Source organism: Haloarcula sp. CBA1129, from assembly GCF_008729015.1.
Lineage (GTDB): Archaea > Halobacteriota > Halobacteria > Halobacteriales > Haloarculaceae > Haloarcula.
Genome location: NZ_RKSM01000001.1, coordinates 840,689 through 1,298,676, shown reverse-complemented (window position 1 = coordinate 1,298,676; position 457,988 = coordinate 840,689). Strand labels below are relative to the sequence as shown.

Below are 457,988 nucleotides of genomic sequence, written 5' to 3'. Positions count from 1 at the left end.
CGGGCGCGTGTTCATGCACTCGCTCCCGTTTGCCATTCCGCTCGCGATTGCTGTCATCGCGTATGGGATCCAGACAGAACGGGTGCGGCTCGCCGTCGCGTTCGCGTTCGCTCATCTCTCGCATCTGGTCGCCGATAATCAGCAACTGCTCCCGCCGAATCCACGCGTGTCTCCAGACCTGCTCTGGCCGCTCCAGCCCCCTGTTGCTCGGTCGACCATCCCTAACTGGGCCGGTGCGGGGTCGGTGAATCTCCACCTCTGGACCGCGTTCTCAGTTACCGTTCTCGCACTGGCGGCGTACGTGCTGGTGGTGGATCTGAAAGCCCAATTCAAGCTGTAGACGAACGCTCTGGGTCTATAGCCCGTACTGTCCTCGGACGGCGTCACCGAGGCCACGGTCGTCTAAGATATCAAGTGGCGCGAGCATATCGAGCTGGACGACGCCGGGGAGCCGACCGATCTGGACACCGCCGGTAAAGGTACACCGCGCCCGGACCTCGCCTTCGCTCATATCGAGCAGCGTCGTCGCCCGGTCGAAGGCGTTCTGCGTGGCGTCGTTGACTGTCGCACCCGACCCGACCACCTGAATCGGTGCCATGTTTTCCTGTACGTCGACGCCATGCTCTGTACCGAGGTCGCGGCCGGCCTTGAGCTCGTCGTCGCTGTAGGGCTGGCTAATGAACGGGAGGTCTTCCTCGTTGGGCAGCAGAATGGGCCCGTCGAGTTCGAGCCCGTCGATGACTTCGACGTCCATCGTGACGGTCCCGCTCACGTCGGTCGTGTGCAACGAAAGCTCCCCGTCACCCTGGTTCGCGTGCAGGTCGCCGACGTAGACGCCGCCGCCGTCGATGGCGACCGGACAGATCAGTGTCGCACCCTCGCGGACCTCCGGAATGTCCATATGCCCGTCAGTCCGCTGTTCCAGGTCGGCCTCGGTTTCGACGCCGTAGTCGTGGTCGGCCCCGATGAGGCTCTGGCCGAAGTCCCCCGCGTTGTGTGAATCCGGCATCGTGACCGGTGGCGTCGTCCCGATGTTCCCGATGAACGGGCGGAGTCGGCCAAGCGTCCCGGGCATCCCGTCGGGTTCGTACAGCAAGATCGGATGCTGCCGCGCGTTCTCGGGGATGTCCATCACCTCATCGGCGTTTGTCGCTAACTCGTGTGCGCCGTCCTTGTTGAGTGTCAGTCCGACGGCGTTCTCGTGGTCGAACGCCACAGTATACCCGTACTGGAAACCAAACGAGGAGGCGTTTGCACCGCACTCGGCACACCGGATGGCATCCTCACCGATGCCCTCGACGACCGAATCAGGCCACGTCGTCCCACACTCCGGGCACCGATGATCGACGAACGGGTCATCCTGGAAGGCGCCGTCGCGTTCGGCCATCGACCCCGTACTTGTCGCCATACTCGTTACCTCGATGTCGCGGATGTGGATCGCCACGGCGTCGCCGACGCTTGCCCCCTCAACCCGGATCGGCCGTGTGACTTCGTGCCCGCCACGGAACGAGGGTGTGATCATCGGCCCCCAACAACCCGGCGGCGTGTACGTTGTGACCCGGCCACCGTCAGCGACTGTGCCGGCCCACTCTTGGTCGGGACCAACTAAGCCGAGCGTGTACTGGTCGACGTGTAGCTCCTCCTGGACGCTCTGTTGTGACATACTGTGTGTGTTATGTGCTACCGTAACATAACCGTAGTATCGAGTGAATGGGGTGGAGTCGGTTATTGGTTCAGAGCTGTTGTTCGGACCGGTATGCCGTGGACACAGACACCCTTACGTCAGGAGCGCTCGGCCACGCCGTCCGAGATTTCAGTGCCCCAGACACACACCATCTGTCACGAGCGCTCTGTACGACAGGTTGTTGCCACCCCATCTGTCACGAGCGGTCCCTAGTGGATAAACTACGCCCTGAGCGGATATTGTACAGTGTCTCGGAGATACTCGAAAAGCGAGATTCCTGCTCCAGCGCATCAAGTGCTTCCTCAATCCCGATGGCGAGATCGAATTCAAGATGGCGACCCTGTCGGTGGCCTTTGTTGATCTCTTGGGAGTCTGCGAATCCGTGGGTGGCCATCGCCTGTAAGTGCTCGTACACTTTGGTCGCATAATTTGATTGCATCTCGTCTCCATGTTTCATTCTTGATGTGTTGTCTCAGGCGAGTACACCCCTATCATGCAGGTATCTGTTCAGCCTTCGCCTGCTGAGAGTCAACGACAGGGAGAAGTTCACGAACTATACTTGATCGGTGCCCGGACAGTTGAAGAGACACTTTCGTATCTCTCGTTAGGAGAGAGGTAGGAAAATAATATACAGAAAATCACCAGACTGCTGTCACCTGTGTCGACCGCATCTTTGTTGCGATCAACTTCACCAGAGAGGGGAGTCGAAAGCTGCATGATGATCTCGGGAGAGTTAGTCTTGACATAGACCGACACCAAGCTGGGATATCATTGTACAGGGAACATAGTCCATCTCGTGGGGGGTGTCATATCTCACGCGCGTGCATCCTGCGAAAGGTCGAACAACAAATCACCGACAGCGAGTGCCAGCGCCCAAGTGGCTGTGGGGATGCCGAGATACGTCCCACTGGGGTCAATCACCCCACTGAGAATGAAGGCGATGAGCACGGCATTCGAGGGTGAGTGTTCGATATTGGCGTATGCCAGTGGCTGCCCACCGTGTTGCAGTTGGTACTCATCGTACAGGTCCTTTAGGACGGAGACGATCAAGATGGCCAACAGTAGCCGGTCCGGAAATGATCCAAGCCACAGGCTAATGCCGGCATACAGAAGCGCGAAGAAGACCGTAAAGGCCAGATAGTGCCAGAGTCGTGCGATAAATCGCTGACGTGCCGATTGTCCTAGCTGCTTTCGTGCCATTGACCCGCACTATATTGATACTACCCGAGATAGTATTCGACAGTCCGCTTGAGTCCTTCTTCGAACGAATATTCTGGTTCCCATCCGAGCGATTCGATTTTCTCTGTTTCAAGTGCATAGCGCTGGTCATGACCAGCGCGGTCATCAACAAACTTGATCAAATCGTCTTCCGCACCAACAGCGTCAAGAATCGCCTCTGTGACTTCGAGGTTCGTTTTCTCTGCGTGGCTTCCGATATTGTATATTTCGCCGATTTCTCCTTCTCGCAGAACCTTATCAAGTGCTCGACAATTGTCCTCTACGTAAATCCATTCGCGGACGTTCGACCCGTCTCCGTACACAGGGAGGACCTCACCCGAAGCAGCGTTCTGGATGAACTTCGGGATGAGTTTCTCAGAGTGCTGCCGTGGACCGAAGTTGTTGGATGTCCGCGTGATGAGGACTGGAAGGTCGTGGGTCGTCTGGAAACTTTGGGCGAGGAGGTCAGCACCTGCTTTCGTCGCTGAATAGGGATTACGTGGATTGAGGGGGTCGTCTTCGGAGAACTTCCCATCGAGGATCTGGCCGTATACCTCGTCGGTCGAAATCTGAAGGAAGCGCTCAATGTCTGCCTCATTGGCAGCATCAAGGAGGGTTTGGGTACCTTGGACGTTCGTTGTGACGAAAGGTTTTGCACCTTCGATTGAACGGTCCACGTGAGACTCCGCCGCAAAGTTGACAATTGCATCGACGTCCGAAACGAGATCTGTAACGAGTTCGCGGTCCCGGATATCACCCTCGACAAATTCGTGCCGCGGATCGTCTAGCACGCCATCGAGGTTGTCCTTCGAGCCCGCGTACGTCAACGCATCTAACGTGATTACCTCATCCTCCTCGTAATTATCGAGGACGTAATGGACAAAGTTCGAGCCGATGAATCCAGCACCACCTGTAACGAGAATTCGCATGCTATGAGTGTATTCGCAGTACCTATTTACAGTACTGTCGGAACAATACAGTATGCGAATCCTCGTAGTCGGTGCGAACGGTCTCCTCGGAAGTAACGTTGTACGCGCAGGGCAGCAGCGTGGGTGGACTGTCTGTGGAACCTATCACTCGACACAACCGGCGTTCGATATTCCGCTCACACAGTTCGATCTGCGTGAGTACGAGACATTCGATGAGATTCTAGCGGAATACGAACCGGAGGTCGTAGTGAACTGTGCAGCGATGACGGATGTCGATGGCTGCGAATCCAATCCCGAGCAAGCATACGTGCTCAATGGTGACGCACCCGGTGGACTCGCGTCTCGCTGTGAGGAGTTTGGTGTTGAATTCGTTCACATCTCCACAGACTACGTGTTTGATGGGAAGGACCGCGACCGGTACGATGAGTCCGCAGATTCCAATCCAATTCAGGTGTACGGCGAATCAAAGCTAGCGGGCGAGCAAGCAGTCCAGGACGAAGTAAAGGATGCGCTCATTGCACGGCTCTCATTCGTCTGGGGAATCCACCGAAGCCACGGTGATCTTACTGGCTTTCCGGCTTGGGTTCGTAACCAGCTGCAGTCAGGTGATGAGGTTCCACTGTTCACTGATCAATGGGTGACACCGACGCGAGCCGGCCAAGCCGCTGAAACGCTCCTTGATTTGATTGAGCAAGACGCAACTGGTCTCTACCATATTGCCTGTTCGTCGTGTATTACTCCCTACGAATTCGGAGAGGTGATCGCTGACTCAATTGGTACTAGTAGAGAGTTGCTCACTGAGGGATCTGTGAACGATATCGACCGGGACGCAACGCGCCCGACGAACAGCTGTCTTGCCATCCAAAAGGTTGAACCAACGCTCGAACGCTCCCAACCGACAATTGGAGAGGATGTCGACGCCGTCCAAGCCGCATTCCGCTAGATCTGGTAGCGTTCTCGGTTTTCGAGGAAGTGCTCACGCGCATCTTCAGGGAGGTTTTCGAAGCGGAGAACTTCGTGACAGTCGAGCCCAGGACACTTCATCACGCGGTTCGATTCGAGTTCGTTCGCAGCGACGACGGTGCCACAGGACGGACAGGTGTGAGTGGTGATGCGCATCGTTAGAGTTTGAGTTGGGAGTTCTCGCCAACGACGAGACGACGACCTTCCGGGAGGAGCTTATCTGCACTCCCGACGTTTGCGTTACGACCGAGCAGGCTATCGACGATCCGCCCATTGGCGGTTATCTCCGAATCACCGATAACCACGCTGTTCTCGATGTGGATGTCTTCCAGTGTTGAGTTGGCCCCAACCGATGTGTACGGACCAACGTACGTCCCGCTTTTGATGGTGGTGTTCTCTGCGATAGAGACCGGCCCTCTGACGACAGCGCCGTCCTCAATCGTTGATGATTCAGCGAGTTCGATTCTCCCATCAGTCTCTGCGCCGTCTTCGATAACGCCGGCTGTGTTCAGTTCTTTGTCTTCGAGGACGAGCCGATTCGCCTCGAGAATATCCTCAGGTTTGCCGGTGTCCTTCCACCAGCCCGTGACAACGTGAGAATCGATTTCGTACCCATCCTCAAGTAGTGATTGGATTGCATCCGTGATTTCGAGCTCCCCACGCCACGACGGTTCCAAGTTGTCTATGGCGTCGAACACTGCAGGCGAAAAGACGTACATCCCGATGAGCGCTAGATTCGTCGGTGGCTCGTCAGGCTTCTCAATGAGTTCTGTGACGTTGTCTTGATCGTCCACATCTGCGATACCGAATGCCTGTGGGTCATCAACTTCTTGGAGAGCAATTCCAGCCCCATAGTCGCCGTTTTCGAAACTTTCGACGAGTTCGGTGACACCAGACTTGAGAATATTATCCCCAAGATACATCACGAAGTCGTCATCACCGACAAAGTCTCTCGCACAACCGGCTGCGTGTGCAAGGCCTAGCGGATTCCCTTGGACGATGTACGTAATCTCTACGCCGTACTGAGACCCATCTCCGAGGAGTTCTTGGATTTCATCTCGGCCTTTATTTCCGAGAATAACGCCTATCTCAGTGATGCCAGCCTCCTTCAGGTCTTCAACGGCGTATTCGAGGACCGGTTTATTCGCGACTGGTACGAGCTGTTTGGGGCCAGTATGGGTGATCGGCCGAAGTCGTGATCCCGTTCCCCCAGATAGTAAGACACCTTTCATGTTTCACTTATGAGGTGGTTCCTCCCAGTCCAAAGGTATTTTGTCTGTGTCGTATGGAATCCGCTCTTCATCGGGATTCTCGTAATCGTAAAGTTCCGTAGGAAAGTTGATGAGGAGCGACGGCTCGTCGCCTATGGCCTTGAACCCGTGCCAGCACTTGCCCGGGATTCGGATCATCTGTTGGTTGTGTTCACCGATGACAAAGGTGTTTAATTCACCTTTCGTTGGAGAGTCTGTTCGGTCATCATAAATACCGACTTTGATGCGACCTTCAGGGCAGACAAAGTGGTCAATTTGCCCTTCGAGATGACGATGCCACGCTCTGATGACCCCTGGATAAGTCATCGAATAATAGGACATCGCTGGATTGATATCATATTGCTCCCAGTCTTCGCGGAATACTTCAACGAGATGACCGCGTTCGTCGGCGTTAACCTGAAGATCTTGAACTTCCACGCCTTCTATCATTACTTAATCTTATTTGTGATATATATATTAGTGTTTTGAATTCTTGAGAAATCGGTTAAAAGGATTATTGTGAGTATTATACTACGCTCTTCGGAAGCAGGTTGTTGGTCAGATAGAGCTGGTGCTGTAGAAGCGTAGCGGGCAAGGGTGACGCGGCAGCGTCACCCGATATGTTCCCATTCGAAGTGTTGAACTCAGAGGCGAGCGCCGCGAACCTGCTGTAGTACCTAGCGTAACTTTTGAAGATAACTGCCGAGATGATTGTCGATCCAAGAGGCCGCGAAACTCAGCTGAGCTGTGAGCTTCTCAAAGAGTTCGGTGAGGAGAGCGCGGTATTCTGCCGCGTTCTCCACAATCAACGGTGACGCTTCCCATTTCAGACTCTTCCAGACCTGCTCGATTGGGTTGAGATCCGGTGAGCCAACGGGGAGAAACACGAGGTCAATCCCGAGTTGATGGGCTCGCTTGCGTGTATACTCGCACACGTGTGAAGAGAAGTTATCCAAAACGAGCAGAATCCGAGCCAGCGGATTCTGCTCGCGGATCCCCTCGAGACACTCGCAAATTCGCTCTTTCTCCTGAGTGGTTGGAAACTGAAGTACACTCTCACCAGAGAGTGCATAGAACCCGACCGCTGGTTCGTCTAACTTCACCAGCGGTCGGGTGATGTGAGGGTCGTCGACGGTGTAGAGTCGCTATGAGTTGTCCCACGGTTGCGGATGCGATGTGTCGAGGAATCCAAGTACAGTTCCACCGTCCGTACGGATCTCTTCGTCAACGACCCAGCCTTCCTCGTCGTCTCCATCGCGGTTGTTGTGGGGCTCATCAGACCCCTCGTCGAACACGTCGCTGACGCGTTCGTCGAGGATCTCTTCGGCATTCTCTGGCCGTGATGGACGCTTAGTCCGTGGAATTGCGTAGGAGAGGCCGAGCTTTTCGAGGAATGTAGTGAGGTGGGCTGGGTGAAATTCAACGTCGAACTCCTCGTTGATGAGGTGCTGTATCTCCTGTTTCTTCCAGGGTTGGCCCTCACGGAGCAGGTCCAGGAGGCGTTCTCGTTGGGCTGGGCCGAGCTTCGGGGGCCTGCCGCCCCCGAAGTTCGGCATCAAAAGTCCGAGACCACCCTTGTTCCACCGACGAGCCCAGCGTGTTCCTGTTGCGGAGGACCTGCCGACGTCGTCGGCAGCGTCCTCCAGGGTCGCCCCCTTGTACAGCCGCTTAATGAAGATCAGCCGCTCAGTGAGTTTCTCATCCGTAGACTCTGTGAGGAGTCGATCGAGATCGTCCTCACTGAGGTGACGAACGATCTCTTTGCGGCGATCTCCAGACATACTCATACATCATATTCCACCTTCATAACTTCCACTAGCCACTAGAGCAGGTTCGCTGGCGCGATGGCCTCTATTGCCCGCACTGCCGGTCTGAGTCGGTGATTAAACACGGCAGCTATCGAACGTATCAACGGTATCTCTGTAAGGATTGCGACCGCACGTTCACCGACAAGACTGGCACGATGTTCGCGCACGCGAAGATCGGCCTCGACAAGCTCTTGTTCGCGTTCTACTCGTTTCTTCGGTTCAACACAAGTATCCACCAGCTGGACGCTGAACTCCCCGTTTCGTATCGGTCACTACGGCGGCGCGTCGAGCAGTTCGCCAGAACGCTTGACGCGCCAGCCATCAACCTCGTTGGCCCGGTCGAAATCGACGAAGTCTACGTGACTGCGGGGCTAAAGGGCCGCGAGCGCGATCAAGAGTCGCGCTCGCGTGGTCTGTCCACGCGTGGACGAGGATCGTACGATGGTGACAAACCACCAGTGTTCACGTTGGTCGATCGTGGCAGCGGTGAGAGCTACGTTGTCCCGGCGAAATCCGCTGACGAATCGACCGTGCGACTCCTCCTCAGCGACTGCGAGGAGGAGTCGATGACCGTCTATACTGACGGATTTCGAGCGTACGATCCACTCGAAGACGACGAGAACTACCAGCGAGAAGCGGTCATTCACAGCGAGGGTGAATACGTGGATGGAGACGCGCACGTGAATACCTGCGAGAGCCACGCGTCGCTGGCGCGACGGTGGCTCTCGCCACACCGAGGCGTCTCCAAAGACAAACTGACGCCGTATCTCAGAGCATTCCAACTTCGCCGACGAATCCTACGCAAACCCGGTCAAGAAGCGCTCAAAGAAATCGTTCGAACCGTCCTCTGATTCACCAACAACGTGCTTCACATGAGCGATTATACTATTATTATTTCCACTTCTATCAGACTGATGTTCTTAACCTTCAGAACCTGTTTTGATTATAAGCCTCCGATTGATTCCATGCAATATTGATGTAATCACAAAAAGTATTGACTTCCATCTTTTCGAAAAAGTCGTGGTCAGTCTTACTTGCCGACCGCTGTTTGATCCCAGAGAAAGAGTGTTTGCTAATGCGCCCTAACTGGCGGGTCACTTCTATTAACTCCTCTTTCTGCCCTAACATCCAGCACCAGTATAGGCTGCTGGCTATAATAAGATGGAGATTCCTGATTATTAATGCAGCTGGGTAATGCTTGAAAATTATTTTCATTCGGTTCTTCGATTGGTGTTTTATTTGAAATGCGTTTCGGTCGATATTAATATCATCCTTCGCCGATGCAGAGTATTTGTGATACACAATTGAGTCTGTGACCGCCTTCAACTCGTATTCGTGTTTCTGAAGCCGAATGGAAAATTCGAGGTCCTCACAATACATGAAAAAGTCGGTATCGAATCCCCCAATAGATTCAAATACTTCTGTTTTGGTCATGAGAGCACATCCGGATATCCAAGGTGTTTCAATTACAGAATCGTCGTCTTCAACTTCGTCCACAGTTCTGTTCTGCCGGGGATGCCAGCCGTAAGCTAAATTATCAAAATGGCCGATATCTCGATCGATTGTTGTTCGGTCGTGATAGAATCGAACTTGAGGGGTGACGGCACCCACCGATGGGTCACGTAATTCCTCAACGAGACGTGATATAGCTCCGTCCTCTATCTCCGTATCGTTATTTAAAAAAAAGACGTAGTCACCTTCGCTCTCCTTTGCACCGTAGTTACATGCTTTAGCGAAACCTAAATTGCTGTCTAAAAAGTGGTAATCAGTACTCGGAAACCTCTGTAACTTCGCCTGTTCCGCACTGGTTGAATCATTATCCACTACGTGGATTTCTATATTCTCGTAGTCAGCACCTAAGACGGACTGAATACAGGAGTTTGTGTAGTCACTCGTATTATAATTCACTAAAATAATCGACACCATCTCTGTCATCGATGTATATGAGAAGAATCTATGACAATAAAGTTATTGTGTCGGATTGAGATTTTCGTACTATGACAAAGAATATAGTGATAGTTACTATGGACTCAGTGAGAGCTGATCACACTACTTTGTTGGGATATGATACCAATACCACCCCTGAACTCAAGAGAATATCTGAAGTCAACTTCAATTCTGCAAGAGCCGCAGCACCTTGTACACCTCACTCTCTTCCATCAATGCTGACGGGACAGTTACCGATGAAGAACGGACTACTTGCTCTTGATGATGTCGATACCATCCCCTCGTACTTATCAGAGGCTGGATATCAGACTTGCCTTGTCAATTCTAATATACAGATACCACGGTTTAGTTATCATAGTGACTTCGACGATTACATAGATTTCACGAACAACATTGATGAGAAAGAATCGAGCTACATTACGGATTCTATTCTCGAACACGGGAAGCGACTTTTAGACTCAGGTGGATTCTCCGGCCAGGTCGGTGTTTTATTAAAAGACACATATCATAGATTCAATAGAATCATCCAACCGCACGAGAAAGACGCTGTATTGATTGACGCAGCGATCGACTGGGTAAATAAGGCGCAAGAACCCTATTTTCTTTGGGTCCACCTGATGGACACTCACTATCCATACGAATTCGACGCGAATCTCTTTGAGTTGGTATCTGATTTCGAATACGACAAGAACCGATATGCACGACTGCTAACGCGAGCAATGACTCATACTCGACAAGGCGATTTCATCTGGCAACTTGACAATGAAGAACGTCAATACCTCAAAGACGCTTATGACGCTAGCATCAGACAAGCGGACAAGAATATAGCACGTCTGACCGAGGCAATCGATCTCTCGAACACCCTCCTGCTTTGTACGTCTGACCATGGAGAAGAACTGTGGGAGCATGGTCACTTCGGCCACGCCGGTCGTTCTTCGATCCCTCGCGACATGACCCTATACGAAGAGGTTCTCCATGTCCCACTCGTCATAGCCGGCGATGTACCATCAAACCATCAGGAAAATGTCAACAGTCCAGTAAGTCTTACCGATATAGCTCCAACTGTTCTTCAGTCTGCAGGGGTCGAAATAGACGAAATCGATTTTTCCGGACAATCGATGCTCAATGGACACCGATCACCGGAGAGAACAATAATAGCACAGTCGACGTCTCCCGGTGATCCAGTTGATTTCAATAATGGGTCTGATACTCATTGGATGGGGGCCAGAATCATAGCTGATCAGAAAGTGATCGCTGACTCTAACGATGCGACTGAAATATACGAACTACCAGACGAGACATCAGAGTCATCAGACGCGCTCTCGGACGAAGAGATGGCGTCGGCAGTCCGAGAAATAAAAGAAAACGTCGAGTTATCCGCAGAGCAATCCGATCTAGAAATAGGCGACGATACCGAGAAACGCTTGAAGGAACTCGGTTACCTGGGGTAGATTCATCTGCAACTGGAGATGAAGCTATCCCCGGAATCGAAGACCAGATCTATCTCAGATGATCCTTCTATCGATGTACGTGTCGTCCCTTCCGTCGGTCGTGTCACGAGCGAGCCTAAGTGTAGGATAGCGGTGCGACGCATTCGTTCCGTCACGACATAGGTATCTCCGTACGCACACGCCCTTGACGGTTCAGTGTAGTACAACTGTACGACCCGTTGGCTTGACTCTTCCGTAGAGTACGCAGGTGCACTGGGTGGTGGTAGATATGTCGGTGATCGACCACCAATAGCGTAGTATGAACTCGCTGTCCCGAAGTCGGTTACGATCCTATCGTTATTGTAGTTATCCAACCAGTTTAGGGTCTTGTATTCATCTTGGCTAAAGGAGTTTACTTCTCCTACAGTCATCGGATTCGTGAAGGACGCTACTGCCCCGGGCAGAAGAATCAAAAGGAGAAACAACTTGCCCAGAGGTATGTCCCCACTTGATACTGTTAAGTCGCCCCAGATTTTATAGAATTTTGCGAGAAGAACTGGGAAAAACATCAAACCAAGTAGTGGTGGATTGATTCCGCCGCTCGGTGCGAAGAAAGGAATGATCATGACATACACTACTGCTTGCATACCGAACGCTACGACAATAATATCGAAGGTCTGAATTGCTTCAATAGAACGCGCTCTAAGCAACTTTTTTATGCGGTAGGCGACGACTGATATCGTTACTATACCGGCTATTGTAACCGATGCAATCACAAGAAATCTGAACTCGGTGGGAGCACCAGTTATGAGGTACGGAATGAGTGATTCGTGGACTGCGGCGGAACGGGTGATTGATTCCACAAGTGTAGATGGATTGATGGGTTCTGAGACGCTGGATGTAGCAACTGTGAATTTAAACACAACTCTCCCAATCCATGTGGATACAAAGAGATTGTAGGAAAAAATAATTAGCGCGACAAGGGCGGCACTTGCCAGCCCAAATATCTGCTTATTGAACACCTCACTCAATACAAATACGATTCCGAGGAACAGGAGAGCTGCAACCGGCAATGTATGTGCTGTGGTCGGGAGAACAGCTCCAAATATTAGCAATACACATCCGTATCTCACTTTCTCGCGCTCACTGAGAACGACGGTAAGGATGAGAAACAGAAGTATTGTCCATGCTAACCCGCCTCTATGTGCATTGGAAAACGTGTGGGGGGCCAGAAATTTATAAAAAACGGCTCCTGATAGTGCAATAGGGAACACTCGCTTATCCCCTACAAGGGTTGCAGCAAGCGTACTTTGAGCGAGGATCAGAGCAGGAGTAAACAATGGCATTCCTTCAAGTGTCACCGTATCGCTTCCCGTGATCAGTGCAAGGATTGCAACTATCAGAGGACTCCCGAAGTCGTCGAAAAATGAATTGACCCAACCTGTGAGGATTGAGTGATTGGCGAACTCCATACCCGAAGAAAGCTCACCCGTTTGAAGAATGTGGGTGGCGAGCATATCGCCCTGATAGCGCCAGTATGGATCCAAGGGGACAAGCGTATTGCGCATATGTAACTGGGTCAGGAGAAATAGAATAGACAACAATAGGAGGTAACTAAGGCCTCGCTGAAGTTGATTCATTTATATCCTAGTTGCTCTAGACGCTCTGAAACAGCGTCGTCGACTTTCTCGACTTGCCCTTCGGTCATAAGTTCGTCCATTAGATTATCTCGAGAAGCTATACCATTAATTTTTTTTCGGGCCGAATCGGTGTCTGGATCTATTAGCTCAATCTCTTTCGTTTTCAGGTTCAAAATCCCGAAACAGTCATTTGTGATGATTGCTCTGTATCCTTCGTCTGGCACCCAGTCAATTTCTTTTGATTCGTGTGTTCCGAACGACTCAGCGACGACATACTCTCGGCTCGGCAATGAGAGCGAGTGTAAATCTATTGAGTCTGATACTTTGTCGATCAGTTCATAGATGTCAATGATACTCACGGGATACTCTGGTTCTGACATATCCTCTCCTGCTGGTGGCTTCACGATAGCAGGAATTTTGATAAGTGGTTTATACAGGAACGTGCCGTGGCCCCAGTAGTCGTGCTCACCAAGTGCCTGACCGTGGTCCCCCAGCACGACTAGTAACGAGTCCTTGTACAATCCCGCATTCTTGAGGTGGTCGATAAACGTACCGATTGCCTGATCTAAAAAACGCACGTCGTTTGCGTAAATACCAGACACATTCTCTGGATCCGGCTGTGATGAGACACCGACACTTTCCAGATTCCACGCAATGTTTTCATTTAATCTCGATTCTTCCGTATAGGGTTCGTGAGCATCCATATAATTCGCGAAAAAGAACCGAGGCGAGCTAGAATTGTCAATCTCTTCTATTGCTCGGTCGGTAAGTTGTTCCGCATTCATATATGGAAGCTGATCCGATAAGAGAGAATAGATTGAATTCCCAAATCTATTCAATCGATTATCTGAAAAAATCCACTTTGCTAACTCCAAGTACGATCTCGAAAAGGATTTGGTATCGATCTTCTTGATTTCTTTTCGAGGATCATTACTATTGAAAGGAAGATCCGGAAAACAGCCACTGAATCTATCAAAGCCCCGATCGTATTCGAAGTCCTTCGTAATCCACGGGTTTGCCGAAATACCGATAGTTTGGTATCCTCGAGATCGAATCCGCTCAGCTAATGGATTCTTACAATCGAAAATCCGCTTCTCACCACCGATACCACTTTCAGATGGTAGTGTGTCGGAGAAAAGTGATCCGTGGGCAGGTACTGTCCACGAACCAGTCGAATATGTCTCGTTAAAATAGATCCCATCATTGATGAGGCGCTGAAGATTCGGGGTGTTGGAACTCTCATTACAGTCGGGATCCACATAATCATATCTCAAAGAATCAAGTACGAGTAGGAAGATGTCAGGCACTTGCATAGGAATTGTATTAGGGTGGTCTATAATATTACTTTTGAATTGGCAGTTAATACGCCCCCTATTGCAGAATCCCACTCAGACTAGATCTGAGATCTCGTAACAGCCGACGTTCCGTTTCGCTTCCGCTCATTACCAAAGCAGAGAAGAGAGATGTGGAACCCACTATAATTGAGAATATTATAAGTGACATTATTGAATCAGATAGTATATATTTAGCCACAAATCCTATGGTAACTACGGATATTACCATGGTAATGTTATTCCTAGATATTGGATGCATTTGTAATTTCCAATATGTCACTCCTACCTCAATTAGGTTGAAAACAGTAAATCCAATGGCCGTGGCTATTGCTGCTCCCTCCATACCGAAGGTGGGAATGAGAAGGAAGTTGAGAACCAAATTTACGATTAGAGCTGCCGCAGAGGCGTATAAGTCAACAATTGTTTTGGATATTGCCTTAATCATAGCACCGTTTGGACCAAAAAAGGTCCGAAGAAAAACGCCGATGGTGAGTATAGACAAAGCGGTCCCACCGCTAGAGAACGACGGTTTATATATTATGCTTAAGATGGTATCGGCGTATCCAACAATGATGACTGTAATCGGGATAGAGAAAGTAATTATCCACTTTGTGCATATTTTGTATATTTCATTCAAATCTTTTAGCTCCCTGTTATCGAACATCTCGGATGCCAAAGGAAGATACAGAAATGTGAATGATGTTAGTATTATTACCATCGACATCGCTATCGGCTGAGCTGCCTTGTAGATCCCGACTGATGTCGTAGTGAGAAAGACACCGATTAGTATCACGTCAATGTTCGACATTAAAACGACGAATCCAGATTCAACGGAGAGTGGCCAGGAAAATTTGAGTACTTCCTGGTAATCGCGAATATCCGGGAGGCATATATCTATTTTTTTTCCCGACAAAGCGAACATAGCTAATCCCGTTATAATAGCTATTAACGGGATAAGGCACCAATATACAAAGACTCCGTCCAAAGATCTCCAATTGAAAAACCATACGATGAGAAAAAGTAGGGCTATGGTCTCGGCAATAATATCCCTTGAAACAGTTGCCTCGAAAGATAGTTTGTGTCCTCGAAGAGCACCGACAACGGATTTCGATATTCCAAACAAACAGGCGAAGACTGCGAAGGGAAGTAAAATCTCTGCTAATTGAGGTTCGTCAGTTAATGTGGCTAGTTCCTCTCGGAACAAAACGAGTAGTAGTAGTCCAAACAATCCACCTCCTACAGAGAACGTTAGGCCGGCAATGAGAATACGGTCTTTTTTTCCAGAGTCGAACTTCGGCAACAGACTGGCTAGACCATTTGGAATTCCGATGACAGCTATGAGACCAACTATCATGGCGATAGTATAGGCGAGCATTACAGTGCCAAACTCCTCGCCGTCTAATCCTCTAGCCATTACCGCGAGGGCTGCTATACTTGCGAATTTTCCAAACACCCTACCAAAAAGAATAATTCCAGATGAAAAGGCGAGCGCATTGATTCGAGACTTCAGGCTGCTCATAGATTGATAATCCGTTCAATCGAAACTCGGGACAAGCTCATTCTTTGTATCCTAGCGCACTCAACCGACGTTCAATTTCCTCATCCACCTCATCCTCATCAGTTGACTCGTCACCACTTTCCTTTCGAACTCGGTCGTTTACGTGTTCCTCTAACTCGTCTCGGAGTGAGCGGTCCGACCATTCCTCAAACTCAATCGATCCAGTCTCGCGATCACGTTCACAGAAGCAAGCCCCCTCACGGGTTCGAAGTGCATATCGTCGAATATGGCTGTCCTCATCCTCGCCGCGAGCCTGGAGAAACACTGTACGGTCATCTCCGAGTTGGTCTAATAACGACACGCGCTCAGAATCAATATCCAGTCCTACAGTTTGTTCGAATGTACTCACAATATCTAACGTACTTACTGGCGTGGATATCGTTCTGTTCGTCCCTCTTGGTTCTCGAACGAACAATGGGACGTGCGTGATTTCATCGTGTAAGAAGCGTGGATGCTCGTAGTACCCGTGTTCCCCAAATGCATCACCGTGGTCAGCCGTTACGACAAGTAGTGAGTTTTCCAGCAGGTCTCGGCGCCGAAGCTCTTCGAGGAACTCACCGATACGCTCGTCATTGTATCGGATTTCAGCGTCGTACAGATCGATCAGTAACTGACGCTCTTCATCGGTAATCGATTCAGGGTCGTCAATGGCCCGTTGATACAGTGACTGTGCATCGCGACCAGACACCGTTCTATCTGCATACAGCGTTGCGTACTCACCTGGTGGTTCATACGGCCCGTGGGTGTCCATGTAGTGGTTCCAGAGGAAGAACGGCTCCTCCTGATCTAGCGAATCAAGCCACTCCAACGACCGTTCGTTGATCTCTTCAGCCCGGGCGTAGTGGCGATTGCGTAGCTTGTCGAAGGCCCGCTGTGCCAGCGCCACTAGCTTGTTTTGTCCCAAGTGGAGATCGTCATCGAAGTGGTCGAACCCTTCGTCAAAGCCGTAGGCACGCGAGACGAACGGATTTGAGTGAAAGCCCGCTGTCGCATAGCCTTCTTGAGAGAGTGTCGATGCAATTGTCTCCGTGGCGAGCTGGTACTTCGAGTCAACTGCCACATCAGGGTACTTCCCTGTCAATAGTGCTGGCACTGCCTCTCGTGTGTGCGAACTAGCACTGTACGCGTTCTCGAAGCGAATGGAGTCTTCGGCGAACTCGTCAAGTACAGGTGTTGTCTCCCGATGATACCCATAACAGGAGAGATGGTCCGCACGGAGCGCGTCCGCAGAAAGCAGAATGACGTTCCGCGGGGAATCAGTCATATGAACGACCATTTTTGTCGTGATGATTTTATTCTTCCGAAGACGGTAGGAACTACGCTTCAGAGTGGGCCAACCCGCGCTAAAAATTTGCTCTCACTCTCACTGGGTCGTTGACGAGCTCGAATAGGCCATTCTTGTCTAATAGTGTGATTCAGCCGGTAGGCATGCGGCTTTGGGGTAAGACTCCATCCACCTGTCATCTAGGTTTTAGACACTCTCAGAGATAGAGGGGACTGACATTCACCAGAATTTGTTATGTTGGACTCTGATTTAATCGCATAAGAGCCACTCTCCCGATAGTTTGGCTCTCAGTTTATGTTAGTATGGGTGAATTCCGTCATAGCACACTTTCCCGATGTTGAAGCGGAGTTTTCAATATGCCACCCAATGAGTCATTTTGCAACACAGTATGAATGTCTGTTTTATTAGCAATGTGATATATCCCTTCGTCACTGGCGGTGCCGAAAAGCGGATTCACGAAATCGGCACCCGCCTTGCTGCCGACGGCCATGACGTAACCGTCTATGGGCGACATTTCTGGGATGGGCCGAAAGAGATCACACACGAGGGGATGACACTCCGAGCAGTGAGTCCCAACCGCGAACTCTACACAGATGACGATGGGCGACGGTCAATCGGCGAAGCGCTAGAGTTCGCAAAAGACGTGGTGATCCCATTGCGGCGCCACATAGACGAACACGATGTCGTCGTTGCGTCTGTGTTTCCCTATTTTCCGGTCCTGGCTAGCAAGCTCGCGGCACTCGATACCGACACCCCGCTCGTAACAACTTGGCACGAAGTCTGGGGGGACTACTGGGACGGGTATCTCGGGCATCTAGCACCGTTCGGCAAGGGCGTCGAACATGTCACTGCTCGTGTCCCACAGCATCCAATTGCTGTCTCGGAACTCACCGCGGGTCGTCTGGGTGGTATCGGTCCTGAACGCGACCAGATTCGGACCGTTCCGAACGGGATTGATTACGAGCAGATTCGAGACACACCCCCCGTTGAGGATGGGTTCGATGTCCTCTTCGCAGGGCGATTAATTGAGGACAAGCGAGTGGATGTCCTCCTACGAGCGTTCGACCAAGTTGCGCCAGAAGAGACCACACTCGGGATCGTCGGTGATGGCCCGAAACGTACGGAACTCGAAACGCTAGCTGATTCGCTATCTGTAGCTGAGCAGATAACATTCACTGGCTTCCTCGAGGAGTACGACGACGTCCTGGCACAGATGCAGACAGCCCGCATCTTCGCGACACCGAGTACGCGTGAAGGCTTCGGGATTACGGCTGTTGAAGCAATGGCAGCGGGCTGTACAGTCATCGGCGCAGATCATCCGGACTCGGCAGTTGGTGAGGTCATCGGTAATGCTGGATTCCTGGCCGACCCGACTGTCGACGGTGTCGCCGACGTACTGGACCGTGTTTTGGCCGGTGCAGAGCCCACAACGAAGCCACGACAGCGCGCACAGAGGTTTGACTGGGATCAAGTAGCCGAGGACGCTCTGGACGCGTATACGGCTGCAGCGGCTGGCGAGTGGTGAAATCGGCAGAAGTGGAGCGTGTGTCAAGAGGTGAGACTGATGATCGGTGGTAATTCGATTTCGCTGTATATGGCGTGTACATAGCCGCGGGACCGATACAGCGGCGGCGTTTTTGCCTCCTCACCGAAAAAACAGCGCAGCAGACGTGAATTTCTGGTCGATGCTGGTGGGTTCCCAACTGGACAGTATCGTCTTGATTCCCAACGATTGGTCTGTCACGAGTCAGACCCACGATGTTTTTGAAACGAAAGCGAACAAACGTAGCGTATGCGACGATTGGTCCTCGCCGTATGTCTCGTGTTCCTCCTCACAGGATGTAGTGCACTCTTGAGTGACAGCCCACCGCCGAGCGACGAGCGTGCCGTCGCGGCCATCGAGGAGGCGAATAGTTCGATAGCCGCCGTCGACACGTACAGGTTCGAGATGGATATGCACGTGACTGCGTCGGATGGCGATCAGTCGCGAACGGTAAGAGTCGACGGAGCGGGTGCGGTGAACGTCTCCGCAAAACGGATGCAGGCGACAACACGGATGCAAGACCAGACAGTCAAGTCCTACGTCGACGGCTACAGAGCGTATCAGGGCTGTCAGGACCCATGGGGCGGATACGCTGTCGAGAACGTCTCCCGCTCCGAACCGTGGGCGACCGCGACGCCGCTCCATCGGCAAGTGCTGCTGTTTGAACGCTCGAACGTCTACTGGCGGGGCAATGAGACGCTTGACGGCAACCGGACTGTTCTCGTCACGGCGTCCCCGAGCGCTGACACCATCGAATCACTGATGAATCGTCGACAGGCTGGCGACGTGGCGCTGGACCGCGGCTCGCTTGAGAACGCGACAGCACGACTGTGGCTTGACCCGGATACGAACCGCCCCGTACAGTCGGAACTTAACATAGAAATCTCACAGCGCGGAGCGACCGCAACCGCGACGATTACCGTCCAGTACAGTGAGTACGGTGAACCAACCACCATCTCGATTCCGGCAGCCGTGTATGACGACCCCTACGAACTCGGGTGTCCCGGTGCAGGCTGATTCACTCGACGACAGTACTGCTGCCACTCAAAACGGCGAAGTTGGTCGCTCAGTCCGTCCAGTCCTCGTACAGCCCGCGTCCGACCACACCGAGGCCGACGAGCGTTATGAGGTTGAGGAGGAAGCCACCGACGACTGGAATCGCGAAGGGGACGGCGAGTAACAGTCCGCCAGCGACGCCGTCTGTTGCGCTAACGGTCCCGTCATTGCCGATGACCGAGTTACCGACCCAGACGGCAGTAATGCCGGTGCCGATGATACCGAGGATACCGATGAGGAGCAATCCGGGGATCGAGATCAGCGCGCCGATAACTGTCAGTGCGAGTATCACCAGCCCGATGGGGACGAAAATGCCGACGAGGATACCCCAGCCGATTGCGCTGCCGGGGTCGTTCTGAATCTCTCGGACGGCGTTAGTCGTGTACTTCGGGCCGATAGCGGCGGCTGCGGCGCCCAATACTGCGAGAATGGCGAACCCGACGCCGAACCGGATGACGACGTTAAGGGCCGGATCACCGACGCCGCCTGAGGCCGTAGACTGTGCTGTTGCGACCCCGGAGAGCCCGAGTACGGCGAGCAGACTCCCGAGGCTACTGACGGCATGCTTGGAGGGCATAGTAGCATTTGTCCCGTTTCAACTGTGGTTGTAAACCTCTTCTGCATGTGTAGAATTTGTCATAGTAACGCTACCGTGTGTGGTGCTATTTCGGTGAGCGTCCAGACAACGGCGAAAAGAGCGGACAAAGCCGGCCGATGGCGGACGGAGCGGTGGTTTCAGTAGCGTATTGGACGGCTACGCTTTCGTCAGTGATTCGACAGAGGTGCAGTCGGACCACAGCACAACCCGAGATCAGTCCAACATTCCGATCCGATCCGCAGTAAAGCCAAACACGTCCTCGTAGCCGTAGGCTGAGAGTAAGACCGGATGGAAGGGCTCTTCCGCGACGACAGTTTCGTCGTCGGCTGCTGCCACGGGGTCGCCTTCGGGTACCGGTTCGAAGTTCCGGACGAACACCTCGTACTGTTCGGCCGCTGCCTTTGGAATCGGCTCGCCGAGTTGGAACACTGGCAGCGATTCATTGCGTTGGGGCGGTGACTCAGCGGTGACGCCGGTGGCGGAGAGGAACTCGCGGATGACCTGCGCTGCGTTCTCAGCGGCTTCCGCGGAGCCCTGATAGCCACATTCGACTTCGAGCACGGAGTCCACTGTCGCGATCATTCGCCCCTCGTTTGCCCCTTTCGTCTGCACGACGGCGTCCACGGAGAGCGAACTGCAAAGGGTCTCCATCTCTGGCGTAAGCTCGTCGACGAGGGCGAACATCCCGTCGTAGGACTGCGTGGAGTGCAACGAAAGCACGGTGCAGTCACGGAGTTCTTCGGCGATGGCCGCAGCCAGCCGCGTCTCACGGGACTCACTGTCAGCGTCGCCGGGGAACGAGCGGTTGAGGTCCGTATCGAGATACCGCTGGTTCGCGTCGAGGGCGGCTTCGTTCGCGATAATAAACTTGACAGGGCGCTCAACCGCAGGCGGGTCGGCAAGGACGGCTTCGATGCCGTCCCGGCCGCACGGTTCGTCGCCGTGGATGCTCCCCACGACGGCGATCTCCGGAACCCCGTCTCCCAGTTGCTCGATTCGCATCTACCCGTGATACCACCTCCAGCCTTTAGAATTATCCGGATTCAGTCAGTGTTCGAGCGACTCTGCGAACTCGATGTCCTCCGGGCGACACGTCGGGTACTCGCCGTCGAGACGGATCTGCCAGCCGTGCAGTGCCGACGGGTCTGACAGCGCGTTCGTTACCGTCGTCCGCACATCTAGTAGGTCGACGCCGTAGTAATCGTTGGGCACGCCACGGAAGTACTGCAGTGACGTACGAAACAGCGACCGCATCCCGTCGTCGTCCTCGAAGTCGAAGTGCTTGTACGCGCCGGCGGCGACCTGCACCATTCCATGGAGGAATTTGCTCTCCGTGTTCCCGCGGCCGTAGTTGTACCATTCGTCCTCGAAACAGTCATGTGACTCGTGGAACTCGCCGGAGTTATACAGACGGACGCCGTGGACGACGGCCCGCCTGAGCGTCTCGTGTTCCCATTGTCCGTCGGCTCGCCAGCCCGAAGGGTTCCCGTCGGGGGCCTCGACGGTCGGGTCGCGCGTGTGGTCGTCCATACCTACGCTACTTCCTCATGGCGGGTCAAACCACCGGTTCTGCCGGCTATCGTCTCCACTGAGAGTCAATATACTCCCAACCTCACGCCGGTACGGTCAGTGCACAAACGTTTTTAATTGATGACATAGCGCCCCATTGCCCTGAGTTGCTTCCGTACGACATTTATACTGTACCACCATGTGTACCGAATGCAACACGCGTGCGAGGGTAGCCAAGCCAGGAAACGGCGGCGGACTCAAGATCCGCTCCCGTAGGGGTCCAAGGGTTCAAATCCCTTCCCTCGCATCGTATAGGGGCCGCACAGCGCGGCGCCGAAGGATGCACACGGAAGAGTTTGAATGAGAGAAGGCGGGGCGGTTGCCCGCCTCCGCGTAGTTCAAATCTCTTCTCTCGCACTGTTGGGCCGACACGGTCCCTCGCAAACAGTGAGCGGCCATCGTCACGGTCGCGAGCCCACCATCGACCCCGATGGTGTCTCGCTGCGAAGACGATGGCTGATCGGTGCCGGAAGACTCGCACGGAGCGATCTTCCCTCGCAATTCTCCGACCCGATGTGCCAGAGCCGTGTCTCTGCGATGTAATCAGCCATATTCTGGTTCCTGCGCTCCGTCCCGACTGGAGTCCGGGGACCGTCAGCCATGTCACAACCCGTCCGAAAACGGATCGATGTCATGTTTCCGAGTGCCCCGTGGGCTCGAAATCGCGGTGACACACGTCTGGGCAGCCCTCGGTGACCGCCCTGTGACGCCTCCCCGATGAAGCCAGCTCTCTAATGAATTGTGCCAGATCAGTTCAGTAATTACAACTCTAAACGCGGGCTACGGTTGCTAAGATATCACCTATGCTGTTTTAGTTTCGGTTAATTACCATCTTATTTGCGGTAACTTATCAAAAACAAATAATTGTAAGAAATCAATTCAATCACGTCCATGTTTGCGCGTAGTCTCTGTTTAGAGCAATTCCAGAGTCCCAACTGATGTCACTGCACAAGAAATATATTATAGAGAACAGTAATTTTTCAGTAATGGTAAAAACACCAATACTAAGGACGACTGTTCTCTTCGTGATGGCAGTCGCGGTGGTACTCGCTGGTCCGTTAGCAGTGACGTCCACTGTCGGGGCAACCCCCGTTGCTGAGAGTCAGTCGGTTTCAGTGACCGAAAACGTCGACGTGTGGGAACGGTCCCCGCTCACGCTTCGAACGACCTCGGAAGGGCCGACCACGATAGTGGCACCGCAGACGTTCATCAATGTCGAGTCAGCTGCGACTGGCGACTTACCGCTCAACAAGCGGACGATGACGATTCACGAGCGCAACGAGTCGATAAACCTGTCCTTCGAATCCCGGATCGGTGCTGGGACGAGGGCACTTGCCGGCGACGAGGCGCAACTGCTGGCTGTCAAAGTAGATGAAGCACCGACCACTGCTGGGGTAAACACAAGTAACATTTCCGCCGCTTCCCTCGACGATGTCTTCGCAAACAACTCGAATATCACGTCGTCGGAACTACTCGACGACTCAGAGGGCGTCGGGGCGATAAGTGCGGAGGGTGAAGTGAACGCCTCATACACTCCTGAGTCAGGCGGCGCATACGGCTTCGTTCTGGTGACTGTCGACGAGGGTGATGAAGGGCTATCGGTGTCGGACGGAAACGTATCTGTCAACGGTAACGTGACCGTTGTCGGCGTCGAACAGGCCGTGGTACAGGACAACGCCTCGAACGTCGAGCGGACACAGAACCCGGTCAATCCCGGTGATAACGTCACACTGAATGTCGACACTGAGATCGAAGACGAAAACGTCACCCACGCGGTCCTGCTGGTCCGACAGGGTGAACTCCAGCGGCAGTCGAGTACGGTGACCGTGTCGGGCGAACTGAACGAGAGTTTCTCGACGGACCAGATCACTGTCGAGAACTCCTTCGACGGTGTCAGCGGCGTTGCGACGGTCGGCGACAACACCAGTATCGCGGGTGTCAATCTCTCCGGGAACCAGTCGATTCCCGCAATTGGGTTGCAGGGATTGTTCGGCACACTGATTTCCGAAGCTGAATCGGATGCCGAGGGCGACGTTATCCATGCTTCTGCGACACTCGCCAGCGGTGACTCTGACACCAACGTGACGGTCCAAACACTGGATTCCTGGCCAAACGGTGCGTATCAGTACGTCCACGTTGCAGTCGGCACCGAGTCCGGGAGCATCAACTCGGATACCGGAACAGTGGCTCTAAGTCCGGGCGGCGGTCCTGACAACGGTGGCGGTCCGAGCAACGGCGGTGGTCCCCCGGATAACCCTGCCGGACCAAATGATGCTGGGGACGACGATGAAGGCGAAGCAGATAACTGACTGAGCGGCGTTCACTGGCTGAGTCCACCGAATACGGCACGTATTTGAGCACCGAAGCTTGCGGAGTTTACTCGGTGGCGCGGCCGAATATTGTCCAGTTGGTGTTAAATCCCGGTTTGCCGTCAATCACTTACTATCAAAATTGAACCATTTTTAACGGTCTTCACAAATACGACTAGGGTAACTTATCGAGACACGTCCACAATTCGCGCTGTAAAGCCCACAGACGGTGCCTACGGACTTTGTAACACTCAGATGACACCGTGTATCGTCGAATGTCACTGCATAAGGATTATACCGCGCCCATCCGAAAAAATTCAGTAATGTATAAACCAACAAAAGGAAAACGCACTGTAATTTGTGCGATTACAGTGCTGCTGGTGTTAGCTGCCCCCTTGTCGGTCACGTCGGCGGCAACGCCAGTTGCCGATGGGCAAACGACAGCGGTGACGGAAAACGTGGATGTCTGGGAGCGGTCACTGCTCCCGCTTCGAACGTCCTCCACCGGGCCAACGGCGATAGCTGCCCCGGAGACGTACATCAACATCGAGTCGGCCCAGACCGGTGACGTACCACTCAACAGGGAAGAGTACACGATCCACGAGACGGGCGAGTCAGTTGATCTGACGTTCGAATCAACTACCGGGGCTGGAACGACTGGACTTGCTGGCGACGAGGCGCAACTGCTCGCTGTCAGGCTCTCTGAGAGCCCAGATGCGGCCGGGTTTAGCGACGGAAGCGTCAGAACCGATCTAGCTAGTATCTTTACGAACGACTCCAACGCCAACTCGGTCGAGCTGCTAGACGACGCGGAGGGTGTCGGTTCGATAGACGACAACGGTGTGCTCGAAACCTCGTACACACCTGACTCGGGCGGTGCCTACGGCTTCATTCTGGTCACTGTCGATGACGGACAGGGCCTGTCTGTTTCGGACAATAACGTCTCGGCCGACGGGAACGTGACCGTCGTCGGCGTCGAACAGACGCTGGTTCAGGAAAGCCCGTCCACGGTCGATGCGACCTCCGACGATGTCGCCGTTGGCGATAACATCTCGCTCGATATCGAGACCGAACTGGAAGACGACTCTGTGACGCACGCTGTGTTGGTGTTCGACGAGGACGAACTGCAACAGCGGACGAGCACCGTCCGGGTGACCGGTGATATCGATGAGAATTTCTCGGAAGATCAGGTCACGGTCGAGAATTCCTTCGATGGTGTCAACGGTGTCTCGTCGACAGATGATGACGCCTCCCTCATTGGTGAGGACTCGACGACGGCAGGGGCGATGCCGTCAGCGGGACTAGTTGGGCTGTTCGGGTTCGTTCTCTCCGAAGCATCGCCGGAGTCGACCGGGGACGACGTGATGCATGCCTCGGCGACGACGGTATCTGGTCCCTCCGATACCACCGTCGACGTCGAAACACTCGACTCTTGGCCAAACGGGACGTACACGTACGTTCACATCGCTGTTGGCGAAGACTCGAACGAGATCAACTCCGCCACTGGGACGGTCACACTGTCACAGTCGAACGAGACCGATGGTGACAGCGGTGGCGACGACGATGATAACAACAGTGGTGGTGGCGACGACGATGATAACAACAGTGGCGGTGGCGATGACGATGATAACAACAGTGGCGGTGGCGACGACGGTGATAACAACAGTGGCGGTGGCGACAGTGGAGACGACAACTCCGATAGTGAGGGCACTGAGGACGAAGTGACGACCGAGGGTGAGGACCAAACTGCCACGGACGACGGCACTGAAACGGTCGAAACCGAGGACGAGGATGAGCAGACGGAAACAGCCACGACCGCAGGTGGTGGTGGTGCACAGCAACCCGACAATACGGACACAACTGGGACGGAAGGCTCAATTGAGACCACGAGTTCGAGTGGCCCCGGATTCACCGTGCTCGTCGCGGTGCTAGCATTGCTAGGTGCCGGATTCTTGGCACGTCGGAACTAACGAACTTCCACAGTTTACGCGGCGGTCTCGGCTATTCTTTGGGACGGTTTTCTTTCTTGCCGTGTCCCCATTTAGAGCTACTTTCCGGAGTAGCTGAACTATCCTGTCGCTAGTGGTTGCAGATGTATTGTTGCTGAAAAAGGTAATTTTATATCAGTTTGCGAATAACATGGATGTGTAAGGTACATACAATGGGGGACTACGCAAAGCCATCTCGTGCGGCGAAACTCAAGTGCATCACATGCAATTCACCGGTCGTACTCACCGTTGACGAGGAGTATATCTGTGTCAACTGCGGCGAGACACCGATCGAGTCCGCGACACCAGCCTGAGACGGCCGGCCCGTTTTACTCTATGAACCCTAGTTTGGGAACAGTCGCTCTGGTATCTGGCTGATGGCCGGACACCCGCCACCGAAACTCACCCCCTCGGCTGACAACGCCGCTGGACACGAACGTATTACTGCTGTGGTATCTCCCTTGGGATCTGTTCGTATCTCCGGTAGACCGTCACGAGACTGTAGCTGACAGCTAGTCCGAAGACGATCAGAGGGACAGCAAGCGAGAGCAGGCTGTCGGGCGAATGCGCCGCAAACGACGGCGCTCTATCGGGGTTAGCCGCCAACAGCGGCCAGAACAGGTTCGGGAAGAAGTAGTAGTCCGTTCCGAGCCGCACAATCGGATAGAAGTCGCCGGCGATGTGTGAGAGGTAGCCGGCGGAAAACACCACTGCGTACCGCCCATAGCCCCGGCGGGCAGCCAGCAATACAAGGACGGTGAGGATGGGTAGCGAAACGACCAGCGAATGGGCCAGCATGCGTCCGCTCGGAAGAATAGCGAACGTCCACGCGAGTGGCTTGTCGATTACGTCCGGGAGTTGTGTCGCGCCAAGCAGGAGAAGTACCATCGGTCCGGACGGGAGGCGACGCCACCGAGCCACCGTATATACCGTCAGCGGGACGGCTGCGAGGAGGAAGTGGCCTGCGGGGTACACCGTGAAGCCAACGTTCCGAGAAAAGAAAAGCCGTTCGCCGGGTTATCTCTCCGGAAACGGGCAGTGAGACAGCCCCGTTTTACCGGGGGTAGCGCTGCTCTCTATGATAAACTGGTCAGCCGGTTACGTTCACCCAGAGGTGGACCTCCCGGTACGCCGTCGATTGGTCTACGGTCTCAGGCGGTGGACCGCGGTATAGCAGGTACTGGAGCCGAAGCCCGTCGCCGGTCATCTCGGGTTGCACCTCGTGTTGGCGCTGCCAAGTCTCGTTGTGGCCCAGCGTCGGCTGGAAGCGCCGCAGTTCCGACCGTTCCCGGACCCGGGTCTCGTTGTCGACACGCTCGACGCGTTGTAACTCGGCGATAACGGTGTACTCCGTTCGCTCGTGTTCCTGATTCCCGATACCGATGATCAACGAGCGGCCGTCGCCCTGCTGGAACTCTGTCGGATAACCGTCAGCGACGAGTTCGCCGTCTTCGTCCGCTGTTAGCAGATAGAACTCGCTGAACCGCTCGCCGTCTTTCGGCACTGTGATGGCGTACCCGACGCTGGCGGCCGCAAGCAGGATGCTCAGCACCAACAGCACGTTCAGAGCGGCGTCCGTCCGTGAAGCCGGCGAGAACAACTCTTCTCGTCCAGCACTGAGCCACGCGCGATACGGTACACGAAACCGTTCGTCAGCGGGTACCGCCCAGCGCCGAACCGCCGCGATAGCGGTCAACATGAGCGTCAAGCCGCTGAGCGAGACGAGAATCGGAAGCAGGCGGATGCCCCACGGCGTGAAGTTCAACACCAGACCGACCAGCGGAACGAGCGCGATGCTGAGTCCGAACGAGAGCGCGACACGTTCGATACCGTCGATTCCGTCGGCTCGTGGATCCGAAACAGCCTCATCGTCGGCTGTGGGGCCGCTCCCGGCCTCCGGAAACAGCGCTGCGATGAACGCATAGCCGGGAATGAAAAGGACAAACACGAGCCCGGCGATGATACGGACCGGCGTATCGGAGACGACCGGAAGGAGAGCGGCTAGGTTCGTCAGAATCACCACGCCGATAACGCCCGCTAGATCGGCCGGGAGATGGCGGAGTTGGCGCGGCAGGAGTAGTTTCCACGCCTTGGTTTCAGCCATTAGCAGTGAGTCATGTCGGCACGGTAAAAAAATAGCTGATTGCGTCGCTTCCTGTTACAGTCCCTGACTGAGACTGGCTCAGGTGAGTCAACCGAACGCATTTTATCAAACCAGCAGAATAACTCGGTGTGTTCCGGAGCCAGTCGTGGGCCGTGTTCGTCACCCTGACAATACTAGGGCTTACAGCGGGTGCCAGTGGGGTGGCAGCGATGGGAACCGACGACGGGGGTCCGGCGCTGACCCGTCAGGTGGAGACGCCGACAGACGACAACGAGACACAACAGGAAAACCCGGATTCGGTATCGGACGGCGAGTACAGCGACGAAACGGCCACTTGGTTGGCTCAGACGATGGGCGGGCAGTTGGAAAACAGCAGTATCGCACTATCGAATGCCCAGTATGACCGGGCTCGGTCGGTTCTGGGTGACGACTACGACACCCGTCTAGAGCAGTACGTCGAGGTTGCTGGTGATACATCCTCGGAGACAGACGACACCGCTGCGGGAGAGTTCGAGTCCGCACGCGAGAACCAGCGGAATCTCACGGACGAGGTACAGCGGTATCGCCAACAGTATGCGGCGTATCAGGAAGCACGCGAGCGCGGTGACGAACGCGAGGCCCGTATCACGGCGCGTGCGATGGAGCGAACGGCATCGAACATCAGCGACAGGAGCCAGGAACTGACCCAGAACTTCGACCGGATCGAGAACGCCACGTCTGTCGACCTGTCTTCGGGACAGACCGAGATCAATGAGACGACAGCGAACATCACGGCGACGCAGGCGGCTATCCGTGAAGAGGTGCTTGTCGGGACAACGCTCACTGTCCGGGCGATAGACTCGACCGCATCGTTCAGTGATCCCGGAACGGTTTCTGGCCAGATCAAGACTGAGAACGGCTCAGTCATCGCAGACGAGGCAGTCGAACTCAGGGTCGGGAACCGGACGCAGACGGTTCGGACTAATTCGAACGGCATGTTTGAAACGCAGTACCGCCCCCGCTCCGCGCCACTCGGATCACAGGCCGTGCCAGTCGAGTACATCCCAGCTACCGACTCGGTGTACCTGTCTGACAACGCCACGTTCACTATTGACGTACAACAGGTGCGGCCGGATGTGGTGAGCGAAATCGCGCCGGAGACCGTGGGATACGGCGACCGACTCAACGCTACGGCGTCCGTGACAGTCGAGTCGATAGGTGTCGACGGAGTCACAGTGGAGTTCGCAATTGGTGACACCGTCGTCGCACGGACGGCGACTGGTCCGGATGGAACCGTCACAGAAACGCTTCGAGTCCCGGCGTCGGTAAACGACGGCGAGCGTCAGGTTGTCGCTCGGGTTCCGTATGAAGACCGCGCGATTGCGGGCGTGCGGTCGGAAACCCCCGTTGTCGTCGTTGAGACTCAAACGGCCCTCTCAATGAGCGTCTCACGTACGGATAACGGGATTCTTGCCAGCGGCCAGCTCCAGACCGCTGCTGGGGACCCTGTGGCGGATCGTCCGGTACGTCTGCAGGCCGGTGCTAGCGGGATACAGCGCGTTGAAACGAACCGGAACGGGTCGTTCCAGACCGTCCTCACCGAACCCCAGACCAACGATTCAGTTACCGTTACCGCCACGTACGACGAACCGAGTTCGAACCTCGGTAACGCGACTGCAACGGCAACGGCGCCAGCGGAGTCCGGAGGTGGAAATCCACCCGTCGGCTCCGGCGAGAACCCAGCAGCCGGCTTCGGGAACGGGATCCTCGGATACAGTTGGTTGCCTGTCCTTGGCGGCGGAATGGCGCTTATACTCGTCGTCGCAGCTTGGCTTGTCGTTCCGCGGTTCCGTCACTCTCAGGAGACGGACTCGACCGCACCGGCCGAGACAGCCGATGTATCGCCGACTGACCCCGACCAGTCGGCGACGTCACCGGAGACGACGAGTACGACGTTTGAGGAACGCGTTGAGACGCATCTGGATGGCGGGAACTACGACGCTGCAGCGATGCTAGCGTACACCGCGGTCCACGACGAGCTAGCGGTGGAAAACGGGATTCACGAGGGGGCGACACACTGGGAACTCCTCCAGCGGAGCCAGAAACACGGCGTTCCCGAGGAACGGATCGCGGATATCGAAACAGTGGTCGAAGCCTTTGAAACGGCAGCGTTCGCCCCGACAGCGGTTGACCCGTCACACGCGGAAGCAGCCGTCGAACGTGCCCGCAAGATCAAGTCAAACGGCGACTCATAACTAACCACTCGCGGATGACACCTCGGATGTGTCCAGACGCTTCCCTTCACCGGTCATAACCGATTCTCGACAGGGCTAGCAGCAGCCGCAGGGGGCCGAGGGACCGTAACGGCTCCCGAATCGGCCGTCGAAATGCGGTAACTATCTTACACCCACCCGCTGTAGGACTCGCTAATGAGTGACGGCCGGAAGGGGCGAGTGCTGCTCATCGTGGCTGTGCTGGCCGTGGCAGTCGCGGCCCGACTGACGACGCTCCACTGGACACCGCTGCCCTCGACGCTAGACGGATTCGGGTACGTTGCTCTGGCTAGGGACACGCTCGAAACGGGGACGTTTCCGCTCACGCGATTCCGCGCGGATAACATCGTCTTTACCGCTGTTCTGACAGTTGTCGGCGCACTTACCGGGGAGCGACCGCTGTACATCGCCCAGCCGGTCGTCGCGGTCACCGGTGCGGCGTCCTGTCTGACGGCGATGGCACTGGTCAAACGCCTCGCACAGTCGAGTCGGTGGGCCCACTCGCGGACGACGCTGGCGATGGGAGTGGTTGGGATGGGACTCGCGGTAGAGGGTGTCTATCTCCGGCGGACTGGACAGACGGACGAAGAGGCGCTGGCGTTCCTTTTGCTCCCGCTGTTTGCGATTGCCGTCCATCGGTTGCTCACGATGGAGCGATACAGGCGTCGATGGGGAGCCGTTGCGGTCGTCCTGTTCGCTGCCTTCCCGCTCTTGCACACGTTCAGTTCGCTCATCGCTGCACTGGTACTTACGGGGGTACTGGCTGCGCATCTTGCCCGGATTCCGTCACGTCGTGACGCCGTTACTGCTCTTGTCGTCGTCGCGGGCTTCTGGGTGTATATGTGGGGGTACTACCGGATTGCAGAACGCTCGCTTCTGGAAGTGCCCTACGTCGACCGTGTCAGCGCGTATCCGGGGCTGTTTCTGGCTTGGGTCGTCGTGCTGGTCGCGACACTGATCTGGTTCCAGCGGACGAGCGCTCGCCTGCAACGGGTGACAATCGGTGGCGCTGTCGGCCTCTGGTTCCTGACGCTGGGTTCGAACGCGGTACAGACAGTGTTCCCCGGGACACAGACCACACCGACTGGTCTCTTGCTGCTTGTCGCGGCTTTCGCCGTCCCGATGGTGTTTGCGGTTGTCGGCCTCCCGCGTGCGAGCCGCGACCGGCGATTGATCGGGCCGGTCGTGTTGGCGTTACTGCTGGCACCGATTGTTATCGTGTACTTCTCCCTAACCGCCTCGCTGACGCCGGAGTACTACGGGACAGCGCTCCGTGGGCAGACGTTCGTCCATCTGCCCGTGTTCGTGCTCGCCGGCATCGGCGTTGCATCGGTCGCCTATCGGCGGTCGCCGTCGCCGGCTGAGGGGCTTGGAACGCTCAGAACCCACAGCCACCGACTCGCAACTGTGCTGACAGTTGTCGTCGTAGTCGCCGCGCTTGCGACGATGCCAATCGCGTTCGTCAACCTCGATACGCTAGCCTTCCCGACCGGGGCGACCGAATCGCAGTTTGCGGCCGCGACGTTCACTGCAGAGCACGTCGACGAGCAGTGGGTGTCCGATCACCCGTTCAGCCGTATCGTTGCCTTGTACTACCCGGGCGCGGCCAGTGGAACGTACCAGCCGACTGCCCGATGGCTTGGTGGGGGGACAAAACCCAATTGCCCGACACTGTCGCGGGCGTCGTGGGGGACGACTGGGGCACACCTGTTCCCGGCAGGCAGCGAGAAGACCACGCCCGCGGTGCTGGAGGAGTGGCGCTACGAAAACAACGTAGTCTATGACACGCGCGGCCTCGACTCCGTGTACCTCGTTCGGCCCGGTGGGAACCGGACGAGTTGCTGAGTGCACATGGTTTAGTGGGTCCATCCATGCCTATCTCTCCCGGGTATGTAACCGTGGCATACAATACGGGGCCGGCAGAAAGGCCGATAATGACTGACCCCGTCCTCGTCGGCTCGGAGCTGTGTGTCACACGACGGGGCACCACAATTCTCGATGGCGTCTCGCTCACGGTCGGGTCCGACGCGGCGATGCTCGTTCAGGGACCTAGCGGGGCTGGGAAGTCGACGCTGTTCAACGTCCTCGGACTGCTAGAACCACCGTCTAGCGGTCGACTTAAGGTCGCTGGACGGGACGCGAGTGCCCTGTCCGAACGCCAGCGCGCCAGCCTCCGACGGACCACGCTCGGGTTCGTCTTTCAGGACTTCCAGCTCATCGGCGACCTGACCGCCCGCGAGAACGCGTCGCTCCCACAGGAACATGCCGGCGACCGCGACCCTGACTGGCTGGAGACGCTGTTCGAACGTCTGGGAATCACCGGGCTTGAACACCAGTACCCAGCGACGCTGAGCGGCGGCGAGAAACAGCGGGTCGCCATCGCACGGGCACTTGCAAACCGCCCCGAAATAATCCTCGCCGACGAACCGACCGGGCAGCTAGACCCGGACACCGCCGAGTCGGTGCTAAACCTCCTGTTCAGCATGAAGGAATCGACGGAAACCGCGCTCGTCGTCATCAGCCACGACCCACAACTGGCCCAGCGGTTCGACGAGCGGCTGTTCATCCGCGGCGGCACGCTCGTCTCCGATGCTGCCTCGACGCCGGACGCGAGCCCGTCCACGGAGACGAACTAACGAACCGATGGGATACAGAAACGCTCTCCTGTTTCGCTGGTCCAGACGGGACCGGCTCACCGTCGTCGTCATCGCCGTGACGGCTGCGTTTCTCATCGGCACGGTCCTGCTGTTGTTCACCGCCGTCACGTACTCGGAAACGTTCGCCGAACCGCTTGCGAACTCCGGGACGGTCACCTACCACGACGCGGCGAACGGCCCGCCCGACACTGACGGGGATGTCACCGTGCTCCCGACAGCGACGGCAACGGTAAACGGAACCGACGTTCGCCTCGTCGGCATTCCGCCCGATACGCCTAGGGTGCTCATCGAGGGGTCGGCTCAGTGGCAGGAAGGGCGCTTACCGACAATCCCAGACAGTGTTGACGGCCGGGGACCGGTCTCCCAACAGCGGACTCGAACGGTCAGCGGGTCGAACGGGACCGTCTCGCTCACCGTCGTGCCACAGGAGCGGGGGACGACGTTCCTCTCGAACCAGTGGTACGCGACGACTGCCTCGACAGCCCAGCGAGTCGGTGTCACCGGCTACTTCGTCATTGACCGCAGCCCGAGTGGGACCGGGCTGGGGAGTCTGCCCAGCGAGGGAGCGCCGCTTGTCAGCGCGCTCTTGTACGTCCTCGGCGGCTTAGAACAGGTGCTCTGGGCGCTGGGCATCGCGGCGGCCGCCGGCGGCTTGCTGGTCCTCATCGTCGTCTACAACGTCACGCGGATGAGCGTCCGCGACCGGCTTGATGCGATCCGGGTCATCCGCTCGACCGGTGCGTCGGGGTGGCGCGTGGGACTCCTGTTTACGCTCCGGGCCGGTCTCCTCGTAACCACTGGTGTAATTCTGGGCTACGCTGTCGGACTCATTCTCATTAAGGCGCTTGTCAACGTCGCGATTTACGTCGGCCTCCCCATCGCGCTCGATATCACTGTGACCGGCCAGAGTGCAAGCATTGTCGCTGGCGTCGCCGGAATATTCGTCTTGATGGGGCTGGTCGCCGGCGCGCTCGCGGCCTATCCCGCAGCGACCCGTCCACCGGCCTCGCTCGGGAACCGCCATGCTCGATCCGGCCAGTCCGGGCAGCCGACGCTTGCGACGCTCAGACGGTGGGTCACACCGACGTTCCTCTCGTGGCGCTCGGTCGTTCCGACGGCGGCGACGCTAACTGTCTTCGGCATCACGTTCCTGCTGGTCGTCTCGCTGGCCGGCCTCGCGTCCCCGCTCGGCGGCGCGGCGGGCGGCACCGGAACGATCACCGAAGCCGGCGCGCCACACCCGCTGAACAGTCGCCTCGACGCCGAGTACGCGTCGGCGCTCCGGGCCGACGGGACGCCGGCCAGCCCGGAGATCATCTACGCACAGGTCTCGGACGGCCAGCCGTACATGGCCCACGGGGCGAGGTACGACGCGTTCGCGAACGTCACCGGCGCAACGCTGGTCGAGGGGCGAGAGCCACAGCGGTACGACGAGGCCGTCATCGGGAGCGATCTCGCACAGACACTTGACGTCGAGGTCGGTGACAAACTGACCGTCAGCGGGAGCGTCAAGCCCGGGATTCGACGGGTGACCGTTGTCGGGCGGTTCGACGCCGCTCGAACGCTTGATGACCTGCTCATCCTGCCGCTTGATTCTGCGGCTGACTTGGCGACCGCGAAGGGACAGGTCCACATGATTCGCGTGAAGGGGACGGTGTCCGAGATGGACGACGCTGACGGTGTCGCTGCCAACCAGTCGGGCGCTGTCGTGACAGGGCTATCAGGTCCGAGACGCGTCACGAAAGATGAGACGATCAACTTCAGCGTCGACGTGCGAAACGTCGGTAACGGGCGGGTAGATCGGGAGGTCACAGTCCAGTATCGAGGGGCGCAGCGAACGACGACAGTGGCTGTCCCGCCGGGACAGGAGCGGACCGGGACTGTCTCGTTCAGGGCGTCCGAACTGGGGACCGCAAACGCCTCCGCTGGGGAGTACACCCATTCAGTGACTGTCGTTTCGCCGAACGCCATCGAAATCCCGAGCCAACTGCCGTCACAGGCCCCGCCCGGGTCCGGGCTCTCGGTCCCTGTCGTCACGAAAACTGGGGACCCTGTTTCGAACGCTACTGTCACAGTGGACGGCCCGGCGCTCAGCACTGGATCGAGCGGCGTCGCCGTCGTTCCCCTGCCACGCGAGTCCGGGAACTACACGATAACGGCCCGGTCTGGAGACCAGACAGCAACACACGAGATTCAGATCGTTCGTGGAACTCAACGGGAACTGTATGGAGAGTTATCGATATCACCATCTTCGGGGTCTGTGTTAACGACGCCAACGCTCAGAATCGGACTCGCAAACCCATGGCAGGAACCGATTACACGCACTGTCGGTGTCATCGGTCCCGGTGTCTCCCGGAACCGGACAGTGTATATGCCGCCCGGAAACGTCACGCAGACACGGTTTTCCCCGGACAGCGGACGGGGTCAGCCCGGAACGTACACCTATCGGGTGACAGCGAACGGGACCACCCTCGCTACGGCGGAGTACAAAGTGACGGGGGACCGGCGACTCGCATCCGCAGTGGCAAGTAGCGGGTCGTACGCGTCTGGAACGCCCATCGAACGCTCTGTCGAGGGCGTGTTCGGGAACGTTCAGCTGATTCTCGGCGTCCTTGTCGTCCTCTCAGCGCTGAGTACTGTCGGCAGCACAACGGCGACGTTCGCGCAGGGCGTCCACGCGCGTCGGCAGGCCATCGGCATCCACCGCTCGACCGGTGCGACCCAGTGGCGAGTCCTGCGGACGATTCTGGCCGACATCGCCCGTATCGCTATCCCGGCGACGGGGCTCGCACTCGGGTTGTCAATCGTCGCGTTAGAGTTGCTGGAGCGGGCCGGCTGGCTCGTCTTCTTTGGCTTCCGCCTCTCCGCGCGGACGCCGCCGACCATCCTCGCAGCGATATTTGTCGGCGGCGTCTCGCTCGCCCTGTTCGGTGCCCTCGTCGCAACGGTGCCGTATCTGACGGCGTCACCGGTCTCACTGCTTCCAAGTGGCGACCGGACTCGAAGGCCCGACGACGAGTTGGTCGACGAGAGACAGCCTAGCGACGACTGAACCGAAGTGCTAGGGCAGATAACCCGGCGACCGTCGGTCGGAACTTTGACTGTCTGCCGACAAGAAGCCGTTGTATGGCGACCCGACAGCGCCAGCAGTTCATTTACGGGCATCTCATGTGGGTGCTTGGTACCATCCTCGTGTTGACCCTGCTGGATGCGCTGACCTTAGAGCTGTTTTTCGTCGTCTCGCTGATCGGGTTTCTCGTCACCGTCGAACTGGTCGCACCGCAGGCCGTGTCGCCGCGCTGGCGACGGCGGCTCTGGTGGCTCATCGGACTTGGTCTGGTGGGCTTTGCCTACGTAGTCATCAAACGGATCCTTGCGATTCTACCGCCGGGGCTGGTCTGATGGCGCTGCTACCGCTCTCTGAGGACTCCCGGCTGCCGTCGCTCACTCTCCCACAGCTACTACTTGCCACCTACACAGCCCTCACGTTCATCGCGCTCGTCTACGCCGCGAGCACGTCCTCAGCGGCGTTCGGCGCGTATAACTCCCAGTGGGACGGAACCGGCGAGCTCCGAAACGTCGCAGCTGACGCCGGCGCAAATGTAACTGTTGGAACGAACGTGAGTCAGTATCCGACGAGTAGCGCGGACGGTACTGTTGCGGTCGTCCTCTCGCCGGCGGCGTCGTACTCGTCGAGCGAGCGGACACGGATTGCGGAGTTCGTTCGAGGCGGTGGGACACTCGTCGTCGCCGAGGATTACCGTCCGCACGGAAATGACCTGCTCGCTGCCGTCGAGGCAGACGCACGCTTCGACGGCCGTCCGGTGTACGACAACCGAAATTACTACCGAAACTCGTCGTTCCCGGAAGCGACGCCTGCCGGCGACTATCCGGAGACGACCGGGGTCGATACTGTCGTCCTCAACTACGGGACGACTGTCAGGGCTGGCGACGCGACGACGCTCGTTAGCACCTCCGAATACGCCTACCTCGACACCAACGGTAACGGCGAACTCGACGGCGAGGAACAGTTAGCGTCCCGACCCGTCGTCACGAGTGAACCGGTCGGCGACGGGCGGGTCATCGCCGTCAGTGATCCGAGTATTTTCGTGAACGCGATGCTCGAACGCGGTGACAACCGACAGTTCGTCCGGAACCTCGTCGCCAATCACGACACCGCCTTGCTGGATTACTCACATGTCAGTAGCGTCCCGCCAGTGGCTGCTGCCGTTCTGGCCGTGCAGCAGTCTGACGTGTTGTTGCTGTTCTGTGGCGTCGTGCTGGTTGGGCTGCTATTCGCGTACGACCGTCATCTCGACGAGTATCTCCGTGATCGGCTCCGAGAATACGGGGGCCGCGAGCCGGAGCCGCATCTCTCCCGGGACGGCGTTGAGAAGTACCTCAGAGCCCGTCATCCAGATTGGGAGGCTACACAGGTAGAGCGAGTAACGGAAGCCATTATTAAACAGCGGCCCGAACGTCAACGCAATGACTGATCCGTCGGTGCTGTACGACCGTCTCAAGGAGGAGACGGAGACTGTTCTTATCGGTAACGAGCAGGTTCTTCGGCATATTACTGTCGCTATGCTTACACGCGGCCATGTGCTTCTGGAGGGTGTCCCCGGTGTCGCGAAAACTACGATTGCCACGCTTGTCGCCAACGCGACGGATCTCCAGCACTCTAGGGTCCAGATGACGCCTGATCTCCTCCCTGCAGATATCACTGGAACGACGGTGTATCACCAGCGAAACGGCGAGTTCGAACTGCAGAAAGGACCAGTGTTTACCAACCTAGTCATCGCAGACGAGATCAACCGCGCCCCGCCGAAAACCCAGAGCGCGCTGCTCGAAGCGATGCAGGAGGGACAGGTCTCCATTGAGGGATCGACGCTCGAACTCCCGACGCCGTTTACCGTCGTTGCGACAATGAATCCCCTTGAGATGGAAGGGACGTTCAAACTCCCGGAGGCCCAACGCGACCGGTTCCAGATGAAACTCGTCACTGACCTTCCTAACTCCGAGGAGGAGCGCACAATCCTCGACCGGTTCGATGCAAACCCGACGCTCGACGCGGACTCTATCTCGCAGGTCATCTCCCGGAGCGAACTTCTGGATGCCCGGACAGTGGTCCCTGAAACACACATCGAAGACAGCATCAAGGAGTACATTCTCGCGATCGTCGGCGCAACGCGGGACCATCGAAACGTCATTCACGGCGCCTCTCCGCGGGCGACAATCGCTCTGCAGAATACGGCCAAAGCAGTCGCTCGTCTGAACGGTCGGGAGTATGTCATTCCGGACGATGTAAAAGAGATGGCGCTTCCGGTGTTACGGCATCGACTGATCATGAACAGTGATGCCGAACTAAGCCAGATCAGCCCCGAAGCGGTTATCGAAGAAATCCTCCAGTCGATTACGCCGCCCGGGTCTGACACCGACCACAGTATGGGCGTTGAGACAGCGGTTGGCGACGGCGGGACGAAACGCGAGTTCGAGTAACGACCCGACCGCCGTCAGCCGCTTTCCGGGGCTGGTGTCGTCTCTTGTTCTTGGGCTGTCGCACCGTTCGACGGTGCCGATGGTTGTTCGAGCTCGTCCCAAGAAACTGTCACAACAGCGCTGAATCGCTCGTCATCGCGGGTGTCGACGGTAACTGGGCGACCAAGGCCCGTGGCAAACCCCACTGCGAGCAGGGATACAATGGGGTGGTCTAGTTGGTGGATATCCCCGAACGCAGGATTGTCGATGGCAATGGAAGCGGTTCGGTTCTCGCCATCGGTTTCGATTGTTGTGTCATCGACAAGCTCGAACTGCTCGGACAGGGCTGCAGCCAGCTGTGTCGCTATCGCATCGGGATCGCTACCGAACTTGCCAGACATCGTTTCCGCAAACTCAGCGTACAGACGGTCACCAGTTGGGCAGAGCGATATACCCTGTTCCGCCTCGGTACCGCTCGTAACGAACAGGTCTCCCAACTGCTCCGGGTCGGGAACCGCGTACTCGACGTGCTGGGGGACGAATAGGCACGCATTCGTCTCCGGACGGGCTGTCGTTGGGACATACACCGCCTCGGTCTGTAGTTCCAGTTCTCTGATGAGGTGCTGTTCGACATCGGCCAGCGTGTCGAACACTGTGTCACTGACCGACGCCGAGACGAACCGCTCGGGAGTGAGATAAAACGTGACGATGCCGGCGAACACACCGGTCCCACCGAACGCGATGAAGATGGTTTGTAGGGTCGGAAAGACGAACGACGCTATGAGGGATAATCCACCGACCGCAAAAAAGCCCGTTGCGGTCCGTCTGAACGTTGCTCGCTTTGCGTGGGCGTAGGACTCGCGCAGCCGGCGGTTCTCCTCCCGCACCACTTCTAGCTCCGCCTCAAGTGTCTGGCGGTCCCGTACAATATCCGTCTGCTGGGTAGGTTCGTCGGCCGATGCGTCCGGTCGCGAGGGCTCGGGTTGGCTCATAGGAAATCACGATCCGAAGCTGTGTCTTCAGTCACGATGTCAAGTTCTAGCAGCAGATAGCGATGGAGCAGATAGCCGACGACGGCAATCCCGATGACGAGGGCGGACCCGACCCTGAAGGGGTCCAAGGTCCAGCGCCAGAGCGACAGCCAGACGAGGCCGCCAAGCAGTGGAACGACAAGCGCGACGAGGCTGCCGGCGACCCGACCGTCGGGTGTCTCGATAGTTACCGAAAGCAATGCAAGAAACAGGCCACCTTCGACAAGGACGAGCGGCAGCAGTGACGGTGTTTCGACTGTGACGAGCGCTAGCTGTCCGAGCACGACCGCAAGAACGGGTGTTCCGGACAGATAGAGACCGCCGAGGACAACACCGACGAGACCAAGCCATGCCGGTCCACCTAGGACCAGCCCGCCTGCCGCTACGGCGATGCCCAGCAGGCCCAGTACGGTGGGCAGTGACCGGAGTGAGCGTGCCCTCGTCTCCAGTGCCATATTCATGCGTACTCCCGCTGGTCTGTGTTCGCTGGGCTGCCGGACAGAATAGCTGAGATCTGGTCCGGCGACCCAACCTCGTAGGCCGTCACCGAGTCGATTTCGTTCAGTTCACGCCGGAACTGGTCGAAGGTCCGATACCGTTCGTATGCGGTATCGAGATCCGTGAGGAGGTCCATATCGAAGGCCACCGACGGAGTGATAAACACGATGACCTCCGTCGCGTTGCGTCTCGCCAGTCCAACTGTGTTCCGAAGTTCGATCGGGTTGCTGTCGTCGGTACAGATGACCAGCAGGTCCGCACCACGTATCTCCTGTGGTGCCGCCTGAAACCCGTTGTACAGCGGTTGGTTGGGAAGGTGTCGCTTTGATCCGGCGGCGTCTTGATACGCGAGTAGCGTCGTTTCCATCGGTGATTGTGCGTCTGCCGTCGGGTTCACCGTCCCTGTCATCGTTCCGGTGTGAGCCGATGTCGCGGTGGCTGTTGCCGGCGTTTCAGTTTGGATGTCGAGGTCGCTGATCCGGTGTTTGCACGACCTGTAGGCCTCGGTTCTTGCCACCGGGATTCTCGATTCCGTCACGCCCGCGTCGTCGATAGTGATGTAGCCTAACGGGTCGCGGGTCGTTTCGGCACGCTGCTGGAACGCCGCGGCGACCGCTTTGAGGTGATCTAGCTTGGTTTCGCTAGGTGCACCATCGCCCAGTGTCTGACGGTGATCGAGGACGAGCACCACGCTACGGTTACTCTCGGCTTCGTAGTTGCGGACGTGCGCTTCGTCTAGCCTAGCAGTCGCCTTCCAGTCGACGTATTTCAGTGCGTCACCCGGGACGTACTTCCGGATTTCCTCGGCTGACAGGCCGCCCGTCCTCCCGCGGGCATCGTGTTCGCCGACACCGCGTAGCAACTGTTTCCCGCTCTGGCCAACGTGAATCGGACCGACCGACGGCGACTCGACAGATATCTCAGGGCCGGCCGCCGTCGCGAACGACTGGGTAAACAGCCCGGTGCTGTCACTGACCGTGACTGTGGCCCCGGGCATAGTGTGGTTGCCCACGGTCTCCCAAGTGAGTGGAATCGTCACCGATGATGACTGCATCGACCCATCGAGAGTAATTGCTGGGGAGCGACCCCCCTCTATCCGTGCTGCGAGCGGTACCGTTGCCTTGATTGACAGCGGCAGGTGACCACCGGTGGCGTCAACTGATGCCTGAAGCGTATACTTCGTTTCGGCGTCGGTCCGTACCCGGGACCGATTGAGCGACTGGCTGATAGTGAGTTTGTTCTTGAGTCGTGAAACGCCACGGACGAACGCAAACTGCATTGCGAGCAGCCAGCCTGCGAGCCCGACGGCCCCGACGACTAACAGCGGTGCATCGAGCAGCCCACCACCCACAACGAGACTAGCGATAGCAGTGAGCGTGAGCCAGAACCGCCGGGTGACACGCATTAGATTCTGTTACTGAACCGAGCCCATTGAAGATACCGACAGACGTAGCCGGGTCCTTGTGATATGCGCCCGCTCTAAAAATCAAAATCGATATTGATATCTGGTGGATTATTTACTTAACTGCTGCTCGGAAAGTCTGAGGTATAACTGCTGGAGAGGCACATCAGGTTCCTACTTTCGAAAACCTGTCTGGATGCAGAAACTAAAATCAATATTAATACTACGACTATGGTCCCAGACATCTCAGTCGGCGCTCGCCGCCTCGCGAGCAACTGGTTTCGTCGCCTGCCGCTGTTTCGCGTCGGTGCCATCGTACTCGTCACGCTGCTTCTCGCCGGTGTCGTGTTTCCAGTTGCCGGCACGTCACCGCAGGTGAACACCGCTAGCGGCGGTGGAGCCGATAGTCCGAGCGCACAGCAGGCACACGTCAACGCGAACGGCACTGACACCGACGGCGACGGGTTGTCAGATTCGCTAGAGCGGTCCGTCTACGATACTGACCCAACCGACGTGGATACGGACGGGGACGGCTACCCGGACGGCATGGAAGTCCGCTGTGAACAGGCCATTCCAGAGGCTGACCCACTCCGAACAGACATCTACGTCGAAGTTGATTCCACGCAGTCAACGACGCTCAGTGACTCGGTCCAGACATCAATTATCGAAACCTTCGACGATGCACCCGTTTCGAACCCCGACGGCTCCACCGGGATCGATATCCATCTCGTCACGGACGATACTAACCTCTCGGCTAACGGGACGGTCCACTCGAAACACCACGCTGGCTCCGGGAACGACATCTATGATTTCCGGGCCAACCATTCGGAGTATCGTTCTGACGGCTATTACTACGTCTTGGTCACCGACGACGTCGCATACAATGGGGACGACTACTTCGTCGGCGCGGGCCGACCCGAGATCGCGGCGATGGAGCGGTTCGACTCGACGAGAGTTACCGCTTCGCTGTTCATGCATGAGTTCGGGCACGCGATGGGGCTCGACGCTCATCAGGATGGCATAGACGAGGAGCGCTACTCCCAGACAGAATACGATAGCGTGATGAACTACAACGGACTGTACAGACAGCTCACGTATTCGAACGGTACCGACAGCGTAGGCCGAAACGAGTGGCAGTTCGTCGCCGAGAACCGAACGCAACCCGACATTGAATGCGTTGCGAACGGAACGTGCTCTAGCAGGTGTACGCAGGACTGACTAGCCCGCGAAAGCGACGGTCAACGGTTAGCTGCTGTCGGCTAGCATGCTCATGAAGAACGACCCGAACACCGTCTGTAGCCCGAGCACCACGACTGTCGAGGCCAGAAGGGTTGTCGTGGCTGACGGTAACGCCGCTTCCCCGGCGAGCAGCCACTGTCCGAAGACGCCCCCGAGGTACAGGATACCGACAGCAGCCGCGAGGATACCAATCGACGCGCCGTGTTCCAGTTGGAACCGCTCCCGTATCATGCCGACAAGGACACCATCGGGCTGGTTTATCGGGTTCGCGGCGATGGAACTGAACAGCGCAAGCGTCCAGACCTGATACCCGACGATTGCCAGTAACGACCCGCCGACCATCGTCTGTATACCGAAATTGACGCCACCGACCGACAGCCGACCGATTGACAGCGACATCAACACTGCTCCGACCGAGACTAGCAACAGCGCCGGATACGAAAACAGGTAGTCCGGCGCATTCACGAGCATAAATCGGACGTGTCGCCAGCCGTCACTGAAACTGTCGAGCGTTTCCTCGCCCTCCCGCTCGTGGTAGATAATCGGGACCTCCTCGATTGTGAGGTCGTTTGCACCGGCCTCCATAATCATCTCGCTGGCGAACTCCATCCCGGTCGTCTCTAACTCTAGCGTTTCGAGCGCATCCGTGGTAAACACACGGAAACCGCTGTGGGCATCGCTTACACCGGCACCATAGAACGTGTTCAGGAACCGCGTCAGTAGCGGGTTTCCGACGTATTTGTGGAGCGGCGGCATCGACCCGTCCCGGATTTCACCCTCCAGTCGGCTCCCCATACAGATGTCCGCGTCGCCGTTCTGGACCGGTTCGAGAAGCTGCGGAATCATCTCGAAATCGTATGTCGTGTCCGCATCACCCATCGCAATGTACTCTCCTCGCGCCTTGTCGAACGCGTAGCGATACGCGTACCCGTAGCCCGGTTCGTCAGGAGTCACGACTGTCGCGCCCCGCTCGCGAGCGAGCTCCGGTGTCGCGTCAGTCGAGCTATCGCTTACGATGATCTCAGTCGGGACGCGCAGTTCCGAGATCGCCGTCTTGATCCGATCAATACACTCTACGATTCCTTTCTCTTCGTTGAGGGTGGGCATCACGACGCTCAAAACCGGCATGACTTCGCTCTCTGGCGTGACGAGAAACTCGTCTGCAGTCTTGGACGCGATCCCCTGTTGACCCGTTTGATTTACCTGATTTGCTTGTATCGTCATTCCCGTACCTCGGCTGTAGCTGGTGCGTCTAGTCGCATGCACTCTCCACTCCCCCTGGGAAGCTTTCGATGAATACGGCTAGTAGGCCCCATTTTATTTGATTTCAATGGCCAATTTCTGATAGGTACCGCATGGCTCCCACACAGAATGTCATGTCAAAGCAGCGTATAATAAAGCTGTCGGGTAGGATAACCCATGATTAATACTAATGGTTGGGCAGAGAACTCCTATTCTCCCCTGATCGTACACAATTTCTTCGACCTAGAACCGTCGTATGGAGTGCCATCTATCAGTAATCAACATTATTCACGCACTAATGTACGTTGTGAAGCAGATATCTATCAGACTAGCAGATTATATCTGCCACGGGTTTCACTTACTGATATTTTAATCAGCATTATAACACGGGGCGATCATTGAGTCGCCGCGTCTGTGGGGCGAGCCACACCGAGAAACTACTGCGGGAGGGACGGGTCGGCCGTCCCGGATCTTGTCTGTAGCCGGGAAAAATGCACCACTTCGGGTGAACATATTCCGAGTGAAACCACCCGAGTCAATATGGCCGGTTGGTGGCTGGGGTTCGGGGTTGCTGACCGCCTTACATTGGGCGGCGGAGTCGGCTCCGCACCTCGCCACCAACAGCGTGTATCCGCGGCAGTCGCTCCTCTGATGCACTGATCAGCGTTGCAACGCTTAACCCAAGGACGTAGACGACTCCCAAAAGCATGATAATCGAGATGTCCTTGCTGAACCGAAGCGCCCCACGTATCGATGCCATATGCGTATGTATCCGGCATGAGTATAAGCCGTTGGGGTCTGATTATTAATATTTGTAACTGGGCGGGCGCTATTGTCCAGAGCCGTAGATTTAAGCCGCACTATGTGCTAAACAATAACATGGCGACAGACCAGTCCGAGGGGGCCAGCCTGCACGTGCCACCGCTGGAGAATACGGCGTTTTTCTCCATTGAGGACGATGACGGCTACGTCCGTATTGAACAGTCACTGGGGAATCAGGTCCTGTACACGCCCAATGAGGCGCGGGACATCGCCCAAGCCATTCTCGACGCTGTTGACGAGGCTGTCGAAGAGGAGTAATCCGTCGCCGGACGCCAGTCCTGTTTTGCTGGAAGGCGAGATGGTTTGAACGAGGCCGGTCCAGCCTCAGGTATGACTGATGCAAGCCACCGGGCGGCGGTTGCCGAACGAGCGGCCCGCGCTGGCGGTGTCGTGGCCCGGGAGCAGTTCCGGGGCGAGCTTAGTGTCGAGTCGAAGGCCAATAAGAACGACCTCGTCACGGAAACTGACCGCGACGCCCAGCGGCAAGTCGTCGCAACCATTCTGGAAGAGTTTCCGGGCGACCGATTCCTCTGTGAGGAAGACCTCTCGACGCGGGCCGGACCGGAGGCCGACCACGACCCTGAAGCGGTCGATAGCATCACAGACAGCGGTTCTGTGTGGGTAATCGACCCAATCGACGGGACGGCGAACTACGTCCGTGGGATGCGTCTGTGGGGAACGGTCGTCAGCGCAGTTGTCGACGGTGAACCGGTCGCATCGGTGACCTATCTCCCTTCGTATGGCGACCTCTACGCCGTCGGCCCCGAGAGCGTAACGCGGGACGGGACTGAACTGTCGGTGAGTGAGCGAACCGACCCGGAAACGTTCGCTGTAGCGCCGGTAGGCTGGTGGGATCGGACCGACAGGGACGAGTTCGGTCGGCTGTGCAGCGCTGTCGGCGACCGGTTTGGCGATATCCGCCGTCTGGGTTCGTTCCAAGCAACGCTGGCACACGTTGCCGACGGGGCGCTCGAAGGACTCGTATGCACACGTTCGATGGCCCCTTGGGATACGCTCGCTGGCGTCCATATGATCCGAGAGGCCGGCGGCACAGTCACTGACCTCGATGGCGATCCTTGGACCCACGACAGCGATTCCGTCGTCGCCTCCAACGGCGAGGCACACGAGGCCTTCATAGCGGCCGGAAACGAGGCGCTCGCGGGGGACTGACCACACCGTCGCCACGCGGCTCGTTATCATCTGGGTTGCGGGATGCCGCTCAGCGCACACGCGACCGGAACGCTAAAACCGCCTGCCGCCGGTCACTCGCCCATGAACACGTTCGAGCGAGCCGTCGATGACTTCGGGCCCGGCCGGCTCTGGGTGGGCTCTTTTGTTGCCGTCCTCCTCGTCGCCATCGGAGCTGTTGCGGCCGCTCCACAGGCTGTCTGGGACCGGTTCCTCTGGCGGTACTTCTGGGGCCCAGTGTACGCGGACGCCAAGTCGGCCAGCTGTGCAGAGATGACTGCATCCGGGCCACAGCCGCTATACGATGGCTGTAAAGCAGCCATTCAGGAGGGACGGCTCATCGCTGAGCCGGGGTACACTATCGTCTCCGAGATCGGCTACATGCTGATTCTGGTGTACATGCTCGTCGGCGTCTACTTTCTCCTCGAGCGTCTGGACATCGCCGAAGACCCGAAGCTCTACTTCGCGTTCGTCCCGTTCATGCTGCTCGGCGGCGCGTTGCGGACCGTCGAGGACGCGACGGACCGCGCAGTTGACGCCGGCGTCTCCCCCATCGTCGAGTACCCGCTGAGTTCGCTCATCATCAGCCCCGTCATTTACGGCACGGTGTTCTTGCTGACGCTGCTCGTCCTCGTCGTCTGCGTGGATCTCGAACAGCGTGGCGTCGTCGACAGTTACTACCGGACAACCGGCGCTATCGGCGGGGCCTTCGTCGCCGTGACGTTGCTCTATCTCACGTTTGTCGCGCTCACACGCGAGTACGCGACGTTGTATCCGTCAGTCCTCATCACGACCGTCGGACTGGCATCGGCGATATCGTACGGCCTGTACCGCTTGTTCGAGTCGTATCGACCGGCACTGAACGACGGAACTGGCTACATCGGCCTGCTGGTCATCTGGGGCCACGCCATCGACGGCGTTGCAAACGTCGTCTTGGCCGACTGGCTCGACGCGCTGTCGGTCCCGCTGACGTACTACCCGAAACACCCGGCCAACGAGTTCATCATCGAGGCCACCGAAGCGCTCCAGCCGGCCGGTCTCTCGGCCGCTATCGGCACGTCGTGGCCGTTCCTAATCGTCAAGCTTGCCGTCGCCTCGCTGGTCGTCTCGCTGTTCAATCAGGAGTTCATCGACGACAGCCCGCGGTACGCGCTCCTGTTGCTCATCGCCGTCACTGCGGTCGGGCTCGGGCCGGGCACGCGGGATATGCTGCGGGCGACGTTCGGTATCTAAGGGTCCAGTCGCTTCCGTCTGCGCCTACGGGAACGGATGATGATCCCGCTCGAGTCGTGGCTCGAAGCCCAAGTCGGCCGGGACTTCTTCGGCGCGCTCGCCGAAGAACGCGTCACCGAAGAACAGCGGCTGTGCCGACGGACAGACGACCCGCACCGCCTCGAATCCGAGCTGTTCGAGGTCGCACGTTGTCAGCCGCGTTCCGTACGGCGTGAGCCCAGCGTCAGCTGTCCGGTCACACAGCGCCTTTAGCTCCGCCTCGCCGGAGAGGTCCGCATCGGGGCCGAGCGAGTCCAGCGGGACCGCTGTCTCCGTCGCCGTCAGGTCGTTTGCCTCGCCGGGCGATTCGGCGTATCGTCCGATCGCACCCTGTGCGTCCATGGCGGCCTCTGGACCCATATTGTCGAGTTCCATCCAGTTCTGGACTGCCTCCTCCAATGCGCCGACGGCGGCTGCACCCGGATCCAGATCAGCATCGGTGCCGAGCGCAAAGCGTGGCCACTCGTCCCGTTCCAGCGCGACGGTGATGACCGGCACGTCTACATCCTGTGTCAGTAACAGCGCCGTCACGTCGAGCCCTTCAGACGTTGCACGCCGCCGGAGCGTGTCGTACCGCTCGTGATCATCGACGGCAACTCTGAGCGGCTCGAACGTCGAGTACCACGACAGCATCGCGGCGTCGCGCTCGATGACCTCGTAGAGTCCGGTCAGTAGTGCCTCGGTGACGGTGTTTCCGAGTCCGAGACCAGTCGTCGTTGCTGGTCTGACAGCGTTTGAGGGCGGCGGATAGTGGACAGTTTCGGCGGGGAGCGAGCATCGTTTGTCGGTCAGCAGGTCCTCGGCCGGGACCCAGAGGAGCGCTGTCGATTCGTCCCATTCTGTCTCGTCCCTGACGAACGCATCGGGCGTAACGGCATTTGGAACAGCAGCGACTGTTCCGTGCTGCAGATTCCCTTCGCGGTAGACCCCGGCCGCGTACCGCTCGTAGTTCTCACCCAGTGCCTTCATGAACGCCGTATCCCAGTCGATAGCGACACCTGCGGCCTTGGCAGCGGCCGATACGTCGCTGAAACCGGCGGTGTCGGCGAGCGTCGAGAGGTAGTACGGAGCCGGGAACGATTCGACCTCACCGACTTCTGTGGCGATGCCGACCCGGTCGTCAAGCCCCAGCTCTGCTCGCGACAGCGCCTCGCTGTCTGGAGCCGTCTGTCGGCCGTCGTCAAGGGTACGGCTCGGAGTCCCGTGGCAGTCACAGCCCGGGACCGGGAGGAACCGCCGCTGGGTATGTGGGAGCTCCGTGACAGTCCCGAAGAGGGCGGAATCGCCGTCAAGAAACTCGGTTATCAGTCGACCGGCCAGTGCTCCCGCGAATCGTTGCGTCGCTGCTGTCGGGGCTTCTGTCACTGCCTCGGTGTCATCGACCGTTGCCTCGACCCGAGTCCGCAGACAGTCGAAACAACCCGTCTCCGGACCGAACCCACTGATCGCGGCGTCAGTCACCGGGACGCCGCCGACGCCGCCCAGTTCGACGGCGACCCACGGAATGGCATCGTCTTTCGCCCGGTCGTTCCACGCCGTAAACGTCTCCGAACCGACGGTGTCGACGACGACGGCGAGGTCGCCACTGGCGTCTGTGGGTGTTGACGGCTGTGCTACTGAAACGTCGATAGCAGCGAGAAACGCGGTAAGTGCATCGACGGCCGGTCCACGCCCGACGACTTCGACAGTCTGCATGCCGAACCCCTCGCGGTGGAGCGGGAAAAACCTACGCGGCGAGGATGGACTGGGCCACGGACGCCAGTTCGTCCGGGTCGGCGTCTTTGAGCCGGTCGTCGCCAAGCATCAGGCGGAGTCGCGGCCGGCCCACGTCAATGGGGACCTTCTCGGTGTCGATGAGGTTCATGTCTTCGAGCTTGGTCTTGGTCCGGGAGAACGTCGCCTTGCTCGCCAGCCCGACATCTTCGCCCCATTTGCTGATGTCGTACAGCAGTTCGCCGTTCCGTGCGGCCACGAGTAGGCTGATGGTGACCTCGTCGAGCCCATCGCCGTCGCCGCGGGCCGTCGACAGCGAGTTGAGGACATCGTTGAAGTCCGACGCGGTTTCCGGGCCGATGTCGGATTCCAGCGTGCTCTGGACGCGGTTGAGTGGCGGCGTCCGGAGTGAGTACTCGTCGGCGTCTGCCCAAGCTGTGTCGTAGTAGTCGTAGGCGTTGTCGACGAATGCCGCGTCATCGGTCCCGAGACCGCCGACCGTGTCGCTGATTGTGACGAGTGCGTACACCGTATCGACGGTCACCGCGACAGAGTGGTTCGGCACGTCGTCGAGCAGCCGCATGGTGAGCCGCCCCTCATCGATGAGGTCGGCCGCGGTGCTTGCAACGAGGAAGTCGTCCATGACGTCTTTCAGTGCGCGCTCGTCGGCCAGTAGCCGAACTTCGGGTGCGTCCGAATCTGCGTCCAGTGTCGACACAAGCTCAGAGATGCTCCGCCGCGACGGGTTCACGACGTACACCGGCTCGTCAGTTGCCCCAAACACCGTGGTCAACATAGAACCGACGTCGTCTTGCAGGAGATTTTCGGTCATTGTCCGTTACCAGTAACTAGTGTATTATTATATTTAATTTTATCGGCCAAACTGTGTTGATTTCGCCAACAATCCGACAACACCCACCGGCGAACAGCGATAAAATATTGGTCAGTTGTCCTAAGCAGAAGGCGTTTGCCTCACGGACTGAACCACCTGTTCTGCTCGTCGGGAGCACGCGCATATAGACGAATCGGCGGCTGTGTGACAGTTCTCCACTCCGAGGAAGTCTCCAACTTCGGCACAGTATCAAATCTGTACTTGGTATGCAAGCTGCACAGAGAATGTCGCCTCGTCGCGACTACTCGATTACCGGACTCTGAAACAATCGGCGGCCGTCCCGGCGTCCCTCAGAGCCTGCCGCTCTGTCAGAACTCTGTCCGGAGGCTCGCGGCAAGGTCGTCGGACCAGTGAAACTCCCCGTCGTAGATGACTGGCAGTGATATCTGTCCAAGCGCGTCAGCCAACTCAGAAGCGCCGAGTGAGTGGCTCGTCTGTTCGCCGTTCAGCGCCGCACTGTCGTCGAACGGCAGTCGGTAGCTCTCGCCGGGGCGTTCCGGAGAGACAACCGTACACTGTACGTCGAACTCGGTTTCCCCTTTGGAGAGCCAGACGACCGCTGGGTGTGCTGGATTGGGAACGATTGAGTAGGTCCCGTCGCCGACAACCGCGTAGTCCTTGCACATCATTATCCGCCGCCGGGCGAGTTCCAGCGCTCGCTGAATACTGAATCCGTTACTGAGCAAGCGCGCGAAGGCAGTCCCGACCAAGGCAGCGTGGTTGTCCAACACGTCGGTGAGTGTCACCGCGCCGGCGACCGCACCCTGTTTGACCAAGTCAAGCCCTTCATCGTAGGAGCCACAGGCGTTCAGGAAGAACGTCTGCGTTCGGGCTTCTGACAGCGTCGACAGCGCCAGATTACCGTCGGGACAGCGCAGCCCCTCCTCGTCACAGTGGCCGATGAAGTGGACGAAATCAGTCGGCTGGCGGAACACGTCGGCCAGTTCGCTGACCGACAGCAGTTCGCTGACCTGTACGTCCATCGGGAGGTCCGCTGCTCGGTATATTTCCGTGACTTCGGTGTGTTCGTCGGCCATCTCCTCGTCGTTGAGGACGACCGCGACCCGCTGATTGTCGGTGTCCCGGTTCTGACTCCGGTATCGGTTCGCGTACGCTTCCGGCGGCGTTTTGCAGGCGTCTATCGGGTTCCCCGGCGCGAGCCAAGAGTGTAGCTGGCCTTCGCGCAAGTTCGGCTCGATGACTGGCGGGCGCTTTGCTGATCCGCGGCTCAGATACGAATCCGCCAGAGTTCTGTCGAGGAGCTCATCCTGATCGAGCCGGGAACTGTCTGGCAGGTAGATGAGACTGAGCCGGTCGAGCAGGAAGGGCAGGCAGCGGACCCGCTCCGGTTCCGGCGAGACGTACGTCGAGAGGGGCCACTCCGGCAGAATCGAGTTTACTGCCTCGTCGGAGACATCGACGTACCGTTCGAGCCGTTCAGCCGGCGACAGCGACCGAACTGTGTCCGGGTCAAGCGAGAGGGCGGAGGTGATACGAGGGCCGCTCTCGGCGGGGTCGACGCGTCTGATCTGGCAGTCGAGGTAGAACACCTTCCGGAGCAGTGCGGCGACGCCGGCCTGTAGCGACGGCCACGCGTCGAAAGAGAGGTGTACCGACGTGCCTTCGGCCGTCAACAGTGCGGCATCCCGTGACTCGACCACGACTTCCGCTCCGAGATAGTACGCCAGCGGTGCGCTGACGAGCAGTTCCGCCTCGCACTTTGGCACACGGAGCGTAATGCCGGTTTCGGGACGGTTCTGCCGAACCGTTTCGGGAATACGGGTTGTCTCGCCGGTCGTGACTATCGGCGGATGACTCCGGAGTTCCGGGTGCGACCGGGACGGCTGCATCGTGTGGTGAGCACCGCTCAGATGCGTGATCGCCGTTGCGAGTCCTGCAGGCGTCGCGGGGACCTGCAGATGCGGCCGCTCCGCGTTCGTTTTCCAGATGAACCCGACGGTAATGCTCGTCGGCTCTTGGAAACCAAGCACGGAGGTAACACCGGCTGAGTGGAGCGACGCCGGGCCGTCGAAGCGGACGTGAATCCGAATATCGTCGGTGACACCGAGCGGCGATTCCCGATCACTATCCGCAGCACGAGCCTGCATCGTCAGCAGATGCGTTCCGTTTTGAATCGTCGTCGGTGAATCGACAGTCCGTGCAGTAGCGTCTGCGTCGACTCGGGTTACCGTAGCATCCACCGCCGGCAGCGCTAACTCGGTGACAGTCCCGCGGTAACAGTCGTCGACACGGTGTGGTAACTGTTCGCCGTCCGTGACTTCTCGATTGTGTAACTGGCGCACCAGCGCGGTCGGGTCGACCGTTTCTCCATCCCAGTCCAGCGTTTCACTGCTATCCCGGCCCACCCGCTCGCCTGCCACCCCCCAGGTGACCATGTGTTGATATGTGGAACGTCATCCGATATATACGTACGGGTGTCAGCACGTCGTCACACCCACCGTCCCTGTGGACCGGATGAGGCGCGACACCGTCACACATGCGTAGGCCAAAGGGTAGATTATTGTCGTATCGGTCCTGACTCGGATACATGAGCTACGAAACCGTACGGGAAGCGGACCCGGCAGTCGCAGACGCTCTGGAGGGCGAACGAGGCCGGCAAAACGACACGCTGGCAATGATCGCCAGCGAGAACCACGTCAGCGAGGCTGTGATGGAGGCACAGAGCTCCGAACTGACGAACAAGTACGCCGAGGGCTATCCCGGCGAACGCTACTACGGCGGCTGCGAGTACGCCGACGACGTCGAGGAACTCGCTATCGACCGCGCGAAGGAACTGTGGGGCGCGGACCACGTCAACGTCCAGCCACACTCCGGTTCGCAGGCCAACATGGGCGTCTATCTCAGCGTCCTCGAACCCGGCGACAAGATTCTCTCGCTGGACCTGACCCACGGCGGCCACCTCAGCCACGGCCACCCGGCGAACTTCGCCGGCCAAGTGTACGAGGTCGAACAGTACAAAGTCGACGAGGAGACCGGCTACATCGACTACGAGGGCCTCCACGACCACGCAGAGGAGTTCGAGCCGGACATCATCGTTTCGGGCTACTCCGCCTATCCCCGAGAAGTCGACTTCGAGCGGATTCAAGAGGCTGCCGATGCGGTCGACGCCTACCACCTCGCGGACATCGCTCATATCACCGGTCTCGTCGCCGCCGGCGTCCACGAATCGCCGGTCGGCGTCGCTGACTTCGTCACTGGGTCGACGCACAAGACCATCCGCGCCGGCCGCGGTGGCATCATCATGTGCGACGAGGAGTACGCCGACGACATCGACGCTGCCGTCTTCCCCGGCTCTCAGGGTGGCCCGCTGATGCACAACGTCGCCGGCAAGGCCGTCGGCTTCGGCGAGGCGCTGGCCCCCGAATTCGAGCAGTACGCTCAACAGACCGTCGACAACGCCATCGCGCTCGGTGACCGACTCAAAGAGCACGGCCTCGATCTGGTCTCCGACGGGACGGACAACCATCTCGTGCTCATCGACCTCCGACCGTCCCATCCCGACACCACCGGCAAGGAAGTCGAAGAAGCGCTGGAGGACGCTGGTATCGTCCTCAACGCCAACACCGTCCCCGGCGAGACCCGGTCGGCGTTCAACCCATCGGGCATCCGCGCCGGCACGCCCGCGCTCACTACGCGTGGCTTCGACGAGGACGCCTGCCGCGAGGTTGCAGACCTCATCTACAAGGTCGTCGACGCCCCCCACGACGACGATGTCGTGGCGGAAGTCAGCGACCGCGTAGACGAGATGACCGACGAGTACACGCTGTACGAATAGCGCTGCACCGACTCTCGGAGAACGGGTTCTGCCGTCAACGCACCGTCACGTCTCCCTTTTTATCATCTCCAATCGACGCGTCCGGTATGTCCCGCACAACCCGACGCTGGACGCTCTCTGCGCTGGGTGCTGCACTGTCGACGCTCACCGGTTGTACACAGTTCGCCGTCGAGTCAGGAGAGGAAACCGGGCAAAGCGATGGCAGCGGGGGCGAGTCGACAGCGGCAGCCACGGCATCAAAGATGGAGGCCGCGACCGTGACAGCCGAGCGAGCGGCTGACGGCCAGACGACCGATGCCGAGGAACTGGCCCTCCGAGAAGCCAACGTCGTCGACGTGAAAATCGACGACAAAGGCGGCGGCGACTACCGCTTCGACGTGACGCTGTATCACGACGACGACGGCGAGGACGGCTACGCGGACTGGTGGCAAGCCGAGACGCTGGGCGGTGACCGGCTCGGCCGTCGGGACCTCGGACACGCCCATTCGACGGCCCCGTTCACCCGGTCAGAGACGATTGCGGTTCCCGACGACGTGTCCTGTGTCGTTGTCCGTGGCCACGACCAGACCCACGGCTACGGCGGGCAGGCGATGACGGTGGCTGTCCCGGGCGGCGAGACGCGGCCGGTCGCGCAGGGGTCGGAGCGCAAGACGGTCGCGGAGTCGGCCTGTCCCTGAGCGGGGGAGCGGCGACCGCCGCGGCTGGCCGGAATCCGGGACGTTCATACTGCCCCGCGCCGCCGGTGTACGTAATGACAGAGATTATCGACGGCAACGCCGTCGCCCAGTCGATTCGGGACGATCTAGTCGCGTCCATCGACCGGCTCGCCGACGCTGGTGAGCGCCCATCGCTGGCGACAGTGCTGATGTCTGAGGACCCGGCCAGTGAGACGTACGTCTCGATGAAGCAGGACGACTGCGAAGAGGTCGGTATCGAGGCCATCGACATCGACATCGACCCCGACGCGGACGCCGCCGAGCTGTACGACACCATCGACGAGCTCAACGCCGACGAGAACGTCAACGGCATCCTCGTCCAGATGCCCGTCCCCGACCACGTCGAGGACCGCGAGGTCCTGCGGGCTATCGACCCGATGAAAGACGTCGACGGCTTCCACCCGGAGAACGTCGGTCGTCTCGTGGCCGGTGACGCCCGCTACAAGCCCTGCACGCCCCACGGGGTTCAGAAGCTCATTGAGAGCGCCGGCGTCGACACCGAGGGCAAGGACGCCGTCGTCGTCGGCCGGTCAGACATCGTCGGCAAGCCGATGGCGAACCTGTTCATTCAGAAGGCACCGGGCGGCAATGCGACGACGACGGTGTGTCACTCGCGCACCGAGAACCTCGCCGAGCGAACGCGGAACGCGGACATTCTCGTCGCCGCAGCCGGCGTGCCCGAGATGATAGACGGCGAAATGATCGGCGAGGGCGCAACAGTCATCGACGTGGGCATCAACCGTGTCGAGGCCGACACGGAGAAAGAGTACGAACTCGTCGGCGACGTCGAGTACGAGAGCGCGAAGGAAGTCGCGGGCGCAATCACGCCGGTCCCCGGCGGCGTCGGCCCGATGACCCGCGCAATGCTCCTGTACAACACGGTGAAAGCGACGGGCCTGCAACACGACATCGACGTCGACCTCCCCTGAATGCCGACGCTCGCGGCCTTCGAAGACCGTGACGTACTCACTCGGCGGGTGACCCGGGAGACCGACACAGCGGGCGTCGACGGGGTCCGCACCCGTGCCGACCGCGGCCTCCACTGGGCCGTGGGCGCGCTCGTCACCGACCCGGCAGAGCGGCTGCTGTTCGTCCATGAAGACGAGATCTGGAAGCTCCCGGGCGGTGGCGTCGAAGCCGGTGAGACGCGTCAGGAGGCCGTGCGCCGCGAGGTCCGCGAGGAGACCGGTATCGACATCACTGTTGACGACCTCGCCGCGGTCACCGAAGTTGTCGTGACCGACGGCGGGCGTGAGGCGACGTTCTTCTTCGGGACCTACCGCGGCACGGCTGATTCGACGGCGCTCGCGTCGGACCCCGGACTCGACGGCGAGTCGATAGAGACCGTCGCGTGGCGGGATTCAGTCCCAGAAAACTGTCTGGACGAGCGGCTGCTCCGGCGACTCCGCTGACTGCACATACTGTCGGCTATCCGTTTGTGAAGAATTCCGCCACTCTAGAGAGGCGAAGATATTGCAATAGGTACACAGTATCAGACGGTGTCGTCCTCGATACCGGCGAGCCAGTTCTCTGCTCTGACGAAGGCGCTCTCGTCGCCGGTGATGTACGAACCCAAGTCCCGTGCTGCATGGGCGAGGCGGTTCGCGTCGGCGGGGTCGACGTTGCCGTCCAGCGCCTCGATCCGCTTTCGATGGTCGCGTATCCGTCCGGAAAGCTGTCTCGCGGTGGGCTCCGGATTGGCATCCAGATATGTCCGTACGTCCCGCTGATAGCTGTCGACGGCGGCCGCCATCGCCAGACCGTACGGCACTCGAAGCGCCGACGGGACGTCTTCGACAGCTGGACGGTCGCCGTCGTCCGCCCCGCCGAGCAGTTCGTAGAAGTACCGCTCCGCCGAGTCGCCGCTGCGCAACTCTCGGGAGAGGTGTGTGCCGACATGTTGGAGTTCGACTGCGGCGACGAACGTCGGGTCGAGCGAGCGAAGTTCGCCCGCGTCGATGAACCCCCGCTTTCGCGTGTACTCCCGGCACCGCTCCGCAACCGCGTCAGCGATTTCCCGTGTCGAATCCGCGTCGATGCGATTCCGGACCGGCGTCAGATCGAGCGTAGCCGGTGTATCGGTATGTTCGGTGTGCTCGTCGATGCCGACACTGTGGATGCTGCCACAGTCCGGACAGGCAATGCTCCCCGTCTCGTAGTACCGCCATCGCGTGCCACAGTCCTGACACTCGCGCTCCCCGCGGACTTTCATACGTGATGCTGAGAGGGCAGCCCTCAAGATTGTTCCGTGAGGGCTGTCTACGCCCACGCATGCGCTCGGAAGACGAGATTCGCGAGCAGTACGAGTTCCTTGCTGAACAGTTAGCCGACGAGGAGATGGACCACGAGCGGGTCCGAATGATGTTCACCCACTACAAGCGAGCCCTTGGGTGGGTGCTTGAGGAGGAACACATCTAGATTAGTTATAGCTTACATTCGATTTTAATTCGATAACTAACATCTGCTGGACGGGGCCGGTACTTTTAAGTTATTCTGCCCCATTCGACCAAGTGACGCTTCGCTTGGAGGGCCGAAGCGTCAGCGGGGACCAATTCAGGGCGGCAAGCGGTCGCGTTTTTCGCGACCGCTTTCCACTTACTTCGCTGCAAACGACCTAACACGAGTGGAATCTGTACATCGGAAAAGCGACTGCTGGACGATACGACTTACTCGATAGACTGTTCTGTGCCTGTCGCGTTCTCGGGGCACTCCCGTTCGACTTCGATGCTGATCGCCGTCGTCGTCCTTCAGGCCCCCGCGCTCGCCTCTCATCTTAAACTCCGCTTGCGACGGCGGCGCGAACGTGGCCTTCTGTCCCTCCGCGCTGGGCGTGCTGGTAGATCATCGTTTTCGAACAGGGCGCTGTACTATGCCATCTGTATTCTCCGCTGACAAATGCTACTGTTGCCATCAGTTTCCGAGGAATGATTACATTCTGACTGTAGTTACCATATAGATAAATGGATTGCTGAGGGTCTACATACAGAAAATTCGACACCCAGAACTACCGAAACCACGTCAAATTCTCTGGGCCGATATATTTAACAGTATAGATACTAAATCATTACATAGGTGAATCGATGCACGACTTGACAGGATTCCAGCGTGACCTTCTCTACGTGATCGCTGGCAGGGAGGAACCCCACGGCTTAGCTATCAAGGAGGAACTCGAAGCGTACTACGAGAAGGAGATCCATCACGGTCGCCTGTACCCGAACCTCGACACCCTAGTTGACAAGGGACTGGTCGAGAAAGGGCAGCGCGACCGCCGGACCAACTTCTATACGCTCACACGTCGTGGCCGACGCGAGATCGACGCCCGCCGCGAGTGGGAAGACCAGTACGTCGACCTGTAACAGCGTCGCGACGCTTGTGCTGAGGTCGTTGTTTCGCCCGCAGTCTCGCGTCTCTTAATCAGTAATTGGAAGGTGTTTCGGTTGTCGCCTTCTCGTCACTGCTGCTGGTGCTCAAACGGGAACTCCACTGTTCAGTCGTCCTGTGTGTCGCATCGGTGCTGGCGCTGGCTCTCTTGATTTAAAACTGGTAGCGCCGGTCGTCCTTCTCCTGTTGCTGGGGGAAGTCGTTCCCGGTCATCTGGTCGAAGGTCATCCCCGAGAGGTACTCATCGTACGTGCAATCGTAGCTCGACCGGAGATTGAAATCCAGCGTCCCTCGGTCGACGGTCGACTGAAACAGCATGTGAACCGCGCGCCTGACGAGTTCTTCCGGGTCGTCCGGGTCGAGTGCAACAGACAACATCGCGAGTTCGTTGCGCGTCTCGCGGTCGATCGATAGCTCGAATTCGTCGTCGAAGTCGCCGTACGCCGCTTCAATATCGTCCTGTAGGTCGTCGAGGCTCATACGAAAGGAGACGATGAGCGCGAGGAAACCCCTTACGACTCGTCTGGGGCCGCTCTCTCGAAACACAGATGCCTACGATTATAACATATGATAAATTATATCATGGGCTGAACATAACGATGGGTAGCGGTCGATTACCGAAGGATCAGATTAGATAATGACAGGTGGTGGGGATGAGACAGCAGCGTCCAGTCAGCCCGATGGGCTGATAGAGCAGCTTCACGCAATCCTCCCGGACGCGTCCGTGCGTAACTACGCGGCGAAGTTCGCTGTCGCGCTGGCGGTAATCGTTGTCGTACTCACAGCCGTCGGCTTCGGCAGCTACCTGCAGATCCAAGAACGGGTCGTCAGCGGCGCGGCGGCGGACCTCGAAACGTCGGCCACGTATCGCGCCGAGAGTATCGAGCAGTGGCGGACAACCACCGAGACGGAAGCCGTCGCTATCACGGCCGCAGGGGTATATGACACTGGGACGCCCGCAGACATCAGACAGTACCTCACCACGATAGCCACGGCAGAGTCGTCACAGATTCGTTCGCTCCACTACATCTCCACCATCGCCGACTCTCAGATAGTCGTCGCTAGTACTGGGACGAACACAGAAGGCCGATCTCCGTGGGCGGTCGAACCTGCGTGGGAGGCGCCCGTGATGGCGACGATGAACGACACCACCGATGCTGGGAGAGTCGTGCGGTCGACAGCATACGCGGACGGTGACGGCCACTCGATGGCGTTCGTAGCCCCCGTGTCTGATGGCGATGGGGCGCTGGTTCTCGTTTCGAGAGTCCCAGCCGAGCAGGTTCACGGCGAGCGCGATGGGTTCGAGACGCACTTGCTCACCGGAGACGGAGAGCCGGTTATCGGCGGTTCGGGCGGTTCCGCGCGAATTAGTCAGGACGGCCTCCGGGACGCGACAGCGGGCCGAACGACGACTATCGAAACGGAGGACCATGTCGCAACGTACACGCCCGTCAACGGCACGTCGTGGGTGGTCATGACGAGCGCAACGCGAGAGTCACTGTACGGAACGAGCCGGCTCGTCCGCTGGGGATACCTCGCTGTCGTCGGGACGGCAGTCGTCTCTCTGGGCGTCGCGGGATACCTCTTCGGACGGCATACGATTCGGCCCCTGAGACAGCTCCGTAACCGGACGCAGGCGATGGAACAGGGCGATCTCGGTGTTGACGTATCGACGACTCGACAGGATGAGATCGGGCGGCTGTACGACGCTTTCGGAAACATGCGGGACACGCTCCGGAGCCAGATCCGACAGGCACAGACGGCCCGGAAGAAGGCTGAGCGGTCGAGTCACGAACTCGAACGCCAAAACGAGCGGCTAGACGAGTTCGCATCGACACTGAGCCACGATCTCCGAAACCCGCTTACCGTGGCTCGGGGCCACGTCGAACTGCTTGCGACGCGGCTGTCAGACCCGGAGACGGATTCGGCCGACCTCCAGTCCCATATCGAGAAACTCGAAGGCGCACACGACCGTATCGAGTCGATAATCGACGACGTGTTGACGCTCACAAGAAAGGGCGCAAGTGTCGAGGAGACGGCCCCGGTTCCGCTGGAGGGCGTCGTCACCGAGGCGTGGGACAACATCGACAACAAAAACGCCAGCATCGAAGTCGCGGGCAGTCGAACCATCGACGCCGACCGGACGCGGCTCCTGCGAGCTCTCGAGAACCTGTTTCGCAACGCAATCGACCACGTCGGCCCGGAAGTGACTGTCACGGTCGGACTGACGGAACATGGGTTCTATGTCGCCGATGACGGGCCGGGGATTCCGACCGACGCGGTCGACAATATTTTCGAGTACGGTCACACGACGAGCGAGGAGGGGACCGGGCTCGGCCTCTCTATCGTCAAGACAATCGCGGAGGCCCACGGCTGGCGGCTGTACATCGATACGACCTACCCCGACGGCGCGATGTTCGTGTTCGCCGACGTGTTCAGCGAGGACGAACCGGACTGGTACGGGACCGAATTCGAGTGGGGACGGTCCGAAGCCGACGACTGATACTGTCGGCTGTACCTATTGTGAGATGGTCGCGATGCTTTCCAGACGCGGTTTTCGGACGAGCGGCAACGACCGCCACGCACAAATCAGGACAGGGCTAAACGGAGGTATGACTGACCAGCCGACAGCGACGGACCGCTCGGGAGGCGTGCCCACGGACCCGTCGGCTGTCCGGGACGCGCTCGTGGAGTGGTACGAGGCGGACCACCGCTCGTACCCGTGGCGGGAGACGACCGATCCCTACGAAATCCTCGTCTCCGAGATAATGAGCCAGCAGACCCAACTCGACCGAGTCATCGACGCTTGGGAGGATTTCCTGAACCGCTGGCCGACTGCGGCGGCGCTGGCGGAGGCCGACCGTTCTGCTGTGGTGGGCTTCTGGACCAGTCACTCACTGGGATACAACAACCGCGCGAAGTACCTGCACGAGGCCGCAGGCCAGATTATCGAGGACTATGACGGCGAATGGCCCCGCGACCCGGACGGCCTCAGCGACCTGATGGGCGTCGGTCCCTACACCGCCAACGCCGTCGCCTCCTTCGCGTTCAACAACGGGAACGCCGTCGTCGATACGAACGTCAAGCGCGTCCTGTACCGCGCATTCGGTGTGCCAGACGACGATTCAGAGTTTGCAGCGGCCGCGAACACGCTCATGCCAGCGGGTCAGTCGCGGGTCTGGAACAACGCCATCATGGAACTGGGCGGTGTCGCCTGCGAAAAGACGCCGGATTGTGACGGCGCACAGTGTCCGTGGCGCGAGTGGTGTTCAGCCTACGAGACGGGCGATTTCACCGCACCGGACGTCCCGACCCAGCCCGAGTTCGAGGGAAGCCGTCGACAGATGCGGGGCCGGGTCATCTCCGCGCTCAAGGAGTACGACGAACTGCGGCTGGACGAACTCGGCCCGCGTGTGCGCGTCGACTACGCGCCGGACGGGGAGTACGGCCGGGAGTGGCTTCGCGGACTGCTGTCGGACCTCGCGGACGACGGATTAGTCGCTGTCGAGGACAGCGACGGTGATACCGTCGCGCGCCTCCGGCGCTGACCGCCAGTGGCATACACCCTTGAACCCCTGTGGTCAATACGTCCACAATGGCTGGCTTGCTGGGTTCGGTCGTCCTCATCGTCGTCGCAACCGGTGTCATCTGGAAGGGAAGCGCGTACTTCGAACGGGCCGCAGAGCAGTTGAGCAGGTACTACGGGCTGCCAGTGGCGGTCCACGGCGCAATCGTCGTCGCCGTCGGATCGAGCTTTCCGGAAATAAGTTCGGTCGTCATCAGCACCCTCGTCCACGACGAGTTCTCGCTGGGCGTCGGTGCCATCGTCGGGAGCGCGATATTTAATCTGCTCGTGATTCCGGCCCTCGCGGCGCTGTCGAGCGAGGAACTCAGGTCGACGCGCGACATCGTCCACAAAGACGCCCAGTTCTACGTCATCAGTGTCCTCATCCTGTTCATTGTGTTCGCGCTCGGGGCGACGTACGTCCCGGGCGGAACCAATCAGGCGGCTGTACTGACCCCCACGCTCGCAGCCGTTCCGCTCGTGACCTACGGTATCTATGTCTTCTTACACCAGCAGGACGCCAGCGAGCACGTCGCGGACGAAACTCATAGCGTCCGTCCGGGCCGAGAGTGGGGGCTTCTCGGAGTCGGACTCGTCATCATCACCGTCGGCGTCGAGGCGATGGTACAGGGCGCGCTCTCTCTCGGTGTCATCTTCGACACGCCGACGTTCCTCTGGGGGTTGACCGTCATCGCCGCCGGCACGAGTCTCCCTGATGCCTTCGTCAGCGTCCGGGCGGCGAAAAACGACGACAGCGTCACGAGCCTGACGAACGTGCTGGGAAGCAACACGTTCAACCTTCTGGTGGCGATTCCCGTCGGTGTTCTTCTGGCAGGCCGGGCGACAATCGACTTCTTGGTGGCGATTCCAACGATGGGATTTCTGGGGTTCGCGACGCTTGTGTTCCTCGTGTTCATCCGGACGGAACTCGAACTCTCAGACCGCGAAGCGTACACGCTGCTTGGCCTGTACGTGGTGTTCGTCTGTTGGATGGCACTGGAATCTGTCGGGCTCATTGAAACGGTTCGGGGTATCTGAGACGGGCCGCGTTGCTGTCTCCGGTGGGTTGCCAGTGCAAGCTCCGGACCGCGGCAGTGATGCCTGTGAGCGGTCGGGCTGGGTCATCCGGCAGTCAGTGCGTGCTATTCGTTGTCGGTCGATAGCGTGCGGGCGTAAACCGCCTCGTCGTAGGGGTCGCCGCCGATGGTGAGTGTACGAGTCTTTGCTCGCTCGAAGCCGAGGTTCTCGAAGAACTCCCGGCTCCGGTCGTTCGAGGCGAGGTCAAGCGCCCTGAACTGCTCGACGCCGTGTTCTAGAAAGACGCCTTCGAGTCGGTCGTACAGCGCTGTCCCGATCCCTTCTCCATGATGATCTGGATGGACGTACAGCCGCAGCATCGTCCCCATCGTGTGCATGGTGATTCCTTGGGTGAAGCCGATGATTTCGCCGTCCTGTTCGGCGACCAGTAGCGTCGCCTCGATGTCGTCGAGGTCGTTGGCGGGGACGCCGCCGGCCCACCCGTGGAGCGCGCTACCCAGCGGGTCGGCGTACCAGTCGGCTATCGTCTCGTCGATGACGTCGGAATCCAGCGAGTCGTAGGCGTGATGCCACGCCGCTCGTGCGACCCGACGGATGCCGTCGGCGTCCGCATCGAAGGCTCGGCGGATGGTCGTCATGCGTATCCCAACGCTGGACAGATAGATTGTTCCGGGCGGGTGCCACACTGGGTGGACCGGCGTGACAGACGGCGTCGTCCCAGTGGCTCGGTCGAACGCTGAGGCGTGTCCCGTACCATAGATGCTGTGTCTATCGGTTCGTTTGTGCTATCACGGCTAATATCCTCTCCCTGCTGTGTGTGTGTGAACGCTTCCCATAATCTATCATGGTTTATCATTAGGTTTATGTAGTTGACACCCATTGGTGGTCTTGTATGAGGACAGTCATCCTCGGTGTCATCGGCTCCGACGCGCACGTCGTTGGGATTACCATTCTGGAACGAGCGTTCGAAGCGGCGGGGTTCAGCGTAGTCAACCTCGGTGTCCAGTCGTCCCAGTCGGAGTTCATCGACGCCGCGGATGAACACGACGCCGAGGCGATACTCGTTTCGTCGCTGTACGGCCACGCCGAGCAGGACTGCCAAGGGTTCCAGCAGCAGATCAACGAGGCAGGACTGGACGTGACGACGTACATCGGCGGCAACCTCGCCGTCGGACAGGACTCCTTCGAGGAGACGCGCGAGACGTTCAAGGCGCTCGGGTTCGACCGAGTCTTTAACTCCGAAACCGATCCGGAGGAGGCTATTGAGGCGCTGAAAGCCGACCTCGGTCACCGCTCCCGCGAGGAAGCGTCGTCCGAGAAAATCCAGCTCGGCTCCTGAGCGCGGACCTTTTTCAGCCGCTAGTGCCAGTGGAAAATGCATACTCCGGCATACGTTCAGCTATTGCTGTCGTCGACCATAGGCAGCCCGGGGTGCTTTACGACCAGAGCGTGTATGATTCACAATGTCTCATATGACAGCTGAGCTGAGTGACGGCACCGAAATCAAGAACATCCACGACGTGGTCGAAGGATCAAACGGCGTCCACCTGAAAAAGGAGGTCGGCAGCGGCGGACTGGAACGGGTCGCATACATCCCGTATCCGAACCTCCTCTACGTGTACCACGACAACTGAGCGTCGGCCAGAGCGCCCTCCATGGTCGTGACAAACTGGCAACGGAACCGAGACCACTGAAGCGTCTCGTCTCCCCCACCAATATACCGACCCCACTCCATAGAGCCGGCATGACCGAACCACACGTCGTCGGTGTCGTCGGAAGCCTCAGAGAGCAGAGCTACACACGGACTGGAATCGAGCGCGCGCTCGCCGCCGCCGAGGATATGGGGGCAACAACGGAACTGCTAGACCTCCAAGAGTTCGACCTCCCGATGTTCGACGCCGACCACCGCGAGGCAGGCGACGCCGTCGAGTTTACAGACAGCGTCCACGCGGCTGATTCCATTCTACTCGGGACTCCGGTGTATCACGGGTCCTATTCCGGCGTGTTGAAGAACGCACTCGACTACTGCAGCTTCGACGAGTTCGAACACAAGACCGTGGGGTTGCTGGCGGTCGCCGGCGGGAGCTTTCCGATCACTGCGCTCGAACACCTCCGCTCGGTCTGTCGGGCGCTGAACTGCTGGGTCATCCCCCATCAGGCCGCACTTCCGAACGCGCGCAATCACGTCGCTGACGGTCAGATAGTCGACGCCGACATTGAGAAACGCGTGACGACACTTGGCGAGGAAGCGGTCCAGTACGCGAACATCGAGCCGGACCCGGCGTGTTTCGAGAGTACGGAGAACGTCGGGGCAGACGATTAACCACGAGGAGCGCCGCGCGTGTCCCAGCAGTAGGGGCTGCTGAACGAGAGAAGGAAACGGTCAAACCGCCGCGCGCCCAAATTTTCGGTGTGACTCAGTGGGTCGAGAATCCGACCGGTGGCCGGGACCGCGGGCCAACGGCGCTAGTGCGCGCGTGGGTGGAAATACTCAGTCGTCCGCGTCGGTTCTTCCGCACCGGCGTCGCGCCGGGTGATCAGGCTCCGGGACTGGTGTTCGCGGCGACGGTAGTCCTCTTCGAGGAGGTGAGCCGCTACGCCGTCGTCCACCTCGCCGAACGGGGACTCCTGTCAACGGGGCCGTTCGATTACCCCGCTATCGGTGGCTTCTCGCCCGGCGTCGCGGTACTGGCGTTGTTTGCTATCCTCGTGTTCGTCACGCCGGCGACAGTACATCTGACGGCAGCGTTGCAGACGCTGCTGTTGCTTCCCGTCGCGTCGGACCGTGGCGGCGTCAGTGAGACGGTGCAGGTGATGTGCTACGCGATGGCCCCCTGTCTGCTGGCGGGTCTGCCCAGCGCAGAAGTCCGGGTGCTCGTCACCGCTTGGGGCGCGGGCCTGTACTTGATTGGTACTGCTGTCGTCCACAATGTCAGGCTCCCGGTCGCCGCAGTCGTCGGGGCTGTTCCCGCGGCGATCATCTTCGGCTACGGCTTCCGTGGCTTTCAGGCCCTCTCGGTGCTGGTCGCCGACTACGGGTTTTAGGGTCCGCCAGTGCGCGTTTCCACGCGATGCTCAGTATCGACATCGACCAGTTCATGCTGGAACTCAAGGACGGAGCGTTCAAGAGCGTCGGGCCGTCGAACAAGGACGCGACCATCAAGATGTACGACGTGGAGGGCGTCGACGTTCGCGAGTACGGCGACAAGCGCGTGAAGATTGCCTTCGAAGACGAGCAGGGGAGCGAAATCGAGGTCGCTCTGTTCCCGGAACAGGCGAAAGCCGTCGCTTCAGGGCTCGAACTGCTTGAGGAAGAGAGCGAGATGTTCGAATAGCGGACCGGTTCAGTTCGTCCGGAATTCGACAACCGTTTTAGGCCCGACATGCTTGCACCGTGTAATGGGTTCGTGTATCATCTGCGGCAAATCTGTCGAAGGACGCATCTGTGACCTCCACGAGGAGGACGCCCTGTTCGAGTTCCGTGGCTCGCGTGCCGACCAGCTATCGGTCGACCGCTACTACCGCGGCAGTGTCGACGGCTTCGCCGAGTTCGGCGTCTTCGTCGACATCGGCGACAGCGTAACGGGGCTGCTCCACCGGAGCGAACTGGACCAGCGGCTCGATTCCCTCGACTGGGACTCGGGCGACACTGTCTACGTTCAGGTCAAAAACGTACGGGACAACGGCAACGTCGACCTCGGCTGGTCGATCCGCCAGTCCGAGCGCGAGTTCCGCGGCGTCCTCGTCGACGACCCGGAAATCGGCCACTCGGTCCTGCTTGAGAACGAGGACGACGAGGACGACGAGGATGAGCCACAGTCCGACGACTCGGACGAGACGGCATCCCAGCCCTCAACTGACGAGTCCGCGGGACAGAACGACGACGAATCGAGCGCGGACGAAGGCACCGAAGCTGACGACAGCAGCGCCACGAACGCCGGCGCAGTCAGTCGGGCCAGCGATGACGACCGCGTCGAAGGCACCGCGGCCGTCGGCGGCAACGGCGGCGGGTCGAACACCGCTGCTGTCACCGAGTCTGAAGACGAAACCGCTACAGAGAGCGACGGAAGCCAGACGGACGAGGCGACCACTGCTGAACCGGTCGCCGCAGCTATCGGCGACCTCGACGACCACGTCGGTGCGGATGTCCGACTGGAAGGCGAAGTCGTCGGCATCCGGCAGACCTCCGGGCCGACAGTGTTCGAACTGCAGGACGAGACCGGCACCGTCGACTGTGCGGCCTTCGTCGAAGCAGGCGTCCGTGCCTACCCCGAGGTCGAGGAAGACGACTACGTCCGACTAGAAGGCGAAGTCCGCGAGCGTCGCGGCGAACTGCAGGTCGAGACCGAGGAACTCCACGTTCTCGAAGCCGAGGAGCGCGAGGAAGTCGAACAGCGACTCGCCGATGCGCTTGACGACGAGGCCCGACCTGACACGGCCGAACCGCTCGCCGACGATACAGCGGTCGCGGCCCTCTCTGACGAACTCGTCGAAGCGGCGACCCAGATCCGCAAAGCAGTGCTGACGGACCGACCGGTCATCGTCCGCCACGCCAACACCGCGGACGGCTACCTCGCCGGCAGCGCGCTCGAACGGGCGGCCCTCCCGCTGGTCACCGAGCAGCACCGCCGGGCCGACGCCAAGTACCACTACTTCGACCGGCGACCGATCGAGGGCGGCGTCTACGACATGGACGACGCGACGAAGGACACGACGACGATGCTCGACAACCGGGAGCGTCACGAGGAGAAGCTCCCGCTGTTCGTCTTCGTCGCCGCCGGCGGCACGCGCGAGAGCCTCGACGGCTTCGACCTGCTGAACGTCTACGGCGCGCCGAGCGTCGTCATCGACGACATCGACGTCGACGGCGCGGTCGTCGACACGGTCGACGCCGTGGTTTCGCCCTCGGCAGACACCGTTTCCGAGACCACCTCGACGGCGCTTGCAGCCAACGTCGCTGCACACGTCAACGAAGACGTTCGCGACGACCTAGGGCACCTCCCGGCCGTGAGCTTCTGGGAGGACATCCCCGAGCCGTACGTGGCCGCCGCCAGCGAGGCCGGCTACAACGAGACCGCCGTGTCGGAGCTCCGCGAAGCCGTCGCGCTTGAGGCCCACTACCAGTCCTACGAGGACAAGCGCGAACTCATCACCGACCTCGTGTTCGGCGACGACGAGGAAGACGTGGGCGGTCTGGCCGGCCACATCGCCGAGCAGTTCCGCGAGAAGGTCGACGAAGAGGTGTCCACTGCCCGGGCCAACCTCGACCACCGGACCGTCGGTGACGTTGACATCGCCGTCCTCGACACGGACGCCTTTACCCACCAGTACGAGTTCCCGCCGGAGTCGCTCCTGCTCGATGAACTCCACCGGGACGTCCGTGGCGAGAGCGACGCTGTGCTCGGCATCTCGACGGACACGATGTACGTCCGTGCCGATGGCGATCTGGACCTACACGAGCTAGTCAGCGAAGTCAGCGAGCGAGTCCCCGAAGGCGGCGTCGCGACACGGAGCGTCCGCGAGGGAACCATCCGCTATCTGGCCGGCGAGCGACCGGCCGTCCTCGACGCCACGCTCGACGTGCTGTCCGAAGAGCTGTAACGCAGGCAATTTTTTCTCCCCGCCGGCTATCTGCTCGGGTATGAGCGACGGCCCCGTCAACGAAGCCGACCTCGACTGGACCGACCACGACCACGGCGACCGGACGTTCAGGCGAAAGCAGCTCGGTGCCGCCGCAGGTGGCGAGAAACTCGGCGCGAGCCTCTACGCCGTCCCGCCGGGCAAGCGGCTCTGGGTGCGCCACTACCACGAGGGCAACGAGGAAGCGATATTCGTCCGCGGAGGAACGGGAACGCTCCGGCTCGGTCCTGACGCCGACGAGCACGACCTCGAACCGGGCGATTATGTCGCGCTGCCGGCCGGCGAGGAGAGCGCACACGAGATCGAAGCCGGCGAGTCCGAACTCAGGCTGCTGATGGTCTCGACGATGGAGGAGCCGGATATCACCGTCTATCCCGACCGGGAGATGGTCGGGCTGTACGCGGGCTCACCGCCGGGCGGCGAGAAAGCGGACCGGACGCTGTCGACGTATCTTGATAGCAACGCCGAAAAAGAGTACTGGGACGAGTGAGCTTACCGGCTACCGACGTCGAACTCCGACAGCAGCGTCTGGAGCCGCTCGGACTGCTTGGCGAGCGACTCGATGCTGGCGCTGACCTGCGACATAGACGCGGCCTGTTCCTGAGCGGTCGCGGACGCGGTTTCGGTCTCGGCAGCGGTCGCCTCGCTGATGTCCACGGCTTCCTCGACCATCGACACCACCTCCTCTGTTGTGGCCGCCTGATCGTCGGTCGTGTCGCTGATCTCCTGAATGCCGTTGTCGGTCGCCTCGGCGTTCTCGGCCACTTGCGTGAACGTGTCGACGACGTCCTCGACAGCTTCGGTACTCTCTTGCATATCCTGTTTGGCCTCCCGTGCCTCTGTGACCGTGGTTTCGGTCTGGGCCTGAGTCTCCGCGATGAGCTGTTCGATCTCGGTCGCCGAGGCCTGTGTCTCCTCGGCTAGCTGTTTGACCTCGTCCGCGACGACGGCGAACCCGTCGCCGCCCGACCCGTTGCCAGCCCGTGCTGCCTCGATGTTGGCGTTCAGGGCCAGCATATTTGTCTGCTCGGCGATGTCGCCGATGAGATCCACGATCTCGCCGATTTCGGCCATCTTCTCGTCCAGTCGCTCCACGTTCTCGACCGTCGAGTCGATAGCGGCTTGGACCTCACGAGAGCCCTCGATAGCTTCTTCTGCCGTCTCTTCGCCGGCGTCCGCGATTTCGGCCGTCTCACGGGACCGTTCAGCGACGGTTTCGGCGGACGCGGCGACCTCTTCGACGGTCGCCGACAGGTCGGTCATCTCGCCCGAGACCGTTTCGAGCATTTCCCGCTGGTCGGCCGCCCCGCTAGCGATGCCCTGAATCGATTCGCTCATGTCTTCGCTGGCCCCCGTCGCCTCGTTAGCACCGGCCGAGACCTGATCGCTTGTCGACGTAACCTCTTGGGAGAACGTTTGTATGTCCTCTATCGCCGACTCCGTCTCCGTCATCATCTTGTTGAACGACTCGGCGATCTGTGCCATCGCTTCGTTGTCGGCCACGTCAGGGTCAACACGAACCGTCAGGTCACCGTCGGCAGCGGCCGCCATGGCCTCACTGAATCTGCCGGCCGTGTCCTGAAGTTCAGTGTTTTGCCGCTCGACTGCCTGCATTTTCTCCTCCGCCTTCTCACGAGCCTCTTTCGCCTCGGCGCGTTTCCGCTCTATCTCCTCTTGCTTGGCTTGGAGGTCATCGATCTCTGAGGCACGCTGCTCGGCTTCCTCAAAACGTGCTTGGGATTTCTCGCGTGATCGCTCGGTTGACACCCAGTTGTTGACGAGGGCAACGCACAGCATCAGCACGAACCCACCGTGAATAAACCCCCATGCCCATGGGTTGTTGACCGCTGCTGTGTGATTGTAGACGCGACTCGGGTCAATGGTCCCGAAGTATCCGTGGGTGAGAACGACATAGCCCAGCCCCCACAAGAACGGGACCCAGTCCTCGTACACGGCAACTATCGCCATCCCGACGAAGAAGTGGAAATGGGCTTCGATATAGCCGCCGGAGAATTGAACAAGCGCCAGTGACGACACGAACACCGCCGTGACTGAGAGGATTGTCCTGACACGCCGCCTGAACCGAGTGATGAGGCTCCCTGCAGACAGGGCGAATATAACCCCACAGAGTAGCAGTACCCGAGGTAGCGCGGTCGCAGGGATTTGCGCTTCCGCTATCGGAGTCGCCCCAGTGTAGATGCCCAGCCCGAACAGGAACGGGATATGGAGCAGTGTGACGAGCACTACGCTCCGGTGTCGGTTGCGCCACTGTTTGTCCGGGATTGTCGAGCCGTTCGGGATATACGAGACGAAGCTTTTCAACCGCTTAGCTACGCTTGGGTCGCTGTTTGTTGTGTGACCGACATCTCCCGTTGATTGCGCCATACGTACACATGGTTTGAGTACCACAAATTAACCCTTTCGCGCAGATTATCAGTCCCTGAAGTACGGTATCACTACGGGCTCAACACATCGAAGGAACCTATCGTCGCTCTCAGAACGGACACTGTCTGCCGATTCCGCTCGTTGGTGGTCGCAGCACGACGGAGCGTTCACGACCCAGCGGACCGCCGATAGTGATCTCAGCCCAGCACCGCCGCCTCAACGGGCACTCACACGCTGCGTTCAAACACAGAATACTCGCCCGGCAGTATCAGTTGAAATAACGGGGTCAGCATATCGAGGCACTGTCTGACGGTCTAGGGCTGTCTTCAGCTGCCCGCTAGCTCCCAACCGCGACTCCAGTTACGCTACGTCTCAGTGGCTGAGACGGACCGGGCTGCCTTCTTCGCACCGTAATACGCCCACTCAGCGCTGTAACAGAACACGCAGCCGCGGAAGGTCGGCCGGTCGGGACTCTCGGTGTCGTCCGTTTCGCTATCCATACTTTCGGTTGGTGTGACAGCATAATGAACCCCACGGCCACCCCCGTCGCTGACGATACCCGAGCGACACGCTTATTCGGGCGAAACGCCGATTTCGCACAACGCCGATGAGCACGGAGACGCCGGACCCAGACGAGACAGAGACCTTCCAGCAGGTGTGTGCGGAGCTGGTCGACCGGATTCTCGCAGGCGAGGTCGAGCGCGACGACGTCGAATCGGCCAAGATCGACGTGTGTCGGGAGTACTCCGCGCCGAAAGTGCCGAAAAACTCCGAACTGCTCGATTACGCGCCACAGGAGCACCGCGAAGTACTGGAGGAGGTTCTCCAGCGCAAGCCGGTGCGGACTGCCTCGGGTGTGTCCCCGATTGCGATTATGACCTCGCCCGAGCGGTGTCCCCACGGGAAGTGTCTGTACTGTCCCGGCGGCCCGGATTCCGAGTTTTCGTCCGCCCAGTCCTACACTGGCCACGAGCCCGCGGCTGCACGCGGTGAGCAGAACGACTACGACCCCTACGGGCAGGTCACCCTCCGGCTCAACCAACTCCGAGAGATTGGCCATCCCGTCGACAAGGCCGAACTCATCGTGATGGGCGGGACGATGACCGCCCGAAGCCACGACTACCAAGAGTGGTTCGTCAAGCGAGCCTTGGAGGCGATGAACGACTTCGACGTGGACGGAGAGCCGACGCCTGCCGAGGACGTGAGCTTCGCCGAAGACGACTACGAGTTCCGCTATCTGGAGGACGTCATCGCGGAGAACGAGACCGCCGACGTGCGTAACGTCGCGACGACGTTCGAGACCAAGCCCGACTGGTGTGACCCAGAACAGATCGACCGGATGCTCGACCTCGGCGGCACGAAAGTCGAAGTGGGCGTCCAGACGACGTTCGAGCGCATCAATCGCGAGATGCACCGCGGACACGGCGTCCAAGCCTCCATCGACGCGAACCGCCGACTGCGTGACTCGGGATTCAAGGTCGGCTTCCACATGATGCCGGGCCAGCCCGGGATGTCCAAGGAGATGTGTCTGGAGGACTTCCGGCGCATTTTCGACGAGACCGACTGGCGGCCCGACTATCTCAAAATCTACCCGACGCTGATCGTCGAGGGGACTGTCACTTACGACTGGTATCGCAAGGACGAATTCGACCCGCTAGACAACGATGAGGCCGCCGAACTGGTCGCCGAAATCAAGGATATGATTCCCCGTTACACCCGCCTCCAGCGCGTCCAACGGGACATCCCGGCCGATTTCATCGAAGGCGGGGTCTGGAAGTCGAACCTCCGGCAACTCGCTTGGAAGCGGATGGAAGAACACGGCTGGTCGTGTGACTGTATCCGCTGTCGGGAGGCTGGCCACAGCGACGACGCCGCCGAGAATATCGAACTCGACGTCATGACCTACGAAGCCTGTGGCGGCACGGAGCATTTCATCTCCTTCGAGGACTTCGACAACGACGTACTCGTCGGCTTCTGTCGGCTTCGGTTCCCCAACGACCCGGTGCGCCGGGAGCTACAGGACGCCGCAATCGTGCGCGAACTCCACGTTTACGGCAACGCCGTCGGTGTCGGACAGGAGGGGGCCGACGAGGACCACCAGCACAAGGGCTATGGGAAGAAATTGCTGGAAAAAGCAGAGGAGATGGCCAGAGATGCCGGTTTCCCGAAGCTGGCTGTTATTTCCGGTATCGGTGTCCGACAGTACTACCGAGAGAAGTTGGGCTACAAGCAGGACGGTCCATACGTGAGCAAACGCCTCTGAGAGGCTTCCGACCTGATTTTCCGCTCAGCTCCGCAGGTGCGTGACTGAAGTTTTGTCGAGAGGTCCTTTCTCCAGAACCGCGCTGTTGTGTGTCCGCTCAGCAGGGGTTCTCTTTATCGCGCCACGGATGACGGCCGAAGATTGAAACAATGACACTCATTTGAGGTACTATATGTATACCGACACACCAACCGCGCAGGCCGAGTTGGCCGAACAGGGCCTTACCAGTAAGGCCACACTTTCGCCCTTATTAGACTAGACCGGCGGTAACGGACGGGAAACGCGATAATAACACCTTACTTTGCGATTCGTTCCTGCTAACTAATTACCATACTGTCATCCGGCAACCCATGGGTAAGATTACGGGCCTGTGGCTAACCGCGATGACGCTACTAGCCGTGGTTGCGGTGTCGACGGCCCCGGCGTTTGGGCCGGGTATCGCGGCTGCGTCCAATCACGGGACAGCGACTATCGAGGTGACCGACGCTTCGACGACAAAGACCAACAGCTCTGGTACGTACGCTGCGCCGTTTTCGGTCGTCTCCGGCGTTGAGTTCCAAGTAGAGTTCACGGCTGAAAACACTGGAAGCCGTAATGGTACGGAACAGGTCGCCGTCACAGCGAACGGCGAGCAAGTGAGCCAGATTGACGTTACAGTCGACGGTAATCAGCAGACGTCGGAGACCGTTCCTGTCGCGCTCGATGACACGGGCAAGTACGACATCGCCGTCGACGGTGTCTCGGCTGGGACGGTGACCGTCGTCGAACCGGCAAACATTACGGTCACCGAGACAACAGTCGACCGGGCTACCGTCACGCGTGGTGAATCCATCGAAGTGACTCACACGCTCGAAAACACCGGGGGAAAAAACGGCGACCTGACCGTCACGCCGATACTTGAGAACACGGATACTGAGACGTCGCAGATGGTCAACGAACTCGTCATTGAGGTCGGTGCCGGCGAGACGGAAACAAGTTCGTGGACGCTGGACACTGGGGCCCTCGACGAACTACCTGCTGGGGAGTACGAACTGCGACCCGGAGGGAGTTCGAACCCGACTATCACCATTGAGGAGTCGACGCGGTTCACCGTCGATTACTCGCAGCTAAGTGATGAATCAACGGTAACGGGTGAGTCAGTCGAACTGACGGTTCGGATGGCAAACCCCAGAAGCGGGGACGGAACGGCGACAGAGGATGTCATACTGCAGGCTGATGGCTCCGAAATCGCCACCCGAACCGTCGAAATCGAGAACGGCGATACGGAGACACTGGAGTTCTCACCGACCTTCGACAGCGAGGGCACGTACGATCTGATGATAAACGGTGCGCCGGTCGGGACCGTCGAAGTTGCGGACGAGGGATCGATCCAGATCCGGGACGCCCGGCTCTTCGACACTCAGGTCAACACTGACACGGACACGGGTGGCTACGGGACCCGCGAGCCGGAACTGTGGGTGACGGTGGAGAACACTGGCGGACAGGACGGGACGATCACGCTTCCTATCGAAGTCGGCGGCACGCGGGTCGGAGGGCGGTCGGTAGCGGTCCCGGCCGGTGAGACAGTCAACGAGACACTCCTCTATCGACTCGAAGGGGCTGTTGACGAGGGCGACCACGAGGTCACGGTCGGTGGCGTCACCGCTGGCACCCTGACCGTCGGCCAGCCTGATATCCAGATCACCGACGCAAGGTGGAACAGAACAGCGGTCACCCGGGGCGGCGCAGCAGAGCTGACGGTGACGGCTAGGAACGACGGGACTGTGACCGCAGGGCAGGAGTTCTGGATCGAAACGGAGAACAAAGCCGTCGACGCCGTCTCGTTCGACCTTGCACCGGATGAATCTGGGACGGATACGTACGTGCACACGTTCGAGGAGTCCGGGACGTCCCAGTTTACGGTCGGTAACGAGACGCAGACGGTCACAGTCAGGGAGCCGGCTGCGTTCGACACGGCTGCCGTCGAACTGAACCGGACGAGTGTTCGGACAGGTGAGCCTACCGAAGTGACTGCCACGGTCGTCAACGACGGCGACGAGACAGGGACCTCTCCGGTGCGCCTGCAGACCAACGACGATATCGTGGACACGACGAACGTCACACTCCCGGGCGGTCAACAGACCGAGGTCACCTTCATCTACGTCTTCGAGAGTGGGGGTGTGTACGACGTGGCAGTCAACGGTAACTCCGGCGGAAACGTTTCAGTGACCCAGCCGGCGACGTTCGAGGTTCGCGACGCACGGCTGAGTAATTCGTCCGCCGAAACCGGTGAGTCCGTCGACGTGACAGGCACTGTCGCAAACATTGGCACGGAGAGCGGGAACTACACTGCGGCGCTCACAGAGAACAACCAGACGCTCAAATCCAAAACTATCGGGCCCATCGCTGGCGGTGAGACAGCAACTGTCACCTTCAGTATCTCCTTCGACAACGAGGGCAACCGGTCGCTTTCTATTGGCAACGCCACCACCGAGACGCTCGCCGTTGAAGCTGAAAGCAGCAGCGACGGCGGTGGTGGCGGTGGCGGCGGTGGCGGCGGGTTCAGTCTCGATGACGAATCGGACGACACCGACGACGGCGGCGGCGCAGAGGCCCCTGCTATATCACAGTCACAGCTCGACAACGGGGTCTCTGTCCGGGTGACTGCCGACGCTGCGAACTCGACGGTCTCCCAGTCGCTGAACCGCTCCGGTCCGTCCGAGACCGCACCGGCATTCACGCTCTCGAAACTCTCGCTCAACGTCACCAACGAAAGCGAGGGGTTCAACGCGACAATGCTCGGCCCGCACGCCACACCGAACGGCATGGCCGCGGTTCAGGAAGACGGTGTGCGCGGGTACGTAACCATCACCTCCGGCGCAAACGCGTCGGTCATCAGCCGGGCGAAATACACCCTGCGGCTCAACGAATCAGCGCTTCCAGCCAACGGCTCGATGGACGCCGTCCGGGTGTTCCAGTACCACAACGAATCATGGCGTCAGCTATCCAGCACCGCTACTGCGACGAACGGCTCTATTCAGGCGACATCGCCCACCCTCTCAACCATCGCTGTCGTTTCCCCGGTCGCTAATGCGTCTACTCAGACGACAGTTGGCTCCTCGAACACGAATATGACGACCTCGACGCCCGCAGAACTCACCATTACCGATGCGTCCGTGACGGCCGACTGGGTCCGGGCCGGCTTCAACACGTCGGTGCGAGCGACAGTCGGGAATCCGACCGAGGAGACTGTCGAGCAGACGCTGACGGTCACCGTTGACGGCGATCCGGTAGCCGCTCGGACTGTCCGGCTCAACGCCGGCGAAGAGAGTACGGTGACGATGGAGTTCGAGGCTGCCGACGGCGTCGTCGCGGTCAACGGCGTCAGTGCCGGTGACCTGCGTGTCGGCTCGAATCAAGCCCAGAGCGCAACCGAATCCGGGACTGACAAAACGGGTAAAAGCGGTGGCGGCGCGGAGCCAGCCGCGGAAACGGTCGCAGCGTCCGGCCCCGGATTCACCGTCCAACTGGTCGCACTTGTGCTGGCGCTGATTGCTGGCCTCGTCCGAGTTCGTCAGAAAGTGTAGAGATCACGGACCACCCTGTCTGAGCGAGGGCAGACTACTCTCGGTTGCTATTGTTGTCGTTTTCGGCAGTGCTGCGTTCGCGTTCGCTGTCGGCAGTGTGGGTACCTCTGACGCCAGTGGCCGCTGAGTCGGACTCTCGGAAGGCGGTCCGAACTGGTTGTGTGGTGGATTTTTACTCATACCGTCCGACTGGCAAGTATGGCTCGTGACCTCGCAGTCGTCGGTGCCGGTGGTGCCGGTGCGGCGGCAACGTACGCGCTCCACGACGCGGAAGTCGATGTAACGGTGTTCGAGAAGAGCCGCGGCGTCTGCGGGCGCGCCGCGACCCGGCGGCACGGCGACTGCACGTACGAGTACGGCGCGAACTATCTCAAGGCCGACGACGGCCGCGTGACGGAACTGGTCACGGAGACGCTCCCGTCCGAGGGGCTCGTCGACATCGAGGAGCCAGTGTACGCGTTCGACAGGACCGGTGAAATCGACGCCGGTCGGGATGCTGACGAACACAAATGGACGTACGAGGCGGGCATCACACAGCTCGCAAAGCGCCTGTTCGACGAAACAAACGCCGACGTGGAGAACGGCGTCCGGGTCGAGCGTCTGGAGCGACAGCGCGACGGCTGGCGGCTCGAAGACGGCGACGGAACGGACTTGGGGCACTTCGACGCCGCGCTGCTGACACCGCCGGCCCCACAGACGGCTGACCTATTGGGGCAGTCGCGGTGGGACCACGACGACTGCCGGGAGCTACGACAGGAAATCGCGTCGGTCCCCTATCGGACAGTCATCGCGGGAGTGTTGCACTACCCCTTCGAACTCGACGTGCCGTGGTACGCCGCGGTCAACGCCGACAAGAACCACGACATCGGCTGGATCGGCCGCGAGGAGTGCAAGGACGGCCACGTCCCTGACGGTGAGTCGCTGCTGCTGGTACAAATGAACGAACCGTGGTCGGTGGCGAACTACGACGAGCACCCCGACACGCTCATCGAAGACATCGCAACGCGGACGGCGCGACTGCTGGACGACGACCGACTGTCCGACCCGGACTGGACCGATCACCAGCACTGGCGCTACTCCCAGCCCGAAGGCGACGTCGACCACGACCTCCTGTCGTGTGCGGCTGAGCATGACCTGTACTTTGCCGGCGACTGGGTCGCCGGCGAGGGGCGACTGCACGCAGCGCTCCGCAACGGACTGGAGACGGGCGAGGCAATCGCCGACAGCGGGTAACGGAACGCCTTTGGGTGCCCGCCGACAGCCACCGACATGGACCACAAGCGGGAACTGACGAGCGTCGATCTCGCCGCTCTGGAGGGCGAACTCGCCGGCTACGAGGGCGCGAAGCTCGACAAGGCGTACCTCTACCCCGAGGACGACCTCGTCAGACTGAAGCTCCGGGACTTCGACCGCGGGCGCGTCGAGTTCCTCATTGAGGTCGGTGATGTCAAGCGCGCCCACGTTGCCGACCAGAGCCACGTCCCCGACGCACCGGGCCGCCCGCCGGACTTCGCGATGATGCTCCGGAACCGACTGTCGGGCGCTGACCTCGTCCGCGTCGAACAGTTCGAGTTCGACCGCATCATCGAACTGGAGTTCGACCGCGAGGACGCCTCGACCACCATCGTCGCGGAGTTGTTCGGCGACGGCAACGTCGCGGTGCTGGACGAGCACGGCGAGGTCATCGACTGTCTGGAGACGGTGCGGCTCAAATCCCGAACCGTCGCGCCCGGGACACCCTACGAGTTCCCGTCGGCGCGGTTCAACCCAATGACCGTCGATTACGACGGCTTTGTCGCCCGAATCGAGGAGTCCGACGCCGACCTCGTCCGGACGCTGGCGACGCAACTGAACTTCGGCGGCTTGTATGGCGAGGAGCTGTGTACCCGCGCCGGCATCGACTACAACGTCGCCGTCGACGACCTCGACGAGTCTGATTTCGAGCGGCTGTACGAACTCATCGACGAACTTGGAACTCGGCTTCGTGAAGGGAACGTCGACCCGCGGGTGTACTACGAGACGCTTGATGAGGACAACGGCGATGGCGGTGCGGAGAGCGACGATGACCCGGACCGCCGGCGCGTCGACGTAACTCCGATTCCGCTGGCGGAATACGAAGAGCTCTACAGCGAGTCCTTCACGGAGTTCAATTCTGCTCTGGATGACTACTTCTTCAACTTCCAGCGGGAGGAGGAAGTCGAGGGTGGCGAGACACAGCGCCCGGACTTCGAGGCCGAAATCGAGAAACAACAGCGCATAATCCAGCAGCAAGAGCAGGCTATCGAGGATTTCGAGGCCGACGCCGAGGCCGAGCGAGAGAAGGCCGAACTGCTGTATGCCAACTACGACCTCGTCGACGACGTACTCTCGACGGTGCAGGCCGCCCGCGAGGACGACGTGGCGTGGGACGACATCGAGGCGAAGTTCGACGAGGGAGCCGACCGCGGCATCGAAGCTGCCGAAGCGGTCGTCTCACTCGATGGGAGCGAGGGGACGGTGACGCTGGACATCGACGGGACGCGTGTCACCGTCGACGCGTTCACTGGCGTCGAGAAGAACGCTGACGAGCTGTACAAGGAGGCCAAACGTATCGAAGAGAAGAAGGAGGGCGCGCTGGCGGCTATCGAGAACACCCGCGAAGACCTCGAAGCGGTCAAGGAACGGCGCGAGGAGTGGGAGGCCGACGACGGCGAGGACGAAGCCGACGATACCGACGGCGACGACGAACCGACCGACTGGCTCTCGATGCAGTCTGTTCCCACCCGGTCGACAGAGCGCTGGTACGAGCAGTTCCGCTGGTTCCACACCTCGGATGGCTTCCTCGTCATCGGTGGCCGCGACGCCGACGACAACGAGGAACTCGTCCAGAAGTATCTGGAGGGCGGTGACAAGTTCTTCCACGCACAGGCTCACGGCGGCCCGGTAACGGTGCTCAAGGCCACTGGCCCCAGCGAGCCGTCAAAGGAGGTGGAGTTCCCGCAATCGTCGCTGGATCAGGCCGCGCAGTTCGCGGTTTCCTACTCATCGGTCTGGAAGGACGGGAAGTTCGCCGGCGACGTGTACATGGTCGACCCCGATCAGGTGTCGAAAACGCCCGAAAGCGGCGAGTACTTAGAGAAGGGCGGGTTCGCCATCCGCGGCGACCGGGCCTACTTCGAGTCCACGCCGGTCGGCGTCGCCGTCGGCATCACCTGCGACGACGAGACGCGGGTCATCGGCGGCCCGCCGTCGGCCGTCGAGGGGCAGGCCGCGACGAGTATCACCGTCGAGCCCGGCCAGTACGCGCAGAACGACATCGCCAAGCGCCTGTATCGGGAGTTCCGCTCGCGCTTCGCCGACGAGTCGTTCGTCCGCAAAGTCGCCAGCCCGGACCAGATACAGGAGTTCCTGCCGCCGGGCGGCAGCCGAATGACCGAGGAGTGACGATGCCGGGACGGCGAGAACACACCGTTGGAGGTGACTCAGGCGATGAGTGACCTCGGGAAAATCGACCGCGAACTGTTCGACAGCGTCATCTACCCGGAACTCGGCGCGGACCGCGAGGACGTGGCGCTCGGACCGACCCACGGTGTCGACTTCGGCGTCATCGACGTTGGCGGGGAGGCCCTCGTCACGGCCACCGACCCGCTGTCGGTCCTGCCTGACCTCGGCTTCGAGCGGGCTGGCCGGTTCGCGCTGGACGTGGTGCTTGCCGACGTGGCCGTCTCGGGCGTCCCCCCGTCCCATCTCTCCGTGACGTTCACGCTCCCGCCCGAGATGACCGACGACGAACTGGCGGCGATGTGGCACGGCTTTGCCGGGCGTGCCGAGGAAGCCGACGTGAGCGTCGTCACCGGCCACACCGCTCGGTACTCGGGCGTCGATTACTCTTGGGTCGGTGGTGCGACGGTGCTGGGCGTCGGTTCTCACGATGAAATTGTGCGGCCGGACGGCGCACGGCCGGGCGACAAACTGGTCGTCGGGACCGGTCCGGGGGCCGAAGTCACGGGCCTGTTTGCCCATCTCTTCCCAGAGCAGATCGGCCTGTCGCCCGACCGAACCGCCACCGCACAGGAGCGACTGGCCGACACCGCTCTCGTCGAGGACGCGATGGCCGCGGCGAACGCCGGCGCTGTGACGGCGATGCACGACGCCACGGAAGGCGGTATCACCGGCGCGTTCATCGAGATGGCTGACGGCGCGAACGCCCGGTTCGACGTCGACAGCGAGGCCGTACCGGTCGCCGAGGGTGTCGACGAGCTCTGTGACGCGCTGGACATCGATCCGTGGCACGTCAGCAGTTGCGGGACACTGCTGGCGGCTGTTGCTCCCACTAATGCCGACGCCGTCGTCGACGCGCTCCGGGACCGCGGGACGCCGGCAGCCGTCGTCGGCGAGGTGACTGACGGAGAGGGACTGTACGTCGACGGCACGCGGCAATCACATCCCGGCGCAGACCCCTCGTGGGAGGCGTTCGCGCGGCTACAGGCGGCCGCGGACGCGAACGAGGAGTCCGCTGTGAAGTGATTCGCTGTCCACTGCCCACACCAGAAACCGATAGCACACCGAACTGACTGGTATATATACCTGTCCGCCGTACTACTTGTTGAAGTGACATGTAGTTGTGGTTGACGTGGCAGCGGCCACGGGAGACTGGCCGATGTCACGGAGCCCATTATGTTTCAAGACGCAGTAAACTATCCGCGGGAAGGCGATAACGCAGTGAAAACCATCGCAGTCGGGGGCGTGTTGCTGTTCCTGAGTGTACTGGTGATCCCGGCGGTTTTCGTGTTCGGCTACATCGTCCGAGCACTGCGGGGGGTCATGGACGGCGACACGACGCCGCCGACGTTCGATGCGTGGGAGGATCTGGGGATGGACGGTCTGAAGGCCCTCGCCATCGTGCTGGTGTACTCACTGCTCCCGTCGACGATTGTCGCGGCGGTCCTGTTCATCTCCGTGTTCACATTCGGGTCCGGCAGCGACACGATCTTCAGCGGTCTGGTCGCGGGCCTAGTATTTGCGGTGGTCGCGCTCGGAACACTCGCTCTGTCTCTGGCAGCGGTGTACGCGGTGCCGGCGGCTATCGTCGCGTACGTCCGCACTGACAGTGTCAGCGCAGCGTTCGCACCGAACGAACTCCGGCCGCTTCTGTTCAGTCGCACCTACGCCACCGGCTGGCTGGTCGGGTTTGCCATCAGCCTGATCGCAGGCATCGTCGTGGGCGTCCTCAACGCTACTGTCGTGGGGGCAATCTTGGCTCCGTTCGTGGTGTTTTACGCCTACGTCGCGGGCACCTACGCCATCGGGACAGCCGTCAGAGACGTGCCGGCCGTCGGACCCGAGTCTGAAACGCCCACCGCAGGCTCGGCTGCCTGACCGACCCGTTGCACCGAGCCGATAACCTCTCTCGTTCTACCTGCGCGCAGAATGGCAGAACACTTGTGTCCCTGAAGCGGACGCTCAAGTATGCAAATACAGAGTCAGGAGACCACCGCCGAAGGGGCAGAACGCATCGAGGTGGTCCCCGAGACGCTGGACGACCTCTGGCATCTCTCGTACGTCATCGAGCCGGGGGACCTCGTCTCCGGCGATACGACGCGGCGCATCCAGCGCAACGACGACAATCTCCGGGACAAAGGCGGCGAGCGCGAGCCGATGTGGATTCAGATCGAGGTCACCGACGTGGAGTTCGCGAAGTTCGCCAACCGCCTCCGTGTCGGCGGCGAAATCGTCGACTGCTCACGGGAGGACCAACTGGGCTTTCACCACACGCTCAACGTCGAGGAACACACCGAACTCACCGTCGAGAAACACCTCAAGCCCGATCAGGCCGACCGTCTGGAGGAGGCTGTCGAAGCGACGGAGAACCCCGACGTGGCCATCGCCACTGTCGAAGAGGGCGAGGCCCACGTCCACACCGTCGCCCAGTACGGCACCGAGGAACGGGCGACCATCACCTCGACGACCGGCAAGGGCGAGTACGCCCGCCCCCGGAAGGAACTGTTCGACGAACTGGCGTCCGTCCTCAAACGCCAAGACGTAGACGCCTACATCCTCGCCGGCCCGGGCTTTACCAAGCAGGACGCGCTCGACCACTTTCAGGACGAGATTCCCGAGATAGCCGAACAGATTACCGTCGTGGACACGTCTGCTGTCGGCGACCGAGGCGTCCACGAAGTGCTCAAACGCGGCGCTGTCGAAGACGTCCAACAGCAGACCCGCATCGCCGAGGAGGCGGACTACATCGACGAGCTGATGGAGCGCATCGGCTCTGGCTCCGAAGTCGCCTACGGCCCAGAGGAAGTCGCCAAGGCAGCCGACTACGGTGCTATCGAAACGCTGCTCGTGCTCGACGAGCGGCTCCGACTGGAGCGGGCCGGCGAAGGCGACTGGGACATCGACGTCGACCAGATCATCGAGACAACAGAGCAGAAGGGCGGCGATGTGACTGTCTTTTCGGCGGAGTTCGCGCCCGGACAGCAGCTTTCGAACCTCGGCGGTGTTGCGGCGCTGCTGCGCTACCGATTAGACTGAGGCCGCGTGTCCACGATGTGTGTCTGCTCTCGGTGAAACTCCCGAAACCGTTTTTTCGCTTGCTCTCTATTGCTATGTAGTTCCAATGTCTGCGAGGAGTGGCTGATATGTCGTTCGAAGAGCAACAAGACTTTGCCAGACAGGTCGCCGACCTGAACAAGTACGGTCAGGCGCTCAATCGGTGCGAGTCCGTCGATGAAGTCGTCTCGCTCACACTCGAAGCGATGTCGCTGCTGTTCGAGTTCTCCTACTCTACGTTCGTCGAGGTCCGCGACGACGATCTCCGCGTCGTCCACAGCACGAACCCGAATCTCGTGCAGGGAGAGCCACCGAGTGACTTGGCTCGACGGGCTCAGGAGGCCGGCGAGACGCTCGTCGAACAGGGCGCTGAAGCCGCTGTCACGGCCGACTCGGACGTGACGGGTGCGCTGGCTGTCCCGGCCCGGATGGGCGATGAGGTGACTGCGGTGCTAGTCACACGGTCCCAGACCGTCACGGAGTTCGGGGACGAGTACGTCAGACCGATGGAAATTCTCGCAACGCACGCCGCAACGGCCATCTCCAATATCCGATCCCGCGAACGGCTAGAACGGGCACACCGCGATCTAGAACGGCGAAAGGAGATGATCGAGATGTACGACCGACTCCTCCGCCACGATCTGGGTAACGATCTGCAGGTCATCGCCGGGTTCGCCGATGTCGTCGCAGGACAGGTCGACGGCCAGACCGAGGAGTACGCCGGCAAGATCCAGCGCGCGGCCGAGAGCGCTGCCGACCTCATCCAGCGCGTCGGCGACCTCGTCTCGACGCTGGAAGCACAGGACAACCCGGAGCCACAGGACCTTGCGACGGTCCTCGGGGACACAGTTCGGGATGTCAGAGCCAACTACGAGCCACTGACCATTGCCTTCGAGCCATCAGACTTCGAGTATCAGGTGTACGGCGGCGACCTGCTTGACTCGGTGTTCACGAACATCATGTCTAACGCAGCGGTCCACAACGAGGGCAAAGTCAATATGCAGGTGTCGCCGGCCGACGTCAGCCCCGCCGAGGTTACCGTCTGTTTCGCCGACGACGGAGCCGGTGTCTCTCCGGACCTGCGTGAAGATATCTTCGAGATGGGAGTCAAGGGACAGGAGAGTCCGGGGACCGGCTTCGGTCTCGGGTTCGTTCGCGCACTAACCGAATCCTACGGCGGTAGCGTCAGCGTGGCCGAGAGCGACGCAGGCGGGGCCGAGTTCCGCGTCACGCTCGAACGCGTCTAGCTGACAGTTATCGTCAGGCCGTCCTCAGCGAACTGCACGTCACCGTCGTAGCTGTCGGCTATCGAGTCGAGCATCTCCTCGTGTCGCCCCTCGGTGTGAGGGTATAGGTGCGTGAGGTACACGCGGCCGACCTCGGCGTCGGCATCCCGGAGCGTCTCGCCGAGTGTCTTCGGCGTCGGGTGGTTCGAAACGTCCACGTCGTCCGGGAACGAGCAGTCGTGGACGAGTACGGCCGACCCGTCGGCGAATTCGACGAGGTCCGTGAACGCCTCAGAGTCAGCACCGAGCGTGATCACCGGACCGTCATCGACGGAGAGCCGGTAAGCGAAACACTGCATCGAGTGGCGCGTCTCGCAGGTGTCGCCGCTGAATCCAGCCAACTCGAACGGCCCGCCATCGAGGTCCCTGAGCGTCAGGTCCAGACGGTCCTGCATATAGTCGTGTGTTTCGAGCAGGCTCTGAATCAGGTCGCTCGTTCCCGGTGGGCCCGCGATTGTGAGTTCTGTTTCGCCGGCCAGCCAGCGGGCCTTCAGCAGCACATCGAGGTCCGAAACGTGGTCCAGATGATGGTGGGTCAGCAACACGGTGTCGACCCCCTCATAACCCGTCTCTGTCTGGGCCAGCGAATGTAACACGCCGCTGCCACAGTCGACGAGCAACCGGCTTCCGTCACGCTCTAGCAGATAGCCGGACTGCATTCGAGAGCCGGTCGGCATGGCGCTGCCGGTACCGAGAAACGTGAGACGCATACCGGACGACAGCGAGCGCACGGACAAAGGGTTGGCGTCTGGGGGAACACTGGCGGGGAGACCACCAGGGAGCGTCAGCGGAGTGAGGGCGGTGGCCGTCGGCGGGGACGGGACCAGGGCGGCGTCCCACAGGGGAGGTCACCCGTCGACGGCGCAGTTCATGCTTTGGACGGGGATAGCAAAAATTCACCCGTGGCTCAAAAACCGTTTTAACCGAACCACGCCTGCGACAAAACCGCGAAACGGAGCGGGAGACACTTGTGCGAGCGCGACGAGAAGCGAGTATGAAGAAATCACTTGACGAACACGCCGAGCGGTTCTCCGAACACGCTGACGCGTACGACGAGGACCAAGATTCGGCGGCGTATCGCGCCTGCGTCGACTTCGTTGTCGAGCACACGGCCCCCGAACCCGACGACGTAGTGCTCGACCTCGGCACGGGGACCGGCGCGATTGCGTTCGCGCTCGCGCCCGACGCGCGGGAGGTTGTCGGCCGCGACATCAGTGACGGGATGCTGGACAAAGCCCGGGAGAAGGCCGACGAGCAGGGCGTCGAGAACGTTGCTTTCGGCGACGGCCGCTTCCGCGCTCCGAACGTCGACCGCGCGGTGGATATCGTTACGTCGAACTTCGCGATGCACCACCTCGGCGACGACGAGAAGCGCGAGGCTATCGACACCATCGCCGCCCTCGGGCCGCGCCGCATCGTCCTCGGTGACGTGATGCTGTTCGGCGACGACGACCCTGACGCACCGTTTTACAGCCCAGAAGTCGACGACCCAGCGACAGTCGGCGTCCTTGCCGACGCCTTCACCGACGCCGGCTACGCGCTGACAGCCGTCGAGATGGTCACAGAACAGGCGGGCGTGCTGGTCGCCGAACAGGTCGACGCCGACTGACGCGGCCGGACTGCGAAGCCGGCTCAGCGGTAGTTTCTGTACGCCCAAACCGAGACGTACAGGGTCAGGACCAGCAGTCCACCGAGGAAGAAGGCGACGCCGGGCGCAAGCTCGAAACCGCCGCTGGCCGCGGCGTCGGTCGTCAGTTGCCGCGCCTGTTCGGTCATCATTTCGGCCGGCGTATCGGCTTTCGAGGCCGGTGTAGCCTCCGGGACCGGTGTGGCTTCCGGGGCCGGCGTGGTCTCTGGCGTCTCCGTCACCTCGGCTATCTGGAACCCGCTGTCGTCCGACGCTGTCGGGGTTGGCGTGGGGTCGGCCGTCGCGGCTGTTTGATTCGCTGCGTCTAGGCTCTCTGCGTCTCTGCTGCCCTGTCCACCGTCACCGGCGGTTCCCGCGCCGCTACCGGCTCCCGAACTCCCGAATTGGATCGGGAACTGTCCGAGCAGGAGTTGGAGCATGACGCTGGCGGCGGTCAGAATACCGACGACGGGCAGGACGCGGCGGACGAGCGAGCGCAGCGACCGCTTGCGCTCCTGAGTCCCGACGAACAACACCAGCGGGTCCTCTGGGGGCTCGTACACCTTCATCTCTTGACCTTTCTCGGAGTACTGGACCCCAGCGACGGCGATGAGCTCCTCGTCTTCCAGTTTCTCCAGATGATACGAGACCTTCTGTATCGACATATCGAGTCGGTCGGCCAGTTCGGAGGGCGTCCCCGGTTCCTCGTACACCGTGTTGAGTATCTCTCTGGCCGTTTCCGAAGAGAGGGCGTCGAGTACGGCTGAGACGTCTTCGTCGACCCCGACGACCTGTAGCTCCCCGTCCTGTGAGGTGCTCGTGTCGGGACCGCGGGAGGGCAGCAACGACATATGTTCGGTTCACTGCCGCCCAGCGTAATGAATCTCGTGGAACCACATAGATCCATTTGTGTCTCTACGCCCGCTCCGAGGTTCGATGAACGAGATGCCCCCGGCCACGACAGGGCGACACTTGGGACAAGATCGGCTCGCTTGTCTCCCGTTCCAGTCACGGACGCCACCGCAGCCGGTGAGAACGGGGGTCGTGAGGCGGTCGCGTCGGTCTGCTCCGCGTCGGGATGGCGGAACCCACTTGCCGCGGCGGTCCTACTGGTCGGTAAGAGCCGACAATGGGAGGACGCGAGCGTCTCGCAGCCACCGACCCGAGTTTCGACCCGGAAGCGGTCGACATCGACGACGAGGAGGTGCTTTCCCGTCTCGCACCCGTCGTTCAGGAGTGGTGGGTCGAGCAGTTCGGCGAGTTCGTCCCCGGCAACGGCGGCTTCTTCACACCGCCACAGAAGGAAGCTATCCCGCTCATCCACGAAGGCGAGAACGCCCTCATCTGCGCGCCGACGGGGAGCGGTAAGACGCTGGCCTCCTTTACCGGCATCATCAACGAACTGTTCGGCAAGGCCCGCGATGACGAACTGGAGAACTCCGTCTACTGCCTGTACGTCTCGCCGCTGAAATCGCTCGCCAACGACATCCACCGGAACCTCGGACAGCCACTGGACGGTATCACGGCGAAACTCGACGAGCGCGGCGAGGACGTGGAAATCAGGCACGCAATCCGGCACGGCGACACTAGCGACAGCGAGCGACAGGCGATGCTTGAGACGACGCCCCACATCCTCAACACGACGCCGGAAACGCTGGCGATTCTGCTGAACTCCCCGAAATTCAAGAAAAAGCTCGAAACCATCGAGTACGTCATCGTCGACGAGATCCACAGCCTCGCCGAGAACAAGCGCGGGACCCACCTCTCCGTGTCGCTGGAACGGCTGGAAGAGATGGTCGAGGAATCGCCCACACGAATCGGCTGTTCGGCGACCGTCGAGCCACTGGACACCGTCGCGGAGTTTCTGGTCGGCCGCGAGGAACCCGGCGGCGACCCCCGCGACTACGAGATCGTGGACACGCGCTTCGCCCGCGACTTCGACATGGAGCTGTCCTGTCCGGCCGACGACCTCATCAACACGCCGCGGGACATCGTCACCGAGCGGTTCTACAAACAGCTCCACGAGCACGTCCAGTCCCATACGAACACGCTCGTGTTCACGAACACCCGCTCGGGGGCCGAGCGCGTCCTGCATAACCTCCGCGAGAAGTTCGACGACTACGACGAGTCAAACTCCGGCTGTCATCACGGGTCGCTCTCGAAGGAGAAGCGCCGCGACATCGAGGAGTCGCTGAAGGCCGGCACGCTCGATGTGGTGACGACCTCGACCAGTCTGGAACTGGGCATCGACATGCCCCACATCGACCTCGTGGTGCAAGTCGGGTCGCCGAAATCCGTCGCCGCGTTGCTCCAGCGCATCGGCCGCGCCGGCCACCAGCTCGGCGAGACCGTCGAGGGTCGCGTCATCGCGCTGGACCGCGACGAACTGGTCGAGTGCGCGGTGATGCTCGAAAAGGCCGAGCGGGGCTTCGTCGACCGCGTGTTCATCCCCGAGAACGCACAGGACGTGGCAACCCAGCAAATCTACGGTATGGCTATCAACGACGTTCGGCCTGAGGAAACGTTCAACGGCGTCCTTCGGCGGGCCTACCCGTACCGGAACTACGGCGACGAGGACTGGGAGCAACTGATGCGGTATATGACTGCCGACTACCCGGGGATGGAGGACAAGAACGTCTACGCGAAAATCTGGCGTGACACGAACGACGCGCCTGACGGGGAGCACCACTACGAGGATTTCGATGTGGGTCAGCCGCTCATCGGCAAGCGCGGCCGGCTCGCACGGGTCATCTACATGACGAACATTGGGACGATTCCGGACTCTTTCACGTGTGATGTCGTGACCCGCAGCGACGACAGCTGGGTCGGCCAGCTCGACGAATCCTATCTCGACACGCTGGAGAAAGGGGACGTGTTCGTACTCGGCGGGGACAACTTCGAGTACCGCTACCGCCGCGGGTCGAAGGTGTACGTCGACCGGACCGCCGCCCGCCCGACGGTCCCGTCGTGGTTCTCCGAACGCCTCCCCCTCTCCTATGACCTCGGCCGGGAAATTCTGGACTTTCAGGGACAGCTACTGGACCGGCTGGCCGATGGGGGGATGTCGGAAGTTCGGAACTGGCTCCGAGAGTTCCCCGTCGACGAGAACAGCGTCCGGGCCATCGCGCGGATGTTCCGCGAGCAGGTGGCCTACGCCGGCCCGGACAGCGTGGCGACGACCGACCGCCTCGTCATCGAGGAGACGCTGGACCACGACGAGTACGAGCGCCACTACCACGTCCACTCGAACTACGGTCGGCGGTTCAACGACGGCTTCTCGCGGCTACTGGCGTACCACATCGCCCGGGCGGCCAGCGCCAACGTGCAGGTCGCCGTCGCCGACAACGGCTTCACGCTCTCGATGCCGCTGAACCGCAAGGTCGACATCGCGCGGATTGTCCGTGATATCGACCCCGAAACGGCCCGCGAGGACCTGCAGGCCAGCCTCAACGGGACCGACCTCCTCCAGCGGTACTTCCGCATCAACGCCACGCGCTCGCTGATGATCCTCAAACGCTACAAGGGCTACGAGAAGTCAGCCAGCGAACAGCAGGTCTCCTCGGAGATGTTGCTCGGGTTCGCCGAGGACCTCGGCGACTTCGCCGTTGTCGAGGAGACCTATCGCGAGATTCTGGAGGACAAGCTCAACGTTGCCGGCATCGAGTCCGTCCTGCGTGCGATGCAGGACGGCGACGTGGACGTGGTCCGGACCCGCGTCGACTCGCCGTCACCGCGCGCCTTCGGACTCGCGACGCTGATGGCCAGCGACGTAGTGCTCGCCGAGGACGAGTCGGCTGTCCTGCAGGAGTTCCACCAGCGCGTGCTGGACGAGATTTCAGACGGCGACGCCGAGGACAGCGCCGTTGCCACCGACGACTGAGCGTCGCCGAAACCGCGCTCACTGTTCGGAGGGTGAACGGCAGGGCCACTCGGACCACAATCCGCTCCCCGTGCGGACCGGGACTGTTCCAATTTCGCCCCGCAGCCAAACCGTTAATCCGCGGCCGGCCCCTGAATTGGGATATATGGAGTCGCTCCACCCGCGAGTGAGGCTGCTGTGGGTCCTGTCGACGGTCATCCAGGCATCGGTGCTTGGGGTCATCGCCTACCTCGTCGACCGCTTTGCGGTCGCACTGCCACAGACGGTCATCGTCGGCGGCTGGCTTGTGCTGGTGTTACTCGGCGTCGCTCACGCTATCGCCGCCCACCGAATCTGGCGCTTTGACCTGCAGGACGACGCACTCTTTCTCCTCCGTGGCGTCGTGACCCGGACCGACACGTCCGTCCCGTACGTCCGCGTCCAGCACGTCGACACGACGCGCGGCCCAGTAGAGCGCGCTGTCGGGCTGGCGAGCGTCGTCGTCTACACCGCTGGGACCCGCGGCGCGGACATCACGATTCCCGGACTGCGCCCTGAGCGGGCCACCGAACTGCGCGAACAGCTCCGTGACCTCGCGAACGAGAGCGAGGCCACGGACGCGGTATGAACCGGCTCCACCCGCGAAGTGCGGTCCTGCGAGTCGCCAGAGCAGCGCTGCAAGGCGGCTTCTTCGGATTTTTCGGGGGCTCACTCGGGACCGGAATGTTCGGACTGCCGGCGTTCGCGGTTCCGCTGCTTGGCCTGCTCGGCGCACTGACCTTTAGCGGCTACGCGCTGGCGCGCTACCTTCGTTTTCGCTACGAACTTGCTGGCGACACGCTCACTGTCGAATCCGGCGTCTTCGCCAGACAGTCCCGCCAGATTCCGCTGGGCCGCGTCCAGAACCTTGACATCGAGCAGAATATCCTCAACCGCCTGCTCGGACTCGCAATCGTCCGCTTCGAGACGGCCGGTGGCAGCGCGACGGAAGCCACGCTGGACGCAGTCGACGAGGCCGAAGTCAAACGCCTGCGGAACTACGTGCGGACCCACGACCGAGACGAGGCCGCCGAGACGCAGGCGGCCACCTCCGATGCAGTGTCTGAGACTGCGACATCTGGCCACTCGGCCCATGCCGACCTTCCCGGCGTGACCGGTCCCACACCGACACACACCGGCGACGCACAGACGGCGGGTGACTTCGGTGACTCGGCTTCGACCTCGGACACAGTGGAGCGCGACCAGCCGGACGGGTCGCTGTTGTTCGCGTTCGACCAGCGTGAACTTCTGACGTACGCACTCGTCTCTGTCCGGCCGGCCGCCCCGGTTCTGACGCTCGCGTCGCTCCCGCTGGGGATGGACATCGTCTGGACTGTGCTGCGGTTCAACGCCGGTCTCGTCGGGGCGTCGCTGAATGGCCCGGTGATACGGTGGCTACTTGGGTCGCCCGAAACCTCACGGCTCGCTGTCTTTGCTGCACTCTCTCTCGTCCAGTTCCTCCTGCTCGCACTGGTCGTCAGCGTGGCCCTGACAGTCATCGAGTACTACGGCTTCCAACTCACGCAGGCTGACGGCGACCTCCGGTACGAGCGGGGGCTGTTGCGCCGCTATAGCGGTAACATCCCGCTGGAGAAGGTCCAGACAGTCACTATCCGCGAGAACGTCCTGATGCGGCAGTTCGGCTACGCGACGCTGGCCGTCGAGACGGCCGGCTACAGCGGCGGCAATCAACAGTCAACGCAGGGTGTCGCCGTGCCTCTCGCCCCCCGTGAGGAGGTGTACGAACTGGCCCGCGACATCGAGCCGTTCGGCGACCTCGACTTCGACCGGTCACCGAAACGCGCCCGCCGACGGTATCTCGCCCGTTTCTCGCTGGCGGCGACCGGCCTCACCGCGGTCGCCTACGCCGTCGACTCGCTAGTGCTTGAGACTGGCTACTGGTGGCTTGTGGCCCTCCTTTTCCTCACCGTTGTGCCGGCGGCCCACCTCCGCTGGCGACACCGCGGGTTCGACCTAGGCGAGTCGGTGCTGGCGACCCGAAGCGGCTTCTGGCGGCGGACGACGCGTGTCGTCCCGTATTACCGGCTCCAGACCGTGTTCGTCACCCGCTCGCCGTTCCAGCGCCGCCGCGACTTGGCGACCGTCGGAGCCGACACGGCGAGTTCGTCGAGCCTGCTCGGCGGCGTCGCTCGGGTGTACGACATCGACGAGGACACCGCAACAGAACTCAGAGACACGCTGCGAGAACGCCTCACCGCACACATCGCTTCGCGGCGGCGCGGGGAGTCAGCGGCTGACGAAACGGCGAGCGGCGAGGGGAGTTAACCCCGTGCCCACTCGACCATCCGGCCGTACACCTCGTCCGTCGCCAGCGCGTCGTCGTCGCCGACGAGGACGAGCGCCTTCTTCGCTCGGGTGAGGGCGACGTTGATGCGCCGGTAATCCTCGAAGATCGGGCTGTCGAGCGTCCCAGTGGCGACAAAGGAGATGACGATGACCTCCTTGCTCGACCCTTGGAACCGGTCGACCGTGTCGACGGTCACGTCGGGCAGGCGCTTCGAGATCTCCGCGACCTGCGCGCGGTACGGCGCGATGACGCCGATATCGTCGGCCGGAACCCCTGCGGAGCGGTACGACGCCACTATCTCGGCGATGCGGTCGGCCTCGACGGGGTTCGTGTTACCGACCTGACTTCCGCCGGGGTCGACGAACGCCACGCGGTCCCGGAGTCCCTCGGGCAAGCTCGCTGTCGAGACGCCGTCGAGGTCATCGAGCCGCTGAGCGGCCACTTCGCCGGTCGCGGGCCGCAGTTGTCCGTCGTAGAACTCCCGTGAGGCGAAGGCTTGGATGTGCTGGGCCATCCGGTACTGGCGGTCCAGCATCACACCCGCGTCTGGGTGGGCGTCGATGAGCCGCTCGAACAGCGAGGCCGACAGCGTCTCGTCCTCGGACTGGACCACGGGCGGCAACTGCTGGTGGTCGCCGACGAGCACGAACCGGTCGGCGAGCGTCGTCGCCGCCAGCGTCCCCGGTTCGGTGAGCTGGCCGGCCTCGTCGACGACCGCGACATCGAACTCCTGTGTCTGGAGCGTGCTCCCGCCGCAGGTGGCCGTCGTCGCCGCGACGACCTGCGCGTTCTGGAGTCGGTTTGCACATTCACCGGGGTCGCCGCTGGTCTCCAGCCGGTAGGTCTGCATATCCTCGCGGACGCCGCTCTCCGTGCCGACGCGGACGATGTCAGTGTACCCCTGCTCTTCCAGCGCCTCCAGCAGATTGTCGACGGCGCGGTTGGTAAAGGCCGAGAGCAGGACCCGGTCACCTCGGTCTACCAAAGCCCGGACCATCCGCGCCAGCGTGTAGGTCTTGCCCGTCCCCGGCGGGCCGTGGACGAGCGCGAACTCTTCCGCGCCGACAGCCAACTGGACCGCTTCGTTCTGGGCGTCGTTGTTGTCGATGAACGTCTCCTCGACCGGATTGAACTCCGGTTCGCGTCGCCCAAACAGCACGTCTTTCTGTTCGGGTGACTGGAGGAGCACGGCGTCGTGCAGCGCGTTCTGGAGCCGGTCGGTCGTCAGCTCGGAGGGGTAGACGTCGAGCCGGCGGAGGTCGAGCGGTTCGTCGGCCGTGACGACGATTTCGTCGCCGAGACGTTCCACGCGGGCCAGTTCGGCATTACCGGTCACCGGGTCACCGTCGCTGGCGAGCACGAGGCTCCCCTCGCGAATCTTCGAGACGGCCCCGGTCCCTGTCGCGCGGAGTTCCCAGCGGCCGCCGTCGAGTTCCGTGCGGCCAGTCGGTTCGAGGCCGATGAGTGCACGGTCGTTGTCGGCGCGTTCCTCGGGCGTCTGCTCCCAGAGCTTCGCGTACTCGCGGTGGACGGCTCGGCGCTCAGCCTCGATGGCCGTGTAGAATCGCTCGAAGTAGTCCAGTTCCTCGTCGGGTACCGCTCGGCCGACCGTTCCGGCCTTGGATTCCTGATTGAGCCGACCGGAGACGGCCATACAGGTGTCCTGTTCGAAGCAGTACTCGCATTTCGCGTTGGCCTCGTAGCCCGTCGGCACGCCCGAGTCGTACTCCATGGCCGCGATTTCGTTGCGGGTCCGGACGACGTAGTTCAACAGCCCACTGCCGATGGAGAACTCCTTGGCCGGCGAGAGATCGCCGCTCTCCTCGGTGCGGTCCACAGCCGCGTTCTTCGTGTAGAGGAGCGTGCCGGTGTCCGGGGCTGCGTCGACGGCGCTGCCAACACCCGCGGCGCGTTCACCCAGCATCAGCGCGTAGGCGGTAGCCTGAATCTTGTCTTGGAACCGCGGCTCCCGCTTGGTGTTTTTCCCCGTCTTGAGTTCGACGGGCATCCCGCGCCGGACGGCGTCGGCCCGCCCTTTCATCCCGAACCGCTCGGAGATGAGCGTCATCTCTGAGCGCCACTCGTCTGTTTCAGTGAGTGTTCCCTGCTGCAGCCACCCCTGAATAGCCGACGCGTGGTCGCGCACGTCGCCGGCGACCTCGTCGGCCTCGCGGCCAAGCAGCCCGATGTCGAGGCCGGCGGCGTCGACCTGTTCCTCGATAGCGGTGTCGAGGTCACGCCCACGAAGTAGGTCCCCGAACACTTCGTGGACGACGGTCCCTTTCACCAGCGGGTAGGCGTGGTCCGCGCCGTCGAGTTTCCGGAGGTAGTACATCCGCGGGCACTGCACCCACGCCCGGATGTCGGTCACGTCGACGAGAAAGTCCGGCTGGACGACGAGCGTGGCGTCGCCGCCGACGGAGTACTGCTGTTCGCCCTGGTACTCGCGCTCGTCGGGGTTGTAGACGGCAATTTCCATCCCTGTCTCGATGACTTCGGCGTTCTCGCTCCATTTGCCCCAGAGCGTGACCGTCGTCGGCTCGCCAGCCCCGCGGTCGGGGCGTATCGTCACCTCACAGAGGTCGCTCTCGCCGTACTGTGTGTTCACCGTCTTCGGCTCCTCGACGTCGACGACGACGCCGCGAACGCGGTCGGCGCTCATCGTTTGGCCCTCCCCTGTTGCACGGCAAAAGCCACGGGACGGCCCCTCAAAAGTCGTTCGTGCCGCGGCTCATTCGCTGTTTGTGTCGGCATCGGACTCCGTGTCAGCGGCGTATTCTTCCAGTGTTTCCAGTGATACGTCTTCGAGTACGTCCTCGCTCGTCGCTTCGAGGTTCACCGGCGGCGCTTTGCCTGCCTCGTGGGCCTCTATCCAGCGCGGGACACAGACACACCAGTTGTCACCGGGGTCGAGGCCCGGAAAGTTCAGCTCCGGCCGCGGCGTCACGAGGTCGTTACCCTGTGCCTTGCTGTACTCCAGAAACTCCGCCGTCATCACCGCACAGATTTCGTGCCGCCCCGGGTCGCGCTGGAGCGGGTAACAGTAGCCGTCGCGCATGAACCCCGTTTCCGGGTCCATCGAACAGAGGGCCAGCTCCTCGCCGAGGACGTTGCGTTCGCTTTCCATACCACGTCTGGCTGTTCCGTAGAGTAAAGGCGTTCGCCTATGCTGCTCGTTTCCCGGCTGTCACGCCGCTCTCATCAGCTGCGACTGTGCCACTCAGGACCGATGGGTTCATTCTGACCCAGACCGAACGGGAGACTGACAATGCGCGTTCGTGACTGGCAGGACATTCTCGAAGACGTGATGGAGAGCAACGCCAATCCGGGGGACTGGCGTGCCGTCGGGGGCGACCGCGCGAACGGTATCGGCGAGGATATCTACTTCGGTCACCCTGACGCTGGCGTCTATCAGCTCAAGACCTACGCCAAGAACCCCTTCGAGGTACAGGGCGTCGGATCTCAGGTGGCCCGCCGCATCGACGAGGACATCGACCCACTGTTTCCAAACGACGGCTCGGGCATCTTCGGCGTCCAGCAGGGACCAGAGGACGAGGACGACGCCAAGGAAAAGGCAAAGAACCTCGAAACGGTGCTTGAGACCCATGCGGACGTACCCACGTCGCCGCAAGCGCTGCTAGAGGACATGATGGACGCGATGGACTCCCCGGCCTACGGCCCGATGGAGTTCGATCACCACGACCGGCCCGACCAGATGAGCGACCTCACGGAGACGTTCGAGGAGGCGGAGGAGCTACTCGACGCGGAGTTCGAGGACGTTATCGAGGAAGACGTAGAACGGGGCTTCTACTGATGCCCGAACGGTCACGCCTTATCTGTTCCGGGGGTCGCTGATGGTCGGCCCATCGATGACGGATGCCGATCGGCAACGCTTTCTTCGATACACGCAGGTCGGGTTCGCGCTTCTCATCGGCGTCTCGATGGGGCTGGTGACGCTGTACGGCGGTGCCGGACTGCTGACCGTACTCGGAATTTTCGTTGGCGGAACCGTTGCCGGCGGTGCGCTTGCGTGGTATATCATCCCGGAGAGCATCGCAGAGACGCCGTACGAGTCGTTCGATAGGGGACCGAAACCCGGCGCGCGAACGAAACAGCGCCGGCAGAAAAACGACGGCTCCGGACAGCGGGCATCCGACGACGACGGCAGACTCTCGCAGAACCGCGATTAGAGGAAGTCGTCCTGCATCGCTGGGTCCTGCTGTTCGGAGGCCGTCTGGTCGAAAATCTCTTCATCAAGCGTCTCGGTCTCTTCCGTCGTGGTGTTGTAGGCCGAAATCCCTCGCTTCAGGAGGTCTTCGACGGCCTGATCACGGTTGAGGAACTCGCCTTGCTCGACGAGTCGCTGGATGTCCGAGTCGACCTGGTCCGGAAGTGACACCTTGATCTTGCTCACACTTGCGGCCTATACTGTTCGGACATAAAAACCCACCCCTGCTTTTGAGAGCGGTTAAAAAGGCGTCCGCGTGGATGTGCGGAACCGTCATACACTTGCCGGCGGCCGACACGAACCACAGTGTGAACGCGAACGACCGAGCGATCACCGCACTGGTCATGCTCGCACACGGGCTGGTCCACACCTACGAGATGGCGGTCCCGATCTTCGTCGTCATCTGGCTCACCGAGTTCGACCTCATCAACCTCGGTATCGCCCAGTTCGACGTGACGACGGCGACCGTCGGTGTCATCGTGACGCTGGGCTATGGCCTGTTCGGGGCCGGCGCGCTTCCGGGCGGTATCGTCGTCGACCGTATCGGCTCCCGGCGGCTCATCACGGGCTGTCTGCTCGGCATGGGCGGGTCGTACATCCTGCTGGGACTGGCCCCGAGTATGGTCGTCATCGCACTGGCGCTGGTCCTCTGGGGGCTCTCGGCCAGCGTGTATCATCCGGCCGGGCTCTCGCTCATCAGCAAGGGCGTCGAACAGCGCGGGACCGGGCTGGCCTACCACGGTGTCGCCGGCAACCTCGGCATCGGCCTCGGCCCGCTTGTCGCCGCGGTTCTCCTGCTGGTCGCCGAGTGGCGGACGGTCGCGCTCGTCCTCGGGGTTCCTGCGTTGCTTGCCGCCGTCTACGCTTCGCGAGCGAGCTTCGACGAGACGGCGGCGGTGACGGCCGCGACGGACGGCGGGTCAAAAGCCAGCAGCGGTATCGACTCGCTCGGGGAGTTTCTCACGGAGAGCAAGCACTTGCTGACCGGGACCTTCCTGCTCGTGTTCGTCGTCGTCATGTGCTCGGGACTGTACTACCGCGGCATCCTCACCTTTCTCCCGGAACTCCTGCGGGACCTGCCGGGCTTTGAGCCCATTCCGATAGAGACGCTGTTGCCCTCCAGTGTCCTGTCTGTGCTGGGTATCGAGGCTGGGACGGGGCAGACGCTCAAGCCGCAGGACTACTTCTACGCCGGCCTGTTGCTCATCGGCGTTCTCGGCCAGTATGCCGGCGGCAAACTGAGCGACCGGATTCCAGTCGAGTACGGCATCGCCGGGTCGTTTCTGGTGCTCGCCACGCTCGCCGTCCTGTTCGTTCCGGTGTCGGGCATGGGACTCGGTCCGCTGGCGGTGCTGGGCGCGCTGCTGGGCATCGCCCTTTTCGTCGTCCAGCCGATGTATCAGGCCGCAGTCGCGGAGTACACGCCCGCCGGAACGCGCGGCCTGTCGTACGGCTACACGTATCTGGGTGTGTTCGGCGTGGGTGCGCTTGGCGGTGGTCTTGCGGGGTCGATTCTGGCCTTTGCGAACGCGACGGCGCTGTTCGGAACGCTCGCTGGTATCGCACTCGTCGCCGTCCTTGCGGGGACTGTCCTCGCGCGGCGTTCGTGATTGCACGGAGTTGGGGACAGGCCGCCGCATCGCTTGCTATTTCTGTCTGTGCGGTGTACCTGACTCTCAGATGGACGCCGCAGTCATCGTCCCGGCCTACAACGAGGCGGAGTCGCTGGCCCGCTGTCTGGCTCCCTTCGAGTCACAGCCCGTCGAACTTGTCGTCGTGGTCGGCGGCGACGACGGCACGGAACAGGTGGCCCGCGACACGTCCTTCGTCGACACCGTCGTTCGGTGTGACGAGGGCGGGGCAGGGATTGCAAGGAACCGCGGAGCAGCGGCCGCGACGGCGCCGATTCTCCTGTTTACCGACGCCGACACCGTCGTTCCCGACGACTGGGTTCGCCTGCATCTCAGGCACTACACCGACGACGATGTCGTGGGGGTCGGTGGCCCCGCACGCCCGCTCGAAGACAGTCTCAAACACCGCGTGCTGTTCAAACTACTGTCTGACTACTGGTATCGGGTGTCATGGCCGCTTGGTTTCGTCCAGCAACCGGGCTTCAACTGTAGCTTCCGGGCCGACGCCTTCGAGGCCGCGGGCGGCTTCGACGAGGACATCCCGTTCATGGAGGACACGGAACTCTCCCTGCGGATGAAAGACTACGGCCGAATCGTCTACGACGCCGATTCCTGTGTCGATACGTCTGCCCGCAGAGAGGCCGACGAGGGATATCTATCGCTGTTCGCGAAGTACGTCCGCGGATACGCGAACCACTACATCCTCCGCCGAGAGTTCGATGCTGACTACTTCTGAGAAGGGCAACCTTTTCAACGCACACCCCGGAGCGGTGACACGATGAGTGGCTGGCGGTCACTGCCCCGACGTGCTGTCGAACAGGTGCGGGCTGACCTTCGAGAGGACCCGTACCTCCGGTATATTCTGCTTGTATCGACGGTCATGGTCGGATTCTGGTTTTGGCACCGGGTTCCGAACTTCGCGACCCGCGACGAGTACAGCCGCTTGCTAGACGCGATGGTCACCTACGGCGCTGTCCTCGAAGACCCGAGTTTCGAAGGTCTCAAAGCCGGTGTGGAGTGGGGCCGAGCCCCCTTCGGCGCGACGCTGTACCTCTATGCGCTGGCCATCCTTCCCGTCGTCCTCGTCGCCGTCATCACTGGGGACGGAGGCGCGTTCACGTCACTGGCATTTCCGGGCTGGGAGTTCGGCCACTACGAGGTCTGGGCCGCCACGCCAGAGTGGATCTGGACATGGAGCCTCGTCGCTATCCGCCTGACGAACGTCGTCGCCGCACTCTGTGCCGTCTACCTCACGTACCGCCTCGGCGTCGCGATAGAGGGGCGCAACGCCGGCCGGCTCTCGGCCGCCGTGCTCTCGCTGACCTTCGGTTTCCTCACCATCTCGAAGGAGGCCGGCGAGGATATGCCGGCGCTGGTATTCGTTCTCCTCGCGCTGTACTTGCTGGTCCGGTATATTCAGACCGACGACGGGACGCTGTTTCTGGCGGCCAGCGCCGCTGGCGGCGTCGCTATCGCGTTCAAACTGACGGCCGCGCCGGTCATCCTGCTTATCGGCGTCGCATTCCTGCTCCGCGCTCACGCCGTCGATGCACCGCTGCCGGAGACGTTGTACCGGCCGAAACTCCTGCTAAGTGGCGCGTTACTCGGGTTCGTTATGATCGTGATCGGCTTCCCGACCGCGCTCGTGGCGGGCGCGGAACCGTTCGTCGATCGGGTGTTCGGCGGCTCGGCCTCGCGGATGAGCCATACGACGGGGCCCGACGCTCCGGTGTGGTGGTGGTTCCTCCGAGGGTACTTCAGTGCGCTCGGCCTGCCGCTGTTCGCCGCGGCCGCGGCCAGCGTCGTTGCGACCGTTGCCACGCTGCGGGAGCGAACGTCGGCGTTTCACGGCACCGTTCTCGTCCTGACGGGACTGACGGCCTACATCGCGATGTTCTCCCAGTGGCACGACTTCCGCGTGCACCACCTCCTGCCGACGTTCCCGCTCATCGCCTTGCTCGTCGGGGGGCGACTGGTGCAACTCCGCGAGCGCTCGTCGTCTCTTGCCCGGCCGGTAATGGCTGTTCTGTTGGTCACAACGGCGGTCTACGCCGGCGTCGGGACGGCGCAGTTCGCATCCATGCCCCGCGACGAAGCGACGGCGTGGCTGGAAGACAACAGCGCCGACGGTGACGTGGTGGAGACGTATCGCGTCCACATTCAAGACACTGCAATCCCGCACTCGATGGCCGCCCGACACGTCGCCGGACAGGACTCGGAGGCGGAGGAAGCGATGGCGTGCCCGCGATACATCCAGATCGGGTACCGGGACCTCCTGTATCTCAAGGAGGACACCTACTACCGGAACGGCGACGCACAGGCCACCTACCTCCGGAGCCTTCTGAACGAGGAGACCAACTACGAGATCGTCGCCGAGTTCGGGGAGCGGCCGCCGAACTTCGTCCCCCAGCGACCGACCCCCGGCTCGTTCACCGACCTGCTCAGGCTCGGCGTCGTTCCGCATACGGACCAGTTCGCCGACGAGCAGGAACTCGCGGCGAACCAGTACACGCTCATTCTGGAGCGCACCGGCGAGTGCGATTCGGACCGTCACCCGCCGTTCTGACTCCGACCCGTGTAGGGCTCTTTCCGGCCGGCTACTCCGCCGTCAACGATGAGAGGTCGAGCCGCACCGAGGGATACCAGCCTGCAAGCGACGGCAGGTAGATGCCGAGGAACCGGTCGACGAAGATGATGGGGATGATGACCGCAGCCGGGATGCCCAGCGCGACGAACACCGCCGTCGCCGTCGCCTCGGTGACACCGATGCCACCGGGCGTCAGCGGGAGGAGCGTCACCGTGTACGCAACGAGGAGATACAGCGGCAACGCGACCAGTGGCTCGAACGCCACGCCGAAACTCCCCAGCAACAGGCCGACGCGGACGCCGGGTGCGAGGACGAGGTCGACGGTCCAACCGACCGCGTAGCGGAGCCACACTGCCGGCTCGCTCACGAGCGTTCGAAACGTCGTGGTCGAACTGTCGGTAAATTCGAGCAGGCCGTCGAGACGCGTCGCGAGTCCCTCGCCGATGCGTGGAACCCGGGCTGCAAGCCCGGATAGCCAGCCGATGAGGCTGTCCAGATAGGAGAGATTGAGGCCCCCGAGTAGGATGGCGAGGCCGGCCGCGAAGTACAGGCTCGTCGCGAGCGCCAGCAGCACGAGGAGTTCGATTCGGAGGAGCGGAATAGCGAGAAGCAGACCTGCTGTGGCTGCGACGCCGTAGTAGAGTGCGAAGATACTGGTGTGTAGTGCCGATGCGGCCGCGGCGTCGCTGTAGGCCATCCCGGTCTGGCTCCGGAGAACGAACGGTGCGGCCAGCCGCCCGGAGAGTCGAGAGGGGAGCAGCTGATTGACGAAGTTCACGATGAGCGTCGTCCCAGCGGCGGTCCGGAACCGGACGGGTCCAAGCGGGGTGATGACCGCGTACCACGAGTACACCCGGCCAGAGATGCCGAGAGTGCTCACGGCAATGATTGCAAGCGCCGTCTCGATGTCGACGCCGGCGAGCAGGTCGACTGCTCTCCTGACATCGAACTGCGTGAGCAGCCACGCCACCGCCGCGACGGCGAGAGCGTACTGGGCGACCGTGATGGCAAGGTCACGGACGCGGTTCGTCACGCCGTCTCGCCCCTGCGTAGCTGTGTCGCGGCTGTTTCGCCGTCCTCAAGCACCGCCTGCGCGGTCGTGAACTCGAAGTCCTGCTGGAGAATCCGCTCGACGGCCCGGCGCATCCAGTCGCCGGTCCTGACGTACACCCGCGTCGGCACCCCCTCGACGGCTGGCAGGTCGACTAGTTCCCACGGGTGGACGTACAGCATCGGCGTGATACCCCGGCGGGCCAGCAATTTCATGCCCAAAATTGTGTACCGCGGGCCGAAAAACCGGAGCCAAGTCCCGGTGAGGGGCAGTTGCAGGCCGGGCATGACGCTCGCCGGGAACTCAGTAATCGTGTCCGGCGCGTTCGGGTGCACCGTTGACGCCGGAACCGGTTCATGGATGTCGTACTCGCCGCCGTACCACCCCGGAATCGACCGGCTGGAGACCACGCTGGAGTCGTACGTGTACCCGATATCGGCAAGCAGGTCGAAGTGGTCGTCGGTGATGTCGAAGGCGGGCGCGCGAAACCCGGCCACGCGTTCGCCGGTGACCCGCTCCAGCACGTCCTTCGACTGGGTCAGTTCTCCTCGTCGCCCGTCCCTGTCGAGGTCCGAGAGCAACTGATGCGTGTGGGTGTGGGAGGCTATTTCCAGTCCCGAATCGGCGAGTGCCCGCACAGCGTCGGGATGAGACTCGGCGACCGCCGACACGACGAACGCAGTCGCCGTGGCGTCGTACTCCGCGAGTATTTCCCTGAAAAATCGGCCGCCGTCGAGGCCGACGCCGTCGCGGTCGGTCGTCCCCGACGCGCTCCGGTAGGCCGGCGTCTGGGTGAACAGCTCGAAATCTATCGACAGCACTGCGCGATTACTCATCCTGCTGGTCCTCGGTCTGTAGCTGGTGTTCCTCCAGTTCGCTCCGGAGGAGGCTCAGCTCTTCGTTCAGCCGCGACAGCCGGTCGTACATGTGGCCGATGCGGTTGAGCAGGTACGTCACCGCCACGAACAGCGTCAGGTTCGAAATGACGAGGATGGCCCGGGCCTTCCATTCTAAGCCCAACAGCCGTGCCACGAGTTCGAACACGTTGGGGACGATGGCGACGACGATGAGCCCCATGCCGAGCAGCAGCGACATCACGAACAACTCCAGCGATTCGCGTTCGCTTTTGACGATGATGTAGCCGTTCGCGAGGAAGGCCAGCCCAACAGCCAGCGACAGGAGATTCACCAGCGAGTAGTCGAATCCAAAGACCATGATTAGCGAAAGAGGAGGACGCGAAACACCGTGTCAGTCATGCGTAGCGGGTACAGTACGAGCGTGTCGAGGCTGAATTGCGACTCGCCCTCGTCCCGGATCGGCATCTCTACTGATACCTCTTCGATGCGCTGGCCGCGCTGGGCCGCATCGAGCGTCTGTTCGACCGCCCAGTGATTGTCCGAGCGGTGGAGGATGTCCTGCAGCGCCGACACGCGGTAGACGCGGAAGCCGCTGGTCACGTCGGTGATATCGATACCGCCGAGTTTGCGCACGACGGTGGTGAAGAAGGTGATGCCGAGTCGCCTGATGAGCGGGTAGTCGTCGATACTCTCGTTCAGGTAGCGACTGCCGATGACCATGTCCGCGTCCTCGGCGTGGTCGAGCAGCGTCGGAATTTTCTCCGGGTCGTGCTGGCCGTCGGCGTCGACCTGCACGACGAAGTCGTAGTCGTGGCGGATGGCGTACTGGTAGCCCGTCCTGACGGCCCCGCCGACACCGGTGTTAAAGACGTGTGTAACAACGTGTGCGCCGTGCTCCCGGGCAATAGCCGCGGTATCGTCCGACGACCCGTCATCGACGACGACGACTTCGTCGACATAGCGGCTCGTCCCGTCGACCACCGATCCGATGGTGCTCGACTCGTTGTACGCGGGGATGACGGCGACTGTTCGCACTGGTGGAAACGCCGCTAGCAGCGAACTTGTAATTGTCGTTCTCTGGAACAGTACTACTGGATCTGACACCCTGCGTCTGGCCCCGCAGCTCACACTAAACCGACCGCTGTGAGTTACAGCCGATGGAAAATCCAACGGTCGGGACCCTTGCTTCTCAGCGGCGGGGTGAAATGAGTACTGACAACCACCGCTTCCCGAGGGTCGCTCGTAATCGACATAGGTCATGATGAATAGGGCAAGAATGAAAACACACCGCGCGGTACGTAGTGGCATGAGTGTCGAGCAGGAGCAGACGGAACGGACCATCAGGTGTCTGGTGGCGAAAGTTGGACTCGACGGTCACGACCGGGGCGCACACGTTATCGCACGGGCGCTCCGTGACGCCGGCTTTGAAGTGATTTACTCAGGGCTCCATCGAGCGCCCGACGAAGTCGTGCAGGCCGCCGTGCAGGAGGACGTGGATGTCGTCGGTATCTCCATCCTCTCAGGGGCACACAACACGCTCGTCCCGAAGATCCTCGACGGGCTAAAGGAGTACGACGCGTTCGACGACCGGCTCATCCTCGTCGGTGGTATCGTCCCGGACGACGATCAGGACGAACTCCGCGGACAGGGCGTCGACGAGATATTCGGCCCGGGCGCGTCGATGGAGGAGATGATCGACTACATCCACGAGAACGCACCTGAGCGATGAGCGATCTCGTCGCTGACCTGCTCGCGGGCAAGCACAGCGCCCTCGCCAGAGTCATCACACAGATAGAGAACCGCTCGCCGGGGTATCGCGAGGTGATCTCCGACCTCCACCAGCACACCGGGACGGCCGACGTTATCGGCGTTACCGGGAGTCCCGGCGCAGGGAAGTCCACGCTGGTCGACAAGGTAGCGGCGACCTACCGAGAGCAGGGCCTGACCGTCGGCGTCATCGCTATCGACCCGTCTTCGCCGTTTTCGGGCGGTGCGGTGCTCGGCGACCGGATACGGATGGCGTCGAACGCGGGCGACATGGACATGTTCTTCCGGTCGATGTCCGCCCGTGGCTCGCTGGGCGGGCTGTCGACGGCGACGACCGACGCCGTGACCGCACTGGACGCCTTCGGCAAGGACAAGATCATCGTCGAGACAGTCGGCGCGGGCCAAAACGAGGTGGATATCGTCCGGACTGCCGACACCGTCGCCGTACTCGTCCCGCCGGGTAGCGGTGACGACGTGCAGATGCTCAAAGCCGGCATCCTCGAAATCGGGGACGTGTTCGTGGTCAACAAAGCCGACCTTGATGGAGCCGACCGGACGGTCCAGCAGCTCCGGGAGATGCTACAGGGGCGGAGTGGGCGACCGGACTCCGGGCATCACGGCGCGACCGAGCTCGGCGGCGACCACGGTGACGCGCACGCCGGCGATTCCGATGACGGGGACGACGAGCCGGAGACGTGGGACCCGCCAATCGTGGAGACGGTCGCCAACCGGGGCGAGGGCGTCGAAGACTTCCTCGACGTTTTAGCCGACCACGGGGAATATCTGGACCGGACTGGCCGCCGAGAGGGGCAGGCACGGGAGCGATTCGCCGCCGAGATTCGAACCCTCCTCCGGGAAGACGCCAACGAGCTACTGGTCGACGAACTCGACCGCCGCGGCGGCATCGAACAGTACGTCGACGCCGTCATCGAGCGCCACACCGACCCGTACACTGTCGTCGATGAAGTCCTCACGCCGCTCCGTGAGTGTGTCGACGAGCAGCGTGACGAGAGCTGAGTTCGGAACTGTCGCGTCCGCGGAACTACGTCTGCCGGGTCGATAGCGACAGCCATCTAACAATCTTCCAGCATGTATAACATACTCCGGGCCCCAAGACAACAGTATGAAACTCCGCAAGGCGCTCGGTGCGGTCGTTGGTGCGGTCGGCGCGACAGCAGCTGCCAACCGCGTACTGCAGTCACGGGCCGGCGCGTTCGAGCCGATACTCGACGGAGAACAGGGGACGTACCGCTGGCGAGGGTTCGATATCGCGTACACTGAGGCCGGCGACCCCTCGGACCCGGACCTCGTGCTGTTCCACGGCATCAACGCCGCTGCCAGCAGTCACGAGTTCCACACGGTGTTCGACACGTTGGCCGAGGACTACCACGTCATCGCGCCGGACCTGCCGGGCTTCGGGCACACGGACCGGCCGCCGCTGCTGTACTCGGCGTCGCTGTACACGGCGTTCGTCCGTGACTTCATCGAGGACGTCACGACCGATGCGACAGTCGTCGCGTCGTCGTTAACTGGGGCCTACGCCGCCAACGCGGCACAGGAGGTCGACGTTGAAGAACTCGTCCTCATCTGCCCGACGGACAGTTCGATGGGTAATCGAACGGTCTGGCTCCGCTCACTGCTCCGCGCGCCCGTCGTCGGCGAGGCCATCTACAACCTCACCGTCTCGAAAGCCTCCATCCGCCACTTCCACGATGACCACGGCTACTACGACATGGGCAATCTCACCGAGGAGATCGTCGATTACGAGTGGCAGAGCGGCCACCAGCCCGGCGCGCGTTTCGCGCCGGCGTCGTTCGTCTCCGGCTTCCTCGACCCCGAGGACGACCTCGGCGAAACACTGGCTAGCCTCGACGTCCCTGTGACGCTGGTGTGGGGTGAGGACGCCGACATCACGCCGCTGTCGAAGGGCCGCGAACTAGCCGAGCGAGCGGACGCGATGCTCGTCGTGTTCGGTGACTCACTGCTCCTGCCCCACGTCGAACACCCCGGTGAGTTCATCGACGTGGTCCGTGACAGAGTGACCTCGGTAACAGTCGAGAACTGAGCGTTAGCGCGGTCGGAACACGACGGCTCTCTCGCCGGTTGTCACGCGCTCGCCGACGTCGATACCGACCACGTCGCCGATGGCAACGTCATCCGGGTCCACGTCACGGACGAGCCCCGTAACCGACACCGGTCCGAAGTCGACGATAGCGGTGACGTAGGGCGCGTCGTCCTCGAACTGCGGCGTCGGGACCGTAATCGTCGTGTGGCTCGCGATTTCGCCGGACTCTGGCAGGTCGATCTGCGAGAGGTCCTGATCGTGACAGCGTGGACACACCCGCCGGGGCGGGAGCCAGCCGTGGCCGTTCGAACATTCGAGGAAGTAGCCCTCGTCAGATTCGATGCTGTCGAGCCACGCGTCGTACTCGCCGTCCTGTGCGGATTCAGTCATTCTTCACCTCCATCACGTGGACAGTCGTAGACGCGACTGTCCCGCCCGCGTTGTGTGCGACGCCGACGGTGCTGTCCGGGACAGCATCGGCCCGCGGATGCGACCCGTCCAGAAGCCAGGCGACCGTTGCCAGCTGGGCGACGCCGGTCGCACCGACCGGGTGACCTTTGGCTTTCAGCCCGCCCGAGAGGTTAACCGGGAGGTTGCCGTCGCGGGTCGTCTCGCCGTTGCGCGCGGCGGCGATGCCCTCGCCGCGCTCGTAGAAGCCAAGCGATTCGATTGCGAACACTTCGGCGATAGTGAAACAGTCGTGGACCTCGGCGAAGTCGACGTCGTCGGGACCGACGCCGGCGTCCCCGTAGGCCTCTTCGGCGGCCTTGTCGGCGGCTGGCGTCTGTGCCAGATGTGGGCGGTCTTGCAGTGCGAGATTGTCGCCACCTTGGCCGGTCCCAGTGATAGCGACCGATGCGTCTAGATCGTGTTCCTCGGCGTAGGACTCCGTCGTCAGAACAGCAGCCGCGGCTCCATCGGTGATCGGACAGGAGTCATACAGGCCCAGCGGGTCCGCAATCGTCGGGGCCTCTATCGCGTCCTCGACCGTGATCTCCTTTTGAATCTGGGCGTGTTCGTTGACCAGCGCGTGTTCGTGGTTCTTGACGGCGATATGGGCGAGGTCCTCGTGGGAGCCGCCGTACTGGTCGAAATACGACCGGGCCATCAAGGCGTACGCCCCGGGGAAGGTCATTCCGGCGCGGACCTCGTAGAGGTCGTCAGCGGCGATAGCGAGCGCGTCCGTCGCCGCCGCCGTCCCGATGTTGGTCATTCGTTCCGCACCGCCGACGACGACGACCTCGGCTTCGCCGTTCCGAATCGTTTTGACGGCTTCACGAACGGCTGTGCCGGCAGATGCACAGGCCGCTTCGACGCGGGTCGCCGGCACGTCCAGCCCGATGGCCTCGGCCATCAGCGGGCCCTGATGGCCCTGATGTTCCGCGAGCTCTCCCATGAAATTGCCGTAGTAAAGTGCTTCAGCGTCGTCCGGGTCGATTCCAGCGCTAGCCAGCGCTTTCAGCCCGGCCTCAGCGAACAGGTCGCGGCCGGTTCGCTCGGGGTGTTTCCCGAAATGTGTCACGCCGGCCCCGGCGATACGTGGGTCTGACATTATCTCTCAGTGTGCGCTGACGGCTTAAATGCCTACTGCTCGGATGCTTAATTAGCGCATATTCGCCGACATAAACGCCCAGAAACGGCATCTGGGTTCTCTGTCGGATTTCTTGCCCACGACGGATTTATCGCCCTGAAAGGAACTACTTCCGCTTCAGCTCACGATTTCGGCGATACGCTGGGGCTCTCCCGACAGCGCGGGTTCCGGCTCAACCATCTGCAGCACCTCGTGGTCGGTCACATTCGGATACGACTTCTGGATAGCGTCCTCGATGAGGGCCTTTTCGAGGCGGAACTCCGTCCCCTCGTAGACGACGTCGACGCCCTGTTCGTCGAACGATAGTACAGTCATACCGCGAATTACGCACGGCACGAATAAAAGGATAGTCTCTCGCGCGGCCACCTGATCGGTGCCCACCCGGCGAAACGCGTGCTCGGAACAGTCGGGCAGGGCCGTTACGAGTCCCCGTCGCTGCCGACCCGGATGACCTGTAGCAGGGAGTACACCGGGACACCACGGATATCGCCGACACCACGTTTGTCCGCCAGCACGACGCAGGCCACGGGGTTGCCGCCCTGTTCGTGGATCGCGTCGATGGTTTCGCCCATCGTCTTGCCGCTCGTGATAGTGTCGTCGACGACGTAGCAGTCACGGTCCCGGATCTGCGCGAAGTTCCGGGAGAACGAACCGTCAGTGGTCTCGCTTTCGTCGTCGTCCCACTGATGTTTGGTCGGGGCGTACGTCCCGAGGTCGGTTTCCAGTTCCCGCGCAACGGTCGTTGCAAGCGGCGCGCCGGCCTTCTCGATGCCGATGGTCAGGTCCACGTCGTCGCCTTTCTTCGAGAGCAGGTCCGCCATCGCCGCTCCCGTATGATACAGCCGGTTGCTGTCCCGACCGACAGCGGACCAGTCGACGTGGATGTCGTGGGGACCGCCGTCGTCGCTCGTGTCCGGTTCCGTGCCGGTGCCGCTACGTTCGACAAGCCAACTCGCCGTCTCGCGGGAGACGTTGAGCTCGTCAGCGATCTCGCCCTTAGAGAGGCCACGCTGTGCCAGATCGGATGCGCTGTCGACGAGGTCGTCGATATTCTTCATACTACCATCTCCGTGTGCGAGGATTTAATAGGCAGTGTTCTACACCCACCAAAATCTATTTACAACACCAGTTGTACCATTCTAACGGCTGGGTTCATCCCCCTGCTGTCCGGGACCCGGTGGGACCACCGTTGGGTCACCGATGCTCCCTGCCACTTCGACCCGGCCGAATCAACCGTCACCCCAGCATGGTTGGACACGGGACCGCATGCACCAGCGGTCAGGCGGGACTCTCCCGCCATTCGCCGTCTATCGTCTCGCTTCGAATCCGGTTATCGCCTCGAATACCGGACGGGGAACCGGTTTGACTGCTCCGTATCACCCGTTTCAGTTGTCGCTCACTTCAAAGGTGTAGAGTCGCTGCTCGCAGGTCGGACAGACGAGCGTCTCGTCAGGGTTCTGGCGCGGACCCAGATGGCCGCCACAACACGATACCGACGACGACTCGACTAGCTCGGAGCCACAGACCGGGCACCTGTCGAGAAACATCCGGAGGGCTTCCGCGCCAGCGACTCTGAGCCGCTCGTCGTCGAGACGCTCACCGAGGACCTCGTACGCCGCGAGCTCGGAAACGACAACCGGACGGGGAAGGAGCTGCTTGTTGTCGGAGCCGAGAGCAACCCAGTCCGCGTCGTCGGCGTACGGTTCTGCATAGTCGATCCGCGGGAGTGACGCCTGTAGTGTCGCTGCGAGGGTATCGAGCGAGTAGTCGGCCAGTTCGTCCATTCGCTCGTGCCACGCCGTGTCGACGGCCGCCGCGAGAAACAGTTGCTCGCCCTCGACTTCGATGACGCCAGCCGCCGATAGCTCTCGGAAGACGGTGTCGCCGTCTATCCCCACGTCGTCGGCCAGCGATTCGCTCTCCCGGCGAGTCGCGTCTTCCCGGACTGTGTCTTTGTGTGATTGCTCCCCATGGAACCACCCGTTCGGAACCGGTGATGCCGCCACCAGCCGCGGGGCAAATTTGGGTGTGTACGGAACCAGATACCCTCGGAGATAGACCACCGCAACACCGACAACGGCGATCAGAAGGCTCGCAAGCGAGCGCCCGCGTGCACGCAAGAAGAAGGCACCGAGCCCAACTAGCCCCAGATTCAGCACTGTACACGGCCAGCATCTGTTCTCTCCGGTGTGAGGCTCGTCACTGAGACTCTCAAGCAGTTCCATTGGATCGACTTCCTGCAGTGCGGACTCCCTGCTCATGCTCGGACAACGGTACGCAGTCCCAAAATTCTTTAACAACAGCTGTGGTACTAAATAGCATGAGTGATTCGCCGGTAACGTACACGACGCTCGGGTCGACAGGCCTCGACGTGTCCGAACTCTGTCTCGGAACGATGAACTTCGGGAGCGCGGAGCCTTGGATGCTAAACGACGAGGCCGAGAGCCGTCGGATTCTCGAACGGGCACTCGACTTGGGTATCAACTTCTTCGATACGGCTAACGCGTACTCGAACGGCGAGAGCGAGCGGATTCTGGGTAGTGCCATCGACTCTGCCCGCCGCGGTGAACTGGTTCTGGCTTCGAAGGTGTACTTCGATATGCACGACGGCCCGAACGGGGGCGGGCTCTCGAAGAAACACATCATCGATCAGTGCCACGCCACGCTGGACCGGCTCGGCGTCGACTATCTCGACCTCTACCAGATCCACCGGTGGGACGACGACACGCCCATCGAAGAGACGCTGGACGCGCTGACGTATCTCGTCGACGAGGGGCTGGTCAGGTACATCGGTGCGAGTACGATGGCGAACTGGCAGTTCCAGAAGGCACTGTACACGGCTGACCTCGAGGGGCACGAACGGTTCGTCTCGATGCAGCCGGAGTACAACGCCGTCGACCGCCACGAGGAGGCGAACCTCCTGCCAGTGTGTGAGATGGAAGGGGTCGGCGTCATCCCGTGGTCGCCCTTGGCTGGCGGCTTCTTGGCCGGGAAGTACGAGCGCGACGACGACCTCTCCGAGGGGCGGGCGAGTACGGACGAGTACACGGCAAACCGGTTCAGCGACGAGAACTGGGCGGTTCTCGACGAGGTACGAGCGATTGCCGATGCGAAGGGGGCGACGCCGGCACAGGTCAGCTTGGCGTGGCTCTGCCATCAGGAGGTCGTGGACTCACCAATCATCGGCCCACGGACGATGGCTCATCTGGAAGAGAACGTCGGGGCGCTCGACATCGACCTGACCGACGAGGAGTGCGCCCGGATCGAGGCCCCGAAACAGCCACAGTGGCCGGTGGAAGGCAAGGACTGACTGTGGACCTCGATAGATAACCATGCACGTTAACTGCGTACTCAGTTTCCCTGTACACACATGGACGACAGCGAACTAACCGATGTCCTCGAAGATGCCGGTCTCTCCCCGTATCAGGCGGAGGCCTACGTGGCGTTGCTGGGGTTGGGGACCGCATCGGCGACCGACATCGCCGACTCCTGTGACGTTCCGGACCCGCGGATCTACGACGTGCTCCGGGACTTAGAGACGAAAGGATATATCGAGACGTTTCAGCAGGACAGCCTGACCGCCCGCGCCCGCAACCCAGATGTAGTGCTTGAGGACCTGCGGTCCCGGTCGAGCAAGTACCTCGATGCGGCCGAAACTATCGAGGAACGCTGGAACCAGCCCGAAATCTCCGACCACGAGGTCAGTATCGTCAAACGGTTCGAAACGGTCGTCAGCCGGGCCCGGGAACTCATCGAAGCGGCCGAAAACCAGATCCAAGTCGGTGTGGACCCGGAGCAGTTCTACGCCGTACGCGAGGAACTCATTGCCGCTCACGACCGCGGCGTGGACATCAAACTCAGCATCTGCACGGGCCCTGACGAAGATGTACCGCCGATGGCTGACATCGAAGGGACCTGCACTGAGGCCCGGAACCGTGACATTCCGGCCCCGTTTTTTGTGCTGGTCGACCGAACTTGGACGTGTTTTGCGCCCCACCACGACTCCGTCAACGAGTACGGCGTACTCGTCAAGGACCGGACCCACACCTACGTCTTCCACTGGTTCTTCCTGACCTGTCTCTGGGAGATCTGGGACACGCTGTACACCGAACGGACGCCGGAAACCCCGACGACGTACGTCGACCTCCGCCACGCCGTCCGCGATATCGAACCGCTGTTGAACGAGGAGGCGACCATCGAAGCCGTCGTCAGGGGATACGATACGGAAACGAAGGAGTCGGTTGAACTGACCGGGCGCATCACCGCCGTCGACTACACCGGCAGTAGCATCGGGCGGACGGACCCGGTCCCGCTAGCACAACTGGCGGGCCGAATCAGCGCCACAATAGTCACCGACGACGGGACGTACGAAATTGGCGGCTGGGGGGCCGTCATCGAGGAAATCGAAGCCACTGAGATTACGATTACGAACGTCCAATACGAGTGACGCAGCCGCCCCTTTTTCAGCAAGAATAAACTTTCACTCTGTTTGCGCGTTTGAGCGCCTCCGTGTGGCAAACAACTGTTTGACCTATCCCTGCGTATATATACTGAAAGATTTATACAGTCCTGAACAGTCAATAATATATCACTATTGTCGGCCCGCGGTCGATAATTAACAACACCTGTGGTTAATTATGGACAACCTTTAAGGTGTGTCCGGGATAGCTCAGAATAGACATGTCGGACAATGGCACAAGCGGCGAGCGGAACTCAACAGGCGTCTCCCGGCGACGGTTTGTCCGTGCCGCCGGAGCAGCAGGTGTCGTCAGTGGACTGGCGGGCTGTGCGGACTTCGTTGGTGGTGGTGGCGACGGCGGTAGCGGTGACGGGAGTGACGGTGGCTCGACTGGCGACGGTAGCAGCGGTGAGACGACGACGGTCCAGTGGGGTTTCGACCCGGTGGCCGTCCAGAACAACGGCGACGCAATCAAGCAGGCACTGCACGACAACGGCCTGCCGGACTCCATCGAAATCGAGTTTGTCCCGCGTGATCAGGATACCGGTGCGGCTCGGTCGAACTACAACCGACTGCTCTCGGCCGGCGAGACGAACCCGGATATGTTCCTGATGGACAACGGCTGGACGAACATTTTCATCCAGCGGGGACAGCTCCAGAACCTCTCTGAAACGCTGCCCGAGGAACTCCTCTCGGACGTGTCGGACAACTACTTCTCGGCCTTTACCGACACGGCCCGGAACCCGGGCAACGGGAACCTGTACGGCGTCCCGGTGTTCCCGGACTTCCCGACGATGCAGTACCGCAAGGACCTCGTCGAAGAAGCCGGCTACAACCCCGAACAGAACAACTGGGCGACCGAGCCGATGACGTGGGAGGAGTGGTCGAACATCGCCGCAGACACCTACGACAACGCTGATGTCGATTTCGGATTCACGACACAGTGGGACATCTACGAGGGGACCTCCTGCTGTACGCTCAACGAAGTCATGTCTTCGTGGGGCGGCGCGTACTTCGGCGGCCGCGACAACCTCTTCGGGCCGATCGGCGAGCGGCCGATCACGGTCAACAACTCCGAGGTCCACAACGCGTTGAACATGATGCGGAAGTTCGTTCACGACGAGGACTTCGGCGGCCAGTTCGAGGGCTACGGCGGCGGCTTCACCCCGACCGAAATCCTCGGCTGGAAAGAGGAGGACGCCCGCGCGCCGTTCGTCAACGGCAACGCCGTCTTCCACCGGAACTGGCCCTACTCGCTGGCGCTTGGCGGCCGGAATCCGGAGGAAACCGACGACCCGGCACTCGGCGAGAACCTCGGCGCGATGCCGATTCCGTACGCCGTCCCCGAGAGCGAGGCCGCACAGCCCGGCACGGGAGGCTCTACGGCCGCTCTCGGTGGCTGGCACATGACGGTCAACCCCAACAGCGAGCAGCTAGACGCCGTGACACAGGTCATTCGTGCCGCGATGCAGCCGGACTTCCAGCTCACGCTGCTGTCCGTCCAAGGATGGCTGCCGCCGCGGCCTGAACTGTTCAACTCCAGCGAGGCCCAAGACGTGCCCGTCGTTGGCCGGTACATGGACACGCTGCAGGTCGCCGGTAACAACACGATGCCGCGCCCGGTGACGGCTGTCTGGAGCGACCAGTCCAGCAAAATCGCACAGCAGGCGAACCGCGCGGTCGGGCAGGAAGCCTCCTCGGCCGATGCGATGGCGACGCTTGAGTCCGCGCTGGAAGAGACCGAGCAGACCTGACGCCACAGGACTGCATTACAAAAACTACCCCTGTGATTATTTACCATGACACATTCAAACGACGGACGGAGGTAACTGAATGAGTACAGAAACCGGCCGTGAATCCAGACGCTCGGGGGCACTCGTCAGCGTGATGCGTTGGATGGAGAACCTCAGCGACACGCAGTACGCGTATCTGCTGTTGGTTCCCGTGTTCGTGCTTTTGGGTATCGTTGCACTGTACCCGCTGTTGCGGACCTTCGAGCTGTCGCTGTTCGCGCTTTCGGCGGACTTTTCGAGCACTAGCTTCGTCGGCGCTGGGAACTACGTCGAGCTGTTCACCGGCGAAAAGAACCGGTACCTTCCGGGCGGAACAACGTTCCTTCCCGAAGGATTTGGGATAAGTGCACTGCTGAACAGCGCACTGATCGTCACAATAATCTTCGCTGTTGTGAGCGTGCTGTTCGAGACGCTCATCGGCCTCGGACAGGCGCTCATCCTCGATCAGGACTTCTACGGTCGGCGGTGGATTCGCGCGGCCATCATCATCCCGTGGGCCGTCCCCATCGTCATTCAGGGGATGATCTTCTTCCTGATGTTCAACTCGAACGTCGGGTTCCTGACGCCACCGCTGGCTGACCTCGGACTGCTCGCGCCGACGAACACGCTGAACGACACGGCGAGTGCGACGTTCATTATCATCGTCGCCGACATCTGGAAGACATCGGCGTTCATGGCCCTGCTCATCCTTGCCGGCCTCCAGAGTATCGACCGGGGCCTGTACGACGTGGCGAAGGTCGCCGGCGCGACGAAGTGGCAACAGTTCAAGCTCATCACGTTCCCGCTCATCCTCCCGACTATCGGCGTTGCCGTGCTGTTTCGGTCGGTGCAGGCGATGCGGGTGTACGGTATCATCGATACGGTGTCGAGCTGTACCGTCGTGCCGTCGCTGTCGTGCATGGTCGTCGCCACGTTCACTACCCGCGAGGGAACGTCTGCGGCTATCGCGTTTGTGACGGCCGCTATCATCGGGACGGTCGTGATGGGACTCATCGTCTGGCAAGGGGAGGACGCGATCTAACATGGCTACGCCAACCGATACTCAGGAGCAGTCGAGCGACGGCCCGCTACAGCGCTGGACCCAGAGCGCCATCCAGAACCCGGACAAGGTGTACCGGGCGCTGTTCTACGCGGCGATGGTGTTTTTCTTGGTGACGACACTGTTCCCCTTCTACTGGCTCATCGTGCTGGCGGTGACCCCCGAAGGGAACCTGCTTTCGGGTAGTTTTCTCCCGACTGTGAATCTCTTCGGTGTTAGTGGAACGTTCCCGCTGCCGGTTCCGAAGGGCTTCAATCCGGGCGCGTTCGTCACGGTCTTCGAACAGGTACCGTTCCACCTGTACATGCTGAACAGTTTCGCGCTGGCGGTCACGACGACGGTCATCGTCCTGTTCGTCGCCAGCCTCGCCGGTTACGTGTTCGGCCGACTTCGGTTCCCCGGCCGTGCACTGCTGATGCTCGGGATTCTGGCGATCAGCTACTTCCCGCCGGCCGCGTTCGTCATCCCGCTGTTTCAGGCCTTTGCCGGCAACGCCCCGATCACGATACCGTTTACGTCCATTCCGCTGTTTACCCCACCGCGGATGCTGAACACGCCCGGCTCGATGGTGCTGCCGTTCAGTGCGCTGTTCATGCCGCTGTCGATCTTCATCCTGACGACGTTCTACGGCCAGATTCCGGACGGACTGGAGGACGCCGCACGGGTCGAGGGAACGACACGGCTGGGCGCGCTGTTCCGGGTCATCATGCCGCTGTCTGCGCCGGGCGTGGCGACCGCGGCCGTGCTGACGTTTATCGCCGTCTACAACGAGTACTTCTTCAGTTCGATCATGGCGACCTCGCCGGAGGCGGCCAAATGGTCACCCATCGTCGGCGGCATTCTCAGCTACCAGACCCAGTACACGACGCAGTTCAACCTCATGGCGGCCGCGAGCATCGTCGGGGTCCTCCCCGTCGTCATCCTCGTGATCGTCGCACAGGAACGCATCGTCAGCGGACTGACCTCAGGCGCACTCAAGGAGTAACACAATGGCAAGAGTACGACTCGAACACGTGACGAAACGCTACGACGACCAAGGTGATGTGGTCACCGCGGTCGACGACATGAACCTTGATATCGATCACGGCGAGTTCATCTGCTTCGTCGGCCCCTCGGGCTGTGGCAAGTCGACGACGATGGAGACCATCGCCGGCCTCACCATTCCAACGGAGGGCGAGATCTACATCGGCGACCGCGAGGTGACGAACCTCCCGCCGAAAGACCGCGGCATTGCGATGGTGTTCCAGAACATCGCGCTGTTCCCGCACATGGACGTGTACGACAACATCTCCTTCGGGCTGCGGCTACGGGACTACCCACAGGACGAGATAGACCGCCGCGTCGAGCGGGCCGCGGATATCGTCCAGCTAGAGGGGATGCTCAACCGGATGCCCGAAGAGATGTCCGGTGGACAGCGTCAACGCGTCGCTATCGCCCGCGCCATCGTGCGTGAGCCCGATGTGTTCCTGATGGACGAGCCACTGGCGAACCTTGACGCGAAGCTCAAGGTCCACATGCGGACGGAGCTTCAGCGACTCCACAAGGAACTGGACACGACTATCATCTACGTGACCCACGATCAGGAAGAAGCGATGACGCTGTCTGACCGTATCGCCGTCCTCGACTCGGGCCAGCTCCAGCAGATCGACCCGCCGCTGACCTGCTACAACGAGCCGGACAACCTCTTTGTCGCCGGGTTCATCGGCTCGCCGTCGATGAACTTCGTCGAAGGCACCGTCACCGAGAACGCGCTGGAAACCCCGAACTTCGATCTTGAGTTCAATCCGTCGTCAATCGAGGGCGTCGGAGTGGGTGACAGCGTGACACTCGGCATTCGCCCCGAGGACATCTACCCGGGTGAACTCAAGTCGGAGGTGCCCGACCCCTCGGGAATGATTACGGCGACGACCGATATTCTCGAACCGATGGGCGACGAGATATTCGCCTACCTACTGCTCGGCGAGGGCGAAACGTCGATGTCTCAGGAGCTGGCGACGAACGACCAGTTGCTGATGAGCATCGATCCCGACTCGGACCTCGAAGAAGACGACGAGATCGGGGTCGTCATCGACCGGCGGAACGTCCATCTATTCGATACGGCTACGGGAGACGCACTCGTTCACAAACTCGACCCTGCCGGGACTAGTGGGAGTGTCGCGGGCAGTGAAGCCGAATCCGACGACTAAGGAAAATCGACATGAGCACGTACTTGGTGGCAACGGTTTACTGGAGCGGGATGCTATTCCTGTTTTTCTTTTGGGCGTACGGCATCGCGTCGTTCGTCTTCGACCTGAAGAACAAGATCATTCCCGGTCTCGTCGAGTATCGGCGCGGCAGACGCGCCGAGAAATCCGAACAGCAACGCGAAGACGAACGCGAAGAGCGCGAACAGCAACTGTATTAAAAGAATAGGATACTCAGATAGAATCGTCCACTAATATACTAACTGGGGGTTGTTTAGCCAAGCCGACCGCCGTGTCTCAATCAGATAACGCCGAATCCTTCGTCTTCCATCAATTCGGCCACCTTCTCGGGGTGCTCATATGCAGCAAGGAGCGCGAATTCCCGAGCGTCAGTCTTCGAGACTTCACTAACATCCAATTCATCGGCCAGCACAGACCGGAAGCGGCCTTCTTGCTCCGCTACGGTATCTCGAACATGAATCTCTAAGCGGGTGTCTCGCTCATCGCCGACGTTGTTCCGCCTGACGAAGTATGGGTACTCAGCCGTGTCGCTCGATTCTTGTTTCGTATCTCTGTCAGGGCTACCCGCGGTTCCTAGGGTCTGGGAGCTGGTCGCACCTGAGGACTGTACTTGCTCTGAAGATGATTCAGCTGTTCGAGACTCACTTTCATCCACAACCTCCTCAGATTCTTGTGAGTCTTCTTCCTCGCTCTCAGCACCGAAATCCAGATTTCCGGAACCGGACTTGAAGTTATTCATGGGGTTGCCTCCGTTTGCTCCTCGTCAGTTAGCTCGAGGCGTCTATTGCTGTTATCTTGGACTTCGAGTTCCAGAACCGAGTCCACGTCAGCGTCAAACGTTTCCGTTGCGACGAAATGTGCCAACTCGAACAACTTTTCAAGCGTTTCTATTTCTCTATCACGGAGACGCCGCTGGCCTGGTTCACTGACCATCTCATCATCACGCTTGAACGTTTTCCAGCGCTCTTCAACGACCTTGAATGCGGACCCTCGTGCTTCCCACATCGCGTCCATGAGGCTCTCTCGATTGCCGATAGTAACAGGCGTCGAAAATGCGTCCGTATCGTCGAACTGTTGCTGGTACTGCTGGTGTGCGTTGGTCTGGCCGACGCCGGACGGAACGACACAAGAGAGGCCGATTTCGATATCCAACTGAGTCTCCATGTTCCCGACAAGCTCTTCTAAACCATCGAGGCTGAGATTCCCCTTTCCAGCCGGTTTGACAGGGGCGATCAGCGTCCGGAGCGCGTAAATCGCATTATAGAGCAAATCCTCAGCGCGTGCGTTTGGGTCAACGAGAATCGCATCGTACCGTTGGTTGAGTTCGTGTTCGTTCCAGAGCAGGTCATACAAGAGTTCGAACCGAGGGTACTCGTCTCGGTTCATGTTTTTCATCCCCGTCTCGTAGGAGATTTTCTGCTCTAGGTTGGAGGTGAAGTCCCCGAGCATATCGTGACTCGGGATGATGTCGACGCCCTCGTCCGTTGTCTCGATCAGGTCATCGAACTCACCATCTGGCATATCGAGAATATGCTTGACGAGATTGTCTGCGTCGGGGTCGCTTCGATTTGCACCAACGTCGAACAGACTCGTTAGATTCCCTTCCTGTGGGTCAAGATCGATCACTAGTGTGCGTGCGCCCATTCGTTCCAACGCGACAGCGAGGTTGGCCGTCATCGTTGTCTTATACGTCCCGCCTGACTCTGAGTAGACTACGGCCGTTATCATACGGTCAATGTATAGATGGCATTATGCATAAATCTGTGTCAGACATTACAGACGAGTATCTGTAACACACATCTGTAACGTGTGCCATATCAGCACTAGCTTGATCTACAGATAGGCAAGGCGAGTGCCTCGGGGCTTGCCCCCGAGGTACTTCACCATTGAATTCCGTTCCCTGCTTTTGTTACAGATATCCATTACAGAAGTCCAGTACAGCTAATGGGTACAGATTGCGGTCTGCCCTCTCAGATCACCTGTTATTATGTCTGGAGAGGATTTGCTAACTGCAAAAATATTACACAGGTGCTTGTTACAGGCGCATAATACGGATAAGCGTTACAGATATCTATTACAGATAAATAATACAGATTTTGGCAACAGATTGCTGACCGCCCATACCTAACACCCGTATGGCTGTCTGGAGAATATTTGTGAGTGTGAAATATTGTACAGACATTTGTTACAGACACCTAATACAGATAACTGGCACAGATATCCATCTCAAACATATACTAGAGGTCTTTACTATTAAATTTTGTGTGGAATGGCACTAAAGAATCGTGACTTGACATATTACAGCTATCAGTTACAGACATCTGTTACAGATACTTGTCACAGTTGCGTGATGCGGACATCCAGCCTTATGGTGTCTGATAGGGTTATTTTCGATGAGATAGATTTTCGCCGGTGATTAGCTATATACAGTTTATTATCTTTTCAGAACCAATAATTGGTACCGAGACAAGAAAGGTCGCGAGAGAGTAAGGAAAACTATCGGCGGAACGCACCCAGTGAACTTGATCGAATCGCCGAGGCTACTGTAGCGACGACGAATGACAGGGATTATCGCAGACGTCATCAGCAGAGAACTATCTTATAGGTCATCAATGAACGGGTCTTCCGGGAGATACCCAGCATCTTGCCACCGATAGAGGACTCAAGCTGAATACTGTATAAACCAATTATCGCTATATCTCTGGGCACTGTTCGGATGACACAACCTCGGAGGATAGAACCGGTGTGTAACTTCTGTTCTCATCGACCCGACTAAACCCGTCATGAGATTTTGACCTACATTCATTTTACTCGCAATCTTTCCTGCCTGTGAACGACGTCGGCCCGTTTGCCAAATTCTGTTTCCTCTCCTCGCTGCATTCAGGCTAACTCTAGGAACATCTGCATTCATAAACTCCATATCATATTAACATACAGCATAGAAATCACAGGTGTTATTAGAATTAGTTCGCCAGTTAATAATACAGATGACTCACACCTCACGCCGAAAGCTGCTCCAGAAGGCGAGCACAACCACCGTTGCTGCGGTGGGAATCGCTGGCTGTCTCGGTCGCGGAAGTGACCCGCTCGATTCCGTCACGATCGCCTACGTCCCAATTTATCCGAATATGCAACATTACGTGATGGAACAAGAGGGCTACTACGAGGACGTTCCAGCAGATGTCACAATAGATCGGTTCAGTTCCGGACCCAGCGTCGTCAAGGCGTTCGCGAACGGGGACGTCGACGTTGCACTCTTTGGAATCTCGCCTGCGATGCTCCTCGTGGACAAAGGCACCGACGCCGGTATCCTCGCAGCAAACTCGAGAAATGGTTTCAAGATCGTGGGGACGACCGAACTCGCCGATCTCTACGAACAGGAGGGGGCGGCCGCGTTCGAGCACTTCGAACAAGAGCATGGTCGGAAGGTCCAGATCGGTGCCCCACCGGACGGAAGTGTTCCTGATATCGTCCTCCGGTACTGGCTTCAGGATGATCTCGCAGTCGGTAAGATGGAGTCAGTCGTCAACAAGTCAAAGGTCCCGCCGGCGAAGGCGGTCCAGACGATCCGGGCCGGTGACATCGACGCGACGATCATCCAGGAACCGTTCGCAACCATCATCGACCGAGAGGACGGCTTCAGCGAACTCGCTTGGTCCGGGAGCATCTTGGAGAACCACCCGGTGACGGTGCTGTTCGCGAACCAGCAGGTGCTCGACGACAGTGAGGTCACACAAGCACTGGTCGAACAACACGTAGCCGCGACCGAGTTCATCGAATCCTCGCCGGATACAGCCGCAGCCCACGCCGCGTCCGTAATCGGATCCGGTGTGAGCGAGGACCTCGCGACGGCTGCCATGGACTCGAAGGCGTCCGAGTTCATCTCGAACCCGCACGCGGTCAGCAAACAGGCCGCGACGATGGGCGAGTTCGCCTCGAACGCCGGCAACATCGAGGAACCGATTGCGACCGAGACCCTGTTCGCGTTCGAATCTTACGACGCCAGCCAGAAATGAGCACGCGTACTAACACCCGGTCCGACACCATCTTTGCCGGCAGCTTCGGGGGAGACCTGCAGCGGTATCTGCGCGGCCTGGGCGGACTCCTTGCGTTCCTCATCGTGTGGTGGGTCGGCGCAGTGACGACCCAGCCCACGTATCTGGTCCCGGGGCCCCTCGAGTCGGCATATGCCTTCGTCGACCTGTTCACAACTTCGACTGCGATTGTCGTCCCCATCTTGGGGGCAAGTCTTGTACTCCCGACTGGCTTCGCACACCTCGCACAGACGCTGTTCCACTACGTGCCGGGGCTCCTCCTCGGCGCTCTCTGTGGCATCAGTCTCGGCCTTTCGATGGGCTGGAACGGTGCACTTGACGACTGGTTGCGGCCACTCGCCCGGATACTGCGGCCGGTTCCGCCGCTCGCGTGGGTCGTCTTCGCCATCGTCTGGTTCGGCATCCATCACACCGGCGCGGCGTTCATCGTCTTCGTCGGCGCGTTCTGGATCAACTTCTACGGCGCCTACGGTGGTGTGGAAGGGGTTTCGAGCGACCTGACCGACGCCGCGTCGACGCTCGGTGTGGAACGCAGTTTCTCAATGCTGAAACTCGTCGCGCTTCCCAGCGCCGCGCCCCAAGTGTTGACGGGATTCCGAACGAGCATCGGCCGGTGCTGGATGATCGTCGTGGGCGCTGAGCTGTTCGGCGCCCCCGGCGTCGGCTACGAGATCATCAACGCCTCGAACAACCTCGCGATGGCAACAAGTGTCGCGTATATGTTTGTGATCAGCCTCGCGTTCCTCTGTATGGACGTTGGTTTTCGACTCGTCGAGCGGCGGGTGCTCGCGTGGCGATGAGTGAGCAATCATCTACGGAGCCCGAGGAGGCGCCCAGCGAGAAGATTACTGTTCGGAACGTCAGCAAGGCGTACGAGTCGACGCAAGCACTCGATGACGTCTCGTTCTCAGTGTCGGAGGGCGAGTTCTGCTGTGTCGTCGGACCGTCCGGCTGTGGAAAGACTACGCTGTTGCGAGCGATTGCGGGACTCGACGACCCGGACAGTGGGTCGGTCCTTGTCGGCGAAGAACCGGTCACCGAACCGGGTCTCGACCGGGGCATGGTCTTCCAGGAGTACGCCCTGTTTCCGTGGCGAACCGTCCGCGGGAACGTCCGGTTCGGACTCGACCGGCCCGCGTGTGAGTGCGCGGACTGCGAGGCGCGAGTTCGGGAGCTGGTCGACCTCGTCGGACTCGAAGAGTTTGAGGATGCGTATCCGAAGGCGCTGTCCGGCGGCATGAAACAGCGTGTCGGCATCGCTCGCGCACTCGCACCTGACCCGGAGATTCTCCTGATGGACGAGCCGTTCGGGAGCGTGGACGCACGGACCCGCGACCGCTTGCACGCCGAACTACTGGATATCTGGGCCCAGACCGAACAGACGGTCGTGTTCGTCACGCACGACATCGACGAGGCGGTGACGCTGGCCGACCGGGTCGTCGTGATGGACGCCGACCCCGGAACCGTACAGTCGACTATCTCTATCGACATAGAGCGGCCGCGCGAGCGAACAGCCCACGAGTTCGTCGACTATGTCGCCCGCATCAGAGACGAACTCGGGAGCCCGGTCGATGTGGATACTGACGAGGTCCACCGAGAATGCCAATCGTGAGCGCATCCATGACGGAGCGACTCAGGAGGCCGACCAGACCGACAGTGAACCGTCGGGCAAGTCGACAGCAACGGAATCGCTGGATACGACCAGCGATCTTCCGTACAAGTACCGCCGCGGTGGTGTCCAAAATGACCGCGACCACGGGAACATCTTCCTCCGCGATGTTGCCCAAGACCACGTCGACGAGCTGGTCGATCGAATGGGCGATGTCTTCGAGACTGAGTCGGTCTACAAGGTAGACGTGCTTGAGGCAGCGCTTCTCGGAGCCGGAGAGCCTGACCGCACCGTTGAGACCGAGTTCCGGAAGATGGGCTACGAGATGAAATGATCTACTATTCGTACTGACTTACCACATACTCGAGGACCCGTCCCGGGCGGACGGCGAGATAATAGACGCGAGCACGGTTGAACACACCATATTCTGCGTATTCTGGCAATATTCAGCCACGCAAGGATGACATATCGAAATGCACTGGGTGGTGATTCGCCCTCCGAATACCCGACTGGCCCACAGGACGCCACGAAATTGAAAAACAAGAGTCCCACCGATGAGTGGCCCCGCGAGAGCCAGAATGTAATGTGGAGTCATCGTGATACGCTCGGTCATATGATATCACTCACCACCAGTTAGTATGAATCTGTGGACATTCCAAGCTCTAATTTGAGTATCCACCGAGTAATCCAGAACAGATACAAATAGGTTAGAAGTTTCATGGCTGTCACCACGCTGAATGATTTCAAGTATGGTTCTTTTACCTTGCGTTTGCGTGTCTCCTATACTGGATCTGGATATCCATCGATTCACTCATGTAAGTTGAGTTAACTGGCGAGTACGAGCAAGCACCGATTGTAACAGCCGATAACACGCTAACGTTGTTGAAGAAGGAAACCGGAATCGGATAGAGAAGGGAATCAATCGGAGGTAGCTTGGAGTCTGAGTGGCTACAATACAGAAAATCTTCGTAATCCGACGATATAGTCAGTATTACAACAGGTTCGAGTGGTTGAGAGCTAATCTGAAGTTGCCCTCGGTCACTTAATCGTCAAATACATGCTTACAGCCCGCTACACCCAATTTAGTCTCATCTTCCAGAGACTTACAGTATCTGAGACTGGCGCGACCAATGCATACGGCCACGCTTCCCCGATTTCGTTCAGAGAAATGTTGGCAGGATCGGCTATTCAGTAGGGTTACATATTGTCTGTGCGACCGTGTTGAACAGATTCGGAAAGAGAGTCCCCACTACCAGACAATCTCAAAGAAGCCGAGTATGCCTGCTTTGTTATACCTGTCTACCCACAAGAGCACTTCTAATTTTATCGCTTGTTACGCCAAGCAGGTTGATAGGACATTCTGATATCGTCAACCGGCATATTGCACTCTGATAAACCGGGGATTGATAATCATGAAACCGATTGGATATCAACGGACCTCCGGTGGCCGTGTCATCACTGGAAGACCCGACACGAACAGTGTAGCGACCAACTCACGTGCACCGTGCTATTCCCAATCCTTACTATCTCTCCTTTCGATGGTCTGAACGCGATGACAGCTCAGAGAGATCAGATACTCCGATCGCTACGTGCAGAAGTCGATACCGGTCGCCCGATCATAGGTGCAGGTGCAGGCACGGGCATCTCAGCGAAGTTCGCCGAACGAGGTGGCGTCGACCTGCTCATCATCTATAATTCCGGTCGGTATCGGATGAACGGTCGTGGCTCCCTTGCTGGCCTGTTGCCCTATGGTGATGCCAACGAGATCGTCGTTGAAATGGGACACGAAGTACTGCCGGTCGTTGAGGACACGCCAGTGCTGGCCGGGGTCAACGGGACCGACCCATTCCGCCAGATGGACGTGTTCATCGAAGACCTGAAACGGCGGGGATTCGCGGGAGTCCAAAACTTCCCGACGGTCGGCCTCATCGACGACGACAGCAGTTTCCGGCAGAATCTTGAGGAGACGGGGATGGGCTACGATGAGGAGATCAACATGATACAGGAGGCCGCCGAGCAGGAGATGCTAACCTGTCCGTACGTCTTCACGGAGTCACAAGCTCGAGAGATGACTGAGGCCGGGGCCGACATCGTGGTCTCACACATGGGTCTAACCACGTCTGGCGACATCGGGGCCGAGACCGCACTAGATCTCGAGAGCGCCGCCGAACGGGTGCAGGCACACCACGACGCCGCTAAAAACGTAAACGAGGATGTCATGGTCATTTGTCACGGCGGCCCCATAGCGTGGCCTGACGACGCCCAGTACGTCCTCAAACACACGGAGGGCGTCGTCGGCTTCTTCGGTGCCTCCAGCATCGAACGGCTCCCAACCGAACAGGCCATCGAGAACCAAGCCCACGAGTTCAAGGAGATCGATTTATGAGTGACAGGCATTTCGTCGAACCCGATGACATCGAGAGTCAGCTGTTCGACTGGGGCGTCCTGAAGTGGATGAGCACTCCCGAGGTCACCGGCGGCGAGCGGTTCAGCGCCGGGGTCGTCAAACTCGAACCCGGGAAGGGCCACGAGCGCCACACCCATCCTGAGAGCGACGAAATTCTGTTTGTCATCCGTGGTGAGGGTGAACAGGAAGTCGCTGACGAGACCCGCGATATCACGGCTGGTGACATGGTTTTCATTCCCGAAGGCGTCGAACACGGGACCCTCAATACTGGGTGGGAGCCGCTCCTGTTGTTTGCAGTGTATGCACCTCCTGGCCCCGAGGACGTCCTGCGCGACCTCCCAGAGTGTGAAATCGTCCCGCCGGGGAAACTGCCGACACCCGAGAACGTCACGGAGGAATCATGAGTGTCGTGATCGTCGGGACGCTCGACACCAAGGGTGAGGAGATTGGCTTCGCACGCGACGTGTTGCAGGCCGAGAGTGTCGAGGTCCACGTAGTCGACACGAGCGTGATGGGCGACCCCGAGTTCGAACCGGACACCACCGCGAATGAAGTCGCCGACGCCGCTGGGACCACACTCAGTCACCTCCGAGACGACGCCGACCGCGGCGAGGCTATCGAGACGATGGGGGAGGGAGCCGCCGCCATCGTCACCCGGCTGCACGAAGCCGGACGGTTGGACGGCGTGCTCGGCCTCGGGGGGTCGGGCAACACCTCTATCGCGACAACGGCAATGCGAGCCCTGCCAGTCGGCATCCCGAAAGTAATGGTCTCGACGATGGCCTCCGGCGATACTGAGCCCTACGTGGGTGCGAAGGATGTGATGATGATGTACTCTGTCGCCGACATCGAAGGACTGAACCAGCTTTCGCGACAGGTCATCGCGAACGCCGCCCTTGCGATGGTCGGGATGATCACCAACGAACCCGATGCCGAGATTGCTGAAAAACCGACCATCGGTCTCACTATGTTCGGCGTGACGACGCCCTGCATCCAACACGCCCGCGAGAAATTAGAGGCTATGGGATATGAGACGATTGTGTTCCACGCCACAGGGACTGGTGGTCGTGCGATGGAGGAGCTGATCCGTCAGGGTACGATCGACGGCGTCCTTGACGTTACAACAACAGAGTGGGCTGACGAACTGGTCGGCGGCGTCCTCTCTGCTGGACCAGAGCGCCTCGATGCCGCTGCCCAGACCGGTACGCCGCAGGTGGTCTCGGTCGGGGCGCTCGATATGGTCAACTTCGGACCCCGAGATTCGGTCCCCGGGACCTTCGAGGGACGAAAGCTCCACGTGCACAATCCGCAGGTAACACTAATGCGGACGAACGTCGATGAAAACGCCGAACTGGGGAGGATTCTAGCCGAGAAACTGAACGCCGCAACGGGCCCGACCGCGCTGTACCTGCCCTCGCATGGCGTCTCGATGCTTGACACAGAGGGCGAGGACTTCTACGACCCCGAGGCCGATGCCGCACTGTTCGACGCCCTGCGCGAGCACCTCAACGAGGGGGTCGAACTGCTGGAGCTGGACACCCATATCAACGACGAAGCGTTCGCGGAGGCACTCGTCGAGAAGCTAGACGCGTACCTACGGGAGGCGGGACTCGCACCCGGGGCATAAGCACGCTCCGAGTTCGGGGACTACTTAAATGGAGCCTATCTCACCAGAACGGCTTTTCCACAGCGTCCCGCAGAGTTTCGATACAGCTTCCAACGTAATTGGACTGCTCTGAGATACCGTATCAGCTTACTTATAGAGACGCCACGGGTGAACGAGAGCTACCCTCGTGTCAGTATTCTTGATACCTGCAGGTGTAACGTGCACCTCCTCGTCGGCGTATTTGTGGTCGAGTCTGTCTCCTCTTCAAGGAGTTCGTACGCCTGAAAGTCGTCGCTATAGACGGTCAGTAACTCCTGCCGGCTGTCCACGATCCGGGGGAAGAATCGCTGATTCAGTGAGGGTACACGTTCACCGCCGGCTGCTGAGTGTCCGGGTTGCTATTTCGCAATCGTCAGTTCCGTCACGTTTAGGTTCCAGATCGAATGCCTTTGCCCATGAATCCTAGAGGGAAGGGAGCTAATGCTACGGCGAACTCTCCGACTACAGAGCGATTGAAGGCCATTGTTGACTCTTGTATCGCGTGACCACTCCAGCGCAGACACCACAAATGTAAATTATCAGCCACGCAAATTTGGAGCTGGTGACAGACAAATCCCGCGGCAGCTCCACTATCACTACTACAATCTAGCGTGTGGATTGATCACATAATGCGAACCACTCTACCAATGTCCCCTTCATCGGTCTGGATGCAGACGATTATCGGAGGTTTCGGGCAGTGACGATCATCCATTCCCACGACCGTTCGCATAATGTGATTATCGTTAATGTGTTTTAGATCCGCTTGCGAGACTACGGTGATAACGAATATCGATGCCATTGGAATCCGGAATTACGGCTCATTTGGATCTGGAAAAGCATAGTTCGTCAACGATGTCGCTGATCTTGATTCGGTAGCCCGCGGTCACACCTGCAAATGAAGCAGCGACGACTCAACAAGAACTAACAGATGTACGCCTATTATTCAACGACACCGTAATCCGGTAATAGTAGGTTACGAGTGCAGAGTCGATTCAAATGAATTGACGGCGTCAAGGAGTTGTTCGGCCAGTTCCTGAGTGATCCGCGTATGATTGACGCGGTACTTCGGGCCCCCGACGCTCAACCCACCGATGATGTTGCCATCCTCGTCGTGGACCGGCGCACCTACCGCGACGAGACCGGGTGCGAACTCCTCATCGACGGTTCCGTAGCCGCGTGTCTCGATCTCCGCCAGTTCCTCGAACAGGCGATTGCGGTCGGTGATTGTCGCTTCGGATTCCCGTGGCAGTCCCCACTTGTCGACAATGCGCTCGACCTGCTTACGGTCGAGTTCGGCGAGGATGGCCTTGCCGGCGGCCGTGTTGTGGAGGTAGTACTCCGATCGGTAGTTGACGTCGCTCTCCTTCCCCGCGGCGGCTCCGGCGGTCCCGTAGAACATCAGCAGACGTCCGTGTTCGAAGATAGTGAAGTTCGTTTCTTCACCCGTTTTCTCGGCCAATCGCTCGACTTCCTCTTTGACAACCTCATCGCTGGGATAGCGATACCGGACTGTCTCACCGATCAGCGCGAGCCTGAAACTCACTTTATAAGTCCCTTTGTCCTTGAGGAGGTACCGCTTCTGACGGAGCGTATTGAGGTGGCTGTAAATGGAACTTTTAGGACTATCGACCATCTCGTCCAATTCCGTGAGAGTGAGACCGTCGTACTCCAAGATGAGAGTGAGAATCTCCAGCGAGGTTTGCGTCGTTTTGAGCGTTCGACCCCGTGTATCATCGATCATACCCACTATTTATGATGTGGGTAAAAAACCGTTATCATAATGTGAATGGCTCGACTAGAATTAGCATTAACATAATGAGAATATTGATATGTCAATATTACCCGCCACTGAAGATTAATCCTGGCCGAGCGACATTCCCGATGTCACCAAACATAATATATATGATAGATATTTGGTGGCGAATGGCCTACATTGATTGGAGCGGGAATGAGAGAAGGAGAATTTGAACCGTCTTTAATCTGGCTGGAGACACCGGCTCAGCAATCGTGTTCTGTAGCAACTGTGCGGACTGGTAACGCTAGAGCTCTTGTGTAAGTCGCGGGAAGAGCGGGGTATCGCCCGACAGCGTCCACATTAATCAGGCTGAGTGTCTGTTCTTGTTCGGTCATCCGTAGCCGCGGAAATTCCACGGCCTGTCCAAGCAGGGCTTGGAATAGGCCACTCACACACTTGGAGTTGTTCGTTCATACTATACCTGATAGACATGTTGGATCAACCATTGATTGTCTCGTTATCGGGGCTTTCCACAGTACTGCATAAGACCGAGAGCGTACGCAAAAGATTTTACAGTACAATCCCCAATATCAATCCTTATGCACGACTATTCGCCACACGATGTAGAACCGATGTGGTTGGGCGCCGACGCGGAATACGGGGACTACCGCGAGATGCTATCGAGCATCCAGCGACTTACTGGCGTCGGCGTGTGGTATTATGAGGCGGGTACCGGGGAGATGCATTGGAGTCGCAAGGCCAAGGAAATCCACGGCCTCGAACCGGAGCGGATGCTCTCTTTTTCGGAACTGGCCACTCACTACACGGAATCCGACCGGTCGCGAGCGATGGCTGCCTTCGAAGCGGCAATCAAAGAGTGCGAGCAGTTCACGATCGACGTAGGACTCGTCGGTGAGGGAACGACCGAGCAGTCAATACGAATGCGCTGTGATCCTCGCGTGAAAGACGGTGAAACCGTCTCCATGTATGGTACCGTTCGGGACATCACCGACGAGAAGCGACGCGAACAGCGAATCGAGGTGCTCCGAAAGACGAGCCAGGAACTCCGAAAAGCCAGCACCCGACAGGAGGTCGCCGAGATAATCGCCGACGCCGCTAAGAACATCCTCAGATTAGTCAATACCACCGTCCGACTGGCCGACAGGAATAACAGCACGCTCCGAACCGTTGAAGCCACGGAGGAGTGTCTCGAACGCGCCGGTCAACGGCCAAACTACGACATCAACGAGGAGACGCCCGCTGCGCGTATCTACCGAACGGGGGAACCAGAGATTTATTCGGATCACGAGATGATCGAAGACGACCACAGCCGCGGCGAACTCCGATCCGGACTATACGTTCCTATCGGGAACCACGGCGTGCTCAGCGCAGGCGATATCGTCGTCGACGCCTTCAAAGAACATGACCTTGAGGCAGCCGGGCTCCTCGGCCAGCTTGGAGCGGAGGCGATAACGCGCATCGGGTGGGCGAAGCGATCGAGAGCGATCTGACCGCGGTATCCCGTCCCTCCCGCCGAAGTGCGTATTCCGTCCTCATGTCTGGAGAGTACCACGCACTTGTCCCGGTCGACGAGGATACGGATCGTTCGCTACTCGCGGCACGAGCAGTCGAATCGCTCCTGAACGCCGACGAATCGGTCGAAGCGGTCCTTCTGAACGTCTACGAGGAGTTCGAGGCGACCGGTGAGGGGAAGGTCAAGTCCGAGGATATATGGGACGAGACCAACTTTCCCGAGAGCGTCAACGCCGCGGCCGACCACCTCGAATCGGCCGGCGTGTCCGTGTCGAAGCGACGCGAACACGGTGACCCGGCCGAGGAAATCGTGGCCGTCGCTGAGGAGATAGATGCGGAAAGTATTGTCCTGAGCGGCCGCAAACGGAGTCCCGCGGGAAAAATGCTGTTCGGTAGCGTCACTCAGTCGGTGATGCTCTCGGCAGATTGCCCGGTGATGGTATATCTCCCCGAATGATGCTGTCGAGCGGTGAGTGGGTGCCACGGGTTGCACGGCTCCCGTATCAATAAGTGTCAACAATGCATGGGATAGATAGATTATTAAGTATACCCGGTTTTATCCCGATTGAAGATGTCAGACGATAGCATACATCGACGCAAGTTCCTGTATGGTGCAGCAACTGCAGGCGTTATCGGTCTCGCCGGATGCGGTGGTGGCGACGGTGGAGGCGGCAGTAATGACGGGGGCGACGGAAGCAGTGGCGGCGGGAGTCAGAACCTGTCACTCCGCGTCGGCACCTCGGCCGGCGGGACACAGGACGTAGGGCTGGCTGTCGAGCGGGCTGTGAGTCAGGAGAGCGACACGCTGGAGTACTCGACTATCGAGAGCCCGGGCTACGTCGGCACCATCCGCCGGATGGCCAACAACCAGTTCAACGCTGGCATCACCGACAACAATTCCCTGTCGAAGGCCATCGACGACCGCGGTCAGTTCGCGGATCAGTCGGTCGACCGCATTCCCCACTACGGGTTCTACGCGTTCCCGTACAGCATCTATGTCATCGCCCGTGACGGCACGGGCATCGAGACCTTCGACGATCTGGCCGGCGCGAAAGTCTACCCGGCGGAGCCAGGATACTCGACGCGTGCGACGACGCTCGATGTCTGGTCGCAGGATCCAACAGCCGACGTCTACGAGGAAATGGACATCCAGAACATGAGTGTCAGCGATGCGCCGGGCGCGATAGAGGAGGGCAACATCGACGCGTCCATCGCCTACGGGACCCCCGGCGTCCGCTATACCGGGTTCGTTCAGGAGTTCGCCTCCCGTGTCGACATCCACTACGTCGAGCCGACCGACGCGCTCAAGGAGTCTGCAGAGTCCTACCCCGGTGCTGGGATGGGGACCACTGCCTACGACGACTGGAGTATGAACCAAGACATCGGCACTGACAAACTGTTCCACTGGAACCTAGAAGTGAACTACGCGTTCAACCCCGAGGCCAACAACGACGCCGTCTACGAATTGTGCCGCGTCGTCGACGAACACAACGACACGGTCAACGAGGGCGAAGAGCAGTTCAACGACTTCGAGTCCACCAGCGACATGCTGGATTCCGCACGGGAGAACATCCCCGTCCACTCCGGCGCGGTCCAGTACTACAAGGACAACGACGCGTGGGACAGTAACCTGCAGGAAGGTGAATAGGTCCCGACCACTCGCTTGCCGCCCCGCGGTGCAGGGCGTGGCGACTATTTACACAACCTAAAAAACAATGACCTCACAACCGACTTCGGCTGGTCGCGTCGCCGGACTGCTCCGGGGACTAGACATCACAGTCACTCTGGTTGCCGTGCTGTTCTGGGCCGGCGTACTCTTCTGGGCACAGACGCAGACCATCTCACCGGTACGGTACGCCACGGTGTTCGTCGGCGGTATCATGACTGTGTACGCACTAAACGAGACCCGCGAGGCCATCGAAAAGGGCGACTGGATCGACGGTGCGGTGTTGATACCGGCGTCGCTCGCGCTTATGACCGCCTCCGCGTTCTTCGCTCTGAACTTCGAAGACGTCTACCTGCTCCGGCAGGGCTTTGCGGTCGAGCACGAGTACATGCTCGCGCGACTCGTCATCATCTCGCTGATGTACCTCACGTGGCGCGAGTTCGGGAACGTCTTCCTTGGCCTCGTCGCTGTCGTACTCATCTACGCGGTCTACGGGAACCTCGTCCCCGGTGTGCTCGGTCACGCAGGGATGAGCGAAGCAACGCTGTTACAGGCGACGGTCACCGACCTATATGGCTTCTACGGAAGCCTGACCCAGATTACCGCCTCTTGGATCGCGCCATTCCTACTGTACGCCGGGTTGCTGTTCGCCTACGGCGCGTTCGACCTGATACTCCGGATCGCTATCGTGACTGCAAAGTACATTGAGTCTGGCGTGGCACAGACAGCGGTGCTGGCATCGGCCGTCATCGGGTCCATAAATGGCTCCTACACAGCGAACGCCGCAATGACCGGCTCGTTCACTATCCCGACGATGCAGGAGAGCGGGATGGACGGTCACCGCGCGGCCGGTATCGAGGCCGTCGCCTCGACGTCAGGACAAGTGTTACCACCGGTTATGGGCGCCTCGGCGTTCGTGATGGCGTCGTACCTCGGCGTCCCATACCTCGACATCGTCGTTGCCGGCTTCGTGCCGGCGGTGATTCTGGTGATCTCAATCGTCATCGCGGTCCACTACACTGCCATTTCGGACTCTAGCAGCCAAGAGATGGAATTCTCGGAGTTCTTTGATGAGACCCTCTCGAACAAGCAAAAGGTGTTCGAGACGGTCAGGTTCGGCATCCCGTTCGGCATCCTCATCTACCTGCTTGGTGTTGCGCAGTTCACGGTGATGACCTCCGCACTATATACCGTCGTGGCGATGACTATCACCGGAGTCTTGGTGCCGCCGCTCCAGCGACTCGTCGACAGAACCGATGTCGGGTCTGGGTTAGAGCTGGTGTCCCAACTGAAGAACACGGTCCACGGGTTCCGTCGCGGGGCCATCATCCTCGCACCCATTGCTATCATCCTCGTGGTCATCAGCGGCGTCGTCAACATCTTCGGCACAACCGGCGTGCCAGCAAAGATAGCGCTTCTGCTGATCAACATCTCCGGGGGTGTCCTGCTGTTCGCGGTCCTGCTGGGGATGTTCGTCGCAATTCTCATGGGCGTCGGCATGCCGACGGTCGCAGCCTACGTCGTCGTCGCGATTCTCATCGTCCCGACGTTCGTCTCGGACTTCGGCGTCACCCCGATCACGGCCCACTATACGATGTTCTACGCCGCTATTCTGGCGGGTATCACGCCACCGGTGGCGACTGCGGCTGTCGTGGCTGCCGGCATAGCCGAGGCGAACTTCTGGAGGACTTGTGGCGCGGCCATCAAGATCGCCGCCCCGCTGTTCATCCTGCCCATCGCATTCGTCTACAACCCCGGGCTGGTATCGATGAGTATCGGGCTCAATACCGTTTTTATTGGCACGCTGGTACTGATGGGCGCTATCACGATGATTTACGGGCTCAACTACCCGTTCAAGATGGGTATCGGCCGGAAAGTCGGCATCCGCGCGTTGCTCACAGTGCTGGGCGTATTCGTCATGGTCTATCCGAGCAACGTGATGAAACTCGCGGGTATCTCGGTTTTCGTCGGTATCTTCCTCGCGGAGAAGGTAATGTCTCGCGGTCTTGAACTGCCGTTCACCACGGGGGCGGGACAATGAGTTCTGAGGAATCACCCGAAGATATCGCCGAGACTTCAGCCAAACAGGCCGGCGGCCTCGGTGAGGTCATCCCCGATCCGCTACTACCCATCTGGCGTCGCATCGAACTCATTCAGGAGTTCCGCGAGACGCACGGTGACAGCTACGTTAAGGTGCTCGAGACCCTCACCGCCATCGCGCTCACCGGCGGATACATCTGGTGGATGTATCTCTACCTGATGGGGGGGTCCGGCGTACCGATATAATAACCGACGACGCGGGCCGGTTCGCAGTTGTCGAACCGCCTCTCCCCGTGTCAGTAAACGCGGCTTTCTACTCGTGCTACTCGGGCGCTCGCTGGATGTCGTGCGAGATATGGGTGTCCTGAGCTCTTACGTCGTCCAGTTAGGCCCGCAGCTCCGGCTGGAAGTCCGGATTCGCACAGGCCCCGGTTATCCTCGGCCCGCTCAATCGTCGAAAGTCCGCGGACGTCTGCGACGCCCTGCTCAGTGACGAAGGTGTCGACGCCGTGACTTCTGTGGCTACTCCGGTATCGTGTTGAGCGGCGGCATGAACGTGTCCAGTAGCTTGGTTCGCTTGGCGACGCCGCGTATCCCGTGATGGACGCCCGACTCGATTATAAATGCGTCCCCCCGCTTCCAGTACCTGCTGGTGGTCTCCGAACAGTTCGATAGCCCCTTTGATGACGGACACCGTCTGTCCCGTCTCCTCGTGTTCATGCTCGGGGAAGACAGGACCCTCATCGACGGAGCGACCTGCATTGTCTCATCGTCGAACCGCCCGCCAGTAGTTGAGACTGGCGCTCTCAATACATACGGATCTGGCACCGATGTCTTCGCAAAGAGTCTCCCGATCAGTCGAGTCCGAGACTCAATTTGAGCGCGTCGTCGATTTCGTCCATCGTCGAGTCGTCGAGACTGCCAGCCGCTGAATGGATTCGCTTCTCGACAGACACGACTCGAATTTGATCAAGCCGTACAGAGGAGTCTTTCTCGAACGGTGAGTCCGACGCTTCCACGAGTACCTCAAAGGGATAGCCTCGGTACGTTCCCGTCGCAGGTGCGACGATTGTCGTGTTCGAGTTCCTGTTCCCGACATCGTTCTGGACAACCACTGCAGGCCGTGTTTTCCGCATTTCGTTCCCCTCGGCAGGGTCGAGTCGGACGATAACGACATCACCGCGCCGAATCTCGACCTCATCGCTCATTCGTCAAGTCCCGACCATGCCTCGTCCGACGCCCCGCCCCACTCGTCGACAAGATCACTGGCGCTCTCGGACGCTTCCCGATACGCGGCGGCCAGTTCCTCCTCGTCGGGGGTCTCGGACTCAACCTCAACAATAGCCACCGTGACGCGCTTGTTCGCGTACTCAGTGCCAAGATACACTCGCCCCCGATCGTCGGTCTCGTTCGTCTGGAGTTTGTCGGCGTCAACTTTCATCTTATAACCCACTATTGCCCACGACTATATCAGTCTTACCCACTATTACCCATTTCGCTCTTCGGAAGCAGGTTGTTGGTCAGATAGAGCTGGCGCTGTAGAAGCGTAGCGGGCAAGGGTGACGCAGCAGCGTCACCCGATATGTTCCCATCCGAAGTGTTGAACTCAGAGGCGAGCGCCGCGAACCTGCCGGAGCAGGTTCGCTGGCGTGATGGCCTCTATTGCCCGCACTGCCGGTCTGAGTCGGTGATTAAACACGGCAGCTATCGAACGTATCAACGGTATCTCTGTAAGGATTGCGACCGCACGTTCAACGACAAGACTGGCACGATCTTCGCGCACGCGAAGATCGGCCTCGACAAGCTCTTGTTCGCGTTCTACTCGTTTCTTCGGTTCAACACGAGTATCCACCAGTTGGACGCTGAACTCCCCGTTTCGTATCGGTCACTACGGCGGCGCGTCGAGCAGTTCGCCAGAACGCTCGACGCGCCAGCCATCAACCTCGTTGGCCCGGTCGAAATCGACGAAGTCTACGTGACTGCGGGGCTAAAGGGCCGCGAGCGCGACCAAGAGCCGCGCTCGCGTGGCCTGTCCACGCGTGGACGAGGATCGTACGATGGAGACAAACCACCAGTGTTCACGTTGGTCGATCGTGGCAGCGGTGAGCGCTACGTTGTCCCGGCGAAATCCGCTGACGAATCGACCGTGCGACTCCTCCTCAGCGACTGCGAGGAGGAGCCGCTGACCGTCTATACGGACGGATTTCGAGCGTACGATCCACTCGAAGACGACGAGAACTACCAGCGAGAAGCGGTCATTCACAGCGAGGGTGAATATGTGGATGGAGACGCGCACGTGAATACCTGCGAGAGCCACGCGTCGCTGGCGCGACGGTGGCTCTCGCCACACCGAGGCGTCTCCAAAGACAAACTGACGCCGTATCTCAGAGCATTCCAACTTCGCCGACGAATCCTACGCAAACCCGGTCAAGAAGCGCTCAAAGAAATCGTTCGAACCGTCCTCTGATTCACCAACAACGTGCTTCACATGAGCGTACCCATTTTTTACAGCACCCAGATCACTGACTGATGGCACCAACGGAGCAGTCCTGTCGAACGATCTTGATTCAGCGAGAGAATCCCACCGTTCACGGCAGGCGTGAATCGCGTACGCTCCGTCCCACAAAGCACCGGAGACAGCCCGGGTGGAACCCCAATATTTGGCTCTGGTAAATCGCTGGACTGCGTCGGTTTCGACCGCCAGAACTAGGAGTATGATGCGGGAAACCGTCGATGTCCATGTCGAAAATTTCCCGCTACACGAGCAGAGTCGTTCAGTTAGCTAAAAATGCGGTTGGTGAGCGAGGCGAAGTCATCTCACTCCATCGGTAGTCTTTCTACAAATACGCTGACCACTATTGGTATTTTTGGTCCTAAAGGCTCTGGTGAATCGCTGGACAGCGTCGGCTTCGACCGTTAGAACTAGTGGACTGAAGCGGGAAACCGCCGATGGTTCATGTCGAAGATCTCCCGCTTCACGAGCAGAGTGGTTCAGTTAGCTAAAAATGCTGTTGGTGAGCGAGGCGAAGTCGCCGCCCCCGAAGGGGGTGGCGGCTTCGCCGAGTATGCGGTGGTGTCGCTGCACTGTCTGCGGGTTTACCTGGAAAAATCCTACCGAGAAGCACTTGATTTGCTGAGTGAGATGCCACAAATACTCGGGGAGATCGGCCTCAACGCGGCCGATCTCCCCGATCACTCCACGTTAGTCAAGTGGTTTGACAGAATTAAGACAGCGCTTTGGCGAGTGCTGCTGCGCCTGTCGGCGCAGGAGCCCGAGCCATCCGGTCACGCTGCCATTGACGCAACGTTCTTTGACCGCGAAAACGCTAGCAAGCACTACTGCCGTCGGACGAATTACCGGGTTCAGACGCTCAAAGCGACAGCTCTCATCGACACAGAAAGCCAAGCCATTCTGGACGTTCACTGTACGACCAAGAAACGCCACGATACACAGCTCGGCTGGCAGGTCGCCCGTCGCAACGCGGGCGACCTCGCCAGCCTCGCTGCGGACAAAGGCTACGATTGGATGTATTTACGCGAGAAACTCCGCGAAAAGGACGTGAGACCGCTGATCAAACATCGTGAGTTCCGGCCCATCGATCACGCGCATAACGCGCGGATCGATGGGCCTCGATACCGCCAACGAGCGATGTGTGAAACCGTCTTCTCGACGATCAAGCGCACGCTCGGCGACGCCGTGCGTGCGCGAACTTGGTACGGTGAATTTCGTGAACTCGTCCTGAGGTGTGCAGTTCATAACATCAAGCAGGCAATGAAACAGTGAAATCAAGCTATGTCTGGCGATTCACCACGGCCGTATTATTATGATTCTTTATTGGTGTGAGTGTCCTCGTTGCTCCCCCTTAACCACTATTTATTTCGTCTAAATTCATAAAATATTAAGCTTCCAAACAGGTAGTTGTCAATTATGGATAGCAACCTCACACCCGACGAGTGGGATCGAATTAGAGCGTTCGCACGGGCTGCAGATTGCCGCCAACGACCCGAGATACTGCTCCCTGAGGAAACCATTAAAAGTGACTAAGATACAATCACGTTCTGGTCCGCACCTGATGACTGGCTCCTACAATGTTCTAATCAATTCAGCAGAGCGGAATACGACCAGCCGTACTGTCGGCCTTCGATGTACTCAGCGCGAAATCAACTCACACTTCGAGTTGCTCCACGGGCTCGACCTCGAAGGTCAGCAGATGTGATCGAAGACAGGCGAAGGCCCCGTCGCCGTCAGTGGTGACGCAGTACCGGTTCAGCCGGGCCTCGCGAGGATTCCCATCGTTCTCCTCCCACGCTTCCAGCGTGAACTCGTGGGCCTTCAGCTCACCGTCAGCGGCTTCAAACACGGTTGCAACCGACGACGTCCCGTGGTTGTCGGCGACGTAGGCCACTTCAACTGCGTCGTGGCCGGCGTCAAGTCTCTGCCAGCCATCGAGTTCTTCCGGCGGCTCCTCGGCGAACTGTTCGATCTTGCGCTGAGTTAGTTCGGCTTTCGCTGCATCTCGCCACGCCTGTTTGATATCCTCGGCTTGGGACTGCTCGATCTCCTGAAGGACGTCGGTGTCGATACAGTCTCCGGCCCAAGCAAGCACGGTCTTGGCTTTCTTGTGCTTCTCTTCTGGTTCACCGTCTAGCTGCCCGAAGTTCATTTCGTGGGGCGACATCAAGAGGACAGAGTGTCGCCAGTAGCCCGGATCGGCGTCGCGATACTCATCGCGCTCGGGAGCCCACGATTCCATCGAGGTTCGGACCTCTTCGTGGTGCCCGAAGCCGGTTCGGACGCCGCCGGCACGTAGGATGCGTTCTGCAAGATCAATCGTGCGCTCACACTTCTCGGCAGGGACATCATCTGGACGCTTGAGATCAACGTAGAACGGTAGGCCGACATCGCTCGCGATGGCTTTGTAGTAGTTCGGACTGAGGGGCGGTTCTTCGAGGAAGATCGGTTCGAACGGAACGTCGGCTGTAGGCAACATACTGGAACGCCTCCAGCTACTGAGGCCACACAAAATCGCTACGGGAGGGAGTCAGATCTAGAGGAACTGGTCGGCAGTGTCGCCGTGGTTTGCTTCAAGCGCTTCCCAGTCAGCCATCGCATCGTACTCTGGCCGGATTTCACCGTCCGAGAGCATATCGTCGACGAACGCGTGGACCTGTTCGTCGACGGGCGCGTTCTGCAGGTCGCGCTCCCGAGAAACGAATCGAACACCGCAGAACGAACGGCCGTCAGCTGCGAGTTGCCAGAGCAGGAGCCTTCGGTTCTGGTAGGTTGCGAGTTCGGTGAGCAATGCTTTGTTTTGGCTGTCGGACAGGTCGTGCATGGTTTGAAACCCTCAGTCGGGATGGTTACACAAAATGAGTGATGGGACTGGTCTGAGTGTCGGTATAACATTTGAAAGAATCTTTTAGCCTAACACCCCGCCATCAACGTGTTATCGCACCCTTCTATTTCCGGGATGTTACTACCAAACAATACTAACATAAATTACTACTTCTCATTACCTACGAGAATTATTACTATTTGTTACTAGCTATAGTTACTACAGTGAATTACTATCGGGAGCTACTACCATATATTACATACACTAGTAGCAAGCGTTACTAACACACGCTAATTATTAGTAGTAGTAAAACACAGTAATAACAAATGCTGGCGTACACAACCTACAGCGAGGCTGGCGGGGTTGGGAAGACAACGACTGCAGCGAATCTCGCCCACGCGCACGCTCGAAACGGACTCAAAACGCTCGTCATCGACCTCGACCCACAGGAGGCCTCACTCTCGTACATCTTCGAAGTCGACGACGACCGCGATGACGGTGCTGCGGACAACCTAGTCCGACACATGGTCGGCCGTGGCAAGGGACCGTTTGCGGATCTCATTCGAGAGGACACCGGTGTCGACAACCTCGATGTCATCCCAGCCCACAACATGCTCTCATCGCTGGATACGACGATGCGTCGTGCCAAAGAGACTGAAGAGCAGATGAATCCTGATGCTGAGTGGGTTGAAGAAGAGCAACTGTACCAGCTGCTGGGCCGCAACGGCATCCACGAACAGTACGATGTTATCATCTGCGACCCGCAGGCATCCGAGGGCCAGGGCCTCTACAACGCGGTCATGGTCACACAGACGGTACTCATCCCGGTCGAACTGTCGGGGAAGGGTTCACTCAGTATCGACGGCTTGGAGCAGTTGGTCGACGGCCTCGAGGACAACCTCAGCATCGAGGTCGGGGTTCTGGGAATCGTGCCTGTCGCCTTCGGTGATACAACCGGTCAGAAGCAACACCTCGCGACGCTCAAGGAAGATATCGACTACGACGTGCCGGCGGTATTCCGCAAGCGCGAGTCGCTCATGCAGGAGATGTGGGACGCTCGGGCGACTGCCTATGAGGTGGTCGATGAGGCCTTCAAGGACGGCGAGAAGGGCGTCCGCCGGATTCCTGACCGCGAGCACGAAACGCTAGAGAAGTACGACGACCTCGCGACCGACATCGAGGAGGCGTTTGACGCATGAAATCCGGCGCAGGGTCCCCGTTCGAGGATGATTTCGACGTGGATGACGACGCTGAGAATGACGACGCTGAGAAGAACGAGAGGGAAGAAGAGGCTAAAGAGGCCGACCAAATCGAAACCGAGACACAGGTGGTTGAAACCGCTAATCAAGACACTGAGGCACTGCCGTACAAGTACCGACGTGATGGCGTTCAAGACGAACGAAGCCACGCAAATTTCTTCCTTCGAGACGAGGCTGAATCCCGAGTTGAAGAGATTGTTGATACGATGGACGATATCTTCGCATCGGAATCTGTGTACAAGATTGATGTTTGCGAGGCAATCGTATTGGCTGCTAATAATGAATCTCGGACAGTCGAAGATGAACTGCGAAAGATGGGCTACGGAATGAAGTAACTCACAGATGAACTACCCCACCTACTCCCTCGACACATACGACCCTCGGTCCTTCAGGCCGGGGGTAGGATTTTCCCAAGTAAACCCGCAAACAGTGCAGCGATCACTGCATACTCGGCGAAGTCGCCACGCCACCTCGCCAGCCGCTCGATCGAGCGCGAACACGTCGCCGATTAGGAACGGGACGACGACCAGGTCGTCGACGATCGCAGGCGGAAACGAGCGAGCGACCTCCTCGTCGAGTACCTCTACCAGCCGCTGTCGACAGAGTTTTCTGCCCTATCAACGGTTGCGCAACTGACTGAGCTGTGTCTCGACTGCCAACGAACCGTCCGTGACCATCTGATTCGATGCGTATGAGTCGGGACCGTCTTTCCATCGACTGGGCACGTCCGCTGACCTGCTGTCCCCCGGAGGGTTCCCGATGACCGACGCCGCGAACTACCTGCTCGTCGTCTTCCAGCTCGTCGAATCCGAGTCCGAAATCGTCCCGACGGGGCGGGTCGCGGCTGAACTCGACCGATCGCCGTCGGCGACTACCGAGATGCTCCAGCGGCTTGATGAGGAGGGGTTTCTTATTCACGAATTATACGAGGGTGTAACACTCACCGCCGAGGGCTGCGAACGCGGGGCGGCGCTTCAGGAGAGCTATCTCGTTCTGCACCAAGTTTTTCGACGACGTGTTGGCGCTTGCCGATCCCCACGCCGAAGCGATGGCACTCGTGGGAATGGTCAGTCCACCGGTGACCGAGCGGTTGGCCTCAACGGTGCTCGACGTCGACACTGCTGCGGCCGATAGCCACCCAGCTGGATCATCCCACTCTGAGGAATGAATCAACGATTCTCGAACCACCTAACTCCGAGGCGATTCACACGAGATACCAATCCGGGACGGGTATTATTTAGGCCTGCCTAAATTTCAACGGTTTTATGCTCAGTTGGGATCGTATACCGTGTGTATGACACGTGACGGTTTATTCGGCAGCCAGTCGATTCTACGGATGGTGGCAAAATGGTAATCGGTGATGTCGATCGACTAGCTGATCACCAGTTGGAGGCTCTCGAAGAGGTCGACCCAAACGAACTCGGTCATCACAACCATTTCGGTCATTCGTCGCCTGAAATCAGCTTCATGGGAACTGCCCAGTCGGCACAGATGGTTGGCTCAGCGCTGACTGTACGAATTCCCCCTGTCGACGGGACGATGGTCCACAAAGCGATTGAGTTGGCAGGATCCACAGATGTCATTGTCATCGAGATGGGTGGACACGAGACGAATGCTCCGTGGGGAGCGGTCACGACCCACGCAGCCGTAGCGAACGGAGCGAGAGGTGTTGTTATCGATGGTGCGGTAACCGATACTGCAGAGATCACCGAGATCGGATTCCCGGTGTTCGCCCGTACACGGACCAATCGGACGGTTCAGCGTCTCACCGATAGTCTGGGGGGAGATGTCAACGTGCCAGTTCAGGTCGGCGGTGCAGTGGTTCATCCGGGAGATGTCGCAATCGGAAACGAGGATGGCGTCGTGTTCGTTCCCAAAGGTCAGGTCGACCGGACTATCGAGCGCTATACTGGAACCGACGGATCGGAGGCAGCACTCATACAACGGCTCTACGATGGCGAGTCGCTCGCCGAGATCTCCGGCGCAAACGAGCGCATCGCAGATCTACACGATAGCGAGTAGGTCTCACGAGAGAGGCCGAAAATACTCTCACCGAACTCCCGGAGCGAACGCCCGGGAAATCAGTTGTGAGTGGTCGACAGTTGCGTAACTAATGGGTTTTCGACACCGATGTAGACGGACTCTTCTTCGAGTGGTGCCGCCAGTTCGTCACGACCCTCGAATCGCGTGCGGAGGTTACCCTTACAGGGGATACACGGCTCTTCGAGCAATGCTGTGGCGAACGTTGATTCGGATGGTTCGTTCGCTGCGAGGTCGGTGAGTTCGGCACGTAGATCTTCGAGAAGTGCTGTCTCGTCGGCGAGTCCGGCGACTCCAAGCGCATTGATCACGCCGAAGGCGTTGTTGAGAACCGTGTAGTAGCGGATACATTCGTCGGCTGTCTCGTCCGGGCAGACCGTATCGACCCGGTCGTAGAGATCCGGAAGCCACTGCTCGACGTCCTCACGGCGTGACTCGGGGAGGTAGAACCCCTCGTTATCACGGTAGAATCCTTCGACTGGCCATCCATCGCTGTCGAGTCGAACGAGTGTATTCTGTTGGTGGGCTTCGAGGCCAATACCGAGTTCGAAGTATGTCCAAATCACTGGTCTGAGTGTGACAGCCAGATACTGACGGAACCACTCTCGGGCGACGCTGTTGGTCGATTTGCCGGTCTGTTCTGCAATATTTTCCACGATTCGCCCAAGACGCGACGGGCCAGTGATACCGTCTTGGCAGAGCGCAACAACGGGTGAGACGTTTTGTGCTTTCTCATCGCGGAACGGGTTCTCACGGAGCACTGTTTCGAACCCGGACTCCGGACCCTCTCCGAGACCGAGTGTCAGTGCTGCTGGATCTTCTAGGATCGAGAACCGCGGGAAGCGGTCGTCGAGTCGATCGCCGAACCCAGTGTCGAGCAGTTCAGCTGCGGCCACACCGAGCTTCAACTCCGGCACCTTGCTCGTGCGCTCGGCGTTCGTGATTTCGACAGCGAGTGAGGTTTTTACCATGAACGGAACCTCCGGAGACCACAGTGTGCGAACCGATGTGGTTGGGTAGAACGTCGGCCCGAAGCTGCCGAGATCGGTGATTGTCCCCGTATCAAGTGCCTGCTCAACATGCGGCTGGGATTCGAGATAGGACCCCTGCCACGGATGTGTCGGAATCAGCAGACGGCCGTCATCGATCGCATCCTCGGCACGGGGTGGGAGATCAGTCGCTGCCTCGGCAAGCCCTGTCTGGAGCCATTCGGTGACCTCTCTGTCATCGGTCGACCACTGGGAGACGACGGCGGGATCGGCGGCGAAATACCGGAGTTGGAACGATCCGTTCAGTTCGGGCGCGTACGTCTGGGCATCGTGATCGGCGATTCCCTCCCGACTCTTCGGGGTTGGATGGAGGTGGTGGCCGTAGACGAGTGACTGTTCGGCCTCGTGGAACGGAATCTCGTTCGGAGCCCGGCAGCTGTCGTCGCGCTGGCGAACGAACCGTTCGATGGCGCTCCGTGAGGCGAGCAGTCGCCTGAGGAGGTCGATCCCCTCGGTCAGACTAGCACCATCAGCCGAGAGCGCGAGTTCCCGTCGGCCCAGTGCCGCGAGCGTTCCAGTATCGATCGGTTCGGGAGCCGAGTCAGTGGTCAGACTGTAGGCCGGCAGCTCGAAGAGATGTCGACCGGTCGGCGACTCGTAGCGTAGTGGCACGACCACCGCGATACGCTGTCGGGGGAACCGGACACGGACCGCTTTCCCGTCGGTATCCGGATCCGAGAGCGCGCGCCCCCGGTCGACGATCTCGCCTGCATCGGTCTCCTGAAGGTAGCAGTTCAGAAACGCGTGTAGCGTTGCCGACTCCGCGCGGTCGGCCGCCGTCTCGCAGCCTGCACTTACGCCAGTCATTGTTCCACCTCCGTGGGTAATCCCCGAACAGGAGCGGTATCGATATCATCGGCCGAGCCGCCCGTCGGATCGAGCATCGCCGTCTCGGCCCGACTAGCATGCCGTTTCAATTCGACTAGCAGTTCGCGTATATCCTCGACTGTGGTGCGTGGATTCATGAGTGTGAACTTCAGGTGGACGCGGCCCTCGACCTCGGTTCGGGCGACGACGCCGTCTCCGGAGCCGAACAGCTGCTCCCGCGTCCGGCTGTTTATTTTGTCGGCGAACTCCTCGGGGGGTTTCGTGGGATGGTCACGCTCCGGCGTGTACCGGAAGGTGACGATGTTGACCGTTGGGCGACAGGCGAGCTCGAAGGCGGGTTCCGAGTGAATGACTTCCGCGACTCGCCCCGCGAGATCGACCGTCCGATCGACGAGTGCTCCCATTCCGTCGCGGCCAACAGTCCGAAACGCGACGTAGGGTTTCAGGGCGTCGAATCGACGTGTCGTCTGGAGTGATTTCGAGACGAGGTTGGGTACCTGGTCGTCTGTTGGGTTGAGATAGGCGGCGTTGCGTCCCATCAGCTCGAACCGACTGCCTTCGGCCAGCAGGAAGGCCCCACAGGAGATCGGCTGGTACAGCAGCTTGTGGAAGTCGACGGCGAGGGAATCCGCCCGTTCGATGCCGTCGAGCCTGTCGGCATGGCTCTCACTCAACGCGAGTGCACCGCCCAGTGCTGCATCGACGTGGAACCAGAGGTCGTGCTCGTCGGCAAGGTCGGCGAGTTCCGCCAGCGGATCGATGCTCCCGAAGTCAGTCGTGCCAGCCGTCCCGACGAGTGCAAACGGTCGGCAGTCGGCCTGCTGTAGCCGGGCAAGTTCGTCGGCGAGAGCGGTGGGGTCCATCCGATGGTCGTCGTCAGTCTGCACCGCGACGACGGCATCCTCGCCGAGACCGAGCTGGGCGGCCGCCTGTGCAACAGTAAAATGGGCGTCCGCAGAGGTCAGGATCCGCAGTTGGTCGGCTTCTGGCGCAAGACCCGACGCCTGTACGGAGTGGTCGAACATCTCGCTAGCATACCAGTTGCGTGCGAGAAGCAACGCCTGTAGGTTCGACTGTGTCGCCCCCGACGTGATGACGCCATCGGCACCCTCCCCGAGGTCGAACAGCGTTGTGAAGTCCGCGATCAGCTGCTCTTCGAGTACCGTGGCGGCGGGAGCCTGATCGAACGAGTCCAGTGATTGGTTGAGTGCCGACAGCAATGCCTCGGCAGCCATCCCCGGAACCATCGGCGGACACTGGAGGTGTGCACTACAGGCCTCGTTGCTCGGGTAGACCGATTCTTCGAGCAGATCATCGGTGACAGAGGCGATCACCGCTTCGAGATCCCGGCCCGACTCGGGGATCGTTTCCTGATCGAGTCGGTCCCGAAGTGCCGCGTACGTACTGCCCGAATAGGGGCTGTCCGTCTCACCAACTGCCGAGAGAACCGCCTCACAACAGTGCTCTATCGCCGCCTCGTAGGCTTCGTTACCCTCCGGAGTCCCGAGGAACAGCTCCTCGGCAAGCACGCGCCCATCGGGTTCGGTAGCAGTCTCTCCTGCGGGGCCCGCATCCTGCTCGGCAGCCTCGCGGTTACGCATGATTCCCTCCGACGTGATCGTCGACAGCCGCCTCGACGGCTGCTTCGAACCGGTCGGCGATCTCGTCGACCTGTGTGCGAGAGATAGTCAGTGGAGGCAGAAAGCGCGCGACTGCGGAGTCACGGCCGCCAGTCTCGATCACCAACCCTCGGTCGAAACAGGCCGTCTGGACTGCAGATGCGAGTTCACCGTCAGGCGGTGGGAGTTCGCCGCCAGCCACCGGATCGACGAACTCGACGCCGAGCATCAACCCCCGTCCTCGAACGTCACCAACGGCATCAACGTTCGCAGCAATATCGGTTAGCTGATTCCGGAGGCGCTCGCCGACCGTTGCGGCATGCTCATCGAGATCGTTTTCGAGTACGTAGTCGATAGTTGCTCGTCCGGCTGCCATTGCGAGCTGGTGGCCACGGAAGGTGCCAGCGTGGGCACCCGGCTCCCACTCGTCGAGCGACTCGTCGTAGATAACGACCGAAAGCGGGAGGCCGCCGCCGATCGCCTTCGAACAGGTGATCACGTCTGGCACGATGCCTGCATGCTCGAAGGCCCACGTTTCGCCCGTCCGGCCCATCCCGGTCTGGATCTCGTCGACGATCATCGGAATATCATGTTCGGCGGTGATCCGCCGCACCTCTTGGATCCACTCGACGGGGGCCGGGTTGACACCGCCTTCTCCCTGCACCAGTTCGAGAATCAGTCCGGCAGGGTCGGTGACGCCACTTTCAGGATCGGTTACTACCCGTTCGAGAAACCGGCTCACCGGTTCGTGGTCGGTCGGATCCAGGCCGAACGGATGTCGGTACGGGTCGGGGTACGGAAGATGATGGACGTTCGACATCAGTCCCGGCACCGCCTCCTTGGCCGCCGTATCTCCCATCAGACTGAGTGCCCCATTGGTCATCCCGTGATAGCCGCCCTGAAACCCGAGGACGCTCCGGTTTCCTGTCGCGGTTTTGACGAGCTTCAGGGCAGCTTCGACCGCATCAGTGCCTGCGGGCGAGCAGAACTGTACCTTGGCGGTGTCGGTGAACTCGTCGGGCAGGCTCTCGAACAGCGTGTCGACGAATGCTTCCTTTTCGGGTGTTGTTACATCGAGCGTGTGGAGAGGTCTGTCTTCGGCCAGCAGCCGCTCGACTTCCTGAATCACTTCCGGGTGGTTGTGTCCGAGCACGAGTGTCCCAGCCCCGGCAAGACAGTCGATATACGTCTCTCCGTCGGCATCGACGATCTCGGCACCCTGTGCACGCTCGACCGCAAACGGCAGCGACCGTGGATATGTCCGAGCACTAGACTCGCGTGCGGCCTGACTCCGCCGCAGCTGTTCGTTCGAATGATCGTACCTCGGCGGTGAGTCGGCCGACGATGGCTGGTCATCCGGATTGTTTGTTTGCATGATGTGTTTTTAGGTTGGCCTAAAAATTCATAAAAGCTTTGATACCAGTAATATGTCGGAGAACTGTGAGTTCGAACTATCAGTTCCACAGATAACGAGGTCTCCGGCGGGAGTCAGTAGACGCTCCGGAGCCGATCACGTTGCCATGAGTTGGCGCTCCGGGTAAAGGCCTCCCAGTGACTGCGTTTGACGCCGAGATACGTCTCGAAGAGATCATCGCCAAGCGCTTCCTGGAACGTCGTGTCGGCTTCGAGTGCGTCGAGTGCCTCGCCGAGCGTCCGGGGGAGACGGTCGATCCCACGGTCGACTCGTTGACCTTCTGAGAGGGATCCGGGGTCGACGGCAACCGGTTCCGGCGGTTCGAGGTCGCGTTCGATCCCGTCGCGTCCGGCTGCTAACAGCCCGAGCAGCCCTAGATATGGGTTAGCAGTGTTGTCGGCCGCCCGGAACTCGATCCGTGTCGAGCCCGCCGGATCCTGTGGGTCTGGGGCCGGAATCCGAACGAGTGCCTCGCGGTTGCCCCGTCCCCAGCAGACGAAGGCGGCTGCACCGTATTGCGGACGCAGGCGGGCATACGAGTTGACCGCCGGGGCGGTGAGCCCACAGAGTCCGGGCGCGTGTTCGAGTACGCCTGCGACGAACTGCCGCCCGGTCCGGCTAAGCCCCTCCTGATTGGCGTCGTACATCACGTTGTCGTCGTCCCACAGGGAGACGTGGATGTGGCAGCCGGCAGTCGCGTTATCGAACGGCTTCGGAACGAACGTCGACTGGTAACCCTGCTTGCGCGCAACGCTGTCGACCGTCTCCCGGAGCAACACGCAGTCGTCGGCCGCCTGGAGTCCCGAGCGGTGTCCGGTGACGATTTCGTGTTTTCCGGCAGCGTACTCCGGATAGTACTTCTCGACCGGAATCTCCTGTGCCTTGAGCGCGTCAGTGATCGCCAGAATCGTTTCGTGGGTTTCCCGTGTGCTTGCCGTCGAATAGGCACCCCGATGGTCGACACGCTGGCTCTCTCCGTCTTGCTGTTCGAACAGATGGAACTCGCTCTCGAACGCAACAGACGGAGCCAGCCCGGCGTCGGCGAACTCCGTCTGGAGTGTTCGCAGTGAGGACCGTGCGTCGACGGTCCACGGCTCACCGTCGAGTGTCTCAATATCACACAGCATCGCCCCAGCGCGCGCGGCGTACGGAAGCCGCCGAAACGTCTCCCGATCGGGGTGGAGTATCACCTCTCCCGCCGCGTCGAACCGACCGTCCTTGTCGCGTCGACCAAACGCGTTGTACGTCTGGACCAACTCGGAGATCGTGATACCGGTTTCGACCGCCGAGTCGACTTTCTCGATATCGACTGCATGAGCCCTGATCGCCCCGCTTTGGGTAACAAACAACAGGCGAATGAGATTGATCTCCTCATCGGTACATATCTCGCTTACTCTGTTTGTAGACGTCATTCGTACACCTGTACCAACAGTTATTTAGGCGAGCCTAAAAGGCTTCCCGTAGAAACAACAGTCAGAATACAGTGCAAATTGGAGAAGAAGGTCAAAAAGGTTTTATATTTTTAGGTAGACCTAAAAAGTATGGCGTCCCGACCAGTACGAACCGATTGGGCTAGATCACATCGATCCGTCGAACCGACCATGGAGGAACAGTAATGCAGAACCGCCCGCAACTCGAGTCGGCACTTACCGAGGAGATTTGGACAGCCGTCAACCGCGACCTGTTTCTGAAGGTACTCGCGGAGTTCATGTACGAGGATATTGTACTTCCAGTACCCACGAAGACAGTTCCTGCCGACGAGAACGAACCCGGCGACTCTTGGACGCAGTACCACCTCGGGCTGACCGACGGCGTCGAATACCGATTTGCGGCCCAGCAGCGCCCCCTCGACAGCTACCGCGTCCGGAATGGAACGATCCGTCGACGAAACGGCAGCGGGGAGTGGCAGTCGGCGAGCGACCCCATCCAGTTTTTGCTCGACGCTCGGGAGTATATCGGTATTGAACCAACGACTGCTTCCCACCTCGTCAGAGAGTATAACAACACTCTCATCGCCGACGCCCACCTTCATGCTCGAAAAAGCCAACACGACGCGGAATCGATACTCGAACTCCCCTATGCAGCGGTCGAAGGGGAGATGGAGGGACACCCATGGTACACGTACAACAAGGGGCGGATCGGGTTCGGTTACGACGACTACTGTCAGTACGCCCCCGAGTCGAAACAGCGCCAGCGTCTCTCTTGGATCGCGGTGAGCCGTGACCGGGGGACGTTTCAGGCCATTGAGGGCCTTGAGCACGCTGGGTTACTCAGCGACGAACTGGGTGACTACTACGACCAGTTCCGCGAGCAGCTGGTCGACCGCGGACTCGATCCGGCCGACTACCTCCTGTTGCCGGTCCACGACTGGCAGTGGAACGACAGCATCGTCCAGTTGTTCGCCGGGGATATCGCAACCGATAAGATCGTCCCTCTGGGTGAGGGACCCGACGAATATCTTCCCCAGCAGTCGATCCGGACGTTCTCGAATGTCACCGACTCGGAAAAGCGCCACGTGAAACTCCCCATCCGAGTGCTCAACACCAACGTCTATCGGGGGATTTTGGGCGAGCAGGCCGAGGCTGCCCCGGCAGTAACCGAGTTCATAAAGTCGATCCGGGACAACGACGCCTTCCTCCGGGACGACTGCAAGCTGTTACTTCCGGGAGAGGTTGCCAGCGTTAATTACGAACATCCGACGTTCTCACAGTTCGACGAGGCTCCCTACCAGTACCACGAACTGCTTGGCTGTGTCTGGCGGGAGAGCGTGACATCGCTTATCGATGCCGACGAGCGCCCACTCACGCTGGCTGCGCTCATCCACGAAGATATCGACGGCACGCCGGTCGTCTCGCAGCTGGCGGATCAAGCCGGTCTCGACCTCGAAGCCTGGCTTGACGAGTTCCTCGGCACACTCCTCGATCCCTTGCTCCACTACCTCTACAAGTACGGACTCGTGTTCATGCCCCACGGGACGAACGTCGTCCTCATCCATGACGATGGGTATCCGACACGGATCGCTGTGAAGGATTTTGTCGACGAGGTAGCCATCAGCGACCGCGATTTCCCGGAGCTGACAGCCATGCTCCCGAACGAGCTTCGAGACGACGACCGATACAAACACCATATCCTTCATCAGGCACGGCCGGAATCACTTTGTCACCGGATCGTCGGCACGCTGTTGGTCGGTGTGTTCCGGTATATGGCCGATCTGCTGGCTCGTCACCACAACTACTCCGAAGAACGGTTCTGGCAGCAGATCCGAGCGGCCATCGACGAGTATCAATCCCGGTTCCCCGAACTCGAAGCCCGGTTCGAACTGTTCGATCTCTACCGTCCACGGTTCAAAAAGTACTGTCTCAACCGTAACCGCATGATGAGACACGGTTACGAGGATACGACCACCCGTCCGGACGTAGCAACTCATGGAACGCTTTCCAACCCACTCTCAGAGGTCAACCGACAGTAACCCCACATCCAGTGGCGGTCCCAGTGGGGAATGAGGATCTGACTGAGCCGACAGACAGCGTCTGCTGCGGAACTCATCGCTCGATCGGTAAGAACCTCCGACTGTCGGCCCGACTCTTCGTAGGGCTGGATGGTTCTGATAAACAGAAACGACAAGGATTAAGTAATTTTAGGAGGGCCTAAAAATATGGTGTGTCACAAATCAGTAACACGCCGCCAGCTACTCGCGGGGACGGGCCTCACGTTCGGTGCAGCACTGGCTGGCTGTATGTCGAGTACCGAATCAGACAACACGGGCGACTCCGATGAGTCGACCACAACAGAACAGGCAGACAGCTACGAGGCCTGTATCGAGCCGATAGGCTGTCAGACCCTCGAATCGGTGCCGGAGACCTACATCGTCAACAACGGCGAGTGGGCCGACATGGCCTTTGCGCTGGGCCAGCGCGAGGGGTTCCTGACCTCGGCCTACATGATTCCCGGCTTTCTCTTCAAGCCGTTCGGACTCGATGTTCCACCGCTCTCGGAGACGGAGTCGCTGTCGCAGACGAACTGGGACAAGGAAATCTTCTACGAGCAGGATCCCGACGTGATCCTGATGGACCCCAACTACATGCACAGCACCGGGTGGGACGAGTCGTGGGACGAGTCCGACACCGACGAGATCAGCGAGAACGTCGCTCCGTTCTTCGGCAACAACATCCTCCGCCGCCGCGAGTGGCACGACTACAAACTCTACTCGATGTACGAAGCGTTAGAACGGCTCGCAGAACTGTTCCAAGAGCGCGAACGCTACGAGGCGCTCGCTGAGGTTCACGACGAGCTTCACCAGGAGGTTCAATCCCGGCTCCCGCCCGCTGACGAACGCCCAGAAATCGCACTGATCAACAGCGCGTCGAACCCGAACGAAGGGACGTTTTATCCGATGCGGACGCAGGTCGAGGGCGTCGAGCTGAAGCCGTATCGGGATCTCGATATCCGGAGTGCGTTCACCGCAGACCACATCGAATCAGGAACTATCGACTACGAAACACTGCTCGAAGTCGACCCCGAGGTTATCGTCGTTCACTGGGGGATCGGCACCACTGGCGACACCGATAGCTTCTCCCCGGAAGCGTTCGCCGAGCAATTCGTGACGCCGTTCGAAGAGGACTCTACTGGGAGCCGGCTCAGCGCGGTCCAGAAGGGCAACGTCTACCCCGGTGCGTTCGGTTCGCAGGGGCCACTGGTGAATCTGCTCCAGACCGAGGTGGTCGCTCAACAGCTGTATCCCGAAGAGTTCGGTGAGTTCGACGCCAAGAAGTTCCCCGAGGTGGCCGCCGACAAACAGTTGTTCGACCGCCAGCGGGTGACAGACATCATTCAAGGACACCTCTAACTGACGAATGCAGTCAACACGCCACGCGACTGGAGATGGTGGCTCTGAACGGCTGACAGCCCCACCAGTCTCGATAAATAACCGCTACCTAAAACGCGGTGAGTTACAGCTGTGAGTTCAGGTAAATTTGATTCCGGCACAGGTGAACTCGGGGCACGCCAACAGGAGGTGACAAGTCCCCTTCTCCGGCTGTTTTTGAACTACGGCCGCCCGGAGGCCAGCTGGCTCGGGGTAGGGTTGTTGGCCAGCCTCGGTGCCCACACTGCGACGCTCGTGACGCCGCTTATCCTCGGGACGACCATCGACGCCATCTTCACCGGACAAAGCCCGTACCGACTCCCGCTGGTCCCAACAGCGTGGCTGCCTGTCGAACAGAGCGCGCAGTTCTGGTTGTCAGTGACGCTCATCGGTGCCTCACTCGGTATCACGGCCTCGCTGACGTGGGTGCGTGGTGTGGCAATGAACGTGTTCGCATACAAAGTGTTACACGAGATCCGCATCGATGCCTACGCACGGCTTCAACGGTTGGATATGTCGTTTTTTGACGACATACAGACCGGCGAGATCATGTCCGTCCTCAACAACGACACTTCGAATCTCGAACGGTTCCTCGACAACGCTCTGAGCCAGGCTGTCCGTATCCTCGCCATTGTCGTGGGCATCTCGGTCGTATTGTTCCACACGAATGCGCAACTCGCTGTTGTTACGTTGGTTGTTGTTCCGTTTCTCGTCGGTTTTACGTGGTGGTTCATGCGCGTCGTTGAGCCACGGTATGCGACGCTACGCTCAAAGATCGGGAAGCTGAACACACAGATCGAAAACGGGATCAGTGGGATAGAACTCGTCAAAACAGCGAACACGGCCACGCGCGAAAACAGGCGGATGGAGGGAGTTTCACACGGACTGTTCGAGGCGAGAGTCAACGTCTCAAAGTTGGCGTTCCTCTACCGGCCGGGAATGAAACTGCTGACCGGTGCCGCCCTGCTCACAACGTTCATTATCGGCGGTATCTGGGTGTTCTCGGGTCCGCCGCCGGGGTTCTCCGGCGAACTCAGCGTTGGCGAGTTTGTCGTCTTCATTCTGTTGGTCCAACAGCTCACTGCACCCCTCGCACAGTTGTCAAACATTGTCGATTGGTACGAAAACGCCCGCGCCTCGGGCAAGCGAATCTGTGGCCTGTTCGATGTCCCGGTCCGCATCCACGAGTCGACCGACCCCGTTTCGCTCAAGGCCGCCGATGGCCGTGTCGAATACGAAGACGTGAGCTTCGCGTACGAAGCTGACGAGCAGATCCTCGACAGTATTAGTTTCACTGCTGAGCCGGGCGAGACAATAGCGCTGGTCGGTCCTACGGGAGCCGGTAAATCGACAGTCGCCAAGCTCCTGTTGCGACTGTACGATGCCGACGAGGGGACGGTCCGGATCGATGGCCACTACGTACAGAATGTCCGCCTTGGCGATCTCCGTGAGTCTATTGGCTACGTCAGTCAGGGAACGGTACTGTTCGATGGAACTGTGGCCGAAAATATTCGGTATGGACAGTTTGATGCGAGTGATGAGGCGGTCAGGGAGGCCGCCCGGGCTGCCGAGGCCCACACATTCATCGAGGCACTTTCGTCCGGATACGACACCCGCGTCGGCGAGCAGGGCGTCAAACTCTCCGGCGGACAGCGCCAACGGATCGCGCTGGCACGAGTCATTCTCCAGGACGCCGATATCATCCTACTCGATGAGGCGACAGCCAGCGTCGACACCAAAACGGAGGCGTTGATACAGCGGTCGCTTGATCGCGTCACGACTGACCGGACCACTGTCGCCATCGCTCATCGGCTGTCGACAATCAAGGATGCCGACACGATCCTTGCACTCGATAACGGACGGATCGTCGAGCGTGGCAGCCACGAAGAGCTGCTGGCCGAAGATGGTCTCTATGCGAACCTCTGGAGGGTCCAGGCGGGCGAAACCGACTCACTTCCCAATGAGTTCCTCGAGCAGGCGTCAAAATCCTCTCTAAGTAACACGTAACGACCACCAACACCAAATCCCCCAACGATCGGATACGAAACAATTTTTAGGCCACCCTAAAATAAAGACATATGACAAGACATCTACTATCCGATACGAACGGTGAGAGTGATATGCTCGCCCACATGGCGTTGACGGAGCACGAACGGAGCGCACTGCCTGCGGCCTGCTACTATGCTGACCAACACGAATTTAGGCACCCGGCTGACAAGGGCTACCGCCGCCAACTGGTCGACGCCAGACGATCGATCCTCGAACGGTTACTCGGTGGCTTGGCCCGGGATGCCCCAGCAGGTATTCCGGAGCCAGTGACCGTCAGCATCGATGGGGCCACGACAGCGCCTGGAGACACGGTTCCAGGCGCAGACGATGTAGCGACACTCATAGAGCGCGTTCCTGATCTAGGTGCGGCCGAACAGTTGCTTGTGATCCGGTTTCCGACTGTGTCGGCTTCGGTCGTTGCTCCTGTGATAACGAGTGGACCGTACGGTCGTTTTCGGTTTGGTGGGTGGGCCGTGATCTGCCGTCCCGATGAGGTCAAGCCAGTTGGGAGTCCAGAAACAATCGTGGGACTTCTCGAACGGGAAGAAGCGTTTCCAACGGCCGACGACGCCGACCGCTTCCGCTCGGAGGTGGGCGAGAGCGTTGCAAACCTCGCGTTGGCGCATCTTGGACGACAAACTCTCTGGAACGATCTCGACCAAACGCCGGTGCCGACAGCTGACCGGCCACGTCGGGCCGCCGACACTGGTGCCTTTTTTGATCGGCTCGTGACTGACGGGCACCCGATCCATCCAGGTGCAAAACTGCGGCGGAATATGTCGCCGACGGAGCTGTTGTCGTTCACGCCGGAATTCACCGATTTAATCTCCCTCCGGTTTGTTGCGGTCCACAGCAGGCACACGCTGTCAGTGTCGGCCGAGGAGAGATCGATCACCGAGTGGCTCTATGAGCTGTTCCCCGGGTTGGCGTCAGCGGTCGAACAGTCACTCCCTGCTGGTCGTGACCGGAGTGACTACATCGTTCTCCCTGTTCACCCGTGGCAGTTCAGACATGTGGTGCCGGAGCGCTATGCCGAGGCGTGCCGAAGAGATCACGTTGTCCCCATTGTAGACTATTCGCGGTCGGCAACACCGCTGTTATCGCTTCGGACAGTCGTCCCTGATCCCGAGGAAACGTCGCTCACTGCTCCGCCACACCTCAAACTCGCCATCGGCGTCCAGACGACCAACGCGGTCCGAACACTGTCGCCAAGCGTCGTTGCCAACGGCCCACCGCTCGGAGAACTCATCAGACAGCGGTGTGAAACCGAATCCTTCGACCGCTTCGGAGTCCTCACCGAACCAGCTGCCGCCTGTTATCACCCACCTGATGGCCCCTATTCTGGCGGAGAGGGGTACGACGATGCCCGTCATCTCGGATCACTCATTCGACACCCCCCTGCAGCCCACTCGATCGTCGCTGACTGCGAACAGGCAGTAACGGCTGCGAGTATCCTCTCCTGTCCGCCATCGGGCGATCAGTCGGTTCTCGCTGCACTCATCGATACCACTGCCACCAACATGATGACGGCAGATCGGTCTGAGACAGTCAGGGCGTTTCTCGAGGAGTATCTCGACGCTGTTATTCCCGGGCCACTCACGCTCCTCGTGAAGCAGGGTATTGCGCTAGAAGCCCACCTCCAGAATACGGCCATCGTTTTCAACGACGGTCGTCCCACAGGCGCACTGTGTAGTGATTTCGGCGATGTCAGTCTCTGCATACCGCGAGTCGGTGATCTCGGCTTCGACCTCTATCCCGAGTCGGAGATCTGTACAGCCGACCCACAGCCAGCCCGTGAGAAGCTGTGGTACTCCCTGTTCCAGAACCATCTGGGTGAGTTGATCGGCCGACTTGTCGCAACGGAACCGGTCGACACAGACGACTGCTGGTCGCTGGTGAGAGATCGCTGTGAGCGGGTGTTCGACCGTCTGGCTGCCGACCGGTCGGTTCCTGATGTTCGCGTCTCGGCCGACCGCGAGTCGCTGTTTGCACCACAGCTGGTGCATAAACCACTGACTGCCATGCGAATGATGGGGTCCAACGGTGAACAACCGTACACGACAGTCTCCAACCCACTGTCAGAGATACCATCCAAACGGACAAAATCTCGGTAATACCGTCTGTCGACGCTGAAACGGCTGATAGCGTCGTCTACTGAGAATAGTAATAAAAGGTCTGACCAATCAAAAGATAGTTCGTCGAACCGACTGCGTGACTACGTGTAGTCAATGCTTGGCGGCAGTTCGAGTTGCATCCCTTTGGAGTGCCGCCATGACACCGACAACAATCACGCCGATCCGAACGCTGTCGCCGAGGACGTTGTCGAAGACGATCTCGAGATTTTCAGTGTCGTTATTGAGGACGGACATGATCTCGCCAGTCTCCTTGTTGTCGAAGAAGGTCATGTCGAGGCGCTGCATCTTCTCGTAGGCGGCGACGTGGATCGCGTACATCACACCGTGGGCGAAGAAGTTGATCGCCCCACCACGCACCCATTAGATCACCGCCCAACAGCGCAGCGGCGACAACGGCCGTCGAGAGCCAGAACTGCGCGTACGGTCGGTAGCTACGCATCGGACACGAGCGGGAGCACGTACGCGCTCTCCTGGGTAAACACCGCGTCGATGGTCGTTCCGAGCACGATGGGAGTCACGAGTACCGTCCCGTAGGCGAGCACGCTCGTGACCAAGCCGACCGTGAGCCACAGGGCGTGATCGGGGTATAGGCGCGGAAGAGTCGCCACAGCGGGCGCTCGACCTGTTCGTGGTAGGCGTCCAGTTCGGTCTCGAACTCGTCGCCGGCGGCTATCAGCCTACCCCGCCGTCAACCTAGGAGACACGTTCGGTCGGCCGCTCCCGCTCGTCATCGTCGTGGCGAGGCCGGAGTGGTTCGATACGGGGCCCGCGCGGCGTCAGGTCGACCTCGGCGTCGATCTCGAACTCCTCCGCGAGCAACTCCTCGGAGACGACCTCCTCGGGCGTCCCACGCGTCCGAATCGCGCCCTGCTTGAGCGCGACCATCTCGTCGGCGAGCCGGGCCGCCTGCTGGATGTCGTGCAGGACGACAACGACGGTGATGTCGCTCTCCATGCGGAGCGTCTCGATGATCTCCATCACCTCCAGCTGGTGGTGGAGGTCGAGGAACGTCGTCGGCTCGTCGAGAAGAGGGACGTCGGTGTCTTTGGTGAGAACCATCGCGATCCACGCGACTTGCTTCTGCCCGCCGCTGAGACTCCCGACCTCTCGGTCGCGCAGATGCCCACAGCCGGCCAGCTCGATGGGCGGCCGACGGCCCGCTCGTCTTCCTCGGTCGTACTCTCGAAGAACCCGCGGTGGGGGTAGCGGGCATAATAGACGAGGTCCTTGACGGTGATGTTGTTCGGCGAGGTACTCTCTTGGGAGAGAGCCCCATCGTCCGGGCGAGCTCCTTCTTGTCGAACGACTGAATCGCCCGCCCATCCACAAGAACCGAACCGGCGTCGGGCGCGAGCTGGTCGGCCAGTCCCTTCAGGAGGGTGCTCTTCCCCGACCCGTTCGGGCCGACGAGAGCCGTCACCGAACCGGACGTGACCGTTATCGACTCGCCGTGGATGATCGGGCCGTCGCTGCTGGGGTACGAGAGCACGAGGCCCTCACCGTCGAGACTGCCATCGCTCTTGCTGTCGGCCGTTCAGTGTCTGTACTCGCTGTACTACTTCCGTTCGTCCGTTGATCGGTCATTTGCTCTTGTGCCATCAGATCTCACCCATCTCGTCCTGCTTGCGCATCAGGTAGAGGAAGTACGGGCCGCCGACCAGCCCCGTGACGATACCGACGGGGATCTGGACGGGATTGAGCGCGAGCCGGGCGCCGACGTCGGCGGCGACCATCAGCGCCGGGCCAGCGAACACGCACCCGATGACGAGTTTCTTGTAGTCGCTGCCGACGATGTTGCGCACCATGTGCGGGACGATCAGGCCGACGAAGCCGACGATACCCGCGACGGCAATGCTCGCAGCCGCCGCCAAGACGGCGACACCCGAGAGCGCGAAGCGAACCCTCTCGACGCTCATTCCGAGCGAACTGGCCGTCTTTTCACCGAGCAGAAGCATGTTCAGCTGTCGGGAGCTGATCAGCGCGAGTCCCATCGCCACGATGGTCCAAGGGAGTGCCATCCGCACCTGCTCCCAGTCGGTCCCCGTGAGAGACCCGGTGGTCCACGCGATAGCAGACTGGACGACACCGATATCGTCGGCGAAGAAGAACAGCGCCGTCTGTACCGAGCCGAACACCGTCCCGACGATGACGCCCGCCAGCACGAGCCGGACCGGTGAGGTACCGTTCTTCCAGGCGATGGCGTAGACGATCAGGAACGCGATCGCACCACCAATGGAGGCGATAATCGGGAGGAAGGCCGCCAGACCCCGGAACACGACCAGCGTCAGCAGGACCATCAGGCCGGCACCGGAGGAGACGCCGAGGATGAACGGGCTAGCGAGCTCGTTCCGGGTGACCGCTTGGAAGATGGCGCCAGAAACGGCGAGGTTCATCCCAACCAGCGCGCCAACGAACACGCGCGGCAGGCGGATGTTCCAGACGATGAAACTGCGCTTGTTCATCTCGGGTACCTCCGCGCCGAGCAGGAACGCCTCCCAGGCCTGTGCGTTGAAAATGACGTTCGGGTTGAAGACGGCCTGCCAGGCATCGAGGATACTCATCGAGAACGAACCGAAGCTCACTTGGACGAGGCCGCCGCCGATGACGACGGCGAGACTGCCAACGATGAGGGTGAACAGCGAGCCGTCGAACCAGCCGGACCACTGCTCTCGCCAGCCGGTCGTCTCCGGATCGGATGAGGTTTCGGTCGCCATCTATCCGGTCACCTCTGGGGCGTCGGGATCAGATACATAGTCACGGATGAGTTCATCGTCGACGTGATCGAGAAGTCGCCGATGAGCTCGTTCTGTGCGGCGTTCGACTTCGGGCTCGTTGATCTGCTGGTCCTGCTGTTGTTTTGCGAAATCGCGAGCTTTACGCTGGACGAACTCTTCGTCCAGCTCGTCGTAAGCCGACTCGGTGGTGTACCCGGCGCTACGTTCGAGCCAGTCGTCGCCGGCGTAGCGACCCTCTTGGACCACCCAGTCGGTGTGGTCGGCAGCGGGCCCCCACAGTCCCTCTTCGACGCGGCAGTAGTCGGCTACGACATCCAGCCCGACGCGGGCCCCGTGGCCGACGGCGACGGCGATCTGGCTTTCGACGCCAGCGGTCGGGCCGGCCAGCCACAGGCCGTCGACGGGCGTCCCGCCGCGCTCCCCGTCAAGGTCCGAGTCGAGCCACGTTGCGCCACCGTACTTTACGTACTCTCTGCGCGTCGGTGCCTCGTGACCGCCTGAATCAGCTACCATGTGTTTTAGGCTAGCCTAAATAACTAAAAGAATTCCGGAATGAGGGCAGCCGAAACTTCTCAGCGTGGGGCCCCGCAGCGCGGACACATCGGCGGGGCATCATCTGAGAAGGCGAGCCCACAATGGGGACACTTCCCCTCGTCGGCCAACCGGTCGGCGAGCGCGTCGACAGCGGGGAGGACGGCCGCCGATTCGGATTGGGCCAGCGTGACGAACAGCTTCGCGGTCATCATCTCCCTCCTCGAGAAGGGCAGTCAGGCGGTCGGGCGTTGGCGGCTGTTCCGGTTCACTCATCGACTCGGTCGGGTATGTGGCCGTCTTTCACGACCAATCGCTTCAATCCGGTGGTTCTGCGCTGGCCAGCGAAGCCTCCACTGAGCATCTCTGTCGAGAGCGGATGCTGGTATAGACGAGACCGCGATCGGTTCTACCCGCCGACACAAGCGCGAATCAATGTCGGAGACATGGACCCGCTGTCTGATCGCGCCTGTCGGACGACCCATGCTTACAAGACCGGAATCGAACTCATCGAAACCTTACGAGATGAGGTGTGCCTCCGAGCGACTGTGAGCGAGGTCACCATCTACACGGAGCATCTCGAAGACGGCTACCCGGACTGGCACCAGCATCCGATTCATTCCTAGGAATGATTCGGCTGTTCATCTATCGGGAGATTACGGTCGATAGTTACCGGACGCTCGAAACGTACCAAGAACTCGCTGAACCGTTGGGCTAGACCACGTTCCCGACGAGGCCGTCCTCTCTCGCGCTTGGCGACCCGATTCGACGAGCGGGGTCCGCGAGTACGTGACCGTCGCCGCTCACTACGTGGTCAAGGTAATCCAAGACTACGGTGCCGCAGTCCCCGCTGTTCTTCCACACGGCTAGGCTACAATTTTACGCCCTCGATTTTCGCGGCCGATGCAGCCTATACTCTGGCCCACCCCTGCCCTTTTTTGAAATAAGCACTCCAACGCAGCTTGATATAACATGCGTACGATTGTGACTCTGAGTATTGGAGCGGTTCCCAGATGCGATGGCCAGTATAGTCGGTACTTTACAACCGAGGCTTCAGAAACCGAACTGAGTCCGCGTCAGTCACTCGGTCTCGGTGCAGGAGCTACGTGAGTCGAACAATCGTCCGCTAGAGGGCAGTGGTGCAGAACTGTTCTCATAGCGTGATTGTTACCGAGACAATCAGAGCGTGGAATACACCGGTTACGGCCAAGGGCTAACCACGGTGAACTACGAGTATACTACCCACCCCCCTGCGGCGGGTTGAGCTGCCAGCAAACCGGACCCGAACCGTCGGCACCCACGGGTACCGGCCGGGGAAATCAAACGAATGAACGTCACCGACTTCAAAACGGTGACACGCTCGTAGACTTCGACCGCCGCGAGGGTCGCGTTGTCACGCTCGTAGCCGCCAACTGCGACGAGGCTGGGCTGGACTTCGTTTCGGTCATCTCTGACTCAGCCCGGGCCTCAGCCGCGTACGGTTGCTACTGCCCGGAATTTAGGAGAAAACCGACGAGTACGCCTATCAGTGGGCGACGGTCCAGTTAGTCGGCAACACTGTTCCAATCGTATTGGATGCACGGCCTGTACGAAGAGGCGAATCACGGAAAGAGATCGTTGAGGATCTGCTGGATTCAGCCCAAGACGCCGTTCACGTCGATAACGTACTGATCGATCGGGAGTTCGATAGCCAGCACATTCTGGAGATGCTCAGCCAACGAGGGCTTTCGTATGTGGTGCCGAAACGAATGCAGACCAGCGAGAAAGCCCAAGCCAAACGCCTGCTCCAGCGCGGCCAGGATCGATACGAGACCGACAGGAAACTCCACCTCGGGAAGAACGAGTGGCACGAGACGACGCTGATCTACCGACGCAAAGACGACTCCGAGCATAATGATCACCGGCAGTACTCGGTGTTCATGTCGAATCATGGGGGTAGTTTTCTCACCGAGTACGGCTATCGCTGGGAGATCGAGAGCGGCTATCGGTCAATCAAGCGGTTCATGGCCGCTACCACATCGAAGCATTTCGGACTGCGATTTTTCTACTTCGCGTTCGCGTGTCTACTATACTCGATTTGGCGAGCGGTGGATCTGCTCGTGCAGGTCGAATTAACTGGTGAGTATGAACACTCACCGATGGTGACGGCAGATAATACGCTGACACTGCTGAAGAAGGAGACTGGAATTGGGTAGAGAGGGGACTCAATCCAGGTGAATGCGGAGTTTGAGTGGCTACACTTACGAAAGTTTCCATAATCTGGCGATACAGTCAGAAATTCAACATGAATGAGTGATTGAGAGCTTATCTGGAACTGTTTTCGATCGGCAATTCGTCCAAATACATGCATTACAGGCCCGCTACACCCGCTGTAGTCTCAACTTTCCCCAATCGGAAAATCATATAGCGCCATATAGTTTACAAACAACCGAAAACCCACACAACATACGCTACAAGACCTGAAACACCGGATTTCGAGTTTCAGTGTTAGGTTTGTATTACCCTAATAAGCACCACCAGTTTTACCCGCACCGCCGCTGTACGGGAAGCATGAATCGTCTTCCGCCTGAGTACGACGCTACTCCCGGGGATGACCCCCTCGAAGAAGCCATCGACAAGCGGCTCGTCGATATCGACTCCGGACGCTATCGAACCAACGTCGCGAGCGTCCTCCGGAAATTCGCAGCATGGAGTCGCGACCAGCACGGAATCAGCAGCTCTCAGGAGATTGACGACGACGTCTGTCGACAGTACGCTCGTGACCTCGCCCGTGCCGAGAGTCGAGACGATATCTCCCCAGAGACAGCACGACGCTACTTCGCCTATCTGCGCTCGTTCCTCACTTGGGCTGTCTACGAGGGTCTGATCCAGACAAACCCGGCCAAGACCAACCACGCCGAAGACCCGCTTCCGACCGACGAGACAGAGAGTGACCAGCAGTACTGGACCACACGCGACCGAGAAGCCATCTGTGCGACTGCCACTGCTCGCGTCGATGAAGCCGGCGAGAGCGAGGGTATCGACCGCACGGCAGCCTACCGCGATCAAGCACTTGTCTTCCTCCTCGCCTATTCTGGGGCTCGCAGCGCGGAACTCGTCGCCGTCTCCGACGATCAAGACCGCAACGGCCTTCGGTGGCGGCACGTCGATCTCGACGCTGGCACGATGCAGGTGTTCGGCAAGAATCGCACTCGTGAGTCTGCGCCGATCCTCGACGACGCTCTTGATCCACTCCGGCGCTGGAAACAACGCCGGGACCCAGATGAGGACGAGGCTGTGTTCCCCAGACTCGACAACGCTGCGAAATCACTTGACCCGACGCCGTCAATCACAACCCAGTCGGCTCGGGATATCCTCGCTAACCTCTGTGACTGGTCAGAGTATGACTTCGAGGAACCCCTGAAGCCCCACGGCGCTCGCCGTGGCCTCGGACGAGAAATCTATCGCGAAAATCCACAACTAGCCCAAGATGTACTCCGTCACAAGTCAATCGAGACGACACACAAGGGCTACGCTCAGGAAGCTGCGAAACGCACTCGCGATGAAGCGAACGATATCATCGGCAGTGAGTAAGTTGCCGGCCGCTCTTCAGAGGGAAGCTACAGACGACCTCCAATTGAGTCGTCAGTGAGGTGAGAATGTATCGTGTGTCTTGGAATCGGTTCTACAACCGACGGTAGATGATGATCCCACCGACAACAGCAACGAGAATACTCCCACCGATGAGCAGATTCGTCGGTGAGCCGCCCGACGGCTCGACAGTGTCTGTGGCCGCGGCCTGAGACGGTGTGTCCGTCACGTTCGGAGTGATTGCTGGCCCACCACTGCTGGTCTGGGTCGAGGTTGATTCCTCGGTGTCCGTTTCGGTCGAGCGTTCAGTCACTTCGGTCGTCGTCGCTGTTGGCGTGTCACTGGGCGTCGGTTCCGTTACTGTCGGTGTGTCCGTCGCTGTGTCGCTGGAGTCGCTCGAGTCACTGCTGCTTGAATCGCTATCATCGTCGTCCTCATTACTACTACCGCCGGAACTGGAAGAGTCCTCCTCGGTAGGATTTTCTGTTGGTGTTTCCGTTTGGGTCTCTGCCGGCGTCTCCGTCTGAGTCTCTGTTGGTGTTTCCGTCGGAGTTGGTGTTGGCGTCTCCGTTGGAGTTGCTGTTGTGTCATTTCCGGACTCGACTGTCAGCGTTCCACCACCTACGCTGGTGACATTGTACGCGTTCCCGGATTCGTCACCGACGGCTGCAACGGTCATCTCCACATCGCTCGTCCCGACAGCCTCGCCCGTAAGCGTCACCGAGACAACAGACGCCGAGCCACTGTCAGCGGTATCCATTCCAGTCGCCGCAATGCGAACGCCATTGCTTTCTTCAGAGGACTGGACTGTTTCTGGGTTCCCGGCAACAGTCGTGTTTGAGACTGTTGCAACCGACTCGTTGGTGCTTACAAGCTCGATATCCAGTGAACCCACCCCGCCTGTGGTCGACGTGATTACAATGTCAACAGTGGTTGCGTTGCCAACCGCAACGGTCTCAGTCGATGGCTGGACTTCAACAGTGGTCGTCCCCGCCCCCATCGCCACTCCCGCCAAGAGGGATACTGCTATACAAACGCCGAATACTGTCGCAAGCTTCCTCATTAAATGTATAGTCTCAATAAGTAGGATTAAGTATTCTGGTTACTGATTCAAGCTCACAACAATACCTCTGGTGGGGGTTTATATGACAAGTTCGGCGACAAAATTACAAGCGATATTTGGTGTATTACTATTAGTGACTGTCGGTCCGGTCTCGGGAATGATGACCGGGACCGGGGCTGGCCCGCTGCAGACGGCCGGCAATGACATCCCCGCCGCAGCGGCCGGGAACCAAGCGACTGGGCCACTTTCGACCAGCTGGAATGGCTCAACAGAGCCGAATGCGAGTGCCATTGCGCAGTTACCGCCCCGGGAAAACGACTCTCACCCGTACCCGCTCGTCGATGATAACCAGCCTACTGATCCAGATGGTGACGGCCTGTACGAAGATATCAATGGCGATGGGGCTGTCAATATCGTTGACGTCGACGCACTGTCTCGTCACTTGGGATCCACAGCAGCCGGTGCCAACTGGAGTGCGTACGATTACACGGGAGACAACCGAACCGACGTCGGGGATATCCAGTGGCTCCTCGTCGCCACACGCTCGACGGCCTCGAACGACACTGACGGTGATGGACTTCCCGATGCATACGAGCGAAACGTCACGAAAACCGACCCCAGGGTAGCAGACTCTGACGGGGATGCGGTGATCGACGGCGCAGAAGACCTGGACAATGATACGTTACCGGCATATCGCGAATACCGACTCGGCACTGACCCTCAGAGCAACGATACAGACGGTGACGGACTCCCTGATGGCGTCGAATCACGACTTCAGGACGTTGATCCGACCGACTCCGACACAAACGGGGACGGTGTTTCAGACTCCGAATGGAATCCAGACCAAGATAATTTGACTACCGGCGAAGAACTCGAGGCCGGGACTAATCCGTTCCTAGCTGATTCCGACGGCGATGGCTTCACCGATGGACGTGAAATCGAACATGGAACGAACGCGTCGAATCCGGACACCGACGACGACGGCTTACCCGATGGCGAAGAGATCACACTGGGTACCGATCCGACAAATCCGGACTCGGACAGCGATGGTGTCCGCGACGGCAACGAGACGTTCACGACAACGACAACGGACGAAGACTTGGGTTTGACTGTCCGAGTCAACGGCTCCGGCGACGTCGCGTCCAGCGTGAGTACTTTGGGAGTTACCGACAGACCGGTTGTCACTGACTCCTTACAGAATGCAAGCGTTTCACCTGTCGTCGAATTCGAAAGTGAACGCGAGTTCGACAACGCGACCATCGCGTTCTCCTACAATGAGTCGGCGGTGCCGAACAACGAATCCACGCTGGCGATATTCCGATACAACCGGTCGGCCCAAACCTATGTCCCGCTGAATACAACTGTCGATACGGCGAACGATACTGTACGGACACAGACGCCGCATTTCTCGCGGTACGTGGCGATGGATTATACGGAATGGGTCAAACAGTTCAACGGGAATCGAACCTCTCCTTGGAGTGTTGATCAGAATTTCACCAATACGACCATCGCGAATCTCTCATCGTGGACCCAGACCCAAGGGATGGCAGTCCAAGCTGGCGTAACGAACGGCAGCCTGCAGGTGACGAGTCCGGGAGACGAGTCGACTACCGGCCTGAAATCGATCGATACCTTCGAAGACGGTGATTTGTCCGAATATTATCTTCGCGAGGGTCCGTCCGATCACGTGAGAGTAACCGACTCGCCCCAAGTGACACCGCGGAACGGGAGCAACTTGCTCGAAGTCGCATCTGGTGTCAAACTCCAGTCGAGGTCCGGCCTCGACCGGTATCCGTCGGCAGGTGATACGTTCGATTTCTGGGTCCATTTCAACGGCGTCGAATACGGGCAAGAACGAGATCTGGGCTTCAGATTCGGTGTCACCGATGAAGCCGACCACTTCTACAATGCTTATCTTGGACAGGGTGACAGTCCAATTCAACTCAGAAGGGAACACGGTTCTAACGAGGGTGTCATAGAACTCTTGTCACACCGTGATGATCGTGCTTCCCGGATTGTCTCCGCGTTCGTAGTTGGTGATAGCGACGACGAGGCGAAGGCACAGAGCAAGAAACACCTGCGATCGTGCGTGGACGCGGCCTCGGGCGTGCGTTCGCCCGAGGCCGCAGTCCTTCACTGATTCGTTGGTTCGTTCGACGCCAGTACGGCGGTTGTACGTCTCGTCTAGGATTGATTGCTTCAGCTGGACGCCCTCACTGTGTTCCTCGATGCGGTCTTCGATCCTGTACTCGATGTCTTTCGGGTCATCAGTGTTTCGCGCGTTGTACGGAGCGACTGGCACGACCCCTGCGGTCAGCAGGTGGTCGTGCCAGTCGAGCGTGTCGTAGGCGCTGTCACCAACCATCCAGATTGGTTGCTCAACGGCGAGCGCGTCACGTGTGACGCGCATCGCCGTCTCTTCCGGTGCTTGTTTGCTCTCGGTGAACTCGGCTGCAATCGGGATCTTTTGCCCGGTCGAGACGATCGTGCAACCGTAGCCGTAGTAGTACTCGTCGTCGGTTGGATCGTAGCACTTCGACGCGTCTGGATCGGTGGGCATCGCCCTCACGTCGGTTGAATCGATACAGTAGGTCAAGTCGAGCAGGCCGCGTCGGGCGGCCTGCTCGACGAGTCGGTCAAAGACCTCGTTGACGACGTGTTCGAGGTCGGTGAGAAAGCGATCGACCGCGTCTCTCGACGGCGGTCGATCGAAGCCACAGCTCAGCCAAACAACCGTGTTCCGAAGCTCCCGCTCAACCGGACGAATGCCGTAAATGTCCTTGTAGTAGCAGTGGAGAAAGCCACGCATCAGCTCTGGTGGTTCGTGGTCTCGTGTTCGCCCCGTCTTTGCCGGGGCGAACACGTCGAACCCTTCGAGAAACTCGAAGGAGAGGTGCTCAAACAACGCTAACGTTTCCGTCTCCACGACATTGAAGAACGACTCTACCGAAGGATCATCTTGCAGGGTCGCTGGACTCATCCACCTCAGCGTTCACCCTGCTCTTTGGTGTGCTACTCGTTCTATGACACCCTCTTCTAACAAGTATGTGTTCGCGGAAACAGATACGCAGCTCCCTAAAGACCGCTGGCTCCGTGGCCGCATCGAGTGGGGAAAGGAGGGCCAGATATCACTCACCGTGACGGACACCCAAGGCAACCAGTATGCCAACATCTCTGGCGTCGATACGACCCTCAAATCTGGTGGCATTGAGTATCGTGTTGCTGACAACCATGATGATCCATCATACTTCGGAGAGTCGGCAATCATCAACGGCTCTGCTGTGTCTCCTGACGATGGTTCGTCCAACGAATCATCTGAGAATGGTCAGGTGACGCGCACCCTTGGATCGATTAACGGGATCAAGAACTTCACCGTACAGATCAATGCCACGTCGACCGGCAGCGGCCGGGTCGCACTCCAGACCGCGAATGGCAGTGTCCTCGACAATGCGTCCATTACCGGGCGGGATGTTTACCGGCTCAATGCGTCGGGCACCGAAACGAACGGCCGACTCGAACTGGCAGTAACGGCGGAGAGTAGAACCGTTTCGGTCGACCGAGTGCGCGTTAAACGGGATAGCGACAACGATGGACTGCCAGATACTGTCGAGCGGGCTGAGACACGGATTGGTAGCGGGAGGACGATCCAAACAGATCCGACCGATACCGATACCGACGGCGACGGCCTCTCAGACAGCAAAGAAATCGGCCAGTACACGGAAGTCAGGTATCGCGGCACGACTATCTCCTATTACAAGCATACTGCAGATCCTACTACTCCTGACACGGACTATGACGGTGTTAACGACGGTGAAGAATTAGCTACGACTCGTCAAGATGATGCGACTGGTGAACAACCAGAAACCCTTGACCCAAGGGATAGAGATACCGACGGCGATGGTCTGAACGATCTAGTTGACCCAGAGCCACTCCGTGTCAACACACCACCTGAATTCCAATATACTTCCAAACCAGTAACAGAAACACTTAGTCCAGAAGTCACTGGAGTCACGATTCCGGTACTGGCGCCTGGGGCTGCTATTAGAGATACGTTTACTGTCGCTGCTCGTCCAACTGGTAGTGCTGACAATATCAAAGAGATTCGGATCAGACAATACGTTACTAGCTCAGTATCGTTCAGCAGCAACCGATGGCGGAATAACACATATGCATCTGATGAGCTGACGAGGGCAGAAGAGGATTATGTTGGGGTTAGAACAACCTACGGTGACGAAGTCGGGCTCAGTACTCCTTCGAAGGTCCAAATTGTCGTAGTTGACGACGATGGAAACCATGCCATCGTTAACCATGATGCCAAGGAGTATGATGCCGATATCGGGGCTGGTGTCTCAGCTGCAAAAGCGACTGTTCCGGTCACCATTTTCGGTTCCACAGCTGGTGGAACGATCTCTACAACGGGCGGTGCAGCAGTAAGTGGCATTAGCCTCAGCCCGGCGGGAGTCGTTGCTGTCGGTGCAATTGGAACAGGCGCAGCCGCTGGCACAGCCGCTGGCACAGTCTACTTTGTCGCCGCCGAGACAACAGGCTCTGCGAGTGGGGTCCAGCAGGGCTACCAGCGGACCGTCCCGACAAGTACCGTCGTCAGACAGTGGGATCAGAAGGACTTCTCTACTGAAACACAGGCACTCCTCCAGAGCGGGAATATCGATGTGCCGCTGACGCTGTCAGCGGGAGCCACGTCCGTTCGTGGGGACGCTGAGTACGTCGCCGGATACGGAGCAGAGTACGTCTACGAAACCTCGCCGTTGAACTCGCCAGCAGACATCGATCACGTCTTGTCTACCGCAGTAGTTGCTGAAACGTCGGAGGGATACGATGTCGTCATCGGAGAGAACCCCAATGGCGATGGCCATATCGCACTGTATATACTGGGCTCGACGATTATCGGTGCCACCAGTGTCGAAACAGTTGAGGACACGATCGAGCGAGAGAAAGAAGACGAACAGAGTGACGAAGAACTTACCGACGAAGAAGAGATTGACGATGCACCCGGTACTGAACAGGACTGGCGACTCAGCGAGCGCGAGAAACTCTGGATCAGGACCGTCGGTGACTTCGCCCTCGATGTCTATAGAGCCTCTGAGATCGTCGAAGAGATGGATGAGGACGATGAAGATGACAACGCCCAACTAGAAACGACAGCCATAGATATGGGCAAGGGACAGAGCACATTGATCAAAGCTCCTGCTGAAGGACGCAGTCAGGCACTTCTCGTGGATGCCGGCTCAAGTGTTAGTTCTTCACGTTGGAACGATCACTACCGAAGCGATTTGACTTCACGACTTCCGACAAACTCTGAGGGGAACTATGTCATTGATCATCTTGTTGTGAGTCACAACCACACTGATCACATCTCGTATGTTGATGAGATCATCAAAAGCGACAACATAAGAGTGAATAATATATACTTCAATGGTATAACTAATACTGATAGCAATGGTAACACCATTGAGGTGCAATCTGAAATTGATAATAACTTAAATAGCCACACAGATGTCTATAACGCACGCGAAGGAGACACGTTCTCGCTTGGTGAGGCTACGGTTGAGGTTCTTGGTCCCAATGGTTCGGTGAATACTGTTGAGAGGTCTGGCAATTCAGAGGTCCACGACAGCCATTCTATTATTCTTCATGTACAACATTCGGGTGGTGAGTTATTGACAACTGGTGATATTCGAGACTCTGAGGAGGACTATATTGCTAACAAGTACGGTTCAAAACTGAGAACCGTTGATGTACTCATGGCAAGCCATCACGGGACAAGTAGTGGTGAGCACAATGTCACAAGTGAGCAGATATTAAAAGCATCCTCTCCTCAAACGGTCGTCATATCTAACAGTAATGAGATGAGGGTTTCGCCGACTGACCGTTATGCTCCTGACTGTACTGTCTTTGACAGAGTTAGTAGTCACAATTCGTCACTTTACTGGACTGCTATTCACGGTGATATTCAATTCCACGGAGGATCGTATGGAAGGGCGGACAAAAGCACCACGTCAGATGCTGAGGAACTTCAAACAGAATTACCATATCAATGTGACTGATATCTGAGATCTGAAAACCGGAAAAGCGACCGACTTGGCATCTGTCAAAAATGGTCGATAAGTGATTTATTATTGGCTGTACTTGAGTAAATAAATGACAATCGTTGAATTCACATTTACTGCATGGGAAGAGGAAGATACGGCTGAAGATTTCGTTCATTTGACCGGAAAGCCCAGCTTTTTCTCCCTAGATTTCAGCAAATTACAGTTGCCAAAACGACGTTCGGCCGGAGCAAACTACCACATTGAGGTCTCATTCACTTCTGATAAACAGGGGATCAGTAGCGACGTCGGACCGAATACTGCTGTACATGAATGTAGCGCTGAATTACACTCCGAGGGTGGATTTTTGCGGTTAACTGGTCAAGATGGGGTTGTTGGAGCTTTTTCACTCGAACCGTTTGGACACGACCCAGCAGGAGTTTTTCAGACAGGCGTGGACTGGAAGCCTAAGGACAGCTATAGCAAATTACAAATTAGATATGACTCAGGTGATGCAATTGAACTCAGTGACGATCTCCAGGCGTACTACCAAGGTCGGATATCTGGAACTGCGGTAGAGCAACGCTTCCCACATTCGATCCACAATTGCATCATGTATAATCAAACTGCATTAGTTGTACTTGATACGGACGAAGCCGGTGTTGACGATCCTACCTGTGAATGCGAAAATGGGCGAAACCTCTTTGCAATTGGTCCCAGTGGTGAAGTGGCATGGTGCGGCCGAGCCGTCACTGAGAAGAATACGCAATTTGTCCACCGAATTCACTGGCTTGTCGACGATCATCTGTTTTCGAAGATGTCTCCAGCTGACGGCGGTAGAAGTATTATCGTCGAGCTTGACCCGGAAACAGGAGAAGTCATCTCAACAGGAATCTGAGAATACTGTTCGCTTCACAGGCTTGCGAAATTGCCAAGTCCACTCGTCACTCATCGTCGCCGAGAATCTCGTTGCGGGAGAACGCCTCACTCTCGCCTGTGCGTCGCGCGTGTTCGACGGCGGCTATTTCCTTCCACGATTCGCGGGACAGATCCGGATGCTTGACAGCATCCCGTAGCGCGTCCCTGATGAATTCACTGCGGCTGTTGTAGCCTTCGTCCTTCCACGTTGCGTCAATGTCTTCTAGAAACGCCTCAGTCAACCGAATATTGATGTTGGTCTTGTCGCCGCCACCATTGACTGTATCCGTATCCGACATACAAGCGTATTACACTCAACAGGTGAAGAGTGTTCCCCAGCGTAGGGACTTGTCCAATAAGTCGTGGTTCGGTTAGTACGGCGTTTATAGACATTCTGTCGCTTTGAATACAACCGTATCGTCTTGTCGACTGTTATAATGAGCTCGACAGCCGAGTATTCAACTAAACGCAAACTGTCAGCAAAATTTTAATTCTAAAAGATTTAAATCCTAATCTACGTATAGTACAGACAATGTCTCTTGTAACATTTAGGGGAGTTTCGGTGTTTGAGAGGACCACACAAGATGGTTTTTGCAAGTTCTCAGGGGCTGGTGAGGCGATAAACATCGAGATACATTCAGATTTACTGCCTGTGCGTGGCCAAAATGTGGGTGCATGGTACCAAGTTGACATCGAAATCACATCTCAGCCACAGGGGAACGGTGACATTTCAAGCCCCACAATGACACGTCACGAACTCCGGGGTGAAATGATTGCAGGCGGAACAATGCTCGGTCTCGAATCGTTGAGCGAAGGCGAATTTCAGGGCCGCATACACTTGGAGCCATTTCACTTGTCGTGGACGGATCAAGACGGCGTTGATTGGCTCCCCCCGGAGTGTTTCGTGACGGTGACATTGAAGTACGACACCGGAAAAAGCTCTCTATCGGCCGAAGACAGTAGAGAGTCCACAGATGAGGCACATCAGGTGACCGCCTTCCCAGAATTCGATTGTCAGGTAGACTATCAAGGACGGATTGAGGGCCCAAATACCGAACTACAACTCCCCAGTAGAGTCAGAGATATATTGCCAGTCAACGGTGTGCTGGTGATGGTTCTCGATCCCGAAATGAACATGGATATAACAGATATTCCAAGTCTTGAACCGACCCGAAATCTACTTGCCATTAAATCCGGTGGCAAGGTCGCCTGGACAGCTCAATCGAGAACTGACGATACCGGAGTACAGTATACATATCGCCGAATTTGGTCTTATAATGGCCGCCTATTCTGCTCTACCGCGGGACTAAACGAAAACGCAAGGAAACCGACACTAGAACTTGATGTAGAAACGGGAAATATCATTGAGGCGGCACTGTCTAGTTCTGGATGACATCGGCTGGAGCTTTGCCATCAAGTGCTTGGTACGGCCGCTCGTGGTTGCAGTAGTGTCTGAAGCGTCGTAATCACTGTTTCGCGCTGAATTGACTGCCGCGCCAGAGCACGTGAAAGCGGTCAATTCGCATGGTCACAGTTTGGAACCAGTTGTCAATGTGGTTCCGAATCCGATAGTTGAGCTGACGCCTAACTCCGAAGGTGACTACGTGATGATCGCCGATGGAACCGTGTTGCGGTTGCATCGGCTTCTCCCAGATGAGTTCGAACCTCGGCGAGGGGAGCAGGGTGGAGCGCGACTCGACCTGGTCCACAACGTCACCGACCAGACGATTGATCGGTTCAGCGTCACTGACGAGAAAACACACGGCAGCACCGAGTTTTCCACGGGATCGTGGCTGGAAGATCGGTTGGTGCTGTTCGATCAAGCAGACTTCAAGTACCGCCGCTTTGCGCTGATTGATGAGAATGACGGCTACTTCGTGAGCCGGCTGAAACCGAACGCAAACCCGGAAATAACGGCGGAATTGCGGGAATGGCGTGGCGACGCCATTCCCTTGGAAGGTGAACAGATCCAAGATGTCGTGGACGATCTCCACCGAGAGTACATTGATGTTGAGGTAGAAGCGACGTTTCATCGACGAGAGTACGCAGGCACGCAATCGTACGATAGCAAGACGTTCCGTGTCGTCGGCGTCCGTGACGAGGACGCCGACGACTACCATCTCTACATAACGAATCTGCCGAGAGAGGAGTTTCTGCCGGCAGATCTAGCGACGATTTATCGATGTCGGTGGGAAGTAGAACTGCTGTTTCGTGAGCTGAAGACGCAGTACAATCTGGATGAGTTCGATACGAGCAAGACGTACATCGTGGAGATTCTGGTGTACGCAGCGTTGCTGTCGCTGCTGGTGAGCCGTGATCTGTTGGATCTGGTCACCGAGCAAGCCGACGACGAAATCGTGTTTCCGCCGGAACGCTGGGCGGCGACCTTCCGGTCGCACGCCCAGCTCATCCTCCACGAACTTGGCGAGTACCTCGGCTACTCGCCGCCACCGTTGTTAGAACGGCTACTCGAGGACGCACAAAAAATCCATCAGCAACGACCGATTCTCCAAGAGACGCTCGCTACCGCTACGCAACCGAGGAGTGAGGCCTAACTAAAGACGAATGCTCCCACCCACTTTTCACGCTTAACTAAACACGTCCGTTCACTTCGACACGAGGGTGTCATAGAACTCTTGTCACACCGTGATGATCGTGCTTCCCGGATTGTCTCCGCGTTCGTAGTTGGTGATAGCGACGACGAGGCGAAGGCACAGAGCAAGAAACACCTGCGATCGTGCGTGGACGCGGCCTCGGGCGTGCGTTCGCCCGAGGCCGCAGTCCTTCACTGATTCGTTGGTTCGTTCGACGCCAGTACGGCGGTTGTACGTCTCGTCTAGGATTGATTGCTTCAGCTGGACGCCCTCACTGTGTTCCTCGATGCGGTCTTCGATCCTGTACTCGATGTCTTTCGGGTCATCAGTGTTTCGCGCGTTGTACGGAGCGACTGGCACGACCCCTGCGGTCAGCAGGTGGTCGTGCCAGTCGAGCGTGTCGTAGGCGCTGTCACCAACCATCCAGATTGGTTGCTCAACGGCGAGCGCGTCACGTGTGACGCGCATCGCCGTCTCTTCCGGTGCTTGTTTGCTCTCGGTGAACTCGGCTGCAATCGGGATCTTTTGCCCGGTCGAGACGATCGTGCAACCGTAGCCGTAGTAGTACTCGTCGTCGGTTGGATCGTAGCACTTCGACGCGTCTGGATCGGTGGGCATCGCCCTCACGTCGGTTGAATCGATACAGTAGGTCAAGTCGAGCAGGCCGCGTCGGGCGGCCTGCTCGACGAGTCGGTCAAAGACCTCGTTGACGACGTGTTCGAGGTCGGTGAGAAAGCGATCGACCGCGTCTCTCGACGGCGGTCGATCGAAGCCACAGCTCAGCCAAACAACCGTGTTCCGAAGCTCCCGCTCAACCGGACGAATGCCGTAAATGTCCTTGTAGTAGCAGTGGAGAAAGCCACGCATCAGCTCTGGTGGTTCGTGGTCTCGTGTTCGCCCCGTCTTTGCCGGGGCGAACACGTCGAACCCTTCGAGAAACTCGAAGGAGAGGTGCTCAAACAACGCTAACGTTTCCGTCTCCACGACATTGAAGAACGACTCTACCGAAGGATCATCTTGCAGGGTCGCTGGACTCATCCACCTCAGCGTTCACCCTGCTCTTTGGTGTGCTACTCGTTCTATGACACCCTCTTCGACACTATAATACTATTCGACAGTATTGACGATCTTTTGTTTGAAAGCGTTATTTAAGGATTAACTGATAGCTTTCTCGGAGTAATAGACTAAAGCCGCCCACAATCAAAAATACCGGCTCTGGTGAATCGCTGGAAAGCGTCGACTTCGACCGTTAGAACTAGTGGAATGAAGCGGGAAACCGCCGATGGTTCATGTCGAAAATTTCCCGCTTCACGAGCAATGTCGTTCAGTTAGCTAAAAATGCTGTTGGTGAGCGAGGCGAAGTCGCCGCCCCCGAAGGGGGTGGCGGCTTCGCCGAGTATGCGGTGGTGTCGCTGCACTGTCTGCGGGTTTACCTAGGAAAGTCCTACCGAGAAGCACTTGATTTGCTGAGCGAGATGCCACAAATACTTGGGAAGATCGGCCTTGACGCGGCCGATCTCCCCGATCACTCCACGCTAGTCAAGTGGTTTGACAGAATCAAAACCGAACTCTGGCGAGTGCTGCTGCGCCTGTCGGCGCAGCTGCACGAGCCAAGCGATCACGCCGCTATCGATGCGACGTTTTTCGACCGCGAAAACGCTAGCAAACACTACTGTCGGCGGACGAATTACCGGGTTCAGACGCTCAAAGCGACAGCTCTCGTCGACACAGAAAGCCAAGCGATTCTAGACGTTCACTGTACGACTGAGAAACGCCACGACACACAGCTCGGCTGGCAGGTCGCCCGACGCAACGCGGGCGACCTCGCCAGCCTCGCTGCGGACAAAGGCTATGACTGGATGGATTTACGCGAAAAACTCCGCGAAGAGGGCGTAAGACCGTTGATCAAACATCGTGAGTTCCAGCCCATCGATCACGCGCATAACGCGCGGATCGATGGACCTCAATACCGCCAACGAGCGATGTGTGAGACCGTTTTCTCCACGATTAAGCGCACGCTCGGCGACACCGTGCGTGCGCGAACTTGGTACGGCGAATTTCGTGAACTCGTCTTGATGTGTGTCGTTCACAACATCAAGCAGTCTCTGAAACCGTGAAATCAAGCTACGTCTGCTGATTCACCACGGCCGGACGTTCTGTTTTTACGACACAGAACCACGAGCCGACCAGTTTTCCGAGTGGGAGGAAACGCTGGTCGATCTGATGAGTAGCTGGGTGAGCCACGAACTACAGCGACAACAGGTGAACGACCGGCTCCAAGCGCAAAATGAACAACTGGAGCAGTTCGCGTCGATTGTCTCCCACGATCTTCGGAGTCCGTTGGACGTCGCCCAGGGCCGACTAAAGTTGGCCCGCGAGGAGTGCGATAGTGAGCATCTTGACGCCGTGATGCGGGCTCAGAATCGGATGACCGAGCTGATCGAAAATCTCCTGACGTTTGCTCGCGAAGGCGACGCAGTCAATGAGTTTGAACCAGTTGATTTGGTGCCCCTCACGAAGAACTGCTGGCTGAATGTGGCTACCGCCGAGGCGACACTCACGATCGAGATGACCCGGCGAATTCAGGCCGGCCGGAGTCGTCTCCAGCAACTCCTAGAAAACCTTCTGCGTAACGCGATCAAACACGGTGGCAAGGACGTGACGATCACCATTGGCGAGTTGGAGGACGGATTCTACGTGGAAGACGACGGGCCAGGCATCCCTGAAGACGATCGGAACGACGTGTTCGAGGCAGCGTACTCGACCGCCGAGGACGGGACTGGGTTCGGACTGAGCATCGTTAAACAAATCGTTCAGGCCCACGGCTGGGATATTCGCGCAACCGAGAGCTCCGATGGCGGAGCCCGATTCGAAATCACCAATGTCGAGTTCGCGGCTGAATAGGTCGTCTGAGTCTTGTCGCCCGTTTCTTGTTGTTCCGATAGACCAGAGATATCGATCACTGCTTGCCTTGGATAACCACAGCCACTGTGATGAGATAGACGCGGCGGTGACCTGCGTCATGTCGTTGCCGCTGTGAGTGTCGTCTATCGTCCGACAGCAGGAGGACTTGCCGACCACGCCGGCACCCAAGTATTTCGCGTATTTTGTGTCTCAATCTCCCCCTCTCTCCTTGATTCCAGAATACCCGCGCACGTATAAACCATGTGAGTGTTCCACACAGAGTCGCTTCTTCTGGATTCTGTACCCAGCCATATTTTCACAGCGTCAGAAGGAAACACGGCTACCGACCAGCTGTTGCCGTTGGTTCGAATACAGGCCCTCAGGCAACGATACGCGTCAGGTGTTGGGTGCCGGTGTGTATCGATAGAGTTCGGTCACGGCTTCGGCGACGAGTGACGGTGCAAGGGTTCCCTGCTGCCGGTCAAAGTCGCGATGCTTGATCGTCATCGTATACCACGGCGAGATGTACGCATCCGCATCCGAGCCACCATCGAGCCAGGCATCATTTGGAACAGTGATTGCACCGAGTGTTGCTGGGTTGTCATCGCGAGTGCGATACATTCCGTGTGTACGAACGGATGAGAACTGTCACTGACGATAACCCACGGTCGGTACGACGGTCCAGATTTATGTGGCGCAGGGCCCCAACACATATCACCCTGTTCGTAGGGCATCACTCCTGCTCCCCAACTTCCTCACTGCCGGGCCCCACTCGTCGGGGTCTTCGGAACCGAGGCGGTCAGTCGCTGCACGGGCTGTGGCCATCGCACTGAGAGTCTTCTCGATGTCCTCAGCGTCGCCGATGGCCCAGTACTCACCGCGATGCCGCACGAAGTCCCGGTCTTCCAAGCGTGACAGAACGACGCCGACGCTCCCACGAGCGACATCCGTCGCCTCGTGAATTCCCTTGGGCGTGTAAGCTTGCTCTTGGTGAGTCGCCAGAAACGAGAGGATGTCCTCGGCGTTCGTCCGGCCACCCGAGCGGAGGTCCTCGCTGGAACCATGCTCGAAGCGCTCGATGTCGATGGGCATACGCCTCACTATGTAATAGAGTATAATATTACTCAGGATAGTAGTGTCTGCTGTTGAAATAAAAAGAGATTACTTGTCTAATAAGCCGTGATTCGGTCAGTAGAGGTGAACCAGTTACCGAATCAGTCATTGATATATCCGAGATGTAGAAAGAACAGACCGCTGGATATAGAGAATGAAATCAGCATCCCATCAATCTATTCGGTGCTATGATGGTTCATATCCTACCCTATGTTACCGAGATCGTCGAAGAATACATGAAGGTCGACAGAAGATCACCGATTCAAACGACGGTATGAGCGGGTCAGTTGGACTCATCCACCGCAGCATTCACCCGACTCTATAGAATGGTATATAAATTGTTCAATAGCAATCTTAAAACCCCGTTCAAGCTGTTCTTGTTCACTCTACTCCCGTGATGGTGTCGGCAGATGAACCTCGATTGTTGTCCCTCGATCGAATTCTGTGACTTCGATCTTCCCCTCTAACGTCGTGATGATCCAATAACACAGCCACAGTCCAAGCCCCTGTCCGTGGACGAGTGGTGTCTCTTCGCCTTTCTCTAATACACCCCGTTCTGTATTCGGAAGTCCGGGTCCGTCATCGCGTATTCGACAGATTACCTGCAGATCGGATACATCTACATCAATTTCGATAGATCCGGGACTCCCCCCATGCTTCGCGGCGTTGTCCACAAGTTCGAATAGCGCCACTTCGACGCGTGGAAGCGTCTCCGCAATCGCTTTGTCCGGCGCGTCAACAGTTATTGAGGCATCCGAGTACCGTGTTTCACACTCAGTGACGATACGATCAACCAGCGGCATGATGTCCGTCGGTTCCAACTCGGGCGAAATATCGCGGTTTTCTTCTATTTGCTGTGCGGATTCGGTCAGGTCAAGCAACCGCGTCGCAGCTGCCCTGATAACCGTCGCTTTGGTAGCCTGCTCTCCATCCATGTCTTCGGCAAGCATATCGGCCCAACCTCGGATCACAGACATCTCGTTTCGTACGTTGTGCCGGAGAACTCGGTTGATCACGCTGATGAGTCCTTCCCGCTGGCGACGTTCCGTTGCATCACGAATCAGTATCTGTATCCCGACGATGTCGTCCTCTGAGCGTTCCGGCTCAGGAACGCTCCCGTCGTATACTGGGACACCACGAATATCCGTGTAGACGATGTCACCCGATTTCGTTTTTAGTGGCATATCTTTGGCTTCGGCCAGCTCCCCGCTCAGTATCTGTGAGCGATTTTGCAACGCCCACTCGCTGGTCTGTGCGTCCGGATGGGTGATCGTTATCGGTTGACCGATCAGTTCGGCCGGCGAATAGCCCAACAGGTCCCGGACGCCTTCAGACGCATACGTGAATACTCCGTCGGTATTGAGGCGAAAGACGGAGTCGAAACTGGCGTCGATGACGGTTCGGTATATCTCTCGCTGTTCGTTCAACCGTTCTTGGCGCTCTGTGAGTTCTTGTTCGTATCGTCGTCTTTCGATGGCTTGCCCACCGAGTCGCGCGACCAGTTCGACGAAGAACCGTTCTGCGTCATCGAAGGAATCGTCGCGTGGCTCCGTATCGGCAAAGCACGCCGTCCCATACACCTCACCATCGACGATGACTTTTGCGCCGATGTACGCGCCTAAATCAAACGTCTCAATAGCGGTGTCGGAGATTTCCGGGGACGCATGAGTGTCTTCGATGGCGAGTTGGCTATCAATTTCGATGGTTCGACGACAGTACGCTTCGTCGAGCGGACAGCTCTCGCCGGGCTGGATCAACGGGTGATCTCCAGTCGCGTAAAGGATTTTCTGCGTACCGTCAATAATACGCGTGAAAAATCCCACAGAGAGGTCGAGATATTCAGTACCCGTAGTGAGTGCCTGCTTGATTTGAGTCTCAAATTCGGTGTTCGGATCGGCAAATATCTCGTAGATTTGGTCTCGATACGCAACGGACTCCATATCGGAATACCCTCATCAACTCGTATGAAAGTTGTGTGGCCCAATCAGCCCGCACTGTGACCCCGTAAATTCGAGCAGGCATTGCAGCCAGCACCACGGCTAAAGAAATTGCCTTCTCGCCGCTCGGTTAGAATTCCGTTGCCTGCATCTGCTCGTGGGCGTCGGGGTTGACCACTGGGATGACGCCCTCGATCTCTTCGTTGCCGTACTCCTCACGAATCAGATCGTGGATATCGTTCGCGAGAGCAACGGCCTCATCTTGCTTGTTGGAACTCGCCTCGTTCTCGGGAAAATCTGCTGGCCCGACACCCTCAACCACAATGAACAGCTGGTCGTCACTCATTTTCGACTTCCTCGACGAGTAGTGTTGTTTCGGGCAGGTCGTCGCGAGAAGCCGACAGGAACTCGGACGTCTCCAGCGTTTCCTCGACCAACTTGACCAGTTCCTCCGAAACATCGCCAAAGTGAATGATGGCGTCGGGATCGGGGTAGTTGTCGTACTGCTGTGCAGTTGTCTCGACTGTCTTGTTCTCACACATAATCGGTAGCAGAGCGCCCGCAGCGGGACGCCCCTCACCCGACTGGGGCACAGAAATCACACGGCGGCTCGTTCACAGCCATCTGATTCATCGCGATGAGTCCACCTGCCTCCAGAAGCGGGACCGCCGGACCGGCCTGCCGGTCCAAGGTGGAGCGTGTCCCCCGAGCGCTTGCGCTCGGGAACCGTGAGTGTGAGATAAAGCCAGAGAAGGGCTGGTACGGCTCCTTGGTTATTTTGTGACCACATTCCCGTTCTCGTCGATGGCATACCTGAGTGGGTACACGTTTCCGTCGATATGCGTGGCCTTCTTCGGCAGCGTCTCGTTCAGCCACTCTTCGCGGTCGGCGTCAGTCTGGATGTCCTCGTTTGGAGAGTGGACGCTGAACAGGTCCATGCTGACCCAGCGATTGATTCGGAGTTCGCCGGACGAAGAGTACACCTTCACGCGTTTGTTTTCCGCGTCAACACCACCGACGACAACTTCGGGCGCGTCTTCGGCTGTTTTCAGTCCGTCACCGATATCTACCGCGTCGGGTTCGATATCGAGGTCGTCGCACTGCTGTGCGGCCGTTTCGTCTGTCTTGCTCTTAGTCATGATCGGTAGGTAGAGCGCCCGCTGTCGGACGCCCCTCACCCAGTTGGGGCACAGAAATTACGTGGCGGCTCGCTCCCCAGCATCCGATTCGTCGCGACGGATCTCGCGTGCCCGCTCTCGAAGGCGAGACTGGACTGGCGTCCGGTTCGCGTGCTGATTCTCGTGGGCGAGATACTGCTGGATCGTCTCGATTGAGTGCATACAGTTGATGCCAGCGACGATTGGCTGGAGATCATCGGCGTCCAGCAGCCGCTCCGGCGGGAGTTTGTCGAGAATCGGGTCGGCGTCGCTCATGCATCTCCCTCCCGGAAGTCAGCGAGTGTTGTCTTGCGCCTGTACCGACAGTGCGGATAATCAGCTAACAGGGTCTCATCGACGGCTTCCCAGAACCCAACCTTGTGCGGCGTAACCGACTGCCAGAACCGGGCCCGTGCCAGCGCGGCCAGAACCCGTTGGCGTTCCTCGCGATGCCAGTTGTCGCGTTCGATCATCGCCATGTGGATGCCCCCTCCGGTCGATCCGCCATGTAGGAGTGGGCGAGTTCCAGCCCGGCATCGAGTGAGCTTCGGGTCCCAACCAGTTTGGTTGCGCGTTCGAGCCTCCAACCATCGTCGCCGCCTTTGAGCAGGACTGTGGCTCCGGTGTCGGGAATGTGCCAGCCGATTGTGTCGTTTCCGACGGCGAGAAATTCCCACTCGCCGGCGACGGCCTCCTGTGCTGCGGCCTCCGTGTCGATCAGTGCATCCGACCGGCGACCACCAGCGCCGAAATCGCCCAACGTCGCCGCACAAGCTGGCGTCATGCAGTGACCTCACGTCGGTCCCAGCCAGCCAGTTCGGCGTCGATAGCGTTGATGATGGTCCGGACTCGTTCCTCTAGAGTGTCGGCTTGCTCGCCGTCGACGTCCAGCAGTGAGCGAAGTTCGAGTACGTCCGGCAGGGCAATGCTGTCCGAGCGGCGGGCCACAGCACGGAGGACCGCAGCCTCAACATCGACGTTGTCAGACTGCGCTCGAACAGTCGTCGCGATGGACTCAACGAGCTTCGGAGTGGTTGACCGAGACAGGTCTTCTGGGCCACGACGAGACATATTTCGAGACATCCTCTCACCCGCCAGAGGAACACAAAATTAGGGCTGAGGGGGCTATGTATTCGGTTTATTTACCTACTTAGGTGCCCGAAATGCCCGCTCAGTCTGTCTGCGTATATAAAAGTCTCTTCAGCCTATTACAAGAGAATATAAGTTGTTGATTGTGTAATCCTGTTGTATGATTGTTAATCAGTTTGACGTATTTTTGCTCGACCTCGACGGCGTAGTTTACTTAGGGGATGAGGCGCTTCCCGATGCAGCTGAATCGGTGAATCGTCTGTACGAGATGAACAAGGAGGCTCGATTCCTGACGAACGACCCACGTCCGAAGCGGCAGACTATTGCAAGCAATCTTCGGAACCTCGGCATTGACGCAGGGGAAGACGAGATTATCACATCGGGCTGGGCGACTGCACATTACCTCTCTCAACAGGGTGTAACCACCGCTGCTGTCGTGGGCAGCGAGGAACTACAAACTGAACTCCAAGAGGCAGGTATCGAAATTACAGAAGACAATCCCGAAGCGATGGTTGTCGGTGCAGATAGACACACCTCGTATCAGGATATTCAACGAGCAGCCAGACACATCCATCGGGGGGCGACGTTTGTGGGGACGAATCCCGACGGGTCGTTCCCAACACCGGAAGGGCCTTCACCCGGTGCCGGTGCCATTGTTCAAGCGGTAGAAGCAGCAGCGGGCACGACTCCGACGATAGTGGGCAAGCCGGAACCTCTCATGTTCGAGATGGCACTCGATGAGTTGGCTGACGATGTCCAACCCGTTGTGATCGGTGATAATCCAGCGACGGATGTTCTCGGTGCCCATCGAGCAGGCCTGACAGGGATTCTAGTAGCCGAAGACGAACCCTCTGCTGAATCTGCTCGCGATTTTCAGCAACCAGACGCAACGATTTCAACGCTTGCAGAGCTGTTTACAGAGCCATTTAATACATGGGAGTCGCCCCCTTACTCGTGGCCGGATGGGATTCATCCCGGCGTTGGGGCTGTCGTACTGAACGATTCGGATGAGGTGCTATTGGTAAAACGCGCTGATAGGGGGCAATGGGCACTGCCGACAGGTTCAGTCGAACAGTGCGAGCCTGTCAGAGAGGCTATCGCACGGGAAGTGGAGGAAGAAACGGGGCTCCGTATCACTGTCGAACAGTTGACCGGCATCTATTCACACCCAAAACAACAGGTGTTTGCATACCCCTCTGGAAAGGCAGTTCACTTTATCACGAATTGCTTCCGGTGTACTCTTGAAGGAGGAACACCCGAAGCCGGAGGAGATGAAGCTCTTGAGGTCGGATTCTTTGACGTGAATGACCTGCCACGAAAAATCCTCTCGATGCAACCGCAGTGGATAGCCGATGCGACTGATGTGAGTGACGCTCCCGCGATCCGATAAGTGACGCACCCGCATTCGGTATATTTCCTTCCTGTATTGCTCACACAACAGGGAAGCAGACTCATCTGGCACAAATCCGCAGCCAGCTAGCCGACCCAGCCACCGATCTCAACTTGTTCACTGTCAGTTGGAGCGTCGTCCGCTGTCTCCGCAACTGAGTCAAACGGCGGTTCAACGAGACGGGGCACTGCGTCGTTGTACGTCCGATCTGGATACTTGACACACTCAACCGGTACGATGGGACTGCAGTCAACGCAAGAGCGTGTTGCTCCGTCGAAGCCGTTGATCGTCACCGACCAAGTGACGATACTCGCAATCCGGTACGTGTCCGCTGCTGGACGACGAGTGCTTGCAGACTGGCAGCCAACAGCCCCACAGACGTTACAGGTTAGGAGGTAGTCTCGATCTGCCTCGTGGAAGAGCGAAGCCGCCTGCTCGACGTTGGAACGGCGCTGGAGCGCACACTGCTTGCAGATCGTGAACTGGAACACACCATCCGCTCGGTCGACCTTGTCGGGCCACCGGACGTACGTACGTGCCTCGCCGAAAATATCGGCTGTCCTGTCCCCGCAGAACCGACACTGGTCAGCCGTTGCTTCGGGCTGGATGTCGGTCACCGAGACCACCGTGCAAGTGTTGATTGCTCGCGAGCAGTCTCGACAGGACAGAGAAACCGCCACTTGTAGTGTTCACGGATCGGCTTGTCCTCGCGGTTGCTTGCCTGCCCCGGCTCACGATAGCCGGTACAGGTCCAACCCTTGTCTTTCAGCGCTCGAACCATTGCCCCGTCGTAGTCCGAGCGAACCCACGTCAGGAGAAATCGAGTGTCGCGGTCGTCGCCTGCTAAGAATCGCTCCTGTGAGCAAGCCAACGCCGCTGAAGCGAGGTTTGGCATCCGGACACCGAGACAAATCCGTGCGGCCTCGACGATTGTGTCGCCGGCGACGTGGTCAGCGAATCGAACCCCAAGCGGCGCGATGAACGGGTCGCCATCGGCGTGATCGGACAGGAACACTCTCCTGTGTCTGTTGGCGGGCGATGCTGGAACGACTGCGGTCGTGTCGATGCTGAGTGGGTCATCCTCTCATCCGCCAGAGGAACAGAAAATTGCACTGGCTCACGATCCATACAGAGAGGTTCATGGAATGGACACACACCCCTCTATCGATGTGTTCGATCTGTTCTAGTAGAAGGGATTGACAGCTGGAAAGATTCGAATTAGAACAACAGTCGAATAAAAATGGGGCCGAGAGGCCGTACTGCCGCTAAAATAATGGGGTAGATAATAATGTGACTAGTATTAGAACTGTCGTAAAGCAAGGGACACAGCTGCAGATAGGTACAGCACATAGAACACATCGATAGAGGGGTGTGTGTGTATGTTTGTTCTAGAAAACTAGAAGAAAGAAAAGCAACCGACGATTTCTATGATTTCTTCAAGGCTATATTCGCGTTGTTGGTTCCTCTCTCCCGTGAAATCATACGGTATGATGTCTCTCGTACCTTCTTCACGTGATGAATTATCCGATCAAACCCCTCCTCCTCGGATAAATCGAACACATCGATAGAGGGGTGTGTGTGTTTCCCCTATTGTTGTTGAACCACTTCATCAGGTGTTAGATGCTCGATCAAACCCTTCTTCCTTGGAGAGATGAACACATCGATAGAGGGGTGTGTTTCATCCCTATTGTTACTGGAACACTTCGTCAGGCGTTAGATATCTTATCAAAGCCTCTAACTGAATATCCGCTATTGGCTTGAATAATGTACTGAGACGAGAGATCACACTTCGATAGGGGTGGGGAACATTTTTTATAACTTGCCTGTATGCTCTCCAATATGGGTACTGACGACTCCGATGGTTCTCGAGATGATTCGGGAACACCGGAGGACGAGACCACGACACAAGCAGACCTTTCTTCCAATACGGCTGAACTGGAACCGGAGCCGACCTCCAATAACGCCTCAACTGTCGACGAACAATCGTCGTCAACTAATTTCAGCTCTGACGACTCCTCCCAGTCGATCGAGGATATGTTACTTGAATTCGAGGAACAGGACGGACTGATTCGTGATCGGTCGCTTCTTGACCCAAACTACGTCGTTGAAGAGGATCGGATCGTCGGCCGTGACGAGCAACTTCAGGAAGTCACTAAGATGCTTCGTGTCGCACTCGGGGATAATCGACCACCAAATCTTTTCCTCTATGGGCCGTCCGGAACCGGCAAGTCACTTATCACGAAAGCGGTCTGTAACAACATCAGTCGCATCTGTGAATCTCGCGATATCAGCTTTGGAACGATTGAGGTCAACTGCCAAGATCTCGACACCCTTGGGGTTGCGGTCTATGAACTGGCGAAACAAGCAGCTGACCAAGCTGGCGTGGATGTCGAAGTCCCAAAACATGGCGTTGCGACGAAAGAAAAATGGGACGAACTCTATCGGATTGTGAACGAACATTTCGATTCTGTTGCTTTCGTGCTTGATGAACTCGATATGCTCGTCGGTCGTCGAGATAAACAGGAGCCAGCATTTTCGCGGCTTCTGTATCAACTCTCGCGAGCTGGCGCTAACGACGACCTCACGGCATACATTTCGGTGATCGCAATATCTAACGATACTAGGAGAGGGTGTCATAGAACGAGTAGCACACCAAAGAGCAGGGTGAACGCTGAGGTGGATGAGTCCAGCGACCCTGCAAGATGATCCTTCGGTAGAGTCGTTCTTCAATGTCGTGGAGACGGAAACGTTAGCGTTGTTTGAGCACCTCTCCTTCGAGTTTCTCGAAGGGTTCGACGTGTTCGCCCCGGCAAAGACGGGGCGAACACGAGACCACGAACCACCAGAGCTGATGCGTGGCTTTCTCCACTGCTACTACAAGGACATTTACGGCATTCGTCCGGTTGAGCGGGAGCTTCGGAACACGGTTGTTTGGCTGAGCTGTGGCTTCGATCGACCGCCGTCGAGAGACGCGGTCGATCGCTTTCTCACCGACCTCGAACACGTCGTCAACGAGGTCTTTGACCGACTCGTCGAGCAGGCCGCCCGACGCGGCCTGCTCGACTTGACCTACTGTATCGATTCAACCGACGTGAGGGCGATGCCCACCGATCCAGACGCGTCGAAGTGCTACGATCCAACCGACGACGAGTACTACTACGGCTACGGTTGCACGATCGTCTCGACCGGGCAAAAGATCCCGATTGCAGCCGAGTTCACCGAGAGCAAACAAGCACCGGAAGAGACGGCGATGCGCGTCACACGTGACGCGCTCGCCGTTGAGCAACCAATCTGGATGGTTGGTGACAGCGCCTACGACACGCTCGACTGGCACGACCACCTGCTGACCGCAGGGGTCGTGCCAGTCGCTCCGTACAACGCGCGAAACACTGATGACCCGAAAGACATCGAGTACAGGATCGAAGACCGCATCGAGGAACACAGTGAGGGCGTCCAGCTGAAGCAATCAATCCTAGACGAGACGTACAACCGCCGTACTGGCGTCGAACGAACCAACGAATCAGTGAAGGACTGCGGCCTCGGGCGAACGCACGCCCGAGGCCGCGTCCACGCACGATCGCAGGTGTTTCTTGCTCTGTGCCTTCGCCTCGTCGTCGCTATCACCAACTACGAACGCGGAGACAATCCGGGAAGCACGATCATCACGGTGTGACAAGAGTTCTATGACACCCTCATACTAGGATGATGGAGTCTGTGGGAAGCCGAGCACTGAGTTCGTTCACTCCGGAAGATGTTCACTTCAACGACTACGACGCAAACCAGCTACAAGCAATCCTTCGTCGACGGCAAGACGCCTTTCACGATGATGTTGTTGATGACGATGTCATCCCTCTTACAGCAGCCTTTGCAGCGCAAACACACGGTGACGCCCGGAAGGCGATCGACCTCATCCGCGTTGCTGGTGAACTTGCCGAACGCGAAGGGGATGATCGCGTTCAAGAGGCACACGTCCGAGAAGCTCAAGAAAAGGTCGAAAAGAACCGCGTCCTCGAGGTCGTTCGGGGTATCAGCACCCAGAAAAAACTATGTCTCTACGCGACAGCAATGGTCGCTGCCGAAGCTAACGATGGAACTGCCAGAAGCACAACCGGGTATCGTGTCTACCAATTTCTTACTGAGTCGCTCGATGCTGACCAGTACCATCAAGAAACGTATGTGAATAAGATGAAAGAATTGACGACGTATTCACTCGTTGACTTTGAGCGGCGGAGCCATGGCCCAACATCTGGGATGTTTTTAGAATTTCAGTTTGGTGAGCGACCCGAGACGATTCTTGAAACGCTTCGTGAAGATTCACGTATCGATATGGTATCTACCGATGCGGTTGAGTCTGTGGTGAAAGCCCAGATCCGAGATCAAACTTAGGAACCAGTTTTACGATAATCCCTAAAGCTGGGAAGACACCCCTTTATCGATGTGTACCCGGTAGACGCTACTACGGCACATATTCTTGGAATCCACTCTAGTTAAGTCAAAATAGTGGTATGAAATACTGTTCTCTCCGTCAGACGCTTGTTGCACCCCTTTATCGATGTGTGATTACTTCGTAGAAGCTTAGGGACTATTGAAATCATATATATCGAATTTTTCGAGGCGTTTATTCTCCGAGTAACATCAACCCCATGAATTTGCATATTTGATTTTATTGAAACAGAATCAGTAGTAGAAAAGATAACCAGACACCCCTCTATCGATGTGTTCGCCCGTTGGCCCCGAATTAGTATGCCTCTTGCTGAGATGACTCGCTGTTCTTATGTGACAGTACCCTTGGCCGGTACTGGACGTGGACAGACGGGTCGCCAGAAGACTGGGCGCTAACAAAACCTCGCGCACATCTCTGATACGGCCCGGTAGCGCATACCTTCGTCTTTAGTCGGAGGTCGAGCGGTAGGCATAACTGGGCAAACCACGAGTCCCGCGATAACTGGATTTCAAACGCTCTGTCGAAGATATTAACATACTACCGAAAGATAGTGTGCAACACGGATGAGGAAGTGATTCAAAACGCGGTGGAGTCTCTCGAAGACGACGATTGACTCATGGCGTTGGTGGTTCTGACTGGATAGATTATGCTCGATTCGCATCCCTACTGAGCGGCTGTTTTACCCGATTACCGATCTGAGGAAGAGGATTTCAACAGACCCTCAAGAATGGTCCGACAGGACTGCTACCTGACGCTGCTGTTGAACGTGTATTCTCCCTCGCCCAGCAAGGGGAGTCACAAAAGACGCTTCTCAGGCATCCCGAACACACACGGTTCCGCTTAGCTGTCACCTTCGACGGCGTCGATCAGATCCGCCGCAGTCGATGAAATACGGTTCAGCCGGTCCTGCAACGTCTCGGGAGCATCGCCGTCCCACGCTGCAAGGTAGAACGCCGAGTTCTCCGGATCCAGCCCGAAATGGCGACTCACGACGTAGGCGACCGCCTCGGCTTCGACCTCTCGCTTCGAGCGCTCCGTCTCATCGTCGACGTCGAAGTGAAGCTCTGCATGGGTAAACTCGTGGATAAGTGTACTCGCAAGGGCGGCCCGATTATCCCGGTCAACCGCTTCCACCATCGGGTTCGTTGTCACAACGCTTCGGCGCTGGCAGACACCCCGTGCAGACCCATGCTCCCACTCCTCTGGGGCGACGATTCGTGCGTCGACGCCAATCTCGTCGGTGGCATCTAGCAGGTCTCCGACAAGTCCATCCGAATCGCCGTGAGCTGCTGTCTCTAGTTCGGGAAGTGGCTCGCCCTCGGTCTGGGAGACATCGAACACCGATGTTGGGCGGAATCCGACCAGCCCCCGCTGCCACTCCTCGGGCTTTGTCTCGTCGTACTCACACTGCGTATTCTGGTGATACGAGGGCGAGTTCCCGCATTCAGGACACTTCTTCGTGATGATCGGAGCCCAAATCCAGATTGCGCTCTCGCCGCTCTGGACGTACCGGTCGAACTCGTCTTTCCAGGTCTGGTAGCCAGCAACCCGTGTTGCCCCGGGACACTGGAGTTTGATGAGGAGGGTATTCCGAGCGCTATAGTCATGGAACTTCGACTGTACGTCAAGCCATTCTTGGAACTGCTCGCTGGCCTGTGCTTCGTTCGTAAGATCGGAGAGGTCTCTCACCCATGCATCAAGGCGCTCTCGCATCTCGTCGTCGCGAGATTCCGAGTCGTCGAATGTACAGGTGCTCTGCTGGCTGGACTGCTCTGGAGTGTCTGACTGTATCGTTGACATTGGTTTGTTTCCGGGACGCACTCTCGGGTACGCCCCCGCACCTCCACTGGGGGTCAGAAAATTGCCGTTAACCAACAGAGTGAAAGTTCTGGCTCGAAATGTTGGTTAACACCATGCCTGCGGAACCCATGCCACCGACAACGCTCCCACCGGGCATCGGTGATGAGTGTACATCTCTGTCAGCGGACCAGCTTCAAGACCTCGCAAAGTACGCCGAGTCACTAGCTGAGTATCGTGAGCGGGAATCACGACTCGAAGCCGAAGACGAGTCGTCGGGTGAGGAATCTGCTGACAGACCCGATGGGGTCCCAGCCGGGGCATCAGTCACAGTCAAGGAAATTAACGACAATCGCTACCGATACTGGCAATGGCGTGATGGAGACAAAATCAAGTCGAAGTACATCGGCCCTACTAATCCTGACGACTAATCCATTGTTGGCTATGCTTCGTCGGTGGTCGCTTCCCAGCCTTGGTGAAAATGGACCAAAAGCGGTATCAGAATCAAATCTTTCGCTGGAAGGCCGGTGTAAGAACCATTGGTCCTCGGGCACTGACTTGACATCCCAGCGGCCCTAAGATCCTGCATAATCAGCCGTGCTTTGGACTTATCGGCGTCAACCGTCTGTACTCGTTGATTATCTCGGTCTTGTGTGTTATCTTGATCTTGTGTGAGTTGACGGCGCTCAAACTGCTCATAGTCTGGTTGTGCATCAGTCATGATTGCTCCACACCACGAAGGAACGCACAAAGTCTGTGTCAGAGGCAAACCAAGGCGAATTGATCAAACTGGTTTATGATCCTGAAATCAGGGGCCAATGATTTCCACAATATGTCCAACACGCGAATCATCTTCCAAGGCATCTAAGACCGAATCGGGGTTGACATCTCCAGCGAGTGTGTACATATTCGACATACCTTGTCCCCGTCCGCGTCCATGACGGTCTTTCGACAAGACATTCGAATGGACAAGATCATTCAGCTTTTCTCTAAATGTATGCTGTTTGAGTTCATTGGCATCAATGTACTCACAAAGATTGGAGTACAGTTGGTGGAGTGCCGTCGTTTCGCCCGTCCCATCATTCAGTTCGGCAGAAACAACGGTGAGGAGTGCGATTTTCCGCTGCGTAGTTTCAGCACCAATCGTATCGATGAGGGCTTCTCTCTCAATCTCCTCTTTCGCCGCACGAACATGGCGTTCGCCAACCATTCCGACACCTTCGTCATCAGCGAGATCGCAGGCGTAGGACAGCAATTCGATGGCCTGTCTAGCGTCGCCTGTTTCTTGTGCGGCGAGTGATGCAGTCAGAGGTATCGTACCCTCCTCAAGTACATCGCTTTTCAGATGGGCAAAATCCTCATACCCGTCTTCAAAGTGTGTGTCCCGGAGCGCCTGAGCAGTACGACGAGCAAGAATATTTTGAAGATGATCAGCGTTGTAGGGATTGAAGGTGATTTCACGCTGTCCAAGCGATGAACGGACATCAGCGTCGAGATTATTCCTGAACTGTAGGTCGTTCGTAATACCGATGATTCCGATTTTGACGTCGTCGGGGTTAGCTCGAGAGAGTTCGTAGAGAATATAGTCATCTTCCCCAATGGCATCAATCTCATCAAGAATGATGATGACAGTCCCGCCAATAGTCTCAAGTTCGTCGAGAACCATCTCAAACAGCCGTTTCCGCTGGTATCCACTGGGTTCGTCAACACCCTGGCCCTTGCGTACTTCGCGAAGTTCTTTGACAAGTCTGGTTAGGACATGGTATGAACGATCAGCTCCCTTACAGGGGAGATGGATGACTTCCAGTTGCACCCCTTCTTGATTAGCCCACTCTTGAAGCTGCTCAGATTTTAGTTTGACACCCGCAGTTTTTCCTTGACCAGTCGGACCATAAACGAGAATATCGCGAGGAGAGCCATCCATAGTTACAGGCCGTAGCGCCATATGGATCTTGTCAAGTTCTTCCTCCCGTTCGGGAAGATCAGTCGGTTTGTATTTCCCGACATCAGCCTCAAGGACATCAATATCTTCGTATATTGTGTCCCTATCCCCGAATCCCTGTGTCATCTTGTTTGAGGTATAAATCTCTTATTTCATAAAACCCCCCGGTAGAGTGATGAGAGTGACATGGGGTGGCCGAGAGTGTAACTCCACGGGGACGGGGGGTGTAAGAGTGTAAACAGTCACAGGAGTGTGGGGGGGGGAGGGGACTGCGACAGTCGAGATGATACTTCAGGTATAAAACGCCAGAGAATGAAGAAATCTAGTGGTCTAGTTAATATATTTAATTAAGTGTTAGAGGAGGTCTCCCGCCTGTACACTACTTTTTACACATTACTTCTATCTATTACTATACTAGTACGTAGCAAAAGATTTATAAAATTATACTACACCCAAGAAGTCCAAGAGAAGTCTAGGTCCAAATCTTGAGTGTAGGATGCTCTCTAATTGCTGAATTTACTGGTTTTACACTCTTTCACCCCCCGTGAAGGTCAGTTGACTGAGGCCTAAATGGGTTCCAAGCCGTCAGTAGTTACACTCTCATACCCCCCGTCCCCCGGTGTGTTACTGGTGGTTGAAGCGACGAGTCCAGTTTTACCTTGACATCCGCAGGCTTGAAGGCAATGAGATCAGTCCAAACCTATACACATCTGCTGGCAGTAGAGCGTATCCAATGGTTACGAGTCCATGCCGGAACGTGTGTGCTGTCGACGATGATATCTGTATAGGCTGTGGACGGACAGTACAAGAAATTGCCTCGTGGCAGTCACTAACTGAGTCTGACAGAACACAAATTATCGAGGAAATTAAACAGGGTGAACGAACATATCCCACCCCAGAGTGAGTGCATCAATCTGTGACCAGCACTGCACAGCGGGGTCACCATTATGCATGACGACTTGCCCGACAAGTCGTAACAGATTCGCCGAATAACAGCGGAAACCGTGGTGTCTTCGACCGACCAGTACCCTCTTTAGTTACGGAAGCTAAAGTAATCGTAATTCGCATCGAAGCGACCGACGGAAACGAACACAAAGTGTGGCTCACCGACAGTGAGATCGAGGACCTCCGGCGGGCGACGAACAGCCAGCGTGACGACCTTATCATCCAGCTCGGTGCGTTCGTCGGCCTCCGTGCATTCGAGATTCCACAGGTTCGGCCCGTCGACGTCAAGCAGACTGACAGCGGACAGTACCGACTCCGCGTCCAAGCCGGGAAGGATACCAGCGGCAACGGTGGGAAGCCTCGCGATGCCTTCCTCCCCGCCGACGTCGAGCGTGATCTCCAACGCTACCAGAACGAGCACAACATCGCACCGAAAGACCCCTTCATCGATTTAACGCAACCGGGGGTCCGGGCTGTGGTTCGACGGACAGCTGCCCGCGCGGCTGAGGCGACTGGTGATGTGGACTTCGAGAAGGTCAGCACCCATGATCTCCGCCGCCGCTTCGCACAGCGGCTCCTCGTCGACGAACAGATGAATCCCCGTGTGGTGATGGCCGTCGGTGGCTGGGACTCATTCGCCGCGATAGAACCCTACCTCAACGCGCCGAGTGCCGACGTAATCGACGACGCGTTTGCCGACATCGGCTTCTGATACCGGCCGGTTATCGGTTGGTAGTAAGCACCGTGTTGCGTCGCCGCGCAACACGCCTCGTCGACGAATACATGAACAACCGCGTCCTGAGACCATTGGTGTTGGGTGAAAATCCAACAGTCTTACGCTGTTGGGGAACAGACCAACACGTAGCGGATGCCCACAGAGCAAACCTTCCAGTATACCCATGTCGAAGCCGGGCTTGTCGAGAACGTCGTCGTCCGGCGGACTGACGATACTGAGGTGTATCCCTCGGGCTGGAAGTACACGCTCCATCTGGGCACACTGGAAGACCTGACGCTCGTCCGGTACGATAACGCACACGAAGACACCAAAGGGCACGAACATCATACCGCAGCCGGCGATGTCGATGACGTTGAGTTCCCCGGCATGGAAGAACGTCTCATCGAATTCTGGGCGAGTGCGGACGAATACTGGGATGCCGTCAACGGCAGCCCCGACCGGCCCTACTGACCACAGCGACCCACCAGCCAACCATGACCACACTCCACATCACCGTCGGCAGCCGAGAACAGCTCCGTGAGGACGCACTGCAATTCGTTCAGGAGGCGGGCGAACGCAGCGAGCACGATGAGACGGCAGTCATTCAGTTCGGGAGTTACGACGACCTCGTCGACAGTCTCACACCCATTCGCCTAGAGCTGATCCAAGCCATCGCCGAGGACAGCCCCCAGAGCATGCGCGAAGCCGCTCGTCTCGTCGATCGCGATGTCTCCGATGTCCACTCGGATCTCAAACATCTGGAAGTCCTCGGAATACTCGAACTCGAAGAGGGCGGCCCCGGTGGTGCGATGCAGCCGGTCGTTCCATTCGACCGAATTGAGATGCACATCGATTACCCGCTCGTCGACGACATCGATACCACACCGGCAAGTGCGTGAACGGTCAACCTCAGGCACCCACTTCTCGACGGGCAGAGCCCACGCCAGCACCGATCTCGGTTCCCTGCATCGTGATGTAGCGGCTAGGATAGTTTCGCCGCCATCGAGCCGTACCTGAACGCCCCCAGCGAAGACGTCATCGACGACGCGTTTGCAGAACTCGAACTGTGAAGCCTCCCGTTACCGATAGCTTTCGTGCGTGACACCGGGAATGGTATCAAAGTGGTGGTCACCTGCAAGAACAGGCTCATCCCGTTCCAAGGCGGTTGCAGCGATTGCTGCATCCCCTTTGCCAATACTAGGCCCCTCACCGTCGTTTGTCTCAGCCATCCGTTGCCCAAGTAGCCGACCAGCGCGGCGGGAGATACTTGGGGTCATGTCCACCACCGGGTATGAGTCAAGCACAGCTTCTACCGTCTGGCGTTCTTCCGGGGTATTCGCGACCTTTCCGACCCCGATGTAGAGTTCCAAGACAGTCATCGAAGGAATCACCAATGGAACATTCGCTGCTTCGAGCTCCCGCTCCTTCTCGACTGCTGCTTCTACGCCGTCGATGATATCCAGAATAAAGCTCGTATCGACAATCATTCAAATCGCTCCGCGACATCACGAGCCTCGTCGCGGTCTTCCTGCTCAGCCTGCTCAATGGCGTCCCGCATCTCAGCCACTTGGCCATCATCGAACACACCACGGAGATCTCTGAGTGAGCGTCCGCCGATCAGCCGCTCCACGGCATCGCTGAACGACTCATCATCGCGCTTGTTCGCCTTGATTCGTTCATATACATCGTCTTCGAGACGGACTTGATGTGACATACTTGTTGACAGCGTTGACGCTCTGTCGGAATCAAGATTTGGGTGTCTAAACGAAACGGCGAACCGGAACTTCCTACGGTGGGGGTTGAGTATATAAAACGCGCACCTTTTCGCGGGGCCGTAGAAAGCACTACCTTCTAGGCGTGCTGGTCGTTGCGATGGCGGCCTCTCAATAGTCCCGACGATGGCAAGTTATCGCGCTGACCCGCTTATTAGCGGCCGGTTTGCTAACCAACACAAATGTCCTCTGTCGGGGCCCTGTTGGTTAGCACTGCCTACAATAGGGCTCTCCACAGGCGGAGATGCCCGAGTGCCTTGGGGTTTGACCCCGAGACCGTTTACTCCACACACTGACAGCACACACGAAGTGAGGGCTGACACACCCAGTAGTAGCTACGGTCAGTGCCTTCACTATTACCTCAATTTCGCGGGCAGACGAGGGCCTGATGTGTGTATAGTATATGTAAAATGTAATCTGCTTACTTGATATTAACTGCCGTCGCCGCTTTTAGATGGCAGATTATTCGGGCGACCCCTCCGAATACAAGGTGTACTGGTTTGCACGGGATCTGATCGCGTCCAGTTACGGAAGCTACGCGAAAAAAGAGAAAGAGACGCTCAGAGAGCTATCAGTACAGTTGGGGAACGAACTCGAAGACGACCGGCTCACCGACGAAGCCTCTGTCGACAGGCAAAAACGATTCATCCGGGATACAATCACCGACTCGGTCAACAGAACATATGCAGGCGATATCTCGAAGCGATATCTGCAGACTGAGGACCTTGTCGAGCGCATCCTCCGACGTATTGAATCAGCGAACGATATCCGTGAGTTTCGGATTGCGGTCGACGCTGTCGTTCGGACAAGCGAGATTCTGGAAACGACAGCAAGTTTCGGCAGGGACGAGATAATCGAAATCGTCGACGAAACCCTCCAGACGCAATCCGGGACCCCTGACCCTGCTAGGGCCTACGATGCCCTGTTCAACGTCGATTTCGAGGGGGAAGCGTACCAGCTCGGGGCACAGCGGGAACCACTTATCGACTACATCCACGAGAAGATATCGGAGCTGCAGACGGATCCCAAGACAGGAAAAAGAGAAGTTGCGAGAATTATCTCGGGCATCATTCAGGAATACGAGCGGCGTGCTGGTCAGAGTCGCGCATCTACCGCCGGAAACGTCCTTGAGACCGGGCTGCAGTACATCTTCAATCAGTTCGGAATCCCCGCGACGGGCGATCCCGCCCACTTCGGAGATCTCGAAATAGACAACATGGTAGAGGGACCCAAGGGTAGCATCGGATTCTCATGTAAACGGACTCTCCGGGAACGATTCCGACAGAGCCTCTCGCGGGAAGCCGAGATCGGGGTTGACGAGGTCTGGTTCGTTTCCCTACTGATGGCTGACGTTTCGAGGGAGAAAATCCAAGATATCAGCAACGATGGAAGCAGGATCTATGTCCCACGCGATTCCTTCGTCTGGAACCGATACAGCGACGACTCCGAGCTAGCGTACACACTCCGTCCAGCAGATCAGTTCATCGAAGATGTGGTCGAGTTTACCGGTGTGGAGGGACAATGACTGATGAAAGCCATCACGGCACGGGAAATGTGGGAACAGCACGAACCGTTCTTGGAGAGGTATCTGTGGGGAGTTGGGTTTTGGGAGCAGTCGTACTACATCGGAACGGCGGGAACAGTCTCAAAAGAGACGATTGAACGGTATATCGAACGAACAGAAAACGGCTAAACTGGCCAGAGGCACGTCACTGAGGTGTAGGATTCTGTTTAACCCAATGTTCAGTCAGCTTTTTGAGGTTCCTGTTCCTGCACAGGCTGATTCAATATCTCCCACCGAATAGCCGTACCCAGCGCCTGTGCCAGCAGTGGCGGCACTGCGTTCCCGACCTGTTTAAACGCGTGTGTCCGCGAAACAGGGAACTCGAAGGTATCTTTGAACGACTGGAGACGGGCCGCTTCCCGGACAGTAATCGACCGTGCCTCATTCGGATGAATAAACATATGACCGTCCTTGTACAGATGTGCCACGATAGTTGTCGCCGGCTCTTTCGGATTCTGTTTCTTCAGCTTGTCCGGGAAGATATCGGTTCGATACGGCTGGTGCTCTTCAGGAATATCTCCGATGATGTACGAGGTCCCCTCACCAAGAAGTTTGTAGAGGGTGAGATCACGCATATTGTGTCCCCGGCATTCGTGATTCAGCAGCGGTTGCTCTTCCCAGTCTTCTTCCTCGTCAAGGTCGCGAGCCCAGTACTGAAACTCTGATACAGGACCGAGTTCGTGCTCTTCCGCCTTCGTCGGTGGCGTATCGCCACTGGGAGAAACAGGCGGGAGGTCGAGAATTCCGTCGGCCACTGTATTCCAAGGTTCCTTCTTTTGTCTGTTCTTCCGGAACGTCGGGAACTCTTCCTCATCCCGGTCGTCAACGAATCCGTTGAGTGTCTGCTGGTCCTCGTCAGACCGCTTCGACGGATCCTCTCTGTAGGTGATTTTCTTCTCTTCCTCGGCCTTCGGCTCCCGGTGGGTTTCCCACTGTTCCATATCCGGGTTCTCCGCACCGATCCGATTCCCGATGAAGAACAGACGTTTTCTGTGCTGGGGCACCCCAAAATTAGCCGCATCGAGTAGCTGAACTCTGACGCTGTAATTCAGGTCAAGGTCCATGTCGGCAACCTGCCGCTCACCACGTATCTGTTCCTTTATTGTATCGACGACCGGTTTGCCATCCTCGTTTTCCGCAGACAGCATCCCCTCGACGTTCTCCATGAGAAACGCTTTTGGTTGATAGTGGTCGACGAATCGAAGAAATTCCTCGTAGAGCAGATGCCGGTCATCACTCTGATTGTCTCTGCCATCAAGCGAGTTAATCTTGCTCCGGCCGACGAGAGAGAAGGTCGGACAGGGCGGGCCGCCAGCAACCAGATCCAGTTCACCCTCTCCGAGTCCAAGATCAGGGGGCTCTTCTTCCCGGATATCACCGACCGTCATCTCGCAGTCGTGGTTTTCCTCGTAGGTCGGTTTTGTGTTCTCCTCGTGATCAATCCCCCAGAGAGTCTCGAACCCGGCGTCGTGAAGTCCCTGCGAGAGCCCGCCTGCACCACAGAACAGGTCGATGGCTGTGAGACGTTCTTCACTCATCTGTAGAGACCAATGCGGGCGTGCTCGTTTAAACTTCCTCTTCTCTGCATGTGTGTATAATGTGTGTACTTTGTAACCAAGTTAAATACACCGCTGCGGTCTATCCAATGGCTGAATGGATGTCGAGGAATATTCGTGGGTGAAGGCGAGTGAGTATCGCGAGAACATCCTGCTCGCGGTCGAGGAGAAGCCAAGGACGCCGAAAGAACTCTCCGAGATGAACGATTACTATCTCAGCCACGTCAGTAACGTCTTATCGGATCTTAACAGTCATGGGCTTGCCGAGTGTATAACACCGAAAAAAAAGAAGGGACGGCTGTGGGCAGCGACCGGGGCGGGCGAAGCGATCGTCGAAGATCTGAAGCGCTAGCTATGACAGTCCCACTGCCATTCGGGAGAACCAAGCTCTCTGCACGCGAGTTCGAGTCAGTGGTTGATCGGGAAGGGGCAGTTGCGCAGGCGAAAAAAGGCAATGTTAGAGAGCCGGAGGAGCGGATCCAGCAGCTCATTGATGCGGTTCCACAGCTACTGTCGTGGCTCGACGACAGCGGCCGCACTATCCATGGAGAGAAACAACGGACCCGTTGGAGGTGTATCTGGCAGAGGGCGGATTTGGATTCCGGAATATCTGCGGCCAGAGTAGCTCTCTGGTACGTGAGCACGACGCAACCTCCATCGAGTTGGCCCGTGGCATCGGCGACTTTCTCACCCACATTGATATCGTAAAAAGACCCCCTTGTAGGGAGCAGTATCTCGTGGCATGGGTACCACAGGGCCCGACCCGGAATCGAACCGGGCTGTGCCGACCACGGCACGGGCTAGGGAGTTCTTTTGTGGTACTGCTCCGCTGGCTGGCGGTGTTGCCTCGTGGCAGCCTCCGGGTGAGATACTCTCCAGAAACGAACAGTCTCGGCCTGACAGGACCCCAGCATCAGTCCACCACCACCCGACGCTCGATGACGACGTCGTGGGCGCAGTCACCGCGGCGATACTGCTCGTAGTAGTTCTCGACAGTGGGGAAGTCGGTCGTCCACTCGGTGTAGTGGACGAGATCACCGACCATGTAGCGGAGCCGCCACTCGTCGGGCTGTGCGGGCGCTGTATCGCGTGCAGTCGTGGCCGTGGTGTCGGCGCAGGCCATCAGTGCTCACCTCCGGTGAACGGCCCAGAACGGCTGCTGTCGCGTTCGACGAGCGCGCAGTCTGTCGTCGGAACGGTGAAGCTCATGCACTCGTCAGCGCGCTCGACGGCGGTGGCGAGCTCCCGACGGGTGGCTGTGTCCGGCTCGGACGCTCGTAGTCGGCGGATGGTCTCGGTCGCAAGATCCGCCAGCAAGACGCCCGTAATCTGGTCGTCGTCGACAGTACAGACGAGCAAGCGGGGGTCGCTGTCGGTGGTCGTGATCGCGACGATCTCGCCGGCAGTGGGCTGGGGCGTCATCGCGCCACCTCCCCGCAACGGGCTTGGCTTGTCAGCGCGTGACCGCTGGGCAGCAAATCAATAAACAGTGGGACGATATCACAGACGTTTTGTTTACCAATCACATACCGTTCGATTGGGTTCTGGTCCCCGCTCCACTCCCTCTTGAATCCCCCAAATTCATCGATTGGCCCGGGTCCAGAACCCGTCGTCGTGGATGACGACCCCCAACGGTGGACACGCCACTCCCACTCCCCCCACACCTCGGCTGTCCACCATCCGTTTGCTGCTTCGCGCTGTTGAGCAGGGCGTTCCGTGTCCGACTGTGAGAGATTGGGTCTGCGCCGGTGTCAATGGCGATGCTGGCGGATCTGTCGTATTTCGTTCTTAACCGCCCAGACCTGTGCGAATGTGTGACATAAGAAATAATTACTGGACGCGAATTAGCTCTAAACGGGTTCGGGTCGCTGCCCTGCTTGCTCAGACAGCCCATCTGAGCGAGCGACTGGACTGGACCCAGAATCCGTATGTGCCTCTGACAACAACCGGGCGACTCGTTCTGTGCCCATGGTCGCCCGAAATATCCTTTCTGGGTGGAATATAAAACTGGTTTGATATTGTTGTGATGATAATGGATACTCACTGCCGGGCACCTCCAACGACGGGCCGGGGCTGATCACACAGGCCGGCGAGCGTGTCGGCGTGGCGCTGGAGGAGTTGTATGCCAGCGTCAGTCAGCGTATACACGTTCGTCCGAGCGTCGAGCTCGTCGCGGGCGATGAGGTCCATCGGTCGCTGACGCGAATGGCTTCGTCTACGAGTCCGTTCGCGGATAACAGGTACAGTCAATTGAACTTGTCCCAGTTCCGTCAATCAGCCATCCAAACACCACACGCCAAACCGAACACAGCGAGACCAAAGCCAAGGACGCCAGCCCCAAAGTGGAATTCCACGTTGAGACCCTGTGCAAGGGAAAGCACGCCGAAAGTTAAGCCACCGGAGAACACTCCTGACGCCCATCGGTTCCCGTTCTCGGAGTCCCACACAAGAGCAGGATACCGCAGTATGATCGCAATGCTCACCGTATAAATTTGGAAAATTCCGAGGAGAAGAATCACTGAGTGATACCGGGTCGCAACTCCGGCAGTGATACCACCAGCAATAACCAAGGCAATGATGTATCGAGTGAAACGGCGCACAGAACAGCTACTCATCATGTCAATGAAAAAGTGCTGGTAGGCGGAGGGACTGTATAGCGGTCTCGCCTGCGAACGACTGGGCCAGTACCCGCTGTTTCTCGGCGTCGACGGCGACGGTACTGCTCACTACTGACAGCTACGAATTCGCTGTGACCGTTGTCACCGCTAATGGCGACGCCGAGACAGTCGAACTGGCAGCGACGCCCTTCGAGACGCTTTCGGAGTGGTGCGAATACACGCGCTCGGCACGTGGGTGGGATATCGGTCTACACGTCGGCGAGTCGCTCGTAGACGATCTCATCGATCAGGTCGTCCGTCCGCCAGTCTTTGTCGCCAGTTCCTCGGCTCGGGTTGAGGGCTCGATATAGCTCTCCAACCCATCGTGGGCGTCGTCGACGGCCGGCAGCGTGAACTTCCAGATGATATTTTTGTCTCAGTCGCCACAGCATTTCGGAAGTCGGTGGTCAGCTCCGACCAGTGTCAATCTTACCCGCTCGTGTCGTTCACTACAGTGATGTTCGACTTGTTGAGATCAATTGCAACGCTTTCGGAGGTTTCGTTAGCTTCGACCCAGCTGTCGCTGTCAGCCATCTCGATGTTCGACTCATCAATCTGTATTTCGACCCACGAGTGGACGACCGTCTCTGCATCGAGATCGACAGTCAGCATGACCGAACTTCCGTTCCCGTCGGGACGCTGCAGTTCGAGATCAACGTGGCGATTGGCCGTCGCTTCCGTGACAGTCGCTTCCAGTGCCGTGGCATCTAGGTGTGTCCGTACGTTGTAACTCGTCTGGCCATCGGCCACGACGAGGCGCTCGATTAGCTCTCGCTCGTCCTGATCCAGCACGCCACTCCTATCGGTGTAATTGAGACTTACCTCGTTGATGTCCGGACGGACAGTCTGCACTGTTACCGTCTCGTTGGTGGTATTGACTGTTCCGCGGACCGACGGTAGGCAGTCATCAGCAGGTCGAACGTGGATCCCAGCGATCTCCAGTGGTTCCTCACGCGCCGTGGACTCGTAGTATTGATTAACCTGTACCTCAAGATGGCTGTACTCATCGAGACCTGCACGGTCACCCGTCGCTTCAACGACGAGTTCGGATAACCGCTGCCGTCCGATCTCGTCGACCCCAGCACTATTGTGATGAGAGACCACTGTGACGGTCACATCCCCGACCTGGTGACTGGTGCTGTTGCGGTCTGGTTCGTTGAGGCGGAGGGCGCCACTGCACGTGCGTTTGGCGTTTTGCAAGGTGTATGTGCTGTTGTCGGACTGTGTCACTGTCGCGTTGAGTTGCTGGTGGTGGTCCGAGTCCAGTTGTGTGACATCCGTCTCGCTGGCGGGATTGTCTGTCGGACTGGAGGATAGACTAGCTCCTGCGATGACGGCGCCACCACTGGCCACGAGCAGGACAGCCGAGATGCCGAGGGCATAGATCGCAAGTTTGTAATCACGTTGCATTACTCTCACTCCATTCGAATCGGTTACATCGTCTCATGGGGTTCTCTTACAACAGCTAGGCGAGGACCGGCAGGGCGGCCACGGAGACCGTGACACCGGGACGGAGACGACTGGGGCGGTCATCGCCGACTGCTGTACTCGTAGCTTGTAAGAAAGTCCTTGTAAATCACCGTTGGAAACGGCTGCGGAACACGACTGAAACGCGTTTCATAGCCGTTTCATGCCCTGAAAACCATCAGATTCATACTGTCGTTGTTTCGAGAACGAAGCATGTTCCCGGTCCCTCCCTCCAGACTGGCACTGGTCTTCTCGCTGGTCCTCCTCGGCGGCAGTCTCGCGGTCTTTGGCAGTGTCACTGGTATCGTCCCCGACGAAACCCATGAATTCGACATTGAGGACGGTTCCCTCGTCGCCACAACCGGTGCCGAGCAACAGCACGTACTAGTCGAAGATGTACGTACGATTTCCCAAATCGAGATCAGCCGCGTAGACGGGTATTACGTCGTCCGAACAATCGACCGTGAGTCAAATACAGTGGACTCACAAACGCGTGTGCGAGCGAAGCAGGTCGTCACCTCCGCGAAGACCATTGGTGGCGACATCCCGACAACTGACAGTGCGGTGTACGCCGTTCGTCGGATTCCAGCACGACTCTCCAGCGACCGCGCCGCGGCTATCGGAGCCACACCGAACGCATCACTTCGGATGGCAATTGCACCCAATGCGTCTGCATTCACCGTCCGTCAGCACGACGATACCATTGTCTTCGAGCGGCGCGAATCGCAGTGGAGTGACGACCGTTTGCTCGTCGTCGTGACACCGACCGAATCTGGGACGCAGTACAGTGTCGTGGTCAATCTCCGCACCGAGACCATTGAATCACTTGTTCAACTCGACCACGCAGACCGATGAGTCCCGACGGTCACCTCCATCGCAAGATCGATTTCCGTGGCTCTGCATGGCATCTACTCGCCGTCGCTATCAGTCACACCGCTTCCTCAGAATGTGCCAGACTGTGGTTGCTTCCCACTCGCTTCGGTGATACACCGTGACGAAGATACGCTCACGCTCCGAGATGCTTGCTGCGAGTGTGCTCGTCGCTGCCACGACAGTTGTCGTCGCACAGTTTCTAAGCGCGACACCGGCCGTTGTCGCGGTCGGCGATGAGAGTGTGCGGCTCGGAACCGTCGGCTGGCGGTTCGGGCCCTGGAACACGGCTGTCATCGCTGTCGCGACATGTGCTGCTGGAGCGAGCGCAACAGTGCTCCTTACGAATGCTGACTCGGCGGCAGCAACGGCATCGGACACCGAGGCCCAAAATCTACAGACAACGCAGTCCACCGACAGCACTAGCAACGAACTACTACAGGCCCGTCGACAGGAGTGGGAGACCGTCTCAGAACGGCTTGCGAACAATGAGGAACTGGTGTATAAGACAGTACTCGACGCCGATGGTGTCCTACCACAGAGCGAAATCGTCGATCAAACGGACCTCTCGAAAGCGACCGTCAGTCGTACGCTGGACAGCCTCGAAACTAGAGACCTCATTGAGCGCAAGCGCCGCGGAATGGGGAATATCGTGCTTCTCACGTAGACGGCCTGCTGTTTTTCGGTCTTGACGGCGACGGTGCAGCGTATTACTGGGATAGCGACGAGTTTGCCGTCGCTGTTGTTGTGGCTGATGGCGATGCAGAGAAAGTTGTGTTAGTCGATGCGCCCTTCGAAACGGGTACTGAAATGTCTTTTCCGTTTGCGAGTAGCTCGGTACCTCCCGGGTCAGCCCAGCAGGAGTTTGAGCCACTTGTTGTTCTGTACGAACGACAGATCTTCAATATAGCTGTCCAGACCCAAGATACGGCCCGAGCCGAACGCACCCAATCCGAACAGCAACACAGCATAGACCATGTGGTCGTCGACGACCCAGCCGTGCGCCACGGGGAGGCCGGCCATCAGCCCGCCCTGTAACGCGGCGAGCCAGTAGAACAGCATCATCACTGCGCCCCAGAACGCGCTGAACCGGACGAACGCGCCCAGCAAGAGGGCAAGGCCCGTCAAGGTCAGTCCGAGCATATTCAACCAGTCGATGATCGGCATCCCCGCCATCGAGGCGAAAAAGCCCGTAAACGGGTTCCCTGCCGGCACCGCGTTCTGCAAGAATCCTGCCGCAGTCCAGTTGGTCGCGGGGTCGCCGTCGAGATACGTGATGAGTTTCGTGATTCCGCCCTGGAACAGCGTCCAGCCCATCACGATGCGCATGAAGAACAGGGAGTAGCCGACCCACGTCTCCGAATAATCGAACGTGACGCTGCGCCCGAGCATCTCCGACTGTAGAGTCTGTTTGGTACTCACACACAAACATTGAGGAATTTATGATATATTTGTTTGGGAGATTCTTTGAATCTGAGAGTGTTCGAAATGATATCATAGCGGTGCCAAGAACCTTTTCTCGTCCCGGTTTCGGGTATCCTCATTGCGCTGACCAGCCCGAAAACCACTCTACAGTGCTAACCAACAAATTACACTAAAGTACTCCCTGCGTAGGTTAGCTACGACCCACCGAACCATTCACTCCCCCAACACTCTCGATTTCCTCGTCACGCAACCAGACGCTGAAACTGTGGTTACACCTGCTCAGAACATCAAAAGAAGCGTTTACCGCCGGAACATCATTCCACTACTGTCTCGATCAGGCCCTTCTGTTGGAACCACTGCGTGCTTATCGGCCAGGAGCATTGTCCGCGGCCCCGTTCGTGGCCGACGTCGCGTTCTCTACGGCTCCGGCCTCACTGCTGCCCGGAGTCATACCGCTAATCGTCTCACCGATGCCACCAGATTCACCGCCGACCGCGGAGCTGACCTCAGCCAAGATGTTCCCGACGAAGTCCGGAACCTGTCCGGGAAGGTCTGTCGGCGGGCCCGCTTGCATCGCCATCTGCGCCGTGTCGGTTGCGAACTGGACCATCGTTAGCGGATCTGCTTCGAACATTGCAACTCGGCCTATCGGGTGGGAGATGATAAGGAGGCCAAGCGATGAGGCCGATTTGGGGCCGAGTTTCGCCGAATTAACGCCGTTGAATTAGGGATTAATCGCGTTGCCATCGCTTCTCACGTCGAAATCGGTATTTGGGGGGACTATCGGGACTGGGTCGTGCAGGACGCGCCAGCAGCGACCCCGCTCACGTCCCTTCGGGACGTACTACTGGATTGGAAGGGCGAGGAGGAGGCCACGCCACCGTCGTGTTGGATGGAGTGAGGCCGTCTGGAATGGGTGTCAGTGGCGTGTGACCGAGCGGGAGATCGTGACGACGATGCGGTTGAGCAACGGCCTGATTTCTTCGCTGGAATAGTGCGGGAACGGCCGGTCCGTATGTGTGCTCCGTTACCAGTATCTGTTTATCGACAGCCGCGAAACAGTGCAAGCGATGATCCTTCAGTACCTCCTGCCAGCCCTAATTGGGTTCGTGTTCGTGATGGGAGCGGCCTATGCCGGCACGCTTCGGGCGTTAGATGTTTACTTCGACCCGGACCGACAGAGCATCTTCCTTTCAGACGACTACGAACCTCCGGACGGCCAGTAACGTTGCTCTACTGGCCGGTTAGCGACTGTGACCGTCTGTTAACCAACAGTCGAACACTCTTACCCGGAAGTGTTGGTTAACCGCGCCGCCTGAGACGATGGCCCGCACGTCGGCGAGCTCGTCGCCGATCTCGTTCGAGGTGTTGAGCCATGAACGGGGAGTCTGTGGCCGACGCGAACGGCTTCGTGTACGAGTCGGTGCGAGGCCCGAAGCGGAAGATTGAGTTTGAGCCGCGAAGTGATGTCACCGTCGAGCGCATCAAGGCTGTCTGGACAGGCTGTCAGTGCCGGGTCACCGGTCGGGAGGTCGTGACGACGATGCGGCGGATCTGAACGACGGGTCCGCCTTTTTTTGATTCAGAGAATCAGAAACGACTGGTCAGTAGGTGTGCGAATAGAACACGTTCCGAGTGGACTCTCACTTCCCACTTCAACTGATGGTTCGATTTGGAACAACGAGATCTCCAACACCGAGTGTTATGAGGAGAAGGCCGCCAACCAAAACGAGGTAAAGACCCGGTTCGATAGCGTATGTCGCTCCGACCTGGTATCGAAGGTAACGCTGTCCTCCGAGCCAGAGAGTTGGTGTCGCCGCGGTGAGCAGCCAGAGATCGGTGATCCACTCCCGTTTTTCGACTAGGATGAGGGCCAGTATCGCCGTTAGCGCCGGTGCGAGAATCAGCGCATCGAGAAGTTCGAATCCGGGATTCAAACCCCATACCAGCTCGTCGGTATAGTAGGGCTCACCGTCGGTGTAGCCGGCCGGTAGTTTCCTTACCCAGGGTAGCAGAGTCCCGACAAAAATAACGAATACAGCCACTACGACACCCATATCCTTCACAGAAGTGGACTGGAACACAGTGAGATTACACGCCTATTATGGTAAGTGCTTTGTCTGTACTGACCAACTGCTTGCTACAAATCCCGTGAATAGAATTACCGTATTCACCTAATTCGAGGCGGAGGCCCCACCCTCAAGGAGCGCCGGGCTTCCGGCCCCGGCGGAAGCACAAGCGAGTAGGGTGGGGAGGAAGCCGACCCGATATCAACCAACTGCCAGACTGTTGCCTTCTAACTCCCAATTATTAAGTAACTAACACAATATATATGAAAATACAGTGGAATACCGTCGAACCGCCGTTATCAAGCTCGATACACCCGAAGGAGCGGATATACACCTGCGGGAGACTATCGAGCAATTCAAATACTGTTCCAACACCGCGAGCGAGTGGTGCTGGCACGGCGACGACGGCTACCACGTCACCTCGAAAGCAAAGGCCGAAGATGCGCTGTACGACCAGCTACGCGAGGATACAGAGTTGACCGCAAACCTCGTCCAGAAAGGGATTCATCAGGCCGTCGAAGCCATCAAGAGCGGTGTCGAACGGCTCAAAAACGACCACGATACGTCACGTCCGATGTTTACGGCGGATACTGCCGTTTACGACAAGCGTAGTGCCACGTTCCACCGTGACCACGTTTCGCTATCGACACCGGACGGGCGTATCAAGTGTGACTACAGTCTCCCCGATGACTCGGAGAAACCGCCGACGAAGTACGTCACAAACGAGGACTACAAGTTTCGGCGGGCCACACTCCATCGACGTGACGGCGACTGGTATCTTCATGCGTCGATGCTCAAAGAGGACGACGACACCGACACTACCACCGGGCACAGAACAGTCCTCGGTGTGGACCTCGGTGTGACCCAACTTGCGGTCGCTTCGACCGGGCGGTTCTGGTCGGCAGACGAGTTCAACCACTGGAAGCGAGAGTACGAGAACCGGCGTGGCGACCTCCAACAGTGCGGGACGAGAGCGGCTCACGACGCGATTGCAGGCGTCGAACGCAAAGAGGACGGACGCTTTGAGATATTCCTGCACCGTGTCGCCAATGAAATTGTAGCTGAAGCCACCGAACACGATTGTTCGCATATCGTGTTTGAGGAACTGACAGACATTCGTGAGCGGCTTCCAGAAGCATCGTAGCACCATCTGTGGGCGTTCCATCGGCTCTACGAGTACGTCGCCTACAAAGCCAGAGAGCAGGGTGTCGAAGTTGTCCAAGTGGACCCACGAAATACGTCGAAGCGGTGTTCGACCTGTGGGTTTACCCACGACGACAACCGCCACGGTGAGAGCTTTGAGTGTCTGGATTGTGGCTACCAGAACCACGCTGACTACAATGCTTCCAAAAATATCGGCTTGCAGTATCTCCGGCGTCGGCAAAACGCAGACGACGGAGGCGCACCCGTAGACGTGCGCTTGAATCGCGGGACATTGAACGTGAGTGGAGACTACGACCTTCCCGCCTCATCTGAGGCGTAGAACGGGAGTCCACGCGAAAGCCCCTACCCTCAACGAGCGAGTGGGTCCTTAGACCCCGAGCGAAGTAGGGGAGGGTAGTTTACGTAGAATGCTTCGTCGAGGTTGTATTCGAGGATCTTTATTGCAACATCGTCGTAGTTGACGATCTGTGAGACGATTTCGTCAGGATATCGAGCGTATTACTACTCATCTGTGCTTCTTATTCAAATTCACGAGCGATAGTCTCCTCGAAAAGTCGGTGGACTGGCTTTCAACGCCGTTGAGCATTCCGAAGCCCCATTTTCTCCAGTCGTGGTCATCGATGGATGGATTCAGGTGTCTCGTTCGAACGCCTCTCGACGGTGTTCGTATTCCTCGTCATTGATTTCGCCGCGAGCGTACCGGGCTTGGAGGACGGCAAGCGCGTTTTCCTCGGCAGACCCGTCTGATTGCGCCCACGTTACCAACCAGTAGACGAGATAGGCAGGGAGGGCGACGAGGAGGGCCATCCACAGGAGACCGAACAGAATCATCCCCCAGCCCCATCCACTCCACCCGGACATGTGGCCGCCAGTCCACATTCCATCGTGCCAGCCCCACATCATTGCATCCGGGACAGCCGCGTGCGTCAGCACCATCCCGCCGACAACGGCTAGTGACAGCGCTCCGATGACGATGTATCCTAGAGACCGAATCCCGCGTGTTTGAATTGGATTTTGCATTGTTGTACTCCCAACGGTCCCGGCGTGGTTAGCCGAGGACGTATTCGAGGGCAGGGTAGCGCTCGACGAGCGCCTCGCCGCCGACCTCGTACTGTTCGATGTACTGGTCGAGGCCGAGGATGCGGCCCGCAGCGAACGCGGCCACAGCCAGGAACACGAGCATGTACGCGAAGTCGCCGTTGATGAACCCATGGGCCATCTCCCAGTTCCCGAAGTAGAACATGAGCATCATGAGCGCGCCGAAGAACGCCGCGAGGCGAACGAACGCGCCGACAAGCAGGCCAAGACCGATGAACAGCTCACCGTAGGGCACAGCGACGTTCGCGAACTCGACGAACCACGGCGTCGAACCCATCCACGCGAACATCCCAGCAAGCGGGTTGCCGTTCGTCGCCGCAACGTTCGAGAGGTAGCCGCCGGCGGCGAACTCACCGGTGATCTTCGTGAACCCGGAGTACGCGAACGCATAGCCCATCATGAGACGGAGTGCGAGCACGAACCACGCGCTGAGGCTGTGGACTTTCCCGCCGACGGTCAGGCTGCCGACTTTGCTCTCGAGTTGGTTCATGCCGGAGTCGAGTGTAGACATAATTATTGCACCTTCAACTATCAGTAGGAGGGAAGAGACGATATAACGGCGAGCCAGCGTTCTGAGTCAGAAAACCGGCGGGCTATATTATGCCCCTGCCGCGAGTAGGTGAGTGTGACCGAGGAGTTCGACCCACCGGAGGTGTTTGCGACACTCGACGACGAGTACGCTCGCGACATCCTCGTAGCGACGAAAACCGACCGGCTGTCCGCGAAGGAACTCAGCGAGGAATGCGATATGTCCCGTCCGACCGTCTCGCGCCGTGTTGCACACCTCGTTGAGCAAGGCCTTCTCGAGGAGTACACGCATGTCGACCCAGGGGGACGGCACTACAGCGAGTACGAGGCACGGCTCGAACGCGTCGAAATCCTCCTCAAAGCGGAAGGCTTCGATGTCCAGATCGATGTCCGGCCGGACCCCGCCGACCGGATCATATCTATCTTTGAGAGGATGCGAGGGGACTGACTATGAAACACACATTGTTTGTCATCGGCAAACTGTTCACGACCGCGTTAGCGCTGGTAATCGCCTATCAGGCCTATCGTGGATACAAACGGCATCACACGAAGTTGCTCTTGTATGTCGCGGCCGGCTTCGCATTGGTCGGGCTTGGTGGCCTTCTCGAGGGCGTGCTTTTCGAGCTTATTCAGGTGTCGATCTTCGAGGCGGGATTCCTCGCAGCACTTGTCACCGCAGCTGGGATGCTGTCTATCCTCTACGCTCTGTATACCCCGGAACCCTGAACAGCCGGGCATGACGACGAAGAGTTCTTGAGACAGTGGTTGGAGTCCGTTCAACTACCCCACCCTACTTCGCTCACCCTTGATAGAGTGTTTCAAAACCCAGATTGCTTAAACCAAATTTGTTCTTTGCGTTGCACTCACGAACAGGGTTTAGAGGCACTCAGAATGATCAAATCTGATTTTGATACTACGTTCGACCTAATATATGGCCGAGAGAATCAGTAGATACAATGGCCACAGTCTCCGCCTTCAGAGACGGATTTACCGCCCTCCGCGCGAATCCAGTCCTGCTCGTCGCTGGCCTCCTCCTTGGAGCCAGCAGCCAGCTACAATACGTCGACCATCTGATTGAATCACCATTACTCTCGGCAGGTGCGTCCCTTGGCTGGCTAATCGTCTACCCGTTCGTTCTCGGTGGATTCATCGGCACCGCTCGAGCCGCGATTGACGGAACAGACCCGTCGCTCACCCGGTTTTTCACTGCAGCCCGGACACACTATCTTCGACTTCTCCTTGCAACTGTGTTGTTCGTGCTACTCGTCCTTGGAACTGCAATCGGATTCGGACTCCTCGGATTCATCCTCGGTATCGGAACGATAGCGCTCGCCACAGTTCATGAGATGGCTGCGTTCGTCGCAGGCGTCGGCTCGCTGCTTATCTGGCTGGTGTCGATCCTTGTTGTCATTATGTTCGTGCAGTTTTACGACACCGCAATCGTCATCGAAAAGCAAAACGTTACTGACGCCTTCCGGAGAAGCATCGGACTCGTCCGCTCTAACCTGAGAAGCGTCGCCGGGTTCTCGCTGGTGTGGGTTGTCCTCATGAACGTCTTTCTTATTCCCGATTACCTGCTCCAGTTGACGATGACGGACACTCAGCTTATCGGTGGATTACCGATCGACCTCGAGATTCCGATTGCTGTCCTCCTCCCGGTCGGGATTGCTCTTTCTGCGATTGGGTTCGCATACTTCTATACGGTGTACACGGCCTACTATATGCGATTAATCGCTACCCCGGAATCAACATAAACACCGACAAATAATTACAAACGAGCGCTTCGAACACCCACCGGTCGAACAGGGTCCCCGCGACCACTATCCACAGAAGCTAACTGTACATATGTCACGACTCCTTCCAACACAAACGGACGCCACCGTCGAACGAAGCGATACCCCAGCTGTACTGAGTCTCGACGACGACACGACACGGGACGTAATCGAAGCATTATCCTCCGAAACCGCCTACGAAATATTCCAACTGCTCAACGAGACGCCGGCAACCCCGTCCCGTATCGCTGAGCAACTCGACCAAAGTATGCAGAACGTCCACTACCACTTGGAGAATCTTGAAGCGGCTGGAGTAATCGAAGTCACGGACACCTGCTATTCGGAGAAAGGCCGTGAAATGAGCGTGTTCGTCGTTTCTGAGGACCCAACGCTCCTCTTTCTCGGTACCGAGGACGATCAGCCAAGTCTCAAACGCGCGTTCAAATCCTTCGCCTCGCTACTGGGGGCACCGTCGATTCTACTTGCCGCTGGCGAATCCATTTCCCAGTTCGTCACTGCTGAATGAGCGAAGACACCGACTCACTGATCCGAAGTACTTCTACTGGCCACAGTACAGCTACGTGTGACGTGGCACCGACGATTAAGGCCCGAGATGATGTCGATGGCTGTGGGTGTCTCGAATGCCGAAACATCGAGACGACCACCACCAATCGAACCGTTCTTGACGCGCTCGTTTGGTCGGTTCGACTATTTCGGTCCTACCCGTCGATCCTTGCCTTCACTGGCATGGTTATCCTCGCAAACCGTCTTCTCGAAACAGATAGCGTCGCGGTGCTTCCCATGCCCGTAATCGACATCATTGAGGGCCTGACAGCGTTCGTGTTTATTATCTCATTACGTGCCTACGTGGGAACAATCGTCGCCGGAGAACTAACCGATGACCCCGTCACGATACGCGAGGGACTACGTCGCAGTATTGTCCGGACACCGGCGTTGGTCGGCCTTATACTCATCATCGTGTTTTCTGTAATGACGATTCCGTTTCTTGTGTTGGTTCCGCTCTTCCTTCTGGTCGGTATGCTCCCGGTCACGCCGGTGGACATAGTCAATTTTCCCGTCGCCGTAGCGGTCGGCATGATCATATTCGCCGTGCCGTTTCTTTTTTTCCTGTTCAAGTTCTGGTTCGCACCCGAAGCGTGTGTCATCGGCCAGTATGGCCCGTTCAAATCATTACGAGTGAGTTGGCGCATTACATCGAACTACCGAGGAAAGTTCTTGCTTATCGTAGTCATTGCTATTGGAAGTGCAGTCAATTTCCATCTACCAGCAGCTCTGCCCCAAACCGAAACAGGGCTGACGGTGGTGCATCCGGTTTTGCATATCATCTCATTGAGTGCCGGTGAATTGCTCTCCATCGTGTGGGCGAGCGCATACGCACATATCTACGTTCAGGGGGTCGTGTCGTGAACCAGAAGATGTACCGGAGTTTCAATTTTTTGGCTCTGTCGAACTGCTCTTTTTCAGACACAAGCGACGCTGAAACAGTTGGTCGATGAGAGCTGCGAGTTGAGAACTTAGGACAGGTGGTTTAGCAAGCGAGTGGCAGACAGGGTACTGTCTGCCCTGAAATCAAAGAAGGTGAATGGATTTGGTTGCGGGTTCGATTTCGACCTTACCGCCGATTGGAATGGGACACGTCGGATACGTGTGTCCGAACTCACAATTAAAGACAACGGGAGCGTTCGGGTTGTACGTTTCGAGTACGTCAGAAATCGCATCGCGCTGGCGCTCTCGATACTTCACTCGCCATTCTCGTGGGTTTTCTTCAGTATGTGAGCGTGCGGCGGCGCGTCCGACAAGTACGCCGTCGAACCGTTCGAGAAGACCGCGCTCGCCGAGTGCCCGGAGGTTCGCACCGACGACAGCCGGGTCAGGGACCAGTTCGCTCGTCTCCAATGCAAGAACAGTGCCGTTCAGTGCGTCGGGATCAGGCAGGTAGCGATCAGAGAGGAACTGCTCGATGAGGACTGCATAACACCCGCCCCAGATTCGACCTAAGACAGTCTCTTCACCACCACGCCAGATTCGACCATCAGACTGTTCGATCTCGCGCGTGGTTTTGACTGACTCCGGATCTTCCCAGTTACCGGCCTCATCAGTGAAGACCTCTGCTTCCGTCCACTCACCGACAGCATCCTCAAAGAGCGCACGCCGTAGGTACTCTTCGGTGTAGTCAAACATCTCGCCATCCATCGCGTATTCAAGCAGTGTCGATCCACCGTAGTACGAAACAATCCCGTGATTCCAGAGGAACAGGGATAGATTCGTGTTGTCTGAGTATCCGTAGAATCGAGTCGGGTGTTCGCGGAGTACGTCCCCATCAAGATATGGGAGGATTGTGATCTGGTCGTGGCCTCCGATATTAGCGATCACGGCCGAGATATCCGGATCGCGGAAGGCGTTCATAACCTCTTCCGCGCGTACCTCTGGATTGTTCGCAAGCCACTCCGGGTCGGCGGTTGCAGTCGGATACTCAACCGGCTCAAGGTCGAAAACCTCGCGCATTCGTTCAAGACCGAGTTTGTAGATGAACCGTGCAGACTCGGGTGCGTTTGATGCCGGTGCGACAACTGCGACCTGATCACCAGGTTCGACAGGGGGTGGAGTACGAAACTCAGGCACGACTGGTAGCTATAAAGGGATGTCAAATATTTCTTATTCAGCCATGTGCCATGGTTGCAAGGGAGTCAGGAGACTTACAGGACAAGCATGGATGCGAAGCTCGGCATCTCTTTGCAACTGTACGAATTGAATGTCGAAAAGATGCTGTCCAGATTCACATAGCAGCGTTTACGACAGGATACAGGAGACGGCAAGATATGCGCCCTCGATCTTGCACACGATTCAGATCCCCTCCAATTCTGAGATACCCGACAATAGTCAGTCCGTACCCCTAATGAGCGACATATTTACTGGAGACTTCCTGAACGGAAGGTATTTACATCATTCAGACAAGAACAATCGAAGTATTTCGGCCGAGAATCATTCTATGACAGGCTCGCGTAATTGTATATATTCGGTGTCACCGGTGTCCGAATATCTTCGCAACAACCGTTTGGATAGCGGGCTGTAACGTCACTACCGAGATGGCACAACAGCAACTTGATCTACGTGAGATTCCACCACCACGACGACATCCGAAAATATTTGACGCCTTCGAGGAGTTGGACAGTGGTGAGTCACTGACACTCGTTAACGACCACGAACCGACACCACTATACCACCAGATGGCTGCTGAAGTCGAATCGTTCGACGCCGAGGCTTATACTGTCGATCGTGTCGGGCCGAATGAGTTCATTGCAACACTCCCGAAAAAATAACCCGCCAATCAAAACACGGGCTACGGTGGCTTCCCCGGTTTTATTTAATTCCCCAGCCGAATACGTTCCTTCAACTTTTAGTCAACCCCCACTCAAAATTTTGGAATAGTCTATTTTCACCACCCTTTCTCAAAATATGACAAACTCCATCCGTTTATAATACCATGTCCAGTAGACAGGAAGCTATAATGTACGTAGACACTGTGGTCTTGATCGTACTCAAGACGGTGACGTTAGTTTGTGGAGCGATCCTCACTTGGCTTACGTACAAGACGTACCGTCGGACGGGAGCAGCACCGATGCGAGCACTCTGGCTCGGAATGGGCTGTATCACAACAGGGACGTTACTGGCTGGGAGCGCACACCAGCTGCTGACGTTCCCGATAATCAAGAGTTCGATTGTCCAGAGCCTATTTACTACAGTCGGATTCGTCATGTTGATTTATTCACTGTACACTGAGCAGCCGATCGCCAACTGACTGGGTGGGACGGGATAGTATCGTCTATACCATCAGTCATCCTATTGTTTTCAGGTGGGTCTGCATACACCAGAAACAGCGTTCCGGCTTGTTTCGAACAAGTCACTCACGAGGAACCCCATCTATCCGACGGGCCGAGCGAGCCGATACGTGTATCAGCTAGTACTGAACGGGGCTGTATGATGGGACTCTCGTCACGTCGGTGAACCGATGCTATACTTTTGGCTACGTCCCTGAGAGTCCGGAAGAGACAGAGATTGGATTATTCCAACGATGAGGCCGTAGTGGAGAGCAATGTCTTCCCGAACCTGTCGGCTACGGTACGGTGGTTCGCTTCGTAGCCCACTCACAGGGATAGGTCTGCTCGTTTGCTCTACAAACTATTTCGGCGAACATCTTCGCAGGCGTTCCACGCCTCTGAGAACCCGTATAGCGGTTCATTAGGTACGAGTCGAACTGCCCCACCATGCGTGTGAGCGCTGTCCAACGGAGGGACACTCGATGAAACTATCGAGGCGTGATTTCCTGACTGCGGCGGGCGCGGGAGCGGTTGGCGCGCTCGTCGAAGGTGCATGGGGCGCGACACAGTCAACGGAACCGATAACGAGCGTGGACAACCCGCTCAAATCCTACCCCAATCGGGACTGGGAGCAAGTGTATCACGACATCTACGCGTACGACGGGGTGGACTGGACGGTGTGTCACCCCAACTGTACCCAGTCGTGTGCACTGAACTTCTACATGAAAAACGGCGTCCCGATACGAGCAGAGCAGGTGTACCACAACGAGGAGCCCTCGGTCGGTCCGTCGGGCTACGAGGACGCCGGCGTGAGCCAGCACTGGAACCCGCGGGGCTGTATGAAGGGGTTGTCACTCCATCGCCGTACCTTTGAGCCGTCCCGCATCAAGTACCCGATGGTCCGGAAGGGGTGGGATCCCGATGACCCTAATCCGGAGGGTCGCGGCGAAGACGAGTTCGAACGCGTCTCTTGGGACGAGGCGATCGACCTCATCGCCGAGAAGATGGCCAACTTGGAGGACAATAAGCAGTTCCATATCTTCAACGCCATCAAGGCCGACGGGCTGTTCACTCGCCACGGGTCGGGCCGTCGACTCGCCTCTGTTTTCGGCGGCTGTGAGTGGACCGAGTACGACTGGTACGCCGACCTGCCGCCGGGCCACGTCATCACGACGGGGTATCAGACCTCCGACGCCGACGCCGCCGCCTGGCGGAAAGCCGATTACACCATCATCCAAGGGAAGAACCTCATCCACAACAAACTCGCGGACAACCACTTTCTGCAGGAGACCCGCGAGCGCGGCGGGAAGATGGTCGGCGTCTATCCGGACTACTCGCCGACGGTCCAGAAGTGCGACCGGTGGCTCCCGGTTCGGCCAGGCAGCGACCCGGCGTTCGCACTCGGCATCGCGCACGTCATCATCAACGAGGACCTGTACGACCCTGAGTTCATGCGGAAGTTCACGAGCCTCCCGCTGTTGATTCGGGAGGACACCGGCAAGTACCTCCGTGCACACGAGGTGTTCGAGGACCACGATGAACCCCCAGAGGACCTTGAAGACCAGCATGAGCACAACGACTGGGGGGATTTCGTCGTGCTGGACGAGGACAGCCAGCCCGTGCCGATGACACGCGAGGAGGTCGGCGAGGAGATGCCGGCCACGCCACAGTTAGACGTCGACACCGATATCGAACTGACCGACGGTTCGACAGTCACCGTCCAGAGCGACTTCGCCCGTCAGCGGGACAACATCATCGAAAACTACGACCCAGAGACGGTCGAGGACATCACCACGATTCCGGCCGACAAACTGGCTCAGACGGCGCGGGAGTTCGCCGACGCCGAGAAGGGGCAGTGGTTCACCGGCGAAGGCATCAACCACTGGTTCCACTCCAACGACGCGCTCCAGCGGGCCGTGTTCCTCGTCCAAGCGATGCTGGGCAACATCGGCGATGCCGGCCAGGGGTACTACAACTACTCCGGCCAGTACAAGATCGAACTGCTGGACGGCTACCCCCACTACGTCAACCCGGACGGCAACGCCGCCCACGGGATGTATCCGGGCTACGCCTTCGCTTTCTTCGGCGGCGAGAAACTCGACCCCCACGAGGTTCGTGGGGACTTCGACCGCGAACTGGACCTCGTTCCGCAGGGCGACGCCGAGGAGCCGGTGATGCCGAAAAACGCCGGCTCGTACACGATGTCCAAGCCGTCGATTCTGTGGACGATGAACTGCAACCTCCTAAACCAGACCAAACATCAGGAGCACGTCATCGAGAACTTCGTCAAACACCCCGACACGGAGAACGACCTGTTCATCGTCTCGGACATGCACATGACCTACTCGGCGCGACACGCCGACATCGTGCTCCCGGTGCCGTCTTGGCTGGAGTGTGAGTACCCCGACATCACCGTCGGACCGGAGAACCCCTTCGTCCAGATGGATAGCGGCGTGATGGACCCCATGTACGACACCAAACAGGACGGGGAAGCCGTCGCGATGGTCGCGGAGAAACTCGACGAGAAAATCCCGCCCGAGGAGCGCAACGTCGACTCCTACCGGGCGTACTTCGATAAGTTCCTCGACGACGACGGCGACGTCACCGAGTACATCCAGGAGACGTTCGACCGCGGGATGACGACCCAGAGCATCGACGTCGAGGACCTGGAAGACGGGCCGGAACGGCTGGATTTGAAGACCTACCCCCGAGTCCCGTTCTACTCGCAGGTCCACGAGGACCGGCCGTTCTACACGAAGACCGGCCGGATGGAGTTCCACAAGGAAGAGGACCGCTTCATCGAACTCGACCGGGACGACATCGACCACGTCGAGAGCGTCGAGGGGACCCCCTACGGCGTGAACAAGAAGTGGGACGAGGCAAAAGACGAGGAGAACCCCCTCTATCACGACGAGGGCAATCAGTTCTACTACAACACCCCACACCCGAAGTACCGGACCCACTCCTCGTGGGGGATGACCGACTGGAACCTCATCTGGGCCTCGCGTGACTTCGGCAGCGTCAGCGGCGACCCGGAGGGGACCGACCGCCTCGTCGACGACTTCTCGTTCCCGACCGGCGACGGCGAGTCCGAAGACGTCGCGCCGCTCGGTGAGGCCTTCGTCGAGATGCACCCCAGCGATGCTGAGAACATCGACGTCGAAAACGGGGACTACGTCCGCATCACCGGCAAGCGCGGTGACCTCGTCGTCAGGGCGATGGTCAGCGAGCGCCAGCGCCCGCGGTCGGCCGGTGACATGGGACAGTTGACGCTGTGGCACGGCTGGTGGCCCCAGCACTTCCCCGACGACGAGGCCGACGAGGACGGCGTCAAGGGGTACAACACGATCACGAACATCTGGCTCGACCCGTTGCAGGAGACCGACGACCTCGTCCACAAGGCGGTGTTCGGCGATCCGAACATCTCCGATATCGTCGACGAGGACATCGCCTGGCACGGCGCGGAACTGGAACACGGCTACGAGGAGACGGTGTGGGCCCCGACGGGGACCAACCGGGACGACCTCGTGGACGTCGAGAAGTACGAGGAAGCGGACTGGTGGCCCGGCGACGCCCGCCGGGACGACCTCGTTGAGGACTACATCGGCGGGTCGCTGCAGCCAAGCGGTAGCAGCTCTGGCAGTACCGGAACATCGACCTCAGGAGGCGATGACTGATGGCACAAACGTACAACCCACAACTCGGCCGCGAGCACAGCTATCCCTACGAACACCGCGAGGAAGAGCGGGACTACCACTGGGGGATGGTCATCAACACGAACCGGTGTATCAACTGTAACACCTGCTCCTTTGCCTGTAAGTCGACCTGGACCAGCGGCGAGGGCGAGGAGTATATGTGGTGGATGAACGTCGAGACCGAGCCCTACGGCGGCTACCCGATGGGCTGGGACATGCGGCTGCTCGATGATCTGGAGGCCGATCAGACCATCTTCGACGCCGCGGAAAACGGCGAGCAGGTCCGCGGGTACATCGCCGAGAAGCAGGCTTGGGAGTACCCCGCGCTGGGCGACGATCAGGTCCACGGGGAGTACCCCGAAGGCGAGGTCGTCGAGTCCGACCTCGAAAACGACGAGTACCACGACATCTGGCAGTTCTACCTCCCGCGGCTCTGTAACCACTGCAAGAACCCCGCCTGTCTCGCTGCGTGCCCGCGGAAAGCCATCTACAAGCGCGAGGAAGACGGCATCGTCCTGCTCGACCAGGAACGCTGCCGGGGCTACCGCCGCTGTGTGAAAGCCTGTCCGTACCACAAGCCGATGTACAACCCTGAGACTGGCGTCACCGAGAAACCGGTCGGCTGCTACCCCCGCATCGAGGAGGGGAACGTCCCGCGGTGTGTCTCCTCCTGTATCGGGAAGACGCGGCTCCACGGCAACATCAACCGCGGACCTGACGCCGGGCCGGCGGGGGGCAAGTCCTCAGCCGCGTCGGGGCGCTCGCCTATCAACTACCTCGTCCACTCCGACGAGAAGGTGGCCCTGCCGCTGTACCCGCAGTTCGGGACCCAGCCGCAGGTGTTCTACATGCCGCCGTACCACGTCCCGCCGGAGTTCCTGACCCAGATGTTCACCCCGAACACCGAGGTCAAGGAAAACGAGTGGCCGGGCGACACCTACGAGGAGTCGGTCCGTATCGTGCAGGAGCGGGCCCGCAACCCCAGCCACGAGGTGCTCGGGATTCTCCAGTTGTTCGGGGCGACGACGCGGCTCATCGAGACCTACAACGTCAAGGAGAACCGCGTGAAGGGCTGGGACCGCAACGGCGAGAAGGTCGTCGATGTGCCAATCGAGGAGCCCATGGAGGTCCGCGAGGGTGAACAGTGGACCAACCAGCCGTGAGGTGCGTACAATGAAGAACACGCCACAACACCACACGCGACGCGCCGCGCTGTACGGGTTCGCCGCGACGGTCTTCCAGTACCCCGACGAAGCCGTCGTCGGCGACCTGCAGGACGAAGCGGTCCAGGATGCCGTCCGGCAGGCCGGTGCTGCGCTGGACCTCGAAACCGAAGTCGACGCACTGCTTGATGCGCTCGACGGCGTCGACCGCGACTCACTCGAACCGGCGTACAACCGTCTGTTCGGCCTCCCGAGCGACGAAGGGACGTATCCGGTCGTCCCATACGAGGCCCACTACACCACCGGCGAGGAGGTCAACGAGAGCCAGCGCCGTATCGCCACGGTCGTCGGCCTGTTAGAGGAGTTCGGCCTCGAAATCAGCGATGATTTCGACGAGCGCCACGACCACGTCACCGTCGAACTGGAACTGCTGCAGGTGCTTGCCGCACAGCGGGCGGTCGCCCTCGACGACGGCGACGACGAAACGGCTGTTCGCCTCGCACGAGCGGGCGCGACCGTACTGGACGAGCATCTCGGCGACTTCGTTCCCGCGTTCGCTCATCGGGTCCGGAAAACCGTCGACGGTGGTGGCACGTCCGACCGTGACGTGCCCGAAACGTGCGCCGTCTACGCCGCCGCCGCGGACTTGGCGGCGGCCCTCGTCGAGTTCGACGAAGCGAGCCATCCCGATCCGGTGTCGCCCGGAACGGGGGTGAGAGCCGATGGTTGAACTGGACTACGAGGCGGCCCGCCGGGCAACGATGGCAACGGCGCTCGTCATGGCGCTGCTGGTCGCCGGCCAGATGGCCGTCGCCGCAGCCGTCACCGGCGGCCAGCAACCCATGGTCGCGACGGACCAGATCCCACAGACCGCCGAGAGCGACCGCTGGTCCGAGGCCCCGTCCCGGACTGTGTCGCTGTCGAAACAGCAGATGGCCGTCCCCTACGGCGGCGGGAGCATCGACGAGATGGAGGTACAGGCGCTCACCAACGAGACCCACGTCGCCTTCCGGCTGACCTGGGAGGACCCGACGAAGGACACGAACATCCGGTCGCCGGAGAACTACAGCGACGCGGCCGCCGTGATGCTCAAAAGCGGCGAGAAGCCGCCGATAACGATGGGCGCGGACGGCGACCCGGTCAACATCTGGTACTGGCGGTCACAGTGGCAGTACGGGAACGACACCCCGGCCGAGTGGAGCGGCGACATGTACGCCTATCCCCACCCGGATGGGGAGACCAAACCGGGCATGGCCGCTGGCAACCCCCTCTCACAGAGCCAGTACGAAAACTACGGCCAGAACTACTACGCGGCGGGGTATGGCTCGCTGAGCAATGCGCCACAGCAGAACGTCGACGCGCAGGCCACACGCAACGGCGACGAGTGGTCCGTCGTCTTCGTTCGCGATCACACTGGGGAAGGACAACACGACGCGACCTTCTCGCAGAACGAGACGATGTATCTGGCCTTCGCCGTCTGGAACGGGAGCGCAGACGAGGTCAACGGCAAGAAGTCGCTGACGATGCAGTACAGCACACTGGACACTACATCCGGCGAACTCACGGCACCCGAGAGCGGCGGCAGCGGGGACAGTTCGAGTTCAGGTAGCGCCGCCGGGGGCGATTCCAGTGGCGGCGACGGTGGTTCGGGCGGTAGCAGCAACCCGCTGTTCACCTCAATCGGAACGCTCGTCGCGGCGACGGTCGCCGGCTGGACGGTCCTCTACTGGAGGCTGGCGCGATGAGCTACGAGAACTGGAGCGCGCGCGGTCGGACGCCGGGCGAGACAGAGACAGAGGTCCGTGATGCACTGGACGCTCGGCGGGTGCGGACCCGGCAGGACGCCGCCATCGCACTGGTCGATGCGGCCGACTCCGGCCTTGACCGCTCGACTATCGACGCGCTCGGAGAACGCGCAGTGGAGGACGAAGATCATGAAGTACGGCAGTTCGCTGTGGAAGCTCTGGGGGTCGCAGGGGCCGCGCCGGCCGTCGTCCGGCAAGCGCTCGACGACCCCGAGGCGTGGGTCCGGGCCGAAGCCGTCGTCGCCCTCTCGCGGGTCGGCGGCAACGCAGCCGAGTTGGAGGGGGCGCTTGACGACGACAGCGGCTGGGTCCGACGGAACGCCGTCATCGCGCTGGGCAAACGCGGCGAGGCCGACCAGCCGCTGCTTGTCGACTGTATAAAGACTGACCCCCATCCAGCTGTCCGGGAGTACGCTGCCCAGTTTCTCAGCAGCGTCGCCGAGGACGTCTCGGAGGCTGAACGCATCTTGGCCGCGATGCTGGCCCGAGAACCGAACGCCTTCGCCCGGGCGAAAGCCGCCGAAAGCCTCGGTCAGCTCGGGACCGACCGAGCGGAGCAGGCGCTCGAAGCTCACGGCGTGACCGACCAGAGCGAGGATGTCGCCCGCACAGCCAAACAGGCGCTTGCAAGTGCTCGTGGGACCGACCCCGAGAACTTGGATGTCGAAATCGGGCCGCCGTCGGCCCCCGGAAGCGGACCGGATACGCCCGCCGAACAGTCCGTCGACGGGTACGACCCTGCGGGCTCCTTCAGCTCAACGCGGGCCGGGAGCGAGTCACCGGCTCCCGGCGGCGCGCCCGGTTTCGACCCCCGACGCGACCTGAACACCGACCCGGAGGATAGGACCTGACGATGCCATACGAACTCGACTCGACCGGCACGGCAGCGGCACAGGACGAGAACGAGCCAGAAAGCGACGAGGGCGGCGGCGCTGAGTCGTCGCTGGGCATGACCGTTCCGGAGGACCACGTCGGTGCGTTTGTCGCCGAGGCGCTGGAAGACCCTGAGCGAGCGACGACTTGGGATGATGTCGTCGACACAATGGTCGCCCCCGCCGCGCGGGACGCTTGGGCGGAGTTGCGTCCGGTCAAGCAGGCGACCGAGGTGCTCTCGAAGGCCGCCGAGTTCGACCGACGGGCAATCGAGCACTTCGAGGCCGTCCCGCTGGACGGGGACCGGAACGATGCAGAAACGGACATCGATGAGGGCCTGCGGTGTCGGCGCAATGCCGATACGTTCCGGGACGGTGTCGCCGCCGCGTACGGTGACGGGCGACTCGACGACGATGGACTCGTCGCGGCGCTAGAGGCTGCCGAGTTCGACACTGATCTCATCGGCCAGCGGGAAGACCTGCTAGAGCGTATTGACAGCGTGTTTGGGGTTGAGTATCGCCCGTACGGCGGCACGCTGATGGACGACGACGACGGCCCCGAACCAGAGACCGAACACGGAGAAACGTGGTAACATGTCCGACGAGGTGACCGAACCCACGGAAGACGCGGTTAGAGAAGCGCTTCGAACTGTGTCCGCTCCCGACGGCGACAGGGACGTGATCGCTACGGGGCTGGTGGAGTCCGTGACCGTCGCCGACGGGGCCGTCACGGTCGACCCGACGCTGTCCCAGATGGCCCCTGCGACAGCGGACGCACTTACCGATCAGATGCGGGCGGCGGTGCTAGAGTGTAGCGGCGTCGAGCAGGTCCATATAGACGCGGATGCGCCGGAACCGGACCACGGTACCGTCGTGCCCGGCGTGGACCGCATCATCGCCGTCGCCAGCGCGAAAGGCGGCGTCGGCAAGACCACTGTGGCGACTCAGTTGGCGCGTGGACTGGCTGCATCCGGTGAGCGGGTCGGCCTGTTCGACGCCGACGTGTACGGCCCGAACACGCCGGAACTGCTCGATATCGAGGGCCCGCTCGGTTCGACCGACGACGGCCGCGCGGAGCCGGTCACGGTCGACGGGCTGCAGGTCGTCAGTGTCGGTCTGATCGCCAACGACGAACCGATGGCTTGGCGCGGTGCGATGGCGCACGAGGCTGTCGAGGAACTGCTGACCGACGCCGCCTGGGATGTCGATACGCTGGTGCTTGACCTGCCGCCGGGGACCGGCGACATCGTGTTGACGACGCTGCAGTCGTTTCCGGTTGACGGAGCAGTATTCGTGACGACGCCGTTTCCCACCGCTGCCAGCGATACAGAGCGCTCAATGGCCTTGTTCCGTGAAGAGGGTGTTCCAGTACTTGGTGCCGTCCTCAATATGGCCGGGTTCACTTGCCCGACCTGTGGCGACGAACACACACCGTTCGGTAACAATTCTGATCTTAGTACGAACGTGCTGGCGGAGCTCCCTCTCGACGAATCGCTTCGCTCGACCGACGGAGCGGTTCCTGCAGCCTTCCGTGACTTGGGTGAAACAGTGCGTGCGACACTTACCGACCGGACGACTGTCACCGTTCCAGAAACCGCACTCGATCTCCGCGGTGTCCCTGACCGGGCACGAATCGAACAGGTCTGTGCCGAGTTTAGTGCGCTCGCCCCCGGAGAATCACTCCATCTCCTGACCGATACCCGCCCAGGTAATGTCACAGAGGTTCTTGCAGACCTCGCTTCGGTACCGCCGCGCGTGGCCACAGAACAGAAACAGCCCGGTCTGTGGGCGCTACAGATATCCAAAACCGATCCCGACACAACTGAAATTTCAGCATAACTGCTATGTTGGTCGACAGACGATAGAGACTATGGGCGAGTCCGCGTGTTATCGCGATTACTGTCCGGATTGTGATCTCGAGGTAACAATCACTGATGAACAGTGTCCAGAGTGTGGCACAGATCTGTCGCAAGATAGTGTATAGGCAGCGACTGTGTTGGGTACGTTGTGCGAAGTGTCCTCTGCGGGACTGTCTAGTTGAGCGAATTTGAGAAGTCGGAGGTAAATCAAGAAGTCGATGAAATCATTCAGGAGCTACGCAACGCTCATGTGATAAGAAAGTATGAAAGTGCTAACTAGCGAAGACTGCTATTGACCTGCAATAGCCGCTTCAGTCCGTTCATCTGATTGTGGACTGCGAGATCAATCACCCGTTACCTGTCCTTCCGCATCGGTGAGGCTGGTTCCGTTCTTTCGGAGTTCGGCTTGGAACGTCGTTCCTTCCGGGACGGCTGTAAAGTTAAATCGTGTGGCGACTGAGCCGTTGCTCCGTACTGTAGCTTGTTGGCTCCTGAGAAACGGGGAAGACGAGTCAGTGCTCTTGATTAGGACTGTAACATTGGTTCTCGAATCGAATGTCGTTTCGCCACGAATGGTCTGATTCGGAGCGCTTGCAACGGATATCTGGTTTCCATCAAAGACAAACCGTGGCAATGATTCCGCCGTTGCAGGCGTGCTTTTTGTTCGAACGGATTCAATACGAGCAGTCTGGTTCGTGAGTTCTGTCGTGTTGTGATAGACAGAGACGACTGCACTCGTATTATTCGTGATACCCGACAGGTCGACCTTGACAGCGAACGTTCCGTTTTCACGGACGGGTGTTGATTGCGGAATGAGGAACGGATTCTGTGTATCACTACTCTCGATACGAACTGTCACGTTCGATCCTGGGGAGACAGCCGTCTGTCCATGGATCTGTTCGGCAGCCGTGGTCTGTAACGTTAGCTGCTCTCCGCTGGTCGTAATAACGGTCTCATTCTGTTCTAAGCTACCAATATCTGCTGCGTGCTGCTGTGTATCGGTGGCGGCTGAACCGCTGGAGATCACGGACATTCCTCCGACCGAACCACCGATGATAAGCCCCGCAACAACCACCCCTGCGAGAATGGCTATCGGTTTACCTCTCATTGCAATTCACCTCTGTCCCAGTGGACAGCCGGTGCGGTACTCCACGACATGTGACTGATACAATCAGGGCGGCGCAATGTCATGCAGTTTGATTGTCTTCGCGTTGGTAAATACCATCAACGGATGATTAAACCGGAATTTAAGCGGTCGGTTCCATTGTCTACGGCGGTTAATATCTGCGCCGGTGTGGGAAGAATTAGGCACTGAGCAAGTGACTGCTGACCGCCAGTGAATAGTGTGTTGGGAGCCAAGCCATGAGGACGAATTGTGGCCGGTTTTCGCCGAATTAACGCCGTTGAATTGGGATTAATCGCATTGTCGTCGCTTCTCGCGCCCAAATTGGCATGTGGGGGTAACATCGGGACTAAGTCCTGTAGGACGCGCCAGCAGCGACCTCACTCACGGCCGCTCGGGGCTACTACTGGATCGAAAGGTCAAGGTGTAGGCCACGCCGCCGTCGGTATTGGGTTGAATGGGTCAGTCTGGAACGGCTGTCAGTGGCGGGTCACTGGGGGGTCGTGACGACGATGCGGCGGTTTGAGAGCCAGCTTGGATTCTTTTACTGAACAGATTCAGAACCGTCTGTTCAGTAGGTCTGCGATCTGATCGCACTTCGAACTCGATTTATTACTCATACTCGCTCACGCAGAAACCGTTGCCTTCCGGATCTTCCATGATAGTCCACGTCGAAGTGTGGGTTTCGTAAGATTCGGTTTTTGTTTCACGGACCGAAGCACCGAGATTCCTCAGTCGTTCGATGGTCGCCTCTCGATTGTCAGTCGACAGGTCGAGGTGGATTGGCAGATCCCGCTCGGTTCCTTTCGACAATTCCTTGAACAGTAGACTCGGTCCTTCACCGGGCCGGTCTACGATTTCTGGCTCGATTGACGGCGGTAGTTCGCGGCGCTCACCCCCCAGCGCCTCCATCCAGAAGTCGGCCAGTCTGCCCGGGTCGGTACAAGCGAAGGTAATAAATTCTATATCTACCATGCATGAGAAGCATCAGGCGGGCAAGGATATATAATTGCTGGCGACGGAAAGTACTGTCAGTGTCCAGAAAAATCGACTCCCTAGTGTGGTTGTGCTATTGCCACCCCGAGTGAACGAATTAGGTTCGCTGCTTGTCTTGTACTGACCGTCCATCCGCGAACTCCTCACTTAGGGGCGACCGCTGTTCCTCAGCGTCGGCGACGAAGGCGCGGCCCGCTACTGGAACAGCTACGAATTCGCCGTGGCCGTTGTCGCAGTTGCTGACGACGCAGAGACGGTCGAGCTGGCAACGACGCCGTTTGAGACGCTCCCAGTCTAGTGCAAATACACACGCTCGAGCGTGGTTAGGCGACTGGTCCAAATGTCGGTGGGTCGCTCGTCGACGATCTCGTTCGGGGTGTTGAGGCATGAACGGGCAGTCTGTCGCTGACGCGAATGGCTTCGTCTACGAGCCAGTGCGGGGGCCGAAGCGGAAGATCGAGTTCGACCCACGGACCGATGGTAGTTTCGAGCGCAGTGAGGTCGTCTGGAACGGGTGTCAGTGGCGGGTCACTGGGCGGGAGGTCATGACGACGATGCGGCGAATCTGAGCAACGATCTAATTTATTCACTGGAATAGCGCAAGAACGAGTGGTCAGTGTGTGTATGAACGGAACGGTGAGAGCCTCCCTGATCAGAGATATAGTATATAGAAATATAGTCCGTGGTTGGTGTGCAATATCAGTCAGGACTCCTATTATAATAATTCAAATGACAAACTCATCATCTGTTTCAGTGTAACATGAGTACGCTAACTGGTACAGGGAGTCGATTCTCGTTCGACAGACAGGACATGATGGTATTCATTCTCGTCATGTCCCTCACCGGGTTACAAAACGCATTCACTGAAATCCTCCCCGAGTTCACTGTGGGACCGCTCGAACTAGGCGTCGGCGGATTCATCTTCATCCCAATCGTTCTCGTCTTGCTGTTCAGAACATACTGGGCTGCACTCGCTGTCCCCGTTGGAGAGATCGTCTTTGGTGAAATTCTTCTCGGCGAATTCGACGGGCTGGGAGCGATGGAGGGCCTGATTCTGATTCCAGTCTGTTACTACTTCGCCGCGAAACTGCTCCAAGATCCCGAGAACACCACGCAGTTGGCAATCGTCGTGTTCATCGCTGAAGCGCTTGAGGAGTTCTTCGCCACCTCCATCGATATCGGGAAAGTCTACGTCGGCGTCGAAGAATTGGAAGCGGTACCGGGGCTCCCAGAGAGTATCGTCGTTCTGGAGGGTGTCGACTTTATCACACAGATGCTGATCACAGGGATCATCTTCGGCGTGGTTCCTGCGCTGTACCTCTACCCGAAACTCCACGGGAAAGTCGAGCCGCTGCTCGGCATGGAGCCGTTCGAAGGCGAGCGTGGCGCACCAATGCGCCGTGGCTTTTCCGGAAAGGCGCTGCTGGCGGTGCTCGTCGCGTTTCCCCTCGCATTCGTAGCTGAAGCAGCCAGCGAAGTCGGTGGGGCAATCAATGTTGTCTGGGAGCCTGAATTCCTAGCGATGTACGGCCAGAACTACATCGCAGTCCCGATTGTGATCTCTGCAGTCGTCGCAGCGGTCATCTGGTATCGCGCGACCCAAACAGCTGACCAATGACCGCGATACACAACTCTCAAATTGCCGTTGCCGAACTGCAGTTCAAATATCCCGGTACGGACGAGTACGTCCTAGATGGCGCGAATCTCACCATCGAGCCCGGTGAATTCGTCGCTGTCGTCGGCGGGAACGGGTCCGGAAAGACGACGTTGTGCAAGTCGTTCAACGGAATCATCCCTCACTTCTACGAGGGCGACATGCAGGGCGATGTTTCGGTCGCAGGCCACGATGTGGCTGCAAGTTCCGTTGCGGAACTCTCACAGCACGTCGGATACGTGTTTCAGGAGTTCGACAACCAACTCGTCAGTCCGACCGTCTTTGAGGAGGTCGCGTTCGCACCGATGAATTACGGACATGAGGACTACCGTGAACGCGTCCACCGAACGCTCGATTTACTCGACTTGGACGGATTGGAGGACCGGTTCGTCTGGGAGCTTTCAGGTGGTCAGAAACATCTCGTTGCGCTTGCGGCTGCACTGTCGCTTGATCCCGATATCCTCGTCGTTGATGAGCCAGCTGCACAACTTGACCCGATTAATGCACGGGAGACGTACGAGCGACTCGCTACGCTCAACCAGACCCACGGCAAGACTATCGTCACAATCGAGCATCAAACGGAGTTCATTGCCGAGTACTGTGATAGCGTGGTTCTCGTCGAAGACGGCGTTGTCAGTTGGAAACGTCCCGTCGAAGACGCGCTCAACCAGTTAACGGACCTCAGAGCACAGGATGTCCACCCGCCGCAGGTGACACGCATCGCTGAACGCGTCCTCGACAATAGTGAGCAACTACCAGTGACAATCTCAGACGCTGCTACTCGGTTTGCCGAACGTGTCATCCCCGATGGAGGGCGGCTGAACGGGGATTCGGAGCCGGTCCCAGAGGGAACGCCGGTCATCTCTGTCGAGGATGTCTCACACTCGTACGATACGCTTCGGAGTGGGACCAAACACGTCCTTGATGACCTCTCACTCGATGTCTATCCGGACGAACGAGTGGTACTTGTCGGAAGCAACGGTGCAGGAAAGTCCACGCTGATGCAGTTACTGACTGGGTTAGAGATGCCAGACAGCGGTACGGTGACCGTTGACGGCACGGATACCGAGCGTGTCCTCCCAGAGGAGTTGGCCGACGAAGTCGTCTACGTCAAACAAAACCCCGAAGAGATGTTCATCGATGACAGCGTGCGGGCCGATGTCGCACACTATCTCAAGGACAGGGACTATACAGACGTCGAGCAGCGTGTTGATGACGTCATCGACTTCCTCGACTTGGAGGCCTTAGAGGACCGTGATGGCCGATTGTTGAGCGTTGGCCAGCAACGCCGGGCATCACTGGCAATCGGGCTGGCGACGAACCCGTCAATCGTTCTGCTTGACGAGCCCACGGGAAGCCTCGATTTGGCGAGCCGTGAAGAGGTTGGCCGCACCATCGACCGAGCTGGCGAGCGCGTCGAAACGGTTGTGATTGCAACCCACGATTTAGAGCTCGCAGCGTCGTGGGCGACTCGCGTCGTTGTACTGGACAGCGGCAGCATCATCGCTGATGGCCACCCGAATGACGTGTTCGCCGACTGTGACGTCTTGGAGAGAGCGAACCTCCGCCCGCCTCAGACCGTCCGACTTGGGACCGAACTCGGGCTTAAGCAAGCGCCACTCACAGTCGAGGCATTTGCCGACTATCTTCACGATGACGCGTCTGCAACAACAGGGGAGATCGAATGATGGCAGCGCTCGACGATCTCCGCGAAGCCACGTCTGTTGCGGCGATTAAATCAGACCTGCTGCGGACGGCCTACGAGAACGAGGGGTCGTTCCTGCACAAGTTGGATCCCAGAGTTTTGCTTCTCTGGTATGTTGTCTTCCTCTTCGTGCCGTGGTTGTTCTACGATGTGACGGTCCTGCTCGGATTGCTCGTGTTCGTATCGGCACTCGCGATGTTGTCCCGTGTCAGTCTGTTTTTGGTGGGCTTGATGACCGTTACTGTTGCGACGACACTCGGGTCGTACGCTGTTGTCACTGTCTTTACGGGTGATCCAGTTGCGGCAGTGCGCGCGCTCATTCCGTTCACGTTGAAGCTGACGATTATCTCAGTGTCGAGTCTCGCCGTGTTCTCAAGTATGGGGCCGAAGAGCCTCTCCCAAGGCCTCCGGAGTCTGGGAATTCCGCGCCAGTTCACGTTCCTCATCACCTACGGATACCGAATGCTCCCGGTGCTGTTTGAGGAATACCACGATCTCGTTAACTCTTTTCGACTGCGCAGCACCGCCCCCAGCAACCCCGGCTGGTTCCGGTGGCGGCACTACGCCTACTTGCTGAAACTTTCGATGCGAGCGTTCTACCCAATGATATTCAACGTCGCCAAGCGCAGCCGCGTCACCGTCGAAGCCATGGAAGCCCGTGGATTCTCGCACTCCCTTCAAAACGATGCGAGTACGGACCTTCGACTCGCAGATATGGAAATCCGTCCCTTGGATATCGGATTTTTCGCGGGGTCGCTCGTCCTCGTTGCTGTCGTTGCCGCTCTCGCATAACCACTCAGCCACCACTACACTACATCTATTGAACGGTATATAGCACACATGTCCCGGGTATAGGTCTCTTAGTGGTCTTTTTGGGATGACAGTTTGAGCCTAAAATATGAGCCAAGTCACTGACGACCCGCTCGAATCAAAGCTTCTAGAGACGATGATTCCGGGGCGTGCACAAATCCCAAAGGACCCTGATCCCGGAAACTACGTCGTTGTTGATATCGCCCAGTTTTCGACGACGGTACCGGAGCTGTTCGCGAACGGTGCAGCGTACATCTACATTACTGAGGAGCGCGGGAACGAACCGGAATTCAAGGCAGAGAATCCTGATACAAAAATCGGCGGGAGTTCCGGTCCAAACTACCGTGGCGAGGACGGCTATGATTTCTTCAACTCACCGAGTTTCGTCCAAGACGTCGATGTGGATGGCCGGCCGACGGCAATGACATCAACGAATGGTGGGAACGCGGTCACGGATCTTCGTCTTGCTGGTGGTGAAGACGTCGATATCTATGTCGGCGGGTTGACGAACGGGAAGGCGGTGGCGGACCATCTCGCGGATGACGACCGGGAGACGTATTTCGTCGCTGCGGGATCGAAAGGCAAGCCCTCACCGGAGGACCTCGTCGGTGCGCTGTACATCGCCCGGTATCTCCATGGGAAGCCGTTGACGCCGGAGCAACGCGAGGTCTACCGGGAGGTTGTCCAATTCGGGAAGGGGCCGAAGTACGAGCAGAAACCCCCAATCAAGCGGCGGGATCTCTACGAGTACACGCTCAACTTCGACAGCCGGGATGTCGTGCCGAAGTTGGACGGCCAGCGGCTCTACGACGTCAGTACAACGGACACCGCGTGATGCAGACGGACATCCACACGCATACGACGTACTCGGATGGGTCGGATCTCACCGCAATGATTGGAGCCGCCGAGGCTGCGGGCTTGTCCGCTCTGGGTCTGACCGACCATTGCATCGTGCCTGAGGATGACTTCGGCCGGCGAGCAAAGTATGACCTCGTCGAGACATACCAGCAGCGCCGGGAAGCCATCGACACCGCAAGAGAATCGACTGAACTCAGGCTCTATGACGCGGCAGAGGTGAGCTACGTGGAGGGTGCTGAGTCAGAGACCGCGGCGTTTCTCGATGTGGCGGAGTTCGCGTACACAATCGGGAGCGTGCATTTCGCTGGTCAGTACACCTACACCAGTGAGAGACAGTATGTAGACGCGGATACGTCACAGCGGCGCGCCGCTGTCGAACGCTACTATGACGCCCTCGTCGCGCTTATCGACTCCGAGCTCTTCGAGGTGGTGGGGCATCTCGATCTCCCAGAACGGATTCCCGCACTCCGACGACACACGACACAAGCAGATTACGAGCGGGTTGCACAAGCCCTCGCTCGATCGCGGACAGTTCCGGAGGTGAACGCTGGCCGCGTCCACCGGTCTCTTGGCCGCGTCCATCCTGATCCAGGAATGTTCGAATTGTTCACCGAGCAGGGTATTCAATTCGTACTGGGGTCGGACAGCCATACTCCTACAGAGCTCTCTCAGCGAATTTCGGTGCTCCGGACACTAACTAGCACCCACAACTTGACCCTCGTTGATTTACAAGATCTGTTCTGTAGGGAATACAGCACTTAGCGGAGCGAGGGTTCAGTCAATTGGCTCGACTGTTCCAACTTATTATCGAGACCCAACCTCCCCATGGCTTCGCCCCGCTTCAGGAGTGTACACTCGCTCTACTGGAGGATACTCTCCGCTTGGCAGCTCCCCTGGAATGACCAACGAAAAACCACTTGCTTGCTGGGCTGGCAGGCACTGGATACACTCCAACTGGCCGGTGTGTCCGTGTTCGTTTTGATGTTTCTCCCATCCGACGATGGACGAGGACGCCTTTCACGAGCTACTGGGGTACTTCAGAGCGCTCGATGAGTCAATCAGCCCACGCGGTATGAACTTCCAGTAGTATATCGATGCACCTCAGCAAGCCGGCTACGACGGCGTTGTCGAAGAACTGCAGCAGATGCAGGACAGTCTCCAGCACTGGGTCGAGTACGCCTTGGGTAGCTGAACACAGTCCAGCAGGTGGCGATGCGTCTTGACGGCCTACAGGTGCATTCACAGCCATAGGACTCAGTCACCGTCACTGATACCCCCATCAGGAACGACCGTCGCCTGCACGATATCATCCATCGACGTCCCTGCTGCGGTGTTGAACTGGTCGATAGTCATCTCAGTAGGTTCATCCAGCTGCACATTCCTCGTCAGAGAGTAATTCAACTGGCTTGCGGCAGACCGTTGGGATTTCGTCGGGGGTGAGACTCTCTGCAGACGCTTCAGTAATCCAGAGGTCGTCGTTTTTCGGATGTGGTTCCGCACCGAGTTCTTTCAGAACCATGCGACGCCACTTTCGGAGCGTAGGATCCGAGGCTTCGGCGCCCTCACCGACGATATCGTGAATGAGGCTATTCAGGTCCTGCTCTTTGAATGGATCGCCCAGTTCGACCTTGATAGAGCTGAGACTGGACAGCGGTTGATCGACACTAGAGTTCTATTGGCCCTTCGAGTGTAGGGTCAGCATCAAGGATCGCAGACACGGTCTGCTGTACCTGATCGAACTGTTCACCCGGTTCCACGAACTGTCGGTCTGGATAATTGGAGATGAGCCCTCCAGAAGCCAACTTCGGAAGGTGGACGTGATAGAGTGAGTTGCGAATTTCTGCTATCACATCCTCAGACACCTCTGTAATTGCGGTCTGATGATTGTGCTTGAGGACTGCCTGTGTGAGTTCATCGAGCGTCAACGAGCGCTGTTCTTCTGTAAGTGCTGCAAGGACGATCCGACGATGCTGGTGTTGACACAGGTTGAGCAACGAATCAAAAGAGAGGGATGACCCACTCATTATATACAATGCAGGCCTTATCGGCAATCACACTGGTTTTTTCAAACACAAACCATTTATAAAGCCGCTCAGGAACGGGCTATGAGATCCGAAAGCGTACTCCCGAGGATGTTGTTGATCCCACCCCGGAGACGGGAACCGACGGCCTGCTGTGAGATGCCGAGTTCCTCGCCGAGGTCTTCCAACGTGACCTGCCGTGGGGACTCGAAGTAGCCGCGCTTGTAGGCGAGGATCAGTGCCTCTTGTTGAGTGTCGGTGAGGGCGGCTACAGTCGCCGTCTCAAGCGGTGTGAGCGCGTGCAGTTCCGTCAACGTGATCGGGATGTCCAGTTCTTGACAGCGCCGGTGAAAGTCTGTGATGTCGCTTCGATGATCGGCGCGGATCTCGAACGTCCATTGCTGATTTGTGCCGATAGCCCTGATGAGCGGTATCTCTGTCTCCGTCAACACGGTGAGCACGCCCTCGTAGTCCAGTGCCCACTCGACGCGTAACAGGTACTCGTCCTCGACCGAGTCGACGAGCCGAATCTTCGCCACGCCCGGGTGCTCGGTGAATTTGCTCTCGATGTCGATGATCCCGGTTCCCCGAACCCAGAAGTAGGGGATCACCACGTCCCGCGAGGGGATAAGTCGCTCAAGTTCGACCGTCACGTTCGGCAGTTGGTTGAACACTGTCCCCAAGGGAAATTGGTCTGACAGAACCGTGAACGTCGCCTCGGTAGCCATCGTCTGTCCCGTGGGCTTCCAACTGTAAAGGTCTACGACAAATTGTACCATGATCAGGACGCTGTCCACTGCGTCATTATATTGAATCCGACCCCAACGAGCAATATTTGTAGGGGAGTTGACTACAGCACAATCGTAGTTCGAATGAAGGATATTTTTACAAGCTGTCTACCTCGTCATCGATATCAGCGTCTTCCGGACTGATCTCTTTAAGTGCCTCTTCGAAGTGTGCTTGCGTAAGTACGATATCCTCGACAGCTGCCTCCTTCCCTTCTGTCTGGGCCTGGACGTGCTCACGAACTGCTACCGTCGCCGCCCCCCGACACAACGCCGCCAGATCGGCACCCACGAGGCCGTCCGTTTCGGCTGCTAGGTGGTCAAGATCGACATCGTCAGCCAATGGCCGGGTCCGGGTATGTATTGCCAGGATTTCGCGCCTGGTCTCCTCGTCGGGCTCTCCCACCTCAATTTTGCGCTCGATTCGACCCGCACGTGTGAGGGCGTCGTCGATGAGGTCTGGTCGGTTCGTTGCTGCAATCACGACCACGTCTTCAAGTTCTTCCAACCCGTCAAGTTCGGTCAGCATCTGTGAGACGACGCGTTCGCCGACGTTGGAATCACTGCCGCCGCTCCCGCGCTTTGTCGCGATTGAGTCGATTTCGTCGAAGAAAATGACAGTCGGGGCGTTCGACCGCGCCTTCTCGAATATCTCCCGGACGCCTTTTTCGGACTCACCGACGTACTTGTCGAACAGTTCAGGCCCTTTCACCGAGATGAAATTGGATTGGGCTTCGTTCGCGACGGCCTTCGCCAGCAGCGTCTTCCCGGTTCCGGGCGGCCCGTGGAGCATAATCCCCTTCGGTGACTGGAGGTCCACCTGTCCATACGCATCGGGATACTCCAGTGGCCACTGGATAGCTTCCTGAAGTCGGGCTTTGGTCTCTTCGAGACCGCCGACATCGTCCCAGGTGACGTCGGGCGTCTCAACGAAGACCTCTCGGAGCGCGCTGGGTTCGATCTCCCGGAGTGCCGCTCGGAAATCCTTCTCCGTTACTTCGAGCGTTTCGAGCGTCTCGGCGTCGATCTCGTCGCCTTCGAGGTCGAGGTCCGGGCGGACACGTCGGAGTGCGTTCATCGCCGCTTCGCGGACGAGACTCTCGAGGTCAGCGCCAACGAAGCCATGGGTGTTCTCGGCGTACTGTTCGAGATCGACCGACTCGGCGATCGGCATCTCGCGGGTGTGGACTTGGAGGATTTCCGTCCGGCCCTTGGTGTCCGGTGCGCCGATCTCGATTTCACGGTCGAACCGGCCGCCGCGGCGGAGTGCGGGGTCGATGGCGTCGATGCGGTTCGTCGTCCCGATAACTGTCACTTGACCGCGGTCCTCGAGGCCGTCCATCAACGAGAGCAACTGTGCGACGACGCGGCGCTCGACATCACCTTGCGTGTTGTCTCGATTCGGGGCGATGGAGTCAATCTCGTCGATGAAGACGATTGCGGGTTCGTTCTCCTCGGCCTCGTCGAATACCTCACGTAACCGCTCCTCGCTTTCGCCGTGGTACTTCGACATGATCTCCGGACCAGAGATGGTCTGGAAGCTGGCGTCGATCTCGTTTGCAACCGCCTTCGCGATCAGTGTCTTGCCAGTTCCGGGCGGTCCGTGGAGCAAGACGCCCTGCGGTGGCTCGATGCCGAGTGCTTGGAAGAGCTCGGGATGGGACATCGGCAGTTCGATCATCTCTCGAACCTGGTCCAGTTCGTTATCGAGGCCGCCGACGTCCTCGTAGGTTACTCCCGGCGGCTCTGAACTACCGGTCGCGTCGTCGCCGCGCTCCACGTCGACCTCCTCGGCGGACTGCTCAACCACGTTGATGTTCGTGGATTGGGTGATGATTACAGTCCCATCAGGTTCACTATCGACGATACGGAGTGGAATCCGGCGGTTGGATCGGCCCATCAGGGAGCCAAATCCGAGCGCGATTGGGACGGTCTGTCCCGTCTGGACCGCGCGGTTGGTTAGCTTCTCACGGAGGTACGATGTGAGGTCACCGCGAATCTGGAGGCCGGCCGGGAGCGCGACCGACAGCTCCTCTGCCGGTGCCACGTCGGCCTGTTCTACATCAACGAGTTGGTCGATCCGTGCTCCAGTGGCCTTGCGCGTTTGGCCGTCAATGCCAACGACGCCGCGCTGTCGCTCGCCCGCTCGTCCCGGTCGAACACGGGCGACTGCAGTGCCCTCCTCACCTTGGATTGTAACGAAGTCACCGCTACTAAGATTTAGTTCCGTCATCGCCTCGCTATCGATTGCTGCGATACCCTTTCCTGCACTCTGCCGGTCGAGCGGCTTGACAACAAGTTTCATGAATGGTAGTCTCTCCAGGCCTCATTCGAACGAGAACACCTCCCATTGCCGGTGGTCCAGAGAACTATAGCGCTGGGTTGGGTGTACAGGTGTCGGGAGAACTGAAAAAAGTACGTGCTTGCAGACGCTTCACCCACCATCCAATCAGTGCTGCATACGCGCTCTAAGCTTTGCACATCGCTCGGGATAGAAGCGGGATAGAACGGCGGCCAGTGACGCGTAGCCACTCTGTACCGACGGAAATAGGACCTATCGGATAAGTCGTTACTCAGTATGTCAGGTGTGACTTTGAGATATGGCCGCTCGGTATGTCTGCGTATCGGCTACAAACTCTCTTCTGACGGTGGGATAGGAAACTATCAATATACACGTGGAACTACGCGTCTTACTACGAAAGGGGGGCTGCGCGAAAAGGCGAACTCTTGATCCATGCTTCACGGTCACAGTCCAGTGCCCGCCTTTTCGCTTCGACTGGGAATGTGGTACCAACGTTATGAGTTCTGAATCATACCGCTTGTCAGTGGTACCATTGTTCCCATACCACACTACTCCGTGACTGGGTATAATCCCTGTTTTATTTCATATAATCAACAAAGATAAACAATCGGAGACTAACTAGAAAGCTATTGCTGTTCAATTGCTCACTACGTACCCTGTACAGACCAACTCATGACGTCTGAGAGAAGTCGTTACTACCGGAGGCGCTTCATTTCAAGATCGCACGGGAGAATACATCGTTCAGTAGACCTGCGAATGGACCGCTGAAATTCCTATCATCTCCAAATGATGTACTGAGTGTCATGCAAGATACAGGGCGCAAGTCTTGCACGACTTTCTGGTCGAATAGTGTGCGAAGAGAGCGTTCGATACATAGAAAGGACTACTGCGAAGGGACATCATGTAATCTATACCGGTTCATCCTCGAAAATCGGTTCGGGGTCGGTCTCTATGGTCGCGTCACAGACACGAATGCGGCTGTTGGCACTCACGAATACGTTCCATTTGCCGATCTGCAAAGCCATTAGCACATTCCCATCAGTAGCTCCATCGGATGGTTCCATCAACTGAGTAAGTGCGTCAAAATCTACTGACTCGTACAATGGCGGCAGTTCAGTTGGGGCAACGCCTTCAGCCTCAGCAATTGCATTGACAAACGCCTCCATGAGCGTCTGGTCCCCGTTTTTCTCGAACTCTCTATCACTAACTACCGTACAGCTCCGAGTCAGCGCTAATTTAGAGTTTCTCATCAAAAACAATGTACAATTCCCATACATAAGGCTCTATTGTGAGGATCTGAGTTACATTGGCAGAAGTCATTCCGAGTTAATCACTGACAGAATCGATCAGTGCTGCATACACTCTCTAAGTCTTGCATACACCCCGACAGGAACTGGATAAAGCGAGGGTCAGTGCGATACTTGCCTCTCTGTACTGAGCAAATATGGATGCGATGTGGTGAATAGAACCACCGCATTCACAAAGACCACTAACCAACACAACCGGGCCAAATAGCGCTCTTGTTGGTTAGCCCAAACACCCCGCCATCGATGTGTTCTCACACCCCACTGTTTCATGTGTATCACGCAAATATAGCGTCTTAGCTACCGCAATTCGAGCGATTCAACAGCGTCCGTGAACTCAGCAGCAGACATTTCTTGGACGGCCTCAATCCCGCGTGCGACCACGACTGGGTAATAGTGGCGCTCCTTCTTCACGTCCCAGTCACACTCGTAGCTCATTCGCTTGAACTCGTCATCGACTGGGTCCAGCAGTTCGTCTGGCAATGAATGAGTTTACTTCCCCAAGCGTCCTTATAGTCTTTAGCCAATTTATCTGATTTAGTCTCCATAGTCTCCCTATATTGGTTAACAGATTTATTCTGTTTATTTGGTTTATCTGGCTCAACTGCATTATCTTCCTTATCCGTCTCTTCGTCGCTAAATTGCTGCCCGAGTCGTTCGGACATCTCGTCTTTGGCTTCGTTTCTGTCTTTCATGGTTGCTCCTCGAACAGTGAACCAGACCAACAACAGGAGACTCCAGACCGACATGAACGGAAGCAAGAAAATCGAGCCCCCTCCAAGGTCTGAACGAGCGACGACAGGCTCTAGGACCCATGCGACCGGGTGGGCCAAACCTTGGTGACGATACCAGCACCCACGCCACCGAGTACTGGATGCCGACCACTGTACCGTTCAACACCGAACCAACTCACACACCCAACCAGTGCCACAGCCAAGAGAATAGCGACTACGAACGCCCCATCGGAATTTGACAAAGACGGCCAGCCGAACAGTGGAACGACGATGACTGCGGCTGAAGCGACGAACAGAGCTGCGGCGACTGTGGCCCACCGGAGGTGCTGTTTCGTGATTGCCTGCGAGGTGATATCTATTGATTTTGTATCAGCTTGCGTGAGTGAGGTTGCGCGAAAGCGAGGATATCAGCTGCATCATTTCCTCGTCTCATCAGGTGAGTCAGCAAGCAATGCCGACTCTGTCTCGAATACCAGCGCGTATGCGAGGAGGAATGCCCCCACCCATATGAGAATAGTTTGGACAGTAGAGTATAGTGATGCTATGTGTCCCTCACCGAATCTGATAGCCCTGTCAGCGAGCCACCAGAGTGTGAGTGAGAACGCGCTAAAGACGATGAGTCGCCGATAGCTTGGAGAGAACTGATCTAGCGCCAGTATTCCAGCTAGCGCGAACACGACACCAGCAGACACGAACCCGCCTGTCTGCAGCGGGGTCACGATAATAGCCCGCTCGAGTATGGTACGGATAGCGATGCCGACCGAATACTGCAAAATTACGAAGTAGACGAACCCGCGACCGACCGTGCTCACGGGATTCGGCACCGACACCCACTCCCGGTCTTCGCTCATGTCTCACCCTCCGAGACGTCGGTAAACGCCCGAATCGAATGTCCGATTCTGACGTAAAGATATCCTTCAGCACTAGCGAGGTCGTGAATCAACTCCCTGCGATCTGACACCGCCTTTCGGAACTGCTCAGTTCCGTCAGTGGCATCGAGTGCAACCACAGTCGAGCCTGCGGCAAGATACAGCATATCGTTGGTGACAACTGGCGATACAAGACGTGAAATCCCTTCGACTGTCGTGGACCACAGCTCCTCACCAGAAGATGCATCTATGCTGATGGCAGTATTCGGTCCCGTGATGTACACCCGGTCGCCGTTAGTTACCGGCGCCCCGGACGGCGACAGTGTCGACGTGTCGACCCTCCATACGACGCTACCGTCGGTTACGTCGAATGCAGTCACCCCATTTCCGCCAGCGTAGACGCGACCACGTCCGACTGCGGGCAGCAGCAAGTCTATGAACTCTGGGGAGAGATCAGTTGTCCGCCACAAAAAACTCCCGTCGGTCGGGTCCCGGGCGACCAGTTCGTCGGTAGCGCTGCCACCCCATCGACCTGTGACGAGGAGCGTTGTTTCCGAGCCAGGGTCGGCGGCCCATCCGAATGCCAACGGCACTTCATTTACTGGCTGGGCCCACTGTCGGAGTCCAGTCGATTGGTCGAGGGCGACTAACTGGTTTTCTCCATCGATACTGATACCGCTGAAAACGACATTTCCGACTGGGAGGACGTGATCGAAACTGCTGGTCGTTCGGAACGCCCACCCCGTTTTTCCGGTGGCGACATTCCGCTCGTAGAGCGTTACCGAAGAGACCGAAAAGACCCGATCACCGCTCACAGTGGGGCCGGACTGGATAAACTCGAACTCGGGTTCATCGGAGAGGCTACCCGAAAACTGGTCAGGCTGGCGGTTCCTCCACTCGACGGTCCCCTGTTGATTATCGAACGCACTGATCGAGTACCGTCCGACGGTAAAAACACGACCACCACTCACACTTATCCCGGACTGAACGATATTTGACGGACCAGCTTCGCCACGCCACTGCTCGCTAAGTCCAGCTTGTGGCGCGGATTCCGGTTGATACCCCCAACGGTTTGGAGAACTCTTTGCCATCCGCCACTCATAGGAGGGTCCGCGGCGAGAGAGATTAAGTGCGGGGCGGAAGCTGTCCGTACCGAGAACCCCCGCAGCGCCGATTGAAACGGCCCCACCCAGTGCAGTGAAAAGTCCACGACGAGAGACTGATGGGGAAGAATCCATAATTTATCACTAATTCGACACATATTAAAACATACTGTTCGTATTGGACGGCACTGTCTAGTTCTGGATGACATCGGCTGGTGCTTTACCGTCGACCGCTTGATTCGGCGTTCGTGGTTTAGTAGTGTCTGAAGCGTCGTATCAACTGTTTCGCGCTGGATTGACTGCCGCGCCAGAACGTGTGAAAGCGGTCGATTCGCATGGTTACAGTCTGGAACCACTTTTCGATGTGGTTCCGGACTCGATAGTCGAGTCGACCGCTCAAATCGTGGCGAGAGAGGGCAGTCAGATAGCCGCCAGCATCGACGAGAACCTCTGTATCACCGACATCGTGTTTCTGAGTGAGTCGATGCAGGAACGCCGTCCTCAGAAATCGAAGATTTCTGATGTGCGAACGAGAGCATGCTCTCGTTAACGCCGCGGGGTCAGTCCCGCGGCGGCTGAACACGTCACCTTCGAGTAGCAGTTTTGATTCGGTATCAACAGCGGCGTACAGCCACTTGTTCTCTCCGTCAACCTCGATTTGTTTCTCGTCGACCGCGACCCGCGACGGCGACGCCGTCGGCGGGTCGCTCTATGCTTCAGACAGTGTATGAACCCAGTTCCAAACTGCACCGTGAGAACGGTCGACACCCAATAATTCTAAGATTACTACCGTCTCCCTGATCGACAGCCACGCTGCATGGAGACGCACCCCAAATCGCCGGGCGGGTGTCGGGGTGCGCTCGTTCTCCCAAACGTCTTGGCTGTCCTCGTTCAACGTTTCTCTGAGCAGGTCTGTGACATGAACACCTCTCGCTACGGCCTGCTCACTTCTCAAATTCGCTCAACTAGACAGTGTCACTCAGAAGTAATTTCCACATAATTCATCATTCTTAGAGGTACACATCGAACCCATTCTTTGAGACTATACGAGTTGAGATTACAGCGAATTTAGTGAGGTTGCAATACCTGAAGCTGTCCGAATTTCACTCTGTTGAAATCCCTTTCCGATAATACTTCTAACTTATCTGCAGTCAATAGGAAGGTACTATTTTATGTGCGATTCAGTAGCACAAACCTAGAAGTACAGCCCGTAAATTGTTCATCGCAGGCCAAAAACCGCTCAATACAGGGGGATGATTTCGTAGTGCACTATATTTTGTCCGGAATGTGACAACAGGTATGTCAAAAATCGGCGCCCGTGAACTGCGATGTGTGACGCGCCAACTGTCCTAGCCCCTGCCGTTGCCTGTGACGGGGCAGCACCTCTGCCTGCAACTAGTCTGAAGGTTGGGGTCCGACACGTTTCACCAGCGCGTAGGCGCCGAGTGCGCTCACCCCCATGACGATGGCCACACATATCGAGAGACCGGTCGCGACGCCAAAGGCAATCACGATACCAAAGAGAGCGGTGGCCCAATGCTGAGACGCGATTGCGACCCAAGCGATAATCGCCCCGAGCCAGACCGTTACGAACGGCACGATGGCGACCATGGTGATGACGGCCACATCTGTTGACCGACCGCCGTTCCCACCCCGCCGGGCGAGTGACAGTGCTACTGCTGTTGTTACGAACGGCACGAGGACCAGAACCCCACCGTGATACAAAAGCGACTGCCCCAAGAAAAAATCAATGATAACTAAGGTAATCTCAAAGGCATCGCGGCCACCAGCGTTGATGACGTACTCGCTGGTCACCAAGGGCAAGAGGAAGTATGCGACCGCGCCAGTCAGTCCTGTAATGGCCCCGCTTAGGACGGCCAGAGCCCCCGGATCAATCTCGACGATACGCCTCACCGTCGCGCGCTCGGTACCCTCAGTCATGTCCCCGTGACCGGCCGCTCGTGGGTAGCCCGCGACCGGCATGAGCCCAGCCCGCATCCGATACTAGCTCGCTGGTTCTCAAAGGATGGTGGGACCGATCCCGCTGAGCAAGAGGGGGACGCGTCGGTCTCGCTGGGGGTCGTCACACTCATCGAACGGACACAGTGGGAATAAATTTATCCCATGTGATATTATCACCAATACCACATTCATAACTAGCGAGAGAATATTCGGCGCCGAGGATGTGATTGAAAAACATTTCAGTCCTAGTTGCGAATCTTATCGAGGAGTCCTGACCGAATATGTCAATTATGTAACCGACCGGCAAACACAAGAGGGCGTGGGTGGTGATAGTGCCATGTTCGGGACAAGCGGGATTCGGGGCCGAGTTGGCGAGTCTGTCACCGCTGCCGTCGCATTGTCCGTCGGACGCGCAGTCGGTGCCGACGCCGACCGAGTCGTCGTCGGTCGTGATGCGCGACAGACGGGCGATACACTCCAAGGTGCCTTGATGGCCGGCCTGCGCGAAACGGGCGTCGATGTGGTTGATATCGGCCGGGCCGCAACGCCGACTGTCGCCCGCTCAATAGGGGCCCGGTCTGCAGACGCGGGTATCATCATCACGGCATCACACAATCCACCGCAGGACAACGGACTCAAGCTGTGGACGCTTTCGGGACAAGCGTTCTCACCGGAACAGCAGACCGAGATAGAAGCCCGAATCGAAACTGAGGCCTACGAACTCGCCGACTGGACGGGTCAGGGTGGCTACGAATCCTGGGACAATGCAACCGAACACCACACTGACGCACTCGTTGCGACGGGACGGCAAGACGCTGCCGGAGCCGACGTCTCACTCTCCTCGCTATCGGTTGTTGTTGATCTCGGCAATGGAATGGGCGGGGTCTCTGCCGACGCCCTTTTCGAACTCGGGGCGGATGTCGAAACCATCAATGCCCAGCAGGATGGCCGATTCCCCGGTCGGCCCAGTGAGCCGACCGTGGAAACGTGTACAACACTCGCCGCTACTGTCGACGCTGTCGATGCGGATATTGGTATTGCTCACGACGGCGACGCCGACCGCATGATGGCCGTCACCGACGAGGGCGAGTTCATCCCCGGGGATATGCTGCTGGCGATATTCGGACAGGAGATTGCGAAAGCGGGCGACCGAATCGCTGCACCGGTCGATACGAGTCTAGCCGTCACCGACGCGTTTGCCGAGTTCGGCGCGGAACTCGTTCATACCCGGGTAGGAGACGTGTACGTCGCCCAAAGAGCTAGCGATGACGACGTGGTTTTCGGCGGTGAACCGTCTGGAGCGTGGATTTTCCCAGAGGAAACCCTCTGTCCCGATGGTCCGCTTGCGGCAGTGAAACTCGCCGTACTTGGAGCCGTCGAACCGCTCTCGGCCAGACTCGAACGTATCGACCGGTACCCGATCAAGCGCACGGTTGTCGAAACCACTGATAAAACCGAGGCTATGGCACGAATCAGCGCTACGGTGCGTCAGCGCTATGACGACGTGACGACGCTGGACGGTGTGCGTGTCGACTCGGATAGCGGTTGGTTCCTGATCCGGCCGTCTGGGACGGAACCGAAAATAAGGGTGACTGCAGAAGCCCGCGAAGCAGCCACCACTGACGAACTTCTGGAGCAGGCGCGCGAACTCGTTGAGACTGAACTTACCCGATAGTGATGAAATAGTTTTACCCGGCTCGTGGTCGTCATCGGCTACGAGGTCGGACTGAACATGTCGGAGCTTGTTACCGCGCCTTTTTCTTTGTCCTCCGCAGAGGAGTCGCTATGCAAAAGCCGAGTGACGGAGGCGGCAAGGTGCTTACGGCAGACCTGCTGGCCGTCGTGGCCAGCGTTGTGCTGGTCGCCGCCGTCGTCTTCTCTCCGGCCGCGGCCGTCCGGCCCCTCGCCGTTGCTGTCGGACTCCCGTTCGTCCTCATCGTCCCCGGGTACGCCCTCGTCTCGGCCGTGTTTCCGCGGGCAGGTGAGGCAGCGGTCGGACCGATATCGGGCACTTCGTGGCTCGCTCGCCTCGGACTGAGCATCATTGGTAGCGTCGTCGCCGTCGCCGTCGTCAGTGGCGTCCTCGACTTCACCGTCTGGGGCTTTGGACGGACGCCGGTGATGGTGGGTTTGTGTTGGTCCACACTCGTAACGACCGCCGTTGCGTGGTACCGTCGCCGTCGCCTCCCGATGGCCGTCCAAGCGGGCACAACAGCGGGTAATGTCGGGACACGCTTGGGTGAAATCATCGGGAGCAACCTCACTGGCGTCCTGTTGACGCTGGTTGTTGTCGTCGCCGCCGCGGGAGCAATCGGGGTTGTCGCCAATGAATCGACCGACACAGGCACTGTCACCGAGTTTTACATCCTCGGCCAGAATGAGTCTGGCCAACTGGTCGCGGCGAATTATCCCTCGAACCTGACCGCCGGCGAACCGGTGACCGTCGGTGTCGGTGTCGGAACGACCCGCGAGTCAGGCTTTGAGGGACGCGTGGTGGCCGCCATCGAACGAGTTACACTCGACGGCGAAACGACACGCATTACGGAGTCACAACCACTCGGGTCGTTCGACGTGCAGGTGTCGGCCGGCGAGCGCACCCTCAGGCGTCACACCGTCCAGCCCTCGCTGCTCGGCGAGCGGCTCCGGCTGACCTATCGTCTCTACAAATCCGGTGCCGATACCCCTCACCGTCGTGTCCAAATCTGGGTTTCTGTCACGCAATCATGACAATCTGGCTTACGCCGGTACGTATATATTGGACAAAAACTAACAGTTGGTAAGTAAGCTGCCAAATGGTGGCTTCAGAAAGATGACACAGTTGGATACGAACGAACAACGCGCCGAAGAGTCGGTAGTGTCCGTGGAAAAATCAGCGATCAAGCTCAGCAGCGAGACACAGCTCGTCCAAATCAAACTCCGGACGACAGCCGAGAACCCGGTTCGAGCGACGCTGACCGACCCCATTCCAGACACCCACGCAGTGAAACTCGACGACGGAACTGCCTATACCGACGGTGTCCTCACCTTTGATCAGACTGTTCAGCCGGGCGAGGTTAGGCGCATCGACTACCCGCTTGTCGGACCGACGGCGACATCCCTGTCCGCATCGACTATCGAGAGCGTCACCAGAGTGGACTCCGAGAGCCCGCTAAGTATCGCGTGGACTGGGAACGACGGCTCGACCGCGATGCCGGCGGTGGCAGCCGAAAACGGCGAAACAGCCTCGCTGCTTGCCGCGCCAGAGACGGCAGTGAACACAGCCGACGCGATGCAGGGTGCGGCCATCGGTGTCATCCTCACAACGGACAACGAGGACGCCGTAGTTCGAACCGTCTTACGGGCGAGGCGGAACGGGCTCCAAGTGTTTGCCACCACCCAAGGTGTCGAGGCAGACGCCGAAGCGCTGGACCTCCTAGAGACGCTCGGGACGCCCGTGTTGTCGCCGCCGTCGAAGTGGGCCTCACAGTTGGAACTGCACCGATTGCTGTCGAGGGCGGCACGCGAGCGGGGGCTGTCGGGCATCGTGTTACAGACGCGAGATTGCCCGCGTATCGACTACGACCGCACTGCGACGGCCTTTGCGGTGTCCGACTACGAGGTCATCGCGATCCCGGAACTATGGAATCAGTCACCTGAAAACCCATCGGTGGTCGTCGGTATCCCCGCGTACAACGCCGCCGAAAGCATCGCGACTGTCGTCGAGAGCGCGTTCCCATTCGCCGAGGACGTGCTCGTCGTCGACGACGGAAGCCACGACGCGACGGCCGACTGTGCCCGCGAGGCCGGCGCGACGGTCGTCACTCACGAGCGAAACCGCGGCTACGGCGGCGCGCTCAAGACGCTATTCCGGGAGGCCGACGACTTGGGGGCCGCCCATCTGGTCATAATCGATGCCGATGGCCAGCACGACCCGGGGGATATCCCGGCACTGATCGAGACGCAGTGCCGGGACGACGCCGATATCGTCATCGGCAGCCGCTACGTCGGTGAGCGACGGACCAAGATACCTGTCGCCCGCTCGCTTGGACTAGCCGTCATCAACAATCTCACCAACGCCAGCATGGGCAAACTCAGACCGAGCGGGTTTATCCGCGACACCCAGAGCGGGTACCGGGCTTACAGCCGGGCAGCCATCCGCTCGCTCGCCACCGACTCGTCTATTGGCAACAACATGGGTGCAAGCACCGATATCCTCTATCACGCGCACCGTGCCCGGCTCAGCGTCGCGGAAGTGCCGACGACCATCTCATACGACGTGGAGAACGCAAGCTCGCAGGGGTCACTCTCCCACGGGCTGGACCTGATTCGTAACATCTTCTGGACCGTCGAGTACGGCCGTCCGCTATTGATTCTCGGTCTCCCGGGGGCGATAATGACGCTACTCGGGGTGGCCATCTCGGTGTTGCTGGTCGTCCAGTACGTCGAGACCGACACACTGGCGGCGATCCCGCTGGCGACGAGCATCCTGTTCGCGCTGGGCGGGCTGTTGGTGTGTGTCACCTCGCTGATGATGCACGTTCTGAACGGTCACCCCACGCTCAAGGGACTGCGCGACGAGGACAACAGCTAAACGGACAGCGAGACTGCAAAGCATATGACCGCGTTCGTGTTCTGTCGTCTCGTCGGGTCGGTGGATATCCGTGGCTGAAACGGACCTCGCGACCGGCGGCCGCTTCCGAGACCGCGTCGGTACTCGCAACCCAGCGCCAATCTTCGCCGTCCTCGGTGTCGGTCTCCTCGTCGCGGCGTATGCCGTCCCCGCCTTCGAGGCGCTACTTGTCGCGTGGGGCGGCACCGCGCTGTTCGTCGCACTGTTGCTCCGGTTCGTGATGGGCGGGCCGACCCTCTCGGCGAGGGTGACGACCGATATCTACGAGACGATGGCCCGCAACGCCCGACGACAGTGGGGGCCGGACCGGGTCCGATACGTGCCCGACGACGGCGGCACACTCCTCGCGAGGGGTGACGAACTCGACCCCGTCGGGAAGCGACTGCTGGCGACGGTCGAGGGCGAAACCGGGGAAACACTGTCCGACCATCTCTCGGTGCTCGTGGACGTACTCGTCAACGACCTCGAACTGGCTGGCCGGGTGCAGGCGACGACCACGGACGACGGCGCGACGGTGACGGTGACCGACAGCCGCGTCGGGACGGGTGAGCTGTTCGACCACCCTGTCAGTTCGGTCCTCGGTGTCGGACTGGCCAGACGGCTCGGCACGCCCGTCGGCGTCGAATCGACCGTCGAGGACGACGACCTAGTCGTCACCCTACAGCGAGCCGACGAACTTCTCGAACGTCCGGAAGCCGACCAGCACGGCGAAGACGAGTCCGCTGACCAGTAGCGGCCACCGAAGCCGTGCCCGCCAGCGGGCGGTGACGGACACCGGCGCAGTCAGTGCAGTCACCACGACGAGGCCGACGAAGGCGACGACGAAGGCGTGTTCGATCGTCAACGCTCCGACGCTTGCCAGTACCGCGATGCCGGCGAGCATCCACCCGACCTGCGCGAAGAGAAATCGCCGCTGCCGTGGCGTCGTCATCGGCCACGTCTACAGCCTCCACCGGCATAACCGCACCGCAGTCGGCAGCAGCGGCTTCAAGTCGGGCCGTCCCGTCTGTGGTCGTAGATGTTCCCGTGGACCCACGCCGCCTTCGGTTACCTCCTTCTGGTCTGTCTTGGCCTCCTCCTCAGTCGGCGCATCTCGAAGGCCGAACTGGTGGCCGTCCTGATCGGGACGCAACTGGCTGACGTCGTCGACAAGCCGCTGGCGTGGTGGTTCGCGGCCATCCCCTCCGGTCGCTCGCTCGGCCACTCCCTGCTGATTGCGGTTCCCCTGTCGGTCGCCGTTATCGCCGCCGCGTGGTATCACAGCCATCCAGAGGTGGGGGTCGCCTTCGGGCTTGGCTACGCCAGCCACCTCCTCGGGGACACGTACGTCGCCCTCTACTACTGGCGCGTCGAGGAGTTCACCTTCCTGCTGTGGCCACTGCTGCCCGCGTACCCCTATGACGACTTTGGCGGTTTCCTCGATTTCGCCGGCCAACTGGAAATCACGCGACCCGTATTAATAGCCGCTCTCGTCTCTGCCGCCATTGGGACGCTCTTTCTGGCACACTTCTCCCGTGCGCCGTTGTGGTACAGTCCTCGGTCGAACTAATCACGGACCCCGCTCGTATTTATTCTCTCCGCGCAAGAGAGCATCATGACACCGACGATTGCCGACCAGCGGGTGCTCGTGACCGGCGGCGCGGGCTTCATCGGGAGCCACATCGCGGAGACGCTGTGTCCGGACAACGACGTCCTGATTCTCGACGACTTCAGCAGCGGTAACCGGACGAACTGTCCCGACGGCGCGACGGTCATCGAGGGTGACGTGCGCGACGAGGCGACGGTGGCTAACGCCGTCGATGGCGTGGATATCGTCTTTCACGAGGCCGCTATCGTCAGTGTTGCCCAGTCAGTCGAGAACCCGACGGCGAGCCACGCCGTCAATGTTGATGGGATGCTGAACGTCCTAGAGGCTGCACGCCGAGAGGACGCACGCGTTGTCTTCGCATCGAGCGCGGCCATCTACGGCGCGCCCGAATCGCTCCCAGTCACCGAGACGGCCCCCAAACAGCCCGCCTCGCCCTACGGTCTCGAAAAGCTTTCTGGGGACCACTACTGCCGGCTGTACGCCGACCTCTACGACCTACAGACGGTTTCGTTGCGCTACTTCAACGTCTACGGTCCCCGCCAATCGGGTGGCGACTACGCCGGAGCCATCACCGCCTTCGCCCAACAGGCTCGCGCCGGCGGCCCGCTGACGGTCCACGGCGACGGCAGCCAGACACGCGACTTCGTCAACATCGCGGACGTGGTCCAAGCGAACCTGTTGGCGGCGACCACCGACGCCACCGGGGAGGCATTTAACGTCGGCACCGGAACCGGGACGACGATACGCGGCGTCGCGGAGACGATTCGGGACACCGTCGACCCGACGGCCGAGGTGACCACCACCGACCCGCGGCCGGGCGACATCCGCGACAGCCTCGCAGACATCTCGAAGGCCCGCGAGCGATTGGGCTACGACCCGAACGTGTCGCTCACCGAGGGGTTGGAGACGTATCTCGGCTGACGCGGTCCCGCTGCCTCACTCGACGATGACGGTTCCCCGCATCCCCGACTCGTGCGGGATACAGAAGTAGGGGTGTTCCCCGACTGTCTCGAACGTGTGGCTGAACGTCTCTCCCGGCCCGACACTCCCCTCAGCGGGGTACGACTCGCGTGCGGCGCTCTCGCCCCCGAAGTCACCCGAAGCGAAGTATGCCGCCCCGTCGGGCAGGTCGTCCTTGTAAGCGGTGACGCTGTGGGCGACACTCCCCGTCGTCTCCCAGACGACGGTGCCGCCGGCACTCACCGTCAGTTCCTGGGGCTCGAAGTTGAGTCCGTCGGTCATATCTACGTGGTGCTTCGAGGGCGTGCCTGTCCGCGTCCCGCCGTCGGACGACCCGCCGCACCCGGCGACGAGGCCGGCTAGCGCCACGCCGCCCGTCCGCAACATCGTTCGTCGGTTATACATGCCGTTCACTTAGGTGCCAGTAGATTAAGTTTACCCGCCGATTGCAACACTTTTGTCCATACCCGCGAAAGCAATGCCAACAGTGGTTTCACTCGCACGATTCCGGCGCCCGGTCGCCATTCCAGCGGCCGTTTGCCTTCTCGCGGCCACCGGCCTGTTGGCCGTCGACATCCTCGGCCTCCTCCCGCGGCCGACGCTGTTGCGTGCCGGATTCACCCTCGTAGGGGCTATCGTCGCCTTCGTGGTGTTCGTCGCCTCGCAGGGCGAGCGCCCCGAATTGGAGCGGCGGGTGCCGCCGGACCACACCGCGAAGGTGGTCGTTGCGCTGGCCGCCGTCGCAGTGGTCGCCGCGGCGATGTCGGGGTCACGGCTGCTACCGTTCGCTCTCGTCCTGCCGGTGGGTCTCGCGGCCGTGGCGCTGCAACTCCGTGGTGAGCCGTCCGTCCCGGCGGTGGTGACACAGCTCTGTGCGCTCTTTCTGGCCGGTCGCCTCGGGAAATACGTCACGACCGGTTTCTACTTTGGCGGTACCGATACCTTCGCCCACGTCGCCGCCGTCGACACGCTGCTTCGGACCCGATACACGACGGCCATCGGCCACGGCTACGACCTCTACCCCGTCTTTCACTTCTTCATCGGCGCAGTCAGGCACGCCACCGGTCTCCCAGCCTACGACGCCTTGGTTCTGACCGGCACTGTTCTCATCACCTTCGTCGTCCCGATAGCGTATCTGTTGGGCTGGTCGGTGTTCGACTCACAACGGATGGGACTGTTGGCGGCACTGTCGGTCACCGTTCTGGAGTTTTTCTCCTATCACGCGCTGTATTTCTATCCGCAGGCGCTGGCGAGCATCCTCATTCTGGGGGCGCTGTATCTTAACAGCCGCCTTCGCTACGCCGCCGACGAGCGGACCTTCCGTCGTCTATCCGTGTTCGTTGTCGCACTCCTCGCCACGATGGTTGTCACCCACCACCTCACGTACATCCTCTTTGCCGTCGTCGCGGCGGCCGCCGTCCCCGTGGCGCTGGTCCGGCCGTACCTGTTCGACGGGTCAACGGGCGAGGGTCGCCGGTGGTTCCGGTACCGCTGGCTGTTTCCCGGCGTCCTCGGGGGGGTGTTCATGCTGGTGTACTGGTCGTACTCCCCGAGTCTCATCACCGTCGGCATCGTCCAACTCACCGCCGGCGTGCTGTTCGACGTGGTGACGGTGCCGAGTTCCAACCTGTACACCTACGGGACGACGCTGCCCGCCGACAGCGTCGACCGGGCCGTCGCGTGGCTGCTGACGCCGACCGGCATCTATGCGTCGGGCCTAGGTGCGCTGTTGCTGCTCGCGGGCTACGAACTGCTGGATAACCTTCGGGCCTACAAACGGGGCTTCACTCTCGCCCTGACTGGATTGGGTCTGTCGGCGCTGTTGCTCCCGCTACCGATTCCGATTCCACAGATAGAGCGCCTGCAGTTCGTCGTGACGCTGCTGGCGATCTTCCCACTCGCCGTCGGGTTCAAGCGCACGCTCGCCGTCGACCGTCGGTACACCGCTGTCGCGGTCGTCCTCGTGGCGACATTGGGCGGGGCGACGGCGTTCACAGTGCTCACATCCGATGACCTCTCTGAAACCTACATCGAGGAGCCCCGCGAGCAGGTGTCGATGAGCGACACCCAGTTTCGGGCGGTCGGAATGACAGCGTCGTTCCTCCAGCGGCACGGTTCGGGGCCGACCGCCACCGACCGGGTGACAAACCGAGCCTTCGAGACAAGTCAATTCAACGCTACGCGGCCGCTCCGGGCCAGACCAACCGGGCTCCGAACCGGCGCGACGTATCTGGTCGCCCGCGACCGCTGGACGACCCACCTCGTCGCGGTCGGCCGCGGGATTCGCAGCGGAGACCTGAACACCTTCAGTGTCTCCAACAGCCGTTTCACCGTCGCAGACGCGACCCACGACAAGGTGTACACGGCCGACGACGTGCGTGTATACCGGAGTTCGGACGGGTTCCGCCGCTTCTACGGCGAGAACGGCACCGCCCGGTAACACAGGCTCCGTGCGAGATACGCGAGCGTGAACGGATGCGGCGAGATGCGGGCCGCACGCCCGAGATACGTCACTGCGCGGTCGTACTCCCCAGCCTCGTGGCAGGCCACCCCGAGGTCGGTGTACAGTTGCGTGTAGTAGATGGGAAGGTACGGTTGGGCCTCGGGCACCCGCTGACTGACCAGATAGCCGAAGCGCTTGGCATGGTCGCGGTACTCGTCAACGGCCATCCCGGTGGACATCATGCTCCCCTCGTGACGGCGGCGCTCGAACAGGTCCGGGCACGCACAGACGCCGCCCTCGGTGGCCGCCTCTAGCACGTACAGTAGGTCTTCGCCCCTGTCGAGGCCTGTCTCGAAGCGCGTGTTCACCCGCTCGGTGTCGACGAGGATCGCCGAGGTCACCTCAGATAGGTCACCAACGAACACCTCGTAGACGAAATCGTCGAGCGTCGTCTCGGGCCCCTCCACGCACAGCCCCGCGTCCGTCTCGGCCATCCGGTCGAGTTGGCGGTCGAGCTTGTCGGGTGCCCAGAGGTCGTCGGCGTCCAGAAAGGCGACGTAGCGGGTGTCGGCCCGCTCAAGTCCGGCGTTCCGGGCGTCGGCCGGTCCCGTGTCCACATCGTCGACGACGACGATTTCGGTGTCAACGGACTGGGCGGCGACGCTCCGTTTAGCCTCTTCGAGCATCGATTCGGGCGTGTACTTGGGGCTGTAGGGGATGACGACGGAGACGGTCACCACTGTGCCATCACCGCCTCGTGAATCTCAGTCACGCGGTCGGCGTGGTGGCCCCACGTCCACTGCTGGTCAAGCAAGCGTTGGTGGCCAGCCGTTCCCATCGCCCGCAGGCGCTCGGGGTCATCAAGTAACGAATCGAGCGCTGCGGTCAGCGTTACCGGGTCTTTCGGCGGGACCAGCACACCAGTCTCACCGTCGACGACCATCTCGGGGATGCCGCCGACCCGTGAAGCAACCACGGGCGTCCCGGCGGCCATCGCTTCGTAGACGACGGTCGGCCGCCCCTCCGTCCAACTGGGGTGAACCACGGCGTCGGCGGCGACCTGCCACCGCCGCAGGGCGAGGGGGTCGAGTCGCCACAGCGACTTGGCTGGATGTGAGAGTTTGCCCAACTGGTCAAGCAACCACCAGCGCAGATCGCCCTCGTGGCCCACGGTGACGAGCATCACGTCTTCCCGGTCGAGGGCATCGACCGCCGCGACCAGCTCTTTCACCCCCTTCTGTTCGGTGTAAGCCCCGACGTAGAGCAGCACTTTCGTCTCGGGGCCGATGCCCAGTTCCCGGCGGATCTTCTCGCGCCGGTCGGTCGGGAACATCTCGGGGTCAGCACCGATTGGGACCGTCTGCACCTTCCCGGCGGGGGCAAAGCGGCGGGCGACGCCGGCCAGTTCGTCGCTGACGGTGAGGATGCGGGCGGCGTAGTCGATAGTCTCGCGGATGCGTTGCTGTGTGCTGTCGTTGAACGAGTCGAAGTTGTGAAGATCGACGGCGTGGCTGTTGACCACCAGCGGCACGTCGTGCTCACGACAGTAGGGCAACAGGCCGTAGCCGTCGAGGTAGATATCGGAGGTGTGGACGACGTCGTGGGGCGTCTCGAAGGTCCGCTCGACGTACCGGGGAATCCGTTTCTGGAGGGAGTCACCCGAAACATGGTAGAAGTATCGTTTCGGAATCGCGTATAGAAAGCGCGGGTAATGGGCCACGTAAGTGCCCCACCGCTCCGTCTTGGGCACTTTGGCGTATTCCGAGTGAGGGCCGACCGGCGGGGCGTAGGGCGTCGGCACCACCACGTCGAGATCGGCGTGCGTGCGGTTGATGGCGTCGAACGAGCGGTGATTGAACGGCGATCGGACCTGGAGAGGGTGGCTCTGGTGGTGGATAGAGCAGGCTAACACGTCGTAGGGATCGCTCATTGTTTCCCACCGGCCAGCACTCGCAGGCCGAGCAACGACCAAAACGCCAGCCTGGCGAGGTTCTTCGGTCGGGCAACGGTAGCTACATCGAGGTACTCGCGGGCCGCATCGAAGCGTCCCTCCGCGAGGAAATGGCCCACGAGCCCCATCCGGTGGACCCGCTCGACCGGAATCCCACGCGATTCGAGGTCGGCCACGAGCGCGGCGTTCCGTTCGAGATAGCGACGGTCGTTTGCGACGTACGCTTCGGCCGGAGCGTCACCGGTGAAGTGCGTCAGTGCCAGCGCCTCGTCCACGTAGGCCAGTTTCCCGACCGCCAGCACTCTGAGTACGAGGTCCCAGTCCTCGTAGATCGACAGCCCTTCATCGAAGCCGCCGGTCTCCGCCAGGACGGCGCGTTCGACCAGCAGCGTCGACCCCGGTCCCATGAACACCTGCATCGAGAGCAGCGCCTCGGCCAACTCTCGGCCGCCCTCACGGGGGGCCCGCGAGCGAAACAGTTTCTCGGAGACGACGGTTGCGAGGCGGGCGGCAGACGAGAGTCCCGCCGTCGCCACGTCGCAGTACGCGCCCACCCACTCCTCGCCCCGCCCGTCCAGCGTCGAGAGCTGCCGTTCCAGTTTCCGGGGGAGCCACTCGTCGTCCGAATCGAGGAAAGCGACGTACTCGCCCGTCGCGGCTTCGACACCGGTGTTACGGGCGGCGCTCACACCCCTGTTCGTCTCGTGGGCGAGATACCGCACCCGTTCATCGTCGTACCCCTCGACTATCGCGTCGGTGTCGTCGTTCCCCCCGTCGTCGACGACGACCACTTCGATGTCGTCGACGGTCTGGGCGAGCGCACTATCGATGGCTCGGCCCACCACGTCAGCCCGTTCGTAGGCCGGAACCACGACGCTGACACGTGGGTCAGCCATGGATGACACTCCGGTGAATCTCGTGTAATCGCTCGCCGTGGCGGGCCCACGTCCACTCGTTGTCCAACAGTCGTTGGAGGCCGGCCGCCCCCATCTCGCGCAGTCGCTCGGGGTCGTCAAGCAGGAAGTCGAGCGCCTCGGCCAGCCGTTCGGCGTCGTGGGGCGGAATCAACATGCCTGTCTCGCCGTCGACGACCATCTCTGGAATTCCGCCGACGTTCGAGGCAAGAACCGGTGTCCCGGCGGCCATCGCCTCGTAGATGACCGTCGGTCGCGCCTCGAAATGGCTCGGTAACACGAGCAGGTCCGCCGCGACGTGGAGCCGCCGGACAGCGATTGGGTCCAGTTCCCAGTAAGCGTGGGCGGGGTGGCGCAGTTCGCCCAGTCGGTTCAGGAACCACCAGCGCAGGGTCCCGCCGTGGCCCACAGCGGCGACGGAGACGTCGTCGCGGTCCAGCTCGTCGAGTGCGGCCGCCAGTTCCTTGACGCCTTTCTCCTTCTCGAAGCGGCCGACGTACAGCACGAGTTTGGTGTCGGGGTCGATACCCAGCTCACGGCGAATCTTCTCGCGTCGGTCCGTCGGATACTTGTCGGGGTCCTCCCCGATTGGCAGGGTCGTCACCTTGTTGTCGGGGGCGAACTGCCGGGCCACGTCGGAGAGTTCGTCGCTGACGGTCAACACGGCCGAGGCGTAGTCGATGGTCTCGCGGATGTGTGACTGAACGGTGTCGTTGAACCGCTCGAAGTTCTTCAGGTCGCCGGCGTGTGAGAGTGCGACCAGCGGCACGTCGTGGCGCTTGCAGTACTTGAGCATCCCGTAGCCGTCGAGATAGAAGCCACAGGCCTGAACGACATCGTGGGGCGTCTCGAAGGTCCGCTCGACGTAGTCGGTCGCTCGCTTTTGCAGCGAGTTCCCGGAGACGTGATAGAAATAGCGCTTCGGAATTGCGTAGAAGAATCTGGGATAGTGGACCAGATACGACCCCCATCGCTCGGTTTTCGGGATGTGACGGTATTCCGAGTGGGGGCCGACCGGCGGGGCGTATGGCGTCGGTGAGACCACGTCGAGGTCGACCCCGGTGGCGTTGAGCGCGTCGAAGGAGCGCTGATTGAATGGGGTCCGGACCGGGAAAATGTGATTCGGGTGTTCGGTCGCACAGCCGAGCACGCTGTACGACTCGCCGGGCGGGGTTGGTCGAGGGGTATCTTCGTCTGACATGAGAGGGTGCGCCACGCAACGGTGGAGTAAGTTCGTCCTACCATACAGCAACGCCGGGGTTATGCTTTCCGGGCGGTGCCGAGACAACGGTGATTGCACAGAGTAGCATCGTCGCGCTCGTGTGGCCTCCACAACTCCCGTCCCGGTGGTCCCGTGCTGGACTCGCTGTGCCACTGCGAGACACGGCCCTGTGTGAGGACTTACCGGTCATCAATTGGTGGTGACGCCCCGACGACGCGTCGGCGGAGCCAGTCGGCGATACCAGTTAAATTCCACCGAACGACCGATAGCGGTTCCGAGCCGTCGATTCGCGGTATCAGGTGCGGATCCGCTGACTCGGGCACTAACCCATTGGTTGCCGTCGCGTAGCTGTGTGTCTCCCGGACGAGCGCGAGCGCCTCGGGTGTGACGTCTGAGTATGGATAACAGAACCGGTCGATGTCGACGTCGAACTGCGCTTCAAGTTCGGTCTTGGCCCCCTCGATTTCGGCTCGCAGCGTCGCCTCGTCGGTAACACCGCTCAGCCACGGGTGTGAATGCGTGTGGGTGCCGATCGTCACGAGGTCACTCGCTATCAGCTCCCGGACCTGTGATGCCGACATGTACGCCTCCCCGTCGGCTGTCGACCCGCCGATTCGGTCGGTGATGAGAAAGCACGTCGCCGGCACGTCGAACTCACGTAAGACCGGGAGCGCGTTCGTGTAGACGTTCTCGAACCCGTCGTCGAAGGTTACCGCGACGCGCCGGCGGTCCCCGCGTTCGAGTACGGCCGGCAGGTCAACGACGTCGAACTGGTCTGTCAGCTCACGCATCTGGGCGCGGAACGCCGGAACTGACAGCGTTCGCTCGTCGGCATTACCCGTTCCTGATCCAACGGAGTGGTACATCAGTACCGCGTTGGCAGCCGTCGGAGCCAATGCCGAGATATCGACAGTATCGTTCAGTCGAGCCAGCACGGACCAGACCCGCCCACGGAGCGATGTCGGGGCTGGGCCTAGGGCGTCATCGGACACACCCAGTACAGGCTTCCGGGACTGATAATAATATCTATCGCTGCCGGACAATCCCGCAAAGCGACGGTATGCTTGTCCTACCGAGACTTCCGCACAGCGGACCGGCCCATCGACAGGGTTATTCACCGACACACCGACTAAGTGTCCGTGTCGGATCAGTCACCCGACGGCGACCCGTTCGTCACGGTCGTCGTCGTCACGTACAATTCTGCGGCGACGGTGGGAGAGACGTTGTCCTCGCTCGCCGAGCAGACCTACCCGTCGGACCGCTACGAGATCCGCGTCGTCGACGGCGGCAGCACCGACGACACCGAAGCCCTCGCAGACGAGTACGGGGCCGCCTTCCACGTCGTCGCGGGCGGTACCATCGGGGCCTGTCGCAACCGCGGCATCGACCATGCCGATGGCGACTACGTCGCATTTACCGACTCGGACTGTGCCGTCCCCGCGACGTGGCTCCGTTCGCACGTCGACCGTATAGCCGATGCCGACGAACATGTCGCTGGCGTCGGCGGCCCGAACCGGCCGTTTCCCGACGATCCGCCCTTCGCAAAACTGGTCGGGAGCCTCCAAGGGACGGTGTTCGGTTCCGGTGGTTCCCCGCAATCCCACGCCATCGATCGGGTCCGAGAGGTCCGCTCGGTCGCTTGCTGTAACGTGCTCTACGACACCGCAATCTTCGACGAGCACCGCTTCGACGGCGACATCAACGTTGGTGAGGACGCTGAGTTCCACTTCCGCCTGAGCGAGGCCGGCTACCGGTTCGTCTTCGACCCCGCCATCGCCGTTTCACACCACCTTTCGCCCGACTTTGACGCGTTTTGCAAGAAGGCACGATCGTACGGCTACGCGATGGCCCGCATCCAACGCCGTCACGGAACAGTCATCCGGTGGTACTCGGCGTTGCCCTCGCTGGCGCTCGGGGGCGGGGCGATAGCGGCGCTCGCGGACCTATCGAACCGACGGGCTCGATACGTTCCCCTACTCCTGTTTGCGTATCTGCTCGTCAGCGGCTACGCGACGCTGCAGGTGTTCCGCGACCGGCGCAGTCCGCTAGCCCTGCTCATGCCGGTCATGCTCGCCGCACAGTACACGTACTACGGCATCGGCTTCCTAGAAGGGCTGACAGCGCCCGAACCCGTGCCACAGGAACTTCCTTAGGCCCGGTAGATACCGATGGCCCAGTGGTGCTCGCCGAGTACCTGATGTCCCAGTCCAAGGGTTCCATCGACCGCACAGTGCCAGCCGTCGCCGTCGTACCAAGGGTCGACTTGGTGCATCGCGCCGGAGTTCCACCCCAGCCCGCCGGGCGGCTCTAGCGCCGGCGAATGGGGCCGTTCAGTGTCAGTGTAGGTCGTGGGCGAGAGTTCGGTTATCTCGAAGGCCCGAACCCGCTTCCCGTAGCGCCGTTCACAGTCCTGATAGAACGCCAGAACGTGGTCGTCGAAGACGATGGGCCGACCGCCCGGACGGGCCGCTTGGGGCCGATTCCGGACGACGGGGTTCCCTTCGTGGGGCGTCCAGTCTGGCGATTCGAGCGTGTCGCTGTGGTAGGCATAGAGATCGGTACCGTCGCCGAGGAGCCCCCACCAGCGGCCGTTCCAGCGGATGGGGCTGAAATCGTGCAGCGGCGTCGCCGGCTGCACCAAGTCGGCCACCGGAGTCCATTCGTGGGGGAACTTCGCGGCCCGGTACAGCGTCACTGGGGCCGGGCCGACCTCCTTGGCCCAGCGGTCGGGCACCATGTAGTGGTCGCCCTGCCAACTGAACACGTAGGGGTAAGAGAGGTGTTCGTCCGTCTCCAAGACGACCCGGTCGTACACCCACTCGTAGCCGTCGTCGCTCTCAGCATGAGCGATAGCGGCGGTTGGGTCGCGGTTGTGGGTGTACACCTCGAAGAACATGTGCCAGTCGCCGGCCTCGGTAACGAACAGAAACGGGTCGGCGACGCAGTCGGTCCGTCCGAAGTCTGTTACGTCGGCCGCTGTCAACACCGGATTGATGTGGTCCGACGGGACGAACCGGGACGGCGGCCGCTCCGCTGTCGAGGGGTACTCGGGAACGGTATCGCCGTCGTACAGCCCGGCGACATCGGCCGCCGAGGGGAACGAAACGGCGTTCGACTGTCGCATATGCAGCGCTTCACCGGTATGCCAAGCCATCCGTTCCAGTAGCGTCGACTTGGCAAGCCTGTGTCGGATTCTACTCGCCAGCGGCTCGGGTCGGTAGCGCGAGTGTGCGAGCAACTCGTCATCTCCCGTCTTCTCGGCCATTGGAATATGGGTTAGTGGCGATAGCGGTACTTAATCTCATAGGCTCGTCGGGCTCAGAAACCGGTGCCGGCTGTGCCAAGCGCCCGGAATCCGCCGGTCGCCCCCTCGCTGTGAGTGACATCGACGTCATCGGGAGACCCTTGGTACAGCGACGGGGCAGCGGGGTCGACAGGAGAGGCGAGGTTGACCAGATTTGTCGTGATACCCGCCTCGGAACCCAGCTTGATGTAGGGGCCGAGTATCTTCCTGTTCGGCGCGTTAGCACTGTAGCTGTCGTACCCCAGCTCGTAGACGTAGTCGGCGACGCCGGTGACGTGTTTCACCGTGTCGATGACAGCGGTGCCGTGGCCCAGCAGCCGGATGATCGTGGGCGGATTCGTCGGGTTCGACGTGGGTTCCCAGTGGACGTTTCCGAACTCAATGAGGCTATCCCATGTCTGGTCGATGGCGACACCTGCGGACCCACCCATCGTGAGATAATCGACCGTCTGGGTACCACCACGTGAGAAGAACACGGTCGTGTTCTGTCCGCTGACCGTGGCACTGGGGTAGGCCGCAATGGTCCCGAACCAGTTGGCCGGGCCGTAGTACGAGCGGAACTCGAAGAGACCGTCCTGATCGCCGGCGTCACACTCATAGATGGTGAGCTGTTCGTGGCGGCACTGGAACGGGCCGACGCCCTCGTCAACGCGATACACGGAGTTGTTCCAGCCCCACAGGACGAGCCGTCCCACGAAGAGGTCCTGCGTGTCCCGGTTGGTGTGGTGAATGGCCACCCCCGTCGGCTGGCTCCCGGCTGGGCCGTTCAGCGCGAACCCGTCGAGCTTGACCCGGCTCACGCCCGAATCGCGGTCGAACAGGATGCCGTCAGCGTTCTGGTCGGTGATAGCTATCTTCGACAGTTCGACGCCGAGCCCGGTTATCTGGGTCTCCTCGTAGGGGCGAATCGGCCCCGTCTCCTCGACGACGCCAGCCGGCAGGCGCACCTCGCCGCCGCCGGCAGCGTTGACGATGTCCAGCGCGTCCTGAATCGGCGTTGCCGTGGTCTCCGGGTCCACCGACTGGGGTGCGGAGTTGTTCCGGCCCAGCGCGACGACGTACCCGGCGAGGATGAGCGAGGTTACGTCGCTCCCGTCACCCGAGGATCCACCGCCCGAGCCAATGGTTCCTAGTTGGGTCCACGACCCGCCGTCACCGAGATAGACGTTTCCGGTGTCGGTCGCAAGGAACTTCGCGCCGGCCTTGGCGACGTAGTTCGACCGATTGGCATCGGTGTCCCTGAGTTCCACGTCCGTGTCGATGCGTTCGAAGTTGCGGTTCAGCGGTTCGTCCCAGTCCAGCGTGCCCGCGGTCGGGGTTTCGTATTGGTGATTGTCAGTCATTGGTAATTTCCGTCCATCATGCCGCCGTAGCCGTGGCTGCCGTAGCCACTCTCACCGAACTCGTCGTTCGGAATCGGCGTCGCAGTCGCCGTGTCAGTCTCTATTGGTGTGGGCGTCGGTTCCTCGGTCGTGACGCCCTCGACCAGCGCGACCACTTGGTCGGCGGTCAGTGCCACGTCGTAAACGCGCACGTCGTCGATAGTGCCATCCATCGCGTAGTAGCTGGCGTAGCCGTTGTCGCCGTAGCCGATGTACAGCGACCGGTCGCTGGGAACCACAGCACCGAACTGTGTCGTGTCGCGGTCGACCGCCTCTCCGTCGAGGTACATGACGAACGCCTCGCCGTCCCACGTACAGAGCACGTGGTGCCACTCGCCGTCGTGGGTCGAGACGCCCCAAGGGTTCACGCTTGCCTGTCCGCTTTCGACGCCGACGTGTGCCCGCAGACTGTTCGGGGTCTGCACGTCGACAGCGTAGCCCGTCCCACCGTAGCGGGCGTCGGCCTTCTGGAGCACCGTTTGCTCGTTCGCCTCACTCGCTGTTCGGTACCAGCCACCGAACGAGAGCGCTGCCAATGGGGTCAGTGTCCCCGTGTCGGGCACTTCTACGTAGTCCTCGGCGCTCGAACTACAGGCGATGCCCGAAGTCCCGAACACCCCTGCCGTGTCCAACGTTGGCGAACCGCGGACGAACCCGTCGTTGCCCCCGGCACTGTCGGCCACGGTCGTCCCGCCCGTCTCCGCGAACGCCCAGCGAGCCACAGGAGCTGGCTGTGACGATGGGTCCGTCTTAGTCGGGGTTGAGGTGGGCGTAGGCGTCGGGGCGGGTGTTACCGTCGCCGTCGGTGTGGGCGTCGGACTTGGGGTCTCTGTCGGGGTCGGGACCGGGGTCGGTGTAGGCGTCGAGGACGGTGTGGACGTAGGCGTCGGTGTTGCTGTCTCCGTCGGGGTCGGCGTCGCCTCCTCGACGCCCTCGTAGAGGTCCGACACTTCGTCGCTCCCGAGCGCCCGGTCGTACACACGAACGTCGTCGATAGCGCCATCCATCGCGTAGTAGCTGTCGTAACCGTTGTCGCCGTAGCCGATGTACAGCGGTCGGTCGCTGTGGACCACCTCTCCCGACTGTGTGGTGTCGCGGCCGACTTCCTCGCCGTCGAGATACATCACTAGCCGCGACCCGTCCCACGTACAGAGCACGTGGTGCCACTCGCCGTCGTGGGTCGAGACGCCCCAAGGATTCACGCTCGCCCGCCCGCTCTCGACACCGACGTGTGCCCGCAGACTGTTCGGAGTCTGCACGTCGACAGCGTAGCCCGTCTCACCGTAGCGGGCGTCGGCCTTCTGGAGCACGGTGTGCTCGTTCGTATCGCTCGTCGTTTGGTACCACCCGCCAAAAGTGAGCGCGGCCGTCGGGGTCAGTGCCCCTGCATCTATAACCTCGACGTAGTCGTCAGCCCCACTGTCGAACACGTACGCTGTCGAATCGTAGACACCCGACACACCTTGGTCGGGGGTTCCGCGAACGGCTCCGTCGTTGCCACCGGCCACATCGACAGCGGTGTCTCCGTTTCCGTCGAGGGGCCAGTGGCCGACCAGCCCACCAGTGGGGCCGACGAGCGAGAGCGCGTTCGATGCTCCCAACGCCCCCGGAATTCCGCCGTCGAGACGCCACGGGTATCCACCGTAGCCGAGTCGCTGCTCGGAGGGCCCCGAACCGCCAAGACAACCGGCAATCGCAGTCGCTCCGGAGGCGATGCCGGTGAGTTTGAGCATCGTCCGTCGAGATATCTCACGGTCGTTGTCAGTTGGTGGCGGGTCTGTCTCCATTTCAGTACACTACATTACCAGTAAATATACCCTTTTCTACTGTGATTGTCGAATCTCAGCACGAAACTAATTTAAGAACTGTCAGGACCACCCGGATAAAAGGGAGAAAGACGCTGAAACAGCTTCTATTCGACTGTGACGCTCTTCGCCAGATTTCGTGGTCTGTCGATAGCCCGTTCTTTATTGTTCGCGACGTGGTAGGCGAACATCTGGAGGTAGACGTTGGCGACGAGCGGTTCCAACAGGCCGAGGTCGGGAACCTCGAAACTGACTTCGTGGTCGCTTCGGTTCGTTTCGTTCGTGATGGCGATGACCGGGGCACCGCGGGACTGGACTTCCTTGACGTTGTTTTGGGTTTCCTCGGGTCGGGTGCCATCAGTCAGCAGAGCGAGTACCGGCGTCGCTTCCGTGACCAGCGCTAGGGGGCCGTGTTTGAGTTCGCCCGCCGGAAACCCTTCGGCGTGGTCGTAGGATATCTCTTTGAGTTTGAGCGCGCCCTCTAGTGCGACTGGATGGCCCAGTTGCCGGCCGATGAAGAAGAACGCCTCGCCGTCGGCATAGGCGTTGGCGACCTCCGCGACTGCGTCCTCGTCGTCGAGGACGCCCTGCACTGCACCGGGGAGAGCTTGGAGGTCTCCGACGAGCTGTCGTCCGGTCGCCGCGTCGAGTTCGCCGCGCGTTTCCGCGACGGTCAGGGCAAACAGCGCGAGCATGACGACCTGTGAGGCGAAGGTCTTGGTCGCGGCAACGCCGATTTCCGGCCCCGCTCGGATGTACACGGCATCGTCACACTCGCGAGCCATAGTGCTCCCAACGTTGTTGGTCACGGCGAGGGTCCGAATCCCCGTCCGTCCGGCCATCCGTAACGCCCGAAGTGTATCGGCTGTCTCGCCGCTCTGACTGACGCCAACCACCAGCGTCCGCTCGGGATCGCGGCCGCTGCCGACGCTGTACTCGCTGGCGAACTCGGCGGTGGCGCGCACATCCGCCAGTGACTCCACCAGTTCCTTGGCGTACAAACAGGCGTGATAGGAGGTGCCACAGGCGACGAACTGGATCTCATCGATGTCCTGAAGGAAGGCCGATGACAGCGCCAGATCTTCCAGTTCGGCGCGCCCCTCGATGGGGTCGAGACGACCCGCGACGGCCTGCCGCAGAGCCGTCGGCTGTTCGTGTATCTCTTTTAGCATGTAGTGGTCGTAACCACCTTTCTCGGCCGCATCGGCGTCCCACTCGATAGTGTTGACCGGCCGGTCGACTGTCTCGCCGTCGTTACGGATGGCGATGCTGTCCCGAGTCACGTGGGCCACGTCGCCGTCTTCCAGATACGACACCGAGCGGGTGTGTGCGAGCAGCGGCGTCACGTCGCTGGCGATGAAGTTGCCGTCCTCGCCGTAGCCGACGACCAACGGGCTGTTCCGCCGCGCAGCGATGATTCCGTCGTAGCCGGCCGCGACGACGCCGAGCGCGTAGCTCCCCTCGATGCGGTCGACGACCGTTTCGACTGCTGCCAGCAGGTCGTCGGTCTGCTCAAGTTCGGCTTCGAGGAGGTGGGCGACGACCTCGGTATCCGTCTCGCTACGGAACTCGTGGTCCGGCAACTCCTCACGCAGGTCGTCGTAGTTGGCGATGATGCCGTTGTGGACGACCGCCACCCGACCGTCGCAGTCGGTGTGGGGGTGTGCGTTCGCGTCTGTCGGCTTCCCGTGCGTACTCCAGCGGGTGTGGCCGATGCCACATGTCTGTGGAGCGTCGGCCGGCAAATCGAGGTCACCGACGAGCCCTTTCTGCTTGAACACCGAGAGCCCGTCGTCGACGAGCGCGATGCCCGCTGAGTCGTATCCGCGATACTCCAACTGTTGTAGCCCCGCCACGAGCCGCGGCCGGGCCGGCTGTGCGCCGACGTATCCAATAATTCCACACATGATTATCCCCTCCGTACCGTCTCGCCCGATTCGATTTGCCCCTGCAGGACGGTGCCGCTATCCGCCAGTACCTCTCGGCCCACAACGGTGCCCGGCGTCACTGTGACGTTCCCGCGCAGCGTCGCCCGATCGGCCACGACGCCACCGAGGCCGACGTCCCGGTGGACGGTGTCGTCAACGACGACCTGTGCCGGCCCTCCCTCGACGGAAGCGTTCGGCCCAATCGAGGCCGATTCCCCGATGATACAGTCATGGAGCACCGCTCCGTCGCCCACTCGGCCGCCGTCCATAACGATACAGTTCGAAAGGACCGCGTTCGCGCCGATGTAGACGTTCTGACCCAGCGACGTGCCCGGCAATAGCGTGGCATTCGGTCCAACGGACACGCCGGTATCAATTGCGACAGCATCCGAAACGGCTGCTGTCTCGTGGACGCCATCGTGGTCATCAGGCTCCCTATGCTTTCCTAGCAGAGTCGCATTCGTCGACAACAAATCCCACGGATACGTGAGGTCTTGCCATGTCCCGCGATTGAGTACCGCAGACAACGTGTCGTCATCGGCCAACCGCTGGAGTGCGGTGGCGATACCGAAGTCGCCGTCATCTGTCTCGATCACGTCCCGAATCACGTCGAAGACGCGGCCGTCGAAGACGTACGCGCCGCCGTTGACCAGAAACGACGGGTCGTCGGTTGGTACCCGCGAGACACCCCGTACGGCTTCGCCGTTGACATCGATGGCACCGTATTCGGTTGGCCGGTCCGATTTGACGGCCGCAATCGTCGGGGTTCCCGTCGCCGTCCATCGGTCGAGGAGTCGTTCGAGCAACGATGCTTCGACCAACTGGTCGCCGTGGAGCACGAGGAACGGTCCCTCGACTGCTGATTCGACCAGCGAGAGCGCGTGGGCCGCCCCGATTCGGTGCTCTTGTGTGACGTATCGAATCGGCACACCCCACTTGTCGCCGTCACCGAAGTGGCTCTGAATTCGCTCCCGTGCGTGGCCGACGACGAGGACTATCTCGTTCGCACCGGCCTCGATTGCGGCTTCGAGGACCGATTCGAGAATCGGCTGATTGCCGACCGGAACCATCGGTTTCGGTCGCCCTTCGGTCAGTGGTCCGAGCCGTCGCCCTTCTCCTGCAGCCAATATCACCGCTTGCATGAGGCCACCATCAGGAAAGTCATACTATACCCACTAATTTTTAGTAATATATATGTTGCCCAGTGTAAAATCACATTCATATTACGTACCAAATGCTAAATGCTCGTAACGATTTAGATATACATGAACAATCGATTATCTGACCGTCCGGTTTCACGCCGTTCGTTACTGCAAACGTTCGGTGCTGTCGGGGCAGCCGGACTGCTCGCCGGTTGCTCGACAACTGAACGGAAAGACGCCAGTGGGAAGGCCCCGACAACCGCCACCGGCACGCCGGACAGCGACATCCCGGACAGCGACATCCCGGATGGCATCTCGGATTCGTTCTTCGACAACGGGTCGACGGTCCGGTTAGAGGAAGTCGCCAGCGGGCTGACCTCGCCCAGCGCACTTCTCACCGCGAACGAGGATACCGACCGCCGCTTTATTCTCGACCAAGTCGGCACAGTATACGTCCACGACGCTGACGGCCTCCAGTCGACGCCGTTCTTGGACCTCACCGACGACATCGTGGCGCTTGGTGAGGGGCTTCCCAGTTGGGTCCCTTACGACGAGCGCGGTCTGCTCGGACTGGCCTTTCATCCCGAATTCGCCGCTAACGGGCTGTTTTACGTCCGCTACAGTGCACCGTCTCAGGACGCGGATATCGATCACCGTGAGAGACTCTCGGAGTTCAGCGTCACCGAGAGCGGGTCGGCGGCCGACCCCGACAGCGAGCGGGTGCTCATGGACATGGCGTGGGAGCGGCCAATCCACCAGTCCGGGACAATCGAATTCGGCCCGGACGGCTATCTCTACGGCTCGCTGGGCGACGGGCTGAACCCCCACAACGCACAGAAAGTCTACACTCTCAAGGGGGGCATCTTCCGTATCGACGTCGACGGGGAAACCGAGGAGCTGCCCTACGCCATCCCGGAAGACAATCCGCTGGTCGGCGAGGACGGGCGTGCCGAACTGTACGCGTGGGGCCTGCGGAATCCGTGGAAGATGGCCTTCAGCGGCGACCAGCTCATTGCCGGCGATGTGGGACAGGCGACGTGGGAGGAGATCAACGTCATCGAGTCGGGCGCCAACTACGGCTGGCCGCTCAAGGAAGGGACCTACTGTCACGACCCCCAACAGGGGACCAGTTCCGAGGAACAGTGTGTCGTCGAATCCGACCGCGGCGAGACGCTCGTCGACCCGGTAGTGGAGTTCCCACACTTCGACGACGAGGGTGACGCCGTCGGCTTCGCGGTCATCGGGGGCCACATCCACACCGGAAGCATCGCTGCGCTCGATGAGACGTACGTCTTCGGCGTGTTCACGAGTTCTTTTACCGCGGCCGCCGGTCGCTTGCTAGCGGCTACACCCCAAGAATCGGGACTGTGGCCGGTCACGGAACTACAGGTCGAGGGCGGCCTCGACATCCAAGTACTCTCGCTTGGACAGGACGGGAACGACAGCTACGTTCTCGGGACGCGGGCCGCCCTCAGCGAGGACCCGCTGAGTCAGGACGAGGGCGTCGTCTATCGTCTCACAGCCTAACCGCGGAGATCCTTCACGTTCTCTATTATCTTCACGCGCAGCGGCGGCGCAGCCAGCACGCCCGCACCGTAGACTACCGCTGAGAGAGCGACGGCCGCCAGCAGTGTCACCGGCGTCTCGACGGAGAGCAACCGAGTGAGGCCGACGAGCGCGACGCCCATCGCCAGCGCGGCCAGCACGGTCCAGCCCACGTCCCGTCTCGGGAATCGGACGGTGGTGAGTCGTCCCAGATAGTACCCCAGTATCGCGGTGTTGACCACCACTGACAGCAGCGTCGCAGCCGCGGCCCCCACCAGTCCGTACCGCGGGACGAGCAGGACATTCAGGACGACGTTCAGTGACAGCGAGATGACGGTGGCGATAGCGCCGTACTTCGGCCGGTCGAACGCCTGAATCGCCTTATCGAAGACCAGATTCACCGCTTGCGGGAGCTTCTCTATCATCAACACGAGGAAGGCGGCCGCGGCGATGGTGTACTCCAGCCCGAAGATGACGCCCAGAATTTCACGGCCGATGATGGCGACGCCAACGACGGAGGGGACAATGAGCAGCAGCGAGGTGGTCATCGCGTCCGAGATGAGGTCACGTATCTTCTCGGTCGCGCCGTCGGCCTGCCACGCCGACAGTTGCGGGAACAGCACCCGCGCAAAGACGGTGCTGAACATGATGGCCGTCGTCGTCAAGCGCCACGCCAGTTCGTAGGCTCCGACGGCGGCCTGCGAGAGGAAGAACCCGATGACGATGACATCCATCCAGTTGTAGACGTGCCCGCCGAGCCCCCAGATGCCGTTGAACCTCGCGTAGTCGTACAGCGACTTCAGATGGTATTTGCCGGGTCGGGACAGAGGCGTCGAGAGCCGCAGACTCCCGCCGACGAACAGGACGGTGTAGCTCACCAGCAGCGCGTACACCAGCGCTCGGACACCGAAGCCGTACTGGAGCAGGCCGACGGCGACGGTGACGAAGGTCATGCTCCGCAGGAAATGCAGGACGGCCGTCTGGGCCACCCGTAGCTCCCCTTGGAGAACGTGGACGACGAGCATCGCCAGTTCGTAGACGACGACGACGCCGACCAGTTCAAGCGCGAGGTCCGTCCCGATGTAGGCGGCGAGCGGTTCGCGGACGGCCAGAACTGCGGCCGACACCACGACGATGAGGGCGAGTTTCAGAACGACGGCCGCGCCGAACATCTGCCCGGGGTCGTCGCCCGCACTGATTCGCTTCTCGACGGCTCCTCGAAGCCCGAAGTCGACGACGGTTGACATCGTGTACAGCGTCGCCTCGAACAGGAAGAACACCCCCAGCAGCGTCGCACCCAGTTCCCGAGCGAAGTACACCGTCCCGAAGAAGCCGATAGCCGTATTCACCAGTTCGACGACGAACAGCAACGAACTCGCACGCGCTAGGTTCATGGTTCGGCGGAGCGGCGGCGGCGAGAGCGTTCCGCGAGGGCCACGACCGCGCATGTTAGAGCAGACCCACCGAGTCGTACCACTCGACCGTGTCCCGAATCGCCGCCTGCCACGGCCGCTGGCGGACGGGCGCTCGCTCGGTCAGGTCGTCGCGGACGGTACCGAAATCGTTCCGTTCGAGGAACCCCTCGCCGGGAACGGGCGAGATGCCGGCCCGGTACAGGAGGTCCATCGCCGGCTTGACTCCCCACCGAATCACGCCGTAAGGGACGTTGACGACGGTGCAGTTCCCCGGTGTGTAGCGGGCGAGCGCGCCCAAGACCGCCTTGTTCGAGAGGTTCGGACCGGTGACGAGATGGCGACCCACCGCGCCGTCGAGACAGTGGGCAATCGTCCCGACCACGTCCGCGACGTGAACGATGTTGTACTCGTCGAGGGTGTACAGCGGCGGCACCAGCACGCGGTTGGTGGCGATGGGTCGGACGTGTTCGTACCGGGTCAGGCGGTAGTCTCGCGGGCCGAAGATGTATGTCGGGTAGACGGCCGCCACTTCGAAGGGGTGGTCCCGGTCGAAGAGGAGTTCCTCCGAGGCAACCTTCGACTGTTGATAGGCCGAGTCGACATCCGCCGGAACCTCGGGGTGTGCGCCGATGGTGCTCGCAAAGACAAATCGGGAGACGCCGGCGTCGGCCGCCGCCGCGACCAGCCGTTCGGTGCCGATGGCGTTCGTCCCGGCCATCCGTGCGGTGTCGTAGACGGCGGCCGCGAGATGGACGACGCTGTCGACCCCGTCCAGCGCCGCCGCGAGCGAGTCCGGGTCCGAGAGGTCGGCCTCGACGGTGTCGACGCCATCGGGAAGCCGCCGCGTCGACGAGGCTGGCCGCACCATCGCCACAGCGCCGCGGTCCAGCGAGTGGAGCAGATTCAGCCCGAGAAAGCCCGTCGCACCGGTGACCAGCACCGTCATCAGTCGGCCCTCCATTCGACGTCACAGCGGTCGTACACCGCGTCGATGACTTCGGCTACGGCGACGCCGCGGCGCGCCGGTGCGGTGGTCTCGGGGTCGCCGTCGACAGCGTGGTCCGCGAAGTCGTGGATGCGGGCGGTGTGGGCGTCCTCGTCGCTCGCGGGAAACAGCGTCGCGACGCCGATATCGACCAGCGAGGACTCGCCCTGCTGGAACTCGAAGGGGCGACCGTGTACGTCTCCCTGCAGTGTCATCGAATCGAGCTCGATCCATCCTTCGGTGCCGACGACGAGGACGCGACTCACCCCTTCAGTCTGTGTCCAGGTCGCCGAGAGGTCGACCGGGACGCCGTCGAAATCAAGCGAGACGCGGGCAGCATCTTCGACCGCCCGCCCCCGAAGATAGCGCACGCTTGCGTCGGTCACGTCGGGCGTGTCGTCGAACACCTCGAACAGCACGTCAAGCGTGTGGGGAAACAGGTCACGGGCGACGCCGCCGCCCGAGAGGTCGGGGTTGTAGTACCACCCGACCGAGGGTGGTGCCGAGTGGTGGGCGACAGTAACCTCGACGAGATCCCCGAGAAGGCCGTTCGATAGTATCTTCACCGCCCGCTCGTAGTTCCGGTAGTACCGGTGGAGGTAGCCCACCTGTGTGACGACACCGGCGTCCTCCGCCGCCGTCGCCATCGTCCGCGCACTCTCGGCCGTGAGCGCCAGTGGTTTCTCACAGAGGACGTGACAGCCTGCCGCAACGGCGGCCAGAAAAATCGCCTCGTGTGTGCTCGGCGGCGTACAAATACTGACGATATCGAGGTCGTGGGCCGACAGCATCGCCTCGGTATCGGCGTACCCCGGAAGCGACTGCTCGTCCTCGACAGCGCGCCGCCGGTCGCCGTCCCGCTCGGCGAAGGCGACGACACGGGTTCGCGGGTGGCCGGTGAACGCCGGTATGTGGTAGTCGGTCGCCATCCACCCGGCACCGACGACCCCGACGGCCAATTCGCTCATACGATGCCGTCATCCTTCAAGGAGATAAAGCCACCTAGGCTGAGCCTACCCCGACACGTACAGCGAAGTCAACACACTCTATCACCGACACGATGGCCGACCAACCGACTTTGGTCAACCCCTCTGTCGACAATCAATTCTGACCGTCAGTCTGGAAGCGACTCACGCTTGCGGAACACCGCCGGAACGTCGTAGTCGATATCCTCTTGGAGCGTCGCGAGGTGTTGCTTCTGACCGGTCGTGTCGCCGGAGGCGACAGGCACGATTCCTAGGACGCCCACCTCGATACCAGGGTTGTCTTCCAGACCGTCGATGAGTTGCTCCAAGCCATTGATGCTGACGAGCCCTTGCCTGAGAGTTCGACCGAGATGAGGACCGTCTGTGTGACCCTGACCGCGTTGTAAAGCCCCTGATCCTCGGATGCCTTGGGTCGCAAATAATGACATCATACTGTTCGTGGATGCCGTTGCGGCCGAGCAGCTGGTACAGTTGTTCCTCTTTGACCTACTCGGCGTCTGGATTCATCTGTTCCTCAGTCTCTTTGGCCCGGCGCATCGTCGTATCCAGCGATGAGAGCATGTTGTGGGCTGGGATGACATCGAGGTTGTCGACACCGGTGTCCTCCCGGATCAGGTCCTCAAACGGCCCCTTGCCACGGCCGACCATGTGCCGGACATGGTTGTCCGCGGCGCCGTCATCGCGGTCGTCGTCAACGCTTAAGATATAGGGGAGTGGGGCCTCCTGTGGGCCGAGATCGATTACGAGCGTTTTGACAATGAATTCACACAGAAAAACTCATTATAGACTGAGGAACTCGGGAGCAAAGGCGATAGCAGCGAGAAGACCGGTCAGTACGATGACCGCGGCAAGACGCAGGACACCAGCAGCCCGTCGTTGATGCTTCGGAAGTGATTCCGCAATTCCGGATAAGCCAAACCCGGCACCCAAGAACAGTGCGAAATTGCCCGGTGCGGAGTTGGCTATAATTGCGTAATATCCGTACTGGCCAATGAAGAGGAGAGCCCCAGCGAGGTAGATAAGTGCCAAAATACCACCAGTAGGCTCTTTGAATACGGTGTCTTGGATTATGGAGGGCATCGAATGTGTCGTTTCCCGCCGGTAGTAAATAGACGTTGAAGTGGCTCACACGGGCAGGACTGTGTGCGTCTCGACGGGCGGGCCTTCCTCGACACGACGGTGAACGATCCCATCGTCTTCGAGAGAGTCGATTTCTACGTGCAGGTGAGTGTCGAAATCCGATTCGACTGTATCGGTACGGGGAGTCCGTGCCAGTCAGGAAGGTAGTGAGCAGGCTACGTCTGTTGTGCGTCCAGAACTGCCTCAATCCCGTCGAGCAGTCTGTCGAGTGTCTTCTCGTCGGTGAACGGGTTCAGTAACACGACACGCAGCCAGCGGTTGTCACGATAGGTCGGGAGCGAAACGAAGACGTCATGCTCAGCCAGTAGCGTCCGCTGGAGTCGCTCGTTTAGCGCGTCACGTTCCTCCGGCGGACACCAGTCGGGCGCGGCACGGAAACAGACCAAGTTCATCTCCGGGTCGCTCGCCAGCTCCAGCGCATCGTGTTCGGCCACGCGGCTGCGAAGCACGGCAGTCAACCGATAGCTCTCGTCGATCAGCTGTTCGAGTCCGTCCCGGCCGAGGTGCTGGAAGGTGAGCCAGAGCTTCAGCACATCCGCCCGCCGGGTGCCTTGGACACTAAGTTCGCCGAGGTTCGGGATTGCATCATCGTCACCCATGTAGGGTGCCCCGACTCGGAAGTCCATCTGAAGCACGTCGACGTTCCCGAAGAGTGCCATCGCACACGTCTTCGCGACGTAACACCACTTCTGGGGGTTGAACGTCACCGAGTCTGCGGCCTCTATTCCGTCCAGTCGACCGCGTTCAGCTTCGGAGAAGACCAGCGCACCGCCGTAGGCTGCGTCTACGTGGAGCCACAGGTCGTGTTGCTCCGCGATGTCACGGAGCGCTGGGAGCGGGTCGATGTTCCCAGTCGTCGTCGTCCCAGCGGTGGCGACGACGCAGAATGGCGTACGACCGTCTCGTTTCGTCTGTTCGACCGCCTCGGTCAGTGCGCTTGGTTTCATCCGCGAGTCCGCGTCCGTCTCGACCGTGACGACGCTCTCGGTCCCGAGTCCGAGTAGCATTGCGGCCTTCTGTAGTGATGTGTGTGACACCCCAGAGGTGAATAGCACTGGCTCGCTGTCCAGTCCGGTGAGTCCGTCTTCGTGAACGTCGAACGTGTGGTTGCGGGCGACTGCAAGCGCGTGGAGGTTCGCGAGCGACCCGCCACTGGTGAGTACCCCGCCGGGGTTTGGACCGAGTCCGAACTCACTGGCGATAGTCTCGATGAGTTGTACCTCAAGTTCCGAGAATACCGGTGACATCTCCACACTTAGCAGATTGTTGTTGACCGCCGAAGCGACGAGATCACCCAGCACCGACATCGTCGTGGGGATCGTGTCCATATGGCCGATGTATCCTGGATGTGCAGGGTTCATCGAGCCCTCGACGATTGTCTCAAGATCTCCGAGAAGGTCGCCCTCAGAGCGTGGAGACTCAGGAAGTGTAACAGATGGGATAGTTGACTCGTTTGGTAACGGCGATCGGTCTTCTGCTGTCCCAAGCTGGTCAAGGAGCTGGTCTAGAACGTTCTCAGCGAGGTCGCGTACGGCTTCGTCGTTAGCGCCACTCGGATCGATGAACCCCGTTTCCGGCGAGTTAGAACGGTTCATGTATACTGTCTCTACTTCCAGTGACTTCGAACATGCGGAGCCACAACCCAGCGTACACACTCATTCCCGGTCGTAGCTCGCGGTAAAGTCGATGTCGGGCCCGACTGGGACGAATCCGGTCGGGTTGATGTCCGTGTGGCTCCGGTAATAGTGCTGCTTGATGTGGTCGAGATTCACGGTCTCCGAGATGCCGTCGTGTTGGTAGATGTCCCGCGTGTACGCCCAGAGGTTCGGATAATCGACGAGGCGCCGGACGTTACACTTGAAGTGCGTGTAGTAGACGGGATCGAGACGGACGAGTGCAGGAAATAGTCGGAGGTCGGCGAGCGTCAGCGAATCCCCGGCGTGGAACCGCTGGTCCTCGAGTACGGCCTCCCAGTAGTCGAGGGCGTCGAACATGGAATCGACCGCCCGCTTGTATATCTCCTGAGAGTCGGCAAACCCAGCAGTGTACGCCCCCTTGAGAATTGGTTCGTGCAACTCCTCGATGACCGCATCGATGCGGTCACGCGTCGTCGCAGGATACAGGTCGTACTCATCGCTGTGGTCGGCGAACGCCGTCGCGAGCATCTCCATGATCTCGATGGACTCGTTGTTGACGATAGTCTCCTCGTCCCGGTCCCAGAGAACCGGCGTGGTAACGCCACCAGTGTACTCCGAATCAGCTGCGGTGTAGACTTCGTGGATGAACTCAGAGTCATGGAGTGAGTCCGGTGTACAGCCTGGTTTGTTGGGGCTGAACTGCCAGCCACCAGCGCCACGATACGGTTCGACGATGTCCATCGCGATGGCGTCCTCGAGGCCGAGGAGCTTCCGCACTAGGGCAGCACCGTGAGCCCATGACAGGCGCGGGCGATGTACAGGTGATACCGGCACGCCTCTGGGGTGTACTGGGATTCGGTCTCGAAACGAGTCTCCGCGCTTGTTCCGGTCGCTCTCGTGCCATCAGCGGCCCAGACGGGGTCCATCGGTTCCGCTGTTAGCGGATTCCGATCGGTCTCTGTAGTGGGCCATACACCCCGCGATTTCCAGTATGATCTGATGTGTCGCAAGCTGTCTTGAACCGTCTCCCGGATTGAGAGGTGGCCCGCACTCCCGTACCCGTGTGGTGAGAAGTATTTGCCATGCAGCGCCGCCAGATGGACTCCGTTCCAGTCCACGCCGACGATATCGGCTGGCTCTTCTCCAGTGACACGCGGCTGTGTTAGCTCCTCTATCACGGGGAATTACGGGGAACTGCTTGCCCCCAGCAGATGCACGCGCCGACCTCGCCAATCCACGATATCCGTGTACTCGTCAGCAGTCTGGTCAGAGTACCCCATCGGATAGCCTAACACGATATCATCGTCGATCTCCTCAATTGCCTCGTGGCACTTCGGGACGATGATGACCTCCGCTCCCGGAAACTTCCGTTTCAGTTCCCGTGCAGCTTGGTTGTACCGTCGTGCTTCCTGCCGGTCGTATGCATCGCTGAGCATCCCGACCGATGGCTCGTACTGCTCGAAGCGTTCGATATATCGGTCCAAGTCTGGATTCCGGAAGTCGTTATCCAGCATCTCTATCGGGACGTCGACGTTCCGCAGTTTGGATTGATACGAGTAGTCCTCGCGAACGCCGACGGTGAATCCAAGCGAGTAAGCATCAATTACGAACGGCTCGCGATGGAGGAACCCGATATACTCAGCCTGCTGTGCATCGCCTACAGCCGCCGCTGACTAGGAGTGTCGCGCTTCTGAAGACATGGAGAATACCGAGCGCACCGACCGGCGCGCCCAGCTGGCAGGCGCGGCAAAAACTACTTTCCTGTGTAGATTACCCCATCTAAGTCAGGGAACAGGCCACCGATGGTATGGCGTGGAGAGAACCCAGAAAGACCTTCACATATAGGATCACATTCCAAATGATGCCCTCCAGGCGCGAACTTCTCGGCAGCCTTAGTGGCGTGGCTCTCATCGGAACCGCCGGCTGTCTCGAATCCAGCGAATCGCAGTTCTCACCCGGGAGCGATACGACGACTGACTGGCCAATGCCCCGCCACAATCCCCACAACACGGCGTTTACACCCGATGCCGTAGCACCCCGAAGGGACGTCCGAGAGCGGTGGGCCGCCGATATTGGTTCGGATATCAGAACGCCGGCCATTGTGGACGGGATAGTCTTCGCACCGGATGCAGAGGGGCTGCTCGCGCTCGATGGAGAATCGGGTGAGGAGTTATGGCAATTTGCACCGACCCAGCATCCTTGGCCCTCACCCCCGGCGGTCCACGACGGTATCGTCTACGTTACGACGAGCGATGATGACACGGTTTTCGCTGTCGATGCTGACACTGGCGATAAGCTATGGTCTCTGACTGGTGCCGGCCACATCCACAGTCCGCCCCATCCGATCACCGGTCGACTCGTCAGCGAACCGTTCGTACTCGTCGCAAACGACGATGGGACCGTTCACGCGCTTGACCCAGCGAACGGTGACGAGCACTGGCAGATCGATGTATTCGGTGCGGTTAGGACAATAGCGTTCCGCAGCCCTCGATTATATATTGGTACTGTCGGCGGCGAGGTGTATGCATATTCCCTCAATGGCACCGAAGAAGAGCCGGGAGAACGCTGGCGTCGTAAAGTAGGGAGCCAGATTGAAGCAATAGTACCGACGGACAACGGCATCGTTGTCAGCACGTTCAGTGGCCCACTTCGGAACCTACAAGATGGAGCCAACGCCGGCATCAACGACTGGATAGCCACCGAGAGCCACACCGGATCACCGCCCGTCTACGCTGGGTCGTGGGTATACAGTACGGGCTGGGAATCACTTTCGTCGCTCCGAGTCTACGACAGGAACCGTCACTGGCAGGTGAGCGCAGACTTCGATAACGCGGCCCCTGTCGCGGCCGGCGACACCATTTATGCTCCGGTGAAAGGTGATGTTCACGCATTCGATCTATCAGGTGGTGTCGGGGTCGGAGGAATAAGGGTTGGTGCAACACGATGGACTCATACCATCGAGAGTGGTGGTATTCAGGGACTCGCCGTCGGTGATGGGGCGCTGTTCGTCGCCTGTGAATCACACAATGAGGACGATTCGTCGCTGGTCTGTCTCGAACCACCCTGATTCTCGGCAGTTCTTCACAGAGTTGTATGGGGAAGATACATTGATTGATACCCGGTATCGGAGATTGTTCCCCCTCATAGGTGAGATATGATTGGCACTCAGTTGTCCTTTGAGCCTTGCGGGAAATCATGTCATGCTGAGATTTTTCAGTCATAGATGTGGCCACTTTGGATCGGAGTCCCCGTCCGTTTTCGTTATTCTTGGACGGACCTGATTGATATCCGTGAGAACCTACCAGAGGCGTAGTGGTATCCCCTGTGGCGTTCCGTCGCTTCAACGAGTACGTCGCGTGCAAGGCCAGAGAACAGGACGTAACAGCTGTCCGAGTTGACCCCCAGAACACTTCGAAGAGGTGTTCGATGTGTGGGTTTACTTCTCTCGGCTGTGGTATCGGTGTTGAACGGATACTTGACTCTCTCCACCCAGCAAGGAAGACAAAATACGGCTCTCAAGCACGTCTGGAAAGACACCGCACCTTCTCAGCTCTCACCTTCGACGGCGTCGATCAGCTCCGCCGCAGTCACTGAGATACGGTTCAGCCGGTCCTGCAACGTCTCGGGAGCATCGCCGTCCCACGCCGCCAAGTAGAACGCCGAGTTGTCGGGGTCCAACTCGAAATGGCGACTCACGACGTAGGCGACCGCCTCGGCTTCGACCTCTCGCTTCGAGCGCTCCGTCTCATCGTCGACGTCAAAGTGAAGAGCAGCGTGGGCGAACTCGTGGATGAGTGTACTCGCAAGAGCGGCCCGATTATCCCGGTCGACCGCTTCGACCATTGGATTCGTAGTCACGACGCTCCGACGCTGGCAGCCGCCCCGAGCAGACCCATGCTCCCACTCCGCTGGAGCAACGATTCGTGCGTCGACGCCGATCTCGTCGGTTGCATCCAACAGGTCCTCAACGAGTCCATCCGGGTCGCCGTGAGCTTCCGTCTCCAGTTCGGGAAGCGGCTCGCCTTCAGTCTGGGAGACATCGAACACCGACGTTGGCCGGAATCCGACTAGCCCTCGACGCCACTGCTCGGGGTCTGTCTCGTCGTACTCACACTCCGTGTTCTCGTGATACGATGGCGAGTTGCCGCATGCAGGACACTTCTTCGTAATGATCGGAGCCCAGATCCAGATTGCATCCTCACCGCTCTGGACGTACCGGTCGAACTCGTCTTTCCAGGTCTGGTAACCGGCGACCCGCGTTGCCTCGGGACACTGGAGCTTGATCAGAAGGGTGTTCCGAGCGCTGTAGTCGTGGAACTTCGACTGCACGTCAAGCCACTGCTGGAACTGCTCGCTGGCCTGTGCCTCATTCGTGAGGTCGACAAGATCCTCGACCCACGAGTCAAGCTGCTCGCGCATCTCGTCGTCTCGGGAGTCCGAATCGTCGAATGTGCAGGTGCTCTGCTGACTGGACTGCTCTGGAGTGTCTGACTGTATCGTTGACATTGGTCTGTTTCCGGGACGCACTCTCGGGTACGCCCCCGCACTGCCACTGGGGTACAGAAAATCGACGCTGTAGCTCAGTGAGAAGGGACCTTGCCACTAACCAACACCGAGTGGGATATGAGGCAGTGTGTTGGTTAGCCTGCGAGTTGGCTACCCCTCGCTTCCGGCCTCCCAACCCTCGTGAAAGTACACCAGCGCCAAGTCCGAGTCGAAGCACTTGCCGGACGGGATGTGCTGCAAGACTTCTTGCTCTGGAATCGGCTCAACCACGCCCGCTTCAAGCAGACTGGTAACGACCTCACGGCTCCGTGGCTCGTCAATCTCGACGGTATCGGGACGCTGTCGGTCGCGGTCCTGTGCAATCTGTTCACGCTCGAAACGCTCGTAGTCTGGAACTGTTTCGGTCGGGTCCATAGTGGAGAATCCCTCACTCGACTGGGGGACACAAAATCGGAGTGGCTCTTACCGAAGAGAGTGAAACAGCGGAATCTATCGGGAGATTGGTTGGTCGGCCAGTGCAAGATACAAGGCGCGTATCTTACGCACTCAGGAGCTACCTCATCTGACTTCTTCGAGGACTGTTTCACCGCTACCTTTCTGTGATTCCCACTCCCACTCATCTTCAACTCGCAGGCGGCCATCTTCAAGAACTTCGATTACACCGACAGAGTGGCCCGTTGCAGTCTCGTGGTTTCGATTAATCTGCGTGTATCGGATGTCCCACCGATTCCCCTCAACAGTTCCAACAAGATGTCCATCCACTACATCACCACCCTCGTAGTGGGCGTAGATTCGGTTACCGTCCTGTTCAAAATGGAACTTCGTGTCCCCACTCACTTCCCCGTCGTCAGTATTCGTGACCCCGACCAACGTCCGTCGATCAAGTGAAATGTTGTTGCTCATATAGCATCTCACTCTATGTCCTGACTTCAAGATTGCGTGCTGAAACTATCCTCTATATTCAGCAGTCAGTATTGGCCCATATCACATACCGAATAGTTGTTTCGCCAGATTAGGTAAGAGCCACACTAATACCTGAAGAACCCACCCCACCGGCGATGCTACCGTCAGGGCTCACCGACGAGTGTCGGTCACTATCAGCAGACCAACTCCGGGTACTCGCCAAGTATGCTGAGTCACTTGCTGAGCATCAAGACAGACACGAAGACGAAAAGGAGGCAACAAAAAACGAACCTGATGATCGACCAGATGATGTCCCAGCTGGGGCATCAGTCACAGTGAAGGAAATCAATGACAATCGCTATCGGTACTGGCAATGGCGGGACGGCGACAGGATCAAATCCAAGTACATCGGCCCGGCGAACCCTGACGACTAACTCATTGCTTGCTATAGTTCTGGAGTGACAGTTTCCCAGCCCAGGGGAACTGAGCTAAACGCGGTAGTAGGCGCAAATTTTCACCGGAAAGCCGGTGTACGAAGTACGAATCCTCGGGCAATGCTACAACGATGTCAGCCGTTTTGAAGTCCCGGAGAATTTCTCGGCTTGAGACTCGTTGACGGCGACTGTCTGCGCTTGTCGGTTGTCTCGATCCTATGCGAGTTGGGGTGCTCGAATTGTTCGTAGTCGGGTATAGTTTCCACTATGGGATGTTCCGCTCCTACACGTAGCAGACAAAATTAATACAACATAAGACAGAGACACACCACTCTTTCATGTGAAGCGGCAAAGAGGCCCAGCAAGGAGCGAAGCCTCCACCCGACCAGTTCTTCGCCAACACCCGATTAAATTCGAGTGTTGAGCTATTTAACTACAATATTCTAAATCGGTCATCCACCTACATATCAACGCTTTAGATGAAATAGTGGACTGTTGTTCTTCTAGATATCCTATTCTAGTGTTTCACTTGAACTAGTGGTGTGTGTGAGTAGGTTCACTTGAAACAGATGCAGAGGTGGTTTTATATGCCCTTCTTGTGAATGGGTGTCCATGCCTCGGTTCGAACGGAAGCAGAATATCTTCCGTAATAAAGACGCCCTGGGTGAGTCCTACAAACCCGAGACCATCAAAGAGAGAGATGAAGAAATTGCAGAATATATGGATGCTCTCCAACCGGTAATCGATGGATGGGAACCAAACAATATCTTTCTCTACGGGAATACTGGAGTTGGCAAAACAGCTGTAACATACTATCTTCTCGATCAACTCCAAGATGACGTGGCTGAGTATGACGATGTCGACCTCTCAATCCTCTCGCTTAATTGCAAAACGCTGAACTCTTCTTATCAAGTTGCAGTGGAACTCGTCAATGAACTCCGCCCGTCTGGTGGTGAAATCAGTTCAACGGGATACCCGCAACAAACGGTCTTCAAGAAGCTCTATCGAGAACTTGAGGCCATAGGTGGCACGGTTCTGATTGTCCTTGATGAAATTGACTCTATCGGTGAGCGAGATGAACTGTTGTATGAATTGCCCAGAGCGAGAGCAAATGGCAATCTTGAAGAAACGAAAGTTGGAGTCATCGGGATCAGCAACGACTTCAAATTTCGCGATCAGTTAGATCCACGGGTTCAGGATACTCTCTGTGAGCGCGAACTGCAATTCCCGCCATATGATGCACCTGAACTAAAAAATATACTCCAATCCCGGGCTGACGTCGCTATTACGGAGGATTCGGTTGATCAGGGTGTCATTCAATTATGTGCTGCGCTCGCTGCAAGGGACAGTGGAAGTGCTCGGCAAGCTCTTGACCTCCTTCGGTTGGCTGGTGAAATTGCAGAGAATCAAGAAGCAGAAGTGATCAACGAAGACCATGTTGATGATGCACGCTCACAATTGGAACAAGAACGGGTAGAGGAAGGGATGCGTGAACTTACCACTCACGGTCGTCTCGCGCTCTTAGCCGTCATTTCGAAAGCAGCTAAAGAAGAAACACCCTGCCGTACACGTGAAATCTATGAGGAGTATACTACTCTGTGTGAATCTTCTGAAACCGAATCACTGGGACAGCGGTCTCTCCACAACCACTTGTCTGACCTTCGGATGTTAGGAATCCTTTCTGCACACGAAAACCGGAGCGGATCCAGAGGAAATTATTATAACTATGAACTAGATGTCCCGTTCAGCAGTGCTATTGAAGCTATGTCCGATGTTCTTCGTCTTACAACCGAGATTGATACAATTCGTGACATTGCCTCAATGAATAACGTTGGGTAGAGACACACCACATTTTCAAGTGAAATCTTGGATTTTGAAGACTGTATTGTTCACTCGAAAGAGTGGTGTGTGAATTAGACCGGGTCTTCACATGAATCAGTGGTGTGTCTCAGTCTTTAGGTCACTTGAACGGATGGTGTGTCTCTACCCCTTCACATGAAAGAGTGGTGTGTGAATCAGTTCGTTCTTCACATGAATTAGTGTGTGTCCGGGTCTCCTGTTCACTTGAATGGATGGTGTGTCTCTACCCCTTCACATGAAAGAGTGGTGTGTGAATCAGTTCGTTCTTCACAGTGGTGAGTCGTTTGCTCCGGAACGGTGGATCTGGGTTACACGAAAATTGGCTACTTCGTTATGCTTGACGGGTTCCAGTTGGAAGCTGAGTTTCTGACCCAGAAACTCGCTGAGAGGTTTTAGTACACATCAGCCAGTAGACATAGGTAGCCGCCGGTCGGAGGCGGTCCCCGAAAAGTATCTGACACACCTGCCTACCATCGCCCACGCCCGTTCCCCGCTTGGGGCTGGAGCCCACCGAGTGCCCTCTGACATGCCCCTCAAACGCTCCATCCCCGTACCCTTCCTCCTCTGTCCCTTCGACATACTCTGCTATGAGCTGTTCCCAACATTACTATACACGCGTAGATAGTGAGGCCTGGCAGACTTCCTGCGGGGTCTGTTCAACGATAAACTGATCACCTTTTCGCGAGTCCGTAGAAAGCACTACCTTTTCACCTTTATCTGGAGAAGTACCCTGCTGGAGATACAAACATAAATTGAGCCGAACTTTGATCTCCCCCAACGACAGCGAAGAGCACCCTCTAAGCTAGATACGCTCTAACCATGAATCAAGTAAGACTTTTAACTATTACCTGATTATTGGTAATCATCAGATGTACGAGACTCTCGATGACACGGCAGCGCAGGTCATCCTGGCTATCGAGAGTGGTGACTCTATCCGCCGTGTCGCACAACACCTCCACACGCCGTACGAGACGGTGAGACAGGCCGTGAACCGTCTCGAAGACGCAGGCTACATCAGTTATGATGATGGCCTCTCCGTCGTCGACGAGCGCGTGAGAGACGCCGCACGCGAACTCGTGGCTGCCAGCGCCGGCGTCAGTCCGCCTTCGATTGAGGAGGCATACGTCATCCCACAGTTCGGTGACCGACCGTACGCGTTTACGCGGATCGACGCCGTCTACGTATGGACCCAGGGCGGCTATCAAGTCGGTCGCAACCCCGATGACTATCCGCTGTTCCTAGCCGTCCACGAGCAAGACGTCGACGCTTGGGAGACGTTTTTCGAATCGTTCGACCTCCCCACCGCATTCGAACGACAGCCCCAAGACGAGATTGACGGACCGCTACAGATTGTCCTTGAGCCACGCCCGTCGCTAGATATCAACCATGTCGAAGGGTACCCAGTGATCCCGAGAGCTGAGACGATCGAGTATATGCGCGAGAACTACGCCCAGTTCCAGTCGGGGCTGGCAATGCTCGACCGGATGTACGAAGACCTCGACCTCGGCGTCGCGTATCGTGAGACCGAACGGGCACAGACATGAGCTTCAACAACCGGAGTGACGCACTCATCGAACTGCTCGAGGAGCTCACGCAAACGGGGCACGAGTACGTCCTTGTCGGCGGCTACGCTGTCTCCGCGTTCAACGCACGCTTCTCCACAGACCTCGATATCGTCGTTGCACCGGACTCCAAGGCTGAATTCGCCGAATTCCTCGAACGACAGGGCTTCGAGGAAACGGACAGTCACGCCAAGGAATGGTTCTACGACACCGAAGTGATCGAGTACGAAAAGCGGCTCACGCCGCAACAGCCGATCGGCTTCGATCTCCTGGTGAATGGCCTCGGATGTAGGCAGACTGAGGCACAGTGGTCCTTCGACTACCTGTACGACCACAGCCACCAGCAGGAGGTGAGCGGGGGGACGGTGACGACGTCGGCTAGAGTAATCGATGGGGCGGTCCTTGTCGCGGCAAAGCTCCATAGCGGTCGTGAAACAGACCTTCGGGACGTCTTGGCAGTGGCAGAAGAAATCGACCTTGACGCTGTCACGCCACACCTGCGTCGAGGGGACGACGATGCGCTCCGGGAGCAACTCGAGCGTGGACTGGAAATCTTGGAGAGCGACGAACTCAAGCACGGATTTCGGAGCGACTTCGGGGCCTCAGCTGTTTCAGAAGAAACGGTCACGGCTCTCCAAGAGTATCTGTCTACGCAGACTGATAACCTGAGCTGAAGCGGTCGAGATGTCGTTGCTTGGAGGCAAATAGACAGCCCTCTTCAGTGGTGCTTGCAGCCGGTCAAAAATTGGAGGTGGCGGTGTTAGTCGACCGTCGCTAACACGCGGACGTCCGTCTCTGAGTGACACTCCCGCTCGGTTCGCGCACCGTGTTCACGAAGGAACTCATCGATACGATCAGCAAGGGAGTCCGCATCTTCCCTGTCAACGTGAACGATCAACGTCGGATGCTCCGCATCACTGTTCTCAATCACGAGCGAGACATCCTTGAACTCGTCTGGCGGTCTGTACGCCTCGAACTCATCGGCGACCTGGTGGCCCGGTCGTCAAGTACCTCAATTGGTTCCTTTGTCATAGGTGGAATTTCGGTCTTGGAAGGTTGTGCCATCACGAACGGTGGAGAAGGCGTACCTTTCAGAACCACCCCAACAGACTAACTCGCACGGAGCCTTCTCACACCGATGATTTACCGAAAAGCAGGTTGGTTCTGCGAAAACAGTTAGATCGTCCGCGGATCGCTATCGACGATGCTCGCAAACGCAACATTCTCTTGAACTTGTTCGATTTCGATGGTTGGTTCGTCGCCGGGTTGAGCTTCGGGAACGATCACGACGTAACCACGTTCGACTTTTGCGATACCATCACCCTGATCGCCGACTGTCTCGATGGTCACATCACGTACTTCGCCTTCCTCAATGGGGGGTCCAGAGGGCGAGTGGCTCGCAGTCTCATGAGTAGGGGTACTCTGTGACTCCCGGTGTACTGACGACTCCGTCGAGACTGGAGATTCAAGAATCGCTACGCGATACGTTTCGTCAGATGATAACGCTTCACCATCTACTTCACTCGAGGGGACTTCCACTATGTATGTCCCATCTTGCTGTTTAAGTGGAGCAGTGAACAGAGAGCGAAGGGAATTGGGAATTTCGGCCATGGAGTGTTTAGTGTTCAGTACCCACGAGACAAGTAATTTAAACACTAGTATTAGCACTATCTCTCGAAGAGCCGCCTTATCGAGAGGGGTAATATTGTGGTCTTAGATATTGTATCCCCGAGAATTCCACTGTTCTCTGAGGAATCAGCATTATCATTTCCGGTCACGGGTTCTCCGTTTTCCGGAGCTGATTCGTCGCCTTGAGATTCCGGTGAGTCCGAATCCGATTCTGGGCCATCTTGACTGGCTGAAACGTTTTGCTTGGTTTCGTTCTGTGTCTCCATCTGAGACCGAATACTTGTTCGGAGTTCGTCTACCTATGGCTGGACCGTTTCTTTAGCGCCTCCAGATGCTGCGGTTTCAACGTCACCAGATCGTTCCATCTTATAAACCACCAGTACCCTACCATCAGGTAAGGACTCATCAATACGATCACTCGAGACAACCTCACCGGTCATCTGGTACTTACCTTGCATTGTAGCACTTGGCTGGTCAAGTTCTTGAGACGAGATTCCGACAACGAACAGCAAATCATCTCTCGATTCAGGAGTTGAATCCTACGCCGCTCCAGCATCAATCACACTGTCTTGAAGCAAGTCAACACAGACTGGCCCCGCTGGAACCGCGATCGCGAGGAGTCCAGTTCGGCTTCGAACACTGTCACACCGGACGGCGGAGACGGGGAATGACCCGTACCGTAGCCGCCAGACACGGCAGCGGCCTTCACCGACCCCCGAGCCGTTATCGACCGACACGGACCGCTATGTTCGCAGGTCCTCGATCCGCTCGAGCAACAGTAACTCGGCCCTCCTGCGCCCATCGTTAGCCATCTCGACGGCGAGGGTCAGCTGTGCGTCCCGGAGTTCATTGATATCACTGGAGACAATTGGCTCCAGTTCATCAATGGTGTAGGAGCCGACGTCGATTGGCGGCTGGATCTCGGTCCCTTCCTCTCGCCGTTGGAGGCCGCCAGCTGCCTCCGATACCCCGTTCTGTTCGGATTTCAGCGTCTGCACGTTCGCCTCGTTCTCGACCGCGTTCCCCAGACGCTTGACCGCAGCCGCATAGGTGCCCAGTGACTCATCGGTGGCCCTCTCCGAGTCCACGAGTTCGGTGACCATCTGGCGTTCCAGTTCGGCCACCTCCGCGATGAAATTACCATACTTCTCCGCACTGGCGAAAATCTCGTTTTCTACGGCCTCTTCGCTCATTGTTTCAATCTCCGATGCGCCCTCCAAATTGATCGTACCCGCCACGCGGTTGAATGCAGCGGCTTTGTTCTCGAGAGAGTCCTCCAGCGATTCGAGATTCGGTTGGGAGTCGTCCGACGCTGTGACACGCAAGGTCGCCAGATCGACTTGCCTCGGGCCGCCGTCCGCGACCACGGAGAGGAACAGGTCGTAGGTCGACACGTCCAGCGTCCCGTCCAGGGTGGCCTCCTCGATTATCTCCAGATCGACGTCCTCCTGGACCGTCAGCGCGTCCTCGTCGGAGTCGCCGGCGACTGCCGTGTCGAATTCGAGTGTCAGCTCACTGTAGGGCTGCCCAGTGAGGTCGATTCTCCCGAGGAGTTCGTAATTGTCTTCGGTCTGTTCGCCGATCTGGATCTCCAGTTCTGGGGCGTCGCCTGTCGAGAGGGTAATCTCGGCTGTCCCACCCTCTTCGATGGAGTAGACCCCGGCGGTGAACTGCGGGTCCTCGGGTGGCTCTTCGGTCTCGGTCGCCACGTCGATCCACTCCGCGGTTTCGGCCACGAGCCCCTGGGCGTGGGCCACGCGATTGGCCAGTTCGCGCTCGGGAAGGTCGTCGGCAGTTTCGAGAACCGCCTCGAGCTCCTCGACGGCCTCGGCGTACTGCGCGAGAGCGGCGTCTGGAACAGCGTCGATTGCCGCAAGTTCATCCAAGACCGCCTGTTCGTCCTCGAGTACCTCCTCGGCGAACTGAAGGTACGCCTCGATATCCTCGTGAACGTCGTCCTCGATGGCCGTCGAGGTATGGTCGAGGACCTTTTCGGCGGACTGAACCCCGAATCGCTCCGACAGTAGCTGAAACGACAGCCGTTTGTGATGGAGCGTCGACTTCAGGAGCTCTCGTTGCATCGCGGACAGCCCCTGTTCGAGCTCCTCGACCCGGTCGCCCAGGTCAGACAGCTGCTCCTGGAGCCGGTCAGCGACTGTGAGGTCGACGCTGTTTGCACTGTCGTCGGCCTCGACGCTGACAGAGCCGTCCGAGGAGTTCAGAGCGACGTCTCCGCCCGGGTTCGAGACGCCCTCGACGCTCTCGAGTGCGCCGGCCTGGCCCGCGGTCACGTCGTGGGGGTCGTCGAACCGCGCGGCGTGTCTGGCGATAGCTGCATACAGCATCTCGTTCGTGTACACGCGCGGTGGGGTTTCGAGGTTCTCGTCGGTGACCCGTGACCAGCTTTCGTCGTCGCCGGAGGCCGTGCCGAACCGACCCAGAAACACCCGATGGTCACCGTCGGCGTCACACCCGCGGAGCCGTCCCCCCGCCGTCTGGCCGAAGGAGGTGGCGATCTGTCTGAGTGCGTCGTCCTCGGCCGCGATGCTGTCTGGATCGCGCGCGTCACCAGTGCTGTCGAAGTCGCCTTTCTCCGGGAACTCGATGGTGTCGACCGCTTTGAGGTCCGACGGCGGTGGCCCGGGCTCGTGGGCCAGTTCGAAGATTTCGAGGACCCTGTTGTACGTGCACTCCTCGCCACAGGCATCCTCCGACCCCGGCACCGGCACTGTCTCCTTGACGCAGTCGCTGTAATCGATGTACAGCGAGGTCGGGTCCGACTCCAGCTCGTCGATATCGATCTCCTCTGTCGTCTGAGATTCCACCACGATCGGGTGGCCACAGGAATCGATCGCCAGTCCGGCGTCGATCGTGACCTCCAGTGAACCGTCGTCCGCCTCGACAGTCGTTTCCAGTCCACAGACGATTCCCGCCCCTGTGACGTGTTCTGCAAGCGTCCGGAGGCGGTTTCTGTGGTATCGCTGCTCGGCCTCCATATCCCGGGCGGTCATCAGCTTCCCGTGGAAGAACCGGTTTCGCTCGAAGCTGTGCAGTCCGCATTCGGTCGTGTCGTCGTATCGCTGTTGGTCTGACATTGTCGGTAATTACGAGATGGTCGTGTCCGTGCCGATGCGCGCCCGACGACCCACTTGGCCGTCGTTCTCCCGGGACTGGAGCATCGAGTCCTTCCCGAGGCTGGACTCGTCGACGGTGAACTCGCGACCGGGGAGTCGGGTGTTGATACCCAGATAGGAGTTGCCTCCGAGCTGGATCCACGGCTGGAGCTGGACCGTCCGCCCGACGGCGTGGGCTGGCTGCTCCCGGTCCACGATCCGCGTCACCGTCCTGACGGCTTCCTCGTCGAACCACGACCGCACAAGCACGAGGACGCACTGCGGGCAGGGAATCAGCCGTTCGTACGCCTCCCTGACAGCCGGGTCATCGATGCAGTCCAGGTCAGGGTGTTCCCAGAGGTACACCTGCCGGTCGGTCGGCGGGCCACCCGAGTTCTCCGTCGCTGCAGTCGTGGTCGTCCCCTGGTCGGGTGTGTCGACGGACGGCTGAGTCGACCACTCTGGCAGGAATCCAGCGAGCGTCTCCATCGGGTCCTTCTCGAGGGGGGGTGGGTCACCCCTTCGCCTCCGCGCGGGGTCGGTGTGCCACAGGTACAGCCGCGCCATCGCAAGTATCCCGGCAGGCGTTCCTCGGTGCCTAAACAGCGCTGGACTGGCGGCGATGAGCTTTCGTCGGGCCGGGTCCGGCCAGGTTTCGCCCGCTTCGACCCCGAGCCACTCGCCCAGCCATGACAGCGCCGTCGGCGGCACACCCGCCGGGTCGAAGTAGCGGGTCATCGTCTCGAGTTCCTCGTCGACGTCGACGAACGCGCTCTCGAAGATCGACAGGAACCGTTCGAGGAACGTCGCACTTGCTGAATCCTCCTCGTAGATGGACGGCAGGTACCGGAGATACGACTGGCGGGGGAAGTACGCCCGGAAGGAGTCGACCCAGGGGGTCGCGAACCGGTCGCCGACCAGTTCCAGTTTCACCCACAGATATCGCCCCTCGGCATCCGACAGCAGCGCGTCCTGTGGATTCGGGTGCTCGATAGCCGACCAGTCGGCGCCGCGGACATCGTCTCGGTCCGCAAGCAGCTGTCTGGCTTGCTCGATCCACGACTCCGCGCGAGTCGGCGGGACGTCGTACACCCCCTGGCTCACGATCCGGGCTACGGCGGCTGCTGTCCGATCCACGAGCGTGGAGACGTCCTCGATCCCTGCGTCTTGGAGCCGCCCTGCGAACGTCGGCCCGATCCCGTCGATGGCCTCCGGGTCGTACGGTCCCCCGCCCTCGGCCAGCAGGGAGCGACCCTCAGCCATCCAGTCCGCGACCCGTGCGGCCGAGACCTCCAGCGTCTCGGTGCTGACGGCCCTGGCGACCGTCTCCGGGGACTGGGCAATCAGCTCCGAGAGGCCCCTGATACCGGCGGTCCGGAGGCGGTCGGCGTACGTCGACCCGATTCCATCGACCGTCTCGAGCGCCGTCGAGACGTCACTGTACTGGAGGTCCTCGTCGTCGGCCGCGAGGTACCGGAACTGTATCTGTGTCCCGGCTTCGGCCAGTTCGAACTCGGTGGTGATCCTGTGCCACTCCGTACCCCACTCGCCGCTGTCGAGCCGGGTGAGAAGCTGTGCGTCGTAGCGGCCCGTGGCCGGATTCACCCGCCGCTCGGTCACCTGTTCGAGGAACACCACACGGGCCGGGTCGTCTACGATGGCGTACAGCCCGTCCGAGCGGCCGCGAGCCCCGCCGACCGACAGCGTGATTCCCGAGGCGGTCTCGGAGAGCTCGCCGACGCGCTCGAACGCCTCCCCCCGGTGGCGATACAGAGTCGGGGCACCGTTCTCCGCGGATCCGGCGCCGACAATCGGCGAGCCCGTTGGCTCGGCTTCTAGACACCTGACGCCGAGTGTCTCCGGGATTGCGACCGTCGACTGCCGGGCGTACCCGGCGCTCGGATCGTACGTTCGAATCTCGCGGTCGTCGGGGGCACCGGTGAGGACGGACACCGTCTGGCCGTCAGTTGCGAGGTCGTCGGGCGACGGCAGGTCCTCGACGACCTGTTCGACGGCTGCCCTGTCCCCGATCCTCGCGAGGAACCCCCCGTCGGAGGCGCCCTCACCCGCGTCCAGGACGAGCACGCCGGTGTCGTCGTGGTCGAGAGCGACCGGTTCGTGAAACGGCGCTGTCAGGACCCAGCGGGTCTGGAACAGCTGTCTGGCATACGCCTGTACGTGGCCGGCGGACCCGGCGACGTATATCGACCGGCTGGTCACGGTGATCGCGGTCGCCTCGCCTGCGTCCGCGGGCCGCCAGCCACAGGCGAGCTCCTCCAGTGACTCCCTGAGAGGGTCGTATCTCCACACGTCGCCAGCGGCCGACAGGAGAAAGAGGTCCCCGCAGTCGTCGACGGCTAGGTCGACTGGCTCGAACGATTCGGGGAGAGGTTCGGGCGTCGCGTACGCGGCGTGCGTGTCGGGTGCAATCTCGACCCCGTCGTCGGTCACGGCGACGTTCGAAGTGTCCCACTCCCGCCACGCCTCCGGCGTCGTGGTGCTGTTGAAGTTAAACTCCATCAGAAGTCCCCCGTGCAGCCGTTGCGTTCCCCACGGACCGTGACATCGTGTGCGGTCGAGTACACCAGAGAGCTCTCCGCGATGTGGATGCTCCCGTCGGGGCCCACCTCGCCCTCGCCAGTGGGTGACAGGGAGACGTCGAAGACGCAGTCGACGCCCTCGACGGCGTCGATCGTCCGGTACACCTCTGAGGGATGGACTGGTCGCCCGAACGGCCAGCCATCGCCGTCGAACCCTCTGAGTGGGTGGAGGAAGTCCTCCAGTGCTGACTCGACCGCGTCTATGCGACCCACCTGTGAGTAGTCGGGGGCGACCCTGATCTCGGCGCGGACGCCCACGCCGACGTAGGTCGGTGCCACCACATTCACGCGGTCGGTCACCAGCCGGTGGCGTTCGACGTGGCACCTGACGGCGTCGAGGAACCCCGTCGTCGGTCGCGGGCGGTCGCGCGGGCTGTGGGGGACAACCACCACGCGCACCTGCTTGGGCTGTTCACAGCTGCCGGCGCCGCCGTAGGCGGGCTCGGCTTCCTCGACGACTGCGGCCGCGCGTCCGAACCGGAGCCCCGGCGTGTGGGTGGCGATATACCGGTAATCGTCGGTCGTGACAGTCCGGAACGGTCGCTCGCGCTCGTGCTGGAATCGCGCGAGTGCCTCGTCGATGGTCTCCCCGTCGGCCCCGCCGCCGGCGTCGCGGAACTCGATGGCGACCTCTTCGAACTCCCCGGCGGCAAACCGCCAGTCGGCGGTGGCCGTCACGTTCCCCTCTGTCCCGCCACCGTGCTCATACTCCTCGGCCACGACTTGCTGGTCGGGCGCCGGAATCCGGCCGCCGACCTCGTCGCCGAAGCTGATTGTTCCGGCTGTCTCGTCGAGGACGTAGTGCTCGTCGTCGGGGCCAGATCTGTCGAACGAGTCCACTCGCTCCCACGTCTCGCCCCCGACGGAAACCGTCGCGTCGAGCACCGGCGCGTGCTCGAACCCGAAGGTCTGGTCAGGCTCGGCCGTCGTCCGCTCGCTCCCGTCGGGCCGGGCCAGTGTCTCGCTGCGTCTCACCGTGGCATGCGTCGCCGTGAGGCCGTTCGTGTACACCCCCTCGAGCCGGGGTGGGACCTCGTGTGGGACGGTCTCTTCGGGATCCTGGACGATTCGACAGCGGAGCCACCGGAGCGGCCGCGGGTGATCGAGGAGTGTCACCGGCTCGCTATCCCAGTCGGCGGGGCGCTCGAGCCTGACGAGGCCTCCGGCGTAGAACTGCTTGGTCTCGTCGCGGAGCACCTGCAACTCCGCCCAGTTCCCGTCGATGTAATACTCCCAGACCACGCCGACAGACGGCTCGAACGTGACGGCCTCATCACCGTGGCTCGCGGGGGCCGGCAGGCCAGTCTCGTCCATGTCGATTCCTAGGTCCAAAAGCCCGCCGACGAAGGGGTCGCCCTCGAAGCCGATGTACATGGCGTTGCCCGCTCGTGCCCGTTCGCCGAACGCGTGAAACGACATCCCGACGCTCCCGTTGGCGGTCGTGTGGTCGGTCCGCCCGCGGCCGTGGTCCGAGATGACGGCGCCGACGGTCGCGTCCGTCAGTGTCACGGCAGTGTCGGTCTCGAACCATCTGACGACGCCGGTTGCGTCTTCGGCGACGAGTCTGCTCGATGTCGGCACCGTCCGACCGACCGCCGTCGGTGGTGGGTCCACCCGGAGGTGAGCGGTCGCCGGCCGGGGTGGCTTCGGGCTTGCGCCCAGCAGTGAGAGGTACTTCTGGACGTGGTCGTCGGTGACGCGGTCGAGCCGGTACAGCTCGGATTTGGCGACGAAGGCGAGCGTCTCCAGAATCGTGATGCCGGGGTCGGTGGCGTTGTGGTCGGTCCACGCATCCGAGTGGACCGGAATCCGCTTGCGTGCGTCCTCGAGCAACTGCTCGAAGCCGCGGTCGTCGAGGTCGGGGATATCGAGCCCCATCTACGCGCCCCCCGTTCGATCCACTCGCGTCGCCCGGAGCTCGTGAGCGCCGCCGTGGACGAGCACATCGGCCGCCATGCTAGGTATGCTATCCTCGTCACGGATCGTCACCGTCGCGTCTGACCCGTGGAACCTGAGAACCACCTCTCCGACGTGGTCGACGCCGTCGACGTTCTCTAGGAGGGTGTAGAAATCCGACAGACAGGGCGCCTCGCCGAACGGCCAGCCTGAACCCTCCGGCCCCCCGGTCAGGGGGTGGAGAAACGCCTCGAGTTCCGCTCTCGCGGTCTCCTCGAGGCGGGCGAGGCTCCCGACCCCTACCGCTGCGAGGGTCGCCTCGACCGACACGGCCACGTAGCTCGGCCCGCGAACGACCAGCTGATTCGGGTCACCGACGAGCGTGGCTGGCGCGCGCTCGCTGACGGCGGTTCTGACCTGCTCGCGAAGCGATACTGACGGCACGGGCTTGTCGTCTGCAGTCCCGGGCACCACTACCAGCGTCACCCAGCCCGGGGCACTGTCACCGGCCCGGTCCATCCCGCGCAGACAGTGCGCTTTCGCCAGTTTCCGGGAGGCATCGAGCGCGATCCGTTCGATATCCGCAGGTGTGACCGCCCGCCCGCGGTCTCTGAGTTCCTTCGGTGCACGGTCCAGCGCGCCGTCGACTGATTCCGCGTCCGCGCCGCCGTCTGCGGGCAGGGGATTGGTCACCGCGTCGACGAACGCAATGGAACTCTTCAGTTCGGAAATCGCTCCGGCAGGGACGTTCCCGTCCGAACCCCCACCCGTTCTGTAGTTCGCCCTGACGTTGTCACGCCCCTGGGGTGGAATCCGGCCACGGTGGCCGTCGCCGAAGGTGATCTCACCGCTCCTAGGGTCGAGCATGTAGTGACGGTCGTTGCCGTCAGACCGCCGCAACGAGTCCACGGCGGTCCAGCGAACCCAGAACTGGGTCACCGCGCCGTCGGAACCTGTTTCGGCCTCGGTTTCGACCGCCGGCGATTCGCTCAGTGCCTCGCGCTGACCCTCCGAGAGCGCGGTGTTTTCATCCACCCACAGGTCGAGGTCGGTCGCGGGCCGGTTCGCGACCGAAACCGTCTGGTCCTGCGTCCCGTCACTGGAACCCAGCAGTTCCCCCTCCACGGCGCGGACGTTGTGGGCCATCCCCGAGTTGGGGTACACACCCACCACCGTCGGCCGCTCCCGGCCCGGTTCACCCGCCGGGGGTTCGGTCGGCACCCGATTCCCGCATGGCTGTGGCCCCGGGCGCTCTGAGGTACCGTCTTCCCCGGTGTCCTCACTCGCCGGGCCTGTAAACGGCGTCCCGGTGACGCGTGCCCGGAGCCAGTGACGCTGCCGGCCGAAGCGACTGGTCTCGATCGTCGCCTGGCCGAAGGTCAGGCTCACCAGCCCGCGCTCCGTGAGCCCCTCTGTTCCGTCTCGGGCGTCCACGCTCGCCCAGTTGCTGTCTGACCTCTGTCGTTCCCAGCGAATCCGGGGGTGAATATCCGGGGTGTACTGGGCCTCATCGAAATCGAACAGGAGGGATACCGGGCCGTCCGTGAGGGGGCGGTCGAATCCGAGATACAGGGTCTGTTCTGCATCCGGGAGCCCGGCGAACGGCTGGAACCGCGACCGACCCTCCGTGAGGGACGCAGGACTGTACGCGAGGTTGTTCAGCGAAACGAGGTTCCTGGCTGGCTGGAGGGCACCCTCACCGGTGTAACGCACCTCTACCGAGTCGAGTTTCGGAGGAGCCACCTCGTGTTCCGTCACCCAGTACTCCTCGTCGGAATTGGTGGTGGACGACCCCGTCTCTTCGCTGGCCTCGTACCGGCCGTAGCTCCCCCCGTCGAGTCGCGCCCGGACCCAGTGGCCGTCGTGACCGAAGACTGACCGCTGGGCGAGATCTCCGGGGACCTGAAATTCGATGCTCCCGGACTCGCGGAACGTCCCTACCCGCTCCGAGGAGGGTCGCTGGAGTTCCAGTCGCGACCACGCGTCGCCGTCCCAGTACTCCCAGGCTACGTCCGGGTCGATGGGGAAACCGACGGTGGCATCGGTGACCTTTCCGAGGGTGATCTCGACGCTCGCTCCCGCTTTCGTGAATGCCTCACTCGCGGCGATGTAGAAGGCGTCCTGCTGACGAGGCTCTCGACCCAGCGGGTAACAGCCGCCGTCGTCCGTCGACAGTTCGGTCCCGTTCGAGAGGAGCGTGTCGGTCGGGACAGTGCCCTCCGGAACGGGGCCCAGTTCCACGGGCGGCGTGGGCTCACCGCTGGTGGGTGACCGTCCGATCCGCATATCGAACAGGTCCGACCCCCACTCCGGTTCGGGGACCACACACCTGAGCCATCGCGACTCGGTGCCGTCGACGGCCGTCTCCGTGGGCGTCCCGTCGATAGAGAGTTCGACCGTCCGCGTGGTGACCGGCCCGGTTCCCTCCTCCTCGCCCGTCTCGGCGTCGAGGTAGCCGGTGAACGACCGGTGCAGGGAATCGACGGCGTCCATCTGTGCTGATTGGGTGTCGGACAGAGCATCGGCGACCGCCGCCAGCGTCGCTTCCAGTGGCTCGAGGTTTCGGTCGATGTCGGTTTCCTCGACTGCGTCCGCGAGGTTGGCGATGGCACCGCCAAGTTTCTCCCGGACAGCAGCGCCCGCCCGGCCGGTGATGAGCGCCGTCGCGAGTTCCAGCAGTGCCGTTCCGGCCCCTCTAACAGCGGGGTCCTCCCCGAGCGCCCCTACGAGTTCGGCGAGCGCTGGCCAGGCCGTCTCCCGGATGACATCGCCGACCGGCCCCTCAAGCAGCGCCTTGACTTCGGTTTCGAGGGAATCCCGTCCTTCATCTACCGAGTCATCGAAGCCGGCCGCTTGCAGAGCGTCCTCGATGACCGCCAGTGCGGCATCGACGTCCGCGAGCGCCTCGTCGAGGGTTTCGTCGCGAATCGCCGCAGCAAGTCGGTCGATGACGGTGGCCAGCGCCCGCAGTACCGCCGGGAGCGCCGCACCGGACAGTTCTCTGCGGAGCCCATCGAGAGCGGTCGCAATAGCTTTGGATAGTGCCGGGACCGGCGCCTGCTCCCTGGCCTCGGGCCCACCCCCGGGCAGTTTGACGGGCTGGTCGAACTTCTCGCTCACCGAGGCGAACGCCGCTTCGAGCGCGGTCAGCAGTTCGTCGGTGGCGTCGCCCTCCCGGAGCGCCTCCTCCGTCTGTGAGAGTTCCTCCTCCAGAGATTCGGTGTCGACTTCCTCCTTTATCAGTCGTGACAGCTCCTCGAGGGCTGGGGTTGCGTCACGTGAAATTGCCCGGTTGGCGGGGCCGTCCGCGAACGCCTCGCCGACCCGGGCCATTGCCGGCCCGACCTCGGTCAGGAGCGCCTCCTCGAACGGCCCCGAGTCGAGAACCTCGGCCAACCGTTCCAGCGCCGCCTGGAACTCCCCGTCGACGGCATCGCCGACGGGGCCGTCCGCGAGAGACTGGACAAGTGTGCCGACAGCGTCGCGGAGTCGCTTGATAGCCTCCTGGACCCCCTGGCCGGTGAGCCCCTCGCGCAAAGCGACGACGGCGGTGGCGAGGTCATCGACGAGTGTCTCGAGCACCTCCGGTTCCAGTTCCTCCGCGGCCCGGCTGACCACGATGGCTAGGCCCGTGACCACCTTCCCCATTAGGAGTTCGTACGGTGGCCCCCGGTGGGAAAGCCCAGCGTCGTCGCCGTCCGGGGTCGACACCGTGTGTACCTCGTGCCACCCCTCCGCATTGCCGCGTTTGCCGTAGAAATCCCAGTCGAGCCGGTTGGCGAGGTCGGGCCCGGGGATCCCCGTCTCGACTGTGACCCTGATGGTCCGGGGGTCCTCTGTACTACCTTCCACGTCCAGTTGCCCCGCGTGACCGATGTGGAGCGCGTGTTTCTGGCGACCCTCTGTGCCTAGGAACAGCGTCTCCTGTTGGCCCGCGAGCAGCTGGTTGTGGTCGTATATCTGCCCCTCGTCGGGAGCGACACTGTACACCGACTGCAACCGTGCCGGGGTGGCCTCGAAGCCGTCGCCGGCCAGAACCGTAAACGTCTGTTCTGGGGACCCGCCGACAGCCTGTGTGCCCGCCGGAATCGCGACGTTCCGGTCGACACCGTCGGCGACGGTCACGGAAAGCGGTACGCCGGCGGCCTGCGGTGGCCGCTGGGTGAACTCAAGCGTGTCGTAGAATGCGATGCGATGTTTCGTCGGAACACGGTCCACTCGCTCGGTGACCTCTTCGGCGAGCTCGGCGAACAGTCGGACGAGCGCCCCACCGGCGTCGTCGGCCTCGGGGTCCCACTCGTCGGTGTAGTATGGGGCGATCTCCCTCGCGTGAGCGAGCAGGTCATCCCGGCGCCGTCCGTCCGGATCCGGGCTCCCCATCAGGACCCCCCACCGTCGAGGTAGAACGGATACACCAGATTCCGTTCGTCGTTGGTCGCTTTCACACGGTACTCGACGGTGATGTCGAGCTGCCCCGCGTCTAGGTTCGACGTGTCGGTCGCGACATCGAGCACCTCTATCCGGGGCTCCCACTCCCGCAGTGCCGACTCGACGGTGCTCTCGATACGCGATAACGTCGTCGTGTCGATCGCCGCAAACGTGAACTCGTGGATGCCACAGCCAAACTCCGGGCGCATCACCCGCTCGCCTTTCGCCGTCCCGAGCACGATTCGAATCGACTCCTCGATGTCCTGCACGCCTGCCGACAGTTCGACTGCTTCCGACGCGTCAGTTGTCACTGGGAAGCTCCAGCCACGGCCGAGAAATTCGTTGTCCATACACACTCACCTCAGCCGATGATCACCGTCGAGCAGCCGGCGGCGATGGTGTTTGGCGGGCCGTTCTCGACGATGCTGTCACCCTGTCTGGCGGCTGGCAGGCCATTGATCAGTACGCTCGTGCTACCGGCTGGGACGACCCCGCCCACGTGTGGGACCGGTCCAGTCGACAGTGGGCAGGCGTGGAAGTCGGAGCCGACTCGCCAGGCCGACATCCCACCGATGAGGACGTCCGGACTCCCGGCGCTCGAAAGTGGCGTGCCGTGGGCCGTCTGGTCAAATGCGCGTGCTGCTGGTGGCATTGTCAGTTAATCCTCACGAGTGTCCCATTCAGAGTCAAGATGCCACTGGCTTCGATCGAGATATTCCCGTCGGCGGTGAACTCCAAGTTTGGCGCATCCACGCTGAGTTTGGTCCCGCTCTCGATCGCTATCGACCCTTTGGTCGCATCGAACTCGATTGTATTCTGCCCGGAGGAGTCCTCGATGGTGATCGTCTCCGCGCCGGAACTGTCGTCGAGGGTGAGCGTGTGACCGCCGCTGGTCGTTATCTCGACTTTGCCTGCGCTGTCGTCGTCGTCGAGTGTGATCTTGTGATCGCTGTCTGATTTGATCGTCTTGACCGTGTTCTCCCCGTCCGCATTGTCCTCGGGAGGGGGCTGGTCGCCATTCCAGAGCGAGCCCAGAACGTACGGGTGGTTCAGATCCCCACTGTCGAACGCCACCAGGACCTCGTCGTCAACGTTCGGGAGGAAGTACGTCCCCACCTCATCGCCAGCCATCGGTGTCGCCACCCGGGCCCAGTGGCTCTCGTCGTCGGACTCCCGCCAAGGAAAGGTGAGTTTGACGCGACCGAGACCCTCGGGGTCCTCGTTGTCCGCAACGATACCGACCGCGACGCCATTTCGGATGTCAGTTCCTTGCATGCCGAATTCAGTGTCACTCATTGGTTCAGTTTTCTGAGGTCGAACGTGGTCGTGTAGCCGGAGTCGTCGATCCGGTGGTTCGCAGACTCGACGTGGTACTGGCCGGAGAACTCGTCCCCGAGGCCGGTAAGTTTGAGCACGCGACCGATCTGGATTTCCGGGAGCCCGAGTGTTTCTGCCCGGCTCCCGCCCCGCCCGCCGGCGTTCTGGCCAGCGACTGACCCTGATGTGGAGTTGCCCGTGCGAGCGATCTCACCAGCGATCGATTGCGCCCGTTGTTCGGCCTCGCTCTCCGACCGGACCGGAATCGTTTCGACCCGTGTCTCCGAACCGCCCCCAGTTACCTTGGCCGTCCCGACGATGGGCCCCTTGCCCACCTCGTCGTTGTGCCGGACTTTTACTGTCCCAACTCGGGGTCCGGACCCACGCACGTCTCCGGACTCCGAACGGGGGTTCGCCGACCCCGGGGTAAACGACCGGAGTGCCTTCCCGTATCGCAGCGTCGTCTCCGGGGACAGCTCGGAGACACGGGACTGTTTCCGGAAGTGGAAGGTGCCAGCACGGGAGAAAAACTCCGCGTCGTACTCCTTTGCGAGGGTGTTGAGGAACTCGCTGTTAGGAGCCTCCGGGTGGCGCCGATTCTCGATCGGGACGTTGCCGACGTCGACTTCCACCCCCTCGAACGGGATGTCGGCCACGAGGTCGTCGACAATGGTCTCAAGGTCCGAGTCCTCCCAGCCACCGTCGCCTGTCAGGTTGCGCAATCCGTAGCGGAGGTCGTACCCCTCGACCGACAGCCCGGGCGTGCCACTCGCAGGGAAGTCTGGCTTCACCGAATCGACCCGTCCCCAGAGTAACGACGTCGGCTCGGCTGTCCCGTATCCAAGACGAATTTCCAGTTCACTGCCCTCGGCGAACGTCGACCGCAACTTCGCGTCGAAGGCCCCGTTCTCGCCCTGCGTCCGATCGAACACGTCGTTGAGGGAGAAGGAGAACCGGTTCGCCCGGTCGATCGCCGTCTCGATCCGAAGCCCCGACACCCGACCCTTGTCACCGAAATCCTCCGTGCTGGTGAACCCGTTGTTCGCGTTGCCTACCCGGACCTCGAACGACGGCGCGTGGAAATCGTCGTATCGGTCGGCAAGCTCGGCGAAGCTCATATCACTCTGGTGGAATGGTCAGCGTGGTCCCGGGCTGGAGCGACCGGGGGTCTTCGATGTCGTTCGACTCTGCGATACGCGTCCACGCTGTGGGGTCCCCGTATTCCTCCTTGGCGATTCCCCAGAGTGTTTCTCCCTCTGTCACGGTCCGCTGGCTGGCAGTGTCCGAACTGCTCCCGTTGGCGGGGGTCTGGCCCGTACTCGGCGGTCGGTACTGCTTAAACGTCACGCTCACGCGAGCCCTGAGCGGCGTTCCATCAGCACGGAACATCGTGAACTGCTTGTCCGCGCTCTTGAGCACTGCCGTGAAGTCGATGCCACCCCAGACGAACGTGCAATAGGGCGGCGCCCCGATGGAGTCGTCTATCGTCAGCAACTGGTCGAGTTTGCCAGTTTCTTCCGTGACGTCTGTCCGTTCCTCCGACGTGTCGAAAAACAGTTCCATTGAGAGGGTCTCCGCCTCGCCGCTCACGAACTGCGTCACCGGGGTCCCCTGTCCGGCGATCGACTGCTCGCCGTACTGGACGCTCTTGTTGCGGCTGTACTCCGTGGGATTGAACATGACCTCGATCGGTTCCTCGTCCGCTGCCGCGCCGTTCTCGATGTCGATTTCGGCCCGCGACAGTCCGCCATCCCCACGCAGCTTCGGCATCTCAGAACCCCCTCCGGTCGCGTTCGATGCGCATCTTCTTCGTCAGTTCTCGGTGAATCTCCTCGAGGAACCTGGCGTCCGGGCCGCCGCCCTCTAACGACAGGTTCCGGGGGAACGGCCAGTCGGCCTCGCCCGGCCCGTCGCCGTGGGCCGTCTCCCGGGTCGTTCTGGCGAGCTCGTCACCGCGTGAGTCTCGGGACCGCCTGACTCCGTCTCCCAAGGCGTCGCTGCCCGGAGTCGTTTGCCGTCCTCTGCCAGACCGCTCGCCCGCTCTTGTTTCCGCTGTCGTGTCCGCCCCCGGACTCTCGTCCAGAACCGTCATAGGTGGTCCCGTTCCCGTCCCGAAACCGTCGCCAGTCTCGCCCACGGGCGTCGTGACCGGAGACGACAGGTCGGGCCCGGTCGGACGCTCCACCTGTGAGGATCGAGCCTCCTGATGGGCTCCTGTCGGAGACGAGTCCAGCGGGGAGAGGTCGGGTCCCGGGGCGTGCTCCCCGGACTCCGAGGGTGTGTCCGATTCTCGCCACTCCAGCGAGGGCCGTGCGAACGACCCACTCGAATCACCGACGTCCGTGCGTGAAGTGGCGGCCCCGTCTCCGCTTCGAGTCATGTCTGGACCGCTGGTCGGACTGTCCACCCCGGCACCTCGCCCCGGAAGCGAGCCGGTCGCGAGCACCGTCGACACAGGGCCGGTCAGTCGTGACTGGTCACCGCCACTACCGGGAGCGCCTTCGAGTACGCCCGGGCTGTCCTCGAGGCGTCGTAGTTCACGGACCGGTCCAGGTCCAGCGTCGGCACCCTCCGGTCGTTCTCTCAAGTCGGCTTCCGACCCGCTCGAACCACGCAGACCCGACTTGTCCGAGTCGTCGTCGGTGGTTGAGGCACGCGAATCCGGACCGTCGGCCCACTTCACTGTCCGGGAGACGTCGTCGAAGGATGCGCCCGACCCATCGTCCGATGTTTCACGAAGCACCTCCGACACTCTGGGGGGGCTGCTGTTACTGTCTGGTTGTGTGGACGCCCTCGACATCGAACCGCTCGCTCGGGCCGGCTCCGGTCCACCATGTCGATCCGTCGGTTGTTCGGTCGATCCCGAGCTACTTTGTCGAAGCATCATCTCGTCGGTGTGACTGGATTCTGCCCGTGAGTCGTCGGCCAACAACGAGGGGGCGAGCAGGTCAGGTAGTGTCAGGTACGTGAGCCCTGGCGGCAGTCCACCCGTGCGGCTCATTCCCAGTTCAAGGACGCCCCCGAAAGCGGGGAGTACCCCCATCGTCGGAGCCGAGTCGCGACCCCTCTCAGTAGTGTTGATAATCCCGATTCGGCGGACGAACCGGGGGAGATCGATGTCGTTGACTTCGTGTGTGTCTTCTTGCACGCGTTGCTCCGATTGTCTGTGTCAGTTAGCCGGTCTCGTGTGGGGCACTTGTTTTCAGTACGATGATTAGTACCTCTTATCGAACTTACTTATCATTTGGCATAAAAAATTTGTCATGACGTGGTGGTAGCAAATCGGTCGGTTGGGAGCGTGTCTCGTGAGGGAACTGTTCTGTCAGCATGCTTTCAGCGCATCGGAGTCGAGGATGGGGCGGATGCGATTCCGGCGCAGAAGCGCCCCGAGGTCGGTGGTGAGCGTGTCCGTAATTGAATTCCCAAGCAAAATACCGCGCCGGCGCTGGCTAGAAATAGTCCGTTATATCAATGAGATCCGCCGTCGAATCTGACGTTGTGGACGGAATGTCTTGTTTCGTGCGACTCTTTGGTGTGTGCATATTCGCAAATATTAGTTGCTTGGTTTCCGTCGACCCATCTATTGTCGTTTCTTCCCAGGTTACTTTTCTATAAAACGGACGACTCTCGCCTTTTCTAGTTACATCAGTCACTTTTGCGCGAATTTGCATCCCGTTTTTAAGTTTCCGCCCCCATCGTTTCTCCAAATCGCGGAACGTCCCATAACGATTCGCTATCCAGTTTTGTTGAGCCAGATTTGACTCGTTACCAGGAGCACCGAATTTGTTAGCAATCCGGTGACCGGCATCATCTCCCGTCCCTTTAGAGACGCGTTTCTGTGCTGGGTTATTTCGATGTGTCATCACTTCACCGGGGATACCCAGCACCCCTTCCGTGGTCTCGTGGATGGTATCTCCCTTTTGCTCCGTATATGAATTGAATCGATGACTGACATCCTTTTTAGTCCCGCCAGTCTTTTTGCTGACCCGTTGATCCGGAAGCAGACGGTCGGGTTTCTTCTTCCAACGGCTCGCCGTCTCGTCAAAGTAGTACGCTGGATCACATTGCCTGCATGGCGCCCCGGTGTCAGCGTAAACCACCGCGCCGTCTGGCTCAATCTTGAGTGGACGATCGCCACTAATCGGATTATGCAGTCCCTTTTCTTTGGAAAACGCAACGGCAGGAATATTCTCGTCTGAGATCAGATCATTTTGATAGCGCTCTGGTCCAATCGCTTCGATATCGGGTGCTTCCGTCCCTTGGCGGCTGACACGGCCGGTATCAGCTCCCGACGACCCACGGCCCCCCTCCGTCTCTCCCTTGGAGGCAGTGGATTTCCCCTCTCCGAGGGGTCGTCCACCTGGCAGGCCATCTTGTTTCTTGGCCAGATCGGACAGTTCCTGTTCGAGTCGCCGTGCTTGGTCCAGAATCTCGTCAGTTGCGGCCCCGGCCTCCCCGAGGGACCGAGCGCCTAACTCGGACGCCTGTTCCTGCAGTTCCTGTGCCCTGGCGTACGCCGGGCTGTCCGGTGAAACCTGTTTTTGGATCTCCTTGGTTCGCTCTACCACGTGCGTGGTCAGTTCCGTGCAGGCCTCACTACACCGAATCAGTCGCCCGTCCGGGAGTCGCTTGAACTCGTGGACCTCGTCCATGGCGTTCCGGACGGTCGTCTCGGCGACGTCGGTGGCCTCGTCGTCGACCGCCTCCACGGACTCCCTCCCCGGCCGGCCGGCGGCTGTCGAGCCGGACTGCGGACCGGTGTCGACGTCCCGTACCGACCAAGTCTCTGCCCGTGTTTCGGCCGAGTACGAGGGCTGTCGAGTACCCCCGGTCCCGCCGGACTCCGCTAGCTCGCCGGTACCGCGGGCACCACCACTTTCCGCCGCCTCCGCTCCCGAACCAGCCCCGCGACCTGCTGGCGCCGCCTCGTCGGACACTCTGAACAGTGAGCGGAGCGCATCCGCGGCACTGTCCCAGGCCCGACCGAGTCCGGGCACGAGACGGACGATGTTCCCGATCTGACCGAGCGCGCTCGAAACGGGGCCTTTGAGCTTCGCGAGTCCCTTCACGACGGCGCCGACGAGTTCACCCCCGAGGTCGATAAACCGGAGTATCCCCTTTAGGATGGGGCGTGAGGCCGTCACCGCGGCATAGGAACCCGCCGTGAGGACATACAGAACGGCCTCGAACAACACGGTCCCGCTGACCCACCCAAGCTTGTCCCCGAGTTCGAAGTCCGGCAGTTGGATGAAATCGAGCAGCGCCGAGGCGATCTGTCCCCCGATCTCGTTGGATTTCGACAGGACGCTGTTCCACATCGACCGGAGCATCTCGAACACGCCGCCGGGAGTCGCGTTCGACTGACTGCTGGCGCTGTCGGTGGTTGACTGGATCTGTTCGTCCACGCCCTCGGTCTTGGTGTCTGCCTGTTCGAGTTGTTTCCGGGCCTGCTCTCGACGTTGCTCGTCGGTGTCGTCCGGGAAGAGCCGCTCAATCTGCGAGGCGAGCAAGCGCGTCGCACCGACGGCCACCTGTCCGAGCATGTAGATGATGCGGAATGGGTCTGTGAGCCCCTCCCAGATACCGCGCAGCATCCCCCAGAGATAGCCCTTCGCGAACTCCACGCTGCCTTGGAGCAACTCCGCGATACGGTTCGAGACGGTGATCTTGCGTTGTGGGCCAGTGTCACGCAGTTGCTCCAGGAACCCGAGGACGGCCTCTTTCAGGAGCACTGCAATCGGGCCGAGCCCGGAGACGAACGCCGGGAACTGTTTCACGAACCGCACCAGTACGTCGAACAGGAACGTGATCAACGGCGGCTTGAACTGGTCCGGGAGCCGCTTCCAGAGCGCTCCCGTCAGGAGGGCTGGCAGTCTGAGTGGGACGGTTAGAACTTGGCGGAGCTGGAGCAGGAAATCGAGGATGGGTTCGAGCGTGGACCACAGCGACCCAAGCGTCGACGACATCCACTGCATGAGGCTGTCGAAGGACGAACTCGCCCATGTGGCGAGTCGAGTCACTTGCCGGTAGACGTACTGCGTTGTCCCAGCGGCCATTTCGAGAATTGGAACCCCTCTGATGGCGCCGACAGCGCTCTCGAAGGCACTGGCGACGGTTTCCACGGCCCCGACGGTCCACTCCCGAACCGAGCCGATAAGCCCCGTCACATTCGAGATGCCCTCGAGGACGGCTGGGAGGACGCGCTCGCGGAGCGCGGTTCGGGCCCGAACCAGGACGTCGCTACTGTTCCAGTTGTCCCGTATCCATCCGAGCGAGTCCCACAGCGACCCGACTGCATCCGTCAGTTTCACGACTGGCTTGAACGCCGCAAGCGAGGACAGTTCCTCCTTCGCCGTGTCGAACTGTGCCAGCACTGGCTGGATCGTCGACAGAATCGAGTCCCAGACCGATCCCGCAGCGTCGAGTAACCAAGTGCGAACGCCATCGGAACTCTCCCAAGCGACGCCGAACTGCTCCATCACCCAGTCCCAAGCCAACTGGGCGTAGTTCCTGAGCGGCTCGGAGAGCTCCCAGGCCCAGGCGGCGGCCTTGGCGATGCCTTGGGCAACCTCGCCGCCGATCCCCTCCACGAATGACTGGACAGAGCCATGGAGCGTCTCTCCGACACTCTCGATACCACCCAAGATAGTCGCTACCATCTTCTGGACGTCCTCGAGCATGGGGACTGCCTGGCTCTCTACTGCCGATAGAAACGGGCTGAGGGTTCCGCCCAGGGCCCCGCCGATCCCGTTTGCCAGTTCCGAGACGACAGTCGTCGTGGTCTCTATCGCGCTGTTGAAAGTTGCCTCTAGCCGGCCGAACAGTCCACTGACGTCCTCGACACCGAGGACGTCGAGGGCCCCTGATACGAAGCGTCCCAGTCCGGACCCGAGGGTGTCGCGGATTCGCTCGCCCGGATTGCGGAGAAATTCTATGAGTCCGGGAGCCACGCGCTCGACCACTGCACGGCCGGTCTCACCGACCTTCTCGATGGTCTCCTCGACGAACGCCCTGCCTCGGTCGACCACCGTCCCCCCAGTCTCGGCGACGGCGGTGGCTGCCTCGCCACCCGCTCGAACGGCGGTTTCACCGGCTGCGTAGGCCGAACTCGCTGCACTGCTGACGAGCCCGCCGACGTCGCTCCTCAGGTCACCGAAGCCGTACCGCTGGATAGCCCCGTCCTGGACCGACCGATCGACGGCCACGTCAACGCCGGCGTCGACTGCCGACGCGGCCACACGAGCCTCGCCCTCCGGACTCCCCCTGTGGGCTACCGCAGGGTCAGCGTCTCGTCCCGTACGTTCCGGACCCGTGCCGGCGAGAGCAGGCGAAGAGCCGACGCCGTCGCCGCGGTGCCCCGCTGACCGGCTGTGTCGGTCCGTGGTCGCCTTCGGTGGCCGGGTCTGCTGGACGACGTGGGTCAGCTCGTGTGCCAGCAACCGCTGGCCGGCCGCCGTTCGGGGTCGGTACTCGCCGCCGGCGAAGAAGACGTCGCTCCCGGTAGTGAATGCTTTCGCGTTCAGCGACTGGGCCAGCCTGTCGGCGTCGGAACCAGTGTGGACGCGAACGTCGCCGAAATCCCGGTCGAACCGCGACTCAAAGAACGACCGTACGCCACCCGGCAGCGGCTGGCCCCGACCGCGGGCGGCGGCGAGTTCGTCTGCCACCGCAGGTTCGGCACCGGCCCCAGTCGATCCGTCGGCCTTGCGCTGGAGGGCCTTGGCACACTCCGGACAACTCAGCGACGTCCCTGCGACCGGCCGAGTAAAGCAGCGGGCACACATTCGCTGGACACCACTCGCATCGCTGGTGGTCGAGCCAGTCACGGGGGTAACGGGTGCCGATGCCGACCCATCCGAGGTGTGGCCGCTGGGACCGACACCATCCCGTCGCGTGTCCGGAGCCGACATCCCCAGCACCGTGTCTGCCACGACGTCCGCCTCGCGCTCGTACCGGTCCCCGGGATCGGTCACCGTGAGTCCCGAATTGCCCTCGCTGGGAGACCCACGGTCGAGTGGGCCGCCATCACCGCCGCGGTCAGTCCGTGTCTCGCTGCCTTGGAGTCTTGCCTCACACGCCGGGCAATCCAGCGGCTTGCCAGCGCTAGCCCGCGCTCGGCAGCGCGGACACATACCGTCCGGGCTCCTCGCCGACCGGTTCGCGGCGCTGCTTGTCTCCGTTGCTTGCGATCCCCGTCGCAAGGCTCGGCCGTTAGGCCCAGCGACAGCTGTCCGTGCCGATTCCGCCGGGCCGACCGAACCGGCCGTACTGCCGGCACTGTCGCGGGTGCCCTCGCGTGGGCCACCGACCCTGTTCGCCTCGGCTTCGTCGGCCAGACGTGCCACGCCAGCGTTACCCAGTTCCTGCTGAACGTGCGACGGTGAGCTCTCTGCGCGCCGACTGTCGGCGCTCTTGGCTCGCTGGCGCTCGCTGTTCGTGTCGTTGGCCCGGTCGGAGCGTGTCTGCCCGGAGTCGGCGACTCGTCTCATTGGGCGTCACCACAGTCGGGAGAGACAGTTCCGTGTTGGAAGCCCGTGGGCCTCGCCGATCCTCCTGCCGGCAAGCCCCTTGGCCTACCTCTCGCCGGGAGCACCCGCTGCGGTATCACGAGTTGCCCTCCGGGTCACTGTCGCTGTCTTCGAGCTCGCTCGAGCCGTCGCCGCCCGACCCACTCCCTTGGTGGCCGCTACTGCCACTGAGCAGTGACGGCTTCTGTGGTACCGCCGGCGGGTTTCCACAGTCGACGGTGATCGTTCCCGCATTCACGCCCGGCAGGCTGTCGATCCGTTTGGCGAGGGCAGCGTAATCCTCCCGCTCCCACTCGCAGGTGGCTTCCCAGGCGGCCCGGTCGAGCTTGCCGCGGTAGTGTTCGACGAGTTCCCGGACGTACTCCCGCAAGACGCCCCTAGAGACACCAACCGGATCGACTCGGCTGGGTAAGTCGGCGAGTTCCTCGCGCAGGTTGTTCCCAATCCGTGTCAGCACCGCGTCGAACCGGACAAAGTGCTCGGTTGCGTGCCTGTCGATGAGCCGTCGAATGTCCCTGAATGTCCCTGCAGTTCCCGAGGTGCCCCGGTGTTGGCTTGGGTCGAATCGCTTCGCGATGTGGTACTCGTAGCGGGCCCTGAAATCCACCTCGACCCGCTCGACGTAGCTCTTGGTGGTCCCTTGGTCGTCCGTTGTCTCGCGGATGGCCGAGTCGATCTCTGGTCTCGTTTTGAGGGTGGCCTGTTCGAGCGCCCCCAGATCCGTGAGCGTCTGGTCGTAGTTGGGCGAGGGGACGCTGTCGGCGGGGTCGGTGTCGACAACGACCTCCGGGCGGATGGCGCGCATGACTGCCCTGAGCGGCTCGACGAGGTCGCCGTCGGGATACCGCTGGATCGTCTCCGCTGCCCCCACAGACTGGCCACGCGTCCCGGCCGCCGTCTGCTGGGCGACGTGGGTCAGTTCGTGTGCTAGGAGGCGTTGGCCTCGCCTGCCCGTTGGCTCGTACTCGCCGGCGGCGAAGGCCACATCGGAACCGACGGTGAACGCCCGTGCCCCCAGCTCATCCGCAAGCGATATGGCGCGCGAACCAGTGTGTACGCGCACATGGTCCAGATTCGCTCCCAGCCGTGACTCGAACACCGAGCGTGTGTCCTCGGGGAGTCGCTGGCCGGTCCCCAATTCCCCGCGGACCCTATTGGCAGCCTCCTTCTCACGTGGAGTGCCCTCCACAGTTCGGGCACCGGTCTCAGGAGCCGATGTCGCCTCCGGCCCGGTCTCGCGACTCCCGACGACGGCGTCAGCGACACATTCGGCTTCCTGCTCGCCGGTATCGTCGAAACTGCTGTCCCGCCCACTGGCCCGCCGGCGGGACGGTTTGGACCCCTCGGAGAGCTGGCGCTGAACCGCCTGGTTCCCAAAGTTGGATAGCTCACGGGCGGTCTTTGCCATCCGCTCCTCCATCGAGGCGAGGTCGGCGCTCGCTGCCCCGGACCCTGTAGTCCGCCTGTTTCCGGAGCGGGCTACCAGTTTCGGGAGGCGGCTGCGTCTCACCGTTTTAGCACCTCCCCGTACTCGCCGAAATCCTCGGCGTCTATCAGTCGGCCTGTCTTCTCCAGTTCCCGGCGGAGTGCTTGGGCTAGGTGTGTCATTCCCACGGGCTCGTCGTCCTCGGCGGCGAGAAAGGCCGCGGTCAGGGCGGCGTTTTTGATACTCCCCCCCGAGAGGTCGAATTCGGCGAGAAAGTCGATGTCGAGCTCCCCCGTGGGAGTCGCTGCCGGGAACACGGACCGCCAGATTTGCTCGCGCGCGTCCCGGTCCGGCATCGGGAACTCGACGCTGAGGTTTATTCGCCGGAGAAAGGCGTCGTCGATATTCTCCTTGAGATTGCTGGCGAGGATGACGGTCCCATCGTGGTTTTCCATCCGCTGGAGCAGGTAGCTCACTTCCACGTTCGCGTAGCGGTCCTGAGAGTCGCTGACATCCGATCGCTCGCCGAACAGTGCGTCAGCTTCGTCGAAAAACAGCACTGCGTTGCTTCCCTCCGCCTCGTCGAACACCGCCTTGAGGTTCTCCTCGGTCTCGCCGATGTACTTGCTGACGACGCTCGCGAGATCCAGTCGGTAGAGGTCGAGGCCGGCCTGGCCGGCGACTATCTCCGCGGCCATCGTCTTCCCGGTTCCGGATGGGCCGGTGAACAGTACGTTCAGTCCGTTGCCGGTGGAGTACTTGCTCGAGAACCCCCACTCCGAATAGATCTTCCCCTGGTGTTTGACGTGAGCGGCGACCTCCCGAAGGTGCGTCATCGTTTCCTCCGGGAGCACGATATCCGACCACGTGTAGCCGGTTTCTACTGCCTTGGCCAGTGCTCCGAGACGTTCCCGCGACTGGCTCCGACAGGCGGCGTACACCGCTTGGGCGGAAAGCCCCTCGCCGCCGGTTATCGTCCGGGCAGTCACCACCGCGTCCTCGACCTGCCCTGCTGTGAGGGCGAACTTCGATGCGAGCCCCGCCGGTTCGACACCCTCGGGAAGGTCTTCGACGGCCTCCCACAATTCCACGCGCCTGTCGTAGCCCGGGGTGTCGAACGCGACCATCCGTACCGACCACCCGTCCAGGCGGGCGCCCACTCGCGGAGACAGTGCCCGGTCGCCCGAGAGGAACACCGGGCCGTCATACGGTTCCAGGCGCTCGACTATCCGCGTGACAACGTCCTCGAGCTCAGGGGGCGACCCGTCGCCCCCTTCGCCAGCCCGTGGCGCCGCGAGGTTTCGCAGATGAATCGCCCCGTCCTGCAGTCGGGCTTCTCTGACGAGGGCCTTGAGTGGCGAACCGCCGGCGGTCGAACCGCGCCGCTTTGAGTGACCGCCGGTCAGATCCAGCGCGTCGGCGTCGGCCCAGACGACAGCGAGGCCTCGCTCGGCGCAGATTGCCTCGACGGCATCGTTCTCCCCCGAACCGGGCGGCCCGTGAGTGTACACGAGTCGCGACTGGTCTTCCGACGATACGGCTTGGGCGGCCAGTCGGTCGCGAACGGTCTCCCCGAGTGCAAGCGTCTCTAGCCCCTGCTCGGGATGGACGACGGAGACGGCCCCCTCCAGTGGGGCTGGGACGTCGTCCATCCCGAGCAGGTACTCCACGACGCGGTCGTCGACCGCGACAGTGTGGGAGGGGAGTGGGGCAGTGTCCTCACCCAACAACCTGACGAGTCCACCGCGAACAAGCGGCGACCGGCGTGTGAACGCCTCACGCGCGTCCATCCGTTCGACCGCCGTACTGCAGAGCATCCGGAGGAGTAACTCCACTGTCGGACGGGTCCGCGTGACGTCGTCCTGGAGATAGGCGTACACTTTCTCGTACTTCCGTTCGAGTTCCGGGGCGAGCGCGAGCAGCAGTGGGTCCCGATGGCTGGCCGCGAGGTGGAAGCGACTGGCGAGTTCGAGAAGGCGGAGGTCGGTGTCAGTGCCAGCCGTCGCTCGTTCCCGCTGTCGAATCTCCTCTGTGATAGCCTCGAGATGCGCACGGAGTGTCTCGGTGCGGTCGGTGCACGGTGGTCCCGTCTCCCGCAGGGCCGTCCCGTCGTCACCGATGCGACCGGAGAGGTCGAGCAAGCGGTCGACTTCCTCGTCGGCGATGTACAGTCCGTTGAACTCCCCGCCACCGTCCGCCCACCACTCCTCCAGGTGGAGTCGGAGCATCACGTCGAGTCGTCGCAGTTCGTCGCGCAAGTGGGCGGTGCTGTCCGGGTAGGGAGTCGGGGTCATCCACCGACGACCTCCATTCTGGAGAGCCCCCGATGGGCGAGCTCCAGCGTCTCGACCGCGACCGCTCCTTGGTCAGCTTGGAGGTCGGGGGCCGAATACCGCACCGGGTAGGCAGCCTCACACTGCCAGCCCCATTTCGGGAGTCCCCGGGCGTCCAGCAAAAACACGAACACCGTCTTTCGATCGATGCGCCCGGCCGCGACGCTCTCCATCCAGTCGATCAACTCACGGGAGTCAGTCAGCCCCTTCTCCAGTTCGAGGTGCGAGTACGACGTCCGATTCGGTTTTTCATGGGTGAAGCCGTTGCGACCGCCCTCTTCGTACTCAACAGTGCCGACCTCGATTTCCAGGCCACTGACGTCTGAGAAGCCGGCCACGACGATGCCCTCAATCTCGACGTAGAACCTGAAATCGAGGTACGGGTCGACTCGGACACCGGGGGGCATCAGCGCTGTCCCTCGTTGATTCGCTCGTTGATATTGCTGATCTCCTCACACCACCGTCGGCGCTCCCAGTGAGGCATCGCCAGAATCTCGTCGTGGTCCCAGTTGAAGTGGTAGGCGATGAAGGCCATCTCTTCGTAAAGCTGGTCGGGTGGATAGCCCGTCATCAGACCCCCTGATTTCCCGCCTCCACCTGCACCGGCGACTCGCGCTCGACGTCAACCTCGAACGCTTCGCTACACTCCGGACAGACGGCGTCGACGGTGTTGGCGCTACGTTCGTTGATCCGCTCATAGAGGTCCTGCAAGTATGCCATGTCGTTCACGTAGAGGTTCTCGATCACCTGCGTCGTGACGTCGTCGAGCGTCCCGAGTTCCGTCACGACACGCGAGAGGAGGATTACCGTCAGATACGACGGATTGGACTTGACACGGGGGTCGTTCTGGGGTTTGATCTCGTCAGCGGCCGTGGCCAGCCGCATCGCGCCCTCTGTATGAACCTCCCCGTTCTCGTCAGTGTACCCCTGCGGGAGCGTGAACTCGTACTCGGTCTGCAGAACTGAGTCCGTCATGCCACGCGTTCCATCTCCTCGTGGGCGATTTCGAGCGATTCAATCGCGACTTCGTTCCCGGTCGAGTCGAGGTCCGGGCCGTCATAATTGATGATCCAGGCATTCTTGAACTCCCATCGTGGGCCGGTTCCGCCCTCTTCGTCCAAGAGGATGACGGCGATATTCCGTCGCGCCGAGTCGACCTGTCCCTGCTCGACAGACTTTCTCCACTCGAACAGCGCGAGCGAGTCCTGAGTCGTTCCCTTCTCGAGGGTCAGGTTGCCGTAGGAGTTGAGACTCCAAAGCTTCCTGACCGTCGGCGGGTCGGTACCCTCCCGGTACTCGATCGGCTCCGTCGAGTTTTCCGGTATCGAACAGCTGCTGAACCCGGCAATCGCGATACCATCGATTTCGAGAATGTACCTGACGTTCCTGTATGGCCCGTATCTATCTGGCATCGAAAATCACTCTCCCTCCACGCCGCCGGTCCACTGGCTGATTCTGAAAATGACGAACTCGGCTGGTTTGACCGGCGCGACACCGATCTCGCAGATGAGTCGCCCGTTGTCGATGTCGTCCTGGGTCATCGTCGACCGATCGCATTTCACGTAGAACGCCTCCTCGGGCGTCGACCCCATCAGCGCACCGTCGTCCCAGACCGAGGTCAGGAAGTTCCGGACCGTCTGTCTGACTCTGGCCCAGGTTCGTTCGTCGTTCGACTCGAAGACGACCCACTGGGTGCCCTCGTCGATTGACTCCTCTATGTACAGCATGAGCCGTCTGACGTTCAGGTACTTCCAGGATGGGTTGCTGGAGAGGGTTCGGGCGCCCCAGACGCGGATACCACGGCCCCGCAAACTACGGATACAGTTGACGCCCTGGGGATTGAGCTGGGACTGGTCGGCCTTGGTGAGGTTGAGTTCGAGAGATTGTATCCCCCGGACGACCTCGTTGGCCGGCGCCTTGTGGACGCCGTGCTGATTGTCGCTTCGGGCGTAGATACCCGCAACGTGCCCACAGGGTGGAACCGCTTTCTCGATCCCCGTCGCCGGGTCGAGGATCGTCACCCACGGGTAGTAAAAGGCCGCGTACGACGTGTCGACCTTGCCCGCTGCCTCCTTGGCCTTTACCGGCTGGGTTCCCGAACCCGGCTGGAGGATCGCGACCCGATCTCCCATCTCGGTCTGGCAGTGAGTGATGATGTCTCCCCGGAGCCCGTCGTATCTGTTCTCGTCGGGCACGCAGACCATGGCTATTTCGTCGATTTCTTGGAATGCCTGCAGTCCCGTCCGCTCGCCGGCGGTTGTTATGCCCTGGAAGTCAGCCCGGTCGACCTGATTCTCGTCGTCAGTGGCGTTCGCATTTTCGTCGATAGCGAAGTCACGACTGGCGGACAGAATCGTGGTGGTGTTGGCCGGCCGGGTAGCGGATTCCTGCGTCGCGTCCACGAGGTTCGAGCCGCCGAGGCGGTTTTCCACGAAGTTGCTCGACCGCTCGTTCGTCGAGAGGTTGTCGTACACCTCCTCGACGACCGGTTCGCCGTAGAACTGAACCAAACCCTTGTCTGCGTCGGTCTCGGCCTCGTTCGAATACGCTCGGTCGGTCGTCTCCGGGAGGTCCTCCCAGTAACCGATTCGGAGTTTGAACGCGTCATCACCGAGGCTCGCGTCGTCGACGTTGACCGCGACATCTGCTCCCCACGGTCCGGGACCGACCGCGTCTATATCGTGTGTGTCCGTCGAATTGCCGTCGTCGAGTGTCACACTGGCTGTGGCGGAGGTGTCGCTGGTCCACTTCTCCGGGACGATTCGACCGACGTACGCGTTTGACCCGCCGTTATTGAAGAACCCATCGACGGCGTAGGCCAGGTTGCTGTTGTCGAACGGTTCGCCGAACACCCGCTTGAACTCCGCGTAGCTCGTGACAAACTGGGGATCCGTGGGACCTCGCTCGGTCCGCCCAAGGAACCCAGCGGTGCTCGTTCCAACACCTTCGATCGACTTCGCGCCGCGCTCGACTTCCTCGACGTACACGCCCGGTGTCTGGTACTCAGGCATGGGCGACACCCATTGCCCTTGGCAATAGTTGCATAACTAGTTATTTTATGACAGTGATATGCAATAAGTGTACCCCCCGATGTATCGAATCGCACCGTCAGAGCTGTACCCGCTCAACCTCTATGCGACTGATAAAGGTCCTGCTAGCAGCCCCTGTGAACTGCTCGTTGCTCGGCTACGCGAGTGGCCCCCGTTACAGCCCTGGCAGCTAGCCCACACTCCTTATGTGTAATCTGGTGCTGAGACCCCCATGGCGGTGGGATGGACTTCCCGGACTACCGACCGAGCCTGCGGAACCACACCCACCCCCTTCAGGGGTAGCCGATATCCCGGACGGTCACTGCGCCTTCTTCGACGATGGAATCACCGTCGTCGTCTTCGAGTGAGATCGTCTTCTCCCCATGGACCGTGTGGTCGACGACGACTGACGGTGGGTCGCCGTCCAGTTCGATGACGGAACGCCCACTGCTGTCGACGACGTCGGCGGCGGTCACTGGGTCGAAAAATAGGACGTACTCCCCATTTTGATCCGTCCGTGTCACGGGGCCACCTTCGGTGCGGGTGACGGTGTCTCCGTCTTGTACTCTCAGGCGCGCGGTCGGGAGTGGGTCACCACCGGGGCCGGAGACGGTCCCACGGACGAGCGTCGTGCCATTCGGGAACCGGTAGGCCGGCGACGGAGCTAGGTACACCGTCTCTAGGGGGAGCGTGTCAAGTTCCGTGGGCTCGACCGTCGTGTCCGGGTCCCCGAGATCGATCACCTCGACACCGGTCACTCGGCTGTCGACGTAGTCCGTTGCGCCCTCGACTAGGAGTGTCTCTGTTCCGGCCTCGAGATCTAGAAAGACGTAGTACCCGCTTGGAGTCTCGACCGGAGTGTCGTCACGACCTTCGAGACGTACCCGAGGAGGATTCTGGGGGGTTCGGGCAGTAAAGCGGTCAACTAGACGGACCGCAAGCGAGAGCCTCGACGTCTGGCGGCCAAACTCTGCAACCTCAAAGGGGTCACTCACCGTCTTCCACCTCAGTAGAGGTGTCGTGTTCACTGATCTCCCGCTCGACGACGGGCCGGACTGGCGTCTCTCGGGTCGACTCTATGGTCACCGGCGTGACGAGGTAGGCGACCGAGGGCTGGTAGGGCTGGTCCGGAAACGTACTCCAGACGTTCATCACCGCGTCGATCGACTCCTGTTTGATAGAGATCTGGAGTTGGTCCTCGCCGGCGAGAGAGCCAGTAAGCTCGGAACCACGCAGGATGGCGTTGTCCCGGAGGACCTGCATGGCCTGCCCCAACACCTCGTGTTGCTCGACCGTATCCGTCGTGCCGGCGCTGGCGCCGTTCGACGGATGTGCAGTCAGCAGATACTGGAGATCCAACACGAGCGGCGACTCGGAAACTGTATCGGCGTTCGGTTCCGGTTGCCGCCGGTCGGCGTTCCGGAGTTCGTCGCTCTCTGCGACATCGTAGAGATACAGCGTCAACCGCCAGTCATTGCCCCGTTCGCCCTGCGCATCAGGTGAGGCGAGTGCAACGTCACCACGACTGATTCGACTCATCCGCGCTTCCAGCAGATCGACGAGTGTCTGCCCGACGTCCGCTATCGCACGGTAGTTTCCCACAGTTACCACCTCCGCGGGATGGATGCACACATTGGAGCGGCCTCCCGTGCGCCGATTCGACGGGTCCCGTCTGGGCGAACGGTTTTCATGGCTGATTATTGTCACTAACTGGCACATTAAAAAACTTCCGCCGGGACCACAACCGTATTCACGACCCCTTCTCCCAGTTCAAACGCGGGCAATGTGAGCTGAAACTAGTCGTCGCAATGCAGAGGCGCCACAGGTTCCTCGTAGGCGGTTCATCAACTAGAGCTCTCGATGTCGGACTTTTACGACAGGCATTCAGGAGACGAATAGTCAATCGCACCTTTGGTGAGGGGGCTACCAATCGCCCGATACACACGCTCTACCCACGATGGCAGGCCGACGGAATCCCCATTTCCAGTATTCTCCCGGTAAATTGTGTGTCCACCGATGCTCCCCGAGCGCTTTCTCGCAGCCGGGTTTCTCACCTGTGGAACGTTTACTGTAGTTCTGGGCCTTATTCACTTCGCGATGCCGTGGCTACTGGACTTCGACGGGGCGATACCGACCGACGGAGGCGCCTTGCGTCAGCTCGATCTGCTTGTCGTCACGTACTAGACGAAGCGGTCTGAAATCCGCGGGATTGCCCAGATTATGAATTACGCCGTCAGTTACACACTCGTTTCGATCGGGGTGCTCGGTTTGCTCGCATCGAGCTGGCTCGGAGCGTGGTTCGCGCCATACCTGCTCATGTGGATCGCTGGCTGGTAGGTCCTCCGCGCGGCGACACAGCGGCATATGGGATCACGACCGAGCGATTTGCCGGTCGTAGCTGGATTCTCACTCCTCGCCGCGTTCCATCTCGCCGCTGCTGTTGGGTAGAAACACCGAACGTTGACATCCTCGTCTGAGACCGTACATTGGTCGATACCTCGGGAATCTTTACAGACGTCACTCTGCAGCTGAGCGGGAGCGTTCGTAGAGCGCCCCGGCGAGGATGCCAACCAAGAGCGTGATCCAGAAGGTGAAGAGGAATGCGAACACAATCACGCCGACTATACCGATGACGGCCTCGAAACCCGTACCGCCGGTGAAAGCCACGAAGCTGACGGCTCAAAAGATCCCGACTACCGCGGGCCCATATAGACCAGCAACGTTGCGAAGAGACCTCTCACTGCGCCCACAAACGGGACCAAGGACGGGATCGGGCGCCAGGCGATGATGCACGGAGAGGGTCACCGCTCGCTCGACGGCAACGTCGGCGAGCGGGTGAGCCTCGATGTTCTCGATATTGTCGAGATCAGCGCCGTAGACCGGTCGTGGAATGAGGTAGGTGATGTCGCGTCGGTCGATTACCTCGCGTACCTCCATGGCGTCGATCGATCCGGCTGGTGAAAACGCGTTCAGTGATCTGCTCGGTGATATCCTGCGGCGATCCTCTGGGAAGGCTTCCACGGCATCTATAGCCCCGTCTGCGTTCGGCGGGACGCGAAAATGATGGTCTGGCCGCCGGAAATCGAACTCGAGGTCCATGGCAACTGGGAACGGATGTTCCAATACTTGTCGACGCACGCGAAAGCAGAGGGGATCTGGTCGTCAGGCGAAATTGAGGCCGAGTTCAAGCGGCTTGTAGCTGATGGCAACCGCAAATAACGCGCTCATCCGGGCGAAGGGCTACACACAGCGATGGATGGAAGAAATGTCCTACTCGACGCTCAAGCGAACGCAGGGCGGAGTCCTGCGTTCGCGGTTCTGGTATCGATAGTTCCGTGAATTCGTTCTTCTCTTCGCGCTCAACAACATCAAGAAACTCACCAAAACGCTATGAACCGACTCTCGTACCGCATTTTCAATATAGCAGTTTGCTTACTCGCTGTTAGCTTGTCGCGTCACTGAAGAGATTCCGGCTAGGAGCGTACAATGCGATCTTAGTATCGAATGCTTCTGTAGTGGTTGAGGTTCTAATGGGGATCGGCGGTGTGGACAGACACCTCTACTGTGAACGGGGGGCAGTCAACATTTCTGTACTTGTTGAGTATCGTTGAACGTTGTTGATACATATTATCTATACTCACTTTATTAACCATGGTTTTTTATTATATATTTTAGCTAACACCATAAAGAACTAATATAATATACGTACGATTGTTATTGAATGGTATGTTATGACTTACCATTAATTCTATTACTTTCAAATGCGAATTACTCGCCAACGGAGATGTGCATTATTTTGTCGGTTGAGCAGTTTGTAGAAACTGGCTTAAGATCAATGGTACAGTGATTCACAGCGTCTTGGTTGACTGACGGACAGTACCTCTGGGCCATAGGCGGTATGACGAGGAGTCTTGGTACCCACAAGCTCGAGCCAATCGGTTTCGACGGCAATTTGGTAAATATGGAGAGATCCATGACCGGACCTTAATTGAAATCAGTTTATTCTGAGAACGTCATAGAAAACGCTATTGGCGATGTTCCACCGGAGATCGTCAAGTTGTACGATGTCGCCCCCGCATCGTCCGCGACAGTTGCCACTGTATCATGGAACGCTTCAAGCCAATCTTTGAGATGGTCTTCTTCATGTTTCGCCATATCTTCGAAAGAAAACTCTCCTAATGCGTCATTGACCTGTAATATATGCAGGTGAAGGCCTGACACATCATTCACATTTTCTATTTTGTGCACAATCTCATGGAATTCTTTTTGCGCCATATGGTAAAATGTGGCCACTCAATATTATTCGATTTTATAATCTTGGTGATGGAAACACCGCTACATGATAGAATTTCAGTTTGTGCATCGGTACTGATAGCGTGCTGAAAAGCCTGAACACCGCACTGATTTGGGTAGTGACTCCGAGCATAGTTCCTTATCTGTGTTTGCATCGTGTCGAGTGAAACCAGCATATCGTTAGGTTGACCACGAAACCTTATTCGCAGTACCTCAGTCGTTGCTAAAACTGGACAACACCCGCGAGGCAATCGTATCCAAGGTGACGAGCGCCACGTTTACATAAAGTCCCACCAGAAACGCCAGACCGGAAATAAGCCCAGTAGCAGTACTTTCACCGGTTATGAATAAGAATGAGAACATGTAGAATCCCGCCGCCAGCAACAGAGCCGCTGGGATACGGATTCCTTTCTGGACTAATGAGAGTGTATTTCTGTCGAACTCTTTGAATAGTGTCGTGAAAAGATATCCGAGAGACCCCAACAATGCATACAGGTAGACGTATGATGGGACTGGCACTGTGACAGACGGCACAAGTGGGAGAATATTTCCACCAAGTGATGCGATAATGCCGAGACTGAGTAGTACCAGCCCCAGTACGAACAGCCCGAGGCTCCGCGTGTCACTGTACCAACGAGGTTCATCAGGTCGCTGTGAAACCGGAAGTAGATTGAGCGATAGAGATGCTTGATTACCGGTCGATGTGTCTGCTTTGCCGTTGCCTTGGTCGGTTAAGCTAAGCAATCGCTTGGCGACCGTCCCGAGGATACGGTAGGCACGCTCTACGTAGAATCCTGCAAGGAAAGCGAGACCAGAAAAGAACGCTTCTGGTGGATCGAGAGTAAATACGAGTGCATTATCCAGCGCGTTGTTAGCGAGATAGATTCCCGCACCTAAACAGAGCGCGCCAAACAGACGGAGTCCCAAGCGTACGATTTGCATCCACGACCGCTTAACGACTGCCTCACTATCTGTGTCCGGGTTTACATTCGTCACGAAAACAAGGAGCGACCTGGCCATTGCCCCAAAGAACCCGTACAAATACACGTCAAACGGGATTCCGACATCCTCCGCGAGCAAGTTCAGGCTCTTAATTGTGGCAGTAACAGCGAAGAGCGTAAGAAAAATGCCCAAAATAGTGATTGCTTGACCGGCAGGAATCTCATACCATGCGTTCGACTGCCATTTCTTGTTATCTGGCACACTCGATTTTCCGACCCCCTGATCCGATCTTTGTCTCTCCTGACTCTCGGTTTCACCATCTCCTGGGGTGTGTGACGACATATGTTAACACACTACGTAGGTATACAATAAATTTCTCCTCATCAACACAAAATGAACTACATACCCACTCGAGACTGCCATCATCACGGTTTCCTCATTCCGTACTTTTCTTCTCTCTTCAGTGTAATAAGAATACCCTGCTCGCCCAAGTGATGGCCTGCTTGTGATCGAAGTGTACTCTAATTATCTCAATCAGATCAAGATCAGAATCCGGAAGTTGGTACAGTAAAAGATGATATGAATGATGAGATCGTCACCATCAAAGAAGGAATAGCAAAGTATATCGAAGTTTTAACTATATATTATACAGATATAGGGACAGGATATGATTTTGCATGTAATATTGAGGACTAAAGGGTAAAATTGGATCCTTATGGTTAGAACATCGGTTTGTATTTGTCACAGCGGGGTTTGCTAGATGTGAATCTTGCGGAACTTCGGCTAACTTCTTCAGACATTACTTCGATACGCCGTCGGGCCGGGAACCAACCATGTGGAACTGTACGAAACACCGATGAGCGATTACTATACTCGAAACCGAGATCGAAAACACATCAGAAGAAATCGAGTGTCCCGATTATTGTCCTCAGGAATCGGTCCTGCGAGCTGGCCAACGTCGCTGAGGAGAGGTTTGGCATCCGGAGGCCGAAACAAATCTGGGCGGCCTCGATGATCGTATTGCGGACCACGATACCCCTGTCGACGACGAACTCATCCTTTGAGGGCAGACACGCCGAGCTGTTGGGTGAATGCCGCGAGGCAATCTCTCAATATCGACGCGTTTGGGACGCAGTTGGCTGTCGACGTCGTACCGGATCCGCTTTTTGGAGATTAGCGGGTACGGTAGCTCATCGCACCGACTAGTGACTGCTGGAAGTATAGCTTGTGGTGAGCAAGGTTGGCCTTGGGGGGAGTCGAGAGCAGTACTGGAGAACGATATGAGTTCCACACACGAGGATGAAAACAAGAATACCATCGGAATTGTCCATCAAGACGGCATTGAGTGGGTTGAACGGGATAATGGCGGGCAACTCGTTCACCGGTGGGAGGGACTCGGGCAGGCGGCAGATGGAGAGAAACTGGGCTGTACGCTTTACGAGGTTCCAAGTGGGAAGCGACCACATCCCTATCACTGCCACTATGGAACGAAGAGGCCATGTTCATCTTATCTGGGCATGGAACCTTACGAACACCTGACGGTGAACGACCCATAGAAGCAGGGATGTACGTCTCCCTCCCAACAGGTGAGAAAAACACCCGCCCATTCGTCTTTAGTTAGGCCTCACTCCTCGGTTGCGTAGCGGTAGCGAGCGTCTCTTGGAGAATCGGTCGTTGCTGATGGATTTTTTGTGCGTCCTCGATTAGCCGTTCTAACAACGGTGGCGGCGTCGAGCCGGAGCGAAATAGAGCGGGTACTCTGTGACCGGTTCACGGGCTCGCATCTGTTCGACGCCGCTTGGGTCGGCACTCCTCGGCTCGTCGACGGGGGCGTTGCCGTCCGGGCCACCGCCGGCACCAATCCCGAGGGGACTGAGACTCATCTCGACGGCTCGTCGACCTACCGAGATGTCACGGAAACGGTCCTCGAAGAACGGCGACCGGCGTTCGTCGATGACAGCTGGGCGCCCGTCAACGACCATGGAGCGGCCGCGGGTGCGTCGTCCCGTTATCGTACCAAGACGCCGACTACGGTGCGCTGTTCGTCGAGGCTGCGACTGAGGGTGCATTCGAGGCCATCGACCGGGAGGTGTTCGCCGAACTCGGACTGGCTGTCGGGGACGCCATCAACGCGGCCGAGAACCGACGGACGCTCGCATCCGACGAGGTGACGCGCCTCGAGTTCCGGCTCGACGGGACGGACGATCCGCTGGTTTCGCTGTCGGCGGCGCTGGAGTGTACGGTCGAACTCGACCGAGTCGGGGACGGCGGAGATGGAGACTGCGCCGCCTACGTCACCATGCTGGACTGCGAACCGGACGCCGTCGCGGCTCACGCCCGTGACGCTCCGGGAATCGAACGGTCCGAAGTCCTGTGCGCCGGCGACGAGCGGTGCGCAGTCAGGCTGACCCTCGACGACGCCGTCGTGACGACGCTGGCTCGGTACGGCGCAGCCGTCCAGTCCCAGACGGTTACCGAGGGTTCGGGCCGCCTCGTCGTCGATATCGCTCTGTCCAACGACGTTCGGTCGATCGTCGAGGCCGTTCAGTCGACGTACCCGGATTTGGATTTGGTCGCCCAGCACGAGCGAGAGCCCGACGCGGCCGCCGAGACGAAGCTCCGGACGGCCTTCGGGGAGTCGCTGACCGACCGACAGCTCGAGGCCGCCCAGACGGCCTACTTCGCGGGGTTCTTCGAGTGGCCGCGCGACGCCAGCGGCGAGGAGGTCGCCGCGACGATGGGGATCAACCAGTCGACGTTCACCCAGCACCTCCGCGCGGCGGAACGGAAGCTGTTCGCAGGGCTGTTCGACCGGACGGACGACGCTGTCGCCGATCCGGCCGGTGCGTGACGCTCGGGGAGCCCGCGTGGTGATCTCATCTCGGTTCGTGTGGTGTCGGCCCCGGCTCTCCCCACAGTATTGTATGATCTGCGAAATACTTTAGTTCGAGCCAGCCAAAACGATAGGTATGAGCGATACGCTCGTGGTCGTCGACGGTGACACCACGGAGCTGCCCACTGCGATCAAGGCCAAGCGCGAAGGCCATGAGATGGACGTGGTTTCCTTCGCGATTCCACGGGCGGCGAAGGTGTTCGGCGGGGTAGAGTGCGAATGAGCGACGTGACTCCCTCCGAGTATGTTCGAGCCCACCGCGAGGAACTGGTCACGCTTGCCCTGAATCTTCTTGCAATTGACACGTCGAACCCGCCAGGCGAGACGTGCGAGATCGTCGCCGAGATCGAACAATTCCTCGGCCCGCTTCCGGTCGAAGTGGAGCGTTTTGCAGCTGATCCAGCAAAGCCGAATCTGCTCGTTCGAGTTCCGAGTGGGTCTGACCACACGTTGCTATATAGTGGCCACCTCGATACGGTGCCTTTCGACGCTGAAGCTTGGTCATACGCTCCACTTGGCGAGCGCGTCGACGAACGCGTCTACGGCCGCGGCGCGACCGACATGAAAGGTGCCGTGGCGTCGATGCTGTTCGCAATTCGGGCCGTCACAGCCACCGACACAGAGCCACCTGTCGACCTCCAGTTCGCGTTCGTGAGCGACGAGGAAGTGGGTGGTGACGCCGGGTTGCCCGCGTTGCTGGATACTGGACGGCTCGACGCTGACGCGTGCGTGATCGGCGAGCCGACCTGCGAGGAGGGTCGCCACTCTGTCACAGTCGCAGACCGGGGCAGCATCTGGTTGACTCTCGAAGCCAGCGGCGAAGGGGCCCACGGCTCACGGCCGGTACTCGGCGTCAATGCCATCGACCGACTCTACGACGCCATCGAGACGATGCGTGAACGGTTTGGCACCCAGAGACTCGAAATCGACGATGACGTGGCACCGATTGTCGAGGAATCAGTCGAATACTACGCCTCCTCGATGGGCGAGGCCACCGTTCGAGATCTGTTCTGGTACCCTTCGATCAATCTCGGCGTCCTTGAGGGTGGGGACGCGATAAACACCGTCCCGCAGTCTGCGTACGCCGAAGTTGACGTGCGACTGACCGCAGGTGTCCACACGCCCGATGTGCTCGCTGAGATTCGCGAGTGCGTTGCCGACTGTAAAGGTATCACAATCGCCGACGTCTCTTGGAGCGTCGGTACGGCCGAAGATCCTGCCAGCCCACTCGTCGAAGCCGTTGCGTCGACCGCGGAGGAGATCACGGGTAATCACGTCTTCAGACGGAGCGCTACGGGTGGTGGTGACGCCAAGAAACTCCGGAATGCAGGCATCTCGACCGTCGAGTTCGCGCTGGGGACCGATACCGTCCACGCCCACGACGAGTACGTCCCGGTCGACGTGCTTGTCGACAACGCCGTCGTTTACGCTCAGCTACCAGCCCGGTGGCAGTCCCAGATCGACCGGTAGCAGCTACGGGTTCGGTGATGGACCGGGTTCACTGTCTCGATGACGAGCAGTCGTCGGGAAAGACTTAGGTGGTAGTATAGTATATTTGTGGGTATGAAGAGCAATATTGGTGCAGCTGACAGACGAACCCGAATCGTCGTTGGGGTAGGTCTGGTGGCTGTCGGATTGGCCTCACTTGGGGGGTTGCTTGGACTCGGGACAGCTGTCGGCACAGTGCTGACGCTGCTTGGGTCCGTTCTCGCCGGGACTGGACTCATCCGGGTCTGTCTCCTGTATCGCCTGCTAGGAGTGGACACGTCGGGGTCCCGCTAGGGATGGATCGGTTCCAGAACACCGGTCAGCCCGACTGGGACTGGTGGAGCAAACTCTGGCCGACACCCGGTGCGACGCTCCGGAAACTCGGCGTCGAGTCAGGCGAGTCAGTCGCCGAGGTTGGCTGTGGGAGTGGCTACTTTGCGCTCCCAGCTGCTCGGATTGTCGCACCCGAGCCAGTTTACGCGATCGACTTGGATGCGTCACTGCTCGATGAACTCGATAATCTCGCCGAACGGCAGGGGATCGAGAACGTCGTTCCGAGTCACGGTGACGCCCGGAATCTGGCTGAAGTTCTTCCGGAACCGGTCAGCACGCTCGTAGTGGCAAACACGTTCCACGGCGTCGACGACCAGTCAGGATTGGTCGAGCAGGCGTTCCGAGCGATTGAACCTGGCGGGAGCTTGGTCGTCGTCAACTGGCACGAGCGCCCGCGTGAGACGACGACTATCGGAACTGAACCTCGGGGACCTCCGACGGAACGTCGGATGACGCCGGAAGAAACCGAAGATGCCGTGCTGCCGGCCGCAGCGTTTGAGCTTGACCAGCGGGTCGATCTGCCGCCGTACCACTACGCGCTCGTCTTCGAGCGGTGAACGCCCTCGATCTGGGATTCCGTGATTCCTCCCTACTGGCTGATTCGAGCCATCGGATTTTCAGAATCTTGGAACTACCATACAATACTAATACATTCCAGTTCCAACTATCGCCTGTGAGCACTCTATGACTGACATCGAGCCTGACGATACTGTCGACGCCAAAGGCGCAACCTGTCCTGGTCCGCTGATGGACCTCATCGGAAAAATTCGGAGCGCAGAGTCGGGAGACGTGATCCGACTTCTGAGCGACAACGACCAGTCGCTTACCGACGTTCCCGAGTGGGCCGAGGAGGCCGGTAACGAACTAATCGCGGTCGAAGAGCTCGACGACCACAACGCGTTCTACGTGGAAAAAGCATGACTGAGCACGTCGTCATCGTCGGCGGCGGGACCGGTGGCACCGTCCTCGCGAACGACCTCGCGGACCGACTCGAACCCGAACTCGACGCCGGCGATGTCCGCATCACGCTGGTCAACGACGACCACGACCACGTCTACAAACCGGTCTGGCTGTACGTGCCGTTCGGCCAGCGTGAACTAGACGATGGCCGCCGCCCGCTCGAGGACCTCGTCGACGACGCTGTCGATCTCCGGATCGACCGCGTCTCCGAGATCAACACCGAGTCCCAGCAACTGGAGAGCATGGAGGGCAACGACGTCATCGAATACGATTACCTCGTGCTAGCGACCGGATCGACGCTGGAGTCCGACCAGATCCCCGGTCTCACAGAGGGCGGTCACAACTACTACAGCGAGTCGGGCGCGACCGATCTGCGCGACGAACTGCTGTCGTTCACCGAGGGCGAACTCGTGTTGAGTGTCATCGGGACCCCCCACATGTGTCCGGCGGCGCCACTGGAGTTCGTCTTCATGGCCGACGACTGGCTCCGCGAGCGTGGCCTGCGAGACGACGTCGACATCACCTACACGTACCCGATCCAGCGCGTCCACGGCAACCCCCATATCGCCGAGTGGGCTCGCCCAATCATGGAGGAACGGGACATCCAAGTGGAGACGTTCTTCAACGCCGAGTCGATCGACGCGGAGGCGGAGACCATCACGTCGATGGAGGGGACCGAACTCGATTACGACCTCCTCGTGACGATTCCGCCCCACAGCGGCGTCGACCTGATCGAGGAGGCGGGGCTTGGAGACGACGGCTGGGTCGACGTCGACAAGCACACGTTGGAAGCCGAGGCTGCTGAGAACGTCTACGCGCTCGGCGACACCGCCGACACCGGTGTCCCGAACGCGGGCAGCGTCGCGCACTACCAGGCCGGCGTCGTCGGCCAGCGCCTCGCCAGTGAGATTCGCGGCCGCCCGGCGACGGCGACCTATGACGGGAAGACGCTGTGCTTCATTGAGACGGGGATGGATGCGGCATCGTTCGTCGAGTTCGACTATGAGAATCCGCCGTCGCCGGCGCCACCCTCCCAGAAACTTCACTGGTCGAAGCTGGCGTACAACGAGTCCTACTGGCTGACTGCACGAGGACTGCTCTGATCATGTCTGAACCGCAGAACCCTGACCCGTCCGAGTTGGAGTCGGCAATCGAACAGAACCCCGAAGCTGTCGCCGAGTTCGTGGAGCGCCTCGACGCCGTCAACGAGCTACTGGACGTGATCTCGCTGGGCGAGAGCGCGCTCGACGACGAGATGGTCCGCGAGCTCTCGGCCACGGGATCGACCCTCGCCGAGTCCGCCGACGGCCTCGCGACGGACGAGACCGTGGCACTGGCCGAGACAGTCGGGGCGAACGGCGACGAACTGCGCGAAGCGCTCGACACGCTCGTCGTGCTCCAGCAAAGCGGGACGCTCGACGAATTGGCCGAACTCGCGGAGGTAGGCTCGCTGGCGACCGCGGCGCTCGACGACGAGATGGTCACATCACTGGCTGGTACCGGTGCAGCGGTCGGCGAAGTCGCGCAGACGGCCGCGGACGACGATATTCGTGATGGCATCCACACGCTGCTAGAGAGCGTCGGAGAAGCGGAGCAGAGCTCCCCCGAGCAGGTTGGGGCCGTTGGACTGCTTCGCGGATTACGTGATCCGGATGTCCAGTATGGGCTGGGCTACCTGCTGGTGCTTGCAGGCGCGCTTGGCCGTGCGCAATCTACCACGAAGTCACACTGATCGGTCTCTGTGGACTGGGCCGTTCTCCCAGTTGATGTAGCTGGGGGAGTTACCGATCCAAATTGTATTGTGTGGTTAGCCCAAGACTGTTAAACATCCGGCACGTATAGTATCGTAATGGCAACACAGACAGCGGAGATGGACCGCGTGGTTTCGCTCGGAGACGACGACCTCGAAACGGTCGTCGAAGACAGCAGCGTCGCACTCGTGGAGTTCTACACGGAGTGGTGTGGCACCTGCACACGAATGAAGCCGGTTCTCGAAACACTCGCGGAAGACACTGACGCGACGATCCTGACGATCGACATCGAATCAAATCTCGAAACTGCCATCGTGTTCGGTGCCCAGAGCACGCCCACGTTCGTCCTGTTTGTCGACGGGCAACCGGTGAAACAGCTCCGAGGCGGCCAGAACGAACAGACGCTTCGCGAACTGATCGCCCAGTATCGGGACTAACTCACCAGCACCGAGATGAACCCGAGAGAACTTCGCGCCGACACGCCCGCCTTGCACGAGGACGTCTATCTGAATTTCGGTGCCCACGGGCCGAGCCCACGGTACGTCGTCGAGGCTGCTGACGAGTTCGTGCAGTCACACGAGTACGAAACGAGCACGCGAAACGACCCGTACGAGGTGGCGTTCGACACCTATGACCGCGTGCGGGAGCGCGTCGCCACCTTCGTCAGTGCGGACGCCGACGAGATCGCGCTCACGGAGAGCACGACTGCGGGCATCAACGCTGTCGCGACTGCCATCGACTGGGGGCCCGGCGATACCGTCGTGCGAACCGATCTCGAGCACCCAGCTGGAACGCTCCCATGGCAACGCCTAGAACAGGAGGGCGTCGATGTCCGCGTCGTCGAGACGGAGAACGGCCGCGTCGACGTCGACGCCTTTTCCGAGGCCGTCGCCGACGCGCGCCTAGCCTGTTTCAGTGCCGTGACTTGGACGCACGGCACCCAGTTACCCGTTGCCGATCTCGTAGACATCGCTCATGAAGCTGGCGCGTTCGCACTCGTCGACGCCGTGCAAGTGCCGGGACAGCTTCCACTCAATGTCAGCGAGTGGGGGGCGGACGCCGTCGCGGCGGCCGGGCACAAGTGGCTGCTGGGACTGTGGGGCGGCGGCTTCCTCTATGTCGACCGGACAGCTGCTGACTCCCTGCTACCCACGACAGTTGGTTACCGAAGTGTCGAGACGCCGACTGCTGATCCCTACGAGTTTGCAGCTGGCGCCCGACGATTCGAGGTCGGCTCGGCCAACCCGGCCCCACACGTCGCCTTGGCGGAAGCAATCGAGGCGATAGACGAAGTTGGAGTCGACCGTATCGCTACCCGGATTCAGGAATTGGCCGGCCATCTGGCCGATGGACTTCCTGACAACCGGCTTCTCAGCCCAGCGGACCCCGAGTCGGGACTCGTGACCATCGATGTGGATGACCCCGAAGAGACGGTTGACCGACTCGCGTCGGAGGGAATCGTCGTTCGGGCCTTGCCGACGCCGAATGCCGTCCGCGCGTCGGTCCACGCGGTCAACACTCGCGCTGAGATCGAGCGGCTGCTGGACGCCCTCGAATCGGAGTGGAACTGACGCAATCACTGTTTTCTGCTGACTCCTGCTACGACAGTCTCTCCGGACCTGCTCGTTGAAATCAAACGCAGCTGCTGGAGTGGCTGTCGGAGGGATACCGCTACAGAAGAAAAGTTCTGTCTGCTTCAGTCGACCTGTACACGACCACTGCCGTCGACGAGGATGTCATGACCATGATACTCGAATCGAATTTCGAGGTCAGACGCCGTCGAATCCTCGACTAACGTTTCTACTGCATCCGGATCAACGACCTCGGCTAGCGGCGGCTCGAGTGTGACTGGCTCGACGTCCTCCGACTCCGTGACGGCCTCGACAATCTGGGAAATCGGATTCTCGAGTTTGTTCATCGGAGGTTAGACGAGGAGCTGGATGTCGGCGTCGGCCATGTCTTGGAGGGCGGTGGCAGCGCCGACACCCGTGGTGACACCGTCGTAGAAGTCATCCTCGTCGTAGTCCATCAGGTCGATGGTCATCTGACAGGCTTGGAACTCCACACCCATGTCGAGGCTCGTCTCGATGAGCTCCTCGATGGTGGCGGTGTCGTTATCCGCGATCTTCTTTTCCATCATCTTCGTCGTCACGCGGTCCATACCCGGGAGCGCCGCGACGGCGTTCGGCACGGGCATGTTGGGGTTGCCGACGGAGCTGAGCTTGAGGTTCTTCGAGCGCTCCTCGTGGAGAATTTCGAGCCCCCAGAACGTGTGGAAGACGGTTACCTCGTAGCCGAAGGCGGCGGCGGTGCTGGCGAGGATGAGTGGGGGGTACGCCATGTCCAGCGTCCCCTTCGTCGCGATGATGCTCATCTTCTTGCCGTCGTCGTCACTGGTGGCTTCTGCGAGCGCGTCCTCCAGTTCGTCGACGCGGGCAGCCAGCTCCGCACGCGAGGGCGCGTCGTCGGCCGACGCGTCGGGTGTGTCCGTGCTCATCGTTACTCCGTCTTGCGCACGTAGTGTTTGTACACGTCGTCGCCTTCCTCTTGGTCGACGAGCTCGACGCCCTCGGTACCGTCGGCCCAGCCGTCGATGTCGCTCATACTGCCCGAATCTGTGGCCAGCACCTCGAGGACCTCGCCGCCGGCGAGGTCGTCGATGGCGCCTTTCGTCTTCACCACAGGCATCGGACACGATGCACCTTTCACGTCGAGCGTCTCAGCGATGTCGTATTCAGCACTCATTGGTTATCTGCTCCGCCTGTATTGGAGCTATTGCACAATACCTCCTACCCGACTAAAAGATTGTCGATTCTTGTGCTTACTACAAACTACTAGTTGGGGTAGTAACTCCGTATAATACCCCTAATACCGCGAATTCGGGTGAATTGAGGATATCTGGTGTATCTGCCTCCGAGTAGTATTGTTCATCTAGGGGAATACTATGAAAATGCTTTTGTACATCCGGCCGGTAGAAGTGATTGCACAAAATGAATGCTGATGACTTCCCGACTCCCGACGTCGAAGTCGCGTCGGTCGAGCCAGAAACGCTGAAGGATCGCATCGACGCTGGCGAGGACATTACCCTCCTCGACGCACGCATGCAATCCGATTACGAGGAGTGGCGTATCGACGGCGAGAACGTCATCTCGATCAACGTCCCGTACTTCGAATTCCTCGAGGACGACATTGACGAGGACGTCCTCGACCAGATTCCCGACGACCGGGAAGTGACCGTCCTGTGCGCGAAGGGCGGCGCCAGCGAGTACGTCGCGGGCACGCTCGCGGAGCGCGGGTACGACGTCAACCACCTCGAGGACGGCATGAATGGCTGGGCGAGCATCTACGAGACCGTCGAAGTCACCGACTACGACGGCGTGGGCACGCTCCTCCAGTACCAGCGCCCGTCCTCGGGTTGTCTGGGCTACCTCCTCTACGATGACGGCGAAGCCGCGATCATCGACCCGCTGCGGGCGTTCACCGACCGCTACCTAGAGGACGCCGACGAACTTGGCGTCGACCTGCAGTACGCGCTGGACACCCACGTCCACGCCGACCACATCTCGGGCGTGCGTGCCCTCGACGACGAGGGTGTCGAGGGCGTCATTCCCGAGGAGGCCGTCGACCGCGGCGTCACGTACGCGGACGAGCTGACCACGGCCGAGGACGGTGACACCTTCGAGGTCGGCGACGCCACCATCGAAGCCGTCTACACGCCCGGCCACACGACCGGGATGACCTCGTACCTGGTCGACGGGAGCCTGCTCGCGACCGGTGACGGGCTGTTCATCGAGAGCGTCGCCCGCCCTGACCTCGAGGAGGGTGACGATGGGGCACCGGACGCGGCCCGCATGCTCTACGAGTCCCTGCAGGAGCGCGTGCTGACGCTGCCCGACGACACCCTGATCGGGGGCGCGCACTTCAGCGATGCCGCCGAGCCCGCCGCGGATGGGACCTACACGGCGCCCATCGGCGAGCTCGTTGAGGAGATGGACGCGCTCACGATGGACGAGGACGAATTCGCCGACCTGATCCTCTCGGACATGCCGCCCCGTCCGGCCAACTACGAGGACATCATCGCGACGAATCTCGGGCAGAACGCCGTCGACGACGAGGAAGCGTTCACGCTCGAACTCGGCCCCAACAACTGCGCGGCGAGCCAGGAGTCGCTCGCGGGTGACTAACGACGACAATGGTGACTGATCCAGTCCCGCTCCAGCTCGCCGCCGAGCTGTTCCCCAACGGGATCAGCCGGTACGCCGTCGGTGGGCTACTTGTCGGACTCGGCACCGTCGTCATCTATCTCGGGACGGGCATCCCAGCAGGGGCGAGCACGTTCCTCGAGTCGACGCTGTCGTACGTGTCCGGCCAGTCGCGGTTCCAGCAATACGTCGCCTCGCGGGACTGGCGGCTCGTCTTCACGGCCGGCATTATCCTCGGCGGACTAGCCTTCGCCGCGACGTTCCAGTCTGGAGTGGTCACGAGCTCGCTGTACGAACCCGGAACGACCGGCCAGCTGTACGAGGTCGCCGGAGTCACGCTCTGGATGACTGACGTCCAGCCGTGGCGGCTATTCGTTGGCGGTATCCTGGTCGGCATCGGCACTCGGATCGGCAAGGGCTGTACATCGGGCCACGGCGTCTGTGGCGTCGGTTCGGCGTCGAAGACCTCGCTCGTCGGCGTGGTGACGTTCCTGACCGTGGCGATCGGGACGGCCCAGATCGTGGCCGCGCTGGGGGTGAGCCCATGAGCGACCGACATCCGCTGTTCAAGCCGCTAATCTTCGTCGGCGGCCTGATCTTCGGGTTCGGACTTGGGTTCAGCCACATGGCGCGCCCGGAGGTCGTGCTGAACTTCCTCCAGTTTGACGACCTCGGCCTGCCGTTCGTGATGTTCGGCGCCGCCATCGTCTCCGGGGTCGCGTTCGCGGTGCTCCCCCGGATTCGAGATACCGCGCCGCTCACCGGGAATCCCTACGAGCGACGGCTGAAGCCGTTCGACCGGAACGTCCTCGTCGGCGGCGCCATCTTCGGCGTCGGCTGGGGGCTCTCCGGCATCTGTCCCGGGGCAGCATACGCGAGCCTCGGCGTCGGCAACATCACTGTCCTGTGGGCACTCGCCGGGATGTTCGTCGGCGCGTACGCTCAGGGCTACTGGCGCAGCCGTAGTCAGTCACGTGAAACCGCCCCAGCGGGCAGCGACTAACTTCTCCCCCTCTCAATGGACTCCACTCTCATCGCCCTCTTCATCGGGGCAGCGCTCGCCAGTCTGTTTATGGCGTGGGTCATCGGCGCTGGATCGAGCGGTGCAACCCCGTTCGCCCCCGCCGTCGGGGCAAACGCAATCGGGACGATGCGAGCCGCGCTACTGGTCGGTGTTTTCGGGTTCGCCGGCGCTGTCACGCAGGGCGGAAACGTCTCGCAAGCTGTCGGGAATGGACTCGTCGGCGGGATGAGTATGCCCGTGGCTGGCGTTATCCTTGTGTTAGTGCTGGGGGCTGGCCTGATGGCGGTCGGCATCATCACCGGGTACCCGATTGCGACCGCATTCACCGTGACCGGTGCCGTCATCGGCGTTGGCCTCGCTCTTGGCGGGACGCCGGTCTGGGCGAAGTATCAGCAGATCGCGGCGGTCTGGGTGCTGACACCGTTCGTGGGTGGCGGGATCGCGTACGCAATTGCGAGTCTCCTCCCCCGGCCTGACATCCCTGAACGGTACAGTATTCCTGTCCTCGTCGGCCTCGTCACCGCTGTCCTTGTGAACATCGAGTTCAGTTTTCTCGGTGGGGAGAATTCCGCAGGAACCCTACGGGAAGCCGGACAGCAGATACTGGCAGCCGACGGCCATGTGTCGGCGCTCCTCGTAACTGGTAGTGTCGCCGTGGCTGTCGCTGCCGTTGCCTGGTGGGACGTCGGTCGCGACAAACATGGTGGGCTGCAGCGTGTGCTGCTTACCCTCGGGTCGCTCGTGGCGTTCTCCGCGGGCGGTAGCCAGGTCGGACTCGCTGTCGGGCCCCTGATTCCACTCCTCGGGGAGATCGAGATGGTATCGACAGTCGTGGTGCTGGTCGGTGGTGGCTTGGGGATGCTTGCGGGTTCGTGGACGGGCGCTCCCCGGATGATCAAGTCGCTCGCGCAGGACTACTCGTCGCTAGGGCCGCGACGCGCTATCTCCGCGCTCGTTCCCTCGTTTCTGATCGCACAGCTGGCCGTCTTGCTGGGTGTGCCAGTCTCGTTCAACGAAATCGTCGTCAGTGCGATCATCGGAAGTGGTGTGGCCGTCGGCGGGTGGGACGCCGTCGACGCACGGAAAATCGGCATGACACTTGGAGCGTGGGCCGGTTCGTTCGCTCTCTCGTTCGCCCTTGCATACGCGGCGGGCGCGATGGTCATGTAGCCCGTTTCAGGTGGTGTATTCGGGAATTGTTCCGTGAGAACCCAACACCCCCGCTTCGATCTGAGTCGGTCGTCATGGAACGGCAGACGCCGTCACCGCTGTCAGTAATCAGTCTGCCGCGTGTTCGAGGTCCTGCTGGTCACTGACTTGTAACGGGTCTGCCGTCGAGGTCGCGGTGACGAGTCGAAAGAATTGGCCTGCGTTCGTGAGGAGTTTGTTCTCTGCCTTTCGAAGGTGTTCCTCGTACGTTGAACGAGCGACTGCTGTCCGATCGGCCAGTTCTCGTAGTGAGGTTTTTCGTGGCTGTTCGTAGTAGCCGCTTTCCAGCGCCAGCTGGAGCGCCGCTAATTCCCGTAGCGGGATTTCTGGTATGTCGTTGCTTGGATGAATACTGTCAAACGCGGTGTTTGATTCCCGTAACGTATAGCGTACTGCTCCAAATAGTATTGTGCTATAGTTCCATAGCTGTTAAGTTCTGTAACCGGCTACGCAGAGTTGAGTAGAATTCCATGAAATCCACAATACCGTTTGAGGTGTCGTGAGATGGTCGGTCTCGAACCGCTAAGTGGCTCAACCCAAGGCGTAGCGACGGTCGGCGTCGTCTTTCTGCAAGCGATTTCCCTGTACTTTGGGTACGGCGCACTCACTAGACTCGCTGAATCGACCGTACTCAACGCAGTAGGTGGTGACTGATGATGGAGATTTTCGGGATGAGCCTCCTGATGGCTGGCGTCTTCGTGGGCTTTGGCCTTCTCATCGGAACCCTATTCGGCTTCTTCGGAATGGGAGGATCGTTCCTCGTGACGCCCGCGCTGCTCGTGATGGGGTACCCGTCGACGGTCGCTGTCGGGAGCGGGCTGGCGTTCGTCTTCGGGACGAGCGTCATTGGTGCGCTCCGCCACCGCGACCACGGTCAGGTCGACTACAAACTCGCGGCCATCATGACTGTCGCGATGACTATCGGCATCGAGGCCGGGAAGAACGTCGTGTTTTTCCTCGAAGCCACTGGAATGGCCGACCTCGTCATCAACGTCGCGTACGTCGGCCTGCTCGCTACCGTCGGATTGTTCACGCTCCGTGACGCCTAGACCAACGACGATGGCGACGCCGAAACTGACCTGTCCGACCGTGTCCAGTCGATTCACATCCCGCCGATGGTGTCGCTTCGTGGCGGCATCCGCGTTTCGGGGACAATCATCTTCGCCGTCGGTCTCGTCATCGGTGTTCTCTCCGGGTTCCTCGGCGTCGGCGGCGGCTTCCTGTTGATGCCGGCGATGATGTACGGACTTGGGGTACCTGCGGCGATCGCCGTCGGTACTGACATCCTCCAGATCACCATCTCAGGCGCGTTTGGGGCCTTCACCTACGCCCAGTCGGGATCCGTGGCTTTGCCCGTCGTCGGGTTCCTGTTGCTCGGGAGTGCGCTCGGCGCTCGAATTGGGGCAGGGGCGACGAACCTTGTTGATGAAGACGAGATCAAGGGGTATTTCGCTGCGATGCTGCTTGCGGGGAGTATCGCAGTTGCGTTGAACAAACTCGGCAACGTCTATGGAATCGAACTGCTCAACACTCTGAGTACCGCGCTGATCTTCGGAGCGGCATTCCTCGTCAGCGCGGCTGTCGTTCTGGCTGCCGTCTGTCGGTTGCGTAATGACCAAACTGGACGGTGGTGTCGGCTAACGACGTCGTAACCGGGATTACGTTCTTCGATCACGATACCAATTCAACTCCTCGGTGCCATTCTCTGTGCAACGTATAAGCAGCACATGTATAGTGCGAGATTGTGAAGTCTATACACAACTCTTTTATTGGCGTGGTTCCTACGAAGAGGTGATAACAATGCCAGATTCGATGTCTGAACAGCTTCGTCGAGACATGCAGTGTGAGGGGCTGCTGGAGTGCTTCCACGGGCTCAAGGACCTTGACAGGGAGTGCTTCCAAGCGCTCGTCGAGGCAGAGGAACCGCTGACCGTTGATGAACTCGCAGAGCGCGTCCATCGGGAGCGCTCGACTGCGTACCGGGCTGTCCAGCGCCTGCTCCAGACGGGGTTCATTAAGAAGGAGCAAATCAACTACGACCAGGGCGGCTACTACCACGTCTACTCGCCGACGGACCCGTCGAAGATCACCGATGACATGCAGCGGATGCTCAACGACTGGTACGCGAAGATGGGCCAGCTCATCCAAGAGTTCGAAACCAAGTACGAGCATTCCGATACTCCGGCTCCCGGTGCAGAAAGCTAACTTCTCCCATTCCACCCGTACAAGTCGGCACAGTAGCGATTTTCGCTATTACTCGCGTAGTAGCGTACTCGGGTAATACGCTTAGCAGTATATTGTGGAGTATTGTACGTATTACCCAAACTCTTATTTGGTGCTGGAGCCTAGAGACAGGTGATGGCAACTGATACTGCATCCGACGCTGGCAACGTTCCCGCGAACGAGCCGCTCTACGTCGATGACGAAGCCGAACTCAATGACATCGTCGCCGAGAACGACGTCGTCCTCACCGACTTCTACGCCGACTGGTGTGGCCCGTGCCAGATGCTCGAACCGATCGTCAAGAATCTGGCCACGGATACCGACGCGGCCGTCGCCAAGGTCGACGTTGACGCCAATCAGCAACTCGCCGCCGCCTATGGCGTCCGGGGCGTCCCGACGCTCGTCCTGTTCGCTGGCGGCGAGCAAGTCGAGGAGATCGTCGGTCTTCAAGGAGAGGACGAGCTTCGCTCGCTCATCGAGGCGTACACGGAATAAATGAGCATGGACACACACGATCTGGTCATCGCTGGTTCAGGAGTTGCCGGGCTCTCGGCGGCGGTCTACGCCGCTCGTGCCGACCTCGACCCGCTCGTGCTCGAGGGCGACCAGCCGGGCGGCCAGCTGACGCTGACGACCGACGTCGAGAACTACCTCGGGTTCCCCGAGGGCGTCGGTGGGATGGAGCTGATTCAGCGCGGCAAGGAGCAGGCCGAGCAGTTCGGCGCCGAGTTCCAGCACGGCCGCATCGTCAATTCCCAGCTTGACGACCAACCGTTCGAACTCGAACTGGAGTCCGGTGACACGCTCCGGACGCGGGCGCTGATCGTCGCGACGGGGGCGAGCGCCCGTTGGGTCGGCGCGGAGAACGAGGACGAACTGATGGGTAACGGGCTTTCGACGTGTGCGACCTGTGACGGTGCGTTCCACCGCGGCGACGACGTACTCGTCGTCGGTGGCGGCGACAGCGCAATGGAGGAAGCGTTGTTCCTCGCGAAGTTCGCCGACTCAGTGACCGTGGTTCACCGCCGCGAAGAACTGCGAGCCTCGGAGATCATGGCTGATCGCGCCCGAGACCACGAGGACATTCGGTTCCGTTGGAACACCGAGCTCGAGGCGCTTCACGGGTCAGCCGGGGAGGGCGTGACTGGTGCTACGCTCGTCTCGCACCCTGACGGCTACCCCATCGAGAAGGCTGAGTCGGGCGTCGATGTCGACCGTGAGCGTGTCGATATCGGCGGTGTGTTCTACGCCGTCGGTCACACGCCAAATACGCAGTTCCTCGACGGGACTGCCGTCGAACGAGACGAGGACGAGTACATAGTCACGCAGCCCGATGAGGCTGGTCGACCGACAGCGCGTACGGCCGTGAATGGTGTGTTCGCAGCTGGCGACGTGGCAGACCCCCGCTATCGACAGGCAGTCACATCGGCCGGTACTGGGAGTATGGCTGCCCTCGACGCCGAGGAGTTCCTCGAAACTCTCCGTGCGTCGGAGGATTCGGCTGCGACTGCAGCTGTCACGTCGGAATAATCTGCCCCGTGATCCGACTAATCCGTTTAACTGACTCAAGTCCTGAGACACCAGCCAGTCTGTCTCTGATCTCCTCCTCGCCAATCGCCGTAGCCCACCGGACCGTAATTTCGACGGTGATGAGCGTGGCCGACAGCTGTGGCTCGATACTATTCAGTTCGTCAACCGTGACGCCATCGATAGTTTCGGGCCGCGAGAGACGCTTCTCAGCGTCAGTGACGAGGTCCCCATCTGCGCCGCAGGGGATTCGAATCGTCACGACGGCAATTGTCGTCGGTTCTGGGTCGGTGGTATTGGATACTGCCATACTATCATCTCCGTTGAGGCGCGTCTCACGGGCCTGATGTTCGATAACTGTCCTCCGAGTGCGCGAGGGACGATCCGAACGCTAAGGAGTTCTTTGTACTGTATACGAATCGTGGGGCGAGTGGGACGGTCGGGGATCTTGACGACGAGTTTGAAGATGTGCTTGATGAAATGTCGCCACAGGACCGGATGATTACGGTTCGGTTGCTTCAGATCTTCGAGGAAATCATTGAGGAGAAAGAGCTCGAAGAGGAAGCGAAGCTCGAAATTTACAAGCAAATCGAGTTGGAGCGGATTCCTGACGCTATCGCACGTGTTGATTGGAGTGGAACCGCCGTTGATGTTGCAGGGCAGCTAATGTCTACGCTTATTCTGAAACACGCGTTGCCCAATGCGAATCACCGGACGTCGATCAGTATAGCTCAGTGGTATCTGGAGAGCATCGAAACCGGGTTCTCATTTCCGGACTTTGCGACTGAAGAGTACGATTGGAAGTCGTGGGTCAACGAGTACATTACCGAGTCGAAACGGCTCCTCACGGTTCGGCGGAATACGACAGCATTCTCGTTGCTTGCTGAATGGGGGTGTGACACCGTGCTGCGGAAAAATGGTATTGAGATCGTTCTGGCAGAGTACGACCTAGATTCCACCCGTTCAGAAGCGTACGAGCATTATGGAGAGCTCCACACCGAACTCTGTACGAACTTCCTTACTAAATCTGTCACGCGTGCTGGGCACGACGAACTCATTACTACCGATGGTAACGGAAAAGCGGAATTCGTCTCGTTCCTCGAAGAGGCAGAATAACCGCGTTAGTCTTGCAGGTCCGCGACGGTGCGCCCGAGCTCCCGGGCATATTCACTCTCGCTTACGTCGTATCGCTCTTCTATTGAGCGGAGTTGTTCTTGGAACATCATCGTAGGATCCTCAAGTCGCGTCTATTATAAAAAAATCGGTTCCAGCATAAGAACCTTTTCCCGACTGTTGATCGGGGCAAGCCGATTTGATACCCCACTTCCCCTTCAGGGCGGACCGCGCGAGCTTTTCGGGGTCATGTGCGACGTGCTTGACTTGGTCTGAACACAACTGGTGAGTGTGGTGACGATCTCTGTCAGGAGCTCCGCCGGCGGCGTCGGTGGCTCGTGAGATGTCGGCGGTCGCCTCGTATCGCTCTTATGCAAAGCTGCGGAATGACGATGATCGCTGCTGAGCACAATCAGCTTATAATCCGTTGAGAAGGCCCATGCCGACAGATTCTGCTTGGTGGAGAAAATACGCTTACAAGGACGCTACTGCGTCTTTCCACAGTTCTACACAAGAGCGCCTCGTGTTAACCAACAGAGCGCCTGTCATCAAATATTTGTTGGTTAATCAGATGGCGTCTCGCCGCTGGCTGAAGAGCACGAATAGCAAACTATTCTGGAATAGAACGTGTTGTTAGACGCAGAACTCCCGTTCACGCTCGATCAAGATGTCTCCACCGCCGTCGTGGGCGAGACTGGAAGCGGGAAGACGTCGATGATGAAACTGTTGGCCTACCAGTTCCCGTACTACAGCGACACAGCAGTCGTTGCTCACGATACCGGCGAGGACTTCCAAGCGTTCTACGAGGAGTTGGGCTTTGAGGTTCAGCGCATCCGCCACGAAGATAGCGACGTAGTCTGGAACCTCTTCACAGACGCTGACTCAGAGTCGGATTTCCGTGAGGTCGCCGGCGCGATCTTCGGCGAAGCCGATGGTCATGACCCGTTCCACCGGCCGGCCAAACAGACGTTCGCGGAGATGCTAATGTACCTCCATCTCAGCGCACAAAAGAACAATCGCCGTCACGCGCTCTGTCACGCCGATATCGTCTCGCTACTCAACGAGGGCCATATCGCGCTCAAGAAATCGCTTGACGAGTTCGACCGACTGGACTCGGGCCACATTGACCCTGACAAGGGAAAAGGCGCACAGAACGTCTACCAGACAATCAAGGAGAACGTCGATCCTGTCTTCACTGGCGACTTCGGAGAGTATGGGGAGTTCTCCCTGCAAGAATACATCGAGAATCCAGAGGGTCGGGTCCTCATCATCGACTCGAATCCGACGGAACTGGAAACGCTCGGGCCGATGTATCAACTGCTCGTAGACTGGTCGATCCGGTATGCGATGAACGCCTCGAACCCGACGGTCCACATCCTCGACGAGATTGACGCGCTGCTGGCACTGACCCAAGTGACGAACCTCACGGCTCGGGGCCGGAAACACAAAGCACGGGCACTGGTCGGCGTCCAGACAATCGGCCAACTCAAGGACACGTACAGTACGATCTCTGGGATTGTCGGCAACTGCCCGCAAGGCGTGTACTTCGGGCCGGGTGACAGCGAGTCGACGGACTTCATCCTTGACGAACTCGGCGAAAGCCGTCAGTATGATCGCTCTGAGATGGTGTCGATGAGTCACCAGGGACGCGATGAGAACCCACGAACGCAGGCTCGGGACACGTACAAAGAGAAGGACAAAACACCGGTCACATCTGGGCTGCTTCGAGACTTCCAGCCCGGTGAGTGCGTTGCTGTCTCTCGGACGACGTGGGTCCTCGGACGGTCCTACGAACTGGCCGACGTTCGCGACAGCCTTCCGGCACAGGGTGCGGAGTCGCCGGGCAGTTCGGAGCCAGAGCCCACGAAAGATGACACCGACATCGAGAGTGACAGCTGGTTCTCGTTCACTCGTGCGCAACTCGACGATATATTCCGTGGGTCAACTGGTGAGACCGACGACGGTGAGCCCAGAGATAGTGGCCCGGATCGTGGCCCCGAAGTTGAGCCAACCGTCGACGTGACGGATGGGTTGAGCGACGACGATTCGAGTGATCTACTCGACCAGACAACAGCAAACACTGCCGTTACGTCACCGGACACGGACCACCCGGACCTATCAGATAATGAAGATGAGTTCGACGGTGGCAGTCACGACCAGCAGTCCGACAACAACACTGGAGGACTCTTCTCTGAGTCGGACCCAGGCCCCAGCTTAGGCGGGACGGAATCTGCCGAGCAGGAAGGCGGTGAATCACCCACTGAATCAGATCCAGAGGGAGACTCAACCGAGACTGAAGAGCGGGACGAAACTGAGTCAAGAGAAGAGGGACGCGACGTATCTGAGTTTATGTAGTCCCCGTTGTGAACCTGTCGTCTGCATATAGAATATCCAATACTTTTGTGCTGTTCTGCGCCTGTGACTCTTTCTACCCCGCCGGTAAGAGTGGACACCCGGAATTTCTATCCCCGTTTCTATCAAATTCTATTACTTATCTTTATTCCTACTGTTACATCACTGAAATCGCAAGACGGCAGCGGTTTTCGCCCGGTCTGAATCACCACCAGTGAATTACCGCCGTTGACTGAACAAAGTCCAAATCGCAAGACGGCATGGGTATAATTCACCGACACCCCCCGATTAGTTACACTCTTTATCTTGTCCTCCAGAGATTCAGTCGCGAGGCGACCGCTGGAAACAGTGAGACATAAGGAATAGAACATAAGGACCAGTGACGAACGACGGACTTCGGATCGCGAGAAGCCCGCCCACTCAGTCCCAGCAGGATATGTTGGAATGTAAATAGGTGCCAACTTGTTCCCCGAAGTCCAATCGTGACCTGCACACGGTCGGCCAGCCCCACCGAGTGTCATGCGAGTCCACTGTGCCACGCACGTCGCCGGCCCGTCGACGTCGAGGCCACGCCGATCATACTCCCACCCGAACTGAGCCAGAGCTGGCAGACCCACGCTCGGGGCAGACCCATGCCGACGCCGCACCGAACTCAGCTCGTCGATCAACAACTGGAGGACACACCACTGTATCCGGAGCTTTGTATTCGAATCGCAACACTTCTGATAGATATTCCTTTCATTCGACATTATACTCGTAATTTAGTGTGCCACTCAGCCGAGGAACTGTCCGATCTCCAGTGGGGATCGCGCCCGCCACTGCAGGCACGATTGGACCGGCGTGAGGCGCGCGACAGCGCCGAGCGCAGCGCCCCGTCGTCCGAGTGAGCGCCAGCGAACGAGGACACGACAGACGACCAGCGGGAGTCTGTCAGTGGCGTCGCGCGCTGTCACGACACACCGCGCTTCCATTTGTTTCAGCCCGGCCGGCAGACCCACGTTTGCGATCCACTTGAGACTCTATCAGTTGCTGTGCATACGGTTTCTTTACTCACTTGGCTGCTGAAACAGCCGGTCAGTGGGTGTGCGAATCTATTGCCCCGAAGATTCTATAATCCAACAACTGGACTTGTAGATATGGACACTAGCCCTTCCACCGAGAGCATATTCGGTATGATCGTGTACTTCCTCTTTTTACTCGTGGCAGTGTTCCTCGGCCCACTTGAAGCAGTACTGGGTTTGGCACTTTATTGGCTACTTGGAGACGATGAAGAACATAGGCAGACACCAAGCTGAGCATCGTTACCTATTCCGCTAGTTCTGGATGAATACCTTGTACTGACCGCCCAGTCGCGAACTACTCGCCCAAGGCCGGCCGCTCTTCCTTGGCGTCGACGGCGACGGCGTATCGCATTACTGGGATAGCTACGAGTTCGCCGTCGCTGTTGTCGCAGCCAATGGCGACGGCGAGAAAGTTGAGTTGGTTGATACGCCGTTTGAGACGCTTGCTGAGTGGTGCGAATACACGCGCTCGGAGCGTGGGTGAGCGATGGTGAGTTCGAGCGCATCGAGGCCGTCTGGACCGGCTGTCAGTGGCGGGTCACTGGACGGGAGGTCGTGACGACGATGCGGCGGATTTGAATTTTGGAGCAGCTTGTTTTCACCGCGAAGAGTTAGAACCGACTGGTCAGTACGCGTGCGGATTGATGACCACAAAAAATACTATCTGATGGGTAGCAGTCCACGATATGCAGGCCATTGCAGGGGTCCTCTTATTCGTGGCCGGTCTCACTGGAGCGATTTGGCCCGAAGTGACTCTTCAGTTTTGGTTCTTTGGGGCTGTCAACGAGGGTTCTGCGTCCGCCAGTACAAAGACGTTCTTCCGGGGATTAGGCGTACTTTGCGCAGTCGCCGGGTTACTGGTCCTGATCAGTGGGTGATCTGTACTGACCGTCCAGTCGCGAACGACTCACCCAAGGCCGGCCACTCTTCTTGGGCGTCGACGGCGAGGGTGCAGCGCATTACTGGGACAGCTACGAGTTCGCCGTCGCTGTTGTGGCGGCTGATGGCGACGCCGAGACGGTCGAGCTGGCGGCGACGCCCTTTGAGACGCTTTCGGAGTGGTTCGGATACACGCGCTCAGAGCGGGGGTGGGACGTTGGGCCGCACGTCGGTGGGTCGCTCGTCGACGATCTCGTGCGGACGGTGGAAGCATGAGCGAGGTGTCGGTCGCCGAGGCGAAGGGCTTCGTGTATGAACCTGTCCGTGGTCCCAAGCGGAGGATTGAGTTCGAACCACGGAGCGATGGTAGTTTCGAACGCATCGAGGCCGTCTGGAACGGGTGTCAGTGGCGTGTGACTGGGCGGGAAGTCGTGACGACGATGCGCCGGATTTGAATCTTGGGTCAGCTTGTTTTCACCGCGAAGAGTCAGAACCGACTGGTCAGTACGCGTGCGCACTAAATAGGCAAAGAACTATTCGACAATAGGTCAAATTTCTATAATATGGAGACAGGTAATCTGCACTCAAGAAAGGGACTTAGCTTTATTTTGATCTTCGCACTTCTTGTACTTCTCCTAATAGCCACAAGAGGCGCTATGGGTGGTGTATATGAGTATATCTCAAATGTGAATTGGGTGGCTGGCATCTTATTCCTCATACTTGCAAATATAATCCCTATTTGGCTTGTTCTCCGATACATGGATTCACATGGTGAGGAATAACTGCCTGTACTGACCGACCCGCCCGCGAACTACTCACCCAGGGCCGACCGCTCTTCTTGGGCGTCGACGGCGAGGGTGCAGCCCACTACTGGGACAACTACGAGTTCGCCGTGGCAGTTGTCGCAGCTGATGGCGACGCTGAGAAAGTCGAGCTGGTCGATACACCCTTCGAGACGCTTTCTGAGTGGTGTGAATACACGCGCTCAGAGCGTGGCTGGGACATCGGCCCGCACGTCGGCGGGTCGCTGGTCGGTGATCTTGTTCGGGCGGTGGAAGCATGAGTGAGACCGTCGCCGACGTGAAGGGCTTCGTGTACGAGCCCGTGCGAGGACCGAAGCGGAAGATCGAGTTTGAGCCGCAGTCGGACGGTAGCTTCGAGCGCATCGAGGCTGTCTGGAACGGGTGTCAGTGGCGTGTGACTGGCAGGGAGGTCGTGACGACGATGCGCCGGATTTGAACGGTGGTATGAATCTTTTCACCGGCAGGGCGCAGAAACGGCAGGTCAGTACGTGTGCATACTGAATGATTCCAACAGGAAGATGAAAGACGGTCCGTGACTCTATCAGTCATTTTAATCCGATTTGATTCTAGATATTATCTATGTCTGAGAAACACGACTCCACCGATGTTCGTCGGTTTCAATCCGGTGATGGCGAGCGTATCCGCGAGTTGAACGACGTTGCGATGGCCACAACACCAGAGTACGAGCCAGAGATTCCAGATAAAGATCTCCGAGATGTCCAAACCAACTACCTTGACAATGACGGTGAGTTTCTTGTCGGTGTTGTAGAAGGCACCATCGTCGGTATGGGTGCTTACGCAACACCAAGCGAGTGGAAAGAGGAGTTCATTCACGTTGATTCCCAAACTGCTGAACTAACACGGATGCGTGTTGACCCCGAATATCACGGACAGGAGGTTGGGAGTGCTCTCTACCACGAGCTTGAACAGCGTGCGCGACACGACGGATACGAACGGTTGATCCTTGATACCGGTGCCGAGAACAATGTCGCACGTGGGTTCTACGAGAGCCTCGGCTTCCAACTGGAGCAAGAAATGTCCCTCAGTTTTGAGGGTGTGACATTTGAGTTGGTACTGTATCAGAAATCTATCGGTAAATAGGTGCCCTGTACTGACCTCCCATCCGCGAACTACTGACCCAAGGCCGACCGCTATTTCTCGGCGTCGACGGCGAGGGTGCAGCGCATTACTGGGATAGCTACGAGTTTCCGTGGCTGTTGTCACGGTTGATGGCGACGCCGAGAAAGTCGAGCTGGCAGCGACGCCCTTCGAGACGCTTTCTGAGTGGTGCGAATACACCTCGGAGCGTGGATGGGACATCGGCCCGCACGTCGGCGGGTCGCTCGTCGACGATCTCGTTCGGGCGGTGGAAGCATGAGCGAGACCGTCGCCGACGCGAAGGGCTTCGTGTACGAGCCCGTTCGAGGGCCGAAGCGGAAGATCGAGTTCGAGCCGCGGAATGATGGGAGTTTCGAGCGCATCGAAGCCGTCTGGACCGGGTGTCAGTGGCGGGTCACTGGGCGGGAAGTCGTGACGACGATGCGCCGGATTTGAATCTTGGGTCAGCTTGTTTTCACCGTGCAGAGTCAGAACTGACTGGTCAGTACGCGTGCGAATTGACCGATAAGGTTCCTACCCATTCTTGGATAGATTGAGCGAAGCGTGCAAGATGTAGGGCGCATAGTCAGCATACGAATGCAGAGCGGGGACTCAACGTGACAACTCACCTCTCGGGCAAAATCTCCTGAATGAATGTCTCGGCTTCGGCCAGATGATATTCGAAGAGCAACTCAGCCTACCATAACACTCTCGCATTCTCTCTTTAGAACAGTCCAGCAAGATACACTTCCTATTTGCACTTTGCACCCAATTCAAACATCACAATTTCATCGGAAAACAGCAACGTGATCGGCGGCTCAATCCTCACCTCGTCTACTGGAGGGGGATCGTCAATTCGCCCTCCTCTCCGCCTTCGAACTCGTCGCTGATCGTGTTGATCAGTACCTGGTCGTCGATCTCGTCCATTTCGAAGGGACCGGGCATAGCAAAGAGCGCGAGATGCAGGTCGCGGGGCGCGCCGTCGTCATCGATCTCAAACGTCACGGTCACCGATTCGGGATCACCTTCGTCATCGAAGTCGAACTCGCCGCCGATAATGTCGACGTCAGCGAGCTGACCGTCGGTTTGCTTACGCTTCCCCGAGACGTTCTGTGTGACTCCGTCCTCAGCATTCCCGAGCGCCCACATCCCGTCGTCGGGCCAATAGTGTGGTGGGATCGGTGGATTAGCGCCCTCACCGAAATCGACCTGCCAGTAGTCCAGTTCGCCGGCCGTCTCTTCCTGCTCAGGGATTACCGACGGTAGATTTTCGTCCGGGCTGAGGCATGTTCCGTGGTTCAGGACCAGTAGCGGGTGGTCCCCTCCGCCCTCGAAGCTGACCTCGGCTCCCTGAACCTCGTTGCTACCGTCTCGGCTCGTTTCGAAGTGAACGGAGCCGCTGCCAGCACCGGGGAAGTAGCCGTTGAAGGTTTCTTCCAATCCGCCTTCGAACGTGACCGTGAGTTTGGCACCGTCCTGGAGCGGTGTCGGTCCGCCACGGGTGAGGACCCAGTGCCAGTAGCTGTCCTCGCCGTCAGGGCAGTCCTGTTTGGCGTGCTCGCTGCCGAGCCCCTCCAACGGGACGAGATTTCCGGATTGTCCCGATTCGAACGCATATACTCTCCCATCACGGCTTCCGATATACGCGATTCCGTCCACGACTGCCGGGGACGAATAGACCGAATCGCCGGTCGTGAAACTCCAGCGTTCGGTTCCGTCTTCCGCGTCGACTGCATAGACGGTGTCGTCAAGGCTTCCGACATACACGACACCGTCGGCCACTGCTGCCGACGACCAAACGTCTAAGTTTGTGCTGAACCGCCATCTTTCGTCTCCATCCGCGTCGTCGAACGCGTATAAGTTCCCATCGGTGCTCCCGACGTACACCGTACCGCCGGCGACTGCGGGGGACGCCACCACTGAATCATCCGTCAGCGACCGCCACTCTTGCTCGCCTCCAGTAGTGATGGCGTACACGCTTTGGCCACCGCCTACGTAGACGAGGCCATCCGATACTGTGGGTGATGCGACTTCCGCTCCAATAGGGTGACTCCAGATCTCCGTCCCTGTCGCCGCGTCCAGTGCGTAGAGGTGACCGTCGTCGCTCCCGAAATAGACCGTGCCATCGACAACTGCAGGTGTGGAATTATTTGCGCCGTTGGTTTCGAATCGCCACTGCTCGTCGCCTGTCTCGGCACCGATTGCGAATAGCGTTCCCGGATCGCTGTTAGCGAAAAACACCCTGCCATCGACGACGGTCGGTGAATTAAACATCGTCGCTCCGCGCCCCCAGTCGAATTTCCACAGTTCGTCTCCGCTCGACGTGTCGACGGCGTAGAGGAAGTCATCTTCGGCGAGGAAAAATACCCGCCCTTCCTGTACCGCCGCAGTCGAAGTTACCGAGCCGTTCGTCTTGAACTCCCACTGCTGGTCGCCCGACAACCTATCGAGCGCATACATATATCCCTCGGAGTCGCCGATATACACGGTTCCGTTCGAAATAACGGGCCCGGGATCAATGATCGATCTGCTCGTTTCTGGTTGTCCCTCGGGCGAAGTCATAATGCGACTCCATCGGACACCGACGTCCTGTTTTGGCCCCGTCGCGTCTGGATGAAAGCCGCTGTTTGCCGCATCGTACTGGAACATCGGCCAGTCGCTGGTCGTCGTCGCCGCGGTGGCCTGGTCAAATACTGCCGGAAGCCCCTTCGCACCGATGCTCCCACCAATGAGTGCTTTGAGAGTTGTCCGTCTACTCAGTTTGCTCACGTTGTATTGTACTGGCATGGGTCTAGGTTAGCTCCCCACAGGAGCCAAAGAGTCATGATCCTATTTTTGTTATATAGAGATTATAATTTTCCGTCAAGCCGAAACGAATTATAACCTGACAGTACCGACGGACGGCTCTGTGATGCTCATCGCGGACGTCGTTCGCCCTTTGCGTAGGTTCGTCGCAGAATATTGGCGCTCCAGGATTTGTGGATCGTGACCGTACGCTCGCCAAGGCAGTACGATCGACCGACCACAAGATTGCAAGATATCCCAGACCGGTGGGAGCGTCCCATTTCGCGAATCAGTGTCGAGGAAGACCGTGTGCTCTCGACAAAGTGGGCCATTGCACTCGCTGTCGGCTCGTTCTGGATCCACCTCGGTCAGTGACAGTGCTCCTAGGGTTCGCCGACGCCCAACCGTACGTCGTGGCAGAGGTTTGCCTCGAACTCCCGCTCGCACTTTCGACGATAGATGCCCTCGTTGTTCCCTTAGTCTCAAACCATTTCGGCCGAACACAAAGGACGCAACGTGAGCATACTCGGCACGGCTTCAGGATTTTTGTTGCAGGCTTCGCCCTATGTCGTGGAGTCTTTGTCCTCGAATTGCTCGTCAACTCCCACTTCTCAAGCGACTGAGCGCGATGCTGTACACTCTCCCCGGACCATTCCAGAAATTCGCTCAAGCCCGGGTTTAAGAGCCCGTGATAGTGTGATATAGAAGTCCACCGCTCTTCGGATGAGAGGTTTACCAGCGTAGATGCTAAGTACTTACACGCACTGAGCAATCGATTCGAAGTTGTGATTCAGAAACAAACCGAATTGCCGTGCTGACTACAGCCTCTATATCTTGCACGGTAAATGAACTGGGTTCCTGACAAGTTCGGAATCTCGTTGTTAGCTACCTCGTGTGTATTGACCAACTGCTTGTTACAAATCCCATGAGTGGAATTGCCGTATTCATGACGACTGCTATGGGACTGTTCCTCGCTGGCTGCCAGTCGGCTCCCACCCCGACCCGGGGCTTTTTGAGCGATGCCGGCCAAGTGTGCATCGCACCGTTCTCATGTCACAGCAACACCTTTCTCCAGAGCAACAGCCATCCAGCCAGCGCCAGATTCCGAGCATTGAAGGGATTGGGCCAGTCGTCGACGAAGTGATCGACATAGCCCGCCGAGAACTCGATGCACCCCGGTCAGTGAAAATCAAAACGTGGGAGGATCGCGAGTTTCTGGTGCGTGTCAAGCATGGTTCAGCACCTGGCGTGAACACCCGGTACGGATACGAGACAGCAATCCAGTATCACAGCGATCGGGAAACTGTCGAAGCCTTCCTGATCGAAGAGGACACGCAGACTGATGAGTCAGAGCGATTGTTGAAGATGGAACTCGGAACAATCCCAGATCCAGTCCCAGAAAAAATTGGGGAGTAGCTGCCCCGGATTACTTGTCTGTCAGTTCTCGGTGATGGTCCTCACAGACCTGCCCGTACTCCTCATCGCGCTCTGGGTCATAGAAGGACCCAGCGCGGAATCTCACAGGGTTGAACTTGGTGTTGAACGTCTGCTCACAACGTGGGCACTGGACGTTTCCCATCTGATATCTCACCTCCCGGCGGCCCTGTCTGGCCGCCACCTGCCTGCGGCCACGCAAAATCGAGGTGTGTCTATCCGGGATTCCGGGCCCAGAAAACAGCTACCCAACAGCTCTCCAGACTGCGCCGACTGTGTTGGGTAGACCACTGAGGACCGCAGCAGGTCACGTTGCTCGAAGCGCGCCACACTCCGCACAGTACTCCTCAACTAGTGCGGTAGCTCCAGAGACCGTTGGATGGGGCATCGACTTTGGAGAGATCGCCCACGCGCCACAGTCGTCGCAGGACCCCGCTGCGTCAAGTGAGAATGCGTCTGCTGCGAACTGTGCGTGTTCGCAGTTTGCTTGCTTGCGCTTCTCCTGTGCAGTGTCGTGTGGAGTCCCCCTCGTTGGACTGTAGCTTTCGTTCTCGTTGCATACACTGCACCCCGAGGAGGACCACGACGTTCGGATGACGGTGTAATCATCGGTCACGAGCTTGTATCCGGTGTTGCTGTCCTCGTCAAGTCGAAAGACGGCGATGTACTCGTTTGATTTTGGGAGAGGGATTCGCTTGGCATCCTGACCGCTGGTAAGCTGTTCTATCGGATTTTCACCTTCTCTGTTAGTTGACATGATACTCGCCACTTTCCGGAGCGAGTCGCAAAAATGTCGCGCTATTGGCTTGTCTAGATCGAAGCACGAGCAGACAACAGAAGATGAAGTCCGTTTCCGTCCACCTCCCGGCGGCAGGCCGGGATCGCGCCCGCCACTGCAGGCACGATGGACCGCCGCGAGGCGCGCGATAGCGCCGAGCGGAGCGTCCCGTCGTCCGAGTGAACGGGTTTGTTGAATTCCCCACCAGATGAGATATTCTGACTCTGTGCGGTTAATACAGGTAAGACATCTACCGTTCAACGTCGTCTAATGGCCATCTAATTGGCAATCCAAACTGGTAATCGTGGGGAGGAGACGATATGGTATCGTTTACCCAACACGAATTTTGATGAGCGACTCCGGCTCTACAGGGGAAGCAGGCCGAGTGCCTCGGGCCGTTCGAGAGATTGAAGCTCTCCCGTGATGATAAGGCGCTTCGGGTCTCGGACCATTTGGCCCCGAGGCGGTTCACTCGTTCGTTTCCTGCAGTACGAGTTGTGTCGTCGCAAGATCTCGTTCTGAAGCTCTAAGGAATCCCTTTGTAAATCCTGCACCAAACATCGCGTCAACGAGGGTATCACCTGCCTGGGGTCTCTCTTTCCAGTCCACGACAGTAGCGAAACGAAAGATGTGGGAGTTCCCCGTTGGGGCGTCAAACGTCAGGTGCCATCGGTACTGGCTCGTTGAGCGGTCGGTTTCCAAGTAAAGGTTCGAACTAGCGTTGCCATCGTCAGCCGGAACAACGTCTCCAGAGTGAGAGACGAGTGAGCCTGACTGCCAGATCTGCTCGACCGTCAGCGAGGCAGTTTTCCACTCGGTCCCTACCTGATAGTTCGATCCAGGAATAAGTTGATACTTGGTGACGAGGGCGTACCGACCGGTCGTTTCGAGGTCGAGAACCGATGCAGACTGTCGAACGGTACCGTACATCCTGCTTCCGGCTGTTGTCGTGTCGGTAGCCACGACAGGGCCGTTCCGTTCACCCGTTGAAGCGACTGGATTCTGGGCGTGCGTGGCTGGTGGTGCAGAAGGCTCGTCGACGGCCTTGGCTGTAGCCCCGAGGACACCGATGCTTCCGGCGCTGGCGGCCAGTCCAAGAAGCGTTCGACGCTGCATTGTTTCAAGGAAATTTCGCTAAGATAGAATATCTGTTGATCGGCTCTGGAGAAGAACACCGGCCTCTCAAATAGGCCCTGAATCTTTTCTGCAGAACCAATCGTACCGCAATCGGAATACAAGATGTCGAAGATACAGTTGGGATATCTCGACTGGGGGTTGAGAATCGACTAGCTGTCGCCCGAGAGTAAATCTTCGACGAACCGGAAGCCGTTCACGAACGTCACTGAGTCACCGTATCCCTCACTAGTGAGCACCGCTTCAGCGCCTTCGCCGGCGGCGATATCTGTTGTGTATATGTACACCTCTGTCGCCGTCCCCGTGCTGAGATGCTGAGCAGCTAGGGCCGCAAGCGCGGCATCGGCTCGTTCGACTTCGTCTGCGGGTCGGTCGTCGGCGTTTGCGATGTACCGCTGGACACCGTCCATTGCCCGTGAAACGAGAGGGTCCGAAAACTCAAGCGGCGGCGCAACTGTTGCCCATCCCTCGTCAATTGCGGCGTCGACTGGTGGGGCTTCAACGTCGGGATCGTCGACTGTCAACTCCTCGTACACTCGCTCTGGGAGGACGAAGGTGATATGGTTCTGGCGGCCGAATCGGCGGACAGCCTTATACCGGTTGTTCGACAGCTGTCCTATCAGTACTTCCGAGGTTCAACGGTACAGGTCGTGATCATCGACCAGATTCTCTGTGAGTATACTGGCTCGAAGTAGAAGCAGTCGGAATCAGCGGCAGCCGAAACCAATGGCCTGGTCAATTGAGGCGTGACTCCGACGACTGGTGTAATACTGTCCGCTCAAATCGGATGTTTACTCTCGATATGAGGTCGGTTAGAGAGCGCTGCCGCTCAGCGGCAGGCGCTCTCGTCGCGTCTGGCGCTTACCACGGAGAGTAGCTTTGGAGCATGTACTCCGCTAACTCCTCCGCTCGATCTCTATCACATCCTTTGTCCTCGATCAGCCCTTGGATTGCTGACTCGCGCACAATCTGGTTAATTACCTCCTCGAACGACGAGAAGTCTGAGTGGTTCTCACCTGTTCCAAGCCGTCGCCGTACCACGAATGCATGAGCTAACATCACCACCGCGAGGTGGTGATGGACGCCCTTCCACGTTCGCCCTTGGTACTCGTCAGCACCAAGATTCTGCTTGATATCTCTGTGGAACTGTTCTACGCACCAACGGACTTGTGCCCAGGACACTAACTCCTCCAGAGATGCCCCATCAACCCCCCAACACATCCATGCTTTGAGTTTACCCTCTTCTCCATCTTTGTCTTCGTCGCCTTTTTTCAGCAGCAACCACCCTGTCTCGTCGCTTACCCATCCTGTATCCCGTCGTTTCACCTCTCGAATTCGTGTTCGGTAGAACTCACCAGAGAGCGATTCCTTGGTCCCTTCGTTCCACGTGATCTCAGTCCAGAGGTCGTCGCCGAGTGCCTCGGCGACTTCCTCTGGTGTCTCTGAACTCACGTCCTCAGGATGAGCAGAATGTTTCCGGTTAGGATGATCGTCTGGATGGACGAGATCGGTCTCTTCAGGAACGAACCGAAACTCCGTGGGCGAGACTTCGAGAACATATGGTTCGGGAATCGCCCGGAGTTTCCGCCTGAAACTCCGGGCTTCCCCGAAGTGTCTATCAGCAACGACCCAGCCGTGGTCAACACCAGCTGCAACTGCCTGTTCGATGAGATCCAGAGCTATGTCGGGCTTAGACCGGTGTTCAATATCAGCAGGGATGCCTGTGTCTTTCCGTCGCTGAGCGTAACGGTCACGTTGTTGTGGACTTTCGTAGTCCGCGTCGTCGTCACCAGTCCACTGTTCGGACAGGAATAAGCGCATCCCGAGTGGCCAGGTGAGTTGATCGGAATTCTGCCGCTCGCCAGGTCTGGCGAGCGTGCAGTTAACCGTGACTTGACAGTTGTTGAGTTTTCCAGTTGCACCACACCACTGACTGGCGACGCCAACGCTTTCGTCTCCTGATTTCGGGATACCCATGCCATCGACAATCAGTGCAGCCTCTCGGCCCTGAATCGCTTCGGGAACGCGTTCCCGAAGCTCGGTTTGGACGTTCTCGTGTTCCCACGGACTCTCACGAACAAACCGTTCGAGCCGTTCTTGATCAATGTGCATTTTCTCAGCGATGTCAGTGACGGTATTGGAACTTCCGGGGCGCAGCAGGCCCCGGAAGTACCGGCCCACATTCAGCCACGTTCGTTCATGCTTTGGCCATGATGATCCATCTGCCCGAGTTGTGAATGCTGTTTGGTAGTCGCTGAGAAACTGTAGCCCTTCCGCCTGCTTCGGTCTCACTTCGCTCATCTTGGCTCAGCTGACTCGTCCTGTGACTGAAAATCAACTGCCGGAATTAAACCTCGGAAGTACTGCTAGTACGGCCCCACTCATTCTCCAACCTTTGGGAAATCATCTGATAAGGAGCGTACACCGTGTACAACCGCGGAAGCGGCTAAGAGACTGGCGAATGGGGTAATAGATGACCAATAGACCGGGGCCGGACGAATAAGTAACGGCAACGCTAGCAATACCGTCCCCAATAGAGAAACCTCCACAATTTGTTTTAGAGGGGCGGAAAAGCCTCTCCAAGCGTAAATCCACGCCCCAGCAAATGCGGGCGCAAGTACAAACATGATATATCGGCCAATCAATTCTATCCTGTAGAACCACCAAATTGGATTGGACACAATAGAGCGTTCCCGTTCTACATAACGGTTTACGTAACCGTCTGCCGCGAACATCGTATACCGAACACCCGTTATCGCTGCATCAAGGCCCCAGATTACCGCGACGGACAGATACGACAAGGCAGCGGTGGCAAGACCCGCTACAGATACAGTTACGAGGTCTTTCCATGTCAGGTTGGTAAGTTGATGTCGATCGAATAGGACTGCAGGTAGGGCAAACATGGCGAATTGGCTAAATAATCCAGCCCCAGCAATTAAGAGTCCAATCAGGACCGGACGACTGACCAGTAACGCCGCTACCATCAGCATATTGGAGAGCGGTCGTGGATCGATTTTAGTCCCTCCAATGTATGGAAATGCCGCAAGAAAGAAGATAGCAGCAATCAGACCGACCGCTTTCTCTCCACGCTTGTTCCCATATCGATAGATCAGAATGGCTGTTATTGCATTAGCAATCGCGATAAGGACAAACCAACTTGCTGCGTAGTGTCCAGTTTCATACACTCCAATATTTGCGAACTGAAACAAAGGTGGTTTGTTATCCCATGCTGAAACGTACAGATCGCCTCCCGAAGAGACGGTTTCTGCTAGAGGCAACCAGACCTCTCGGGAGTTTGCAAGCAACTCTTTTCCTGCGAAAAGGGTCACGTAAGAGCGGTGGAACTGCATTATAGAGCTGAAAGCCAACAGTCCAAGTAAGATACACTTGTTCTCTCGAACCCATTTAGACAGATTCTGCATAAATCATATTCAGGTAATTCGCGTAATCAAAATACCGGATTAGAATCTATACCAATGAACCTTCGCTCTTCGGAAGCAGGTTGTTGGTCAGATAGAGCTGGCGCTGTAGAAGCGTAGCGGGCAAGGGTGACGCAGCAGCGTCACCCGATATGTTCCCATCCGAAGTGTTGAACTCAGAGGCGAGCGCCGCGAACCTGCCGGAGCAGGTTCGCTGGCGTGATGGCCTCTATTGCCCGCACTGCCGGTCTGAGTCGGTGATTAAACACGGCAGCTATCGAACGTATCAACGGTATCTCTGTAAGGATTGCGACCGCACGTTCAACGACAAGACTGGCACGATCTTCGCGCACGCGAAGATCGGCCTCGACAAGCTCTTGTTCGCGTTCTACTCGTTTCTTCGGTTCAACACGAGTATCCACCAGTTGGACGCTGAACTCCCCGTTTCGTATCGGTCACTACGGCGGCGCGTCGAGCAGTTCGCCAGAACGCTCGACGCGCCAGCCATCAACCTCGTTGGCCCGGTCGAAATCGACGAAGTCTACGTGACTGCGGGGCTAAAGGGCCGCGAGCGCGACCAAGAGCCGCGCTCGCGTGGCCTGTCCACGCGTGGACGAGGATCGTACGATGGAGACAAACCACCAGTGTTCACGTTGGTCGATCGTGGCAGCGGTGAGCGCTACGTTGTCCCGGCGAAATCCGCTGACGAATCGACCGTGCGACTCCTCCTCAGCGACTGCGAGGAGGAGCCGCTGACCGTCTATACGGACGGATTTCGAGCGTACGATCCACTCGAAGACGACGAGAACTACCAGCGAGAAGCGGTCATTCACAGCGAGGGTGAATATGTGGATGGAGACGCGCACGTGAATACCTGCGAGAGCCACGCGTCGCTGGCGCGACGGTGGCTCTCGCCACACCGAGGCGTCTCCAAAGACAAACTGACGCCGTATCTCAGAGCATTCCAACTTCGCCGACGAATCCTACGCAAACCCGGTCAAGAAGCGCTCAAAGAAATCGTTCGAACCGTCCTCTGATTCACCAACAACGTGCTTCACATGAGCGACTTAGCAATATTTATGCTACAAACTTAGAGGATATGGTTGCGATAGAAGCTTACACCGAAGATTATAGCGAAGTTTGGGAGTGGCCGGAAGACTGACCTTTTTCAGCGGGAGTGTTTGTGTATGAAAGTAATAAACTGTTGGCTTTGGTGAATCGCCATACGGCGTTCGAATCGTGCTGTTGATAGTTGGTTACCACTGGGCTGTGTAAGAGTTAGAACCAGAAATTTACACTCATCAAACGTTGTGGATGAACGACCACATATTTTCCCGACAGCTCACCATATCTCCAAATACAATCGACCTCAGTCTAGTGATTCACCAGAGCCAATTGGGCCTATCAGTATCTATTTATATGAAATTGCTAAGATAATATTATGGGCAAGGCTAGTGTCAATTGTACTAAGTGTGGGAGGGGTTTCGAGGTAGACACTCGCTACTTCCAGATATTTGGTGAGGATCCGTTTTGTCAAGACTGTTTAATTCACACTGAGTGCCAATCCTGTGGTCGAGGGCTTCGGTTGCAACCGTCTCGGTTTCAAGAACTTGGTGGTGATCCAATTATTTGCACCGACTGTGGCCAACAACCGAGTGCTGCCTCGTCATCACCGAGACAACAGAGTCAATCTTCGGCACAGAGTTCCAGCACTGGGTCATTCTGGTCTGGTTTGAGCATCGGCGAAAAAATTGTCTTCCCACTCTTACTGGTCGCTTTGCTCGGAATGGGTTGGCTGGCACTCGTCGCTAATTTGAACGGTGGTGAATTTTCCGGGCCTATCGCTGGCGTGACGTTCTTGCTCATTTGGCTCCATCGACGGGGAAAAAAGAACCGCTGAACGTGGCACTCAACTAACGACTGTCAACGTGTCCCCCTCTGAGCGATTGTCACATAGTGATGTTGAGCGAATTGATGAGTTGGAGGCGACAGTTGACCGCACCGACAATGTCCTAGTCTGTCACGACCATGACCGCTGGCTCTCCCGTGCCGATCCGACAGTTCGCCACCGGCTAACCGGGAACGCAATCAGCCTGAAAAAGTACTATCCCGGTGAGTTAGCCGATATTTTGTATGCTTGTGCTCGGAAGAGGCTTCGATACGGCGCTGTCGGTCGAGACACGCTCGAACAACTTGCCGATGTCGTCTCTGGGATTGTCCGGACGGATATCTTCAGGTTACACGCCGCTGCGACGCTGGCCGAGCGTCGCCGACACGATAACCATCCAACCAGCCGGTGTCGAGCAGTCGGCCGCTCTCGCCCAGCGCTGGCTCTTGGAGAACAATCTCGACTCGCTTGGAGGTCATCACATACTGTAGAAGTACGATGGCCGCCACGAAGGGCTGTTGAGGCAGCACTTACCACGTCCCAATGGTGAAGTAACGGATCAGCGTCGGTTCACCATTCTGCGGAGTGAGTACGAGGAGGCAACGAAAGAGATGGAAACAGTAGATTTTGACCTCAAATGGGAAACCTAAACCCAGAACGCCGATTTGGCCGCTCTGTTCTGAACTTACCTCGTGCGAGATACGCGCCCTGTATCTTTCAGGGCACTCAGAACAGTATTTGAAACTGACAGGAATTGTAGCGGTCCGTTCGCACGCGTACTGACCAGCCGTTTCTGCGCGATTCCAGTGAAGAAATCCAGAGTGGCGCTTAGATCCGCCGCATCGTCGTCACGACCTCCCGCCCAGTGACCCGCCACTGACAGCCGTTCCAGACGGCCTCGATGCGCTCGAACCCACCATCTGACCGCGGTTCGAACTCGATCTTCCGCTTGGGACCACACGGACAGGCTCATACACGAAGCCGTTCGCGTCGACGACCGACACCTCGCTCATGCTTCAACACCTCGAACAAGATCCCCAACCAGCAAGCCACCGACGTGCGGGCCGATGTCCCACCCACGCTCGCCACGAGTGTATTCGCACCACTCCGAAAGCGTCTCAAAGGGCGTCGCCGCCAGCTCGACCGTCTCTCCCTCACCATCAACCGAAACAACAGCGACGGCGAACTCGTAGCTGTCCCAGTAATGCGCTGCGCCGTTGCCGTCGACGCCCATGAAGGGTGGTCGACCCTAGATCAGTCGTTCGCGAGCGAGTCGGTCAGTACAGAGAATCGATTCATCACAGTACTCGAGTCAGTTCGTGTATACCGTCTGCGACGGTAGTCATGGTTGAGTCGTCGACCTGCGCCACACGCTTGGTGCTCTCTTGGTGGGGAAAGACGTGTAGCGACCACGGACTCACGTAACTCGGATACGTCTTCAGTTCGCCTTCGGTGAGCGAATCGACCGTCAGTTCAACTGCCGTCTCCCGCTCAGTCGACGTGATGACTGCAACCGTATATCGATCGCCGAAGAACGGTCGGTTCCGGTTCGAGACGACGAGATACGGCCGGACCCCGCTTTTGAACGTTGCTGGCGCGAGGACAACACTGCCTTGTGCGTAGGCCATCCTACGCGTTTTCTCCTAAATCCGGCGCTTCGTCGGCCCATTCGTCATCGTCGCCGTAGGCGTCGTCGCCATACTCGGCCTCGATTTGCTGGAGGCTCACTGCGTTCGCAACCTCCGAGGCTGCGACGTCCTCGGCAACCGCCCAGTAGGAATCGACCTTCCGAACAAGACCCTTCTCCTGGAGTCGGGAGAGGGTCTTGTGGACACTGGAATGCGGCACGTCAGTCAGTTCCGTCAGTTCCTTCGGGCTGAACCCCATGTCGGGATGGTCGAGCAACACCGTGAGCAGTTCGTGGCCGTTCGTGCCGGGTTTAACGGGTGGCGTGTCTCCTCCGCTGGAATCGATTCTGATTGGCATTGGTGTCCGTCTATGTCAGTCTCTGTCTGAGAACGTCATAAAGTTGTTCCCGTCAAAAGACGCTCGTGATCAAAATCTGTATCGGCCGATCTATACCCTCTGTTCTCACTGCACAAGTAGTGATGCATACGCGCTCTGCATCTTGTACTGCGCTCTGAATAGCATTTGAAGTTGGTAGGACTCGCAGCGCTCAATTTGCAGACATACCCACCCGCTATTCCAGCCAGTTGCATGAGTAAAGAAACCGCATCCACAACAACAGATACAAGAACTGTATCCAGTCTGGGTCGGCCAACTCCCAAATACACACTGGAAATCGACGCAGATGGGAATGAAACCGAGAACCCAGATAACCATCCATTCGGAACGGTCGAAGATATCCCACTCCCGCTCTCGGGTGAGCTCCGACCAAACTAAAACCGTTGCACACCCAAATATATTCGAACTGAATACAGTGAGGACCAATCTTTGAAACATACTCGGCGTCGGTTCCTGACGGTGCTTGTTGGTGGTGCGGTTGGGAGCGCGGGCTGTACTGCTACGACCCGCGACAGGTGGACTGGGGGCCTGCTCGGCCCACAACGGCTTCAGTGGCGGTATCAGGCTGGGGCTCGTCTTGGTACCGCCCCGAGTATCAAACATAGACAGCTCTATATCGCTGGTGATGACGGCAACCTCTATTCGTTAGAGCCAGCTGATGGCACACTCAAATGGACGTTTCAAACTGAGGGCGAAATCTGGTCCAGTCCTGAGCCCACCGACGACACAATCTACGTTGGCAGTTGGGATAATACCCTCTACGCAGTTGCCCCGGACGGGACAGAACGCTGGCGGTTTCACACTGACGGCGGCGTCGGCAGTAATCCGAGCTACGTAGATGGGACAATATATGTAGGCAGCTACGATGGTCATGTGTACGCAGTTGATGCCAACTCCGGCGACGAGCAGTGGGCATATCTTACCCAAAACGAGGTTGCAGCTGGCCCGGTAGTAGACGGTGACATTGTCTACATCGGAAGTATTGACAAGTCACTGTATGCACTTGACGCCGCGACTGGCGAGTTGTTGTGGGAGTTCGCCACTGATGACAAAATCTCGAACAGTGCTGCCGTCGATGGTGATCGCATCTTTGTCGGATCGACCGACGCAACACTATATGCGCTTAATCGCTACAATGGCAGTCTGCTTTGGTCACTGGCAACGGAGCATGATATCAACTCCACGCCAGCAATATCGAAGAACACGGTCTACGTCGGCAGTTTTTTTGGCGCCTTTTACGCCGTGGACGTAGCGACAGGTGAGGTCCGCTGGAAAACCGACAAACCAGAGGGACCACTTCTCAGCGACCCGAGAGTTGCCGATGGTGTCGTCTATATCGGAGATCGGCACGGGAATATGCGAGCATTCGATGCCGAAACTGGGGCCCAGCAGTGGGTATTCGAGACTGGCAACGCTATCCACTCGAAACCTTACGTCACTGATGAAACGGTCTATTTCGGCAGTAGCGATGGGTATGCATACGCGATTGAACGATGAGTTCATCCGCAAGATCAACGGCCAGTTCGCACACAGACTGCCCAGCCGATTCTGGGCCCCTTCCTCACAAATCTGGGACGTCGTACCAACCGTAGGTCAACGTCAGCGACAGTTCCCATCCGTTCGCACATACGGTGGCCACACTATCCACCAGCCGAAGAGTCGTGGAACGACCGACCGGACCGAAATTCAGTCAGCTCAGCGATCCGGTCTTCGAGTTCGTCGATCTCCTCGCGGAGTTCGTCGGCTTCCTCGCCTTCGGTCGCCTCAAGTTGGTCTTTCAGCCCCTGTAGACGTGTTTCCTTCTCCTGTTCGTCTACATCGGCCTTGCGAACGTACTCGCTCGGTTCGATGTCGTAGACGTCGGACTCGGACAATTCGGTCACGTCGAGTGCTTCGTCAACCTTGCTGGAATCGACCGTTGTCAACCGTTCACGCTCGATGCCGGCGGATTCAAACGCGTTCAACACCAGCTCATCGTCCTTGAGCGACCGATTCCGACGCGTGGTCCGCTGGACGGACCCAAACTGCCCAGAGACTGGCTGGTCGTGATGGAGCCGATCAAGCAAGACGCTCCGAACGTCTTTCCGGAGGTCGTTTGCGTTGCGCTGGACGTCCGACAGCAGGGTGTAGACATTCACGAGTGCAGGCGTGTCGACAGCGTCGAGCTTCGTCAGGTCATGGCGTTCGAGGGCGTCAATCAGCAAGAGCGCGTCTGCATACACGTCCATATTTGGCTCTTCGCGCTCGGTCTCGTCGGGTTCCTCACTACCGCTTTGAGCTTCCACCAGTGGCGATCCCGTGGACTGGTCGCTTTCGGTTAGTGTCCCTGCTCGGTCGTCTATCTCAAACCGTGGATGGAGAGACAGAACGGTCGCGTACGGTTCGGCGTCGGGCGGCAAGCGGTCGACATCGAATTCACCACGGGCCTCGCTTACGCGCTCGTAGAGTGTCTCGAATTGGGCTTGCTGGAGTGGAATCGTCTCGTCGTCGTCTCGGTACTGGATCAGCACGCGGTGTTCCTGCACATCCTCGATGCCGAAGGCTTTGCGCGACAGCGGGGTGACGAGGGTTGCATCCAACGGGAGTGCGTCAACGTTGTCGAGTAGGTTGTTCCAGGTTGGACCGAAGGTCATTGGCAGTGGTATGTTGTTATCGGTGAAAACGATGGTTGAAATCACGGCGGAACGTGGGTTCTGCGAGCTGGTTCAGAGCCGTCCTTTCAGCGACGCGTAGCGGTCAGTACAATAAGATCACAAAGCGCAATGAAGATCTACCTCTGTGACTCAGCCAGAGTTTGCATACCGAACAGGATGAGTAAAACGCTAACTCCAGTAGCTGAAAGTGTTGTTTCGTGATATTGGTTAGCCGCTGGTACTTGGATAATGAGGAGAAACCCTGCGATAATTCCGACAGCCCCGACTCCTAACAATAGTTTTGTCTGCAGGTCTTGAGACATACCTGATACATCTCGTGATAAGCTGATAAGTGTAAATAACGCTCAAATCCCAATCGTAGTTTCATACGAGATGCCACCCTCTAAACCCGAATTACCCGTCGGCTTCGCACGCGTGCTGAACAGACGGTTCTAAATATTTTGAGTGAACGAATCCAAGCTGGTTCTCAAATCCGCCGCATCGTCGTCACGACCTCCCGCCCAGTGACCCGCCACTGACAGCCGTTCCAGACAGCCTCGATGCGCTCGAACTCACCATCGCTTCGCGGTTCGAACTCGATCTTCCGCTTGGGACCACGGACGGGTTCGTAGACGAAGCCTCTTGCGTCAGCAACAGTCTCGCTCATGCTTCCACCGTCCGCACGAGATCTCCGACGAGCGATCCACCGACATTCGGACCAATCGCTCACCCACGCTCCGAGTGCGTGTATTCGCACCACTCAGCAAGCGTCTCAAACGGCGTATCAACCAACTCAACTTTCTCGCCGTCGCCATTGGCTGCGACAACAGCGACGGCGAACTCGTAGCTATCCCAGTAATGCGCTACGCCGTCGCCGTCGACGCCGAGAAACAGCGGTCGACCTTGGGTCAGTCGTTCGCGGATGGACGGTCAGTACAGGGAACCGAAATATTATTATGATGGATACATGACCTGTCAGGTATAGAAATGACAAATAGGCTGAAAGAAGCGCTAAAACAGACTCGAATTGTCAAGGAGGAAGTAGACAACTCCGAAGTGTCTCAGGAATTGGAGCACGCTCTGGAAGCGCTTCAAAATGCGGTGGAGTCACTCGAAGACGACGATTGATTCATGCTATTGGTGGTTCTGACTGGATTGGTTATGCTCAATTCGCACGCGCGTACTGACCAGTCAGTTCTGACTCTGCACGGTGAAAACAGGCTGCCAAACGCTCAAATCCGCCGAACCGTCGTCACAACTTCCCGCCCAGTCACTCGCCACTGACACCCGTTCCAGACGGCCTCGATACGCTCGAGGCGACCGTCCGACCGTGGTTCAAACTCGATCTTCCGCTTTGAGCCACGGACGGGCTCGTACACGAAGCCGTTCGCGTCGGCGACGGTCTCGCTCATGCTTCCACCGCCCGAACAAGATCCCCAACCAGCGACCCACCGACGTGCGGGCCGATGTCCCAGCCACGCTCCGAGCGCGTGTACTCGCACCAGTCAGAAAGCGTCCCAAAGGGCGTCGCCGCCAGCTCGACCGTCTCTGCATCGCCATCAGCCGAAACAACAGCGACGGCGAACTCGTAGCTGTCCCAGTAATGCGCTGCACCCTCGCCGTCGACGCCAAGGAAGAGCGGCCGGCTTTGGGTCAGTAGTTCGCGGGCGGTACGTTCTTGTGGATTGGATTGCGTAGTTGCCATTGGTTCTGAGTGGAACCACGCGCCTCGGTGTGCCATCACCGGGGCGATTTCGTGAGAAATCGACCAGCGGCGCGTGTATTCCGTATTAATCAGCACGAGGCGATTAATCAAAAGTTTTTCGGCACAAAGAGATGAAACACATCATACGATGGCACGAAGAGTGAGCGTAACTGATGACGAAATTCTCGACAGGTTCGATATAGTTGATGCACCAGTTCGAACAGTACCTGAGATGGCACAGGAGCTACCCATTGGTCAGGATGGTTTACGCCGGCGTCTCAAAGAATTAGAAAAAGAGGAGAGAGTTGTTTCTAGGCAAGTCGGTGCCCGCTCAGTAGTCTGGTGGAAGGCCTCTATCGAAGCTTCTGCCGCCCCTGAGTCGTGATCCACCAAACCTTCGCTCTAGAACCGACATCTCGACTCATCACCAAGCCTTGCTCTTCGAGATCGTCTAATCGGTTTCGTACGCCATCATCGGTGTAATCCATATGTTCGGAGAGTTCCGACGCGGTAACTATAGGGTCTGGAGAGACAGCTATAGCCTGTAGTATTTCATCGTCTTCAACTCGTTTCCGGCGACCCATTAGCTCTGTATTTGAGACGACCTGAGAAAATATCACCGTTCATTCAGTTTCTCTATTGGTGCAAATTCTTCGGCACGTGCGGAACTAATAAGTCATGGCGAGTCAATAGGGCAAAATAGGCGACGCCTAATCGCACACACTGACGTCCCGTCGACCCCATGACAACCCGCAAGCCCACCCACGAAGAGTCGCATCGCTCGCCAGCCTCGATTTCCGTTCATTCGGAAACCGCCAGACGGCGGCACTTCCGTTCACTTCCGATGATTTTCCGTTCATCGCCTGAGCGGCCCACGAATACGCTCCAGCGGGCCACAGACGAGAATCGACCGCCAAAAATCGACTTCCGTTCACGCGCGCCCCAGACTCTTGCCATGTCTGGTCCCAGTCCCAGCCAGATACACACGCAGGGAGGCCACCGATGACGACCTACCACGACCTCACGGGCTTCCAGCGCGATCTGCTCGAAGCCATCGCCGCCGTCGACGACAAACCCTACGGCTTCGCACTCAAAGACTATCTCGACGAGCGCTACGCCAACCCGATCAACCACAGCCGCCTCTACCAGAATCTCACACAACTCGCCGACCAGAACCTCGTCAACCGAGAAGAACTCGACGCCCGCACCAACGAGTATACGCTGACTGATGCTGGCACACAACTCCTCCAGTATCACGCCGACACGATCGCTAGTCTGTGTGACCAGCCTCGGCCCGGCGCCGGAGAGTCACAGCGATGACGGCGACGATACGACACAATCGGAGGAGGACGATACAATCTTGCCCGGTCGTTTGGAGGGAAAGTGGTGGGCCACAATGGGAAGTAGCGCCCACCAGTCGACAATGTCAGAGGCACGGCTGGGTTCCGGACCCGAGAAACCCAGTCAGACGACCAGCAATCAGGGGAGCTCAAAGCGGGGACCAGAACCCAGTCGAATATGATAGACGCTTCACACATAGCCTTTGTGGGGCTTCGACATCTGGTACCGCGCCCCACCGAGCCCATGATAAGAGCTGCCCTCGCTGCAGTACCGGTGCTTCCAGCGACTTACAGGACTGTACACACAATGAGACTCCATGGCTCCGCCGTGTCTATCAGCGGAATGATGGGTTGCTTGGGGGTGGGGGTTCTGGGATGCAACGCATCATCCGATATCGTCGGCGCCGACGACAGGTTCCAGCCCCGACACAGTTGGTAGGATGGGTGAATCCAGTGGGGGTGGACAGGGCACGGAACCCATGTAGTCCTGATTCGAGTGGCCGTCAAAACGCTTGCCATATCTCCCCGCTGTCTGTCGGTTTGCCGACGTATCACAACCCACTGAATCACCAGCTTCAAGAGACAGGCATAGTTGCACCGCTCCTGAATTCCGAGCAGCAGAATGGTGGGCAGCCGGGGGAAATCGGCGTGCCTCGCACCACCCAACGTCGCCGTTGCCGACGACAGGTCCTGCACCCAACACATTCGATCGGACAACTGACTACCAAGGGAACATGGAGCGTGGAGCAGAACCTAACCGATTGGTATTCAGTTGGTATCAAAAACGTTTGTGATATCCGACTGCAGTATGGCGATTCTTCGACTGCTGCTCGGTCACACCCCTGCCACTGGGAGGTGGGCCGGTGAGGTCCCAGCCGACTGTCGGCGAGATCGTCGCTATCACGACCACCGACAGCGATCCCTCCCTGCTGGTCTGTGCTGTCGACGCCGAGCAGGTCACAGGCGTCTTGCTTGCCGACCTGTCGACCGAGACAATCCACCGACTGCGAGCGTCCGAGCCGGACACAGCCACCCGCCGGGAACTCGTCACCGCCGTCGAGTCCGCTGACGAGTCCATGTCATTCACAGTCTCGACGACAGACTATGCGCGAGTCGAACGCGACAGCACCTCTCCTAGGCCGTTGGCGGGAGGGAAGCAGTAGATGGCCCGCGACACCACGGCCACGACTGAGCGCCACACAGCGCCCGCACAGCCTGATGAGCGGTGGCTCCGCGACATGATCGGTAACTACACCCACGACATCGGTAGCAAGCGTCCAGCGGTGATCGAGAGGTGACCCGCTACGGGATGCCCACCAGCGTCGCTCCTGGCCGGCGCTGAAACTGGCAGGCGCTCAAGCGTCACTGCAGTTGCTACCAGATACCGGTCCCAGTCAGCGGTCCAGCGTCAGTCGACACCTCGATAGCCCGTGCTGTGGTCAGCACTGCTCGGTTCGATTCCGAGCACGGGTCCTGTGGTCACGATGCCACGACAAACAAGCCCCAACAACGACGGCACCGACGACACAGCCACCGACAAAGCCCTCGCCGACCACCTCGACATCGACATCGAACAGGATGGCACTGATACCGACGAACTCCAAGCGCTCATCAACAACCTCAATGGCGAAGTCTCACCCCCGGTTTCGAGTGTTCTTGAGACGTTGGTCGCGACTATTGACGACCTCCAAGAGCTCGTCACCGAACTAGAGGACGACGTTGCACAGACCCACGACGTTGCGACGACAGCCGTCGGTAACGCCGCCGAAAATGAGAGCCGACTCGACGACGTCGAAGCCCAGCAGGAGACCACCCACGATGTCGCAAAGAGTGCCATCGCCAAAGCCCAGCAACTCGAAGCCGACACCGACCAGCAGGAGGACGCCGAGCAGCTGCCCGAAGGCATCGAACCCAGCAGTTCGCCGCTGGATTTCTTCGCGAACTGTCGGCAGTCGAAAGTCAAGACGATGTTCGTTGAGCGTTCGAACCGACAGAACACCTATCGGGCCATTGCCGTCGCCAAACGCTGGCCGGAGTTTGCCACGACACGAACGGACGGCAGTGGTATCTTCATGACCAGAGCCGATCTGCAAACGGCTTTGACTGCCGAACTCGGGAAAGAGCCCCATCGCCAAACGATCAAGCGGGTCTGGGAGACACTCGTCGAGATCGGCAGCGATGACATCGTCGAGACGACGCGACAGGTCGGACGAGACCAGACGAAAACAGAAATTCTTGCGATGGATATGAAGGTCGCTGAAGGACTGCTGGACAAGCGCTACATCGGCCTCGATCTCTTAGAGAGCAGCGATCACAAAGCCACAACAGGTGGCGTCACACCCGTTGTGGTGGAGTCCACGCCCTAACCCTGTGACACACGCCGAATAAGACGCGAACCGACACTGAACCAACGCTGCTGGACGCGGTGGTACGTGCCATGCCGCCGCCGACGCTGCTGTTTGCTAGCTGCAGCAACCGGGAGCGATCCCATTCTGACAGGAGAGTAGTGAGTGGTCGTAACACGAACGGAGCGACCGGCACAATTCACCGGGTCACAACAGGCGTGACGCCAACCCCAGTCACAAGACCTGCCTGTAGCTCGTATCTCTGATTTGGGTTAGCAACGGTGTCCAGTTTTCCGCATATATAGTGGTATCGGACATCCAGCGCGCTAACCAAAATATACCGCAGGTATTTTTCCTTAGACCGACTACGATGACTGCAAGCAAAATGGTAGGTACCAGCCTTCCGGATGAAGCGCCTGGGGAGTATGTTCCCTTCGGTCGCCGGCCGTACTATCTTCCAGATCCATTGCCACCGGCACATGACCTCGAATTCGATGCCGACCTCCAGCAGTTGCTGCAGGACGCAATCTATCAGCTCGGGCGGCTAGAAGGGATCGGCGACGAAACAGAAGCCAATCCGCTACTGTACACGACGATGGTCCGTCGCGAAGCTGTCGAATCGGTCGTGCTTGAGGGTGCAGATATCGATATCGTGGACGTATTCCGCTCCCAAGAACTCGCTGATAGCGGAACCACTCGGAAGGATGTCCAAGAAGCACTCAATTACGAGCGGACAATCACTGAAGGCGCGACGCGGCTTTCCGAGGGCGACCAGATCACACTTGGACTGTTACAGGACCTGCACAAGTTACTGATGGCGGACGTGCGCGGCCACTGTGAGTTCCCTGGGGAGTTCCGTGCGAAGCCGATCAATCTCCCAGCAGCCTCGTCGTTCCAGGAGCCATTTGTCCCACCAGCACCGGACCGGATTCCAGAGCTGATGACGAATCTAATTGAGTACTGCAACACGACCAGCGAGTACCACGACCTTGTCCAGCTTGGGCTTGTCCATTATCAGTTCGAGACAATTCATCCCTTCGAGGATGGGAACGGCCGACTGGGGCGTATCCTCATCACGTTGCAGCTGCTCCAGAACGGCTACCTCACACAACCATATCTGTATCCGAGCGCGTATTTCAACCGCAACAAGATCGAGTATGCCGACCGGATGCGAACAGTCAGCGAAACGGGTGCCTGGGAGCCCTGGCTAGAGTTCTTCGTTGAGGGGATTCGCTCGCAAGCTGCCGAGGCAGTCACACGAACAAACGACCTTCGGAATCTTCGCCGAGAGTACGAGCGAACCTATGGACATGAAAAAACAGCCGCCGACCGGTTGGCGATGCGCCTGTTCAAACAGCCATACCTGACCACAAACGACGTCGCCGAGCTACTGGATGTGACCCCACAGACAGCACGGAACGCAATCCGAGAACTTGAGGCACAGGACGTCTTGGCCGAAACAACGGGGAAAGAGCGGTATCAGGAGTTCAAGGCTATCGACATCTTCGACATCCTCGATCAGCCCTTGGAGTGAGAGCAGTACCTAAACGAACTAACTTGGCCTGGATTGGGTGCTTGTCTGATTGGTGGTCAAGACGCTCTCACCTGCCAGAGGCCCACAAAATACGGGCGAGTGCCCCTGCTGGCAGACTAGCATTACTACAGCAGTTCGACCCACTCGGGAGCGGCGTCGTGAGTTCCGTAGTAGAACGAGTTGTCCGGATACTGATCGTCGTCGGCCTCGACAGCGACGATCACGTCGCCGGCGCTGCGCGAGATTCCTGAGACAGTGCCCACAACCTCGTCAAGCGGACCCTGTCCGTCCGTCCAGTCGACGCGAACGCGGTCACCGTGGTCGAAGTCATACTCCTCGAACGAAGGCGGCTCTGTGTCACTCATGATGTCCTCCGGCCACAAGGGAGCCAGAAAATTCTGCTTGACCCAGACGGAGCGTTGATGCTGTTTGCGGAGAGGAGAAGAACTAATGACTGAGTTGCGGGTCCGGAAACCCGACGGCTGGACAACCGTCTCGTTTCCCGATGACGTTGCGGCGATCTCGGTTGCTGGTGGAAAAGTCGACGGTCAGCTGTGCCTGACCCTCACCGGTGAGCGAGAAGACGGCCCCCGGATAGTCGAAACTGGTATTCTCGACGTCGACGAAACTGATGAGCACTTGCTGGAGAATACAGTACCCCGGACCGAGGACGGGACAAGTGTCGTTTTGGATCGGCTACTACCGGATTAGTAGCCGTAGTGAATCCGGTTTCTTTATTCAGGAGGGGGTTTGAGAGAACGGCTCGGTAAGTTTGCTTGCTGAGCCAGTAATTCACTCAAATACCGTGAATGAAGCCCGAGAGAGAGGTTCTACGACACGCTCAGAGCTACCAAAGAGAGAATAGCCAACTTGATTGAGAGCCAGAGGTTTGGTAGTGTATAGAATCGTGGATGTAATTCGCGTCCTAGCAGTTACCGCTGACAAGGAATTCGCCGCCGCCTGTGAGCGTATACTTCCAGACCGCGGTGATATACGGGTCATATCTGCAATTTCGGTCGGAGAGGCTATTGATATATTGGGAAGCGAGACACAGGTTGATTGCATTGTCAGCGATCATGACTTGCCAGATACGGATAGCGTCGCGTTTCTTGAAGTTGTGCGTGCACAGGCGCCGACACTGCCGTTTATGCTATGCACAAGTGAGGGGTGCGAAGCGGTCGCCAGTCGTGCCATTTCTGCCGGCGTCACCGACTATCTCGTCAAAGAACGCCACGAGAATCAGTGGGAACGCCTTGCGACACTCATCACCGATGCAGTCAGATACTACCGTAACCAGTGTGATCTCGTCGATGTAGAAGCACGAGCCAAAACACACCTCAACGCTGCACACGACAGTATTGGAATCGTCCAAGATGATGAGATAGCGTATCTCAACGATGGTGGAGTAACTGATATCTACGGCGGCGACCGCGGTCAGATGTCGAACGACTCTATAGCGGATGTGCTTCTCTCAGACGACGGCACTTCTATCAGTCATTTCCTTGATGCAGTACAGTCCGGTTCTCGGACCCTTGACCACTGTAACGGAAAACTCATCGCTGCCAATGGGGTACATAAACCAGTTGAGATTACCGCAGCCAGAGTGATGTGGGCCGAAGCACCAGCAGTCATTCTCATCCTTCGGGATGTTAATCAACAGAAAGAACTGCACCTCACGAATCGGGCCATCGACGAAGCGCCCATTGGCATCACGATAGCTGACGCCAACCAACCGGACAATCCGCTCGTATACGCGAATGACAAGTTCTCAGAACTAACCGGCTATCAGGAAGAAGATGTAGTCGGACAAAACATTCGATTTCTCCAAGGTGAGAGCACCGAGCATAGCCCAGTGGCCGAGATGCGTGCAGCCATCGACGCTGAAGAACCTGTGACTGTGGAACTGCAGAACTACCGCAAAGATGGAACGAAGTTCTGGAACCGCGTAACGATTGCGCCGGTTACTGACGCCACGGGCGAGGTCACGAACTACATCGGGTTCCAAGAAGACATGACCGAACGTGTCGAATACCAGCGGATGCTTCGTCGGTTCCAGCGAGCGGTTGAATCGGCCGGCCACTCTATCTATATGACCGATCCGGACGGCACCATCACGTACGTAAATCCAGCCTTCGAACGGGCCACCGGCTACGACAGCGATGAGATCGTCGGCCAGACTCCGCGCGTCCTCAAATCTGGCGAGATGTCGGACGAGTACTACGAGCGATTGTGGGCGACAATCTCCAGTGGAAACGTCTGGGAGGAAGAGATTCAGGACCAACGGAAATCAGGTGATGTGTACTATGCGCACCAGACGATTGCACCACTAACTGACGACAATGGTGAAATCGAAGCGTACGTCGCCGTCCAGCAGGATATCTCTGACCGCAAGGAGCGAGAGTTCAAGCTTCGACAGTACGAATCTGCAGTTGAAGATGCCAAGGAATTGATCGCCGCAATCGATGAAGAAAAGCACTATCTATTTGCCAACGAGGCATACCGCGACTTCCACGGCCTCGATAACGAGTCGGTGACCGAGATGACGCTCGGCGATGGTATCGGTCCGGATGTTTACGAGACGGTCGAACCATACTTGCAGCAAGCGTTCGATGGCGAGACAATCAACTACCGAATGACCCGAACACGACCGACACGAACAGACCGCACGTTTGATATCCGATATTATCCGCTCGAAGACGACACTGGTCACGTTGAGGGAATCGTTGCGACGATGCATGACCTCACCGAACAGATCGAACGGGAACAACATATTGCATCTCTTGATCGGATGCTACGGCATACCCTTTACAACGAGTTGACCGTGGTTCTGGGTCACGCGGAGATGCTTCAAAATCAGGACTCAGATCAAGTGGTAGAATTAGCCATGACGATTGAAAAAGTAGCTGATCGCATTCTTGAACAAACTGACAAGCAACGGGAAATTGTTGAACTCCTTTTAGACCCATCGGATCCAACCTATCTCAACCTAGCCGATGTTGTGGACACTGCCGTCAAACGAGTGATGACGGAGTATCCGGACGCAGAGATCACAGTCGAAGTCCCGGCGGATGTACAGCTACTATTGATCCCTGAGTTGCAACGGGGCGTCGAAGAACTTGTCGAGAATGCGATTGTGCATACCGGCGACGCGCCAGCACAGGTGAGGATAACGGCAACGAAACACGCGACAATGGTTGAACTCAAAGTTATAGATAATGGGCCGGGAATCCCACCGGAAGAACGAAGCGTGATTTCGGGGGAAGTCAACATCGATTCGTTGACACACAGCAGTGGGATGGGGCTGTGGTTAGTCAAACGAATCATGTCTCGATTGGATGGCGATATCCAATTTAACGATGCTGAACCCACCGGTAATGTCATTTCCCTTCAGATACCAGCCTACAGATAGAACCGTCCCTGCATTATACCGGTCACCTGTGAGTAGTCAATGCTTTGTCTGTACTGGCCCCAATCTTGCAAACAAGATTGATAGAGGTGAACTACCCTACCCTACCCTACTCGCTCACGGCTGACGCCGCTCGTTTCTTGAGGGGAGGGGCTTCCTGCTTCTACGACGCACTTTGCAGATACAGGTGTATCCACAGGGAGCGCAGTCTCCACAGGCGCTGATTCGGAGTATCCCACTCCTACATCTTCGAGGCCGCGAGAAAGAATGTTCCACGCCGCATTTGCGTCCCTGTCCGCCTCAAACCCGCAGGTGGGACAGGAGTGTTCACGGACCCACAACGGCTTCTCAGTCGAAACGCCACACGACGCGCACTCTTTGGTCGTCGATTATTATTATTATTATGACAGTATGATTTTCACAGATACTTATCAAGTAGTAACCAGTAGCATAATATGCTAACAGAAAAATTTCCACATAATGGATATTGGTCGTCGAAATTTCCTTGCGGTGACAAGTGGGATTGCTGCAACTTTTCTAACAGGATGTTCTGGTTCAGATTCATCAGCGTCGGAAGATCCCTCGTTTGAAGTTCGTGAATTGTTGCAGTCGGATGCAGAACTCATTTCAGTCGATAACAATAGGAATTCGTTCTCAGTCACGGTGCAAAATACCGGCAACAGTGGTCGGATTGCTGTGGCATTGTTTTGGCAGATGGAAGAATCAGCAATAGAACCAGACGGTGTCACATCCGGTACAGATGGGTTTCCCAGAGAGCGCATAAATGAGGTGTATTTTGATCGTGATGAAAGACGAACTGTCGAACTTACCGCACAACCCCCAGATGGCGCGATTGGTTACCAATTCTTGGCGCAAGCAGCAACATATGGCGCAAACATTCAAAATACTGGAGGGGGAGGTCGAGCCGCGGTAGAATTCACCTATAATGACCCGATGGTTGGGCTAGAGACGACAAAAGAGGATACAGTATATATTGAGTCTGAAGCGACGGAGAAAATTGAATTCGATCAAGTAATCGAGACAAACAGCAATTGGAATATTGAGGTTCAGCCGGTTAGTTCAGAACAGAGCGTGTCATAGAAAGCGTCACGTACGAAGCAGCAGGGTGGGGAAAGTGTGTCCAGCACAACCGCAACCCGAGCGTGTCATACAATCCATCTCATAGCTTCTCACAGCCCGGATTGCTTCCTCGCTCGTAGTTGGTTATGGCAACGACGAGCCGAAGGCAGAGTGCAACGAACACTTCTGTTCGTGCATGGACGCGGCCTCGGGCGCGGACGTGCCCGAGGCCGCAGTCCTTGACCGCATCGTTGGTTCGTTCGACTCCTGCCCGGTGGTTGTACGTCTCGTCTAAGATGGATTGTTTCAGCTGAACGTCCTCACTGTGTTCCTTGATGCGGTCTTCGACCCTGTACTCGATGTCTAGCGGATCATCGGTGTTTCGCTGGTTGTACGGAGCGACTGGCACGACCCCTGCGGCCAGCAGGTGGTCGTGCCAGTCGAGGATGTCGTAGGCGCTGTCTCCAAGCATCCAGATCGGTGTATCGACGGCGAGCGCGTCACATGTGACGCGCATCGCCGTCTCCTGATCCGCTTGTTTCGCTTGTGTGAATTCCGCTGCTATCGGGATTTTTGCGCCGGTTGAGACGAGTGTACAGCCGAAGCCGTAGTAGTACTCCTCAGCTGTTGGATCGTGGTACCACGACGCAGCGTCGTTGTACTGAATCGCTTCGATGTGAGTCGAGTCGATGGAGTATGTGGAGTCGAGCAGGCCGCGGGCAGCGGCCTGCTCGACGAGTCTGTCGAAGACTTGGTCGATGACATGTTCAAGATCGGTGAGAAACCGGTCGATAGTGTCTCTGGATGGCGGTTTGTCGAGGCCACTGTAGTACCAGACAAGGCCGTTATGGAATTCTCGTGTAACTGGACGCGTGCCGTAGACATTCTTGTAGTAGCAGTGAAGGAAGCCGCAAAAGAGGTCTGGTGGCTGGTGCACTCGTGTTCGCCCCCGCTCGAGGGGGCGAACACGTCGTACTCCAGCAGAAACTCGAACTCAAGATGCTCAAACAGCGGTACTGTCTCGATAGCCGCGACATTCAAGAAGTCCTCTACCGAAGCTACGTCTTGCAGGGTTGCGAGCCTGTCATACAATGGTTCTCAGCCGGAAGATTTCGAACAGATTCGTGTGGATAGCTTTTGAAATGGAGTATTTCACTCACTCAGACGTGAGCTGAAGCTGTTCGAATCACGACGTAGAGGGTATGAGACGTATTCTATGACAGGCTGTACAATCAGTATTACTCGGTTTATAATCGGTTGTAAAATCTCTAAAGGACTCTGAGATCGTCTCAAGATAAATTCTCGATGCCGTGAAAAGTGGTAAAGTATCGGGCAGACAGTGAAGTGAATCAAATACACACTGACGGTCTGTGTTTTATATGAGGGTCCCAATGCATTAGTCGAGTAAGCGAAGTATCAATGTCAACCTCCGACCTCTCTCTCCCACGCCCTCCGGCTGCTGAATCGAACGTGCAATCACTAGTAGCGATGATCGTCGAAACGATTGTCGCTGTCTTCCAAGGAGTCGCCTTCTGGGCGAGCATCCCGCTCCCACTTGTTATCGCGGCCACACTTGCGACCAACGTTGTTGCAGCACAGCCCCTACTGGTTAGTGGCTTAGTCGTCCTGAACATCGTCTGTGCTGTCCTCGGACACAACTACTCTCCAAACGCATGACCGACCCGATGCTCTACACCAGCGACCCTGACCAACAGTTTTCAAAAGTAGCGCTGTTCTGCCCGGCCTGCGAGCACGCCAGCCCAATCGGCGGTGACTGGATCATGGACGATTCTGTTCAGCGCGACCGCCTGCTCTGTCCTCGCTGTGGCACCATCGTCGTTGACCAGCCGTAGCTGTAGTACTGGTGGCGTCACTTGTAGACGAACCGATGTGGACTTTATCGCTCGCATCGAACCGTAATGGGCGTCGACGACGGACGAGCGTCTTACCACGACCTGCATCTGAAACCACAGCCCCAGCTACCGCTCGGCCATATCAAACAGCCAGCACCGCCGACATCATCAGGAGCGTGCGCTTTGGAAATCATCGGCAAGAACAATTCGTCGATGCTCCATCGGGCCGTCCTCTGAACTCGGCCAGTGAATCGTAGTACAGAATAGGGTGGCCCGCCGGGGTCTGAATCTACATATCGGCAACTGTCTGGCAATCGGATTGTGTCCTTGCTAGGGCGGATCACTTGTCCATTGGAGTCCATTTTTCGAAGCCTGCGTTGATAACATCCTCACTCGAACTATCGGGATGAGGCACAGTCGTGGTGAGTCACCCATCTTCAGATATATCAAGAGCCCCTATGGAGAGAGGCCCATAGGCTTATGCCTATGGGGTTGGTACCATAGGGTAGCGGATGGCGTCCTACACCACCATTGAAGACTGGCGGGATGTCGAAGACGGCTACGTCGTCGCTGTTACCATCCGACAAACGGAGGATGACGCCTACCCCTGTGGATGGGACTACAGTCTCCATCTCGGGGAAGTCGGCGGTGAGACAATCCTCCGATACGACAACGCACATGAACGGACGAAAGGACACGAGCGTCACATCCACGACGACGTCGAAACCATTGAGTTTCCCGGGATGCTCACGCTCTATGACCGCTTCAAACGCGAGGTTGCGGACCTTTCGTCCGTTTCGTGGAACTGGTCGGAGTAGGACGCTTACAGGAGGACCATACTATGCCCACGCTCAAAGTCACCGTTGGTGACCGCACGCATCTCGATCAACGGACACGCAGTCGCATCAAAACTGCTCAGGACGGCGAAGATCTTGAGGACGCCCAACCAGTGCTGAATTTCAAATCGTACGACGAACTTAGTCGTCTCCTCAGTCCGAAGAACCTGGAACTGTTAGAGGCGATCTCGGAACATGGGCCCGAGAGTATTCGCGAGGCCGCTGACCTCGTAGACCGGGACTACAAGCAGGTCCACCGAAATCTCTCTGAACTTGCAGACATCGACGTTATCGAGTTCCAAGGCGGCGGATCGGGACAGGCCAAAAAGCCACTATTGGCATATGACGGTCTTGAAATCGATATCTCATTTACCGGATCGAACGGAAATACCAGTACTGTTGCGCCATAACTCTCTGCTGACGGCTCTCTTTGGAGGGGCCCGCCGTCAGACTAGGATTGCTCTAGCAGTTCGACCCACTCGGGAGCGGCGTCGTGAGTTCCGTAGTAGAGCGAGTTGTCCGGATACTGATCGTCGTCGGCCTCGACAGCGACGATCACGTCGCCGGCGCTGCGCGAGATACCCGAGACAGTGCCCACAACCTCGTCGAGTGGACCCAGTCCATCCGTCCAGTCAACGCAAACGCGGTCACCGTGGTCGAAGTCATACTCCTCGAACGAAGGCGATTCTGTGTGACTCATGATGTCCTCCAGCCACGAGGGAGCCAGAAAATTGCGGCCGTCCAGTAAACGAGGGGTAGTCTCGTAGCCCAATCCCGCCAATACAGAGCTTTAGACCGCACAGATGGTACGCTCTCTTTTCATATCTGGGCCGAGTAGCCAAACACTCAATAATCGGGTTATCCAACAGACGAGTATGGCTACTATCGAAATTGATGAAGAGGTGTATGAGGCACTTCAGATTCCGGAGGGAGAGCGGCCGCAGGCAATGAAGCAAGAACTGGCTGTCTCGCTTTACGCACGTGATGTCCTTTCATTCGGGAAAGCGCGTGCATTGGCAGAACTGTCCCATCGGGAGTTCCAGAGATTACTCGGCGACCGCGAAATCCCACGCCATTACACCGACACTGAACTTGCCGAAGACCTCGACTATGCGGAATAACGAGCTTGTAGTCTCGGACACGTCACCGCTGCTGAATCTTGCACTCATCGACCAACTCTCCCTTCTCAAATCGCAGTTTTCGGGTATCACCGTTCCGCGGCAAGTTTGGGACGAACTCACTGATGGAGAAGCAGGTGTAGACGCGCTTCGCTCGTTGCATGACGATGAGTTCCTGACGATTACCGAGGTGGAACAGTCACACCTCTTCACCGAAATCTTCCACGAGCTGGATCTCGGGGAAACAGCCGCTATTTGTCATGCTATCGAACACGGTGCTGACCTCATCCTTTTGGATGAAAAAGACGGTCGACAGGTCGCTCGGAGACACAACCTGAGCGAACGGGTGTCATCGGGATATTGCTCCGCGGAGCCAATGCTGGAGACATTGAGTTAAAACACGAACTTGATGCCCTTCGTGACGCTGGCTTCTGGATCTCTGATGAGCTTTACTCAAACGCCCTCTCTGAAGCAGCAGAATAGCTACCGCTCCCACGGGAAGAATCCGTGTCGCTCGCGATAGGCACTGATCTGGTCTTGGAACTCCTGCTCCTGGAAGTCTGGCTCGTCGCCGTGGATGTCCTCGGGTGAGACGCCGTCGGGAAGGTGCTCATAGCCGGTAACCTCCTCCGTGTCATCCTTCTGTTCGGGCTCATGTCGGTGCTGTCCACACTCTCTGCAAGTCCAGATCATACGGTCGAGATGGGTGTGGCACTCGAAGCCATCGAGCCCGTGGGATTCGTGTCCCGTCACGGCGCCACACTGCCGACAGTAAAACTCGATACCAATTATCTCCGGTTCGGCTCTCGCTTGATGGCGCTGCACGACGCCGGGCACAAGCCAGTACGTCCCATCGTCCTGCCGGAACTCCTCTGTGAGGCGCTGGAACTCCGAGCGGTCGGTAATCGCTGTCCCGTCCTCGAGATAGATCCGTGGCTGGACGTCGCCGTCCCAATCGGTCTGCTCGTCGGCTGTCTCCAAGAGCGCCTGTCCAGTTTCCTCGTCGATCGTGGTTTCAGTCGGCAGGTCGGGCCAGCCCTGAGTGAGATTGGAGGCTGGCTCGGTGCCAAAGGCCGCTCGACACTTCACCGTGCCGTGAGAGGTATCCTCGCCACTCGCGATGCTACTGGACACGGAGAAGGCCGCAGCGCCCAGTGCTCGTGCGTGGAAGGTAGTGTTCGCTTCGACGAGTGCGAGTACGACCCGGCCGAACGTCCACTCCCCAAGTGGGCTGCTATCCTGATCGCCGGAAGGAATCTCTGAGACACCGGTTTGAGCGCAGAACGGACACTGGCGGTTATCTTGTGGAATCTCCTGTCCGCAGGTCGAACAGGTGCGAGTCTCATCCTCTGTCTGACTGGGATAGCCGGTGGATTTGAGGACCCGTTCCCGCCCGTTTTCCCGTGTTTCAGGGTCAGAACTCGCTGCACCTCGAATGTCTGCGGGGTCGTATTCAGGATTCCGATCAGTCACACGCTTGGTTGCGTTCGTCATCGTATTTAAACTCCAGCCATGAGGGTCACAGAAAACGAATGCAGCCGAGACTGGGCGTGAGCTGGCTACTCGCAGCCTGTGCCGTCTGCGACTTCTTCGATGAAGCTGTCCGGTGACGCGTCGAGGCCGTACTGGTTGATGAGTTCGAGGGCAGCCAGCGCTGCGCCTGTGTCTGCAAGGTCTGTGGCGAGCAACTGCTTGAGACGAAGAGTGCCTTTGTCGGCACGGTCAAGATCTGAGCCACGCAGTTGCGTACACTCCATGAAGAGACGTCTCTAGGCGGTCGCCGAGCCGATCACCGTGAGGTTCCAGTCCGGGGCTTGGAACCTTGAGGACGATTGCCGGCGGTAGTGTCCTTCGAGCCTGTCGAGCAAGTCGTCGATGACCGTGCCCTTCTCAACGGTCCGTCTTTGTTGCATATAGTCCGGGTCGATGAGACTGCGCCACTCGTCGCAGGACTCGATGTCGTACTCGACAGCAAGCTCAACTTCGACTGTTTCGAGACAATCGGCCCTCCCGGTTTCATTGACTCGCCGAAGTCGGTCTGCGGTCCCTTCGGCTTGGACTGTCAACTCTGGGAACGACTGCGATTCACTGGGTTCTGCCTGTTCTCCGGTCTGACTGCTGTTGGTCGTCTTCGAAGCCATGGTTCTTTTCAGGACGCTCTCGCTGGAGCACCCCTCACCCGGCTGGGGGTTCAAAAAACTCTCAGTCTGGGCGACCGATTGCTGAAGAATTGGCACACACCACTGTTTCCGGAGAAAACCACCAGATAGCGATGGTGTTTCACTCGAAATCTGGTGTGTCAAGTCTGGGATTTGACCGGTCTCAAGAAGGTGTCGTAGGGGTTTCCTGAGGTTGGTCTATACAAAAAGTCAACCACCCACTTTGTGGACCTGTATTAATATGATTCTTTATTGGTGAGTGTCCTCGTTGCTTCCCCTTAACCACTATTTATTTCGTCTAAATTCATAAAATATTAAGCTTCCAAACAGGTAGTTGTCAATTATGGATAGCAACCTCACACCCGACGAGTGGGATCGAATTAGAGCGTTCGCACGGGCTGCAGATTGCCGTCAACGACCCGAGATACTGCTCCCTGAGGAAACCATTAAAAGCGACTAAGATACAATCACGCTCTGGTCCGCACCTGATGACTGGCTCCTACAATGTTCTAATCAATTCAGCAGAGCGGAATACGACCAGCCGTACTGTCGGCCTTCGATGTACTCAGCGCGAAATCAACTCACACTTCGAGTTGCTCCATGGACTCGACCTCGAAGGTCAGCAGATGTGATCGAAGACGGGCGTAGGCCCCGTCGCCGTCAGTGGTGACGCAATACCGGTTCAGCCGGGCCTCGCGAGGATTCCCATCGTTCTCCTCCCACGCTTCCAGCGTGAACTCGTGGGCCTTCAGCTCACCGTCAGCGGCTTCAAACACGGTCGCAACTGACGGGGTTCCGTGGTTGTCGGCGACGTAGGCCACTTCAACGGCATCATGATCAGCGTCAAGTCGCTGCCAGCCATCGAGTCCTTCCGGCGGCTCCTCGGCGAACTGTTCGATCTTGCGCTGAGTTAGTTCGGCTTCCGCTGCATCTCGCCACGCCTGTTTGATATCCTCTGCTTGGGACTGCTCGATCTCCTGAAGGACGTCGGTGTCGATACAGTCTCCGGCCCAAGCAAGTACTGTCTTGGCTTTCTTGTGCTTCTCTTCTGGTCCACCGTCTAGCTGCCCGAAGTTCATCTCGCGGGGCGACATCAAGAGAACCGACGACCGCCAGTAGCCCGGATCGGCGTCACGGTCCTCGTCGGCATCGGGAGCCCACGACTCCATCGAGGTTCGGACCTCTTCGTGGTGGCCGAACCCGGTTCGGACGCCGCCGGTGCACAGGATACGTTCTGCAAGGTCGATTGTGCGTTCTTGCTCGTCTGCGGGAACCTCATCAGGACGGTCAACATCGGCGTAGAACGGTAAGCCGACGTTGCTGATGATCGCCTCTCGGTAGTTTGGGATAAGCAGTGGTTCTTCAACGAAGATCGGTTCAAACGGGACTTCGGCTGTAGGCAACATACTGGAAAGCCTCCAGCCATGGAGGCCGCACAAAATCGATACGGGAAGGAGTCCGATCTAGAGGAACTGGTCGGCGGTGTCGCCATGAGCCGCTTCTAGGGCGTCCCAGTCAGCCATCGTATCGTACTCTGGCCGGATTTCACCGTCCGAGAGCATATCGTCGACGAACGCGTGGACCTGTTCGTCGACGGGCGCGTTCTGCAGGTCGTGCTCCCGAGCAACGAATCGAACACCACAGAACGAACGGCCGTCAGCTGCGAGTTGCCAGAGCAGGAGCCTTCGGTTCTGATAGGTTGCGAGTTCGGTGAGCAAGCCGTGGCTGTCAACGTCGTCTGGATTGGACACAGTCTAGAACCTCCAGTCGTGAGGGTGGCACAAAGTTGTCATTCGAACGGTGACGGTGATATCGTAAAATATCTAAATAATGTAGAAAATGTAGATTATGAGAATTTTGGTGGCTATACGCAATTGGTACCTGATGGGGATGGTAGCGATTGTGGACAAAGTGTACAAAATGTAGAAATTGTGAGTTTTGTAGGTAGCGTTAATTTGGTTAGTTTGATACTGATTGTGGAGATAATGTACACAATGTACGAAATTTAAATTGTAAACATAGCGCGAGCAATCTGTCTGACGCAGACTTATGATAGATGAGCCTCAATGAGCCGCGTATGAGTTGGACAAAACGTACATTATCCACAGTTCGTGAAAATTCTTCAACATCCACACAATCCAGGTTGGCTACAAAATGTACAAAATCCGCTTATCGGAGGTGGTGATTAATGAGTGCTGACGAATTTGAAGGGTTCCCCGGAACAGCTGTCTCGCTGCTCAAGGGCGGCGTCGGAAAATCCACGATTGCGCTTAATATCGCTGATCGACTGGCTGCTCGTGGCCATGAGACGGTACTTTTGGATCTGGATAAGGACGGGCACATGACAACCCAACTGGGATACAACGATGCTTACGACCGGGATGCTAACCTCGGCGATGCCCTTATCGATGGTGAGGACCCCGAAGACTTGCTCATTGAGACGGATTTCGGCGTTCACCTCCTCCCATCAAGCAACGATCTCGAGAACGTAGAGACGAGGCTGAAGGACGAACGGTTCGCAGATGTGAAGCTTCGGCGCAACGTCGTTGAACCCCTCATGCAAAACGGATACGACTACGTGATAATTGATGCCGCAGGCGGCCGTGGGAAGCTCTCCGATAACGCCCTCATCGCTGTCCAGCGTGTCATCATCCCGCTGATCCCACGTGCTGGTTCGATTAACGGCCTCAATAAGATGATTGAACGGCAGATTTCTCCAATTCGGCAGAATATCGGGTTAGATATTCTCGCAGTCACCCCGAATATGATTCGAGAAACAATGGGCCAACACAACGAGCATCGGACTCTTGTTGAAAATCTCAACCGAGAGTTTGGTTCGTTTGTTCCTGACTACGCTCGCGTTGAGCCGGAAATCTTCGATGCCCTTGATGATTCTAGCCACAACGTCGATAGTATTCCGAAGCCAGGAATCCGCGAACGGACTGCGATTTCTCGTGCTTTCAAACAGGGGATGCCTGTCTCAGAGTTCGACGAAGATTGTGACCAGATCCCGAATTTCGACCACTTAGCGGATCTTGTGGAGGACCACAGCCATGCCTAATGAGGATGACCGTTTCGGGGACGTCGCTGAACAGCTCAAACAAACGGAAGACGGGGAAGAGTCGGACAGTACCAATCGTACTGACACGGAGAATGAGTCGCAACCAGATGTGGAGAGGGCTACTGAGGATACAAAGACAGCGCCAGAGACGGAGACAGATTCTGCTCAGGTCCAGAAGGATACGGAGGAATCGACCGGTGGGCCGGCCTTCTCATTTGATGAAACCGATATGCACGGCTTCTATGTCCGGGAGGAGACATGGAATGGCGTCACCCAGATGCGGTCATCGGTGACTGCTGCATGCTCTATGTTTGATGTGCCCGAGTTCGAGGGAAGGGAGTTTCAAGATGCGTGTCTCCAAGTGATTGCAGACCACGGTGATGAAGTCGCACTCCAGGTGCTCAGAGAGCGTGGTATCGAAGCTGATGAGGAGCGTGTCCAGGAAGTTGTGGAGATGCTGAGCGAGCAAGCCACGAACGACTAACCTCAAATTCGGTCGAATATCTTCACTATTTGGATTTTGTACATTTTGTACATAATGTAGATTGCGTCTTGACTTACCCGTTTGCTACCTTGCGATTACCTTGAGACTGGATCCCTGAGGAACTCGAGGAAACACCTGGGGCAAGATCCAGACTGTGGCACGACCGAAATATTAATCGCAGCAATTACGGGCTCGAACAGGCCGATTCAATACGGTTCATCAGTATGGCGACCCCTGAGGCAATAGACTGCCATCCACGAATGGCGGCGTCCTACCAGTTCCATGGACCGTGATCGGCGTCGACTTCACGGTGGCGGCGTTCGATCGAGTCGATCAACTCGATATCCTCCTCATCCAGTGCAAGATCCAGGGTGGCGAGGTTCTGGGTCATGTGTTCCCGGCTGCTGGCCTTCGGAATAGCGGCGACGTTCTCGTGTGAGAGTATCCACGCCAGACTCACTTGCGCTGGCGTGCATTCGTGCTTCTCAGCGACCTCGCAGATTTCGGGGACATCAAACACCGCCCCCTTCGCCAGCGGTGAATACGCGACGAAGGTGTAGTCGTGTTCCTGGGCGTGTGCAACGAGGTCTCGCTGCGGGAGCAATGGATGCATCTCGGCTTGATGGGCATACAGTGGGGCATCAAGCACGTCCATCGCCTCGTTGAGTAGGTCCGGCGAAAAGTTCGAGAGTCCGACGTTGCGAGTCTTGCCGGCCTTGTAAGCCTCATCGTAGGCGGGAAGGACGGATTCGTGGTCGTAGATGCCGGACGGCCAGTGGACGTACAACAGATCAACGAAGTCGACTCCAAGTCGGTCGAGACAGCCATCGATTGCGGCAGGCACCTGCTCAGCGTTTAGCGGGACGTCGTGATGGACGGTCTTGGTCGAGAGCCAGATGTCGTCTCGAGCCACGCTAGATTCCCTGATCCCCTCACCGACGTACTGCTCGTTCTCGTAGACCTGTGCGGTGTCGATATGTCGGAAGCCGACGTCAAGAGCTGTATGTACGTTCTCGCGCCACTGGTCGCGCTTCTCGTCGGAATACGTTCCTAGTCCAAGGCGTGGTAGATATTCACGTGGCATCAAGTCGAGACACCCACCTTGTGGGCATTAATATGTTGGTCGGATACGACTTACGCGGTCAGGGTTCGTCCCTCGGCACCTGTCACGAACGTGTGCCCCTGCAGCGCGTTGCTGGCGCGACGGTGACTCTCGACGCTGCTCTCTTAAAATAACAACGTGCTTCACAAGAGCGATAGTAGAATGGTATTGGATTTAGAAAAACTGGTGGGGCCGAACTATTCTGATCACTCAGCAGGACGGTTGGTCAAGGAGATTTTTGTCAGGTGTTCCGGGTTCTGTTCGTACGTGTTTCTTGGTTTCACCATCAACAGCTACTAGATCAGCCGTATCACCGTCATACTCTACGTATGCTCGGCCACCATCATTCTCGATGAAGTCATACATTTGCTGGGGAGACGAAGAACCAGTATTGCCGGATGAAGGGTTCTTCCACCCGATAGTCGTAATGCATTCGCAGCCATCTAGGTGAGAGTCGTCTTTCGTAACACAGGTGACTCTAACAGCCATAGATATACATCATTCATTATATGATATAAATCTGACCAGTGGAATCACAAGTATCTCCTACCATTCAAGTTGTTCACTTCGGCACGCTCAATGACGCTATCAACCGGTTCACCGACTCTTCGATGAGAATCTCACTCGTGAACTTGATTAAGAAGCACAGATGAGTAGTAATACGGACGCAGATGGGGCACGTCTACTATCATCATCCCGGCGACAAGCAGTTCTCTCTTAACTTCGTCCATCCAGATCCTGACGAAATCGTCTCGCAGATCGTCGGCTACGGCGACGACGTCGCAGTGAAGGTCCAGAGATACGAGATTGACGAGGTATTCTACGTTATCTATACATCCCGCGTCGGCGGTAGGCCCGTTCAAGAGATTGACTTTAACCGGCCGTGGTGAATCGCCAGACATAGCTTGATTTCACTGTTTCATTGCCTGCTTGATGTTATGAACTGCACACATCAGGACGAGTTCACGAAATTCACCGTACCAAGTTCGCGCACGCACGGCGTCGCCGAGCGTGCGCTTGATCGTCGAGAAGACGGTTTCACACATCGCTCGTTGGCGGTATCGAGGCCCATCGATCCGCGCGTTATGCGCGTGATCGATGGGCCGGAACTCACGATGTTTGATCAGCGGTCTCACGTCCTTTTCGCGGAGTTTCTCGCGTAAATACATCCAATCGTAGCCTTTGTCCGCAGCGAGGCTGGCGAGGTCGCCCGCGTTGCGACGGGCGACCTGCCAGCCGAGCTGTGTATCGTGGCGTTTCTTGGTCGTACAGTGAACGTCCAGAATGGCTTGGCTTTCTGTGTCGATGAGAGCTGTCGCTTTGAGCGTCTGAACCCGGTAATTCGTCCGACGGCAGTAGTGCTTGCTAGCGTTTTCGCGGTCAAAGAACGTTGCGTCAATGGCAGCGTGACCGGATGGCTTGTGCTCCTGCGCCGACAGGCGCAGCAGCACTCGCCAAAGCGCTGTCTTAATTCTGTCAAACCACTTGACTAACGTGGAGTGATCGGGGAGATCGGCCGCGTTGAGGCCGATCTCCCCGAGTATTTGTGGCATCTCACTCAGCAAATCAAGTGCTTCTCGGTAGGATTTTTCCAGGTAAACCCGCAGACAGTGCAGCGACACCACCGCATACTCGGCGAAGCCGCCACCCCCTTCGGGGGCGGCGACTTCGCCTCGCTCACCAACAGCATTTTTAGCTAACTGAACCACTCTGCTCGTGAAGCGGGAGATCTTCGACATGAACCATCGGCGGTTTCCCGCTTCAGTCCACTAGTTCTAACGGTCGAAGCCGACGCTGTCCAGCGATTCACCAGAGCCCTTTAACCTGAAAGAGTCGCTCTCTGAGATGAGTGCCAACAACAGCACCATCGTCGTTCGTCTCCTCGAGATTTACCGCGCACTTCTCGCTCAGAACGAAGAAGAAGAGGGGACACCTGTCGAGGCGTACAAGAATATCGATATCGATGCGTTGCCAGATGTTCTCAATCGGACGTCATGGGAAGGGTCAGCAACAGACGTAGCGGGCCGACTCGCCTCGAATCTGATCCTCAAACACGCGCTTCCGAATGCCAACCATCGAACCGCTGTTGCACTAATTCAGTTCTATCTACGGCGCCTGAATCCGGACTTCGCTATGCCAGAAACGTCCGTAGAGACCGATCCAGACTCCTATGACTGGCGGGAATGGGTAAATGGGTACATCAACGAATCGAAGCGACTGTTGACCGTTCGACGGAAGAACGTCCTCTTCAAGCACCTGTATAGCTTCGGTGCGAGAACGCTTGAACGAAAACACGCAGTCGAGATTGACCTGGCTGAATACGAGCTGGATATGTACCCAAGTGAGGCGAAAATAGCCTACGCGGAGAAGCACGAGGATCTCTGGGTTAGGTTCGTTGAGGAGGCTGTCGACCGTGCCAGCTATCCGGAGCTAAAAGATATGTCTGGCCTCTCAAAAGCAGAATTCGCGGAAAAGATCCGGAATCTCGACTAAGCGGCTCTACTAGTCTTGAAGCGTGGCGACTGTTCGGCCCGTTTCCTCGGCCTCTTCGCTCCGCGACATGTTGTACGTCGCGAGCGCTTCGTCAACCGCTTGCTCAAGACTCATTGGTCAATCTAAACTTGGCTCTTCTATCGTATAAACGCTTGCATGGCTCACTAGAGAAAACAGATAGATGCCGTTCCAAGCTCCTAATCAGCCTGTTCATAGTCGATTCTAAGTGTATTAACAGTAGTTGAGACTGGTGATCTCAATGCATACTGGCCAAAAACGTGAACTAACTATATTGTTTTCAGATCCCAATTCCGCTTGACTCTAGATTATGGCTCGGTATTCTCGTCAGTTAGCTCTTCATTCTCGTCTAAAAACCCGTGATATGGACAGACGTACTCATCGCGGATCAGTTGCTCGTCGACAATCCTAAGACCGAGTGCATCTAGTTCCGTGCTGATCCGATTGAGGTCGTCGTGGTCCTTTCCGATGGCGTTCACGTAGACGTTCCGTTCACCGGTCATAATCTCACGAACGGCCGTCACACCTCGAATATCTCGTGCCTCGTTTGCGAGTTCATCGCGCTCAGGAACTGGCGCAGTACAAATTATCTTCGTGTACAGTGGATACCCGGCGAGGTCGTAGTCGATATCGATGTGGTACCCGCGGATGATCCCATTCTCTTCTAACTTGTTCAGACGTGTTCGAACAGTACTTGACGACAGTCCAAGCTTTTCGGCGATATCAGTTGACGATGTCGATCTTGCGTCTTGTTGTAAATAGTATAGAATGTGCTTGTCAACGGAGTCCAGTTCGCCCTTTCTCATCAATGGTCGATAGTGGCGTGTTGGAGGACTATAGTCTTGTTCCGTTCTTGTTTTGTTATTCGATCACCCTCGCCAGATAGTGTCTGTAAGCCCCTCTCGATTTGGAGACAGTAACAAATAATATGGGGTTTTCAATTGACGGTTCGTCAATTAAATCCCCTAGTTTATCAACTTCCGTCATCTATGCCAGACTGAACACTGTCGTGAAATCTGCCCTATCAACCACACTTGGACCAAGCAACATGATTCCACTTCGAGCAGGAAGAACTGACTCATCGAACGAAACCGAAGAGGCGTCACATTACATTTTAGGTGGCGGTCAGGTTGGCACCGCGATTGCTCAACAATTGCTGGCTGCCGGGCAGCAGGTCACCATCGTTGACAATTCGTACGAATCAAGTGATATTCCTGGGTTTACAGGAGATCCAGCGACCATCGATGTCCTTGTAGAAGCAGGAGTCGAAACCGCGTCGACGGTTATTGTTGTGACGCGCTCAGACAGGCGTAATTTGCTCATCGCACAACTCGTTCAGGCTCGATTCGATGTGCCACGAGTTATTGCATTCGTACACGATCCAGCCAGAGTTCCGCTCTTTGCAGCTGCAGGCCACGAACCGTTCTGTGTGACTACAGCGATAGCAGAAACATTTGGTGAAACGATATGAAAGAACTTGAACGCGACTTAAGTCTCTCCTCGGTACTCGCAATAAGCATCGGCGCAATGATCGGCAGTGGCATCTTCATTTTACCGGCACTCGCGCTAGAGATTGCGGGGCCAGCAGTAATACTCGCCTACGCCTTAGCAGGGTTGCTTGTCGTCCCAGCGGCACTCTCGAAATCCGAGATGGCGACCGCGATGCCCGAAGCTGGTGGGACGTACATTTACATCGAGCGGGGGATGGGTCCATTGCTTGGAACCATTGCCGGTGTCGGTACCTGGTTTTCACTGTCGTTCAAAGGTGCGCTCGCACTCGTCGGTGGCGTTCCGTACTTGCTCTTGCTGTTCGATCTGCCATTGAAGCCCGTAGCACTGGGACTTGCAGCGGTATTGATACTAATTAACGTCATCGGCGCGAAGCAAACCGGCCGTCTCCAGGTTGTGATTGTCGTCGTTATGTTGGCTGCCCTCGGTTGGTTCGCCGCTGGAAGCGCACCAAGTGTCCAGTCCGCTAATTATGCGAACTTCTTTGCGGATGGAATCGGTGGACTCCTCGCTGCGACCGGATTGGTGTTTGTCTCGTACGCCGGTGTAACGAAGGTGGCGAGCGTCGCTGAAGAGGTCGAAAATCCTGGCCGTAACATTCCACTCGGTATCCTTGGCTCGCTCGCGTTCACGACCGTTCTGTACGTGGCTATCGTAGCAGTACTGGTCGGCGTAACTGATCCGGGGAGTGTCGCCGGATCACTGACGCCTGTGGCAGTCGCCGCCGAGGCCACCCTGGGTCGAACCGGTGTCATTGTCGTCATACTTGCGGCCATCCTCGCGCTGATTTCGACAGCTAATGCGGGGATTCTCTCTTCGTCCCGCTACCCGTTCGCTATGAGTCGAGATCAACTCGCTCCACCGTCTCTCTCGACGGTGAGTGAGCGATTCGGGACACCAGTTGCCTCGATAACGCTCACAGGTATGGTGCTGTTGGTAATGATTGCGTTCGTCCCGATTCTGGAAATCGCCAAACTTGCGAGCGCGTTCCAGATTCTGGTCTTTGGCCTGATCAATCTGGCTGTCGTCGCATTCCGCGAAGGGAGTACAGAGTACGATCCTGAGTTCACCTCACCGCTGTATCCTTGGATGCAGATATTTGGTGCAATCACCGGGCTACTGTTGCTCACACAGATGGGGACGGTTGCACTCGTAGGGGCCGCTGTCATCATTGTCGCGAGCATCGGCTGGTACTTGTTCTACGTCCGATCACGAGTGAGTCGAGAGGGAGCGGCAACGGATGCAGTCCGTCGACGCGTCGGCAGAGACGTGCTCACGGAGACTGAATCCGCGGTGGACGATACGTCACGTGAAGTGCTCGTTGCACTCACGAAGGACCTCGACGAGAGTCGGGAACAGTCGCTCGTCGCTATTGCTGCTGATTTGGTCCGTCAAGACGGTGGCCGCGTGGTCGTTGTGCGGTTCGAGGAGGTCCCTGACCAGGCACCGCTCACCGAAGACGTAACGGTACAGTCCTCGTCCGATATCTCGTACGAAACTCGGATTGAGTCGCTCTCGACCGAGCTGGACATCGATATTGAGGCTGACGAGATTGTGAGCCACGACACGAAACACGCAGTCGTCAATTTCGCCGAGAATCGGGGAGTAGACTCGATAGTCGCAGAACACGAGCCACTGCGGCTTCGATCCCGACTATTAGGAGACCCGACCGACTGGATTGTTCGTCACGCTCCTTGTGATGTCCTTCTTGTAGACAATCTCGGATACGATCAGCCGGAACACATTGTTCTCTCAGAAGATGGGGGACCGTACCCGCCGCTGGCAGTGAACGTCGCCGAAGCAATCGCCGCCGCGAATCAGGGTAATATCTCACTGTGGTATCCCGCTGATCTGGAAGATACTACTCAGTACGAGCGTACAATCGGTGACTATCAGACAGAACTCTCAGAGATGCTCTCTGTTCCGGTCCGTACGGAACTGGTCAGGCCCGACGGCGGGCAACCGTCGAATCCGGATGTGGTAGTGCGTCGCGGCAATGACGTGAGACTTCGAAGCGCACTGTTCGATGAGAGTCCGGTCTTCCCGAGTCCAGGCTGCACGACAATTACCGTGTATCCTCACAAATCACGACAGCCACGTCTTGCACGCCGGCTCCTCGAACGTCTCACGTTCTAATTTGGGATGGCCTCGGCGACGGCATGACGACACCTGTCTTTCGCCGGAGTGCACACCAATCGTACTTCGCCCCCGAAGTGAGTACGGACACATCAACACATTCCAGAGCAATCCACAGTTCAGTCCGACTACAAGGAACCGGAAACAGAACAGGTCCAACAACACTGATCAGGCTCTGCCAGCTCACATGCACTGGAGATTCCAATTTCTAGGGGTTTATAGAATTATTCAAGTCCGTTAATTCCCCTCGTCTGAACATCAACCGTATTCTCGAACTGTGGTCTCAAGCAGGAACTCACACGAAGCCCATGCTATTACTTTGCCGTCCTGACATAGAGAGATACTAATCGATGCGACGAGTACTTCGATTCCTCGTTGGTGTTGGTTCCGGCGGTGCGATTTTGGCTGGATATCTCTATACTATCGGTGCTGAGACGGTTCTCAACCGGGCAGTCGCTGTTACACCGTTGGCCTTAGCCATCTTGGCGATTCTCGTCGTGCTGGAGGGATTGGCAGATGCGATCGGTGTCTGGGCATCGATCGCTCCGCTTGGCGATGGCATTTCGCCCGGCAAAAGTGTGCAGTTCGCGCTCGCTGGCGATTTCTTTGATACACTTAGCCCAGCGGGCCCAGTCAGTTCGGAACCGATTATGGCTCGATTCTTCAGCGTTGCCACGGACACGGGATACTCTGAGGCTCTCGGTGTTCGCTCAACCGCAAAGTACGTGAAATCAGGTACGCAGGCCGTCTTCTCTGCAGTACTCGGAATGTTCGTGCTCTTTGGAACGCCCGATTCGACCCCGATCTTGCTGACGTTCGGTCTTTCTATTGCTGGGCTCGTGGTGTTCGGCGGGATGATTCTCCGGACTCGCAATCATCTCTCGAAGGGGATTACAACGGTACTGACGCCAGTTGTTTCACGGATATCTGGGCTGTATCGAGAACAACCACATGATCGAGCGTTCGTCGCGACTAGTGTTGACCGATATTGGCAACGAATCGTTGGCTTCCAAGAGACTCCTGGTCTGCTCGCTCTCATCGCGGTCGGCGGCCTCATTGAACAGTTCTTGACTGCGGCTGCGCTCTGGATTGCCCTCGCCGGGCTCGGCGTCAACAGCGTCTTCCTTCCAATCCTCGTCATTATCCCCCTCCCACAGGTCGCAAGCGTGGTCCCGATCCCGGGAAGCCTCGGCGCGTACGACCTGTTGCTCGGCGGTGCGCTCGTCCTCGTCGCGGGGGTCCCCAGTACGGCGGCAACGGCTGCAGTCCTCGTCGTTCGGACGCTTTCCCTTCCGTTCAGTGGAATTGCTGGTGGAATCAGTGTTGCCTACTTGCGTGGATGGCAGCCGAGAACTTGATCAAAGTGACTGGAAAGGTTATCTGTGGATTTACGTTGTTAAGCGATTCTGCCAACCCGGACTAGAATCATCAGGAACGAGATCGGAGCTGCTCCTGTTCAGACATACGCCTCAAACTCTTCGCCGAACACCAGGAAGTAACCCGTCCCGACGACGCCGATGACTGCTGCGATAGTGAACGCGATTTCTGGATTGACGAACTCCCAGAGATACCCGCCAAGAGCGGCACTCGGAATAACGACGGTATTCCGGAGGAGGTAGTAGGTACCGGTGACACGTCCGCCAGCGCCGGCTTCGGCGGGCCCAACGATCAGCGCCTTGTGTGAGGGCAGCCCCGCAAACCGAAGGCCAGAGAACGCGAAGATGAGGACCATGGCCCACTGGAGCGGCATTACCGGGTCAAGGACCTCCGGCCCGCCGATAAGGACGATCGGGAATAACGCGTAGACGGCGAACCCCAGCGCGACGATGGGCTTGAGGCCGACTCGTTCGGCGAGTTTCGCTGCGGGTGCCATGATCAACAGCGCAATCAGCATCTCGACGCCGAGCAGATAACCGAAGAACCCCTCCGGTGAGAGATCGATCGCATACGAAAAGCTGGCCAGCGAAACAGTCGTCTCGAAGCCGACTTGGTAGAACTGGGTGATCACAAGCACGAAAAAGACGTACACCATCCCGTTAGCGAACCGGACGAGCGTATCTCCGACCAGTAGCGGGCGGAGTGGGTCGGGCATATTCCGCAGGTCGCGTCTGATCTGGTCGATCCCCTCGAAGGAGTCACCGATAGCATCTTCGCTGGCATCATAGAGGAGATGCTGGGCGACGGTTCCGATAATCCCGAAGATGACGGCGACGGCAAGGACGTACTGGAAGCTCACCGTGAAATCCGGGTGGAAGCCGATGAGGACAGCCGCGAGCACTGGCCCAATGAGAAACGCCGTCCGGCGAAACGTCTCCGTGCTGGCGAAACCGGCGGCCAGCCGCGAGGGGTCGGTCGCCTGCTTGACGACCGCGAACGTCGCGCCCAGCCCGAACGACTTCCACCCTTGCGCGAGCAAGAGGCCGACGAAAATCCAGATCCAGGGCTGGATCGTCACGCCGGCGACGGCGAACGTCCCGAGATTTGGCGCGACCAACCAGACCCCGAAGCCGAGCGTCGAAATCAACCCGAATAGGGTCAGTGCGTAGCGGGAGCCGATGCGGTCCGAAATAGCCCCGCCCGGATACGGAAACACAGCTGAAATGATGTTCCCGATAGTCCCGAACAGCCCGACCACGAACCCAGAGGCGCCGAGCGCGACCATGTATTCGGGGAGAAACCGACTGGTCATCTGGAAGCCGAGACTGAAGGCGAACATCGCAAGCGACAGCACGAGCACGTCCCGCTCTAAGGCGAAGAACTGCCGAAAGGTGTCTAATGGACCTGTTTCCTCGGCGTCGACGGACACCTGTTCCTGACTCATAGGTCCTTTCGAGTATGCCCTGTTTGGTCACGTGATTCGCCACACCACAAGCGTTCCTTCTGTGGAATACTGCCTGTAGTTCGAGTGGGTAATCCGCTCATCATAGTCATTACGTGAGCACCCGGGTATATAGATTCTTATGGACGGATAACTCATACAGATTTACCGAGAGAGTCCGCACCATGACCAAGACACTAGGCTGCAATTCCGTGATTGAACGTCGGTGGTTTGCGGTTCCGGGAGGATATCCAAGATGACTGAGAATTGGCTTCCAGCGGAGACGCTGAAACACTTAGACACACAGGTTGCTTTCAATTCAGAGCGGGTTCACTTCCGGTTTCGCTGGGACCAGCCCCACCCTGGGGGGTGGATTCACGATATGCTCGTATACGAGGATGGGAAATGGCGGCAGTTCGCAGATCCGTCGCCGTGGGTGACAGCCGACGAGCACTCGGAGCACTCAGGATTCTACGAGGACCGCGTGAGTTTCTTGCTTGACGATGGGTCGGTCAAGGGACTCGAGGAGTTCGGCGGATGGTTGACTGTGCACGAAGGGATGCGGTCGCTGCCTAGTGAAGTACCAGAGTCCGAGGTACAGGCCCACGATCATTTCGGTCCGGACGGCCTCGACAAGACCGATATCCGGAAGTACATCCCACAGGCCTGCGAGGGGCAGTGGTGGGAAAACGACTGGCGGACGATTAAGCCACAAGACGAACTCGAGCAGCTGAAGCGGGAGGGCGTGTTTCTGGACCTTCCGATGTGGCGGGCCCACCGAAGCAACCCGAAGGGATACGGGACAGATCATCACGTCCTCGATTACCGCCACAGCGACCAGGGCCGCAATACGTACGGAACTCAGGAGTGGGGCCCCGAGGATGGTCCCGACTTCATGTGGGACCCGGCGGTGGTGGAGAGTGGGGCACTCGATTATCACGAGGTTCGTGAGGGAAAGTTCCCAGACCAACAGGACGGCACCTATGCACTAGAGCTGGACGACGCGGTCCCGTTTGATCCGGCTGTCGCGGAGTGGGAGGGCGCGATGATCCCACGCCGCCCGCTTCGCGACCCCGAAGGGAGCGCGGCGGACTGGAAGGCGACAGGTGTGTGGGACGACGGCGAGTGGGTCGTCGAGATGTGGCGTGATCTACAGACAGATCATCCGCTGGATACGACACAACTGGAGCCAGGGGGCGTCTACACGTGGACACCGGCAGTCCACCATGGCGCTGGACAGCGCTGGCACTGGGTCGGCTACCCCTACAAGCTCGGGCTGGGTGTCGAACCCGAGTACGCGGGTGAACAGTACACAGCTGGCACGACAAAACTCGTCGCGACCGAGTTCACCGGTGGTTCTCCCGACTGGGACCGGATCGAGACGTATACACTGCCGCTCGTGTTCCCGGGACTGCTCATCTGGGACGACCTTATCGACGACTCCCATCCACGAGCTGCGGACATCCGTAACGCATCGGTCACGATGTGGGAACTCTACGAGAACGCACCCGACTCAGTCATCGGGTAGGACATCTCCTATCGCGTGCGTCAAAAAGCGGTTCAACGGGCTCTTTCATAGCCGATCACAATACGACGAGCAGTTCGTACGCGATACCGGCGATGACACCAACTCCAATCGTTCGCAGGACGCTCTGGTCGAATCGGAGATGGAGGACGCCGGCGAGTACTGCGATCCCGAGCGCCGGCAGATTGACCGAGGCGACGACCGGGAGCAACAGTCGCATCCCGTAGCTGTCGACGACGACGGTCGACTCGAAGAGCGTCTGAACAGCGAACCAGAGGCCGAGGTTCACGATGACACCGACGACGGCCGCTGTGACGGCGGACAGTGCGGCCGTGATCGACGTCCGCCCACGAAGGTACTCGATGTACGGTGCGCCCATGAAGATCCACAGGAAACTGGGGACGAAGGTTACCCACGTCACGACGAGTGAGCCCGCGATGCCAGCGACCAGTGGATCCAGCGCGCCGGGGTTCCGATAGGCGCCCATGAAGCCGACAAACTGGACGACCTGGATGAGCGGCCCGGGTGTCGTGCCCGCGAATCCGAGCCCGTCGAGCATCTCCCCGGGGAGCAGCCACTCGTAGGTGAGCACGGCCTCTTGAGCGACGTAGGCTAACGCCGCATAGGCGCCACCGAATGAGACCGTCGCGACGACGCTGAAGAATAGTCCCTCCTTGACGAGGACGTTGCTCCGGCCGAGGAACACACCGAGAACGAGCAGCGGGGCGAACCAGACGATCAGCCAGGTGACCAGCGTTACCAGCGCCCGTCGTTTCGACGGCCGGGAGACAGACGGCGCATCGGAGATGACAGCTGTGGTGGCGTCAGCGTCGTAGCCGGTCACGACGGTGAACACGTCCGGTGCGATTCGGTATCCGAGATAGCCGATCAAACCGGCGGTGGTGATGATGAGCGGAAACGGGACGTTGAAAACGTACATACCGATGAACGCAGCGATAGCTAGCAGGATCATCGGGCGGTTCTCGAACACGCGCCGACTCAAGCCGAGCACGGCCGCGAACACGATCACGAGGACGGCTGCCTTCAGGCCGAACAGCAGGCCGGTGACGACCGTGAGTTCCCGGTAGGTCACATAGAAGATGCTCAGGCCCAGGATCGAGAGGAAGCCGGGGAGGACGAACAGCCAGCCGGCGATGAGGCCGCCTCTGGTGCCGTTGAGCAGCCAGCCGAGATAGACCGACAGCTGCTGGGCTTCCGGCCCGGGCAACAGCATCGTGTAGTTGAGCGCGTGCAGGAAGCGTCGTTCGCTCACCCACCCCCTGTTCGTCGACGATATATCGGGACATAACCGCGATTTGCCCGGCTGGTCCGCCGAAGCTGGACGCTGCGACCCGCGCCCACGTCCACGTCGCTTCTCGAAGCGTCGGGGCGGTCGCCGGCTGCTCCTTTGATTGCTCTTTTTCTTCCTGATGCTCTTCTTCCATCGTTCCCAGTGAAATAGTACTATTTGTGGACCTTTCCGGCCGATACACCGATTGACTGCCGTCGGTAGACCGAAGGACCCGATATGAGCGGCCAAACCAGTGTGGTGATTTCGGAGTTCCGGCCGAACTTTGGAGGTTCAAATATGGTCGATATACTGCTTAGCGAGACGTCAAAGACGGTGGCCACGGTAATCATCCGGTTTTTGACGACCATTCCGCAAAAAGAACGGTGGAGTCAATCCTCTTCCCTGTAGAATAAGGCTTCTTTCGATGCGTTACAGCTCGGACACCGCTCTGGGAGCGTTTCTTCGTCTGTGAGATCACCCATCTCACCACATTCACCACAGCGCCACATGCTGTAGCTCTGATTGAGGGCGTCTTGACTGTTACCTATCGGAACCTCCGTTTCTTCTTTGTTCCCCTCCACCGGAGGCCGGTCGCGTTCTGGAACCATACTTCATCATTGTTCCTGAGGAATAAATTATTTTTTCATATTGGTCTATTATAATCGATTTACTTTTGACTGGGTTTTATTCCGCTCGCCACCCTCGTCCCGTTTATGACCGGCAGGAAGAACGCGATGCTCACCACCGAGGATCGGCGGTGGTTGACCGGTGAGAAGGTGTATGACGGACAACACGCGAAACAGCAACGGTATCAGCGCCGGCGGGACATTCGCGAGCGCGTTTACAATTCGATACTGGACTTTTCCATTCTACTCGAGGAATTGGACGACGATGAGTGGCGCGAGATTTTTGGTGAGATAACCGATGGGGGACGCCAGTGGCAGACTGCGGACGAAGACCTCCAGGCTGGTGTTCGCGATGGGCTCGCGTTCCTCCTTCGAACGGTCGGCGTCGCCACACTGATGCGGGACGGGGACGTGCCGCAGGACACCGTGCCCGAGCGGCTGTTCGAAGCGGCCCTTCGACGAGCCGGGCACCGAGACAGATTGCTCGTTAATTCGGTTTCCTTGGATATACAGGCGAGTGACGTGGGTATTCCAGAACTCCTCGAGGACCTCCAATCGGACGAACCTATGTCTGCTGGCAGTCTCTACCTTCTTATGGAAAGCGGGGCTGTTGATACCGACATTGTACAGGAGTGTCTTCGGGACCAACTGATTGAGGACGATTCTGAGGAGGTCTGAGTAAGATGTCCATCACTTCCAAGCGCGAACTGTTCGACCGGGAACTCCAGAAACTGTATCACGCGGAGATCGAAATTCTCGATCTTCACAGCGATCTCGCCGATGCGGCCGCGAGCGACGAGGTCGAGGCGATATTCGGCGGCCACGAGGGCGATACAGTCGACCAGATCGACCGGATCGAAGCCATCTTCGCAGCACTCGATATGGAACCGCGCGAACAGGGCAGTCCGATCATGGAGGGCTTGCTCGCGGAGAAAGATCAGTTCGTTCTCGATGTCGAAGACGACGACCTCCGGGACTTGGATGTTATCAGCATCGGGATGATCAACGAGCGACTTGAAATCACGCTCCTTGACCGACTGATCCTCTTGGCCGGTGAATTAGGGCTCCCAGAGCCGACCGTATCGAATTTACAGGAGAACCGGTCGGAGGCACAGGCAGCACTCGAACGGATGCAGCAGTTCCTTGAGGATCGCCGTGTGGGACAGTCGCATTGACCACTGGTTGACTGCTAGCGAATGTGCGTAGCAGATCGCCTCGGTGTGAACCGTCTCGGAGTCAAGCTCCGGGGCACTCGGCCTGCTCCGCCTGTAGATTCCCCCGACTAACGGATACTTTTGAGGGCTCTATCGGTTAGAATTGCACCCGATACGGTCAAAACGCGATGTGAGAAATTACTGATATCGTCGTTTAACAGCAATCGTCAGTGTCACAGATGTCGTCGTACTGAATCCCTGTCTCCTCGCTGATAGCCTCGTTGCACTGTATCAGGACAGTCTCGAACTCGAAGTCATCCACATCGGACTGCATCGCTGCAAGTTCCTCGCCGAGCGCTTCGGCCGCGTCTAACATGTCTTCGTCGGTGGTACTCAACAGCACCCACCCCCAGTTGACTGGGCGAACTGCTGACCGATCTGCTCACTTATTACGTCGTTGGTCTCCTGGAGCAGTTCGACAAGCGCTTCCTGCGCTTCGCGGTGGCGCTGGATCGTGTCAGTTTCGTCCATCTCCAATTTGAGATCCTGGAGTTCGCTCATGAGCGATTGGTCGAACCCACCTTGTTGCATCTGTCGTTGTTTTTGCTGGAATTCCTGCAGCAATGCCGACGCCTCCGAGTCCTCTTCAAGGGCTTCGCTGGCCTCAACGAACTCTTGATAGGTCTCTGACTCGGTGAGTGTCTGCATGAATGTCTGGAGTTGCTCTTCAACGGCGGCCTCAGAGGATTGCCCTTCGCTCATGAGATGGTCACCTCCTGCTCTCGCTCCGTCAGGTCCGAGAGACCGGTAATCTCGCCACCGAACGCGCGCAGTTCGTCCAGCCCGATCGGTTCGTCCCGACGCAGCGGCGCGAGCATCATCGGTGTCTCGAAGCGGTCCTTGATTTCGCCGAGGTATTTTTCCTGCTGAGCTCGCCGATTCGCGAAGAAGGCGTTATCGCCGTACTCCTCAGGCAACAGGTAGTTCGCGACGACGAAGGCTGTCTCGATACCGACCTGGTCTTTGAGGTCTTCAGCCGCACGGTAGGCCTCCATCATTGGTGTGTATTCGGGGTACATGACGAACGCGAAGGAACTCTGCTCGGGGTCCTGCATCGTCTCGATGACCTCGTCGTACTGGTCGCCCTTCGCCGGAGCGGCCCCCTTCGTCAGTGAACCCAGATCCATGAAGCCCTTCCAGTCGGACGGGAGTTCCAGCAGGCGGAGCGTGTGGCCTGTCGGGGCCGTGTCGAAGACGACAATATCGTAGCCGTCTTCCTGGAAGTAGCTCACGAACTTCTCCAGTGCGGCCATCTCTTCGGCACACGGTGACTCCAGCTCTTCCTCGACGTTACCGATGGCAGCCTCAACGTCCAGTTCGGTGTCCTCCTTGTCCGCGTACATTTCCTGGACGTGGGATAGCACCTGCTCGCGGTACTCTTCGAGGGCCTTCTCTTGGTCGATGCGAGCCGCGTCGAGATTCGCCTGACTGACCGACGTCGGTTCGTGGCCAACCGGCTCGCCGAAGATGTCTTCGAGATGAGCGGCCGGGTCGGTCGTGACGACGAGCGTCTGGTAGCCGGCCTCCGCGAGCTTCGTCGCCGATGTCGCGGCGACGGTGCTCTTGCCGACACCGCCTTTCCCAGTGAAGAACAGGTAGCGAGTGTCTTCGCCAGGCGTCAACTGTTCGGCGACCGACTCGGGGTCGGCCAGCGTCTCGACGTTGACTGACTGGTCGGTGTCGACGTCCGTGGCAGAGCCAATTTCGACGGTCGCTTCCTCGCCGTCGTAAATGACACCGCCGACATCAGAGAGCAAATCCAGGCCAGCGATCTCACCGGGCTGGAGTGGATAGGTTGCTGTGGCGTCTGCGTCGAACTGGGTCTTCGCCCGCTCGACGACCGCCTGTTCGTCCTCGCGTTTCCCCTCGAAAAAGGGGTCGTCACAGACCGACTCGGGGAGGTAGCCGTTGACCACGAGTAGCTGTGAGTTGATACCAAGTTCGCTCAAGTCCGAAGCGCTGCGCTCTATTTCGTCGAGCGAGGAGTCCTCGGGCTTGCCGACGAACGCGAAGGTCGTCTGCTCGTCATCTTGGAGCGTGTCGATGGCCCGCTCGTACTGGGTCTTCTTGTCCTCCATCGAGGCGGCAGGGCCGATACAGGTCGAGCCACCCTTCTCCAGTTCGGCGTTCCAGTCGGAGGGCAGTTCCATCAATCGGATGGTGTGGCCAGTCGGTGCGGTATCGAAGACGACCACGTCGTACTCCGGGGACTCCATGAAGTCGACGAAATTGTCGAAGGCCGCGATCTCATCGACACACGGACTGTTGAGTTGCTCCTCGACGGTCTCGAGCTGTTCGTCGTCAAGCAGTTCCCGCATCGGTTCGATGGTCTCTTGGCGGTACTCCTCGGCGGCTTGATCCGGGTCAATTTCGATGGCCGAGAGGTTGCCGATATCGTTGATTTCGGTCACCTCGTGGCCAATCTCCTGCTGGAAGATGTCCGAGAGGTTCGGCGCGGGGTCAGTTGTTACCAGCAGTGTTTCATAGTCGTTGTCCGCTAACCACGTCGCCGTAGCACAGCTGACAGTGCTCTTGCCGACGCCACCCTTCCCGCTGAAGAAAACGAATTCGGTATCTTCGCTGCTCGGTTCGACGATTTTCCTGGCTCCAGTGTGTGTACTCATCGGTTATGCTTCCTGTGGGGTACTCTGCGCGTCGCTCAGTTCGTTCGCGAGTTCGTCGTAGGAGAGATACTCCGATTTCGCGACGATGTCGCCGTCGACGACAGTAATCGGGAGTATCGATGGACCGTTCTCCTGAACCATATCGTAGATGCGCTGGGTGTTCAGAAACTGGTCGATGTTGTGTTGCATATTCGCCCGCACTACCTCAACATCGTACTCGTCTTCGAGTTGGTCAAGGGCGGCGCTGACCTCGACGAGTTCGTCGTCGGGGTCCGGTCCACAGACGCCGGTGGAACAACACATCGCTTCTTCGTACAGGGTGAGTTCAGTCATAGTATTTCGGAGTCGTTCAATTGAATTGGTAATCTGCTTGAGTCAGTTTCAACCGTATCGGAACTATTCTGCCGGATTCAATTGAACATTAATTCATATATACTTCAAGCCTTCGGTCAGCCAACGATTCCGTCCGTTGCCCGCGGTTCATCATCAGGACCGCGTTTACTCGACGGCAGCGCGCGGATCTCCTGACGAGACTAAGCGCACTTTTTCTCCCGAAATTTTGTACTAGTTAATCGTTTCATGTGAGCTCTAAGCCGTATTATCGGGTTCTATCATCTCACCCCTCGCCAATGATACTGGTTACGTGTTGCTGTCCGCTGCAATACAGTAATGAATGAGTATATACTAAAACAATCTCGTTTTGATGTTGCTGTTTTTGCAACCTATACTCCACAACACTTACTTTACTATCTCCTCAACCTATGTGTATGTCATCAACCGAGCGGTTACAACGGTATCTCTCCGAAGAAAGCGGTAGCTGTGGTGATGCGGAAGTGGACCAGCGACTCGCCGAACTCGAAGAACTGGACGCGGCCGCGGGCGGTCCCGATCTTGAATCGGACGTAAGTGTGTTGTCCGCGCTCGCCAATGAAACGCGGTACAAAATCGTCCGGATCTTACACATTGCCGACGGAGAGCTCTGTGTCTGTGAGTTCTCGCCGCTGCTGGATGTCAGCGACAGCGCCATCAGTCACGCGCTCTCCCAGCTCACCGATGCCGGACTCCTGACTCGCCGGAAAGACGGGAGATGGCGGAAATACCGAACGACAGCACGGGCAAACGCGCTGCTGGTCGCACTCGACGGGTCTCGGAAATGAACGATCTACCGACTGAGAGTTGTAGCGACCAGTGTAGTTCACAGACGAGAGTTTATTACCGACACGCCGGATTGAGTGCCTATGACCGATAACTCGACAACGAAATTTGGGTTCGTCTGTGTACAGAACGCCGGCCGGAGTCAGATGTCAGCAGCCTTCGCCGAGCAGGAACGTGAGCAGCGCGGTCTCGAATCCAGCGTCGAGATACTTACCGGTGGGACACGGCCTGCTGATCACGTGCATGAGGAAGTTGTCACGGTCATGCGCGAACTCGACATTGACCTCTCAGACCGGATACCTCGGAAAGTCTCGACAGCCGAACTGGAATCGTGTGACATGGTCGCAACGATGGGCTGCTCGACCTTGGAACTCGACGCGGAAACCGTCGATGTCCGTGATTGGGCACTGGACGACCCTGATGGGCAAGATATGGAACGTGTCCGCGAGATCCGAGACGATATAGCCCACCGTGTCAAAGACCTCTTCGACGAGTTCTCCCCCGGCTACTAATTAATAATAAGCATACTTTCGGTGTTGTGAGTGGGCAGTGTTTACCTGTGGAAATCCTGGAATCTCGACAAACCTTCATGGGCGACACACTGTTTCGGACCGTATAGATACTAAGTCTATATGATACAAAACAACTCTTGTGCTGGCATGTTAGACGGATTCTTGAGCCTGTCGTGGGCAGCCTCCCGTAGTGGCTGCAACTCGTGACTCTGAACGCACTGTCTTTCGACGGATCGCACAACAGTCATACAGTGAGTGGCCAGCATATGATTCGACACCACTGTACGACCGGAGTTCTCTTGGCGGACTCGAAGAAGACATCCGGACTGTTGCCTCCACATGGTTCGACCACGAGGCCCACAATTCCGTCGACGAGTTTACGTCCCATTACCCAGTAGCGTATTTTCAGTTTCGACCACACGACCAGTATTCGGAAGCCACCCAGTACGGGATGACCCAACTGTTCCGACTGTTTCTGCTCAAAGAAATTCACGGCTGGACCCACGAAACGTCACTTCTCACGTACCTCACCCACCACCCTAACCTCCGTGAGCAACTGGGCTTGGGGAACGTCCCAGACCAGTCGACGCTGTGGCGTACATGGCACGAACGGTTCACTGCAGAGTTTCGTGAGACAATTGAGGCGGTTGCGCGGACGGTTCTAATCAAAGCTCAGGACGCGGGTGTTGCTGTTCCGCAAGAGCCAGAACGACACCTTCCATTTCAGCGTGACGAGGAAGAATCAGACACTAGTGACCAAGCTATCCTCGACGAAGCAGCACCGATTACGGACCATGTCAGCCGTGTCGTCTTCCCAGCCTTCTCACTGAATCGAGACGACGGCTGTGAGATCCATGAGAACGCCTACTGGGACTTACAAACGCATCTCGGACTTCGTGAGGGGCTGGCTGCTAACGAAGGAGCCCGAAGCTTCGTCTATGAATCGACCCGGGATCGGACACCGCTGGGTCACGCTCATCGCGAGCACATCCGCGACCTGTCGATTGAACAGTCTCGGGAGATGTATCGCCAAGCAATTGACCGTCTATTGAACGAGTTAGCAGGGAGAGAGGAATTCGTTCGAGCGGGTATTGTCGCTATCGATATTACGGAAGCCGACCCGTTCACAGGCGATAGGACTGGGCATGAAGACGAAATTATCGGAACGAAAGAGCAAACTGATGAGTACGCCTACCAGTGGGCGACAGTCCAACTGGTCGGGAACGCTGTCCCAATCGTACTGGATGCGCGACCAGTTCGGAAGGGCGAGAGTCGGAAAGAGATCGTCGAAGACTTGCTCAACTCTGCCGAGGAACTGGTCCATGTCGATAACGTGTTGATGGATCGGGAGTTCGACAGCCAGCATATTCTGGAGATGCTCAGCCAGCGCAGACTGTCGTATGTCGTGCCCAAGCGGATGCAGACCAGCGAGAGAGCCCAAGCCAAACGCCTGCTCCAGCGGGGTCAAGACCGATACGAGACCGACAGGAAGCTCCATCTCGGAAAGAACGAATGGCACGAGACGACGCTGATCTACCGACGGAAGGAGGATTCTGAACACGACGACTACCGGCAGTACTCGGTATTCATGTCCAATCGCGGTAGTGGCTTCCTTACTGAGTACGGGTACCGGTGGGAGATTGAGAGCGGCTATCGGTCGATCAAACGCTTCATGGCCGCGACGACATCCAAGGATTTCGGGTTACGATTCTTCTACTTCGCGTTTGCGTGTCTGCTATACTCGATTTGGCGAGCGGTGGATCTGCTCGTACGGGTCGAACTAACTGGTGAATACGAGCATTCGCTGATTGTGACGGCCGATAACACGCTAACGCTGTTGAAGAAGGAAACCGGAATCGGGTAGAGAGCCGACTCAATTCGGGTGAATACGGAGTTTGAGTGGCTACACTATCGAAAATCTTCGGAATCTGGTAATATTATCAGTAGTACAATATGAATGGCTGATTGAGAGGTAATCTGGAGCTGTTTTCGGTCGACGATTCGGCCAAATACATGCATTACAGGCCCGCTAAAACCGCTGTAGTCTCAACTTCCCATCCAATGGTTTTGATATAGCACTATGTAGTTTATAAGGTAGAGAACTGGCGTCTGATGCGCTGAAATCACCCCAAACGGTGGAATTCTGGGTTTCAGTTTAGGTTTGTATTAATGTAGTAAGCACCACCAGTTTTACCCGCACCGCCGCTGTACGGGAAGCATGGATCGTCTTCCGCCTGAGTACGACGCTACTCCCGGGGATGACGCCCTCGAAGCAGCCATCGACAAACGACTCGTCGATATCGACTCCGGGCGCTACCGAACCAACGTCGCCAGCGTCCTCCGAAAGTTCGCAGCATGGAGTCGCGACCAGCACGGAATCAGCAGCTCTGAGGAGATTGACGACGACGTCTGTCGACAGTACGCTCGTGATCTTGCCCGGGCCGAGGACCAGGACGATATCTCCCCAGAGACAGCACGACGGTACTTCGCCTATCTGCGCTCGTTCCTCACTTGGGCTGTCTACGAGGGTCTGATCCAGACAAACCCGGCCAAGACCAACCACGCCGAAGACCCGCTTCCGACCGACGAGACAGAGAGTGACCAGCAGTACTGGACCACACGCGACCGAGAAGCCATCTGTGCGACTGCCACTGCTCGCGTCGATGAAGCCGGCGAGAGCGAGGATATCGACCGCACGGCAGCCTACCGCGATCAAGCACTTGTCTTCCTCCTCGCCTATTCTGGGGCTCGCAGCGCAGAACTCGTCGCCGTCTCCGACGATCAAGACCGCAACGGCCTTCGGTGGCGGCACGTCGATCTCGACGCCGGTACGATGCAGGTGTTCGGCAAGAATCGCACTCGTGAATCTGCGCCGATCCTCGACGACGGTCTCGATCCACTCCGACGCTGGAAGCAACTTCGAGAGCCCGATGGCGACGAGGCTGTGTTCCCTAGACTAGACAACGCGGCAAAAGCGCTTGACCCGACGCCGTCGATCACAACGCAGTCGGCCCGGGATATCCTCGCTGACCTCTGTGACTGGTCTGCCTACGACTTCGAGGAACCGCTGAAACCCCACGGCGCTCGTCGTGGCCTCGGTCGGGAAATCTATCGCGAAAATCCACAGCTGGCACAAGATGTGCTGCGGCACAAGTCCATCGAGACGACACACAAGGGCTACGCTCAGGAGGCCGCAAAGCGGACACGCGACGAAGCGAATGAGATTGTTAGCAGCGAGTAGGAGTGAACAGCGACATCGGCAGGACAGCAGCCTACCGCAATCAAGCACTTGTCCTCCTTCCCGCGTACTCAGGTGCTCGCAGCGCGGAACTCGTCGCTGTCTCTGATGATGAAGAGCGGAACGGCCTCCGGTGGCGTCACGTCAACCTCGACGCCGGTACGATGCAGGTGTTCGGCAAGAATCGTACCCCGTGAGTCTGTACCAATCCTCAACGACGCTTTCGATCCACTCCGGCGCTGGAAGCAACTTCAAGAGACTTCTGACGACGAGACTGTGTTCCCCAGACTCGACAACGCTGCGAAAGCGCTTGATCCGACGCCGTCGATCACAACGCAGACAGCCCGCGATATCCTCGCCAAACTCTGCGAGTGGTCCGACTACGAGTTTGAGGAGCCACTGAAGCCACACGGCGCTCGCCGGCGTTGTGATGATCATCGCTGGGATCGGTCAACTCGATCTATCAGTTATCGTATGCTGATACGACGATTGAGGTGTACGGGCAGTATGTCTCTGATGATACAATACTGTTGTGGTGAATACACCAAAGTGGAAACCATGGGGCTACCCATAAACTATTGTGCCGTAGCGTGAGGTGAATGGATCCAATCACACTATTGAGTGCCGTCGATCCGGTATGGGTGACATTGCTATCTCCGGAACTCGCAAGCCGTATGCAATTCGGATGGACGATTTCCGTTCACATCATCTTCGCGTCCCTTTCGATCGGGCTCGCGCCGTTTATTATCTACTTTACTTGGAAAGACGTGCGGACGAGCGAGCGGCGGTATGCGCGATTGCGCTCGTTCTGGGTGAAAGTTTTCGCCGCCGGCTTCGTGATGGGTACAGTCACCGGGATTCCGATGAGCTTCCAGTTCGGCACAAACTTCCCACAGTTCGCCGAGGTGGCCGGTGAACTGATCGGCGGCCCGCTAGCCTTCGAAGCGAAGATGGCGTTCTTTTTAGAGGCCGTCTTCCTCGGCGTGTTGCTGTACGGCCGCGACCGCGTCAAAGATCGGACATATATCATCTCGTCGGTACTCGTCGGCTTCGGTGCCTGGCTGTCGGGGTTCTGGATTTTGATCGTCAACGCTTGGATGCAGACCCCACGGGGCTACGAGATGGTCACCCGCAACGGGATGGAAATCGCCAAACTAACCGACCCGTTCGCCGCGTTCTTCACCCCGCGAATGCCCTGGATGTACGTCCATATGATGAACGCGTCGGTGATCTCGGTCGCACTGCTGGTCGCGGGCGTCTCGGCGTACATCGTCTGGAAAAAGCCCGACGCTGAAGCCTGGAACACCGCACTCAAGCTGGCTGTCGTACTCCTGATCGTCTCCGCACCGTTCCAAGCGGTCCACGGCGACGCCTATGGCCGCCACGTCGAGGACACCCAGCCACAGAAGTTTGCCGCGATGGAGGCTCACTACGAGACGGGGCAGGCCGACCTACACCTGCTCGCGTTTCCGAAGTCACCTGAGGCACTCACCGACCCGCGCGCCGAGAATCTCGTCACCGTGAGCCTTCCCGCAGTCGGGTCATTCCTCGCCAGTGGCGGGGACTTCGACGCCGAGGTCATCGGACTGAACGAGTACGAGGAGAACCCCCCCGTAGCACTCGTGTTCTGGTCGTTCCGTTTCATGGTCGGGCTCGGGTTCCTGTTCATCGGGCTCGCGCTCTGGGGCGGGTTCCTCATGTACCGAGGCCGGTTGGCCGACAGCACACGCTACCTGCAAGCGATGATCGCTGCATCGCCGTTCGGCTACGCTGCGTTGCTCACCGGCTGGTACGTCACTGAGATCGGCCGGCAGCCGTGGGTCATCCAGGGCGAGCTCAAAACGAGCGAGGCGGTGTCATCGACGCTCACCGGGGCCGAGGCGACACTGACCCTAGGCGGGTTCGTCGTGCTCTACGTCGGGCTGATGCTGACTGCGCTGTACATCCTGAAGTGGCTGGTCCGGGAGGAACTCCGGTCACTCGGCGTCCGAAAGTCGAGTGGCGGCCGCTGGCACGGCCCGATTCCGTGGGTGAGTAGCGATGACTGACCCGCTGTTGCCCGTCGACGCCTACCTCGTCGAATCGCTGCCAGAGATCTGGTTCGGCGCCGTGCTGTTCGCGTTGGGGATGTACGTCGTCCTCGACGGGTTCGACTTCGGTATCGGGATGCTTTACGCGACCCGGACGGACGAACGCGAGCGGGAGACGTTCCTGGCGGCGTTCGGACCGGTCTGGGACGCGAACGAGGTGTGGGTCGTCGCCTTCGGGACGATGCTGCTAGCGGCGTTCCCGCGCGTGTACTCGCGCCTCCTGGCGGACAACTATCTGCTCGCGCTCGGGTTCGTCGTCGCGTTGGTGTTCCGCGGCCTCGGTCCGGAGCTCCGCGAGCAACGCGACGACGAGCGCTGGAAGCGCTACACTGACTACGCGTTCATCGGCGGGAGCGTGTTCACGCCGCTCTTGTTGGGGATGCTCGCGGGTCGCTGGCTGTTCGGCGGGGCGACGCTACCAGTGGCGTTGACTGGCGTCGGCCTAGTCGCCGTCTCGATAGTCACGGGGGCGGCGTTCCTCGCAGCCAAGACCGAGCCCGGTCTGGCATCGGAACTGCGAGCGTACGGCATCGGTGCGACACTGGCGTACCTTGGCGGTGTGGTCGTGCTGCTGGGAACCGTCGTCGTGACCGATGCGGGCGGTGCTGCCGACGCGGTGCTCTCGCTGCCCGTCGCTGCAGTCGTCGCTCTCTCGGTCGCTGTCGGGCTAGGCGGGAGCGTACTGGCCAGACGTGATCGGTACCAAGCCTGGCTCGCGAGCGCGCTGGCGCTGCCCACACTATTGACGATCTTAGTCGCAATTCTGCTGTACCCGACGATTTATCCACCAACCGGGCTGCTGGTTAGGGAAGCGGTCGTGTCGCCACTAGCGCTGAACCTCGTGACCGTCCTCGGGTTTCCGGTCCTGCTGCTGGTACTGTGGTACTTCAAGTTCCTCTACGGCGTGTTTAGCGGCCCTATCGAGGGAGAGGGCTACGGGGGGTAACCACACCAACCTCTCGTCGTTCCCTTCTCCGCTCAGTACTGGTGGCTCTCCGATCGGCGATGTGTGCGATATGATAGAATCACATCCTCGCGATAGTGTATCTCTCTCGGCGTCACACATCACCAGTGCCGGCAACTGGAACGCGACGGAGCGTATCGGCTTCGGACTTCTGAGGACTGCATTGTCTCGCAGTTTGTCGAGCAGACACTCTAGCTGGGGCCATCGAAGGAAGGGAGTTCCATATGCATTGAGAACGCCGGCCTCAACTTCTGAAATTATGCGATTCCACTGGACTGGCGATGCTGATAATCGCCAAAGCCAAGCAGTGAAAAAAAGAGGGCACCAAGGAGGGTGAGTCACAGTCCAAAGCCGATACCTCTCCCGAACGCTCGATCCACTCTATGAATCTTGTACAGCGCGTATAGGCTTTTTATCAGATAATCGTATTGGCTAATAAATAGACTACTCGGGCGCAACGACATCTTCACACGTCGGACACTCCGCCCAGATACCCTCTGTACCATCGTCTTTCTCGTATTCAACCAGCAGCCACGGAGTTGTGATACGCTCGTCGCAGTTTGGACAGCGGCCGAGACTCTGCGTGTCATCAGGCATGGAAGGGGATGAAAGGAGCGTGTGACAGTGTTCCTTCGACGTAAAAATTGCCTATCCTCGGATATAAGCGTTTAGCCACTGTCTCGCGCTAATTAACAGAACCGTGTGCTCTGCCGTCGCGGTCACACCCACCCAAAACCGCTTAGCAGTATAATAGAGAGTCCTACTCGTCGCGTTAATCGCCTGCCTCGTCTTCCCCTGGCTGAACATCCCGAAGCCGATCACTGATCTCCTGCTCGTACTCTTCCAAGAGTTCGTAGAACTCCGCAATCGTCTCCGCAGCAGTCTCACCCTTCGACTTGATCGTCATACTGTCTTCGTCTCGCGTCCCGGTTCCTCGTTTCATCCGGGCCTCCATACTGCACCCAAAGTCCGTTCGTTCGACCTTTTCAACCGAATCTGGAGCCGTATCCGGCCCTGTGTCTGATTCTTCTGACATTGTTTCTCAGGACGCTCTCACTGGAACGCCCCGCACCCGACTGGGGCGCACAAAACAGCCTCAATCGCTGCTCTCGAACGCACCCAGACTGGCCTGTTCACTCGGGACAGACGTCGTGACCGGCGGCGTCCGGTCACCCGAATCCATCTCTGTCTGCTGTTCTGAGCCGGACTGGCTCCCTCCTTCGACCGTGTTCTCGAAGGCGTCGGTCATCCACCCGTGAAGATCCTCGACCGCCTCGTCGTCAAGTTCACGAACGCTCCCACCCATCGGAGAGTAGGAGGTCTCCCACGCCCGCTGGAACTCGACAGTCAGCGAGTCACCTTGCACGATGTAGGCGTCTAGATTCAGGAAACAGCAATTCAGCGCGGTCATGCGGGCACACAGTGGGTCCTTGTCTTGCCCGACAAACAGCGCGTCTGGCTGTTTCCGACCGGCAGTCAAGAGCATCCGACCGCTCCCACAGGTCGGGTCACAAACCGTCTGTCGGTCGTCGGTATCGTTCTCGTCGACGACACCAGCAATCTCTACCATCGTCTCGCAAACCCTGTGTGGTGTGAAGTGCTGCCCGAACGCATCGCTAGACACCCCGTATTCCTCGTAGACTGCGCCCAGAACATCAGCATCCGTGGCTGCCATCCGCTCTTGCAGCTGGCCGAACGCTTTCGAGAAGAGGTCGACCGACCGCTGCCCGTCAGGGTGGTCCATGTCACCGCGCTCTCGATAATCGTCGACGATCTCCAGGTACGGATCGTCCCGGCGTTGGAGTGCGAACAACATGAGGTTGACCCAGTCTCGGAAGACCGTGTGGGCGCTGTGCCCGCGTTGGCGAATCTGTGCAAGCGTTTCAATGATTTCGTCAACGTCGATCTGTGGCGAAGCCATACTCTCTCAGCCCACAGAGAGTCACAAAATCCGGCCACCCCACAGTCAGGAGTCTGGTCAGGCGTTGTACTGGCGTTCCCAGTCGAGTCGGGCTTGAAGCTCTCGACGCCCACGATTGGTGACTAGGTAAGAATTCGTCCGTCCGTCTTTCTTCCCTTTCTCGAGGAGACCTTTGTCGATGAGCGTATCTAGATTCGGATACAGTCGGCCGTAGTGGATCTCCTTCCGGTAATACTCTTCAATTTCGTCTTTGATCGCAACACCGGCCGGTTCGGATTGCCCAGCGACCACGAACAATAAGTCTCGTTGAAACCCTGTCAGATCGTCCATATTGGCTGGTTGAATACGAAGAACAAGTGTATTGCCATGACCTCGCCGCCGTCACTCCAAATCGTACAGGTCCCTGACCGAGCGGGAATAGTGGTCCTGACTGGGGTCTGGTACAGGGTCAGCCTCGTCTATCTTCTTTGAGATGACGCTGGCAAACTGCTTGGGAGGCCTCCAACTACCGTCAATTTCGCGAGCTTCGGACTCTTCGACGACTGCGTGCTCACCGTCAGCAGTGACGTATAGAACGCGCATTCCCGGCTTCTCGCTCAACGGACCCCGGAGCAACTTCCCAGTCCGTGTATTGACCAGCCACTCAAGCAAGAGTCCAGCCCGGCACTCAATTGCGTACAGTTGCACTTCGTCTTCTTCGGGAGATTCTGTGCGACCGTTGTCGGCCCACGACTGGGGCAGCGACCGATTGTCAGTCTCGTCTTTCCAGCGCCACTTCAACTTTTTCTGGCCAGTATCACCACGTCGGTATTTACTGCTCATAATTGGATTCTCTCAGCCATCGGAGAAGCACAAAATCCACCGCTGGTTACCTCTGAGACAACTTTTTTGCTGTTTGAGTGTGTGCGTGTTAGGACGAGGACTCATCATGAAAACAGCCGAGTCCCCCACCACGACCAGCGAATGTTCGCTCACAGATCAGCGGGTTTCCCGCCAGCCCAGCGGCACCCGCGACCTTGACTTCCAGCAGATCCGAGATGACCGGTCAGCAACGTGGAACGCTGCTCTTGATGCTGCTGTCGATGTCACGGACGGCGGCCGTCCAGACCTGTTCCTCGTCTCCGTCGACAACGACTGTCCTGCGAACTGCTCGCTGGCCGAGCATCCCAACGGGACCCACGCCGGCTGGTGCAGCTGCGACGTCTTCCAGGCGACAACCGTCTGCCCGCATCTCTGTGTTCTTCGCCAGCACGCTGCCCTCAACGAACTTAACCTGCCAAGAAAAGAGTAGCAGTTGAACGGGATCAGCCGCTCTCAAACTCGACACCAGCCAGCGGTCGCACGTCGACGCGCCCGCTCCGGTCATAATCGAGACACTGGCACAGTCGTTCTCGAACCGTCGCCTGCGAGCACGGTTCGATACCAACGCCCAATCGTTGATCGTCTCGGATCTGGGCATACGCAGCGTCGACGTCCAGCGCCGTGTGCTCGACCCGACACCAGATCGTCTTCGCTCCAGTTTGGTCTAGATCAGTCACGTACCGAGCAGCCACTGCCTCGTGGCGAAGTTCGACGAGGACTTGCTCGACAAACGACGCGACCTTAGCTGGCGACCGGAGCGCTGGCGGTGAGTCAAAAACGGTCCCAGAGTCGTGCTGTGCTACTGTCTTAGGAGTACTGGTAACTGACATAGATCTTTTCAGGACGCGCTTTCTGGCCCGTCCTGCACCCGACTGGGACACACAAAACAGTCGGTCAAGGCCGCTCACTCAACAATGGTCTCCGCAATCTGTTGGTACCACCGTCGGGTCGTCGTGATATCGAGGTCCGCCGTCTCGCTGATGGTCGCCTGTGTCAACCGTATATCTGACTCTTGGCCAGCGATGTAAAGCGCACCCGCGGCGACACCGTCCGGTCGCCCGTTGATGTCCGTCGATCTGGTCGCCTCCTCAGCCAGTGCCAGCGCCCGCTGGCGAATCCTTGGAGTAACATCCAGTGGAAGGTCCGAACAGATCCTCGCCACCCAGTCCACCGGCAGCGAAACCGGGATCGGCAGTTCGAGTTCGGTCAAGAGCGTCCGATAACAGGTCCAGATGTGCGACGTGGAACACCGGGCAACGTCGGCTACCGTCTCCATCCTGACGAGGCCGTTGCATCGACAGGCGGCGTACACGGCGGCCGCTGCACCGCCCTCAATCGACCGCCCGATCAGCAGGTCTGCCTTCTGTGCTTCCCGGAAGAGCGTGGATGCCTGCTCTTTGACCGCTTTACTTTCAGACAGCGCACTTCCAATCCGTCGGATTTCGCCAAGCCCGTGTGCGAGGTTCCGGTCGCGCTTGCTGTTGAACTTCGACCGGCCGTGGAGTCGTCGCTGGCGAGCAAGCCGTTGACGCCGTCTCGACGAGATATCTGAACTCTCAGTCGACCCGATATCTGTCGACAATCCTCGGTCGTGGCGAGTCACCGTCCGGGGAGCCCCTGTCCGCTTCTGTTCCTCCCGATTGTACGCTCGCCACTCGGGGCCACGGTCGACCTGTTCTGCCTCGACCACCAGGCCACAATCCGTGCAATGCGTTTCCCGCCCACTGCTGTCGAGTGTTCCGCCACACTCGGGACAGGGCTGTTGTGATGCAACCAGTTCGGTCTGGACAGTTCGTGAAGCCATCGAGAATACGCCTCTCGCTCACCAGAGGGGCAGAAAACACGCTACTGGGCCGTTACGCGTCTGGCAACTTTCCATCCGGCCGGGGGACTCGCTCGGCGTTGATCTCGATGTCGACCCGGCGAAGATGCTTGCACCGCTCAGCGACATCGGGACAACTGCACGTCTCCTCAAGCACATCTACCGCGTAGCGACTGTCCGACGCTGAGTGAACCTCGTAGCGGCCCGGCTTTGCCAGAAACGAGACGTCGATATCTTCTTGTTTCGCTCGCTTCGTTCGTGGCTCGTCCTCAGAGTGGACAGCGAAGGGGTCGGCTGCCGGGTCTGTGACGCCGCTGTCATCGAACCGAACCTGCATGACTCCGCCGTCGGGGACTGCTTGCTGGGGTTCGCCGTCGACGTGCATACCAAACTGGTCGTCCAGCGCGTCGTCGTCCACCCACTGCGGAATGGGCCGCTTGCCGGTCGCGAAGGCGACTCGCTTCTGGTGTTTGCATTCCTCACCGGGATTGTACTGCTTCCACTTGCACTCGCAACTGCCTGTCCGAGCGTCGACAAGGTACTCTGAGCCGGACCCGGAGTTGACCAGGAAGAGGTCGTCGGCGTTTCGTGCCCGCCCAATCGAGTCCAAGACGGTCATGACTTCGGTCAGCGCCCGAACGGTACGGCTGTTCGGCGCTGCGTCCTCGATATCGCTGACGTCGATGCCTCCGGCGTCGCTACTGGATTCCGTTGTAGCCATGAGTGACAGGCGGAACGCCCTCTATGGGACGCCCCTCACCCCCATGGGGCGCAGAAAACTTTCGCAGTCAGCGTCTTGCAGTCACCAGTCGCTCGTATTCGTCGGGATTGACCACCGGGATGACGCCCTCGATCTCTTCTTTGCCGTACTCCTCACGAAGCAGATCGTGGATATCGTTGGCGAGAGCAACGGCTTCGTCTCGTTCGGGAGAGCCTGCTTCGCGTTCGGGGAAGTCGGCTGGTCCGACGCCCCTGACGATTATGAACAGCTGGTCGTCACTCATTTTCGACTTCCTCGACGAGTAGTGTCGTTTCGGGCAGGTCGTCGCGAGAGGTCGACAGAACCTCCGATGTCTCCAGCGTTTCCGCGACCAACTCGACCAGTTCCTCCGAGACATCGCCAAAGTGAACGATGGCGTCGGGATCAGGGTAGTTGTCGTACTGCTGTGCAGTTGTCTCGACTGTCTTGTTCTCACACATAATCGGTAGCAGAGCGCCCGCTGTCGGACGCCCCTCACCCGACTGGGGCACAGAAATCACACGGCGGCTCGTTCACAGCCATCTAATTCATCGCGATGAGCCTACCTGCCTCCAGAAGCGGGACCGCCGGACCGGCCTGCCGGTCCAAGGTGGAGCGTGTCCCCCGAGCGCTTGCGCTCGGGAACCGTGGACGTGAGATAAAGACAGAGAAGGGCTGGTACGGCTCCTCAGTTATTTTGTGACCACATCCCCGTTCTCGTCGATGGCATACCTGAGTGGGTACACGTTTCCGTCGATATGCGTGGCCTTCTTCGGCAGCGTCTCGTTCAGCCACTCTTCACGGTCGGCGTCAGTCTGGATGTCCTCATTTGAAGAGTGGACGCTGAACAGGTCCATGCTGACCCAGCGGTTGATTCGGAGTTCGCCGGACGAAGAGTACACCTTCACGCGTTTGTTTTCCGCGTCAACACCACCGACAACAACTTCGGGCGCGGTTTCGGCTGTTTTCAGTCCGTCACCGATATCTACGGTGTCGGGGTCGATATCGAGGTCGTCGCACTGCTGTGCGGCCGTTTCGTCTGTCTTGTTCTCACACATAATCACCAGCGGAGCGCCCGCTGCGGGACGCCCCTCACCCCGTTGGGGCTCAGAAATTACGCGGCTGCTTGCTCCTCAGCATCCGATTCGTCGCGGCGGATCTCGCGTGCCCGCTCTTGAAGGTGAGACTGGACTGGCGTCCGGTTTTTGTGCTGGTTCTCGTGGGCGAGATACTGCTGGATTGTCTCGATTGAGTGTATGCAGTTGATGCCAGCCACGATTGGTTGGAGATGATCAGCGTCCAACAGCCGCTCTGGCGGGAGTTTATCGAGAATCGGGTCGGCGTCGCTCATGCATCTTCCTCCCGGAAGTCAGCGAGTGTTGTCTTGCGCTTGTACCGACAGTGCGGATAATCAGCCAGCAGGGTCTCATCGACGGCTTCCCAGAACCCGACCTTGTGCGGCGCAACCGACTGCCAGAACCGGGCCCGTGCCAGCGCGGCCGGAACCCGATGGCGTTCCTCGCGATGCCAGCTGTCGCGTTCGATCATCGCCATGTGGATGCTCCCTCCGGTCGACCCATCATGTAGGAGTGGGCGAGTTCCAGCCCCTCATCGAGCGAGCTTCGGGTCCCAACCAGTTTGGTCGCGCGTTCGAGTGTCCAGCCATCGTCGCCGCCTTTGAGCAGGATTGTGGCTCCGGTGTCGGGGATGTGCCAGCCGATTGTGTCGTTTCCGGCGGCGAGAAATTCCCACTCGCCGGCGACGGCCTCCTGTGCTGCGGCCTCCGTGTCGATCAGGACATCAGATCGAGGGCCACCAGCACCGAAGTCCCCCAACGTCGCTGTTCCCGCTGGCGTCATGCAAGGGCCTCCTGTCGGTCCCAGCCAGCGAGTTCGGCGTCGATAGCGCTGATGATGGTCCGGACTCGTTCCTCTAGAGTGTCGGCTTGTTCGCCGTCGACGTCCAGCAGTGAGCGAAGTTCGAGTACGTCTGGTAGGGTAATGCTGTCCGATCGCCGAGCCACAGCACGGAGGACAGCGGCCTCAACGTCAGTGCTGTTAGACCGCGCTCGAACAGTCGTCGCGATGGACTCGACGAACTGCGGAGTGGTTGACCGAGACAGGTCTTCTGAACGGCGACAAGACATATTTCGAGACATCCTCTCACCCGCCAGAGGAACACAAAATCAGGGGTAAGACAGTCGTGTATTCGGTTTATTTACCTACTTAGGTGCCCGAAATCCCCGCTCAGTCTGTCTGCAAATTGAGCAGAACTAAGCGTGTTGTAATAATGTTAATTAAAATGGTATTTATTGGATATCGTTGGGGTGGCTCAGTGGCACAACGCCCGGAAATGAGCACAAGTGTGCAGTAGAGCATGGGAAATACGAGAGTCAGCAAAGTGGTTCGTAGAAACAGTCTCATACGGTGATTTCGACGACACGCTCAAACCGAGTGTATCTATATCGCTTATAGATGGACTACCGAGGGGCTTCTCCATGTTATTGGTGAAGTTGACCCGAAAAGGTGGCCGACTGGGGCAGTATACGACTCCGATAAACATCCAGGATGGAGCACCAATAGGGGGAATGGGGCCCGGGTATCACAGAGATCCCGTACCCACATACACCGGCCATCCCCCCGATCAGCGTGCAATAAACTGGCTTAAAATTCGGAATTACTGTTACTGACTGAGTATCTTGAAAGTAAGAACGCCAATAAATAGCGTCGTCAGTACATACAACAAGTGCAACTGGCCGGTGAGCTGTACTGGTATCGCACTGGGCGCGACGTTCAGGATCATGACGGCTAAGATCGCACCGATAAGGGCAATTCCTGACATACAAATAGGTAGTAGTCTGCTGGATGCATAAACCAAATGATCATTAGCCACAGAGCTAATGGCCTTAGCTGTGAAGCTAAGATTATAATGAGTGATTTCGACTGGGTCAATCGAGAACGAGGTATTCTGACAAAGCGGGATAGAAAGTTCCTACGCGGCGATTTAAAGGAAGAATTGAATGACAATCAGCGGTATCAGAAGCGGTACCAAATCAGACAGCGGGTGAGGAACGCGATGTTTGATTTCCACATTCTATATCGTGCATTGCCTAACCGAGATGTTTCCATGCTCTGGAATGGAACGGACGACTGGATATACCGCTCACAAGCGCAACGACAGAGAGGGGATGCACCACCATATCCCGAAATACCCCTCTTGGGCCGATGTCTGAGAGACTGGATAGCACTGTTTGTGTACTCCCAGATCATCACGGGAATCCCCGAGGCTGAAAGTCTGGTACAGTGGGTGATCGAGGAGGGGGTAGACAAGGCTGTTCGGAGACACACGTTAGAGAATTATAATATGTTTCGGGAGGTTGATTCCACACTGGACTGGGGGACAGGAGAGGCATACGATCTGATGGATTATCTCCAGTACGTCGGACAGCAAATTCCGGACGAAGCCGATGAGGCTGAGGAGTTCTTACTGGACTTACAGCGTGGGGAGTATCTTCAGAGTCATCATGCCACTTATATTTACCAGACATACGTTGAAGACACGTGAGGCTATCATAGAACAGTTCACATATCGTTGGTGTGCTACAGTGATTCGCTCAATATAGAGCTTATATTTGCGATGGATGAAATATATTCTATATTAGCCTGACTGGACATGTGAAGTCGATCTCTAATAACTGGGAAAGAAACATCTAAGTCAATTATAAAAATATGATTGAGAAATGGGACACTCAGAAGAGTACAAAAAGCTAAAAAAGCACTATCATGAGGATCGATACGGCATCCTCAAGATTGAAGCTAATCTCTCCAATGAAGAGGAAGATTGGGGAAGAGTGGTCTTTGATGCTGGCGATACCGAGATAGAGGTGACTGGTAGCTCAGCAGATTTTATTATGTCAATCTTCGATCTGAAGGGGGGGTTTGCAGAACGTGATGAGGGCATCCTTGACATTTCCGCCACACCTGCTGGGGATCCTCAAGGTTATTATGAACTATTAGAGTATTTTATTGACCCTCCGAATGAAGACAGACAGGAGAAAGCATTTGAAAGAGCTCAATCAGGGGAGACAGATATACCTGATAGCATTGGGCTTGAAGCCGCACTGCAAGCCTCGCTTGAAGGGGAAATGGGCCACTCTGATCTAAAGATTATTGTGGAGAACTATCATGAAGTGATAGCCTTGCGGATGCTACATATGCGGCAAGTAGACGCTGAAATCAAGAAATATAAACAAAAGCAATCTCACAATCAAGAACGGTTTGTGAAGTACCTCGATCTAGCTGGTGACATCCTCCAAGACAGATATTTTACAGAATCTCCATTAGAAGGATACCAAGACTACAATGATACTTGTATCGCGGATATTGAATTTCTGATGAACAAGCTACTCGATATAAAGCAGCGACATGAGGAACTTATGAGAGATATTGAGGTAGACGGAGACGGACGGCTGGATTCGGCGACCGCCATTCCGAATCTCTTGGATCAATACGCGCGCTACTACGAGCTTGCTGGTGAGCCGTTACGTGATTTAGCAGTCAGTCTTGAAGATGCCCCAGTTGAAGAACTCAGCGAGATTGCCGATGTGCTAAAATTTTTAGATAAGAGTGGACACTCCGAGTTAGCCGGCATTGTTGATCCGGATCTACGAAATGGGGCATTCCACTTGAGCTACGAAATTGACCACGAGAACGGAGTTATATCGATATTCAGTGGAAGAGATAAGGGACGCTATCAAATAGCCGAATACGGGTTTCAAGAATTCGTTTCCGAATATCGGTATGTCCAAGATGTCGTACCAGCTATCATATTTTCCTATGTCACTGTCTCTGAGATTTTAACCGTCCAGTACCTCCGCTCAAACGATTTTGTTTCTCGAATCGTTGAGGAAGCCGACCCCGAAATGTTCGACTAGATTCTCTTCTTCGATGCTTTCTAAACAGGTTTGCAGGTCTATTCTCAACTTATGCTAGCTATATGCAATGTATTGCTCACCTAGCGGGTAAGCAAATTCATCTGGCACAAATCCGCAGCCAACTAGCCGACCCAGCCGCCGATCTCAACTTGTTCACTGTCAGTTGGAGCGTTGTCCGCTGTCTTCGCAACTGACTCAAATGGGGGCTCGACGAGACGGGACGCTTCATCGTCGTATGTCCGGTCCGGACGTTTCACACAGTCAAGCGTCATAATAGGACTGCAATCAACGCAAGAGCGTGTTGCTCCGTCGAAGCCGTTGATCGTCACCGACCAGGTGACAATACTCGCAATCCGGTACGTATCCGCTGCTGGACGACGAGTGCTTGCAGACTGACAGCCAACAGCCCCACAGACATCGCACGTAAGGAGATAGTCTCGATCTGCCTCGTGGAAGATCGAAGCCGCCTGCTCGACGTTGGAACGTCTCTGGAGCGCACACTGCTCGCAGATCGTGAACTGGAACAGACCGTCCTCTCGGTCGACCTCGTCGGGCCACCGGACGTAGCTGCGTGCCTCGCCGTAAATGTCGGCTGTCCTGTCCCCGCAGAACCGACACCGGTCAGCCGTTGCGTCGGGCTGGATATCGGTCACCGGGACCACCGTGCAAGTGTTGACTGCTCGCGAGCAGTCTCGACAGGACAGAGAAATCGCCACTTGTACCGCTCCCGGATGGGCTTGTCTTCGCGGTTGCTTGCCTGCCCCGGCTCACGATAGCCGGTACAGGTCCAGCCCTTGTCTTTCAGCGCTCGAACCATCGCTCCGTCGTAATCCGAGCGAACCCACGTTAGGAGAAATCGAGTGTCGCGGTCGTCGCCCGCTAAGAATCGCTCCTGTGAGCGAGCCAACGCCGCTGAAGCGAGGTTTGGCATCCGGACGCCGAGACAAATCCGTGCGGCCTCGACGATTGTGTCGCCGGCGACGACCTCACTGTCGACAACTGGCGTGTCCGTCGACGGGAGGACTCGCCGGGCAGTGCCTCGGATGGCTTCTGGAAGATCGTCGATTTCGACTGGTTCGGGACAGAGCTGGCCGTCGACGCCGTACCGGATTCGCTTCTTCGAGATCAGTGGGTAGCGATACGTGATCGCGCCGACCAGCGAATCCTGAAAGTACAACCCGTGGTGGGCGAGATTGACCGACGGGAGCGAGCCCATGTAGGAGTGATGAGCCTCGTACACGCCGGACGCGGTTTCTCTGTCGATTGGCTCAACAGCGACGTGGTCAGCGAATCGAACCCCAAGCGGTGCCGTGAACGGATCACTGTCAGCGTGGATCGGACAGGAACACTCTCCTATGTCTGTTGGCGAACGATGCTGGAACGACTGCGGTCGTGTCGATGCTGAGTGGGTCATCCTCTCACCCACCAGAGGAACAGAAAACTACCCAGAGTCACCACGGGATGATGACGATGCCGGCATCTGGCCCCTCAATGTAAAGCGGTTCTGAGCCCCGGTAGAAGAGTGTGAACCGTTCGGGCTGGTACGTGGGCCGCTTAGCAAGCGTTGCGATTGCACGGCTCACATCCGCTGGCGGGAACTGTGGCTCGCCCGACCGGAGTGCAAGGCGGCCAGACTGGAGTTCGTTCCAAGACTGGAACCGGTAGCCAGCTGGCGGAGTGAACGTCTCTCTGGCCGTTGCGACAAGATACTCAGCGCCGTCGACAACCGTTGCAGCGATTGGATACCGGGCAGATTCCGGGCGAACGGTCACGGCACCGTCGAATGCAGGCACCACGTCGTCCGTCCAGACAAACGGCGAAGGGGGCTTGACGACCGGAGTCAGTTGCTCGTCGACCGTCGATACGGCGCTGCTTGCAGGCGATGCATAGCTGGTTTCGGATGTTTGCTCTGTCATCCTCTCGCCCGCTGGAGGAACAAAAAACTGCTGCGTCAGTCGAGGCTTGGCAGCCGCTCAGCGATGATGATACCGCCACTCGGCCCCTCCAAATACAGTGCTGTGTGCCCGCGGAAATACAGCGTGTACCGGTCTGGGACGTACTGATGCCCCGTCGAGAGCGTCGCGATGGCCTTCGACAGGAGCCGTGCCGAGAACAGCGGATCGCCACAATGGTTCGACAGGCGGCCAGATTGCAGTGGCTCCCAGTCGTCGAACTCGTGATCGGCTGGCGGCGTCAGGGTTGCTCGTGCCGTTGCGATCAAGAAGTCAGCTCCCTCAACAACTTTGCCGGCCGTGTTCGCTACATCTGGAATGTATTCGACACGCTCGTCGAATCCAGTCTCCGCCTCGTTTTCCCAACGCAATTTCTCCGGGTGTCCGGCAACCGGCACCGGCGGGCCTTGGAAGGCTTTGTCTCGAAGATGTGCTTCTGCCTCTGCCTCGCAACCGAATGTCTCTCCACAAGAGCACTCGAACGATTCGTCGTTGCGGTAGTAACCGTCGGTATCCTGTGAGCGGACGAGTTCGCCGTCGTCGTCCATGTAGATGGTGTCGACATACCCCCACGAGTATGACGCCTCGATCTCGTGTTCTTGATCGGGCTTGCTGAACTCGAACCCGGCTTGCTGGTCTAGCTGTTCATCTCGGTCCTGAGTCGGATCAGTTGTTGTCATCCTCTCACCTGCCAGAGGAACAGAAAATCACTCACTTCGCGAGGCTATTCTCCCCCGCCGTCGGCTCCAAGACTCGTCTGCCTCGTGGCAAGGAACCGCTCGGGTACGCTTTCGAACGCATCCAGCCCTGCTTGCTCGGTCCCCTCAACGTCGACGCCGCTATGGTCAGTTTGCCACGTAGCAGACTCGCGCTCGAAGCCGCCGTCGAAGGCTGTGAGTTCTGTTCGACGAGCAGGCTTGGCGGCTGCTTCAAGTTCCTCGGTACGGTCCGAGAGCCAGTCCATCTGGTCGAACATCCCGTCGAAGTCGCGCTCCTGGAACGGGAACCGGACGGTCGCCCTTGGCGGGAGGGCAGTGTGTGTCTCCCGGCCAGTCCGAATCGCAGTTGGCCGTCCATCGAAAATCCCCCGCTCACGCAATGCGTCGACGTAGTCGCTGCCGGCCAGAACGACCAGTTCTCGACACGGAGAGTCCTGCTGATCGGCGGCGTAGGGCCGGCGGAGCCAATCAGCCAGCGCCGAGTGGACGCGAAGTGCCCAGCGATCTAGTCGGCTCTCAGCCCGCTTCCCCGACGGGAGCCGATAGTGTGACTCGCCCTCGATAGGTTCACCGCGCAGGTCCTCAATGGTCGTGTCGTACGGAGCAACCGTCTGCCGGGGCATCAAGATCCCGTGCTCCGCAGAGAGAATGCCCCATGAGTTCGCCCGCCGACCAGCAGTTCGAGCCCATTGGACAGCTGCCTCGGCATACGATCGCTTGACCGAGAAATACGACGAGGTGTAGAGGTCGCGAGCCGCAACTGGCTGGTCGGTTTTCGCATCGCCGCACCCGATAAGTACGAAGCGGCCACGAGTCCGCTCAGTCTGTGCAGTAGTCATCTGTCTCCCTCACCCCACTGGGAGTCACAAAACATCTAGAGCGTACACCCCCTCCTACGTGTGCCCCTCGGTGGGAGTGAGTCCTGCCCGGTATTCGATTCTGTCTCGCTCGTGTTGGTTCCGATACGCGAGTGTCTGTCCGTTCTCGTACTCAACGACGATCGCATCTTCGAGACCGTCTACGGTCGCTCTCGTGCCATCAGCGGCCCAGACTGGGTCCATCGGTTCCGCTGTTAACGGATTCCGATCTGTCTCTGTAGCCGGCCATACCCCCCGCGATTTCCAGTATGATCTGATGTGTCGCAAGCTCACTTGAACCGTCTCCCGGATGGATAGGTGGTCCGCACTCCCGTACCCGTGTGGTGAAAAGTACTCGCCGTGCAGCGCCGCCAGATGGACTCCGTTCCAGTCCACGCCGACGATATCGGCTGGTTTCTCCCCAGTGACCCGTGGTTGGGTCAACTCCTCGATTACCGGATACTGCTTCGTCGGACTTGCCCCCAGCAAATGCACGCGCCGTCCTCGCCAGTCCACGATGTCCGTGTATTCCTCTGCAGTCTGGTCGGAGTAGCCCATCGGGTAGCCGAGTACAATGTCCTCGTCGATTTCCTCGATTGCCTCGTGGCACTTCGGGACGATAATCACCTCCGTCCCCGGAAACTTCCGTTTCAGTTCCCGTGCGGCTTGGTTGTACCGTCGCGCTTCCTGCTGGTTGTATGCGTCGCCGAGCATCCCGACCGATGGCTCGTACTGCTCGAAGCGCCCGATATACCGGTCCAAGTCTGGGTTCCGGAAGTCGTTGTCTAGAATCTCAATCGGGACGTCGACGTTCCGCAGTTTGGATTGATACGAGTAATCCTCGCGAACGCCGACGGTGAATCCAAGCGAGTAAGCATCAATTACGAACGGCTCGCGATGGAGGAACCCGATATACTCAGCCTGCTGTGCATCGCCGATAGCCGTCGCTGACCAGGAGTGTCGCGCTTCTGAAGACATGGAGAATACCGAGCGCACCGACCGGCGCGCCCAGCTGGCAGGCGCGGCAAAAAACTACCCCCCCGGCTTAAATACGGAGACGGGAAGAAGTGTCTATCAAGATGAATGAAGGCATCGAATCGCAATACGACGACCCTGAGAACTACGAGGGCGACTACCCCCCAGACTGGGCGTACCGGATTGTCTTCCGGAAGCAGTTGGATAACAACACCTGCGCCAACTGTGAAACTCAGTACCGACCGGAAGACTTGGAGGTCTTGCGACGAATCCCTGCTGAGGACGGTGGAACGAACAAAACAACGAACCTCCTGACAGTGTGTGCGTTCTGCGAAATCGACGTGAAGCAGACGGGGCGACTGAACCTGCCGGAGTCAGCCAGACAAGAGCCAGCAGACAGTCCCGAAGAGGACACCCACAGAGTGCTTGCGTTGCAGAGTGACGTTCCGATCACCGAGGAAGTCGAAGGAGAGAAAACTGAGGACAGCGGGCAGTCTCGTGATGTCTCGCGTCTAGAGGTCAACTACGTCCAGACACGGTCGACGAGTCCTCTTCCAGTCAACACGACGACACAGGAAAGCGACGAGCAGTCCGACCAGGACGACACCGATGAGCGTGCTGGATGGCGACAGTTAGCCATCGGATTTGTTGGAGGCACAGCGATGTTTCTGGGATATCTTTGTGCGATTGCCGTCGCCATTCCTTTCCCCTCGCCCGTGGGTGACGTAGCGTTCTACGGCCTCCCACTGGCCGGGCTTGTGGCTGGAGTCCGCTGGCGGCTGTCGACAGCCGTTGCATCTGTCTGCGTTGTTTTGATGTACGCTGGAATCTGGCAGGCATTCTCGGCGGAGCCGTTCATGTCAGTACTGGCGTGGATTCCGGTGGTTGCGCCACTAGTCGGGATTGCCTACGGGGTCGTAGTCGAGCGTACTGAGTCCTCCCTGCGGAACGTGCTCTCAGATCCGCGACTGGTGGTCCAGCGCTTCCGTTGACGGGATATACGCTGACAACTGGTCCACGACCGACGGGTCGAACGAGTCAGAGACGTGCCGGACGTTCCACAGGCCCGACTGGTACACTTCAGACTTCGGCGAGTGATATCCTAGCCAGTCGAGGTCCGACGGCCCTGCAGATCGACGATCCCTCGAAACCATCGCGATGGTATGTGACTCAATCTCGGCACGGTCACACTCGGGTCCGGGCTTGCCCGGAACGTCCACCCAGAGAAACGGCAGATCCCGGATGTACTCCGAGACACGCTGTTCGAGTTCGTGTTCCTGCTCGCGAACAGCGGTCGTCTCGGCGTCGGGATTCTGCTCGCCCCAATGGGGATACTCGTCGTGCCAGCCGTGCTTCTCGATTAGAGCCCGTCCGATATGCAAGCGGAAGATTGAGCCTCGGTGGTTCCCGCCGCCGGCGTACTTGCCCCGAACGTTGCCCCGGTGCTGCCTGAGCCGGCTCCAGAGTGTGTTCGACGAACCTTCACTGACGCCGACGGTGCCGATCCGGGAGAGCCGCCAATCGACCGCTGTCGTTGCGCGAAGGTCGCTTGCTGGCGAGAAAAAGAAGTACACCCCTCGGTCAGGCCAATCCAACCGACCAGTGACATCTCCGAGGTAGTACGGCCCTCCAATCTGGTCACGCAAATCTGCCAGCACACTCAAGAACTGTCCGACAGGACTGCTCCCAGACGTTGCTGTTGAACGCATATTCTCCCTCGCCCAGCAGGGGAGTCACAAAACACTCCTCTCAAGCCCGTCCGAAAAGACACAGCCCCTCTCAGCTCTCACCTTCGACGGCGTCGATCAGCTCCGCCGCAGTCGATGAGATACGGTTTAGCCGGTCCTGCAACGTCTCCGGTGCGTCACCGTCCCACGCCGCCAAGTAGAACGCCGAGTTCTCCGGGTCCAACTCGAAATGGCGACTTACGACATAAGCGACCGCCTCGGCTTCGACCTCTCGCTTCGACCGCTCCGTCTCGTCGTCGACATCGAAGTGAAGAGCAGCGTGGGCGAACTCGTGGATGAGTGTACTCACAAGAGCGGCCCGATTGTCTCGGTCGACCGCTTCGACCATTGGATTCGTGGTCATCACGCTCCGACGCTGGCAGACGCCCCGAGCAGACCCATGTTCCCACTCCGCTGGAGCGACGATTCGTGCGTCGACGCCGATCTCGTCGGTTGCATCCAACAGGTCTTCAACGAGTCCATCAGGGTCGCCGTGAGCTTCCGTCTCCAGTTCGGGAAGCGGCTCGCCTTCGGTCTGGGAAACATCGAACACCGACGTTGGCCGGAATCCGACTAGCCCTCGACGCCACTGCTCGGGATCTGTCTCGTCGTACTCACAGTCCGTGTTCTCGTGATACGATGGCGAGTTGCCGCACCCGGGGCACTTCTTCGTGATGATCGGAGCCCAGATCCAGATCGCGTCCTCCCCTTGCTGGACGTACCGGTCGAACTCGTCTTGCCACGTATTGTAGCCCGCAACGCGGGTTGCTTCGGGACACTGGAGCTTGATGAGTAGGGTGTTCCGAGCGCTGTAGTCGTGGAACTTCGACTGCACGTCAAGCCACTGCTGGAACTGCTCGCTGGCCTGTGCCTCATTCGTGAGGTCGACAAGATCCTCGACCCACGAGTCAAGCTGCTCGCGTATCTCGTCGTCCCGGGAGTCCGAATCGTCGAAGGTGCAAGTGGTCTGCTGACTGGACTGCTCTGGAGTGTCTGACTGTAGCGTTGACATTGGTCTGTTTCCGGGACGTACTCTCGGGCACGCCCCCGCACTGCCACTGGGGGACAGAAAATCGACGCTGTAGCTCAGTGAGAAGGAATCGTGCCGCTAACCAACACTGAGTGGGATATGAGCCAGTGTGTTGGTTAGCCTGCGAGTTGGCTACTCCTCGCTTCCAGCCTCCCAGCCCTTGTGGAAGTACACCAGCGCCAAGTCCGAGTCGAAGCACTTGCCGGACGGGATGTGCTGCAAGACTTCTTGCTCTGGAATCGGCTCAACCACGCCCTCCGCAAGCAGACGAGTGACTACGTCGCGGCCACGTGGCTCGTCGATCTCGACAGTATCGGGACGCTGTCGGTCGCGGTCCTGTGCGATCTGTTCACGCTCGAAACGCTCGTAGTCTGGAACTGTTTCGGTCGGGTCCATAGAGGGAATCCCTCACTCGACTGGGGGACACAAAATCGGAGTTAACCAACAGAACAGAAGTATGGCAGTCGGTGTTGGTTAAGACACCACCGTTTCCGCAAAACAATGGGGAGCCGAGTCAGTTCGGGAGCTTCGGTGCAATAACGAACTGCATCGCTCCATCAGCGTCGGGGAACTCCGATTTCAGCACGAGCGGCACTTCGTCTCCGACGCGCAACACCCGATTTGTTCCGTCTGGAAGGCCAGCGTGGGCCGATTTGACCAGCGATGAATCCAGTTTTACCTCGGCGTCCGCAGGATCGAAGGCGATGAGGTCACTCATCGCTCGGCGGTAGGTCATCTTTGCTGTAGCGAGGAAATCCCGCCGTTCACGGCGGGAAGGAATCGCGTTCAAGTAGCTGTTCGCTCACACGCTCGTCGGCTACCTGTCTGTCCCACGTTCATAACTCGTCGTCGGTGTCGAGTGCCTTCGCGCCTTCCAACATCAGCCCTTTCCAAGTGTACCCACGCCGGTCTTTCAAGTCCCTCAATGCCTCGAATTGCTCGCGGTCGTCTATCTCGAATCGAATCTCTGTTCCCATACTTCTGTGTATTGTTCGTGGGTTTTTTGTGTGTTACGGTATAAGTACCTGTTGTCCAATGACGGGGACCGCCACCAAGACGCTTGAAGCCACGCTCGCGCCACCTACGGCGCACAAAGAGCGACGGCTTCACCGGACGGTGGCGACATATCGCCGCGCCCTCGAAGATGCCTTTGAGAGCGGTTGTGATACGCAAACGGCGGTCAACGATGTGGTCACGCCGTACAACCTCACGTCATACGCGAAAGACGCGCTCAAGAGCTACGTTCCGAAACTGCGGGACACGTACAACGCTTCGGAGTTGGACGACGACCACCCGATACGGTTCACCAACCGAGGGTGGGCGCTCGACCACTCACCAGAGCGCACCCACGAATTTTGCTGGGAGGTTCCGCAGGCTGGACGTGGCACGTCGTTCTGGATACCTCTGCGTATCAACCCCGATCAGCGTGACCTGTGGACGGACCTTCTCGACGGCGACGTTTCGGTGGGGGAGTTTCGACTTCACCAGCACCGCACATCGTGGCAGCTACACGTCACCGTCGAGTACGAGATACCGGAGCTGAAGACACCGGACGACCCAACGCCGGTCGGCTTCGATATTGGCGAGTCCATGCTACTCGCGGGCTGTGCCTTCGAGCAGGATGGACCGACTGACCCGATCTTTGTGGACGGGGGCCGCGCTCGCCACCTGCGGAAAGAGATGCACACGACGCTCAAGCGACTGCAAGAGCGAGACGCCGCCGAGTGGCGGATTGACGAGCGATTCAACCACTACCAGAACGCGCTCACTGATATTGTCGAGAAGGCGTCTCGGCGGGCCGTCGAGTACGCCCGTGGCTTCGAGGACGCCGTAATCGTCCTTGAGGACTTGACGTACATCCGTGAGTCGCTGGACTACGGCAAATTCATGAACCGGCGACTTCACGCATGGGCCTTCGCCCGATTGCAGGGCCGTATAGAGAATAAAGCGCGAGACGCTGGTATCCCCGTCGAATACGTCCACTCCCACCACACGTCGCAAACGTGCCATGCGTGCGGCCACATCGGTTCTCGTGGCTCGCAGGCGGAGTTTCGATGCACAAACGACGAGTGTTGGGTGACGGAGTATCAGGCCGATCTGAACGCGGCGGCGAACATAGCCAGCCGCTTAGACCCGTGGGGAGAGAGTCTGTCTTGGAAACCGGCAGACGATGACTTGCCACGGGACGGGAGTGCTTGTGACTGCACCACGGGACATCGAGAGGCGAGTCGGAAACCCCGACAGACGACCCTTTCGGCGTATGGTTCCGAAACCTCAGAATCAGCTACCGACCTTGTAGGAAGCCCCGCCGTTCACGGCGGGTGAGGAAGTCACCTGGAGATACTGTGGGGCGTCAAGCGTCAGGAGATCCGTAGTATCCACGTCCGCTGGTTTCTCGGCATCCGCTCTCTCTGACACGCCCGTTTCGGCGTCTGTGGTTGCTGTCTCGGTACTGCTGCTCGCTGGTGACTGTGACATCTCGATTACCCTCCACTTCCCGGAGGGGCCACAAAATCTACCGTTGGCGACGTCGATGTCACACCTGCTGTGAATACGTTTCTGTATCCATCAGGAAGGGTGGAACAGCTGCTGTGAATACGTTTCTGTATCCATCAGGAAGGGTGGAACAGCTGCTGTGTAGGTGTGCTTACTGAGGACCGGTTCCATCCACGGAGAAACTTTATTTTGTGAGGTTCTGTCGCTTTATGATGGGATACAAGGAGGAAGCTCTGCGAAAGTTGAAAAAAAGAGAACCAACTGCTAACGATTCAAATCGCCGAGCAGTCGCTAATGAAATGGCGCATCTGTTAGAATCGGGGAGCCTTTCTGAAGATCTTGAAGATCAGTCCGTGGATGTTGACTATTTGATTTCGAGGTTGGAGGTGCGTGAGGGAGAGGACAACCCCAGTTTGAAAGAAAAATGGAACACTTGGGTTGGTGCGATGCATTACATACATGAAGGAGGATATAATCGCTATCAGATTTGAACCACACTCAGAAAGCTCAATTCCGATACCCACTCAGCCTGTACTGACACTGCCGTCATGAATGTGTTCACCGTACTCACAACAACCAGTTAAGGGACTACCGACGTGAGTCGATGGGTCCGGTAGTCGACTGTCCACCGCGAGTGGTTCTGCGTGATTCGATACTCGCGAACAACGGCAACATCCTCTAATGACTCGTCGGGCTGCTCCCACGCAAACTCGTAGCCAGCGACCACGTCTCCCTCATCGAGATATCCGACTGGATGCTCGGGGCCGTCCCACTGGACTGAGACTGGGTCGCCACCGTTGGGGGGTTGGACTCCACGGCAGACTGTCGCTTGGATCACAGACGGATCAGTGGTCAACCCGTGCAACTGTGCCAAGTCGCTGGCTTTGATCGTGAACTTGTTTTCCTCTGCGACGAACGAGTGGCGAGCCTCGTCCCGAGTTGTTGAGTGATAGTCCATCGTCTCGATACTGACACCGAGCGAATCCGACAGGAGGTGTGCAAATTCGGCGGCCCCGGTGAGGACTGCTTGGTTCTGCTCCTCGATTTGCAGGGTCGTTTCCGGCGTCCGAAGCTTCTGTGTGGGCGGAGATTCCGGCCGCTCGACAGGCATACAGCTGCACAGGAGTGTGCCTTCCGGCCCCGTCAGAATCCACGGCTGTTTCCCACACAGGATCGCTGAGTATTTCGACGCCGTGTACCGCCCACCGCCGGTGAGGACTCGAAGTGCCTTTTCGAGTGCTTGGGCGTCGATCCCGTACCCGTAGCTGTCTGCAAGTCCGTCGACGAACGTGACTCGTGTGTCGATTGAGTCGAAATCGCCGTACGTGGCTGGAATTTGTATGAGGTCGCCATTTCCGCACTCTGCGACGTACTCTCCGACGTCGCCGTCGACAACCCACCGAGTTTGCTGCTTGTGTGCTCGACTAGCCGACGTGTTGATCGTCGACACTGGCCGCTGCGTTGTGAGGCCCCAGTCCACGTCTGGGGACCCCCAACTGGCTCCGTCGCGATCGGGCGCGCGACACGTCGTCGCACATCGAGCGATGCTCACCGCGCCGGGAGTGTGGTCGTTGTCGGCGCTATCTCCGTCTCCGAACGTACCGAGTGTGAGGTCAGTCATCCTCTCACCCGCCAGAGGAACACAAAATTCTATTGAATCTGGAAACGTCCCTCCGTCGTTTCCGAAGCAACCGTCGCCAAAGTCGCCAGTATCGGGAGATTATCGCAGTTTTAGTAACAACGGAAGGGGTGGACCTCCATCACCCCCTCCACCGTTTCCGGAGCTAATCTGTATTACACTGATCTACTTTGATTACTCCGGAGTTATCCACTGCTCAGAGAGTCGCTGACATGACGGGTCTTAGCATCTACTCAGAGGAGGAAACAACTCAAAGTTGAGAACACGGTCGGAAAATATCATTGACACAGACAGTGTAAGGTACCACGAACACTCCACCATTTCCGGAGCTTTTTCGACCGGATAATCATCGGAACCCTCACTCCACTGTTTCCGAAGCTATCCACGAAAGAAGGATGGAGGGATACAGGGGAAACGGTATAGATTGCCGGAAGTTCCAGTTACTCCACAATCTCTTTTCTATCGTGTTAAATATACTCTGTTCTAGAAGATTATTTTAGTAGTATTGCGGTTACTGTTTCGTAGTATATGTATTAGTTCTTTTGCTTTATATAGTAGTATTGCTGGGTGGAGACTAGGTGCTTTAGACATAGCTTAGGAAACGGTGGAGTGAGTGTGTTATATAAAGAACTGGAGCTCCGGAATTGGTGGTGTGCCAATCCTTTTTAAATAGGCGAGCTCCGGACGCTCCGGAAGCTAAGGAAGCGGTGGCTTTATTATATTGTGCTGTATGTCAGACTACCATGGGGATGTTCCAACGAGATCGTCAGGTGTTCGCTGATGCGGAACCTCTTGACGACTCTTATGAGCCCGAGGATATCCGCGAACGGGACAAGGAACTCAAGAAATATCAGCGAGCCCTCCAACCAATCATCGATAACCGACCGACGTCGAACATTTTTCTGTATGGCAAGACGGGGACAGGGAAGACCGTCGCGACGAAATTTATGTTGTCGCATCTAGAGCAAGACGCTGCTGAGTATGACGACGTCATGCTCTCGACTGTCTGGGTCAGCTGCGAGAATTTATCCTCGTCCTACCAAGTCGCTGTTGCCCTTGTCAATGAACTACGTGGAGGACAGAACAAAGATCGAATCAGTACCACCGGCTACTCTCAGCAGCGGGTCTTTGATATTCTGTATGAAGAGCTCGACGCGCTTGGTGGGACCGTCGTGATCGTCTTGGACGAAATTGATAACATCGGACACTCTGACGACATCCTCTACGGGCTTCCCCGGGCACGATCGAATGGATACGTCAACGATGTCCGTCCAGTAATCGTTGGTATCAGCAACGACTTTCAGTTCCGGGACAATCTTTCACCAAAGGTCAAGGACACGCTCGCTGAAAAGGAGATTCTGTTTCCGCCGTACGATGCGAACCAACTGCGCTCAATTCTGAACCCGCGCGCCGAGAAAGCGTTCTATAATGATGTTTTATCAGAAGACGCTGTCCCGCTCTGTGCAGCTTTTGCTGCGCAGGACACGGGATCGGCCCGACAAGCAATCCGGCTGCTCCGTGAAGCCGGCGAACTCGCGCAAGCTGCTGATTCTGACACTGTAACCGAAGATCATGTCCGAGACGCTCAGGACGAACTGGAAAAGAATCAACTCTACGAGGGAATGCAGGAACTCACGACACAGGGACATGCCGTCCTCTGTGCGCTCGCGTACTACCAAGCACTGGATAGTGTTCCTGTCCGCTCTCGGAATCTTTACGAGCGATACGTGAAGATTTGCGACCGGCTCGACACCGACAGCGTGAGCGAACGCCGTGTTCGTGACCATCTTTCGGATATGAATATGCTTGGGCTCATCAGCGTCTATGAACGGAACGAGGGACTCTCGGCTGGCCGGTATCACGAGTATGAGCTTGACGTGCCGCTGCAAGCCGTACTTGAGGTTCTCCTCTCAACGACTCGCTTCGAAGAACTCGCGAATATCATCGAATCGACGGCTGACGATAACAACCTGCTTCAATCGGGCCTCTCCGACTACTAATCTAGTCTGTAATTCCAAAGAGAACTTGAGCTAACTTCCGTCGCTGAAAGCTCCGGAAACGGTGGAGGGTCTGGATAGACGAAAACCGGCTGGTTCGTTGTCCTTGACAGAATCAATTGGAAGCAAAGTTTCTGAGTCAGAAACTCGCTGCGGGGTTTTAGTACAGGTCAGCCAGTAGACATAGATAGCCGCCAGTCGGAGGCGGTCCCCGAAAAGTATCCGACATGCCCGCCTACCATCGCCCACGCCCGATCCCCGCTTAGGGATGGAGCCAACTGGGTGCCCTCTGACATGTCCTCTCGCGCGCTCCATCCCCGTACATCCCCTCTTTCCCCCCGCCGCCCTCTGCTGTAAACTGCACTCAATATTACTACACAGGCGTAGATACTGAGTCCTAGCAGACTTCCTGCGGCGTCAGCGCACACATAAACTGACCATCTTTTGACGGGTCCGTAGAAAGCACTACCTTTCTGTTCGGAAAGATTTGGGATGTAGAGGATTCGTCTGAAACCACTCAGATAGCCGCGAAACTCAAAGCAGTATGGGCTCTTCAACCCCACGAGGGTTCGTCTGAAACGAGGACTCTGTACGACAGTACCAAATCCAGCAGTTGGCTTCAACCCCACGAGGGTTCGTCTGAAACTACTGCCGTCGGCGGCCTCGAAGGTGAACGTCATGGTGCTTCAACCCCACGAGGGTTCGTCTGAAACGTCCGATCTGTCCGCGAGCCGCTCTCGAAAGCGCGTGCTTCAACCCCACGAGGGTTCGTCTGAAACGAGGTTCAAAGGTTATGGCGGCGTAGTATGAGGTATGCTTCAACCCCACGAGGGTTCGTCTGAAACGCGAGTATACGCCGGGGCACGTCTCACTGTACTGGGCGCTTCAACCCCACGAGGGTTCGTCTGAAACGAGGGTGACTGTCGGGTCCTTTTTCCCGTCGTCCGCTTCAACCCCACGAGGGTTCGTCTGAAACGGTCGCTCACCTACCGCGACGCCGTCGACGGCAGCCGCTTCAACCCCACGAGGGTTCGTCTGAAACCATCAACAACATCAGACGCGGTCGAAATACTGTTCGCTTCAACCCCACGAGGGTTCGTCTGAAACGCGAAATCAACCTTCACGGCTCCGCTACGTGGGGAGCTTCAACCCCACGAGGGTTCGTCTGAAACCCCGGCAGGGAAAATCTGTGGTCTGCTGTACGGGCGGGGCTTCAACCCCACGAGGGTTCGTCTGAAACGTCCTGATCGGCCCGCCGGAGCGCGTCGACGGACTCGCTTCAACCCCACGAGGGTTCGTCTGAAACCTTCGACAGATCAGCGTGCGCGATCACCTGATCTGCGCTTCAACCCCACGAGGGTTCGTCTGAAACCCGTGGTGATCTCGTCGCTGACCGAGCAGGCCGGCGCTTCAACCCCACGAGGGTTCGTCTGAAACGGCTGGTAGTAGGCGAACAGCACGGCTGCGCCGATGCTTCAACCCCACGAGGGTTCGTCTGAAACCCGTATGACCTATACACGGGGCGGGGGGATTGAACCTGCTTCAACCCCACGAGGGTTCGTCTGAAACCACCTCAACCACTTTCGTCTACGATATTGACGGAGCTTCAACCCCACGAGGGTTCGTCTGAAACGTGGACCTATCTGATCTCTCGGTTATCGACGAACTGGCTTCAACCCCACGAGGGTTCGTCTGAAACTCGAGAAAGTCCGCTCCCTTATCTCGATACAGCGCTTCAACCCCACGAGGGTTCGTCTGAAACGAGTAGTTTGTCGAATCGAAGCTGTGCGTTGTCGTCGCTTCAACCCCACGAGGGTTCGTCTGAAACTGCCGAGGACGTGCAACAGTACAATCTGGAGTGGATGGCTTCAACCCCACGAGGGTTCGTCTGAAACTATTCGGGTCGAACAACTCGGCGGGCGTGGGCAGTGGCTTCAACCCCACGAGGGTTCGTCTGAAACGCGGCGAGTTGTTCGACGGAGTGGACTACCTCACCGCTTCAACCCCACGAGGGTTCGTCTGAAACGATGGACATTCAGGTAGCCGACGACGACGGCGGCACGCTTCAACCCCACGAGGGTTCGTCTGAAACGTCCGGCCCGATCCACGCGAGGGACGGCCCGATTGCGGCTTCAACCCCACGAGGGTTCGTCTGAAACCGATGGCATCCAGTGACAGCGGCCGGAGTATCAGCGCTTCAACCCCACGAGGGTTCGTCTGAAACCGGATTGACGACCAAAACCCCGGGGTCAATGCCCAGCTTCAACCCCACGAGGGTTCGTCTGAAACCGTGGCCGAGATGGTCCACGAAGCCGTTAAGGAAGCGCTTCAACCCCACGAGGGTTCGTCTGAAACCGGCGCGACCGACGCGGCGAATCAGCTAAAGCGGCTTCAACCCCACGAGGGTTCGTCTGAAACGCCTCACTCCCTGAGCCCGGCGACCTGATTCCTGCTTCAACCCCACGAGGGTTCGTCTGAAACGCCTCACTCCCTGAGCCCGGCGACCTGATTCCTGCTTCAACCCCACGAGGGTTCGTCTGAAACCGAGAACCCACATATCCCGACAGATGAGTCGACGCTGGCTTCAACCCCACGAGGGTTCGTCTGAAACAGGTACTTCAGGATGTCGCCCTTCCCACGCGGGCCGCTTCAACCCCACGAGGGTTCGTCTGAAACCAGACTGCGGAGCCGAGTTCGTCAGCTGAAGATGCGTGCTTCAACCCCACGAGGGTTCGTCTGAAACTTCTATGACGAACGTCGAAACCTGTGCCTGCTGTGGGCTTCAACCCCACGAGGGTTCGTCTGAAACACGGACTCCCCGACCTTCTCGGACAGATCATAATGGCTTCAACCCCACGAGGGTTCGTCTGAAACGAGGCGTGGCCCCACCACGAACTCCCGAAGGAAGTGCTTCAACCCCACGAGGGTTCGTCTGAAACTCTATCGGTAGAAGTGGCTGAGGTTCTCGAAGAGGCTTCAACCCCACGAGGGTTCGTCTGAAACACGGAGCTGACGCCAGCGGCGCGAGAGGGCGCGCGCGCTTCAACCCCACGAGGGTTCGTCTGAAACTCTCTCGACAGAGTAAGCTAGCGACGAAGGTAGAGGCTTCAACCCCACGAGGGTTCGTCTGAAACTCTACCAGCGAGATTCCCGTCCCTGATTCGTTCGGGGCTTCAACCCCACGAGGGTTCGTCTGAAACTCGCTGGGAATTTTCTATACAACTCACACGAGTTAGCTTCAACCCCACGAGGGTTCGTCTGAAACCAACATATCCAAAAGTAAGAACATCGCGTTGGGAGCTTCAACCCCACGAGGGTTCGTCTGAAACCGGCGTAGCCCTTCCGGTTGACCGTCGGCGTGCCCTGCTTCAACCCCACGAGGGTTCGTCTGAAACGCGAGATACAGGGGGCTGTCGAGACTGTCCAGTGTCCGCTTCAACCCCACGAGGGTTCGTCTGAAACCGATGATTCAGACCGGGACGACGCCGACTCCCGCAATGCTTCAACCCCACGAGGGTTCGTCTGAAACACATGAGTAATGACTTTGGCGTGGATTGGGCTACGGCTTCAACCCCACGAGGGTTCGTCTGAAACAACGTATGCGGAGCGACCAAACGCGACGGAACGGGCGCTTCAACCCCACGAGGGTTCGTCTGAAACACGGCTCGACAGACGCGAGTTACTCTGGCATCCTGCTTCAACCCCACGAGGGTTCGTCTGAAACGCGCGGAGACGGTGGGCGCGTCACTGGCTACTCGCGTGCTTCAACCCCACGAGGGTTCGTCTGAAACCATCGTTCAAAATTGACGCCGACGACATTGTTGATGCTTCAACCCCACGAGGGTTCGTCTGAAACGAGCAGGGCGGACTCGTCAAGTTCGTTCCCGTCAAGCTTCAACCCCACGAGGGTTCGTCTGAAACATTTGGACGGCGGACGCCCTTGATTGCTCCGTTGCTTCAACCCCACGAGGGTTCGTCTGAAACGATTTCGTTCTCGTTGGGTTCCGTGCCGGCGATGCGGCTTCAACCCCACGAGGGTTCGTCTGAAACGTATAACGCAACCATCACTATGCAAACGATAAACAGGCTTCAACCCCACGAGGGTTCGTCTGAAACAAGTCGTGCCTCATCCTGACGTCGACGATCCTGACGCTTCAACCCCACGAGGGTTCGTCTGAAACCGGGTTGTACGTCACCTCTTCACCGTCGTCACCAGTGCTTCAACCCCACGAGGGTTCGTCTGAAACACTTCACGAGCAAGGATCTTCCTGGATTCGGTGCAGGCTTCAACCCCACGAGGGTTCGTCTGAAACTCGGTCGCTTCGCGTCGTAACATCTCGCTATCATAGGCTTCAACCCCACGAGGGTTCGTCTGAAACTCGAAAAAGCCGAGGAGTTGCTCGATATCGACTCGTCGCTTCAACCCCACGAGGGTTCGTCTGAAACGGGTGCCGACCGAAATCGTCCAACTCTCGCGTGACGTGCTTCAACCCCACGAGGGTTCGTCTGAAACAACACGGATTCCATCGACATGGACGCCACGAAGATGGCTTCAACCCCACGAGGGTTCGTCTGAAACGGTCGTCGACGCCGGCGACGCTGTCGAGAACCAGGCTTCAACCCCACGAGGGTTCGTCTGAAACCCGAACTCTTCTCCCGGTTCGAGCGAAATCCAGCCAGCTTCAACCCCACGAGGGTTCGTCTGAAACCTTGCAGCGCCATGTCTTCGTCCTTGACGATTCGCCAGCTTCAACCCCACGAGGGTTCGTCTGAAACACCCCTGCTTGCCCGATCCACGAGCGCTACTCGCTTCAACCCCACGAGGGTTCGTCTGAAACGCGATAGTGCGCGTCTCGACCACCCCGCCGTCACTGCTTCAACCCCACGAGGGTTCGTCTGAAACCATGCCCGATATACGGGCCATAGGGCTGCTAACGGCGGGTCACAGTAAAGACCTTCCGTCGACCATCAATAGGGTGCTTTCCCCAGGGGGGTCGACGGAAATCGGCTATAGAAACCGCTGATCCTCAGTTGGGTCGTCGCCGTAGACTGTCCGATTGAGCAGTGTATCAGAAGACAGCTCGTAGATGATTGTTGATTCACCTGGTTTCAGCAGATCATCAATCTCGTTTTTGAGCTTAGAGAGATCGCCCTCAGAAATCTCACCCTCAAGGACTGAGTTCTGTACGTGAGTCAGATACCGCCGACCGATTTTGAGGGCTTTCTGTGTTCGGTCAGCTTCCAAGTCATAGACCATTACTACATACATTCTACCACCACCGTTGGAACGGGTCGTATTCTTCGCCGGTGAGTAGGTGTTTCTTAAGCTTGTAAGCTTCGAGCCGCATTAGATACTGGTAGCTAACCTTCCGATTCAGCGCCGGGTGTTCGACAGTCCGCTCAAGTGTCTCTTCGAACTCCTTTGTATACGTCTTCCGTCCGGATTCGTTCAACAGGCACGAGCCGAGTTCCGTCTCGAAATCGGTTTCCGAAATCTGGTTTCGGTTTACCAGCCGGAACAGAACACGGTCGGCAAGAACGGGTTTGAATAGATCAGCGAGATCAAGCGACAGCGAGTACCGCCGTTCGCCCGGTTCGTGTAGGTAGCTGATCGTCGGATCGAGTGCCGTAGCACGAATCGCTGAGACGCAGTTCGCATAGACCAGCGAATTGCCGAAGGAAATGAGGCTGTTAATCTCGTTGGGCGGTGGGTTGTACTCACGCTGAGTCAGCTGGAACTCCCTCGGGAGGATTTCATTGAAGCTCCGGTAGTACGCTTTTTTCGCGGTGGCCTCAGTTCCCAGTAACTCATCAACCGGCAGCTCCTCATCAACGCGTGCGGCCGCAGCTTCCAGATCCTCAATTACGTCGTCGAGATCGTGATCGCGGCCGTTGTAGTAGACCGCGTTCGTCCGCATATTGTGGATGCTGCCCCGCACAATCGCCGCGGCGAGTTGGCGTCTGTGCTGACTGTCTTCGTAGGCCCGGACCTGATTAACGACGGTCTTCCCAGAGGTTTGTCCGCGTTTCGGCATCACCGACCCCGAGTAGTAATCCTCCCAGCCGAAAACGTGGAGTGCGACTGTTCGGTCGTTGAGGAACGACATCAATCGAGTGTTGAAGTCGATCTGGCCGTGCAGGAAGAACGCCTCGGCGTTCTCGATTGGTATGTACTTTTTATCGTCCCCATCCTCGGGAACGAGTCTAAGCGTGTCGTCGCTACGTTCGAGTCGACCGTCAGAAAAGACGTGGTAGTTCCGATCCATTGTTAACACCAACAAAAGTCGTGATACGCACACGAGTCACAGAACGGTTTTTCCTCCGCTGGCGGCGGCGAGGATTGGCTGACGATATTGTGAATTCCACGAATCGCCATTTCGACTTCTTCGGCCCGCTCATCGGTGAGTTCCACTGGTTCCCGACTTCGCTCTCGGGGATGGGCCAAGACGCCATCCCGCTCGATGTCGGCCACACGGTCGAGATACCAGAGGTAGTACGACAGTTGCATTTCAGCCGGCTCGGTCAACGTCGAGGAGGGTTTTACCTCGACGACCCGACCGTCGTCCAACAGATCGAGTGAGATCATTCCGAGGTTGAGGTTCTCCCGTTTGTCGCTGTAGGCCGTGTCGTCGACGCGAGTGCCGCGAACGACGGTCGGATTCTCGCGGTCGATTTCGAGGTCCCGGCTCTCAAACCAGAGTTCGCGCTTGCAGACATGGTAGTACTGCATCATGACGCCCGTGACGCGGAACGGCTCGTCAACCGGCTCGCCGCGGGCGGTTGCCAGTAGGCGGTCGACTGGATCAGTATCGGTCATATGATTCGCCTCTCCGCGGTGCTGTCCGGAATAACGAATCCAGTATTCTGGTCAAAATACTGGCTCAATCCGTGTTCGCGAACATCGAGACACAGTACATCCGTATCCGAGTGAACCTGATTCAGCTGTCCGAGTTTTCCTTTCTTCTCCGACTCACCGTGGTAAATCGGGATCGACACACGCAGCTCTTTGAGTTCATCCATCAGCCGACGAACGCGGTCAAACTTGTACTGCTTCCATGCCTTGCGTACTTTCTCTACCTTCTTCCGTTCGGTATCGGTTCGACAAATAATGATGTCCACTGCGTTGCGCTGATCGATCAATGATAGTTCGCTCAGTTCATCACCACGTAAATCGTCGACATACTCGACGTATTCCTGTTTACCGACGTTCTTATCGGTGTGTAATCGCCGATAATATTCCGTGACCGCCGTTCGGGCAACAGCTGTCTCGGAAAGCGGTGTATCAGCTTCACGGACAGAATCAAGTGTTTCGGCTGCAACCGGAAGCAGTGTCGCTCCGCGATTATAGACTGCTTCTGCGGGCGTTTTTTCTTGTTCGTCCGGAACATCAAGCCACCAGATGACTACCCGCCCTTGTTCTCGTTCAAACGACCGATTACAGCGACCGGCCGCTTGGACGATACTGTCGATTGGTGCCAGATCACGGTAAACGCGGTCGAAGCTGATATCCACACCGGCCTCAATAAGTTGTGTCGAGACCGTGATGAGACCGTGTTCGTCGTCAGTGAGTTCTTTCGCAGTTTCGATGAGTTTGAGTCTATCTAGCGGACGAAGTCGTGTCGAGAGATGGAGTAACGATGCGTCGCTTCGGTTTTTGATGCGAGTAGCGAGTGCCTCCGGATCGATGTCCGCTGTGGTGTCGACAGCATCGAGTGCGTCGTCATAGATATCTCCAACACTCAGAAGCGAACGTCGGGAACCAGTAAGCTCATCAAAGAGGGCGCGTGCACTGTCGATTGTGTTGCAGACCGCAAGCGTTGATGCTCCAGCATCGACCGCCCTGAGCAGTTCGTCTCCTGCGTCGGCGTATGCTTTCGGCTCCGATTGAGTTTCGATATATCGTTCGGCCGACGCATCAAGTTCGTATTGGACACGTTCAGTCGCCTCGAAGTAAACATCCGGATCATCGACCAGTTCGGTCACGTCCTCTACTCGCTCGCTCGCCTCATCGAACAACTGTGGCTGAGTGGCGGTCATAGCGATAACTGTCGCGTTGTACTGCTCGGTCAGAATTGTAACGAGGCGGGGTACAAGCTTCCACCAATCAAGTGGTAAGCTCTGTGGCTCATCGAGGATCACAACGCTGTCACGGAGTGCGGGAAGCTTCATCGACTGCTTGTTAGCTGGGCCAGCAAGGCTTTCGAACAACTGCACGAACGTCGTCACGGTGAGTCCTGCACGCCAACTTTCGGCGAGCATCCCGGCCACGTCATCGTTCTTGTCTGCCTTGTCAGCGTCTACGTCGTCTTCATCGACGATTTTGATATCCGAAAGATGGTGATGAGCTGTCAGTAGCCGACCGAGTGTATCGGTCTCGTAGATTTCTTCGATTTCATCGACGACCTGATCGATGATACTGGTAAACGGCAACGCGTAGACAACACGCTCGCCACCGAGTTCGTCACGAATCGTCTGTGCGGCCGACAGCCCGGAGAGCGTTTTGCCCATACCAGTTGGCAGCGTGAGCGTTGCTACGCCGCCGCCCTCCTCAGCAAATTTCTCCGCGTTCTCTATGACAGCTGACCGCGCCCGTGATCGATAGTGGTTCAGTCGCTCCGTTCTGGAGCCGTCCGGATCAGCAGGTGAGGCCGCTTCGAGATCATTGACGTACTCGTCCAATACCTGCATCGACGGCGCTTCTGCTTCGTAGGTGGAACCCGAGCCAACATCCACACTCCGGCTTGCTGCACTCGTCTTATCTGCAAGCACAAGCGAGCCCCAGATTTCGAGGATAAGGCCGTAACAGGACTCTGATAACGACTCACGATTGATTGTCGTCCCACTTTCCGTGGCAACAGCAGCGACAATCTCATCAAGAAGCTCTTTGTACGAATGCCGAAATCCATCCCACGACCCATCGCTATCAGTTGCCTCCTCGAATAGATCGGCCGCAAGCTCGGGGGCGTGTTCCTCGATGTCGTTCAGCTGCATGGCGATTGCTGCCTGTTGCTGTTCAGCGTTGGTCTGGGCTCCACTCGTCGAGTTCTCTGAGTTGTACGCACGGTCGTAGATGTACTGAGTCACATCCGGAAGCCGACCGTGGTGTTTGGCAACCGCGACAAAGCCGGCCAGACAGGTCTCAGTTTCAAACCCTTGTGCATCGAGGGCATAATACGCTGCGAACGAGCCGATTGGAGCATGGTACCGACACGGCTTGTACTCTGGCTCAGTGTCGTGTCGAAGGTATTCCTGAAAGAACGTCGTCGCTTTCCCGAAGTCGTGAACATAAGCAAGCGTCTCAACGACCCCCTGTAGTGACTCGCCTCCAGGGGTCGTCGCCCGGTCGGGAACGATTTCGTTGACCCGTCGGGCAACATCATCCAGATGCTCACGGAGATGGACTCCCTCATAGCCGTCTTCGGGTGGATGGGAGTACCGAACGGGCATCAGACGAACACCACGGTTCGACCGTCGACACTGGCAGCTGACGCGTTTGAAACTTCAAGAGACTCGGCGTCCGGGCTGTAGGCGTAGTTCGTAAAGCCCGTGGTCGTCCGACCACCCGAATCAGCTTGCATAAATGCCGGAGATTCTTCGATCTGGCAGCGTGTTCCTGGATCAAGAACGATATCGTCGACCGCATTTGGTACGGCTGAATCGACCTCGATAGTATCGTTCCGAGGGCCATCCTCAATATCGAACTCTCCGTGATACTCGATATCCGCGAGGTACTCTGAGAGACCGAGACTTGGCACGTAGTGGGATTCTCCTGCGGACAGCGTTTCACGCAATTCGGTATACCACTGATCGTCCGCAAGTGCGACATCGATACGGTAGGCCGGGTTGACCAGTACCTCGTAGTTGTGCTGCTGTCGGAGGGTCGTCGGATCAGGTAATTTTACACTGATTTTCCCGCGACCATTGAGTGACTGTAAGTTTCCAGCAGCAGTCGAGAGTGTATTCATCGGCATGTTGACCGTTCGAATCTTACGAACAGGCTCAATGGCGACTGCCGAGGTATCGGGTGCGAACAGGTCGTAATAGCCATCGCGTTCGATTCCAAGAACGGCTGCGAGGAGCCCAGCAACGGTCGTTCGGGGGATAATTCGATAGGTCTGTTTGACGATATTGCCCTCGATCCGTCGGAAGTGTCCCCACGGGCCACGAACGGTAAACGAGAGACAGTGGTCAGGCTGGTCACTGCCCTCGTCAGCCGTCCATCCGTCCAGCGATTGTTGGGACATCGTTACGCCGTGGTCTCGTCATTCGGGAGTGTCGCAGTCTGTTCCTCGTAAACATCGATTTTTTCGACAGCATCCGCTCCGAGTGCGTCTTCGAGGGCGTCGTGAAGTACCGCTGGCCCACCAAGTTCGCCATCGTAGGTGAGTTGCAACACGTCGCTAGCAACAACCCGAACTTGGTCGATTCTGTCACTCGCCCCATCGAGTCGGTCCACAAGCCCTGTCACGTCAAGCGTGAGGTCACGAACCGTTCGGAGCTCCTCATCGGGCTTCGAATGCTCGTCGTCGAGTTCGAGATCTCGGTCGAGACCGCCGAGGTGGAAACTCTCGTCAGCGTACTCAACACGGCAGTAGAGCCGCGGTTCCTGCCCGACTTTGCTCCGACTGATAGTTTGGTTCTTGATCGCGCGCCAACAGAGCGTGTCAAGCCGTTCGACATCCGTTTCGGTGAGTTTTGTGTCCGCCGCACCGTGTTCGTCAACGAGCCCGTGGAACCGGATCAGCCCGTACTGAATCCGATGGTCGTCGAGATCGAATCCTCCCTGCTGTTTGTTCTCCTGTGTGGCGATCACGCTCGTCAGGCTATCGTACTCTTCGTTTTCGTTGACGGCGTGCATCGATTTGCCGGGTGAAAACTGGACAGGGCCAGTGAAGTGATCGGGTAGGTGTTTGGCATACACCTCGTCAGTATCCACTGACATCGTCGCGCCAAAGTACCGCACGTCGACGCTTTCGTTCAGGAATTCGCCGAACACATCGTCGCGGAACTCGTCGGCTTCCTCGTCGTCATCGAGATCGTAGTTGTCGGGCTCGACAGCTTTGAGTCGATCTTCGAGGAGCTCACCGCGCGTGTATTGGTCACCGTCTTCGTGCACGTTTCGGATGTAGACACCGTGCCCGTCGTCATCAAGTTGGTCGCGGAGATATCGCTTCAGTCGAACGTCGGTGACGATTGCCTGTTGGGTTTGTGGATCGATTCGCGGCCGGTTAGCACCGGACAGCGGGTTGCCGTTCGGGTTGGCATCGACGGCGTCGTACAGGAAGACGATTTCTGAACGGTTCGTCACAGTATCAGGTGTATCGGACATGTTAGAGGTTCTCCTCGGTTGTGGATTCGTTAGCATCGGTTTCGTCCCGGTTCCACGGGTGATCATTCATCCCGTACGTCACGCCAAGGGCGTAGTAGAAACGGAGGTCGTCGGTCTCAATTTCCCAATCCTCGGGATCGGGATTGAGGATCGTATCGCGAAGGCGGTCAACGATGTGATCTGCCTTTGTTCCGGGATAGTTCCCCTGCTGTTTTTTTTCCTGGCGCGTGTATGTCAGCGTCTTGGCGATGGTTTCCTGTGTCACCTTCTTGATCCGTGATCGGGTGATCGACTTGACCGGGTACTGGTCGACCAGCGTCGTCGAGCGATCCTCGCTGTACTCCTGATAGCTTCCAATATCACCGACAAGCGCACCAAGCAGGAACGCCCCGCGGCGTTGGCTCGTCATGGAATCCGGATCATCGTCGTGGCCTGGCGACAGTGCAGGTGTTTCATCAATGAACGATTCGAGTTTCGGTGCGGCAGGGTGGCCCCCGTCCGCAATTGGAATCTCATCTAGTGATGGCATGATGCTGGTGTCATAGCTGGGTTGCTGTGTAATCTGGTCTTTTGATGGATCTGCTGTCTGCAACAGGTTGAGATCTTCGTCTGCAAGTACGCACAGTTGGGCAAACTGGCTTGCTACGAGGAACGACGGGAATCCCTCGTATTCTTCATCATCGCCTTCGTCGTCAATTATCCGGCTCACATACTCTTCAAGCAGGACATCAACGGCAATTGGTTGGCCACTCAACACACTAACGAGGGCTTCGATGCGCGGATCGTCAGCGTCAGCTTCGTCATCATCGCGTTCAGCGAAGGTCTGTCTGAAATACCAGCCAGTCGAGACTGCGTGCAATTGTTCGTCATTTGTTTCGAGTAGCCCCCAGTTCTGATTGGTCGGTAGGGGAGCCGTCCAGTCAGTATAGTGGTCTCTGTCGAACGCTGAGACGGTCTCTACGAACTGATTATGTGTAATTGCGAGTTGCTTCGGGTAGTGGAGTCGGCCGTTCAGCGTCTCGCCAAAGACATCGTACCGTGACATCTGATGTGGCATCACAGCCGAGACGTAGAAGCGGAAGTCCTGTTCTTCGATAGTTTTGTCACGTTCTCTTTTGTACGCGTTTTCGATTGGGGTTGTTTCTTCCTCCTCAACAGCCTGATAGAGCAGTTCGTACAGCCGATGGACTTTGTCAGCTGCCAACCGGCCGAATACGTATGGCAGGTAGTACACCTTCGCGCCAAACGTCCGGTAAGTACAAGCTTCGACGAACGTCTCGGCGTTCATCACGGTGATCGCGGCATCCTCCGAAATCGGATGTGAACGCCACGCTTCTTCGATGTCGAGTCCGGGGAACTTTTCGAGCTGTTTGCCGAGGAAGTAGTTTTGCGGATCTTCGGACGTTCCAACTGTTCGGGCAGGGAGTCCCGTAACGAGATCGGTTGCGTCTCCTGATGAATCGTTGGCTTTGTTTTTTGTAACGAGCTTCGAGAGCTTCCGCTGGCGCATCGCTTCGTTGAACACGTCGAGATCGCCGGGCCATTGGTAGCCGCCGTCTGACTCAGTTTTCACTTGAACCGTTAACAGCGATGTAGCTGATTCGCCGCCGAGCTTCTGCGTGATCCTCTCCTCAATTGTTTCGAGTGCACTCTCGTCCTCACCGACTTCGGCTAGTCGTTCAATGATCCAGCCATCGGAATGGTTGTCGGCTGCTTCTGTCACGACTTCATCGACAGCCCACTTCGTAAGCCGTTCTTTAGCGTAGCGTGCCAGCTTTTCGGGATCGCTATTTCGCCCAGCTTGGTGGGTAACGCTGTGGTCAATCCCGGCTGCTGCCGCATATTTGCAGTGGCCAACCTGTTGCACCAGGTCATCAGTGTATCTTGTCACCAGCACTGGATCAAGATCAGCAGCCAGCTGTGGCTTGTCACCCGACACGTCTATTCTGACCACGATTAGGCTATTATCGGTGTCAATGAGATCACCAGCCGCGTCGGGTGTGAGATACGGAGCATACTCACCGCCACCTGTTGTGGCGAGCGTGTAGAGCTTCCCGTAGAGGTACTGGAGATCGCGGAGCGATCCGATTGGCGAATCCGGTAGTTCGGCTTCCAAATCCTCGGCCGGGTACTTCTCTCGGAACTCGTCAGGCGAAAGCATCGCTTCCCTCCAGTTCGCTCTCACCTGGTCGCGTTTTTTCTGTGATATTCACGAACCCAAGCCCTAGCGAGTTCCGCTCGCCGAGTCCGCAATCCAATGCAAGGTTGAGATGGCGGCGGTGGTGGTCGTCCCGAACCATATACGAGAACTCCCACTTGCTTAGGACGTAGGTCATCTCTTGGCCTTCAGTGACGGTCACCGGGACCGCGAACGTCTTGATGAGTTCGTAGCCGTCGAACAGGTCGCCGTCGACGTCGCTCGGTCCCGGCAGGTGATCGTGGGCGAATCGGTTGTGTTTCTGATCGAGGTTTGCTTCCAACTGCGTACGGAGTGGTTCCATCGAATGCTCCGGACGCCAGAAGACGGCGGTGTCGCCACCGGGATGATCGATTCCATACTCCTCGCATCGCCACGGTGGAATCCGAACCAATAGGCCGGTCCCGGTTTCAATCGTCCCGCGCGTGCCCGGTTCACCGACGTCGGGCGATAGCGACGTAACGTCGTCAACGTGGAACGGCATTTCGCCGATGTTCAGTTCCGGTTGGTCAAGTAAGTCGGCGGCGACGTTGGCCAGTAATCCTTCATCGGGTGAGGCAACCAGAAGTTTACGATCATCACCCTCCTGCATATCGTGGGGTGGAAATGGATTCGAGTAAACAAATCCTGGCGGCTCGCCATCGTCATGGCGTTGGTCGTACTTAGTCCCCTCAAGTGCGTCCCAGAGCCGACCACGGAGCTTATGGTGGTAATCATTCTGATAAGCCGCATCCGCACGTGCCGACAAATGGGCCATTACACGCACCCGGGTGACTCACCTTTGCCAATCATACAATCTATTGTATATATTGGCATAATAAAAAACACAGGTGGTGATAAAAAATATCGCACATTGGTAGTGTCAGTGTAGTACGTTATTTCCTACTGGTTCTGATTATCACGGTAATCATGAGTGCCACCCGTCAGCCGGATTATTTATCAGCAGTAGAAGGGCCCGTAGCTCGCACTGAGCGGTTCTACCTATCCTGAGAGAACTAAACCCAGTTTCCAGGGACTGATTCAGTGATTTCTGATTGAGTGTGATATGCTTCTGCAATACGCTGGATGGCGGTGACAACGTCGCCTGGCACTGGATCATCCAGCTGGTCATACAGGAGCAGGCCGTGGTCGCCATCAACTACGAAGAAATCGTCATCGTTCGTGAACACGACCCAGTTGTGGCGTTCAGCGTAGGCTGCGATTTCTCTATCCGCAGCATCGTGCTGCAGAACGCTCTCGACCGTCGTGACAGTAATGTTGTCAGCGTCGTCGAACGCCTCAATGTATTTCGCGGGTACGTTCTGATCGCAAAGAATCCGCATTTATTCGGCTTGACTCTGCTGCGTGACCGATCGCTTTCGTGCTTCTTTCTGTGCACGAAGCGTGTCCATTAATTCCGGATGCTCATCGTAGTACTCGGTCGCAGCACGAACTTGTGCATCATCAAGACCCAGTTGGTCGGCGACCTCAGAGATGCTCCACTGACGCTGTCGGACTAGTTCCCCCACTTGGAGGACGCCAACCCGTGTTCCCTCAACTCGGGGCTTTCCGTGGAGGATATCTGGCGTTTTCACAATCTGGACCGTCGAACTCATCTTAGTGTCATCTACCGCCTGGGGCATCAAGAGTGTTCGGACCAGTGTATCTCTATCAAAAGTCTCCGAAGAAGAACTGGTCGTGCTTATCCCTGTAAGCATACGCTTCAGGTTTTCAACCGTGTGACTTCGGTCAGTAGAGGCAAACTACCTACTGTTTCGTCTAAGGGGAAGCTCTCTCAACAGTTCGGCGACGACTCTTACTCGAGTTAGCTATTTGGGTCAAGTATGTAATAAACCACAGCTATTGTGACAGACATCGACACCGCCTGAATGGGCATCAAATCACCCAGTAACAGGGTGAATGCAAGGAAAGCAATGCCGGTTAGGATACCGGCTAGAACTGCGAATTTCCCCCGCGAGAGAGTACGTATCCGCGCATCTACGCGACGGTAGAGATGCTTCACGGTACCAATAGAATATCAATTCTCCCAAATAAGTCTAATCAAGTTGCAGACATACCGAGCGCCATATCTCCCCTCCATCCCTGAAATACTGAGTAACGACTTACTCAACAAATCGCTGTACCGGTCAGTACAGTGACTGTAACTCGCAGGCCACAAAAGCTCTAGTGGTGATCAGAATGGTTGTGAGCGTGACGTTCGGTTGAGTTGAAACCAGACTCCCAAAAAGACACTCTACCGATCATCGGCCCTATGTGGCGTCGGCTTCCCCGTTCACCAAGCGATACACTCCGCGCAGCAACAGGATGGCCCCCGCAAGCCCAGCCACGATGCTGAGTGGCTCCACGAAGGCACATACCCAGCAGCTATTTGATCCAGTGCCTATAGTGTATATCGTCCCGTTTTTTTTTCGACGTAGGTATAGTCCATCGTGTCACCGGGATAGTCGAAATCTGGCGGTGACTGATGCACTGTGGTAATCCCATCAGCACGGAGTGCTTGGTCGAACACGTCTTGGCCCGCTGCTGAAAGGTTATTGTAACTGACTACCTCGGCATCGGGAGACACTTGCGATTCATTCGTCTCGGTGGTGTAAGCCGCGTTCGTCGGCTCCGAGGCAGCACCAATGAGTAGACCGGATATGATGAACGATACTACTGCAAATATAATGAGAGCGCGGCCACTGAAGCGATTTTTCGATGTTGATCCCATTTTATAGAATCACTGAAATAAGACGGCTTTTTAGTAACCTAACTCATCAGCCGAGTTAGCGATTCCATCTTCTATGCAAGTGGTCATATTCGTTGTGGCTCCGCTGGCGGTCGTCACTGGTTCAGTTGATTCTTTCGCACATAAACTGAACGGCTATTACACATCATCACTCCAAGCAATAAACCACGCCTAGAAGGCGAACCGATATCTGATTAACCAACAGTAGCGGTCGAGATCAACCGTTGTTGGTTAACGCCTCACCGCGTTTCACAGCGATTTGACGACTTCTCTAGACACGAAATGATGTCATCAGAGCTCTCTGGCAGGACACATGACTTGGTCTGGCCGAGAACGACTGTATGCCACCAGAACCCTACGATAGCTCCCCGCGACGCCGTTCATACTCTTCACGCTCTGTCGCCCACTTGTGTTCGCTACCGGGTGTCGGATCGCCAACCCACGCCAGAAACCGCTCGGTCGCCTCAAAGGGCAACGCCAACCGTCGGTCCCATACCATGACCTCGTAGCCCTGTTCAGCGAGCGCCTGCTTGCAGGCTCGTCGCTTGGCGTCGTCAGTGATCGTCCAGGTGGCTCGTGGTTGCGTCGAGCTGCCGGGCCACTCTAATCCACCGTCGCAGGCGTACCACAGACGCGCGATAGGCTTCGTTAGCGTCCAGTCCGCTGGGGGCCCATCCGTCCACGTCCAGTACCGGCCAAGAGTGGGATGTGAAAGCGTCCGAAGGCGATACGCACCGTCCGTGTCGCGCGTGACTCCACGGACGAGCCAGCCAAGTTGGTCGCGAATCCATTCGATGTGTGCCCGCCGCATTGAGGCAATCCGAAGCGCCGGCGGGCCGTCATTCGGATTGTCAAGATTACCGTCACCAACCAGACACCCACGAATCGCCTCGTGCTGGGCCGCACCCACATCCGGATACGAACACTGTTGATTGCGCGACCAGTGCTGGGCGAGGCGCTGGAACTCGTTCTCACACTGGTTGCAGACACCCCCACGGGCATCCACGACCCACTCGCTCATACCCACCGCTGTAGATGGAGTGTTATGTAAGTGCCGTGCTTCCCACACGACTGGGGTTCGCTCAACAGTTAGCCAGTAAAGGTGGGCTATCGCTTGAGACCGTCCGCAAGTGTCAGCTAACCCCATGAACACTACCCTCCAGTCACCGCCGAAACGAACATGAAGCCCAACGAGGACAATCCCCGCACTCTATCCCGATGTTGCCAGAGATCAACCCGCTGTAGATTGGTCTTACAGACAGCAAGCCACTTCTCAGTATTATAACTGCTCGTCTTATGAATCCTCGTCTGTTGGCCGGCTCGACAGCCGGTCAAACCGGCTTTGTGCGTCTTCATTCCGCGTTGTTGTCGTTTCTGGGTCATAGTCGGCTACGGCTATCTCACCATCCTCGACAGTAACTGATAGAACCGCATATCCACTCTGCTCAGTTTTATTTCCCGCTCGCTCGGCATCGCAGAGTTGACGACACGGGTGTGTGCGGCGACATTAACAATATGAGAGTGGTCCACGACCCGAGCAACGGGAGGTTCTGATTTCAGTCTGGCTCTCCTAATGCCTCGCTTTTGCCCTTCTATGAAGCTAGCCTAATGATGTTCTATTAATCAAATTCCATGGCTATCTTATATCCAATTGCAGTAAATATACTACTAGTTATCACTATCAATATTCTTTCCTAACTGCCGCAATTTCTGATATACGGTTTGGGATCTCTGCGGCTGATAGACTAGTTGATTAAACTACTAGTTGATATACTAATAGATTTTTTACTTAGCATTAGCATTCATGCGGCACGAAAATTACGGCATTGCCGAGTAACACTACCTATCATAATCTAGCACTCTTAATTTTGTTCACAAGTTTTTTGATAGTCCCACTGTCAATAAGTGCTGGCGAATTCAGGGCAGGGTTCACCACAAACATAAGAAAACTGATATACAATTGGTAGCGGGTCACCGGTGGGGAATCGGAAAGCAAGCAAGACTGCAAAAACAGAGACATCCATGTCAACACAAACTACAGCATCGACCGCATCGACCTCGGAACCAACACTCTACACGCACGCGAAGCGCCGACTTGCAGACGCATGGCTCACGCCCGGCGTGCGACAGGGGACCCAACTGCTGCTGATTCTCACGCTGTTTGCTGGCTCGGCGATGGGCCAGACTGACGTTGGGAACATCTATTGTGACACGGCTGTCGAAGACGGCGTCGATGTCGTCTTCGGCGCACTGGCTGGTCTTGGCCTGCCAGCAACGATGGTTTTCGTCGGTCGCAGTGGCCTGTCGTATATGCGAGCCTCTGGCAACCCGAACCAGCAAAACGAAGCCCGACGGGACCTCATCCTCTCGCTGGTCGGCCTCGGCGTCGTTGTGCTGGCAATCGTGGCTCCAGAGTTGATCACGAAGTTCGGAGACAATGTCGGCTTCGGCTTCTCGGACTGCGTGACGCCATTCTAAGCACACGATGCCAACACTCCGCTCACTGTTGCTGGTCGCGGCCCTTTGCTCGCTGCTCTCGACAGCCGCAGCTGCGGGGCCTGCGTCTGCTGGTAGCGACCTATCTCAGATTGAGCGGGGGACGGCAGACTCTCTCGGCGATGTGAGCCACGGTGGCGTGGGGGTACTCCAACAAAACGCCACTGCACCGAATGGCTCCAGCGGTGAGGGACAAGCGAATGACACTGACAACAACGAATCCACCGTCCAAGACGCGGTAGACAACGGGACAGCAGCTAACGGAACCGGGGGCAACGAGTCCACCGAACAGGGACCAGCACCGAACCAGACAGACGTAAACAGGTCCGTCGAACTCGGCGCAAGGCAGAACCTCAGCGCCCAAGTCTCGTGCTACGAGAACGCCTCGAATCCGCCAGCGAACGCGTCTGTTGGAGACAACGCGACGGCCGGCGTCGTGCCTCCGAACCGGTCCTACAATCACAACCACACGTTCTTCCGTGCGCTGTGGTCTGGCGACCCCGACCACCCGAATCTCACACGGGCCGACCGGTCAGATGCCGAGAACGGCACGCTGGCCGTCCTGCCATCTTGCACGGGAGATATGCCCTCTCGTGCGCCCTCGAACACGACGCTGTGGAACCGGCCCGAACACGACTCGTTCCGGACTGGAATTGAGGACTCCTCGCGACCAGTCAACGTCACCGACACTCGATCTGGACTCTGGATTCGTGACGCCTATGTCGCGTTCTTCAGTCTCGAACCGATGACCGTTGTCCATCGGCCATCGGGCACAAAACGGCTCGTCCGTCCAAACGGAACTGTTCGTGCCATCCACGACTACCGGGTATTCATCTCGGAGTTTTTCCAGGACGACTTCCGGGTCCTGAACACGTCGACGAACACGACGCTGTATGCCAACGGCACTGCGATGGACAACAGCACCGCTGCTCAGCCGACGCTCAACTACACGAACATCTCTGGGACCACCGACCTCCAACTGGTCACGACGGTCTCGACGAATATCTCAGAGATTGACGATGACGAGAGTGACGATAATGGGAGCGATGATAACGAGATCAACGAGTACGAACTGACGGTCACGGACTCCCGCACGGTCCACGTCGAAAACCTGTCCGAGCGGGAGATGATCGTCGAGCCCGGCGTCGTCCCGAACGGCAGAGGGGCCACGACCGACGACTACCGTATCGGGACTGTAATCCCCGGCAGCTGGCAGCGCGTCCAGTTTGACAGGGGATACGAGGTCCAGAGCAAGTGGCGGTTTTACACTCGTTCACCGCCCGGCTGGGAGAACTGGTCCGAAAATACGACGACGCCAGTGCGACCGCTCGAAACCCACGCTGTCCGGACTACAGAGGGCCCGGAAGTCACGGTCAACCGCGTCCAAAATGAAAGTTCCGACGGCTGGCAGTTCGTGCCGTCGCTGGAAGCGACGTACCCGGTGAACGCGACGGGGAACACGACCGCTAACGCGACCAACAGGACCACCCTCCCACCGGAGATTCGGATCAACCGTTCGGAGACGTTCACGAGAGCGGATCGGTTCACGATTCGGAGTGCGGAATCGCTCCGGACAGAGAACTCCGAGATCCACGGACTCGTTCGCGGGAACAGCATCAAACAGCCAGCGGACTCGACGAACCCGACGCCGATCCGCGAGGTAAATATCACCTCCGAGGTCGTCAACTCGACCGACAACTCGACGGACCTGCTGGTCCGGGTCGAACCGACGGCTGGCTTCCCGATTGCAGCGGGGAACGTTACGGTCGCGACTGGACAGACTCGAATTGAACGGCCGTTCTCTGGCGACGATGAGATTACGGTGACCGTCGACCAGGGCGAAGTCTCGTCGGCGATAGTCACGTATCGTCCGAATCAGATCTGGTGGGAGCAAGGGCGTGCTGTCCCGGTGCGAGACACCCAAGAGCGGGTCGCATATGAACTCGATCTCCCGGACCTTGCAGAATTCATCGACCTCGCTGTAGTGACGCTCCTGACGTTGTTGCCGGCTGTGTTGGTGCTGTACGGCTACGACGTCTGGACGAGAGGCAACTTCGTTGGTTGGTATAATCCATGACACACAAGAATATACCACGAACTAGCAGTATCGACCGCAGAACAGTGCTTGGACTCCTGAGCGGGAGTCTTGCCGCACTTGCAGGATGCAGCGGCGGGCTGTCTGATAGTAGTGACGGCGGTGACGGAAGCGCCGGTCCGCCGGAAGAGCAGTCCGACTACATCGAAGAGACGTCGATTGAGATTGTCGAGAACGGCCGTCAATTGGCACTGGAGGTGGCCGTGACCGATGAGATCGAGCCGTCATCGGTCAGCATCATCACAGAGTCTGGGCGGGAGTTCGCCAGCGATTACTTCAGTCCCGGCGAGACCCGGACACGTCTCTCGCTAACAGAGGGAGAGGACTCGTATGAGCCGCTGCCACGGGGAAGGCACAGGCTCTACCTCCGTGGGGATGAGGTCGAAACTAAACTCCCACTCGAACTGGGCACTACGTTCGAACTTGAGGAAGTCGTTCCCGGGACTGAACACGAAAAGATCCGCGACGATAGCTTAGGGGTGGTTGTCCGGAATGTGGGCCAGCGAACCGGCGCGGCAACGCAGACAATCCTCAATGGAGAAAACAAAGACAGCGATCCGTTTGAACCAATAGAACCTGGTGAAACTGGCATTGTCGAGTTCACTTTCCTCCTCGCCAATGGTTCACACTGCGTAAAAGTCGAAGAGACAACTGAGAGGGATGAGGAATTGACTGTTGGATTCCTCTGGAGTGACCCGGTTACTATCACCCAATCCATCAAGTATACCGACAGGTTTGACTCCACCGGTAACGGGTGCAAACGAACTCTAGCTGGTGAGCCAGAAGAGGTCACCACAACCCCGACAAAGACGGAGACAGGGGGGTAGCGATGCAGGCCGGAATTGGTGACGAAATCATCGAGGAAATCACCGAGAGGCTGATTAGAGAACTCTCATCGGCAATTACAGCCGGTATGAGTGGCTTCTTTGATCAACTCAGAACACAGATAGTCGAGTATTTAGATGGATTTTTCGAGAGCATTATCGACCCGATGGTACGGACGCCCGCTCCTGAAGGGCCGAATTCAGCAGCCCCTGTAGATATCGCGTTTGAATCCGCAACTAACGCCCCGTGGGACTCGCTCATCTCGGGCATCTACTTCGATGCTATCGTTGGGTTAGCGCTCGGCATCCAGTTCTCGGTTCTGGCAATGATCGGGCTCAGATATGGGTCGATGAACCCAGTTGTTCGGAAGAAACTCTTGCGTCGCATCGGAGTAGCATTTCTTTCGCTGTTCTTCTGGCTCCCAGTGGCTTCGCTGGGGACGCAATTCTTCGATGCCATCGGTAAGGCCACTTACCGCTCCGGTCAATCAACCACTGAAGTCGCTGCACTAATCGGTTCAGCCGAGCAAATTGCGGAACTCAGCCTTGGGATATTCCTCGTCCTCATTATTGTCGGCCTGTATGTCTACCTCAAAGCGGCGTTTATCTTCATCACTCGGTGGCTGCTGGTCTTCCTGCTGACGCTGTCGATGCCGCTGGTGGCGACGTTCTGGGCAGTGGAAGTCTGGCCACTCAATCGCTTCTCGGGACTGGCAAAGCAGATCGCTGGCGCATACCCGGGCGTCCTCGCTGCGGGCATCCCGCCTGCAATCCTGATCCGCATGAGCTTTGAGGCAACAAACTGGGGATTGGCATCTGAACTGTCGCTGTTCATCAGTCTCGTCACGCTGTACTTGGCGGCAAAGTCCCAGAAGGTCCTCATCCAGCGCAGTAGCCGCGTGGCAATCCAAGTCAGCGAGCAGGTCCTTGCCGGCGGGAAAAAGCCAGCAAAGATCGGCGCGGCGGCCACTGGTGCAGCGGCGACAGCCGGCGCTGGAGCCGTTGGTGGCCCCGGCGCAGCAATGGCGACGGGTGGCACGATTCGAGCCGCCTCAAGCGCTGCAAAAGGGCGTGTCGGCGGTGCTGCCACAGGTGCCCAGATGGTCCATCGCCAGATGGCAGCCAACCCCGCTGGAATGAAACGCAATTACGGGAAGAGCGGCTCCAATGGCTCCGGTGGCGGTGGGAACAGTACTGGCGGCTCTGGTGGCGGTTCCAACGGCTCTGGAGGCGGTAACGGCGGTGGCGGCGGTTCCGCTCCGCCTCCTGCCGGCAGCAGTGGCTCCGGGGGCTCCGGTGGTTCTGGTGGCTCCAGTGGCTCTAGCGGCTCCAGTAGCACCGGAAGCTCCAGTGGAACCTCCTCTGGAAGTCCGCTCAACAGTAGGTTCACCAACAACGGGAGTTCGTCCGGCGACTCTGGAAGCAACGATACTCCAATCAGTGAGCGTCAGACGGAGGTTGAGCGCCAGACGCAGATTAACTCCGGCGATACCAGAGTCTACGAGTCTGATGCAGACCCGCCGTTCTCGGATGGGGAACCCGACAAAAACGGGACCGATACTGACTCTGGTGGGTCCGAGTCGTATGACTCACTCAAGGATGTGTTTGCGACTGATGCCGATAAATTAGGGCCTGATGCATACCGCGACGGCCTGCCGCCTCGGGGGGATGACTACTGATGGCTGACGAACAAGAAGAGTACAACACGAACATCATCCACGAGTCCCTCGGAGACACGACCAACTTCTGGGGAGACTACACGCTCGGGGAACTCATCTTGTTCCTCATCCCGCCGTTTGGCTTCCTCGTTGGGATGGGGATGCCGTTCGTCCCAGCGGCGCTGTTCTTCCCCACGTTGGCCCTCACAGCGGTCGTCGAAGTCTTCCTCTACATCCTCCACAAAGTCCGCCCGGACCACTACCGGCTGACTGAGTGGCTACGGGTCAAACTGTTCTGGCTCGTCAAAAAGCGCCAGTACACCCACGGCCAGGGCAATCAGGATGCTCGGCAGGTCACACGGTTGGAGCGGATTATGCCCCACGGCATCGAGCGCGTCGACGGAGCATATGTCGGCGCGGTCGAGGTCGAACCTGCCAATATGTCGCTGCAAGACGACGAGAAGTGGAACAAGGCAGTCAAGTCACTCACACGCCTGTCTGAGTCGCTGACTGGTCGAGCAAAGCTCCACGTCACGACAGCGGAAGTCGACAACGAATCCCACATCCAGACACATATCGATCGGCTCGAAGATCCCGACGCGAAGAGCCACCCGATCTTCCGGGGAGTCCTGTTGGAGTGGGTCAACCGCTACACCGATGACAGCGGCAACGTTGAGACCGAAACCGAACTCCAGCGCAAGTACTACATCGTCGTCTGGGTCACTGACGGTGATATTCACGACCTCCAGATGGCCGATGACTCCATCGCTGACTATCTAGCCGGGATACCCGTCCTTGGGCGACTGTTCGGTCGATTCGACAGTGATACGCTGACTGATGCCGAGCGAGAGGAGTTCAAGGCCAAGAAACTCCACGACCGGCTTGAGACTGTCGACAGGGCAGTCAACAATATGTTCCGGTGTCGCAGCCGGTCGGTCAGCCCCCACGAACTGGCAAACCTGACCGAAGACTACTGGGCCTGTGAAACGCGGTCCGAGCGAGAGTACGAAGAGGCGGCCTCCGTCTCTCCGGTAACATACTCCGCTCGGGAACTGATCAAGCACGGCGAGGGTGCGGCAGCCCACGACGTCGCAGAGGGCATGGAGACCGACGACGTCGGTGGGACCGACTACGAGGTCGACGAGACGGACTTCGTCTCCCAGCTGCACAGACCGGGAGAGAATCATCGGTCGCTGGTCGCGCCGACGGATATCGAGTGGGACGCCGACCACGCCCTCCTCGACCAAGAGACGTACACACGCTGTTTCTGGATCGAGACGTATCCAGAGCATCCGACCAGCGGGATGTTAGAGCAACTGCTGCTGGATACGGACCTTGCCGTCGACGTCTCAATCCACATCGACCCCTACGACTCTGACGCGGCCGTGTCAGTCATAAAAGAGTGGATTTCGTCGCTGAAGATGCTGCAAAACGACAAAGGGGAGCTGGAAGCGGAAGATATCGAACAGGAGGTCAACCAGGCGAAGTACATCCGACAGATGGTCCGCCGGAACCACACGTCGCTGTTCCGTGTCGGCGCGTTCATCCGTCTGACCGCGGAGACCGAGGAAGACCTCCGGAAGCAAACGAACCGGCTTGAAACGCTGCTGCGGGACTCGCCGTCGAACTGCGGCGTCAAGCGAACGACCCGCCGGCAGGAAGCGGGACTGGTGACTGTCTCGCCCATCGGGGCCAATGAACTCGGCCAGAATCGGCTCTCCTCGATGACCGGGGAAGCGCTGGGTTCGCTGTTCCCGTTCTCGTCGAACTACCTCCGCATGGAGGACGGGATCGAATACGGGCTACACGGCCACAACGATTCATCGCTGTTGATCGACCCATGGGCGCTCGAAACCGGCCACTCAGAGCTGGTGACCGGGATGCCCGGCGGCGGCAAAACACACGGCACGCAGGCTCGGGCGATGCGGATGCTAAAAAAGCGGTCGGATGTCAAGCAGATCTACATCGACCCGGTTGGGGATATGCACGGCAGTGCGCAGATGCTGGATGCAAAGACGATCACAATCAGCGGCGAGACACCGCTGAATCCGTGTGAGATGCATCCGACGCCGCCCCATGTTCTCGAACAGTCCCCGGATATGCAGCCCGTCTCAGCGAAGAAAGACGAAGTGTACGGTGTCATCGAGAACTTCCTGCAATCGCGGGATGTCGATCTGGAGATGCACAGCGGGCTGATCACATTCCTGATCGACAAGATATTCACTGAATCCGATATCGACCCGGACGACCCCTCAACGCATACGCCGGCGAACTCGCCCGACCTGAGTGACTTCCTCGATGTGGTTGACCGCCTCCAAGAAGACCCGGGAATGTTCCCCGGCGCGACAACCGAATCTTCCCAGCAGAAAATCCAGCAGTACGCGAACGAACTCTCAATTGCGCTGCATCCATTCCGCCCGGGGAGTACGTTCGGGAATCTCTCGAAAGAGTCGGACCTGCGGTTGATCGATGACAGCAGCAAGGCTGTGTATCTGGATCTCCAGCAGGTCGAAGGCTCGGGCAGTGGCCTCGGCAAGCAGTCGTTCATCATGCAGTTGCTGCTGTCGACGCTGTACCAGCAGGCCAAGAACATGACCCAGAAGGTCGAGATCATCATTGACGAAGCGCACTACCTGTTCAATGACGCTGCGAACTTGGAGTCGCTGAACCAGATCGCCCGCCACCAGCGTCACGCTGGGCTGCGACTGGTGATGCTGTCCCAGACACTCTCGGAGTTCGAGGATAAGGGAGCCGCTGAGGAAATCGCGGGGATGTGCCCGATCAAGGTGCATCATCGTGAGCCAGAACTGGGTGATGAGACTGCGACAAGTGCTGGACTGACAGACGAACAGCAGTCCTACATCCAGCACGCCGAGGCCGGCAAGGAGTCGCTGGGTGACGGTCAGGGGTACTCGCAAGCGCTGGTCCGCGTCGACGAGCATGGCGACTACCCGCTGACGATCAAGACGTCGTGGGAGGAAAAGCAGATTATCGACCTCGACGCCGACGCGGAGGACGCGTTTGACGATGTTGTCGCCGAGGTTGACCCCCACATTGCTGAGTTCGAAGAGTTCGTCCACTCGGAAGCAGTCGAGCAAGAGCTAACGAATCACGGGTTGTCCCCGGAGAAGGCTGAGCGCGTTCTGGACGGACTGGACGAAGATGAGTTGGTGGATGCTGTGTCTGTGGCACTTGACCGGGCACAGCCGGATGCAGTTGTTGCTGATGGTGGTACCGAGGCAGAGACTGATTCGGAGTTCGACAATACGGAGTGATTCACATGAGTGAAAAAGTCACACTTCGGCTGAGTGCAGAGCAGCGAAAAGAGATCGTGAAGCAGGCTAACAAAGCGGGTGAAGGGGTTTCAGAGTACATTCTGAAAGCCACGGAACGGCGTATTTCGAGGGAACTACAGGAACAGCGTGCGGGGGAATTAAATCTTGGATCGGAACTGGAGTACATCGCTGATGCCGTCGTAGAGGACGTTGAGGAAGCAACAAACGTTGATACGGATCAGGAACTGTTCTACTCGGTCGCTCTGTGGGATTTGATTTCCTCTGAGTTCCCGGCAGAGAGGCGCGCTACTGCGATGGAGGAAGCGACAGGGAAACTCGAGGAAGAGGTTGAAAGAATCCGAAACAAGGAGGGTCAGGAATGACTGAGAGAGATACTCTGCTCCAGATTTATACGAGCGAGGAGAACAAAGAATTGTTTGACCAGTTGGCTGACGCCGCGGGGACATCCACCTCCGAATACGGACACGAGGTTATCGAGGACTACGTTGAATGGGAGACTGGAGAGAATCAGTATCAGCGGTACAGTACTAACACAAAAATCGAAGTCCTGCTGGAGGAGGCAAAGCGCGAGGTGACGGAACTGTTAGCAGAATTTGAGTCTGGATCAATGGAGGAAGTGAAGACCGTGCAAAAAGTCCGGACAGCATACATCATCGCGATTTGGAAACTGCTCCAAGATGACTACTCAGCTGAACAGCGGCGGCTTGCGCTGAAATTTGCCGGCGAACACGTCGGACAAGATCCGGACACGGAGTCGCAAACACCAGATGAAGAAAACAACGCTGAGTCAGATGCCTCGGCCGCCACTGAGCCGGCAGGTGAGAGCGCATGATGCTGAAAACAGATTATCAGGAGAGTGGTGCAGGGAACCTCGTCGATTATATTCGCCGTGATCGCGAACAGGACGCCGGCGCGACAGTTGACCTCCGAAACCCAGCAGGACGAGAACTGTCCAACCCAGAAGTAGACCAATTCGTCGACAAGAGCCGAGAGTTCGGATTCCAGCGACACATGATCGTCTCGCCAGATCCCACGGGACAATACTCACCAGAAGAGGTGAATGCCAACACTCGGGAATTCATGCGCAGTGAGTTTGCCCAGCAGCCGACGACTGACTACGTGTATGGAGTTCACCGGGACACAGAGTTCCCACACGCACACATCGCGGCGACTGGCGAGCGCGCAGAGTTGGAGATGGATCGGGAAAATATCCGAGAGTTGCGCGAACAAGCAGCGACCGTGTATGAAGAGCCCTCCCGGACGAGGGACCCAACGACTGCTGCTCGCGATGCTCCAGAGAATCCCGGTCGGGTCGTCGATCAAGAAGCACGGGAGCAGTACCACGAGGCAGAGTTGTCGCTGAACCCCGACGCGGAAAAAGCGCTCAAGCGGGCGAGTGAGAAGAGCCAGCAGAAAGAGGTCGGACAGCCCACGGCTGAGAAAGAGCGCGCTGAGAGCAAACCAGAGTCACTCTCAGAGGGCGCTGCGGAGAGGGCTGAAGAACAGGCCGCAACTGAGCGCGAACCCGAAGTTGACCTTGAACGCGAGCAGGAACCCGAACGCGAAGTTGGGTGGTGGCAGTGAGTTCTAGTTCTTCTGCACCACCAGGACAACGCTCCGGCGAAGTCCCGAATAGCCTCAAGTACGACAACGTCGTCGGGTTCGTCTGGGCTGGGTTCATGCTGCTGTTCCCACCGATGATCGTCGACAGCGACAAGGTCCTGCCAAAGCGGTTCTGGGCGTGGCGCTACATCTACCTCGGCTTTGGAGTTATCAGCGCGGCGTTCTTCCACGACGTGCTCCTCGGGACGCCGAGTGTGGCACTGCTATTCCCGTTTGCTCACGTCTTGGCTGCTATTTCAGTCGGGACACTGTTCGCTGACTTCACGATGCCCGGGTTGTCGCTACCGATGCTCTCGTACTCGACCACTGCAATCCTGTATGCG

Annotated in this window: 440 protein-coding genes, 1 tRNA gene, 33 pseudogenes and 1 CRISPR repeat array (2 of these 475 running past the window's edge); of the genes and pseudogenes, 239 read left to right on the top strand and 235 right to left on the bottom strand. The window is 58.6% G+C overall.

The annotated features are described in order from the left end of the window. A protein-coding gene (locus tag Har1129_RS06430; RefSeq protein WP_151099909.1) for a metal-dependent hydrolase crosses the window boundary here: on the top strand, window positions 1–340 show its 3' portion. It extends 173 nt beyond the left edge of the window; 340 of the gene's 513 nt are visible here — the last part of the coding sequence; its start codon lies off the left edge, out of view; the stop codon is at window positions 338–340. A 15-nt stretch (window positions 341–355) separates the two neighbouring features. On the opposite strand, the gene Har1129_RS06425 is transcribed toward Har1129_RS06430, so the two are convergent. The 4 genes from Har1129_RS06425 to rfbB all read right to left on the bottom strand — a co-directional run bounded on the left by Har1129_RS06425 (window position 356) and on the right by rfbB (window position 3,831). After that, on the bottom strand, window positions 356–1,663 hold the full coding sequence (locus tag Har1129_RS06425) for an acetamidase/formamidase family protein (protein ID WP_151099908.1): 1,308 nt from the start codon (window positions 1,661–1,663) through the stop codon (window positions 356–358). A 217-nt stretch (window positions 1,664–1,880) separates the two neighbouring features. Then, on the bottom strand, window positions 1,881–2,141 hold the full coding sequence (locus Har1129_RS06420) for a hypothetical protein (RefSeq protein WP_151099907.1): 261 nt from the start codon (window positions 2,139–2,141) through the stop codon (window positions 1,881–1,883). 356 nt (window positions 2,142–2,497) lie between these two features. Beyond that, the gene (locus tag Har1129_RS06415) at window positions 2,498–2,884 is read right to left on the bottom strand and encodes a hypothetical protein (RefSeq protein ID WP_151099906.1); all 387 of its coding nucleotides are present in this window, start codon (window positions 2,882–2,884) and stop codon (window positions 2,498–2,500) included. 20 nt (window positions 2,885–2,904) lie between these two features. Then, complete coding sequence (rfbB, locus tag Har1129_RS06410) at window positions 2,905–3,831, bottom strand: dTDP-glucose 4,6-dehydratase (protein WP_151099905.1); 927 nt, start codon at window positions 3,829–3,831, stop codon at window positions 2,905–2,907. 52 nt (window positions 3,832–3,883) lie between these two features. Here rfbB and rfbD point away from each other — a divergent pair, with 52 nt between their 5' ends. Continuing rightward, window positions 3,884–4,774, top strand: a complete 891-nt coding sequence (gene rfbD / locus Har1129_RS06405; RefSeq protein ID WP_151099904.1) for a dTDP-4-dehydrorhamnose reductase — start codon at window positions 3,884–3,886, stop codon at window positions 4,772–4,774. Here the strand turns inward: rfbD and Har1129_RS06400 are convergent. The 4 genes and pseudogenes from Har1129_RS06400 to Har1129_RS06385 all read right to left on the bottom strand — a co-directional run bounded on the left by Har1129_RS06400 (window position 4,771) and on the right by Har1129_RS06385 (window position 7,825). Then, on the bottom strand, window positions 4,771–4,950 hold the full coding sequence (locus Har1129_RS06400; RefSeq protein WP_151099903.1) for a hypothetical protein: 180 nt from the start codon (window positions 4,948–4,950) through the stop codon (window positions 4,771–4,773). The genes rfbD and Har1129_RS06400 overlap by 4 nt on opposite strands. A 2-nt stretch (window positions 4,951–4,952) precedes the next feature. Continuing rightward, entirely contained in the window at window positions 4,953–6,026 is a 1,074-nt protein-coding gene (locus Har1129_RS06395) for a glucose-1-phosphate thymidylyltransferase (RefSeq protein ID WP_151099902.1), read from the bottom strand. Between the two features lie 3 nt (window positions 6,027–6,029). Continuing rightward, a complete protein-coding gene (locus Har1129_RS06390) occupies window positions 6,030–6,494 on the bottom strand; it encodes a dTDP-4-dehydrorhamnose 3,5-epimerase family protein (RefSeq protein WP_151099901.1) in 465 nt (154 codons plus the stop codon). Window positions 6,495–6,721: 227 nt separating this feature from the next. Next, window positions 6,722–7,825, bottom strand: a pseudogene (locus Har1129_RS06385) (IS630 family transposase). A gap of 41 nt (window positions 7,826–7,866) precedes the next feature. Between Har1129_RS06385 and Har1129_RS06380 the strand changes: the two are divergent. Next, window positions 7,867–8,703: pseudogene (locus Har1129_RS06380) on the top strand (IS1595 family transposase); the annotation flags it as partial. A gap of 76 nt (window positions 8,704–8,779) precedes the next feature. On the opposite strand, the gene Har1129_RS06375 reads toward Har1129_RS06380, so the two are convergent. Further along, window positions 8,780–9,787, bottom strand: coding sequence for a glycosyltransferase family 2 protein (locus Har1129_RS06375; protein WP_151099900.1), 1,008 nt, complete (start codon window positions 9,785–9,787; stop codon window positions 8,780–8,782). Between the two features lie 62 nt (window positions 9,788–9,849). Between Har1129_RS06375 and Har1129_RS06370 the strand changes: the two genes are divergently transcribed. Further along, window positions 9,850–11,250, top strand: coding sequence for a sulfatase (locus Har1129_RS06370; protein ID WP_151099899.1), 1,401 nt, complete (start codon window positions 9,850–9,852; stop codon window positions 11,248–11,250). Between the two features lie 2 nt (window positions 11,251–11,252). Here the strand turns inward: Har1129_RS06370 and Har1129_RS06365 are convergent, their stop codons facing one another. The 4 genes from Har1129_RS06365 to Har1129_RS06350 form a co-directional block, all read right to left on the bottom strand. After that, window positions 11,253–12,701, bottom strand: coding sequence for a hypothetical protein (locus tag Har1129_RS06365; protein ID WP_151099898.1), 1,449 nt, complete (start codon window positions 12,699–12,701; stop codon window positions 11,253–11,255). A gap of 164 nt (window positions 12,702–12,865) precedes the next feature. Beyond that, the gene (locus tag Har1129_RS06360) at window positions 12,866–14,182 is read right to left on the bottom strand and encodes a sulfatase-like hydrolase/transferase (RefSeq protein ID WP_151099897.1); all 1,317 of its coding nucleotides are present in this window, start codon (window positions 14,180–14,182) and stop codon (window positions 12,866–12,868) included. Between the two features lie 58 nt (window positions 14,183–14,240). Next, a complete protein-coding gene (locus Har1129_RS06355) occupies window positions 14,241–15,722 on the bottom strand; it encodes a flippase (RefSeq protein WP_151099896.1) in 1,482 nt (493 codons plus the stop codon). A gap of 37 nt (window positions 15,723–15,759) precedes the next feature. Then, complete coding sequence (locus tag Har1129_RS06350; RefSeq protein ID WP_191906135.1) at window positions 15,760–17,025, bottom strand: sulfatase; 1,266 nt, start codon at window positions 17,023–17,025, stop codon at window positions 15,760–15,762. Between the two features lie 409 nt (window positions 17,026–17,434). Between Har1129_RS06350 and Har1129_RS06345 the strand changes: the two genes are divergently transcribed. Together Har1129_RS06345 and Har1129_RS06340 are read left to right on the top strand one after the other, a co-directional pair. Further along, on the top strand, window positions 17,435–18,571 hold the full coding sequence (locus Har1129_RS06345; protein ID WP_151099894.1) for a glycosyltransferase family 4 protein: 1,137 nt from the start codon (window positions 17,435–17,437) through the stop codon (window positions 18,569–18,571). Window positions 18,572–18,838: 267 nt separating this feature from the next. After that, complete coding sequence (locus Har1129_RS06340) at window positions 18,839–19,606, top strand: hypothetical protein (RefSeq protein WP_191906136.1); 768 nt, start codon at window positions 18,839–18,841, stop codon at window positions 19,604–19,606. Between the two features lie 49 nt (window positions 19,607–19,655). On the opposite strand, the gene Har1129_RS06335 is transcribed toward Har1129_RS06340, so the two are convergent. The 3 genes from Har1129_RS06335 to Har1129_RS06325 all read right to left on the bottom strand — a co-directional run bounded on the left by Har1129_RS06335 (window position 19,656) and on the right by Har1129_RS06325 (window position 21,773). Continuing rightward, window positions 19,656–20,222, bottom strand: a complete 567-nt coding sequence (locus Har1129_RS06335) for a hypothetical protein (RefSeq protein ID WP_151099893.1) — start codon at window positions 20,220–20,222, stop codon at window positions 19,656–19,658. Window positions 20,223–20,456: 234 nt separating this feature from the next. Next, window positions 20,457–21,245: a succinylglutamate desuccinylase/aspartoacylase family protein gene (locus tag Har1129_RS06330; protein ID WP_151099892.1), complete on the bottom strand. Its 789-nt coding sequence runs from the start codon at window positions 21,243–21,245 to the stop codon at window positions 20,457–20,459. Window positions 21,246–21,290: 45 nt separating this feature from the next. Then, entirely contained in the window at window positions 21,291–21,773 is a 483-nt protein-coding gene (locus Har1129_RS06325) for a DUF309 domain-containing protein (protein WP_151099891.1), read from the bottom strand. A 202-nt stretch (window positions 21,774–21,975) separates the two neighbouring features. Here Har1129_RS06325 and Har1129_RS06320 point away from each other — a divergent pair. From Har1129_RS06320 to Har1129_RS06310, 3 genes are all read left to right on the top strand, one after another. After that, window positions 21,976–22,059, top strand: a tRNA-Leu gene (locus tag Har1129_RS06320). A 781-nt stretch (window positions 22,060–22,840) separates the two neighbouring features. Beyond that, complete coding sequence (locus Har1129_RS06315; RefSeq protein ID WP_151099890.1) at window positions 22,841–24,121, top strand: PGF-CTERM sorting domain-containing protein; 1,281 nt, start codon at window positions 22,841–22,843, stop codon at window positions 24,119–24,121. A gap of 323 nt (window positions 24,122–24,444) precedes the next feature. Continuing rightward, window positions 24,445–26,091: a PGF-CTERM sorting domain-containing protein gene (locus Har1129_RS06310; protein WP_151099889.1), complete on the top strand. Its 1,647-nt coding sequence runs from the start codon at window positions 24,445–24,447 to the stop codon at window positions 26,089–26,091. Window positions 26,092–26,550: 459 nt separating this feature from the next. Here the strand turns inward: Har1129_RS06310 and Har1129_RS06305 are convergent, their stop codons facing one another. Further along, complete coding sequence (locus Har1129_RS06305) at window positions 26,551–27,084, bottom strand: metal-dependent hydrolase (RefSeq protein ID WP_225307777.1); 534 nt, start codon at window positions 27,082–27,084, stop codon at window positions 26,551–26,553. A gap of 115 nt (window positions 27,085–27,199) precedes the next feature. Next, entirely contained in the window at window positions 27,200–28,213 is a 1,014-nt protein-coding gene (locus Har1129_RS06300; RefSeq protein ID WP_151099888.1) for a DUF1616 domain-containing protein, read from the bottom strand. A 209-nt stretch (window positions 28,214–28,422) separates the two neighbouring features. Here Har1129_RS06300 and Har1129_RS06295 point away from each other — a divergent pair, with 209 nt between their 5' ends. The 7 genes from Har1129_RS06295 to Har1129_RS06265 all read left to right on the top strand — a co-directional run bounded on the left by Har1129_RS06295 (window position 28,423) and on the right by Har1129_RS06265 (window position 38,621). Then, on the top strand, window positions 28,423–30,447 hold the full coding sequence (locus Har1129_RS06295; protein WP_151102101.1) for a DUF4129 domain-containing protein: 2,025 nt from the start codon (window positions 28,423–28,425) through the stop codon (window positions 30,445–30,447). Window positions 30,448–30,621: 174 nt separating this feature from the next. After that, window positions 30,622–32,310: a sodium:phosphate symporter gene (locus Har1129_RS06290; RefSeq protein ID WP_151099887.1), complete on the top strand. Its 1,689-nt coding sequence runs from the start codon at window positions 30,622–30,624 to the stop codon at window positions 32,308–32,310. Window positions 32,311–32,399: 89 nt separating this feature from the next. Next, window positions 32,400–33,101: an ABC transporter ATP-binding protein gene (locus Har1129_RS06285; protein ID WP_151099886.1), complete on the top strand. Its 702-nt coding sequence runs from the start codon at window positions 32,400–32,402 to the stop codon at window positions 33,099–33,101. Window positions 33,102–33,108: 7 nt separating this feature from the next. Continuing rightward, window positions 33,109–36,174, top strand: a complete 3,066-nt coding sequence (locus Har1129_RS06280) for an ABC transporter permease (RefSeq protein ID WP_151099885.1) — start codon at window positions 33,109–33,111, stop codon at window positions 36,172–36,174. Between the two features lie 74 nt (window positions 36,175–36,248). Continuing rightward, window positions 36,249–36,524, top strand: a complete 276-nt coding sequence (locus tag Har1129_RS06275) for a hypothetical protein (RefSeq protein ID WP_151099884.1) — start codon at window positions 36,249–36,251, stop codon at window positions 36,522–36,524. Next, window positions 36,524–37,618, top strand: a complete 1,095-nt coding sequence (locus tag Har1129_RS06270; protein WP_151099883.1) for a DUF4350 domain-containing protein — start codon at window positions 36,524–36,526, stop codon at window positions 37,616–37,618. Before Har1129_RS06275 ends, Har1129_RS06270 begins: the two co-directional genes overlap by 1 nt. Continuing rightward, window positions 37,611–38,621 carry a MoxR family ATPase gene (locus Har1129_RS06265; protein ID WP_151099882.1) on the top strand — a complete coding sequence of 337 codons (1,011 nt, stop codon included), beginning with the start codon at window positions 37,611–37,613 and terminating at the stop codon, window positions 38,619–38,621. Before Har1129_RS06270 ends, Har1129_RS06265 begins: the two co-directional genes overlap by 8 nt. Window positions 38,622–38,635: 14 nt before the next feature. Here the strand turns inward: Har1129_RS06265 and Har1129_RS06260 are convergent, their stop codons facing one another. From Har1129_RS06260 to Har1129_RS06250, 3 genes are read right to left on the bottom strand one after another with little or no spacing between them, the layout of a single operon-like run. Then, entirely contained in the window at window positions 38,636–39,592 is a 957-nt protein-coding gene (locus tag Har1129_RS06260) for a hypothetical protein (protein ID WP_151099881.1), read from the bottom strand. Continuing rightward, window positions 39,589–40,092, bottom strand: coding sequence for a hypothetical protein (locus Har1129_RS06255; protein WP_151099880.1), 504 nt, complete (start codon window positions 40,090–40,092; stop codon window positions 39,589–39,591). The genes Har1129_RS06260 and Har1129_RS06255 overlap by 4 nt, the downstream gene beginning before the upstream one ends. Beyond that, window positions 40,089–41,534, bottom strand: coding sequence for a DUF58 domain-containing protein (locus Har1129_RS06250; RefSeq protein WP_151099879.1), 1,446 nt, complete (start codon window positions 41,532–41,534; stop codon window positions 40,089–40,091). The genes Har1129_RS06255 and Har1129_RS06250 overlap by 4 nt, the downstream gene beginning before the upstream one ends. A gap of 228 nt (window positions 41,535–41,762) precedes the next feature. Between Har1129_RS06250 and Har1129_RS06245 the strand changes: the two genes are divergently transcribed. Further along, complete coding sequence (locus tag Har1129_RS06245; protein WP_191906137.1) at window positions 41,763–42,749, top strand: hypothetical protein; 987 nt, start codon at window positions 41,763–41,765, stop codon at window positions 42,747–42,749. A 27-nt stretch (window positions 42,750–42,776) separates the two neighbouring features. On the opposite strand, the gene Har1129_RS06240 is transcribed toward Har1129_RS06245, so the two are convergent. After that, window positions 42,777–43,994, bottom strand: coding sequence for a glycosyltransferase family 2 protein (locus Har1129_RS06240; protein ID WP_151099878.1), 1,218 nt, complete (start codon window positions 43,992–43,994; stop codon window positions 42,777–42,779). An 897-nt stretch (window positions 43,995–44,891) separates the two neighbouring features. Between Har1129_RS06240 and Har1129_RS06235 the strand changes: the two genes are divergently transcribed. The 3 genes from Har1129_RS06235 (at window position 44,892) to Har1129_RS06225 (ending at window position 47,255) form a co-directional block, all read left to right on the top strand. After that, window positions 44,892–45,092, top strand: a complete 201-nt coding sequence (locus Har1129_RS06235; protein ID WP_151099877.1) for a hypothetical protein — start codon at window positions 44,892–44,894, stop codon at window positions 45,090–45,092. A gap of 72 nt (window positions 45,093–45,164) precedes the next feature. Further along, window positions 45,165–46,004 carry an inositol monophosphatase gene (locus Har1129_RS06230; protein ID WP_151099876.1) on the top strand — a complete coding sequence of 280 codons (840 nt, stop codon included), beginning with the start codon at window positions 45,165–45,167 and terminating at the stop codon, window positions 46,002–46,004. Window positions 46,005–46,106: 102 nt separating this feature from the next. Further along, window positions 46,107–47,255: a DUF63 family protein gene (locus Har1129_RS06225; RefSeq protein WP_151099875.1), complete on the top strand. Its 1,149-nt coding sequence runs from the start codon at window positions 46,107–46,109 to the stop codon at window positions 47,253–47,255. A gap of 24 nt (window positions 47,256–47,279) precedes the next feature. On the opposite strand, the gene Har1129_RS06220 is transcribed toward Har1129_RS06225, so the two are convergent. The 3 genes from Har1129_RS06220 to Har1129_RS06210 form a co-directional block, all read right to left on the bottom strand. Next, window positions 47,280–48,989 carry a YcaO-like family protein gene (locus Har1129_RS06220; RefSeq protein ID WP_151099874.1) on the bottom strand — a complete coding sequence of 570 codons (1,710 nt, stop codon included), beginning with the start codon at window positions 48,987–48,989 and terminating at the stop codon, window positions 47,280–47,282. 31 nt (window positions 48,990–49,020) lie between these two features. Continuing rightward, window positions 49,021–49,839: a transcriptional regulator TbsP gene (gene tbsP, locus Har1129_RS06215; protein WP_151099873.1), complete on the bottom strand. Its 819-nt coding sequence runs from the start codon at window positions 49,837–49,839 to the stop codon at window positions 49,021–49,023. 368 nt (window positions 49,840–50,207) lie between these two features. Further along, window positions 50,208–52,295, bottom strand: coding sequence for a hypothetical protein (locus Har1129_RS06210; RefSeq protein WP_151099872.1), 2,088 nt, complete (start codon window positions 52,293–52,295; stop codon window positions 50,208–50,210). A gap of 152 nt (window positions 52,296–52,447) precedes the next feature. Between Har1129_RS06210 and glyA the strand changes: the two genes are divergently transcribed. The 4 genes from glyA (at window position 52,448) to Har1129_RS06190 (ending at window position 55,823) form a co-directional block, all read left to right on the top strand. Continuing rightward, window positions 52,448–53,695: a serine hydroxymethyltransferase gene (gene glyA / locus Har1129_RS06205; RefSeq protein WP_151099871.1), complete on the top strand. Its 1,248-nt coding sequence runs from the start codon at window positions 52,448–52,450 to the stop codon at window positions 53,693–53,695. Between the two features lie 86 nt (window positions 53,696–53,781). After that, a complete protein-coding gene (locus Har1129_RS06200; RefSeq protein WP_151099870.1) occupies window positions 53,782–54,372 on the top strand; it encodes a hypothetical protein in 591 nt (196 codons plus the stop codon). Between the two features lie 74 nt (window positions 54,373–54,446). Further along, window positions 54,447–55,340 carry a bifunctional methylenetetrahydrofolate dehydrogenase/methenyltetrahydrofolate cyclohydrolase gene (locus Har1129_RS06195; RefSeq protein WP_151099869.1) on the top strand — a complete coding sequence of 298 codons (894 nt, stop codon included), beginning with the start codon at window positions 54,447–54,449 and terminating at the stop codon, window positions 55,338–55,340. Next, complete coding sequence (locus Har1129_RS06190; protein WP_151099868.1) at window positions 55,341–55,823, top strand: NUDIX domain-containing protein; 483 nt, start codon at window positions 55,341–55,343, stop codon at window positions 55,821–55,823. An 80-nt stretch (window positions 55,824–55,903) separates the two neighbouring features. On the opposite strand, the gene Har1129_RS06185 is transcribed toward Har1129_RS06190, so the two are convergent. Continuing rightward, the gene (locus Har1129_RS06185; RefSeq protein ID WP_151099867.1) at window positions 55,904–56,623 is read right to left on the bottom strand and encodes a TFIIB-type zinc ribbon-containing protein; all 720 of its coding nucleotides are present in this window, start codon (window positions 56,621–56,623) and stop codon (window positions 55,904–55,906) included. A gap of 59 nt (window positions 56,624–56,682) precedes the next feature. Between Har1129_RS06185 and Har1129_RS20480 the strand changes: the two genes are divergently transcribed. Both Har1129_RS20480 and Har1129_RS06180 read left to right on the top strand, forming a co-directional pair. After that, complete coding sequence (locus tag Har1129_RS20480; protein ID WP_191906138.1) at window positions 56,683–56,829, top strand: hypothetical protein; 147 nt, start codon at window positions 56,683–56,685, stop codon at window positions 56,827–56,829. A gap of 662 nt (window positions 56,830–57,491) precedes the next feature. Beyond that, window positions 57,492–57,767, top strand: coding sequence for a PadR family transcriptional regulator (locus Har1129_RS06180; protein ID WP_004518082.1), 276 nt, complete (start codon window positions 57,492–57,494; stop codon window positions 57,765–57,767). A 178-nt stretch (window positions 57,768–57,945) separates the two neighbouring features. Here the strand turns inward: Har1129_RS06180 and Har1129_RS06175 are convergent, their stop codons facing one another. Continuing rightward, window positions 57,946–58,272 carry a hypothetical protein gene (locus Har1129_RS06175; protein WP_151099866.1) on the bottom strand — a complete coding sequence of 109 codons (327 nt, stop codon included), beginning with the start codon at window positions 58,270–58,272 and terminating at the stop codon, window positions 57,946–57,948. 157 nt (window positions 58,273–58,429) lie between these two features. Between Har1129_RS06175 and Har1129_RS06170 the strand changes: the two genes are divergently transcribed. The 3 genes from Har1129_RS06170 (at window position 58,430) to Har1129_RS06160 (ending at window position 62,395) form a co-directional block, all read left to right on the top strand. Beyond that, complete coding sequence (locus Har1129_RS06170; RefSeq protein ID WP_151099865.1) at window positions 58,430–60,295, top strand: ATP-binding protein; 1,866 nt, start codon at window positions 58,430–58,432, stop codon at window positions 60,293–60,295. 109 nt (window positions 60,296–60,404) lie between these two features. Then, window positions 60,405–61,340, top strand: coding sequence for an A/G-specific adenine glycosylase (locus Har1129_RS06165; RefSeq protein ID WP_151099864.1), 936 nt, complete (start codon window positions 60,405–60,407; stop codon window positions 61,338–61,340). Between the two features lie 47 nt (window positions 61,341–61,387). Next, window positions 61,388–62,395, top strand: a complete 1,008-nt coding sequence (locus Har1129_RS06160; protein ID WP_151099863.1) for a sodium:calcium antiporter — start codon at window positions 61,388–61,390, stop codon at window positions 62,393–62,395. Between the two features lie 104 nt (window positions 62,396–62,499). Here the strand turns inward: Har1129_RS06160 and Har1129_RS06155 are convergent, their stop codons facing one another. Further along, entirely contained in the window at window positions 62,500–63,033 is a 534-nt protein-coding gene (locus tag Har1129_RS06155) for a GNAT family N-acetyltransferase (RefSeq protein ID WP_151099862.1), read from the bottom strand. Window positions 63,034–63,287: 254 nt separating this feature from the next. Between Har1129_RS06155 and glmS (Har1129_RS06150) the strand changes: the two genes are divergently transcribed. The 7 genes from glmS (Har1129_RS06150) (at window position 63,288) to Har1129_RS06125 (ending at window position 68,525) form a co-directional block, all read left to right on the top strand. Then, window positions 63,288–63,734, top strand: a complete 447-nt coding sequence (gene glmS, locus Har1129_RS06150) for a methylaspartate mutase subunit S (RefSeq protein ID WP_151099861.1) — start codon at window positions 63,288–63,290, stop codon at window positions 63,732–63,734. A gap of 133 nt (window positions 63,735–63,867) precedes the next feature. Beyond that, window positions 63,868–64,029 (top strand): hypothetical protein, encoded by a 162-nt coding sequence (locus Har1129_RS20475; RefSeq protein ID WP_162470422.1) that lies wholly within the window; start codon window positions 63,868–63,870, stop codon window positions 64,027–64,029. A gap of 110 nt (window positions 64,030–64,139) precedes the next feature. Continuing rightward, window positions 64,140–64,718, top strand: coding sequence for an NADPH-dependent FMN reductase (locus Har1129_RS06145; protein WP_151099860.1), 579 nt, complete (start codon window positions 64,140–64,142; stop codon window positions 64,716–64,718). A gap of 89 nt (window positions 64,719–64,807) precedes the next feature. Next, window positions 64,808–65,440 (top strand): YIP1 family protein, encoded by a 633-nt coding sequence (locus tag Har1129_RS06140; protein WP_151099859.1) that lies wholly within the window; start codon window positions 64,808–64,810, stop codon window positions 65,438–65,440. Window positions 65,441–65,466: 26 nt separating this feature from the next. Next, window positions 65,467–65,730 (top strand): hypothetical protein, encoded by a 264-nt coding sequence (locus Har1129_RS06135; RefSeq protein WP_151099858.1) that lies wholly within the window; start codon window positions 65,467–65,469, stop codon window positions 65,728–65,730. A gap of 64 nt (window positions 65,731–65,794) precedes the next feature. Beyond that, window positions 65,795–67,996 (top strand): OB-fold nucleic acid binding domain-containing protein, encoded by a 2,202-nt coding sequence (locus Har1129_RS06130; protein ID WP_151099857.1) that lies wholly within the window; start codon window positions 65,795–65,797, stop codon window positions 67,994–67,996. A gap of 40 nt (window positions 67,997–68,036) precedes the next feature. Next, the gene (locus Har1129_RS06125) at window positions 68,037–68,525 is read left to right on the top strand and encodes a cupin domain-containing protein (protein WP_151099856.1); all 489 of its coding nucleotides are present in this window, start codon (window positions 68,037–68,039) and stop codon (window positions 68,523–68,525) included. A 2-nt stretch (window positions 68,526–68,527) separates the two neighbouring features. On the opposite strand, the gene Har1129_RS06120 is transcribed toward Har1129_RS06125, so the two are convergent. Together Har1129_RS06120 and Har1129_RS21160 are read right to left on the bottom strand one after the other, a co-directional pair. Next, entirely contained in the window at window positions 68,528–70,420 is a 1,893-nt protein-coding gene (locus Har1129_RS06120) for a methyl-accepting chemotaxis protein (protein ID WP_151099855.1), read from the bottom strand. A gap of 365 nt (window positions 70,421–70,785) precedes the next feature. Next, window positions 70,786–70,920 (bottom strand): hypothetical protein, encoded by a 135-nt coding sequence (locus Har1129_RS21160; RefSeq protein WP_255518334.1) that lies wholly within the window; start codon window positions 70,918–70,920, stop codon window positions 70,786–70,788. A gap of 107 nt (window positions 70,921–71,027) precedes the next feature. On the opposite strand from Har1129_RS21160, the gene Har1129_RS06115 reads away from it, so the two are divergent. The 8 genes from Har1129_RS06115 (at window position 71,028) to Har1129_RS06080 (ending at window position 84,030) form a co-directional block, all read left to right on the top strand. Beyond that, the gene (locus Har1129_RS06115) at window positions 71,028–72,683 is read left to right on the top strand and encodes a tRNA uridine(34) 5-carboxymethylaminomethyl modification radical SAM/GNAT enzyme Elp3 (RefSeq protein ID WP_151099854.1); all 1,656 of its coding nucleotides are present in this window, start codon (window positions 71,028–71,030) and stop codon (window positions 72,681–72,683) included. Between the two features lie 350 nt (window positions 72,684–73,033). Next, complete coding sequence (locus Har1129_RS06110) at window positions 73,034–76,249, top strand: CARDB domain-containing protein (protein ID WP_225307774.1); 3,216 nt, start codon at window positions 73,034–73,036, stop codon at window positions 76,247–76,249. Between the two features lie 198 nt (window positions 76,250–76,447). Next, window positions 76,448–77,482 (top strand): NAD(P)/FAD-dependent oxidoreductase, encoded by a 1,035-nt coding sequence (locus Har1129_RS06105; RefSeq protein WP_151099853.1) that lies wholly within the window; start codon window positions 76,448–76,450, stop codon window positions 77,480–77,482. Between the two features lie 36 nt (window positions 77,483–77,518). Beyond that, on the top strand, window positions 77,519–79,672 hold the full coding sequence (gene rqcH / locus Har1129_RS06100) for a ribosome rescue protein RqcH (protein ID WP_151099852.1): 2,154 nt from the start codon (window positions 77,519–77,521) through the stop codon (window positions 79,670–79,672). Between the two features lie 45 nt (window positions 79,673–79,717). After that, a complete protein-coding gene (locus Har1129_RS06095) occupies window positions 79,718–80,755 on the top strand; it encodes an AIR synthase family protein (protein WP_151099851.1) in 1,038 nt (345 codons plus the stop codon). A 195-nt stretch (window positions 80,756–80,950) separates the two neighbouring features. Then, entirely contained in the window at window positions 80,951–81,607 is a 657-nt protein-coding gene (locus Har1129_RS06090; protein ID WP_225307773.1) for a DUF4013 domain-containing protein, read from the top strand. Between the two features lie 90 nt (window positions 81,608–81,697). Continuing rightward, a complete protein-coding gene (locus tag Har1129_RS06085; protein ID WP_151099849.1) occupies window positions 81,698–82,765 on the top strand; it encodes an mRNA surveillance protein pelota in 1,068 nt (355 codons plus the stop codon). Between the two features lie 107 nt (window positions 82,766–82,872). Further along, window positions 82,873–84,030, top strand: coding sequence for an ATP-binding protein (locus tag Har1129_RS06080; RefSeq protein ID WP_151099848.1), 1,158 nt, complete (start codon window positions 82,873–82,875; stop codon window positions 84,028–84,030). On the opposite strand, the gene Har1129_RS06075 is transcribed toward Har1129_RS06080, so the two are convergent. Beyond that, window positions 84,027–84,779, bottom strand: a complete 753-nt coding sequence (locus tag Har1129_RS06075; protein WP_151099847.1) for an MBL fold metallo-hydrolase — start codon at window positions 84,777–84,779, stop codon at window positions 84,027–84,029. The genes Har1129_RS06080 and Har1129_RS06075 overlap by 4 nt on opposite strands. 284 nt (window positions 84,780–85,063) lie before the next feature. Here Har1129_RS06075 and Har1129_RS06070 point away from each other — a divergent pair, with 284 nt between their 5' ends. Then, window positions 85,064–85,678, top strand: a complete 615-nt coding sequence (locus Har1129_RS06070) for a class I SAM-dependent methyltransferase (RefSeq protein ID WP_151099846.1) — start codon at window positions 85,064–85,066, stop codon at window positions 85,676–85,678. 23 nt (window positions 85,679–85,701) lie between these two features. On the opposite strand, the gene Har1129_RS06065 is transcribed toward Har1129_RS06070, so the two are convergent. After that, complete coding sequence (locus Har1129_RS06065; RefSeq protein ID WP_151099845.1) at window positions 85,702–86,547, bottom strand: winged helix-turn-helix domain-containing protein; 846 nt, start codon at window positions 86,545–86,547, stop codon at window positions 85,702–85,704. A 278-nt stretch (window positions 86,548–86,825) separates the two neighbouring features. Between Har1129_RS06065 and Har1129_RS06060 the strand changes: the two genes are divergently transcribed. The 3 genes from Har1129_RS06060 to Har1129_RS06050 all read left to right on the top strand — a co-directional run bounded on the left by Har1129_RS06060 (window position 86,826) and on the right by Har1129_RS06050 (window position 91,880). Beyond that, window positions 86,826–89,576, top strand: coding sequence for an ATP-dependent helicase (locus tag Har1129_RS06060; protein WP_151099844.1), 2,751 nt, complete (start codon window positions 86,826–86,828; stop codon window positions 89,574–89,576). A gap of 145 nt (window positions 89,577–89,721) precedes the next feature. Continuing rightward, window positions 89,722–90,183: a PH domain-containing protein gene (locus Har1129_RS06055; protein WP_151099843.1), complete on the top strand. Its 462-nt coding sequence runs from the start codon at window positions 89,722–89,724 to the stop codon at window positions 90,181–90,183. Next, window positions 90,180–91,880 carry a PH domain-containing protein gene (locus Har1129_RS06050; protein WP_151099842.1) on the top strand — a complete coding sequence of 567 codons (1,701 nt, stop codon included), beginning with the start codon at window positions 90,180–90,182 and terminating at the stop codon, window positions 91,878–91,880. Before Har1129_RS06055 ends, Har1129_RS06050 begins: the two co-directional genes overlap by 4 nt. Here the strand turns inward: Har1129_RS06050 and Har1129_RS06045 are convergent. Continuing rightward, complete coding sequence (locus tag Har1129_RS06045) at window positions 91,877–94,564, bottom strand: AAA domain-containing protein (RefSeq protein WP_151099841.1); 2,688 nt, start codon at window positions 94,562–94,564, stop codon at window positions 91,877–91,879. The genes Har1129_RS06050 and Har1129_RS06045 overlap by 4 nt on opposite strands. A gap of 69 nt (window positions 94,565–94,633) precedes the next feature. Then, window positions 94,634–95,029, bottom strand: a complete 396-nt coding sequence (locus Har1129_RS06040) for a DUF2237 family protein (RefSeq protein WP_151099840.1) — start codon at window positions 95,027–95,029, stop codon at window positions 94,634–94,636. Window positions 95,030–95,170: 141 nt separating this feature from the next. Between Har1129_RS06040 and Har1129_RS06035 the strand changes: the two genes are divergently transcribed. Beyond that, window positions 95,171–95,716 (top strand): hypothetical protein, encoded by a 546-nt coding sequence (locus Har1129_RS06035; RefSeq protein WP_151099839.1) that lies wholly within the window; start codon window positions 95,171–95,173, stop codon window positions 95,714–95,716. A 40-nt stretch (window positions 95,717–95,756) separates the two neighbouring features. Beyond that, on the top strand, window positions 95,757–96,092 hold the full coding sequence (locus Har1129_RS06030; protein ID WP_151099838.1) for a hypothetical protein: 336 nt from the start codon (window positions 95,757–95,759) through the stop codon (window positions 96,090–96,092). Here the strand turns inward: Har1129_RS06030 and Har1129_RS06025 are convergent. After that, window positions 96,089–96,316 (bottom strand): ribbon-helix-helix domain-containing protein, encoded by a 228-nt coding sequence (locus tag Har1129_RS06025; RefSeq protein ID WP_004518043.1) that lies wholly within the window; start codon window positions 96,314–96,316, stop codon window positions 96,089–96,091. The two genes, Har1129_RS06030 and Har1129_RS06025, sit on opposite strands and share 4 nt — an antisense overlap. A 74-nt stretch (window positions 96,317–96,390) precedes the next feature. On the opposite strand from Har1129_RS06025, the gene Har1129_RS06020 reads away from it, so the two are divergent. The 3 genes from Har1129_RS06020 to Har1129_RS06010 all read left to right on the top strand — a co-directional run bounded on the left by Har1129_RS06020 (window position 96,391) and on the right by Har1129_RS06010 (window position 100,327). Continuing rightward, window positions 96,391–97,740 (top strand): MFS transporter, encoded by a 1,350-nt coding sequence (locus tag Har1129_RS06020; protein ID WP_151099837.1) that lies wholly within the window; start codon window positions 96,391–96,393, stop codon window positions 97,738–97,740. Between the two features lie 70 nt (window positions 97,741–97,810). Next, a complete protein-coding gene (locus Har1129_RS06015) occupies window positions 97,811–98,497 on the top strand; it encodes a glycosyltransferase (protein WP_151099836.1) in 687 nt (228 codons plus the stop codon). 42 nt (window positions 98,498–98,539) lie between these two features. Continuing rightward, the gene (locus Har1129_RS06010; RefSeq protein ID WP_151099835.1) at window positions 98,540–100,327 is read left to right on the top strand and encodes a glycosyltransferase family 39 protein; all 1,788 of its coding nucleotides are present in this window, start codon (window positions 98,540–98,542) and stop codon (window positions 100,325–100,327) included. Window positions 100,328–100,358: 31 nt separating this feature from the next. Here the strand turns inward: Har1129_RS06010 and Har1129_RS06005 are convergent, their stop codons facing one another. Genes Har1129_RS06005 through Har1129_RS05990 form a run of 4 tightly spaced genes read right to left on the bottom strand, consistent with a single transcriptional unit; the run spans window position 100,359 to window position 103,291 of the window. Then, window positions 100,359–101,381 (bottom strand): lysylphosphatidylglycerol synthase transmembrane domain-containing protein, encoded by a 1,023-nt coding sequence (locus tag Har1129_RS06005; RefSeq protein WP_151099834.1) that lies wholly within the window; start codon window positions 101,379–101,381, stop codon window positions 100,359–100,361. Further along, complete coding sequence (locus tag Har1129_RS06000) at window positions 101,378–102,235, bottom strand: polysaccharide deacetylase family protein (protein ID WP_151099833.1); 858 nt, start codon at window positions 102,233–102,235, stop codon at window positions 101,378–101,380. Before Har1129_RS06000 ends, Har1129_RS06005 begins: the two co-directional genes overlap by 4 nt. After that, on the bottom strand, window positions 102,228–102,614 hold the full coding sequence (locus tag Har1129_RS05995) for a DUF2304 domain-containing protein (protein WP_151099832.1): 387 nt from the start codon (window positions 102,612–102,614) through the stop codon (window positions 102,228–102,230). Before Har1129_RS05995 ends, Har1129_RS06000 begins: the two co-directional genes overlap by 8 nt. Window positions 102,615–102,616: 2 nt before the next feature. Further along, window positions 102,617–103,291 carry a glycosyltransferase family 2 protein gene (locus tag Har1129_RS05990; protein ID WP_151099831.1) on the bottom strand — a complete coding sequence of 225 codons (675 nt, stop codon included), beginning with the start codon at window positions 103,289–103,291 and terminating at the stop codon, window positions 102,617–102,619. Window positions 103,292–103,562: 271 nt separating this feature from the next. On the opposite strand from Har1129_RS05990, the gene Har1129_RS05985 reads away from it, so the two are divergent. From Har1129_RS05985 to Har1129_RS05975, 3 genes are all read left to right on the top strand, one after another. Then, window positions 103,563–103,985 (top strand): cobalamin B12-binding domain-containing protein, encoded by a 423-nt coding sequence (locus Har1129_RS05985; protein ID WP_004518035.1) that lies wholly within the window; start codon window positions 103,563–103,565, stop codon window positions 103,983–103,985. Then, complete coding sequence (gene meaB, locus Har1129_RS05980; protein WP_151099830.1) at window positions 103,982–105,040, top strand: methylmalonyl Co-A mutase-associated GTPase MeaB; 1,059 nt, start codon at window positions 103,982–103,984, stop codon at window positions 105,038–105,040. The genes Har1129_RS05985 and meaB overlap by 4 nt, the downstream gene beginning before the upstream one ends. A 106-nt stretch (window positions 105,041–105,146) precedes the next feature. Beyond that, window positions 105,147–106,088: an alpha/beta fold hydrolase gene (locus tag Har1129_RS05975; RefSeq protein ID WP_151099829.1), complete on the top strand. Its 942-nt coding sequence runs from the start codon at window positions 105,147–105,149 to the stop codon at window positions 106,086–106,088. 3 nt (window positions 106,089–106,091) lie between these two features. Here the strand turns inward: Har1129_RS05975 and Har1129_RS05970 are convergent, their stop codons facing one another. The 5 genes from Har1129_RS05970 to Har1129_RS05950 form a co-directional block, all read right to left on the bottom strand. Continuing rightward, window positions 106,092–106,478 (bottom strand): Zn-ribbon domain-containing OB-fold protein, encoded by a 387-nt coding sequence (locus Har1129_RS05970; protein ID WP_151099828.1) that lies wholly within the window; start codon window positions 106,476–106,478, stop codon window positions 106,092–106,094. Continuing rightward, entirely contained in the window at window positions 106,471–107,640 is a 1,170-nt protein-coding gene (locus Har1129_RS05965; RefSeq protein WP_151099827.1) for a thiolase domain-containing protein, read from the bottom strand. The genes Har1129_RS05970 and Har1129_RS05965 overlap by 8 nt, the downstream gene beginning before the upstream one ends. Window positions 107,641–107,796: 156 nt before the next feature. Further along, window positions 107,797–107,994, bottom strand: a complete 198-nt coding sequence (locus tag Har1129_RS05960) for a DUF5800 family protein (protein WP_151099826.1) — start codon at window positions 107,992–107,994, stop codon at window positions 107,797–107,799. A 104-nt stretch (window positions 107,995–108,098) separates the two neighbouring features. After that, window positions 108,099–108,737: a transcriptional regulator GfcR gene (gfcR, locus tag Har1129_RS05955; protein WP_151099825.1), complete on the bottom strand. Its 639-nt coding sequence runs from the start codon at window positions 108,735–108,737 to the stop codon at window positions 108,099–108,101. Between the two features lie 327 nt (window positions 108,738–109,064). Beyond that, a complete protein-coding gene (locus Har1129_RS05950) occupies window positions 109,065–109,940 on the bottom strand; it encodes a hypothetical protein (RefSeq protein ID WP_151099824.1) in 876 nt (291 codons plus the stop codon). 59 nt (window positions 109,941–109,999) lie between these two features. Between Har1129_RS05950 and Har1129_RS05945 the strand changes: the two genes are divergently transcribed. The 7 genes from Har1129_RS05945 to Har1129_RS05915 all read left to right on the top strand — a co-directional run bounded on the left by Har1129_RS05945 (window position 110,000) and on the right by Har1129_RS05915 (window position 117,374). Next, entirely contained in the window at window positions 110,000–110,989 is a 990-nt protein-coding gene (locus Har1129_RS05945; protein ID WP_151099823.1) for an aldo/keto reductase, read from the top strand. A gap of 60 nt (window positions 110,990–111,049) precedes the next feature. Further along, complete coding sequence (locus Har1129_RS05940; protein ID WP_151099822.1) at window positions 111,050–112,126, top strand: TrmB family transcriptional regulator; 1,077 nt, start codon at window positions 111,050–111,052, stop codon at window positions 112,124–112,126. A gap of 233 nt (window positions 112,127–112,359) precedes the next feature. Continuing rightward, window positions 112,360–113,892, top strand: coding sequence for a substrate-binding domain-containing protein (locus Har1129_RS05935; protein WP_151099821.1), 1,533 nt, complete (start codon window positions 112,360–112,362; stop codon window positions 113,890–113,892). Window positions 113,893–113,971: 79 nt separating this feature from the next. Continuing rightward, window positions 113,972–114,952 (top strand): carbohydrate ABC transporter permease, encoded by a 981-nt coding sequence (locus Har1129_RS05930; protein WP_151099820.1) that lies wholly within the window; start codon window positions 113,972–113,974, stop codon window positions 114,950–114,952. Between the two features lies 1 nt (window position 114,953). Beyond that, window positions 114,954–115,955: a carbohydrate ABC transporter permease gene (locus Har1129_RS05925; protein WP_004592693.1), complete on the top strand. Its 1,002-nt coding sequence runs from the start codon at window positions 114,954–114,956 to the stop codon at window positions 115,953–115,955. A gap of 4 nt (window positions 115,956–115,959) precedes the next feature. Beyond that, window positions 115,960–117,156, top strand: coding sequence for an ABC transporter ATP-binding protein (locus tag Har1129_RS05920; RefSeq protein ID WP_151099819.1), 1,197 nt, complete (start codon window positions 115,960–115,962; stop codon window positions 117,154–117,156). Between the two features lie 11 nt (window positions 117,157–117,167). Then, the gene (locus Har1129_RS05915) at window positions 117,168–117,374 is read left to right on the top strand and encodes a hypothetical protein (protein ID WP_151099818.1); all 207 of its coding nucleotides are present in this window, start codon (window positions 117,168–117,170) and stop codon (window positions 117,372–117,374) included. 80 nt (window positions 117,375–117,454) lie between these two features. Here Har1129_RS05915 and Har1129_RS05910 read toward each other — a convergent pair whose 3' ends face one another. Next, window positions 117,455–117,913 carry an acyl-CoA dehydrogenase gene (locus tag Har1129_RS05910; RefSeq protein ID WP_151099817.1) on the bottom strand — a complete coding sequence of 153 codons (459 nt, stop codon included), beginning with the start codon at window positions 117,911–117,913 and terminating at the stop codon, window positions 117,455–117,457. Further along, on the bottom strand, window positions 117,910–118,902 hold the full coding sequence (locus tag Har1129_RS05905; RefSeq protein ID WP_151099816.1) for a ParA family protein: 993 nt from the start codon (window positions 118,900–118,902) through the stop codon (window positions 117,910–117,912). The genes Har1129_RS05910 and Har1129_RS05905 overlap by 4 nt, the downstream gene beginning before the upstream one ends. Before the next feature lie 1,259 nt (window positions 118,903–120,161). Between Har1129_RS05905 and Har1129_RS05900 the strand changes: the two genes are divergently transcribed. From Har1129_RS05900 to Har1129_RS05870, 8 genes and pseudogenes are all read left to right on the top strand, one after another. After that, complete coding sequence (locus Har1129_RS05900) at window positions 120,162–121,190, top strand: ABC transporter substrate-binding protein (RefSeq protein ID WP_151099815.1); 1,029 nt, start codon at window positions 120,162–120,164, stop codon at window positions 121,188–121,190. Next, complete coding sequence (locus tag Har1129_RS05895) at window positions 121,187–122,029, top strand: ABC transporter permease (RefSeq protein WP_151099814.1); 843 nt, start codon at window positions 121,187–121,189, stop codon at window positions 122,027–122,029. Before Har1129_RS05900 ends, Har1129_RS05895 begins: the two co-directional genes overlap by 4 nt. Further along, the gene (locus Har1129_RS05890) at window positions 122,020–122,841 is read left to right on the top strand and encodes an ABC transporter ATP-binding protein (RefSeq protein WP_151099813.1); all 822 of its coding nucleotides are present in this window, start codon (window positions 122,020–122,022) and stop codon (window positions 122,839–122,841) included. The genes Har1129_RS05895 and Har1129_RS05890 overlap by 10 nt, the downstream gene beginning before the upstream one ends. Then, window positions 122,801–123,172 (top strand): hypothetical protein, encoded by a 372-nt coding sequence (locus Har1129_RS05885; protein ID WP_191906242.1) that lies wholly within the window; start codon window positions 122,801–122,803, stop codon window positions 123,170–123,172. The genes Har1129_RS05890 and Har1129_RS05885 overlap by 41 nt, the downstream gene beginning before the upstream one ends. 372 nt (window positions 123,173–123,544) lie before the next feature. Then, a pseudogene (locus Har1129_RS21330) lies at window positions 123,545–123,747 on the top strand (transposase); the annotation flags it as partial. A gap of 643 nt (window positions 123,748–124,390) precedes the next feature. Next, window positions 124,391–125,224 carry a phosphoenolpyruvate hydrolase family protein gene (locus tag Har1129_RS05880; protein ID WP_151099812.1) on the top strand — a complete coding sequence of 278 codons (834 nt, stop codon included), beginning with the start codon at window positions 124,391–124,393 and terminating at the stop codon, window positions 125,222–125,224. Then, window positions 125,221–125,649: a cupin domain-containing protein gene (locus Har1129_RS05875; RefSeq protein ID WP_151099811.1), complete on the top strand. Its 429-nt coding sequence runs from the start codon at window positions 125,221–125,223 to the stop codon at window positions 125,647–125,649. The genes Har1129_RS05880 and Har1129_RS05875 overlap by 4 nt, the downstream gene beginning before the upstream one ends. After that, window positions 125,646–126,872, top strand: coding sequence for a Tm-1-like ATP-binding domain-containing protein (locus Har1129_RS05870; RefSeq protein ID WP_151099810.1), 1,227 nt, complete (start codon window positions 125,646–125,648; stop codon window positions 126,870–126,872). The genes Har1129_RS05875 and Har1129_RS05870 overlap by 4 nt, the downstream gene beginning before the upstream one ends. 991 nt (window positions 126,873–127,863) lie before the next feature. On the opposite strand, the gene Har1129_RS05865 is transcribed toward Har1129_RS05870, so the two are convergent. Then, entirely contained in the window at window positions 127,864–128,631 is a 768-nt protein-coding gene (locus Har1129_RS05865) for an IclR family transcriptional regulator (protein ID WP_151099809.1), read from the bottom strand. 332 nt (window positions 128,632–128,963) lie between these two features. Here Har1129_RS05865 and Har1129_RS20935 point away from each other — a divergent pair. The 6 genes and pseudogenes from Har1129_RS20935 to Har1129_RS05840 all read left to right on the top strand — a co-directional run. Further along, a pseudogene (locus Har1129_RS20935) lies at window positions 128,964–129,171 on the top strand (IS1595 family transposase); the annotation flags it as partial. An 86-nt stretch (window positions 129,172–129,257) separates the two neighbouring features. Then, complete coding sequence (locus tag Har1129_RS05860; RefSeq protein ID WP_151102098.1) at window positions 129,258–130,136, top strand: GAF domain-containing protein; 879 nt, start codon at window positions 129,258–129,260, stop codon at window positions 130,134–130,136. Window positions 130,137–130,180: 44 nt separating this feature from the next. Continuing rightward, the gene (locus Har1129_RS05855) at window positions 130,181–130,615 is read left to right on the top strand and encodes a universal stress protein (RefSeq protein WP_151099808.1); all 435 of its coding nucleotides are present in this window, start codon (window positions 130,181–130,183) and stop codon (window positions 130,613–130,615) included. 114 nt (window positions 130,616–130,729) lie between these two features. Beyond that, on the top strand, window positions 130,730–131,806 hold the full coding sequence (locus tag Har1129_RS05850) for a TAXI family TRAP transporter solute-binding subunit (protein ID WP_151099807.1): 1,077 nt from the start codon (window positions 130,730–130,732) through the stop codon (window positions 131,804–131,806). Between the two features lie 67 nt (window positions 131,807–131,873). Next, entirely contained in the window at window positions 131,874–133,865 is a 1,992-nt protein-coding gene (locus Har1129_RS05845; RefSeq protein WP_151099806.1) for a TRAP transporter fused permease subunit, read from the top strand. Next, on the top strand, window positions 133,862–134,110 hold the full coding sequence (locus Har1129_RS05840) for a hypothetical protein (protein WP_151099805.1): 249 nt from the start codon (window positions 133,862–133,864) through the stop codon (window positions 134,108–134,110). The genes Har1129_RS05845 and Har1129_RS05840 overlap by 4 nt, the downstream gene beginning before the upstream one ends. 608 nt (window positions 134,111–134,718) lie before the next feature. On the opposite strand, the gene Har1129_RS05835 is transcribed toward Har1129_RS05840, so the two are convergent. Together Har1129_RS05835 and Har1129_RS05830 are read right to left on the bottom strand one after the other, a co-directional pair. Next, complete coding sequence (locus Har1129_RS05835; protein ID WP_151099804.1) at window positions 134,719–135,072, bottom strand: type II toxin-antitoxin system PemK/MazF family toxin; 354 nt, start codon at window positions 135,070–135,072, stop codon at window positions 134,719–134,721. Then, complete coding sequence (locus Har1129_RS05830; RefSeq protein WP_151099803.1) at window positions 135,069–135,305, bottom strand: hypothetical protein; 237 nt, start codon at window positions 135,303–135,305, stop codon at window positions 135,069–135,071. Before Har1129_RS05830 ends, Har1129_RS05835 begins: the two co-directional genes overlap by 4 nt. Before the next feature lie 141 nt (window positions 135,306–135,446). On the opposite strand from Har1129_RS05830, the gene Har1129_RS05825 reads away from it, so the two are divergent. After that, window positions 135,447–136,331, top strand: coding sequence for an IS1595 family transposase (locus Har1129_RS05825; protein WP_151099637.1), 885 nt, complete (start codon window positions 135,447–135,449; stop codon window positions 136,329–136,331). Window positions 136,332–136,820: 489 nt separating this feature from the next. Beyond that, on the top strand, window positions 136,821–137,648 hold the full coding sequence (locus Har1129_RS05820; protein ID WP_151099802.1) for an IS5 family transposase: 828 nt from the start codon (window positions 136,821–136,823) through the stop codon (window positions 137,646–137,648). Between the two features lie 382 nt (window positions 137,649–138,030). On the opposite strand, the gene Har1129_RS05815 is transcribed toward Har1129_RS05820, so the two are convergent. Further along, on the bottom strand, window positions 138,031–138,855 hold the full coding sequence (locus Har1129_RS05815) for a hypothetical protein (RefSeq protein ID WP_151099801.1): 825 nt from the start codon (window positions 138,853–138,855) through the stop codon (window positions 138,031–138,033). Between the two features lie 57 nt (window positions 138,856–138,912). Beyond that, the gene (locus Har1129_RS05810; protein ID WP_151099800.1) at window positions 138,913–139,200 is read right to left on the bottom strand and encodes a hypothetical protein; all 288 of its coding nucleotides are present in this window, start codon (window positions 139,198–139,200) and stop codon (window positions 138,913–138,915) included. 326 nt (window positions 139,201–139,526) lie between these two features. On the opposite strand from Har1129_RS05810, the gene Har1129_RS05805 reads away from it, so the two are divergent. From Har1129_RS05805 to Har1129_RS05790, 4 genes are all read left to right on the top strand, one after another. After that, window positions 139,527–140,399, top strand: a complete 873-nt coding sequence (locus Har1129_RS05805) for a ParA family protein (RefSeq protein WP_151099799.1) — start codon at window positions 139,527–139,529, stop codon at window positions 140,397–140,399. Beyond that, the gene (locus tag Har1129_RS05800; RefSeq protein WP_151099798.1) at window positions 140,396–140,794 is read left to right on the top strand and encodes a hypothetical protein; all 399 of its coding nucleotides are present in this window, start codon (window positions 140,396–140,398) and stop codon (window positions 140,792–140,794) included. Before Har1129_RS05805 ends, Har1129_RS05800 begins: the two co-directional genes overlap by 4 nt. A gap of 424 nt (window positions 140,795–141,218) precedes the next feature. Next, the gene (locus Har1129_RS05795; RefSeq protein WP_225307771.1) at window positions 141,219–141,593 is read left to right on the top strand and encodes a metal-dependent transcriptional regulator; all 375 of its coding nucleotides are present in this window, start codon (window positions 141,219–141,221) and stop codon (window positions 141,591–141,593) included. Between the two features lie 213 nt (window positions 141,594–141,806). Beyond that, the gene (locus Har1129_RS05790; protein WP_151099797.1) at window positions 141,807–142,481 is read left to right on the top strand and encodes an RraA family protein; all 675 of its coding nucleotides are present in this window, start codon (window positions 141,807–141,809) and stop codon (window positions 142,479–142,481) included. 59 nt (window positions 142,482–142,540) lie between these two features. On the opposite strand, the gene Har1129_RS05785 is transcribed toward Har1129_RS05790, so the two are convergent. From Har1129_RS05785 to glnA2, 4 genes are all read right to left on the bottom strand, one after another. Beyond that, window positions 142,541–144,355 carry an IucA/IucC family siderophore biosynthesis protein gene (locus Har1129_RS05785; RefSeq protein ID WP_151099796.1) on the bottom strand — a complete coding sequence of 605 codons (1,815 nt, stop codon included), beginning with the start codon at window positions 144,353–144,355 and terminating at the stop codon, window positions 142,541–142,543. Continuing rightward, a complete protein-coding gene (locus tag Har1129_RS05780; RefSeq protein ID WP_151099795.1) occupies window positions 144,352–145,977 on the bottom strand; it encodes an aspartate aminotransferase family protein in 1,626 nt (541 codons plus the stop codon). The genes Har1129_RS05785 and Har1129_RS05780 overlap by 4 nt, the downstream gene beginning before the upstream one ends. After that, on the bottom strand, window positions 145,970–147,370 hold the full coding sequence (locus Har1129_RS05775; protein WP_151099794.1) for a diaminobutyrate--2-oxoglutarate transaminase: 1,401 nt from the start codon (window positions 147,368–147,370) through the stop codon (window positions 145,970–145,972). Before Har1129_RS05775 ends, Har1129_RS05780 begins: the two co-directional genes overlap by 8 nt. Before the next feature lie 113 nt (window positions 147,371–147,483). Beyond that, complete coding sequence (glnA2, locus tag Har1129_RS05770; protein WP_151099793.1) at window positions 147,484–148,821, bottom strand: gamma-glutamylputrescine synthetase; 1,338 nt, start codon at window positions 148,819–148,821, stop codon at window positions 147,484–147,486. 203 nt (window positions 148,822–149,024) lie between these two features. Here glnA2 and Har1129_RS05765 point away from each other — a divergent pair, with 203 nt between their 5' ends. The 4 genes from Har1129_RS05765 to Har1129_RS05750 all read left to right on the top strand — a co-directional run bounded on the left by Har1129_RS05765 (window position 149,025) and on the right by Har1129_RS05750 (window position 156,436). Then, entirely contained in the window at window positions 149,025–150,878 is a 1,854-nt protein-coding gene (locus tag Har1129_RS05765) for an IucA/IucC family siderophore biosynthesis protein (RefSeq protein ID WP_151099792.1), read from the top strand. 186 nt (window positions 150,879–151,064) lie between these two features. Then, complete coding sequence (locus Har1129_RS05760; RefSeq protein WP_151099791.1) at window positions 151,065–152,255, top strand: ABC transporter substrate-binding protein; 1,191 nt, start codon at window positions 151,065–151,067, stop codon at window positions 152,253–152,255. Between the two features lie 111 nt (window positions 152,256–152,366). After that, on the top strand, window positions 152,367–154,280 hold the full coding sequence (locus Har1129_RS05755; protein WP_151099790.1) for an ABC transporter ATP-binding protein: 1,914 nt from the start codon (window positions 152,367–152,369) through the stop codon (window positions 154,278–154,280). 71 nt (window positions 154,281–154,351) lie between these two features. Next, a complete protein-coding gene (locus Har1129_RS05750) occupies window positions 154,352–156,436 on the top strand; it encodes an IucA/IucC family siderophore biosynthesis protein (protein WP_151099789.1) in 2,085 nt (694 codons plus the stop codon). Between the two features lie 111 nt (window positions 156,437–156,547). Here the strand turns inward: Har1129_RS05750 and Har1129_RS20930 are convergent, their stop codons facing one another. From Har1129_RS20930 to Har1129_RS20470, 6 genes and pseudogenes are all read right to left on the bottom strand, one after another. Next, window positions 156,548–156,814 (bottom strand): ABC transporter transmembrane domain-containing protein, encoded by a 267-nt coding sequence (locus Har1129_RS20930; protein WP_225307770.1) that lies wholly within the window; start codon window positions 156,812–156,814, stop codon window positions 156,548–156,550. A 74-nt stretch (window positions 156,815–156,888) separates the two neighbouring features. Further along, window positions 156,889–157,065, bottom strand: a complete 177-nt coding sequence (locus Har1129_RS20925; protein WP_225307769.1) for a hypothetical protein — start codon at window positions 157,063–157,065, stop codon at window positions 156,889–156,891. Between the two features lie 85 nt (window positions 157,066–157,150). Then, window positions 157,151–157,964 (bottom strand): annotated as a pseudogene (locus tag Har1129_RS05740) (ABC transporter ATP-binding protein); the annotation flags it as partial. 91 nt (window positions 157,965–158,055) lie between these two features. Beyond that, complete coding sequence (locus Har1129_RS05735; protein ID WP_151099788.1) at window positions 158,056–159,171, bottom strand: iron ABC transporter permease; 1,116 nt, start codon at window positions 159,169–159,171, stop codon at window positions 158,056–158,058. Beyond that, window positions 159,172–159,705, bottom strand: a complete 534-nt coding sequence (locus tag Har1129_RS05730; RefSeq protein ID WP_151099787.1) for a hypothetical protein — start codon at window positions 159,703–159,705, stop codon at window positions 159,172–159,174. Window positions 159,706–159,764: 59 nt separating this feature from the next. Continuing rightward, entirely contained in the window at window positions 159,765–159,935 is a 171-nt protein-coding gene (locus Har1129_RS20470) for a hypothetical protein (protein ID WP_191906829.1), read from the bottom strand. Window positions 159,936–160,169: 234 nt separating this feature from the next. Between Har1129_RS20470 and Har1129_RS20465 the strand changes: the two genes are divergently transcribed. From Har1129_RS20465 to Har1129_RS05715, 3 genes and pseudogenes are all read left to right on the top strand, one after another. Further along, a complete protein-coding gene (locus Har1129_RS20465) occupies window positions 160,170–160,349 on the top strand; it encodes a hypothetical protein (protein WP_191906244.1) in 180 nt (59 codons plus the stop codon). Between the two features lie 876 nt (window positions 160,350–161,225). Continuing rightward, a pseudogene (locus tag Har1129_RS05720) lies at window positions 161,226–161,918 on the top strand (transposase); the annotation flags it as partial. Window positions 161,919–162,273: 355 nt separating this feature from the next. Then, a complete protein-coding gene (locus tag Har1129_RS05715) occupies window positions 162,274–163,296 on the top strand; it encodes a tyrosine-type recombinase/integrase (RefSeq protein ID WP_151099786.1) in 1,023 nt (340 codons plus the stop codon). Window positions 163,297–163,387: 91 nt separating this feature from the next. Here Har1129_RS05715 and Har1129_RS05710 read toward each other — a convergent pair whose 3' ends face one another. Further along, window positions 163,388–164,293 carry a hypothetical protein gene (locus tag Har1129_RS05710; protein ID WP_151099785.1) on the bottom strand — a complete coding sequence of 302 codons (906 nt, stop codon included), beginning with the start codon at window positions 164,291–164,293 and terminating at the stop codon, window positions 163,388–163,390. 145 nt (window positions 164,294–164,438) lie between these two features. On the opposite strand from Har1129_RS05710, the pseudogene Har1129_RS20920 reads away from it, so the two are divergent. Then, window positions 164,439–165,383: pseudogene (locus Har1129_RS20920) on the top strand (dockerin type I domain-containing protein); the annotation flags it as partial. 960 nt (window positions 165,384–166,343) lie between these two features. Here the strand turns inward: Har1129_RS20920 and Har1129_RS05705 are convergent. Next, entirely contained in the window at window positions 166,344–167,336 is a 993-nt protein-coding gene (locus Har1129_RS05705; RefSeq protein WP_151098964.1) for a transposase, read from the bottom strand. Between the two features lie 43 nt (window positions 167,337–167,379). On the opposite strand from Har1129_RS05705, the gene Har1129_RS05700 reads away from it, so the two are divergent. Both Har1129_RS05700 and Har1129_RS05695 read left to right on the top strand, forming a co-directional pair. Then, window positions 167,380–170,421, top strand: a complete 3,042-nt coding sequence (locus Har1129_RS05700) for a ComEC/Rec2 family competence protein (protein WP_151099784.1) — start codon at window positions 167,380–167,382, stop codon at window positions 170,419–170,421. Window positions 170,422–170,515: 94 nt separating this feature from the next. Continuing rightward, complete coding sequence (locus Har1129_RS05695) at window positions 170,516–171,301, top strand: hypothetical protein (RefSeq protein WP_151099783.1); 786 nt, start codon at window positions 170,516–170,518, stop codon at window positions 171,299–171,301. A gap of 46 nt (window positions 171,302–171,347) precedes the next feature. On the opposite strand, the gene Har1129_RS05690 is transcribed toward Har1129_RS05695, so the two are convergent. Beyond that, the gene (locus tag Har1129_RS05690; protein ID WP_151099782.1) at window positions 171,348–171,620 is read right to left on the bottom strand and encodes a ribbon-helix-helix domain-containing protein; all 273 of its coding nucleotides are present in this window, start codon (window positions 171,618–171,620) and stop codon (window positions 171,348–171,350) included. 233 nt (window positions 171,621–171,853) lie between these two features. On the opposite strand from Har1129_RS05690, the gene Har1129_RS05685 reads away from it, so the two are divergent. Beyond that, complete coding sequence (locus Har1129_RS05685) at window positions 171,854–172,714, top strand: hypothetical protein (RefSeq protein WP_151099781.1); 861 nt, start codon at window positions 171,854–171,856, stop codon at window positions 172,712–172,714. On the opposite strand, the pseudogene Har1129_RS05680 reads toward Har1129_RS05685, so the two are convergent. Beyond that, window positions 172,701–172,901, bottom strand: a pseudogene (locus Har1129_RS05680) (IS6 family transposase); the annotation flags it as partial. The gene Har1129_RS05685 and the pseudogene Har1129_RS05680 overlap by 14 nt on opposite strands. Window positions 172,902–172,925: 24 nt before the next feature. On the opposite strand from Har1129_RS05680, the pseudogene Har1129_RS05675 reads away from it, so the two are divergent. Then, window positions 172,926–173,876: pseudogene (locus Har1129_RS05675) on the top strand (IS4 family transposase); the annotation flags it as partial. Between the two features lie 84 nt (window positions 173,877–173,960). On the opposite strand, the gene Har1129_RS05670 reads toward Har1129_RS05675, so the two are convergent. After that, complete coding sequence (locus Har1129_RS05670) at window positions 173,961–174,953, bottom strand: transposase (RefSeq protein WP_151098964.1); 993 nt, start codon at window positions 174,951–174,953, stop codon at window positions 173,961–173,963. Window positions 174,954–175,204: 251 nt separating this feature from the next. Between Har1129_RS05670 and Har1129_RS05665 the strand changes: the two genes are divergently transcribed. Beyond that, a complete protein-coding gene (locus Har1129_RS05665) occupies window positions 175,205–176,032 on the top strand; it encodes an IS5 family transposase (RefSeq protein ID WP_151098983.1) in 828 nt (275 codons plus the stop codon). Window positions 176,033–176,138: 106 nt separating this feature from the next. Further along, window positions 176,139–176,819: a HAMP domain-containing sensor histidine kinase gene (locus Har1129_RS05660; RefSeq protein ID WP_151099780.1), complete on the top strand. Its 681-nt coding sequence runs from the start codon at window positions 176,139–176,141 to the stop codon at window positions 176,817–176,819. Window positions 176,820–177,215: 396 nt separating this feature from the next. Here the strand turns inward: Har1129_RS05660 and Har1129_RS05655 are convergent, their stop codons facing one another. The 10 genes from Har1129_RS05655 to Har1129_RS05610 all read right to left on the bottom strand — a co-directional run bounded on the left by Har1129_RS05655 (window position 177,216) and on the right by Har1129_RS05610 (window position 182,097). Next, complete coding sequence (locus tag Har1129_RS05655) at window positions 177,216–177,440, bottom strand: ArsR family transcriptional regulator (RefSeq protein WP_225307768.1); 225 nt, start codon at window positions 177,438–177,440, stop codon at window positions 177,216–177,218. Window positions 177,441–177,533: 93 nt separating this feature from the next. Beyond that, window positions 177,534–177,911 carry a TrmB family transcriptional regulator gene (locus tag Har1129_RS05650; RefSeq protein WP_151099779.1) on the bottom strand — a complete coding sequence of 126 codons (378 nt, stop codon included), beginning with the start codon at window positions 177,909–177,911 and terminating at the stop codon, window positions 177,534–177,536. A 407-nt stretch (window positions 177,912–178,318) separates the two neighbouring features. After that, window positions 178,319–179,872, bottom strand: a complete 1,554-nt coding sequence (locus Har1129_RS05645) for an ATP-binding protein (protein ID WP_151099778.1) — start codon at window positions 179,870–179,872, stop codon at window positions 178,319–178,321. A gap of 127 nt (window positions 179,873–179,999) precedes the next feature. After that, window positions 180,000–180,215: a hypothetical protein gene (locus Har1129_RS05640; protein WP_151099777.1), complete on the bottom strand. Its 216-nt coding sequence runs from the start codon at window positions 180,213–180,215 to the stop codon at window positions 180,000–180,002. After that, window positions 180,208–180,411: a hypothetical protein gene (locus tag Har1129_RS05635; RefSeq protein WP_151099776.1), complete on the bottom strand. Its 204-nt coding sequence runs from the start codon at window positions 180,409–180,411 to the stop codon at window positions 180,208–180,210. Before Har1129_RS05635 ends, Har1129_RS05640 begins: the two co-directional genes overlap by 8 nt. Window positions 180,412–180,642: 231 nt before the next feature. Continuing rightward, on the bottom strand, window positions 180,643–181,008 hold the full coding sequence (locus Har1129_RS05630) for a hypothetical protein (RefSeq protein ID WP_151099775.1): 366 nt from the start codon (window positions 181,006–181,008) through the stop codon (window positions 180,643–180,645). A 57-nt stretch (window positions 181,009–181,065) separates the two neighbouring features. Further along, window positions 181,066–181,302, bottom strand: a complete 237-nt coding sequence (locus Har1129_RS05625; RefSeq protein ID WP_151099774.1) for a hypothetical protein — start codon at window positions 181,300–181,302, stop codon at window positions 181,066–181,068. Continuing rightward, window positions 181,299–181,505, bottom strand: a complete 207-nt coding sequence (locus tag Har1129_RS05620; RefSeq protein WP_151099773.1) for a hypothetical protein — start codon at window positions 181,503–181,505, stop codon at window positions 181,299–181,301. The genes Har1129_RS05625 and Har1129_RS05620 overlap by 4 nt, the downstream gene beginning before the upstream one ends. After that, the gene (locus tag Har1129_RS05615) at window positions 181,496–181,810 is read right to left on the bottom strand and encodes a hypothetical protein (protein ID WP_151099772.1); all 315 of its coding nucleotides are present in this window, start codon (window positions 181,808–181,810) and stop codon (window positions 181,496–181,498) included. Before Har1129_RS05615 ends, Har1129_RS05620 begins: the two co-directional genes overlap by 10 nt. Beyond that, window positions 181,807–182,097 (bottom strand): hypothetical protein, encoded by a 291-nt coding sequence (locus Har1129_RS05610; protein WP_151099771.1) that lies wholly within the window; start codon window positions 182,095–182,097, stop codon window positions 181,807–181,809. Before Har1129_RS05610 ends, Har1129_RS05615 begins: the two co-directional genes overlap by 4 nt. Window positions 182,098–182,275: 178 nt before the next feature. Between Har1129_RS05610 and Har1129_RS05605 the strand changes: the two genes are divergently transcribed. Next, window positions 182,276–183,505, top strand: coding sequence for an HAD-IIA family hydrolase (locus Har1129_RS05605; protein WP_151099770.1), 1,230 nt, complete (start codon window positions 182,276–182,278; stop codon window positions 183,503–183,505). Between the two features lie 86 nt (window positions 183,506–183,591). Here the strand turns inward: Har1129_RS05605 and Har1129_RS05600 are convergent, their stop codons facing one another. Beyond that, window positions 183,592–184,131 (bottom strand): hypothetical protein, encoded by a 540-nt coding sequence (locus tag Har1129_RS05600; RefSeq protein ID WP_151099769.1) that lies wholly within the window; start codon window positions 184,129–184,131, stop codon window positions 183,592–183,594. After that, window positions 184,119–184,585 (bottom strand): annotated as a pseudogene (locus Har1129_RS05595) (hypothetical protein). Before Har1129_RS05595 ends, Har1129_RS05600 begins: the two are co-directional and overlap by 13 nt. Window positions 184,586–185,344: 759 nt before the next feature. Here Har1129_RS05595 and Har1129_RS05590 point away from each other — a divergent pair. The 3 genes and pseudogenes from Har1129_RS05590 to Har1129_RS05580 all read left to right on the top strand — a co-directional run. Next, a pseudogene (locus Har1129_RS05590) lies at window positions 185,345–186,130 on the top strand (AAA family ATPase); the annotation flags it as partial. 55 nt (window positions 186,131–186,185) lie between these two features. Then, complete coding sequence (locus tag Har1129_RS05585) at window positions 186,186–187,178, top strand: transposase (RefSeq protein ID WP_151098964.1); 993 nt, start codon at window positions 186,186–186,188, stop codon at window positions 187,176–187,178. A 23-nt stretch (window positions 187,179–187,201) separates the two neighbouring features. Beyond that, window positions 187,202–187,891, top strand: a pseudogene (locus tag Har1129_RS05580) (cell division control protein Cdc6); the annotation flags it as partial. An 898-nt stretch (window positions 187,892–188,789) separates the two neighbouring features. Here the strand turns inward: Har1129_RS05580 and Har1129_RS05575 are convergent. After that, on the bottom strand, window positions 188,790–189,749 hold the full coding sequence (locus Har1129_RS05575; RefSeq protein ID WP_151099768.1) for a DUF955 domain-containing protein: 960 nt from the start codon (window positions 189,747–189,749) through the stop codon (window positions 188,790–188,792). A 113-nt stretch (window positions 189,750–189,862) separates the two neighbouring features. Here Har1129_RS05575 and Har1129_RS05570 point away from each other — a divergent pair, with 113 nt between their 5' ends. Next, window positions 189,863–190,177 carry a hypothetical protein gene (locus tag Har1129_RS05570; protein WP_151099767.1) on the top strand — a complete coding sequence of 105 codons (315 nt, stop codon included), beginning with the start codon at window positions 189,863–189,865 and terminating at the stop codon, window positions 190,175–190,177. Window positions 190,178–190,554: 377 nt separating this feature from the next. Here the strand turns inward: Har1129_RS05570 and Har1129_RS05565 are convergent, their stop codons facing one another. Beyond that, the gene (locus Har1129_RS05565; protein WP_151099766.1) at window positions 190,555–191,814 is read right to left on the bottom strand and encodes a Cdc6/Cdc18 family protein; all 1,260 of its coding nucleotides are present in this window, start codon (window positions 191,812–191,814) and stop codon (window positions 190,555–190,557) included. Between the two features lie 607 nt (window positions 191,815–192,421). Here Har1129_RS05565 and Har1129_RS21325 point away from each other — a divergent pair. The 5 genes and pseudogenes from Har1129_RS21325 to Har1129_RS20915 all read left to right on the top strand — a co-directional run. After that, complete coding sequence (locus Har1129_RS21325) at window positions 192,422–192,592, top strand: DUF1289 domain-containing protein (RefSeq protein ID WP_151099765.1); 171 nt, start codon at window positions 192,422–192,424, stop codon at window positions 192,590–192,592. A gap of 156 nt (window positions 192,593–192,748) precedes the next feature. Next, the gene (locus Har1129_RS05555; RefSeq protein ID WP_151099764.1) at window positions 192,749–193,345 is read left to right on the top strand and encodes a site-specific integrase; all 597 of its coding nucleotides are present in this window, start codon (window positions 192,749–192,751) and stop codon (window positions 193,343–193,345) included. Between the two features lie 156 nt (window positions 193,346–193,501). Next, a complete protein-coding gene (locus Har1129_RS05550) occupies window positions 193,502–193,819 on the top strand; it encodes a DUF6516 family protein (protein ID WP_151099763.1) in 318 nt (105 codons plus the stop codon). Window positions 193,820–193,842: 23 nt separating this feature from the next. Then, window positions 193,843–194,247 carry a transcriptional regulator gene (locus Har1129_RS05545; protein ID WP_151099762.1) on the top strand — a complete coding sequence of 135 codons (405 nt, stop codon included), beginning with the start codon at window positions 193,843–193,845 and terminating at the stop codon, window positions 194,245–194,247. 87 nt (window positions 194,248–194,334) lie between these two features. Next, a pseudogene (locus Har1129_RS20915) lies at window positions 194,335–194,418 on the top strand (site-specific integrase); the annotation flags it as partial. Between the two features lie 9 nt (window positions 194,419–194,427). Here Har1129_RS20915 and Har1129_RS05535 read toward each other — a convergent pair. Together Har1129_RS05535 and Har1129_RS05530 are read right to left on the bottom strand one after the other, a co-directional pair. Then, the gene (locus tag Har1129_RS05535) at window positions 194,428–194,835 is read right to left on the bottom strand and encodes a PIN domain-containing protein (protein WP_151099761.1); all 408 of its coding nucleotides are present in this window, start codon (window positions 194,833–194,835) and stop codon (window positions 194,428–194,430) included. Then, on the bottom strand, window positions 194,832–195,062 hold the full coding sequence (locus tag Har1129_RS05530; RefSeq protein ID WP_151099760.1) for an antitoxin VapB family protein: 231 nt from the start codon (window positions 195,060–195,062) through the stop codon (window positions 194,832–194,834). Before Har1129_RS05530 ends, Har1129_RS05535 begins: the two co-directional genes overlap by 4 nt. Window positions 195,063–195,574: 512 nt before the next feature. Here Har1129_RS05530 and Har1129_RS05525 point away from each other — a divergent pair. Then, window positions 195,575–196,645: a hypothetical protein gene (locus Har1129_RS05525; RefSeq protein WP_151099759.1), complete on the top strand. Its 1,071-nt coding sequence runs from the start codon at window positions 195,575–195,577 to the stop codon at window positions 196,643–196,645. Between the two features lie 3 nt (window positions 196,646–196,648). Then, window positions 196,649–196,813 (top strand): annotated as a pseudogene (locus Har1129_RS05520) (transposase); the annotation flags it as partial. A 50-nt stretch (window positions 196,814–196,863) separates the two neighbouring features. Here Har1129_RS05520 and Har1129_RS05515 read toward each other — a convergent pair. Continuing rightward, the gene (locus Har1129_RS05515) at window positions 196,864–198,222 is read right to left on the bottom strand and encodes a DNA cytosine methyltransferase (RefSeq protein WP_151099758.1); all 1,359 of its coding nucleotides are present in this window, start codon (window positions 198,220–198,222) and stop codon (window positions 196,864–196,866) included. Between the two features lie 115 nt (window positions 198,223–198,337). Here Har1129_RS05515 and Har1129_RS05510 point away from each other — a divergent pair, with 115 nt between their 5' ends. Further along, complete coding sequence (locus Har1129_RS05510) at window positions 198,338–198,592, top strand: transcriptional regulator (RefSeq protein WP_151099757.1); 255 nt, start codon at window positions 198,338–198,340, stop codon at window positions 198,590–198,592. A 561-nt stretch (window positions 198,593–199,153) separates the two neighbouring features. Here the strand turns inward: Har1129_RS05510 and Har1129_RS05505 are convergent. The 3 genes and pseudogenes from Har1129_RS05505 to Har1129_RS05495 all read right to left on the bottom strand — a co-directional run. Continuing rightward, complete coding sequence (locus tag Har1129_RS05505; protein ID WP_151099756.1) at window positions 199,154–199,363, bottom strand: hypothetical protein; 210 nt, start codon at window positions 199,361–199,363, stop codon at window positions 199,154–199,156. After that, window positions 199,363–199,662 carry a hypothetical protein gene (locus Har1129_RS05500; protein WP_151099755.1) on the bottom strand — a complete coding sequence of 100 codons (300 nt, stop codon included), beginning with the start codon at window positions 199,660–199,662 and terminating at the stop codon, window positions 199,363–199,365. The genes Har1129_RS05505 and Har1129_RS05500 overlap by 1 nt, the downstream gene beginning before the upstream one ends. A gap of 618 nt (window positions 199,663–200,280) precedes the next feature. Beyond that, window positions 200,281–200,424: pseudogene (locus Har1129_RS05495) on the bottom strand (DNA-binding protein); the annotation flags it as partial. 504 nt (window positions 200,425–200,928) lie between these two features. Between Har1129_RS05495 and Har1129_RS05490 the strand changes: the two are divergent. Continuing rightward, window positions 200,929–201,208, top strand: a pseudogene (locus Har1129_RS05490) (hypothetical protein); the annotation flags it as partial. A 118-nt stretch (window positions 201,209–201,326) separates the two neighbouring features. Here the strand turns inward: Har1129_RS05490 and Har1129_RS05485 are convergent. Next, window positions 201,327–202,307 carry a hypothetical protein gene (locus Har1129_RS05485; RefSeq protein WP_151099754.1) on the bottom strand — a complete coding sequence of 327 codons (981 nt, stop codon included), beginning with the start codon at window positions 202,305–202,307 and terminating at the stop codon, window positions 201,327–201,329. Window positions 202,308–202,577: 270 nt separating this feature from the next. On the opposite strand from Har1129_RS05485, the gene Har1129_RS05480 reads away from it, so the two are divergent. Together Har1129_RS05480 and Har1129_RS05475 are read left to right on the top strand one after the other, a co-directional pair. After that, complete coding sequence (locus Har1129_RS05480) at window positions 202,578–203,219, top strand: hypothetical protein (protein WP_151099753.1); 642 nt, start codon at window positions 202,578–202,580, stop codon at window positions 203,217–203,219. A gap of 136 nt (window positions 203,220–203,355) precedes the next feature. After that, complete coding sequence (locus Har1129_RS05475) at window positions 203,356–203,901, top strand: MarR family transcriptional regulator (RefSeq protein ID WP_225307764.1); 546 nt, start codon at window positions 203,356–203,358, stop codon at window positions 203,899–203,901. A 182-nt stretch (window positions 203,902–204,083) separates the two neighbouring features. On the opposite strand, the gene Har1129_RS05470 is transcribed toward Har1129_RS05475, so the two are convergent. Both Har1129_RS05470 and Har1129_RS05465 read right to left on the bottom strand, forming a co-directional pair. Then, window positions 204,084–204,626 carry a TQO small subunit DoxD gene (locus Har1129_RS05470; RefSeq protein WP_151102096.1) on the bottom strand — a complete coding sequence of 181 codons (543 nt, stop codon included), beginning with the start codon at window positions 204,624–204,626 and terminating at the stop codon, window positions 204,084–204,086. Between the two features lie 397 nt (window positions 204,627–205,023). After that, entirely contained in the window at window positions 205,024–205,293 is a 270-nt protein-coding gene (locus Har1129_RS05465; RefSeq protein ID WP_151099752.1) for a hypothetical protein, read from the bottom strand. A gap of 436 nt (window positions 205,294–205,729) precedes the next feature. Between Har1129_RS05465 and Har1129_RS20460 the strand changes: the two genes are divergently transcribed. Next, window positions 205,730–205,885 carry a hypothetical protein gene (locus Har1129_RS20460; protein ID WP_191906245.1) on the top strand — a complete coding sequence of 52 codons (156 nt, stop codon included), beginning with the start codon at window positions 205,730–205,732 and terminating at the stop codon, window positions 205,883–205,885. A gap of 149 nt (window positions 205,886–206,034) precedes the next feature. Further along, on the top strand, window positions 206,035–206,217 hold the full coding sequence (locus Har1129_RS05460; RefSeq protein ID WP_151099751.1) for a hypothetical protein: 183 nt from the start codon (window positions 206,035–206,037) through the stop codon (window positions 206,215–206,217). Window positions 206,218–206,314: 97 nt separating this feature from the next. On the opposite strand, the gene Har1129_RS05455 is transcribed toward Har1129_RS05460, so the two are convergent. Continuing rightward, window positions 206,315–206,743 (bottom strand): hypothetical protein, encoded by a 429-nt coding sequence (locus Har1129_RS05455; protein ID WP_151099750.1) that lies wholly within the window; start codon window positions 206,741–206,743, stop codon window positions 206,315–206,317. Window positions 206,744–207,002: 259 nt separating this feature from the next. On the opposite strand from Har1129_RS05455, the pseudogene Har1129_RS05450 reads away from it, so the two are divergent. Next, window positions 207,003–208,211: pseudogene (locus Har1129_RS05450) on the top strand (RNA-guided endonuclease InsQ/TnpB family protein). A gap of 311 nt (window positions 208,212–208,522) precedes the next feature. On the opposite strand, the gene Har1129_RS05445 reads toward Har1129_RS05450, so the two are convergent. Further along, complete coding sequence (locus tag Har1129_RS05445) at window positions 208,523–208,912, bottom strand: SHOCT domain-containing protein (RefSeq protein WP_151099749.1); 390 nt, start codon at window positions 208,910–208,912, stop codon at window positions 208,523–208,525. Window positions 208,913–208,940: 28 nt separating this feature from the next. Beyond that, entirely contained in the window at window positions 208,941–209,501 is a 561-nt protein-coding gene (locus tag Har1129_RS05440; RefSeq protein ID WP_151099748.1) for a DoxX family protein, read from the bottom strand. A 114-nt stretch (window positions 209,502–209,615) separates the two neighbouring features. On the opposite strand from Har1129_RS05440, the gene Har1129_RS05435 reads away from it, so the two are divergent. The 5 genes from Har1129_RS05435 (at window position 209,616) to Har1129_RS05415 (ending at window position 212,718) form a co-directional block, all read left to right on the top strand. After that, on the top strand, window positions 209,616–209,966 hold the full coding sequence (locus Har1129_RS05435) for a winged helix-turn-helix domain-containing protein (protein WP_151099747.1): 351 nt from the start codon (window positions 209,616–209,618) through the stop codon (window positions 209,964–209,966). Between the two features lie 2 nt (window positions 209,967–209,968). Beyond that, window positions 209,969–210,244, top strand: coding sequence for a hypothetical protein (locus Har1129_RS05430; protein WP_151099746.1), 276 nt, complete (start codon window positions 209,969–209,971; stop codon window positions 210,242–210,244). 230 nt (window positions 210,245–210,474) lie between these two features. Further along, window positions 210,475–211,272: a hypothetical protein gene (locus Har1129_RS05425; protein ID WP_151099745.1), complete on the top strand. Its 798-nt coding sequence runs from the start codon at window positions 210,475–210,477 to the stop codon at window positions 211,270–211,272. Window positions 211,273–211,363: 91 nt separating this feature from the next. Then, window positions 211,364–211,816 (top strand): transcriptional regulator, encoded by a 453-nt coding sequence (locus Har1129_RS05420; protein ID WP_151099744.1) that lies wholly within the window; start codon window positions 211,364–211,366, stop codon window positions 211,814–211,816. A gap of 62 nt (window positions 211,817–211,878) precedes the next feature. Continuing rightward, a complete protein-coding gene (locus Har1129_RS05415) occupies window positions 211,879–212,718 on the top strand; it encodes a hypothetical protein (protein ID WP_225307762.1) in 840 nt (279 codons plus the stop codon). A gap of 162 nt (window positions 212,719–212,880) precedes the next feature. Here the strand turns inward: Har1129_RS05415 and Har1129_RS05410 are convergent, their stop codons facing one another. Further along, window positions 212,881–213,933 carry a S66 peptidase family protein gene (locus Har1129_RS05410; protein ID WP_151099742.1) on the bottom strand — a complete coding sequence of 351 codons (1,053 nt, stop codon included), beginning with the start codon at window positions 213,931–213,933 and terminating at the stop codon, window positions 212,881–212,883. A gap of 464 nt (window positions 213,934–214,397) precedes the next feature. On the opposite strand from Har1129_RS05410, the gene Har1129_RS05405 reads away from it, so the two are divergent. From Har1129_RS05405 to Har1129_RS05365, 8 genes are all read left to right on the top strand, one after another. Beyond that, on the top strand, window positions 214,398–214,631 hold the full coding sequence (locus Har1129_RS05405; protein ID WP_151099741.1) for a DUF2249 domain-containing protein: 234 nt from the start codon (window positions 214,398–214,400) through the stop codon (window positions 214,629–214,631). 980 nt (window positions 214,632–215,611) lie between these two features. Then, window positions 215,612–218,806 carry a molybdopterin-dependent oxidoreductase gene (locus Har1129_RS05395; protein ID WP_151099740.1) on the top strand — a complete coding sequence of 1,065 codons (3,195 nt, stop codon included), beginning with the start codon at window positions 215,612–215,614 and terminating at the stop codon, window positions 218,804–218,806. Further along, window positions 218,806–219,987: a 4Fe-4S dicluster domain-containing protein gene (locus Har1129_RS05390; RefSeq protein ID WP_004594247.1), complete on the top strand. Its 1,182-nt coding sequence runs from the start codon at window positions 218,806–218,808 to the stop codon at window positions 219,985–219,987. The genes Har1129_RS05395 and Har1129_RS05390 overlap by 1 nt, the downstream gene beginning before the upstream one ends. Window positions 219,988–219,997: 10 nt before the next feature. Beyond that, window positions 219,998–220,717, top strand: a complete 720-nt coding sequence (locus Har1129_RS05385) for a molecular chaperone (protein ID WP_151099739.1) — start codon at window positions 219,998–220,000, stop codon at window positions 220,715–220,717. Next, window positions 220,710–221,732 (top strand): ethylbenzene dehydrogenase-related protein, encoded by a 1,023-nt coding sequence (locus Har1129_RS05380; RefSeq protein WP_151099738.1) that lies wholly within the window; start codon window positions 220,710–220,712, stop codon window positions 221,730–221,732. Before Har1129_RS05385 ends, Har1129_RS05380 begins: the two co-directional genes overlap by 8 nt. Continuing rightward, on the top strand, window positions 221,729–222,643 hold the full coding sequence (locus Har1129_RS05375; protein ID WP_151099737.1) for a HEAT repeat domain-containing protein: 915 nt from the start codon (window positions 221,729–221,731) through the stop codon (window positions 222,641–222,643). The genes Har1129_RS05380 and Har1129_RS05375 overlap by 4 nt, the downstream gene beginning before the upstream one ends. Before the next feature lie 2 nt (window positions 222,644–222,645). Continuing rightward, the gene (locus tag Har1129_RS05370) at window positions 222,646–223,257 is read left to right on the top strand and encodes a hypothetical protein (protein ID WP_151099736.1); all 612 of its coding nucleotides are present in this window, start codon (window positions 222,646–222,648) and stop codon (window positions 223,255–223,257) included. A gap of 1 nt (window position 223,258) precedes the next feature. Continuing rightward, window positions 223,259–224,503: a P-loop NTPase gene (locus Har1129_RS05365; RefSeq protein ID WP_151099735.1), complete on the top strand. Its 1,245-nt coding sequence runs from the start codon at window positions 223,259–223,261 to the stop codon at window positions 224,501–224,503. A gap of 363 nt (window positions 224,504–224,866) precedes the next feature. On the opposite strand, the gene Har1129_RS05360 is transcribed toward Har1129_RS05365, so the two are convergent. Together Har1129_RS05360 and Har1129_RS05355 are read right to left on the bottom strand one after the other, a co-directional pair. Next, on the bottom strand, window positions 224,867–225,631 hold the full coding sequence (locus tag Har1129_RS05360) for a BGTF surface domain-containing protein (protein ID WP_151099734.1): 765 nt from the start codon (window positions 225,629–225,631) through the stop codon (window positions 224,867–224,869). A 627-nt stretch (window positions 225,632–226,258) separates the two neighbouring features. Continuing rightward, entirely contained in the window at window positions 226,259–226,621 is a 363-nt protein-coding gene (locus tag Har1129_RS05355; RefSeq protein ID WP_151099733.1) for a VOC family protein, read from the bottom strand. 172 nt (window positions 226,622–226,793) lie between these two features. On the opposite strand from Har1129_RS05355, the pseudogene Har1129_RS20905 reads away from it, so the two are divergent. From Har1129_RS20905 to Har1129_RS05320, 7 genes and pseudogenes are all read left to right on the top strand, one after another. After that, a pseudogene (locus Har1129_RS20905) lies at window positions 226,794–227,032 on the top strand (hypothetical protein); the annotation flags it as partial. Next, window positions 227,029–227,211 carry a hypothetical protein gene (locus Har1129_RS05345; protein WP_151099732.1) on the top strand — a complete coding sequence of 61 codons (183 nt, stop codon included), beginning with the start codon at window positions 227,029–227,031 and terminating at the stop codon, window positions 227,209–227,211. The pseudogene Har1129_RS20905 and the gene Har1129_RS05345, both read left to right, overlap by 4 nt. Before the next feature lie 191 nt (window positions 227,212–227,402). Beyond that, window positions 227,403–228,260: a hypothetical protein gene (locus Har1129_RS05340; RefSeq protein ID WP_151099731.1), complete on the top strand. Its 858-nt coding sequence runs from the start codon at window positions 227,403–227,405 to the stop codon at window positions 228,258–228,260. Then, a complete protein-coding gene (locus Har1129_RS05335) occupies window positions 228,257–229,984 on the top strand; it encodes an ABC transporter ATP-binding protein (protein ID WP_151099730.1) in 1,728 nt (575 codons plus the stop codon). Before Har1129_RS05340 ends, Har1129_RS05335 begins: the two co-directional genes overlap by 4 nt. After that, window positions 229,984–230,793 carry an energy-coupling factor transporter transmembrane protein EcfT gene (locus Har1129_RS05330; protein WP_151099729.1) on the top strand — a complete coding sequence of 270 codons (810 nt, stop codon included), beginning with the start codon at window positions 229,984–229,986 and terminating at the stop codon, window positions 230,791–230,793. The genes Har1129_RS05335 and Har1129_RS05330 overlap by 1 nt, the downstream gene beginning before the upstream one ends. 106 nt (window positions 230,794–230,899) lie before the next feature. Continuing rightward, window positions 230,900–231,646 (top strand): 2-phosphosulfolactate phosphatase, encoded by a 747-nt coding sequence (locus tag Har1129_RS05325; protein ID WP_151099728.1) that lies wholly within the window; start codon window positions 230,900–230,902, stop codon window positions 231,644–231,646. Then, the gene (locus tag Har1129_RS05320; protein WP_151099727.1) at window positions 231,646–232,431 is read left to right on the top strand and encodes a PHP domain-containing protein; all 786 of its coding nucleotides are present in this window, start codon (window positions 231,646–231,648) and stop codon (window positions 232,429–232,431) included. Before Har1129_RS05325 ends, Har1129_RS05320 begins: the two co-directional genes overlap by 1 nt. A gap of 492 nt (window positions 232,432–232,923) precedes the next feature. On the opposite strand, the gene Har1129_RS21155 is transcribed toward Har1129_RS05320, so the two are convergent. From Har1129_RS21155 to Har1129_RS05270, 11 genes and pseudogenes are all read right to left on the bottom strand, one after another. Further along, window positions 232,924–233,046 (bottom strand): hypothetical protein, encoded by a 123-nt coding sequence (locus tag Har1129_RS21155; RefSeq protein ID WP_255518332.1) that lies wholly within the window; start codon window positions 233,044–233,046, stop codon window positions 232,924–232,926. Between the two features lie 287 nt (window positions 233,047–233,333). After that, window positions 233,334–233,693, bottom strand: coding sequence for a hypothetical protein (locus Har1129_RS05310; RefSeq protein WP_151099726.1), 360 nt, complete (start codon window positions 233,691–233,693; stop codon window positions 233,334–233,336). Window positions 233,694–233,761: 68 nt separating this feature from the next. Then, window positions 233,762–234,418 (bottom strand): helix-turn-helix domain-containing protein, encoded by a 657-nt coding sequence (locus tag Har1129_RS05305; protein WP_151099725.1) that lies wholly within the window; start codon window positions 234,416–234,418, stop codon window positions 233,762–233,764. A gap of 157 nt (window positions 234,419–234,575) precedes the next feature. Then, on the bottom strand, window positions 234,576–236,780 hold the full coding sequence (locus tag Har1129_RS05300; protein WP_151099724.1) for a CDC48 family AAA ATPase: 2,205 nt from the start codon (window positions 236,778–236,780) through the stop codon (window positions 234,576–234,578). A gap of 905 nt (window positions 236,781–237,685) precedes the next feature. After that, a complete protein-coding gene (locus Har1129_RS05295; RefSeq protein WP_151099723.1) occupies window positions 237,686–238,027 on the bottom strand; it encodes a HalOD1 output domain-containing protein in 342 nt (113 codons plus the stop codon). Window positions 238,028–238,381: 354 nt separating this feature from the next. Beyond that, complete coding sequence (locus Har1129_RS20895; protein WP_225307760.1) at window positions 238,382–238,519, bottom strand: hypothetical protein; 138 nt, start codon at window positions 238,517–238,519, stop codon at window positions 238,382–238,384. Beyond that, window positions 238,516–238,776, bottom strand: coding sequence for a hypothetical protein (locus Har1129_RS05290; protein WP_225307759.1), 261 nt, complete (start codon window positions 238,774–238,776; stop codon window positions 238,516–238,518). Before Har1129_RS05290 ends, Har1129_RS20895 begins: the two co-directional genes overlap by 4 nt. A gap of 455 nt (window positions 238,777–239,231) precedes the next feature. Continuing rightward, entirely contained in the window at window positions 239,232–239,666 is a 435-nt protein-coding gene (locus Har1129_RS05285; RefSeq protein ID WP_151099722.1) for a hypothetical protein, read from the bottom strand. Next, window positions 239,663–240,775: a PQQ-binding-like beta-propeller repeat protein gene (locus Har1129_RS05280; protein WP_225307758.1), complete on the bottom strand. Its 1,113-nt coding sequence runs from the start codon at window positions 240,773–240,775 to the stop codon at window positions 239,663–239,665. The genes Har1129_RS05285 and Har1129_RS05280 overlap by 4 nt, the downstream gene beginning before the upstream one ends. A 204-nt stretch (window positions 240,776–240,979) precedes the next feature. Beyond that, a pseudogene (locus Har1129_RS05275) lies at window positions 240,980–241,742 on the bottom strand (IS6 family transposase). Window positions 241,743–242,182: 440 nt separating this feature from the next. Continuing rightward, window positions 242,183–242,728: a hypothetical protein gene (locus Har1129_RS05270; protein WP_151099720.1), complete on the bottom strand. Its 546-nt coding sequence runs from the start codon at window positions 242,726–242,728 to the stop codon at window positions 242,183–242,185. Between the two features lie 358 nt (window positions 242,729–243,086). Here Har1129_RS05270 and glmM point away from each other — a divergent pair, with 358 nt between their 5' ends. The 4 genes from glmM to Har1129_RS05250 all read left to right on the top strand — a co-directional run bounded on the left by glmM (window position 243,087) and on the right by Har1129_RS05250 (window position 248,091). Beyond that, window positions 243,087–244,424 (top strand): phosphoglucosamine mutase, encoded by a 1,338-nt coding sequence (gene glmM / locus Har1129_RS05265; RefSeq protein WP_151099719.1) that lies wholly within the window; start codon window positions 243,087–243,089, stop codon window positions 244,422–244,424. Between the two features lie 110 nt (window positions 244,425–244,534). Continuing rightward, window positions 244,535–245,476 (top strand): DUF1616 domain-containing protein, encoded by a 942-nt coding sequence (locus Har1129_RS05260; protein ID WP_225307757.1) that lies wholly within the window; start codon window positions 244,535–244,537, stop codon window positions 245,474–245,476. Between the two features lie 82 nt (window positions 245,477–245,558). Next, the gene (locus Har1129_RS05255; protein WP_151099718.1) at window positions 245,559–247,319 is read left to right on the top strand and encodes a glycosyltransferase family 2 protein; all 1,761 of its coding nucleotides are present in this window, start codon (window positions 245,559–245,561) and stop codon (window positions 247,317–247,319) included. Window positions 247,320–247,389: 70 nt separating this feature from the next. Further along, window positions 247,390–248,091, top strand: a complete 702-nt coding sequence (locus Har1129_RS05250; RefSeq protein WP_191906226.1) for a hypothetical protein — start codon at window positions 247,390–247,392, stop codon at window positions 248,089–248,091. On the opposite strand, the gene Har1129_RS05245 is transcribed toward Har1129_RS05250, so the two are convergent. Continuing rightward, window positions 248,017–248,289, bottom strand: coding sequence for a hypothetical protein (locus Har1129_RS05245; protein ID WP_151099717.1), 273 nt, complete (start codon window positions 248,287–248,289; stop codon window positions 248,017–248,019). The two genes, Har1129_RS05250 and Har1129_RS05245, sit on opposite strands and share 75 nt — an antisense overlap. A gap of 87 nt (window positions 248,290–248,376) precedes the next feature. Here Har1129_RS05245 and Har1129_RS05240 point away from each other — a divergent pair, with 87 nt between their 5' ends. Then, the gene (locus tag Har1129_RS05240; protein ID WP_151099716.1) at window positions 248,377–248,907 is read left to right on the top strand and encodes a metal-dependent hydrolase; all 531 of its coding nucleotides are present in this window, start codon (window positions 248,377–248,379) and stop codon (window positions 248,905–248,907) included. 45 nt (window positions 248,908–248,952) lie between these two features. Beyond that, window positions 248,953–249,867 (top strand): NAD-dependent epimerase/dehydratase family protein, encoded by a 915-nt coding sequence (locus Har1129_RS05235; protein WP_151099715.1) that lies wholly within the window; start codon window positions 248,953–248,955, stop codon window positions 249,865–249,867. A gap of 15 nt (window positions 249,868–249,882) precedes the next feature. Here Har1129_RS05235 and Har1129_RS05230 read toward each other — a convergent pair whose 3' ends face one another. Next, window positions 249,883–250,311, bottom strand: a complete 429-nt coding sequence (locus Har1129_RS05230) for a plastocyanin/azurin family copper-binding protein (protein ID WP_151099714.1) — start codon at window positions 250,309–250,311, stop codon at window positions 249,883–249,885. Window positions 250,312–250,393: 82 nt separating this feature from the next. Between Har1129_RS05230 and Har1129_RS05225 the strand changes: the two genes are divergently transcribed. Further along, a complete protein-coding gene (locus tag Har1129_RS05225) occupies window positions 250,394–252,346 on the top strand; it encodes a hypothetical protein (RefSeq protein ID WP_225307756.1) in 1,953 nt (650 codons plus the stop codon). On the opposite strand, the gene Har1129_RS05220 is transcribed toward Har1129_RS05225, so the two are convergent. The 5 genes from Har1129_RS05220 to Har1129_RS05200 form a co-directional block, all read right to left on the bottom strand. Beyond that, a complete protein-coding gene (locus Har1129_RS05220) occupies window positions 252,319–253,086 on the bottom strand; it encodes a glycosyltransferase family 2 protein (protein ID WP_225307755.1) in 768 nt (255 codons plus the stop codon). The genes Har1129_RS05225 and Har1129_RS05220 overlap by 28 nt on opposite strands. Then, window positions 253,083–254,279: a glycosyltransferase family 4 protein gene (locus Har1129_RS05215; RefSeq protein ID WP_151099712.1), complete on the bottom strand. Its 1,197-nt coding sequence runs from the start codon at window positions 254,277–254,279 to the stop codon at window positions 253,083–253,085. The genes Har1129_RS05220 and Har1129_RS05215 overlap by 4 nt, the downstream gene beginning before the upstream one ends. Beyond that, window positions 254,276–255,196: a glycosyltransferase gene (locus tag Har1129_RS05210; protein WP_151099711.1), complete on the bottom strand. Its 921-nt coding sequence runs from the start codon at window positions 255,194–255,196 to the stop codon at window positions 254,276–254,278. The genes Har1129_RS05215 and Har1129_RS05210 overlap by 4 nt, the downstream gene beginning before the upstream one ends. Beyond that, on the bottom strand, window positions 255,189–256,415 hold the full coding sequence (locus Har1129_RS05205) for a glycosyltransferase family 4 protein (RefSeq protein ID WP_191906227.1): 1,227 nt from the start codon (window positions 256,413–256,415) through the stop codon (window positions 255,189–255,191). The genes Har1129_RS05210 and Har1129_RS05205 overlap by 8 nt, the downstream gene beginning before the upstream one ends. 200 nt (window positions 256,416–256,615) lie before the next feature. Continuing rightward, entirely contained in the window at window positions 256,616–257,428 is an 813-nt protein-coding gene (locus tag Har1129_RS05200; protein ID WP_151099710.1) for a polysaccharide deacetylase family protein, read from the bottom strand. Window positions 257,429–257,575: 147 nt separating this feature from the next. On the opposite strand from Har1129_RS05200, the gene Har1129_RS05195 reads away from it, so the two are divergent. Continuing rightward, complete coding sequence (locus Har1129_RS05195) at window positions 257,576–258,589, top strand: glycosyltransferase (protein ID WP_151099709.1); 1,014 nt, start codon at window positions 257,576–257,578, stop codon at window positions 258,587–258,589. Here the strand turns inward: Har1129_RS05195 and Har1129_RS05190 are convergent. The 5 genes from Har1129_RS05190 to Har1129_RS05170 form a co-directional block, all read right to left on the bottom strand. Next, complete coding sequence (locus Har1129_RS05190) at window positions 258,586–259,701, bottom strand: hypothetical protein (protein ID WP_225307754.1); 1,116 nt, start codon at window positions 259,699–259,701, stop codon at window positions 258,586–258,588. The genes Har1129_RS05195 and Har1129_RS05190 overlap by 4 nt on opposite strands. A 53-nt stretch (window positions 259,702–259,754) precedes the next feature. Continuing rightward, the gene (locus Har1129_RS05185; protein ID WP_151099708.1) at window positions 259,755–261,083 is read right to left on the bottom strand and encodes a hypothetical protein; all 1,329 of its coding nucleotides are present in this window, start codon (window positions 261,081–261,083) and stop codon (window positions 259,755–259,757) included. Then, a complete protein-coding gene (locus Har1129_RS05180) occupies window positions 261,080–262,909 on the bottom strand; it encodes a LamG domain-containing protein (protein ID WP_151099707.1) in 1,830 nt (609 codons plus the stop codon). The genes Har1129_RS05185 and Har1129_RS05180 overlap by 4 nt, the downstream gene beginning before the upstream one ends. Before the next feature lie 125 nt (window positions 262,910–263,034). Next, entirely contained in the window at window positions 263,035–264,834 is a 1,800-nt protein-coding gene (gene glmS / locus Har1129_RS05175; RefSeq protein ID WP_151099706.1) for a glutamine--fructose-6-phosphate transaminase (isomerizing), read from the bottom strand. Window positions 264,835–264,836: 2 nt separating this feature from the next. Next, window positions 264,837–265,997, bottom strand: coding sequence for a sugar phosphate nucleotidyltransferase (locus Har1129_RS05170; RefSeq protein WP_151099705.1), 1,161 nt, complete (start codon window positions 265,995–265,997; stop codon window positions 264,837–264,839). A gap of 123 nt (window positions 265,998–266,120) precedes the next feature. Here Har1129_RS05170 and Har1129_RS05165 point away from each other — a divergent pair, with 123 nt between their 5' ends. Further along, complete coding sequence (locus tag Har1129_RS05165) at window positions 266,121–267,524, top strand: PQQ-dependent sugar dehydrogenase (RefSeq protein WP_151099704.1); 1,404 nt, start codon at window positions 266,121–266,123, stop codon at window positions 267,522–267,524. On the opposite strand, the gene Har1129_RS05160 is transcribed toward Har1129_RS05165, so the two are convergent. The 9 genes and pseudogenes from Har1129_RS05160 to Har1129_RS21320 form a co-directional block, all read right to left on the bottom strand. Next, window positions 267,521–268,936 (bottom strand): polysaccharide biosynthesis C-terminal domain-containing protein, encoded by a 1,416-nt coding sequence (locus tag Har1129_RS05160; RefSeq protein WP_151099703.1) that lies wholly within the window; start codon window positions 268,934–268,936, stop codon window positions 267,521–267,523. The genes Har1129_RS05165 and Har1129_RS05160 overlap by 4 nt on opposite strands. Before the next feature lie 55 nt (window positions 268,937–268,991). Then, window positions 268,992–269,918 (bottom strand): NAD(P)-dependent oxidoreductase, encoded by a 927-nt coding sequence (locus tag Har1129_RS05155; protein WP_225307753.1) that lies wholly within the window; start codon window positions 269,916–269,918, stop codon window positions 268,992–268,994. Beyond that, window positions 269,903–270,910: a Gfo/Idh/MocA family protein gene (locus tag Har1129_RS05150; protein ID WP_151099702.1), complete on the bottom strand. Its 1,008-nt coding sequence runs from the start codon at window positions 270,908–270,910 to the stop codon at window positions 269,903–269,905. Before Har1129_RS05150 ends, Har1129_RS05155 begins: the two co-directional genes overlap by 16 nt. Before the next feature lie 146 nt (window positions 270,911–271,056). Next, the gene (locus Har1129_RS20890) at window positions 271,057–271,236 is read right to left on the bottom strand and encodes a hypothetical protein (RefSeq protein ID WP_225307752.1); all 180 of its coding nucleotides are present in this window, start codon (window positions 271,234–271,236) and stop codon (window positions 271,057–271,059) included. Window positions 271,237–271,414: 178 nt separating this feature from the next. Beyond that, a complete protein-coding gene (locus Har1129_RS20885) occupies window positions 271,415–271,576 on the bottom strand; it encodes a ParA family protein (protein WP_225307751.1) in 162 nt (53 codons plus the stop codon). A 132-nt stretch (window positions 271,577–271,708) separates the two neighbouring features. Next, complete coding sequence (locus Har1129_RS05140; RefSeq protein ID WP_151099701.1) at window positions 271,709–272,008, bottom strand: hypothetical protein; 300 nt, start codon at window positions 272,006–272,008, stop codon at window positions 271,709–271,711. Window positions 272,009–272,223: 215 nt separating this feature from the next. Then, window positions 272,224–273,663, bottom strand: a complete 1,440-nt coding sequence (locus Har1129_RS05130) for a pyridoxal-dependent decarboxylase (protein ID WP_151099700.1) — start codon at window positions 273,661–273,663, stop codon at window positions 272,224–272,226. A gap of 60 nt (window positions 273,664–273,723) precedes the next feature. After that, complete coding sequence (locus Har1129_RS05125; RefSeq protein WP_370455385.1) at window positions 273,724–274,482, bottom strand: glutathione S-transferase family protein; 759 nt, start codon at window positions 274,480–274,482, stop codon at window positions 273,724–273,726. A 77-nt stretch (window positions 274,483–274,559) separates the two neighbouring features. Further along, window positions 274,560–275,405 (bottom strand): annotated as a pseudogene (locus Har1129_RS21320) (DUF6610 family protein); the annotation flags it as partial. A gap of 107 nt (window positions 275,406–275,512) precedes the next feature. On the opposite strand from Har1129_RS21320, the gene Har1129_RS05115 reads away from it, so the two are divergent. Then, a complete protein-coding gene (locus tag Har1129_RS05115; protein ID WP_225307748.1) occupies window positions 275,513–276,772 on the top strand; it encodes a PQQ-binding-like beta-propeller repeat protein in 1,260 nt (419 codons plus the stop codon). 245 nt (window positions 276,773–277,017) lie between these two features. Further along, window positions 277,018–277,299, top strand: a complete 282-nt coding sequence (locus Har1129_RS21315; RefSeq protein ID WP_370455384.1) for a zinc ribbon domain-containing protein — start codon at window positions 277,018–277,020, stop codon at window positions 277,297–277,299. Here the strand turns inward: Har1129_RS21315 and Har1129_RS05105 are convergent. From Har1129_RS05105 to Har1129_RS05095, 3 genes are all read right to left on the bottom strand, one after another. After that, the gene (locus Har1129_RS05105; protein ID WP_151099699.1) at window positions 277,252–278,211 is read right to left on the bottom strand and encodes an ImmA/IrrE family metallo-endopeptidase; all 960 of its coding nucleotides are present in this window, start codon (window positions 278,209–278,211) and stop codon (window positions 277,252–277,254) included. The two genes, Har1129_RS21315 and Har1129_RS05105, sit on opposite strands and share 48 nt — an antisense overlap. Window positions 278,212–278,361: 150 nt before the next feature. Then, on the bottom strand, window positions 278,362–278,625 hold the full coding sequence (locus tag Har1129_RS05100; protein ID WP_151099698.1) for a hypothetical protein: 264 nt from the start codon (window positions 278,623–278,625) through the stop codon (window positions 278,362–278,364). A gap of 144 nt (window positions 278,626–278,769) precedes the next feature. Next, complete coding sequence (locus tag Har1129_RS05095) at window positions 278,770–279,114, bottom strand: hypothetical protein (protein ID WP_151099697.1); 345 nt, start codon at window positions 279,112–279,114, stop codon at window positions 278,770–278,772. A 155-nt stretch (window positions 279,115–279,269) separates the two neighbouring features. On the opposite strand from Har1129_RS05095, the gene Har1129_RS05090 reads away from it, so the two are divergent. The 4 genes from Har1129_RS05090 (at window position 279,270) to Har1129_RS05075 (ending at window position 283,644) form a co-directional block, all read left to right on the top strand. After that, window positions 279,270–279,548: a hypothetical protein gene (locus tag Har1129_RS05090; RefSeq protein WP_151099696.1), complete on the top strand. Its 279-nt coding sequence runs from the start codon at window positions 279,270–279,272 to the stop codon at window positions 279,546–279,548. A gap of 612 nt (window positions 279,549–280,160) precedes the next feature. Beyond that, window positions 280,161–281,387: an orc1/cdc6 family replication initiation protein gene (locus Har1129_RS05085; RefSeq protein WP_151099695.1), complete on the top strand. Its 1,227-nt coding sequence runs from the start codon at window positions 280,161–280,163 to the stop codon at window positions 281,385–281,387. An 890-nt stretch (window positions 281,388–282,277) separates the two neighbouring features. Next, a complete protein-coding gene (locus Har1129_RS05080) occupies window positions 282,278–282,952 on the top strand; it encodes a helix-turn-helix domain-containing protein (RefSeq protein WP_151099694.1) in 675 nt (224 codons plus the stop codon). Continuing rightward, window positions 282,949–283,644, top strand: coding sequence for a nucleotidyltransferase domain-containing protein (locus tag Har1129_RS05075; protein ID WP_151099693.1), 696 nt, complete (start codon window positions 282,949–282,951; stop codon window positions 283,642–283,644). Before Har1129_RS05080 ends, Har1129_RS05075 begins: the two co-directional genes overlap by 4 nt. Window positions 283,645–283,730: 86 nt before the next feature. Here Har1129_RS05075 and Har1129_RS20875 read toward each other — a convergent pair whose 3' ends face one another. The 22 genes and pseudogenes from Har1129_RS20875 to Har1129_RS04970 form a co-directional block, all read right to left on the bottom strand. Next, window positions 283,731–283,901 carry a hypothetical protein gene (locus Har1129_RS20875; RefSeq protein WP_225307747.1) on the bottom strand — a complete coding sequence of 57 codons (171 nt, stop codon included), beginning with the start codon at window positions 283,899–283,901 and terminating at the stop codon, window positions 283,731–283,733. Window positions 283,902–284,146: 245 nt separating this feature from the next. After that, the gene (locus tag Har1129_RS05065) at window positions 284,147–284,581 is read right to left on the bottom strand and encodes a TRAM domain-containing protein (protein WP_151099692.1); all 435 of its coding nucleotides are present in this window, start codon (window positions 284,579–284,581) and stop codon (window positions 284,147–284,149) included. 761 nt (window positions 284,582–285,342) lie between these two features. After that, a complete protein-coding gene (locus Har1129_RS05060) occupies window positions 285,343–287,694 on the bottom strand; it encodes a hypothetical protein (protein ID WP_151099691.1) in 2,352 nt (783 codons plus the stop codon). A 9-nt stretch (window positions 287,695–287,703) separates the two neighbouring features. After that, window positions 287,704–290,232: a phage tail protein gene (locus Har1129_RS05055; RefSeq protein ID WP_151099690.1), complete on the bottom strand. Its 2,529-nt coding sequence runs from the start codon at window positions 290,230–290,232 to the stop codon at window positions 287,704–287,706. After that, window positions 290,232–292,190, bottom strand: coding sequence for a putative baseplate assembly protein (locus Har1129_RS05050; RefSeq protein WP_151099689.1), 1,959 nt, complete (start codon window positions 292,188–292,190; stop codon window positions 290,232–290,234). Before Har1129_RS05050 ends, Har1129_RS05055 begins: the two co-directional genes overlap by 1 nt. After that, window positions 292,191–296,588: a putative baseplate assembly protein gene (locus Har1129_RS05045; protein ID WP_151099688.1), complete on the bottom strand. Its 4,398-nt coding sequence runs from the start codon at window positions 296,586–296,588 to the stop codon at window positions 292,191–292,193. Then, window positions 296,588–296,986 carry a GPW/gp25 family protein gene (locus tag Har1129_RS05040; RefSeq protein WP_151099687.1) on the bottom strand — a complete coding sequence of 133 codons (399 nt, stop codon included), beginning with the start codon at window positions 296,984–296,986 and terminating at the stop codon, window positions 296,588–296,590. The genes Har1129_RS05045 and Har1129_RS05040 overlap by 1 nt, the downstream gene beginning before the upstream one ends. Before the next feature lie 11 nt (window positions 296,987–296,997). Beyond that, entirely contained in the window at window positions 296,998–297,288 is a 291-nt protein-coding gene (locus Har1129_RS05035; protein ID WP_151099686.1) for a PAAR domain-containing protein, read from the bottom strand. A gap of 2 nt (window positions 297,289–297,290) precedes the next feature. Then, window positions 297,291–297,932: a phage baseplate assembly protein V gene (locus tag Har1129_RS05030; protein ID WP_151099685.1), complete on the bottom strand. Its 642-nt coding sequence runs from the start codon at window positions 297,930–297,932 to the stop codon at window positions 297,291–297,293. Continuing rightward, a complete protein-coding gene (locus Har1129_RS05025) occupies window positions 297,929–299,071 on the bottom strand; it encodes a phage late control D family protein (RefSeq protein ID WP_151099684.1) in 1,143 nt (380 codons plus the stop codon). The genes Har1129_RS05030 and Har1129_RS05025 overlap by 4 nt, the downstream gene beginning before the upstream one ends. Window position 299,072: 1 nt before the next feature. Next, window positions 299,073–299,723 carry a LysM peptidoglycan-binding domain-containing protein gene (locus Har1129_RS05020; RefSeq protein WP_151099683.1) on the bottom strand — a complete coding sequence of 217 codons (651 nt, stop codon included), beginning with the start codon at window positions 299,721–299,723 and terminating at the stop codon, window positions 299,073–299,075. Window position 299,724: 1 nt separating this feature from the next. Continuing rightward, window positions 299,725–301,101, bottom strand: a complete 1,377-nt coding sequence (locus Har1129_RS05015) for a hypothetical protein (RefSeq protein WP_151099682.1) — start codon at window positions 301,099–301,101, stop codon at window positions 299,725–299,727. 301 nt (window positions 301,102–301,402) lie between these two features. Continuing rightward, window positions 301,403–306,442 carry a DUF4157 domain-containing protein gene (locus Har1129_RS05010; RefSeq protein WP_151099681.1) on the bottom strand — a complete coding sequence of 1,680 codons (5,040 nt, stop codon included), beginning with the start codon at window positions 306,440–306,442 and terminating at the stop codon, window positions 301,403–301,405. A gap of 115 nt (window positions 306,443–306,557) precedes the next feature. Next, the gene (locus Har1129_RS05005; protein ID WP_225307746.1) at window positions 306,558–307,991 is read right to left on the bottom strand and encodes a DUF4157 domain-containing protein; all 1,434 of its coding nucleotides are present in this window, start codon (window positions 307,989–307,991) and stop codon (window positions 306,558–306,560) included. Then, entirely contained in the window at window positions 307,988–310,201 is a 2,214-nt protein-coding gene (locus Har1129_RS05000) for an ATP-binding protein (RefSeq protein ID WP_151099680.1), read from the bottom strand. The genes Har1129_RS05005 and Har1129_RS05000 overlap by 4 nt, the downstream gene beginning before the upstream one ends. Next, window positions 310,198–310,647, bottom strand: a complete 450-nt coding sequence (locus tag Har1129_RS04995; protein WP_151099679.1) for a phage tail protein — start codon at window positions 310,645–310,647, stop codon at window positions 310,198–310,200. Before Har1129_RS04995 ends, Har1129_RS05000 begins: the two co-directional genes overlap by 4 nt. 11 nt (window positions 310,648–310,658) lie before the next feature. Further along, window positions 310,659–310,811: pseudogene (locus tag Har1129_RS20455) on the bottom strand (DUF6760 family protein); the annotation flags it as partial. Beyond that, window positions 310,811–311,215 (bottom strand): hypothetical protein, encoded by a 405-nt coding sequence (locus Har1129_RS04990; RefSeq protein ID WP_151099678.1) that lies wholly within the window; start codon window positions 311,213–311,215, stop codon window positions 310,811–310,813. The pseudogene Har1129_RS20455 and the gene Har1129_RS04990, both read right to left, overlap by 1 nt. Beyond that, the gene (locus Har1129_RS04985) at window positions 311,212–311,652 is read right to left on the bottom strand and encodes a phage tail protein (protein WP_151099677.1); all 441 of its coding nucleotides are present in this window, start codon (window positions 311,650–311,652) and stop codon (window positions 311,212–311,214) included. Before Har1129_RS04985 ends, Har1129_RS04990 begins: the two co-directional genes overlap by 4 nt. Window positions 311,653–311,658: 6 nt before the next feature. Beyond that, the gene (locus tag Har1129_RS04980; protein ID WP_151099676.1) at window positions 311,659–313,251 is read right to left on the bottom strand and encodes a phage tail sheath family protein; all 1,593 of its coding nucleotides are present in this window, start codon (window positions 313,249–313,251) and stop codon (window positions 311,659–311,661) included. Window positions 313,252–313,562: 311 nt separating this feature from the next. After that, window positions 313,563–314,264, bottom strand: coding sequence for a hypothetical protein (locus Har1129_RS04975; protein ID WP_151099675.1), 702 nt, complete (start codon window positions 314,262–314,264; stop codon window positions 313,563–313,565). Continuing rightward, window positions 314,257–314,871, bottom strand: a complete 615-nt coding sequence (locus tag Har1129_RS04970; RefSeq protein ID WP_191906229.1) for a DUF4255 domain-containing protein — start codon at window positions 314,869–314,871, stop codon at window positions 314,257–314,259. The genes Har1129_RS04975 and Har1129_RS04970 overlap by 8 nt, the downstream gene beginning before the upstream one ends. 414 nt (window positions 314,872–315,285) lie before the next feature. On the opposite strand from Har1129_RS04970, the gene Har1129_RS20870 reads away from it, so the two are divergent. Further along, window positions 315,286–315,453 carry a hypothetical protein gene (locus tag Har1129_RS20870; RefSeq protein WP_225307745.1) on the top strand — a complete coding sequence of 56 codons (168 nt, stop codon included), beginning with the start codon at window positions 315,286–315,288 and terminating at the stop codon, window positions 315,451–315,453. Window positions 315,454–315,786: 333 nt separating this feature from the next. Here Har1129_RS20870 and Har1129_RS20450 read toward each other — a convergent pair whose 3' ends face one another. Then, window positions 315,787–315,936: a hypothetical protein gene (locus Har1129_RS20450; protein ID WP_191906230.1), complete on the bottom strand. Its 150-nt coding sequence runs from the start codon at window positions 315,934–315,936 to the stop codon at window positions 315,787–315,789. Between the two features lie 117 nt (window positions 315,937–316,053). Between Har1129_RS20450 and Har1129_RS20445 the strand changes: the two genes are divergently transcribed. Together Har1129_RS20445 and Har1129_RS04960 are read left to right on the top strand one after the other, a co-directional pair. Next, window positions 316,054–316,230: a hypothetical protein gene (locus Har1129_RS20445; RefSeq protein WP_191906231.1), complete on the top strand. Its 177-nt coding sequence runs from the start codon at window positions 316,054–316,056 to the stop codon at window positions 316,228–316,230. 241 nt (window positions 316,231–316,471) lie between these two features. Beyond that, window positions 316,472–316,663 (top strand): annotated as a pseudogene (locus Har1129_RS04960) (IS5/IS1182 family transposase); the annotation flags it as partial. 605 nt (window positions 316,664–317,268) lie between these two features. Here Har1129_RS04960 and Har1129_RS04955 read toward each other — a convergent pair. Then, the gene (locus tag Har1129_RS04955; protein WP_151099673.1) at window positions 317,269–317,544 is read right to left on the bottom strand and encodes a hypothetical protein; all 276 of its coding nucleotides are present in this window, start codon (window positions 317,542–317,544) and stop codon (window positions 317,269–317,271) included. Between the two features lie 231 nt (window positions 317,545–317,775). Next, window positions 317,776–318,846 carry a hypothetical protein gene (locus Har1129_RS04950; protein WP_191906232.1) on the bottom strand — a complete coding sequence of 357 codons (1,071 nt, stop codon included), beginning with the start codon at window positions 318,844–318,846 and terminating at the stop codon, window positions 317,776–317,778. A gap of 938 nt (window positions 318,847–319,784) precedes the next feature. Here Har1129_RS04950 and Har1129_RS04945 point away from each other — a divergent pair. Continuing rightward, window positions 319,785–320,060: a hypothetical protein gene (locus tag Har1129_RS04945; protein ID WP_151099671.1), complete on the top strand. Its 276-nt coding sequence runs from the start codon at window positions 319,785–319,787 to the stop codon at window positions 320,058–320,060. Window positions 320,061–320,216: 156 nt separating this feature from the next. Here Har1129_RS04945 and Har1129_RS04940 read toward each other — a convergent pair whose 3' ends face one another. Continuing rightward, complete coding sequence (locus tag Har1129_RS04940) at window positions 320,217–320,486, bottom strand: hypothetical protein (RefSeq protein WP_151099670.1); 270 nt, start codon at window positions 320,484–320,486, stop codon at window positions 320,217–320,219. A 107-nt stretch (window positions 320,487–320,593) separates the two neighbouring features. On the opposite strand from Har1129_RS04940, the gene Har1129_RS04935 reads away from it, so the two are divergent. The 10 genes from Har1129_RS04935 (at window position 320,594) to Har1129_RS04895 (ending at window position 327,500) form a co-directional block, all read left to right on the top strand. Then, complete coding sequence (locus Har1129_RS04935) at window positions 320,594–321,355, top strand: bacterio-opsin activator domain-containing protein (RefSeq protein WP_151099669.1); 762 nt, start codon at window positions 320,594–320,596, stop codon at window positions 321,353–321,355. Between the two features lie 118 nt (window positions 321,356–321,473). After that, on the top strand, window positions 321,474–321,620 hold the full coding sequence (locus Har1129_RS20440; protein WP_191906233.1) for a hypothetical protein: 147 nt from the start codon (window positions 321,474–321,476) through the stop codon (window positions 321,618–321,620). Next, window positions 321,617–322,867: a M20 family metallopeptidase gene (locus Har1129_RS04930; RefSeq protein WP_151099668.1), complete on the top strand. Its 1,251-nt coding sequence runs from the start codon at window positions 321,617–321,619 to the stop codon at window positions 322,865–322,867. Before Har1129_RS20440 ends, Har1129_RS04930 begins: the two co-directional genes overlap by 4 nt. A gap of 87 nt (window positions 322,868–322,954) precedes the next feature. Continuing rightward, the gene (locus Har1129_RS04925) at window positions 322,955–323,179 is read left to right on the top strand and encodes a DUF2892 domain-containing protein (protein ID WP_151099667.1); all 225 of its coding nucleotides are present in this window, start codon (window positions 322,955–322,957) and stop codon (window positions 323,177–323,179) included. A 2-nt stretch (window positions 323,180–323,181) separates the two neighbouring features. Continuing rightward, a complete protein-coding gene (locus tag Har1129_RS04920; protein WP_151099666.1) occupies window positions 323,182–323,775 on the top strand; it encodes a class I SAM-dependent methyltransferase in 594 nt (197 codons plus the stop codon). Window positions 323,776–323,902: 127 nt separating this feature from the next. Continuing rightward, window positions 323,903–324,139: a sulfurtransferase TusA family protein gene (locus tag Har1129_RS04915; RefSeq protein WP_151099665.1), complete on the top strand. Its 237-nt coding sequence runs from the start codon at window positions 323,903–323,905 to the stop codon at window positions 324,137–324,139. Next, complete coding sequence (locus tag Har1129_RS04910) at window positions 324,136–325,281, top strand: NAD(P)/FAD-dependent oxidoreductase (RefSeq protein WP_151099664.1); 1,146 nt, start codon at window positions 324,136–324,138, stop codon at window positions 325,279–325,281. The genes Har1129_RS04915 and Har1129_RS04910 overlap by 4 nt, the downstream gene beginning before the upstream one ends. Before the next feature lie 2 nt (window positions 325,282–325,283). After that, on the top strand, window positions 325,284–325,910 hold the full coding sequence (locus Har1129_RS04905) for a DUF1641 domain-containing protein (protein WP_151099663.1): 627 nt from the start codon (window positions 325,284–325,286) through the stop codon (window positions 325,908–325,910). Between the two features lie 117 nt (window positions 325,911–326,027). After that, window positions 326,028–326,366 (top strand): co-chaperone YbbN, encoded by a 339-nt coding sequence (locus Har1129_RS04900; RefSeq protein ID WP_225307744.1) that lies wholly within the window; start codon window positions 326,028–326,030, stop codon window positions 326,364–326,366. 15 nt (window positions 326,367–326,381) lie between these two features. Further along, entirely contained in the window at window positions 326,382–327,500 is a 1,119-nt protein-coding gene (locus Har1129_RS04895) for an aminotransferase class V-fold PLP-dependent enzyme (RefSeq protein WP_151099662.1), read from the top strand. A gap of 125 nt (window positions 327,501–327,625) precedes the next feature. Here the strand turns inward: Har1129_RS04895 and Har1129_RS04890 are convergent, their stop codons facing one another. From Har1129_RS04890 to Har1129_RS04880, 3 genes are read right to left on the bottom strand one after another with little or no spacing between them, the layout of a single operon-like run. Beyond that, on the bottom strand, window positions 327,626–327,847 hold the full coding sequence (locus Har1129_RS04890; RefSeq protein ID WP_151099661.1) for a HalOD1 output domain-containing protein: 222 nt from the start codon (window positions 327,845–327,847) through the stop codon (window positions 327,626–327,628). 6 nt (window positions 327,848–327,853) lie between these two features. Continuing rightward, window positions 327,854–328,426 (bottom strand): DsrE/DsrF/DrsH-like family protein, encoded by a 573-nt coding sequence (locus Har1129_RS04885; RefSeq protein ID WP_151099660.1) that lies wholly within the window; start codon window positions 328,424–328,426, stop codon window positions 327,854–327,856. A 2-nt stretch (window positions 328,427–328,428) separates the two neighbouring features. Next, the gene (locus Har1129_RS04880) at window positions 328,429–328,674 is read right to left on the bottom strand and encodes a sulfurtransferase TusA family protein (RefSeq protein ID WP_151099659.1); all 246 of its coding nucleotides are present in this window, start codon (window positions 328,672–328,674) and stop codon (window positions 328,429–328,431) included. Window positions 328,675–328,919: 245 nt separating this feature from the next. On the opposite strand from Har1129_RS04880, the gene Har1129_RS04875 reads away from it, so the two are divergent. Genes Har1129_RS04875 through Har1129_RS04860 form a run of 4 tightly spaced genes read left to right on the top strand, consistent with a single transcriptional unit; the run spans window position 328,920 to window position 332,325 of the window. Further along, window positions 328,920–330,113: an MBL fold metallo-hydrolase gene (locus tag Har1129_RS04875; RefSeq protein WP_151099658.1), complete on the top strand. Its 1,194-nt coding sequence runs from the start codon at window positions 328,920–328,922 to the stop codon at window positions 330,111–330,113. An 8-nt stretch (window positions 330,114–330,121) separates the two neighbouring features. Further along, entirely contained in the window at window positions 330,122–330,679 is a 558-nt protein-coding gene (locus Har1129_RS04870) for a YeeE/YedE family protein (protein WP_151099657.1), read from the top strand. Further along, on the top strand, window positions 330,676–331,134 hold the full coding sequence (locus Har1129_RS04865; protein WP_151099656.1) for a YeeE/YedE family protein: 459 nt from the start codon (window positions 330,676–330,678) through the stop codon (window positions 331,132–331,134). Before Har1129_RS04870 ends, Har1129_RS04865 begins: the two co-directional genes overlap by 4 nt. A 15-nt stretch (window positions 331,135–331,149) precedes the next feature. Further along, window positions 331,150–332,325, top strand: coding sequence for an inorganic phosphate transporter (locus tag Har1129_RS04860; RefSeq protein WP_151099655.1), 1,176 nt, complete (start codon window positions 331,150–331,152; stop codon window positions 332,323–332,325). A 108-nt stretch (window positions 332,326–332,433) separates the two neighbouring features. On the opposite strand, the pseudogene Har1129_RS04855 reads toward Har1129_RS04860, so the two are convergent. Further along, window positions 332,434–332,679, bottom strand: a pseudogene (locus Har1129_RS04855) (helix-turn-helix domain-containing protein); the annotation flags it as partial. Window positions 332,680–332,868: 189 nt separating this feature from the next. Between Har1129_RS04855 and Har1129_RS20435 the strand changes: the two are divergent. From Har1129_RS20435 to Har1129_RS04835, 5 genes and pseudogenes are all read left to right on the top strand, one after another. After that, window positions 332,869–333,018, top strand: coding sequence for a hypothetical protein (locus tag Har1129_RS20435; protein WP_191906235.1), 150 nt, complete (start codon window positions 332,869–332,871; stop codon window positions 333,016–333,018). Between the two features lie 17 nt (window positions 333,019–333,035). Next, window positions 333,036–334,016: pseudogene (locus Har1129_RS04850) on the top strand (sulfite exporter TauE/SafE family protein). Between the two features lie 148 nt (window positions 334,017–334,164). Continuing rightward, window positions 334,165–334,569, top strand: a complete 405-nt coding sequence (locus Har1129_RS04845; protein WP_151099654.1) for a helix-turn-helix domain-containing protein — start codon at window positions 334,165–334,167, stop codon at window positions 334,567–334,569. 153 nt (window positions 334,570–334,722) lie between these two features. Beyond that, the gene (gene trxA, locus Har1129_RS04840; protein WP_151099653.1) at window positions 334,723–335,082 is read left to right on the top strand and encodes a thioredoxin; all 360 of its coding nucleotides are present in this window, start codon (window positions 334,723–334,725) and stop codon (window positions 335,080–335,082) included. After that, window positions 335,083–336,117, top strand: a complete 1,035-nt coding sequence (locus tag Har1129_RS04835) for an NAD(P)/FAD-dependent oxidoreductase (protein WP_151099652.1) — start codon at window positions 335,083–335,085, stop codon at window positions 336,115–336,117. It begins immediately after the preceding gene. Here the strand turns inward: Har1129_RS04835 and Har1129_RS04830 are convergent. Continuing rightward, window positions 336,104–336,424: a hypothetical protein gene (locus tag Har1129_RS04830; protein ID WP_151099651.1), complete on the bottom strand. Its 321-nt coding sequence runs from the start codon at window positions 336,422–336,424 to the stop codon at window positions 336,104–336,106. The genes Har1129_RS04835 and Har1129_RS04830 overlap by 14 nt on opposite strands. 158 nt (window positions 336,425–336,582) lie before the next feature. On the opposite strand from Har1129_RS04830, the gene Har1129_RS04825 reads away from it, so the two are divergent. Then, the gene (locus Har1129_RS04825) at window positions 336,583–337,230 is read left to right on the top strand and encodes a hypothetical protein (protein ID WP_225307743.1); all 648 of its coding nucleotides are present in this window, start codon (window positions 336,583–336,585) and stop codon (window positions 337,228–337,230) included. 624 nt (window positions 337,231–337,854) lie between these two features. After that, the gene (locus Har1129_RS04820; RefSeq protein ID WP_225307742.1) at window positions 337,855–339,582 is read left to right on the top strand and encodes a type IV secretion system DNA-binding domain-containing protein; all 1,728 of its coding nucleotides are present in this window, start codon (window positions 337,855–337,857) and stop codon (window positions 339,580–339,582) included. Between the two features lie 770 nt (window positions 339,583–340,352). Here Har1129_RS04820 and Har1129_RS04815 read toward each other — a convergent pair. Beyond that, on the bottom strand, window positions 340,353–340,550 hold the full coding sequence (locus Har1129_RS04815) for a hypothetical protein (protein ID WP_151099650.1): 198 nt from the start codon (window positions 340,548–340,550) through the stop codon (window positions 340,353–340,355). A gap of 165 nt (window positions 340,551–340,715) precedes the next feature. Between Har1129_RS04815 and Har1129_RS20430 the strand changes: the two genes are divergently transcribed. From Har1129_RS20430 to Har1129_RS04780, 10 genes and pseudogenes are all read left to right on the top strand, one after another. Then, window positions 340,716–340,874 (top strand): hypothetical protein, encoded by a 159-nt coding sequence (locus Har1129_RS20430; protein ID WP_191906236.1) that lies wholly within the window; start codon window positions 340,716–340,718, stop codon window positions 340,872–340,874. A gap of 52 nt (window positions 340,875–340,926) precedes the next feature. Further along, window positions 340,927–341,121 (top strand): annotated as a pseudogene (locus Har1129_RS20865) (hypothetical protein); the annotation flags it as partial. Further along, the gene (locus tag Har1129_RS21310) at window positions 341,091–341,219 is read left to right on the top strand and encodes a hypothetical protein (RefSeq protein ID WP_370455451.1); all 129 of its coding nucleotides are present in this window, start codon (window positions 341,091–341,093) and stop codon (window positions 341,217–341,219) included. The pseudogene Har1129_RS20865 and the gene Har1129_RS21310, both read left to right, overlap by 31 nt. Window positions 341,220–341,531: 312 nt before the next feature. Beyond that, window positions 341,532–341,795: pseudogene (locus Har1129_RS04805) on the top strand (hypothetical protein); the annotation flags it as partial. Beyond that, window positions 341,792–341,974, top strand: coding sequence for a hypothetical protein (locus tag Har1129_RS04800; RefSeq protein WP_151099648.1), 183 nt, complete (start codon window positions 341,792–341,794; stop codon window positions 341,972–341,974). The pseudogene Har1129_RS04805 and the gene Har1129_RS04800, both read left to right, overlap by 4 nt. 323 nt (window positions 341,975–342,297) lie before the next feature. Next, the gene (locus Har1129_RS04795; RefSeq protein WP_151099647.1) at window positions 342,298–342,582 is read left to right on the top strand and encodes a hypothetical protein; all 285 of its coding nucleotides are present in this window, start codon (window positions 342,298–342,300) and stop codon (window positions 342,580–342,582) included. Beyond that, window positions 342,579–342,758 (top strand): hypothetical protein, encoded by a 180-nt coding sequence (locus tag Har1129_RS04790; RefSeq protein ID WP_151099646.1) that lies wholly within the window; start codon window positions 342,579–342,581, stop codon window positions 342,756–342,758. Before Har1129_RS04795 ends, Har1129_RS04790 begins: the two co-directional genes overlap by 4 nt. Before the next feature lie 143 nt (window positions 342,759–342,901). Continuing rightward, window positions 342,902–343,423, top strand: coding sequence for a GNAT family N-acetyltransferase (locus Har1129_RS04785; protein ID WP_151099645.1), 522 nt, complete (start codon window positions 342,902–342,904; stop codon window positions 343,421–343,423). Between the two features lie 20 nt (window positions 343,424–343,443). Continuing rightward, window positions 343,444–343,700, top strand: a pseudogene (locus Har1129_RS20425) (hypothetical protein). After that, window positions 343,697–343,876, top strand: a complete 180-nt coding sequence (locus tag Har1129_RS04780) for a hypothetical protein (RefSeq protein WP_151099644.1) — start codon at window positions 343,697–343,699, stop codon at window positions 343,874–343,876. Before Har1129_RS20425 ends, Har1129_RS04780 begins: the two are co-directional and overlap by 4 nt. A gap of 378 nt (window positions 343,877–344,254) precedes the next feature. Here the strand turns inward: Har1129_RS04780 and Har1129_RS04775 are convergent, their stop codons facing one another. Continuing rightward, window positions 344,255–346,207 carry a PQQ-binding-like beta-propeller repeat protein gene (locus Har1129_RS04775; RefSeq protein WP_151099643.1) on the bottom strand — a complete coding sequence of 651 codons (1,953 nt, stop codon included), beginning with the start codon at window positions 346,205–346,207 and terminating at the stop codon, window positions 344,255–344,257. 1,047 nt (window positions 346,208–347,254) lie between these two features. Between Har1129_RS04775 and Har1129_RS04770 the strand changes: the two genes are divergently transcribed. Further along, complete coding sequence (locus Har1129_RS04770; RefSeq protein ID WP_191906248.1) at window positions 347,255–347,620, top strand: hypothetical protein; 366 nt, start codon at window positions 347,255–347,257, stop codon at window positions 347,618–347,620. A 325-nt stretch (window positions 347,621–347,945) separates the two neighbouring features. Here the strand turns inward: Har1129_RS04770 and Har1129_RS04765 are convergent, their stop codons facing one another. The 5 genes from Har1129_RS04765 to Har1129_RS04745 all read right to left on the bottom strand — a co-directional run bounded on the left by Har1129_RS04765 (window position 347,946) and on the right by Har1129_RS04745 (window position 352,900). Further along, the gene (locus tag Har1129_RS04765; protein WP_151099642.1) at window positions 347,946–348,395 is read right to left on the bottom strand and encodes a hypothetical protein; all 450 of its coding nucleotides are present in this window, start codon (window positions 348,393–348,395) and stop codon (window positions 347,946–347,948) included. A gap of 489 nt (window positions 348,396–348,884) precedes the next feature. Further along, window positions 348,885–349,532, bottom strand: coding sequence for a hypothetical protein (locus Har1129_RS04760; protein ID WP_151099641.1), 648 nt, complete (start codon window positions 349,530–349,532; stop codon window positions 348,885–348,887). 170 nt (window positions 349,533–349,702) lie between these two features. Continuing rightward, window positions 349,703–350,170 (bottom strand): hypothetical protein, encoded by a 468-nt coding sequence (locus Har1129_RS04755; RefSeq protein WP_191906249.1) that lies wholly within the window; start codon window positions 350,168–350,170, stop codon window positions 349,703–349,705. Between the two features lie 241 nt (window positions 350,171–350,411). Continuing rightward, entirely contained in the window at window positions 350,412–351,851 is a 1,440-nt protein-coding gene (locus Har1129_RS04750) for an IS701 family transposase (protein ID WP_151099639.1), read from the bottom strand. Window positions 351,852–351,931: 80 nt separating this feature from the next. Beyond that, window positions 351,932–352,900, bottom strand: a complete 969-nt coding sequence (locus Har1129_RS04745; protein WP_151099638.1) for a hypothetical protein — start codon at window positions 352,898–352,900, stop codon at window positions 351,932–351,934. 221 nt (window positions 352,901–353,121) lie between these two features. Between Har1129_RS04745 and Har1129_RS04740 the strand changes: the two genes are divergently transcribed. Further along, window positions 353,122–354,006, top strand: coding sequence for an IS1595 family transposase (locus Har1129_RS04740; protein WP_151099637.1), 885 nt, complete (start codon window positions 353,122–353,124; stop codon window positions 354,004–354,006). Between the two features lie 1,096 nt (window positions 354,007–355,102). After that, window positions 355,103–355,348, top strand: a complete 246-nt coding sequence (locus Har1129_RS04730; protein ID WP_151099635.1) for a hypothetical protein — start codon at window positions 355,103–355,105, stop codon at window positions 355,346–355,348. Between the two features lie 337 nt (window positions 355,349–355,685). Here the strand turns inward: Har1129_RS04730 and Har1129_RS20860 are convergent. From Har1129_RS20860 to Har1129_RS04710, 4 genes and pseudogenes are all read right to left on the bottom strand, one after another. Further along, a pseudogene (locus Har1129_RS20860) lies at window positions 355,686–355,870 on the bottom strand (hypothetical protein). After that, window positions 355,867–356,091, bottom strand: a complete 225-nt coding sequence (locus tag Har1129_RS04720; RefSeq protein WP_151099634.1) for a hypothetical protein — start codon at window positions 356,089–356,091, stop codon at window positions 355,867–355,869. Before Har1129_RS04720 ends, Har1129_RS20860 begins: the two are co-directional and overlap by 4 nt. A gap of 64 nt (window positions 356,092–356,155) precedes the next feature. Then, on the bottom strand, window positions 356,156–356,485 hold the full coding sequence (locus tag Har1129_RS04715; RefSeq protein ID WP_151099633.1) for a type II toxin-antitoxin system PemK/MazF family toxin: 330 nt from the start codon (window positions 356,483–356,485) through the stop codon (window positions 356,156–356,158). Between the two features lies 1 nt (window position 356,486). Beyond that, window positions 356,487–356,843 (bottom strand): helix-turn-helix domain-containing protein, encoded by a 357-nt coding sequence (locus Har1129_RS04710; RefSeq protein ID WP_151099632.1) that lies wholly within the window; start codon window positions 356,841–356,843, stop codon window positions 356,487–356,489. A 498-nt stretch (window positions 356,844–357,341) separates the two neighbouring features. On the opposite strand from Har1129_RS04710, the gene Har1129_RS04705 reads away from it, so the two are divergent. Beyond that, the gene (locus Har1129_RS04705; RefSeq protein ID WP_191906238.1) at window positions 357,342–358,379 is read left to right on the top strand and encodes a PQQ-binding-like beta-propeller repeat protein; all 1,038 of its coding nucleotides are present in this window, start codon (window positions 357,342–357,344) and stop codon (window positions 358,377–358,379) included. A gap of 143 nt (window positions 358,380–358,522) precedes the next feature. Here Har1129_RS04705 and Har1129_RS04700 read toward each other — a convergent pair whose 3' ends face one another. The 5 genes and pseudogenes from Har1129_RS04700 to Har1129_RS04680 form a co-directional block, all read right to left on the bottom strand. Beyond that, window positions 358,523–359,515 carry a hypothetical protein gene (locus tag Har1129_RS04700; protein ID WP_151099630.1) on the bottom strand — a complete coding sequence of 331 codons (993 nt, stop codon included), beginning with the start codon at window positions 359,513–359,515 and terminating at the stop codon, window positions 358,523–358,525. A gap of 487 nt (window positions 359,516–360,002) precedes the next feature. Next, window positions 360,003–360,182 (bottom strand): hypothetical protein, encoded by a 180-nt coding sequence (locus Har1129_RS04695; protein WP_151099629.1) that lies wholly within the window; start codon window positions 360,180–360,182, stop codon window positions 360,003–360,005. Further along, window positions 360,179–360,439: pseudogene (locus Har1129_RS20855) on the bottom strand (hypothetical protein). The gene Har1129_RS04695 and the pseudogene Har1129_RS20855 overlap by 4 nt, the downstream one beginning before the upstream one ends. Before the next feature lie 308 nt (window positions 360,440–360,747). Then, window positions 360,748–360,927, bottom strand: a complete 180-nt coding sequence (locus Har1129_RS04685; RefSeq protein WP_151099628.1) for a hypothetical protein — start codon at window positions 360,925–360,927, stop codon at window positions 360,748–360,750. Further along, window positions 360,924–361,220, bottom strand: coding sequence for a hypothetical protein (locus Har1129_RS04680; RefSeq protein WP_151099627.1), 297 nt, complete (start codon window positions 361,218–361,220; stop codon window positions 360,924–360,926). The genes Har1129_RS04685 and Har1129_RS04680 overlap by 4 nt, the downstream gene beginning before the upstream one ends. A gap of 148 nt (window positions 361,221–361,368) precedes the next feature. Between Har1129_RS04680 and Har1129_RS04675 the strand changes: the two genes are divergently transcribed. Continuing rightward, window positions 361,369–361,605, top strand: a complete 237-nt coding sequence (locus Har1129_RS04675) for a hypothetical protein (RefSeq protein WP_151099626.1) — start codon at window positions 361,369–361,371, stop codon at window positions 361,603–361,605. On the opposite strand, the gene Har1129_RS21305 is transcribed toward Har1129_RS04675, so the two are convergent. Further along, window positions 361,574–361,804, bottom strand: coding sequence for a MarR family transcriptional regulator (locus tag Har1129_RS21305; protein WP_049919346.1), 231 nt, complete (start codon window positions 361,802–361,804; stop codon window positions 361,574–361,576). The genes Har1129_RS04675 and Har1129_RS21305 overlap by 32 nt on opposite strands. A gap of 418 nt (window positions 361,805–362,222) precedes the next feature. Here Har1129_RS21305 and Har1129_RS04670 point away from each other — a divergent pair, with 418 nt between their 5' ends. From Har1129_RS04670 to Har1129_RS04655, 5 genes are all read left to right on the top strand, one after another. Continuing rightward, complete coding sequence (locus tag Har1129_RS04670) at window positions 362,223–362,540, top strand: helix-turn-helix transcriptional regulator (RefSeq protein WP_151099625.1); 318 nt, start codon at window positions 362,223–362,225, stop codon at window positions 362,538–362,540. 883 nt (window positions 362,541–363,423) lie between these two features. Next, window positions 363,424–363,723, top strand: coding sequence for a hypothetical protein (locus tag Har1129_RS04665; RefSeq protein WP_151099624.1), 300 nt, complete (start codon window positions 363,424–363,426; stop codon window positions 363,721–363,723). Then, window positions 363,724–363,858, top strand: a complete 135-nt coding sequence (locus Har1129_RS21150; protein ID WP_255518331.1) for a hypothetical protein — start codon at window positions 363,724–363,726, stop codon at window positions 363,856–363,858. 186 nt (window positions 363,859–364,044) lie between these two features. Further along, window positions 364,045–364,926: a hypothetical protein gene (locus Har1129_RS04660; protein ID WP_151099623.1), complete on the top strand. Its 882-nt coding sequence runs from the start codon at window positions 364,045–364,047 to the stop codon at window positions 364,924–364,926. Between the two features lie 364 nt (window positions 364,927–365,290). After that, window positions 365,291–366,439, top strand: a complete 1,149-nt coding sequence (locus Har1129_RS04655; RefSeq protein WP_151099622.1) for a Fic family protein — start codon at window positions 365,291–365,293, stop codon at window positions 366,437–366,439. 125 nt (window positions 366,440–366,564) lie between these two features. Here Har1129_RS04655 and Har1129_RS04650 read toward each other — a convergent pair whose 3' ends face one another. Beyond that, window positions 366,565–366,804: a hypothetical protein gene (locus Har1129_RS04650; protein WP_151099621.1), complete on the bottom strand. Its 240-nt coding sequence runs from the start codon at window positions 366,802–366,804 to the stop codon at window positions 366,565–366,567. 85 nt (window positions 366,805–366,889) lie between these two features. Here Har1129_RS04650 and Har1129_RS04645 point away from each other — a divergent pair, with 85 nt between their 5' ends. Together Har1129_RS04645 and Har1129_RS04640 are read left to right on the top strand one after the other, a co-directional pair. Beyond that, complete coding sequence (locus Har1129_RS04645; protein ID WP_151099620.1) at window positions 366,890–367,150, top strand: hypothetical protein; 261 nt, start codon at window positions 366,890–366,892, stop codon at window positions 367,148–367,150. Between the two features lie 184 nt (window positions 367,151–367,334). Beyond that, the gene (locus Har1129_RS04640) at window positions 367,335–369,848 is read left to right on the top strand and encodes a PAS domain S-box protein (RefSeq protein WP_191906240.1); all 2,514 of its coding nucleotides are present in this window, start codon (window positions 367,335–367,337) and stop codon (window positions 369,846–369,848) included. A 106-nt stretch (window positions 369,849–369,954) separates the two neighbouring features. On the opposite strand, the pseudogene Har1129_RS04635 reads toward Har1129_RS04640, so the two are convergent. Then, window positions 369,955–370,231: pseudogene (locus Har1129_RS04635) on the bottom strand (zinc ribbon domain-containing protein); the annotation flags it as partial. Window positions 370,232–370,325: 94 nt separating this feature from the next. Between Har1129_RS04635 and Har1129_RS04630 the strand changes: the two are divergent. Next, complete coding sequence (locus Har1129_RS04630) at window positions 370,326–370,946, top strand: hypothetical protein (protein WP_151099619.1); 621 nt, start codon at window positions 370,326–370,328, stop codon at window positions 370,944–370,946. A gap of 79 nt (window positions 370,947–371,025) precedes the next feature. Here the strand turns inward: Har1129_RS04630 and Har1129_RS04625 are convergent. After that, a pseudogene (locus tag Har1129_RS04625) lies at window positions 371,026–372,017 on the bottom strand (transposase). Between the two features lie 327 nt (window positions 372,018–372,344). Between Har1129_RS04625 and Har1129_RS04620 the strand changes: the two are divergent. From Har1129_RS04620 to Har1129_RS04605, 4 genes are all read left to right on the top strand, one after another. Continuing rightward, window positions 372,345–372,602, top strand: a complete 258-nt coding sequence (locus tag Har1129_RS04620) for a hypothetical protein (protein ID WP_151099618.1) — start codon at window positions 372,345–372,347, stop codon at window positions 372,600–372,602. Beyond that, window positions 372,599–372,778, top strand: a complete 180-nt coding sequence (locus Har1129_RS04615; RefSeq protein ID WP_151099617.1) for a hypothetical protein — start codon at window positions 372,599–372,601, stop codon at window positions 372,776–372,778. Before Har1129_RS04620 ends, Har1129_RS04615 begins: the two co-directional genes overlap by 4 nt. Window positions 372,779–373,290: 512 nt before the next feature. Next, entirely contained in the window at window positions 373,291–373,596 is a 306-nt protein-coding gene (locus Har1129_RS04610) for a DUF6516 family protein (protein ID WP_151099616.1), read from the top strand. Between the two features lie 23 nt (window positions 373,597–373,619). After that, on the top strand, window positions 373,620–374,024 hold the full coding sequence (locus Har1129_RS04605) for a transcriptional regulator (RefSeq protein WP_151099615.1): 405 nt from the start codon (window positions 373,620–373,622) through the stop codon (window positions 374,022–374,024). A gap of 41 nt (window positions 374,025–374,065) precedes the next feature. On the opposite strand, the gene Har1129_RS04600 is transcribed toward Har1129_RS04605, so the two are convergent. Beyond that, on the bottom strand, window positions 374,066–374,314 hold the full coding sequence (locus Har1129_RS04600; RefSeq protein WP_151099614.1) for a hypothetical protein: 249 nt from the start codon (window positions 374,312–374,314) through the stop codon (window positions 374,066–374,068). 175 nt (window positions 374,315–374,489) lie between these two features. Between Har1129_RS04600 and Har1129_RS04595 the strand changes: the two genes are divergently transcribed. The 3 genes from Har1129_RS04595 to Har1129_RS20845 are packed head-to-tail and all read left to right on the top strand — an operon-like array spanning window position 374,490 to window position 375,215. Continuing rightward, a complete protein-coding gene (locus tag Har1129_RS04595) occupies window positions 374,490–374,735 on the top strand; it encodes a UPF0175 family protein (protein WP_151099613.1) in 246 nt (81 codons plus the stop codon). Next, window positions 374,725–375,129, top strand: coding sequence for a DUF3368 domain-containing protein (locus Har1129_RS04590; RefSeq protein WP_151099612.1), 405 nt, complete (start codon window positions 374,725–374,727; stop codon window positions 375,127–375,129). The genes Har1129_RS04595 and Har1129_RS04590 overlap by 11 nt, the downstream gene beginning before the upstream one ends. Continuing rightward, complete coding sequence (locus Har1129_RS20845; protein ID WP_255518330.1) at window positions 375,093–375,215, top strand: DUF3368 domain-containing protein; 123 nt, start codon at window positions 375,093–375,095, stop codon at window positions 375,213–375,215. Before Har1129_RS04590 ends, Har1129_RS20845 begins: the two co-directional genes overlap by 37 nt. Here Har1129_RS20845 and Har1129_RS04580 read toward each other — a convergent pair whose 3' ends face one another. The 4 genes and pseudogenes from Har1129_RS04580 to Har1129_RS04565 all read right to left on the bottom strand — a co-directional run bounded on the left by Har1129_RS04580 (window position 375,216) and on the right by Har1129_RS04565 (window position 378,642). After that, entirely contained in the window at window positions 375,216–376,226 is a 1,011-nt protein-coding gene (locus tag Har1129_RS04580; RefSeq protein ID WP_151099611.1) for a hypothetical protein, read from the bottom strand. It abuts the gene before it with no gap. 65 nt (window positions 376,227–376,291) lie between these two features. Continuing rightward, window positions 376,292–376,873, bottom strand: a pseudogene (locus Har1129_RS04575) (hypothetical protein). Between the two features lie 599 nt (window positions 376,874–377,472). Next, window positions 377,473–378,297, bottom strand: coding sequence for a hypothetical protein (locus Har1129_RS04570; RefSeq protein WP_151099610.1), 825 nt, complete (start codon window positions 378,295–378,297; stop codon window positions 377,473–377,475). Between the two features lie 57 nt (window positions 378,298–378,354). Next, window positions 378,355–378,642, bottom strand: coding sequence for a hypothetical protein (locus tag Har1129_RS04565; RefSeq protein ID WP_151099609.1), 288 nt, complete (start codon window positions 378,640–378,642; stop codon window positions 378,355–378,357). A 437-nt stretch (window positions 378,643–379,079) separates the two neighbouring features. Here Har1129_RS04565 and Har1129_RS04560 point away from each other — a divergent pair, with 437 nt between their 5' ends. Then, window positions 379,080–379,952 carry a ParA family protein gene (locus Har1129_RS04560; protein WP_151099608.1) on the top strand — a complete coding sequence of 291 codons (873 nt, stop codon included), beginning with the start codon at window positions 379,080–379,082 and terminating at the stop codon, window positions 379,950–379,952. Then, window positions 379,945–380,436 carry a hypothetical protein gene (locus tag Har1129_RS04555; RefSeq protein ID WP_151099607.1) on the top strand — a complete coding sequence of 164 codons (492 nt, stop codon included), beginning with the start codon at window positions 379,945–379,947 and terminating at the stop codon, window positions 380,434–380,436. Before Har1129_RS04560 ends, Har1129_RS04555 begins: the two co-directional genes overlap by 8 nt. A gap of 271 nt (window positions 380,437–380,707) precedes the next feature. Here Har1129_RS04555 and Har1129_RS04550 read toward each other — a convergent pair whose 3' ends face one another. After that, window positions 380,708–381,520, bottom strand: a complete 813-nt coding sequence (locus Har1129_RS04550; protein ID WP_151099606.1) for an aldo/keto reductase — start codon at window positions 381,518–381,520, stop codon at window positions 380,708–380,710. A gap of 689 nt (window positions 381,521–382,209) precedes the next feature. Here Har1129_RS04550 and Har1129_RS04545 point away from each other — a divergent pair. Continuing rightward, window positions 382,210–382,428, top strand: coding sequence for a hypothetical protein (locus tag Har1129_RS04545; protein WP_225307740.1), 219 nt, complete (start codon window positions 382,210–382,212; stop codon window positions 382,426–382,428). Window positions 382,429–382,449: 21 nt separating this feature from the next. Here Har1129_RS04545 and Har1129_RS04540 read toward each other — a convergent pair whose 3' ends face one another. Beyond that, window positions 382,450–383,277 carry an IS5 family transposase gene (locus tag Har1129_RS04540; RefSeq protein WP_151099542.1) on the bottom strand — a complete coding sequence of 276 codons (828 nt, stop codon included), beginning with the start codon at window positions 383,275–383,277 and terminating at the stop codon, window positions 382,450–382,452. A gap of 106 nt (window positions 383,278–383,383) precedes the next feature. Here Har1129_RS04540 and Har1129_RS04535 point away from each other — a divergent pair, with 106 nt between their 5' ends. Further along, window positions 383,384–384,031: a hypothetical protein gene (locus tag Har1129_RS04535; protein ID WP_225307739.1), complete on the top strand. Its 648-nt coding sequence runs from the start codon at window positions 383,384–383,386 to the stop codon at window positions 384,029–384,031. Window positions 384,032–384,357: 326 nt separating this feature from the next. Here the strand turns inward: Har1129_RS04535 and Har1129_RS04530 are convergent, their stop codons facing one another. Further along, a complete protein-coding gene (locus Har1129_RS04530) occupies window positions 384,358–384,855 on the bottom strand; it encodes an Lrp/AsnC family transcriptional regulator (protein WP_151099605.1) in 498 nt (165 codons plus the stop codon). Between the two features lie 122 nt (window positions 384,856–384,977). Between Har1129_RS04530 and Har1129_RS04525 the strand changes: the two genes are divergently transcribed. From Har1129_RS04525 to Har1129_RS04515, 3 genes are all read left to right on the top strand, one after another. Beyond that, on the top strand, window positions 384,978–385,520 hold the full coding sequence (locus tag Har1129_RS04525; RefSeq protein WP_225307738.1) for a TrkA family potassium uptake protein: 543 nt from the start codon (window positions 384,978–384,980) through the stop codon (window positions 385,518–385,520). Further along, on the top strand, window positions 385,517–387,694 hold the full coding sequence (locus tag Har1129_RS04520; protein WP_151099604.1) for an amino acid permease: 2,178 nt from the start codon (window positions 385,517–385,519) through the stop codon (window positions 387,692–387,694). Before Har1129_RS04525 ends, Har1129_RS04520 begins: the two co-directional genes overlap by 4 nt. 350 nt (window positions 387,695–388,044) lie before the next feature. Further along, on the top strand, window positions 388,045–389,052 hold the full coding sequence (locus Har1129_RS04515) for a lysylphosphatidylglycerol synthase domain-containing protein (protein ID WP_151099603.1): 1,008 nt from the start codon (window positions 388,045–388,047) through the stop codon (window positions 389,050–389,052). 98 nt (window positions 389,053–389,150) lie between these two features. Here the strand turns inward: Har1129_RS04515 and Har1129_RS04510 are convergent, their stop codons facing one another. Further along, the gene (locus Har1129_RS04510) at window positions 389,151–390,515 is read right to left on the bottom strand and encodes an MFS transporter (protein ID WP_151099602.1); all 1,365 of its coding nucleotides are present in this window, start codon (window positions 390,513–390,515) and stop codon (window positions 389,151–389,153) included. A gap of 253 nt (window positions 390,516–390,768) precedes the next feature. Here Har1129_RS04510 and Har1129_RS04505 point away from each other — a divergent pair, with 253 nt between their 5' ends. Then, window positions 390,769–392,040, top strand: a complete 1,272-nt coding sequence (locus Har1129_RS04505) for an ethylbenzene dehydrogenase-related protein (protein WP_151099601.1) — start codon at window positions 390,769–390,771, stop codon at window positions 392,038–392,040. A gap of 55 nt (window positions 392,041–392,095) precedes the next feature. On the opposite strand, the gene Har1129_RS04500 is transcribed toward Har1129_RS04505, so the two are convergent. After that, window positions 392,096–393,310 (bottom strand): chromate transporter, encoded by a 1,215-nt coding sequence (locus Har1129_RS04500; RefSeq protein WP_225307737.1) that lies wholly within the window; start codon window positions 393,308–393,310, stop codon window positions 392,096–392,098. Between the two features lie 407 nt (window positions 393,311–393,717). Further along, the gene (locus Har1129_RS04495) at window positions 393,718–393,936 is read right to left on the bottom strand and encodes a hypothetical protein (protein ID WP_151099600.1); all 219 of its coding nucleotides are present in this window, start codon (window positions 393,934–393,936) and stop codon (window positions 393,718–393,720) included. Between the two features lie 105 nt (window positions 393,937–394,041). Between Har1129_RS04495 and Har1129_RS04490 the strand changes: the two genes are divergently transcribed. Beyond that, a complete protein-coding gene (locus tag Har1129_RS04490) occupies window positions 394,042–394,632 on the top strand; it encodes a hypothetical protein (protein WP_151099599.1) in 591 nt (196 codons plus the stop codon). A gap of 5 nt (window positions 394,633–394,637) precedes the next feature. Continuing rightward, window positions 394,638–395,129, top strand: coding sequence for a ferritin-like domain-containing protein (locus Har1129_RS04485; RefSeq protein ID WP_151099598.1), 492 nt, complete (start codon window positions 394,638–394,640; stop codon window positions 395,127–395,129). A 193-nt stretch (window positions 395,130–395,322) separates the two neighbouring features. Here Har1129_RS04485 and hcsS read toward each other — a convergent pair whose 3' ends face one another. From hcsS to arsD, 4 genes are read right to left on the bottom strand one after another with little or no spacing between them, the layout of a single operon-like run. After that, a complete protein-coding gene (hcsS, locus tag Har1129_RS04480; RefSeq protein WP_151099597.1) occupies window positions 395,323–395,511 on the bottom strand; it encodes a halo-CC-star protein HcsS in 189 nt (62 codons plus the stop codon). Continuing rightward, a complete protein-coding gene (hcsL, locus tag Har1129_RS04475) occupies window positions 395,502–395,870 on the bottom strand; it encodes a halo-CC-star protein HcsL (RefSeq protein WP_151099596.1) in 369 nt (122 codons plus the stop codon). Before hcsL ends, hcsS begins: the two co-directional genes overlap by 10 nt. Beyond that, the gene (arsA, locus tag Har1129_RS04470; RefSeq protein WP_151099595.1) at window positions 395,867–397,792 is read right to left on the bottom strand and encodes an arsenical pump-driving ATPase; all 1,926 of its coding nucleotides are present in this window, start codon (window positions 397,790–397,792) and stop codon (window positions 395,867–395,869) included. Before arsA ends, hcsL begins: the two co-directional genes overlap by 4 nt. Before the next feature lie 3 nt (window positions 397,793–397,795). Next, entirely contained in the window at window positions 397,796–398,125 is a 330-nt protein-coding gene (gene arsD, locus Har1129_RS04465) for an arsenite efflux transporter metallochaperone ArsD (RefSeq protein WP_151099594.1), read from the bottom strand. Between the two features lie 434 nt (window positions 398,126–398,559). Between arsD and Har1129_RS04460 the strand changes: the two genes are divergently transcribed. The 7 genes and pseudogenes from Har1129_RS04460 to Har1129_RS04430 all read left to right on the top strand — a co-directional run bounded on the left by Har1129_RS04460 (window position 398,560) and on the right by Har1129_RS04430 (window position 405,733). Continuing rightward, window positions 398,560–398,949, top strand: coding sequence for a metalloregulator ArsR/SmtB family transcription factor (locus Har1129_RS04460; protein ID WP_151099593.1), 390 nt, complete (start codon window positions 398,560–398,562; stop codon window positions 398,947–398,949). A gap of 81 nt (window positions 398,950–399,030) precedes the next feature. Beyond that, window positions 399,031–399,459 carry a low molecular weight phosphatase family protein gene (locus Har1129_RS04455; protein ID WP_151099592.1) on the top strand — a complete coding sequence of 143 codons (429 nt, stop codon included), beginning with the start codon at window positions 399,031–399,033 and terminating at the stop codon, window positions 399,457–399,459. A gap of 190 nt (window positions 399,460–399,649) precedes the next feature. Beyond that, window positions 399,650–401,323 carry a transposase gene (locus Har1129_RS04450; RefSeq protein ID WP_151099591.1) on the top strand — a complete coding sequence of 558 codons (1,674 nt, stop codon included), beginning with the start codon at window positions 399,650–399,652 and terminating at the stop codon, window positions 401,321–401,323. A 354-nt stretch (window positions 401,324–401,677) separates the two neighbouring features. Continuing rightward, complete coding sequence (locus Har1129_RS04445; RefSeq protein WP_151099590.1) at window positions 401,678–402,700, top strand: tyrosine-type recombinase/integrase; 1,023 nt, start codon at window positions 401,678–401,680, stop codon at window positions 402,698–402,700. 11 nt (window positions 402,701–402,711) lie between these two features. Further along, window positions 402,712–403,120, top strand: a pseudogene (locus Har1129_RS04440) (tyrosine-type recombinase/integrase); the annotation flags it as partial. Between the two features lie 176 nt (window positions 403,121–403,296). Further along, on the top strand, window positions 403,297–404,745 hold the full coding sequence (locus tag Har1129_RS04435) for a cytochrome ubiquinol oxidase subunit I (protein WP_151099589.1): 1,449 nt from the start codon (window positions 403,297–403,299) through the stop codon (window positions 404,743–404,745). After that, window positions 404,738–405,733 (top strand): cytochrome d ubiquinol oxidase subunit II, encoded by a 996-nt coding sequence (locus Har1129_RS04430; protein WP_053969488.1) that lies wholly within the window; start codon window positions 404,738–404,740, stop codon window positions 405,731–405,733. Before Har1129_RS04435 ends, Har1129_RS04430 begins: the two co-directional genes overlap by 8 nt. Before the next feature lie 462 nt (window positions 405,734–406,195). On the opposite strand, the gene Har1129_RS20415 is transcribed toward Har1129_RS04430, so the two are convergent. The 5 genes from Har1129_RS20415 to Har1129_RS04405 all read right to left on the bottom strand — a co-directional run bounded on the left by Har1129_RS20415 (window position 406,196) and on the right by Har1129_RS04405 (window position 408,494). Next, window positions 406,196–406,348, bottom strand: a complete 153-nt coding sequence (locus Har1129_RS20415; RefSeq protein WP_191906253.1) for a hypothetical protein — start codon at window positions 406,346–406,348, stop codon at window positions 406,196–406,198. Between the two features lie 175 nt (window positions 406,349–406,523). Continuing rightward, a complete protein-coding gene (locus tag Har1129_RS04420) occupies window positions 406,524–406,787 on the bottom strand; it encodes a hypothetical protein (RefSeq protein ID WP_151099588.1) in 264 nt (87 codons plus the stop codon). A gap of 60 nt (window positions 406,788–406,847) precedes the next feature. Continuing rightward, entirely contained in the window at window positions 406,848–407,672 is an 825-nt protein-coding gene (locus tag Har1129_RS04415; RefSeq protein ID WP_151099587.1) for an N-6 DNA methylase, read from the bottom strand. Window positions 407,673–407,729: 57 nt separating this feature from the next. Then, a complete protein-coding gene (locus tag Har1129_RS04410) occupies window positions 407,730–408,002 on the bottom strand; it encodes a helix-turn-helix transcriptional regulator (RefSeq protein ID WP_004516566.1) in 273 nt (90 codons plus the stop codon). Window positions 408,003–408,053: 51 nt separating this feature from the next. Beyond that, complete coding sequence (locus tag Har1129_RS04405; RefSeq protein ID WP_151099586.1) at window positions 408,054–408,494, bottom strand: hypothetical protein; 441 nt, start codon at window positions 408,492–408,494, stop codon at window positions 408,054–408,056. A 106-nt stretch (window positions 408,495–408,600) separates the two neighbouring features. Between Har1129_RS04405 and Har1129_RS04400 the strand changes: the two genes are divergently transcribed. Further along, a complete protein-coding gene (locus tag Har1129_RS04400) occupies window positions 408,601–408,963 on the top strand; it encodes a hypothetical protein (RefSeq protein WP_151099585.1) in 363 nt (120 codons plus the stop codon). 13 nt (window positions 408,964–408,976) lie between these two features. Here the strand turns inward: Har1129_RS04400 and Har1129_RS04395 are convergent, their stop codons facing one another. The 10 genes from Har1129_RS04395 to Har1129_RS04350 form a co-directional block, all read right to left on the bottom strand. After that, window positions 408,977–409,363 carry a hypothetical protein gene (locus Har1129_RS04395; RefSeq protein ID WP_151099584.1) on the bottom strand — a complete coding sequence of 129 codons (387 nt, stop codon included), beginning with the start codon at window positions 409,361–409,363 and terminating at the stop codon, window positions 408,977–408,979. 74 nt (window positions 409,364–409,437) lie between these two features. Next, window positions 409,438–410,337 carry a transcription initiation factor IIB family protein gene (locus Har1129_RS04390; RefSeq protein ID WP_151099583.1) on the bottom strand — a complete coding sequence of 300 codons (900 nt, stop codon included), beginning with the start codon at window positions 410,335–410,337 and terminating at the stop codon, window positions 409,438–409,440. A 52-nt stretch (window positions 410,338–410,389) separates the two neighbouring features. Then, a complete protein-coding gene (locus Har1129_RS04385; RefSeq protein ID WP_151099582.1) occupies window positions 410,390–411,076 on the bottom strand; it encodes a hypothetical protein in 687 nt (228 codons plus the stop codon). A 67-nt stretch (window positions 411,077–411,143) separates the two neighbouring features. Then, the gene (locus Har1129_RS04380; RefSeq protein ID WP_151099581.1) at window positions 411,144–411,359 is read right to left on the bottom strand and encodes a hypothetical protein; all 216 of its coding nucleotides are present in this window, start codon (window positions 411,357–411,359) and stop codon (window positions 411,144–411,146) included. Next, window positions 411,352–411,555 carry a hypothetical protein gene (locus tag Har1129_RS04375; protein WP_151102082.1) on the bottom strand — a complete coding sequence of 68 codons (204 nt, stop codon included), beginning with the start codon at window positions 411,553–411,555 and terminating at the stop codon, window positions 411,352–411,354. The genes Har1129_RS04380 and Har1129_RS04375 overlap by 8 nt, the downstream gene beginning before the upstream one ends. Window positions 411,556–411,786: 231 nt before the next feature. Further along, on the bottom strand, window positions 411,787–412,152 hold the full coding sequence (locus Har1129_RS04370; RefSeq protein WP_151099580.1) for a hypothetical protein: 366 nt from the start codon (window positions 412,150–412,152) through the stop codon (window positions 411,787–411,789). 56 nt (window positions 412,153–412,208) lie between these two features. Further along, window positions 412,209–412,445: a hypothetical protein gene (locus Har1129_RS04365; RefSeq protein WP_151099579.1), complete on the bottom strand. Its 237-nt coding sequence runs from the start codon at window positions 412,443–412,445 to the stop codon at window positions 412,209–412,211. Next, a complete protein-coding gene (locus Har1129_RS04360; protein ID WP_151099578.1) occupies window positions 412,442–412,648 on the bottom strand; it encodes a hypothetical protein in 207 nt (68 codons plus the stop codon). The genes Har1129_RS04365 and Har1129_RS04360 overlap by 4 nt, the downstream gene beginning before the upstream one ends. Next, on the bottom strand, window positions 412,639–412,953 hold the full coding sequence (locus Har1129_RS04355) for a hypothetical protein (RefSeq protein ID WP_151099577.1): 315 nt from the start codon (window positions 412,951–412,953) through the stop codon (window positions 412,639–412,641). Before Har1129_RS04355 ends, Har1129_RS04360 begins: the two co-directional genes overlap by 10 nt. Beyond that, window positions 412,950–413,240: a hypothetical protein gene (locus tag Har1129_RS04350; RefSeq protein ID WP_151099576.1), complete on the bottom strand. Its 291-nt coding sequence runs from the start codon at window positions 413,238–413,240 to the stop codon at window positions 412,950–412,952. Before Har1129_RS04350 ends, Har1129_RS04355 begins: the two co-directional genes overlap by 4 nt. A 782-nt stretch (window positions 413,241–414,022) precedes the next feature. Here Har1129_RS04350 and Har1129_RS04345 point away from each other — a divergent pair. Continuing rightward, entirely contained in the window at window positions 414,023–414,658 is a 636-nt protein-coding gene (locus Har1129_RS04345) for a hypothetical protein (RefSeq protein ID WP_146418301.1), read from the top strand. Window positions 414,659–414,833: 175 nt separating this feature from the next. Next, the gene (locus Har1129_RS04340; RefSeq protein WP_151099575.1) at window positions 414,834–416,027 is read left to right on the top strand and encodes a hypothetical protein; all 1,194 of its coding nucleotides are present in this window, start codon (window positions 414,834–414,836) and stop codon (window positions 416,025–416,027) included. A 122-nt stretch (window positions 416,028–416,149) separates the two neighbouring features. Here Har1129_RS04340 and Har1129_RS04335 read toward each other — a convergent pair whose 3' ends face one another. From Har1129_RS04335 to Har1129_RS04310, 6 genes are read right to left on the bottom strand one after another with little or no spacing between them, the layout of a single operon-like run. Beyond that, window positions 416,150–416,689 carry a hypothetical protein gene (locus Har1129_RS04335; RefSeq protein ID WP_151099574.1) on the bottom strand — a complete coding sequence of 180 codons (540 nt, stop codon included), beginning with the start codon at window positions 416,687–416,689 and terminating at the stop codon, window positions 416,150–416,152. Further along, on the bottom strand, window positions 416,677–417,441 hold the full coding sequence (locus Har1129_RS04330) for a hypothetical protein (protein ID WP_151099573.1): 765 nt from the start codon (window positions 417,439–417,441) through the stop codon (window positions 416,677–416,679). The genes Har1129_RS04335 and Har1129_RS04330 overlap by 13 nt, the downstream gene beginning before the upstream one ends. A gap of 37 nt (window positions 417,442–417,478) precedes the next feature. Next, entirely contained in the window at window positions 417,479–417,943 is a 465-nt protein-coding gene (locus Har1129_RS04325; protein WP_151099572.1) for a hypothetical protein, read from the bottom strand. A 35-nt stretch (window positions 417,944–417,978) separates the two neighbouring features. Then, a complete protein-coding gene (locus tag Har1129_RS04320; protein WP_151099571.1) occupies window positions 417,979–418,659 on the bottom strand; it encodes a hypothetical protein in 681 nt (226 codons plus the stop codon). A gap of 44 nt (window positions 418,660–418,703) precedes the next feature. Continuing rightward, on the bottom strand, window positions 418,704–419,537 hold the full coding sequence (locus Har1129_RS04315) for a DUF6884 domain-containing protein (RefSeq protein ID WP_151099570.1): 834 nt from the start codon (window positions 419,535–419,537) through the stop codon (window positions 418,704–418,706). 54 nt (window positions 419,538–419,591) lie between these two features. After that, window positions 419,592–420,533, bottom strand: coding sequence for a DUF6610 family protein (locus Har1129_RS04310; RefSeq protein ID WP_151099569.1), 942 nt, complete (start codon window positions 420,531–420,533; stop codon window positions 419,592–419,594). A gap of 101 nt (window positions 420,534–420,634) precedes the next feature. Between Har1129_RS04310 and Har1129_RS04305 the strand changes: the two genes are divergently transcribed. Further along, the gene (locus Har1129_RS04305; RefSeq protein ID WP_151099568.1) at window positions 420,635–421,522 is read left to right on the top strand and encodes an HNH endonuclease; all 888 of its coding nucleotides are present in this window, start codon (window positions 420,635–420,637) and stop codon (window positions 421,520–421,522) included. On the opposite strand, the gene Har1129_RS04300 is transcribed toward Har1129_RS04305, so the two are convergent. The 5 genes from Har1129_RS04300 to Har1129_RS20410 all read right to left on the bottom strand — a co-directional run bounded on the left by Har1129_RS04300 (window position 421,487) and on the right by Har1129_RS20410 (window position 424,264). After that, entirely contained in the window at window positions 421,487–422,239 is a 753-nt protein-coding gene (locus Har1129_RS04300) for a hypothetical protein (protein ID WP_191906255.1), read from the bottom strand. The genes Har1129_RS04305 and Har1129_RS04300 overlap by 36 nt on opposite strands. Window positions 422,240–422,309: 70 nt before the next feature. Further along, the gene (locus Har1129_RS04295) at window positions 422,310–423,269 is read right to left on the bottom strand and encodes an ArdC-like ssDNA-binding domain-containing protein (protein WP_151099567.1); all 960 of its coding nucleotides are present in this window, start codon (window positions 423,267–423,269) and stop codon (window positions 422,310–422,312) included. Between the two features lie 150 nt (window positions 423,270–423,419). After that, a complete protein-coding gene (locus Har1129_RS04290) occupies window positions 423,420–423,683 on the bottom strand; it encodes a hypothetical protein (protein WP_151099566.1) in 264 nt (87 codons plus the stop codon). 118 nt (window positions 423,684–423,801) lie between these two features. Further along, a complete protein-coding gene (locus tag Har1129_RS04285; RefSeq protein ID WP_225307736.1) occupies window positions 423,802–424,005 on the bottom strand; it encodes a hypothetical protein in 204 nt (67 codons plus the stop codon). A 118-nt stretch (window positions 424,006–424,123) separates the two neighbouring features. Beyond that, the gene (locus tag Har1129_RS20410; protein ID WP_191906256.1) at window positions 424,124–424,264 is read right to left on the bottom strand and encodes a hypothetical protein; all 141 of its coding nucleotides are present in this window, start codon (window positions 424,262–424,264) and stop codon (window positions 424,124–424,126) included. Window positions 424,265–424,322: 58 nt separating this feature from the next. Here Har1129_RS20410 and Har1129_RS04280 point away from each other — a divergent pair, with 58 nt between their 5' ends. After that, on the top strand, window positions 424,323–425,612 hold the full coding sequence (locus Har1129_RS04280; protein ID WP_151099565.1) for an RNA-guided endonuclease TnpB family protein: 1,290 nt from the start codon (window positions 424,323–424,325) through the stop codon (window positions 425,610–425,612). Here Har1129_RS04280 and Har1129_RS04275 read toward each other — a convergent pair. Then, a complete protein-coding gene (locus Har1129_RS04275; RefSeq protein ID WP_151099564.1) occupies window positions 425,568–425,765 on the bottom strand; it encodes a hypothetical protein in 198 nt (65 codons plus the stop codon). The two genes, Har1129_RS04280 and Har1129_RS04275, sit on opposite strands and share 45 nt — an antisense overlap. A 230-nt stretch (window positions 425,766–425,995) precedes the next feature. Here Har1129_RS04275 and Har1129_RS04270 point away from each other — a divergent pair, with 230 nt between their 5' ends. Next, a complete protein-coding gene (locus tag Har1129_RS04270; RefSeq protein WP_151099563.1) occupies window positions 425,996–426,274 on the top strand; it encodes a hypothetical protein in 279 nt (92 codons plus the stop codon). Between the two features lie 89 nt (window positions 426,275–426,363). Here the strand turns inward: Har1129_RS04270 and Har1129_RS04265 are convergent, their stop codons facing one another. Further along, window positions 426,364–427,404 (bottom strand): hypothetical protein, encoded by a 1,041-nt coding sequence (locus tag Har1129_RS04265; RefSeq protein ID WP_151099562.1) that lies wholly within the window; start codon window positions 427,402–427,404, stop codon window positions 426,364–426,366. Between the two features lie 761 nt (window positions 427,405–428,165). On the opposite strand from Har1129_RS04265, the gene Har1129_RS04260 reads away from it, so the two are divergent. After that, window positions 428,166–429,422 carry a Cdc6/Cdc18 family protein gene (locus Har1129_RS04260; protein WP_151102080.1) on the top strand — a complete coding sequence of 419 codons (1,257 nt, stop codon included), beginning with the start codon at window positions 428,166–428,168 and terminating at the stop codon, window positions 429,420–429,422. 481 nt (window positions 429,423–429,903) lie between these two features. Beyond that, window positions 429,904–434,322: a CRISPR direct-repeat array (repeat unit 30 nt; unit sequence GCTTCAACCCCACGAGGGTTCGTCTGAAAC). 105 nt (window positions 434,323–434,427) lie between these two features. Here the strand turns inward: Har1129_RS04260 and cas2 are convergent. The 11 genes from cas2 to Har1129_RS04200 all read right to left on the bottom strand — a co-directional run bounded on the left by cas2 (window position 434,428) and on the right by Har1129_RS04200 (window position 446,694). Then, window positions 434,428–434,688: a CRISPR-associated endonuclease Cas2 gene (gene cas2 / locus Har1129_RS04255; RefSeq protein WP_121511326.1), complete on the bottom strand. Its 261-nt coding sequence runs from the start codon at window positions 434,686–434,688 to the stop codon at window positions 434,428–434,430. 1 nt (window position 434,689) lies between these two features. Then, window positions 434,690–435,685, bottom strand: a complete 996-nt coding sequence (gene cas1b / locus Har1129_RS04250) for a type I-B CRISPR-associated endonuclease Cas1b (RefSeq protein WP_121304976.1) — start codon at window positions 435,683–435,685, stop codon at window positions 434,690–434,692. A 2-nt stretch (window positions 435,686–435,687) separates the two neighbouring features. After that, window positions 435,688–436,236: a CRISPR-associated protein Cas4 gene (locus Har1129_RS04245; protein WP_151099561.1), complete on the bottom strand. Its 549-nt coding sequence runs from the start codon at window positions 436,234–436,236 to the stop codon at window positions 435,688–435,690. After that, window positions 436,233–438,866 (bottom strand): CRISPR-associated endonuclease Cas3'', encoded by a 2,634-nt coding sequence (locus Har1129_RS04240; RefSeq protein ID WP_151099560.1) that lies wholly within the window; start codon window positions 438,864–438,866, stop codon window positions 436,233–436,235. The genes Har1129_RS04245 and Har1129_RS04240 overlap by 4 nt, the downstream gene beginning before the upstream one ends. After that, complete coding sequence (cas5b, locus tag Har1129_RS04235) at window positions 438,866–439,663, bottom strand: type I-B CRISPR-associated protein Cas5b (protein WP_151099559.1); 798 nt, start codon at window positions 439,661–439,663, stop codon at window positions 438,866–438,868. Before cas5b ends, Har1129_RS04240 begins: the two co-directional genes overlap by 1 nt. Before the next feature lie 2 nt (window positions 439,664–439,665). Then, window positions 439,666–440,748 carry a type I-B CRISPR-associated protein Cas7/Csh2 gene (gene cas7b, locus Har1129_RS04230; protein ID WP_151099558.1) on the bottom strand — a complete coding sequence of 361 codons (1,083 nt, stop codon included), beginning with the start codon at window positions 440,746–440,748 and terminating at the stop codon, window positions 439,666–439,668. A gap of 1 nt (window position 440,749) precedes the next feature. Continuing rightward, a complete protein-coding gene (cas8b, locus tag Har1129_RS04225; RefSeq protein WP_151099557.1) occupies window positions 440,750–442,909 on the bottom strand; it encodes a type I-B CRISPR-associated protein Cas8b/Csh1 in 2,160 nt (719 codons plus the stop codon). Further along, a complete protein-coding gene (gene cas6, locus Har1129_RS04220; protein ID WP_151099556.1) occupies window positions 442,896–443,702 on the bottom strand; it encodes a CRISPR-associated endoribonuclease Cas6 in 807 nt (268 codons plus the stop codon). Before cas6 ends, cas8b begins: the two co-directional genes overlap by 14 nt. A 238-nt stretch (window positions 443,703–443,940) precedes the next feature. Further along, window positions 443,941–444,267 (bottom strand): DUF5615 family PIN-like protein, encoded by a 327-nt coding sequence (locus Har1129_RS04215; RefSeq protein WP_151099555.1) that lies wholly within the window; start codon window positions 444,265–444,267, stop codon window positions 443,941–443,943. Continuing rightward, window positions 444,268–444,540 carry a DUF433 domain-containing protein gene (locus Har1129_RS04210; protein WP_151099554.1) on the bottom strand — a complete coding sequence of 91 codons (273 nt, stop codon included), beginning with the start codon at window positions 444,538–444,540 and terminating at the stop codon, window positions 444,268–444,270. Window positions 444,541–446,028: 1,488 nt separating this feature from the next. Next, window positions 446,029–446,694 (bottom strand): hypothetical protein, encoded by a 666-nt coding sequence (locus tag Har1129_RS04200; protein ID WP_151099553.1) that lies wholly within the window; start codon window positions 446,692–446,694, stop codon window positions 446,029–446,031. 1,001 nt (window positions 446,695–447,695) lie between these two features. Between Har1129_RS04200 and Har1129_RS04195 the strand changes: the two genes are divergently transcribed. The 9 genes in view from Har1129_RS04195 to Har1129_RS04155 are tightly spaced (at most 7 nt apart) and all read left to right on the top strand, a layout consistent with a single transcriptional unit that may run on beyond the window. Further along, a complete protein-coding gene (locus tag Har1129_RS04195; RefSeq protein ID WP_005533600.1) occupies window positions 447,696–448,151 on the top strand; it encodes a pilin in 456 nt (151 codons plus the stop codon). Window positions 448,152–448,158: 7 nt separating this feature from the next. Next, a complete protein-coding gene (locus Har1129_RS04190) occupies window positions 448,159–450,246 on the top strand; it encodes a hypothetical protein (RefSeq protein ID WP_151099552.1) in 2,088 nt (695 codons plus the stop codon). Further along, complete coding sequence (locus Har1129_RS04185) at window positions 450,243–451,091, top strand: hypothetical protein (RefSeq protein WP_151099551.1); 849 nt, start codon at window positions 450,243–450,245, stop codon at window positions 451,089–451,091. Before Har1129_RS04190 ends, Har1129_RS04185 begins: the two co-directional genes overlap by 4 nt. 2 nt (window positions 451,092–451,093) lie before the next feature. Then, the gene (locus Har1129_RS04180; RefSeq protein ID WP_151099550.1) at window positions 451,094–452,767 is read left to right on the top strand and encodes a hypothetical protein; all 1,674 of its coding nucleotides are present in this window, start codon (window positions 451,094–451,096) and stop codon (window positions 452,765–452,767) included. Next, on the top strand, window positions 452,767–456,021 hold the full coding sequence (locus tag Har1129_RS04175; protein ID WP_151099549.1) for a VirB4 family type IV secretion system protein: 3,255 nt from the start codon (window positions 452,767–452,769) through the stop codon (window positions 456,019–456,021). The genes Har1129_RS04180 and Har1129_RS04175 overlap by 1 nt, the downstream gene beginning before the upstream one ends. Before the next feature lie 5 nt (window positions 456,022–456,026). Further along, entirely contained in the window at window positions 456,027–456,404 is a 378-nt protein-coding gene (locus Har1129_RS04170) for a hypothetical protein (protein ID WP_151099548.1), read from the top strand. Continuing rightward, window positions 456,401–456,874 carry a hypothetical protein gene (locus Har1129_RS04165; protein ID WP_151099547.1) on the top strand — a complete coding sequence of 158 codons (474 nt, stop codon included), beginning with the start codon at window positions 456,401–456,403 and terminating at the stop codon, window positions 456,872–456,874. The genes Har1129_RS04170 and Har1129_RS04165 overlap by 4 nt, the downstream gene beginning before the upstream one ends. Then, window positions 456,871–457,626 carry a relaxase/mobilization nuclease domain-containing protein gene (locus Har1129_RS04160; protein WP_151099546.1) on the top strand — a complete coding sequence of 252 codons (756 nt, stop codon included), beginning with the start codon at window positions 456,871–456,873 and terminating at the stop codon, window positions 457,624–457,626. The genes Har1129_RS04165 and Har1129_RS04160 overlap by 4 nt, the downstream gene beginning before the upstream one ends. Continuing rightward, window positions 457,623–457,988, top strand: the 5' portion of a protein-coding gene (locus Har1129_RS04155; protein ID WP_151099545.1) for a type IV secretory system conjugative DNA transfer family protein. The gene runs 1,848 nt beyond the window's last position; only the first 366 of its 2,214 coding nucleotides appear in the window; it begins with the start codon at window positions 457,623–457,625; its stop codon lies off the right edge, out of view. Before Har1129_RS04160 ends, Har1129_RS04155 begins: the two co-directional genes overlap by 4 nt.

Coding starts and splice junctions, on each gene's coding strand:
- Har1129_RS05705 (WP_151098964.1), bottom strand. CDS start 167,336: ATGAGTCCAGCGACCCTGCAAGATGATCCTTCGGTAGAGTCGTTCTTC.
- Har1129_RS04660 (WP_151099623.1), top strand. CDS start 364,045: ATGCCACGACAAACAAGCCCCAACAACGACGGCACCGACGACACAGCC.
- Har1129_RS04655 (WP_151099622.1), top strand. CDS start 365,291: ATGGTAGGTACCAGCCTTCCGGATGAAGCGCCTGGGGAGTATGTTCCC.
- Har1129_RS05080 (WP_151099694.1), top strand. CDS start 282,278: ATGTACGAGACTCTCGATGACACGGCAGCGCAGGTCATCCTGGCTATC.
- Har1129_RS04930 (WP_151099668.1), top strand. CDS start 321,617: ATGAGCGACGTGACTCCCTCCGAGTATGTTCGAGCCCACCGCGAGGAA.
- Har1129_RS05500 (WP_151099755.1), bottom strand. CDS start 199,662: ATGACGCCCCAGCCCACTGCCGGCGAGATCGTCGCGATCACGACCACC.
- Har1129_RS04780 (WP_151099644.1), top strand. CDS start 343,697: ATGAGCGAGACCGTCGCCGACGCGAAGGGCTTCGTGTACGAGCCCGTT.
- Har1129_RS05160 (WP_151099703.1), bottom strand. CDS start 268,936: ATGAACCTAGCGCGTGCGAGTTCGTTGCTGTTCGTCGTCGAACTGGTG.
- Har1129_RS05800 (WP_151099798.1), top strand. CDS start 140,396: ATGAAATCCGGCGCAGGGTCCCCGTTCGAGGATGATTTCGACGTGGAT.
- Har1129_RS05960 (WP_151099826.1), bottom strand. CDS start 107,994: ATGACTGTACTATCGTTCGACGAACAGGGCGTCGACGTCGTCTACGAG.
- Har1129_RS05190 (WP_225307754.1), bottom strand. CDS start 259,701: ATGGCCGAGAAGACGGGAGATGACGAGTTGCTCGCACACTCGCGCTAC.
- Har1129_RS05945 (WP_151099823.1), top strand. CDS start 110,000: ATGAGTGATTCGCCGGTAACGTACACGACGCTCGGGTCGACAGGCCTC.
- Har1129_RS04370 (WP_151099580.1), bottom strand. CDS start 412,152: ATGTGTGAGAACAAGACAGACGAAACGGCCGCACAGCAGTGCGACGAC.
- Har1129_RS05845 (WP_151099806.1), top strand. CDS start 131,874: ATGACCTCACAACCGACTTCGGCTGGTCGCGTCGCCGGACTGCTCCGG.
- Har1129_RS04685 (WP_151099628.1), bottom strand. CDS start 360,927: ATGAGCGAGACCGTCGCCGACGCGAACGGCTTCGTGTACGAGCCCGTC.
- Har1129_RS05305 (WP_151099725.1), bottom strand. CDS start 234,418: ATGGCTACCGAGGCGACGTTCACGGTTCTGTCAGACCAATTTCCCTTG.
- Har1129_RS05240 (WP_151099716.1), top strand. CDS start 248,377: ATGTTCCCGTGGACCCACGCCGCCTTCGGTTACCTCCTTCTGGTCTGT.
- Har1129_RS05420 (WP_151099744.1), top strand. CDS start 211,364: ATGTCACGACTCCTTCCAACACAAACGGACGCCACCGTCGAACGAAGC.
- Har1129_RS06000 (WP_151099833.1), bottom strand. CDS start 102,235: ATGAGTAATCGCGCAGTGCTGTCGATAGATTTCGAGCTGTTCACCCAG.
- Har1129_RS06085 (WP_151099849.1), top strand. CDS start 81,698: ATGCAAATACAGAGTCAGGAGACCACCGCCGAAGGGGCAGAACGCATC.
- Har1129_RS06055 (WP_151099843.1), top strand. CDS start 89,722: ATGGAGTCGCTCCACCCGCGAGTGAGGCTGCTGTGGGTCCTGTCGACG.
- Har1129_RS06335 (WP_151099893.1), bottom strand. CDS start 20,222: ATGCCCTCCAAGCATGCCGTCAGTAGCCTCGGGAGTCTGCTCGCCGTA.
- Har1129_RS05430 (WP_151099746.1), top strand. CDS start 209,969: ATGAAACACACATTGTTTGTCATCGGCAAACTGTTCACGACCGCGTTA.
- Har1129_RS05805 (WP_151099799.1), top strand. CDS start 139,527: ATGCTGGCGTACACAACCTACAGCGAGGCTGGCGGGGTTGGGAAGACA.
- arsA (WP_151099595.1), bottom strand. CDS start 397,792: ATGAGTACACACACTGGAGCCAGGAAAATCGTCGAACCGAGCAGCGAA.
- Har1129_RS06310 (WP_151099889.1), top strand. CDS start 24,445: ATGTATAAACCAACAAAAGGAAAACGCACTGTAATTTGTGCGATTACA.
- Har1129_RS04340 (WP_151099575.1), top strand. CDS start 414,834: ATGGGACACTCAGAAGAGTACAAAAAGCTAAAAAAGCACTATCATGAG.
- Har1129_RS05355 (WP_151099733.1), bottom strand. CDS start 226,621: ATGGTAGATATAGAATTTATTACCTTCGCTTGTACCGACCCGGGCAGA.
- Har1129_RS05425 (WP_151099745.1), top strand. CDS start 210,475: ATGGCCACAGTCTCCGCCTTCAGAGACGGATTTACCGCCCTCCGCGCG.
- Har1129_RS05645 (WP_151099778.1), bottom strand. CDS start 179,872: ATGGAGTCCGTTGCGTATCGAGACCAAATCTACGAGATATTTGCCGAT.
- Har1129_RS05375 (WP_151099737.1), top strand. CDS start 221,729: ATGAGCTACGAGAACTGGAGCGCGCGCGGTCGGACGCCGGGCGAGACA.
- Har1129_RS04300 (WP_191906255.1), bottom strand. CDS start 422,239: ATGCGTTCAACAGCAACGTCTGGGAGCAGTCCTGTCGGACAGTTCTTG.
- Har1129_RS05150 (WP_151099702.1), bottom strand. CDS start 270,910: ATGAGCGAATTGGCCGTCGGGGTCGTCGGTGCCGGGTGGATGGCGACC.
- Har1129_RS20870 (WP_225307745.1), top strand. CDS start 315,286: ATGCTCCCCGAGCGCTTTCTCGCAGCCGGGTTTCTCACCTGTGGAACG.
- Har1129_RS05230 (WP_151099714.1), bottom strand. CDS start 250,311: ATGTATAACCGACGAACGATGTTGCGGACGGGCGGCGTGGCGCTAGCC.
- Har1129_RS04510 (WP_151099602.1), bottom strand. CDS start 390,515: ATGAGTCAGGAACAGGTGTCCGTCGACGCCGAGGAAACAGGTCCATTA.
- Har1129_RS04305 (WP_151099568.1), top strand. CDS start 420,635: ATGAATGAAGGCATCGAATCGCAATACGACGACCCTGAGAACTACGAG.
- Har1129_RS20465 (WP_191906244.1), top strand. CDS start 160,170: ATGGACCCGCTGTCTGATCGCGCCTGTCGGACGACCCATGCTTACAAG.
- Har1129_RS20410 (WP_191906256.1), bottom strand. CDS start 424,264: ATGGGAACAGAGATTCGATTCGAGATAGACGACCGCGAGCAATTCGAG.
- Har1129_RS06135 (WP_151099858.1), top strand. CDS start 65,467: ATGCTCAGTATCGACATCGACCAGTTCATGCTGGAACTCAAGGACGGA.
- Har1129_RS06125 (WP_151099856.1), top strand. CDS start 68,037: ATGAGCGACGGCCCCGTCAACGAAGCCGACCTCGACTGGACCGACCAC.
- Har1129_RS04545 (WP_225307740.1), top strand. CDS start 382,210: ATGGGGCACGTCTACTATCATCATCCCGGCGACAAGCAGTTCTCTCTT.
- Har1129_RS05795 (WP_225307771.1), top strand. CDS start 141,219: ATGACCGACGCCGCGAACTACCTGCTCGTCGTCTTCCAGCTCGTCGAA.
- Har1129_RS05380 (WP_151099738.1), top strand. CDS start 220,710: ATGGTTGAACTGGACTACGAGGCGGCCCGCCGGGCAACGATGGCAACG.
- Har1129_RS06225 (WP_151099875.1), top strand. CDS start 46,107: ATGAACACGTTCGAGCGAGCCGTCGATGACTTCGGGCCCGGCCGGCTC.
- Har1129_RS05065 (WP_151099692.1), bottom strand. CDS start 284,581: ATGGCCGAAATTCCCAATTCCCTTCGCTCTCTGTTCACTGCTCCACTT.
- glmM (WP_151099719.1), top strand. CDS start 243,087: ATGTTCGGGACAAGCGGGATTCGGGGCCGAGTTGGCGAGTCTGTCACC.
- Har1129_RS04195 (WP_005533600.1), top strand. CDS start 447,696: ATGTCAACACAAACTACAGCATCGACCGCATCGACCTCGGAACCAACA.
- Har1129_RS05165 (WP_151099704.1), top strand. CDS start 266,121: ATGAACAATCGATTATCTGACCGTCCGGTTTCACGCCGTTCGTTACTG.
- Har1129_RS05880 (WP_151099812.1), top strand. CDS start 124,391: ATGACAGCTCAGAGAGATCAGATACTCCGATCGCTACGTGCAGAAGTC.
- Har1129_RS05285 (WP_151099722.1), bottom strand. CDS start 239,666: ATGAGCGAAGACCGGGAGTGGGTGTCGGTGCCGAATCCCGTGAGCACG.
- Har1129_RS20475 (WP_162470422.1), top strand. CDS start 63,868: ATGACAGCTGAGCTGAGTGACGGCACCGAAATCAAGAACATCCACGAC.
- Har1129_RS04610 (WP_151099616.1), top strand. CDS start 373,291: ATGGCGTCCTACACCACCATTGAAGACTGGCGGGATGTCGAAGACGGC.
- Har1129_RS05985 (WP_004518035.1), top strand. CDS start 103,563: ATGAGTGTCGAGCAGGAGCAGACGGAACGGACCATCAGGTGTCTGGTG.
- Har1129_RS05625 (WP_151099774.1), bottom strand. CDS start 181,302: ATGAGCGACGCCGACCCGATTCTCGACAAACTCCCGCCGGAGCGGCTG.
- Har1129_RS05180 (WP_151099707.1), bottom strand. CDS start 262,909: ATGGAGACAGACCCGCCACCAACTGACAACGACCGTGAGATATCTCGA.
- Har1129_RS04190 (WP_151099552.1), top strand. CDS start 448,159: ATGCCAACACTCCGCTCACTGTTGCTGGTCGCGGCCCTTTGCTCGCTG.
- Har1129_RS05825 (WP_151099637.1), top strand. CDS start 135,447: ATGTTCCCATCCGAAGTGTTGAACTCAGAGGCGAGCGCCGCGAACCTG.
- Har1129_RS05310 (WP_151099726.1), bottom strand. CDS start 233,693: ATGAGTGGGTCATCCCTCTCTTTTGATTCGTTGCTCAACCTGTGTCAA.
- Har1129_RS04905 (WP_151099663.1), top strand. CDS start 325,284: ATGTCTGAACCGCAGAACCCTGACCCGTCCGAGTTGGAGTCGGCAATC.
- Har1129_RS06065 (WP_151099845.1), bottom strand. CDS start 86,547: ATGTCGTTGCTGCCCTCCCGCGGTCCCGACACGAGCACCTCACAGGAC.
- Har1129_RS06395 (WP_151099902.1), bottom strand. CDS start 6,026: ATGAAAGGTGTCTTACTATCTGGGGGAACGGGATCACGACTTCGGCCG.
- Har1129_RS05210 (WP_151099711.1), bottom strand. CDS start 255,196: ATGGCTGACCCACGTGTCAGCGTCGTGGTTCCGGCCTACGAACGGGCT.
- Har1129_RS04410 (WP_004516566.1), bottom strand. CDS start 408,002: ATGGACGATCTGACAGGGTTTCAACGAGACTTATTGTTCGTGGTCGCT.
- Har1129_RS04520 (WP_151099604.1), top strand. CDS start 385,517: ATGAAAGAACTTGAACGCGACTTAAGTCTCTCCTCGGTACTCGCAATA.
- Har1129_RS06145 (WP_151099860.1), top strand. CDS start 64,140: ATGACCGAACCACACGTCGTCGGTGTCGTCGGAAGCCTCAGAGAGCAG.
- Har1129_RS05440 (WP_151099748.1), bottom strand. CDS start 209,501: ATGTCTACACTCGACTCCGGCATGAACCAACTCGAGAGCAAAGTCGGC.
- Har1129_RS20440 (WP_191906233.1), top strand. CDS start 321,474: ATGAGCGATACGCTCGTGGTCGTCGACGGTGACACCACGGAGCTGCCC.
- cas1b (WP_121304976.1), bottom strand. CDS start 435,685: ATGGATCGGAACTACCACGTCTTTTCTGACGGTCGACTCGAACGTAGC.
- Har1129_RS05615 (WP_151099772.1), bottom strand. CDS start 181,810: ATGACGCCAGCTTGTGCGGCGACGTTGGGCGATTTCGGCGCTGGTGGT.
- rqcH (WP_151099852.1), top strand. CDS start 77,519: ATGGACCACAAGCGGGAACTGACGAGCGTCGATCTCGCCGCTCTGGAG.
- Har1129_RS20895 (WP_225307760.1), bottom strand. CDS start 238,519: ATGAGCTACGAGTGTGACTGGGACGTGAAGAAGGAGCGCCACTATTAC.
- Har1129_RS04950 (WP_191906232.1), bottom strand. CDS start 318,846: ATGTCGTCACACACCCCAGGAGATGGTGAAACCGAGAGTCAGGAGAGA.
- Har1129_RS04395 (WP_151099584.1), bottom strand. CDS start 409,363: ATGTCAGTTACCAGTACTCCTAAGACAGTAGCACAGCACGACTCTGGG.
- Har1129_RS04325 (WP_151099572.1), bottom strand. CDS start 417,943: ATGACAGAGCAAACATCCGAAACCAGCTATGCATCGCCTGCAAGCAGC.
- Har1129_RS04215 (WP_151099555.1), bottom strand. CDS start 444,267: ATGCGGATTCTTTGCGATCAGAACGTACCCGCGAAATACATTGAGGCG.
- Har1129_RS06190 (WP_151099868.1), top strand. CDS start 55,341: ATGCCGACGCTCGCGGCCTTCGAAGACCGTGACGTACTCACTCGGCGG.
- Har1129_RS05295 (WP_151099723.1), bottom strand. CDS start 238,027: ATGAGAAACTCTAAATTAGCGCTGACTCGGAGCTGTACGGTAGTTAGT.
- Har1129_RS04720 (WP_151099634.1), bottom strand. CDS start 356,091: ATGGGCGTCGACGGCAACGGCGCAGCGCATTACTGGGACAGCTACGAG.
- Har1129_RS04270 (WP_151099563.1), top strand. CDS start 425,996: ATGGGATACAAGGAGGAAGCTCTGCGAAAGTTGAAAAAAAGAGAACCA.
- Har1129_RS04345 (WP_146418301.1), top strand. CDS start 414,023: ATGAGTGATTTCGACTGGGTCAATCGAGAACGAGGTATTCTGACAAAG.
- Har1129_RS05100 (WP_151099698.1), bottom strand. CDS start 278,625: ATGGACCCGACCGAAACAGTTCCAGACTACGAGCGTTTCGAGCGTGAA.
- Har1129_RS05550 (WP_151099763.1), top strand. CDS start 193,502: ATGCCCACAGAGCAAACCTTCCAGTATACCCATGTCGAAGCCGGGCTT.
- Har1129_RS06285 (WP_151099886.1), top strand. CDS start 32,400: ATGACTGACCCCGTCCTCGTCGGCTCGGAGCTGTGTGTCACACGACGG.
- Har1129_RS04280 (WP_151099565.1), top strand. CDS start 424,323: ATGACGGGGACCGCCACCAAGACGCTTGAAGCCACGCTCGCGCCACCT.
- Har1129_RS05895 (WP_151099814.1), top strand. CDS start 121,187: ATGAGCACGCGTACTAACACCCGGTCCGACACCATCTTTGCCGGCAGC.
- Har1129_RS05700 (WP_151099784.1), top strand. CDS start 167,380: ATGACACCCTCTTCTAACAAGTATGTGTTCGCGGAAACAGATACGCAG.
- Har1129_RS04515 (WP_151099603.1), top strand. CDS start 388,045: ATGCGACGAGTACTTCGATTCCTCGTTGGTGTTGGTTCCGGCGGTGCG.
- Har1129_RS20445 (WP_191906231.1), top strand. CDS start 316,054: ATGATGCACGGAGAGGGTCACCGCTCGCTCGACGGCAACGTCGGCGAG.
- Har1129_RS05060 (WP_151099691.1), bottom strand. CDS start 287,694: ATGTCAGACCAACAGCGATACGACGACACGACCGAATGCGGACTGCAC.
- Har1129_RS06255 (WP_151099880.1), bottom strand. CDS start 40,092: ATGAATATGGCACTGGAGACGAGGGCACGCTCACTCCGGTCACTGCCC.
- Har1129_RS05505 (WP_151099756.1), bottom strand. CDS start 199,363: ATGGCCTGCGCCGACACCACGGCCACGACTGCACGCGATACAGCGCCC.
- Har1129_RS04455 (WP_151099592.1), top strand. CDS start 399,031: ATGACCGATAACTCGACAACGAAATTTGGGTTCGTCTGTGTACAGAAC.
- Har1129_RS04765 (WP_151099642.1), bottom strand. CDS start 348,395: ATGTCAACTAACAGAGAAGGTGAAAATCCGATAGAACAGCTTACCAGC.
- Har1129_RS05255 (WP_151099718.1), top strand. CDS start 245,559: ATGACACAGTTGGATACGAACGAACAACGCGCCGAAGAGTCGGTAGTG.
- Har1129_RS05360 (WP_151099734.1), bottom strand. CDS start 225,631: ATGAGAGGTAAACCGATAGCCATTCTCGCAGGGGTGGTTGTTGCGGGG.
- Har1129_RS05940 (WP_151099822.1), top strand. CDS start 111,050: ATGGACGACAGCGAACTAACCGATGTCCTCGAAGATGCCGGTCTCTCC.
- Har1129_RS05020 (WP_151099683.1), bottom strand. CDS start 299,723: ATGCCGAAGCTGCGTGGGGATGGCGGACTGTCGCGGGCCGAAATCGAC.
- Har1129_RS06020 (WP_151099837.1), top strand. CDS start 96,391: ATGTGCGGAACCGTCATACACTTGCCGGCGGCCGACACGAACCACAGT.
- Har1129_RS06030 (WP_151099838.1), top strand. CDS start 95,757: ATGGTCGGCCCATCGATGACGGATGCCGATCGGCAACGCTTTCTTCGA.
- Har1129_RS06275 (WP_151099884.1), top strand. CDS start 36,249: ATGGCGACCCGACAGCGCCAGCAGTTCATTTACGGGCATCTCATGTGG.
- Har1129_RS04180 (WP_151099550.1), top strand. CDS start 451,094: ATGCAGGCCGGAATTGGTGACGAAATCATCGAGGAAATCACCGAGAGG.
- Har1129_RS04715 (WP_151099633.1), bottom strand. CDS start 356,485: ATGGCCTACGCACAAGGCAGTGTTGTCCTCGCGCCAGCAACGTTCAAA.
- Har1129_RS06250 (WP_151099879.1), bottom strand. CDS start 41,534: ATGCGTGTCACCCGGCGGTTCTGGCTCACGCTCACTGCTATCGCTAGT.
- Har1129_RS06130 (WP_151099857.1), top strand. CDS start 65,795: ATGGGTTCGTGTATCATCTGCGGCAAATCTGTCGAAGGACGCATCTGT.
- Har1129_RS04890 (WP_151099661.1), bottom strand. CDS start 327,847: ATGAACAAACTCGAGAATCCGATTTCCCAGATTGTCGAGGCCGTCACG.
- cas7b (WP_151099558.1), bottom strand. CDS start 440,748: ATGTCCGATACACCTGATACTGTGACGAACCGTTCAGAAATCGTCTTC.
- Har1129_RS05975 (WP_151099829.1), top strand. CDS start 105,147: ATGAAACTCCGCAAGGCGCTCGGTGCGGTCGTTGGTGCGGTCGGCGCG.
- Har1129_RS06195 (WP_151099869.1), top strand. CDS start 54,447: ATGACAGAGATTATCGACGGCAACGCCGTCGCCCAGTCGATTCGGGAC.
- Har1129_RS20430 (WP_191906236.1), top strand. CDS start 340,716: ATGGACACTAGCCCTTCCACCGAGAGCATATTCGGTATGATCGTGTAC.
- Har1129_RS20885 (WP_225307751.1), bottom strand. CDS start 271,576: ATGGTCGGCCGTGGCAAGGGGCCGTTTGAGGACCTGATCCGGGAGGAC.
- Har1129_RS04730 (WP_151099635.1), top strand. CDS start 355,103: ATGCTTGTGCTCGGAAGAGGCTTCGATACGGCGCTGTCGGTCGAGACA.
- Har1129_RS04360 (WP_151099578.1), bottom strand. CDS start 412,648: ATGGCGATGATCGAACGCGACAGCTGGCATCGCGAGGAACGCCATCGG.
- Har1129_RS05670 (WP_151098964.1), bottom strand. CDS start 174,953: ATGAGTCCAGCGACCCTGCAAGATGATCCTTCGGTAGAGTCGTTCTTC.
- Har1129_RS04915 (WP_151099665.1), top strand. CDS start 323,903: ATGACTGACATCGAGCCTGACGATACTGTCGACGCCAAAGGCGCAACC.
- Har1129_RS04770 (WP_191906248.1), top strand. CDS start 347,255: ATGTCACAGCAACACCTTTCTCCAGAGCAACAGCCATCCAGCCAGCGC.
- Har1129_RS05585 (WP_151098964.1), top strand. CDS start 186,186: ATGAGTCCAGCGACCCTGCAAGATGATCCTTCGGTAGAGTCGTTCTTC.
- Har1129_RS05130 (WP_151099700.1), bottom strand. CDS start 273,663: ATGAACCGTTCTAACTCGCCGGAAACGGGGTTCATCGATCCGAGTGGC.
- Har1129_RS04710 (WP_151099632.1), bottom strand. CDS start 356,843: ATGCCAATCAGAATCGATTCCAGCGGAGGAGACACGCCACCCGTTAAA.
- Har1129_RS05405 (WP_151099741.1), top strand. CDS start 214,398: ATGGCACAACAGCAACTTGATCTACGTGAGATTCCACCACCACGACGA.
- Har1129_RS05850 (WP_151099807.1), top strand. CDS start 130,730: ATGTCAGACGATAGCATACATCGACGCAAGTTCCTGTATGGTGCAGCA.
- Har1129_RS04260 (WP_151102080.1), top strand. CDS start 428,166: ATGGGGATGTTCCAACGAGATCGTCAGGTGTTCGCTGATGCGGAACCT.
- Har1129_RS04680 (WP_151099627.1), bottom strand. CDS start 361,220: ATGGCAACTACGCAATCCAATCCACAAGAACGTACCGCCCGCGAACTA.
- Har1129_RS05635 (WP_151099776.1), bottom strand. CDS start 180,411: ATGTGTGAGAACAAGACAGTCGAGACAACTGCACAGCAGTACGACAAC.
- Har1129_RS05620 (WP_151099773.1), bottom strand. CDS start 181,505: ATGGCGATGATCGAACGCGACAACTGGCATCGCGAGGAACGCCAACGG.
- Har1129_RS05905 (WP_151099816.1), bottom strand. CDS start 118,902: ATGATAACGGCCGTAGTCTACTCAGAGTCAGGCGGGACGTATAAGACA.
- Har1129_RS04240 (WP_151099560.1), bottom strand. CDS start 438,866: ATGCCCGTTCGGTACTCCCATCCACCCGAAGACGGCTATGAGGGAGTC.
- Har1129_RS05775 (WP_151099794.1), bottom strand. CDS start 147,370: ATGCAAACAAACAATCCGGATGACCAGCCATCGTCGGCCGACTCACCG.
- Har1129_RS05465 (WP_151099752.1), bottom strand. CDS start 205,293: ATGTTCGAAGCAGATCCGCTAACGATGGTCCAGTTCGCAACCGACACG.
- Har1129_RS04285 (WP_225307736.1), bottom strand. CDS start 424,005: ATGAGTGACCTCATCGCCTTCGATCCTGCGGACGCCGAGGTAAAACTG.
- Har1129_RS04525 (WP_225307738.1), top strand. CDS start 384,978: ATGGGGTTTTCAATTGACGGTTCGTCAATTAAATCCCCTAGTTTATCA.
- Har1129_RS04885 (WP_151099660.1), bottom strand. CDS start 328,426: ATGAGCACGGACACACCCGACGCGTCGGCCGACGACGCGCCCTCGCGT.
- Har1129_RS06270 (WP_151099883.1), top strand. CDS start 36,524: ATGGCGCTGCTACCGCTCTCTGAGGACTCCCGGCTGCCGTCGCTCACT.
- Har1129_RS05095 (WP_151099697.1), bottom strand. CDS start 279,114: ATGAGCAACAACATTTCACTTGATCGACGGACGTTGGTCGGGGTCACG.
- Har1129_RS05385 (WP_151099739.1), top strand. CDS start 219,998: ATGAAGAACACGCCACAACACCACACGCGACGCGCCGCGCTGTACGGG.
- Har1129_RS06080 (WP_151099848.1), top strand. CDS start 82,873: ATGTCGTTCGAAGAGCAACAAGACTTTGCCAGACAGGTCGCCGACCTG.
- Har1129_RS06120 (WP_151099855.1), bottom strand. CDS start 70,420: ATGGCGCAATCAACGGGAGATGTCGGTCACACAACAAACAGCGACCCA.
- Har1129_RS05660 (WP_151099780.1), top strand. CDS start 176,139: ATGAGTAGCTGGGTGAGCCACGAACTACAGCGACAACAGGTGAACGAC.
- Har1129_RS04630 (WP_151099619.1), top strand. CDS start 370,326: ATGGATATTGGTCGTCGAAATTTCCTTGCGGTGACAAGTGGGATTGCT.
- Har1129_RS04700 (WP_151099630.1), bottom strand. CDS start 359,515: ATGACCTTCGGTCCAACCTGGAACAACCTACTCGACAACGTTGACGCA.
- Har1129_RS05790 (WP_151099797.1), top strand. CDS start 141,807: ATGGTAATCGGTGATGTCGATCGACTAGCTGATCACCAGTTGGAGGCT.
- hcsL (WP_151099596.1), bottom strand. CDS start 395,870: ATGAGCGAAGGGCAATCCTCTGAGGCCGCCGTTGAAGAGCAACTCCAG.
- Har1129_RS04350 (WP_151099576.1), bottom strand. CDS start 413,240: ATGTCTTGTCGCCGTTCAGAAGACCTGTCTCGGTCAACCACTCCGCAG.
- Har1129_RS05810 (WP_151099800.1), bottom strand. CDS start 139,200: ATGCACGACCTGTCCGACAGCCAAAACAAAGCATTGCTCACCGAACTC.
- Har1129_RS04760 (WP_151099641.1), bottom strand. CDS start 349,532: ATGCAGCGTCGAACGCTTCTTGGACTGGCCGCCAGCGCCGGAAGCATC.
- Har1129_RS06365 (WP_151099898.1), bottom strand. CDS start 12,701: ATGGAGTTCGCCAATCACTCAATCCTCACAGGTTGGGTCAATTCATTT.
- Har1129_RS06035 (WP_151099839.1), top strand. CDS start 95,171: ATGCGCGTTCGTGACTGGCAGGACATTCTCGAAGACGTGATGGAGAGC.
- Har1129_RS04170 (WP_151099548.1), top strand. CDS start 456,027: ATGAGTGAAAAAGTCACACTTCGGCTGAGTGCAGAGCAGCGAAAAGAG.
- Har1129_RS05155 (WP_225307753.1), bottom strand. CDS start 269,918: ATGGAGGGCCGACTGATGACGGTGCTGGTCACCGGTGCGACGGGCTTT.
- Har1129_RS04920 (WP_151099666.1), top strand. CDS start 323,182: ATGGATCGGTTCCAGAACACCGGTCAGCCCGACTGGGACTGGTGGAGC.
- Har1129_RS05950 (WP_151099824.1), bottom strand. CDS start 109,940: ATGAGCAGGGAGTCCGCACTGCAGGAAGTCGATCCAATGGAACTGCTT.
- cas5b (WP_151099559.1), bottom strand. CDS start 439,663: ATGTCCCAACAATCGCTGGACGGATGGACGGCTGACGAGGGCAGTGAC.
- Har1129_RS04380 (WP_151099581.1), bottom strand. CDS start 411,359: ATGAGTGACGACCAGCTGTTCATAATCGTCAGGGGCGTCGGACCAGCC.
- Har1129_RS05345 (WP_151099732.1), top strand. CDS start 227,029: ATGAACGGGCAGTCTGTCGCTGACGCGAATGGCTTCGTCTACGAGCCA.
- Har1129_RS04550 (WP_151099606.1), bottom strand. CDS start 381,520: ATGCCACGTGAATATCTACCACGCCTTGGACTAGGAACGTATTCCGAC.
- Har1129_RS05695 (WP_151099783.1), top strand. CDS start 170,516: ATGACAATCGTTGAATTCACATTTACTGCATGGGAAGAGGAAGATACG.
- Har1129_RS05875 (WP_151099811.1), top strand. CDS start 125,221: ATGAGTGACAGGCATTTCGTCGAACCCGATGACATCGAGAGTCAGCTG.
- Har1129_RS05370 (WP_151099736.1), top strand. CDS start 222,646: ATGCCATACGAACTCGACTCGACCGGCACGGCAGCGGCACAGGACGAG.
- Har1129_RS20470 (WP_191906829.1), bottom strand. CDS start 159,935: ATGACCGCGAAGCTGTTCGTCACGCTGGCCCAATCCGAATCGGCGGCC.
- Har1129_RS05290 (WP_225307759.1), bottom strand. CDS start 238,776: ATGAAAGACAGAAACGAAGCCAAAGACGAGATGTCCGAACGACTCGGG.
- Har1129_RS06330 (WP_151099892.1), bottom strand. CDS start 21,245: ATGCGAATCGAGCAACTGGGAGACGGGGTTCCGGAGATCGCCGTCGTG.
- Har1129_RS04910 (WP_151099664.1), top strand. CDS start 324,136: ATGACTGAGCACGTCGTCATCGTCGGCGGCGGGACCGGTGGCACCGTC.
- Har1129_RS04875 (WP_151099658.1), top strand. CDS start 328,920: ATGAATGCTGATGACTTCCCGACTCCCGACGTCGAAGTCGCGTCGGTC.
- Har1129_RS20435 (WP_191906235.1), top strand. CDS start 332,869: ATGGTCGGTCTCGAACCGCTAAGTGGCTCAACCCAAGGCGTAGCGACG.
- Har1129_RS05525 (WP_151099759.1), top strand. CDS start 195,575: ATGGCAGATTATTCGGGCGACCCCTCCGAATACAAGGTGTACTGGTTT.
- Har1129_RS05765 (WP_151099792.1), top strand. CDS start 149,025: ATGCAGAACCGCCCGCAACTCGAGTCGGCACTTACCGAGGAGATTTGG.
- Har1129_RS06115 (WP_151099854.1), top strand. CDS start 71,028: ATGAGCACGGAGACGCCGGACCCAGACGAGACAGAGACCTTCCAGCAG.
- Har1129_RS20460 (WP_191906245.1), top strand. CDS start 205,730: ATGATCCTTCAGTACCTCCTGCCAGCCCTAATTGGGTTCGTGTTCGTG.
- Har1129_RS06045 (WP_151099841.1), bottom strand. CDS start 94,564: ATGAGCGCCGACCGCGTTCGCGGCGTCGTCGTCGACGTCGAGGAGCCG.
- Har1129_RS05885 (WP_191906242.1), top strand. CDS start 122,801: ATGTGGATACTGACGAGGTCCACCGAGAATGCCAATCGTGAGCGCATC.
- Har1129_RS06280 (WP_151099885.1), top strand. CDS start 33,109: ATGGGATACAGAAACGCTCTCCTGTTTCGCTGGTCCAGACGGGACCGG.
- Har1129_RS04540 (WP_151099542.1), bottom strand. CDS start 383,277: ATGTCGAAGATCTCCCGCTTCACGAGCAGAGTGGTTCAGTTAGCTAAA.
- Har1129_RS05900 (WP_151099815.1), top strand. CDS start 120,162: ATGACTCACACCTCACGCCGAAAGCTGCTCCAGAAGGCGAGCACAACC.
- Har1129_RS05565 (WP_151099766.1), bottom strand. CDS start 191,814: ATGACACAGGGATTCGGGGATAGGGACACAATATACGAAGATATTGAT.
- Har1129_RS05605 (WP_151099770.1), top strand. CDS start 182,276: ATGATTGTTAATCAGTTTGACGTATTTTTGCTCGACCTCGACGGCGTA.
- Har1129_RS06230 (WP_151099876.1), top strand. CDS start 45,165: ATGACTGATGCAAGCCACCGGGCGGCGGTTGCCGAACGAGCGGCCCGC.
- Har1129_RS05000 (WP_151099680.1), bottom strand. CDS start 310,201: ATGACCCCGACTCCCTACCCGGACAGCACCGCCCACTTGCGCGACGAA.
- Har1129_RS05610 (WP_151099771.1), bottom strand. CDS start 182,097: ATGTCTCGTCGTGGCCCAGAAGACCTGTCTCGGTCAACCACTCCGAAG.
- Har1129_RS04830 (WP_151099651.1), bottom strand. CDS start 336,424: ATGGCAGTATCCAATACCACCGACCCAGAACCGACGACAATTGCCGTC.
- Har1129_RS06040 (WP_151099840.1), bottom strand. CDS start 95,029: ATGGAAAGCGAACGCAACGTCCTCGGCGAGGAGCTGGCCCTCTGTTCG.
- Har1129_RS06105 (WP_151099853.1), top strand. CDS start 76,448: ATGGCTCGTGACCTCGCAGTCGTCGGTGCCGGTGGTGCCGGTGCGGCG.
- Har1129_RS05335 (WP_151099730.1), top strand. CDS start 228,257: ATGACCGCGATACACAACTCTCAAATTGCCGTTGCCGAACTGCAGTTC.
- Har1129_RS05035 (WP_151099686.1), bottom strand. CDS start 297,288: ATGCCACCAGCAGCACGCGCATTTGACCAGACGGCCCACGGCACGCCA.
- cas2 (WP_121511326.1), bottom strand. CDS start 434,688: ATGTATGTAGTAATGGTCTATGACTTGGAAGCTGACCGAACACAGAAA.
- Har1129_RS05655 (WP_225307768.1), bottom strand. CDS start 177,440: ATGTATCGCACTCGCGATGACAACCCAGCAACACTCGGTGCAATCACT.
- Har1129_RS05840 (WP_151099805.1), top strand. CDS start 133,862: ATGAGTTCTGAGGAATCACCCGAAGATATCGCCGAGACTTCAGCCAAA.
- Har1129_RS06075 (WP_151099847.1), bottom strand. CDS start 84,779: ATGCGTCTCACGTTTCTCGGTACCGGCAGCGCCATGCCGACCGGCTCT.
- Har1129_RS05575 (WP_151099768.1), bottom strand. CDS start 189,749: ATGTCAACGATACAGTCAGACACTCCAGAGCAGTCCAGCCAGCAGAGC.
- Har1129_RS05170 (WP_151099705.1), bottom strand. CDS start 265,997: ATGCAAGCGGTGATATTGGCTGCAGGAGAAGGGCGACGGCTCGGACCA.
- cas6 (WP_151099556.1), bottom strand. CDS start 443,702: ATGGCCCATTTGTCGGCACGTGCGGATGCGGCTTATCAGAATGATTAC.
- Har1129_RS04790 (WP_151099646.1), top strand. CDS start 342,579: ATGAGTGAGACCGTCGCCGACGTGAAGGGCTTCGTGTACGAGCCCGTG.
- Har1129_RS04620 (WP_151099618.1), top strand. CDS start 372,345: ATGTCAACCTCCGACCTCTCTCTCCCACGCCCTCCGGCTGCTGAATCG.
- Har1129_RS04980 (WP_151099676.1), bottom strand. CDS start 313,251: ATGCCTGAGTACCAGACACCGGGCGTGTACGTCGAGGAAGTCGAGCGC.
- Har1129_RS04785 (WP_151099645.1), top strand. CDS start 342,902: ATGTCTGAGAAACACGACTCCACCGATGTTCGTCGGTTTCAATCCGGT.
- Har1129_RS04265 (WP_151099562.1), bottom strand. CDS start 427,404: ATGACTGACCTCACACTCGGTACGTTCGGAGACGGAGATAGCGCCGAC.
- Har1129_RS04600 (WP_151099614.1), bottom strand. CDS start 374,314: ATGAGTCACACAGAATCGCCTTCGTTCGAGGAGTATGACTTCGACCAC.
- Har1129_RS04530 (WP_151099605.1), bottom strand. CDS start 384,855: ATGAGAAAGGGCGAACTGGACTCCGTTGACAAGCACATTCTATACTAT.
- Har1129_RS05920 (WP_151099819.1), top strand. CDS start 115,960: ATGGCAAGAGTACGACTCGAACACGTGACGAAACGCTACGACGACCAA.
- Har1129_RS04595 (WP_151099613.1), top strand. CDS start 374,490: ATGGCTACTATCGAAATTGATGAAGAGGTGTATGAGGCACTTCAGATT.
- Har1129_RS06355 (WP_151099896.1), bottom strand. CDS start 15,722: ATGAGCAGCCTGAAGTCTCGAATCAATGCGCTCGCCTTTTCATCTGGA.
- Har1129_RS05915 (WP_151099818.1), top strand. CDS start 117,168: ATGAGCACGTACTTGGTGGCAACGGTTTACTGGAGCGGGATGCTATTC.
- Har1129_RS06415 (WP_151099906.1), bottom strand. CDS start 2,884: ATGGCACGAAAGCAGCTAGGACAATCGGCACGTCAGCGATTTATCGCA.
- Har1129_RS04430 (WP_053969488.1), top strand. CDS start 404,738: ATGACTGACCCGCTGTTGCCCGTCGACGCCTACCTCGTCGAATCGCTG.
- Har1129_RS21160 (WP_255518334.1), bottom strand. CDS start 70,920: ATGGATAGCGAAACGGACGACACCGAGAGTCCCGACCGGCCGACCTTC.
- Har1129_RS05965 (WP_151099827.1), bottom strand. CDS start 107,640: ATGTCAGACCCACGTATCGCCGGGGCCGGCGTGACACATTTCGGGAAA.
- Har1129_RS05750 (WP_151099789.1), top strand. CDS start 154,352: ATGACAAGACATCTACTATCCGATACGAACGGTGAGAGTGATATGCTC.
- Har1129_RS06265 (WP_151099882.1), top strand. CDS start 37,611: ATGACTGATCCGTCGGTGCTGTACGACCGTCTCAAGGAGGAGACGGAG.
- Har1129_RS04495 (WP_151099600.1), bottom strand. CDS start 393,936: ATGGTTCCAGAACGCGACCGGCCTCCGGTGGAGGGGAACAAAGAAGAA.
- Har1129_RS05215 (WP_151099712.1), bottom strand. CDS start 254,279: ATGAGCGATCCCTACGACGTGTTAGCCTGCTCTATCCACCACCAGAGC.
- Har1129_RS04200 (WP_151099553.1), bottom strand. CDS start 446,694: ATGAGCGAGTGGGTCGTGGATGCCCGTGGGGGTGTCTGCAACCAGTGT.
- Har1129_RS06350 (WP_191906135.1), bottom strand. CDS start 17,025: ATGACTGATTCCCCGCGGAACGTCATTCTGCTTTCTGCGGACGCGCTC.
- Har1129_RS05365 (WP_151099735.1), top strand. CDS start 223,259: ATGTCCGACGAGGTGACCGAACCCACGGAAGACGCGGTTAGAGAAGCG.
- Har1129_RS04940 (WP_151099670.1), bottom strand. CDS start 320,486: ATGGTCGTTGACGGGCGCCCAGCTGTCATCGACGAACGCCGGTCGCCG.
- Har1129_RS05685 (WP_151099781.1), top strand. CDS start 171,854: ATGTCTCTTGTAACATTTAGGGGAGTTTCGGTGTTTGAGAGGACCACA.
- Har1129_RS20415 (WP_191906253.1), bottom strand. CDS start 406,348: ATGCCTGATGACACGCAGAGTCTCGGCCGCTGTCCAAACTGCGACGAG.
- Har1129_RS04365 (WP_151099579.1), bottom strand. CDS start 412,445: ATGAGCGACGCCGACCCGATTCTCGATAAACTCCCGCCAGAGCGGCTG.
- Har1129_RS04845 (WP_151099654.1), top strand. CDS start 334,165: ATGCCAGATTCGATGTCTGAACAGCTTCGTCGAGACATGCAGTGTGAG.
- Har1129_RS05650 (WP_151099779.1), bottom strand. CDS start 177,911: ATGCCCATCGACATCGAGCGCTTCGAGCATGGTTCCAGCGAGGACCTC.
- glmS (WP_151099706.1), bottom strand. CDS start 264,834: ATGTGTGGAATTATTGGATACGTCGGCGCACAGCCGGCCCGGCCGCGG.
- Har1129_RS05300 (WP_151099724.1), bottom strand. CDS start 236,780: ATGAAACTTGTTGTCAAGCCGCTCGACCGGCAGAGTGCAGGAAAGGGT.
- Har1129_RS04405 (WP_151099586.1), bottom strand. CDS start 408,494: ATGAGCAGTAAATACCGACGTGGTGATACTGGCCAGAAAAAGTTGAAG.
- Har1129_RS04185 (WP_151099551.1), top strand. CDS start 450,243: ATGACACACAAGAATATACCACGAACTAGCAGTATCGACCGCAGAACA.
- Har1129_RS04210 (WP_151099554.1), bottom strand. CDS start 444,540: ATGAGTTCGACGGTCCAGATTGTGAAAACGCCAGATATCCTCCACGGA.
- Har1129_RS05395 (WP_151099740.1), top strand. CDS start 215,612: ATGAAACTATCGAGGCGTGATTTCCTGACTGCGGCGGGCGCGGGAGCG.
- Har1129_RS05055 (WP_151099690.1), bottom strand. CDS start 290,232: ATGGAGTTTAACTTCAACAGCACCACGACGCCGGAGGCGTGGCGGGAG.
- Har1129_RS06235 (WP_151099877.1), top strand. CDS start 44,892: ATGGCGACAGACCAGTCCGAGGGGGCCAGCCTGCACGTGCCACCGCTG.
- Har1129_RS06240 (WP_151099878.1), bottom strand. CDS start 43,994: ATGACGATACAAGCAAATCAGGTAAATCAAACGGGTCAACAGGGGATC.
- Har1129_RS05090 (WP_151099696.1), top strand. CDS start 279,270: ATGCTACCGTCAGGGCTCACCGACGAGTGTCGGTCACTATCAGCAGAC.
- Har1129_RS06220 (WP_151099874.1), bottom strand. CDS start 48,989: ATGCAGACTGTCGAAGTCGTCGGGCGTGGACCGGCCGTCGATGCACTT.
- Har1129_RS04355 (WP_151099577.1), bottom strand. CDS start 412,953: ATGACGCCAGCGGGAACAGCGACGTTGGGGGACTTCGGTGCTGGTGGC.
- Har1129_RS06060 (WP_151099844.1), top strand. CDS start 86,826: ATGGGAGGACGCGAGCGTCTCGCAGCCACCGACCCGAGTTTCGACCCG.
- Har1129_RS06010 (WP_151099835.1), top strand. CDS start 98,540: ATGAGTGGCTGGCGGTCACTGCCCCGACGTGCTGTCGAACAGGTGCGG.
- Har1129_RS04865 (WP_151099656.1), top strand. CDS start 330,676: ATGAGCGACCGACATCCGCTGTTCAAGCCGCTAATCTTCGTCGGCGGC.
- Har1129_RS05855 (WP_151099808.1), top strand. CDS start 130,181: ATGTCTGGAGAGTACCACGCACTTGTCCCGGTCGACGAGGATACGGAT.
- Har1129_RS21150 (WP_255518331.1), top strand. CDS start 363,724: ATGGCCCGCGACACCACGGCCACGACTGAGCGCCACACAGCGCCCGCA.
- Har1129_RS05930 (WP_151099820.1), top strand. CDS start 113,972: ATGAGTACAGAAACCGGCCGTGAATCCAGACGCTCGGGGGCACTCGTC.
- Har1129_RS04560 (WP_151099608.1), top strand. CDS start 379,080: ATGAGTGCTGACGAATTTGAAGGGTTCCCCGGAACAGCTGTCTCGCTG.
- Har1129_RS05270 (WP_151099720.1), bottom strand. CDS start 242,728: ATGACTGAGGGTACCGAGCGCGCGACGGTGAGGCGTATCGTCGAGATT.
- Har1129_RS06210 (WP_151099872.1), bottom strand. CDS start 52,295: ATGGTCACCTGGGGGGTGGCAGGCGAGCGGGTGGGCCGGGATAGCAGT.
- Har1129_RS04835 (WP_151099652.1), top strand. CDS start 335,083: ATGAGCATGGACACACACGATCTGGTCATCGCTGGTTCAGGAGTTGCC.
- Har1129_RS04245 (WP_151099561.1), bottom strand. CDS start 436,236: ATGACCGATACTGATCCAGTCGACCGCCTACTGGCAACCGCCCGCGGC.
- Har1129_RS05970 (WP_151099828.1), bottom strand. CDS start 106,478: ATGACTGAATCCGCACAGGACGGCGAGTACGACGCGTGGCTCGACAGC.
- Har1129_RS06185 (WP_151099867.1), bottom strand. CDS start 56,623: ATGAAAGTCCGCGGGGAGCGCGAGTGTCAGGACTGTGGCACGCGATGG.
- Har1129_RS04490 (WP_151099599.1), top strand. CDS start 394,042: ATGACCGGCAGGAAGAACGCGATGCTCACCACCGAGGATCGGCGGTGG.
- Har1129_RS04460 (WP_151099593.1), top strand. CDS start 398,560: ATGTCATCAACCGAGCGGTTACAACGGTATCTCTCCGAAGAAAGCGGT.
- Har1129_RS04400 (WP_151099585.1), top strand. CDS start 408,601: ATGAAAACAGCCGAGTCCCCCACCACGACCAGCGAATGTTCGCTCACA.
- Har1129_RS05340 (WP_151099731.1), top strand. CDS start 227,403: ATGAGTACGCTAACTGGTACAGGGAGTCGATTCTCGTTCGACAGACAG.
- glnA2 (WP_151099793.1), bottom strand. CDS start 148,821: ATGACGTCTACAAACAGAGTAAGCGAGATATGTACCGATGAGGAGATC.
- Har1129_RS06175 (WP_151099866.1), bottom strand. CDS start 58,272: ATGAGCCTCGACGACCTACAGGACGATATTGAAGCGGCGTACGGCGAC.
- Har1129_RS06260 (WP_151099881.1), bottom strand. CDS start 39,592: ATGAGCCAACCCGAGCCCTCGCGACCGGACGCATCGGCCGACGAACCT.
- Har1129_RS04995 (WP_151099679.1), bottom strand. CDS start 310,647: ATGCCCCCCGGTGTCCGAGTCGACCCGTACCTCGATTTCAGGTTCTAC.
- glmS (WP_151099861.1), top strand. CDS start 63,288: ATGAGGACAGTCATCCTCGGTGTCATCGGCTCCGACGCGCACGTCGTT.
- Har1129_RS05870 (WP_151099810.1), top strand. CDS start 125,646: ATGAGTGTCGTGATCGTCGGGACGCTCGACACCAAGGGTGAGGAGATT.
- Har1129_RS04670 (WP_151099625.1), top strand. CDS start 362,223: ATGACGACCTACCACGACCTCACGGGCTTCCAGCGCGATCTGCTCGAA.
- Har1129_RS06155 (WP_151099862.1), bottom strand. CDS start 63,033: ATGACGACCATCCGCCGAGCCTTCGATGCGGACGCCGACGGCATCCGT.
- Har1129_RS05860 (WP_151102098.1), top strand. CDS start 129,258: ATGTGGTTGGGCGCCGACGCGGAATACGGGGACTACCGCGAGATGCTA.
- Har1129_RS05105 (WP_151099699.1), bottom strand. CDS start 278,211: ATGTCAACGATACAGTCAGACACTCCAGAGCAGTCCAGTCAGCAGAGC.
- Har1129_RS05115 (WP_225307748.1), top strand. CDS start 275,513: ATGGCGTGGAGAGAACCCAGAAAGACCTTCACATATAGGATCACATTC.
- Har1129_RS06340 (WP_191906136.1), top strand. CDS start 18,839: ATGCGACGATTGGTCCTCGCCGTATGTCTCGTGTTCCTCCTCACAGGA.
- Har1129_RS05715 (WP_151099786.1), top strand. CDS start 162,274: ATGAATCGTCTTCCGCCTGAGTACGACGCTACTCCCGGGGATGACCCC.
- Har1129_RS05690 (WP_151099782.1), bottom strand. CDS start 171,620: ATGTCGGATACGGATACAGTCAATGGTGGCGGCGACAAGACCAACATC.
- Har1129_RS05085 (WP_151099695.1), top strand. CDS start 280,161: ATGCCTCGGTTCGAACGGAAGCAGAATATCTTCCGTAATAAAGACGCC.
- Har1129_RS05485 (WP_151099754.1), bottom strand. CDS start 202,307: ATGCAACGTGATTACAAACTTGCGATCTATGCCCTCGGCATCTCGGCT.
- Har1129_RS05075 (WP_151099693.1), top strand. CDS start 282,949: ATGAGCTTCAACAACCGGAGTGACGCACTCATCGAACTGCTCGAGGAG.
- Har1129_RS20480 (WP_191906138.1), top strand. CDS start 56,683: ATGCGCTCGGAAGACGAGATTCGCGAGCAGTACGAGTTCCTTGCTGAA.
- Har1129_RS05390 (WP_004594247.1), top strand. CDS start 218,806: ATGGCACAAACGTACAACCCACAACTCGGCCGCGAGCACAGCTATCCC.
- Har1129_RS05025 (WP_151099684.1), bottom strand. CDS start 299,071: ATGAGCTTCGCCGAGCTTGCCGACCGATACGACGATTTCCACGCGCCG.
- Har1129_RS06050 (WP_151099842.1), top strand. CDS start 90,180: ATGAACCGGCTCCACCCGCGAAGTGCGGTCCTGCGAGTCGCCAGAGCA.
- Har1129_RS05260 (WP_225307757.1), top strand. CDS start 244,535: ATGCAAAAGCCGAGTGACGGAGGCGGCAAGGTGCTTACGGCAGACCTG.
- Har1129_RS04375 (WP_151102082.1), bottom strand. CDS start 411,555: ATGTGTGAGAACAAGACAGTCGAGACAACTGCACAGCAGTACGACAAC.
- Har1129_RS04860 (WP_151099655.1), top strand. CDS start 331,150: ATGGACTCCACTCTCATCGCCCTCTTCATCGGGGCAGCGCTCGCCAGT.
- Har1129_RS05140 (WP_151099701.1), bottom strand. CDS start 272,008: ATGCCCTCCATAATCCAAGACACCGTATTCAAAGAGCCTACTGGTGGT.
- rfbD (WP_151099904.1), top strand. CDS start 3,884: ATGCGAATCCTCGTAGTCGGTGCGAACGGTCTCCTCGGAAGTAACGTT.
- Har1129_RS05640 (WP_151099777.1), bottom strand. CDS start 180,215: ATGAGTGACGACCAGCTGTTCATTGTGGTTGAGGGTGTCGGGCCAGCA.
- Har1129_RS06165 (WP_151099864.1), top strand. CDS start 60,405: ATGACTGACCAGCCGACAGCGACGGACCGCTCGGGAGGCGTGCCCACG.
- Har1129_RS05830 (WP_151099803.1), bottom strand. CDS start 135,305: ATGAAAGTTGACGCCGACAAACTCCAGACGAACGAGACCGACGATCGG.
- Har1129_RS06245 (WP_191906137.1), top strand. CDS start 41,763: ATGGTCCCAGACATCTCAGTCGGCGCTCGCCGCCTCGCGAGCAACTGG.
- Har1129_RS04505 (WP_151099601.1), top strand. CDS start 390,769: ATGACTGAGAATTGGCTTCCAGCGGAGACGCTGAAACACTTAGACACA.
- Har1129_RS04580 (WP_151099611.1), bottom strand. CDS start 376,226: ATGACGAACGCAACCAAGCGTGTGACTGATCGGAATCCTGAATACGAC.
- Har1129_RS04435 (WP_151099589.1), top strand. CDS start 403,297: ATGGATCCAATCACACTATTGAGTGCCGTCGATCCGGTATGGGTGACA.
- Har1129_RS21305 (WP_049919346.1), bottom strand. CDS start 361,804: ATGGGTCGCCGGAAACGAGTTGAAGACGATGAAATACTACAGGCTATA.
- Har1129_RS05030 (WP_151099685.1), bottom strand. CDS start 297,932: ATGAGTGACACTGAATTCGGCATGCAAGGAACTGACATCCGAAATGGC.
- Har1129_RS05665 (WP_151098983.1), top strand. CDS start 175,205: ATGTCGAAAATTTCCCGCTTCACGAGCAATGTCGTTCAGTTAGCTAAA.
- Har1129_RS05530 (WP_151099760.1), bottom strand. CDS start 195,062: ATGTCACATCAAGTCCGTCTCGAAGACGATGTATATGAACGAATCAAG.
- Har1129_RS06400 (WP_151099903.1), bottom strand. CDS start 4,950: ATGCGCATCACCACTCACACCTGTCCGTCCTGTGGCACCGTCGTCGCT.
- Har1129_RS04555 (WP_151099607.1), top strand. CDS start 379,945: ATGCCTAATGAGGATGACCGTTTCGGGGACGTCGCTGAACAGCTCAAA.
- tbsP (WP_151099873.1), bottom strand. CDS start 49,839: ATGACCGAAAATCTCCTGCAAGACGACGTCGGTTCTATGTTGACCACG.
- Har1129_RS05045 (WP_151099688.1), bottom strand. CDS start 296,588: ATGGGGAGCCCGGATCCGGACGGACGGCGCCGGGATGACCTGCTCGCT.
- arsD (WP_151099594.1), bottom strand. CDS start 398,125: ATGACTGAACTCACCCTGTACGAAGAAGCGATGTGTTGTTCCACCGGC.
- Har1129_RS04315 (WP_151099570.1), bottom strand. CDS start 419,537: ATGACTACTGCACAGACTGAGCGGACTCGTGGCCGCTTCGTACTTATC.
- Har1129_RS05325 (WP_151099728.1), top strand. CDS start 230,900: ATGAGCCAAGTCACTGACGACCCGCTCGAATCAAAGCTTCTAGAGACG.
- Har1129_RS05925 (WP_004592693.1), top strand. CDS start 114,954: ATGGCTACGCCAACCGATACTCAGGAGCAGTCGAGCGACGGCCCGCTA.
- Har1129_RS04650 (WP_151099621.1), bottom strand. CDS start 366,804: ATGAGTGACACAGAGCCGCCTTCGTTCGAGGAGTATGACTTCGACCAC.
- Har1129_RS05910 (WP_151099817.1), bottom strand. CDS start 117,913: ATGAATAACTTCAAGTCCGGTTCCGGAAATCTGGATTTCGGTGCTGAG.
- Har1129_RS04445 (WP_151099590.1), top strand. CDS start 401,678: ATGGATCGTCTTCCGCCTGAGTACGACGCTACTCCCGGGGATGACGCC.
- Har1129_RS06095 (WP_151099851.1), top strand. CDS start 79,718: ATGAGTGACCTCGGGAAAATCGACCGCGAACTGTTCGACAGCGTCATC.
- Har1129_RS04955 (WP_151099673.1), bottom strand. CDS start 317,544: ATGGCGCAAAAAGAATTCCATGAGATTGTGCACAAAATAGAAAATGTG.
- Har1129_RS04750 (WP_151099639.1), bottom strand. CDS start 351,851: ATGAGCGAAGTGAGACCGAAGCAGGCGGAAGGGCTACAGTTTCTCAGC.
- Har1129_RS05760 (WP_151099791.1), top strand. CDS start 151,065: ATGGTGTGTCACAAATCAGTAACACGCCGCCAGCTACTCGCGGGGACG.
- Har1129_RS05630 (WP_151099775.1), bottom strand. CDS start 181,008: ATGACTAAGAGCAAGACAGACGAAACGGCCGCACAGCAGTGCGACGAC.
- Har1129_RS06390 (WP_151099901.1), bottom strand. CDS start 6,494: ATGATAGAAGGCGTGGAAGTTCAAGATCTTCAGGTTAACGCCGACGAA.
- Har1129_RS04485 (WP_151099598.1), top strand. CDS start 394,638: ATGTCCATCACTTCCAAGCGCGAACTGTTCGACCGGGAACTCCAGAAA.
- Har1129_RS04420 (WP_151099588.1), bottom strand. CDS start 406,787: ATGTCAGAAGAATCAGACACAGGGCCGGATACGGCTCCAGATTCGGTT.
- Har1129_RS06375 (WP_151099900.1), bottom strand. CDS start 9,787: ATGACAGAGATGGTGTCGATTATTTTAGTGAATTATAATACGAGTGAC.
- Har1129_RS05470 (WP_151102096.1), bottom strand. CDS start 204,626: ATGCTCGGGCGCAGCGTCACGTTCGATTATTCGGAGACGTGGGTCGGC.
- Har1129_RS05320 (WP_151099727.1), top strand. CDS start 231,646: ATGCAGACGGACATCCACACGCATACGACGTACTCGGATGGGTCGGAT.
- Har1129_RS06110 (WP_225307774.1), top strand. CDS start 73,034: ATGGGTAAGATTACGGGCCTGTGGCTAACCGCGATGACGCTACTAGCC.
- Har1129_RS05780 (WP_151099795.1), bottom strand. CDS start 145,977: ATGCGTAACCGCGAGGCTGCCGAGCAGGATGCGGGCCCCGCAGGAGAG.
- Har1129_RS04895 (WP_151099662.1), top strand. CDS start 326,382: ATGAACCCGAGAGAACTTCGCGCCGACACGCCCGCCTTGCACGAGGAC.
- Har1129_RS04295 (WP_151099567.1), bottom strand. CDS start 423,269: ATGTCAACGCTACAGTCAGACACTCCAGAGCAGTCCAGTCAGCAGACC.
- Har1129_RS04290 (WP_151099566.1), bottom strand. CDS start 423,683: ATGGACCCGACCGAAACAGTTCCAGACTACGAGCGTTTCGAGCGTGAA.
- Har1129_RS05995 (WP_151099832.1), bottom strand. CDS start 102,614: ATGGTCTTTGGATTCGACTACTCGCTGGTGAATCTCCTGTCGCTGGCT.
- Har1129_RS05545 (WP_151099762.1), top strand. CDS start 193,843: ATGACCACACTCCACATCACCGTCGGCAGCCGAGAACAGCTCCGTGAG.
- Har1129_RS05330 (WP_151099729.1), top strand. CDS start 229,984: ATGGCAGCGCTCGACGATCTCCGCGAAGCCACGTCTGTTGCGGCGATT.
- trxA (WP_151099653.1), top strand. CDS start 334,723: ATGGCAACTGATACTGCATCCGACGCTGGCAACGTTCCCGCGAACGAG.
- Har1129_RS05935 (WP_151099821.1), top strand. CDS start 112,360: ATGTCGGACAATGGCACAAGCGGCGAGCGGAACTCAACAGGCGTCTCC.
- Har1129_RS05820 (WP_151099802.1), top strand. CDS start 136,821: ATGTCGAAGATCTCCCGCTTCACGAGCAGAGTGGTTCAGTTAGCTAAA.
- Har1129_RS06345 (WP_151099894.1), top strand. CDS start 17,435: ATGAATGTCTGTTTTATTAGCAATGTGATATATCCCTTCGTCACTGGC.
- Har1129_RS05040 (WP_151099687.1), bottom strand. CDS start 296,986: ATGGACAACGAATTTCTCGGCCGTGGCTGGAGCTTCCCAGTGACAACT.
- Har1129_RS04175 (WP_151099549.1), top strand. CDS start 452,767: ATGGCTGACGAACAAGAAGAGTACAACACGAACATCATCCACGAGTCC.
- Har1129_RS04570 (WP_151099610.1), bottom strand. CDS start 378,297: ATGTTGCCTACAGCCGAAGTCCCGTTTGAACCGATCTTCGTTGAAGAA.
- Har1129_RS05865 (WP_151099809.1), bottom strand. CDS start 128,631: ATGATCGATGATACACGGGGTCGAACGCTCAAAACGACGCAAACCTCG.
- Har1129_RS04740 (WP_151099637.1), top strand. CDS start 353,122: ATGTTCCCATCCGAAGTGTTGAACTCAGAGGCGAGCGCCGCGAACCTG.
- Har1129_RS05280 (WP_225307758.1), bottom strand. CDS start 240,775: ATGGCAAAGAGTTCTCCAAACCGTTGGGGGTATCAACCGGAATCCGCG.
- Har1129_RS06015 (WP_151099836.1), top strand. CDS start 97,811: ATGGACGCCGCAGTCATCGTCCCGGCCTACAACGAGGCGGAGTCGCTG.
- Har1129_RS04800 (WP_151099648.1), top strand. CDS start 341,792: ATGAGCGAGGTGTCGGTCGCCGAGGCGAAGGGCTTCGTGTATGAACCT.
- Har1129_RS05785 (WP_151099796.1), bottom strand. CDS start 144,355: ATGACTGGCGTAAGTGCAGGCTGCGAGACGGCGGCCGACCGCGCGGAG.
- Har1129_RS04775 (WP_151099643.1), bottom strand. CDS start 346,207: ATGCCAGTACAATACAACGTGAGCAAACTGAGTAGACGGACAACTCTC.
- gfcR (WP_151099825.1), bottom strand. CDS start 108,737: ATGAAGAATATCGACGACCTCGTCGACAGCGCATCCGATCTGGCACAG.
- Har1129_RS04645 (WP_151099620.1), top strand. CDS start 366,890: ATGACTGAGTTGCGGGTCCGGAAACCCGACGGCTGGACAACCGTCTCG.
- Har1129_RS04900 (WP_225307744.1), top strand. CDS start 326,028: ATGGCAACACAGACAGCGGAGATGGACCGCGTGGTTTCGCTCGGAGAC.
- Har1129_RS05730 (WP_151099787.1), bottom strand. CDS start 159,705: ATGGTAGCTGATTCAGGCGGTCACGAGGCACCGACGCGCAGAGAGTAC.
- Har1129_RS04880 (WP_151099659.1), bottom strand. CDS start 328,674: ATGAGTGCTGAATACGACATCGCTGAGACGCTCGACGTGAAAGGTGCA.
- Har1129_RS06315 (WP_151099890.1), top strand. CDS start 22,841: ATGGCAGTCGCGGTGGTACTCGCTGGTCCGTTAGCAGTGACGTCCACT.
- Har1129_RS06295 (WP_151102101.1), top strand. CDS start 28,423: ATGGGAACCGACGACGGGGGTCCGGCGCTGACCCGTCAGGTGGAGACG.
- Har1129_RS05510 (WP_151099757.1), top strand. CDS start 198,338: ATGGATGTCGAGGAATATTCGTGGGTGAAGGCGAGTGAGTATCGCGAG.
- Har1129_RS04990 (WP_151099678.1), bottom strand. CDS start 311,215: ATGACGGACTCAGTTCTGCAGACCGAGTACGAGTTCACGCTCCCGCAG.
- Har1129_RS05185 (WP_151099708.1), bottom strand. CDS start 261,083: ATGACTGACAATCACCAATACGAAACCCCGACCGCGGGCACGCTGGAC.
- Har1129_RS04870 (WP_151099657.1), top strand. CDS start 330,122: ATGGTGACTGATCCAGTCCCGCTCCAGCTCGCCGCCGAGCTGTTCCCC.
- Har1129_RS05710 (WP_151099785.1), bottom strand. CDS start 164,293: ATGGGGGCGGGGACGACCACTGTTGAAGTCCAGCCATCGACTGAGACC.
- Har1129_RS06200 (WP_151099870.1), top strand. CDS start 53,782: ATGTCCCGCACAACCCGACGCTGGACGCTCTCTGCGCTGGGTGCTGCA.
- Har1129_RS04590 (WP_151099612.1), top strand. CDS start 374,725: ATGCGGAATAACGAGCTTGTAGTCTCGGACACGTCACCGCTGCTGAAT.
- Har1129_RS04390 (WP_151099583.1), bottom strand. CDS start 410,337: ATGGCTTCACGAACTGTCCAGACCGAACTGGTTGCATCACAACAGCCC.
- Har1129_RS05245 (WP_151099717.1), bottom strand. CDS start 248,289: ATGACGACGCCACGGCAGCGGCGATTTCTCTTCGCGCAGGTCGGGTGG.
- Har1129_RS06360 (WP_151099897.1), bottom strand. CDS start 14,182: ATGCAAGTGCCTGACATCTTCCTACTCGTACTTGATTCTTTGAGATAT.
- Har1129_RS05205 (WP_191906227.1), bottom strand. CDS start 256,415: ATGTCAGACGAAGATACCCCTCGACCAACCCCGCCCGGCGAGTCGTAC.
- Har1129_RS05735 (WP_151099788.1), bottom strand. CDS start 159,171: ATGGCGACCGAAACCTCATCCGATCCGGAGACGACCGGCTGGCGAGAG.
- Har1129_RS04675 (WP_151099626.1), top strand. CDS start 361,369: ATGGCACGAAGAGTGAGCGTAACTGATGACGAAATTCTCGACAGGTTC.
- Har1129_RS05445 (WP_151099749.1), bottom strand. CDS start 208,912: ATGCAAAATCCAATTCAAACACGCGGGATTCGGTCTCTAGGATACATC.
- Har1129_RS04310 (WP_151099569.1), bottom strand. CDS start 420,533: ATGTCTTCAGAAGCGCGACACTCCTGGTCAGCGACGGCTATCGGCGAT.
- Har1129_RS05535 (WP_151099761.1), bottom strand. CDS start 194,835: ATGATTGTCGATACGAGCTTTATTCTGGATATCATCGACGGCGTAGAA.
- Har1129_RS04275 (WP_151099564.1), bottom strand. CDS start 425,765: ATGTCACAGTCACCAGCGAGCAGCAGTACCGAGACAGCAACCACAGAC.
- Har1129_RS06170 (WP_151099865.1), top strand. CDS start 58,430: ATGACAGGTGGTGGGGATGAGACAGCAGCGTCCAGTCAGCCCGATGGG.
- Har1129_RS04330 (WP_151099573.1), bottom strand. CDS start 417,441: ATGACCCACTCAGCATCGACACGACCGCAGTCGTTCCAGCATCGTTCG.
- cas8b (WP_151099557.1), bottom strand. CDS start 442,909: ATGCTTTCGCCTGACGAGTTCCGAGAGAAGTACCCGGCCGAGGATTTG.
- Har1129_RS06420 (WP_151099907.1), bottom strand. CDS start 2,141: ATGAAACATGGAGACGAGATGCAATCAAATTATGCGACCAAAGTGTAC.
- Har1129_RS05480 (WP_151099753.1), top strand. CDS start 202,578: ATGTTCCCGGTCCCTCCCTCCAGACTGGCACTGGTCTTCTCGCTGGTC.
- meaB (WP_151099830.1), top strand. CDS start 103,982: ATGAGCGATCTCGTCGCTGACCTGCTCGCGGGCAAGCACAGCGCCCTC.
- Har1129_RS06290 (WP_151099887.1), top strand. CDS start 30,622: ATGAGTGACGGCCGGAAGGGGCGAGTGCTGCTCATCGTGGCTGTGCTG.
- Har1129_RS21325 (WP_151099765.1), top strand. CDS start 192,422: ATGGTTACGAGTCCATGCCGGAACGTGTGTGCTGTCGACGATGATATC.
- Har1129_RS05010 (WP_151099681.1), bottom strand. CDS start 306,442: ATGAGACGAGTCGCCGACTCCGGGCAGACACGCTCCGACCGGGCCAAC.
- Har1129_RS05815 (WP_151099801.1), bottom strand. CDS start 138,855: ATGTTGCCTACAGCCGACGTTCCGTTCGAACCGATCTTCCTCGAAGAA.
- Har1129_RS04385 (WP_151099582.1), bottom strand. CDS start 411,076: ATGGCTACAACGGAATCCAGTAGCGACGCCGGAGGCATCGACGTCAGC.
- Har1129_RS04815 (WP_151099650.1), bottom strand. CDS start 340,550: ATGGAAGCGCGGTGTGTCGTGACAGCGCGCGACGCCACTGACAGACTC.
- Har1129_RS04160 (WP_151099546.1), top strand. CDS start 456,871: ATGATGCTGAAAACAGATTATCAGGAGAGTGGTGCAGGGAACCTCGTC.
- Har1129_RS05835 (WP_151099804.1), bottom strand. CDS start 135,072: ATGAGCGATGAGGTCGAGATTCGGCGCGGTGATGTCGTTATCGTCCGA.
- Har1129_RS04415 (WP_151099587.1), bottom strand. CDS start 407,672: ATGGCTTCGCCACAGATCGACGTTGACGAAATCATTGAAACGCTTGCA.
- Har1129_RS04985 (WP_151099677.1), bottom strand. CDS start 311,652: ATGCCAGATAGATACGGGCCATACAGGAACGTCAGGTACATTCTCGAA.
- Har1129_RS04535 (WP_225307739.1), top strand. CDS start 383,384: ATGAGTGCCAACAACAGCACCATCGTCGTTCGTCTCCTCGAGATTTAC.
- Har1129_RS05235 (WP_151099715.1), top strand. CDS start 248,953: ATGACACCGACGATTGCCGACCAGCGGGTGCTCGTGACCGGCGGCGCG.
- Har1129_RS06425 (WP_151099908.1), bottom strand. CDS start 1,663: ATGTCACAACAGAGCGTCCAGGAGGAGCTACACGTCGACCAGTACACG.
- Har1129_RS04615 (WP_151099617.1), top strand. CDS start 372,599: ATGACCGACCCGATGCTCTACACCAGCGACCCTGACCAACAGTTTTCA.
- Har1129_RS06180 (WP_004518082.1), top strand. CDS start 57,492: ATGCACGACTTGACAGGATTCCAGCGTGACCTTCTCTACGTGATCGCT.
- Har1129_RS06325 (WP_151099891.1), bottom strand. CDS start 21,773: ATGGACGACCACACGCGCGACCCGACCGTCGAGGCCCCCGACGGGAAC.
- Har1129_RS04605 (WP_151099615.1), top strand. CDS start 373,620: ATGCCCACGCTCAAAGTCACCGTTGGTGACCGCACGCATCTCGATCAA.
- Har1129_RS05050 (WP_151099689.1), bottom strand. CDS start 292,190: ATGGGGCTCGATATCCCCGACCTCGACGACCGCGGCTTCGAGCAGTTG.
- Har1129_RS05515 (WP_151099758.1), bottom strand. CDS start 198,222: ATGAGTGAAGAACGTCTCACAGCCATCGACCTGTTCTGTGGTGCAGGC.
- Har1129_RS04695 (WP_151099629.1), bottom strand. CDS start 360,182: ATGAGCGAGACTGTTGCTGACGCAAGAGGCTTCGTCTACGAACCCGTC.
- Har1129_RS05460 (WP_151099751.1), top strand. CDS start 206,035: ATGAACGGGGAGTCTGTGGCCGACGCGAACGGCTTCGTGTACGAGTCG.
- glyA (WP_151099871.1), top strand. CDS start 52,448: ATGAGCTACGAAACCGTACGGGAAGCGGACCCGGCAGTCGCAGACGCT.
- Har1129_RS06300 (WP_151099888.1), bottom strand. CDS start 28,213: ATGGCTGAAACCAAGGCGTGGAAACTACTCCTGCCGCGCCAACTCCGC.
- Har1129_RS05570 (WP_151099767.1), top strand. CDS start 189,863: ATGCCTGCGGAACCCATGCCACCGACAACGCTCCCACCGGGCATCGGT.
- Har1129_RS04945 (WP_151099671.1), top strand. CDS start 319,785: ATGAGTTCCACACACGAGGATGAAAACAAGAATACCATCGGAATTGTC.
- Har1129_RS04745 (WP_151099638.1), bottom strand. CDS start 352,900: ATGCAGTTCCACCGCTCTTACGTGACCCTTTTCGCAGGAAAAGAGTTG.
- rfbB (WP_151099905.1), bottom strand. CDS start 3,831: ATGCGAATTCTCGTTACAGGTGGTGCTGGATTCATCGGCTCGAACTTT.
- Har1129_RS06370 (WP_151099899.1), top strand. CDS start 9,850: ATGACAAAGAATATAGTGATAGTTACTATGGACTCAGTGAGAGCTGAT.
- Har1129_RS04165 (WP_151099547.1), top strand. CDS start 456,401: ATGACTGAGAGAGATACTCTGCTCCAGATTTATACGAGCGAGGAGAAC.
- Har1129_RS06160 (WP_151099863.1), top strand. CDS start 61,388: ATGGCTGGCTTGCTGGGTTCGGTCGTCCTCATCGTCGTCGCAACCGGT.
- Har1129_RS04320 (WP_151099571.1), bottom strand. CDS start 418,659: ATGACAACAACTGATCCGACTCAGGACCGAGATGAACAGCTAGACCAG.
- Har1129_RS06070 (WP_151099846.1), top strand. CDS start 85,064: ATGAAGAAATCACTTGACGAACACGCCGAGCGGTTCTCCGAACACGCT.